At 59.6% G+C, this 453,140-nt stretch carries 430 protein-coding genes, 2 tRNA genes, 11 pseudogenes and 1 other annotated feature (1 of these 444 running past the window's edge); of the genes and pseudogenes, 169 read left to right on the top strand and 274 right to left on the bottom strand.

Going from position 1 to position 453,140, the window contains the following annotated elements:
• On the top strand, positions 1-1,785 hold the 3' portion of the coding sequence (locus NF78_RS02910; protein WP_072015950.1) for an alpha/beta hydrolase. 732 nt of this gene lie to the left of the window's left edge; the window shows 1,785 of its 2,517 coding nt (coding positions 733-2,517); its start codon lies beyond the left edge, outside the window; the stop codon is at positions 1,783-1,785.
• A gap of 7 nt (positions 1,786-1,792) precedes the next feature.
• Here the strand turns inward: NF78_RS02910 and NF78_RS30750 are convergent, their stop codons facing one another.
• On the bottom strand, positions 1,793-1,948 hold the full coding sequence (locus NF78_RS30750; protein WP_156119618.1) for a hypothetical protein: 156 nt from the start codon (positions 1,946-1,948) through the stop codon (positions 1,793-1,795).
• A gap of 8 nt (positions 1,949-1,956) precedes the next feature.
• Here NF78_RS30750 and NF78_RS30745 point away from each other — a divergent pair, with 8 nt between their 5' ends.
• Positions 1,957-2,124: a hypothetical protein gene (locus NF78_RS30745; RefSeq protein WP_156119617.1), complete on the top strand. Its 168-nt coding sequence runs from the start codon at positions 1,957-1,959 to the stop codon at positions 2,122-2,124.
• Positions 2,125-2,319: 195 nt separating this feature from the next.
• On the opposite strand, the gene NF78_RS02905 is transcribed toward NF78_RS30745, so the two are convergent.
• From NF78_RS02905 to NF78_RS02895, 3 genes are all read right to left on the bottom strand, one after another.
• Positions 2,320-2,865 carry a hypothetical protein gene (locus NF78_RS02905; RefSeq protein WP_052049689.1) on the bottom strand — a complete coding sequence of 182 codons (546 nt, stop codon included), beginning with the start codon at positions 2,863-2,865 and terminating at the stop codon, positions 2,320-2,322.
• 15 nt (positions 2,866-2,880) lie between these two features.
• Complete coding sequence (locus NF78_RS02900) at positions 2,881-3,423, bottom strand: hypothetical protein (RefSeq protein WP_035988539.1); 543 nt, start codon at positions 3,421-3,423, stop codon at positions 2,881-2,883.
• A gap of 702 nt (positions 3,424-4,125) precedes the next feature.
• Positions 4,126-4,407, bottom strand: coding sequence for an antitoxin (locus NF78_RS02895; protein ID WP_035984800.1), 282 nt, complete (start codon positions 4,405-4,407; stop codon positions 4,126-4,128).
• Between the two features lie 410 nt (positions 4,408-4,817).
• Here NF78_RS02895 and NF78_RS02890 point away from each other — a divergent pair, with 410 nt between their 5' ends.
• Positions 4,818-6,899, top strand: a complete 2,082-nt coding sequence (locus NF78_RS02890) for a prolyl oligopeptidase family serine peptidase (RefSeq protein ID WP_035984799.1) — start codon at positions 4,818-4,820, stop codon at positions 6,897-6,899.
• Between the two features lie 99 nt (positions 6,900-6,998).
• On the opposite strand, the gene NF78_RS02885 is transcribed toward NF78_RS02890, so the two are convergent.
• The 28 genes from NF78_RS02885 to NF78_RS30740 form a co-directional block, all read right to left on the bottom strand.
• Positions 6,999-7,646, bottom strand: a complete 648-nt coding sequence (locus NF78_RS02885; protein WP_052049685.1) for a hypothetical protein — start codon at positions 7,644-7,646, stop codon at positions 6,999-7,001.
• Positions 7,647-7,661: 15 nt separating this feature from the next.
• The gene (locus tag NF78_RS32785; RefSeq protein WP_263970533.1) at positions 7,662-7,784 is read right to left on the bottom strand and encodes a hypothetical protein; all 123 of its coding nucleotides are present in this window, start codon (positions 7,782-7,784) and stop codon (positions 7,662-7,664) included.
• Positions 7,785-7,850: 66 nt separating this feature from the next.
• Positions 7,851-8,477 carry a class I SAM-dependent methyltransferase gene (locus NF78_RS02880; RefSeq protein WP_035984797.1) on the bottom strand — a complete coding sequence of 209 codons (627 nt, stop codon included), beginning with the start codon at positions 8,475-8,477 and terminating at the stop codon, positions 7,851-7,853.
• 75 nt (positions 8,478-8,552) lie between these two features.
• On the bottom strand, positions 8,553-8,966 hold the full coding sequence (locus tag NF78_RS02875) for an ArsC/Spx/MgsR family protein (RefSeq protein ID WP_035984795.1): 414 nt from the start codon (positions 8,964-8,966) through the stop codon (positions 8,553-8,555).
• A gap of 11 nt (positions 8,967-8,977) precedes the next feature.
• On the bottom strand, positions 8,978-9,598 hold the full coding sequence (locus NF78_RS02870; protein WP_035984793.1) for a cupin: 621 nt from the start codon (positions 9,596-9,598) through the stop codon (positions 8,978-8,980).
• Positions 9,591-10,097 (bottom strand): hypothetical protein, encoded by a 507-nt coding sequence (locus NF78_RS02865; protein WP_035984791.1) that lies wholly within the window; start codon positions 10,095-10,097, stop codon positions 9,591-9,593. Before NF78_RS02865 ends, NF78_RS02870 begins: the two co-directional genes overlap by 8 nt.
• An 11-nt stretch (positions 10,098-10,108) precedes the next feature.
• On the bottom strand, positions 10,109-11,101 hold the full coding sequence (gene cysK, locus NF78_RS02860; RefSeq protein WP_035984789.1) for a cysteine synthase A: 993 nt from the start codon (positions 11,099-11,101) through the stop codon (positions 10,109-10,111).
• A 183-nt stretch (positions 11,102-11,284) separates the two neighbouring features.
• Positions 11,285-11,878, bottom strand: a complete 594-nt coding sequence (locus tag NF78_RS02855; protein ID WP_035984788.1) for a CBS domain-containing protein — start codon at positions 11,876-11,878, stop codon at positions 11,285-11,287.
• Between the two features lie 226 nt (positions 11,879-12,104).
• A complete protein-coding gene (locus tag NF78_RS02850; protein ID WP_035984787.1) occupies positions 12,105-12,632 on the bottom strand; it encodes a flavodoxin in 528 nt (175 codons plus the stop codon).
• Positions 12,633-12,783: 151 nt separating this feature from the next.
• Positions 12,784-13,038 (bottom strand): ferrous iron transport protein A, encoded by a 255-nt coding sequence (locus tag NF78_RS02845; RefSeq protein WP_035984785.1) that lies wholly within the window; start codon positions 13,036-13,038, stop codon positions 12,784-12,786.
• Between the two features lie 76 nt (positions 13,039-13,114).
• Positions 13,115-13,414, bottom strand: coding sequence for a 2Fe-2S iron-sulfur cluster-binding protein (locus NF78_RS02840; protein WP_035984783.1), 300 nt, complete (start codon positions 13,412-13,414; stop codon positions 13,115-13,117).
• Positions 13,415-13,447: 33 nt separating this feature from the next.
• On the bottom strand, positions 13,448-13,816 hold the full coding sequence (locus NF78_RS02835) for a HesB/IscA family protein (protein WP_035984780.1): 369 nt from the start codon (positions 13,814-13,816) through the stop codon (positions 13,448-13,450).
• Positions 13,817-14,167: 351 nt separating this feature from the next.
• Complete coding sequence (locus NF78_RS02830; protein ID WP_035984778.1) at positions 14,168-14,953, bottom strand: HesA/MoeB/ThiF family protein; 786 nt, start codon at positions 14,951-14,953, stop codon at positions 14,168-14,170.
• Between the two features lie 227 nt (positions 14,954-15,180).
• Complete coding sequence (gene nifW / locus NF78_RS02825) at positions 15,181-15,498, bottom strand: nitrogenase-stabilizing/protective protein NifW (protein WP_035984776.1); 318 nt, start codon at positions 15,496-15,498, stop codon at positions 15,181-15,183.
• Positions 15,495-15,731 (bottom strand): CCE_0567 family metalloprotein, encoded by a 237-nt coding sequence (locus tag NF78_RS02820; RefSeq protein ID WP_052049682.1) that lies wholly within the window; start codon positions 15,729-15,731, stop codon positions 15,495-15,497. Before NF78_RS02820 ends, nifW begins: the two co-directional genes overlap by 4 nt.
• Positions 15,732-15,735: 4 nt before the next feature.
• Positions 15,736-16,215, bottom strand: coding sequence for a NifX-associated nitrogen fixation protein (locus NF78_RS02815; protein WP_035984772.1), 480 nt, complete (start codon positions 16,213-16,215; stop codon positions 15,736-15,738).
• Positions 16,212-16,637, bottom strand: a complete 426-nt coding sequence (gene nifX / locus NF78_RS02810; protein ID WP_035984771.1) for a nitrogen fixation protein NifX — start codon at positions 16,635-16,637, stop codon at positions 16,212-16,214. The genes NF78_RS02815 and nifX overlap by 4 nt, the downstream gene beginning before the upstream one ends.
• Positions 16,638-16,859: 222 nt before the next feature.
• Positions 16,860-19,667, bottom strand: a complete 2,808-nt coding sequence (locus NF78_RS28885; RefSeq protein ID WP_081972478.1) for a bifunctional nitrogenase iron-molybdenum cofactor biosynthesis protein NifEN — start codon at positions 19,665-19,667, stop codon at positions 16,860-16,862.
• Between the two features lie 298 nt (positions 19,668-19,965).
• Positions 19,966-20,274 (bottom strand): Mo-dependent nitrogenase C-terminal domain-containing protein, encoded by a 309-nt coding sequence (locus NF78_RS02800; protein ID WP_035984770.1) that lies wholly within the window; start codon positions 20,272-20,274, stop codon positions 19,966-19,968.
• 146 nt (positions 20,275-20,420) lie between these two features.
• Complete coding sequence (locus NF78_RS02795; RefSeq protein ID WP_035984769.1) at positions 20,421-20,723, bottom strand: nitrogen fixation protein NifZ; 303 nt, start codon at positions 20,721-20,723, stop codon at positions 20,421-20,423.
• Positions 20,724-20,831: 108 nt separating this feature from the next.
• Complete coding sequence (gene nifK / locus NF78_RS02790) at positions 20,832-22,409, bottom strand: nitrogenase molybdenum-iron protein subunit beta (protein ID WP_052049680.1); 1,578 nt, start codon at positions 22,407-22,409, stop codon at positions 20,832-20,834.
• A 132-nt stretch (positions 22,410-22,541) separates the two neighbouring features.
• The gene (nifD, locus tag NF78_RS02785; protein ID WP_035984768.1) at positions 22,542-23,984 is read right to left on the bottom strand and encodes a nitrogenase molybdenum-iron protein alpha chain; all 1,443 of its coding nucleotides are present in this window, start codon (positions 23,982-23,984) and stop codon (positions 22,542-22,544) included.
• Positions 23,985-24,143: 159 nt separating this feature from the next.
• Positions 24,144-25,016, bottom strand: a complete 873-nt coding sequence (gene nifH, locus NF78_RS02780) for a nitrogenase iron protein (RefSeq protein WP_035984767.1) — start codon at positions 25,014-25,016, stop codon at positions 24,144-24,146.
• Positions 25,017-25,227: 211 nt separating this feature from the next.
• Positions 25,228-26,250 carry a Fe-S cluster assembly protein NifU gene (nifU, locus tag NF78_RS02775; protein ID WP_412768518.1) on the bottom strand — a complete coding sequence of 341 codons (1,023 nt, stop codon included), beginning with the start codon at positions 26,248-26,250 and terminating at the stop codon, positions 25,228-25,230.
• A 28-nt stretch (positions 26,251-26,278) separates the two neighbouring features.
• A complete protein-coding gene (gene nifS, locus NF78_RS02770) occupies positions 26,279-27,472 on the bottom strand; it encodes a cysteine desulfurase NifS (protein ID WP_035984765.1) in 1,194 nt (397 codons plus the stop codon).
• 145 nt (positions 27,473-27,617) lie between these two features.
• Positions 27,618-27,995, bottom strand: a complete 378-nt coding sequence (locus NF78_RS02765; protein ID WP_035984764.1) for a 4Fe-4S binding protein — start codon at positions 27,993-27,995, stop codon at positions 27,618-27,620.
• Between the two features lie 158 nt (positions 27,996-28,153).
• The gene (nifB, locus tag NF78_RS02760; protein WP_035984763.1) at positions 28,154-29,644 is read right to left on the bottom strand and encodes a nitrogenase cofactor biosynthesis protein NifB; all 1,491 of its coding nucleotides are present in this window, start codon (positions 29,642-29,644) and stop codon (positions 28,154-28,156) included.
• Positions 29,565-29,825, bottom strand: a complete 261-nt coding sequence (locus NF78_RS30740; protein WP_156119616.1) for a hypothetical protein — start codon at positions 29,823-29,825, stop codon at positions 29,565-29,567. The genes nifB and NF78_RS30740 overlap by 80 nt, the downstream gene beginning before the upstream one ends.
• A gap of 1,126 nt (positions 29,826-30,951) precedes the next feature.
• Between NF78_RS30740 and cysE the strand changes: the two genes are divergently transcribed.
• The 7 genes from cysE to NF78_RS02725 all read left to right on the top strand — a co-directional run bounded on the left by cysE (position 30,952) and on the right by NF78_RS02725 (position 37,119).
• The gene (gene cysE / locus NF78_RS02755) at positions 30,952-31,677 is read left to right on the top strand and encodes a serine O-acetyltransferase (protein WP_035984762.1); all 726 of its coding nucleotides are present in this window, start codon (positions 30,952-30,954) and stop codon (positions 31,675-31,677) included.
• Positions 31,674-31,940 carry an Asr1405/Asl0597 family protein gene (locus NF78_RS02750; protein ID WP_035984761.1) on the top strand — a complete coding sequence of 89 codons (267 nt, stop codon included), beginning with the start codon at positions 31,674-31,676 and terminating at the stop codon, positions 31,938-31,940. The genes cysE and NF78_RS02750 overlap by 4 nt, the downstream gene beginning before the upstream one ends.
• Positions 31,941-32,101: 161 nt before the next feature.
• Positions 32,102-32,659 (top strand): Dps family protein, encoded by a 558-nt coding sequence (locus NF78_RS02745; RefSeq protein WP_035984760.1) that lies wholly within the window; start codon positions 32,102-32,104, stop codon positions 32,657-32,659.
• 200 nt (positions 32,660-32,859) lie between these two features.
• On the top strand, positions 32,860-33,969 hold the full coding sequence (gene nifV / locus NF78_RS02740; RefSeq protein WP_035984759.1) for a homocitrate synthase: 1,110 nt from the start codon (positions 32,860-32,862) through the stop codon (positions 33,967-33,969).
• Between the two features lie 150 nt (positions 33,970-34,119).
• Complete coding sequence (gene nifT / locus NF78_RS02735; RefSeq protein ID WP_035984757.1) at positions 34,120-34,323, top strand: putative nitrogen fixation protein NifT; 204 nt, start codon at positions 34,120-34,122, stop codon at positions 34,321-34,323.
• Between the two features lie 188 nt (positions 34,324-34,511).
• Positions 34,512-35,105, top strand: coding sequence for a (2Fe-2S) ferredoxin domain-containing protein (locus tag NF78_RS02730; protein WP_052049678.1), 594 nt, complete (start codon positions 34,512-34,514; stop codon positions 35,103-35,105).
• A 424-nt stretch (positions 35,106-35,529) separates the two neighbouring features.
• Positions 35,530-37,119, top strand: a complete 1,590-nt coding sequence (locus NF78_RS02725) for a helix-turn-helix domain-containing protein (protein WP_035984756.1) — start codon at positions 35,530-35,532, stop codon at positions 37,117-37,119.
• Between the two features lie 26 nt (positions 37,120-37,145).
• Here NF78_RS02725 and NF78_RS02720 read toward each other — a convergent pair whose 3' ends face one another.
• Positions 37,146-41,156: a PAS domain S-box protein gene (locus NF78_RS02720; RefSeq protein WP_052049677.1), complete on the bottom strand. Its 4,011-nt coding sequence runs from the start codon at positions 41,154-41,156 to the stop codon at positions 37,146-37,148.
• A gap of 281 nt (positions 41,157-41,437) precedes the next feature.
• Between NF78_RS02720 and NF78_RS02715 the strand changes: the two genes are divergently transcribed.
• Complete coding sequence (locus NF78_RS02715; protein WP_035984754.1) at positions 41,438-44,173, top strand: MGH1-like glycoside hydrolase domain-containing protein; 2,736 nt, start codon at positions 41,438-41,440, stop codon at positions 44,171-44,173.
• A 70-nt stretch (positions 44,174-44,243) separates the two neighbouring features.
• Here the strand turns inward: NF78_RS02715 and NF78_RS02710 are convergent, their stop codons facing one another.
• From NF78_RS02710 to rfbB, 5 genes are all read right to left on the bottom strand, one after another.
• A complete protein-coding gene (locus tag NF78_RS02710; RefSeq protein ID WP_081972477.1) occupies positions 44,244-45,620 on the bottom strand; it encodes a glycosyltransferase family 4 protein in 1,377 nt (458 codons plus the stop codon).
• 151 nt (positions 45,621-45,771) lie between these two features.
• Positions 45,772-46,971: a DegT/DnrJ/EryC1/StrS family aminotransferase gene (locus NF78_RS02705; RefSeq protein ID WP_052049675.1), complete on the bottom strand. Its 1,200-nt coding sequence runs from the start codon at positions 46,969-46,971 to the stop codon at positions 45,772-45,774.
• Positions 46,968-47,954, bottom strand: a complete 987-nt coding sequence (locus tag NF78_RS02700) for an NAD-dependent epimerase/dehydratase family protein (RefSeq protein ID WP_035984752.1) — start codon at positions 47,952-47,954, stop codon at positions 46,968-46,970. The genes NF78_RS02705 and NF78_RS02700 overlap by 4 nt, the downstream gene beginning before the upstream one ends.
• A 319-nt stretch (positions 47,955-48,273) precedes the next feature.
• Complete coding sequence (gene rfbA, locus NF78_RS02695) at positions 48,274-49,194, bottom strand: glucose-1-phosphate thymidylyltransferase RfbA (protein ID WP_052049673.1); 921 nt, start codon at positions 49,192-49,194, stop codon at positions 48,274-48,276.
• Positions 49,195-49,244: 50 nt separating this feature from the next.
• Positions 49,245-50,315: a dTDP-glucose 4,6-dehydratase gene (gene rfbB / locus NF78_RS28880; protein ID WP_035984750.1), complete on the bottom strand. Its 1,071-nt coding sequence runs from the start codon at positions 50,313-50,315 to the stop codon at positions 49,245-49,247.
• A 1,223-nt stretch (positions 50,316-51,538) separates the two neighbouring features.
• Here rfbB and NF78_RS02685 point away from each other — a divergent pair.
• From NF78_RS02685 to NF78_RS02675, 3 genes are read left to right on the top strand one after another with little or no spacing between them, the layout of a single operon-like run.
• A complete protein-coding gene (locus NF78_RS02685; protein ID WP_035984749.1) occupies positions 51,539-52,624 on the top strand; it encodes a response regulator in 1,086 nt (361 codons plus the stop codon).
• Between the two features lie 12 nt (positions 52,625-52,636).
• Positions 52,637-55,288, top strand: a complete 2,652-nt coding sequence (locus NF78_RS02680; RefSeq protein WP_035984747.1) for a PAS domain S-box protein — start codon at positions 52,637-52,639, stop codon at positions 55,286-55,288.
• The gene (locus tag NF78_RS02675; protein ID WP_035984746.1) at positions 55,281-55,664 is read left to right on the top strand and encodes a response regulator; all 384 of its coding nucleotides are present in this window, start codon (positions 55,281-55,283) and stop codon (positions 55,662-55,664) included. The genes NF78_RS02680 and NF78_RS02675 overlap by 8 nt, the downstream gene beginning before the upstream one ends.
• Positions 55,665-55,857: 193 nt before the next feature.
• Here the strand turns inward: NF78_RS02675 and NF78_RS02670 are convergent, their stop codons facing one another.
• From NF78_RS02670 to NF78_RS02655, 4 genes are all read right to left on the bottom strand, one after another.
• The gene (locus NF78_RS02670; protein WP_081972476.1) at positions 55,858-56,169 is read right to left on the bottom strand and encodes an NIL domain-containing protein; all 312 of its coding nucleotides are present in this window, start codon (positions 56,167-56,169) and stop codon (positions 55,858-55,860) included.
• Between the two features lie 87 nt (positions 56,170-56,256).
• Entirely contained in the window at positions 56,257-57,129 is an 873-nt protein-coding gene (gene cysW, locus NF78_RS02665; protein WP_035984744.1) for a sulfate ABC transporter permease subunit CysW, read from the bottom strand.
• Positions 57,119-57,970, bottom strand: a complete 852-nt coding sequence (cysT, locus tag NF78_RS02660) for a sulfate ABC transporter permease subunit CysT (protein WP_035984743.1) — start codon at positions 57,968-57,970, stop codon at positions 57,119-57,121. Before cysT (NF78_RS02660) ends, cysW begins: the two co-directional genes overlap by 11 nt.
• A gap of 140 nt (positions 57,971-58,110) precedes the next feature.
• Entirely contained in the window at positions 58,111-59,268 is a 1,158-nt protein-coding gene (locus NF78_RS02655; protein WP_081972475.1) for a sulfate ABC transporter substrate-binding protein, read from the bottom strand.
• Positions 59,269-59,622: 354 nt separating this feature from the next.
• Here NF78_RS02655 and NF78_RS02650 point away from each other — a divergent pair, with 354 nt between their 5' ends.
• A complete protein-coding gene (locus tag NF78_RS02650; protein WP_035984742.1) occupies positions 59,623-60,657 on the top strand; it encodes a sulfate/molybdate ABC transporter ATP-binding protein in 1,035 nt (344 codons plus the stop codon).
• Here the strand turns inward: NF78_RS02650 and NF78_RS32780 are convergent.
• Both NF78_RS32780 and NF78_RS02640 read right to left on the bottom strand, forming a co-directional pair.
• Positions 60,602-61,081: an NAD(P)/FAD-dependent oxidoreductase gene (locus NF78_RS32780; protein ID WP_081972682.1), complete on the bottom strand. Its 480-nt coding sequence runs from the start codon at positions 61,079-61,081 to the stop codon at positions 60,602-60,604. The genes NF78_RS02650 and NF78_RS32780 overlap by 56 nt on opposite strands.
• A gap of 116 nt (positions 61,082-61,197) precedes the next feature.
• Positions 61,198-61,641 carry a superoxide dismutase gene (locus tag NF78_RS02640; protein WP_081972474.1) on the bottom strand — a complete coding sequence of 148 codons (444 nt, stop codon included), beginning with the start codon at positions 61,639-61,641 and terminating at the stop codon, positions 61,198-61,200.
• A gap of 601 nt (positions 61,642-62,242) precedes the next feature.
• Between NF78_RS02640 and fldA the strand changes: the two genes are divergently transcribed.
• Complete coding sequence (gene fldA, locus NF78_RS02635; protein WP_035984738.1) at positions 62,243-62,755, top strand: flavodoxin FldA; 513 nt, start codon at positions 62,243-62,245, stop codon at positions 62,753-62,755.
• 247 nt (positions 62,756-63,002) lie between these two features.
• Here fldA and NF78_RS32775 read toward each other — a convergent pair whose 3' ends face one another.
• The 6 genes from NF78_RS32775 to NF78_RS02610 all read right to left on the bottom strand — a co-directional run bounded on the left by NF78_RS32775 (position 63,003) and on the right by NF78_RS02610 (position 70,031).
• On the bottom strand, positions 63,003-63,491 hold the full coding sequence (locus tag NF78_RS32775) for an ABC transporter permease (RefSeq protein ID WP_052049671.1): 489 nt from the start codon (positions 63,489-63,491) through the stop codon (positions 63,003-63,005).
• Positions 63,492-63,496: 5 nt separating this feature from the next.
• Positions 63,497-63,988, bottom strand: a complete 492-nt coding sequence (locus tag NF78_RS32770; RefSeq protein WP_263970532.1) for a hypothetical protein — start codon at positions 63,986-63,988, stop codon at positions 63,497-63,499.
• Positions 63,989-64,126: 138 nt separating this feature from the next.
• Positions 64,127-64,375, bottom strand: a complete 249-nt coding sequence (locus tag NF78_RS02625) for a FeoC-like transcriptional regulator (protein WP_035984736.1) — start codon at positions 64,373-64,375, stop codon at positions 64,127-64,129.
• 209 nt (positions 64,376-64,584) lie between these two features.
• Positions 64,585-66,915: a Fe(2+) transporter permease subunit FeoB gene (gene feoB, locus NF78_RS02620; protein WP_035984735.1), complete on the bottom strand. Its 2,331-nt coding sequence runs from the start codon at positions 66,913-66,915 to the stop codon at positions 64,585-64,587.
• Positions 66,916-67,269: 354 nt separating this feature from the next.
• Positions 67,270-67,947 carry a FeoA family protein gene (locus tag NF78_RS02615; RefSeq protein ID WP_035984733.1) on the bottom strand — a complete coding sequence of 226 codons (678 nt, stop codon included), beginning with the start codon at positions 67,945-67,947 and terminating at the stop codon, positions 67,270-67,272.
• A gap of 1,514 nt (positions 67,948-69,461) precedes the next feature.
• Complete coding sequence (locus NF78_RS02610) at positions 69,462-70,031, bottom strand: hypothetical protein (protein ID WP_072015947.1); 570 nt, start codon at positions 70,029-70,031, stop codon at positions 69,462-69,464.
• 409 nt (positions 70,032-70,440) lie between these two features.
• On the opposite strand from NF78_RS02610, the gene NF78_RS02605 reads away from it, so the two are divergent.
• The gene (locus tag NF78_RS02605; RefSeq protein WP_035984732.1) at positions 70,441-73,425 is read left to right on the top strand and encodes a type I secretion system permease/ATPase; all 2,985 of its coding nucleotides are present in this window, start codon (positions 70,441-70,443) and stop codon (positions 73,423-73,425) included.
• On the opposite strand, the gene NF78_RS30735 is transcribed toward NF78_RS02605, so the two are convergent.
• Positions 73,422-73,661 (bottom strand): hypothetical protein, encoded by a 240-nt coding sequence (locus NF78_RS30735; protein WP_156119615.1) that lies wholly within the window; start codon positions 73,659-73,661, stop codon positions 73,422-73,424. The genes NF78_RS02605 and NF78_RS30735 overlap by 4 nt on opposite strands.
• A 158-nt stretch (positions 73,662-73,819) precedes the next feature.
• Between NF78_RS30735 and NF78_RS02600 the strand changes: the two genes are divergently transcribed.
• Together NF78_RS02600 and NF78_RS02595 are read left to right on the top strand one after the other, a co-directional pair.
• Positions 73,820-75,337 (top strand): HlyD family type I secretion periplasmic adaptor subunit, encoded by a 1,518-nt coding sequence (locus NF78_RS02600; protein WP_035984729.1) that lies wholly within the window; start codon positions 73,820-73,822, stop codon positions 75,335-75,337.
• A gap of 211 nt (positions 75,338-75,548) precedes the next feature.
• Positions 75,549-76,535 carry a LysR family transcriptional regulator gene (locus tag NF78_RS02595; RefSeq protein WP_035984726.1) on the top strand — a complete coding sequence of 329 codons (987 nt, stop codon included), beginning with the start codon at positions 75,549-75,551 and terminating at the stop codon, positions 76,533-76,535.
• Positions 76,536-76,584: 49 nt separating this feature from the next.
• On the opposite strand, the gene NF78_RS02590 is transcribed toward NF78_RS02595, so the two are convergent.
• The 4 genes from NF78_RS02590 to NF78_RS02575 form a co-directional block, all read right to left on the bottom strand.
• Positions 76,585-77,376: a hypothetical protein gene (locus NF78_RS02590; RefSeq protein WP_035984723.1), complete on the bottom strand. Its 792-nt coding sequence runs from the start codon at positions 77,374-77,376 to the stop codon at positions 76,585-76,587.
• Positions 77,377-77,473: 97 nt separating this feature from the next.
• A complete protein-coding gene (gene hisA, locus NF78_RS02585) occupies positions 77,474-78,247 on the bottom strand; it encodes a 1-(5-phosphoribosyl)-5-[(5-phosphoribosylamino)methylideneamino]imidazole-4-carboxamide isomerase (protein WP_035984721.1) in 774 nt (257 codons plus the stop codon).
• A gap of 11 nt (positions 78,248-78,258) precedes the next feature.
• Positions 78,259-78,498: a type II toxin-antitoxin system HicA family toxin gene (locus NF78_RS33345; protein ID WP_035984720.1), complete on the bottom strand. Its 240-nt coding sequence runs from the start codon at positions 78,496-78,498 to the stop codon at positions 78,259-78,261.
• The gene (locus tag NF78_RS02575; RefSeq protein WP_035984719.1) at positions 78,498-78,719 is read right to left on the bottom strand and encodes a type II toxin-antitoxin system HicB family antitoxin; all 222 of its coding nucleotides are present in this window, start codon (positions 78,717-78,719) and stop codon (positions 78,498-78,500) included. The genes NF78_RS33345 and NF78_RS02575 overlap by 1 nt, the downstream gene beginning before the upstream one ends.
• A gap of 300 nt (positions 78,720-79,019) precedes the next feature.
• Here NF78_RS02575 and fabI point away from each other — a divergent pair, with 300 nt between their 5' ends.
• Positions 79,020-79,796, top strand: a complete 777-nt coding sequence (gene fabI, locus NF78_RS02570) for an enoyl-ACP reductase FabI (protein WP_035984716.1) — start codon at positions 79,020-79,022, stop codon at positions 79,794-79,796.
• Between the two features lie 132 nt (positions 79,797-79,928).
• Positions 79,929-81,314, top strand: coding sequence for a hypothetical protein (locus tag NF78_RS02565; RefSeq protein ID WP_052049665.1), 1,386 nt, complete (start codon positions 79,929-79,931; stop codon positions 81,312-81,314).
• Between the two features lie 85 nt (positions 81,315-81,399).
• Here NF78_RS02565 and NF78_RS02560 read toward each other — a convergent pair whose 3' ends face one another.
• On the bottom strand, positions 81,400-81,894 hold the full coding sequence (locus tag NF78_RS02560) for a gluconokinase (protein ID WP_035984714.1): 495 nt from the start codon (positions 81,892-81,894) through the stop codon (positions 81,400-81,402).
• 143 nt (positions 81,895-82,037) lie between these two features.
• On the opposite strand from NF78_RS02560, the gene NF78_RS02555 reads away from it, so the two are divergent.
• Complete coding sequence (locus tag NF78_RS02555) at positions 82,038-84,152, top strand: amylo-alpha-1,6-glucosidase (protein ID WP_035984712.1); 2,115 nt, start codon at positions 82,038-82,040, stop codon at positions 84,150-84,152.
• Between the two features lie 78 nt (positions 84,153-84,230).
• Entirely contained in the window at positions 84,231-85,220 is a 990-nt protein-coding gene (locus tag NF78_RS02550; RefSeq protein WP_035984711.1) for a methyltransferase domain-containing protein, read from the top strand.
• Here NF78_RS02550 and NF78_RS02545 read toward each other — a convergent pair.
• Positions 85,181-86,263: a class I fructose-bisphosphate aldolase gene (locus tag NF78_RS02545; RefSeq protein ID WP_035988510.1), complete on the bottom strand. Its 1,083-nt coding sequence runs from the start codon at positions 86,261-86,263 to the stop codon at positions 85,181-85,183. The genes NF78_RS02550 and NF78_RS02545 overlap by 40 nt on opposite strands.
• 187 nt (positions 86,264-86,450) lie before the next feature.
• Positions 86,451-86,828 (bottom strand): hypothetical protein, encoded by a 378-nt coding sequence (locus NF78_RS02540; protein WP_156119614.1) that lies wholly within the window; start codon positions 86,826-86,828, stop codon positions 86,451-86,453.
• Between the two features lie 88 nt (positions 86,829-86,916).
• Here NF78_RS02540 and moaA point away from each other — a divergent pair, with 88 nt between their 5' ends.
• A complete protein-coding gene (gene moaA / locus NF78_RS02535; protein WP_035984705.1) occupies positions 86,917-87,903 on the top strand; it encodes a GTP 3',8-cyclase MoaA in 987 nt (328 codons plus the stop codon).
• A 260-nt stretch (positions 87,904-88,163) separates the two neighbouring features.
• Here moaA and ilvA read toward each other — a convergent pair whose 3' ends face one another.
• Complete coding sequence (gene ilvA, locus NF78_RS02530) at positions 88,164-89,675, bottom strand: threonine ammonia-lyase, biosynthetic (RefSeq protein WP_035984704.1); 1,512 nt, start codon at positions 89,673-89,675, stop codon at positions 88,164-88,166.
• A gap of 31 nt (positions 89,676-89,706) precedes the next feature.
• A complete protein-coding gene (locus tag NF78_RS27940; RefSeq protein WP_052049664.1) occupies positions 89,707-91,239 on the bottom strand; it encodes a methyl-accepting chemotaxis protein in 1,533 nt (510 codons plus the stop codon).
• Between the two features lie 192 nt (positions 91,240-91,431).
• On the opposite strand from NF78_RS27940, the gene NF78_RS02520 reads away from it, so the two are divergent.
• Both NF78_RS02520 and NF78_RS28865 read left to right on the top strand, forming a co-directional pair.
• Positions 91,432-93,717 (top strand): hypothetical protein, encoded by a 2,286-nt coding sequence (locus tag NF78_RS02520; protein WP_156119613.1) that lies wholly within the window; start codon positions 91,432-91,434, stop codon positions 93,715-93,717.
• Positions 93,718-93,989: 272 nt separating this feature from the next.
• On the top strand, positions 93,990-95,045 hold the full coding sequence (locus NF78_RS28865; RefSeq protein ID WP_225885210.1) for a thermonuclease family protein: 1,056 nt from the start codon (positions 93,990-93,992) through the stop codon (positions 95,043-95,045).
• A gap of 27 nt (positions 95,046-95,072) precedes the next feature.
• Here the strand turns inward: NF78_RS28865 and NF78_RS02510 are convergent, their stop codons facing one another.
• From NF78_RS02510 to modA, 6 genes are all read right to left on the bottom strand, one after another.
• Positions 95,073-97,763, bottom strand: a complete 2,691-nt coding sequence (locus NF78_RS02510; protein ID WP_035984701.1) for an MGH1-like glycoside hydrolase domain-containing protein — start codon at positions 97,761-97,763, stop codon at positions 95,073-95,075.
• A 206-nt stretch (positions 97,764-97,969) separates the two neighbouring features.
• Positions 97,970-98,188, bottom strand: coding sequence for an exodeoxyribonuclease VII small subunit (gene xseB, locus NF78_RS02505; RefSeq protein WP_035984699.1), 219 nt, complete (start codon positions 98,186-98,188; stop codon positions 97,970-97,972).
• A 56-nt stretch (positions 98,189-98,244) separates the two neighbouring features.
• Positions 98,245-99,486, bottom strand: a complete 1,242-nt coding sequence (xseA, locus tag NF78_RS02500) for an exodeoxyribonuclease VII large subunit (RefSeq protein WP_035984697.1) — start codon at positions 99,484-99,486, stop codon at positions 98,245-98,247.
• A 139-nt stretch (positions 99,487-99,625) separates the two neighbouring features.
• On the bottom strand, positions 99,626-99,835 hold the full coding sequence (locus tag NF78_RS02495) for a TOBE domain-containing protein (protein ID WP_035984696.1): 210 nt from the start codon (positions 99,833-99,835) through the stop codon (positions 99,626-99,628).
• 38 nt (positions 99,836-99,873) lie between these two features.
• Complete coding sequence (gene modB, locus NF78_RS02490; RefSeq protein WP_052049662.1) at positions 99,874-101,769, bottom strand: molybdate ABC transporter permease subunit; 1,896 nt, start codon at positions 101,767-101,769, stop codon at positions 99,874-99,876.
• Between the two features lie 5 nt (positions 101,770-101,774).
• Positions 101,775-102,587: a molybdate ABC transporter substrate-binding protein gene (gene modA / locus NF78_RS02485; RefSeq protein WP_035984695.1), complete on the bottom strand. Its 813-nt coding sequence runs from the start codon at positions 102,585-102,587 to the stop codon at positions 101,775-101,777.
• Positions 102,588-102,746: 159 nt separating this feature from the next.
• Here modA and NF78_RS32115 point away from each other — a divergent pair, with 159 nt between their 5' ends.
• A complete protein-coding gene (locus NF78_RS32115; protein ID WP_035984694.1) occupies positions 102,747-103,181 on the top strand; it encodes a TOBE domain-containing protein in 435 nt (144 codons plus the stop codon).
• Between the two features lie 138 nt (positions 103,182-103,319).
• Complete coding sequence (locus NF78_RS02475) at positions 103,320-104,117, top strand: hypothetical protein (protein WP_156119612.1); 798 nt, start codon at positions 103,320-103,322, stop codon at positions 104,115-104,117.
• Between the two features lie 26 nt (positions 104,118-104,143).
• Here NF78_RS02475 and NF78_RS27930 read toward each other — a convergent pair whose 3' ends face one another.
• Positions 104,144-106,009: a diguanylate cyclase domain-containing protein gene (locus NF78_RS27930; protein WP_052049659.1), complete on the bottom strand. Its 1,866-nt coding sequence runs from the start codon at positions 106,007-106,009 to the stop codon at positions 104,144-104,146.
• A gap of 246 nt (positions 106,010-106,255) precedes the next feature.
• Positions 106,256-106,519, bottom strand: a complete 264-nt coding sequence (locus NF78_RS02465; RefSeq protein WP_052049657.1) for a hypothetical protein — start codon at positions 106,517-106,519, stop codon at positions 106,256-106,258.
• Between the two features lie 208 nt (positions 106,520-106,727).
• Here NF78_RS02465 and NF78_RS02460 point away from each other — a divergent pair, with 208 nt between their 5' ends.
• Positions 106,728-107,288, top strand: a complete 561-nt coding sequence (locus NF78_RS02460; protein ID WP_052049655.1) for a type II CAAX prenyl endopeptidase Rce1 family protein — start codon at positions 106,728-106,730, stop codon at positions 107,286-107,288.
• A gap of 19 nt (positions 107,289-107,307) precedes the next feature.
• Here NF78_RS02460 and NF78_RS02455 read toward each other — a convergent pair whose 3' ends face one another.
• The gene (locus NF78_RS02455; protein WP_035984691.1) at positions 107,308-108,402 is read right to left on the bottom strand and encodes a tetratricopeptide repeat protein; all 1,095 of its coding nucleotides are present in this window, start codon (positions 108,400-108,402) and stop codon (positions 107,308-107,310) included.
• A 250-nt stretch (positions 108,403-108,652) separates the two neighbouring features.
• Between NF78_RS02455 and NF78_RS33200 the strand changes: the two are divergent.
• Both NF78_RS33200 and NF78_RS33195 read left to right on the top strand, forming a co-directional pair.
• A pseudogene (locus tag NF78_RS33200) lies at positions 108,653-109,615 on the top strand (ATP-binding protein); the annotation flags it as partial.
• Positions 109,616-109,952: 337 nt separating this feature from the next.
• The gene (locus NF78_RS33195; protein WP_318655445.1) at positions 109,953-110,573 is read left to right on the top strand and encodes an ATP-binding protein; all 621 of its coding nucleotides are present in this window, start codon (positions 109,953-109,955) and stop codon (positions 110,571-110,573) included.
• Between the two features lie 154 nt (positions 110,574-110,727).
• Here the strand turns inward: NF78_RS33195 and NF78_RS02445 are convergent, their stop codons facing one another.
• The 3 genes from NF78_RS02445 to NF78_RS02435 all read right to left on the bottom strand — a co-directional run bounded on the left by NF78_RS02445 (position 110,728) and on the right by NF78_RS02435 (position 113,712).
• Positions 110,728-111,300, bottom strand: coding sequence for a hypothetical protein (locus tag NF78_RS02445; protein WP_035984688.1), 573 nt, complete (start codon positions 111,298-111,300; stop codon positions 110,728-110,730).
• A 104-nt stretch (positions 111,301-111,404) separates the two neighbouring features.
• Positions 111,405-112,751 carry a guanitoxin biosynthesis MATE family efflux transporter GntT gene (gene gntT, locus NF78_RS02440; RefSeq protein WP_052049653.1) on the bottom strand — a complete coding sequence of 449 codons (1,347 nt, stop codon included), beginning with the start codon at positions 112,749-112,751 and terminating at the stop codon, positions 111,405-111,407.
• A 403-nt stretch (positions 112,752-113,154) separates the two neighbouring features.
• Positions 113,155-113,712, bottom strand: a complete 558-nt coding sequence (locus NF78_RS02435; protein WP_035984686.1) for a hypothetical protein — start codon at positions 113,710-113,712, stop codon at positions 113,155-113,157.
• Positions 113,713-114,478: 766 nt separating this feature from the next.
• Here NF78_RS02435 and NF78_RS02430 point away from each other — a divergent pair.
• A complete protein-coding gene (locus NF78_RS02430) occupies positions 114,479-115,627 on the top strand; it encodes a Gfo/Idh/MocA family protein (protein ID WP_052049651.1) in 1,149 nt (382 codons plus the stop codon).
• 256 nt (positions 115,628-115,883) lie between these two features.
• On the opposite strand, the gene glgP is transcribed toward NF78_RS02430, so the two are convergent.
• Positions 115,884-118,088, bottom strand: a complete 2,205-nt coding sequence (gene glgP, locus NF78_RS02425) for an alpha-glucan family phosphorylase (RefSeq protein ID WP_035984684.1) — start codon at positions 118,086-118,088, stop codon at positions 115,884-115,886.
• A gap of 284 nt (positions 118,089-118,372) precedes the next feature.
• Between glgP and NF78_RS02420 the strand changes: the two genes are divergently transcribed.
• Positions 118,373-119,668: a YcbK family protein gene (locus NF78_RS02420; protein WP_035984681.1), complete on the top strand. Its 1,296-nt coding sequence runs from the start codon at positions 118,373-118,375 to the stop codon at positions 119,666-119,668.
• 57 nt (positions 119,669-119,725) lie between these two features.
• On the opposite strand, the gene NF78_RS02415 is transcribed toward NF78_RS02420, so the two are convergent.
• Both NF78_RS02415 and NF78_RS02410 read right to left on the bottom strand, forming a co-directional pair.
• On the bottom strand, positions 119,726-120,100 hold the full coding sequence (locus tag NF78_RS02415; RefSeq protein ID WP_035984680.1) for a hypothetical protein: 375 nt from the start codon (positions 120,098-120,100) through the stop codon (positions 119,726-119,728).
• Between the two features lie 72 nt (positions 120,101-120,172).
• Positions 120,173-120,781 carry a DUF1176 domain-containing protein gene (locus NF78_RS02410; protein ID WP_052049648.1) on the bottom strand — a complete coding sequence of 203 codons (609 nt, stop codon included), beginning with the start codon at positions 120,779-120,781 and terminating at the stop codon, positions 120,173-120,175.
• Positions 120,782-120,919: 138 nt separating this feature from the next.
• Here NF78_RS02410 and NF78_RS02405 point away from each other — a divergent pair, with 138 nt between their 5' ends.
• Positions 120,920-121,171 (top strand): hypothetical protein, encoded by a 252-nt coding sequence (locus tag NF78_RS02405; protein ID WP_035984675.1) that lies wholly within the window; start codon positions 120,920-120,922, stop codon positions 121,169-121,171.
• A gap of 100 nt (positions 121,172-121,271) precedes the next feature.
• Here the strand turns inward: NF78_RS02405 and NF78_RS02400 are convergent, their stop codons facing one another.
• The 4 genes from NF78_RS02400 to recA form a co-directional block, all read right to left on the bottom strand.
• Positions 121,272-122,666 (bottom strand): 16S rRNA (cytosine(967)-C(5))-methyltransferase, encoded by a 1,395-nt coding sequence (locus NF78_RS02400; RefSeq protein WP_052049646.1) that lies wholly within the window; start codon positions 122,664-122,666, stop codon positions 121,272-121,274.
• A gap of 1 nt (position 122,667) precedes the next feature.
• Positions 122,668-122,835 carry a hypothetical protein gene (locus NF78_RS31735; RefSeq protein ID WP_197064748.1) on the bottom strand — a complete coding sequence of 56 codons (168 nt, stop codon included), beginning with the start codon at positions 122,833-122,835 and terminating at the stop codon, positions 122,668-122,670.
• A 19-nt stretch (positions 122,836-122,854) separates the two neighbouring features.
• Positions 122,855-122,944, bottom strand: coding sequence for a cytochrome b6-f complex subunit PetN (petN, locus tag NF78_RS02395; RefSeq protein ID WP_035984672.1), 90 nt, complete (start codon positions 122,942-122,944; stop codon positions 122,855-122,857).
• Between the two features lie 808 nt (positions 122,945-123,752).
• Positions 123,753-124,829: a recombinase RecA gene (gene recA, locus NF78_RS02390; RefSeq protein ID WP_035984671.1), complete on the bottom strand. Its 1,077-nt coding sequence runs from the start codon at positions 124,827-124,829 to the stop codon at positions 123,753-123,755.
• 307 nt (positions 124,830-125,136) lie between these two features.
• Between recA and NF78_RS02385 the strand changes: the two genes are divergently transcribed.
• Positions 125,137-125,367 (top strand): hypothetical protein, encoded by a 231-nt coding sequence (locus NF78_RS02385; protein ID WP_035984669.1) that lies wholly within the window; start codon positions 125,137-125,139, stop codon positions 125,365-125,367.
• 120 nt (positions 125,368-125,487) lie between these two features.
• On the opposite strand, the gene lepB is transcribed toward NF78_RS02385, so the two are convergent.
• Positions 125,488-126,054, bottom strand: a complete 567-nt coding sequence (lepB, locus tag NF78_RS02380; protein ID WP_035984668.1) for a signal peptidase I — start codon at positions 126,052-126,054, stop codon at positions 125,488-125,490.
• 353 nt (positions 126,055-126,407) lie between these two features.
• Positions 126,408-126,779, bottom strand: coding sequence for a DUF5335 family protein (locus NF78_RS02375; RefSeq protein WP_035984666.1), 372 nt, complete (start codon positions 126,777-126,779; stop codon positions 126,408-126,410).
• A 282-nt stretch (positions 126,780-127,061) separates the two neighbouring features.
• Between NF78_RS02375 and NF78_RS30245 the strand changes: the two genes are divergently transcribed.
• The 3 genes from NF78_RS30245 to NF78_RS02360 all read left to right on the top strand — a co-directional run bounded on the left by NF78_RS30245 (position 127,062) and on the right by NF78_RS02360 (position 129,601).
• The gene (locus NF78_RS30245; RefSeq protein ID WP_197064747.1) at positions 127,062-127,604 is read left to right on the top strand and encodes a tetratricopeptide repeat protein; all 543 of its coding nucleotides are present in this window, start codon (positions 127,062-127,064) and stop codon (positions 127,602-127,604) included.
• 195 nt (positions 127,605-127,799) lie between these two features.
• A complete protein-coding gene (gene lgt, locus NF78_RS02365; RefSeq protein WP_263970531.1) occupies positions 127,800-128,612 on the top strand; it encodes a prolipoprotein diacylglyceryl transferase in 813 nt (270 codons plus the stop codon).
• 305 nt (positions 128,613-128,917) lie between these two features.
• Positions 128,918-129,601: a Mo-dependent nitrogenase C-terminal domain-containing protein gene (locus tag NF78_RS02360; RefSeq protein WP_035984664.1), complete on the top strand. Its 684-nt coding sequence runs from the start codon at positions 128,918-128,920 to the stop codon at positions 129,599-129,601.
• A 187-nt stretch (positions 129,602-129,788) separates the two neighbouring features.
• On the opposite strand, the gene prfC is transcribed toward NF78_RS02360, so the two are convergent.
• Positions 129,789-131,435 (bottom strand): peptide chain release factor 3, encoded by a 1,647-nt coding sequence (prfC, locus tag NF78_RS02355; protein ID WP_052049644.1) that lies wholly within the window; start codon positions 131,433-131,435, stop codon positions 129,789-129,791.
• Between the two features lie 245 nt (positions 131,436-131,680).
• On the opposite strand from prfC, the gene NF78_RS32765 reads away from it, so the two are divergent.
• The 6 genes from NF78_RS32765 (at position 131,681) to NF78_RS02325 (ending at position 134,744) form a co-directional block, all read left to right on the top strand.
• Positions 131,681-131,848 (top strand): hypothetical protein, encoded by a 168-nt coding sequence (locus NF78_RS32765; RefSeq protein WP_263970530.1) that lies wholly within the window; start codon positions 131,681-131,683, stop codon positions 131,846-131,848.
• A complete protein-coding gene (locus tag NF78_RS02345; protein ID WP_035984662.1) occupies positions 131,835-132,224 on the top strand; it encodes a type II toxin-antitoxin system VapC family toxin in 390 nt (129 codons plus the stop codon). The genes NF78_RS32765 and NF78_RS02345 overlap by 14 nt, the downstream gene beginning before the upstream one ends.
• Positions 132,225-132,524: 300 nt before the next feature.
• On the top strand, positions 132,525-132,941 hold the full coding sequence (locus tag NF78_RS02340; protein ID WP_035984661.1) for a YeeE/YedE family protein: 417 nt from the start codon (positions 132,525-132,527) through the stop codon (positions 132,939-132,941).
• 27 nt (positions 132,942-132,968) lie between these two features.
• Positions 132,969-133,418, top strand: coding sequence for a DUF6691 family protein (locus NF78_RS02335; RefSeq protein ID WP_052049642.1), 450 nt, complete (start codon positions 132,969-132,971; stop codon positions 133,416-133,418).
• Positions 133,419-133,516: 98 nt separating this feature from the next.
• Positions 133,517-134,083, top strand: coding sequence for a hypothetical protein (locus NF78_RS02330; RefSeq protein WP_225885209.1), 567 nt, complete (start codon positions 133,517-133,519; stop codon positions 134,081-134,083).
• Positions 134,084-134,234: 151 nt separating this feature from the next.
• Positions 134,235-134,744 (top strand): hypothetical protein, encoded by a 510-nt coding sequence (locus tag NF78_RS02325; protein WP_035984659.1) that lies wholly within the window; start codon positions 134,235-134,237, stop codon positions 134,742-134,744.
• Between the two features lie 20 nt (positions 134,745-134,764).
• Here the strand turns inward: NF78_RS02325 and NF78_RS02320 are convergent, their stop codons facing one another.
• Both NF78_RS02320 and NF78_RS02315 read right to left on the bottom strand, forming a co-directional pair.
• Entirely contained in the window at positions 134,765-135,709 is a 945-nt protein-coding gene (locus tag NF78_RS02320) for an SDR family oxidoreductase (RefSeq protein WP_035984657.1), read from the bottom strand.
• 54 nt (positions 135,710-135,763) lie between these two features.
• Positions 135,764-137,410 carry an alpha-amylase family glycosyl hydrolase gene (locus NF78_RS02315; protein ID WP_035984656.1) on the bottom strand — a complete coding sequence of 549 codons (1,647 nt, stop codon included), beginning with the start codon at positions 137,408-137,410 and terminating at the stop codon, positions 135,764-135,766.
• Between the two features lie 83 nt (positions 137,411-137,493).
• Between NF78_RS02315 and NF78_RS02310 the strand changes: the two genes are divergently transcribed.
• The gene (locus NF78_RS02310) at positions 137,494-137,703 is read left to right on the top strand and encodes a hypothetical protein (protein ID WP_035984655.1); all 210 of its coding nucleotides are present in this window, start codon (positions 137,494-137,496) and stop codon (positions 137,701-137,703) included.
• Positions 137,704-137,859: 156 nt separating this feature from the next.
• On the opposite strand, the gene NF78_RS02305 is transcribed toward NF78_RS02310, so the two are convergent.
• Positions 137,860-138,582, bottom strand: coding sequence for a hypothetical protein (locus tag NF78_RS02305; protein WP_035984653.1), 723 nt, complete (start codon positions 138,580-138,582; stop codon positions 137,860-137,862).
• Positions 138,579-139,226, bottom strand: a complete 648-nt coding sequence (locus NF78_RS02300; protein WP_035984651.1) for a ParA family protein — start codon at positions 139,224-139,226, stop codon at positions 138,579-138,581. The genes NF78_RS02305 and NF78_RS02300 overlap by 4 nt, the downstream gene beginning before the upstream one ends.
• Before the next feature lie 189 nt (positions 139,227-139,415).
• Between NF78_RS02300 and NF78_RS02295 the strand changes: the two genes are divergently transcribed.
• Positions 139,416-140,036 carry a DUF1003 domain-containing protein gene (locus NF78_RS02295; protein ID WP_035984650.1) on the top strand — a complete coding sequence of 207 codons (621 nt, stop codon included), beginning with the start codon at positions 139,416-139,418 and terminating at the stop codon, positions 140,034-140,036.
• Between the two features lie 141 nt (positions 140,037-140,177).
• Here NF78_RS02295 and NF78_RS02290 read toward each other — a convergent pair whose 3' ends face one another.
• Positions 140,178-140,543: a response regulator transcription factor gene (locus NF78_RS02290; RefSeq protein WP_035984648.1), complete on the bottom strand. Its 366-nt coding sequence runs from the start codon at positions 140,541-140,543 to the stop codon at positions 140,178-140,180.
• Positions 140,544-140,673: 130 nt separating this feature from the next.
• Positions 140,674-141,576: a cell division protein FtsX gene (locus tag NF78_RS02285; RefSeq protein ID WP_035984647.1), complete on the bottom strand. Its 903-nt coding sequence runs from the start codon at positions 141,574-141,576 to the stop codon at positions 140,674-140,676.
• 223 nt (positions 141,577-141,799) lie between these two features.
• On the opposite strand from NF78_RS02285, the gene queG reads away from it, so the two are divergent.
• Together queG and NF78_RS02275 are read left to right on the top strand one after the other, a co-directional pair.
• Entirely contained in the window at positions 141,800-142,756 is a 957-nt protein-coding gene (gene queG / locus NF78_RS02280) for a tRNA epoxyqueuosine(34) reductase QueG (RefSeq protein WP_197064746.1), read from the top strand.
• 64 nt (positions 142,757-142,820) lie between these two features.
• Positions 142,821-143,705, top strand: a complete 885-nt coding sequence (locus NF78_RS02275) for a tetratricopeptide repeat protein (protein WP_035984645.1) — start codon at positions 142,821-142,823, stop codon at positions 143,703-143,705.
• A 9-nt stretch (positions 143,706-143,714) separates the two neighbouring features.
• Here NF78_RS02275 and ppk2 read toward each other — a convergent pair whose 3' ends face one another.
• Both ppk2 and NF78_RS02265 read right to left on the bottom strand, forming a co-directional pair.
• Positions 143,715-144,677, bottom strand: coding sequence for a polyphosphate kinase 2 (gene ppk2 / locus NF78_RS02270; RefSeq protein ID WP_035984644.1), 963 nt, complete (start codon positions 144,675-144,677; stop codon positions 143,715-143,717).
• 519 nt (positions 144,678-145,196) lie between these two features.
• Positions 145,197-145,439 carry a hypothetical protein gene (locus tag NF78_RS02265; protein WP_035984643.1) on the bottom strand — a complete coding sequence of 81 codons (243 nt, stop codon included), beginning with the start codon at positions 145,437-145,439 and terminating at the stop codon, positions 145,197-145,199.
• 212 nt (positions 145,440-145,651) lie between these two features.
• Here NF78_RS02265 and NF78_RS02260 point away from each other — a divergent pair, with 212 nt between their 5' ends.
• Positions 145,652-145,870: a helix-turn-helix transcriptional regulator gene (locus NF78_RS02260; RefSeq protein ID WP_052049640.1), complete on the top strand. Its 219-nt coding sequence runs from the start codon at positions 145,652-145,654 to the stop codon at positions 145,868-145,870.
• Positions 145,871-146,055: 185 nt separating this feature from the next.
• On the opposite strand, the gene NF78_RS02255 is transcribed toward NF78_RS02260, so the two are convergent.
• Positions 146,056-147,834: an AIPR family protein gene (locus NF78_RS02255; protein WP_035984641.1), complete on the bottom strand. Its 1,779-nt coding sequence runs from the start codon at positions 147,832-147,834 to the stop codon at positions 146,056-146,058.
• A 212-nt stretch (positions 147,835-148,046) separates the two neighbouring features.
• Positions 148,047-148,391, bottom strand: a pseudogene (locus tag NF78_RS30725) (IS1 family transposase); the annotation flags it as partial.
• 63 nt (positions 148,392-148,454) lie between these two features.
• Between NF78_RS30725 and NF78_RS32110 the strand changes: the two are divergent.
• Positions 148,455-148,721, top strand: a pseudogene (locus NF78_RS32110) (transposase); the annotation flags it as partial.
• A complete protein-coding gene (locus tag NF78_RS02250) occupies positions 148,695-149,237 on the top strand; it encodes an NADPH-dependent FMN reductase (RefSeq protein WP_052050579.1) in 543 nt (180 codons plus the stop codon). The pseudogene NF78_RS32110 and the gene NF78_RS02250, both read left to right, overlap by 27 nt.
• Before the next feature lie 217 nt (positions 149,238-149,454).
• On the opposite strand, the gene NF78_RS30720 is transcribed toward NF78_RS02250, so the two are convergent.
• Positions 149,455-149,553, bottom strand: a complete 99-nt coding sequence (locus tag NF78_RS30720; RefSeq protein ID WP_072015945.1) for a DUF2281 domain-containing protein — start codon at positions 149,551-149,553, stop codon at positions 149,455-149,457.
• Between the two features lie 56 nt (positions 149,554-149,609).
• On the opposite strand from NF78_RS30720, the gene NF78_RS02245 reads away from it, so the two are divergent.
• Positions 149,610-149,915 carry a HigA family addiction module antitoxin gene (locus NF78_RS02245; protein WP_035984639.1) on the top strand — a complete coding sequence of 102 codons (306 nt, stop codon included), beginning with the start codon at positions 149,610-149,612 and terminating at the stop codon, positions 149,913-149,915.
• A gap of 33 nt (positions 149,916-149,948) precedes the next feature.
• Here the strand turns inward: NF78_RS02245 and alaS are convergent, their stop codons facing one another.
• The 3 genes from alaS to NF78_RS02230 form a co-directional block, all read right to left on the bottom strand.
• Positions 149,949-152,606, bottom strand: coding sequence for an alanine--tRNA ligase (gene alaS / locus NF78_RS02240; protein WP_035984637.1), 2,658 nt, complete (start codon positions 152,604-152,606; stop codon positions 149,949-149,951).
• Positions 152,607-153,077: 471 nt separating this feature from the next.
• Positions 153,078-153,860, bottom strand: a complete 783-nt coding sequence (locus tag NF78_RS02235) for a general stress protein (protein WP_052050585.1) — start codon at positions 153,858-153,860, stop codon at positions 153,078-153,080.
• Between the two features lie 126 nt (positions 153,861-153,986).
• Complete coding sequence (locus NF78_RS02230) at positions 153,987-154,826, bottom strand: hypothetical protein (protein ID WP_156119609.1); 840 nt, start codon at positions 154,824-154,826, stop codon at positions 153,987-153,989.
• Between the two features lie 1,113 nt (positions 154,827-155,939).
• On the opposite strand from NF78_RS02230, the gene NF78_RS02225 reads away from it, so the two are divergent.
• The gene (locus NF78_RS02225) at positions 155,940-156,383 is read left to right on the top strand and encodes a hypothetical protein (protein ID WP_035984634.1); all 444 of its coding nucleotides are present in this window, start codon (positions 155,940-155,942) and stop codon (positions 156,381-156,383) included.
• Positions 156,384-156,594: 211 nt separating this feature from the next.
• Here the strand turns inward: NF78_RS02225 and NF78_RS02220 are convergent, their stop codons facing one another.
• Both NF78_RS02220 and NF78_RS02215 read right to left on the bottom strand, forming a co-directional pair.
• Positions 156,595-157,032 (bottom strand): GNAT family N-acetyltransferase, encoded by a 438-nt coding sequence (locus NF78_RS02220; RefSeq protein WP_035984633.1) that lies wholly within the window; start codon positions 157,030-157,032, stop codon positions 156,595-156,597.
• A 153-nt stretch (positions 157,033-157,185) separates the two neighbouring features.
• Positions 157,186-157,734: a hypothetical protein gene (locus NF78_RS02215; RefSeq protein WP_156119608.1), complete on the bottom strand. Its 549-nt coding sequence runs from the start codon at positions 157,732-157,734 to the stop codon at positions 157,186-157,188.
• 421 nt (positions 157,735-158,155) lie between these two features.
• Here NF78_RS02215 and NF78_RS02210 point away from each other — a divergent pair, with 421 nt between their 5' ends.
• A complete protein-coding gene (locus NF78_RS02210) occupies positions 158,156-158,947 on the top strand; it encodes a TPM domain-containing protein (protein WP_035988478.1) in 792 nt (263 codons plus the stop codon).
• Between the two features lie 200 nt (positions 158,948-159,147).
• Here the strand turns inward: NF78_RS02210 and NF78_RS02205 are convergent, their stop codons facing one another.
• Positions 159,148-161,379: a GAF domain-containing hybrid sensor histidine kinase/response regulator gene (locus NF78_RS02205; RefSeq protein WP_197064745.1), complete on the bottom strand. Its 2,232-nt coding sequence runs from the start codon at positions 161,377-161,379 to the stop codon at positions 159,148-159,150.
• Positions 161,380-161,568: 189 nt separating this feature from the next.
• Here NF78_RS02205 and cobN point away from each other — a divergent pair, with 189 nt between their 5' ends.
• A complete protein-coding gene (cobN, locus tag NF78_RS02200; RefSeq protein ID WP_035984631.1) occupies positions 161,569-165,342 on the top strand; it encodes a cobaltochelatase subunit CobN in 3,774 nt (1,257 codons plus the stop codon).
• 25 nt (positions 165,343-165,367) lie between these two features.
• On the opposite strand, the gene NF78_RS02195 is transcribed toward cobN, so the two are convergent.
• Entirely contained in the window at positions 165,368-165,793 is a 426-nt protein-coding gene (locus NF78_RS02195) for an ExbD/TolR family protein (protein ID WP_035984629.1), read from the bottom strand.
• Between the two features lie 421 nt (positions 165,794-166,214).
• Between NF78_RS02195 and NF78_RS02190 the strand changes: the two genes are divergently transcribed.
• Positions 166,215-167,627, top strand: a complete 1,413-nt coding sequence (locus NF78_RS02190; RefSeq protein ID WP_035984628.1) for a thiol-activated cytolysin family protein — start codon at positions 166,215-166,217, stop codon at positions 167,625-167,627.
• 170 nt (positions 167,628-167,797) lie between these two features.
• Here NF78_RS02190 and NF78_RS02185 read toward each other — a convergent pair whose 3' ends face one another.
• Together NF78_RS02185 and NF78_RS02180 are read right to left on the bottom strand one after the other, a co-directional pair.
• Entirely contained in the window at positions 167,798-168,208 is a 411-nt protein-coding gene (locus NF78_RS02185; RefSeq protein WP_035984627.1) for a tetratricopeptide repeat protein, read from the bottom strand.
• Between the two features lie 139 nt (positions 168,209-168,347).
• Complete coding sequence (locus NF78_RS02180; RefSeq protein ID WP_035984625.1) at positions 168,348-170,867, bottom strand: endonuclease MutS2; 2,520 nt, start codon at positions 170,865-170,867, stop codon at positions 168,348-168,350.
• Positions 170,868-171,251: 384 nt separating this feature from the next.
• Here NF78_RS02180 and NF78_RS02175 point away from each other — a divergent pair, with 384 nt between their 5' ends.
• The gene (locus NF78_RS02175) at positions 171,252-173,186 is read left to right on the top strand and encodes a diguanylate cyclase (protein ID WP_052049635.1); all 1,935 of its coding nucleotides are present in this window, start codon (positions 171,252-171,254) and stop codon (positions 173,184-173,186) included.
• Here the strand turns inward: NF78_RS02175 and NF78_RS30715 are convergent.
• Positions 173,183-176,374 (bottom strand): EAL domain-containing protein, encoded by a 3,192-nt coding sequence (locus tag NF78_RS30715; protein WP_052049633.1) that lies wholly within the window; start codon positions 176,372-176,374, stop codon positions 173,183-173,185. The genes NF78_RS02175 and NF78_RS30715 overlap by 4 nt on opposite strands.
• A gap of 220 nt (positions 176,375-176,594) precedes the next feature.
• On the opposite strand from NF78_RS30715, the gene arsS reads away from it, so the two are divergent.
• Positions 176,595-177,599: an arsenosugar biosynthesis radical SAM (seleno)protein ArsS gene (gene arsS / locus NF78_RS02165; RefSeq protein WP_035984624.1), complete on the top strand. Its 1,005-nt coding sequence runs from the start codon at positions 176,595-176,597 to the stop codon at positions 177,597-177,599.
• Between the two features lie 16 nt (positions 177,600-177,615).
• Here the strand turns inward: arsS and NF78_RS27925 are convergent, their stop codons facing one another.
• The 7 genes from NF78_RS27925 to NF78_RS02135 all read right to left on the bottom strand — a co-directional run bounded on the left by NF78_RS27925 (position 177,616) and on the right by NF78_RS02135 (position 182,192).
• Positions 177,616-178,257: a helix-turn-helix domain-containing protein gene (locus NF78_RS27925; protein ID WP_052049631.1), complete on the bottom strand. Its 642-nt coding sequence runs from the start codon at positions 178,255-178,257 to the stop codon at positions 177,616-177,618.
• A 124-nt stretch (positions 178,258-178,381) separates the two neighbouring features.
• Positions 178,382-179,215 carry an urease accessory protein UreD gene (locus NF78_RS02155; protein WP_225885208.1) on the bottom strand — a complete coding sequence of 278 codons (834 nt, stop codon included), beginning with the start codon at positions 179,213-179,215 and terminating at the stop codon, positions 178,382-178,384.
• A gap of 32 nt (positions 179,216-179,247) precedes the next feature.
• Positions 179,248-179,856 carry a DUF3318 domain-containing protein gene (locus tag NF78_RS02150; RefSeq protein WP_035984621.1) on the bottom strand — a complete coding sequence of 203 codons (609 nt, stop codon included), beginning with the start codon at positions 179,854-179,856 and terminating at the stop codon, positions 179,248-179,250.
• 111 nt (positions 179,857-179,967) lie between these two features.
• On the bottom strand, positions 179,968-180,114 hold the full coding sequence (locus tag NF78_RS02145) for a chlorophyll a/b-binding protein (RefSeq protein WP_318655444.1): 147 nt from the start codon (positions 180,112-180,114) through the stop codon (positions 179,968-179,970).
• 107 nt (positions 180,115-180,221) lie between these two features.
• Positions 180,222-180,392, bottom strand: a complete 171-nt coding sequence (locus NF78_RS30710) for a hypothetical protein (protein WP_156119606.1) — start codon at positions 180,390-180,392, stop codon at positions 180,222-180,224.
• 279 nt (positions 180,393-180,671) lie between these two features.
• Positions 180,672-181,403, bottom strand: a complete 732-nt coding sequence (locus NF78_RS02140) for a sensor histidine kinase (protein WP_197064744.1) — start codon at positions 181,401-181,403, stop codon at positions 180,672-180,674.
• A 138-nt stretch (positions 181,404-181,541) separates the two neighbouring features.
• On the bottom strand, positions 181,542-182,192 hold the full coding sequence (locus tag NF78_RS02135) for an L-threonylcarbamoyladenylate synthase (protein WP_035984616.1): 651 nt from the start codon (positions 182,190-182,192) through the stop codon (positions 181,542-181,544).
• A 318-nt stretch (positions 182,193-182,510) separates the two neighbouring features.
• Between NF78_RS02135 and NF78_RS02130 the strand changes: the two genes are divergently transcribed.
• Complete coding sequence (locus NF78_RS02130) at positions 182,511-183,251, top strand: SIMPL domain-containing protein (RefSeq protein ID WP_035984613.1); 741 nt, start codon at positions 182,511-182,513, stop codon at positions 183,249-183,251.
• 199 nt (positions 183,252-183,450) lie between these two features.
• Positions 183,451-184,119 (top strand): MOSC domain-containing protein, encoded by a 669-nt coding sequence (locus NF78_RS02125; RefSeq protein WP_035984610.1) that lies wholly within the window; start codon positions 183,451-183,453, stop codon positions 184,117-184,119.
• On the opposite strand, the gene NF78_RS02120 is transcribed toward NF78_RS02125, so the two are convergent.
• The 3 genes from NF78_RS02120 to NF78_RS02110 all read right to left on the bottom strand — a co-directional run bounded on the left by NF78_RS02120 (position 184,091) and on the right by NF78_RS02110 (position 185,209).
• Positions 184,091-184,375, bottom strand: a complete 285-nt coding sequence (locus tag NF78_RS02120) for a hypothetical protein (protein WP_052049625.1) — start codon at positions 184,373-184,375, stop codon at positions 184,091-184,093. The two genes, NF78_RS02125 and NF78_RS02120, sit on opposite strands and share 29 nt — an antisense overlap.
• A complete protein-coding gene (locus tag NF78_RS02115; protein ID WP_035984608.1) occupies positions 184,375-184,602 on the bottom strand; it encodes a hypothetical protein in 228 nt (75 codons plus the stop codon). Before NF78_RS02115 ends, NF78_RS02120 begins: the two co-directional genes overlap by 1 nt.
• 367 nt (positions 184,603-184,969) lie before the next feature.
• Positions 184,970-185,209 carry a hypothetical protein gene (locus tag NF78_RS02110; RefSeq protein ID WP_225885207.1) on the bottom strand — a complete coding sequence of 80 codons (240 nt, stop codon included), beginning with the start codon at positions 185,207-185,209 and terminating at the stop codon, positions 184,970-184,972.
• Between the two features lie 118 nt (positions 185,210-185,327).
• Here NF78_RS02110 and NF78_RS02105 point away from each other — a divergent pair, with 118 nt between their 5' ends.
• Positions 185,328-185,624: a WGxxGxxG family protein gene (locus NF78_RS02105; RefSeq protein ID WP_052049623.1), complete on the top strand. Its 297-nt coding sequence runs from the start codon at positions 185,328-185,330 to the stop codon at positions 185,622-185,624.
• Positions 185,625-186,068: 444 nt separating this feature from the next.
• Here the strand turns inward: NF78_RS02105 and NF78_RS02100 are convergent, their stop codons facing one another.
• The 7 genes from NF78_RS02100 to hemF all read right to left on the bottom strand — a co-directional run bounded on the left by NF78_RS02100 (position 186,069) and on the right by hemF (position 192,287).
• Positions 186,069-186,554: a hypothetical protein gene (locus NF78_RS02100; RefSeq protein WP_156119604.1), complete on the bottom strand. Its 486-nt coding sequence runs from the start codon at positions 186,552-186,554 to the stop codon at positions 186,069-186,071.
• 295 nt (positions 186,555-186,849) lie between these two features.
• Positions 186,850-187,050 carry a chlorophyll a/b-binding protein gene (locus NF78_RS02095; protein WP_156119603.1) on the bottom strand — a complete coding sequence of 67 codons (201 nt, stop codon included), beginning with the start codon at positions 187,048-187,050 and terminating at the stop codon, positions 186,850-186,852.
• A gap of 249 nt (positions 187,051-187,299) precedes the next feature.
• On the bottom strand, positions 187,300-187,782 hold the full coding sequence (locus tag NF78_RS02090; RefSeq protein ID WP_081972470.1) for a peptidoglycan-binding domain-containing protein: 483 nt from the start codon (positions 187,780-187,782) through the stop codon (positions 187,300-187,302).
• A 197-nt stretch (positions 187,783-187,979) separates the two neighbouring features.
• Positions 187,980-189,521, bottom strand: coding sequence for an ABC transporter ATP-binding protein (locus tag NF78_RS02085; protein WP_035984601.1), 1,542 nt, complete (start codon positions 189,519-189,521; stop codon positions 187,980-187,982).
• Positions 189,522-189,545: 24 nt separating this feature from the next.
• Positions 189,546-190,643, bottom strand: coding sequence for a threonine-phosphate decarboxylase CobD (cobD, locus tag NF78_RS02080; protein ID WP_225885205.1), 1,098 nt, complete (start codon positions 190,641-190,643; stop codon positions 189,546-189,548).
• Between the two features lie 18 nt (positions 190,644-190,661).
• Positions 190,662-190,955, bottom strand: coding sequence for an HU family DNA-binding protein (locus tag NF78_RS02075; RefSeq protein ID WP_035984599.1), 294 nt, complete (start codon positions 190,953-190,955; stop codon positions 190,662-190,664).
• A gap of 297 nt (positions 190,956-191,252) precedes the next feature.
• On the bottom strand, positions 191,253-192,287 hold the full coding sequence (gene hemF, locus NF78_RS02070; protein ID WP_035984598.1) for an oxygen-dependent coproporphyrinogen oxidase: 1,035 nt from the start codon (positions 192,285-192,287) through the stop codon (positions 191,253-191,255).
• A 414-nt stretch (positions 192,288-192,701) separates the two neighbouring features.
• On the opposite strand from hemF, the gene NF78_RS02065 reads away from it, so the two are divergent.
• The 4 genes from NF78_RS02065 (at position 192,702) to NF78_RS02050 (ending at position 196,796) form a co-directional block, all read left to right on the top strand.
• The gene (locus NF78_RS02065) at positions 192,702-193,247 is read left to right on the top strand and encodes an SRPBCC family protein (protein WP_263970529.1); all 546 of its coding nucleotides are present in this window, start codon (positions 192,702-192,704) and stop codon (positions 193,245-193,247) included.
• Between the two features lie 203 nt (positions 193,248-193,450).
• Entirely contained in the window at positions 193,451-194,515 is a 1,065-nt protein-coding gene (locus NF78_RS02060; RefSeq protein WP_035984596.1) for an Mrp/NBP35 family ATP-binding protein, read from the top strand.
• Between the two features lie 78 nt (positions 194,516-194,593).
• Positions 194,594-195,853, top strand: a complete 1,260-nt coding sequence (gene rodA, locus NF78_RS02055; RefSeq protein WP_035984594.1) for a rod shape-determining protein RodA — start codon at positions 194,594-194,596, stop codon at positions 195,851-195,853.
• Positions 195,854-195,920: 67 nt separating this feature from the next.
• Positions 195,921-196,796, top strand: a complete 876-nt coding sequence (locus tag NF78_RS02050) for a DMT family transporter (RefSeq protein ID WP_035984591.1) — start codon at positions 195,921-195,923, stop codon at positions 196,794-196,796.
• A gap of 153 nt (positions 196,797-196,949) precedes the next feature.
• On the opposite strand, the gene NF78_RS27920 is transcribed toward NF78_RS02050, so the two are convergent.
• The 3 genes from NF78_RS27920 to NF78_RS27915 form a co-directional block, all read right to left on the bottom strand.
• The gene (locus tag NF78_RS27920) at positions 196,950-200,966 is read right to left on the bottom strand and encodes a hybrid sensor histidine kinase/response regulator (protein ID WP_052049621.1); all 4,017 of its coding nucleotides are present in this window, start codon (positions 200,964-200,966) and stop codon (positions 196,950-196,952) included.
• A gap of 32 nt (positions 200,967-200,998) precedes the next feature.
• The gene (locus NF78_RS02040; protein ID WP_052049619.1) at positions 200,999-202,216 is read right to left on the bottom strand and encodes a sensor histidine kinase; all 1,218 of its coding nucleotides are present in this window, start codon (positions 202,214-202,216) and stop codon (positions 200,999-201,001) included.
• A gap of 78 nt (positions 202,217-202,294) precedes the next feature.
• Positions 202,295-206,500, bottom strand: coding sequence for a response regulator (locus NF78_RS27915; protein WP_052049617.1), 4,206 nt, complete (start codon positions 206,498-206,500; stop codon positions 202,295-202,297).
• Positions 206,501-206,741: 241 nt separating this feature from the next.
• Here NF78_RS27915 and NF78_RS02030 point away from each other — a divergent pair, with 241 nt between their 5' ends.
• The 5 genes from NF78_RS02030 to NF78_RS27910 all read left to right on the top strand — a co-directional run bounded on the left by NF78_RS02030 (position 206,742) and on the right by NF78_RS27910 (position 212,241).
• Entirely contained in the window at positions 206,742-208,805 is a 2,064-nt protein-coding gene (locus NF78_RS02030; RefSeq protein ID WP_072015944.1) for a response regulator, read from the top strand.
• A 77-nt stretch (positions 208,806-208,882) separates the two neighbouring features.
• A complete protein-coding gene (locus NF78_RS02025; RefSeq protein ID WP_035984589.1) occupies positions 208,883-209,260 on the top strand; it encodes a response regulator in 378 nt (125 codons plus the stop codon).
• Positions 209,261-209,343: 83 nt separating this feature from the next.
• Complete coding sequence (locus tag NF78_RS02020; RefSeq protein WP_035984588.1) at positions 209,344-209,613, top strand: hypothetical protein; 270 nt, start codon at positions 209,344-209,346, stop codon at positions 209,611-209,613.
• Between the two features lie 93 nt (positions 209,614-209,706).
• Positions 209,707-210,825: an EAL domain-containing protein gene (locus NF78_RS02015; RefSeq protein ID WP_052049615.1), complete on the top strand. Its 1,119-nt coding sequence runs from the start codon at positions 209,707-209,709 to the stop codon at positions 210,823-210,825.
• A gap of 111 nt (positions 210,826-210,936) precedes the next feature.
• Positions 210,937-212,241 (top strand): GGDEF domain-containing protein, encoded by a 1,305-nt coding sequence (locus tag NF78_RS27910; protein ID WP_052049614.1) that lies wholly within the window; start codon positions 210,937-210,939, stop codon positions 212,239-212,241.
• Between the two features lie 17 nt (positions 212,242-212,258).
• Here NF78_RS27910 and NF78_RS02005 read toward each other — a convergent pair whose 3' ends face one another.
• Both NF78_RS02005 and NF78_RS02000 read right to left on the bottom strand, forming a co-directional pair.
• Positions 212,259-213,854, bottom strand: coding sequence for a B12-binding domain-containing radical SAM protein (locus NF78_RS02005; RefSeq protein WP_263970528.1), 1,596 nt, complete (start codon positions 213,852-213,854; stop codon positions 212,259-212,261).
• 485 nt (positions 213,855-214,339) lie between these two features.
• The gene (locus tag NF78_RS02000) at positions 214,340-215,113 is read right to left on the bottom strand and encodes a sterol desaturase family protein (protein WP_035984586.1); all 774 of its coding nucleotides are present in this window, start codon (positions 215,111-215,113) and stop codon (positions 214,340-214,342) included.
• A 410-nt stretch (positions 215,114-215,523) separates the two neighbouring features.
• Between NF78_RS02000 and NF78_RS01995 the strand changes: the two genes are divergently transcribed.
• From NF78_RS01995 to NF78_RS01985, 3 genes are all read left to right on the top strand, one after another.
• Entirely contained in the window at positions 215,524-215,913 is a 390-nt protein-coding gene (locus NF78_RS01995; RefSeq protein ID WP_035984583.1) for a hypothetical protein, read from the top strand.
• Between the two features lie 160 nt (positions 215,914-216,073).
• The gene (locus tag NF78_RS01990) at positions 216,074-216,421 is read left to right on the top strand and encodes a YbjQ family protein (RefSeq protein WP_035984582.1); all 348 of its coding nucleotides are present in this window, start codon (positions 216,074-216,076) and stop codon (positions 216,419-216,421) included.
• Positions 216,422-216,423: 2 nt separating this feature from the next.
• On the top strand, positions 216,424-216,867 hold the full coding sequence (locus NF78_RS01985; RefSeq protein WP_035984581.1) for a YbjQ family protein: 444 nt from the start codon (positions 216,424-216,426) through the stop codon (positions 216,865-216,867).
• A gap of 25 nt (positions 216,868-216,892) precedes the next feature.
• Here NF78_RS01985 and NF78_RS01980 read toward each other — a convergent pair whose 3' ends face one another.
• From NF78_RS01980 to NF78_RS01940, 9 genes are all read right to left on the bottom strand, one after another.
• On the bottom strand, positions 216,893-217,534 hold the full coding sequence (locus NF78_RS01980) for a TMEM165/GDT1 family protein (RefSeq protein ID WP_035984579.1): 642 nt from the start codon (positions 217,532-217,534) through the stop codon (positions 216,893-216,895).
• 485 nt (positions 217,535-218,019) lie between these two features.
• Positions 218,020-219,051: an isochorismatase gene (locus NF78_RS01975; RefSeq protein ID WP_035984578.1), complete on the bottom strand. Its 1,032-nt coding sequence runs from the start codon at positions 219,049-219,051 to the stop codon at positions 218,020-218,022.
• 198 nt (positions 219,052-219,249) lie between these two features.
• Complete coding sequence (locus NF78_RS01970; RefSeq protein WP_035984577.1) at positions 219,250-219,477, bottom strand: hypothetical protein; 228 nt, start codon at positions 219,475-219,477, stop codon at positions 219,250-219,252.
• Between the two features lie 113 nt (positions 219,478-219,590).
• Entirely contained in the window at positions 219,591-220,352 is a 762-nt protein-coding gene (locus NF78_RS01965) for an aspartate/glutamate racemase family protein (protein WP_035984576.1), read from the bottom strand.
• Positions 220,353-220,544: 192 nt separating this feature from the next.
• Entirely contained in the window at positions 220,545-221,540 is a 996-nt protein-coding gene (locus tag NF78_RS01960; protein ID WP_035984574.1) for an ABC transporter ATP-binding protein, read from the bottom strand.
• 83 nt (positions 221,541-221,623) lie between these two features.
• Complete coding sequence (locus NF78_RS01955) at positions 221,624-222,652, bottom strand: ABC transporter ATP-binding protein (RefSeq protein WP_225885204.1); 1,029 nt, start codon at positions 222,650-222,652, stop codon at positions 221,624-221,626.
• 238 nt (positions 222,653-222,890) lie between these two features.
• Positions 222,891-223,793 carry an ABC transporter permease gene (locus tag NF78_RS01950; RefSeq protein ID WP_035984570.1) on the bottom strand — a complete coding sequence of 301 codons (903 nt, stop codon included), beginning with the start codon at positions 223,791-223,793 and terminating at the stop codon, positions 222,891-222,893.
• 143 nt (positions 223,794-223,936) lie between these two features.
• A complete protein-coding gene (locus NF78_RS01945) occupies positions 223,937-224,872 on the bottom strand; it encodes an ABC transporter permease (protein ID WP_035984569.1) in 936 nt (311 codons plus the stop codon).
• Between the two features lie 33 nt (positions 224,873-224,905).
• Positions 224,906-226,612, bottom strand: a complete 1,707-nt coding sequence (locus NF78_RS01940; RefSeq protein ID WP_081972469.1) for an ABC transporter substrate-binding protein — start codon at positions 226,610-226,612, stop codon at positions 224,906-224,908.
• 833 nt (positions 226,613-227,445) lie between these two features.
• On the opposite strand from NF78_RS01940, the gene NF78_RS01935 reads away from it, so the two are divergent.
• From NF78_RS01935 to NF78_RS31730, 3 genes are all read left to right on the top strand, one after another.
• Complete coding sequence (locus NF78_RS01935; RefSeq protein ID WP_035984568.1) at positions 227,446-228,969, top strand: AAA family ATPase; 1,524 nt, start codon at positions 227,446-227,448, stop codon at positions 228,967-228,969.
• A 53-nt stretch (positions 228,970-229,022) separates the two neighbouring features.
• Positions 229,023-229,487, top strand: coding sequence for an SH3 domain-containing protein (locus NF78_RS01930; RefSeq protein WP_035984566.1), 465 nt, complete (start codon positions 229,023-229,025; stop codon positions 229,485-229,487).
• 196 nt (positions 229,488-229,683) lie between these two features.
• The gene (locus NF78_RS31730; RefSeq protein WP_017296515.1) at positions 229,684-229,848 is read left to right on the top strand and encodes a hypothetical protein; all 165 of its coding nucleotides are present in this window, start codon (positions 229,684-229,686) and stop codon (positions 229,846-229,848) included.
• An 18-nt stretch (positions 229,849-229,866) separates the two neighbouring features.
• Here NF78_RS31730 and NF78_RS01925 read toward each other — a convergent pair whose 3' ends face one another.
• Entirely contained in the window at positions 229,867-230,571 is a 705-nt protein-coding gene (locus tag NF78_RS01925) for a TraX family protein (RefSeq protein ID WP_225885203.1), read from the bottom strand.
• A 92-nt stretch (positions 230,572-230,663) separates the two neighbouring features.
• Between NF78_RS01925 and NF78_RS01920 the strand changes: the two genes are divergently transcribed.
• Positions 230,664-231,230, top strand: a complete 567-nt coding sequence (locus tag NF78_RS01920; protein WP_081972468.1) for a DUF2996 domain-containing protein — start codon at positions 230,664-230,666, stop codon at positions 231,228-231,230.
• 28 nt (positions 231,231-231,258) lie between these two features.
• Here NF78_RS01920 and NF78_RS01915 read toward each other — a convergent pair whose 3' ends face one another.
• Positions 231,259-232,164 carry an alpha/beta fold hydrolase gene (locus NF78_RS01915; protein WP_035984564.1) on the bottom strand — a complete coding sequence of 302 codons (906 nt, stop codon included), beginning with the start codon at positions 232,162-232,164 and terminating at the stop codon, positions 231,259-231,261.
• 122 nt (positions 232,165-232,286) lie between these two features.
• On the opposite strand from NF78_RS01915, the gene NF78_RS01910 reads away from it, so the two are divergent.
• The gene (locus tag NF78_RS01910) at positions 232,287-233,510 is read left to right on the top strand and encodes a DUF790 family protein (protein WP_035984562.1); all 1,224 of its coding nucleotides are present in this window, start codon (positions 232,287-232,289) and stop codon (positions 233,508-233,510) included.
• A gap of 53 nt (positions 233,511-233,563) precedes the next feature.
• Here NF78_RS01910 and NF78_RS01905 read toward each other — a convergent pair whose 3' ends face one another.
• The gene (locus NF78_RS01905) at positions 233,564-234,283 is read right to left on the bottom strand and encodes an ABC transporter ATP-binding protein (RefSeq protein ID WP_035984561.1); all 720 of its coding nucleotides are present in this window, start codon (positions 234,281-234,283) and stop codon (positions 233,564-233,566) included.
• Positions 234,284-234,572: 289 nt separating this feature from the next.
• Between NF78_RS01905 and NF78_RS01900 the strand changes: the two genes are divergently transcribed.
• The gene (locus NF78_RS01900) at positions 234,573-234,809 is read left to right on the top strand and encodes a hypothetical protein (RefSeq protein ID WP_197064743.1); all 237 of its coding nucleotides are present in this window, start codon (positions 234,573-234,575) and stop codon (positions 234,807-234,809) included.
• 104 nt (positions 234,810-234,913) lie between these two features.
• A pseudogene (locus NF78_RS01895) lies at positions 234,914-235,195 on the top strand (type II toxin-antitoxin system VapC family toxin); the annotation flags it as partial.
• A gap of 81 nt (positions 235,196-235,276) precedes the next feature.
• Here NF78_RS01895 and NF78_RS01890 read toward each other — a convergent pair.
• The 3 genes from NF78_RS01890 to petH form a co-directional block, all read right to left on the bottom strand.
• Positions 235,277-237,055, bottom strand: a complete 1,779-nt coding sequence (locus NF78_RS01890) for an ABC transporter ATP-binding protein (RefSeq protein ID WP_035984559.1) — start codon at positions 237,053-237,055, stop codon at positions 235,277-235,279.
• Positions 237,056-237,471: 416 nt separating this feature from the next.
• Positions 237,472-238,782, bottom strand: a complete 1,311-nt coding sequence (locus NF78_RS01885; protein WP_035984558.1) for a homoserine dehydrogenase — start codon at positions 238,780-238,782, stop codon at positions 237,472-237,474.
• A 115-nt stretch (positions 238,783-238,897) separates the two neighbouring features.
• Positions 238,898-240,160: a ferredoxin--NADP reductase gene (gene petH, locus NF78_RS01880; RefSeq protein WP_035984557.1), complete on the bottom strand. Its 1,263-nt coding sequence runs from the start codon at positions 240,158-240,160 to the stop codon at positions 238,898-238,900.
• A gap of 759 nt (positions 240,161-240,919) precedes the next feature.
• Here petH and NF78_RS01875 point away from each other — a divergent pair.
• Both NF78_RS01875 and NF78_RS01870 read left to right on the top strand, forming a co-directional pair.
• Positions 240,920-241,924: a phosphoribulokinase gene (locus NF78_RS01875; RefSeq protein ID WP_035984555.1), complete on the top strand. Its 1,005-nt coding sequence runs from the start codon at positions 240,920-240,922 to the stop codon at positions 241,922-241,924.
• Positions 241,925-242,052: 128 nt separating this feature from the next.
• Positions 242,053-242,457 carry a DUF2721 domain-containing protein gene (locus tag NF78_RS01870; protein ID WP_035988425.1) on the top strand — a complete coding sequence of 135 codons (405 nt, stop codon included), beginning with the start codon at positions 242,053-242,055 and terminating at the stop codon, positions 242,455-242,457.
• Between the two features lie 9 nt (positions 242,458-242,466).
• Here NF78_RS01870 and NF78_RS01865 read toward each other — a convergent pair whose 3' ends face one another.
• A complete protein-coding gene (locus NF78_RS01865) occupies positions 242,467-243,018 on the bottom strand; it encodes a hypothetical protein (protein ID WP_035984554.1) in 552 nt (183 codons plus the stop codon).
• A gap of 536 nt (positions 243,019-243,554) precedes the next feature.
• Between NF78_RS01865 and NF78_RS01860 the strand changes: the two genes are divergently transcribed.
• Positions 243,555-244,988 (top strand): ion transporter, encoded by a 1,434-nt coding sequence (locus NF78_RS01860; protein WP_035984551.1) that lies wholly within the window; start codon positions 243,555-243,557, stop codon positions 244,986-244,988.
• A 140-nt stretch (positions 244,989-245,128) separates the two neighbouring features.
• Here the strand turns inward: NF78_RS01860 and NF78_RS01855 are convergent, their stop codons facing one another.
• Together NF78_RS01855 and NF78_RS01850 are read right to left on the bottom strand one after the other, a co-directional pair.
• Entirely contained in the window at positions 245,129-247,084 is a 1,956-nt protein-coding gene (locus NF78_RS01855) for an iron uptake porin (protein ID WP_035988424.1), read from the bottom strand.
• Between the two features lie 548 nt (positions 247,085-247,632).
• A complete protein-coding gene (locus NF78_RS01850; protein WP_035984550.1) occupies positions 247,633-249,063 on the bottom strand; it encodes a uracil-xanthine permease family protein in 1,431 nt (476 codons plus the stop codon).
• A 604-nt stretch (positions 249,064-249,667) separates the two neighbouring features.
• On the opposite strand from NF78_RS01850, the gene NF78_RS01845 reads away from it, so the two are divergent.
• From NF78_RS01845 to NF78_RS27905, 3 genes are all read left to right on the top strand, one after another.
• Positions 249,668-250,474, top strand: a complete 807-nt coding sequence (locus NF78_RS01845; RefSeq protein ID WP_197064740.1) for an antibiotic biosynthesis monooxygenase — start codon at positions 249,668-249,670, stop codon at positions 250,472-250,474.
• A gap of 228 nt (positions 250,475-250,702) precedes the next feature.
• Positions 250,703-251,494, top strand: a complete 792-nt coding sequence (locus tag NF78_RS01840; protein WP_035984547.1) for a YoaK family protein — start codon at positions 250,703-250,705, stop codon at positions 251,492-251,494.
• Between the two features lie 72 nt (positions 251,495-251,566).
• Positions 251,567-252,184, top strand: a complete 618-nt coding sequence (locus tag NF78_RS27905; protein WP_156119601.1) for a Spy/CpxP family protein refolding chaperone — start codon at positions 251,567-251,569, stop codon at positions 252,182-252,184.
• 152 nt (positions 252,185-252,336) lie between these two features.
• Here the strand turns inward: NF78_RS27905 and NF78_RS01830 are convergent, their stop codons facing one another.
• Positions 252,337-253,551 (bottom strand): DUF4336 domain-containing protein, encoded by a 1,215-nt coding sequence (locus tag NF78_RS01830; protein WP_035984545.1) that lies wholly within the window; start codon positions 253,549-253,551, stop codon positions 252,337-252,339.
• 327 nt (positions 253,552-253,878) lie between these two features.
• On the opposite strand from NF78_RS01830, the gene msrB reads away from it, so the two are divergent.
• On the top strand, positions 253,879-254,292 hold the full coding sequence (gene msrB, locus NF78_RS01825; RefSeq protein ID WP_035988416.1) for a peptide-methionine (R)-S-oxide reductase MsrB: 414 nt from the start codon (positions 253,879-253,881) through the stop codon (positions 254,290-254,292).
• A 268-nt stretch (positions 254,293-254,560) separates the two neighbouring features.
• Here msrB and NF78_RS31725 read toward each other — a convergent pair whose 3' ends face one another.
• Positions 254,561-254,761 carry a hypothetical protein gene (locus tag NF78_RS31725; RefSeq protein ID WP_035984543.1) on the bottom strand — a complete coding sequence of 67 codons (201 nt, stop codon included), beginning with the start codon at positions 254,759-254,761 and terminating at the stop codon, positions 254,561-254,563.
• A 298-nt stretch (positions 254,762-255,059) separates the two neighbouring features.
• Complete coding sequence (locus NF78_RS01815) at positions 255,060-255,302, bottom strand: hypothetical protein (RefSeq protein WP_052049605.1); 243 nt, start codon at positions 255,300-255,302, stop codon at positions 255,060-255,062.
• Here NF78_RS01815 and NF78_RS01810 point away from each other — a divergent pair, their 5' ends adjacent.
• Positions 255,303-255,518 carry a DUF2996 domain-containing protein gene (locus tag NF78_RS01810; RefSeq protein WP_052049602.1) on the top strand — a complete coding sequence of 72 codons (216 nt, stop codon included), beginning with the start codon at positions 255,303-255,305 and terminating at the stop codon, positions 255,516-255,518. It abuts the gene before it with no gap.
• Positions 255,519-255,546: 28 nt separating this feature from the next.
• Here the strand turns inward: NF78_RS01810 and NF78_RS01805 are convergent, their stop codons facing one another.
• Positions 255,547-255,849 (bottom strand): alpha/beta fold hydrolase, encoded by a 303-nt coding sequence (locus NF78_RS01805; RefSeq protein WP_052049601.1) that lies wholly within the window; start codon positions 255,847-255,849, stop codon positions 255,547-255,549.
• 316 nt (positions 255,850-256,165) lie between these two features.
• Between NF78_RS01805 and NF78_RS01800 the strand changes: the two genes are divergently transcribed.
• From NF78_RS01800 to NF78_RS01790, 3 genes are all read left to right on the top strand, one after another.
• On the top strand, positions 256,166-256,600 hold the full coding sequence (locus NF78_RS01800; protein WP_052049599.1) for a hypothetical protein: 435 nt from the start codon (positions 256,166-256,168) through the stop codon (positions 256,598-256,600).
• A 112-nt stretch (positions 256,601-256,712) separates the two neighbouring features.
• Positions 256,713-258,074, top strand: coding sequence for a cytosine deaminase (locus NF78_RS01795; protein ID WP_052049596.1), 1,362 nt, complete (start codon positions 256,713-256,715; stop codon positions 258,072-258,074).
• A gap of 241 nt (positions 258,075-258,315) precedes the next feature.
• Entirely contained in the window at positions 258,316-259,314 is a 999-nt protein-coding gene (locus NF78_RS01790; RefSeq protein ID WP_035984540.1) for a DnaJ C-terminal domain-containing protein, read from the top strand.
• 138 nt (positions 259,315-259,452) lie between these two features.
• Here the strand turns inward: NF78_RS01790 and NF78_RS01785 are convergent, their stop codons facing one another.
• The 3 genes from NF78_RS01785 to sodN form a co-directional block, all read right to left on the bottom strand.
• On the bottom strand, positions 259,453-259,989 hold the full coding sequence (locus tag NF78_RS01785; protein WP_035984538.1) for a hypothetical protein: 537 nt from the start codon (positions 259,987-259,989) through the stop codon (positions 259,453-259,455).
• Positions 259,990-260,277: 288 nt separating this feature from the next.
• Complete coding sequence (gene sodX, locus NF78_RS01780) at positions 260,278-260,658, bottom strand: nickel-type superoxide dismutase maturation protease (RefSeq protein WP_225885202.1); 381 nt, start codon at positions 260,656-260,658, stop codon at positions 260,278-260,280.
• Between the two features lie 87 nt (positions 260,659-260,745).
• Positions 260,746-261,219: a superoxide dismutase, Ni gene (gene sodN / locus NF78_RS01775; protein ID WP_035984536.1), complete on the bottom strand. Its 474-nt coding sequence runs from the start codon at positions 261,217-261,219 to the stop codon at positions 260,746-260,748.
• Between the two features lie 1,318 nt (positions 261,220-262,537).
• On the opposite strand from sodN, the gene NF78_RS01770 reads away from it, so the two are divergent.
• From NF78_RS01770 to NF78_RS01760, 3 genes are all read left to right on the top strand, one after another.
• Entirely contained in the window at positions 262,538-263,059 is a 522-nt protein-coding gene (locus NF78_RS01770; RefSeq protein ID WP_035984534.1) for an NYN domain-containing protein, read from the top strand.
• Between the two features lie 162 nt (positions 263,060-263,221).
• Positions 263,222-263,293: transfer RNA gene (locus NF78_RS01765), tRNA-Thr, on the top strand.
• Positions 263,294-263,472: 179 nt separating this feature from the next.
• Positions 263,473-264,660 (top strand): Arm DNA-binding domain-containing protein, encoded by a 1,188-nt coding sequence (locus tag NF78_RS01760; RefSeq protein WP_035988405.1) that lies wholly within the window; start codon positions 263,473-263,475, stop codon positions 264,658-264,660.
• A gap of 43 nt (positions 264,661-264,703) precedes the next feature.
• Here the strand turns inward: NF78_RS01760 and NF78_RS01755 are convergent, their stop codons facing one another.
• From NF78_RS01755 to NF78_RS01730, 6 genes are all read right to left on the bottom strand, one after another.
• Complete coding sequence (locus NF78_RS01755) at positions 264,704-265,069, bottom strand: hypothetical protein (protein WP_035984533.1); 366 nt, start codon at positions 265,067-265,069, stop codon at positions 264,704-264,706.
• On the bottom strand, positions 265,060-265,404 hold the full coding sequence (locus NF78_RS01750) for a DUF5674 family protein (protein ID WP_035984532.1): 345 nt from the start codon (positions 265,402-265,404) through the stop codon (positions 265,060-265,062). The genes NF78_RS01755 and NF78_RS01750 overlap by 10 nt, the downstream gene beginning before the upstream one ends.
• Positions 265,405-265,549: 145 nt before the next feature.
• The gene (locus tag NF78_RS28845) at positions 265,550-265,801 is read right to left on the bottom strand and encodes a hypothetical protein (RefSeq protein WP_072015933.1); all 252 of its coding nucleotides are present in this window, start codon (positions 265,799-265,801) and stop codon (positions 265,550-265,552) included.
• 111 nt (positions 265,802-265,912) lie between these two features.
• Positions 265,913-266,314: a hypothetical protein gene (locus NF78_RS01740; RefSeq protein WP_035984530.1), complete on the bottom strand. Its 402-nt coding sequence runs from the start codon at positions 266,312-266,314 to the stop codon at positions 265,913-265,915.
• A 7-nt stretch (positions 266,315-266,321) separates the two neighbouring features.
• A complete protein-coding gene (locus tag NF78_RS01735) occupies positions 266,322-266,831 on the bottom strand; it encodes a hypothetical protein (protein WP_035984529.1) in 510 nt (169 codons plus the stop codon).
• Between the two features lie 11 nt (positions 266,832-266,842).
• Positions 266,843-267,970 (bottom strand): hypothetical protein, encoded by a 1,128-nt coding sequence (locus NF78_RS01730; RefSeq protein ID WP_156119600.1) that lies wholly within the window; start codon positions 267,968-267,970, stop codon positions 266,843-266,845.
• Between the two features lie 298 nt (positions 267,971-268,268).
• On the opposite strand from NF78_RS01730, the gene mobF (NF78_RS01725) reads away from it, so the two are divergent.
• Positions 268,269-271,610, top strand: a complete 3,342-nt coding sequence (gene mobF / locus NF78_RS01725) for a MobF family relaxase (RefSeq protein WP_052049594.1) — start codon at positions 268,269-268,271, stop codon at positions 271,608-271,610.
• A gap of 24 nt (positions 271,611-271,634) precedes the next feature.
• Here mobF (NF78_RS01725) and NF78_RS01720 read toward each other — a convergent pair whose 3' ends face one another.
• From NF78_RS01720 to NF78_RS01590, 28 genes are all read right to left on the bottom strand, one after another.
• Positions 271,635-272,390: an ATP-binding cassette domain-containing protein gene (locus NF78_RS01720; RefSeq protein WP_052049593.1), complete on the bottom strand. Its 756-nt coding sequence runs from the start codon at positions 272,388-272,390 to the stop codon at positions 271,635-271,637.
• 144 nt (positions 272,391-272,534) lie between these two features.
• Positions 272,535-273,335: an aliphatic sulfonate ABC transporter permease SsuC gene (gene ssuC / locus NF78_RS01715; RefSeq protein ID WP_052049591.1), complete on the bottom strand. Its 801-nt coding sequence runs from the start codon at positions 273,333-273,335 to the stop codon at positions 272,535-272,537.
• A gap of 124 nt (positions 273,336-273,459) precedes the next feature.
• Positions 273,460-274,011: an NADPH-dependent FMN reductase gene (gene ssuE / locus NF78_RS01710; protein WP_035984527.1), complete on the bottom strand. Its 552-nt coding sequence runs from the start codon at positions 274,009-274,011 to the stop codon at positions 273,460-273,462.
• A gap of 125 nt (positions 274,012-274,136) precedes the next feature.
• Positions 274,137-274,886: an ABC transporter ATP-binding protein gene (locus NF78_RS01705; RefSeq protein WP_035988397.1), complete on the bottom strand. Its 750-nt coding sequence runs from the start codon at positions 274,884-274,886 to the stop codon at positions 274,137-274,139.
• Positions 274,887-275,024: 138 nt separating this feature from the next.
• Positions 275,025-275,828: an ABC transporter permease gene (locus NF78_RS01700; protein WP_081972464.1), complete on the bottom strand. Its 804-nt coding sequence runs from the start codon at positions 275,826-275,828 to the stop codon at positions 275,025-275,027.
• Between the two features lie 127 nt (positions 275,829-275,955).
• Complete coding sequence (locus NF78_RS01695) at positions 275,956-276,792, bottom strand: ABC transporter ATP-binding protein (RefSeq protein ID WP_035984525.1); 837 nt, start codon at positions 276,790-276,792, stop codon at positions 275,956-275,958.
• Between the two features lie 113 nt (positions 276,793-276,905).
• Positions 276,906-277,970 carry an ABC transporter substrate-binding protein gene (locus tag NF78_RS01690; RefSeq protein WP_035984524.1) on the bottom strand — a complete coding sequence of 355 codons (1,065 nt, stop codon included), beginning with the start codon at positions 277,968-277,970 and terminating at the stop codon, positions 276,906-276,908.
• A 144-nt stretch (positions 277,971-278,114) separates the two neighbouring features.
• Positions 278,115-278,939 (bottom strand): ABC transporter permease, encoded by an 825-nt coding sequence (locus tag NF78_RS01685; protein WP_052049587.1) that lies wholly within the window; start codon positions 278,937-278,939, stop codon positions 278,115-278,117.
• A 148-nt stretch (positions 278,940-279,087) separates the two neighbouring features.
• The gene (locus tag NF78_RS01680; protein WP_035984523.1) at positions 279,088-280,077 is read right to left on the bottom strand and encodes an aliphatic sulfonate ABC transporter substrate-binding protein; all 990 of its coding nucleotides are present in this window, start codon (positions 280,075-280,077) and stop codon (positions 279,088-279,090) included.
• Between the two features lie 383 nt (positions 280,078-280,460).
• Positions 280,461-280,811 carry a hypothetical protein gene (locus NF78_RS01675; RefSeq protein ID WP_225885201.1) on the bottom strand — a complete coding sequence of 117 codons (351 nt, stop codon included), beginning with the start codon at positions 280,809-280,811 and terminating at the stop codon, positions 280,461-280,463.
• Entirely contained in the window at positions 280,808-281,992 is a 1,185-nt protein-coding gene (locus tag NF78_RS01670; RefSeq protein ID WP_035984520.1) for an acyl-CoA dehydrogenase family protein, read from the bottom strand. Before NF78_RS01670 ends, NF78_RS01675 begins: the two co-directional genes overlap by 4 nt.
• Before the next feature lie 138 nt (positions 281,993-282,130).
• Positions 282,131-283,273: an FMNH2-dependent alkanesulfonate monooxygenase gene (gene ssuD / locus NF78_RS01665; RefSeq protein ID WP_035984519.1), complete on the bottom strand. Its 1,143-nt coding sequence runs from the start codon at positions 283,271-283,273 to the stop codon at positions 282,131-282,133.
• Between the two features lie 131 nt (positions 283,274-283,404).
• Entirely contained in the window at positions 283,405-284,442 is a 1,038-nt protein-coding gene (locus tag NF78_RS01660) for a sulfonate ABC transporter substrate-binding protein (protein WP_052049585.1), read from the bottom strand.
• Between the two features lie 62 nt (positions 284,443-284,504).
• Positions 284,505-285,539: a sulfonate ABC transporter substrate-binding protein gene (locus NF78_RS01655; RefSeq protein WP_225885200.1), complete on the bottom strand. Its 1,035-nt coding sequence runs from the start codon at positions 285,537-285,539 to the stop codon at positions 284,505-284,507.
• A gap of 202 nt (positions 285,540-285,741) precedes the next feature.
• A complete protein-coding gene (locus tag NF78_RS01650) occupies positions 285,742-286,518 on the bottom strand; it encodes a class II glutamine amidotransferase (protein ID WP_035984518.1) in 777 nt (258 codons plus the stop codon).
• 57 nt (positions 286,519-286,575) lie between these two features.
• Positions 286,576-286,887 carry a DUF2442 domain-containing protein gene (locus NF78_RS28840; RefSeq protein WP_072015941.1) on the bottom strand — a complete coding sequence of 104 codons (312 nt, stop codon included), beginning with the start codon at positions 286,885-286,887 and terminating at the stop codon, positions 286,576-286,578.
• A complete protein-coding gene (locus NF78_RS01645) occupies positions 286,868-287,104 on the bottom strand; it encodes a DUF4160 domain-containing protein (protein ID WP_035984515.1) in 237 nt (78 codons plus the stop codon). Before NF78_RS01645 ends, NF78_RS28840 begins: the two co-directional genes overlap by 20 nt.
• A 202-nt stretch (positions 287,105-287,306) precedes the next feature.
• Complete coding sequence (locus tag NF78_RS01640) at positions 287,307-288,104, bottom strand: hypothetical protein (RefSeq protein ID WP_035984512.1); 798 nt, start codon at positions 288,102-288,104, stop codon at positions 287,307-287,309.
• A 141-nt stretch (positions 288,105-288,245) separates the two neighbouring features.
• Positions 288,246-288,662 carry a DUF433 domain-containing protein gene (locus tag NF78_RS01635; protein WP_035984510.1) on the bottom strand — a complete coding sequence of 139 codons (417 nt, stop codon included), beginning with the start codon at positions 288,660-288,662 and terminating at the stop codon, positions 288,246-288,248.
• Between the two features lie 44 nt (positions 288,663-288,706).
• A complete protein-coding gene (locus NF78_RS01630) occupies positions 288,707-289,504 on the bottom strand; it encodes a cAMP-binding protein (RefSeq protein ID WP_035988387.1) in 798 nt (265 codons plus the stop codon).
• A 180-nt stretch (positions 289,505-289,684) separates the two neighbouring features.
• The gene (locus tag NF78_RS01625; protein WP_035984508.1) at positions 289,685-290,734 is read right to left on the bottom strand and encodes an Mrp/NBP35 family ATP-binding protein; all 1,050 of its coding nucleotides are present in this window, start codon (positions 290,732-290,734) and stop codon (positions 289,685-289,687) included.
• On the bottom strand, positions 290,727-291,689 hold the full coding sequence (locus NF78_RS01620; RefSeq protein ID WP_035984505.1) for a HEAT repeat domain-containing protein: 963 nt from the start codon (positions 291,687-291,689) through the stop codon (positions 290,727-290,729). Before NF78_RS01620 ends, NF78_RS01625 begins: the two co-directional genes overlap by 8 nt.
• 115 nt (positions 291,690-291,804) lie before the next feature.
• The gene (locus NF78_RS01615; RefSeq protein ID WP_017301328.1) at positions 291,805-292,032 is read right to left on the bottom strand and encodes a ferredoxin family protein; all 228 of its coding nucleotides are present in this window, start codon (positions 292,030-292,032) and stop codon (positions 291,805-291,807) included.
• A gap of 156 nt (positions 292,033-292,188) precedes the next feature.
• Positions 292,189-293,919, bottom strand: coding sequence for a fumarate reductase/succinate dehydrogenase flavoprotein subunit (locus tag NF78_RS01610; RefSeq protein ID WP_035984501.1), 1,731 nt, complete (start codon positions 293,917-293,919; stop codon positions 292,189-292,191).
• A gap of 186 nt (positions 293,920-294,105) precedes the next feature.
• Positions 294,106-294,657, bottom strand: a complete 552-nt coding sequence (locus tag NF78_RS01605) for a 1,2-dihydroxy-3-keto-5-methylthiopentene dioxygenase (RefSeq protein WP_035984500.1) — start codon at positions 294,655-294,657, stop codon at positions 294,106-294,108.
• A gap of 134 nt (positions 294,658-294,791) precedes the next feature.
• On the bottom strand, positions 294,792-295,709 hold the full coding sequence (locus NF78_RS01600; protein WP_035984499.1) for a TauD/TfdA dioxygenase family protein: 918 nt from the start codon (positions 295,707-295,709) through the stop codon (positions 294,792-294,794).
• Positions 295,710-295,848: 139 nt separating this feature from the next.
• Positions 295,849-296,544, bottom strand: coding sequence for an NIL domain-containing protein (locus NF78_RS27900; RefSeq protein WP_052049583.1), 696 nt, complete (start codon positions 296,542-296,544; stop codon positions 295,849-295,851).
• Between the two features lie 201 nt (positions 296,545-296,745).
• The gene (locus NF78_RS01590; protein ID WP_052049581.1) at positions 296,746-297,666 is read right to left on the bottom strand and encodes a TauD/TfdA dioxygenase family protein; all 921 of its coding nucleotides are present in this window, start codon (positions 297,664-297,666) and stop codon (positions 296,746-296,748) included.
• 790 nt (positions 297,667-298,456) lie between these two features.
• Here NF78_RS01590 and NF78_RS01585 point away from each other — a divergent pair.
• From NF78_RS01585 to NF78_RS01555, 7 genes are all read left to right on the top strand, one after another.
• The gene (locus tag NF78_RS01585) at positions 298,457-298,930 is read left to right on the top strand and encodes a beta-lactamase hydrolase domain-containing protein (RefSeq protein ID WP_035984497.1); all 474 of its coding nucleotides are present in this window, start codon (positions 298,457-298,459) and stop codon (positions 298,928-298,930) included.
• A gap of 319 nt (positions 298,931-299,249) precedes the next feature.
• The gene (locus NF78_RS01580) at positions 299,250-299,783 is read left to right on the top strand and encodes an OsmC family protein (RefSeq protein ID WP_035984496.1); all 534 of its coding nucleotides are present in this window, start codon (positions 299,250-299,252) and stop codon (positions 299,781-299,783) included.
• Positions 299,784-299,925: 142 nt separating this feature from the next.
• On the top strand, positions 299,926-301,068 hold the full coding sequence (locus NF78_RS01575; RefSeq protein WP_035984494.1) for an acyl-CoA dehydrogenase family protein: 1,143 nt from the start codon (positions 299,926-299,928) through the stop codon (positions 301,066-301,068).
• An 18-nt stretch (positions 301,069-301,086) separates the two neighbouring features.
• Positions 301,087-301,905, top strand: coding sequence for an ABC transporter ATP-binding protein (locus NF78_RS01570; RefSeq protein ID WP_052049579.1), 819 nt, complete (start codon positions 301,087-301,089; stop codon positions 301,903-301,905).
• 20 nt (positions 301,906-301,925) lie between these two features.
• Entirely contained in the window at positions 301,926-303,209 is a 1,284-nt protein-coding gene (locus NF78_RS01565; protein WP_035984493.1) for an ABC transporter substrate-binding protein, read from the top strand.
• A 166-nt stretch (positions 303,210-303,375) separates the two neighbouring features.
• Complete coding sequence (locus tag NF78_RS01560; protein ID WP_035984492.1) at positions 303,376-304,152, top strand: ABC transporter permease; 777 nt, start codon at positions 303,376-303,378, stop codon at positions 304,150-304,152.
• 64 nt (positions 304,153-304,216) lie between these two features.
• Entirely contained in the window at positions 304,217-304,825 is a 609-nt protein-coding gene (locus NF78_RS01555) for a TetR/AcrR family transcriptional regulator (RefSeq protein WP_035984490.1), read from the top strand.
• A gap of 54 nt (positions 304,826-304,879) precedes the next feature.
• Here NF78_RS01555 and NF78_RS01550 read toward each other — a convergent pair whose 3' ends face one another.
• Positions 304,880-306,331: an iron uptake porin gene (locus NF78_RS01550; RefSeq protein ID WP_035984488.1), complete on the bottom strand. Its 1,452-nt coding sequence runs from the start codon at positions 306,329-306,331 to the stop codon at positions 304,880-304,882.
• Positions 306,332-306,532: 201 nt separating this feature from the next.
• Positions 306,533-307,744: a glutathione S-transferase family protein gene (locus tag NF78_RS01545; RefSeq protein WP_035984487.1), complete on the bottom strand. Its 1,212-nt coding sequence runs from the start codon at positions 307,742-307,744 to the stop codon at positions 306,533-306,535.
• A 269-nt stretch (positions 307,745-308,013) separates the two neighbouring features.
• On the opposite strand from NF78_RS01545, the gene NF78_RS01540 reads away from it, so the two are divergent.
• Entirely contained in the window at positions 308,014-309,564 is a 1,551-nt protein-coding gene (locus NF78_RS01540; protein ID WP_035988378.1) for an FAD/NAD(P)-binding protein, read from the top strand.
• A gap of 404 nt (positions 309,565-309,968) precedes the next feature.
• Positions 309,969-310,460 (bottom strand) — a sequence feature (16S ribosomal RNA rRNA prediction is too short).
• Between the two features lie 322 nt (positions 310,461-310,782).
• Here NF78_RS01540 and NF78_RS30700 read toward each other — a convergent pair.
• From NF78_RS30700 to NF78_RS33335, 3 genes and pseudogenes are all read right to left on the bottom strand, one after another.
• Positions 310,783-310,929 (bottom strand): hypothetical protein, encoded by a 147-nt coding sequence (locus NF78_RS30700; protein ID WP_156119599.1) that lies wholly within the window; start codon positions 310,927-310,929, stop codon positions 310,783-310,785.
• 44 nt (positions 310,930-310,973) lie between these two features.
• Positions 310,974-311,147: a hypothetical protein gene (locus tag NF78_RS33340; protein WP_412768517.1), complete on the bottom strand. Its 174-nt coding sequence runs from the start codon at positions 311,145-311,147 to the stop codon at positions 310,974-310,976.
• A gap of 277 nt (positions 311,148-311,424) precedes the next feature.
• Positions 311,425-311,607: pseudogene (locus NF78_RS33335) on the bottom strand (transporter); the annotation flags it as partial.
• Between NF78_RS33335 and NF78_RS01530 the strand changes: the two are divergent.
• Positions 311,606-312,217, top strand: coding sequence for a phosphatase PAP2 family protein (locus NF78_RS01530; RefSeq protein ID WP_052049574.1), 612 nt, complete (start codon positions 311,606-311,608; stop codon positions 312,215-312,217). The pseudogene NF78_RS33335 and the gene NF78_RS01530 overlap by 2 nt on opposite strands.
• A gap of 620 nt (positions 312,218-312,837) precedes the next feature.
• On the opposite strand, the gene NF78_RS01525 is transcribed toward NF78_RS01530, so the two are convergent.
• Positions 312,838-313,221 carry a 2-oxoglutarate and iron-dependent oxygenase domain-containing protein gene (locus tag NF78_RS01525; protein ID WP_052049572.1) on the bottom strand — a complete coding sequence of 128 codons (384 nt, stop codon included), beginning with the start codon at positions 313,219-313,221 and terminating at the stop codon, positions 312,838-312,840.
• Positions 313,222-313,768: 547 nt separating this feature from the next.
• On the opposite strand from NF78_RS01525, the gene NF78_RS01520 reads away from it, so the two are divergent.
• Positions 313,769-314,560, top strand: coding sequence for an MBL fold metallo-hydrolase (locus NF78_RS01520; RefSeq protein WP_052049569.1), 792 nt, complete (start codon positions 313,769-313,771; stop codon positions 314,558-314,560).
• Positions 314,561-314,604: 44 nt separating this feature from the next.
• On the opposite strand, the gene NF78_RS01515 is transcribed toward NF78_RS01520, so the two are convergent.
• The 6 genes from NF78_RS01515 to NF78_RS01490 form a co-directional block, all read right to left on the bottom strand.
• A complete protein-coding gene (locus tag NF78_RS01515) occupies positions 314,605-315,195 on the bottom strand; it encodes a Uma2 family endonuclease (protein ID WP_035984485.1) in 591 nt (196 codons plus the stop codon).
• Between the two features lie 131 nt (positions 315,196-315,326).
• Positions 315,327-316,040 carry a methionine ABC transporter permease gene (locus tag NF78_RS01510; protein ID WP_052049568.1) on the bottom strand — a complete coding sequence of 238 codons (714 nt, stop codon included), beginning with the start codon at positions 316,038-316,040 and terminating at the stop codon, positions 315,327-315,329.
• On the bottom strand, positions 315,997-317,004 hold the full coding sequence (locus tag NF78_RS01505) for a methionine ABC transporter ATP-binding protein (protein ID WP_052049566.1): 1,008 nt from the start codon (positions 317,002-317,004) through the stop codon (positions 315,997-315,999). Before NF78_RS01505 ends, NF78_RS01510 begins: the two co-directional genes overlap by 44 nt.
• Before the next feature lie 24 nt (positions 317,005-317,028).
• On the bottom strand, positions 317,029-317,844 hold the full coding sequence (locus NF78_RS01500) for a MetQ/NlpA family ABC transporter substrate-binding protein (protein WP_035984484.1): 816 nt from the start codon (positions 317,842-317,844) through the stop codon (positions 317,029-317,031).
• Between the two features lie 94 nt (positions 317,845-317,938).
• Complete coding sequence (locus tag NF78_RS01495) at positions 317,939-318,811, bottom strand: CmcJ/NvfI family oxidoreductase (RefSeq protein ID WP_052049564.1); 873 nt, start codon at positions 318,809-318,811, stop codon at positions 317,939-317,941.
• A gap of 253 nt (positions 318,812-319,064) precedes the next feature.
• Positions 319,065-320,051, bottom strand: coding sequence for an isopenicillin N synthase family dioxygenase (locus tag NF78_RS01490; protein WP_035984482.1), 987 nt, complete (start codon positions 320,049-320,051; stop codon positions 319,065-319,067).
• Positions 320,052-320,784: 733 nt separating this feature from the next.
• Between NF78_RS01490 and NF78_RS01485 the strand changes: the two genes are divergently transcribed.
• The 4 genes from NF78_RS01485 to NF78_RS01470 all read left to right on the top strand — a co-directional run bounded on the left by NF78_RS01485 (position 320,785) and on the right by NF78_RS01470 (position 322,741).
• The gene (locus NF78_RS01485; protein ID WP_035984480.1) at positions 320,785-321,306 is read left to right on the top strand and encodes a phycocyanin subunit beta; all 522 of its coding nucleotides are present in this window, start codon (positions 320,785-320,787) and stop codon (positions 321,304-321,306) included.
• A gap of 63 nt (positions 321,307-321,369) precedes the next feature.
• A complete protein-coding gene (gene cpcA, locus NF78_RS01480) occupies positions 321,370-321,861 on the top strand; it encodes a phycocyanin subunit alpha (protein WP_035984479.1) in 492 nt (163 codons plus the stop codon).
• A 236-nt stretch (positions 321,862-322,097) separates the two neighbouring features.
• Positions 322,098-322,520: a hypothetical protein gene (locus NF78_RS01475; RefSeq protein WP_156119597.1), complete on the top strand. Its 423-nt coding sequence runs from the start codon at positions 322,098-322,100 to the stop codon at positions 322,518-322,520.
• An 11-nt stretch (positions 322,521-322,531) separates the two neighbouring features.
• Complete coding sequence (locus tag NF78_RS01470; RefSeq protein WP_035984476.1) at positions 322,532-322,741, top strand: hypothetical protein; 210 nt, start codon at positions 322,532-322,534, stop codon at positions 322,739-322,741.
• Positions 322,742-322,824: 83 nt separating this feature from the next.
• Here NF78_RS01470 and NF78_RS01465 read toward each other — a convergent pair whose 3' ends face one another.
• Complete coding sequence (locus tag NF78_RS01465) at positions 322,825-323,643, bottom strand: FHA domain-containing protein (protein ID WP_035984475.1); 819 nt, start codon at positions 323,641-323,643, stop codon at positions 322,825-322,827.
• A gap of 40 nt (positions 323,644-323,683) precedes the next feature.
• Between NF78_RS01465 and NF78_RS30695 the strand changes: the two are divergent.
• Positions 323,684-323,830: pseudogene (locus NF78_RS30695) on the top strand (ISKra4 family transposase); the annotation flags it as partial.
• Here NF78_RS30695 and NF78_RS01460 read toward each other — a convergent pair.
• Positions 323,819-324,187 carry a hypothetical protein gene (locus NF78_RS01460; protein WP_052049563.1) on the bottom strand — a complete coding sequence of 123 codons (369 nt, stop codon included), beginning with the start codon at positions 324,185-324,187 and terminating at the stop codon, positions 323,819-323,821. The pseudogene NF78_RS30695 and the gene NF78_RS01460 sit on opposite strands and share 12 nt — an antisense overlap.
• Before the next feature lies 1 nt (position 324,188).
• Positions 324,189-324,968, bottom strand: a complete 780-nt coding sequence (epsC, locus tag NF78_RS01455) for a serine O-acetyltransferase EpsC (protein ID WP_081972461.1) — start codon at positions 324,966-324,968, stop codon at positions 324,189-324,191.
• A gap of 154 nt (positions 324,969-325,122) precedes the next feature.
• Between epsC and NF78_RS01450 the strand changes: the two genes are divergently transcribed.
• From NF78_RS01450 to NF78_RS01420, 7 genes are all read left to right on the top strand, one after another.
• Entirely contained in the window at positions 325,123-325,956 is an 834-nt protein-coding gene (locus NF78_RS01450) for a sulfite exporter TauE/SafE family protein (RefSeq protein ID WP_197064736.1), read from the top strand.
• Positions 325,953-326,423 carry an HAD family hydrolase gene (locus tag NF78_RS01445; protein WP_035984474.1) on the top strand — a complete coding sequence of 157 codons (471 nt, stop codon included), beginning with the start codon at positions 325,953-325,955 and terminating at the stop codon, positions 326,421-326,423. Before NF78_RS01450 ends, NF78_RS01445 begins: the two co-directional genes overlap by 4 nt.
• A 58-nt stretch (positions 326,424-326,481) precedes the next feature.
• The gene (locus NF78_RS01440) at positions 326,482-326,991 is read left to right on the top strand and encodes a hypothetical protein (RefSeq protein ID WP_197064735.1); all 510 of its coding nucleotides are present in this window, start codon (positions 326,482-326,484) and stop codon (positions 326,989-326,991) included.
• 130 nt (positions 326,992-327,121) lie between these two features.
• Positions 327,122-327,802: a phosphatase PAP2 family protein gene (locus NF78_RS01435; RefSeq protein WP_052049555.1), complete on the top strand. Its 681-nt coding sequence runs from the start codon at positions 327,122-327,124 to the stop codon at positions 327,800-327,802.
• 316 nt (positions 327,803-328,118) lie between these two features.
• Complete coding sequence (locus NF78_RS01430) at positions 328,119-329,483, top strand: YeiH family protein (protein WP_081972460.1); 1,365 nt, start codon at positions 328,119-328,121, stop codon at positions 329,481-329,483.
• A 174-nt stretch (positions 329,484-329,657) separates the two neighbouring features.
• Entirely contained in the window at positions 329,658-330,446 is a 789-nt protein-coding gene (locus NF78_RS01425) for a phosphate/phosphite/phosphonate ABC transporter substrate-binding protein (protein ID WP_035984472.1), read from the top strand.
• Positions 330,447-330,572: 126 nt separating this feature from the next.
• Positions 330,573-331,088: a DUF29 family protein gene (locus tag NF78_RS01420; protein WP_035984471.1), complete on the top strand. Its 516-nt coding sequence runs from the start codon at positions 330,573-330,575 to the stop codon at positions 331,086-331,088.
• A 117-nt stretch (positions 331,089-331,205) separates the two neighbouring features.
• Here NF78_RS01420 and NF78_RS28835 read toward each other — a convergent pair whose 3' ends face one another.
• The 4 genes from NF78_RS28835 to NF78_RS01405 form a co-directional block, all read right to left on the bottom strand.
• Positions 331,206-331,406: a hypothetical protein gene (locus tag NF78_RS28835; protein ID WP_072015940.1), complete on the bottom strand. Its 201-nt coding sequence runs from the start codon at positions 331,404-331,406 to the stop codon at positions 331,206-331,208.
• Positions 331,407-331,600: 194 nt separating this feature from the next.
• A complete protein-coding gene (locus tag NF78_RS01415) occupies positions 331,601-332,284 on the bottom strand; it encodes a TerC family protein (RefSeq protein ID WP_035984470.1) in 684 nt (227 codons plus the stop codon).
• A 280-nt stretch (positions 332,285-332,564) separates the two neighbouring features.
• Positions 332,565-333,818, bottom strand: a complete 1,254-nt coding sequence (locus tag NF78_RS01410; protein WP_225885199.1) for a tetratricopeptide repeat protein — start codon at positions 333,816-333,818, stop codon at positions 332,565-332,567.
• Positions 333,819-333,982: 164 nt separating this feature from the next.
• Positions 333,983-334,414, bottom strand: coding sequence for a YidH family protein (locus tag NF78_RS01405; RefSeq protein WP_035984468.1), 432 nt, complete (start codon positions 334,412-334,414; stop codon positions 333,983-333,985).
• Positions 334,415-334,487: 73 nt separating this feature from the next.
• Here NF78_RS01405 and NF78_RS01400 point away from each other — a divergent pair, with 73 nt between their 5' ends.
• Entirely contained in the window at positions 334,488-334,721 is a 234-nt protein-coding gene (locus NF78_RS01400; RefSeq protein WP_035984467.1) for a hypothetical protein, read from the top strand.
• Positions 334,654-334,974: a type II toxin-antitoxin system RelE/ParE family toxin gene (locus NF78_RS01395; RefSeq protein WP_318655443.1), complete on the top strand. Its 321-nt coding sequence runs from the start codon at positions 334,654-334,656 to the stop codon at positions 334,972-334,974. The genes NF78_RS01400 and NF78_RS01395 overlap by 68 nt, the downstream gene beginning before the upstream one ends.
• 15 nt (positions 334,975-334,989) lie before the next feature.
• Here the strand turns inward: NF78_RS01395 and NF78_RS01390 are convergent, their stop codons facing one another.
• Complete coding sequence (locus tag NF78_RS01390; protein ID WP_035984464.1) at positions 334,990-335,667, bottom strand: cadmium resistance transporter; 678 nt, start codon at positions 335,665-335,667, stop codon at positions 334,990-334,992.
• Between the two features lie 403 nt (positions 335,668-336,070).
• Between NF78_RS01390 and NF78_RS32100 the strand changes: the two are divergent.
• Positions 336,071-336,731, top strand: a pseudogene (locus NF78_RS32100) (transposase); the annotation flags it as partial.
• Positions 336,732-336,778: 47 nt separating this feature from the next.
• Here the strand turns inward: NF78_RS32100 and mobF (NF78_RS01375) are convergent.
• Positions 336,779-337,684 (bottom strand): MobF family relaxase, encoded by a 906-nt coding sequence (mobF, locus tag NF78_RS01375; protein WP_035984435.1) that lies wholly within the window; start codon positions 337,682-337,684, stop codon positions 336,779-336,781.
• Between the two features lie 299 nt (positions 337,685-337,983).
• Here mobF (NF78_RS01375) and NF78_RS01370 point away from each other — a divergent pair, with 299 nt between their 5' ends.
• Positions 337,984-338,334: a hypothetical protein gene (locus NF78_RS01370; RefSeq protein ID WP_156119595.1), complete on the top strand. Its 351-nt coding sequence runs from the start codon at positions 337,984-337,986 to the stop codon at positions 338,332-338,334.
• Positions 338,301-338,630, top strand: a pseudogene (locus NF78_RS30680) (IS1 family transposase); the annotation flags it as partial. The gene NF78_RS01370 and the pseudogene NF78_RS30680, both read left to right, overlap by 34 nt.
• Here the strand turns inward: NF78_RS30680 and NF78_RS33330 are convergent.
• The 5 genes from NF78_RS33330 to NF78_RS01355 all read right to left on the bottom strand — a co-directional run bounded on the left by NF78_RS33330 (position 338,518) and on the right by NF78_RS01355 (position 339,858).
• The gene (locus NF78_RS33330) at positions 338,518-338,805 is read right to left on the bottom strand and encodes a DUF5615 family PIN-like protein (protein ID WP_412768527.1); all 288 of its coding nucleotides are present in this window, start codon (positions 338,803-338,805) and stop codon (positions 338,518-338,520) included. The pseudogene NF78_RS30680 and the gene NF78_RS33330 overlap by 113 nt on opposite strands.
• A gap of 74 nt (positions 338,806-338,879) precedes the next feature.
• Positions 338,880-339,047, bottom strand: coding sequence for a DUF433 domain-containing protein (locus tag NF78_RS32755; RefSeq protein ID WP_263970625.1), 168 nt, complete (start codon positions 339,045-339,047; stop codon positions 338,880-338,882).
• Positions 339,011-339,205 carry a hypothetical protein gene (locus tag NF78_RS32750; protein ID WP_263970526.1) on the bottom strand — a complete coding sequence of 65 codons (195 nt, stop codon included), beginning with the start codon at positions 339,203-339,205 and terminating at the stop codon, positions 339,011-339,013. The genes NF78_RS32755 and NF78_RS32750 overlap by 37 nt, the downstream gene beginning before the upstream one ends.
• Before the next feature lie 126 nt (positions 339,206-339,331).
• Entirely contained in the window at positions 339,332-339,589 is a 258-nt protein-coding gene (locus NF78_RS01360) for a BrnA antitoxin family protein (RefSeq protein WP_035984461.1), read from the bottom strand.
• A 2-nt stretch (positions 339,590-339,591) separates the two neighbouring features.
• Complete coding sequence (locus NF78_RS01355) at positions 339,592-339,858, bottom strand: BrnT family toxin (protein WP_035984460.1); 267 nt, start codon at positions 339,856-339,858, stop codon at positions 339,592-339,594.
• A gap of 728 nt (positions 339,859-340,586) precedes the next feature.
• On the opposite strand from NF78_RS01355, the pseudogene NF78_RS28825 reads away from it, so the two are divergent.
• Positions 340,587-341,318, top strand: a pseudogene (locus NF78_RS28825) (reverse transcriptase domain-containing protein); the annotation flags it as partial.
• 25 nt (positions 341,319-341,343) lie between these two features.
• On the opposite strand, the gene NF78_RS01350 reads toward NF78_RS28825, so the two are convergent.
• The 3 genes from NF78_RS01350 to NF78_RS01340 all read right to left on the bottom strand — a co-directional run bounded on the left by NF78_RS01350 (position 341,344) and on the right by NF78_RS01340 (position 343,514).
• Positions 341,344-342,060 (bottom strand): ArnT family glycosyltransferase, encoded by a 717-nt coding sequence (locus tag NF78_RS01350; protein ID WP_052049551.1) that lies wholly within the window; start codon positions 342,058-342,060, stop codon positions 341,344-341,346.
• Complete coding sequence (locus NF78_RS01345) at positions 342,053-342,349, bottom strand: hypothetical protein (RefSeq protein ID WP_263970525.1); 297 nt, start codon at positions 342,347-342,349, stop codon at positions 342,053-342,055. Before NF78_RS01345 ends, NF78_RS01350 begins: the two co-directional genes overlap by 8 nt.
• A gap of 433 nt (positions 342,350-342,782) precedes the next feature.
• Complete coding sequence (locus NF78_RS01340; RefSeq protein ID WP_197064733.1) at positions 342,783-343,514, bottom strand: hypothetical protein; 732 nt, start codon at positions 343,512-343,514, stop codon at positions 342,783-342,785.
• A gap of 734 nt (positions 343,515-344,248) precedes the next feature.
• Here NF78_RS01340 and NF78_RS27895 point away from each other — a divergent pair.
• A complete protein-coding gene (locus NF78_RS27895; RefSeq protein WP_052049549.1) occupies positions 344,249-344,548 on the top strand; it encodes a hypothetical protein in 300 nt (99 codons plus the stop codon).
• A gap of 90 nt (positions 344,549-344,638) precedes the next feature.
• Here the strand turns inward: NF78_RS27895 and NF78_RS01330 are convergent, their stop codons facing one another.
• From NF78_RS01330 to NF78_RS01315, 4 genes are all read right to left on the bottom strand, one after another.
• Complete coding sequence (locus NF78_RS01330; protein WP_197064732.1) at positions 344,639-344,914, bottom strand: hypothetical protein; 276 nt, start codon at positions 344,912-344,914, stop codon at positions 344,639-344,641.
• A gap of 185 nt (positions 344,915-345,099) precedes the next feature.
• Entirely contained in the window at positions 345,100-345,738 is a 639-nt protein-coding gene (locus tag NF78_RS01325) for a hypothetical protein (RefSeq protein ID WP_035984458.1), read from the bottom strand.
• A 44-nt stretch (positions 345,739-345,782) separates the two neighbouring features.
• On the bottom strand, positions 345,783-346,388 hold the full coding sequence (locus NF78_RS01320; protein ID WP_035984457.1) for a cadmium resistance transporter: 606 nt from the start codon (positions 346,386-346,388) through the stop codon (positions 345,783-345,785).
• A gap of 12 nt (positions 346,389-346,400) precedes the next feature.
• A complete protein-coding gene (locus tag NF78_RS01315; protein WP_052049544.1) occupies positions 346,401-347,159 on the bottom strand; it encodes a cadmium resistance transporter in 759 nt (252 codons plus the stop codon).
• A gap of 165 nt (positions 347,160-347,324) precedes the next feature.
• Here NF78_RS01315 and NF78_RS01310 point away from each other — a divergent pair, with 165 nt between their 5' ends.
• Complete coding sequence (locus tag NF78_RS01310) at positions 347,325-348,245, top strand: LysR family transcriptional regulator (protein WP_035984456.1); 921 nt, start codon at positions 347,325-347,327, stop codon at positions 348,243-348,245.
• Positions 348,246-348,347: 102 nt separating this feature from the next.
• Here NF78_RS01310 and NF78_RS01305 read toward each other — a convergent pair whose 3' ends face one another.
• The 6 genes from NF78_RS01305 to NF78_RS01280 form a co-directional block, all read right to left on the bottom strand.
• Complete coding sequence (locus NF78_RS01305; protein WP_225885198.1) at positions 348,348-349,208, bottom strand: prohibitin family protein; 861 nt, start codon at positions 349,206-349,208, stop codon at positions 348,348-348,350.
• A gap of 191 nt (positions 349,209-349,399) precedes the next feature.
• The gene (locus NF78_RS01300; protein ID WP_081972457.1) at positions 349,400-349,837 is read right to left on the bottom strand and encodes a YidH family protein; all 438 of its coding nucleotides are present in this window, start codon (positions 349,835-349,837) and stop codon (positions 349,400-349,402) included.
• A gap of 124 nt (positions 349,838-349,961) precedes the next feature.
• Positions 349,962-350,912 (bottom strand): sulfurtransferase, encoded by a 951-nt coding sequence (locus tag NF78_RS01295; protein ID WP_052049542.1) that lies wholly within the window; start codon positions 350,910-350,912, stop codon positions 349,962-349,964.
• 146 nt (positions 350,913-351,058) lie between these two features.
• Positions 351,059-351,640, bottom strand: a complete 582-nt coding sequence (locus NF78_RS01290; protein ID WP_035984454.1) for a beta-class carbonic anhydrase — start codon at positions 351,638-351,640, stop codon at positions 351,059-351,061.
• 244 nt (positions 351,641-351,884) lie between these two features.
• Positions 351,885-353,174, bottom strand: a complete 1,290-nt coding sequence (locus NF78_RS01285; RefSeq protein ID WP_035984453.1) for an O-acetylhomoserine aminocarboxypropyltransferase/cysteine synthase family protein — start codon at positions 353,172-353,174, stop codon at positions 351,885-351,887.
• A 33-nt stretch (positions 353,175-353,207) separates the two neighbouring features.
• The gene (locus tag NF78_RS01280; protein WP_263970524.1) at positions 353,208-354,428 is read right to left on the bottom strand and encodes an NAD-dependent epimerase/dehydratase family protein; all 1,221 of its coding nucleotides are present in this window, start codon (positions 354,426-354,428) and stop codon (positions 353,208-353,210) included.
• A 197-nt stretch (positions 354,429-354,625) separates the two neighbouring features.
• On the opposite strand from NF78_RS01280, the gene NF78_RS01275 reads away from it, so the two are divergent.
• From NF78_RS01275 to NF78_RS01260, 5 genes and pseudogenes are all read left to right on the top strand, one after another.
• Positions 354,626-355,201 (top strand): MgtC/SapB family protein, encoded by a 576-nt coding sequence (locus tag NF78_RS01275; RefSeq protein ID WP_225885197.1) that lies wholly within the window; start codon positions 354,626-354,628, stop codon positions 355,199-355,201.
• Positions 355,202-355,257: 56 nt separating this feature from the next.
• Entirely contained in the window at positions 355,258-355,548 is a 291-nt protein-coding gene (locus NF78_RS01270) for a hypothetical protein (RefSeq protein ID WP_035984452.1), read from the top strand.
• 37 nt (positions 355,549-355,585) lie between these two features.
• On the top strand, positions 355,586-355,813 hold the full coding sequence (locus NF78_RS30675) for a hypothetical protein (RefSeq protein ID WP_156119594.1): 228 nt from the start codon (positions 355,586-355,588) through the stop codon (positions 355,811-355,813).
• 203 nt (positions 355,814-356,016) lie between these two features.
• Positions 356,017-357,012, top strand: a complete 996-nt coding sequence (gene cysK / locus NF78_RS01265) for a cysteine synthase A (RefSeq protein WP_035984449.1) — start codon at positions 356,017-356,019, stop codon at positions 357,010-357,012.
• A 302-nt stretch (positions 357,013-357,314) separates the two neighbouring features.
• Positions 357,315-358,136 (top strand): annotated as a pseudogene (locus tag NF78_RS01260) (O-acetylhomoserine aminocarboxypropyltransferase/cysteine synthase family protein); the annotation flags it as partial.
• Here the strand turns inward: NF78_RS01260 and NF78_RS33325 are convergent.
• The 3 genes from NF78_RS33325 to NF78_RS30225 form a co-directional block, all read right to left on the bottom strand.
• Positions 358,040-358,597: a DUF202 domain-containing protein gene (locus NF78_RS33325; protein ID WP_072015939.1), complete on the bottom strand. Its 558-nt coding sequence runs from the start codon at positions 358,595-358,597 to the stop codon at positions 358,040-358,042. The pseudogene NF78_RS01260 and the gene NF78_RS33325 overlap by 97 nt on opposite strands.
• A 124-nt stretch (positions 358,598-358,721) precedes the next feature.
• Positions 358,722-359,030 (bottom strand): sulfurtransferase, encoded by a 309-nt coding sequence (locus tag NF78_RS01255; protein WP_035984448.1) that lies wholly within the window; start codon positions 359,028-359,030, stop codon positions 358,722-358,724.
• Between the two features lie 224 nt (positions 359,031-359,254).
• On the bottom strand, positions 359,255-359,461 hold the full coding sequence (locus NF78_RS30225; protein ID WP_318655478.1) for a PLP-dependent transferase: 207 nt from the start codon (positions 359,459-359,461) through the stop codon (positions 359,255-359,257).
• A gap of 39 nt (positions 359,462-359,500) precedes the next feature.
• Between NF78_RS30225 and NF78_RS01250 the strand changes: the two genes are divergently transcribed.
• From NF78_RS01250 to NF78_RS01230, 5 genes are all read left to right on the top strand, one after another.
• Positions 359,501-360,403: a homoserine O-acetyltransferase family protein gene (locus NF78_RS01250; protein ID WP_081972455.1), complete on the top strand. Its 903-nt coding sequence runs from the start codon at positions 359,501-359,503 to the stop codon at positions 360,401-360,403.
• A 31-nt stretch (positions 360,404-360,434) separates the two neighbouring features.
• A complete protein-coding gene (locus tag NF78_RS01245; protein WP_035984446.1) occupies positions 360,435-360,716 on the top strand; it encodes a hypothetical protein in 282 nt (93 codons plus the stop codon).
• Between the two features lie 226 nt (positions 360,717-360,942).
• On the top strand, positions 360,943-362,022 hold the full coding sequence (locus tag NF78_RS01240; RefSeq protein ID WP_035984443.1) for a sulfate ABC transporter substrate-binding protein: 1,080 nt from the start codon (positions 360,943-360,945) through the stop codon (positions 362,020-362,022).
• Positions 362,022-362,888, top strand: coding sequence for a sulfate ABC transporter permease subunit CysT (gene cysT, locus NF78_RS01235; RefSeq protein WP_035984442.1), 867 nt, complete (start codon positions 362,022-362,024; stop codon positions 362,886-362,888). Before NF78_RS01240 ends, cysT (NF78_RS01235) begins: the two co-directional genes overlap by 1 nt.
• Positions 362,878-363,792 carry a sulfate ABC transporter permease gene (locus tag NF78_RS01230; protein ID WP_081972454.1) on the top strand — a complete coding sequence of 305 codons (915 nt, stop codon included), beginning with the start codon at positions 362,878-362,880 and terminating at the stop codon, positions 363,790-363,792. Before cysT (NF78_RS01235) ends, NF78_RS01230 begins: the two co-directional genes overlap by 11 nt.
• Positions 363,793-363,900: 108 nt before the next feature.
• Here the strand turns inward: NF78_RS01230 and NF78_RS01225 are convergent, their stop codons facing one another.
• A complete protein-coding gene (locus NF78_RS01225; protein WP_035988318.1) occupies positions 363,901-364,452 on the bottom strand; it encodes a Crp/Fnr family transcriptional regulator in 552 nt (183 codons plus the stop codon).
• Between the two features lie 899 nt (positions 364,453-365,351).
• Positions 365,352-365,480: pseudogene (locus NF78_RS33320) on the bottom strand (peptide chain release factor-like protein); the annotation flags it as partial.
• Positions 365,481-365,600: 120 nt separating this feature from the next.
• Between NF78_RS33320 and NF78_RS32740 the strand changes: the two are divergent.
• A complete protein-coding gene (locus tag NF78_RS32740; protein WP_081972453.1) occupies positions 365,601-366,665 on the top strand; it encodes a TPM domain-containing protein in 1,065 nt (354 codons plus the stop codon).
• An 857-nt stretch (positions 366,666-367,522) separates the two neighbouring features.
• Here NF78_RS32740 and NF78_RS01210 read toward each other — a convergent pair.
• Positions 367,523-368,674, bottom strand: coding sequence for a site-specific integrase (locus NF78_RS01210; protein ID WP_035984440.1), 1,152 nt, complete (start codon positions 368,672-368,674; stop codon positions 367,523-367,525).
• 303 nt (positions 368,675-368,977) lie between these two features.
• Here NF78_RS01210 and NF78_RS27885 point away from each other — a divergent pair, with 303 nt between their 5' ends.
• From NF78_RS27885 to NF78_RS01200, 3 genes are all read left to right on the top strand, one after another.
• On the top strand, positions 368,978-370,108 hold the full coding sequence (locus NF78_RS27885; RefSeq protein WP_052049537.1) for a site-specific integrase: 1,131 nt from the start codon (positions 368,978-368,980) through the stop codon (positions 370,106-370,108).
• Positions 370,109-370,341: 233 nt separating this feature from the next.
• Positions 370,342-370,680: a hypothetical protein gene (locus NF78_RS30665; RefSeq protein WP_156119592.1), complete on the top strand. Its 339-nt coding sequence runs from the start codon at positions 370,342-370,344 to the stop codon at positions 370,678-370,680.
• Between the two features lie 583 nt (positions 370,681-371,263).
• Entirely contained in the window at positions 371,264-372,025 is a 762-nt protein-coding gene (locus NF78_RS01200) for a hypothetical protein (protein ID WP_225885196.1), read from the top strand.
• Between the two features lie 1,136 nt (positions 372,026-373,161).
• Here NF78_RS01200 and NF78_RS30660 read toward each other — a convergent pair.
• Positions 373,162-373,309 (bottom strand) — tRNA-Thr (locus tag NF78_RS30660).
• Positions 373,310-373,629: 320 nt separating this feature from the next.
• Between NF78_RS30660 and NF78_RS01195 the strand changes: the two genes are divergently transcribed.
• Positions 373,630-374,049, top strand: coding sequence for a hypothetical protein (locus NF78_RS01195; RefSeq protein WP_156119591.1), 420 nt, complete (start codon positions 373,630-373,632; stop codon positions 374,047-374,049).
• An 87-nt stretch (positions 374,050-374,136) separates the two neighbouring features.
• A complete protein-coding gene (locus NF78_RS01190; protein ID WP_225885195.1) occupies positions 374,137-374,739 on the top strand; it encodes a hypothetical protein in 603 nt (200 codons plus the stop codon).
• A 40-nt stretch (positions 374,740-374,779) separates the two neighbouring features.
• Here NF78_RS01190 and mobF (NF78_RS01185) read toward each other — a convergent pair whose 3' ends face one another.
• On the bottom strand, positions 374,780-375,685 hold the full coding sequence (mobF, locus tag NF78_RS01185; protein ID WP_035984435.1) for a MobF family relaxase: 906 nt from the start codon (positions 375,683-375,685) through the stop codon (positions 374,780-374,782).
• A gap of 1,037 nt (positions 375,686-376,722) precedes the next feature.
• On the opposite strand from mobF (NF78_RS01185), the gene NF78_RS30220 reads away from it, so the two are divergent.
• Positions 376,723-377,382, top strand: coding sequence for an Arm DNA-binding domain-containing protein (locus NF78_RS30220; RefSeq protein WP_197064730.1), 660 nt, complete (start codon positions 376,723-376,725; stop codon positions 377,380-377,382).
• A gap of 19 nt (positions 377,383-377,401) precedes the next feature.
• Positions 377,402-377,935 carry a tyrosine recombinase XerC gene (gene xerC, locus NF78_RS30215; RefSeq protein ID WP_052049532.1) on the top strand — a complete coding sequence of 178 codons (534 nt, stop codon included), beginning with the start codon at positions 377,402-377,404 and terminating at the stop codon, positions 377,933-377,935.
• An 83-nt stretch (positions 377,936-378,018) separates the two neighbouring features.
• On the opposite strand, the gene NF78_RS01175 is transcribed toward xerC, so the two are convergent.
• From NF78_RS01175 to NF78_RS32090, 11 genes are all read right to left on the bottom strand, one after another.
• Positions 378,019-378,369 carry a hypothetical protein gene (locus NF78_RS01175; RefSeq protein WP_035984433.1) on the bottom strand — a complete coding sequence of 117 codons (351 nt, stop codon included), beginning with the start codon at positions 378,367-378,369 and terminating at the stop codon, positions 378,019-378,021.
• A complete protein-coding gene (locus NF78_RS33315; protein WP_263970523.1) occupies positions 378,360-378,623 on the bottom strand; it encodes a DUF5674 family protein in 264 nt (87 codons plus the stop codon). The genes NF78_RS01175 and NF78_RS33315 overlap by 10 nt, the downstream gene beginning before the upstream one ends.
• A complete protein-coding gene (locus NF78_RS32735) occupies positions 378,565-378,711 on the bottom strand; it encodes a DUF5674 family protein (protein WP_263970522.1) in 147 nt (48 codons plus the stop codon). The genes NF78_RS33315 and NF78_RS32735 overlap by 59 nt, the downstream gene beginning before the upstream one ends.
• Positions 378,712-378,780: 69 nt before the next feature.
• On the bottom strand, positions 378,781-380,037 hold the full coding sequence (locus NF78_RS01165; RefSeq protein WP_035984432.1) for an MFS transporter: 1,257 nt from the start codon (positions 380,035-380,037) through the stop codon (positions 378,781-378,783).
• Positions 380,038-380,051: 14 nt separating this feature from the next.
• Positions 380,052-381,188, bottom strand: coding sequence for a sucrase ferredoxin (locus tag NF78_RS01160; RefSeq protein ID WP_035984431.1), 1,137 nt, complete (start codon positions 381,186-381,188; stop codon positions 380,052-380,054).
• The gene (locus NF78_RS01155; protein WP_197064729.1) at positions 381,185-382,198 is read right to left on the bottom strand and encodes an iron-siderophore ABC transporter substrate-binding protein; all 1,014 of its coding nucleotides are present in this window, start codon (positions 382,196-382,198) and stop codon (positions 381,185-381,187) included. Before NF78_RS01155 ends, NF78_RS01160 begins: the two co-directional genes overlap by 4 nt.
• A gap of 126 nt (positions 382,199-382,324) precedes the next feature.
• Positions 382,325-384,880 (bottom strand): TonB-dependent siderophore receptor, encoded by a 2,556-nt coding sequence (locus NF78_RS01150; protein ID WP_225885194.1) that lies wholly within the window; start codon positions 384,878-384,880, stop codon positions 382,325-382,327.
• A 267-nt stretch (positions 384,881-385,147) separates the two neighbouring features.
• Entirely contained in the window at positions 385,148-386,209 is a 1,062-nt protein-coding gene (locus NF78_RS01145) for a helix-turn-helix transcriptional regulator (protein WP_052049529.1), read from the bottom strand.
• Between the two features lie 149 nt (positions 386,210-386,358).
• Positions 386,359-387,402: a FecCD family ABC transporter permease gene (locus NF78_RS01140; protein ID WP_035984427.1), complete on the bottom strand. Its 1,044-nt coding sequence runs from the start codon at positions 387,400-387,402 to the stop codon at positions 386,359-386,361.
• Positions 387,403-387,723: 321 nt separating this feature from the next.
• Positions 387,724-388,743 (bottom strand): FecCD family ABC transporter permease, encoded by a 1,020-nt coding sequence (locus NF78_RS01135; protein WP_225885193.1) that lies wholly within the window; start codon positions 388,741-388,743, stop codon positions 387,724-387,726.
• 134 nt (positions 388,744-388,877) lie between these two features.
• The gene (locus NF78_RS32090; RefSeq protein ID WP_052049527.1) at positions 388,878-390,995 is read right to left on the bottom strand and encodes an ATP-binding cassette domain-containing protein; all 2,118 of its coding nucleotides are present in this window, start codon (positions 390,993-390,995) and stop codon (positions 388,878-388,880) included.
• Positions 390,996-391,115: 120 nt separating this feature from the next.
• Between NF78_RS32090 and NF78_RS28785 the strand changes: the two genes are divergently transcribed.
• Entirely contained in the window at positions 391,116-391,391 is a 276-nt protein-coding gene (locus tag NF78_RS28785; RefSeq protein WP_156119590.1) for a four helix bundle protein, read from the top strand.
• 297 nt (positions 391,392-391,688) lie between these two features.
• Positions 391,689-392,129 (top strand): DUF29 domain-containing protein, encoded by a 441-nt coding sequence (locus NF78_RS01125; protein ID WP_035984426.1) that lies wholly within the window; start codon positions 391,689-391,691, stop codon positions 392,127-392,129.
• Between the two features lie 206 nt (positions 392,130-392,335).
• Here NF78_RS01125 and NF78_RS01120 read toward each other — a convergent pair whose 3' ends face one another.
• From NF78_RS01120 to NF78_RS01105, 4 genes are all read right to left on the bottom strand, one after another.
• Positions 392,336-392,545 carry a hypothetical protein gene (locus NF78_RS01120; protein WP_035984425.1) on the bottom strand — a complete coding sequence of 70 codons (210 nt, stop codon included), beginning with the start codon at positions 392,543-392,545 and terminating at the stop codon, positions 392,336-392,338.
• Between the two features lie 250 nt (positions 392,546-392,795).
• Complete coding sequence (locus tag NF78_RS01115) at positions 392,796-393,167, bottom strand: DUF1636 domain-containing protein (RefSeq protein WP_072015938.1); 372 nt, start codon at positions 393,165-393,167, stop codon at positions 392,796-392,798.
• A 2-nt stretch (positions 393,168-393,169) separates the two neighbouring features.
• On the bottom strand, positions 393,170-393,997 hold the full coding sequence (locus NF78_RS01110; protein ID WP_197064728.1) for an iron-siderophore ABC transporter substrate-binding protein: 828 nt from the start codon (positions 393,995-393,997) through the stop codon (positions 393,170-393,172).
• 228 nt (positions 393,998-394,225) lie between these two features.
• Positions 394,226-396,712 (bottom strand): TonB-dependent siderophore receptor, encoded by a 2,487-nt coding sequence (locus NF78_RS01105; RefSeq protein ID WP_035984424.1) that lies wholly within the window; start codon positions 396,710-396,712, stop codon positions 394,226-394,228.
• Between the two features lie 179 nt (positions 396,713-396,891).
• On the opposite strand from NF78_RS01105, the gene NF78_RS01100 reads away from it, so the two are divergent.
• Positions 396,892-397,740, top strand: a complete 849-nt coding sequence (locus NF78_RS01100; protein ID WP_318655442.1) for a Uma2 family endonuclease — start codon at positions 396,892-396,894, stop codon at positions 397,738-397,740.
• Positions 397,741-397,921: 181 nt separating this feature from the next.
• Here NF78_RS01100 and NF78_RS01095 read toward each other — a convergent pair whose 3' ends face one another.
• The 8 genes from NF78_RS01095 to NF78_RS01060 all read right to left on the bottom strand — a co-directional run bounded on the left by NF78_RS01095 (position 397,922) and on the right by NF78_RS01060 (position 408,415).
• Positions 397,922-398,875: a helix-turn-helix transcriptional regulator gene (locus NF78_RS01095; RefSeq protein ID WP_035984422.1), complete on the bottom strand. Its 954-nt coding sequence runs from the start codon at positions 398,873-398,875 to the stop codon at positions 397,922-397,924.
• A 218-nt stretch (positions 398,876-399,093) separates the two neighbouring features.
• The gene (locus NF78_RS01090) at positions 399,094-400,074 is read right to left on the bottom strand and encodes a sucrase ferredoxin (protein ID WP_035984421.1); all 981 of its coding nucleotides are present in this window, start codon (positions 400,072-400,074) and stop codon (positions 399,094-399,096) included.
• Between the two features lie 7 nt (positions 400,075-400,081).
• Entirely contained in the window at positions 400,082-401,065 is a 984-nt protein-coding gene (locus tag NF78_RS01085; RefSeq protein ID WP_035984420.1) for an ABC transporter substrate-binding protein, read from the bottom strand.
• 11 nt (positions 401,066-401,076) lie between these two features.
• A complete protein-coding gene (locus NF78_RS01080) occupies positions 401,077-403,704 on the bottom strand; it encodes a TonB-dependent siderophore receptor (RefSeq protein WP_072015937.1) in 2,628 nt (875 codons plus the stop codon).
• A 117-nt stretch (positions 403,705-403,821) separates the two neighbouring features.
• Positions 403,822-404,808, bottom strand: a complete 987-nt coding sequence (locus NF78_RS01075; RefSeq protein WP_052049523.1) for a helix-turn-helix domain-containing protein — start codon at positions 404,806-404,808, stop codon at positions 403,822-403,824.
• A gap of 164 nt (positions 404,809-404,972) precedes the next feature.
• Positions 404,973-406,871, bottom strand: a complete 1,899-nt coding sequence (locus tag NF78_RS32085) for an ABC transporter ATP-binding protein (RefSeq protein WP_035984417.1) — start codon at positions 406,869-406,871, stop codon at positions 404,973-404,975.
• A 287-nt stretch (positions 406,872-407,158) separates the two neighbouring features.
• The gene (locus tag NF78_RS01065; RefSeq protein WP_035984416.1) at positions 407,159-407,563 is read right to left on the bottom strand and encodes an ExbD/TolR family protein; all 405 of its coding nucleotides are present in this window, start codon (positions 407,561-407,563) and stop codon (positions 407,159-407,161) included.
• Positions 407,564-407,767: 204 nt separating this feature from the next.
• On the bottom strand, positions 407,768-408,415 hold the full coding sequence (locus tag NF78_RS01060; RefSeq protein ID WP_035984414.1) for a MotA/TolQ/ExbB proton channel family protein: 648 nt from the start codon (positions 408,413-408,415) through the stop codon (positions 407,768-407,770).
• Between the two features lie 293 nt (positions 408,416-408,708).
• Here NF78_RS01060 and NF78_RS27870 point away from each other — a divergent pair, with 293 nt between their 5' ends.
• A complete protein-coding gene (locus NF78_RS27870) occupies positions 408,709-410,127 on the top strand; it encodes an energy transducer TonB (protein ID WP_052049521.1) in 1,419 nt (472 codons plus the stop codon).
• A 133-nt stretch (positions 410,128-410,260) separates the two neighbouring features.
• On the opposite strand, the gene NF78_RS01050 is transcribed toward NF78_RS27870, so the two are convergent.
• On the bottom strand, positions 410,261-411,676 hold the full coding sequence (locus NF78_RS01050; protein WP_035984413.1) for a NupC/NupG family nucleoside CNT transporter: 1,416 nt from the start codon (positions 411,674-411,676) through the stop codon (positions 410,261-410,263).
• 261 nt (positions 411,677-411,937) lie between these two features.
• On the opposite strand from NF78_RS01050, the gene NF78_RS01045 reads away from it, so the two are divergent.
• The 4 genes from NF78_RS01045 to NF78_RS27865 all read left to right on the top strand — a co-directional run bounded on the left by NF78_RS01045 (position 411,938) and on the right by NF78_RS27865 (position 414,621).
• Positions 411,938-412,216 (top strand): hypothetical protein, encoded by a 279-nt coding sequence (locus NF78_RS01045; RefSeq protein WP_035984411.1) that lies wholly within the window; start codon positions 411,938-411,940, stop codon positions 412,214-412,216.
• A gap of 24 nt (positions 412,217-412,240) precedes the next feature.
• Positions 412,241-413,173, top strand: a complete 933-nt coding sequence (rbsK, locus tag NF78_RS01040) for a ribokinase (protein WP_035984410.1) — start codon at positions 412,241-412,243, stop codon at positions 413,171-413,173.
• Between the two features lie 169 nt (positions 413,174-413,342).
• The gene (locus tag NF78_RS01035; RefSeq protein ID WP_035984409.1) at positions 413,343-414,230 is read left to right on the top strand and encodes a TIGR02587 family membrane protein; all 888 of its coding nucleotides are present in this window, start codon (positions 413,343-413,345) and stop codon (positions 414,228-414,230) included.
• Between the two features lie 13 nt (positions 414,231-414,243).
• On the top strand, positions 414,244-414,621 hold the full coding sequence (locus NF78_RS27865) for a hypothetical protein (RefSeq protein ID WP_052049519.1): 378 nt from the start codon (positions 414,244-414,246) through the stop codon (positions 414,619-414,621).
• Here NF78_RS27865 and NF78_RS01025 read toward each other — a convergent pair.
• From NF78_RS01025 to NF78_RS01015, 3 genes are all read right to left on the bottom strand, one after another.
• Positions 414,602-416,575, bottom strand: coding sequence for an EAL domain-containing protein (locus tag NF78_RS01025; RefSeq protein WP_197064727.1), 1,974 nt, complete (start codon positions 416,573-416,575; stop codon positions 414,602-414,604). The two genes, NF78_RS27865 and NF78_RS01025, sit on opposite strands and share 20 nt — an antisense overlap.
• 451 nt (positions 416,576-417,026) lie before the next feature.
• A complete protein-coding gene (locus tag NF78_RS01020; RefSeq protein ID WP_035984407.1) occupies positions 417,027-417,584 on the bottom strand; it encodes a sugar O-acetyltransferase in 558 nt (185 codons plus the stop codon).
• 78 nt (positions 417,585-417,662) lie between these two features.
• Positions 417,663-419,564: a transketolase C-terminal domain-containing protein gene (locus tag NF78_RS01015; RefSeq protein ID WP_035984406.1), complete on the bottom strand. Its 1,902-nt coding sequence runs from the start codon at positions 419,562-419,564 to the stop codon at positions 417,663-417,665.
• A gap of 297 nt (positions 419,565-419,861) precedes the next feature.
• Here NF78_RS01015 and NF78_RS01010 point away from each other — a divergent pair, with 297 nt between their 5' ends.
• Positions 419,862-421,862 (top strand): protein-arginine deiminase family protein, encoded by a 2,001-nt coding sequence (locus NF78_RS01010; protein WP_035984404.1) that lies wholly within the window; start codon positions 419,862-419,864, stop codon positions 421,860-421,862.
• Positions 421,863-421,928: 66 nt separating this feature from the next.
• On the opposite strand, the gene NF78_RS01005 is transcribed toward NF78_RS01010, so the two are convergent.
• Entirely contained in the window at positions 421,929-422,168 is a 240-nt protein-coding gene (locus tag NF78_RS01005; RefSeq protein ID WP_035984403.1) for a hypothetical protein, read from the bottom strand.
• Between the two features lie 380 nt (positions 422,169-422,548).
• On the opposite strand from NF78_RS01005, the gene NF78_RS30645 reads away from it, so the two are divergent.
• The 3 genes from NF78_RS30645 (at position 422,549) to NF78_RS00995 (ending at position 424,530) form a co-directional block, all read left to right on the top strand.
• Positions 422,549-423,757 carry a hypothetical protein gene (locus NF78_RS30645; protein WP_156119588.1) on the top strand — a complete coding sequence of 403 codons (1,209 nt, stop codon included), beginning with the start codon at positions 422,549-422,551 and terminating at the stop codon, positions 423,755-423,757.
• A 323-nt stretch (positions 423,758-424,080) separates the two neighbouring features.
• Positions 424,081-424,305, top strand: a complete 225-nt coding sequence (locus NF78_RS01000) for a type II toxin-antitoxin system HicB family antitoxin (protein WP_035984401.1) — start codon at positions 424,081-424,083, stop codon at positions 424,303-424,305.
• A gap of 12 nt (positions 424,306-424,317) precedes the next feature.
• Entirely contained in the window at positions 424,318-424,530 is a 213-nt protein-coding gene (locus NF78_RS00995; protein WP_035984400.1) for a type II toxin-antitoxin system HicA family toxin, read from the top strand.
• A 203-nt stretch (positions 424,531-424,733) separates the two neighbouring features.
• On the opposite strand, the gene NF78_RS28770 is transcribed toward NF78_RS00995, so the two are convergent.
• The 8 genes from NF78_RS28770 to NF78_RS00965 all read right to left on the bottom strand — a co-directional run bounded on the left by NF78_RS28770 (position 424,734) and on the right by NF78_RS00965 (position 431,458).
• A complete protein-coding gene (locus NF78_RS28770; RefSeq protein WP_072015936.1) occupies positions 424,734-424,979 on the bottom strand; it encodes a type II toxin-antitoxin system HicA family toxin in 246 nt (81 codons plus the stop codon).
• Positions 424,976-425,182, bottom strand: a complete 207-nt coding sequence (locus NF78_RS00990) for a hypothetical protein (protein ID WP_035984399.1) — start codon at positions 425,180-425,182, stop codon at positions 424,976-424,978. Before NF78_RS00990 ends, NF78_RS28770 begins: the two co-directional genes overlap by 4 nt.
• A gap of 10 nt (positions 425,183-425,192) precedes the next feature.
• Entirely contained in the window at positions 425,193-425,441 is a 249-nt protein-coding gene (locus tag NF78_RS28765) for a DUF4058 family protein (protein ID WP_072015935.1), read from the bottom strand.
• Positions 425,442-425,453: 12 nt separating this feature from the next.
• Positions 425,454-427,094 carry a cation:proton antiporter gene (locus NF78_RS00985; protein ID WP_197064726.1) on the bottom strand — a complete coding sequence of 547 codons (1,641 nt, stop codon included), beginning with the start codon at positions 427,092-427,094 and terminating at the stop codon, positions 425,454-425,456.
• Between the two features lie 32 nt (positions 427,095-427,126).
• Positions 427,127-427,369, bottom strand: a complete 243-nt coding sequence (locus tag NF78_RS00980; RefSeq protein WP_035984397.1) for a hypothetical protein — start codon at positions 427,367-427,369, stop codon at positions 427,127-427,129.
• Between the two features lie 102 nt (positions 427,370-427,471).
• Positions 427,472-428,761, bottom strand: coding sequence for an MFS transporter (locus NF78_RS00975; RefSeq protein WP_035984396.1), 1,290 nt, complete (start codon positions 428,759-428,761; stop codon positions 427,472-427,474).
• A 237-nt stretch (positions 428,762-428,998) separates the two neighbouring features.
• Positions 428,999-429,766, bottom strand: coding sequence for a hypothetical protein (locus tag NF78_RS00970; RefSeq protein ID WP_035984395.1), 768 nt, complete (start codon positions 429,764-429,766; stop codon positions 428,999-429,001).
• Between the two features lie 177 nt (positions 429,767-429,943).
• Positions 429,944-431,458, bottom strand: coding sequence for an aminotransferase class I/II-fold pyridoxal phosphate-dependent enzyme (locus NF78_RS00965; RefSeq protein ID WP_052049514.1), 1,515 nt, complete (start codon positions 431,456-431,458; stop codon positions 429,944-429,946).
• Positions 431,459-431,608: 150 nt separating this feature from the next.
• Between NF78_RS00965 and NF78_RS00960 the strand changes: the two genes are divergently transcribed.
• Positions 431,609-431,896: a DUF427 domain-containing protein gene (locus NF78_RS00960; protein ID WP_035984393.1), complete on the top strand. Its 288-nt coding sequence runs from the start codon at positions 431,609-431,611 to the stop codon at positions 431,894-431,896.
• Positions 431,897-431,971: 75 nt separating this feature from the next.
• Here NF78_RS00960 and ilvC read toward each other — a convergent pair whose 3' ends face one another.
• Positions 431,972-432,967, bottom strand: coding sequence for a ketol-acid reductoisomerase (gene ilvC, locus NF78_RS00955; RefSeq protein ID WP_035984391.1), 996 nt, complete (start codon positions 432,965-432,967; stop codon positions 431,972-431,974).
• Positions 432,968-433,461: 494 nt separating this feature from the next.
• On the opposite strand from ilvC, the gene NF78_RS00950 reads away from it, so the two are divergent.
• Positions 433,462-434,241, top strand: a complete 780-nt coding sequence (locus tag NF78_RS00950; RefSeq protein ID WP_081972452.1) for an alpha/beta fold hydrolase — start codon at positions 433,462-433,464, stop codon at positions 434,239-434,241.
• Positions 434,242-434,303: 62 nt separating this feature from the next.
• On the opposite strand, the gene NF78_RS27860 is transcribed toward NF78_RS00950, so the two are convergent.
• Positions 434,304-435,272 carry a FecR domain-containing protein gene (locus tag NF78_RS27860; RefSeq protein ID WP_052049512.1) on the bottom strand — a complete coding sequence of 323 codons (969 nt, stop codon included), beginning with the start codon at positions 435,270-435,272 and terminating at the stop codon, positions 434,304-434,306.
• 367 nt (positions 435,273-435,639) lie between these two features.
• On the opposite strand from NF78_RS27860, the gene NF78_RS00940 reads away from it, so the two are divergent.
• Together NF78_RS00940 and NF78_RS00935 are read left to right on the top strand one after the other, a co-directional pair.
• The gene (locus NF78_RS00940) at positions 435,640-436,917 is read left to right on the top strand and encodes a hypothetical protein (RefSeq protein WP_156119587.1); all 1,278 of its coding nucleotides are present in this window, start codon (positions 435,640-435,642) and stop codon (positions 436,915-436,917) included.
• Between the two features lie 23 nt (positions 436,918-436,940).
• Positions 436,941-437,750 (top strand): basic amino acid ABC transporter substrate-binding protein, encoded by an 810-nt coding sequence (locus NF78_RS00935; protein WP_081972451.1) that lies wholly within the window; start codon positions 436,941-436,943, stop codon positions 437,748-437,750.
• 91 nt (positions 437,751-437,841) lie between these two features.
• Here the strand turns inward: NF78_RS00935 and NF78_RS00930 are convergent, their stop codons facing one another.
• Entirely contained in the window at positions 437,842-438,420 is a 579-nt protein-coding gene (locus tag NF78_RS00930; protein WP_035984389.1) for a glyoxalase-like domain protein, read from the bottom strand.
• 388 nt (positions 438,421-438,808) lie between these two features.
• Between NF78_RS00930 and NF78_RS00925 the strand changes: the two genes are divergently transcribed.
• Both NF78_RS00925 and NF78_RS00920 read left to right on the top strand, forming a co-directional pair.
• Entirely contained in the window at positions 438,809-439,573 is a 765-nt protein-coding gene (locus NF78_RS00925) for an RNA polymerase sigma factor (protein ID WP_052049509.1), read from the top strand.
• Between the two features lie 80 nt (positions 439,574-439,653).
• A complete protein-coding gene (locus tag NF78_RS00920) occupies positions 439,654-440,670 on the top strand; it encodes a tetratricopeptide repeat protein (RefSeq protein ID WP_156119586.1) in 1,017 nt (338 codons plus the stop codon).
• A gap of 240 nt (positions 440,671-440,910) precedes the next feature.
• On the opposite strand, the gene cphA is transcribed toward NF78_RS00920, so the two are convergent.
• The 4 genes from cphA to NF78_RS00900 all read right to left on the bottom strand — a co-directional run bounded on the left by cphA (position 440,911) and on the right by NF78_RS00900 (position 446,572).
• The gene (gene cphA, locus NF78_RS00915) at positions 440,911-443,601 is read right to left on the bottom strand and encodes a cyanophycin synthetase (RefSeq protein ID WP_035984387.1); all 2,691 of its coding nucleotides are present in this window, start codon (positions 443,599-443,601) and stop codon (positions 440,911-440,913) included.
• A 180-nt stretch (positions 443,602-443,781) separates the two neighbouring features.
• Positions 443,782-444,552 (bottom strand): DUF1995 family protein, encoded by a 771-nt coding sequence (locus tag NF78_RS00910; RefSeq protein ID WP_156119585.1) that lies wholly within the window; start codon positions 444,550-444,552, stop codon positions 443,782-443,784.
• A 38-nt stretch (positions 444,553-444,590) separates the two neighbouring features.
• Positions 444,591-445,754, bottom strand: a complete 1,164-nt coding sequence (locus NF78_RS00905; RefSeq protein WP_035984385.1) for a cysteine desulfurase family protein — start codon at positions 445,752-445,754, stop codon at positions 444,591-444,593.
• Positions 445,755-446,098: 344 nt separating this feature from the next.
• Positions 446,099-446,572 (bottom strand): DUF309 domain-containing protein, encoded by a 474-nt coding sequence (locus tag NF78_RS00900; protein ID WP_035984384.1) that lies wholly within the window; start codon positions 446,570-446,572, stop codon positions 446,099-446,101.
• Between the two features lie 92 nt (positions 446,573-446,664).
• Here NF78_RS00900 and glmM point away from each other — a divergent pair, with 92 nt between their 5' ends.
• From glmM to NF78_RS00860, 8 genes are all read left to right on the top strand, one after another.
• Positions 446,665-448,161, top strand: a complete 1,497-nt coding sequence (glmM, locus tag NF78_RS00895) for a phosphoglucosamine mutase (protein WP_081972450.1) — start codon at positions 446,665-446,667, stop codon at positions 448,159-448,161.
• A 106-nt stretch (positions 448,162-448,267) separates the two neighbouring features.
• A protein-coding gene (gene prfB / locus NF78_RS00890) for a peptide chain release factor 2 (protein WP_156119584.1) occupies positions 448,268-449,393 on the top strand; the annotation gives its coding sequence in 2 pieces (ribosomal slippage) (positions 448,268-448,342 and positions 448,344-449,393; 1,125 coding nt in all).
• A gap of 11 nt (positions 449,394-449,404) precedes the next feature.
• Entirely contained in the window at positions 449,405-450,391 is a 987-nt protein-coding gene (locus tag NF78_RS00885) for an isopenicillin N synthase family dioxygenase (protein ID WP_197064725.1), read from the top strand.
• A 193-nt stretch (positions 450,392-450,584) separates the two neighbouring features.
• Complete coding sequence (locus NF78_RS00880; protein ID WP_035984381.1) at positions 450,585-450,782, top strand: DUF3285 domain-containing protein; 198 nt, start codon at positions 450,585-450,587, stop codon at positions 450,780-450,782.
• A gap of 5 nt (positions 450,783-450,787) precedes the next feature.
• Positions 450,788-451,306: an rRNA maturation RNase YbeY gene (gene ybeY / locus NF78_RS00875; protein WP_035984379.1), complete on the top strand. Its 519-nt coding sequence runs from the start codon at positions 450,788-450,790 to the stop codon at positions 451,304-451,306.
• Positions 451,307-451,378: 72 nt separating this feature from the next.
• Complete coding sequence (locus NF78_RS00870) at positions 451,379-451,843, top strand: diacylglycerol kinase family protein (RefSeq protein WP_052049505.1); 465 nt, start codon at positions 451,379-451,381, stop codon at positions 451,841-451,843.
• A 20-nt stretch (positions 451,844-451,863) separates the two neighbouring features.
• A complete protein-coding gene (locus tag NF78_RS00865) occupies positions 451,864-452,469 on the top strand; it encodes an anthranilate synthase component II (RefSeq protein WP_035984378.1) in 606 nt (201 codons plus the stop codon).
• 93 nt (positions 452,470-452,562) lie between these two features.
• A complete protein-coding gene (locus NF78_RS00860; RefSeq protein ID WP_035984377.1) occupies positions 452,563-453,138 on the top strand; it encodes a Uma2 family endonuclease in 576 nt (191 codons plus the stop codon).
• The last annotated feature ends 2 nt before the right edge of the window (positions 453,139-453,140 follow it).

The following is a 453,140-nucleotide window of genomic DNA, read 5'->3' as shown; positions in this document are numbered from 1 at the left end:
TTTGACTCCGATATTTACATTCCCACGGGGCTGAGCGAGCCTGCCCCGATCGTGATCATTTCCCACGGCTTTGGGGATGTCAAAGAAAGCTTTACGTTCCTGGCAGAACATCTGGCCTCCTATGGTTTTATCGCCATTCTCCCCGACCACGTGGGCAGCGATCTGGCCTACCGCCAAACCTATTTGAAGGGGCGGCTGAATACCCTGCTCAGCCCCATGGAGTTCATTAATCGGCCCCAGGAAATTTCGTATTTAATTGACCGGCTGGAAGAACTGACGGCAGAATCGGCAGAGTGGGCTGCGATCGCAGATGTGACCCGCATCGGTGTCGTAGGCGATTCGCTGGGGGCCTCCACTGCTCTGGCCCTGGGGGGGGCCGAAATCAACTACGCCCGCCTGGTGGAAAACTGCGATCAGGAGAACGTCATCTTTAACTTTGCCCTGTATCTGGAATGTCGTGCCCGGTTTTTGCCCCCCCAAAACTACGACCTGAAAGATCCCCGAGTGAAAGCGGTCGTTGCGGCCCATACGGTCGGCGGCGGGCTCTACGGCCCCGAGGGCTTCAGCGAAATTGATGTGCCGCTGCTAATGGTGGCGGGGGGCAACGATATTGTTTCGACGGTGGTGACAGAGCAGATTCACCCCTTTGTCTGGATGCAGACCGCACCAAAATATTTGGCCATGTTTGAAGGTGGCACCCACTTTACCTCCAAGCCAGGGCGAGATGGAGCTGGAGGCATTTTTAAACTGCTGGCGGGAGAGCATCGGGAACTGGGCTCTCGGTACTACAAAAGTCTCAGTGTGGCATTCTGGAATGCCCACCTGCGAGACCAGGAGGAATTTCTGCCCTATCTGACCGCCCGCTATGGCGAACTCATCAGCGAAGGGCAGCCCATGGCGGTGGATATCATCTCTGATCTGGCAGCCAGTCAGCTGGAAGCCGCCTACGGTGGGTCAACGCCTATCCCCGTCATCCCAGCCGCGATCGCCCCTCGGCCTGCCCCCCGTAATGAAAGCATTCTGGCCGAAATTGCCCGCACCGGGGTGCTCAAGGTGGGGCTCAGGAAAGACGCTGCTCCCTTCGGCTTCCTCAACCAGGAGGATGCCTGGGATGGCTACTGCGGCGATCTGGCCCTCTCCCTGGGCACCTACCTGACGGAACACCTGGATCTGGATAGACCTATTCAAGTGGTAGAACTCACCTCCACCCTGGACAACCGCTTTGGCCTGGTCAGGGACGGCACTGTTCACCTAGAATGCGGCCCCAACACCATTCGCTCTGATGTGGCGGGGATTGCTTTCTCCAATACCATCTTCGTTGCCAGCGCCCAATTCCTGGCGCTGGCCGGTCAGGCAGAACCGATCAACCCTAACCTGCCCCTGGCGGGGGTACGGCTGGGGGTACTCAGCAACACCACCACCGAACAGTTTGTGCAGACCACCTACCCCAATGCTGAACGGGTGCCTTTCTCCGGGCCAGAAGGACGTAACCAGGCCATCCAGGCGGTTCAGCAGGGCGCAATCGAGGCTTTTGTCGGCGATGGTATTTTGACCTACGCTGCCCTGCGGCTGGCAGGGCAGCCCCTTGAGGCGTTTGCCTTGAGCCCTGACCTACCCTTGACCTGCGAGTTCTATGGGCTAGTGCTGCCTAACAATGACCCGCAGTGGCGCACCTTGGTCAATCAATACCTAGTTAGCGACAGCGAAAATGCCGTCTCTACGGAATGGTTCGCCGACCTCTATCCCGAGACCCTTAATCAGGCGGACTTTTGCCTAAATCGGTAACCAGCTGTTAGGAATCGCAGTCGTAAGGGATGGGATTCAGGCGGGTCACCGTCACTAACCAGCGCCGTAGGTAGGCTATGAAGTCAGCTACTACAGGGCACTCGTCGGGGTTGTCGGTGTTGCGAATGCGATCGCAGAATTCCTCGTCACGTGAGTTCGACAACGAGTGAAGTGTCGAACTCACGTGACGCTAGCAATCCAGTTTTAATTGAGGGCTATTTTGAGATTCTGATCAACCCATTTCTGACCATTACCCCGGCACTGGTTTACGGCGAGGCCAATTTACGCAACGAAGGTGGCACCCGCACCGACGACACTGGCTTGTACGGAGTGATTTGAGCACCCTTTAAGTTTTAGATTGCTTGGGCGATCATTAGTTGCCCTGGGCGATCGCCCGATCTTCCGAGGCCATAACTCTAGACAGATTTGGTTCACGCACTAGAAGCTTTAGCCATGGGTCGGGAATAAACTATGCCAATTCAAGTGGGATGAGAAAGCACCATGCCGTTCTCAACCATAATAAATAGCCTAGGTTTAGAGAGTAACAGTAGGAACCGCCGCTTCTTGCCCCATTTGTACAATGTCTTTCGTCATTTTTTGAGAGGCAACATTCGCGATCGCCTGCCAGTCTTCTGTAGTCAACATCTGGGCGAGCACAGCGATCGCTTCAGCCCGAATCACCTTCTGTTCGTTGGGTGACACCTGCTCTCCCTCTGCCAACAGCATCTCAATCCAGGCCCTTTGTTCGGGAGTGAGATGCCGAAGGTGATCGTATAAGCATTTTTGCGCTTCCATGTAGACAGCCTCTAGACTCCGCCCAAGCTGCCACGACTCTAGCCACCCCTTCAACTCCGGTAACAAGATGGATAGCACTCGCACATACCACCGCTGCCGCTGCAGAGCTTCCGGCGAAGCATCCTTGAGGAACTCTACATAGGGCAGTAGACCCAGACCCGCCTCAACCGTCCCTTCCTCATTAGTGTGAGCGGCATCTGCTTCCCGAACCCAAGCCTCGTCATTGAGCAAGTCCATCAGGTTGCCCGTTTTTCTCAGTTGCTCAGCCAAGATTGCATCATTCATAAGCGATTGGATGAGTTAGGGCGTTAGATCGGCGTACTCGAAGTATACCAATCTGTCTTTGTCCGGGTCAGGGCCGTAGTCCGGCATATTGTAACGTCGATAGAAGGCTTCCGCGCCCGTTAGCGCATGTAGACCGACGCGACCACCGTAACCTAACTCCACACTGCGCTGACGGGCAAAGAGTACGAGTGCCCGTCCGACCCCAATTAGATAGGGAGGATCTTCGAGTAACCGGCGATTCCACGGCGCAGAGGCCAAGTATTCGACGTAGACCAGAGGAAACCGTTGTGGCAACCAGGAACGGTGCCATTGCGTTTCGAGCAAGATGACGCCTTGGAGTAGCGCCTCAAACTCAATGCCGTAAGCCTCATAGCGATCATCATTGACAGCCAGTCGTAACTTATAGGCCCAGTCCCAACTCGCGTCAGGCTGCTGTGTCTCCCGCAGAATGCCTGCCCAGATGTCGTCGATTTGCCCGGCGTGCTCCTGAGTTAACAGGCCTATTGTCGCCGTGACGATATTATCTGGGGGTTTCGTTAATCGAATAGGACGGTTCATGGGCATCACATCGGAATGCCCTAAAGCTTAGCAATGCCTGTCCCTAACTCCATCAGCGGAGAGCGCGATAACCTCTCCCCCATGACTCATCTCGGTGGGGAAACTAAGCTGAAAAGACCGCATCCAATGCAAGTTATGGATCCAACAAGGCAAGGGTATTGACCTCAAGGTCTGCCTCCCAGCGGTGAGTTTCTGGCCAGCATTGAGCAATTTTGGATCGAAAATGGATCGAGGACTTTTTTATAAAGCCTGTAACCCTTTATCAGCGAAGATAATAGAGTTCAGCTATCTACCATCGCACCGCAGAGGTCAGGAGTTCGAATCTCCTATTCTCCATTCCTTAAAACGCCTCAAACCACTACACAGCAAGGGATACAGCCTTTGTTGCGGTTTTTATATTTTGGCCATCTTTAGATCGATTTAGGCGTTTTTGGGCACTTTGGGCACTCGTTTGGGCACTCTTGGGCACTCTCGGAAACCCTTGTGGTTAAGTGTTTTGAAGGTTGTCATGATGCATCAGTACTATGCCTGTAAAGGGTGTTAGACGCTCCGGGCAGGTACCCACCATGACGGGCAGGATCACAAAATCTCACAAGGGCACCGTTTCGGTGTTGAGCCAGAAAGGACTGCTGCGCCTACGCTGGCGAGTGGAGGGAGTAGAAAAAAGACCAGTCCTGTATTTAGGTTTGCCTGATATCCGCGCTATTGTTTTTCAACTAATTGACCATCCACAAATTTGTGCAGAATGCTAGACATCAATGTCTGATAAGGTATGTCTTCTCTAAGGGCCCGCGCCTGGAGGGCTCTCAGGTCTTTCGAAGACAGGCGAATATTAATTCGAGCATCCTTTTTAACCGTGGCTGTCGCGATCGCCTGATGTGATCCCAGCTCTTTTTCAGCATTGTCTGATCGCCGCAGCCTGCCAGCTTCAAATGCATTCAAAACGTCTTGTTCTTCGGCATCCAAGTTACTCGTCGCTTTCATCTATATACTGCTTCTTAGCTTTGCGACTAGGAATAATTTTTTTAAGTAAAATTTTCTCCTTACCTTTAACAACGGGAACTAAGTAAGCGTAACCTTCTACTAAGACAACTGAGATTTTTTGCCCCGGATATTGCTCCTGGTTGGGGTGATCAAAGATATCTAGTCAAAGATATTTAGTTCGTTGCCCAACTGACTGTTAAGAACAATTTCTTCAAAGGTGATACCTGCTCCCGCTGGAGTTGCTCATTCTTTTTTGAGTTCCAGGCAAAGGCTTTTATTGCTAAAGCATAGCGAAGGCCTGTGTCTTTTGTATTCAGATGCCCACGGGTTACCCCCTTGAACGGCTTAATGCCAGGATGGGCTGTCCCCTTTAGGATGAGTACTGTTAGCCTCAGTTCCTTCAAAGGCCTATGACCTCTTCCACCTTTGCCTACCCCCCCAGCCCCCAGCACGACCAGGTCGATACCTTTCATGGCGTGGCGGTGCCTGACCCCTACCGCTGGCTGGAAGACCCCCAGTCCTCCGCCAGTCAGGAGTGGATCGCGGCGCAGAACACCGTCACCGATGGCTATCTGCAAACCCTGGCCCAGCGGCGGGAGATCAACGATCGCCTGACGCAGATCTGGAACTACGAACGCTACAGCACCCCCTTCAAGCGCGGCGGACGCTACTTTTACTTCAAAAACGACGGGCTGCAAAACCAGAGTGTGCTCTACACCCTGCCCAGCCTGGAGGCTGAGCCACGAGTCTTGCTCGACCCCAACACCCTGTCAGAAGATGGCACCGTTTCCCTCAGCGGTATGGCGGTGAGCGAGAACGGGGCCTACCTGGCCTACGGCCTGTCCAGCGGCGGCTCCGACTGGGTGGAGTGGCACGTGCGCGACATTGAGACCGGCGAAGACACCGATGACCGGCTGAAGTGGGTGAAGTTCTCCGGGGCCTCCTGGAGCCACGACCACCGGGGCTTTTTTTACAGCCGCTACGACGAGCCGGACGAAACCACCAAGCTGGAGGCGGTCAACTACTACCAGAAGCTCTACTATCACCGCCTGGGCACCCCCCAGAGCGAGGATGTGCTGGTCTACGAGCGCCCAGACCAGAAAGAGTGGGGCTTTGGCGGCGGCGTCACCGAGGACGGGCGGTACCTGATTATTTCGGTGTGGAAGGGCACTGACCCCAACAACCTGGTGTTCTACAAAGACCTGAGCGACCCCGACAGCTCGGTGGTGGAGCTGATCTCAGAGTTTGAGGCCAGCTACAGCTTTGTCGACAACGACGAGCAACTATTCTGGTTTACGACAGATCTAAAGGCACCGAAGGGGCGGCTGATCGCGATCGACATCACCCAGAGCGATCGCGCCCACTGGCAGGAGATCATCCCCGAAGGCGACGACACCCTGGAGGGGGTGGGCATTCTCAACCACCAGTTTGTGGCCCATTACCTCAAGGATGCCTACACCACCATTCGCATCTACTCGCTGACGGGGGAGCCGGTGCGCGAGGTAGAGCTGCCCGGCATTGGCTCGGCGGGGGGCTTTGACGGCAAACCCGAAGACACCGAAACCTTCTACAGCTTTACCAGCTTTACGGTGCCCCCCACCATCTACCACTACGACATGGTGACCGGCGTTAGCACCCTCTACCGCCAGCCCCAGGTGGACTTCGACCCCAACGCCTACACCACCACCCAGGTGTTCTACACCAGCAAAGACGGCACCCGCATCCCCATGTTCATCACCCACAAAAAAGGGATGGCGCTGGACGGGCAGAACCCGACCCTGCTCTACGGCTATGGCGGCTTTGGCGTTTCGCTGACGCCGTCGTTTTCGGTCAGCAACCTGGTGTGGATGGAGATGGGCGGGGTGTACGCCATACCCAACCTGCGCGGCGGCGGCGAGTACGGCGAAGACTGGCACCAGGCCGGCACCAAGCTCAACAAGCAGAATGTGTTCGACGACTTTATCGCGGCGGCGGCGTGGTTGATCGCCGAGGGGTATACCTCGGCAGAGAAGCTGGCGATCGCAGGCGGCAGCAACGGCGGCCTGCTCGTTGGGGCCTGCATGACCCAGCGCCCCGATCTCTTCGCGGCGGCCCTGCCTGCGGTGGGGGTGATGGACATGCTGCGGTTTAACCAGTTCACCATCGGCTGGGCCTGGGAGTCGGACTATGGCTCGCCCCAAAACGAGGAGGAGTTTAAGGTGCTCTACGGCTATTCGCCCCTGCACAATCTCAAGCCTGGCACCGCCTACCCGGCGACGATGATCACCACGGCAGACCACGACGACCGGGTGGTGCCCGCCCACAGCTTTAAGTTCGCGGCGGCGCTGCAAGCAGCCCACGGCGGCGAGGCTCCGGTCCTCATTCGCATTGAGACGAAGGCGGGCCACGGAGCGGGCAAGCCGACGGCGAAGGTGATCGAGGAGGTGTCGGACAAGTGGGCGTTTTTGGCGGCGAATTTGGGAATGGAGGGGAGTGGATGGGTAGGTGGGTAGGCGGGTGGATGGGTGAGGTTTACCCAGGAGATTCTCGGGAAAGAAATGCCACCCACGTAGGGGCGCAGGACCTGCGCCCTCAGGAGGAAACAAAGTTTCTTAGATATTTTTGTTGACAGAATTGTCTTCAGGCTTAGCCGGGTGGGCGGCTAGCAGCCGTTGAGCGGCTTGAATGCGGGAGGTTTCTCCGAGCAGAATGCAGGTTGATAGCAGGCTGAGGTCGATTTCGGCCAGGGCTGGAATGCCGCTGCGAGCGATGACTTCGTACTGATCCTCGGCGCTAGGGCCACTCTGGCGGTGGTAAACCACCAGGCAGCCATCTTCCCACATCCAGACTTCATCGACGCCCAGGGCTTGGTAGCGCTCTAGTTTGGCGGCATCGCCGCTGGTAAAGTTGACTTCTACCGACAGCCGGTAGCCGTCAATCTCGTACGACTCGTCGGCTTCGGCGGCGGCAATGCCTTCTTTTTCCTGGGTCATGGAGCCGGTGGGCTTGAATTCAATGCTGCGACTGAACAAGAACGTCTCAATCAAAAAGCCAATCACGCTTTTAAAGAGTTCGTGAGCCTCGCCGGGCATAAGGATCTCGATGGTGCCGTTGTAGTAAAAGAGTCTGAGCCCACGGGTGTTTTCAAAGCCCTGTTGCAGGTGCTTAAACTGCGCCCAGGTGCGCCCCGTCTGAATGGTGCGGATGTCGCCGTGGCCAGTTTCGACGCGAATGGAGGAAGGGCTGTTGGCAAGGGTCATGGGTTTGGCAACGTGCTATTGACCATCATAGCGACGGAGGGCGGGGTACAAGCTGTAATTAGGATTGGCGATCGCGACAACTTCCTGGCTGAGGCGATCGCCCATCTCGTCTTCGGTGGCATACAGGTCGTAGTCCATGCCTCTGCTGTTTAGGCGATCGCCATCCACCGGGCGACACCCCCAGCATTGCCGTGGCCCGCACAGCTACCGCTTGCGGGCCACAATATTAAAGACGTGCCAGTGCTTATCTTCCCCCAGGGCGGTTTTGCCGGGGTGGTTTTCTTCGTCCAGCCATTCCACCACAAAGGGGTCCAGCAGTTGGTTCACCTGGGGGCGGCTGTGGCTGTTGATGTCGGCGTAGACCGCCCAGGAATCTTGATCGCCAAAGAGCTGGCCGCAGAAGCGCCCGCCGGGGGCCAGGGCCACCACAATCTCTTCCCACAGATGGGCAAAGTGACCGGGGGGGCAGAAGGGCAGGCAAAAGCTGGCGTTGATCAGACTGAGGTCGGGCGGCAAGGTGAGGTCTTCAAACCGCTGGACGCGGGTTTCGAGGTAGGTGCGGTTGGCCTTGGGCCAGGCTTTGCCCACCCAGTCATCCCGCTGGCGCAGCCGGGCGATCGCCTCCGGTTCGCCGTCGATGGCCAGCACCCGCCAGCCCTCCCGCAGCAGAGCCACGGTGTCGCGACCATCGCCGCAGCCCAGATCCACGGCGAACTGGGGCAGCGGATCGGCATCCTGGGCGACCTGTTCTAGCGCTCGAATCAGGGTGGGGCGGGGTGGGCGGCCCTCCACGGCCTGGTAGTACTGCTGCCATCGGGTGTCAAAGTGCATCGCGGCCTCCGCTGACGGGGGAAGATTGGATACGGGCCAGCGATTTAAAAAATCACACATGGGGGTTGGGCTGGGCTAGCCCCTCCGTAGAGTAGTTAAGCGAGGGCAGGTTTCGAGATCCGGGGTGGGGGGAGCATCGGTCAGGCCAATCCAGCGATCGATCGCATCGGGGTCGAAGCCGACCCGGCAGTCGCCCTCCACCTCTAGCAGCGGGCGGCGAATCAGCCAGGGGTCGAGCACCATCAGCTCCAGGGCCATCTCGGCATCGAGCTGGGTGGGCACCACCAGGCCCGTGGTGATAGCCGGGGCGGTGGTGTTGAACCACTGGGGCACCGGCAACCCAGCAAAGAAGGGACGGAGGCGATCGCAGGTCCAGGGCTCCAGCAGCAGGTTGTGGGCATTCACCCGGTGCCCGGCGGCCTCTAGCAACCGCTTTTGGCGGGTGTTGTTGATGCAACCGGGCTTTTCGTAAAACGTGATGGTGGCCATGGGGCGACCTCCTAGAACGGCTTGGCAAGAAACGGATCGGGCTCAAACTGGTAGCGGGCCTGGGGCTGCGTATCGCCATAGAGTTGAAACGTCAGGGCCGGAGTTGGGCCGATGGTTTCCACCTGGTGAATCGCTTCGGGACAAAAGCTGATAATTTCGCCGCTGCGCAGGGTGTGGTGCCCGACTCGCTCCAGGCGATCGGGGTTTGCCTGTTGGCGCCAGAGGGTGTGGCGCTCTTGCCCCTCCAGCAGGGCCACCACTCCCCAGGTGCCGTGGTTGTGGATTGGCGTGGTCACGCCGGGGTTGGTGGTGACGGTCTGTACGGTGAGGGGGTAGCCAATTTCGTCGTAGAGGGTGAGTACCGCCGCCCCGGTTTTGGGGTCGGGCTCGGCCCGCTGGGTGGTCAGCCAGTAGGAGTTGAGCATCAGCTGCCGCACCCGCTGGCGAATTTGGGGCAGGTAGTCCCACTGGTCGGTTTCGGTGGCGGCATTCGAGAGCAACTGCACAATGTCGCTGAGGAACTGGTGTAGGTAGTAGTGGTCTTGCAGCAGTTCCCAGGGGCGGGCGATGGGGCGGGGCTGGCACTGGCCCTCGGCGGTCACAAACCAGTCCTGGTGAATCAGGTCAATCATCGTCCGCCTCCTCGGTATCCGCTGGGGGGGTGAGAATGCTGAGGATCAGGCTAGCCCCAAACTCGTTGTCGTCGTCAATGGACTGGAGGCGGCTGGCGATCGCCTTCGCCCCCTCCAGATCTCCCAGCCGGGCCAGCAGCAACCCCAGGGCCGCCGAGGCGGTCAGGTACAGGCGAATGGGGGCTTCCAGCCGCCGCCGCCGCAAAATGGGCTGGAGCACCGCCCAATGGCTGGGCAACTGCTCGTCCTGCTCCACCCGCTGGATCACCTGCTCCGCCATCTGCTTTGCCATGGCGTCGTTGTGGCGGTAGAAGAAATAGCGGTAGGCGCTGATCCACACCGCCAGAGAGGCCTGGGGGTGGGCCAGGGCTAGGGCCATGCAGCGATCGCCCTCGGCATCGTCCGGCCAGGCCGCTGCCGCCGTTAGCAGCAGCCCCTTGAGGTCTGGGGGCACCTGGTACCAGGAGAGGGCCGGAATTGGGGCAGTGACCGGGGGCATGGCAGCGTCTCCTACACGGGTTGCAGGGTTGCAGGATCTAGCTCCGCCAGCAGCGAGGGGGCTGGGGGTTCCAGGTCTTTGAAGAGCACGGTGCTGAGGTAGCGTTCGCCGTAGCTGGGCTGAATGGCGACGATCAGCTTACCGGCGTTGTCGGGCCGTTGGCCCACCCGGATGGCGGCGACCAGGGCAGCCCCGGCGGAAATGCCCGACAGCAAGCCTTCTTCCCGGGCCAGGCGACGACTGTAGGCGATCGCATCCCCATCGGCCACGGTAATCACCTCGTCGAGCAGGTCGGTGCGCAGCACCGGGGGCACAAACCCCGCCCCAATGCCCTGAATCTTGTGCGGCCCGGAGCTACCGCCGGACAGCACCGGGCTGGCCTCGGGCTCCAGTGCCACGATCTGGAGGCCGGGTTTGCGGGGCTTGAGCACCTCGGCAATGCCGGTAATGGTGCCCCCCGTGCCCACCCCAGCGACCACAATATCGACCGCGCCCTCGCTGTCGGCCCAGATTTCTTCAGCAGTAGTCTGGCGGTGAATTTCGGGGTTGGCCGGGTTCTCAAACTGTTGCAGCATAAACCCATGGGGAATTAGCTGCGCCAGTTCCCCCGCCCGCTGGATCGCTCCCGCCATGCCCTTTGGCCCTGGGGTGAGCACCAATTCTGCCCCGTAGGCGTTGAGCATGGCCCGCCGCTCCAGGCTCATGGTTTCGGGCATGGTGAGAATCAGTCGATAGCCCTTGGCGGCGGCGACCATGGCCAGGGCAATGCCGGTATTGCCTGAGGTGGGCTCAATCAGCACCGTCCTGCCGGGGGCGATCGCCCCGGCGGCCTCCGCCGATCGAATCATGTTCAGGCCAATGCGATCTTTGACCGATGCCGCCGGATTCATGCTCTCCAGCTTCAGCACAATGCGGGCCAGACAGCCCTCGGCCTGGGGAATGCGGTTGAGCTGCACCAGGGGGGTACGGCCAATGAGGTCGGTGATGTCGTGGGCGATGGGCATGGGGGGTGAGGGGGGTGGGAGGGTGGAGGGTGGATGGGTGGAGGGGTGGGAGGGTGGATGGGTGGGAGGGTGGATGGGTGGGAGGGTGAAGGGTGGAGGGTGGGGGGGTAGGGGCGCACGGCGGTGCGCCCGTATGGGGGGGGTTCCCCGTTCCTGGGGGGTGGGAGGAACGGGGAGAGGGGGTTACGCCAGGGCCGGGGTGGCGGGGGCGGTTTCCTCGACGGCGGTTTGGGTTGGGGCTTGCCCCTGGCAGAAGGCGAGTTCGGCTTCTAGCTCAGCGACGGCTTCCCAGGCGGCTTTGCCAGCGGCGGAGTAGGGGCCTTTGGCGGCGGAGACGCCCCGAGCGTGGGCGACTTCGGCCTGGAGGGCTTTTTGCAGCAGGGGCACGCGGGGATTTTCGACAAAGTCGCCCTTGAGCAGAATGTCGGTGTCGGAAATGATGCCGAGTAGCTCGCTTTGGATGACGGGGGCGCGATCGATGCCGAAGTGGGCGAACAGGCGGGCCACGTACTCAACCCCCAGATCGGGGTTTACCACCAGGCAGGGCTTGGTCATAATTTCGTAGACCTTCACCGTTTTGGGGTCTTTGCCGTAGGCCACGACTTTGTTGACAATGTCGGTGTCGGTGACAATGCCGTAGGCATCGTCGGGGCTACGACGCTCCACGATTAAGGAATGGAGCTTCTTGAATTTCATCAGTTGTACAGCTTCTGCTACAGTTGCCGATCCTTTAATCGTGGCAACGTCATCAGTCATGATGTCTTTAGCGGTAGCCATAATACGGTCTCCTTGAAACGGACAATTTTGTGGATAAAAAGACCCTCCTAATGGTCTTTTGGTTTGGCAGCGATCGGTTACTGCAAGGGCATCACCTCCTGTAAGGGTGGATGGGTGGATGGGTGAAGGGGTAGATGAGATAGGTTGGTGCCGTAGGGTGCATAACGCTGGGGCGAGGCTCCGCCAACGCGAAGCAATGCACCGCGAGGAGGCTGGGATGGGTGGGTTAGGCGATCGCCGGAAAGTCCGCCTTCAAAATCTCCAGCCAGTTGGCAATGCGATCGTCGGTTTTGTCGCTTTCGTTCACCTCATCCAGGGGCAGACCGACAAACTTGCCGTCGCGGATGGCGGTGGATTTTTCAAAGGTATAATCCTCCGCAGAAACTGCCCCTACCAGGGTGGCTCCCAGGGCTTTGAACTGGTCGTACATCAGGCCCAGGGCACCGACAAAGTGCTTGCTGTGCCCTTCGCAGTCGCCGGGGCCAAACAGGGCAATGGTTTTGCCAGAAAAGTCGGGCTTGTCCATCTCCATGTCAAACATGGGTTCGCGCCAGTCGTTTTGCAACTCGCCCGCGCCCCAGGTGGGGCAGCCCAAAATTAGGTAGTCATACTTCAGCAGGTCGTCCACATCGTCGTAGTCGGCCTCCATGCTGTAGAGATCGCAGTTGTCCTCACCGATCGCATCCCGAATTTTTTCCGCGATTTCTTCAGTGACGCCGGAGGTGCTGCCGTAGAAAAGTCCAATGCTGGCCATGGGTTTACTCCTGGGAAAGGGTGTGGGGTAGGAGGTCAGTATCCCCTCCTGGGAGGGGCAGGGGTGGGTCTATCCCCTCCTGGGAGGGGCAGGGGTTGGGAGGGGCAGGGGTGGGTCTATCCCCTCCTGGGAGGGGCAGGGGTGGGTTCTTTCAGCTAGGGCCTGCCAATCGCACATAGATCGCGCTGACCAATGATGGCGGCAGGGTCAAATGGCCGTCCTCGGTGCTGACCATAAAATTGGGATGGCGCTGGGTGACGGCGATCGCCTTACCCCGGTCTAACCCCAAAGATTGCAGGTGGGAAAGGATAACGGGATCGGCCTGGGTGAACCGGGCAATGGTGCCGCGATCGCCCACGTTTAGAACCTGTAAAGCCGCTCCTGAAACTGTAAACCGATTAAACATGACGCAACTCCAAGGAAAGTTCACCTTGGTGCGTCACAGCAGGTGATGACGCACCCTACGGGCTGGGGCCATTTACTCAAATCAAATAGGCTTCCATGTGGGTCTTAATCGTGCAATCCGATCGCGGGTAGGACGAACACAGCACAATAAATCCCTTGGCGATCTGCTCGTCATCCAGAAAAGATTGATCCTCCTGGTTGACCTCACCCTCTACTAATTTTCCAACGCAGCTAGAGCAAGCCCCCGACCGGCAGGAGAAGGGCAGATCAATGTCGTTTTCCTCCGCCGCATCGATGATGTAGGTGTCCTCATCCACCGGAATGGTGATGTCGATATTGCGCTTTTTGTTGATCAGTCGAACCTGATAGGTAGTCATGGTGGGGCTCCTTTTTAGGAAAGAGGATCGGGATTATGAACAGGGGACGCCGGCGGGGCTGCAATCGCCTGCGGTTTGGAACGACTTGCCGCAGCCGCAGGTGTCGGTGGCGTTGGGGTTGGTGAACTTAAAACCGCTTTCTAGCAAGCTTTCAACGTAGTCCACCACAATGCCCTCCAGCAGCGGGGCACTCTTGGGGTCAATGAAAACCCTGAGGCTGCCCGCCTCCACAATTTCGTCGTCGTCCTTGGGGGCGTTGGCGATTTTGATGTCGTACTCGTAGCCGTTGCAGCCGCCATCTTTCACCGCCAGGCGCACGCCCCGGCTGGGGGTGTAGTCGGGGGTGCCGCGCACAAAGGTACGCAGGCGCAGTTCAGCCAGTTCGGTAATGGTGATGGTCATGGGGGTGGATGGGTAGGGGGATTTGGGATTGTCCGGCTCCCTCCTGGGAGGGGCAGGGGTGGGTCGGGGGGAATTTTGGATTGGGGATTGGGGCTCTCCGGTTTCCAACCGGGAGTCTTGGACTGAAAGTCCAAGGCTCAAAGCCAAAATCCTCTAAAGAGGATTGGGAGCCGCACTCCCCAGTCTGCTTTAGCAGACTTTTGCGGTTAGCCAGGGAGTTCACTCCCTGGCGGTTGTGGCCGGAGACCCATAGCCCATAGGTGTTTTGGGAATAGTTGGGTCACCTTGAGATGGCTGGATAGGTATTGCCTACCAACGGGTTTGGGGCGGGTCACGTAGAAAGGTCATGGGTTACCTCCTCGCCATTGCTAGAGGAACAGCGCGATCGCCCCTCCCCTTCACCCCACCGCACACCGGGCAATCCGGGTCGTGGTAGGCGCGGCGTTTGGCAAACTCCGCCCGGGCCAGGTCCATGGTGAGGAGCTGCCCCAGCAGCGGTTCACCCAGCCCGGTAACCACCTTGATCGCCTCCAGGGCCGCCAGACAGGCCAGCGTCCCCGACACCGCCCCCAGCACCCCAAAGCCCCAGCGGTCCCACTCCGGCTTTTCAGGAAACAGGCACGACAGGCAGGCCGTTTCGCCCGGAATCACCGTGATCAGGTAGGCCTCCATGGCATTCATGGCGGCTTCGACCATGGGCTTGCCCCAGCGCACACAGGCAGCATTGAGCAAATCCCGCTCTTTGAAGTCAAAGGCGCAATCTAGGGCAATATCCGCCTGCTGCACCAGGGCATCGATGTTCTCGGCGGTGACGTAGTCGCACACTGCTTCGATTTCAATGTCAGGATTGAAGGCGGCTAGGGTCTGCTGGGCCTTAAATACCCTGGGCTTGCCCACCCAATCGTCCGTCATCAGCACCTGGCGGTTCATGTCGTCCCGCTGGAGATCGCCCCCCCGCACCAGGATCAGCCGCCCCACCCCTGCCGCCGCCAGGTACAGCGCGGCGGTGCCCCCCAGTCCACCCACCCCCGTCACCAGGGCGGTGGTCGCCTTTAGCCGTTCCTGCGCCGCCGGGCCGAAGCCGGGCAGCTGCATTTGGCGGCGGTAGCGATCGAGTTCTGTGGGGGAGAGGGGCATGGGGAGTGGGAGGGTGGATGGGTGGATGGGTGGGAGGGTGGATGGGTGGATGGGTGGATGGGTGGGAGGGTGGATGGGTGGATGGGTGGGAGGGTGGATGGGTGGATGGGTTTTGCCGTAGGGGCAGACCCACGTGTCTGCCCTGGCAGGGTTAATGGGGATTTCCGGCTCCCCTCCTTGGAGGGGCTAGGGGTGGGTCTGCGGGGAATTGGGAGGGGATGCAGAAGTTACTCCACTTCGATGTCAGACATCAGCACCACGTTGCTGGGCTTTTGGTTGAACACCTTGAACAACTTTTGGGCCTGGGGCGACGATGATTGGAATAGGCTGTAGGCCTCTTGCAGCAGTTCTCGGTATTGGTTAAAGGTGGCAGGATCATCCATGTCTGGGGCATCAACGCCCTTTTCTTTCATCAAGCGTGAGAACTTTTGCAGAATGTGCAAACGGTTAACGTTGAGAAACTGGGGGTCGTAGGGCAGGCCAAAAAAGGCAAAGTAGTCTTCGGCCTGGGTGATTTGATTGAAGGCAGTGATGGTGGATTTCATGGGGCTTGCTCCAGGGTGGTTAACTGTGCTCTGAGGTCGCGGAGTTGGCAGTAAATCTCGTGGGTGCGGGCCGCTATATCGGGTAACAAATCCAGGTCGGCGGGCAGTCCTTCGGCAATGTCGTGGAGGTCCATTTTGAGCTGGCCAGCTTTGCTGTTGAGCTTTTTGATCTGGCCTTTGAGGGCATCGATGGTGATGGGATCGGTGGCGATCGGATCGGTGGTTGGAGTCATGGCCTTACAGGTCGCAGACGGCGGGGTATTGGCGGGCCAGGTCGATGCCCTTGGCGACGAGTTTTTCCCCTTCGGCGCTGAGCTTTTCCAGGGAATCGAAGCCAAAGCGCTGGGCATCGCGCAGGGTTTGGCTGACCAAAATCAGCCGCCCCGAGAAGATCAGTGCCCAGCCAAAGCCCTCGTGGCTGAGGTCTACCACCACCTGGGAGAGCTGGCCGGTTTCGGCCTCAATGCGGTAGGCGATCGCCCGATAAAAGGCCATAATCCGGCTCTGGGTGATCGGGTCTACCTCGCCCTCAACGGAGATTTCGCGCTTTTGGGCTTTGCTCAGCACGTAGGGCTTCAGCAGCAGCTCATCGGCCCAGTGGCGGAAGGTGCCGTAGGGGTCGTTGGCGCGAATCTGCTGCACCATGGCCTTTAGAAAGGGGGAGTTATCGACTACGAGGGCAGAGTCGAAGGCGACGGCGGTTTCGGCGGTGGTCATAGGGTGACTTCCTCTTCGGTTTCAAGGTAGGCATCGGCAAAGTTGGGGGTGGTCTTTTGGCCCAGGGCCTTGCGCAGCCAGGGCGGCGGGCTGCCCTGGAGGGTCTGCACCAACTGGGCCAGCATCGCCTCGATTTCGTCCTCCTCGGAGTTGGACTTCATCGGGGTGATGCGGTGGTTGATCAACCGGGCCGCCGCACTGCCGCCGATGTCGGCCACGTAGACGATGGTGCAGCCCGCCAGCGCCTTCAGCTTCGGCTCCAGCTTGTCCTCGTTGCCGTCCTCCTTCAGCTCGCCGCCAAAGGTGAGGGTTTCGAGGAAGGTGTAGCCGTCGAGGGTGAGCTCGTAGACGTCGATTTTGCTGGCCCAGCCAAAGTGGGCGTTGATGTGAACGTTGTCCTTAGTCGCAAAGGCTATTTTCATGGCAAGTCTCCTTTTTTGGGAGTAGATGGGTAGATGGGTAGATGGGTGGGTGGGTAGATGGGTGGATGGGTAGATGGGTGGATGGGTAGATGGGTGGATGGGTAGATGGGTGAAGGGGTAAAGGGTGAAGGGGTAAAGGGTGAAAGGGAGAGGGGTAAACAGACATCTATTAGTTCATTCACCCGCCCACCCATCCACTCGCCCACTCATCCACCCATCCACTCATCCACTCCCCTCCCGCCACTGATGCACCAGCGCGTGGGTGCGTTCTTCGTCGGCTTCCAGCAAAATGTTGCCGATCGCAAACAGCAGATCCAGGGTGCCGCGATAGCCGACGGTGCAGCGGTGGCCGTTGCCCAGGTGTTCCAGCATGGGGAAGCCGTGCAGGTAGAGGGGAATGCCGAGGCGGCGGGCGATGGGCCGGGCCTTGGAGTTGGTGATCCACAGATCGGCGCTGCCCCCCAGGTCCTCCAGGTCTTCAAAGTCGCCGATGTAGACCTGCTCGATGGGCAGATCCTTCAGCAGGGGCGAAGGGGAGGCGGTGACGGCGGCCTGGATTTCGGCCCCCGTGCTGTGCAGCCACCAGGCGATGTTGTGCAGCAGGTCGGGCTCCAGGGCGATCGCCACCTTTTTGCGGCCAAAGAAGAAGTGGGTATCGAGCATGGCATCCTGCACCTGGCGGCGCTGGCGCAGGTACTTGGCGGGCACGGGCTGGCCGCTGAGCTGGGCGAGGGCGTTTAGGAACTCATCCACCGCACCCAGGCCACTGAGCTGGGTGAAGGTCTGGGCGGGGGTGCCGAAGCGCTCCGTCAAAATCTTCGCCGCCCCGGCCATGCTGCCCCCAAGGGCCAGGGTGAGGGCCGATCGCCCTACCGCCTTGAGTTCGGCGACGGTGGTGCCGCCCGTCGCGGTGGTAGCAAAGTCGGCATCCTCCAGGTGGCCATCCAGCGAGGTGGAGAGGTCGGGAACTGCGATCGCGCTCAGCCCAAAGGCCTCGACCATCTCCTTCAGCTCTGCCACATCCCCAGGGCCGAAGGCGGCACTGGGCAGCAGGGTGACCTGTTTAGGATTGATCTCACCGAATTCAGGCATAGTCTGCACCAGGCTTTCCACCGCTGCCGCAAAGCCATCCTCCAAACTGCCCTTGTAGTCGGGGGTGGAGGCAAACACAATGGGCACCGTGACGTCAGGATTCGCCTGGTGGAAGTCGCGCAGAATGCCCTGCATATCGTCGCCCCGCGTTTCCGTCAGGCCCGTGGTGAACAGCCCCACCAGTTCCGGTTGGGAGTTTTTGATCACCGTCAGCAGACCGCCGTGAACATTGTCGTCGCCCCCCAGCACGGTGCTCACCTCGCTCATCGCCGTGGTTGCCAGAGGAATGGCTTCCTGGAAGTGGTTGACCAGCATCACCTTGGCAAAGGCCGTACAACCCTGGGAGCCGTGGAACAGGGGCATAGCGCCCTGAATGCCCAGGAAGGCTAGCGCCGCCCCCAGGGGCTGGCTCTGCTTCAGCGGGTTGACGGCCACGGCCTTGCGGCGGGCGATGATTTTGGTGGATGGGTGGGAGGGTGGATGGGTGGGTGAGTGAAGGGGTAAAGAGGTAAAGAGGTGGGGGGAGTGTTCATCTCCTTCACCCTTCACTCCTTCACTCTTCACCCCTTCACCTTCCCAGGGCGCTTCCCTTCTCACCTCCGCCCACACCGGGCTGTGCAAACTCTCATCCAGCTCCTTCGCCATCTCCAGCAGGCCGCCGTAGCCAGAGTAGGGGTTGTGGCGTTCCTGGTTGATGTGCAAAAAGGGAATCCGGGCCTTGAGGGCGGTGTACTGGTTGCGGCCCCCGGCGATCAGCATGTCGGCGTTGGTTTTCTCAATCACCTTCAGCAGTTCGGCGGCTCCGCCTTTTTCCAGCATGATGCCGTCCTGACCGAGCAGGGTTTTGATTCGGGCTTTGTCTTCTTCGGTGCTCTTTTTGCTGCTGGTGGCGACGACTTTGATGCCCAGGTCTTGGGCGGCGGAGATGATCGACCAGGATTTGACGCCGCCGGTGTAGAGGACGACGCGCTTGCCCAGCAGTCTTTCCCGGTAGGGAGCGAGTTGCTCGTTTAACTTGGCGGTTTCTTCAGCGATCACGACTTCCACGCGGGCCTGCATGGCTTCGTCGCCGATTTTGGCGGCGATCGCCCGCAGGCAGTGGTTCATATCCGCCACCCCGTAGAACGACTCTTCTATATAGGGAATGCCGTAGCGATCCTGCATTTTGTGGGCCAGGTTGATCAGCGCCTTGGAACAGATCATCACGTTGAGCTTGGCCCGGTGGGCGTAGGCCACCTCCTGGTAGCGGGCATCGCCGGTGATCTTGGAGAGCACCCGAATCCCCACCTTCTCAAACAGGGGCAGCACGCCCCACAGTTCCCCGGCGATGTTGTACTCGCCGATCAGGTTGATGTCGTAGGGGGTGGTGGTCTCGGGCTCTGCGGTGCCGATCACATGCTCTAGCAGGGCTTCCCCCGCCAGGCGGTTGCCCAGGTTCTTGCTGCCCACAAAGCCGGGGGATTGAATCGGCACCACGGGCAGACCAAAGTTCTCCGTCGCCGTCTTGCACACGGCCTCCAGGTCATCACCAATCAGCGCCGTCACGCAGGTGGAATAGACAAACACGGCGGCGGGGCTGTAGCGCTCCTGCACATCCTGAATGGCTTTGTAGAGTTTCTTCTCGCCGCCAAAGATAATGTCGTTTTCGCTCAGGTCAGTGGTGAAGCCCATTTTGTAGAGCGTGTCGCCCGACGACAGACTGCCCCGTCCACCCCAGGAGTTGCCCGCACAGGCGATCGGGCCGTGCACCAGATGGGCGACATCGGTGATCGGCACCAGGGCAATGCTGGCCCCATCAAAGGCGCAGCCCCCCTGGGCGGCCCCAGGCTTGGCCTGCTGCTGGCACACCTTGTTGTGGCCCTTGCCATTTTTCTTGTGGTTGTGCTCGCAACCTGGCTGGGTCAGCAGTTCTGTCATGGTGGCTTTGGTGGAAGGCATGGCAGGAATGGGGTGAGGGGGTTGGGGTCGGGGCGCACTGCTGTGCGCCCGTACGGGGAATTTTGAATTGGGGATTTTGGATTTTGGTGGGGGCCGTCCCCTCCTCGGAGGGGTGCCCGGAGGGCGGGGTGGGTTGCGGGGATTTTGGATTAGCGATTTTTGATTTTGGTGGGGGCCGTCCCCTCCTGGGAGGGGTGCCCGGAGGGCGGGGTGGGTTGCGGGGTAGGCGGGTGGATGGGTGGGTGGGTAGGGGCAGACCCACGTGTCTGCCCGGTGCAGGGGATGATGGGCTGACGAGTCAACAGATGTACCGAGTTATGTCTTCGCCGCAGCCATCGGCCAGGTACGTCAGGGCCCGAAACCGCAATCCCACCAACTCGTCGTACACCGGGTTGAGCTTGCACAATGCCGGAATATGCACCGTGCGGCCAAACAGCGACAGATCGCGCTCGAAGGGGCAGCAGCAGGGAATCAGACGACAGATCAGGTGGGCGAAGCGGCGGTTGGTGACCTCCAGCCGATCCAACCAGCGGCGCAGGGGCGTGAGCGGGCCAATGCCGGGTTGACGGGGTGGGGAGAGGGGGTGGTCGTGGATGAGGGTAGCCATGGCGGGTGCTCGGTGGGTGAGGGCGAGAACGTGGCTGCTTCCGGTTCCGGCTCCCCTCCCCCCGGGGGAGAGGGGTTGGGGGTGAGAGCGGGGGGATGGTGGGGTGGGGGCCAAAGGGGGTGGTGGGCAGTGCCCACCCTACGGGGTTACCAGGTGTCGTCGTCGTCTTGGGGGATTAGGGGTGGGCGGGGTTCGGTGAGTTCGAGTTCGCGGCTGAGGCAGCCCACCACGTAGTTGGTTTCCAAAAAATGCACTGAATAGATGTAGGCCCGTTGCAGGTAGGTGCCGATGCCAACGACGTAGCCGATGTCGCCCTTCTTGGCCAGGTGGAAGCCTACCTCTTTGCCAGGGAAGGTGCCATCGTTGCGGAGCAGCTTGCGGACGCGGACGCGATCGCCCATGTCGAAGGCGGGGGCAGAGTCGATTTCGATGGTGTCGGGAAGGCGCATGGGATCTGGGGGAGTAGGGAGTGGATGAGTGGGCGGGTGGATGAGTGGGAGGGTGGAGCAGTCATTAGCGACCCATCCACCCATCCACCCATCTACCCATCCACCGCTCTAGCGGATCAGGTCAAAGGAGATGTCCGTCTTCGCCGGTACGATGGTCTTGCGATCGAGTTCTTCCAGAATGGTGTTAACAATCCAGTTGAACTGGTTGATCGCGCCCTGGTAGCCCAGGGTGGCGTAGCGGTGCATATGGTGGCGATCGAAGATCGGGTAGCCAATCCGCACCAGGGGGGTGCCGGTATCGCGCCACAGGTACTTGCCGTAGCTGTTGCCAATCAGCAGGTCCACGGGCTCGGTAAACATCAGCGATCGCAGGTGCCACAGGTCCTTGCCGCCCCAGACAGTGCCGCCTTGGCCGTAGGGGCTGTTGGTCAGCAGTTCCCGTGCTTCCGCCTCAAACTCGTCGTTGCTGTTGGTGACCACAATGTGGGTGGGCTCCGCCCCCATCTCCAGCAAGAACTGAACCAGGCTCAGCACGTGGTCGGGGTCGCCGTAGAGGGCGATCTTCTTGCCGTGGATCCAGGCCTGGGAGTCAGTCAGGGCATCGACGGCGCGGCCCCGCTCCTGCTGAAGTTCCAGCGGGATGGGCTTGCCGGTAATCGCCGACAGGGTCATCAAGAACTCGTCGGTACCCTTGATGCCGAAGGGCCGGAAGTTGTAGGTCTTCTGCCCCCATTCCTTGGCGATGTACTCCTGGGTCTTGGGCGTGGTGTACTTCTGGAAGAACACCGTTCCCTCAGCGTTGATGCTGTCGGCGGTGTCGGCCAGGGTCGTGAGGCCGTTGTACATCTTGAACTCGCCCGTGTTGGGAGAGTCAAAGGTGTCCGAGTTGTCCGACAGGACGGTGTAGTCGACGCCAAACAGGCCCAAAATCCGCTTCAGTTCGCGAATGTTGCCGATGTAGGGGTCAAAGCCCAGGTTGAAGTTGAACTTGCCGTTGGTGGTTTCCGACTTTTCGTCCTTGGTCAGGGTTTTGAGAATGCTTTTGAGCATGTTGTCGTAGCCGGTGATGTGGGAGCCCACAAAGCTGGGGGTATGGGCCGCAGGCACCGGCAGATCCTCAGGAATGTGCCCTTCATTCTTGGCGGTGGTGATGTACGCGCCAATGTCATCCCCAATCACCTCGGCCATGCAGGTGGTGCAGAGGGCGATCATCTTGGGCTTGTAGAGGGTGTAGGAGTTTTCCAGACCCGCCTTCAGGTTGCTGAGGCCCCCGAATACCGCCGCATCCTCGGTCATCGACGATGACACCGCCTGGAAGGGCTCTTTGTAGTTGCGGGTGAGGTGGCTGCGGAAGTAGGCCACACAGCCCTGGGACCCGTGGCTGTAGGGCAGGGTATCTTCAAACCCGGCGGCCACAAACAGCGCCCCCAGGGGTTGGCAGGCCTTGGCGGGGTTGACGGTCAGGGCTTCCCGGGCAAAGTTCTTTTCCCGGTAGTCCCAGCTCTTGGTCCATTCGGCGGTTTCTGCCACCAGGTCGCGGCTGTGAGCGCCCTCAAACTGGCGCTTGTACTCAAACAGATCCTGGTAGGTGTCGGTGTGGAACAGCTCAAAGTGATCCTTGACCTGGCCCAGATCTTCGCCCCCGCAGGAGGGCGTGGGGATGGTGTTGTCGAGATTGTCAGTCATGGTGTTCTCCTTGAGGGAGGGGAAGGGGTGGATGGGTGGGCGGGTGGATGAGTGGGCGGGTGGGCGGGTGGATGAGTGGGGGGTGGGGGCAACGTGACCCATCTACCTATCCACCCATCTACCCATCCACACCTAGGCCCACGGCGGATTGATCAGCCCCCAGGTGGGGTTATTGATCGCCATATCCATATCGCGGGCGAAGACCTCAAAGCCGTCGTAGCCGTGGTAGGGGCCGGAGTAATCCCAGGAGTGCATCTGGCGGAAGGGCAGGGCCATCTTCTGGAAGACGTACTTCTCTTTGATGCCAGCGGCGATCAGGTCGGGCTTGAGTTCCTTGGCAAATTCCTCGAACTCGTAGCCGCTGACGTCGTCGTAGATCACCGTGCCTTCGTTGACGTACTCGGCGGTGCGCTTGTAGTCGTCGCCGTGGCCAAACTCGTAGCCGGTGCCGATCACATCCATGCCCAGGTCGGTAAAGGCGGGCACGACGTGGCGGGGGCGCAGGCCGCCGACCATCATCATCACCTTCTTGCCCTCCAGGCGGGCGCGATACTTGTCCACGATCGCATCCATGCGCGGCTGGTACTTGGCAATCACCTCTTCCGCCTTGGCCTGAATAGTCTCGTCAAACTGGGCGGCAATCTTGCGCAGCGACTTGGCAATCTGGGTGGGGCCAAAGAAGTTGTACTCCAGCCAGCCAATGCCGTACTTCTCTTCCATGAACCGGCAGATGTAGTTCATCGACCGGTAGCAGTGGATCAAGTTGAGCTTAGCCAAGGGGGTCATCACCACTTCGTTGAAGGTGCCATCCCCAGAGAACTGGCTGATCACCCGCAGGCCGATCTCCTCCAGCAGCAGGCGGCTGGGCCAGGCATCCCCGCCGATGTTGTAGTCACCGATGATGTTGACATCGTAGGGGCCGGGCTCAAAGCCGTCCGGCAGTTTGCGGTACTCGTCGGCCTTGGGCAGCACCCAGTCCCGCACGGTGTCGTTGGCGATGTGGTGGCCCAGGGATTGGGACACGCCCCGGAACCCCTCACAGCGCACCGGAATCACGGGCTTGCCGGTCTCCTTGGCCTTGGCCCGGGCCACGGCCTCAATGTCGTCGCCGATCAGGCCCACCGGGCATTCCGACTCAATCGTGGTGCCCTGGCTGAGGGGGAACAGTTCGCCCAGTTCGTCGATCAGCTTGGCCAGCTTTTTGTCGCCGCCAAATACAATGTCGCGCTCCTGGAAGTCGGAGGTGAACTGCATAGTGCCGAAGGTATCGACCCCGGTGGTGCCAATGTAGTAGTTGCGGCGGCCCGACCAGGAGTAGTAACCGCAGCCCACGGGGCCGTGGCTGATGTGGATCATGTCTTTGACCGGTCCCCAAACCACCCCTTTAGCACCTGCGTAGGCGCAGCCACGGGTGGTCATTACACCGGGGACGGACTTTTTGTTGGACTTCACGCCACAGTCGGCCTTCTCGGCCTCCTGGACGCTGATGTGCTTGGCCCGCAGCTTTTTGGCTTTGTCGGGGTAGGCCTCTAGCACCTCATCAATCAGTGCCTTTCTGTCTTCTACGGTAGTCATGGTGCCCTCTCGGGTAGGGGTGGATGGGTAGCAGGAGGATGGGTGAGTGAGTGGATGGGTGGATGGGTGAATGGGTGGGAAGAGATCCCAGGGTTCTTCTGGGGTGAACCGGTAAATCTGGCTATTGCCTAAGAACCCTGGGATCTGCCTCCCGAGAACCTAAACAGCGGCCAGCTTGTCGGCCTCCAGCGCCTTCTGGTACTCTTCGTCGCCATCGAGGATGCCGAACTCGATCAACAGTTCCTCCAGCTCGTCCATGGTGATGGGCGTGGGGATGGTGAGGTTCTTGTTGTTGATGATCTTGTCGGCCAGTTGGGCGTATTCCTGGGCCTGGTTGCTGGTGGGGGCGTACTCATTCACCGTCATGCGGCGCAGTTCGGCGTGCTGGACCACGTTGTCGCGGGGCACAAAGTGCAGCATTTGGGTGTTGAGCTTGGCGGCTAGGGCCTCGATCAGCTCCACCTCCCGGTCGGTGTTGCGGCTGTTGCAGATCAGGCCGCCCAGGCGCACGCCGCCGGAGTGGGCATACTTCAGAACGCCCCGGGCGATGTTGTTGGCCGCATACATGGCCATCATTTCGCCGGATACCACGATGTAGATTTCCTGGGCTTTGCCTTCCCGGATGGGCATGGCGAAACCGCCGCACACCACGTCGCCCAGTACGTCGTAGGAGACGAAATCCAGGTCTTCGTAGGCACCCTCTTCTTCCAGGAAGTTGATGGCGGTGATGATACCCCGACCGGCGCAGCCGACCCCAGGCTCAGGCCCGCCTGACTCGACGCACTTGACGCCGCGATAGCCGGTGAGCAGCACCTCTTCCAGTTCCAGGTCTTCCACCGCGCCGCGCTCGGCAGCCAGGTGCAGAATGGTGGTCTGGGCCTTGCTGTGCAGCATCAGGCGGGTAGAGTCGGCCTTGGGGTCACAGCCGACGATCATGATCCGCTGGCCCTTTTCGGCCATGGCGGCCAGGGTGTTTTGGGAGGTGGTGGACTTGCCAATACCGCCTTTTCCATAGAATGCAATCTGTCGCATGGGGGAATGTCTCCTAGGTGTGAAATTCGGATCGGTGTACTTGAAACGGTCAAACTCGGATCAGGCGAGGGCCTGGGGGAGGGCCGGTGGGTCGCGTCCGGCGTGGGGGGGGGAGGGGTGCATGGGGGGCATGGGTGGATGAGTGGATGGGTGGATGGGCAAGAACCGTAGGGTGCATTAGCGCAGCAATGCACCACTGGAGAAGCTGGAATTAGATCGCTTCGACGGTGAGCGTCGGCAACACCCGCCGTTGCAGCTTGGCCTCGATCGCATACTTCAGCGTCTCCGTACTGCTAGCGCAGGAGCCGCAGGCCCCCTGGAGCTTGACCAACACGCGATCGCCCTCCACATCGTGCAAACTCACATCGCCGCCATCGGCGATCAGAATGGGCCGCACCTCCTCGTCGATCACCTGCTGGATAAGGGTGATCTTTTGCAGGTTGGTCAGGGGGGTGGGGGCGGCGGCCTCCTGGCTGCGCTGTTCCCGGGCTACGGCCAGCTCGGCGGCGGCCCGCACGGTTTCGGCGGACTCCTGGGCGTCTACAATCAGGTCTTCGATGTTGGCCAGGCAGGAGCCGCAGCCACCCCCAGCCTTGACGTAGTTGGTGACCTGCTCCACGGTGGTGAGGTCGTTTTCGGCGATCGCCCGCCGAATCTTCTTCTCGGTGATGCCGTAGCAGGCGCACACCAGGGTGCCTTCGTCGTCCTCGTGGTGCTCCACCTCAATGCCGCGATACTTGTAGATCGCCGCCTCCAGGGCCTCCTGCCCCATCACCGAGCAGTGCATTTTCGCTTCGGGTAGGCCACCCAGAAAGTCGGCAATGTCCTGGTTGGTGATGTGCAGGGCCTGATCCAGGGTTTTGCCCTTGATGATTTCCGTCAGGGCGGAGGAAGAGGCGATCGCGCTCGTGCAGCCAAAGGTCTGAAACCGCGCATCCAGAATGCTGTCGGTGGATTGCTGAATCTTCAGGTGCAGCCTGAGGGCATCGCCACAGGCAATGCTGCCCACCTCGCCGTAGACCACCGCCACATCCGGCTCAGCCGAGTCATCGATGGTGCCCTGGTTGATCGGGTTGTAGAAGAGTTCGAGTACCTTTTCGGAGTAGTCCCACATGGCGGTTTCGGGGGTGAGGGGTGGATGGGGGGCGGGTGGATGGGTGGGCGGGTAGGCGGGTGGATGGGTAGGGGGTGGATGGGTGGATGGGGAGGGGGTTCGCTGTCTTGGCTCATCCACCCATCCACTCATCCACCCATCCACCCATCTACGTCGCCAAAGCGACATCTCGCTCCTGCAACCACTCCGCCTGGTCATTGTTAAAGGGCGACATCGCCCGCAGGCGTTCCACAATCTCGGGCATGACGGTGAGCACCTGGCGGATTTCGGCTTCGGTGGTGTAGCGGGAAAGGCTAAAGCGAATCGAGCCGTGGAGGATGGTGTAGGGCAGGCCCATGGCGGTGAGCACGTGGGAGGGGTCGAGGCTGCCGGAGGTGCAGGCGGAGCCGGAGGAGGCGCAGATGCCTTCGCGGTTGAGCATGAACAGGATGGCTTCCCCTTCGATGTACTTGAAGCCGATGTTGGTGGTGTTGGGCAGGCGGGGGGCACCGCCGCCGTTGACCACCGTGTCGGGGATGGTGGCCAGCAGGCCGCACTCCAGCATGTCTCGCAGCTCGGCTTCGCGTTTGGTGTGGGCCAGGTTGATCTGGGCCAGTTCAGCGGCTTTGCCCAGGGCGACGATAGCGGGGACGTTGTGGGTGCCAGCCCGGCGACCCCGCTCTTGGTGGCCGCCGAGGAGGAAGGGGCGGAAGCGGAAGCCTTTGCGGACATAGAGCACCCCGATGCCCTTGGGGGCGTGGAGCTTGTGGCCGGAGAGGGTGAGCAGGTCGATGGTGCTGGTAGCCAAGTCGATGGGCACTTTGCCCACCGCCTGCACCGCATCGACGTGGAAGGTGGCACCGTAGGCTTTGGCGATCGCCCCAATCTTCTCCACCGGAAAAATCACCCCGGTTTCGTTATTGGCGTACATGGTCGTCACCAGGGCCGTGCCGCCAGTCATCGCTGCCTCCAGCTCCATCAGGTCCAGCTCGCCCCGGCCATCCACCGACAGGTAGGTGACGGTGTAGCCCCGCTTCTCCAGGTGCTTGCACACCGCCAGAATCGCCGGGTGCTCGACTGCCGTGGTGACAATGTGGCGCTTCTCCGGCTGGGCCGCCAGGGCGGCGTGGATGGCGGTGTTGTTGCCCTCACTGCCACAGCTGTTGAAGATAATCTCCGTCGCTTCGGCCCCCAGCAGGCTCGCCACCTGCTCCCGGGCTGCCTCAATCGCCGCCCCCACCTGGCCGCCAAAGCTGTGCATCGACGACGGGTTGCCGTACAGCTCGCTCAGGTAGGGCAGCATCGCCGCCAGAACCTCGGGGTCGGTGCGGGTGGTGGCGTTGTTGTCGAGATAGGTGACCATGGCGTTTGGGTGGGTGGATGGGTGGGCGGGTGGATGGGTAGGTGGGAAGGGTTTGGTTGGGGCGCACTGCGGTGCGCCCGTACGGAGGATTTTGTTTTTTCCGGCTCCCCTCTCCCTCAGGGAGAGGGGCTGGGGGTGAGGGCTCTCAAACCGTCGTTGTTTGCAATCGCTGCACGGCCCGGGCATAGCCGTCAAACCAGTCGTGCCAATATCCGGTTTCCTGCATGCCTTTGAGCCTGTTCACCATGCGGGTGTAGGTGGCAAACCAGGCCTCCCAGTAGTCCCCCATCGCCTCTGTGGTGGAGGTGAGGGAGACCGCCGCCACCCCGCTGGTCAGGGGTACACAGCCCTCGTTGGTGGGGCAGGTGGCCCAGCACTGGGGCACCCCGTGGGTACCCTGGCACTGGTTGCAGCGATCGATCGCAATCCAAAAAGCCGTGCCATCGGTCTGAATCGCTCCGGTTGGGCAGGCTGAGAGGCAGCGCTGACAACCGATACAGCTTTGGGTGATGGAGTAGGGCATGGGAGCCTCCGGGGGAGTGGGGAGTGGGGAGTGGGTGGGTGGATGGGTGGGCGGGTGGGCGGGTGGATGGGTAGATGGGGTAAAGGGTAAAGAAGTGAAGGGTAAAGAGGTGGGGTAGTGGAAAGAAACTGTCTTCTAACGCTTCACCCTTCACTTCTTCACCGCTTCAGCACATGCTCGTCGTAAAACTGCCGGGCCACGGTCTCAATCACGTCGTAGGCTTCGACCACGACCAGGCCCGCTTCCTGCAATTGCTTGCTAGGGCAGGGGCCAACCTTGGCAGCGAGCACCGCTTTGCAATCGGCAATGGTATCGATGATGCCGGTGAGCATGGCCTCCTCGCCGTAGCCGCCCTTGCAGTAGTCAGCGACTTTGCGGTGGCTGATGAACTTGGCCTCGGCGGCGTCCACTTCGTAGATCATGAATTCCTTGGCGTGGCCGAAGTGTTGGTTGACGATGCCGCCGCCCTTGGTGGCCACAGCAACTAGAACCTTGGGCGAATCCTCCGACAGGCTGCCGGGAATGCGGGCGGCGGATTCCTTCTTGGCCTCGACGGCAGCCTTGGCCTGCGCAATGCCAATGTGAACGGCCTGACGGGTTTCCAGGCTGTAGGACACAGGCATGTCCATGAACTTCTCTTTAGTGAACTCTTGGCTGCGGTCTTCGCCCAGCAGACCCACGGCGTCGGCACGGCACTGGCGGCAGTGGCGCATCAGCTTCAGGTTGCCAGCGCAGTTGTCCTGCACCTGCTTCAGCTCCTTGGGGTTAGGGCCACGCTGCCCATTTAGACCAAAGTAGGTGCCGTGCTCGGGAGCCGAAATCAGCGGCATGATGTTGTGCAGAAATGCGCCCCGCTCCCGAATCGCGGCATTCACCTCGGGCATGTGCTCGTCGTTGATGCCGGGAATGAGCACGGAGTTGACTTTGCAGAGAATGTCAGCTTCCTGAAGGGCTTTTAGCCCCTGCATTTGGCGCTCGTGGAGGATGCGCACCCCCTCAATGCCCCGGTAGCGCTTGCGGCGGTAGTGCACCCAGGGGTAAATCTTTTCGCCGATCGCCGGGTCGACCATATTAATAGTGATCGTGACGTGATCGACGTTGAGGGCTTTGATGCGATCGACATAGTCGGGCAGCATCAGGCCGTTGGTGGAGAGGCAGAGCTTGATGTCGGGGGCTTGCTCGGCAATCAGTTCAAAGGTGCGGAAGGTTTTTTCGGGGTTGGCCAAGGGGTCGCCGGGACCAGCAATGCCCAGTACCGTCATCTGAGGGATTTTGCCTGCGACTACTAAAACCTTGTGGGCGGCTTCTTCGGGCGTCAGCAGCTCGCTGACTACACCGGGGCGGCTTTCATTGGCGCAGTCGTACTTGCGGTTGCAGTAGTTGCACTGGATGTTGCAGGCGGGGGCCACCGCTACGTGCATGCGGGCATAGTGGTGGTGAGCCTCTTCGCTGTAGCAGGGGTGCTTGTCGATGCGGGCCTGCATGCTCTCGCTGAGGGCGGTGTCGGTTTTGGTGGAGCAGCCAGAGGCGGTCGTGCTACAGCCGCCGCCCGCCGATTTGACCACGGTTTTAGTCTTGGTCAGGGTAATGTCCAGCTCGGGCGTCGCGGCAGGCGCAGAAGTCAGGGCAGAGGATGGCGGTGGCGTCATGGGTTTGGGGAGGTAGGGGTGGGTGGATGGGTGGATGGGTGGATGGGTGGATGGGTAGGGGGTAGGGGGTGTCGGGTGCCGGGTGTAGGGTGGGCATTGCCCACCGGCTAATCTGGACCTGGAACCGGGTTTTCCGCCGCTGGCCGATGGGTGGCCCCCAAATCAGGGGAGCGGAACCCATCGGTCAGTGCACCTCGTTGTCTCAGCCCGGCGATTTCCCTGGGTGGGTGGGTGTGGGTGAAATCGCTGGGGCGCTCGATCGCAGGTCAGGGTTTTCAGAGGGCAAAGCGTCGAGATAAAGGGCTTTAACCAAGCCGGGGTAGACGTTGCTATCTGAAGGGAACCCTTGATTTAGCGAGCGAGTAACGCTGGGGTGCTCGGCGTTGAAAGAGTTATAGCAACGGGGTAACCGCCCCCCGAGAGGGGGTGCCCGATAGGATTTATTGAATGATTAGCCCTGTACTCAAGGGCTGAATCCCTGAGTGGCGCTAGAGGCAATATTTTTTTTGTCAATGGGGGACTGGTATTTCCCAGCCCCAGGCCTGCCATTTTGGCTAGCTTAATCGGCATTTCTGTACTCAGCTCAAACGCTTATCTGGTCTGGACTTAGCATCAGAAATGGCCTCTTAAAAGGAGCCTATTCTTGAGTACTCAAAACAACTTGTTTAGCTAAGTTCGATACAAAGTGAAGTACCTGTCGCAGCCAAGCAAATATTAAACTGTATCGAGTTTATCTGTTCCCAAACTGCAAAAGTAATTAACGCAACGCTTAGAGGTTAAGGAATGTTTCAGTGAGTCAATGATGAGTCCGTGGGGCGTTTGCGCTAGATAAGCCGAGTTTCTGTCCTGGCGCTTCAAGCGTCCTGCCCGTCCTGGCAAACAGCCGAAGTGGCTATGTCACAAAACTATTGTTAAGGACTGCTGAACTGTATGGAGATGTTTTTGCCAAGTCTGCTACAGTTTTTAAGGTGAAAACATGGGTTAGACCCTGGAATAATCGTACTCTGAGTGCAAAAGTCGGCAGCACACTGCGATCGCCAAAAGTGGGCCTAAACCTTAACGAATAAGGTTTTTCTACTGAGTGCAGAATACCTGAACCCAGGGAACAAAATACCTAGGCCACAACTCAAAAATACTCGCCCCCTGGCCTTGAACAAACTTTTAGGGCTGGCTTTCAAGCAGGTTTCACGGCTGAGTACAGGGCTTAATAGTTTTAGTAAGTTTGGATGGGTCAGCCTGGGGCAGGCCGCATTTTAGCCATTGCTATAAGCAGAGAAACAAACGCCCGCCCCAAAGCGATCAGAGCCATGTTTCTCCCCCTCCCCCGACTAACCCCCCGATCGCTAGCCTCTGCCACCCCCCAAGGGCGACTGCCCCTGATCGATGATTTCACTATTATTTTTGAGCGCGACCCGGCGGCGGGCCATTGGCTGGAGGTGCTGTGCTGCTATCCGGGGCTGCACGCTCTGGCAGCTCACCGTCTGGCCCACCACTTGCATCGGCGGGGGGTACTCTTTCTACCGCGCTTGATTGCCCACCTGAGCCGCTTCTTTACCGGCATCGACATTCACCCCGGCGCGCAGATTGGCCGGGGTGTCTTTATAGACCACGGCATGGGCGTGGTGATCGGCGAAACGGCAATCGTCGGCGACTACTGCCTGATCTACCAGGGTGTCACCCTGGGCGGCACCGGCAAAGAGACTGGCAAGCGCCACCCCACCGTGGGCCACCACGTGGTAATTGGCTCTGGGGCCAAGGTGCTGGGCAACATCACCCTTGGCGACTACGCCCGGATTGGAGCGGGGTCTGTGGTGCTGCGGCCCGTGCCCGCCCACTGTACCGCCGTGGGTATTCCCAGCCGCAACGTCTGCCGCTGCAATACGAAAGCTGCACCCCTCGATCACAGCCAATTGCCCGATACCGAAGCCGTTGCCATCCGATCGCTGCTCGATCGCATCGAAGCCCTCGAAGCCCAACTAGCCGACCTCAAGCAAACCTCCCCAACCCATTCATCCCTGGAACTAGTGCCATGAACCCGCCCCCCATCGTTCCCAACTGGGGACAAATGGTCTCTGTGAAACGATGCGATCGCTGGTCGATCCACCGCCGCCTGCAAGAGCTGAACATCCCCTGTGCCTGCCCCGCCGACGGCACCCTGCGTGTCGAAGTGAACCACGCCCTAGCCCTGCTGCTCGTGTGCAGTGCCGTTCGCCAATTTTCCATCTCGCGCCAGGAAGGCGTGGAGTGGCTAGAGCGATGTTGGCAAACCCAGGTGACCTGTGTTGCGAATTCGTGAAGTGGGTTTCAGGTTTTAGGTCTCAGGTCTCAGGTCTCAGGTCTCAGGTCTCAGATACCCAACACCCAACACCCAACACCCAACGCCCAACACCCATCCACCCATCCACCCATCCATCCACCCATCCACCCTTCTACCCATCCACCCTACCGGAGTCCCCCATGTCCACCCCCCAGACCGCCACCGAAACCCTCGTCCGCGCCTTTGGCGAAGTCGGCCCCAACCCCGTTGGCTTTGAGCTAGATACCACCACGGCCATCTGCGAAGGGCTCAACCTGGCCTACGCCAGTTTTCAGGCCCTCTATTTTCAGTACCAGAAACACCACTTCGTCGTCGAAGGGGCCGAGTTCTACTCCATTCATGAGTTTTTTCAAGAGAGCTATGACGCGGCCCAGAGCCATGCCCACGATTTGGCTGAACGGCTGAACGGGTTAGGCGGCATACCCGCAGGCAGCTTTGGCACCCTGGCCGAACTGTGCTGTTTTGCCCCCGAACCCGACGGTGCCTACACCTGCCGCACCATGCTCGAAAACGACCTGGTAGCCGAGCAAGCGGTGATTGCTCTGCTGCGCCGCCTTTCGTCCCAGGCGGAGAGTTTGGGCGATCGCGCCACCCGCTACCTCTACGACGAAATTCTGCTCAAAACCGAAGATCGCGCCTTCCACGTCGATCACTTCCTCACCCAGGACAGTTTGACGCTGGCGTTTGTGGGGGGGTGAAGGGTAGATGGGTAGATGGGTGGATGGGTGGATGGGTAGATGGGTGGATGGGTGGATGGGTAGATGGGTGGATGGGTCGCATACGCTCATCTACCCTCCTCCTCCCCCTCATCCACCCCCCACCCTCCCACCCTCCCACTCATCCACCCCCCACCCTCCCACCCTCCCACCCTCCCACTCCCCACTCCCCACCCCCCACCATGATCTACATCAACGACACCACTCTCCGCGATGGCGAACAGGCCGCTGGAGTCGCCTTTGGCCTGGAGGAAAAGGTTGCCATTGCCAAGTTCCTCGATGCCATTGGCGTCCATGAACTCGAGGTGGGCATTCCCGCCATGGGTCAGGACGAGGCCAGGGCAATTCGGGCGATCGCAGACCTCGGCCTCAATGCCCACCTGCTGGGCTGGAACCGGGCCGTGCTCTCAGATATTCAGGCGTCTATCCACTGCGGTCTGAAGCGAATACACATTTCCATCCCGGTTTCTGAAATTCAGATCCAGGTGAAGTTTCAGGGGCGCTGGCGGGCCATGCTGGAACACCTCCGCGATGCCATTGCCTTTGCCTGTGACCACGGGCTGGCGGTGAGCGTCGGCGGCGAAGACAGCTCCCGCGCCGACGCCAGCTTTTTGATCGACGCCGCCCAGTACGCCCAGGAGTGGGGGGCCTTTCGGTTTCGCTTTTGCGACACCGTTGGCATTCTTGACCCATTTACCACCTACGACCGGGTAAAAGCCCTGGTCGCAGCCCTGGACATTCCAGTCGAAATGCACACCCACAACGACCTGGGCCTGGCCACCGCCAACGCCCTGGCCGGGGTGCGAGCCGGGGCCACCTCGGTGAATACTACCGTCAACGGGCTGGGGGAACGGGCGGGCAACGCCGCATTGGAGGAGGTGGTAATGGCCCTCAAGCATCTCTACGGCCTCAAAACCGGCCTCAAAACCCAGCACTTCCTGGAACTCTCCCGCTTTGTGGCCAAAGCCGTCAACTGCGCCGTGCCCCCCTGGAAGGCGATCGTCGGCGACAACACCTTCGCCCACGAATCGGGCATCCATGCCCACGGGGTGCTACAAAACCCGGCCACCTACGAGCCCTTCGACCCCAGCGAAGTTGGTGGCCAGCGTCGTCTGGTAGTGGGCAAACACTCCGGTCGCCACCTGATCAACCGGGTGCTCTCCAGCCAGGGCATGCACCTCGACCGCGATCGCAGCCAGTCGGTCTTAGATGACGTCCGCGATCGCGCCGTCTCCCTCAAGCGCAGCCTCACCGTCGATGAGCTACTCAGCGTCGTCGCCGCGCAAGGGTAGGCGGGTAGATGGGTAGATGGGATATTTACTTGTGCCACTCATCCACCCACCCACTCATCCACCCACCCACTCATCCACCCACCCACTCATCCACCCACCCACTCATCCACTCATCCACCCACCCACTCATCCACCCACCCACTCACCCAAATGAAAGTCATGCTCCGTACCAACGCCGCCGGTAAGCTCCTGGTTTACGTGGCCAAAAAAGACCTCGAAGAAGAGGTGGTGTCCCACACCCAGGCCGACGACGCACAGATATTTACCCTGTCCAACGGCTGGGAACTCTCTATAGCGGGCCTCAGCGACCCCATTCAAACGCCCCAAACCGTCGAAGCCCGCAAACTGAACTAACCCTGCAACCAGAACCCAGGGTTCTTTGGTTCTACATCCAGACCGACCTGTAACCCACAAAAGAACCCTGGGTTCTTCCCCCTCCCACCGCCCCCACCGCCCCACCGCCCCACCGCCCCACCACCTCCCATCCCCTCTACCCATCCCTCATCCACCCATCCACCCATCCACCCCCAAGGAGTTACCCCATGACAGACATCACCTCACTGCCCCCCTGGATGTTTAGCCTGGATGGCACCTTTATGGGGTTTGTAGAAACCGACTTCGCCAAGGTCAAAACGATCCGTCTGGAGGTGGACGGTGAAATACTGTCGATTAAACTCCGCAAGGAAGTGCGGGCTTTGCTGCGATCGCGGCTGCAACCCGGCGACTACCTGCGCTGCATTGGCCGCAGCGAACTCGATGGCGACACCATCAAGCTCAAGGCTAACCAGGTGTTTAGCCTGCTGCCGCCGCTGCCCAAAACCTGCGCTCTGCCAACCCGCTCAGCTCAGCAGAGCACCCCCCAACCTTCCCCCACCCTGAAAATCCGTATGTGCCGCAAGTCGGGTTGCCAAAAGCGGGGCGGCAAACACCTCGCCGAGGCCCTGGGGCAGGCGCTGCGCGATCGCAATCTGCATACCCAGGTTGAAATTCAGTACACTGGCTGCCAGAAACACTGCTCCGAAGCCCCCACTTTTACCGTCGATCCTGGGCACCACCGCTACAGCCGGGTGCAACCCTCGCGGGTAGCCGCCATTCTCGATCGCCATTTTGCCCCTACGAAGCCCAATTTACTGTAGGTGGGTGCGGGGTGTTGGGTTTCGGGTGTCGGGTGTCGGTTTACGGTTCACGGTTTACGGTTCACGGTTTACGGTTCGCCTTGTACCTTGTACCGTGCACCGTGTACCTTGTTCCGTGCACCCTGAACCCTTCCGTCCAAACTTACCAAAATCGAAGCCGTTCTCTGACCCACTAACGTGATGACACAGAGACGAAAACATGTACTTTATTAAACGATTAATACGGCTTTGAAATATGGTCAAAATACCATCAAAATAAGCGGCTCAATACCGTAATACTAACCACCAATTATCGGGCGGAAAAGTCCAGTCTGAACCTATTTTGAGCGATTAAAAAGAAATAATTAAACCGTATCCAGGGGCATAAAACTGGGTGGATTCGGTTGTTATTTCTTGTAGGGTCAATTGCCGAAGGGGGTTGGTTATGGCTTACACCGTTAAAGATGGCTGCATTGCCTGCGATAGCTGTCGCCCCGAGTGCCCCAATGACGCCATCAAGACTGCTGCCGATGGCTACTGGATCGATCCTACCCTGTGCGATCGCTGCGAAGACCTGGCCGTGCCCCGCTGCGTTGAGGCCTGCACCATTGGCTCTCTCGCCCCGCTCAAACCCAAAAAAGGCCGCAACAAAAGCACCCTGCTGCCCGCCGCCATTCCTGCCATTTTTCTCAACGGCAAAACCACCCCCTTCGCCTCGTCGATGGTGGTGTGGGAGGCCTGCAACATTTTGGCCCAGCGTCAGTCGCTGCTCTGGCAGAGCGATCGCGACAATTTCCTCTACCACCAGCGCGACATCCATCGCGGCCAGGGCAGCATGACCTTTCGTCTTGCCGCCAACCCCGAGGACCCGGCCTTGCCGCCGCTCGATTCTGAGCAGGGCTTGGCGGCCCTGGCCCAGTTCGACCTGCGGGCCGCCTGTCTGCACCTCATTTTCGCTGCCTATGCCACCACCTCTGACAGCCCCTGGGAGGAAACCTTTGTGCTCAATGACCAGCACATTGAGCAGTACCTGGGTCTGCACAGGCGCAAGGACCTGACCAAGCTCGAAAAGCTCACCCTGATTAAAACTCTGGTGTACCAGGCCTGCCAGCTGCGGGTAAGCCTCGACTGGCCTCGCCAGGGCCATGTCAAAGGGTTTTCTCTCCCCGAACATGCCGTTTGGCAGCTGCACCACACCCAGTACTATTTTGAGACCGATGCCGAGGGCTGTCGTCACCTGATTGGGCTGAGCTTTAGCCTCCAGCCCGGAGTCTGGGCCAGGCACTTTCTCAATCGGCAGGACTACCGCAAGCAAACCGCCTTTTACCAGTACGGTACCCTGCCCCAGTCGCTGCTCACCGAGGTGATGGGCAGTTGGCAGCAGCACGAGGGGGCCATGCGACTGCTGCTGTGGCTGGTGTTTAAGCTGCGCCTGGGCACCGACCACCGCATCACCGTGCGCACCCTGCTGCGCATTGCCTACGGCGAAGAGCGCGTGACCGCCGCCATTACCGTGCGCGGCGCCCACAAGCGGCTGCTCAAGACCTTCGAGAACGACCTGGAGGCCCTCTACCGCTACGGCCTCAAACCCCAGTTCGACCCCGAGACCTACCCCGCTGAGATCCAACCTCTGTGGGCCAGGGTGGCCGAAATTCCCGACGATGCCGATGCCGCCCTCGACTTTTGGGCTGACGACGCCAACCGCGATCTCAGCCTCACCGATCGCGCCCCCCGGGACAAGTGGCAGCGCCTGCTCAACGCCCGCCTGCTGGGGTTCGAGCTATCGGAGGACTGGCAGCAGACTGTGCGCAAACCCAAAACCAAACGTCGCCGCCAGCCCAGGCCCGAGCCCGCCGGGGATAATCTCTCCAGCGGGGCCATCAAAGCGGCTCGCCAGCAGCTCAACCTCAGCCAGCGAGCGCTGGCCCAGCGCCTGGGCAAAAGTCAGAGTTGGATTCGCGATGTGGAGAACGGTCGCTTTAGCATTGGCCCCGGCGATCGCGCCCTGCTGCGGCAAACCCTGGGGTTGAACTGAGGTCCAGGCCGTAGGGCCTTGCCCAGTCACCGGGTCGTACTCACGGGCCAACTGGTGTTGCGATCGACCAGGACGATCAGCGCCTGCACCAGGCGCTCGGGCTCCAGGGGCTTGGTGATGTGGTCCTGAAAACCACTGCTGATCGCCTGCTGGTAGTCTTCTTCGCGGGCATAGGCGGTGAGGGCGATCGCCGGTATCTGCCCCCCCTGCTCTGCGGGGAGCGCCCGCACCTGCTGGATCAAGGAGCAGCCATCTACCTCGGGCATGCCGATATCGCTGATCAACAGATCGGGCTGAAATGAGGCCAGCTTAGCCAGCACCTGCGCCGCTGAATCGACCAACAGCACCTCTGCCCCGTAATGGCTGAGGAGGGTCGAGAGCAGTTCGCGGGCATCGGGGTCATCGTCAACGGCCAGAACGCGCAGGCCGGTGAGGTCAAGGGCGAATTGGGGCCGCACCTGGGGTCGCGGGCAGTCTGGCGCCACGGTGAGCAGGGGAAGCTGCACGGTAAAGCACGTCCCCATTCCCTCCCCTGGGCTCTCGACGGCAATGGTGCCCCCGTGGGACTCCACCAGCTGCCGCACGATCGCCAGGCCCAGGCCCAAACCGCCATGCTGGCGCGTGATCGAGGCGTCTTCCTGCCGGAAAGTCTCAAAAATGTGGGGCATAAAGTCTGGGTGAATGCCTTTGCCGGTGTCTTTGACCGTAATTTTGGCCTGGTCGTCGACTCGCTCCAGCAAAATGTCGATTTTGCCGCCCTGGGGCGTGAACTTGACGGCGTTGGACAGCAGGTTCCAGACGATTTGCTGGAGCCGGGCCGCATCCCCAGACACCTGGCCGATGTTGGGTAGATCGGAGTGCAGGCCAATCATTTTGGCGGCGGCGGCGGTGGCGACGGTTTCCACCGCCGCCTCGATCACAAAGACCAGGTTGACGGGGGCCACACTCAGGCTGAGTTTGCCCCGCAAAATCTTGGCAATATCGAGCAGGTCATCGATCAGCTGGGTCTGGAGGATCGCATTGCGCTCAATGGTCGCCAGGGCAACGGCGGTTTTGGTGGCGTCTAGCTGGTGGGTTTGCAGCAGTTTTGCCCAGCCCAAAATTGGGTTGAGGGGCGACCTCAGCTCGTGGGACAGAACGGCCAAAAATTCGTCTTTGATCCGGTTGGCGCGCTCGGCCTCGGCTCTGGCGGTCTGCTCTCGCCGCAGCAGCTGCTCCCGCTCGGTCTCCGCCCGCTTCTTATCGGTGATGTTGAGAACGGTGCCGATGAAGCGGGTGGCCTCCCCCGCCGGACTGAAGAAGGCTTTGCCCTTGGCGGCAATCCAACGCACGATGCCGTCTTCGAGCCCCACCGTGCGGTACTCAATGTCGTAGTCGCCGCTGCCAGTGGGGTCCAGGGATTGCACCACCACCTGCTCGGTGCGATCGCGATCGTCGGGGTGCAGCCCCGCCAAAAACACCTCCCAGGTAATGTCGGCGCTGGGGGGCAGCCCAAACATCGCCTTGCACTGGTCGTCCCAGGTGAGTTCCTGGGTCAGGGGGTTGAAGTCCCAGGTACCCAGCTCGGCCGACTCCAGGGTCAGCCTGAGGCGGTCTTCGCTGCTGTGCAGCGCCTCCTCGGCCCGCTTGCGTTCGGCGTCCAGCCGGGCCCGTTCGCTGATGTCGATTACCGAGCCGATAAACCCTTTGAAGTCTCCAGCTCCGTCAAACCAGGGGTTGGCGGCGTCGATCACCCAGTGGTAGTCCCCCGACTGGTGTCGCAGCCGATACTCCAGCCGAAACCCTTCGCGGCGCTCGTTGGCCCTCAAAAACGCCGCCTCAGACGCAGCGCTGTCGTCGGGATGCACCGCCCCCAGCCAGCCAAACCCCAGGGCGGTTGCTTCCGTTTGGCCCGTGAACTGATACCAGCCCCGGTTGAGGTAGTTACAGTGGCCGGTAGAATCGGTCACCCAGATCATGGCGGGGGCGTTGTCGGCCATTTCGCGGAAGCGTGCTTCGCTCTGGCGCAGGGCCGCCTCTACCTGTATCCGCTCGGTAATCTCTTCGCACACGGTGCTGATGCCGACCACCTGACCGCCCGCCTTGAGGGGCAAGAAGTGCTCCATCCAGGTGCGTTGCACCCCGGGCTGGGCCGGGGTTTCCCCCTGAATTTTGACGTTGAGCAGCGGTTCCCCGGTTTGCAGAATCGGCCGCAGCAAAGTTTCAACGGGCTCAGCCAAGGCAGGAAACAGATCCTGCACCCGGTGGCCCAGGTGGGCCTCGATGGGCAGCCCGTTGATGTCGGCCAGGTGCTGGTTGATGCGCACAAAGCGCAGATCGGCGTCCAGCACGTTGAGGCCGATGGGGGCCGATTCGTAGATGGCTTCGATTTCGGCCAGCTGCCGCTGCACCAGGGCCTCACTGCGCTTGATCTCGTCGATATTGGTGAGGGTGCCAATCCAGCTGGTGAGGTTGCCGTCTTCGTCGCGGGTGGGAATGGCGCGGCAGATAAACCACTGGTAGACTCCATCCCACCGCCGCACCCTGCACTCGGTTTCGAAGGGGTTGCCGGTGGCGATCGCATCTCGCCAATCCGCCAGGGCGCGATCGCGATCCTCCGGGTGCACGGCATAGGCCCTGGCCACCCCGATCGACTCAGCTGCGCTCAGCCCAGTGTAGTCGTACCATCGCTGGTTGCGGTAGTCGATGGTGCCAGTGGCGTCGGCGGTCCAGATCATCTGGGGCATTGCTTCGGCCAGCTCCCGGTAGCGCTGCTGGCTCGCCTGCAAGGCGGTGGCATCCCGGTTGCGTTCGGTAATGTCTAAAAATGCGCCCACCACCCCGCGAATGCCGCTCTGACTGTCCCGCAGGGGGGTGGCGTAGCAGAGCAGCTGGTGCCGGGTGCCGTCGGGCTGCACAATCTCAAACTCGACGTCGCGCACGTCGATACCCAGGCGACCCGCCATTTGCATGGGTAAATCATCCGCCGCGACTTCCTGGCCGTTTTGCAAGACGCGGTAGGCGGGTTTCTCGGGGGGCGGGGCGCTCTGGGAAATGTTTTTGCCGGGGTCTACGCCCAGCAGCTGGCGCAGGTAGGCGTTGTGCTCCATCTGGGTGCAGCCCGCGTCGGTGGCGATCGCAATTCCCACCGGCAGCAGCTCCAGCAGGCTTTGCAGCTCCGCCACCCGGTTGGTCAGATCGCGGTTGAGCGCCTGCACCGAGGCCTCATGGCGGCGCAAGTCGGCCACGGTATGGCTCAGCTCCAGCTCCAGCCAGCGGCGATCGGTGACATCGCGCCAGGCGGCCACAAAGCCATCGTTAAGTTTGGCCGCCCGGATGTCAAAGGCCCGCACCAGGTAATGCTCGTTGTAGGTGTCGTCGTAGATCAGGGAATCCTTAATCAGCGGTTCGCCGGTTTCCACCAGGCGACAGTACTCGTCAAACAGTCCCGACTCGCGGTGGGCGGGTAGCAGCTCGCACAGCCCCTGGCCAATCTGCATTGCCTTGGACATGCGGTTGTTTTCGCAGGCGGCCCCGTTCAGGTAGTCGATGCGAAAGTCTACAATCTGCCCCGCCGAATTGCGAATGGCTGTGAAGATGCCGAAGCAGTCCAGCATGGTTTCAATCGAGGTGCGAAACTGCGCCTGACTGCGGGCGAGTTCCTGGCGCAGTTCGGCATTGTCGATCGCACTGCGCATGGCCAGACGCAGGTCTTCGGGGGCCATGCGGTCTCTGACCAAATAGTCGGCGGCCCCGCTTCTAAACGCCTTGGCGGCCAAAACGGCATCATCACCGTCAATCACCACGATGGGGGGGCAGCGATCGCCCATCTGGGTCTTGAGCTGGCAGAGCAGGGCAATGCTATTGGAGTGGGGCTGCTCTGCGCCTAAAAGAATGCCGTCAAACCGCTGGGTTTCAAACAGCGCCAGCGGCGGGTCCGGGTATCGCCCTGGCCAGATGTGATAGTCACAGCTGCTATCTTGCTGTAGCTGCCGCCTGTAGCCCTCATCGCCCTCATCTGAGTCAGCAATGACAAGGAGCGTTCGACTGATTGGCATTAGGAACCCTACCCAGTGGCGGTGACGAAGCGATTTATAAGCCGCAGACGGTGTTTAAAGAGGTTTTGTATAGCAATCGATTATAGCTTTTTTACTGCGGTGTTGCGGTCAGCGAGGGGGCGCTGGATTTTGCCATCGCCGCCCCATCATAGGAATTTCTTAGGAAGTTTCGAGAGGATAGGAACTGACATCCTCCCCAAGGCTTAAGTTTGTCTGAGATTTGCAGGCGGCCCAGGGGGATCAGGCAAAAATCTAGCTACTTTACCAGGCAGGACAGCACCGTGAGCGCAGAAGCCAACCGCCTTGCAGAGACCCGTTCCCAACTTGCCCCCTGGCAAAAGTGGGGCCCCTACCTGAGCGAGCGCCAGTGGGGCACCGTGCGCGAAGACTACAGCAGCGACGGCAACGCCTGGGACTACTTTCCCCACGACCAGGCGCGATCGCGGGCCTACCGCTGGGGCGAAGACGGCCTCGGCGGCATCACCGACGACCACAACCTGCTGTGCTTTGCCCTGGCCCTGTGGAACGGCAACGACCCCATTCTCAAGGAGCGGCTGTTTGGCCTCACCAACAGCCAGGGCAACCACGGCGAGGACGTGAAGGAGTACTACTTCTACCTGGACAGCACGCCGACCCACTCCTACATGAAGTACCTGTACAAGTACCCCCAGGCGGCCTATCCCTACGAAGACCTGGTGCAGACCAACGCCAGCCGCAGCCGCTACGAGCTGGAGTACGAGCTGCTGGATACGGGCATCTTCGATGGCGATCGCTACTTCGACGTGTTTGTGGAGTACGCCAAGGCCGACGCCGAAGACGTGCTGATTCAGATCAGCGTCGCCAATCGGGGCCCGGAGGCGGCCCCGCTGCACCTGCTGCCCACCCTGTGGTTTCGCAACACCTGGTCCTGGCGAGAGACGGGCGAAAAGCCGGTGCTGCGGGCTCTGGGCAACGGGGCAGTGCAGGCCACTGTCACCAACCCGGTGCTGACCCCGCTGATCACCGACTACTACTTCTACTGCGACGCTGGGGTGCCGCTGTTGTTCACCGAGAACGAAACCAACCAGGAGCGGGTGTTTGGCCAGCCCAACCCCAGCCCCTACGTCAAAGACGGCATCAATAACTACGTGATCGATGGCAAAACTGACCTGGTCAACCCCGAGGGGGTGGGCACCAAGGTCTCGCCCCACTACCGGCTGACGGTGGGGGCCGGGGAGACGGTGGTGGTGAAGCTGCGCCTGACCAAGGGCAGTCCCGACCAGGTGGGCGACCCCTTTGGGGCCTACTTTGACCAGCAGTTTGCCGCCCGGCAGCGGGAGGCCGACGAGTTCTATGCCACCGTGATTCCGCCTGCGATCCAGGCCGATGGCGATCGCGCCAACGTGATGCGCCAGGCCCTGGCGGGCATGATGTGGACCAAGCAGTACTTCTACTACGACCTCGACCTGTGGCTGCGGGAGCGCGGCGTCACCCCCTGGACCCCGGTGATCGACAAGAGCCACGTGCGCAACAGCGAGTGGTTTCACATGATGAACGACGACATTGTGTCGATGCCCGACAAGTGGGAGTACCCCTGGTACGCGGCGTGGGATCTGGCCTTCCACGTCATCCCCATCAGCCTGATCGACCCCGACTTTGCCAAGTCGCAGCTGATGCTGATGCTGCGGGAAGACTACCTCCACCCCAACGGCCAAATTCCGGCCTACGAGTGGAACTTTGGCGATGTCAACCCGCCGGTCCACGCCTTTGCCACCTGGGAGATCTACGTGCGCGATCGCGAGCGCAACAACGGGGTGGGCGATCTGGACTTTCTCAAGTACGCCTTCTCCAAGCTGCTGATCAACTTCACCTGGTGGGTCAACCGCAAGGACGAGGGCGGCAACAACATCTTTGAGGGCGGCTTTTTGGGCCTCGACAACATCGGCGTGTTTGATCGCAGCTCGCCCCTGCCCACCGGGGGCCGCCTGGAGCAGGCCGACGGCACCAGCTGGATGGTGTTTTTCAGCCAGCGCATGTTCCAGATTGCGGTGGAGCTGGCCCTGCACGACCCCCTCTACGAGGACCTGGCGATCAAGTTTTTTGAGCACACCATGTGGATCGCCGGGGCGATGGACCGCATCGGTGAGCACGAAGACGAGCTGTGGGACGAGGAGGACGGGTTCTTCTACGATGTGCTGCGGCTACCCGACGGCAAAGCCCTGCGGCTAAAGGTGCGATCGCTGGTGGGCCTGCTCTCGCTGATGGCGGTAGCCGTCTTTCCCCAGGAGGCGTTTGAAAAGCTGCCTCGCTTCAACGCCCGGGCGCGGGAGTTCATCCGCCGCCACCCGGAGCTGTGCGGCAATGTGCACCTGCCCTATGAACCGGGAGTGCGCGATCGCCTGATGCTCTCCATCCTCAACGAAACCAAGCTGCGGCGGGTACTCTCCCGCATGTTCGACGAGGCCGAGTTCCTCAGCGACTACGGCATTCGCTCCCTGTCGCGCCACCACCTGGAGCACCCCTACACCTTCTACCACCAGGGGGTGGAGTACAAAGTCGGCTATGTGCCCGGCGACTCCACCTCGGGCATGTTTGGCGGCAACTCCAACTGGCGCGGGCCGATCTGGATGCCTGTCAACCTGCTGCTGCTGCGGGCCTTGCTGCAGCTCTACAGCTACTACGGCGACGATTTCAAAATGGAGTACCCCACTGGCTCCGGCGACTACAAAACGCTGTTTGAAATTACCCAGTGCATCAGTGAGCGCTTAGTCAGCATCTTTACCCGGGATGCAAACGGTCGCCGCCCGGTCTACGGCGGGGCCGAGAAGTTCCAGAACGACCCCCACTGGCGGGATCTGATTCTGTTCTACGAATACTTCCACGGCGACGATGGCTCCGGCATTGGAGCCAGCCACCAGACCGGGTGGACCGGCTGCATCGCCCGAGTGATTCAGGCCCTGGGCTACTTCACCCCCGAATCGGTGCTCGACACGATCTCGCCCGGGAATCTGAGTACCTATAATCAGTCAGATCTATGATTAACCCTGACGAAAATGCAGCACCCAATGTCAGGACATTGGGTATGGAATAATACCGGCGGGCCGAAAACTAAACGCTTGGGGAGATTGGGCTTTTATTCAGTTTGGCTTTGGCCTGATTAGGTAATTCAGTCGACAAACCAATCATTTCACCTGCCTTAGTTATAGGGGTGTCAAAACTTTTTCCTCTGTACTGAGGCTGGTGAGCCACGACCTCCTCAAAAATCTCAATGATCCGCTTGACCTTAGCATCCCAATCAAAGTAGTTGCCTTTCACCCGTTCGATGCTGGCTTTGCCCATTTGCTGCCGCAGCTCAGGAGACTCAGCCAAGCGAATCATCGCTGCAGCTAACCCATCGACAAACTCCTCTTTTGAGTTCAGGTCTACCCGAATGCCGCAAGTATCGTCTGCATAGTCCCCTGGGCCAGCCCAGTTGGCGGCAATCACAGGCATGCCAATCGCCATTGCCTCCAACATGGCACAGCCACCACAGTCTCGAATGGCCGGCACCATATAGACATCACACTCACGCATCAATTCCTCTGCCTTGTCTAGAGGCAGCCAGCCGTAGAAGTTGACCTTGTCCTGAATGCCCAGGGCTGCAACCTGAGCTTGGGTCTCCTCCATCAGTTCGCCGCTGCCAATCAGCTCGAGCACCGAGTTGGTTCGTTCCGCAACTTGCTTAAAAGCCTCCACCAAAAAGGGAATGCCTTTTTGCTCAACAAAGCGCGCCATGTAGACAAACCGAGTCGGGCGATCCGGATGGGGCTCAGGGCGCTCAGACGGCGGCCAGAGGGACAGATCTACCCCGCTTTCCACGACCTCATAAAGCTTGCCTCGATATCCAGACGGTAAAGCCTTGGCCGTGCGGTCATTGGCAACTAGCAAAGCAGCAGCCTGTAGCTTGCCGGGAATCAGCCGATTTAATACGTCAGCCAGAGCGCGACCTACCTTAAACGAGAGCCGAATGGGGAGAGGATCTAGCTTCCGAAATGTTGGGGGAAAATCTAATCCCCCGCACATGGGGCCAATTATCACAGGCGCACCAACCCTGTACATAAAGCTAGGGGTTTTGGCCGCAATTGGCGTGGACGAGTAAACGACCTGAATCTCAAACGTTGCTACCAGTTGCCTCACAATTTTTCTGATTTGGCTCTGGGTAATGAGATGTATCAGCGACCCGATAAACATATCCTGAATGCGAAAAGGCAGAAAATGGCCAATTTTCCACAGAAAAACCTGAAGTGAACTGTCTTCAACAAAATAGATTTTTTGAAAAACCTTTTCATCCAAGTAACGCTTTCGCAGTTCATCGCGAACCCTGGCATGACAAACCATCCAAACATCCAGATGGTTTTCTCGGAAGCGATCAAAATAGTAAAGTGGCAGTGCTGATTCTCCACTCATCGACATTGACGCATTTTCAGCTGCAATAATTACTTTCATTCCACTATTCCTAATAGTCTTTAAGATGGTTGAAAAAGGACAGGACTTACAAGTAGGACAACCCAGAGAAATGTAAGGGGATGTCAGGAACACCAAGTATTGGCGCACTCTAATCTCTGTTCAGAAAGAATGCTTTCTTTAGCACTGATTTCTAAGCTATTGGTTGCAGCAAATCTTGCTTTAAATTAGGTAGTTTCTTAGCCTGTTGTCGCCACCCAGTAATTGCTTGGATGATTTGTGTCACCTGCCCTTGGGTTAAATGGGGATGCATTGGCAAGCTCAGAACTTCTTTGCAAATTAGCTCTGTTACATGCAAGCCACCATTCCCAACGGGAAGTTTAGAGTAATAGGCGGGTTGTAGGTGTACAGGAGCAGGGTAATGAATAGCAGTCCCGATTTTTTCACTGTCTAAAAACGCTTTCAGACTGTCTCGTTCGGGAGTGCGTAAAACGTATTGGTGGTAAACATGAGAAACGTCGCCTTTAAGCTGAGGAAGCCGGAGCGGCAGATCAGCTAGTAGCTGACTGTACTGTTGTGCGACCCATTGCCGCTTGCCATTGTCCTCGTCTAGATAGCGCAGCTTAACCCGTAGAATTGCCGCCTGTATGGGATCAAGGCGCGAATTAATGCCGGGGATATCGCTGATGTAGCGCTGCCGCCAGCCATACTGACGAAGCACCGAAACTTCATTCGCGAGATGGGTATCGTTGGTCACGACAACCCCACCGTCTCCCAAAGCCCCTAGATTTTTGGTGGGATATAGGCTAAAAGCCGCAAGATTCCCCCAAGAACCGATCTTGCGCCCGTTCAACAGAGCCCCGTGGGCCTGAGCACAGTCCTCAATGACAAACAGGCCATGGCGGTCTGCAATCTCCATAATGGCTGGCATATTTACCGGATGACCGTAGATATGCACTGGCACAATGGCTTTCAATCGCCCCAGGGTTGGGTTTTGGTGAACCTGGGCAATCGCTGCCTGCAAATGGTTCACATCCATGGTGTAGGTTACGGGATCGACGTCCACCAGCAGCGGCGTCGCCCCGGTACGCTCAATGGCAGAGACCGTTGCCACAGCCGTGTGCGACACCGTAATCACCACATCACCAGTCGTCACCCCACAGGCTTTTAGAGCAATCTCAATGGCGTCGGTACCGTTAGCGACTCCAATGGCATAATTGACTCCAATATAGGCGGCATACTCCTGCTCAAAGGCTTCGACCTCCTCGCCCAAAATATAGTAGCCACTCTCCAGAACCCGTTGAATAGCCTGATCAATTTCTGCTTTATGAGCTAGATAGCTCGCTTTAGGATTAGTTTGAAGAATAGGTTCAGTCTGTTCTATAGTGTTCATAGATAATGCTCCAAATTCTTTCGATAGAAATTCAGCGTATTGGTCAAACCATCAAGCAGAGATACTTTGGGGGTCCACCCCAGATCTAGCTGAAAGAGCTTATAGTCGCTAAAATAATCCCCAATATCAATTCGTTTCCGCTCAGCTGGAAATTCACGAACAACATATTCGCCGCCCCCGTTGGCCTCAACCATAGTCTTAGCAGTGCCTTGGAGAGAGATGACACAATCTCCTCCCAGGTTGTAGATTTTGCCTGCTGCTTTTTCACTAACGGCTGCCATTAAAAGGGCGTCAACGACATCGTCAACATAGGTATAGTCTCTTAACTGTTCTCCACCCCAAACTTCAAAGGGTTTACCTTCAAGCAAAAGGCGAATCCAAATCCCTAAAAAGGTCTGCCGTGTATCCTTAACTCGCATACCTGGACCGTAGGTATTAGTCAGCCGCAAGGCGGTAGAGCGAATACCGTAAACATTGTTGTAAAGAATGTGGTACCACTCACCAGCCATCTTGTTGATACCGTTGACGTCCACAGGACGGAGCAGATGCTTCTCATCTACTGGCAGGTAGTCGGGCTTGCCGTATAGCTGACGCGTACTAGTGAACACCACTCGAACGGTGGGGTTGTACTGACGGCAGGCTTCAAGGATCGAGAGTTGGGCTCGGCAGTTGATCTCCAGATCGGTGTAAGGATCGTTCATCGAGTCTAGATGGCTGGTCTGAGCGGCCAGGTTGAAGAGGTAGTCCTTCCCCTGCACCAGGTTGCGAAAACTGTGTTCATCACGAACATCAGAGACATTAATTGAAATTTTGTCTTGAATGTCAGAGATATTGAAGAGGTTGCCGCCATACTGAGGAATCAAGCTGTCTACAATGACAACCTCAGCCCCTAAATGGACTAATCTTCGAGCCAGATTACTGCCAATAAAACCCAAACCACCAGTAATTAGGACTTTCCGCCCTTTAAAGTGAATTTCTTCCATATCTTGCACAGTTAAATCAAAACTAAGCCAAAAAAGTCTAAATTGATATCAAGTCCAGAAGTCATTTTATTTATTTGTGAAGTTAGTGAATGAACCACCGTCACAATGAAAAAGTCAATGAATTTTCCAAATCATGTTTTAGCGATCAGGGAAAGACTAAATTATGACAAAAGAACCAAAGAGGTAGATTCAACCACTCTAGATGCAGCTGTCACAGCCATTTGAGATAACTACTCTAAACAAAATCGAAGTGCAGTCAGCCAAGTTTTAAGTTCAGGATGCGTAAATACTACTAGAACAAATCACTCTTTGACTTGTCTTAGATACACACTGCTAAGCTATGACTGGCACCTGCATCGAGAAGTAATGGAGTAGGCATATCTAAAAGCTGCAAGAGATAGGCCCCATAGTTACTTTTTGCAAGGGGACTAGCTAGGCGATAGAGTTGCTCAGCGGAAATATAGCCTTTCTGATAGGCAATCTCTTCAACACAAGCAATTTTTAGTCCCTGGCGTTCTTCCAATGTTTGAATAAAGCTTGAAGCTTGATGAAGTGTCTTATGAGTACCGGTATCCAACCAGGCATAACCTCGTCCTAAGAGTTCGGCCTGAAGCTGGCCTAATTCAAGATATCGCTGATTAAGATCTGTAATTTCTAACTCGCCTCGATAGGATGGTTTGATAGTAGCGGCCAGTTCGCAGACTTTGGAGTCATAAAAGTAAATTCCAGGCACAGCGTAAGAAGACTTTGGACTCTTTGGTTTTTCTTCAAATCCAATGACTCGACCACTCTGATCAAGCTCAAGCACACCATAATGTTGCGGGTCAGAGACTGGATAACCAAAAACAAATGCCCCTTGGTCAAGCTGGGCAGCTTTCTGTAAGATTCCACCTAGACCATCGCCGTATAGGATATTATCTCCAAGAACCAAACAAACTGGGTCGCCATCCACAAAGGATTTACCTAAAATGAAGGCCTCTGCGACTCCGCCTGGATATCCCTGCTCCATATAGCTAAACTGTAACCCCCATTGGCTTCCATCCTGAAGTAACTGACGAAAGAGGGGTAATGAGTCAGGAGTCGAAATAATCAAAATTTCCTGAATACCAGCCAACATCAATACCGACAGTGGGTAGTAGATCATCGGTTTATCGTATACCGGCATAAGCTGCTTATTAACTGTCAGTGTCAGCGGATAAAGACGGCTGCCTGTTCCACCTGCTAAGATAATTCCTTTCATAAATTTATGTTCCTAAAACCACTTGGAATTAAAAGAGTAAATTTCGATATCTAAGCCATGCGACCAGCATAATTTTTATGGATCCAGTCATGGTAGTTGCCTGATTGCACCTGTTCGATCCAGGCAGGATTTTCCAAATACCACTTAACGGTCTTCAATAAACCACTTTCAAAGCTCTCTCTAGGCTGCCAACCTAACTCCTGCTGAATCTTTCGACAATCAATGGAATAGCGTCTATCGTGGCCTGGACGATCTTCAACAAAGGTAATTAGTGAAGCATAGCTACCATTTTCTTTGGGAGCTAGATCATCTAGCAAAGAACAAATATTTTTTACCACAGATAAATTTGTTTTCTCATTTAGGCCGCCGACATTATAGGTCTCTCCAATTGTGCCTTTCTCTAATACTTGATAGATCGCATCACAATGATCCTCAACGTAAAGCCAGTCTCTAATATTTTGCCCGTCACCGTAAATTGGCAAAGGCTGACCATTGAGAGCATTTAGAATAACCAGAGGTATTAGTTTTTCTGGAAACTGATAGGGCCCATAGTTATTTGAACAATTGGTAGTTAGGGTCGGCAAGCCATAGGTGTGGTAGTAAGCTCTGACGAAGTGATCTGACGCAGCTTTGCTGGCTGAATAGGGGCTATTAGGTGCATAAGGCGTATTTTCATGGAATGGAGGATCCTCAAGGGAAAGGGAACCATAAACTTCATCAGTTGAAACATGTAAAAAGCGAAATTTCTGTTTACTTTCTGGGGGCAAGGAAAGCCAGTATTTTCGAGATGCCTCTAGCAGTCGAAAGGTGCCAACCACATTAGTTTGTATGAAAGCCTCAGGATCAGCGATGGACCGATCGACATGACTTTCCGCAGCAAAGTTAAGAATGGCATCAGGACGATACTGCAATAGAATGTCTGTCACCAATTCGGAATTGCCGATATCTCCTGCAACGAGGCAATGCCCTGAATCTTCGCTTAAGGGGGCTAAGTTATGAGAGTTGCTGGCGTAGGTAAACTTGTCCAAGTTAACAACATTCGCCCACCGCTCTTGCCGAGCTTTCAAAACAAAGTTAGAGCCGATAAAGCCCGCTCCACCTGTAACCAAAAGAGTCTTCATAGTTAGACAGATACACAATAGATGTTGGAAAGCAGAGTGAAACCAAAATCAGAGGCTAAATTCCGTTTGCCGAAAAAGGTAGCTCATAGCTAAAGCTAAATACTCCAAAAATGAATTTTCAATTTAGTGCAATTCACTATTATATTATGCTAATTGGCCAATTTAAGGAGGGTGTTGGAGTTGAGGCTCTGCTTGTCAATTACCTGGTGAAGCAGAGAACAAAAGAGAGGTTACTCTAATCGGGCTTGTGTAGAAACCAATTCAGCGCCAAAAAAAACTTTTATTGAGGACTTTGCATTCTCCCGGAAAAGAATATTTTTACATTTTCGAGGAATATTCAGAATTATTTATTTCCATCCTGTGGTCACATAATTCCTACGCTGGCTTCTCAAGAGAACATTGGATTGACGCTGTCTACTTTTGGCTCATGGGGTAGCCTTTGATATTTTTTAAACCCAAGCAAGTACGTCTAGCTGTGTTTTCAAATTACACGGCCTGCCAGCACAAATTAAACTCTGTCCTCGAAAATGGTACGCTAGTTTACATTTCCCTCTGATCCTTGAAGGACTTGTAAAGTCAATGCCAAATTGCCGTTTCCCTTGGATTTACGGGCACAGGCCAGCCTGGGGTAGCTGAAAAGTGCTTTTGCGTTTGCTCGATTGGGAAGCGAGGGGGCAGTCGACTTGTTCCACAGACTTCTGGTTTTTAGTCTGTACAATTAGCAGCAGCTTATTAAAGGGAAATTTTCAGGTGCAAAGGACATTAGATTAGCTCACCTGCAGTTGCAGGGCTGACACCGTTTCGCATTGGGTGGCGATCGCGAGCTGGATGCCATCTAGGGTGCAGAGCTACCCCATCGCCGCCCCTCCATACTATGGTTCACCCCAGCATCGGCGCGGATTGCTACTGGCTGGCTCTCGATTTTGGCTCCCAGAGGCTTTACGGCTGCCAGAGGAGGATATCTGCCAATGGGCGATCGCCTTTACGGAAGGCAACCGTCCATCTGTATCTATTCCTAACGATGGATGTTAAGTTTTTAGAATAGATCGTGCTGGTAGGTGATCATTGACGAGAGCAGGGATTGTTGGCAGTAGGGCACCGGAGTATCGTGGGGGCAATACAACCCTCATTCAGTGCCAGATGTAAAGTTTCCCTAACGGCAAAACTCCAGGTCTGGGCCTAGTACAGCGCTGCTTAAATATTTTTTTGGATACTCTGTTGCGATGAAAATTCTGCTGCTAGAAGACGATCCGTCGACCAGTGAGTTTTTGGCCAATACACTGACAACCCACCGATATGCTGTCGATACAATCGCTGATGGCGCGCTCGGACTCGATTTGGCCAATCGCTGGCCCTACGATTTGCTGATTGTCGACTGGGTGTTACCCGGGCTAGACGGACTGGAGGTCTGTCGGCAGCTGCGGAGCCAGGGCAACTGCACACCCATTCTGATGCTGACGGTCAAGTCTGCCAGTGCTGATATCGTAGCCGGGCTGGATGCCGGGGCCGACGACTACCTGGCCAAGACCTGCGACGCGCCCCAGCTGCTGGCCCGGGTGCGCGCTTTGTTGCGCCGCCGCAGTACGACGACCCCGGTGCTGAGCTGGGGCGACCTTTGCCTTGACCCCGCGCTCACCCAGGTCACCTTCCGGCAGCAGCCCATTCCCTGCCGCCCTAAAGAGTACGAACTGTTAGAGCTATTTTTGCGGCATCCCCAGCGCCTGCTCACCCGCAGCGCCATTATCGATCACCTGTGGCCCATGGCCGACACCCCCGTTGAGGGGTCGGTCACCAACCTGATTAAGGACCTGCGCCAGCGGCTCAAGGCTGCTGGGCTGAGTTCCAGCCCGATTGAAACGGTCTACGGCTCGGGCTACCGCTTAAAAGCCCTGCCCCAGGACCGGGCAGAGCCTACAGTACGAGACGACTCCAGCCCAGCCCAGCCGACCTCGGTGGGGTTCAATGCGGTCATGCAGCAGGCCGCTCAGCGGTTCCAGGCCTCTCTGGCCCAGCGGCTCCAGGTGCTCGACGCGGCGGTACAAGCTTTGGATGGCGGCGTCCTGGACCCGCAGCAGCGGCAGTTGGCCATCGCCGAGGCCCACCGCCTGGCGGGGGGATTAGGGCTGTTTGGCTATGCCCAGGCATCCGAGGTGGCCGAAGCAATTGAGCGCCTGTTGCGCTCTGCCCCAGCCTACCAGCTGGGTTCCGAGCTGGCCCAGCAACTGGCGTTGCTACAGCGAGCGCTGCTGCTGAGTTCCACCGAGGAGGAGGCCACCTCAGACCAGGCAACCCTCCAGGCCCTGCGTTGACCCCGCTGCCCTATGCCGTTTCTCCGCCTGCGACCATTGTCGACCACCCTGCCGCTGTCCTGGGTGCTCACCCTGCCGATGGTGCTCCTGGCCGTGATCATGCTGGTGTGTATTGGCCATCTGTCTCGGCAAGTTGAGGCGGCCCAGGTGCAGCAGCTCTTGCTGCTGTGGCTCTTGATCCTGGTGGGAGCCGCGATTGTCGATCTGTGGCTGGCCCAGGGCCTGCTGAATCGTCTGCACCTATTTGTCCAAGTGAGCGATCGGCTTACGGCCGGGAACCTGGCTCAGCGGTTCCCCACTAACAGTTGCGTCCGTGAGTTCAACCACCTGGCCCGTTCCTTTAATCAGATGGCCGATCAGCTGCAGCAGTCGTTTCAGCACCTGCAAACCACCCTGACCGAGTCGGAAACCAAGTTCACCATTATTTTTCGCACCAGCCCCGACCCGCTGGCCATTGCCACATGGGATGAGGGACGGCTGCTGGACGTCAACGACAGTTTGCTGGAGTTCTTTGGCTACAGCCGCAGCGAGATGGTGGGGCGCACGGCGGTGGAGCTGGGGCTGTGGGTGGAGATGGCGCAGCGCGATCGCTATCGAACGCTGTTGGAGCAGGAGGGGCGGGTGCGCAACATGGAAGTGCAGCTGTTTACCAAGCTGGGGGACATCAAAACCGTGCTGCTCTCCGTCGAGGCCCAGATCCTGGACGGCCAGGACTGCCTGATTGTGACCCACCGCGACATCACCGAGCGCCATCGGGCCAAAGCCGCCTTGGTGGAAAGCCAGCAGCAGCTTGCCCTGGCCCAGCGGGTGGCCCGGGCCGGCTACTGGGAGTTTGACGTGGCGACCCAGGCGCTGGCCTGGTCAGAGATGAACTTCCACAACTGGGGGCTCGACCCGACTGGGCCGCCCCCCCGCTTCAGCGATCTGCTGAAAAGTCTACCCGCCGAAGATCGCGATCGCCTCACCCGCCACATCGAAACCGCCATTGCGGCGGGCCTGCCCTACCAGGTTGACCTGCGGCCCACTCACCCCGATGGCTCACTCCACTACATCGACGTGCGCGGCAATCCGGTCTTTGACCCGCAGGGGCAGGTGGTCAAACTGGTCGGCGTGTCGATGGATATCACCGATCGCAAGCGGGCCGAGCAGGCCCTCCAGGAGAGCGAAGCCCGCTTTCGGCAGCTGGCCGAGACGGTGCAGGAGGGCTTTTTTGTCTACGACATTGGCATCCAGCAGTATGCCTACGTCAACCCGGCCTACTGGACGGTTCGGGGAATGTCTCCCGACAGTGCCCCGGCCCCCAGCACAGCGGGGTGGCTGGCGAGCATTCATCCCGACGATCGCGATCGCATTGAGGCGGCCCTGGAGCGCGAACGTCAGGGCGAAAACTTCGACCAGGAGTACCGCTACATTACCCCCACGGGGGAGCTACGCTGGCTCAGGTCAAAGGCGTTTCCCATCTGCAATGAGGCGGGTCAGGTGGTGCGCGTCGTGGGCACCGTGGAGAACATCACCGATCGCAAACGGGCCGAAGCCGAGCGCAAGTGCACCGAAGCGGCCCTGCGCCGGAGCGAGGCCCGCTTTCGCAGCGCCTTTGACGACGCCCCCTACGGCATTTCGCTGGTGGCACCCACGGGGCAGTTTGTGCTGGTCAATGCCTACTACTGCAAGCTGCTGGGCTATACCGAAGCCGAGCTGCTGCATCTCAGGTTCCAGGACATCACCCACCCCGACGATTGGGACCGAGAACAGGTCGAGTTTGAGCGCCTGCTTCTGGGCGACCTCCGCACCTATCAGATGGAAAAACGCTACCTGACGAAGCAGGGCGAAGTCATTCCGGTGGTGGTCAATGCCGCGACCGTCTACGATCACGACGGTCGGCCCCTCTATTCGGTGGGCCATGTGCAGGACATTCGCGATCGCCTGGCCATCAACCGCATGAAAGACGAATTTATCTCCGTGGTCAGTCACGAGCTGCGCACCCCGATCACCGCTATCCAGGGCGCGCTGGTGTTGCTGGGGGCCGGCGTCTACGCCGATCGCCCCGAGAAAGCTCAGCGCATGCTGGAGATTGCCATCGGCAACAGCGATCGCCTGGTACGCCTGGTGGACGACATTCTCAGCTTTGAGCGCCTGGAGTCAGGCCAGGTGCAACTTGAAAAAGAACCCTGCCAGGTGGCCCATCTGATGGACCAGGCGATCGACAGCGTTCAGCCCCTGGCCGACCAGGCAACCATTGCCATTGCCCACACCCCCCTCGACAACATCCTGGTCGCCGCCCCCGATGCCATCATTCAGGTGCTCACCAACCTGCTCAGCAACGCGATCAAGTTTTCCAACCCAGGCCAGACTGTATGGCTAACCGCAGAGGTCGACAAAGACGCTGTAGCATCTTCATCGACCGCGGTCGTTTTCACCGTGCGCGACCAGGGGCGCGGCATTCCAGCGGACAAACTCGATCGCATTTTTGACCAGTTTCAGCAGGTCGATGCCTCCGACTCCCGCCGGCGGGGGGGCACCGGGCTGGGGCTCGCCATCTGCAAACGCATTGTGGAGCAGCACCAGGGCCGAATTTGGGTGGAGAGCCAGCTGGGCCGGGGCAGCACCTTCTTTGTCGCCCTGCCCCTCACCCATCTAGACCACAGGGAGGGCCACCATGGCTAAGCGACTGCTGATTGTGGACGACGAGGACGACATTCGCGCCATTGTTCAGGCCGCCCTGGAGGAATTGGCGGGGTGGCAAACCCTGGGGGCCGCCTCGGGCCAGGAGGGGCTGGCGCTGGCCCGAGGGTCAGCCCCCGACGCAATTCTGCTCGATATTTCCATGCCCGACATGGACGGCTTTGAAATCTACCGCCAGCTGCAAAGTCACCCCGATACCCAGAACATTCCGGTGATTGTGCTCACCTCCAAAGTGCTGGCCCGCGATCGCGCCCGCTTCACCGCCCTACAGGTGGCGGGGCTAATCACCAAACCCTTCAACCCCCTCACCCTGGCCCCGCAGATAGCCGCGCTGCTGGACTGGGATGCCGTCGCCTAGGGCGGGTTATCAATCTAACCTGGATTATTCACGACGGGTAAAAGAGGTACAGAAAAAAGAGCCCGAACCGCTTTAGGATCAGGCTCTTCAACCAATAAAGGGCCTGTATTCTGCCATGACAGCGTGTGAAAAGGAACTGCTCTTTGATTTTTACCAACCCCGCCCGCTATACGTTCAATAGCAAAAACTAGCGTCAGTAGCCATCGTCGGCATCGGTGTTAAACCAGAGGTCGGCGTCTATCTCCACCAGGTCCAGCAGCGCTTCGTGGATGGTGGCGGCGCGACCCTCAATCGCCAAATCGAACCAGCCATCTTCCTGTCCATTGGCTCCAAGCAACGCACCCAGAATATTCACTTTAAGGCCGTAGCGATTGATCAAATCAGAGATCACCGGGTCAGGGTGGCGGGCTTTGGGAATGCGGATTTTGACCTGGGTTTGCACCAGGCTTTCAGGATCTTTGAGGTGGATGGCCTCAAGGCCATAATCGGGAGAGATAGACGCCATAGGGATTGAACCTCATAAAATCGACTGTTGAACAAAGCCGAGGGAGATAACGTTGAGGGATTGTGATCTGCTAGATGCGGTTAAGGGCTACTTAACCCTGTGACGCTGGGCGTAGAGATGCTCTAGCACCTGCTTGATCACCAGCGTTAAGGCCGCCAAGCCAGCTAGCACCACCGCCGTAGCAAAGGCTCCCTGGGAGTCGTAGTTGCGGTACGAGCTATCGACAAACAGAGTGAGGGTCTGGGTGCGACCAATCAGGTTGCTCGACACAATGGCGATCGAGCCAAACTCGCCCATGGCACGGGCAGTGGTGAGAATAATGCCGTAGACCAGCGCCCAGCGAATGGAGGGCAGGGTGACCCGCCAGAAAGTCTGCCAACCGCTAGCCCCCAGGGTTTTGGCGGCTTCTTCTTCCTCATCGCCAATTTCTTCCAATACCGGAATCACTTCGCGGGCCACAAAGGGCATGCCACCCAAGATCGTGGCCAGGGCAATGCCGGGGAAGGAAAAAATAATTCTCAGATCGATGGCCTGGAGCACCGGGTTGAGCAGCCCCTGGCGACCGTAGAGCGACACCAGCATGAGACCGGCGACGACCGGCGAGATGGAAAAGGGCAGGTCGATAACGCTGAGCAAAAAGGTACGACCCCGGAAACTTTTGCGGGCGATCACCAGGGCGGCGCAGAGGCCAAAAATGACGTTCAGGGGCACCGCCACCGCCACCGCCATCAGCGTCAGCCTCAATGCGTTGAGAAATGGACGACTGGACAGGGTGCCTAGGAAGCCTGGAAGACCGTTGCTAAATGCGCCGACAAAAACATAGATCACAGGCACAATCAAAATGACCGTGAAGAAGGCAAACACCAGCAAAATCAGGCCAATCTTTGCCCACTCCCTTGAATCTTGGGGATGGATCTCGCGTTCCCCAATGGGGGCATGAGTCTCTAGGTTAAGCGTCATAGCGGCGACCCCAGGCTTGTAGCAAATTGATGATCAATAGCAAAATCAGCGAAATTAGCAGCAGCACCAGACCAATAACTGTCGCGCCAGGAATGTCAGCTCCTTCCAGACGCTGAAACACCAGCACAGGCGCAATCAAATCTTGGAACGGGATGTTGGCGGCAACCAGTACTACGGAACCGAATTCACCCACGGCGCGGGCGAAGGCCTGGGCTGTGCCGGTAAGAATGGCCGGGATAATCGGCGGCAAAATCACCTTCCAAAAGGTGGCAAAGCGGGATGCACCCAGAGACCAGGCAGCTTCTTCGATGGTGGGCTCAATCTCTTGCAGCACCGGCTGCACGGTGCGCACCACAAAGGGTAACGAGACAAAGACCATGGCGATCGCCACCCCAACCCGGCTAAAAGCAATCTGAATGCCAAAGGGAGCAAAAAACTGCCCCAGCCAGCCGCTCTGGTTGTAAACCGTGGCCAGCGTCACCCCGGCTACCGCCGTGGGCAGGGCAAAGGGCAAATCGACAATGCCGTCTAAAAATCGCTTGCCCGGAAACTCGTAGCGCACCAGCACCCAGGCCGTCAGGGTACCCATCAGCATATTGACAATGGCTGCCACAATAGCGGTACCAAAGGTGATGTTGTAGGTGGAGAGGGCAATGGGGGTGGTGGCCAAGGCCCAAAACTGCGCCGGGTTGAGCACGATCGCCCGTAGCAGCAGCGCCGCCAGGGGCAGCAACAAAATCACGAACATGTGAGTAAAGACGACTATCCAGGGGATAGACACCTTTTGCAGCACATTCTTGGGCCGATTAGACGGGCGGATTTCGACAGAGGCAGAGGTCATGGTTTAAGGGAAGCGGGTTTCAGGTCAGGACTCAATCAGTTAGAGAGCAGCTTTGTCAAGGTCCCAGGGTTCTGCCCAGGCCGAAGATGATTACTGAGCTGGCCGAAATAGAACCCTGGGATCTGCCAGGAGCAGTTGCCCTAGCGGCGAGCAATCTCGGTTTGAATCTGGTCGAAGATGCCGCCATCGGCGAAGTGTTCTTCGCGGATGGCACCCCAGCCGCCAAAGTCCTCGGCGGTGAACAGGTTGGGTACCTCAGGGAAAACGTCGGCAAACTCCTGCTGCACCTCCGGAATCACCGGGCGAAAGCCCACCTTGGCAAACTCCCGCTGGGCTTCGGGGGTGAAGAGAAAGGCGACAAAGGCCTCGGCCACCTCGCGGGTGCCCCGCTGATCGACATAGCTATCGACCACCGCGATCGGATTGGCAATAAAGATGTTGTTGTCAGGAATCACGTAGGGCAGTTCGTTCCCCTGCTGAGCCGCGAGCAGCACCTCGTTCTCGTAGTTGATCAGGGCATCACCCTGGTTTTGGGTAAAGAACACGTCGGTGGCCTCCCGAGCATCCTTAGGCAGCACTGGCACATTAGCAAAGGCATCGGTAACAAAGGCTTTGGCCTGCTCTTCGGTGCCGCCCGTCTCCGAGACATCCCCCCACAGGGCCAGATAGTTCCACCGGGCACCGCCAGAGGTTTTGGGGTTGGCGGTGACAAAGGTAACGTCGTCGCGGGTCAGGTCAGACCAATCTTGAATGTTTTTGGGATTGCCCTCGCGGGTGACAATGACGCCGACGGACGAGGTGACGATGCCGTCGCCGTTCGGCGTCTCGGCTTCCCAACCGGGCTCAATCAGGCCAGCTTCTTGAATTTGAATGGTGTCGGCAGGGATGGCTAGGGCAACGATGTCGGCTTCTAGGCCATCGATTACGGCGCGGGTTTGGCTACCGGAACCGCCGTAGCTCTGGTCAAAGCGCACGGTCTGGCCGGTCTCTTCCCTCCAGTACTCCACAAACAGCGGAATGATGTTGGAGTAGGCGGCTTCGGTCACGGCGAAGCTGACCAACGTGACATCAATGGTGTCTGGGCGAGCGGCCTGGTCGCCGCCATCCGGTGCGGTACCGGTGGTTGTACCGCCGCCGCAGGCTGCGATCGCCCCAGACAGCCCTAGGCCCGCCGCAAACAAAATCGCCGACCGTCGAGAGACCGAACGCTCGAGGAGTCCCTGGCCCAGGTAAGCCAAGAAGCTGCGCTGACCGCCGGGCTGAGCCTCCAGGCTCTTGGGGTTACGAGGTGAAGTCATGGAAGTATCGCTCCTTAATCTCCGGTATTCCGGTAGGGTTTTAGATGATTGCTTGCAAAGCTTATCACAGAACTATAGGATTAAATCAAGCGCGAAATAGAATTCACTCACACATTTTTCTCGATCAAATCTAGTTTTGTCACTGGAGCGCTTGCAATTAAGCTGTGAGTGGGGTAGCGTGATTCCACGTCAGCGGTCTTACCCATGGGTAAGCGCTGTGCCTTTGACCCAGTTCAGCTGGCTAGAAGGGCGTTGATGGCTCAATTACGGGCTTAATAACGCTGCACAAGTTTCGGTGACACCGGTTTCGATTGCTTTCGATTGCACAGTACGCCAGGTTTTGGGAGACGATCCGTGGGCATAAAAGTAGAGAATGTGACCAAGCGGTTTGGCGACTTTCAGGCGCTAGAGCCAATCAATCTGGAGGTCAAGAGTGGCTCTCTGGTGGCGCTGCTGGGGCCGTCCGGGTCGGGCAAATCCACCCTGCTGCGGGTGATTGCCGGGTTAGAAACCGCCGACACGGGCAAAATCTACATCTCGGCTCAGGACGCCACCTACAAGTCGGTGCAAGATCGGCAAATTGGCTTTGTATTTCAGCACTACGCCTTGTTTAAGCACCTCACCGTGCGCAAAAACATTGCCTTTGCCCTCGATCTGCAAAAGTGGCCTAAGGAGCGGATCAAAAACCGGGTCGATACCCTGCTAGATCTGGTGCAGCTGAGCCATCTGGGCGATCGCTACCCCTCTCAGCTCTCGGGCGGGCAGCGCCAGCGGGTGGCCCTGGCGCGATCGCTGGCCATCGAACCCCAGGTGCTGCTGCTGGATGAACCCTTCGGTGCCCTCGACGCCAAGGTGCGCAAAGACCTGCGCGACTGGCTGCGTCACCTCCACGACGATGTCCATGTCACCACGGTGTTTGTTACCCACGACCAGGAAGAGGCGATGGAAATTGCCGATGAGATCGTGGTGATGAGCAACGGCAAAATCGAGCAGGTGGGCACTCCCGAAGACGTCTACGAAAACCCCGCTACTCCCTTTGTGATGAGCTTTATCGGGGCCGTCAACGTGCTCTCCCCCGACGACACCTGGAAGGCTCACCACCACGAGGTGCCCAACAACGCCAGTCAGGTGTTCTTGCGGCCCCACGATATTGATATTTTTGCCACCCCCACCGATGGCACCCTGCCCGCCAAAATCAAGTACATCATTCACCTGGGCTGGACAATTCGCCTAGAGCTAGCTCTAGAGAATGGCCAGGAGATTACCGCCCATATTAACCGGGAGCAATACAAGGCGCTGGATATTCAGCAAGGGCAGACTATTTATCTGCGCGCTAAGCTGATTCGCAGCTTTGCAGGGTCGCCAAACTACTCTCGGGCGATCGCTTAAGGATTGAGCAATTCTGGCTTCCACTCGCCCCAAGGCATCGTTTCAACCCACTATCCCAGGCTTTCTCACAACCACAGGAGAGAGCCTGGGACTTTTTATATCGATGGCCTGCCGAATAACTCAATTCGGGCGTGTAGACCAGCTTGGCCTCGCCGCTAAGGTCGAGGCCATAGACCTGCGATCGCTGGTACACCGGCCCAAAGTCCACCGCCTGCTGTCGCATCACCGCCAGCAGTTCCTCACCGCTGGCAGCCCCCGCCACCCCAGGGTAGTTGGCAATGTTGTGAGTGATCGCCAGCGCCCCCACCGCCGGGTTTTTGTCCAAAATCACCGTCTTGAGGCTGGCCCTGGCCGTGTAAAGCGCACAACTACACCCCGCTGGCCCGCCGCCGATGATCACTACGTCGAAGTCAAGGGTTTCCAAGGTTAGGGCTCCGTTTTTGGGTAAGGGGTGGATGGGTGGGAGGGTGGGAGGGTATTGGGTGGGAGGGTATTGGGTATCGGGTGTCGGCATCCTCTCCTGGGAGGGGCAGGGGTGGGTCATCCGGGTGTCGGGTAACGAGAATTAGGTTCATTGCGCACCAGCCACACAAAGCCGCTGCCAAACTGGGTAGCCCCGGCATCGTTGAACCGAGTTTTGAAGGTTTCAAAGTCGCCAAAGGTGTCGTCGATCAGGGTGGCGATCGCCCCCCTGGGTGCGCCCCCGGCATTCGGTCCCATCAGGGTCCAAAAAATGGAGTGGTTGAAGTGCCCGCCACCATTGTTGCGAACGGCGGTCTTGACCGAGTCCGGCAGCGTGTCTAGCTCACGAATCAGCTGTTCCAGAGATTTGGCTTGCAGGTCGGGATACCCTTCCAGAGCGCTGTTGAGCTTGGCGACGTAGCCGCCGTGGTGAAACCCATGGTGAGTTTCCATTGTCTGGGCATCGATGTAGGGATCTAAGGCATCAAAGGCGTAGGGTAGGGGCTGAAGTTCAAAGGCCATAAAAGCATCACTTGCGACTTGCTGTCAACAATTTTAGCAATTTTGATGAGATCAATTGTCAATAGCCGGCAGTCTTGAAACCGCTCATTATCCCATCCTTGTCGCCCCAACTCTCCCTGCCCCCTGGATCTCGTTGCCAAAACCCTTGCGCAACCAGCACTCTAGAAAACGTCCTCCTTTAAAAATCCAGTGCCGGGCGAAGCGTCGCCCTCTTCAACCCGCCCATTGTGGCTGTGGGTGCGGGGCTGCTGGAGGGCGCGCTGTTGGGGGTGTTTGGCCTGGCGATAGTGACCGGGTTTGTACGGCGGAGGCCAGAATAGGCCTCTATAAAAAGAATTGTTCTCATTAACAGGATGTGCTACGTTAAGGCTGGTCTTATTGATAAACACATTCAACAAGACTCATGCTTTCTGGTTTGCCAGAGACCGCAATCCGTTTGACTCCAATGGACAAGCGCTCGACCGCTGGCCCTTATTGACTAAGGGTTTCAAGGGAGGGCGAAACTTCTGTGTTTGGGGAGCGACTGGAATACCCCCGCTGGCGGCCTCTGCAAATCAGTGCGCTCTGACGACCTTGCCAACTTGAATTTTAAGGACATACCATGGCAAAAGTAGGACTGTTTTACGGCTCAACCACTGGCAAAACCGCTGATGTCGCCGAGCGCATTCAGGCGGCGCTAGGCGGCGATTCGGTGGTGGATCTATTTGATATTGCCGATAAGGAAGTTGCGGACCTGGCTGAGTACGATTACCTGATCATCGGCTGTCCCACCTGGAATATTGGTGATGTGCAAGACGACTGGGACGCCCTGATCGACGAGTTGGATCAGGTAAATTTTACGGGTAAAACCGTAGCCTATTTCGGTACCGGCGACCAGATTGGCTACGCCGACAACTTCCAGGACGCCATGGGCATTCTGGAAGAAAAAATTACCTCCCTGGGCGGCAAAACCATTGGCTACTGGCCTACCGACGGCTATGAGCACACCGAGTCGCGGGCCGTGCGCAACGGTAAGTTTTGCGGCCTGGCCCTGGACGAAGACAACGAGTCTGACAAAACCGATGACCGCATCCAAGCGTGGTGCGGGCAGATCAAGGGGGCGATGGGAATTTAGAAATCTGGGGGCATTTAGTTAGATCGAGTCTTTAAGGGAATGGCAGGCTATCAGGTGCTAGGGGCTGTCGTCAATTAGCTGCTAAACGCTCAACAATCAAGGGTTACAGCCCCTAGCCTGTCGTTTGGGCCGGGCGTGGCCAAGCTCCATATAACGACACGCCCCAGGCATCAGACCCGACACCCGATACCCAACAGCTGCCACCCGGGACTGAATTGCAATGTCAATTTCAACGGGTGTGCCTCCCCTATGCCCTCTCCTGAGACAGCACCACCAGGGTCAGACCCGTACACACCATCAGCAGAGCCAGCGCTGCCGCTGCCGCATCGACAAAGGCGGCAGCGTTGGTGGCTACCCAGATCTGCACAGCCAATGTGCGAAAGCCAATCGGGGAGAGCAGCATGGTAGCGGGCAGTTCTTTAATCGCCGTCAGGAAAATGAGCACAAAACCGCTGATAAACCCCGGGCGAATTAACGGGGCGGTAATTTCTCGCAGGGTTTGCCAGGGGGTGCGCCCCAGGCAGCGGGCCGACTCTTCCAAAGAAGGGCTGACCTGCAGCAGAGAACTGCGCAGAGTGCCCACCGACTGGGGCAAAAACAGCACCAGGTAGGCAAACACCAGCATTGGCATGGTTTGGTACAGCCACGGGGTGTAGTTGGCGCCAAAGAAGACCAGCGACAGGGCCACCACCCCCCCCGGTAGGCCGAAGCCAATGTAGGACCCCCGCTCGATCAAGGTGCTCAGGCAAGGTGCTCAGGCGACTGGGCAATCGCACCGCCAGCACGGCGATGGGCAGGGCAAAGAGGGTGGCAAACACCGCCGACAGACCGGCGGCCCAGACCGAGTTGAGAATGGTTGGAATAACGTTTTGTAAGGCTTCGGTGGTTCGGGGCGATCGCAGCAGCCAGTAGAAAATCACCCCCACAGGCAAGACCAGGCAGACAAGTGTGACCAGAGAGCAGTAGGCGATCGCCACCCAGCGCCAGCGCCCCAACGGCACCAGCCGCCGGGCCTGCCGCCGATCCGGTGCCCTGGGAAAAATACGCCGCCCGGCTGCGGGCCTGGTACTCCAGCCACAGAATCACCGCCACCAGCCCCACCAGCAGCAGCGACAGCGCCGCCGCAAAGTTGCGATTAAAACTGTTCCGGTACTGGGTAAAGATGGCCTGAGTCAGCGAGTCAAACCGCATCAAAGACGGTGTGCCAAAGTCTTGCAGGGCATACAGAGACACCAGCAGCGCGGTTCACGGCAGCCCTTAAACCGTACACCGTGTACCCTGCACCGTTAGACCGTTGGAGCCTGTCACAATCAGGTTGGTCACCGTCACTGGGCGTCTTGCTTGGTTGCCCAATGGCTCTCGGCTGGTCGCCTATTTGGCTACGGGGGAAGGGGATTGGTTGGGTTGAGCGATCCATTCATAACAGTCCAGCTGACTGAGATCGCAGCAGGTGCAGTCTGCACACTTCTCCGGTTGGGGTAAGGGGCGAATGCGCCCTTTGCGGCTGAGTTTTGCCAGCATGGGTCGCAGCGCCGGGCTGTCGGTGTGGAAGTGCAGCGATAGATCGGCCATAGAGACGGTGCCGTGGGCCGCGATGTAGGCCTGGATTTTGGAGAGCATTGGGGAGTGGATGAGTGGGAGGGTGGATGAGTGGGAGGGTGGATGAGTGGGAGAGTGGGAGGGTGGATGAGTGGGAGGGTGGATGAGTGGGAGGGTGGGAGGGTGGGAGAGTGGACGGGGCCAAAATCAATGAAATAGAAAAACCTCACCCGCCAACCCGCCAACCCATCCATCCATCCACCCATCCACCCATCCACCCATCCACCCATCTACCCCTCCAACAGCAGCGATCGCCTGCGCCTGGCGGGGCGGGAGTAGCGCATCAGGAGGATCGCGGCGATCGCCACCGCGATTAATCCCCCCACCCAGGCGGCGGAGCTGGCGGGATGGCGGGAGAATGTCATCACCTGGTAGAACAGGACGGCGCTCCAGTAGGCGAGGCCGGTGGTCCAGAGGCCGACGAAGGCGGTCCAACCGGCGTTGGTTTCGCGGTAGACGGCCCCCATGGCGGCGACGCAGGGGAAGTACATCAGCACAAACAGCAAGTAGGCGAAGGCTCCCACCCGACCGTCGAAGCGTAGGGCCATCTGGCCAAAGGTGGTGTAGGCGATCGCCTGTTCCTCGGCAGCGTCCTCCAGGTTGCTGACATCGCCAATGGAGAGGCCGAGGGGGTCGAGCAGGGTGCCCGAGAGGGCGGCCAGGTTGGCCGGGATGGTGGCAAAGGCCTCGCCAATTTGGCCGAAGAAGTCGAACTCCTCCTCGCCCAGGTCTACCCCGGCGGCGGAGGCTTGATCGCGGGCCAGCTGGCTGTAGAGGGCATCGAGGGTGCCAACCACCGCCTCCTTGGCAAAGACGCCGGTGAAGATACCCACGGTGGCGGGCCAGTTGTCTTGGGTTAGCCCCATGGGGGCAAAGGCGGGGGTGACCCGCTGGCTCAGGGCGCTGAGGATGGAGTTTTCGCTGTCTTCGTTGCCAATGGAGCCATCGGTGCCGATGGAGTTGAGCAAACTCAGCACCATCACCATCGCCACAATCACCCGACCGGCCCGCAGCATAAAGGCCTTGAGCCGTTCCCAGGTGCGCAGGAGCACCCCCTTGATCGTGGGCAGGTGGTAGGTGGGCAGCTCCATCACAAAGGGGGCGGCTTCCCCTTTCAGCAGGGTGTGCTTCATAATCAGCCCGGTGACGATCGCCATCCCCATACCCACCAGGTAGAGGGTAAACACCACGTTCTGCCCCGCCCTGGGGAAGAAGGCGGCGGCGAACAGGGCATACACCGGCAGCCGCGCCCCGCAGGACATGAACGGGTTCATCAAAATGGTGAGGATGCGATCGCGCCGACTTTCCAGGGTGCGGGTGGCCATGATGGCGGGCACGTTGCAGCCAAAGCCCACCAGCATGGGCACAAAGGACTTGCCCGGCAGGCCCACAAACCGCATAAAGCGATCCATCACAAAGGCGGCGCGGGCCATGTAACCGCTGTCTTCCAAAAAGGCCATAAACAGGAACAGGCAGCCGATCACCGGAATGAAAGTGGCCACGGTTTGAATGCCGCCGCCCATACCGTTGGCCAGCACCACCGTAACTAAATCCGGCACTCCGATCGCGGTGAGCAGGTGGCCCAGGCCATCGACAAAAATGGTGCCAAACAGAATGTCGAAAAAGTCGATGAAGGCGCTGCCCACATTGATGGCAAACATAAACAGCAGATACATTACCCCCAGAAAGATAGGGATGCCCAGCCAGCGGTTCAGCACGACCTGGTCAATTTTGTCGGAACGGGTGAGGCTGACCTGGCGGGGGCGGGTGGCCACCTCGCTGACCAGGCGGTGGGCATAGCCGTAGCGGCTGTCGGCCACGGCGATGTCGATGTCTTCCCCCAGCACCTGATGAATGCGATGGCGTTGTTCCGCCACCTGGCGCACCAGGTCGCTCGCCAGATCGGGGCTAGCGCTGTCCTCATACTCCAGGAGTTTCAAGGCCCGCCAGCGATCGCGGGGCAGCGGCAGGCGATCGCCCGCAATTTTGGGCGTCAGCACCACCAGGGCCTCTTCAATCACCGCTGGGTAAATCACCTGACCAGATGGGCGATGGGGCGCGTTCAACACCGTCGCCAGCGCGTGCCGCAGGTCTTCTACCCCCTGGCCCCGCGCCGCCACCATGGGCACCACCGGACAGCCCAGCCGTTCCGCCAGCCGCTCTGGGTGAATGCGAACGCCCTGATCGCCAGCGGCATCCATCATGTTGAGCGCCACCACCAGCGGCATATCCATCTCCAGCAGCTGGGTGGTGAGGTACAGATTGCGCTCCAGATTGGCCGCATCGACAATGTTGACCACCACCTGGGCCGCATCCGAGAGCAGGTAGTCACGGGCGATCGCCTGGTCCACACTGCCCTCGTCCTCTGAGTCAATGGCATAGATACCCGGCAAATCCACCACCGTCACAGTGGTTTCGCCGTAGCGATAGCGGCCTTCCTTGCGATCGACGGTGACCCCCGGCCAGTTGCCAACCCGCTGGTTGGCCCCGGTGAGGGCGTTGAATAGCGTGGTCTTGCCACAGTTGGGGTTGCCGATGAGGGCGATGGTTGGGGAGGGCATGGGGGTAGGGGGGTAGGGGGTGGATGGGTGGATGGGTGGATGGTTGGATGGGTGGGAGGGTGGATGGTTGGATGGGTGGATGGGTGGGTGGGTGAGTGGGTGAGTGGGTGAGTGGGAGGGTGGATGGGTGGATGGGAGGGTGGATGGGTGGATGGGTGGGAGGGTGGGTGAGTGGGTGAGTGGGAGGGTGGACGGGCTTTGGGGCTGGGTAGTGAGGGCCAAATATCAGGTGTTGGTTTTTTGAGGCCAGGTATGGGTATCGGGGTCTGGATATTCAATGGTGGAATTGGCGCGGTGTCCTGACCCCCACCCATCTACCCATCCACCCATCTACCCATCCACCCCCCCAACCCCCTACCCCCCTACCACTTCCACCTTCAACGCCGCCGCTTCCCCCTTCCGCAGGCTGAGTTTGTAGCCGCGTACTTCGATTTCGATGGGGTCGCCGAGGGGGGCCTGGCGGGTGATGGTGAAGTGGGTGCCGGGGGTGAGGCCCATGGACAGCAGTTTTTCGCGGTAGGCGCGGTGGCTGGTTTCGTAGCCGAGAATGCGGCCTGATTGGCCGACGGTGAGGGTGCCAAGGTACAGGGTGGCGGTCATGGCCATGTCTCCAGGGGAGTAATGGTGGATGGGGTTGGATCGGGTGGGTGCGCGATCGGGTAGGGCGGTGGTGACCATGACGCGGTGGGCGATGCCCGCACCGATGCCAATGCGGCAGCCCTGGAAACCCACAATCACCGACCCGCTTTCGGTACGACTGACAATGGTGATTTCACAGCCCTGGGTGAGGCCCAAATCGGTGAGGCGGCGCACCATGGCGTGGCCGCCTTTGATCTCGACGATCCAGACGCGATCGCCGAGGGTCATCATGGCCAGCGGCAATAGCACGTCCCCCGAACCGGTTGGCGTGACTTCCCTAAGCTCAGGCGCGGGGACATCGTCGATGTCAACTGTCCCTCCGACAAAGGTGATCCCTAAACCCTGACTATCCAGGGAAGCGTGGGAAGCGGCGTTGGTAGAGTTCAGTTCCATGGGATGACCTCAAAGACGGGAACAGACAAGAACTATCAAGAATTTCTCTCATCGTTTACCAGCAAACAGTTTATCGTTAAATCACTATTTAGAGATCTTTTCCTGGAGTTGTGCGATTGTGGCGGGTGGTGGCGTCCTGCTCCTGCCAGGTTTGTCTGGAGCTAGTTTTGGAGAATTGGTCGCTGTGCGCAAAGCATGCGAAACCGAGCCAGGCCGTGACCGAGGACGCCCGGCGGCGGGGTGGGCGCTAATCATCAACCCGGGCAGGGCTAATGTCGCGGTGAGACAGTAATGAGAATAAAAGCTATTAGAAGCTATTGCTTTGATACCCTGAAAGCGGGTGGGGGGCAGCCTTTTTAATTCAAACTTAAGAGTTACCCCCTAGCAGCCAACACCCCAAAACGCCGAAAGCCTGCTCCAGGGCAGGCTTTCGGGTATCGTTACCAGTTTCTTTACGAAAGGTGGCCGATTGCAGACTCGGCTGTGGACTGCTCTGCCTCACACCAAGTCCGATCGCCTAACCCCGATGGGAAACAGGAGGCTTGTGTAGAGGCCATCACTATATTTGCCCAGTCCAACGGGGGTTGGCCAAGGCCGATTCAGGATTACACCAGGGCTAAAGGCACAAACTGAGCACAGGCCATCACGGGGGAGTCGGACGCTCCATGGAGGGTGCAGTCTGCTTTGCTGCAGAGATAGCAATTGGCCTGCCGGTAGTGATTGCAGACTTGTACTGGATAGTTAACTGTCCCAGCCATGGGGCAGTTTCGGGTGAGGCAGGCGGTGCAATGGGCTTCCCTGGAAGCTGTCATCAGGGCAGAAATGGGCTGAACCGTTGCTTGAGCCATAATTCATCTCCTTGTAGTGATGACCCTAACAGGTGTGGTTTGGTCATCTCCTATACAGTACTGCTATTGCTCAAAGCTCCACTGATCGCTGAAATACCCCGCAAGCAATAGCGACTTGCAACTGGTTTGCCCAGGGCTAAGCCAAAAAGTATTGCTCAATAGCGATTAAGTGACCAGGACGCATTAAGTTGTATTTCTTCTATTGCCAATGGTTTCTGGCTATTTGTTGCAAAACTTTGGAAAGCCAGGGCGATGCAGGGGTAGTCAAGGCCATTGAGCTGAGGACGGCAGCCCCTGGGTTAGCGATAAATGGGACAACTCAATGGCAAATAGCGATCGCTTCAGGGATGTGGAACAGGTGCTAGGGGCTGTCATCAATTAGTTGCCAAACGCCCAAAAATTAAGGGTTACAGCCCCTAGCCTTTCGTTGGGTTGGGCGTGGCAAAGCTTGATATACCGAGCTTTTGATCACAATTGGTGACACGCCCTAACGGGTTTGGCGGACGACACCTGGAAAGCCCACCGCCGCCGACACGGTCTCATACCAATCGTCCATGCTTCTGGCGAGGCCTTTCCCCTGCGATCGCCCGCCAGTTGGGGATTACCGTGCTGTGGATATGTAGGCCTCTGCTTAAATCGCGACTACCCCTTTACCTATTCACCCCTTTACCGATCGAAGCTGGCGATCGCCCGAGCCGCTCCAATGCTCTGCTCGCCGGGGCCAAAGGTGACCTCCAGCGCCTGCTGGTCGGTAAAGGCCCGGGATGCCTCGCGGTAGACGGTGCGAGTGGTGGGCAGGGTGCGCCGCTGGCCGTTGTAGTCGAAGGTGAGGGCGTACTCGACCTCCCTGTGCAGGCCCAGCTCGCTGCGCTGCTCAATCGGTTCGCGCTTGCGGGCCTCTAGCTCGTCGGCGGTGGGGCGAGGGGGCAGCGGCGGCCAGTATAGCCCGTTGTCGTCGGGGCCGGTGGCGGCTCCCTCGGGGCGGACGCCATTGCGGTTGACCAGGGAGTTGGAGCCAAAGGTCTCCATATGGATGGTCTGGCGGCGATCGAAGCTGCGGGCGTACTCGGCCCGCCAGGTCTGGGTAACGGTGGCGGTGGCTTCGTAGGTGCCGGTGGTAACGGTGTTGCCCGTGGCGGGGTAGTTCTCGCACCCGGCGACCAAGCCCATGGCCAGGGCCAGCGTGCCAGCCGACAGCCAGCGGGGCAGCGAGAACGAAGTACTCAACGTAGGCATAGCAGCCAATGGTATCCAAAGACGATCTTTTCTGTAGACGCTATCAGCGTTTTATATAGAACAGCTATGGCAGGCGGCAGAGGCTAAAGTGGCACAGGAGGCTGGTCTAAGCGCAGTCGGTTGCTTCAGGGGCCGACTCAGCGATCGCGGGCTAGTAGCAGTAGTGCACGTTAACCCGAGGTTATCCTGCCGAGGTTATTCAAGGGCTTACTATGGGGCCAGGCTGTTGAAGGTCTTCAACCTGTCGCCCAATCCCAATGCCGAGCTAGTTAAATTACGTTGTGTATCGATTTAGTGCCATTCCCTATCGTTCACAGAGCCTGTTGATTCAACCTGGTGAATACCAGGTTCTCGCTTTGGCATGTAGCTGTGCCCGGCTGTCCCTACCGCGCGTCTGTACCCCCTGGCCATGACCCAAACGTCGCTTTCGATTCAGCAAACCTTTGAGACCTTAGAGCCCTTTGATCGATTGCCCCTCGCCGCTCTGCAACAGCTGCTGCAGACGGCCCAGCCCCTCAAGTATCGGTTGGGGCAGCCGCTGCTGCGACGGGAGGTGCTGACCCAGCAGGTGATTGTGCTGCTCGAAGGGCAGGCCCGGCTGCTGGGCTATGACCCGCGCACCCAGCAGCCTGTCACCCTGGATCGCTTTGGCCGGGGCGAACTGCTGGGGGTGATCAGCCTGATTCGCGGAGTGTCCTGTGAAACGGTGATCGCCTCAACCGAAGTGCTCGCCCTCACCCTGCCCTCCTATATGTTCCTGGGGCTGCTGGATGAGTACCCCGACTTTGGCCGCGCGGTGCGCGATCGCGTCTACCGAATCGAAGCCTTTGACCTAGTAGCGGAGCACGCCAAAGCCCACGCCCTGGACTTCGGCGATCTCAAGGCCAAGGCCCAAACCGTCTGTGACGAATCGGCGATCGTCACCCTGCCCAGCGGTCTCAACACCCTGGAGCGGCTGGACCCCGCTCTGACCTGGGTACTGAGCGGCGGCACGGTGCTGAATATTCCGGTGGGCTCTACCCTGGTGCGCGATCGCCCCGTGGACGTACTCAGCCCCCAGGGGGCGCGGGTGCTGGGCATGACCCCGGCGGTGCTGGCCGAAACCCTGCCCGAACCGGCGATCGCCCAATCTGAGGCGGTGCCGCGCCCCGTGGAGGTGCTCGACGTCAACAACATCCCCTACGCCACCGAGGCCGATCTGGCCCCCCGGGCTTCAGATCCCTCCGCGAAGGAAAAATCCCCCGGCCGCAGCTACCCCTTTGCCCGGGGCCGGGGCGAGGTCGATGGGGCGCTGGCCTGCTTCGACATGCTCAGCCAGCAGTTCTCTATGCCCTTTCGCAAAGATGTCGTTCGCCGCATTTTGGCCAATCAGCACGAGCGCATGGGTCAGCTCTCGCTGCCAATCTGCGGTTCGGTGAGCGAAATGATGGGCCTCAAAACCCAGCTGGTGCGGGTGCCCGTGGGGGCCTTTGGTCGGCTCAATACCCCCTGCCTGATTCGCTGGCAGGAGAGCTTTGCCGTCGTCTATGAAACCGGCGAAAAGGCCTACATTTTGGGCGACCCCGAGGTGGGCGTCATTCGCCGCACCCCGGAGAGCTTTGCCGAGGCCTGGGGCGACAGCGGAGAGGTGCTGTTGTTGGAGCCCACCCGCGAAACCCCTCAGCAAAAGTTTGGCCTCAACTGGTTTTGGCCCTCGATCAAAAAGTACCGCTGGGTGCTGATTGAAGTGTTTGTGGCCTCGTTCTTTGTGCAGCTGTTTGGCCTGGCCAATCCGCTGATGGTGCAGATCATCATCGATCGCGTCATTGTGCAAAACAGCGTCGATACCCTGCAGGTGCTGGGGGTCTTTCTGGTGGTGGTGGCCATTTTTGAGGCCCTGCTCACCAGCCTGCGCACCTACCTTTTTGTCGATACCACCAACCGCATCGACATGGCCCTGGGCTCCGAGATCATCGACCACCTGTTTCGGCTGCCCCTGCGCTACTTTGACAAGCGCCCCGTGGGCGAACTCTCCAGCCGCATCAACGAGCTGGAAAATATTCGCTCCTTCCTCACCGGCACCGCCCTGACGGTCGTACTCGACGCGGTCTTCTCCGTGCTGTACATCGTGGTCATGTTCATCTACAGCTGGCTGCTGACCCTGGTGGCCCTGGCCACCATTCCGCTGTTTGTGCTGGTGACGGTGCTGGCCTCCCCGATTGTGCGCAAGCAGCTGCGGGTCAAAGCCGAGCGCAATGCCGCAACCCAGTCGCTCCTGGTCGAGTCGCTGTCGGGGATTCAGACGGTGAAGGCGCAAAATATAGAGCTGCGCACCCGCTGGAAGTGGCAGGAGCGCTATGCCCAGTACGTCAGCGCCGGGTTTAACACGGTGCTCACCTCTACCACCGCCAATTCCGCCAGCAACTTTCTCAACAAGCTCTCGGCGCTGCTGGTGCTGTGGGTGGGAGCCTACCTGGTGCTGGCCGGGCAGCTCACCCTGGGTCAGCTGATTGCCTTCCGGATCATTTCGGGCTACGTGACCGCGCCGATTTTGCGCCTGGCCCAGCTGTGGCAAAACTTCCAGGAGACGGCCCTGTCCCTGGAGCGGCTGTCGGACATCATCGACCATCCCCAGGAGACCGACGCCGACGAGGCCAACCAGATCCCCATGCCGGAAATCACAGGTCAGGTCACCTTCGAGAATGTGGCCTTTCGCTTTGCCCCCTCGGGGCCGCTCCAGCTGGCCAACGTCAACCTGGAGTTTCCGGCGGGAATTTTCATTGGCGTGGTGGGCCAGAGCGGCTCGGGCAAGAGTACGCTGATGAAGCTGCTGCCCCGCCTCTACGAGCTGGAGTCGGGCCGCATTTTGATCGACCACTACGACATTAGCAAGGTGGATCTGCACTCGCTGCGGCGGCAGATCGGCATTGTGCCCCAGGACAGCCTGCTGTTTGAGGGCACCATTCAGGAGAATATTGCCCTCACCAACCCCGACGCCGAGTCGAGCGTGATCATCGAGGCGGCCAAAACCGCCTGCTGCCACGACTTTATTATGGACCTGCCCCTGGGCTACAACACCCGCGTCGGCGAGCGCGGCTCCACCCTCTCCGGCGGGCAGCGGCAGAGAATCGCGATCGCCCGCACCATCCTGCAAAACCCGCGCCTGCTGATTCTGGATGAGGCCACCAGCGCCCTCGACTACGACACCGAGCACCAGGTCTCGATGAATCTCAAGGCCTGGGCCCAGGGCCGCACCGTCTTTTTCATCACCCATCGGCTCAACACCATTCAACAGGCCGACCAGATTCTGGTCATGGACCAGGGCTCGGCGGTGGAGTTGGGCACCCACGAGGAACTGATGGCGCTTCAGGGGCGCTACTTTACCCTCTACCAGCAGCAGCTCAGCGGCGTCTAGGGGAGGCAGGTGGATGGGTAGGCGGGTGGATGGGTAGGTGGATGAGTAGGCGGGTGGATGAGTAGGCGGGTGGATGGGTAGGCGGGTGGATGAGTAGGCGGGTGGATGGGTAGGCGGGTGGATGAGTAGGCGGGTGGATGGGTAGGCGGGTGGATGAGTAGGCGGGTGGATGAGTAGGCGGGTGGATGGGTAGGCGGGTGGATGAGTAGGCGGGTGGATGAGTAGGATCGAGTCATTTATCCATCCACCCCTCACCCTCCCACCCTCCTACCCCTCACCCTCCTACCCCTCACCCTCCCACCCTCCTACCCCTCACCCTCCCACCCTCCTACCCCTCACCCTCCCACCCTCCCACCCCTCACCCTCCCACCCCCTACCCCCTACCCCCAAAACCATGGTTCGCATCAACAGCCTCCCCCCCAGCCAATCCTCCGACCCCAACGGCGACGCCGTGCTCGCCAACCAGCCCTCGCGGCAGCGCGTTCAGTTTGACAAGCCCGTTATTCTGCGCCAGTCGCCCCGCTGGTCGCGGGCGGTGGTCTGGAGCCTGGTAGGGGTGACGACCTTTACCCTGGCCTGGGCCTGTCTGGCCAAGTTTGAGGAGGCGATTCCGGCCCAGGGTAAGCTGGAGCCGAAGGGGATGGTGCAGCCGGTGCAGGCTCCGGTGGGGGGGGTGGTTGAGCAGGTGCTGGTCAGCGAGGGGCAGGCGGTGGAGGCGGGGGAACCCCTGCTGCGGTTTAACCCCGAAACCACCCAGGCTCAGCTCACGTCGCTTGAGACCATTCGCACCAAGCTGCAGGAGGAAAATGCCTTCTACCGGGCGCAGCTGGCCAACAACACGGAGGCCAGCGCCCCGGTGGATATTGCCCCCGGGCTGGTGCAGCTGACCAGCAACCGGGCTGCCCTGGTGGCCGAAAATGCCCTCTACCGCGCCCAGCTGGCGGGGGATGCCACTGGGGAAACCCTGCCCCCGGCCCAGCGCGATCGCCTGCGGGCGGCCACCGCCGAACTCAACTCGCGCCTCAGCATTGCCAATCTAGAGGTGGATCAGCTGCGCCGCCAGCTCACTCAGACCCAGGCCCAGCTGACCAACGCGCGCGATGCCCTGCGGGTGAATCAAAACATTCTCGATCGCATTCGGCCCCTGTACGAAGCTGGAGGGCTGGGCGAAATTCAGTACCTGCAGCAGGAGCAGGAGGTGAACAACCGCCAGACCGAGGTCAACCGCCTGGTGGAGGAAGGGCAGCGGCTGGAACTGGCGATCGCCCAGGCCCAGGAGCAGTTTCGCAATACCTCCATCGCCTCCCAGGACGCGCTGCAGCAGCGCATTGCCGCTAACGACAACCAGATCGCCACCATCGACAGCCAGCTGACCAAAACCGTACTCGACAACGACAAGCAGCTGCAGGAGCTAGACAGCCAGATCGCCCAGCTCCAGCAAACCCTCACCTACCAGGAGCTACGGGCTCCGGTCAGCGGCACGGTGTTTAACCTCAGGGCCAACCAACCGGGCTACGTGGCCAACTCCACCGAACCGATTCTGGAGATTGTGCCGGCCGATGCCCTGGTGGCGCGGGTGTTTATCACCAACCGTGACATTGGTTTTGTGCGCGAGGGCATGGATGTGGACGTGCGCATTGACTCGTTCCCCTACAGCGAGTTTGGCGATGTGAAGGGAACGCTCACCCGGATTGGCTCCGATGCCCTGCCTCCCGACCAGATCAACCCCAACTACCGATTTCCAGCCGAGATCACCCTGGGCGATCAGATGATCGCGATCGATGGACAGCCCGTGCAGCTCCAGTCGGGGATGTCGCTGAGCGCCAACATCAAAACCCGACCCCGCCGCGTCATCACGATTTTCTCCGACCTGTTTGTGCGGAAAATTGACACCCTGAAGACGGGTGGCTAGGGCTCTGCGGCGTCAATAGAGATAGCAACAGGGCTGCAGGTTGCGGGGCCAGATGCTAGGGATTGAGAACGATTCGCCGATGGACACCAGGCTTTGGCCCCGGTGTCATCGCTCCCATGTCACCATATCCATAGAAAAAGTTAACAAGTCGCGCAGATTTGATAGAATAGCGTCTATGTAATACTCCGTTGCTCGCCAGGGAGGTTGTTCGTTGATTCACGCCACGCTGCACCAGCTCAAGGTTTTTGAGGCGACTGCTCGCCACGGCAGCTTCACCCGCGCCGCCGAAGAGCTCTACCTGACCCAGCCCACGGTGTCGATTCAGGTGAAGCAGTTGACCAAAGCGGTGGGGCTGCCCCTGTTTGAGCAAATCGGCAAGCGCCTTTACCTGACCCAGGCGGGGCAAAAGCTGCTGGAAACCTGTCAGGAAATTTTTGACGGCCTTGACCAGTTTGAAATGGCGGTATCCGACCTGAAGGGGCTGAAGCAGGGTCAGCTGCGCCTGGCGGTGATCACCACGGCCAAATATTTTGTGCCCCGGCTGCTGGGGCCGTTTTGCCAGCGCTTTCCCGGCATCGACATTTCGCTGAAGGTGACCAACCACCAGCAGATTCAGGAGCGCATGGCCAACAACGACGATGACCTCTACATCATCAGCACCCCGCCCGAGCAGCCCGATCTCAAGATTTACCCCTTTCTGGAAAATCCGCTAGTGGTGCTTGGTCCCCAGGATCACCCGCTGGTGGGCAAGCCGCGATCGCCCATCAGCGTGCTCAACGGGGAACAGTTCATCATGCGGGAGCCGGGCTCGGGTACCCGCCAGGCGGTACAAAAGCTGTTCTCCGAGCACGAGATTGACGTCAAGGTGCGGCTGGAGCTGGGCAGCAACGAGGCGATCAAGCAGGCGATCGCAGGCGGCCTGGGGATTTCGGTGCTGTCGCTGCACACCATTATCTCCGAGGGCACCACGGGCGAGTTTGCCATCCTCGATGTCGATCACTTCCCTATCGATCGCCAGTGGTACGTGGCCCACCTGGCCGGCAAGCAGCTCTCGGTGGTCTCCCAGGCATTTTTGAACTACCTGCTGGAAGAGAGCCACGCCATGGTGGACAATTTACTGCCGGGGATCAATCGGGTGCCTCCCGCAGCCGATCGCGCCACCAAGGCCAAGGGCAACGAACTGCTGAGCAAAGTTTAGTCATAGGGACTAAACCCGTGAGCCCTACAACTCTTAACTTGGCAACCTGCTAAGGTACCCGGACGGCGACGGTGTATGACGGCCGCTGGGACTTCTCTCGCTGGGTTTTGACCAGGCGAAAATCCTGGTCTATGTAAAGGTGATCGAGGCGTGGCCTAGCCTCAGCAATCTTTTGGTACTGCTTGGCTCGAACCCGATTTTTGCCCGGAGTTGGTATTGCCGTTTGCGACTGAAATTCAGGGTCTTTTTGATACTGGGCTACGGTTAGATTAAACCAAGCCTGCGCGGCTTCAGCATTAAAGGAAGGGGAACCCAGACGCAGCCCCTGCCGAATGCAGAGGTTTTGAATCTCCCAATAGTCTTGCCCCACCTGCCCCGGTGCCGATGGGTGGTCGGCTGCGGCCAGGGTCTTAACGCCGTAGCTCTGCATGATCATGAAATCGTAGCTGAGCAGCCAGCGTGAGAGCCAGCTCAAGATTGGGGTTTTGCGGCCTGGTTTGTAGCGGGCCAGGTTGGCGTAGAAGCCGTTGTCGTCAAAAATTTGGTACGACTCGTCGTGCACCCGCCCCGGAATGATGTCCTGAAAGGGAATCGTTGACCAGAGCGGCCACCAGATGCCCTTCAGCAGCGGAATTTGCTGGTTCAAATCTGGGGTGGGGTTGCGCTGCTCTAGCTCGTTAAACAGCGGCAGCAGGGTTTCGGTCGCAAACCGAACTTTTCTCGCCATTGGCTCGCTGTCCCGCCCTTCCACCTGTTTGAGAAGGGTGGCTTTTAGGGTGGCGGTGCTGGCCTCGGCCAGGGCCGTGGAGTCAAAGGGCGGGGCGAGTAAAGCAGAGTCCATACCGAGTCCTGAGTCGATTTGATCACGACGGGTGCTGTGGCCCTGGGAGCACGGTTTGCGGATCGCGGTTCAAGGCCATTGGTGAGCCTGACTTGGTTTAGGCGAAGGCCGAGCCACCCAGCGACGGGGGCACATCCTGCCAGCGCCCGTTGCCCACTGCCCGCACCGCTTCTTTGAGGCTGACATCCCCGGTATAAAGGGCACGACCCACAATTACCCCCTCAACTCCCTGGGGTTCCAGCGCCAGCAGGCTGAGCAAATCGCGCAGGGCACCGACGCCGCCGGAGGCAATCACGGGGATCGACACGGCTGCCGCCATCGATCGCATCGCCGGAATGTTTGGCCCCTGGAGAGTGCCGTCGCGCTGAATATCGGTGTAGATAATCGCCGCTGCGCCGCGCTGCGCCATCTGCTGGGCCAGGGCGATCGCCTCCACTTCAGAGGTTTCTAGCCAGCCCCGCGTCGCCACTTTGCCGTCCCGGGCATCGATCCCGACGATGATCTGGCCGGGGAATTCGCCGCTCAAGTCGCTGACTAGCTCAGGGTTCTCAATCGCCGCCGTGCCCAAAATGGCGTAGCGAACGCCGATGGAGAATAAATCGGTGACTCGGGCGCGATCGCGCAGCCCACCCCCCACTTCGATGGGAATGTCTACAGCGGCGGCGATCGCCTCAATGGCCTGCCAGTTTTCCGGCTTGCCCGACTTGGCCCCATCGAGATCCACCAGGTGCAGCCGGGTTGCCCCCTGGTCTACCCACTGCTGCGCCACCTCCACCGGGTTGTCGTTAAACACCTCGGTCTGGGCGTAGTCGCCCTGGTACAGCCGCACACAGCGACCGTCGATCAAATCAATAGCGGGAATAACTTCCATAGTTCAGTAACTTAACGTTGGTTGTAGGCTTGCAAAAATTCTTCCCTTGAGACTCCAATCTGATTGCAGATGGCTCTCAGCGTTCCACTTTTGATAGCTGAATGGTTGGGCATAACGAGGGGTGTTTGGGTCCCATCCTCATTCTCACGGCTCATAACAATGTGCTCTCGTTCCCGAATGACCCGAAAGCCCAATGCCTCAAAGGCTTTGATGACTCGCTTTTTAGGGGCATCAACCGGGAACTTGGACATCACACGGCAACGGCAGCTTCAGCGATAAAGACCTCAACCGATGGGGAATCATCCAGCATCTCTTTGCCAAAAATATCAACGTAGCAAGCGATCGCAGATTTTACATCGGCGAGCGCTTCTTCATAGGTATCGCCTTGGCCTACCACGGCTCCAGCCATACCAATCGGATAGGCCACATAACCGTCTGGATGTTTCTCAATTACGATCTTGAACGTCTTCATGGATCACGCCTCTAGAGCAGACTGTAAACCTGTGCTAACCCATCGCCAGCATACGTAGGTCTGCTCTCCCATAGTGACACAGCGGGTGGATGCCTTATTTGCTATAGCCATCGCCAGAACCGTTAGGACACTCTGTAACCGCGTGGGGCGATGGCTAGACGCCATTGCGCTGCCCCAGTTCTCCTCAGCGCAATGTCCATCGCTATATTTCCTGGCCCCTATTCACCGGGCCCACATTCCCGTAAACTCCTAAATGCGAATCCTACGGGTGAAGCATAGCCGCCCAAACCTAACGACACCATGCTAGACCTGACTGGTAAAAACGCCCTGGTAACGGGCATTGCCAACAACCGCTCGATCGCCTGGGGCATTGCCCAGCAGCTCCACGCTGCCGGGGCCAACCTGGGCATCACCTACCTGCCCGACGAAAAAGGCAAAATGGAAGGCAAGGTCAAGGACCTGGTTGACCCCCTCAATCCCAGTCTGTTTCTGCCCTGCAACGTGCAGGACGAAGCCCAGGTCGAGCAGGTGTTTAGCACCATTGGCGAGAAATGGGGCAAGCTGGATATTTTGATTCACTGCCTGGCCTTTGCCAACCGGGACGACCTGACCGGCGACTTTAGCGCCACCTCCAAGGCAGGCTTTCAGCTGGCCCTCGATGTCAGCGCCTACTCGCTGATCACCCTGGCGCGGGGGGCCAAACCGCTGATGACCGACGGCGGCAGCATCGTCACCCTCACCTACCTGGGCGGCGTGCGGGTGGTGCCCAACTACAACGTCATGGGCATTGCCAAATCGGCGCTGGAGATGAACGTGCGCTACCTGGCCTCAGAACTCGGCCCCCACAACATTCGGGTCAACGGCATTTCCGCTGGCCCCATCCGCACCCTGGCCTCCTCGGCGGTGGGCGGCATTCTCGACATGATTCACCACGTCGAAGAAATCGCCCCCCTGCGTCGCACCGTCACCCAAACTGAAGTCGGCAATACGGCGGCGTTTCTGTGCAGCGACCTCTCGACCGGCATGACCGGGCAAATTCTCTACGTCGACTCGGGCTACTGCATCATGGGGATGTAAGTCGCGCTGGGCAGCCGAGGCCAACCCCTCGGTACCGGCGCGAGATTGAAGGGCAAATCTGGCACATCGATCGCGCCAGTCAATTGGGGGCGTGGCTACGCTGGAGTAGCTTTGCACACCGGGATACCCGCCATGAACCGCGCGATCGCCCTTGCCCTTGCGCCCCTCTGCCTGGGCCTTGTGACCACCCTGCCGCTGCCGGGGCTAAACGGCTGCTCGATGCTGGCCTGGGCGCAGGACGCCCGCACCTACGGCAGCCAGGGCAGCAGTGGCCGCAGCGGACGGGCCGGGCGCGATGGGACCGCTGGGGCCAGCCAAACAACCGTAGCCAACGGTACCCCGGCCAGCTTTACCCTCACCGGCCGCGATGGCGAAGACGGCGAGGCGGGGGAAAATGGCTCCCGGCCCCGCTGCGGTGGCCAGCCCCGCAATGTGGCCTTTCACCTGCGCGCCCCCGATGGCGGCAATGGCGGTAGCGGCGGCCGCGGCGGTGACGGCGGTAACGGCGGCAACCTGACGGTGTATTTTGGCGATCGCGCCGCCCTGCGACAGCTCTCGGTAGATGCCCGGGGTGGTCGTTTTGGTCGGGGCGGCCGGGGCGGCAGCGGTACCCTGGGCTGTCGCTGCGACAGACGCGACTGGACCGTTCAAACCTGCACGGGCACCCCCGGCCAGGCCGACCACAGCTGCCAAAACACCCGCTACACCTGCCGCGACGGCCGCAGCGGCAGCAATGGAGCCTTTGGCCGCGATGGCACCCCCGGTGCCGACGGTCAGCTCTGGATCGTTAATCAGCTGGAGCCTCTACAGCCCGAAACCCCCGCGGCATCGGTGGGGCTGACCACCCTGGCCAGCCAGCCGGTGCAGCTCTCGCGCAACCTGTGGGCCGAGCGCAGCGGAGCCAACGCCCTGCTGGCCCCTGGCTCCCGCGTCGACGACACCTACCAGGAGTACACCGGGCGGGTGGAGGGCACCGTCAGCCTCGACTGGCAGGCCCCCCGGCGGCTGGGCATTTTTGCCGGGGGCAATGTGCGCACCGAAATACAGCCTGACGGGTCACTGGCAGCCACCTTTTCTGAGAGTCTATGGGCTGACTACACCACCCGCCGCGAGGGCGACCAGATGGTGATCACCGTGACCAACGCGGTGCGAGCCAGCGATGTCACCCGCCTGGCGCTGGGGACGGTGCAGGGTAGCGGTGCCAGTCTCACCGCCGCTGTGCTGGACCTGGCCAACGAGTCAGACTATTTGACGACTCAGTTTCGCCTCACGGTGAGAACCACCCGCGACGACCCCAGGGACAACCGCCGCCCCCGCTACGTCACTGTTTACGACGATGTGGTGCCAGCGGAGCTGGTCAGCCTGGTGGGGAATCGCTTTGAGCTGGCCCTGGGGCAGCTGCCCATCGATCGCGGCCCTCTAGCCCGCGGTACCTATGCCCAGCTGGAGCTGACCGCCGTGCGATCGCTGGGGGACAACCGGGCGGAGCAGGCGATGTCCTGGCAGGGGCAGTTTTAGGGAGTGGTCGGTCTAGGACCGTTCAAACGTTTGAACGGTCCTGGGGGAATTGTCCTAATCAGACTGGCTACAGCCATAACAGCCCCTAGCGCTGGGCCAGGTCCAGCTGCTCGACAATGGATTCAACAATCGCCTCTGGGGATTGATCGACCTCAACCACCAGGCTGTCGGCGGGGGCTTCGAGGGCTTCCATTTGGCTGTCCAACAGAGAGTCGGCCATGAAGTGCCCCTCGCGGTCGTTCAATCGCTCCTGAATCAGGTCGTAGGAGCCCTTGAGCAGCACAAACTCCACCCGATCGCGATCGCCACCGAGCTGCTGGCGGTAATCGGCCTTGAGGGCCGAGCAGGCAATCACGGCTTCTTCTCCATTGGCCAACAGCGTATCGATACATTCCTGTAAAGATGCTATCCAGGGGCTGCGATCGCGCTCATTCAGCGGTTCGCCCCGCTCCATTTTGGCTATATTGTCGGACGGGTGAAAATCGTCGCCTTCGTGGAAGGGTATCTCCAGCCGCTGGGCCAGTCGCTTACCGACGGTGGTTTTGCCCACCCCCGAAACCCCCATCAAGATTATGATCATGCTAGCTAAGGCGTTGGTTAGTACAGCAGCCCGCAGGGCCAGTCAAGGCTAAACCCCGCAGGTATAGAACGAGCTGGCCGAAGCCGCTACCGAACCGATTCTATTGGGCAGCTCTGGCTGCGCTCTTCCACAGGTTTATATGTATGACTATTTCCTTTGGCCGTCATCTGTCTGGCAGTAGGACATTTGCCACTCAGCAGGAATGGCTAATCACCAACGGGCTGGGCAGCTACGGTTGTGGCACAGTGGCGGGGGTACTCAGCCGCCACTACCACGGGCTGCTGGTGGCGGCGCTGAAGCCCCCGGTCGAGCGCACGCTGCTGGTCACCAAGGTCAACGAAACCGCCACCTACCTGGGCCAGCCCTACCCCCTCTACTGCGATCGCTGGGCCGATGGCACCCTGACCCCCCTCGGCTATCTGCACCTGGAGTCGTTTCGGCTGGAGGGCACGATTCCAATCTGGGTGTACGCGATCGCCGACGCGCGCCTCGAAAAGCGCATCTGGATGGAGCCGGGGGCCAACACCACCTACATCCGCTACAGCGTCAGCCGGGCCACCGCTCCGGTGCAGCTCGACCTCCAGGTGCTGGTCAACCATCGCCTCCACCACCACAGCAGCCGGGGCGAGGGCTGGCAAATGGCGATCGCAGACTGCCCCCACGGCCTCCGCATTCAGGCCAAAGCCGACGCCCAGCCCTTTTACCTGCTGAGCGAAACCGCCCCCGCCAGCCCCGCCCACACCTGGCACAACGGCTATGCCCTGGCGGTGGAGGCCTACCGGGGCATTGACCCCTACGACGACCACCTGCACGTCGCCACCTTTACCCCCACCCTGGGCCAGGGCCAGTCCTTTACCCTGGTCGCCACCACCGACGCCGACGCCGATTGCTCCGGCCAGAGCGCCCTGCTGCGCCGCCTTGCCTACGAGCAGCACCTGATCAGCCAGGGCAATGCCGCCCAGCCCGACGCCCAGCCCCCCGCCTGGGTCGACCAACTGGTGCTGGCCGCCGACCAGTTTGTGGTCAACCGGGCGATCGCTGGCCTGGGAGCAGACACCGACCCGACTGATTTTGGCGATCCGCTGGCGTCCCCCAGTGCAGAGACCGCAGGCAGCCCGGCCCACCCCCAGGTCCCAGACCCCAACGCCCCCTCCCCTCAGTCGGGAAAAAGCGTGATCGCAGGCTATCCCTGGTTTGGCGACTGGGGCCGCGACACCATGATTGCCCTGCCGGGGCTTACCCTCACCACCGGCCGTCCCACCCTGGCCCGGCTGATCTTGCAGACCTTTGCCCGCTTCCTTGACCGGGGCATGCTGCCCAATGCCTTCCCCGAGGATGGCCAGGCCCCCCACTACAACACCGTAGACGCCACCCTGTGGTACTTTGAAGCCCTCCGCGCCTATCACAGCGCCACCGCCGATACCGCCCTGATTGAGGCCCTCTTTCCCCGGCTGCAAGAGGTGATCGACTGGCACAGCAAAGGCACCCGCCACGGCATTCAGCTCGACCCCGCCGACGGTTTGCTGGCGGCGGGCGAACTCGGCGTACAGCTCACCTGGATGGATGCCAAAGCGGGTGATTGGGTGGTAACCCCCCGGACTGGTAAGCCGGTGGAGGTCAATGCCCTGTGGTACAACGCCCTGCTGGTGATGGCCGCCTTTGCCCGCCTGCTGGGCCAGTCAGCGGCGGACTACCAGGTGATGGCGGCCCGAACCCTCCAGGGCTTTCAGCGCTTCTGGAGCCCCGAGCTGGGCTACTGCTACGACATCCTCGACGGCCCGGACGGCTCCGACCCGGCCCTGCGCCCCAACCAAATCTTTGCGGTCTCCCTTCCCGATCCGTCCCTGGGCGCCCCCTGCCTGACCCCCGACCAGCAGCGGGCGGTGGTGGAGGTGGTCGCCCAGCGGCTGCTCACCTCCCACGGGCTGCGATCGCTTGACCCCGACCACCCCAGCTACGTCGGTACCTACGGCGGCGATCTGATCCAGCGCGACGGCGCCTACCACCAGGGCACCGTGTGGAGCTGGCTGATTGGTCCCTTTGTGCAGGCCCACTGGCGGGTCTACCAGGATGCCGACCTGGCCCACAGCTTTTTGGACCCGCTGATTCACCACCTGTATGGCGGCTGCCTGGGCACCCTCAGCGAAATTTTTGACGGCGATGTGCCGATGGAGCCGCGCGGTGCCTTTGCCCAGGCCTGGTCGGTGGCCGAGGTGCTGCGGGTCAGCGCCCAGCTGCGCCCCCGGCTCAAGGAGTAGGCCATTGCTCCAGGGGCGCGATATTGCCAGAATAGATAGACAATTGCGATACAAACCTTAACGCAGCAGCCCGATCTGATGAATACAGCCACCGGTCTTGGCCTGATCCTGGCGCTCTTAGCCGGGGGGGCCGCCCTCTACCTGTTTACTCCGCGCCGCTACGAGTCCGCCGACTCGGTAGCTACCTCCTATGATCAGTGGACTGAGGACGGCATCCTGGAGTTTTACTGGGGCGAGCACATTCACCTGGGCCACTACGGTTCGCCGCCCCGCCGCAAAGATTTTTTGACGGCTAAAGCCGACTTTGTGCACGAAATGGTGCGCTGGGGCGGCCTGGACCGTCTGCCTGTGGGTACTACAGTGCTGGATGTGGGCTGCGGCATTGGCGGCAGCAGCCGGATCTTGGCCCGCGACTACGGCTTTGAGGTCACCGGAGTCACCATCAGCCCCAACCAGGTGCGGCGGGCGCAGCAGCTCACCCCCGAGGGGGTAACGGCCCGGTTTCAGGTGGACGACGCCATGGCGCTGTCCTTCCCCGACGCCAGCTTTGATGTGGTGTGGTCGGTGGAGGCTGGCCCCCACATGCCCGACAAAGCCGTGTTTGCCCGCGAACTGCTGCGGGTGCTGAAGCCGGGCGGGGTGCTGGTGGTGGCCGACTGGAACCAGCGAGACGACCGTCAGGTTCCCCTCAACGCCTGGGAAAAGCCGGTGATGCGCCAGCTGCTGGACCAGTGGTCGCACCCCGCCTTCGCCAGCATCGAGGGCTTTGCCGAGGAGTTGGAGGCTACCGGGCTGGTGGCCGGGCAGGTGACCACCGCCGACTGGACGAAGGAAACCCTGCCCTCCTGGATCGACTCGATCTGGCAGGGGCTTGTGCGCCCAGCCGGACTGGTCAAGTTTGGGCTGCCGGGTTTCATCAAATCGGTGCGCGAGGTGCCCACCCTGTTGCTAATGCGGTTGGCCTTTGGCGTGGGGCTGTGTCGCTTTGGCATGTTTCGCGCCGTACGGGCCAGCCAGCCCAACCCGCCTCAGGCAATGGTGACCGCGTCGGACAGGTACACGTCTTGAATCAGGTGAAACAGTTTCACCCCCTCCTTGAAGTCGCGCTGGAAGGTTTTGCGGCCCGAGATCAGCCCCATGCCCCCGGCCCGCTTGTTGATCACGGCGGTGCGTACGGCCTCGGCAAAGTCATTGTCGCCGGAGCCGCCGCCGGAGTTGATTAGCCCCATGCGGCCGGCGTAGCAGTTGAGCACCTGGTAGCGGGTGAGGTCGATGGGGTGGTCGGTGGTGAGGTCGCTGTAGACCAGCTTGTGGGTTTTGCCGTAGCTGGTGCCCTGGGCCTTGGCTACTGCCCCATAGCCGTTGTTGTTGTTGGGCAGCTTCTGCTTGATGATGTCGGCCTCGATGGTGACGCCGAGGTGGTTGGCCTGGCCAGTGAGGTCGGCGGCGGTGTGGTAGTCCTGGTCTTGCTTGAAGTCGCTGCTGCGTAAGTAACACCAGAGAATGGTGGCCATGCCCAGCTCGTGGGCGCGCTGAAAGGCGGCGCTGACTTCTTGAATTTGCCGGGTGGACTCCTCAGAGCCAAAGTAGATGGTGGCCCCCACAGCCACTGCACCCAGGTTCCAGGCTTGCTCGACATCGGCAAACATAATCTGGTCAAAGCGGTTGGGGGATGTCAGCAGTTCGTTGTGGTTGAGCTTGACGATAAAGGGAATTTTGTGGGCGTAGCGGCGCGACACGCTGCCCAGCACGCCCAGGGTGGTGGCGACGGCGTTGCAGCCCCCCACGATCGCCAGCTCGACGATATTCTGGGGGTCAAAGTACATGGGGTTGGGCGCAAAGGAGGCCCCGGCGGAGTGCTCAATGCCCTGGTCCACCGGCAGAATGGAGAGATAGCCGGTGTTGGCCAGGCGACCACTGCCGTAGAGCTGTTGCAGGCTGCGCAGCACTTGGGGGTTGCGATCGCTGTGGGCGAAAATTCTATCTACCCAGTCTGGCCCTGGCAGGTGCAGCATCGACTTCGAGACCTTGGCCTCGTAGTCGAGCAGGGTTTCGGCCTCGGCACCAAGCCAGTCGGCGATCGTGCTGGGGGAGGATAGGGCAGTAACCATAGCTTTGGGTTGAATGACAGTGCAATCTGCCTCAACCATAGCTCAGAGATTGGTGACGGTGGACCTACCCTTTAGGTGAGGTTTTAGGGCAATCCGTCGGCAACTCGTCGCTGGAACAATCCGGTTCCGCCAAGCACCCTACGGCATGGCCCCCGTCTGTGGGTTAGCCCTCGGATTAGCCATCAGACTAGCTGTCCAGGGGCGGCAAAGAGGAGAGCAACTGCGCTTCCTGGGCCTCGATTTGGAGAATATATTCGCCTGTTTCGAGGGTTCGGCCCTCAATTTCACCCCGAATGGCCACCGGCTTGCCCCGCAAGGGATAGAGCTCATTGAGGTCAACCGTCGAGCTGCCGCTCACGTAGACCGGGCCGCGGAGGACGACGGGCTGAGTCAGGTAGGGCTTGCCATAGAGTTCGGGGTCGGGGTAGCTTTCTGTAACTATCCCAAGGGTACCTGAGAGGTAGACCGGATTGGGGTGCGCCAGGCTGCGACCCAGGCCAACTGTGCTCAGAATGCCGATCAAGAGACCTGCTATCACCCCAACGGCAAATGATTTGACAACCATCCAGCGAGGAAAGCGCACAGGCAGACTGGAGCCGAAACGATAGATTAGAGTTTAACCTTACTGACCGCCATTCGCCTGTGACCCCCCCATGCCTGCCATTGACTATCTCCGCATTAGCCTGGTCGATCGCTGCAATTTTCAGTGCCAGTACTGCATGCCCGAGGGGGCCGACTTGCAGTACCTGCCCCAGGGGGAATGGCTGACCCGCACGGAACTGGGGCAGCTGTTGCAGGAGGTATTTATGCCCCTGGGCTTTGCCAACTTTCGGCTCACCGGGGGCGAACCGCTGGTGCGGCCCGGAATTGTAGATATCGTGCGCGACATTGCCGAACTTCCCGGTACTCGGGATCTGGCCCTGACCACCAACGCCTTTCTGCTGGCGGGCATGGCCCAGGATCTGTGGGATGCCGGACTGCGGCGGATCAATATCAGCCTCGATTCCCTCGACCCGGTGATTTTCGATCGCATCGTCGGCGGGCGGGGCAGGTCGCGCTGGCCCCAGGTTTGGGCGGGCATTCAGGCGGCCCATCGGGTCGGGTTTTCGCCGCTGAAGCTCAACGTGGTGGTGATTCCCGGCGTCAACGACCACGAGGTGCTGGATCTGGCGGCGCTCACCCTGGATCGCCAGTGGCACGTGCGGTTCATTGAGTTTATGCCCATCGGCAACGACAGCTTGTTTGCGGAAACGGGCTGGGTGGACTCCGAGATTCTGCGCGATCGCATTCGGCAGCGCTGGGGCCTGAGCGAGGGCGCGGTGCGGGGCAATGGCCCGGCGGATGTGTTCCAAATTCCGGGCGCGAAAGGTACGGTGGGGTTCATTAGCCAGATGTCGGAGTGCTTCTGCGATCGCTGCAACCGCATGCGCCTGTCGGCGGACGGCTGGCTGCGCCCCTGCCTGCTGAACGAAACCGGCCAGATCGACCTCAAAACTGGCCTGCGCCAGGGCGTCCCCACCCGTGAGCTAAAACGCCAGGTGGCGGACCTGCTGGCTGCCAAACCCGACATCAACTACAAAATGCGCCAGTCGGGCACCACCGGAGCCTACGGGCGCACCATGTCGCAGATCGGCGGTTAGGGCGTGTCATCAATTCTGGCTTCAATTTTGGCTAAAGAGCGTTTGCCAGCGGCGCTGCCATGCCCGACTCAAACAACAGGCCAGAGGCTGTAACCGTTGGTCCCTGGGCCTTTATAGCGATGGCCATTGCGCTTAGGACATTGACCCCTGTCAGGGCTGCGAACTGGGGTAGCGCAACGGCGTATAGCCATCGCTTCAAGGCTATCGGTCATGTCCTAACTGTTCTGGCGATGGCTATAACGGTGAGTTAATGACAGCCCCTAACCCAAGAACAGCTTGTAGGCGGGGTTTTGGTTTTCGTCCCAGTACTGGTAGCCGAGATTGTCCAAAAACGCCTGCCACTGAGCCATTTCGTCCGGCGGCACCTGAATGCCGGTGACGATACGGCCATAGTCAGAGCCGTTGTTGCGGTAGTGGAACAGGCTGATGTTCCAGTCGGGGCTCATGGCGCTGACGAACTTCATCAGTGCGCCGGGGCGCTCGGGGAACTCGAAGCGGTAGAGCAGTTCGTCGTGGGCCAGGGGCGACTTACCGCCCACCATGTGGCGCAGGTGCATTTTCGACAGCTCGTCGTCGGTCAGATCCAGCGTTCTTAACCCCTTCGATTCAAACACCTGAGCCATATTCTCGGCGTCGGCCCGGTCCTGCACTTCCAGCCCCACGAAAATATGGGCCTCGTGGTTGTCGGCGATCCGGTAGTTGAACTCGGTCAGGTTGCGGGTGCCCAGGCATTCGCAGAAGGCCTTGAGGCTGCCCGGTGTCTCCGGGATGGTGACGGCGAAGATCGCCTCACGGTGTTCACCGATCTCGGCCCGCTCGGCCACGAAGCGAAGGCGATCGAAGTTCATATTCGCCCCGCAGGCCACGGCCACCAGGGTTTGGTCGGCGATGCCGGTGCGCTCCACGTAGGCTTTTGCGCCGGCGATCGCCAGCGCCCCGGCGGGTTCCAAAATCGATCGGGTGTCCTCAAACACATCCTTGATGGCAGCGCAGATGTCGTCGGTGCTGACCAGAATAATGTCGTCCACGTACTGCTGGCAGAGGCGAAAGGTTTCTTCTCCCACCTGGCGCACGGCGACGCCGTCGGCAAACAGGCCCACCTGGGACAGGCGCACCCGCTCTCCGGCTTTGAGCGATCGCGCCATCGCATCGGCCTCGATCGGCTCCACGCCAATGATTTTGATTTCGGGTCGCAGCCGCTTAACGTAGGCGGCAATGCCTGAGATCAGGCCGCCACCGCCGATCGCCACAAAAATTGCGTGAATGGGTTGGGGATGCTGGCGCAAAATCTCCATGCCGATAGTGCCCTGGCCTGCGATCACGTCCGGGTCGTCGAAGGGGTGGACAAAGGTGAGGCCTTTCTCCTCAGCCAGCTGGCGGGCGTGGGCGTAGGCGTCGTCGTAGGTTTCGCCGTAGAGCACTACCTCGCCGCCCCGGGCCTTCACCGCGTTCACCTTCATCACTGGCGTGGTGGTGGGCATGACAATAATGGCGCGGGTACCCAGCTGCCTGGCCCCCAGGGCCACCCCCTGGGCGTGGTTGCCCGCCGAGGAGGCGATTACCCCCGCCGCCAGCTGCTCGGGCGACAGGTGGGCCATTTTGTTGTAGGCCCCCCGCAGCTTGAACGAAAACACCGACTGCATGTCCTCCCGCTTCAGCAGCAGCCGGTTGTGCAGCCGCGCCGACAGGCTGGGGGCCAGTTCCAGGGGGGTTTCCTGCGCCACATCGTAGACCCGGGCCGTGAGAATGCGTTCGAGGTAGTCGCTAGGCATTGCAGGAGGACTGAAAGGATAAACCCATATTTTAGAGCGACATGGGCGTGGTCTTGAGGTGAAAGTAGCCCATGGTTTGCTGTAACTGCTCGGCCTGGGCGGCGGTGCTCTGGCTGGAGTCGGCCACCTGGGCGGCGGCGGTAGCGTTGTGCCGGGTCACCTCGTCAAGCTGCACCATGGCGCTATTGATCTGGGCAATGCCGCTGTTTTGCTCCAGGCTCGATCGGGTGATTTCTGCGATGAGCTCCGAGGTTTGCTGAATGCTGGGGACAATGTGCTTAAACAGGTCGCCGGTGCGTTTGCTGACCACCATGCTGCGATCGGCTAGAGCGGTCATCTCCTCGGCGGCACTGCGGCTGTGCTCGGCCAGATTGCGCACTTCCTGGGCGACCACGGCAAACCCCTTACCTGCTTCTCCAGCGCGGGCGGCCTCGATCGTGGCGTTGAGGGCCAGCATGTTGGTTTTCGCAGCGATGTCTTCAATCAGCTTGATTTTAGCGATCATGTCCTGGAGGACTTGCACCGTTTCAGAGACCGCCTTTTCCCCCTCATCGACCATGGCGACGGATTGAATCGCCGACTGGTAGGTGTGCTCAGCCTGTTGGGCGTTGTGATTGATAATCGCGTTCATTTCCTGAATGGTTGCCGTTGTCTGAGCCACGCTGGCGGCCTGCTCTGAATTGCCTGAGGCCAGGTCCTGGGCCGCTGCATTGAGCTGATCGGACATTTCCAGCATCCGGTGGGCCGACTGCTGCCCGTCCTGAATAATGGTGGACAGGCGGCCTGTCATCGCCTTGAGTGCCGTCAGCATTTGACCAATTTCGTCGTCTTTCCCCTCTGGAATGGGGACGGATAGATCGCCTGCGGCCACCTGTTTGGCGATCGCCGCCGTAGCGACAATGGGCTTTGTGATCCGACCGGCCAGGTAGTAGGCCAGACCAACCACGCCTAGCCCAATTAAAATACTGCCCCACAGGATGTAGAGCGCCAGCTGAGAGGCCACATTCAGAGTCTGGTTGAGGTCACTCTCGACGGCGGCCAGCCCGGTTTGAGAATCGTTTAGGAAACTCTCAATCGTGCCGGTATAGGCTATTTTTGTGCGCTGGTACTCAGGCCCGTCCAGCACGGCCAGGGCCTGGTCAGGCTGCCCTGCATTCAACCGTTCCAGGGCTTCGGTCTCCAGCTCAGCCAGGGTGTCGTTCAGCCCCTTTTGCTGCTCAAAGAGTGCCTCAACGTTGGGGTTGGCGGCATTGGCCTGGGCGGCAATGATCAGCTCTTCCAGGGGGTCAAAATGGATGTCGTAGCGCTCCTGCCACTGGCTGTCCTGGGTCAGTACGTAGTTGCGCATGGACTGGGTCAGGACTTCGTCTAGCCAGAGGATCTGGTGAGCGCGGGACAGCTGCTTCTGCGACGCAGAGACCGAGATCAACCGGCTTCGAACCTGGCCCACGGCACTGTACATCAGTGCCCCGACCGTGACCAGCGCGATCGCCCCGCCCAGGTACCCAATAAAGATCCGCGTCTGAATTTTGCTAGAGGCTAACTGTTTTAAGAAAGACATCATGGCTAGGGGCCTATGGGTGTTGGGCTGGCAATGTCAGCTTTCCCCCTCGCGACGGCAATACAACGTTTAGCGCCCCCGCCTTGTGAGGCCACCCCAGGCGATCGCCGCCAAAAATACAGCGGTCTGGAGATTACAATTCCGTACCCCAGGCCGTATCCTGCGATAAAGTTGCAGGTGAATTGCTCACCACCTATGCCCCCTCGCCCCTCGCTACGCCCCCAGACCCCTAGCTCCAGTGCGCCTGGTTCGGTTCAGGTGTGGGTCAGGTCGCGCCCTCGGCGGTGGCGCTGGCTGGGGGTGCTGCTGGCCCTGGTTGGCTTTGGCGCGGGTCTGGCGCTGCTGGGGCTGAGCTTTCGGCTGGGGCTGCGACTGATGCTCGATCCGGAGGCCCTGCCCCAGGTTTTGGCACGGCTGCAGCGATCGCAGCAGATTGCCCTGCCCCCGGCCACCAGCCTGGCCGACCTGCGGCGGCAGGTGGCGGTGGCTCAGCAGCGGTTGGGCGAACCGCTGGCCCTGGGGGATGCCGGTGCCGATGGCACGACCGTCCTGGTGATCCCGGTGCTGGAGGCCGACTCCGACACCATTGTTGCCCTCACCCTGCTCCAGGGCAGCGGCAGCGAGGACGACCTGAGGGCGATCGCCACCCTGGCCATTTCCCCCCTGTCCAAGGACCTGGTGCTGGTGCCCTGGCTCAACAGCACCCAGGCCCCCACCGCTGCCCCATCGACGTTTCCCCTGACCCAGGTGGTGCCCTTGCCCGCCCCACCGGTATCCACGGCCGGCCGCTGGCTGACCCTGGAGGGCACCTGGCGGCAGCAGGGGTTAACGCTGCGCTATGGCCACCTGCTGCACTACGACCCTCACAACCAGCGGCTGGCCCTGCTGCAACCCTGGACCAGTCCTGCCAACCGCCTCCCCCAATGGGCCGACCTGGATGGCGATGGCCCCAGCGATCTGATTGTTGATGAAACCGTGGGGCTGGAGCCTGCCCTGCGGGGGTGGCAGGTGATGGAGGGAACCACTCCGCGCCTGCAGCCGGTGTCCTGGGTGCGTGTCCCGGCGGACGCGGGGGCCAGGGCCGGAGCCTACCAGCAGGCGCTGCGCCTGGCCCGAGGCGGCCTCTGGCCCCTGGCGGTCACCGCCCTGAGCGACCTGAAAGGCACACTTGATCAGGGCTGGCCCCCCGCGGCGGAGGCCCAGCTGCGGCTGGCCGAACGCCATGCGGCCATCACTCGTCAGCAGGCCGACCAGGACTGGTCCACGCCCACCCAGCAGGTGCTGGCCCTGCTGATCGACGGTCGCTGGGAGGCGGCCCTGACCCAGCTAGAAACTGCTCCCACCCTGCTGCCCACCCTGCTCAGCCGCCTCGCCACCGATCGCGGCCGAATGTGGAACCGCATCAGCGCCGCTGCAGCTCTCCCCGACCCCGACCCCGCTGTCTACGTATGGGGAGGGCTGACCCTCAAAGCTCAGCAGAATCAGCCCACCAGCCTGGATGGTGCCACCCAGGACTGGCTGACGCGCCAGTCGATACCCACCGCTACCCGGCAGCGGCTGACGCGGCTGTTGGCGGCGCTAGACAGGCCCCAGGAGCAAACCGTCGCCGCGGTAAGGAATGGCCCGGCCCCCCAGGGCGATCGCGCTCCCGGCCAACCGTCGGCAGCCCAGGTGTCCACCCTGGTTCCCCTCGACAGCCTGGTCGGTCAGGCCCAGCCCACCGGCACTCCCCAGGCGGGCTTTGCCGCCCCAGGACAGACCCTCGACGCCTCCCTGGGCCAGTGGTACCAGGTGGAGCTGCGGGCGGTGCATCGGCGTCAAGCCTGGCAGCGCGGCCATGTTTCTGTGCCCCCGGAGGCCAGCCCAGAGGCCATTTGGGCTATGGTGCAGCCCGCCGTTCAGGCATCGCCCCAGCTGCTGCGCTGGGTTACCCCCACCACCGGACAGCCCGTTCCCCTCACTGTGCGTGGGCTGTCCGTCATTGACGGCCGGCCCACGCTGCTGGCCACCGGCCCCGCCGCCACGACCACGGCCCTGCCGCCGCTGGTCTTTTCCCAGGGGGCGCTGACCTGGCTCAATGCCAGCCAGCGCCAGCGTCCAGACCCTAAACTCATCGGCAATCCCATAGAGCTGAGTCTGTTTGGCCGTCAGCCGCCCCCCGCCGAGTTTGCCGGGGCCTTGGCCAATCTGGCCCAGCACAGCCTGGATCTGACCGCCGACGGGCGGCCCGAGCGGGTGTTGACCTGGGATGAGGCGGGCTTGGCCCAGCTGGCCCAGTGGGGTGCCTCGGTGGAGGGAACATTCCCCAAAACTGTGATTTTAAACTCAGACAATCAGGTGCTCTACACCGATCTGGTGTCGCCCCAATCGCTGGTGGCGCTGACCAACCCTACCCTCGGCGGTCCCACGGGGCTATTGGTGCACCGGAGCGGGGGCTATGACTTGCTGACATGGAATGCCGCCAGCCAGCGCTTCGAGTGAGGGGTTTGGTTTAACTCACGGATAGCCCAGCCGATGGGCCCCACCTGTGGGAAACCCCGTGGGCCAGGCGGAGTAAACCGAAATTCGAATCGCCCAACCTCAGTTTGAAGCAGGGGGCTCGGGTAGGCACAACCGGTGTTGGCCCAGTCCAGCTGGAATTAGCCGGGGTGAATTGAGTATGGATTGTTGCCGTAGGGCTACCCAATCAGATTGCGAGTACTCTTGGTATACAGGGTGACAGTTTTGCATTGACTATGAGCTGAGTCCCAACGATGCCCCAACCCTGTGAGTTACGATCGCGAGCCGCTTCCGTCGCGCGGGTAGCCGCCCTGGCCCTACTGACTCTGACAGCTGCCTGCTCGACCCGGCCCCTGGAAAATAGCTCCCGGGCGATCGCCCCCGAGCCGCTGGCAACGGCCTCCCCTGACTCCGCCCAAGCCGGGGTCGCTCCCTCGGAAGATGCAGGGGAGCCGCACTATCGCCAGGCTCTGGAGCAGGGAATGGCGGCGGCGGTGGCCACCCAAACGGCCCAGTCTGCCAGCGACTGGCACCAGGTGGAAGGGCTCTGGCAGCAGGCGATCGCCCACCTGAGCGCCATTCCCTCCGGCAGCGATCGCTTTGCCATCGCCCAGCAAAAACGCCAGGAGTACGAAGCCAATCGGGCCTACGCTGCCCGAGCCGCCGCCGCCAAAACCCTGCCCACCGCCACCGTGGTCTCGGTGGGCGATGGCGATACGCTGCGGGTGCAGGGGCCGGAGGGGACGATTACCCTGCGGCTGGCCTGTGTGGATGCCCCTGAGACGAACCAGGCCTTTGGCCCCGAGGCGGCCCTGCGGCTGCGGCAGCTGCTGCCGACCGGGCAGTCGGTGACGGTGCGGGCAATTGAGCGCGATCGCTACGATCGCACCGTGGCCGAAATCTACAGCGGCGGTCAGTCGGTGGGGCTCCAGCTGGTGCGGGAGGGCTACGCGGTTGTTTACACCCAGTACCTGGACGGCTGCGCCGCCACCGCCGCCGACTACCGCCAGGCCGAAGCCGCCGCCCGCGCCGCTGGCCTGAATTTTTGGAGTCAGCCCCAACCCACTCTGCCCTGGGACTTCCGCCGGGGTGGGTCTGCGGCTCCAGGGGCCGCGCCCCCCAGCGTTCCAACGGTCCCGGCCCCGACTTCCCCCGCCGCTCAAACCCTGCCGGCCTGCGTTGCCACCGACTGCAACTGCAGCGACTTCAGCAGCTGGGCCCAGGCCCAGGCCGTCCTGGAGGCGTTTCCGGGGGACCCCCACCGGCTGGATGGCGACGGCGACGGCATCGCCTGCGAAAGCCTGCGCTAAAGCCCTGGTCTCGGGGCAGCGCTCCCATCAACCCCCTGGGGTTTGCTCCCGGTATTCCCCCTGCTGCTGGATCAGCTTGGCCACCAGCCCCGTCCAGCCGGTTTGGTGGCTGGCCCCCAGCCCGGCCCCGTTGTCGCCGTGGAAGTATTCGTAAAACAGCACGTAGTCGCACCAGTGTGGGTCGTGCTGGAGGGGGGCAGTGCCGCCGTTGACGGGACGCAAGCCCTCCCCATTGCGCTCAAAGATGGCGATCAGCCGCTGGGATAGGTCGCTGGCCACCTGCCACAGGTTCATCCACTGGCCCGAGCCGGTGGGGCATTCCACCCGGTAGTCGTCGCCCAGGTAGTGGTGAAACTTTTGCAGCGCCTCAATGATCAGGTAGTTGACCGGAAACCAGATCGGCCCCCGCCAGTTGGAGTTGCCGCCAAACAGGCCGCTGCGCGACTCGGCGGGCTCGTAGGCAACCCGGTAGTCCTGGCCATCGGCGTGGAAGCTGTAGGGGTGCTCGGCGTGGTATTTAGACAGGGCGCGAATGCCGTAGGGACTCAAAAATTCGGCCTCATCCAGCAGCTTTTCGAGCAGGCGGCGCAGGCGATCGCGCGGTTCGACATGGCCCAGGGTGGCGTAGCACAGGGCCAGCATTTGCCGCGCCTGCTGCCCCTTGGTTTCCATACAGGCGACATTGCGCTTGAGGGCCGGGCGGTTTTGAATAAACCACTCCAACCGCTCGGTGAAGTTGGGCAGCTGGGCCAGGGTGTCTGGGTCGAGGGTCATCACGGCGCAGAGCGGAATCAGGCCCACCATGGAGCGAATTTTGAGCTGAATGCGATCGCCGTGGGGCAGGTGCAGCACGTCGTAGAAAAAGCCGTCTTCCTCGCTCCACAGGCGGGTTTTGTCGTCGCCGATGTGGTTCATGGCGTCGGCGATGTAAATGAAGTGCTCAAAGAATTTGGTCGCCATGTCTTCGTAGACCGGGTTGTCGATGGCCAGTTCCAGGGCCATTTCCAGCATATTGAGGCAGTACATCGCCATCCAGCTGGTGCCGTCGGACTGCTCCAGGGTGCCGCCCGTGGGCAGGGGGGCGCTGCGGTCAAACACGCCGATGTTGTCGAGGCCCAAAAAGCCGCCCTCAAACACATTTTTGCCGCCGGCGTCTTTGCGGTTGACCCACCAGGTAAAGTTGAGCAGCAGCTTTTGAAAGACGCGCTCCAAAAAGGGGCGATCGCCTTTGCCGGTCATTTTTTGGTCGATTTTGTACACCCGCCAGGTGGCCCAGGCGTGCACAGGCGGGTTGACATCGCCAAAGGCCCACTCGTAGGCGGGCAGCTGCCCGTTGGGGTGCATATACCACTCCCGCGTCAGCATGTCGAGCTGGTGCTTGGCAAACTCGGGGTCGACCAGCGCTAGCGGAATGCAGTGAAAGGCCAGATCCCAGGCGGCGAACCAGGGGTACTCCCAGGTGTCGGGCATGGAGATGATGTCGCCGCTGTCGAGGTGCCGCCAGTGGGTGTTGCGGGGGGAACTGCGGTTTGGCGGTGGCAGGGTGGGGTCGCCCTGGAGCCAGCGGTTGACTTCGTAGCGGTAGACCTGCTTGCTCCAGAGTAGACCCGCGATCGCCTGGCGCTGAATCTGCCGCTGGTCGTCACTCAGCGCAAAGGGCGTCAGGGCGGCGTAGAAGTCGTCGGCCTCACGCCGCCGAGCTTGCAGAATGTGGTCAAATTCGGAACCCAGGGGCTGCTCTAGATCGGGGCGGTGGGTCAGCCGCAGGCGTACCGTTCGGTGTTCCCCCGGTGCAAGGTCGAGTCGGTAGTGGGGAGCGGCCTTGGTCCCAACCTGTTCTGTATTGACGGCCTCCTGCTGGCCGAGAATCACCGCGTTGTGAATGCCGTCTTTCACGTAGGGCGAGGCGTTTTTGGCCCCATATAGAGCTTGATTGTTAGTCTCGTTTTCGGTGAAATACAGATCAGCTAGTTCGCAGTAGAGCCAGTAATTGCCCAGCGTGGGGTGAGTCGCTTCAATCACAACATCCCCTGTCGGGGAAAACGGTTGTTTGCCCTTAGATAATTTCGGCTTCTCGCAGTCTTCACCCCAGGACCAGGTGTTGCGAAACCACAGGGTCGGCAGCAGGTGAACTGTGGCTGACTCGGGGCCGCGATTGACCACTTCAACGGCGATCGCAATGTCTTCCGGGTCGGCCTTGGCGTACTCCACCGCCACGTCAAAGTAGCGATTGTCGGCAAATACGCCCGTATCCAGCAGTTCGTACTCGGGCTGGTCGTACCCCCGCCGCCCACTTTCGGCCACCAGGTCGGCGTAGGGGTACTCGGCCTGGGGATACTTGTAGAGAAACTTGAGGTAGCTGTGGGTGGGGGTGCTGTCGAGGTAGAAGTAGTATTCTTTGACGTCTTCACCGTGGTTGCCCTGGTTGCCGGTGAGGCCAAACAGGCGCTCTTTTAAGACGGGATCTTTCCCATTCCAAAGGGCCAGGCCAAAGCAGAGCAGCTGCTGGTCGTCGCAGATGCCGCCGAGGCCGTCTTCGCCCCAGCGGTAGGCCCGCGAGTGCGACTGCTGGTGCGAGAAATAATTCCACGCGGCCCCCGTGGTGCTGTAGTCTTCGCGCACGGTGCCCCACTGGCGATCGCTCAGGTATGGCCCCCACTTTTTCCACGGCGTTTGCGCCTCATGGGCCACCTTTAGACGCTGGTGTTCGGGGGTCATAGAGCTACGGGAGAATGGGATGGGTTACAGACTGTGCCGAGACAGGAGTGGGGCAGGGGGGGCTAGTACCGGCTGGCAGATGTGGAGCTATGTTTGCCGGGGTGTTGGGTTCCGGGTTCCGGGTATCAGGCTTGATGGGGGACTTAAGCCATTTCCCGTAGCGCTACTCAACCATTCTCCCGGGTTTTCCAGGGGCCCCGCCAGGTTCAGGCGTCGGCCAGGGTTTCAATCAGCAGGTCAACCTGCTGTTGCTTTTCGTGCAGGTAGCTCTCGCACTGTTGGAGTGCCTGCACCGCCTGCTCAAACTGGCTCAGCACCGCCGCCAGGGGCAGATTGCCCGACTCCAGATCGGCGATGATGCCCTCGACGGTGGCGACGGTGGCTTCGTAGTTCCAGGGCTCGGTAGGGGTGGTTTTTTTGGGCATTTTGGGGAGTGGGAGGGTGGATGAGTGGGAGGGTGGGCGAGTGGATAGGTGGGGGGTTATTGGGGTGGGGGGTGGATTTGGGTGACTTGGACGGTGAGGTGGCCCTGGGCGAGCTGAATTTGGAGGGTTTGGCCGGGGCTGGTGGCGGTGGCCTGGGTGACGAGCTGGCTGGCGTCGTCGCGCACCAGGGCGTAGCCGCGCCGCACTACGGTGTCGGGGTCGAGGGTCATCAGGTGCCTGTGGAGGGCGGCGGTGCGATCGCTCGCCTGCCGCAGTTCCACCTGCACCCCCTGCACCAGCCGCCGCTGGAGCTGCTTGAGGTGCTGCTGCTGCTGCTGCACCCGCTGGTCGAGGCGAGTGCGCAGCAGTCGCTGGCCCAGGCGGTGCATATCGCTGTGGGCATCGAGCAGGCGATCGGCCATCAGGGATTTGAGTTGGGCAACTCGCTGGTGATGGGCGTCAACCAGATCGGCCAGGGCAGGAACGGCGGCGATCGCCGCCGCCGTGGGCGTGTGGGCACAGACGTCGGCAGCCAGATCGGCCAGGGATTCGTCGCGCTGGTGGCCAATGCCGGTCACTACCGGAATGGGGCAGTCGGCCACGGCCCGCACCACCCGCTCGTCGTCAAAGCACTCCAGGTCTTCGCTGGCCCCGCCTCCCCGCGCCAAAATTAACACCTCGGCCCGACCGTCGGCGGCGACCCGCTCCATGGCCGCAACGATGGAGTCGGGGGCGCTGTCGCCCTGCACCGTGGCGGGGGAAAACAGCAGGTGCAGCCCCGGGTGGTGGTGGCGCAGCGATCGCTGAATGTCGCCCCAGGCCGCCGCTTGAGGCGACGACACCACGGCGATGATCTGGGGTAGGGCGGGCAGCGATCGCTTAAATTCCGGGTCGAACAGGCCCTCGGCGGCCAGTCGCTGGCGCAGCTGGCGGTAGCGCAGGGCCTTGAGCCCATCGCCGCTGGGCAGCACCTGCCACACCGTCAGCTGGTAGCTGCTGCGCTGGGGGTAGACCTTCACCGTGCCCAGGGCAATCACCTGGTCGCCCACGGTGGGCAGGGTGGTCAGGCGGGCCTGCTGGCTGCGCCAGGCCACGGCGTTGATGGCGGCTCCGGTATCGGGGTCAGTGAGGGTAAAAAATAGCCCCTTGGCGTGGTGGTTGGCGCTGGAGACTTCCCCCACTACCCACACCTGGCGCAGGGTGGGGTCATCCTCCAGCACCGCCTTGATGTAGTCGACGAGGCCGCCCACGCTGAGGGCGGCGGGCGTGGTGGCCGGGGTGAGGTCAAAAGAGGTCATGGCACAACGGAGAAGCCAACCTCTAGTTTGGGCCAGAGCGCGGTGAACATCAAGGTCGGCTGAGCTGACCAGCCTAGGTTAGCCATTCCACCCGTAGGCATAGCTCGTCCAGCCCGTGGGGTGCAGGTAGTCCAGCAGGCTAATCGACAGCGACCATAACATCGGATGCCTTCACTACGGCGTAGGCGGAGTCCCCGACCTTGAGGCCGAGGGAATCGGCGGAGGATTTGGTAATTACGGAGGCCACCTCTAGCCCCGGAGCGACCTCAATCACTACCTCCGTGGTCACCATGCCGGGGACCACAGATTTAACGGTGCCAAGCATGGCGTTGCGAGCGCTAATTTTCATGATCTAAATCCTAAACTAAACGTCATACAAACTAAACGTCATACACCCACCGCACCCACCGACTGAGCCGAATCGCCCTCAGTCAGGTTGCCCTCCGGGCGATCGCCCAGCAGCAACACCCGCTCGGGAGCGAGCTGCACGAACCAAGGCAGGGGTTGTGCCTTGAGGACATGCCAGGTCTCCTTGGGCACTTCGGCCTGGATGTGGTGGGTGGGGACAGCTGGGTCAGGCGCACTGTGGAGCTTGAGAAACAGCGTCATGCGGTGGGGGGTTTCACTGGTGGCCACTAACCAGGCGGCGAAGGTATTGGGCTGGCTGGCATCGGTAGCAAACTGCACCTGGTGGGCGCGAAACCCCACCTGGCTGAGATCGGTGGGCAGGGGGGGCGCCACGGTCAGGGTGCAGTCCCAGTCCTGGGCCACCACGGTAGTGGGGGAGGCCGGCACGGCCTGGGAAAAGTTCTTGCAGCCAGTGATCTGGGCAGCGATCGCGCTTCCCGGTTGCTCGAACACCTGGTGGCGGCTGCCCTGGGTTATGGGCCGCCCCGCCGCCATCACCATGATCTGCGGGCATAGCCGAAATACCTCCTCCAGGTTGTGGGTGACAAACAGTGCCACCCCCCGATAGTGGGCCAGGGTGGTCAACAGCTGCTGCTCTACCTGGCTGCGCAGGAAAGTGTCCAGGGCCGAAAGGGGTTCGTCCAGCAGCAGTACCTCGGGGTCGGGGGCCAGGGCGCGGGCCAGGGCCACCCGCTGCTGCTGTCCACCGGAAATTTGCTGCGGGTAGCGATCGCCCAGCCCCTGCAGCTGCATTGCCGCCAGCCAGCCACTCACCCGCTGCCGCCGTTCCAATTTGGGCAGATGGTGGAGGCCAAAGCCAATGTTCTCGGCGATGGTCAGGTGCGGAAACAGCGCGTAGGTCTGAAACAGCAGCCCCACCCGCCGCTGGTGGCTGGGCAGGTTGATGCCCTTGTCACTGTCGAATAGCACCCGCCCATTGAGCACGATGCGCCCGCTGGTGGGGGTTTCGACCCCGGCAATGCAGCGCAGGGTCATCGACTTGCCCGAGCCCGAGGCTCCCAAAATGCCCAGCGCTTCGGCCCCGGCGGTGAAAGACACCTGCAGGGGAAAGGTCGCCAGCGCCTTGTGAAGCTCGACGTGAAGAGACGGCGTTGGGGCAGCGGCGAGGGGCGGAGGGTTAGGGATAAATGCCGGGGGCTGTTCGGGATTTTGGATGTTCCATGTTCCATTCTGGGCAGGGCCGGTGCGGTAGCGATCGCGGCGCTGGGCCTGCCACAGATTGGCCGCGATTAGCCCGGAAAGCGACACGGTGAGGATGATGGCCACCCATACCCAGGCCTCCTGCATCGCTCCGGCCTCGACCGCAAAATAAATCGCCATGGGCATAGTCTGGGTGCGGCCTGGAATGTTGCCCGCCACCATCAGCGTTGCCCCAAACTCGCCCAGGGCACGGGCAAAGGCCAGGGTGAGCCCCGCCAGCAGTCCCGGCACCGACAGGGGCAGCAAAATGCGCCAGAAAATGCGCTCCTCCCGGGCTCCCAGGGTGCGGGCCACCTGAATCAGGGCCGGGTCAATCTGCTCGAAGGCCCCCAGGGCGGTGCGGTACATCAGCGGAAAGGCCACCACCGTTGCCGCAATCACGGCCCCGTACCAGGTAAACACCAGGTTGACACCCAGCGATCGCAGCCCTGCCCCCAGCGGCCCGTTGCGGCCCAGCAGCAACAACAACACGAAACCGACCACCGTCGGCGGCAGCACGAGCGGGGCCACCAAAATCGCTTCAATCAGCGATTTACCCCGTCCCCGATAGTCCAGCATCCAGTAGGCAGCGGCGATGCCGAGAAAAAAGGCTGCCCCAGTGGCCAAACTGGCGACCCTGAAGGAAATCCACAAGGGCGATAGATCGAAAGACATAGGGCTCAGTCCAGCACGGTGAAGCCAAAGTCTTCGAATACGGCCCTGGCGGCATCGCTAACGAGATACTCCACAAAGGTTTGGGCGGCTTCGGGGTTGGCGGCATCGTCCAGGATGGCCAGGGGGTAGGTGATCGGCTTGTGCAAATCAGCGGCGGCGATCGCCACCACCGTCACCCGGTCAGAAATCGCCGCATCGGTAGCGTAGACCACCCCGGCATCCACATTGCCCGACTCCACCGCCGCCAGCACCCCCCGCACATTGTTGGCAAAAATTAGCTTGGGCTGGAGGGCTGCCAAAATGTCCAGGCTGGTAAACACCTGCTCGGCGTACTGGCCAGCAGGCACACTGCGAAATTCTCCCACCGAGATCCGCTCGACACTGGCCTGGGTAAGGTCGCTAAAGTCGCTCAGCCCCAGGGTTGAATCGTTGGGGGCAATCAAGACCAGGCGGTTGCCCAGCAGGTCGTGGCGGCTGCCCGCTTGCAGCAGACCTTGGGTTTCCAGCGCGTCCATCTGCGGCACCCCGGCGGAGATGAAAATATCCACGGGAGCCCCCTGCTCGATCTGCTGCTGGAGCGCCCCCGAGGAGCCAAAGTTGTAGTTGAGGGCGATCTCCGGGTGGGCCTGCTCAAAATCCGCCTGGATCACCTGCATGACATCCTGCAGGCTGGCCGCCACGGAAACCAGGAGAATGGTTTGGCGCTGGGCAGCGAGGGGCGGCTGGGCGGTGAGCGGTCGCTGGGGCTGAAGCGCCCAGCCGCCGGCCAGGCTGAGGCCCAGGGCGGCGGCGAACCAGAGAAAATTTCGTCTTTTCATAGTCTTCAGAGAGAATTGGGATGGATTTACCGTTTCGAAGCGTTGGGTTTACAGCTGTAGACCGACAGCTTTAGTTCCCCGGCAAATCTTTCTCCATAAGCATAAATTGATATACCAACCAAGTTGGTATTAGTCGATACCCTCACTGCGGGTTTTGCCATGCCGCGAAAAAGCCAAGGATGGATCACCTTTCAGGCCTCCGAAGAGGAGCGCAAAATTCTCGACGACTACTGCCAGCGCACCCAGCGCAGCAAAACCGACATTCTGCGGGAGCTGGTGCGCGGCCTGGAGCAGCGGCCCGACAGCACCCCAGGGGAAGACGAGGCTGCGCCCTTCGCCAGCGATCGCGATCAGCAGGAGTTTCTGGCTGTGCAGCGCGACTTTGCCATCAGCGCCCGCAACCTGCTGAGGGGCAAAATCACCGCGATCGCCATTGATGGGGTCAATGCCGAACTCACCCTGGCGATCGCGCCTGGGGTAGAGCTGGTGGCGATCATCACCGTATCCTCCGTGGAGCGCATGAACCTGACTGTGGGTAAGGCCGTCTATGCCGTGGTGAAGTCCAACAACGTGATGATCGCGGCGGTTCCATAGGGTCGCTAGAGCAGCGGTACAGACTGGGGAGTTGACGCCTAAATACCAACCTAGTTGGTATAGGCTGTGGCAGTTTTCGGCGACGGGATCTGTCACCGTTGAGATCGGTTTGGGGGGATGGGTGTTTGCGATCGCTGCATGGATTTGCCCCCGAGCGTCTATATGCTGAACAACGATTTGGCCCCGATTATCCGTTCCGACTTTCACCGGCTGCTGGTGGCCTCTGTGCTGCTGCATGCCCTGGTGTTGGCGGCTCCCTGGCCCGACCCCAGGCCACGATCTGTCTCCCCAGTTGAGGGGGAGGAAGCGGGCGAGGCAATCGCCACAGTGCGGCTGGAGGACTTGCTGACGGCCCAATCCGTCAATAGCCCGCCACCGCCCCCTTCCCCAGCACCCGCCGTCGGCAGCTATCCACCGAATTCGGGGATTCCCGCACCTCCGGCTCTGCCTGAGGTGGCTGCACCACCCCCCGCCGCGTCCCCTGCCACGGCCCCAGCCTCCCCAAGCAGTGACCCGGTCCCGGCCTTCAGTCCCACCCCTGCTTTGCCCGCCGCCGCCCAGGCCGAGCCAACCGAAGCACTCCAGACTGTCCTCAGCCAGCTCCAGGGAACGGGGGGCTCGACGGTGGCCGTCACCCCAGACCGGGTTGAGCAGCCCGAGGCTTTCTTTGACGGCTCAGCCCCAGGCCAGGGGAGCTATAGACCCGGCATCCTCCGCACCGCCCTGCTGGAGGGGCAAACTCCCAGCCAGGTGTTTATTGCCCTGCTGGCCAACAGTCGCGAGAGCGGCTTTCGCAGCACCCAGCGGGCCGACTACGGCGGCGGGGTGCTCTACGAGGTCGTGCGCCAAAATCAACGCTGGTTTTTTAACCTGGTGCCCACCCGCGCCCCTCAGGGTACCGCCGTTGTGGTTTGGCTCACCGAGCCGCTGCCCTGAGGCGTCTCCCCGGCCTGGAGGGTGCATCACTCCCCCAGGCCATCGCTGACCACATAGCCGTTGCGGCCCTGGGCCTTGGCCTCGTAGAGGGCCAGATCGGCCTGGTGAATCAGCTCGCGGGGGGAGTGCTCTTTGATGGAGGGGCGATGGCAGACGACGCCAAAGCTGAGGGTCAGAAACACAGACACCTGGGAGTAGGCGTGGGGCATCTGACACTGGGCGATCGCTGCCTGAACTTTTTCAACCACCTCGATTGCCCCCGCCAGGGTGGTGTCGGGCAGCAGCAGCACAAATTCTTCTCCGCCGTAGCGGGCGGCCAGATCCCCCGGTCGCTGGGCTACCGAGCTGAGCACCTGTGCCACCTGGCGCAGGCAGTCGTCCCCGGCCAGGTGGCCGTAGTTGTCGTTGTAGGGCTTGAAGTAGTCAATATCGCAGAGGATGAGCGACAGAAACCGCTGCTGGCGGCGGGCCCGCTGCCACTCCAGATCCAGAGCCTGGTCAAAGCTGCGGCGGTTGGCAATTTCCGTCAGCCCGTCCACGGTGGCGAGGCGGTTCAGCTCGGCGTTGACCAGCTGCAGCTTTTGGTTCAGTTCGGCCTGGGTGGCCTCGGCCTGCTTGCGATCGGTAATGTCGCGCACAATCACCAGCACCTCATCGGCGTTGAGGGGCATTACCCGCGATTCCTCGTAGTGCAGCTTGTGGTTGAGTTCCAGGGCGTGCTCATAGCGCTGGGGGGTGCCCGTCTCCAGGGCCAACCGGACGTAGTACATGCGCTGGTCGGCCAGATCCCTGGGGAAATCCTGATACACCGACTGGCGCTCGTTGGCCGCAATGGGGCCATAGAGCGTAATCTCGCCCCCCGAAATCAGGTTGAGAATATACCCGTCGCGGTTGACCCGCATCATCAGGTCGGGGATGGCATCTAGGATCACCTGCTGGGTAGCCTGGTGGTCTTTGAGGGCTAGCTCGGCTCGTTTGCGATCGCTAATATCGGTCGTGGTGCCGTCGATGCGGAGGGGCTTGCCCTCGGCGTTCCGCACCAGGCGGGCCTGACCCCGCACCCAGCGCTCGGTGCCATCAGCCCTAAAAATGCGGTACTCGCGGTCAATTTTGGCGTCCTGCATCAGGGCTTCAATATCGTCCCGCAGCAGGGGTTCATCCTCCGGGTGAAGGCAGTTAAACCACAGGTTGGCGTCGGCGACAAAGGCCTCTGGATCGTACCCGTAGATAGTTTTGGCGGTGGCGTTGACGTAGATGGTCTCCAGCGTCTCAGGGTGAACTGACCAGACCACGCACTCCAGGGAGTTGAGAATGCTGTCGATGCGCTGCTGCTGGAGTCGCAGGGCGGCCTCGGTACGCTGCAGCTTTTCGGAGCTGCTGATCATCCACTGCTCGAGCTGGCGGGAGAGCACGTCACGATCGATGTCGCTTTGCTTGCGCTGGGTAATGTCCCGCAGGATAAACAGGTGGTGATTGGGGTAGACATGGGCCGTAGCGGCAAACTCCACCGTTTTGATAGCACCACTGTTGAGCCGCAGCCGCTGTTCACCCCGCATCTGCCCGGCAGCGAGAAACTCCTGCCAGAGGCGGTCAAAGTCGGACTCAAACACCAAAAAATCGGCGATTCGTCGGCCCACGACGGCCTGAGGGGGCAGCTCGAGCAGCCCACAGGCGGCTTCATTAACCGCCACGAAGATGCCCTCGTGGTTGGCAATCAGCATGCCATCGGGGGAGGCATCAAACAGGGCCTGCCAGGTCAGGCCAGAGGACAGGTCTGAGGCGGCTGATTCAGTCGTTGCGATCGCCGCTGCCCCATCCGCATCAACATTAGCCTTGGACGGGTCTCCCAGGGCAGGCTCTAGCTCAGGTAAAGGGCGCGATTCAGCGGACAAGGGTTATCACAATCCGAAGAACTAAATGATTGAAGCTGTCTCACCGGGTCTGTCCCCGCAGACCACACCCGTTAGGGCCACTTAAAGTACCTGGGTGGGTACAGTTGCTGATACACCTGAAGGATTTGTTTCCGAAGATTTTATAGCTAGGATGCCCCCATCGTCAGGATTCCTGCAAGCGAGTGGCCCCCAATTTGGCCCGGTGACTGGAGCGCCTGCTCAATTCACCGCCTCAAGCTAACCCCCCTATCCCTGGGCGGTCAGCTGCCGATCCAGAGCGTGCAGGAGGATCTGGTACTCCGCTTCGCTGTTGACGGGGTATCGCTGCCAGTCGCCCTGGACTTTCAGGTCGGCAAACAGGCCAGTGGGGTCGTCGTGGAAGTGCAGAAATGCCGTCGATTTGCGATAAAACTTCCCGGCACTCTTTTCGGTGAGCGGTGGTACGCGCTCGCGTACCCGATCGAGGAGCGGGGCGAGGCGAGTCAATGTGTGGCTTTCGGCATGCTTCATTGCGGCCACTCCAGGGGCGAACTGTGTAGGATTAAACCATTGGAATGTCTCAAAATTATAGGCAATCGTAAACCGAAGGTTTTTACCCCCAGGACGCTATGGCAATCCTGTTGGAACGGTAAAAATCTGTAGGGCAGGCGTTGAATCAAAAGGGCCAGCCCGGGGATTGGTGAGGGGTTCTGTTCGCTGCTGCTACTGTGTTTGACCATTGCGCTACTTTCGTCTGCGGGCCTACATTGCGCTCAAGCTCACGCTCCATCGTCTGCGACAGGCGGTTACCACGCGTCCCCAGCCCCGCGATTGGTTGCTGGCGGCTGGGCTGACGCTGGCGCTGGGGGCGGCCACCGTTCCGCTGGGGCTGCGTAGCCATTTTCTCGCCCTTGGCCTGGCCGAGGTGACCTGGGCCGACGGGCTGCGGCTGGCGGCTCGGGTACTGGTGGTGCCCGCGCTGATTGAAGAAGGGTTTTGGCGGGTGCTGCTGCTGCCTCACCCGACGGAGATTATGAGCGATCGCCAGCGCTGGCGGCTGGGCTTCCCCATGCTGGGCCTGTTTGTGGTCATGCACCCGCTCAATGCCATGACCCTCTACCCCAGGGCCCTGGCCACCTTTACCGATCCGGTGTTTCTGCTGGCCGCCGCCCTGCTGGGGTTGGTCTGCACCTTTGCCTACTGGCGATCGGGTTCGCTGTGGATCGTGACCGCCATGCACTGGCTGGTCGTCACCGTATGGCTGCTGTTTTTAGGCGGTTACCACCAGCTCAGGCTGTAGTTTTGCTCCTCAGCAGCGATCAGCAGGCCTCCCACCAGTGGGTTTTACCCTTCAGCCTGAGCAGGCCCAGCACATAGTCGAGATAGGCCGCCTGATTCCAGTCGCCCCGACTTTGAAAGCGAATCCGGGCCGTCTCCAGCAGCTGCTGGGCCTGGTCTTTTTTACCCTGCATCGACAGGGCCGTGGCCAGCCGCTGGTAGGCTTCCACATCGTCAGGGTTCTGGCGCAGCGCCTGCTGGGACTCGGCCATGGCAGTTTGGCGCTGGGCCGCCCCCCCAGTCACCATCGGCAGCGCAATTTTGGTCTGCGCCTTCAAGGCGTCAGCGGCATCCCAGGCGGGCAGCGGGGGCAACCGTAAGAAATCGTTCACCTGTCGGATGACCACCGCCAGCTTGTCTGCGTCTCCTGAGTAGACTTTGGCGAAGGGAATGGTTTCGCCATTCTTAAGCACAATGGCCAGCCGGGCACCGATGCTGTCGTCGTCATCCTCTCTGGCCTGGCTCAATAGATCCAGCCGCATCCCTAGAATTTGCTGCAGGGAGCCCTGGTACTGGCGGGAGCCGGTCAGCCCCACCAGCCGCAGGCTAAAGCGATTGGCGCTCTTGTCAAAGCTGCAGGTCATCACTTTGGTGTTGAGCAGCATGAGTAGACCAACGCCGCTGAAGCAAAGCATAAATAGCCAGCCCAGCCAGCGGTTGTCCTCCCTCAGGTACAGACGGGACATGGTCTGCGTTTGCAGGAAGCGATTGACCCGGTCGGCCTGGTTGTTGGCCCTGAACCAGTCGTCGCTGTAGCCACGGTTGAACTCAATGGAGCCTTGATTGGTTTGCAAAAGCACCAGGTAACGGCTGTCGCCTTCACTGTTACGGGAGGAAAAAACCTCGGCCTCCTCTAGATCGGTGATGGGAAAGGTCTGGGTCTTTTGGTTAAACGTGTTGGAGTGGGTCAGCGTACATTGGCCCGTGGTGGCGCGATCGCACTGTAAGACCGATTTGCCCACCGCCACGGTGCCCACCACCAGCCCTATCACGACCAATGATGGGCTGATCAGCCACAGCGTCCAGGACCGCGATCGCAGCGTTAGCAGGTTCGCGCTTTGACGGCTCACTTTCATGGATAATTCCCCTGCTCAAAAATTCGGTTCGGCACCCTATGGGGCCGTCCAGGCCCCATCACTCTAAAAACATCAGCGGAACACGATTTTCCCCAGAGTTCCCAAAGATGATGCTCAGGGAGCAACGTGAGGATCAAACTCCCCTCCACCCTGGGGAATTCAGGATCGTTTCTCAATTTTTATAACGGCTGAGGGGCTGAGCCATGGTTTTGCCCGTCGGTAGTGAACCCTGAAACCAGGGCACCCTTAGATGCGCCCACTCCCCTGCTGTTGCCCAGAATCTGCCATGAATGACTTCTTTAAAGGCTTCGAACAACTGCTCGAACTGGCCAAAACCCTCGAAGAAAAGGCCGAGAGCGGTGAGCTAAAAACCAACGTGCAGATCAACACCCGCAGCTTCAGCAGCATTCCCCGCCAGGGCAATATTCCCGACATCGGCGTCAGCCGCATGAACCGCAACCCCGCCGCCAGCTCCGGGGACGACCCCGCCGTCGAAGAAGTGATCGTCACCCCACCCCCCGCTGGCGACGGCACCCCCTCATCTCCCCCACCCTCCCCATCTCCCTCATCCCCCCCTCACCACCCCACCATCCGCGACGTCGGCGGCCTCGCCCCCACCCTGCAGGAGCTGCGCGAACTGGTAGAAATCCCCCTCAAGCGGCCCGATGTGCTGGCCAAGCTGGGCCTGGAGCCCACCCGGGGCGTGCTGCTGGTGGGGCCCCCCGGCACCGGCAAAACCCTCACCGCCCGCTCCCTGGCCGAGGACCTGGGGGTGAACTACATCGCCATTGTCGGTCCCGAGGTGATGGGCAAGTACTACGGCGAGGCCGAACAGCGGCTGCGGGCAATTTTTGAAAAGGCCAAGAAGGCGGCCCCCTGTCTGGTGTTCATCGACGAGATCGACAGCCTGGCCCCCGATCGCAGCAAGGTGGAAGGCGAGGTGGAAAAGCGCCTGGTGGCCACTCTGCTGGGCCTGATGGACGGCTTCGCCCAGACCAACGGTGTGATTGTGCTGGCCGCCACCAACCGCCCCGACCACATCGACCCCGCCCTGCGCCGCCCGGGCCGCTTCGATCGCGAGGTGCAGTTCCGGGTGCCCGATCGCGCCGGACGGCTGGAAATTCTCCAGATTCAGACCCGGGAGATGCCCCTGGATGGGGTGAACCTGGAGGCCGTGGCCGATCTGTCCGTGGGCATGGTGGGGGCCGACCTCAAGGCCCTGTGCCAAAAGGCCGCCTACTTTGCCCTGCGCCGCCAGGTGCCCGACCTCTCCGGCCCGGTGCCCGACACCATGACCCTGGTGCAGGAGGACTTTCTCCAGGCGATCAGGGAGATCAAGCCCTCGGTGCTGCGCTCGGTGGAGGTGGAGTCGCCTGCGATCGCCTGGGAGGACATCGGCGGCCTGGAAGCCGTCAAACAAACCCTGCAAGAGTCGGTGGAGGGGGCGCTGCTCTACCCCGACTTGTATGCCCAAACCGGGGCCAAGGCCCCCCGGGGGCTGCTGCTGTGGGGGGCCCCCCGGCACGGGCAAAACCCTGCTGGCCAAGGCGGTGGCGGCCCAGGCCCGGGCCAACTTCATCGCCGTCAACGGTCCCGAGCTGCTGAGCCGCTGGGTAGGGGCCGCCGAACAGGCCGTGCGGGAGCTGTTTGCCAAGGCCCGCCAGGCCGCCCCCTGCGTGGTGTTCATCGATGAGATCGACACCCTGGTGCCCGCCCGGGGCCAGTACATGGGGGACTCTGGGGTGAGCGATCGCGTGGTCGGCCAGTTGCTCACCGAGCTGGACGGCCTCCAGGGCTGTCCCAACGTGCTGCTGATTGGCGCCACCAACCGCCCCAGCGCCCTCGATCCCGCCATTCTGCGGGCCGGACGGATTGATCTACAACTGGAGATTGGCCTGCCGGACACCGCCGGGCGACTGGCAATCTTGCAGGTGCACAACGGCGATCGCCCCCTGGAGGCCGTTGACCTCAACCACTGGGCCAGCCGCACCGAGGGCTGGAACGGAGCCGACCTGGCCCTGCTCAGCAACCAGGCGGCGCTGGAAGCCGTGCGTGAGTTCCGCGCCCAGGGCCACAGCGATCCCAGCCAGCTCCACATCGTCGCCCACCACTGGGAGCAGGCCTACCAGGCCATCCTCAGCCAGCGTAGCTCGGTGGCCAACCGGGGCTAGAGGCTTTATCCAACCAACAATTCATCATTCATGAACCCCGTAGGGGCGTAGCATGCTACGCCCCTACAAGGCGGGTGTGTTCAAAAAGGACGGGGTGTCTGGAGATTTGCCCCGCTCTGGATTGGTCACTATCGAAGCTTGTTTTGGGCTATTTCTAAGCGGCGGCTTCGCTAAAGATGACCTCACAATCGCGCAATCGCCGGTAGGTACGATAGCGGTTGTACAGATCTCGATTGGAGAAAAAGAACAGTGAAACCGCCTCCCACAAAAACACCCAACCGCCAATAAACAGCCCCTCGGTGAGTACGGAGGTGAAAATATTAATGTCCAGTGGTTCAGCCAATCGGGCCACCAAAAGCGTGCCCAAACCCGCAATCACGTAGCGGGCTGTGCGAGTGTTGATCAGCCGAATTTCCTTTTTTAGCAGGTAAAGCTTAAAGTCAACGCTGTTTCGCAGTCCCGCCCTGACCTCCTGCTCCATCGCTTCGTCGCGGCTACCGGGGGGTAGGGTAAAACACACCTCAAGGTCGTATTGTCGCGGAATTTCGTTGGCGCTGTTTTCTAAATAAAATTGCAAATCTTGATCGAGTTCCCGCCGTTTGAAAGGGGCCGGATCCCACTCGCTAAAAATATCGGTGTAGTGGTCGAGGGCGGCTTCGATCATGTAGGCGTTGTTGGCCTCATCGATCGCATAGATTTCGTTGAAAAGGTCTTCTTTTAGCGCCATAGCAGCCTCTGCCCTTAAATTAATTCCATTATCCTCCCCAGGATTGGCCGCAGTCATCAGCTATTGCTAGCCAGGTCAGACGGCGCTAGGAAGGCGGGCGGCACTCAGGCCAGAGACCTGGGCACCGCCCAGAGCAGGGTGAGGGCGCGGGCCGCCATCAACCCCACCAGGGCCAGCCACAGCAGGTGAGCGCTGCCGAGGGACTGGGCCAGCAGCGCCAGGGGCAAGAACCCCACCCCCGCCGCCAGTACCGTGGCGTTGCGGAGAACCTGGCCAGCGGTGAGGCCCAGAAAGTAGCCGTCGAGCATGTAGGCGATCGCCCCCAGCCCCAGCACCGGCACCAGCCAGACTACGTAGGTCTGCACCGTAGCAATCACCTCCTGGTGGCCGGTCAGCAAGCCAAACAGCGGCTGCGGAAACAGCACAAAGGCCAGGGCGAAGGACAGCCCCAGGGCAATGCTGATGAGGCCTCCCAGGCTAAGGAGCCGGCGCAGGTGAGCACCCTCGCCGCTGCCGTAGAATCGCCCCGCAAAGCTTTCGGTGGCAAAGGCAATGCCGTCGATAAAGTAGGCCGACAGCGTCACCACCTGCAGCAGCAGGGTGTTGGCCGCCAGGGTCTGGGTGCCCAGGGCGGAGCTGACGTTGGTAAACAGGGCAAAGCTCAGCACCAGGGCGAAGGTGCGCACCAGAATGTCGCGGTTGAGCAAAAATAACCCCTTGATCGCTTCAGCATTCCACCCCTGGGGCAGCACCGCCCAGAGCTTTTGAAAGCCCCCTTCGCGGGCTAGCAAGCCCACCCCAAGCAGTAGGGTCAGGTATTGACTCATGGCCGTACCCAGACCAGCCCCGGTACTGGCCCAGCCCAGTTGGTTAATGAACAGGTAGTTAAACACCACGTTGCTGCCATTGCCCACCATCGACAGGGCAATCACTCGTCGCCCCTTCTCCCGGCCCAAAAACCAGCCCATCAGCACCAGGTTCAGCAGCACCGCCGGGGCATCCCAAATGCGGGCGTTGTAGAACTCCAGCCCCGCTGCCCGCACCTGCGGTTCGCCGCTGAGCAGGGCAAAGCCCAGGTTGCGAATGGGGGCTTGCAGCAGCAGAATCAGCAGACCAAAGGTGAGGGCGATCGCCCCGTTGCGCAGCAGAATCAGCCACAGTTCGTCGCGATCGCCGCGCCCCCGCGCCTGGGCCGTGGTGCCGGTGGTGCCCATGCGCAAAAAGCCAAAGCTCCAGTACACCACGTTAAAAATTACCGTGGCCAGGGCCACGCCGCCCAGGTGGCGGATGTCGTCGAGGTGGCCGAGAAAGGCGGTATCCACCAGGGCCGCCAGGGGCACCATCAGGTTGGAGATGATGTTGGCCGCCGCCAGCCGGAGAAAGCTGGGCAGAAAGGTAGGCGGGGGCGAGGAATCGGGGGCGACTGGGGGCGAAGGGGAATTGCGGGCCATGGGCAGGCGGCTTTTTGCCTGATTGGAGGAATACCTTCAATAGTGAACCGTAGACGGCACTCCTGTGTAACGCCAGGGCCACCATCACCCCTGCGATCGGGGTGATGGACAACGGAAACCAGACCAACCTTTAGTGCTCTGTCAAACCTAAAGTTTGTAGGTTGGGTGGCGCGCTTGAAGAACCCCAAAAGGCTGACTGGCGTTGGGTTACGCTCCGCTTCACTCGACCTACGGGAACCCTAATTTTTTAGCTTTGACGCTGCATTAGGTTTAAGACTCTCTGGGTGGCTATAGCTTAACTCCGGTCGAGCGATAGGTCTACGGAGGTCAGATGGGTCAAGAAAGGCATATTTTGCTCTGGTTTTTGGGGTCCTTAAAGTCGGGTTATATACCCCGCTGAAGCTCAGTCCTGAGGCACAGAATAGACGTCCCAAGCTTGAATATTGTGATCGGTTAAAGCCGACTCCGCCTGCTGTAGCTCAGCCTGGCTGCCATCGATAATTACCATAAAATTCTGGTTAATTAAGCGATCGCTGAACCCGCCCACTTTTTCCTGGGGAACGCCTAGGGACTTCAGCCCTTCTTTCAGGTTCTGGGTCGCTAAGGCCCCGGCCCCCTGCCCGGCCATCACTCCAGAAAACGCTGCACCCACAGAGCCCGCCGCTAGCACTGCCCCCAGGCCGCCAGGAATAGCAAAGGCGCTCAGCCCCCCCAGCAACCCGCCCCAAAAGGCTCCGGTGTTGGCCTGCTCCGGCAGGCGCTTGGAGTCGTTAATGTCCTGACCCTGAACCTGGTGCCCGGTTTTAGCGCCGCCGGCCACCGTATCTTCTGTTAACTGCTTGGCCAAAATTGATACCTGATCCATCGAAAAGCCAGAGGATTTTAACGCTCGAATCGCTTTCTCGGCCTGGTTTTCCCCGGAGAAAAAACCGATGCCTCGGTGGGTGTGCTGCTCTGCCATGGGGGTCTCCTGCTATCGGACATTGTGAGAAATTTGAGACGCGCTTGTAGCGCTCCCCTTTATCCTTTTTGATTTCAGAGCGATCCTCATCGACCGTCGGACATAACCTTTTTTGGGGTAAAAAAGCTGATTTTCCTTGGGGCTTTATCGACAAAAACATTTGGCCAGAGTGGTGATAGGTGGCTGATGTTTTTTGGTCAGTCAAATTAAGAAATGCTACATTTTCCGCCGCATTCTCCACGGCCAGATTTTTAAGTGGATGGACGACGTGCGCTTGCGGACAAATGGTGCCCCGATCCGATCAGCCTGCTCAAATTACTCTGATCCGATCAGTAGGTATTCTCAATGTCCGTAGTACTGGAATAAGCTTTGATTCGGAGTCGTTGCTGAATGCAGGTATGATATGCCCCCCCAGCCCCCCAATTTTGGGGGGATCGAAATCTCAAAGTCCCCCAGAATTGGGGGGCTGGAGGGCGATGAAAAGATGTCAAGTTTATAGATTCATTACTCAATTTAGCAACGCCCTTTGACTCGGAATCTACCCCTGGCAAATCTCCAAATTAGGCCGAGCAAACACCGGTTGCCCAGGTGCAAGCTTCGCTCGTTTGGAGCGATCGCACCCGCGCCAGTTTTCACTATTTCTAACCAAAGACTGAGCTGCTCCCGGTATTAATCTGTCTCGCTTGTCAGAGGAGGTGCGCGGTATAGGTTCCTAGGCTGAGGGCATTGGTCCGGGAATTTGTTCCAGTTCAATTTGGAGATCGCTATGCCCTCACCTCAACCTGCCGTTACCCAGCAACCCTTGAACCAGGGGGAGCAAAAAATTCGCTACGCCATTGTGGGCCTGGGTTGGTTTGCTCAGGTTGCGGCTATGCCCTCCTTTCCCAATGCCGAAAACTCCGAAGTTGTGGCGCTGGTCTCTGACGACCCCACCAAGCAAAAAGAGCTGAGCCAGAAGTATGGCATTCGGCACACCTACAGCTACGACCAGTACGAAGACTGTCTGACCAGCGGCGAGATCGATGCGGTCTACATTGCGCTGCCCAACCACCTGCACTGCGAGTACACGGTGCGGGCCGCCAACCAGGGCATTCACGTGCTGTGCGAAAAGCCGATGGCCACCACCGTCGCCGAGGGCGAACAGATGATTGAGGCCTGCCGTCGCAACGGCGTTAAGCTGATGATTGCCTACCGCCTGCACCTCGACCCCGCCAACATGCGGGCGGTTGAGATCGCGCAGTCGGGTCAGATTGGCGAGCCTCGCTTCTTCAACTCGGTTTTTTCTCAGCAGGTGACGGGGGACAACACTCGCCTGCAGCGAGCAACGGGCGGCGGCACCCTCGAAGACATCGGCATTTACTGCATCAACGCGGCGCGATACCTGTTTCAGGACGAACCGACGGAGGTATTTGCCGTGGCCGCCAACAACGGCGAAGAGCGCTTTCGCGAAGTGGACGAAATGACCAGCGTGATTCTGCGCTTTCCCCGGCAGCGGCTGGCCAACTTTACCGTCAGCTTTGGGGCCAGCAAAGTATCGACCTATCAGGTCGTCGGCACCCAGGGCGATTTGCGCCTCGACCCGGCCTATGCCTGGCAGGGCGAACTGACCCACTACCTGACTATCGATGGCGAAACCCGGGAACAGTCCTTTGAGCCCCACGGTCAGTTGGCGGCTGAGTTTGCCTACTTTTCAAACTGCATTTTGCAGAATGAGGACCTGGAGCCGTCCGGGGTGGAAGGGCTAAACGATATTCGGATTATCCAGGCGCTGCACCAGTCGATCGAGGCCCGGCAACCGGTGCCCCTGGAGACCATGGATCACCCCCCTCATCCCAACCCCGACCTGATCACGGTGCGCTCGCCCAATGCAGATCAGCCAAAGCCTGTCCATGCCGCCAGTCCGGGGAACAGCTAGCCGCCAGCTCTACATCCCTGACGAAAACCACAGCCCCCTCACCCCCGAGGGGGCCTACCCGCAGTTCAAAGCCGGGTAGACCCTTCAAGCTAGTACTCTGCGGCAACAGTCAACCAACTGTTCCTGACACCTAACACCTGACACCTAACACCTGACACCTGACACCTGACACCTGACACCTGACACCTGACACCTGACACCTGACGCCCCCAGCAAAGATTGCTCTATCTCTGCTCGCCAGTGCTAGCTTGAAGGGTCAACCCCCTGCCCCCACCGCCACAGGCTCTGGGCTGGGCAGGTACATCTGGGTGAGGTAGTCGGCCACCATGCGATCGCTGTTGTAGTAGGGCGCGCAGGACTGGATCGACGCCTTCATCATCGCAATCCACTGGCGGGGCAGCCCGGCCAGATCGCGCTGGTAGTACAGGGGGGCAATGTGGTGCTCCAGCAGGTCGTAGAGGGAGTCGGCATCCTGGTGATTTTGGCTGTCGTGGTCGGTGGCGGGGTTGGCTTTGCCAATCACCCAGCCGTTGGCCACTTGGCCTGCCCCCCCAGCCTGGTAGGCTTCGGCCCACCAACCGTCGAGGGTGGCGCAGTTGAGGCCGCCGTTGAGGGCTACCTTTTGGCCACTGGTGCCGGAGGCCTCGGGGCGGCGGGGGTGGTTCAGCCACAGATCGACCCCGGCCAGCAGCCGCTTGGCCACCGCCATATCGTAGTCTTCGATGAAGGCGACGCGATCGCGCAGGGCCGGGTGGCGGCACCACTCCATCAGCCGCTGAATAATTCGCTTACCCTCCTCATCGGTAGGGTTGGCCTTGCCCGCAAACACGATCTGAATGGGGCGGCGGGGGTGGGCCAGAATGCGGATGGCTCGGTGCAGATCGCTGAACAGCAGCTCGCCCCGCTTATAGGGGCTAAACCGGCGGCCAAAGCCCAGGGTGAGCACTGCCGGATCGAGCAGATGATCGACGGCGGCAATTTCATCGGCGGCCTCGCCCCGACTGAGGCGGGCCGTGCGGACGCGGTCGCGGGTGTAGGCGATCAACCGTTCCTTGAGCAGGCTGTGCCGCTGCCACAGCTGCTCGTCAGGAATCGCGTCGATGCGACTCCAGCGGCTGGGGTCGGGGGTGGGAGTAGGGTCGTCGTAGCCCAGGTACTGACGATAGAGGTCGCCCATCAGCGGGGCTGTCCAGGTGGCGGCGTGGACACCGTTGGTAATTGCCCCAATTGGCACCTGCTCAACGGCGCGATCGGGGTAGAGGGCCTGCCACATCTCGCGGCAGAGCTCGCCGTGGCGGGGGCTGACGCCGTTGGCCTTACCGCTCAGGCGCAGGGCCAGCACCGTCATTGAGAAGAGATCCCAGGGGTCGTCGGGGCGGCGGTTGCCCAGGGCCAGAAAGTCCTCCCGCGACAGGCCCAGGTGGGGCCAGTAGCCGCCCAAAAACGACTCGATCAGGTCGGCGGCAAACACGTTGCTGGCCGCCGATACAGGGGAATGGGTGGTAAACACGCTGCGCTGGCGCACCTGGGTCGCGATCGCGCCAAAGTCGGCCTCGCTGTAGCGCAGGTCGCGCAGGGCCACCTCCAGCAGCCCAAAGGCCCCGTGACTGCCGTTAAGGTGGTAGACCATCGGCTCAATGTCGAGGGCGTAGAGCATGCGCACGCCGCCAATGCCCAGCACCAGGGCCTGGGCCAGCCGGGTTTCGGGGTTGCCGCCGTAGAGCTGACTGGTGATGCGGCGATCGAGGGGATCGTTGTCGCTGCGATCGGTGTCGAGCAGGTACAGCTGCGATCGCCCCACCTGCACCCGCCACACCTGCACCCGCACCGGCCGCTGGCGAATGTCGAGCTTGATCGTCACCGGCTGGCCAAACTCGTCGCGCACCAGCTCCATTGGCAGGTGGTTCACCTCGCAGTGGGCGTAGTGCTCTTCCTGCCAGCCGCTGCGGTTGAGGTGCTGATGACAGTAGCCCTGGCGGTAGAGCAGCCCCACCCCCACCATCGGTACCCCCAGGTCCGAGGCCGATTTGAGACTGTCCCCCGCTAGCACCCCCAGCCCCCCGGCGTAGAGGGGCAGCGACTCGTGCAGACCAAACTCAATACAAAAGTAGGCCACCGGGCGATCGGGGCTGAGCTGAGGGGCGACCTGGCTGGCCCAGGCCGCCCGATTGCCCCCCTGTAAGGGGTGACCGCTGCGGCGGTAGGTCTCGAACTGGCTGGTCAAGTGCCGCAGCCGATTGAGGTAGTAAGGATCTTCGGCCACCTGCCAAAGCCGCTCGTGGGGGACGGCCTCCAGCAGCGCCACCGGATTGTGGCCACAGTCCTGCCAGCGGGTGGGGTCAATGGTGCTAAACAGCGAAACCCGTTCCTCAGTCCAGCTCCACCAGTAGTTGTAGGCCAGATCGGCCAGGGATACCAGGGGGGTGGGGAGTTTGGCCTTGAGGCGGGTTACGGAAGCCATGGGCAGGGGATGAACGGTCGGCGGGACTGGTCGAGGCCTCTCCCAGCATAGGGGAGAAAACTACCTACAAGCTACATAAATTGGTTTGCCCCGTCTGGGTTAGCGCTTTTTTCCTGGTTCTTCGACGACTCTCAAAGGCTTTCTGTCCCGCTCGCAGCGTTGGAACCAGAGGCATTCGAAAGCGGTCTGGCGTTACAGCGGTTTGCACCTCTCTGGGGGAGGATGTCTCAGAAACAAAAAATGGTGCTATATGATTAGGCCGTGGCGAGAGTGGGGATGACAGGGTGAATCAAGTTTTACGGGTAAATCAGCCCACGGTGTTTGTGATCAGGCCCGAGCCTCCGTCCCAGCTGGCGGCCAACGAACAGGTGGCGATCGCGGCGGGCACCGTCTACCCCCTCCATTCCTACGCCTACGCCGATATCGACGGTGGGTTTAACGGTCACGTCAAGGTCGCCCTCCGCGATCGCACCATCAGCGGCTTCAACACCTGGTTTGTGCCGGGTCGGCACATTCAGATCGAGGCCGATGGCGTGCTGGTCTACCCCCACGAAGACCAGGAAACCATACCCATTCTGTGGATCAACGTCGGCACCCTGCTGAAGCGCCGCCCCCTCGACTCTACGCTACTGGACCCCAGCGAAACCGTGGCCGTGTCGCGGGGGCGCACCTTTAGCCTGCACTCCTACGCCTTTGCCGACAGCCAGGGCAACTTCAACAACCACATCAAGTTTGCCATTCGCAACACCGAAGACTTTGTCAATGGCCTCAGCACCTGGTTTGTGTTTACCCCCCACGCCTTTGTCACCCTGGACGACGAGGTGGTCTACCCGCGCCCGGACCCCAACGCCTTTATTCTGCGGGTGATTGCCAACACCCTGTTCAAGCGGCGCCCGGTGGACAGTAGCCAACTGGCCTCCAACGAACGGGTGGCGGCACCACCTGGCACCACCATTGTGCTGGCTGCCTACGCCTTTGCCGATGCCCAGGGGTCGTTTAATGGGCATATTCGCTTTACCATTCGCTACGTCAAAGACGACATCAACAACCTCAACACCTGGTACGTGTTCCAGGGCCACGCCCGGGTCGAGCGGGCTGGGGTTGTGGTGTATCCCCCCCCGGCCCCACCGGCCCCACCGCCGCCACCCCAGTACGTCGGACGCCCCTTCCGGCTGCCGGGCAATACCTCCACGTTTTACACCGACCAGCCGATCATTCCCGGCGGCAACTTTACCTGGGGCGAGGCCACCCGCGACGCCACCCGCATTCCCGAAACCGTGACCATCGTCAACAACATCATTGGCCTGGCCCGGGCCCTGCAGCCGGTGCGCGATCGCCTCAATCGCCCCTTTCAGGTCAACTCCTGGTATCGCCCGCCCGCGGTCAACGCGGCGGTGGGGGGCGCGTCCCAGAGCCAGCATTTGTTTGGCCGGGCGGTGGATGTGCAGGTGCAGGGGCTCAGCGGCCGCCAGGTGGCCAACGCGGTGATGCTCACCTGGCCAGGGGGGGTCGGCATCTACAGCAACATTCCCAACATCATTCACCTCGACACCGGCCCCAGGCGGGTCTGGGGCTTTTAGTCCCCAGCCGGCTGAATGTTACACAACCCGCCGCTGAGCCAGGGAATTGCTGCCAGGCTACGGGGCAGGGCGCGGGGTCGGCTCCCGGGGCGGCAGGTGCCGCTCCAGACTCCAGTAACTGACTCCCCGCGCCGCCAGTAGCCATCCGTTGACCACCAGCAGTAGCGGCTTCAGCCCCAGCCACTGGGATAGGGGCATGGGCCTGACCAGCAGATGCAGCAGAATCACCCCAACCAGCAGTAGCGCGTTGAACGCCAGCAGCGATCGCCAGTGGTTGACGGGCCAGCCGGGGTGCCGATACCAGGGCTGCCGGGCGGCATAGGCGGCGTAGCAGCTGCGGTGCAGCGGCTGTAGACTGCGACCTACAACGGCCAGGGACTGGCGAGATCGGATGGCCCGGCCACAGTGACTGCAAAGAATTTCGCGCGGCATACCCCTCCAATGTCTGCGGCCTGTGTGAGTTTAGGGCGGCTCATCAATGGCTCATCAATGGCTCATCAATGGCTAAGGATAGATCTGCGGGTAGTCGTCGGGGTTGACAAACTCCCCTGGCGAGTCGCTGCAGGCCTGGTAGCGGAAGGTGGTCAGCTCCAGGTCGCCCTCCGCCCAGCGATACTCCGCCAGCGAGCCACAGTCCCCCAGCCCCCGGGCCTTGCTGAACACCGTCAGGAGGCTGGTGTCTGGGTCAAAGCTGGCCAGTCCGCCCACGGTGGCCTCGCTGCTGCGCTCAAACGCTCCCGTCTCGTCGGGGTAGAACCCATCTAGGGTCAGCGGTTGCAGGGTGCCATCGGGATTCACCCCCACGAACGCATAGACCGACTGGTAGGCAGCTCTGGCGCAATGGATCTCCACCAAAGCGCGATCGCCCGCCCGGTACACCTGCGACTCGGCCTCAGCCACCTCCGGCTGGTAGAAGCCATCGCAGAGGTCCTGCTCCTCCACCTGCTCCAGCACCGTCTGGAGCAGCACCTCATCGGCGGGCAGCGCGCTTGGGGTGGAGTCGGCGGTGGCCGGGGGGGAGGCTGACCCGGAGGGCGCAGGGGCATTGCACCCCGCGATCGCCACCAGCAGCAGGGCTGCCGTTGCGCTCCAGCCTGGATTGAGTTGTTTCACTACAGTCTCCTTGGGGCGATCGCCGATTGTCGTACCAGTATTCCCGCCGCTGGAGTCGTATCATCTGCAGCGGGTTCCGTTCCCTAGTTATCATAGAAAACGAATTCACCGATTTTTACTGGATTTTGTTGAATAATCATGGCCCAGCCTAGACATACCCAGGCCCATCTCTCGCGCACGGTGCCCAAGGGTCAATCTGAATTTTTCAAAAAGCGCACCCGCGACTCCATGGAGTACTACATGGGAGCCAAGCTGCTGGAGGTCGGGGTCAACCCTAAAAACACCGTCTACCGCTGGACCTCCGAGATCAAGGGCAGCCAGGAAGTGATTACCGTCAGCGCCTACTGGGGCGAGTCGCGCGAAAAGCTGGAGGCCGAGGAAAACGCCTGATCACAGCCCCCAGTATTGGCGGGCAGCCATATAACAACCCTTGCTGTGGGTGCCGGGTGCCAGGTGTCAGGAATGGTTGGCTAACTTACGCCGCAGCGTCCTAGTTCGCCTGGAGCTTCACCATAAAAAAACCGTCCATGTTGTGGCGGTGGGGCCAAACCCGTACCCAGCCCTGGGGGGCAACCTCCAGCCCACCGCCAAACTCCGGTTCAGGCGGCTGAACCCGCCAGGCGGGGTGAGCCTGACAAAAAGCCTTAATCACCGCTTCGTTTTCGGCGGGGTGCAGGGTGCAGGTGGCATAGACCAGGCTGCCCCTGGGCTTGACGCAGCGCGCCGCTTCGGCCAGCAGAGCGCTCTGCAGCTCGGCCAGGGCGGCAATGCTGGCAGGGTTCTGTCGCCAGCGGGCGTCGGCGTGGCGGTGCAGAGTGCCCAGGCCCGAGCAGGGTGCGTCGACCAGCACCCGGTCAAACCGCTGGTGAAACGGGGTCAGATCGGTGCTGTCCCCGGCGTGGGTGTGCAGGTTGCCCAGGCCCAGACGGGTGGCATTGGCGGTGATTTTTTTCAGCCGGGAGGGGGCGCGATCGCAGGCCCATACCGTCCCCTCCGGGCCAATGATTTCAGCGATTTGGGTGGCCTTGCCCCCCGGTGCCGCACAGACATCCAGCACCGTATCGTTCGCCTGGGGGTCGAGCAGCAGCCCCACCAGCTGAGCACTGGCATCCTGCACGCTCCACCAGCCAGCTTCGTAGCCGGGCAGGTCGCTCAGGGCCCCCTGGTGGTTGACCAGGCGCAGCCCCCAGGGCAGACCGGGGATGGAGGTCACCGCAATGCCCGCGGCGCCAAAGGCCGTACGCACCGCTTCAACTGTCGTTTGCTGACGGTTCACCCGCAGGTCTATGGCGGGCACCTGATTGAACCAGCCACAGAGTCGCTCCGTTTCCTCGTAGCCAATCTGTTCCAGCCAGAGGGCCACCAACCAGTCGGGATAGCTGTGCAGGACGCCCAGGGCGGCGGCCGGCTGAGGGGGCAAAACCAGAGGGTCCTCGCCCGCCTCGGACCGGCGCAGGTACTGGCGCAGCATGCCGTTCACCACCCCCGCCAGACGGCCCAACCCGCTGGCCTTGGCCAGATCCACGCTGGTATTTACCGCCGCCGAAGCGGGGACAGCGCTCAGATAGCGCAATTGGTAAAGCCCCAGGTGCAGCACAAGCCGCAGCACCGGGGGCTGTTTGTCAGCGGGGCGGTTACCCAGCTGGTCGATCAGAGCATCCAGGGTGCGCTGCCGACGGACGCTGCCGTAGACCAGCTCGGTGGCAAAGGCGCGTTCCGCGGAGCGTTCCCCAGGGAAATCGCCCTCGCTCAGACTTCCCTGGGACAGGGTGCGGTGCAGGGCCACATCGGCGTAGGCCCCCGCCTGCACTTGAAGCAGTACGTTCAGCGCCAACTGCCGCGCCGTTGTAGGGGCGGCGGCCCGAGGAGACGTAGGCTTAGCCAAGCTACGATTTGGCGCGTCGCTTGGGGGCCGCCTGGTCATTCTTGCGCCGTCGGCGATCGCGCCAGTCGGCGGCTGTCAGGTAGATGACCCCGCCGGTCACAACCACCATCAGCACCAGGGCGATCGTCGCTAATACACTAAAGGCTTGAGCTTGTAGAGTTGCTTCCATAGCTACACCGGCACTGGGCTTAGAACCCGTTGCGACCCCAAACCACCATCGACAGAGAGAAGGTAAACACTACCAGCAGCGCCACCCAGCCAAAGGTCAAGATATCCATAGATGTTTCTAAAACGGCAAACCAACACAGTTACCCCATCATAATGCCACGAGGCGGGGAACGTTCCAACGGTTGAGTGGTTCAATGTTGGCAGGGTTCTCACCATTTAAGGCGCTCCACCGTCGCAGCGCCCAGGCTGGAGTGAACCAACCTACAGACCTATGGCCCCCAAAGAAAAACCCCCATCCACGGCGATGGGGGTTGGTAGAACCGCTGAACTCGTATGGAGTTTCAAAGTGTCCTCACGTCATCCGAGAGATGATCGAGGACCAGGTTGGTATAGCAAGAAAAGTGGCTCCCCCCCAAATCCTGTGCGACAGGGTTCGCCCAGTCCTTGACCTGTTGAGTTCGAAGAGGTGGTGCCTCGCAGGAATGGCTGCTGGAGGGACAAAAATCTCATCCTAAAGACAGATGCGAGAGTATGAACCGTTCCAGTAAAGTTGAACATTGGGCTTAGCTGTATAGTTCAGCACATGCAAGTCGAGTTAGCTGAGTCGGTTTAAGAGGGCCAGCGGCTCCGATACCCAGGGTGTAGCGACACAACGGAACAGTAAAAAGTTACAGCAAAACATAACGACACAAAAACGTTCCGGGTCTGCTCCCTGCCCCTTGAAAAGGGGTTTACTGAATTAGGGCTTTGCCAATGTCTTCGAAAACCTGCGGTTCCTGTGCGGAACCTGCTCAACGGGACGACTCTGACCCCTCGGAGTTAGGGCCGACAGACCTTGTCCTTAAGCTGCTGGCCCTGGGGCTGCAACCGCAACCCCTTAACTACCGAGGAACGGGACGCTAGCGGTCAGTCTAGACGTTACTCGTCTTCGTCCAGGTAAGCCTCATCCTCCATCTCAATCTCCACCGCTTCAGCATCGGCAACAGCACTGCCAATCGCCAGCTTTTCTTTAACCTGAGCTTCTACCTTTTGGGCAAACTCAGCATCTTCCTGTAGGCGCAGAATTGTATTCTCGCGCCCCTGGCCGATGTTGTCGCCCTCGTAGCTGTACCAGGCTCCCTTGCGAACGATGACGCCGTGCTGCTCGGCCAGGTCCACCAGGCAGCCCATGCTGGAGATGCCCTGGCCAAAGAGAATGTCAAACTCGCCGATGCGGAAGGGGGGAGCGACTTTGTTTTTGGCCACTTTGACCTTGGCGCGAATGCCGTACTCCTCGGTTCCCTTCTTGAGGGTTTGAATGCGGCGAATATCCAGGCGCACCGAAGCGTAAAACTTGAGCGCATTACCGCCGGTGGTAACCTCCGGGTTGCCGTAGGAAATGCCGATTTTCTGCCGCAGCTGGTTTAGGAAGACAACCGTGCACTGCGACTTGCCGATACTGCCGGTGATTTTCCGCAGCGCCTGGCTCATCAGGCGGGCTTGGAGACCAACGTGGGCATCGCCCATTTCACCCTCAATTTCTGCCCGAGGCACCAGGGCCGCCACCGAGTCTACTACCACCACGTCAATGGCTGACGATCGCACCAGCTGATCGACCACCTCCAGCCCCATTTCGCCCGTATCGGGCTGGGAGACCAGCAGTTCTTCGACATTGACCCCCAGGGCCGCGGCATAGATGGGGTCAAGGGCGTGTTCGGCGTCTACAAAGGCGGCAACGCCCCCTGACTTCTGGACTTCGGCCACCACATGCAGGGCGACGGTGGTTTTGCCTGAGCTTTCGGGGCCATAGATTTCGATGATGCGACCCTTGGGCAAGCCACCGCCGAGGGCCAGATCCAGGGTGAGCGCCCCGGTGGGAATGGTCTCGACTTTCATGCGGGCGGCGTCGCCCAGGCGCATGATCGACCCTTTGCCGAAGTTGCGCTCGATCTGACCCAGCACCATGGTCAGCGCCTTTTCTTTCTCGCTCTGCTCTTTACCCTTTTTCGCCGCCATAAATGCCTCGGTACGGTAGGACAGGACTTCTGAATCCAGGGGCTGTCGTCGCCTAGCCACCCATTCTCCCGGCTCCAAGGGCACTGCCCCCAACCTGGTTTTGGGGCGGGCGCAGCGGGAATTGCAAAGGGTCGTTGGCTAGAATTGATGACAAGCCCTGGGGCAGTTGTCTTTAGAAAACCAGTATAGTACACTTGCACTTAATGGCAATAGGTAGTTATCCACGCGGCGGAGCGATCGCCCCAATAGTGATAACTGCTGTAGAGCCTCCCACCACGCACTTCCCCAGGGGAGGGGGTAAACCCCAATGGCATGCGATACGCTCAATACCTTAGTTGCGTTTCCCGATTGGATTGTGGCGGTGACCCGGCGGCGCTCGGCGGGATTTTTTTGCTGGGTGATTACGCCAGAGCTGTCGACCCTCACCGACGGCGAGGCCCACGCCACCAGTCAAGCGGCCCTGGCAGCGGGGCGCAGCTTGGTGCAATGCTCCACTGGACAGCAGATCGACTTCAGCCGCTGCCGCCTCTACGAGTGAATAAACGGTACTCGGGTTCAGGGTTTCAGGTTCACGGCTGATTTGAGCCATAGACCTGAAGCCCTGAATCCTCGGCGGCTGATCCACTCACCATCCACTCATTATCGATTTGATCAGGCACTAATCCAGGTTGCCCAGGCGGTCCAGGGGCCAAAACCGAAAAACGGCTCGACCAATCAAGTGATCCTCGGGTAAAAATCCCCAGGCGTGGGAGTCAAAACTTCTGTTGCGGTTGTCGCCCAGCACCAGGTACGAATTGGGGGGGACGGTGACCGGTCCATACTCGTAGTCGGGTTGGGCGGCAATGTAGGGCTCGTACTGCGGTTCGCCGTTGATAAAGAGCTGGCCGTCTTTGACTTCAACCACATCGCTCGGCAGGGCCACCAGGCGTTTGATGAAGGCGTCCGTTTGCCCCAGGGCTGCAGGCGGGCGAAACACCACAATGTCACCCCGCTGGGGCTGGCCAAAGTCGTAGCTCAGTTTGTCGATGATCAGGCGATCGTTGATCTCCAGGGTGGGCAGCATGGATTCGGAGGGAATGTAGCGCGCTTCGGCCACAAAGGTGCGGAGGCCAAAGGCTAATAGGACACTGAGACCAACGGTTTCAATGGTTTCGCGCAAAACTCCTTTGACCTTGGCAGCCGGAGGATGCTGAGGGGCGGATGGGCTGCTATTGGCGTTGTGCATGGGCAGAAAAGGAAGGGGTAGGGGGATGGACGGGGCAAATATCGGTAGTCTTTGATCGATCTTATCCCGATCCTAGATGGATGCATCCCGTGGGGGTGGCGGGCGCTGTGCCAGAGATCTTAAAGCCTACTCGAAAGCCCTGGTTTCTGTCGCCTGTGGCTCTGACCATACCCCTCCGCAGGCAGCGAGTGTTTGACCCAAAGGGGGAACCTGCCCCAGGGGCTGTCAACAATTAGCTGCCAAACGTCTAAAAACTAAGGGTTACAGCCCCTATCCAGGCGTTTGGGTTGGGCGTGACAAGCTGGATATACCGAGCTTTTGACCACACTTTTGACCACAATCGATAACCCGCCCTAGGACTGGAAGCTGATTGTGCTCTGGCTCTGATCGTGATGGATGATGGTGCAGGACAACACCAGGCCGTCTTCGTCGGTGACAATGCTGATTGCCCGGGGCTGCACGATCCGGTGGGTGTAGGTGGCGTCGCCGATGCCTTCGGGCCGCCCAACCGTGACCAGCAAATCGTGATTATGGTCAGGACCGTGGTAGGCGATCGCATGGAGTGGAGTTCGGCGCAGCACCGTAAAGTCACCCAGTTGCTCGTCCACCAGCTTCAGCGTAATCAGGCGTCCCTGGTTTTCATCGGTGAATTGTTCAAAAAACTCTGACCACACCCTGGGGGGAATGTCGAGCCGATAGCGTTTGTAGGATAGGCCCAGTTGCATGCGTCACCTCCTCACTCTCAGGTCCTCAAATGTCAGTGGCCAATGACATGGCCACAGCTTGAGCCTCAGCTTAGGGGGGGGCTGTGTCATTGTCGTGGCAATGGTGTGACGACGGCATGTTTCCCCCGCCCAGGCTGGTTAGGGTTCATGGCGCTGCTATCCTTCATCCTTGCTGGGGAGGGCCGCAATACATCTGAGATGGGAGCGACACAGGATTGCCATATGCGCTATTTACCGTTGGCTACCAAATCAATCGTTCCTTCTCACACAAAGGATAGACCGATGGAAACCTGTGTACGCGATCGCCTTGTCGAACGGTCCGCAGCCCCTCGTCCGGCTTGGTTGGACGGCGACTTTGAATGCCTGCGCCTGAACGAAATGGGCCAGGCTGACCTGGAAAAGGGCCGCTACCAGGAGGCGCTGACCCATTTTGAACAGGCCCTGCGCCTCGACCCCCACCGGGCCGACAGCTGGTGCCACCGGGCCGAGGCCCTGAGCTGTCTGAGCCGCTACGCTGAGGCTCTACAGAGCGTCGAGCAGGCCCAGGCGCTGGCCGGCCTGGGCAACCCTCGCCTATGGGTGCAAAAAGCGGTGCTGCTGATCCTGCTCAACCACCCCAAGCAGGCTCTGACCTGCTGCAACCAGGCGCTGTGGCGATCGCCCGGCCACGCCCAGGCCTGGCTGTTTCGCGGCGTTGCCCTACACCGACTGGGGCTGTGTAAGGCGGCCTACCGCAGCTACCAGCGGGTGCTCAAGCCTGAGCCTGGGGCGACCCAGTCCCTGCGCAAGCTGTGCCGCGACCTGGCGCTGGATCCCCAGGCTTAGCGATCGCGCCGGGGCACTACCGGCAGCGGGAGATCCCTGGAGGGACAGATCGGCCGCTCAGCGCCATACACTGAACCTATGGCGCGGCGGCATGGGCTGCCGGTCTTTTTCCCCTGTCGGTAAATTTCTCTGATGATGCACGCATTTGCCAGTACGATTTGGGCCAGTACGGTTTGGGTGAACGCTTTAGGGCAGTTGGCGTCTCCGGGCCCCATTGCCTTTGAACTTGGCCCCATCACTTTTCGGTGGTACGGGCTGCTGATTACGACCGCCCTGCTGCTGGGGATTGGGCTGGCCCAGCGCCTGGGTCAACGGCGCGGCCTCGACCCCGAGCGCATCGGCGACCTGGCGATCTGGCTGGTGCTGGGGGCGCTGCCGGGGGCCAGGCTCTACTACGTGCTGTTTGAGTGGGACCGCTACGCCAACCGCCCCCTCGATGCCCTGGCGATCTGGCAGGGGGGAATCGCTATCCACGGGGCCATTCTGGGAGGGGCGATCGCCACCCTGCTGTTTGCCCGTCGCTACAAGCTTTCGTTCTGGCAGCTGGCCGATGTGGTGGCCCCTTCACTGGTGCTGGGCCAGGCGATCGGGCGCTGGGGCAACTTCTTCAATTCCGAGGCCTTTGGCAGCCCCACGTCGCTGCCCTGGCGGGTTTACATTCCCCCTGCCCAGCGTCCGCCGGGGCTAGGCGATGTCGCCTACTACCACCCCACCTTTCTCTACGAGTCGCTGTGGAACCTGGGCGTACTGGCCCTGGTGCTGGGGCTGTTTGTTTGGGGGCTGAGGCACCCCGGTCGGCTCAGGGTCGGCACTATCTTCCTGGTCTACTTTGCCACCTATAGCCTCGGGCGCTTCTGGATTGAGGGCCTGCGGCTAGATAGCCTGATGCTGGGGCCGCTGAGAATAGCCCAGGTGGTCAGTCTGGTGGGCATTGCCTGTGGGGTGGTGGGGCTGCTGTGGCTGTACCGGCTCCGGCGTCCCCTGCCCGATGTGGTCAGACCTGAGTAGGTTTGAGCGGCAGCTCAGGCCGTTGGGGGTCTGGGCGCGGCGCTGGGGGAGGGCAAATTTTTCTCTGGCCGGGGCGGTTCAGTGAGGACGGCGTTAAAATTGTAGCTGTGGCCATTGCGCCCAGAGCACTGGTCACAGCCGTGGTTGAAAAGCGATCGCCTGTGTTTACCAGTCACGCCCTGAGCGTTCTGGCAATGGCTATTCTGGCAATGGCTGTAGAGCACAGCGGTCTGTTGTTTTGGGCATTGCTCTGGGGACTGTGCCAAACCGTAATGCCTGACTGTGATACCTGTTGAGGAGGATCTATGCCCGCAGTCACCGAGTCTCCCTACACCCAGGAGCAGATTAAGGTCTGGCTCCGGGGGCTGCTCACCCTGGCCTGGGCAGATGGCAACTTTGATGAGGACGAGAAGGCGCTAATTGCCGCCATTACCGAAGAAGAACTGGCTCCAGAACTGGACTTTGAGCATTTTGAACCCGTTACCCCCGCCGAGGTGGCCCAGGTGCTGGGGGATGACCCCCAGACGGCGGAAAACTTTTTACGGATGGCGGTTATGGTAGCCCTGGCCGACGGGGTCTACTCTGTGGAAGAAGATGCCCAGCTCCAGGCGCTGTGTGAGGCCCTAAACCTTCAGGAAATGGTTTTGACCTCGGTGCGATCGACCCTCCACAGCCTCAAGCCTGAAAATGCCGAGGTTGCCGCTGGGCTGCGTCCGCCGGCGGGGGGTAAGCTGGACCCACTCAAGCCTGCCCGCCTGTGGCTCGACCAGCTGGAGGTGCACGATCCTCGCCTGGCCAGGTTTGTGTGCAAACTGATTCCGTCCCAGTGCCCCTTCGAGCGCGACGTGGTGCTGTTTAAGAAAAAGCTGATGCACATTCCGCCCATGTGCAAAATCAACCCGCTCTATGATCAGCTGGTGGGGCTGCGGTTTCGCGCCCTCTCGTACTTGGCCGATGACTGCGGCGAGGATGTGACGGCGCTACTGTGAGGGCAAATGGGTACCAAAGCAGATCTCCAGCGACAAAGACATCGGGGCGATCGGCAAATAGCCAGTCCAGGTTCTGCTGAATAACTACAATCCAGCGAAACTGCTGGGTTTTGTCGGCCATAGGCTTGCCGTCGCTTTCTGGATAGACAAGATCAGCGGATTGGAGCTGGGAAACCATAGTGTCAACCTAAAGCGATTCAGGTTCTTTGCCGGAGACCACGGGGGCGATCGCGCTCAGTTTCAGCTTCGGGTGGTCGGTCATCACCTGCTGGCAGTTCCACTCGTTTTTAAACAAGAGCACCGGACGATCCCAACTGTCCTTGACGGTGACGGTGTTGAACAGCCGCCCCGCCGCCTCCAGGGCTTCCCAGCCGCCCTCTACCCAGCGGGCCACGGAGTAGGGCAGGGGCTCAATGCGAGTCTCCACGTTGTACTCGTTTTGCAGCCGGTACTGCACCACCTCCAGCTGGAGCTGACCCACCGCCGCCAAAATCGGGTCGCGCTTCGACTCGTCGGCGGAGAACATGATCTGCACCGCCCCCTCTTCTCGCAGTTCGGAAACCCCCTTCTGGAATTGCTTGTACTTAGAGGGGTTGGGGTTCTTCAGGTAGGCGAAGATCTCCGGCGAAAAGCAGGGGATGCCGTCGTACTCCAGGCGCTTGCCCTGGTAGATGGTGTCGCCGATGGCAAATACGCCGGGGTTGTTGAGGCCAATCACGTCGCCGGGGTAGGCCTCCTCCAGCGATTCGCGGCCCTGGCCAAACAGCTTTTGGGGGTGCGACAGCCGCACCGACTTGCCGCTGCGGGCGTGGCTGACCACCATGTCTTTTTCAAACTTGCCCGAGCACACCCGCACAAAGGCGATGCGATCGCGGTGTTTGGGGTCCATATTCGCCTGCAGCTTGAACACAAACCCGGAAAAGTCTTCGTTGGTGGGGGGAATCTCCCCCAGGGTGCTGCTGCGGGGGGAAGGTTTGAGGGCGTAGTCCAAAAAGGCGTCGAGGAAGAGCTGCACGCCGAAGTTGGTCATGGCGCTGCCGAAGAACACCGGGGTCTGCTGCCCGGCGTGAACCGCGTCGAGATCCAGCTCGGGGCCGAGTTCTTCGATCACCTCCAGCTCCTCTTTGAACTGGTAGTAGAGATCCTGATCCAGCAGGTCTTCGATCGCCGGGTCGCCCAGGTCAATTACCGTCTTTTTGGCGGCGCGCTTGCCGTGGATGCTGCGCTCGAACAGATGGATCTGGCGGTGGCGACGGTCAAATACGCCCTTGAAGCGATCGCCCATGCCGATGGGCCAGTTGACCGCGTAGGTTTGCAGCCCCAGCCGCTGCTCGATCTCATCGAGCAGTTCCAGGGGTTCGCGGGCGGGGCGGTCCATCTTGTTGAAAAAAGTGAAGATGGGCAGAGCCCGCAGGCGGCACACCTCAAACAGTTTCAGGGTCTGGGGTTCCAGACCTTTGGCGGCGTCCTCCAGCATCACCGCGTTGTCGGCGGCGGCCAAAGTCCGGTAGGTGTCTTCGCTAAAGTCCTGGTGGCCGGGGGTGTCCAGCAGGTTGATGGTGTAGCCGCCGTAGGCAAACTGGAGCACCGTGGAGGTGATCGAAATTCCCCGCTGCTGCTCCAGCTCCATCCAATCCGACGTCGCACTGCGCTGGGCCCGCTTCGCCTTCACCGCCCCCGCCTCCTGAATGGCACCCCCGTAGAGCAGCAGCTTTTCGGTCAGCGTCGTTTTACCGGCGTCGGGGTGGGAGATGATGGCAAAATTGCGCCGTTGCTCTACCGCATCGGAGATCGAGGCGGAGGTGGTGGCGGTAGAAATGGCGGCGTCAGTCATGGACCAGGGGTACTCGTACAATTAGCGGTTCTTTCTATTGTAGAGGCTGGCTCCCCCGTAGCGGCACCGGGCCCCTGGGGACTCAGCCCTGGCCAGAACGGCGTGCTAAAGTCTTACTAATGTCTTACCTGCCAAGGTTCATGCACCTATGGAAATCACTCGTCTGTCGAGCAAAGGTCAGGTGATTATCCCCAAAAGCGCTGCGGGTCGCCCACCACTGGGAGGCGGGGCAGGAACTGATCGCCGTGGATGTGGGCGAGGGTATTTTGCTCAAACCCAAAAAGCCATTTGAACCTACCACCCTGGCCGAGGTGGCAGGTTGCCTAAAATACGCAGGTCAACCTAAAACCTTGGAGGATATGGATCTTGCTCTGCGCCAGGGCGTGCTGGAGCAGTGGCATGATCGCCGTTGACACTAACATACTGGTGCGGCTCATCACCCAGGATGACGAAGCCCAGCACAGGGCCAGCGTAGACCTCTTTCAAAACCCCGAAATCTTTGTCCCAGACACAGTGATTTTAGAGACGGAAGGGGTATTACGCTTTGCCTACGACTTCAATGCCCATGAGATTTGCACCGCTTTGAGAAAGGTCTTTGGGCTACCCAATGTGTACCTCACCAATGAAAACCTCATCGCCCAGGTCCTGCAGTGGTACGAAAATGGCCTGGATTTTGCTGACGCCCTGTATTTAGCCACCAGCCAGCACTGCTCTACCCTATATACCTTCGACAAGGAATTCATCAAGCGGGCTAAGCCGCTGACTGACCGGCGGGTACAAAAACCCTAGGTTGGTGATGGGGCGTTGCTGAATGCAGGTATGATATGCCCCCCAGCTCCCCAATTCTGGGGGAGCCGAAATCTCAAAGTCCCCCAGAATAGGGGGATTTAGGGGGCGATGAAAGGATGTCAAGTTTACAGATTCATTACTCAATTCAGCAACGCCGGTGACAGGAACCCTCGAAATCGTCCCTACGCTGGAGCGTAGGGACGATATGGATACCGCAGCTCAAGGAGAACGTCGAAGCAGAGTTCTATTTAGCGATAAACTATATTACTATATCGTTAATTAGCCAATTGAGGATTTGTCATGCCTACGGAATGGCTCTGCGGCCTGTTTGGCGGCATTCTAATTGGCCTCAGTGCCACGCTGCTGCTGGCCTTCAACGGGCGAATTGCGGGCATCAGCGGCATGGTGAATGGGGCTATGACCTTTGCCGCCGCTGAGGCCTGGCGCTGGCTGTTTTTGCTGGGATTGGTGGTTGGGGGGCTGGTGTACGAATATGCCCTGGCCCCGCAGCCCACCCCCACCTACCCCTTCGCCCCGGTCACCATGGTGGTGGCCGGGCTGCTGGTGGGCTACGGCACCCGCCTGGGCAATGGCTGCACCAGCGGCCATGGGGTCTGCGGGCTGGGGCGGCTGTCGGGGCGATCGCTCGTCGCTGTCCTCAGCTTTATGGCCACCGGCATTGTCACTGTATTCATCACCCGCCACCTGCTGGGCTGAGCCTAGCGCAATTTAGAAGGAACTACTATGACTACCCGTAGCGCATCCACCCCCAACACCCTGGCCCAAAACCTGGTGGCCCTGGCCGCCGGGCTACTGTTTGGCCTGGGCCTGGGCTTTTCGCAGATGATCGACCCCCAGCGGGTGATCGGCTTTCTCGACCTGTTTGGCCGTTGGGATGCCACCTTAGCCTTTGTCCTGGGTGGGGCCGTGGTGGTGACGCTGATCAGCTTTCGGTTTGTGTTACGGCGGCCCACCCCGCTGTTTGACCGCAAGTTTTACCTGCCCACCCGCAACGATATCGATCGCCCCCTGGTGCTCGGTGCCGCCCTATTCGGCGTGGGTTGGGGGCTGGGGGGGTATTGTCCGGGCCCGGCGATCGCGGCCCTAGGTTTGGGGTCTGCCAATCCGCTGCTGTTTCTGGCCGCCATGATTGCGGGATCTCTGACTGCTAAAGCTCTGAACCGCTCGACCTAGGGACGGTACCCAGGGCTGGCAGAGATTGGTGCTGCGGCTGCTCAAAAATTCGCTACCCTAAACAGGCGTGTAGCGTGGCAGCAATAAGGATGGCAGCGATGGGGACTGTGGGCAAGGTAGCGACGGGCTTGGCGCTGGGGTTGGCTCTGGCAGGCGGTGGTTTGGGGCAGGCGGTGGCTAAGACTCCGGCGCTGTTGGATGCAGCGGCGGCGGCAGAGGTTTCCCCCCAGAGCCGCCTCAAGCAGTCGCGCCAGCAATCGCGAGCGCAGTCCTACCGCTACGCTATGCTGGCGGGCTACTCCGCCGCCGAGCGCAAGGACTACCACACAGCACTGATCAACTTTCGCCGGGCCCTGGGGTTTCGACCGGGCGATCGCTACGCCACCGCCGCCATTCGCAATATGGAAACCTACATTGCCCGCGATCGGGCCGAGGCTGCTAAACAGGCTGAAATTGTGCAGCGTCAAGCCCTTTTGGCTGAGGCCGTAGCGGCCAGCGACTGGGCCTGCGCCGCCGCCTCGGTCGATCGCCTGGTGGTGCTGATACCGCCCACCTCCGCCGATCGCGCCCGCCTGATCGCCTACCGGGGGGAACTGACCGGCTTTATTCAGTCGCGGGCCAATCTGGATCAGTGGTCTACGGTGTGTCCTGGGGGACAGACCTGATCTGACCGGGGCGATCGCAACAGACCGGAGATCTCGATTTGGATCAATGGACGACCTGGCCCTGGGGCGATCGCTGGCAGGTCATAATATCAAATGGGGCTATACCCACCGTTTGTGTTGCCCCCTGTCCATTGCCCTCTCGTCACCTGCAATGAATTACCTGGTCGCCGTTTTAGAGAATCGCATCAAAGCCGAAGAAGCCTACGCCGCCCTGGAGCAGGCCAGCCTGCCCCAGGACAATATTGATATACTGGGCAAGGGCTTCAAGAGTGCCGACGAGTACGGTCTGATCGACCCCGCCAACCAGGCCTGGAAGCAAATCCGCCTGATGATGCTGTGGCTGGTGCCCTTTGGCTTTGCGGCCGGGTTTGTGTTTAACAACATTACCGGGCTGGATACCTTTGCCTTTGCGGGGCGGCTCGGCAACCAGATTCTCGGCGGACTGCTGGGGGCGGGCTCGGCAGCAATGGGCGCTTTCTTTATTGGCGGTGGAGTTGGGGTGGCGATCGGCAGCGGCGATGCGCTGTCGTACCGCAATCGCCTTGACGACGGCAAGTTTTTGGTAGTGGTGCGCGGTTCTGAGTCCACCGTGCGCCAGGCTACCCCCATCCTGCGCCAGTTTCGCCCCGAAAATATCCAGGGCTACTCAGCCAACAACTAGTGCTGCTGCGATAACAGACCCTAGCGGCCCATCAGTTTTTGGATCAGCCAGTCGGAAATACTGGGAAGGGTGAGGTGGTCAAAATCTCCCTTGACCTTTTGGTAGCCCGGCATCGGTTCAAACAAATTGTCGGGGTCCTGGGCAGACTTGGGCTCCTCGGTGCGCTGTCCCTGAAAGCCGACCAGGCCGAGGGCCAGGTCTACTAGCTCTGGCGACAGCCGCTGGGTCAGATCGAGCAGGCGACCCACATCGCCCACGATGTAGTCGCGCAGGGGATGTTCCGCCGCCAGCACAACCGCGTCGGCCACCAGTTGGGGATCGTAGTAGGGCGGCAGGCCGGTGGGTTTGACGCCGACTTTGGTTCGCATGTGGTTGTAGAAGGGGGTGTTGATCACCGCAGGTTTAATGCTGGTGACGTTGATGGCCTGTCCGTCGTGGGCTAGCTCTACCCGCAGGGATTCGAGAAAGCCCTCCAGCCCGTGCTTGGCGGTGGAGTAGGGGCTTTGCAGCGGCAGCGCCCGGCGTCCTTCCATGGACGAAACGGCGATCAGCGAGCCGCCCCCGGCTTGTTTCAGGTGGGGCAGGGCCACTTTGGCCCCGTAAACCTGGCCCATCAGGGTGACATCGATGACGCGGCGGAACTCCTCAATGGTCATGGTCTCGAAGGGGGCGAGGATACCGGCGGCGGCGCAGTTAGCCCAGGTGTCGATGCGGCCAAAGGCGGCGACGGTGGCCTCGGCGATCGCATTCACCTGATCAAAGTCAGCGACGTCGGCGGGTACGGCGATCGCCTTGGCCCCCAGCCGCTCGATTTCCCCCACCAGCGATGTCAACCCCTCCTGGTTGCGGGCCGCCACCGTGAGTTGAGCACCGCGCCGGGCAAATTCCAGGGCCGCACTGCGACCGATGCCGCTAGACGCCCCAATGACGACAACGACCTGTTGATGGATGGGCTTGAGCTGCATAAAACTTCCTTTAATGCTGTGGTAGGCTGTCGGCTCGTGGCGGTGTACTCTGCCCTAAATCAGCACCTTAGCTTCGTATTCGGGTAAATCAAGGGTTAGAACCCCGTCGTGAACCTCAACGTCGTGGTCATTCACCCATTCGTGCCAGGTGCCGCTGCGAGGAAAGTTATGCACGCTGTAGTCAGCCAGGTACTGCCCGGAGAAGTTGACGACGACGGCGATTGTAGAGCCCTCATCGTTCCAGCGCACGTAGGCCAGCACCTTAGACTCGGGGTCTTCAAAGAAAAACTCGACGTTTTCGGTACGCAGGGCGTGGTTCTCTTTCCGCAGTTGAATCAGCCCTTTGTAGTGCTCAAACAGACCGCGATTGGAATCATTTTTCAAGAGCGACCAATCGATCTTGTTGGGGTCCAGAGACTTGGGCTTGTAGGCACCAAACTCTTCCCCCATCCAGATCAGGGGTACGCCCATGGCTGTCATCACAAAGACTGCCCCCAGTCTGGCTCGCTTAAAGGCCTCCTGATCAAAAATGTCGTGGTTGGCTAACTGCACCATCAGGTGGTCGTGGTCGTGGTTGCTGAGGTAGGTGATGGCGTTGACCGCTCCTAGATAGCCCGATCGCTTGGCATCGACCAGTTCTTTAACGGTTTCGATATCGGTGTCCTCGCCCCACAGCATGGGCGCCAGATTGTGCAAAAAACCGTCGCGCCAGCAGCCGTCGAGGGGGCCATCTAAATTGGTGGCGTCGGGGGACTCTGGAATCAGTTCGCCAATGTTATAAAACGGTTTGGGCTGAGCATCCTGGGAGTTCTGGCTGGCGATTTCCTGCAAAAAGTCAAAGTGGCCCATTTGACTGACGGCATCAAATCGGTAGCCGTCGATGTGGTACTCCGAAATCCAGAAACGAACGACGTCTTTGACAAAGTCTCGGGCGGGGAAACAATCCAGATGTTCGTCGTAGTGGTCGTAGTCAAATTCTGGACCCCAGTTGTACTCGGCATCCTTGGGCTCGCGCCGGTACCAGTAGGTGTAGTCGATTTTAGTCAGGGGTGCTTCGGAGCCGGAGTGGTTCAAAATGATATCTAAAATGACGCGAATGCCCCTGGCGTGGCACTCGTCTACCAGCTGTTTAAAATCTTTTGAGGTGCCGTAGCTGGACTCCACAGCAAAGTAGTGGTGGGTGTTGTACCCCCAGCCCTGTTCCCCAGGAAACTCCTGGATTGGCATCAGCTCGATCGCATTGACGCCCAGCTCGCACAGGTAGTCTAGCTTTTCGGTAATGTGTTTTAACTGACCGCGGGGATAGGGGTCATCTTCACCGCCAGAGAAGTCGCTGACCAGAATTTCGTATATAACCAACTCTTCGTTTTGAGGCAGCCCTTTGTCGTCGTGATTCCACACGTAGTCATCGACAATGGGTTCACCATCTTTGATGTAGATAACAGTGTTTTGATCGGTTTCATTGACGTGCTTAGCCCTGGGATCAATAACTTCAACCCACTCGTCAGGCTCTAGAAAGAAACTTTTTGACTGCACCCGAAACTTGTACTCGTGGCGGCCGTCTTCTAGGTCTATTGAGGTGCGAAAATAGCCGTCCTTGCCTTTTTCCATGGCTACATCCTGCCAGTCAGAAAAAGACCCAAATAAAATAGCGCCTTCGCTATAAGGCGCAAACAGCTTAAACTCAACCGAGCTAGCCATGAACCATACCTTGTTGTTTTTCTTAATATGATGTTGAAATTAGTTTTTCTCACCTACCGTTGGACATAAGCTGTCTAAGGGCTGTGGTCCGAACCCACACCCTCACCACCACCGCCTGTGACTGCACCTGTTATCTGTCTGGGCTATCTGTTTGGGCGAATGCCTGGTCGATCGCCTGCTTGAGGTGGACGGCGGGGCTGCTGGGCACCGACTCCGCCGCCGAGATTGGTCGCCAGTTTCCCTGCGCCCAGGCGGTGCTGCTCACCGACGGAGCATGCCCCAGCACTGCCTAGCCATTTCGGCCCGGGTGGTGCCCGGACAGGATACCACCCGGGCCGGGGACGCCGTTCTCGCCGCAGTGATTCACCAGCTTCGCCAGCGGGGATGGCAGAGTCTGCGACAGCCCGAAGCGATCGCCCCCGGTCCTAGCTGTGGGCACCCAGCCCTAGCTAATCGACCCAGCCAATATCGGCATCGCTTAGCATCGAGTTGGGCTGCCCCTTTTGAATGGCGTATTCAGGTACGCCCCGGCGATAGGTGGGCTGGTTCGCCTTGGCCTCCACCGGGCGGCGGGGCAAAACATCCACCCCAGAAATGCGGCTGGGAGTGGCCTTTGCCACCGGGGCAGCGGTGAGTTTCAGAATGGTCTGCTTGGCCTCATCCAGTTCCGCCTGTACCTGGGCCAGGGCCTCCGCCTTGGCGGCGGTAGCGGTCTCGGCCTGGGCCAGGCTGTCCTTCAACTCAAACAGGCGGCTCTGCTGAGTCTCCAGGTCCTTTTGCAGGCCAGCGACGGTTTTTTCCAGCCGGGCTTTGTCTTTTTGAGTGGTCGCCAGGTCGGCCTCCAGGGTGCTCAGGCGCTGGGTCAGGTCGTCCGGAACGGTAGTTGAGGCGTCGGGCTGGGGCGTGGGGGGAGGAGGGGGCGGTGCGGCGATCGCCTCAGCCTCTGGTTCCGGTGGTTTGGTGGGTTTGGCCGTCGCTTTAGCGCGACTGCCCTTAGCGCTGGCGGTGGCCGATCCGCTTGCCTTGCGGCTGGTGGCGGTGCGGCGCGACGACGACGCCCGCCGACTGGCAACTGGCTTGGGGGTGGCCTCGGTTTCGGCAGCAGCGGCCTCTGGGACGTCAGCCTTGTTCACTTCTTCTTTGAGCAGGTCAGAGAGGCGTTTTTTAGTCATGGCTGGGTCCAGTCTCGCTGTAGTTCTTCGGCAACTCGGCAGTAGTCAGAACGGGCCTCCTGGCTGTTGGGGCCGCGCCACTTGAGCACCGGCAGGCCCTCCAGCGCGGCGCGTTCGTGGGCTTTGTAGGTGCGAACAAACGCATTGCAGGCCGGAATCTTGAGCTCCAGCAGCGTGTTCTGAGCTTCAATGGCTTCGCCGACGCTGCGGGAATCCACCTTCGTCAACAATACTCGATGGGATACCCCGCTGGGCGCTACCGCTTCATTCACTGTAGTAATCAAAACTGCCAGATCCATCGGAGCGGGGGGCGTGGGCAGCAGCAGGTAGCTGGCCGCCGGAATCACCGCCGCCAGGGTCGCGGACCCCAGGGCTGGGGGCGTATCGACAATAATCAGGCTGTGGTCGTGCTCCTGGCCCAGCCGGGCCAGCCGGGCCGGGTTGATTTCAGCCTTGACCTCAAAGCCCAAATCCGTAGGGCTGCGGCCCGTCCACCACAGGGCCGACCCCTGGGGATCAGCATCCACCAGCAGCACCGAGCGGGTTTCGGCAAAGACCGCCGCCAGGTTGACGGCGGTGGTGGTTTTGCCCACGCCGCCCTTGCCGTTAAACACCGCTAGCACAATCGGACGAGCCAAGGTCACATCTCCAGAGTGCAGGCCATCGCAGAAAGACGCCGTTAGACCGGCTGAACCATGGGGCAGGGGTCGTTTTGAGCGGCTGCGCCAATGCCTCAACCTACGGAATAGTACTCCAAGGTCGGCCCAATGGCATATCCAGATCCAGTCAATTTCTGCCCCGCCCTGCCCCAAGCCCGCTGATAAAATACTGTCATGGCCAATTCCACCCCATCTTCCGCTTCCCAATCGGCGGCGCACCAGCCGCGATCGTGGTTTCGTCGCTCGGCTCCCCAGCGCATTTTAACCGCCCCGCTGCCCGATCCCATTGCCGAAAACATTGAGGCGATCATTGCTATCCACCGCCAGGAGTCCAAGGATGTCGCCCCTCCCGAGCGGTTGCTGGAGGTGGTGGCCTCATGGTTTAGTCGGCCTGGGTTTCTGTACCTGCTGCTGGGGGGGCTGGGGCTGTGGTTGGCGGGTGACTGGCTCAACCACACCGGCCTGCTGCCGATCGCGCTTCCCACCTTTAGCTGGGCCGATCAGGGGCTAGATGCGGCCGCCCTGCTGATTTCTACCGGGGTACTGATTCGCCAAAACCGGCAGGAAAACTTTGCCGAACAGCGCACTCAGCTAATGCTTCAGCTCAATCTGCTATCGGAGAAAAAAATTGCCAAGATCATCGCGCTGCTGGAGGAACTGCGCGAAGACCTGCCCGACATGGAGCAGCGCTACGACCCCGAAGCCGCCATTATGCAGCAGTCGGCAGATCCGCTGACGGTGCTGGAGGCGCTCAAGGAAACCCTGGAGCAGGAAATATCGGCGGAGAGCGACTAGTACTTGACCAACCTGATTGTGACAGGCTCTAACGGTCTAAAGGTGCAGGCAGGGTACACGGTGTACGTTTAAGGACTGCCGTGAACCGTACACCTTGCACCGTGTACCCCACTAACCTGTCACCTTTGGCTTGGCAGACGACTAGGGGCGCAGCAACTGCTTGACGGTGCTGATCATGTCGGCGGGGCGAAAGGGCTTGGTGATATAGGCGTCGGCCCCCTGCTTCATGCCCCAGTAGCGGTCAAATTCTTCGGCTTTGCTGGAGCAGATGATGACCGGAATGTTTTGGGTGGGGGCAGAATTTTTGATCCAGCGGCAGAGTTCGTAGCCATTCATGTTGGGCATGACGATATCGAGCACCACCAGGTCGGGGGGGGTGGCCTGAATCATTTCCTGGGCTTCCACCCCGTCTTTGGCTTCCACCACCGTTAGACCCGCTTTCAGCAGCAGCCCGGCAATCATTTCGCGCAGGGTTGAGCTGTCGTCGACAATTAGCACTGTACTCATTGTGATGCCTCGCTGACGGAAAGCAGACCGTCCATTGCTCCGTAGCTATTATGGCCAAATTGGCGTGACTCTAACATTTTATTTGAGGCATTTTATTTGAAGACGGCATCGCAGAGGGTATGGAGAATAGCTATCGCAGCGAAAACTTGCGCACCGCCAGCAGGCTACCCATTAACCCTACTAGAGTACCCAACCCCAGCAGCGCCGCCGGCAGTAGCAGCATCTGCTGGGGGGTCAGCCGCAGCCCCTGGACCACAAACTGAATGAAATCGGCCTGCTGGGCGGCCAGCTCGGTCAAAAAGCGCTGCACGGCAAACAGCAGCCCCCAGGCGACGGTGGCTCCGGCCAGGCCAAAGGCGGCCCCCTGCAAAATAAACGGCAGGTAGATCCAGATTCGGGTGGCCCCCACCAGCTGCATGACTTCAATTTCTCGGCGGCGGGCCAGGACGATCAGGCGAATGGTGGTGGTGATCACGGCGGTGGCGGTGAGGGTGAGAATGGTGATCACAAACAAACTGGTCCACTTGAGGCCGTCGTTGAGCTGGGCCAGCCGGGTGACGGCTTCGTCGATGTAGCGCACTTCGTCGATGCCGTCGAGGGCCTCAAGCTGAGCCGCGATCGCCGGTACCGCCTCAGAATCCTTGGCCTTGACCTTGAGTTCATCGACCAGGGGATTGCCCTTGAGCTGGTCGGTGGCCCCGGCAATATCCGACAGCCCCAGATCGGTCACCAGGGCGGCCCAGGCCGACTCTTTGGTCACTGGCGTTACCCCCACCACATCGGGAAAGGCCTCCACCACAGGCTTGAGATCGCTGGCCTGAAAGCCGCTTTGCAGGTAGGCCGACACCTCTAGCTGGCTACCAAACTGGTTGAGCAGCCGCTCCAGTTGCCAGGTCGACTGCAGACTGATGCCAAACAAAAACAGCAGGACGGTAATGGTGCTAATCGCCGCCCAATTCATCCAACCGCCGCGCCGCAGCCCCAGCAAGGTTTCGCGCAGCAGGTAGTCAAACTTGGTCAACAGCTTAAACATAGACACCCTTGCCTGGATAAGTGGGGCTGAAAGTGGCATATGTGGGGGTTGGCACCGAGCCTAAACGCTAGTTGTGGCGCGTGACGAAAAGCCAACCGCAGCAAGGTTAAACCTATTCGTAGATCTGCCCTGTGTCAAGAGGAGTTTTCGATTCGCAATCTGCATCTACGGTTCGACCGTTGGCTAGGATCGAGACAGGTTCCCGGCGCAGGAAACGTTATCGATGACAGACATTGCTGACTCACGCGATCGCCAGGCGGTCATTGACTATGCCCTCGGGCTGGGGTTTGACCTGGTTGGCATTGTCGCCCTGGACGAGTCTCCCAGCGACACGGAAGCCGCAGCGGTAGGGCACCTGCAGCGCTGGCTGGCCCAGGGCTACCAGGCCGATATGGCCTGGATGGGTAACCCCAGGCGTCAGGACGTCCGTCAGGTGCTGCCGGGGGCGCGATCGCTCGTCTGTGTCGCCCTCAACTACTACACCCCCCACCGCCACTCCGCTGACCCCAGCCACGGCAAAATCTCGCGCTACGCCTGGGGCCGCGACTACCACCGCATTCTGCAAAAGCGGCTCAAACCGCTGGCCGACTGGATTGCCGCCGCTGGCCACGACGCCCGCTACTACGCCGACACCGGCCCCGTGCAGGACAAGGCCTGGGCCCAGCAGGCGGGCCTGGGCTGGGTGGCCAAAAACGGCAACCTGATCACCCGCCAGTACGGCTCCTGGGTGTTTTTGGGCGAGCTGATCACCACCCTGCCCCTGGCCCCCGACTCGCCCCACACCGCCCACTGCGGCACCTGCACCCGCTGTCTGGAGGCCTGCCCCACCGGGGCCATTACCCAGCCCTACGTGGTCGATGCCAACCGCTGCATCGCCTACCACACCATTGAAAACCGGGCTGAAACCCTGCCGGATGACGTGGCAGCGCAGCTGAATAACTGGGTGGCGGGCTGCGACATCTGCCAGGATGTCTGCCCCTGGAACCAACGCTTTGCCCAACCCACCGCCGTCGAGGACTTTCAGCCCTACCCACAAAACCTGGCCCCAAATCTGGCCGATTTAGCTACCCTATCAGAAGCCGAGTGGGATGAGCGGTTTCGGGCTTCGGCCCTGCGGCGGATCAAACCGGCGATGTGGCGGCGCAATGCCCGGGCTGCCCAGCAGAATCACCGCTGCTGATGGCTACGGTTCGCAACCGACGTACACTCTTATATATTTCCTATTCAACCCCACCGATTCTGCTGTGCTAAAACGCCTCTCCCTGCTGCCGCTGCTAACTCTCTGTGGACTGCTGGCCCCCGCCCTGCCCGTCCGCGCCCAGGCCCTCACCCCCTATGTGCTGCCCCTCGACTACGACCTGATGACCGAGCAGGGGCTGTTTTTGGCCAACGAGGCCCAGCAGCTGGCGGAGTTTCAGCAGTTTGGCCGAGCCCTGGCCCTGGCTCAGCTGGCGGCTCAGCTGGCCCCCAACAACGGTCAGGTGCTGGCCCTGCTGGGGGGGCTCTACCTGCAGAGCAGCGAGGTAGACAAGGCTCTACCCCTGCTCGATCGCGCCCGCACCCTGCTGCCCGACAATGCGCGGGTGCTGTTTGCCCTGGGCTCGGCCTACCTGCAGCAGGACAACCCCCAGCGCGCCGCTAGCTTCCTGGAGCAGGGGCTACGGCTGGAGCCCAACAACCCCAGTGCCCTGTTTGACCTGGGTAACGCCTACTTTAAGCAGGAAAAGTTTGCCGAGGCGATCGCCAGCTTTGAAAAGTCGGTGGCGGCGGAGCCGGAGTTTTGGCCTTCGGTAAATAACATTGGCCTGGTGCTCTACGAGCAGGGCGATGCCCAGCGGGCGGTGGAGTACTGGCGCTCCAGTCTGGAGCTGGCCGCCAATGAGCCCGAGCCCAAACTGGCGATCGCCGTAGCCCTGCACTCCCAGACCAACTGCGGCGTGCCCGTGGTCAGAGCCGCCAACGCCGCCTGCCAGGAGGCCATTCGCCTGGGTATCGAAGCTCTGGAGCAGGACAGCCGCTACGCCGACCTCGACTTTTTGCGCCTCAACCTCTGGGGCGATCGGCTGATCGACTCCACCGTCGCCTTTTTTGATCTGCCCGACATCAAATCCCTGCTGGGCGAGCTATAGGGCGTGCCCTCAGTAGCGCTGGGGTACGAAAAACTGCTCGTTGATGGGCGATCGCTCGTAGTCGACGGGAGCTTTTTTGCGCGGCGTTAGCTCCAGCGGCTCGGGGGTCATATCGATGTAGTCGATCTTGCTGAGCACGTGGCTGATGCAGTTGAGCCGTGCCCGCTTTTTGTCGTCGGCTTCGACGGTGAACCAGGGCGCTTCGGGAATATTGGTGTGGGTGAACATGGCGTCTTTGGCCTGGGAGTACTCCACCCAGCGATCGCGCGATTCGAGATCCATAGGGCTGAGTTTCCAGCGCCGGGCGGGGTCGGTGAGGCGTGACTGAAACCGCCGCTCCTGCTCCTCGTCGCTGACCGAAAACCAGTACTTCAGCAGAATGATCCCCGATCGCACCAGCATGCGCTCAAACTCGGGGCAGGTGTGCATAAACTCGTCGTACTGCTCGTCGGTGCAAAAGCCCATTACCCGCTCCACCCCGGCCCGGTTGTACCAGCTGCGGTCAAAGCAGACGATCTCGCCAGCGGCGGGCAGGTGGGCCACGTAGCGCTGAAAGTACCACTCGGTCTTTTCGCGATCGCTGGGGGTACCCAGGGCCACCACCCGACAGCCGCGCGGGTTGAGCGGCTCGGTCAGGCGCTTGATGGTGCCGCCCTTGCCCGCCGCATCGCGCCCTTCAAATAGAATCACGATGCGGGTGCCGGTGTGCTTGACCCAGTACTGCATTTTGACCAGCTCCACCTGGAGCCGGGCCAGCTCATTTTCGTAGAATTTGCTCTTGAGCTTAGAGCTGCCCTCCGACTCCGAACTGTAGCGGAAAACCGGTGCCTCGGTAGGCTGAAGCTGCTCTTTTTTGAGCTTTTTCTTCGCCTTCTGCTTGCCCTTTTTTGGGGACTTATCCTTCTTTGAACTGCGTCCAAGCGCAGAGAATTCATCAGTCAGGGGATCAGCTTTACCGTTGTTTTTGCCCATTGTTGTATCCCAAATTGGCCACCAGCCCTTGTTTTGATCATGCTAAGTATCCAGACCCTGAGGTTTTGTACCAGCAGTCACCCTTTGTAGGGGCTAATGGCCGTTTGCCCCTACCCAAATCCGTGCTTCGATTTAGCAGAGCCCTTCGGTTAACTTAGCACCTCTGACAACTGCGCTTTAACCCTCGCCAGCGCCTCGGGCAGCTTGGCCACACCGTGTCCGGCCGCCGCCGCCCATCAACTTAGCAATGCTGCTGATGAACTGGCCCGCCTGGAGCTTTTGCCCGTAGTGGGTGGGTCTGCTGGTTTCACCAGGTTGCCATACCGTTCGTACAAGAAACGCACACATTCTGGGGCAAGGTCGATGGCCGTTGCATCGTAGGCCCCAGTTTCTGGATGAGGTCAGACCAACCCCAGGCGGTGACGCCAGCAATTCCACTGGCGGGGCAGTGGGGTAGTGATACAGCCGGGCAGGGCAACTGGTTCGGTCTACTGGCATGGAGACGAGGGGGGCATAGGCTCAGCGGCGGATCCATTTGGTGAGAATGCGCATGGGCTGCCCGGTGGTGGGGTCGAGCTGGGGTTTGCGACCGGCGCGGGGTTCGGCAAAGCCGATGCGGTGCAGATGGGCGATGACGAGTTCCATGCCGCTGGCGCTGCCGAGCAAGATGACGCGCACGGGTTCGCGGGGGTCGGCGGGCGCTGGGGAGCCGCCGGAGGGGGGCTGCTCGTAGAATTCGCTGTTGGGAATGAAGTCTGCCATGGCTTTGGGCAAATAAGGGACAATGAAAGGGATCCAGATCCCAGGGTTTTTGAAAAACCCTGGGATCTTTGCCGCAAGACTCTCTACGCAGGGTGCGAAACCCTCCACAAAATGGGAAACTGTGAAACCAAGTCGCCCTGAAAGAAGCTTCAACGCGACCGGCAGATATACCGTTCTTTCTATACCGAACGGTAATTACCGAGCAGTATAGTATGTCTGACCAAAGTCAGCAAGCCACGCTGATGGATTTGCGTACCCGTGCGGGCCTGACCCGCCGCGAGGTGGCCAATGCCCTGGGAGTTACCGAAAAGACTATCTATGTGTGGGAAACTAGCAATAATTCGCCCAAAATGACCGTTTCCCAGGTGCAGAAGATGCTAGAAGTTTTGGGCTGTACGCTGAATGAGTTGGCGATTGCAACTGGGAAGTAAAACTGTGCCTAAAGGCATTGAGGAAGGGAAAACTAGAGTTGCTGCCAACTCCTTAATTTTCTTTGAGGTGTTCAGAAAAGCGCGTAAGCTACAGGCTTGGAGAATTTATTTGACAAGCAAATTCCACATTAAAAGCTATCTATTAAGCTTGGGCAACGCACTTCTGGCGCAGCAGAAGTAGGAGATCATAATTGAGGCTTTCGCAGGAAATCATCATCATCAGCATTCATGCAAACTTGCAAAAACAGCGGAGAAAACTGAGCCCGGTGCATTGACCGATACATGTTTTGTAGAGTTACCTCTTTGGAATTTCCTTGGCTGATGAGGTGACTGGCTACAGTTTTAAATGAATGTCGAAAATAGCGAATATACACATCAGGGCTGCCATCCACCACTTCAGTGACTCTCTCTAAAAATATAGATATCGATTCAAAATCAAGTTTTCCCGAATCCTGGTATATGTTACTTCTCACGCACCCGCACATAGCTAATATAGCAAGGAAGGCTCTGTAGTTTGGCTTTGCCTCTTCCCAGAATCTCTTGAATAGATCAGAATATTCTTTGCCTCTAAAGATATCTTGAACTTCTTCAGCGGCCCTTTGGATCAGAGCTTGTATAGAGAACAGAGTCGAAAATAGTTTTTCGCCCCTAGGATCTTCCGCATAAATTCTATCTATTAGATCCGTCCTAAGTTGATTATAATCTGGGTTGATAATATTGTTTGGATTTCGACTAAAAATCCCAATAAACAGGGATCTTATCTCTTGATAACTTACCCTATCTTGATAAATGGTTTCAAGAACTTCAAATACGTTATCTTCCTTTTTGTTTTGAAGATACTCAAAGCTTATGCCAGCGTTACTTGCAGATGTCCTAATTTGTCGAGGTCTTATGTATTCAGCAAGGTCTAAATCAATTCTGTCTACCTTGTTTTGAAAGTTTGAAGCTTTTGCTATTTCCCAAGAATGTTCTGTCTCCACAATTTTTACTGAAACATAGCTTTTCGGAGAAGGCTGCTCAACAATAGACATTGTCGTTTGAAGTCCATTTACAATGCTTGCGCTTCTTAGGGATAAGGTGTTTTCACTAATCAGGCTAACTTGGCCAGCACGAAAAGTAAGACCATTATTCTTTGCAAGAAAATTTTCTGGATCTTTCTCCAAAGACTCCAATATTTCTCTGTTAACGTCAGTCAAGGAATTTCTTTGGCCTAGAACTCCTAAAAACTCACGTATATTTTCCAAAAATAGTGCATCTCCAAACTCATCGTAAAGTCTAGCAATTTCAGGTGCAGGAATTACACCCAGGTAAACATTTCCAATATGGATAAAGTGTTGCGTGGAAGATAATTCAAAATTACTGGGCAGAACATGTAACTTTCGATAAGTCTTCTGCAATACTGGAACTAAACTAGGTCCATCAATTATATAAACCCTGTTCGAACGAGTTAGTTTTCTGTAAAAATCTAATGTAGACCTTTTTGATTTCTCATATTTTTCTATAAGTCCTTTGATGTCAGAGGTGGTGACAATCATGTAATTCCTAGTTACTTCAGACTCGACTTTTTCCGAGGAGCCTTCTTCGGGCAGCAAGCTGAATTGTTTTGGTTGATCTTTAGGAGTAAGGCTTGCTTCTAATTCTTGGTCGAATGTCATGAACTTGCTAAAAATAATATCAAGTTCATCAATATTCTTGATTGTGTATTTGGACTGAATATAAAGAGCTTCACACTTGTCTTTGCTTAGGCACTCAAGGTCAACTCCTTTGTCGTGTGAGTGCTGATTAAGAGTTGGAATTGAAAATCTTTCCCCTGTAGTTGTATGCGGTATGAGTTTTCTGACGAGCTGTGCAAAGCTTGCACCCCGTTCATAAGAGTTAAGATTAGAAAAATGATTATTGAAGTGAGATAGTAAGCCTCCGTAAGTTTGAAGGAAGTCTGGAAGCTGCTCTTCAATTTCTTTCATGGAAACTACTAAAGATCGTGATGTTTTTGAAAGCTCAGAATGATGATATGGTCTTCTCGGGAGCTGGTTCGAATCTCAAGGTTCTATTCTAGAGTGTCCCAGATTTTCGGAATCTTGGCATGCTGCACCAGAACTCTAGAATAGCATTGCTGTATTCTTTCTCCTCGTGCGTGAGCAGTGAGTTACAACTTAGCAAATTGGGCACTGGTCTGTTAAGAGGAGATACATTGAAACCCTCTCAGGCAGAGAAGTTCCTGGGTGGATAGCAAGCGACTACACAAGCCGATCGCCATGGCCGGAGTCGTCCGTTTGCCCAGTCCCCAGTGTGGCCTGACCCAGTTGTGGAGGATCCGCTGAACATCCAAGGTTCGTTGCAATCCATCACGAGTCTTAGCATAGAGGTTTTGACGCCGACGATAAGCGCTGCATCGCCGCCTCAGGGCGGCATTGTGAGCCTCGTTATGGTTGGCATGCACCTCGACTAGCGGGCTAACCGCGGTGTAGGGATGCTCGGGTCTCACCCACACGACCCGCCTGAGACCTTGAGTCCCTTGAAGTGACCCCCGATTTTCGGACACAAGGCTAAGAGCAGTATCCTTGTTCCACAGGAGGGGGCAACTATGAGCGCAAACCGACGACAGTACACAGCTGAATTTAAGGCCAAAGTGGTGTTGCAAATGCTAATGGGAGAGAAAACGTCAGCCGAGATTTGCCGAAGCCACAAACTCCATTCCAGCGTGCTTAATCGCTGGCGAAAGGAATTTTTAGATCACGCGACCACGATATTTGAGGCCGATTCAGGCCATGAGGCTGACCAACAACGGATTGCCGAGCTGGAGCGATTGGTGGGCCAATTGACGATGAAATTAGAGATTGCAAAAAAAGCCTCGCAGTCCTTCAATCAACTGGCCCAGCGAGGCCACAATGCTATCTTTGCTGATGCCCTGGAGTACGACTTTGGCCTGCTCGATCGCATGTACAAAGAGCACGAGCCTGGTCAGGTTCCAGTCAAAATGGAGGAACTGGCTGAGCACATTCGTAGCGCCGATGGGTTTGTGGTGGTAACGGGCGAATACAACCACTCTGTTCAGCCGGGGCTGAGCAATTTGATGGATCACTTTCTGGAAGAGTACTACTTTCGCCCGGCGGGGATTGTGTCGTACTCGGTGGGGGGATTTGGCGGGGTGCGGGCCGCTGTGCACCTGCGGGTGATGCTGGGGGAGATGGGTATGCCCACCATTTCGTCGATGTTTGCGATCTCAAAGATTACCGAGGCGATCGACGCCGATGGCAAGGCCCAGGATGAGTCATTGATCAAACGCCTGGGTTCCTTTTTAGACGAGCTGGAGTGGTACGAAGAGGCCCTCAAGCGGCAGCGCGACGAAAAGGGAAGGCCCTTTTAGACAACTTGCGAGAGGGATGGTTTTCGACTCGAACCCTTCCAAAGAGGGAGGGTAGCTCTAAATTTTTTTCACGACTTGTTGGCTTTGGCAGTAAGGACAATCCATCATGCTGAAGTAGTTACACTACAGTCATTCTACCTATCAACGCCTAGCAGACCAGTGCCGCAAATTGGAGGTGAGTGGTCACGGCTAGCTTTTCTAACACGGCGGCGGAATTTTAGTCATCACCCGCTAGGGTCTTTTGCTGTCGCTGCTTTAGGAACTCTGCAAAATCTAGCACCTCCGCCACCAGATCGTCCGATCGCTGGTTGGCCATAACCCGCAGAGGGCTGAGACTCCTATCAAAGGCTGGACTATCACTGAGGTAACCCTATGGGCAAGGACAAGCTAAAACCAGTGCATCCGGGCGAAATCTTGTTGGAAGAATTTCTCAAGCCCATGAACCTGAGCCAGAATCAAATTGCCTTGGCCCTGAGGGTGCCAGCCCGGCGCATCAATGAAATCGTTCACGGCAAGCGGCGTATTACCGCCGACACCGCCCTGCGCCTAGCTCGTTACTTTAATATGTCCCCCCGGTTTTGGCTCGGCTTGCAGATGGACTACGACCTGGATGTCGCCGAAGACGAGATTGGCGATCGCCTCAACCAGGAAGTTATAGCGATCGCCCCCCGACCCTAGAGAGCCATCAACCCCTAGGAAACCGCCCCTTCCCTAAGCCCCCAGAGCGTCCACCAACTGCTGTTTAGCCGCCGCCAGTGCCTCGGGCAGCTTACCCGGATCGCGCCCGCCCGCCTGGGCCAGGTTGGGCCTGCCGCCGCCGCCGCCGCCCGCAATCTTGGCGATGCCGCCGATGAACTTGCCCGCTTGCAGCTTTTGCTCAATCACTTCAGGGCTAAAGGCGGCGACCAGGCTCACCTTCTCAGGCTCCGGCACCGAGCCCAGCACCACGGCCCCGGCCCCCAGCTTTTGCAGCAGGCGCTCGGCGGCGGTCTTGAGGGCCTCAGCGCTGACCCCTTCTAGCTCCGCCACAATGATTTTGAGCGACCCTACCGCCTCAGCCTCGGCCAAAAGCTGGTCCGATTTCAGCACCGCCAGCTCCGACTTGAGGGCTTCCAGCTCTTTTTGAGCGGTCTTGAGGTCGCTTTGCAGGGTGGTGACGCGATCACTCAATTCCTCGGGCTTGGCCTTGAAGCGCTCTGACAGGTCGCGCACCACCGCATCGCGCACGTTCAGGTACTCCAGCACGGCGGGGCCAGCCACGGCCTCAATCCGGCGAGTGCCGGAGGCCACCCCGGTTTCAGAAATGATCTTAAACAGGCCAATCTCGGCGGTGTTGCTGACGTGGGTGCCGCCGCACAGCTCCATGGAGACGCCGGGGAAGTCGATTACCCGCACGTCGGCGCTGTACTTTTCGCCAAACATGGCGATCGCGCCCTTGGCCTTGGCTTCCTCCAGGGGCATCACCGTCACATCGCCCTGGTGGCCTTCGGCAATCCAGCTGTTCACCTGGGCTTCGACCTGCTGCACCTCGTCGGTGCTCAGGGCGCGGGGGCAGTTGAAGTCAAACCGCAGGCGATCGAAGGCGACGAGGGAACCGGCCTGCGAAATGTCGGGATCGACCAGCTTTTTCAGCGCTGCTTGCAGCAGGTGGGTAGCGGTGTGGTTGGCCTGGGCGCGACGGCGGCAGGCGCGATCGATCTGGGCCGTCACCTGGTCGCCAACTTTTAGCGTTCCCCGCTCGACTTTGCCAAAGTGGACAAAGAAATCGCCGTCTTTTTTGACATCGTGGACGCGAATCACCAGGTCGTCGCCCGACAGGTAGCCGCGATCGCCCACCTGCCCGCCCGACTCCGCGTAGAAGGGGGTCTGGTTCAGCACCACCTGGGCCTCCTGGCCCGCCGCGATCGCCTCTACCGATTCGCCACCGACCAGCAGCGCCTCCACGGTGCTGGTGCTGCTGGTGTCTTTGTAGCCCAAAAACTCCGTCGAGTGAATGTGTTCCGCCAGGCTATCCAGGCTGCCCTGCACCGTCAGGTCAATGGTTTCGTGGGCGTCTTTAGAGCGCTGGCGCTGCTCTTCCATCGCCGTCTCGAACCCGGCCACATCGACGGTGAGCCCCTGCTCTTCGGCCACTTCCTGGGTTAGCTCTAGCGGAAAGCCGTAGGTGTCGTAGAGCACGAAGGCGTCGGTACCCGAGATCTGCTTCGTCTTTGAGCCGCTCTCGCGCTGGAGAATATCGGCCAGTAGCTTTTCGCCCCGCTCCAGGGTTTCGAGAAAGCGGGCCTCTTCGCGATCGAGTTCGGCTTTGATCTGGGCCTCGCGCTGCCGCGTGTTGGGGAACGGTGCCTCCGCCAGTTGAATCGCCGCCTCGGCCACCTTGCTTATGAAAGCACCCTCAATGCCGATCAGCCGCCCGTGGCGCACCACCCGCCGAATCAGCCGCCGCAGAATGTAGCCCCGACCCACGTTGGAAGCGGTAATGCCGTCGGCAATCATGTGGACGACGGCCCGCACGTGGTCGCCGATCACCTTGAGGGAAACCTTCGTCTTTTCGTCGGCCTTGGCGTAGTCGAGCCCGGCCAGATCCGCCGCCGTCTTAATGATCGGCAGAATCAGGTCCGTTTCGTAGTTGTTGGGCACCCGCTGCAAAATCTGGGCCATGCGCTCTAGGCCCAGGCCGGTGTCAATGTTTTGGTTTTGCAGCGGCGTCAGGGTGCCCTCGGCATCCCGGTTGTACTGCATAAACACCAGGTTGTAGAACTCGATAAAGCGCGAGTCGTCTTCGAGGTCAATGTGGTCGTCGCCCAGCTCGGGGTGGAAGTCGTAATAGATCTCCGAGCAGGGGCCGCAGGGGCCGGTGGGGCCTAAGGCCCAGAAGTTGTCGGCCTCATCCATGCGCTGAATGCGGTGGGCGGGGATGCCCACCTGGTCGCGCCAGATGGCAAAGGCCTCATCGTCTTCGCGGAACACGCTCACCACCAGGCGATCGGGCGGTAGCTTAAACACCTGGGTAGAAAGTTCCCAGGCCCAGGCGATCGCCTGTTCCTTGAAATAATCGCCAAAGCTGAAGTTGCCCAGCATCTCAAAAAACGTGTGGTGGCGCGCCGTGCGGCCTACGTTCTCAATGTCGTTGGTGCGAATGCACTTTTGCGAGGTGGTAGCCCGGTCCACATCTGACTGACGCTGGCCCAAAAAGATCGGCTTAAACTGGAGCATCCCCGCGATAGTGAGCAGCACTGTGGGGTCCTCGGGCACCAGGGAGGCGCTGGGTTTGATGGCGTGGCCCCGCGCTGCGTAAAACTCCAGAAACGTCTGGCGAATCTCTGCGCCGGTCATTGTGGTGGAGACGGGGGTGGGGGACTTTGCCATGGAACGCAGGAAGGGGTGGATGGGTCAGGGTGGATGGGTGAGTCAGCTTAGATCAATCGTAGGATGCATTAGCGCAGCCATGCATCCCTCTCAGGATTTCCCAACATTAGCGAGCTGGTTGGGTCAACGATACCCGAGTTTCTATTTTGACCGAAGATTGCGATCGCGAGGGTTTTTGGACCGGAATTTGTGGCGTTGTGGAAGGGCTTCACAGAAGCGGCAGGCAGACCGCAGCGGGTTGCTCCTTCACCAGGCGGCTTTTTCTAGAAATCATTCGACCCCGGACCGCCAAAAGCGGCTCTCCCCTGGGCACTAAAGCCGCTCGGCGGACAACGAGAACGCAGATACTCAAAAAAAAGACAGGGAATTAAACTAAATCCCTGTCTGATCCAGTTGGGTTGTGGAGTTAAGCGGAGTGAATTAGCCAGCTCCGCTCAACCCTTAACGAACGCCTGCTAGCAGGCGTAGCGCCTAGCTGCGCCGGGGCTGTTGGGTGCGGTTGTCGACCACAATCACCTCGGGCTCGCCGTCATTGTCGATGTCACGGGCATCGGTGGCGCCGGTGCGGCCCTTGGGAGCAGTGGTGCGACCGGGAGCGGCATTCGTCCCTACGGCCTTCGAGCCTGCGGCGGTTGTCCCAGTGACTCTGGTGCCCGTGGTGGCAGCGGCCCCAGGTTGGGTGGTCGCTGCCGGGGCATCGTAGGTACCCATTTCTTCAATGTGGCGATCGCGCAGAATCGACTCCACTCGGTGCACGTCGTCTACGCTACCATCGACCATCAGCAAGTAGTCACCGGCTTTGATGCGCTTCTCGTAGGTTTTGGCGCGGTCTTCAGGGATACCGGCCCCCACTAGAGCGCCCACCAGACCACCAGTGGCGGCACCAATACCGGCACCGGCCAGGGTGGCAGCGATTTCAGAAATACCGACCCCTGCGGCCAGTACGGGACCTACCCCTGGAATCGCCAGGACCCCTGCGCCCACCAGGAAACCACCGACACCGCCGAGCACGGTACCTGTGGTGGCACCGATACCAGCCCCTTCGGCTGCTTCGTTGCCCTGGTTATTGGTCAGGTCTGCAGCGCCTTCGACGTTTTCGACATGCTTGGCCAGCAGAGAAATTTTCTCCTTAGGCACACCGGCATCGTTGAGCGCCCGCAGGGCGCTTTCGAGATCTTCACGGCGTTTGAAGACACCCACAACTCGCTTAGAGGGGGTTTGGTTGAGGTTGGTTTTGGTTTGTGTGTTGACCATAGTTTCCTTCCGGTTGTTCATCGTTACATTGGGCGGGTCAGTCAGCGATTGAGCTGTTGCCCGCTACGCTTCTCAAGTCGGCTTGAGAAAAAGGGTCTGCAATTGTGGGGAGTCAAATAGGCCCGACTAGACGCTGGGGTGAGGCGGTACAGCCGACGGGTAGACTTCCTCAACAACAATCACAGGTCGATTTTGGTATCTCGACAAAAACTCTTGAATTTGGTTGTCATCCCAACCAAAGTTGGCCTCTCGCAGCAGGTTCGCATCGGCGGGGCGAGCTTGCCCAGTCACAACGATGTTTTCTCCCTGTTCCAGGTTGGCCACGTTAACGGCTTCGTCTACACCCACGACCAGGACTCCGGTGTCGCTGACCCAGCCTTCTTCAAATAGAGCAAAGGCATTGTCAGCACCCTCCAGAGGTCGAAGGTCACCTTCAACCGCCAGGGTTTCTTCAAAGTATTCATCGGGGGCATTCCAGAGGTCCTGAGGCCGCGGCGCCAGGGCAATATTCTGGGCAATTACGGCCGGCTGCTGGTCGTAATCTTCGTACAGGGCGGGGTCTAGATCGGCGACTCCGTACTGCTGGGCCGAGGCGCTATCAAATATTTCCAGTCGGCCTGTCACCTGGAGGGGAACATCCTCTTCAGGAAGCGTAAACCCACCGGCCTCGGAGGTGATGATTAAAATGCGATCGCCGTCAGTAGATTCCATGACAAAGCTATTGTCATCGATCACGTCCACCACACCGCTTCGGATGGTGACTAGTTGACCGACAACGGCATCTCCAGTTTCTGTGCCAGCTACATCTTCGGTGGTGACTGTGCCCTGGTCATCCTGTTGGGCGGTGGGGGTCACCTGATTACAAGCCGACGCTAGCGAAACCGTTAGTCCCAGGGCGATCGCCCCGATCCAACCCTTTCTGTTGCGAGTAAGGCTTAAACTTTGATGATTGTGAAGACGTTTCATAACGTTAACTCCTCCTTAATCTACAGTGAATGCATCTAGTTCTGGGGAAAAAGCGTTGCTGATAGGGAAGGGTTTTTGTGGTTTCCCTGCTATCTCTGCCAATTTCTCCTTTGCTGCTGAGGTCGATAAGGGCGACTAGCTTACTTTGACTATTGCGTCAGTTTGACTAACGCCTTATCGGCTAAACCCCCAAATGCTCGCTCTCAAAGCAACCTTTGCACACAACCTCCGAGTGTCGTCAGACACCCTTAAGCCGGCTGTCAGAGAAAAAGCAATCTGTTAGCCATCGGTTGTTCGCAGCAGGGTTTAGACCATCTAAATGGATTTGTTTTGTCTAGGGCCAGCGGTTAAGCTGACCAGATGCCTCCAGGGCACTGTTGGCCAAATCGTTTGCATACGTCTATATGGTGTAGGCAAGCTCGGTCATTGGTATCCCACCATCGGGGTACTTACTAGGACTGCTGGGAAAGAAATCAGGCTGTCTTTAGCGCCTTGTCCCTAAATCCTTTCCTGAACCTGCGCTCACTCGAATTTCAATATTGCGATGGGTTGCGATAGGTTGTGATGGGTCTAGAATTTTCAATGGCAGGATTGTTGTTTACGCAAGTTGAAACACAAGTTGATTGCTCACTTAGACTCGTTGCTTTTTAGTTACTCTGCACTCTCAAGCATCGCCCAAGAATTATCTGCCCAAGAACAATTCGAATCAAAAATCCAAAATAAACTGTAGGCAAAGAAAACGTCGTTTAATTTCAGCCGTAACCTTATTCAACATCCTAAGGCAAGTAGAAAGTAAACGACCTCCCTCAAAGGATATTATTTGTTCTCTAACTAACGATAGAGTCGCTTTACCCGGTGTAAAACCGTTCGCGGCTGTAATGTTTTTTTAAGATTTGGTTTCTTGCTTGATTGAGATCCCAAGCCCCTTTTTCTACATCCATTAGGTTTCTGTACGGCTACTCTTCAGAAGTCTATAGGCCTCGCGTTTTGACAGCTGCTTTTTTATAGCCAGTACAGCCAAAAAGTAGACTGTAAGGTCTGCCCTTAGGGTGGTTTTCCCTATTAGTGGTTGGAGTAGAAATAGAGAGCTACTGCTCATGGAGATTGAATTGCATGACGTCAAACTTTGCTAAAAAAGGGCTGCGGGTGTTGGGTGGCTGGATGGCCACAGCGCTGGTGTTTCTGTCGGCGATCGCCTTTGTCTGGCAGAGCCCTGTGTTTGCTCCCACCGCTGCCGTAGCTGCTCCCGCTGGGGTTTTGATTGCTGCCGCCGATGCGGGTGACCAGATCAAGGGAGCCGCCGACGATGTGGAGAAGGGCTCCAAAAATATTATTCGCAGCGCGGAAGACAGCGTGAAGCGGGCCGCCAACCAAAATGCCGCTAAGGTCGATCGGGCCGATGACGGCAGCGCTGTGGAACGCAAGGCCAAGCGCGACCGCGATCGCATCGAGCAGCGGGCCTCGGAGGATGCCGACCGGACTGAGCGGGCCGCCAAAAAATCCATGAACGCGGTGGAACGCGCCGTTGACAACATCAAAGATGCGTTTAGCGATTAATCCCAACCGCTAGCCGTAAGCGTAATGTCCATTGCAATTCCAGGTTTATACCTGGCTACAGCAGTGGACATCTCTGTTTGAAGCGGGGGTTGGGGAAGTCCCTGGGCAAGCCGCTAGTCCCCTACGGCAGAAGTCAGTCAACTGTTCCTGAAACCTGACACCTAACACCTGACACCCCCAGCAAGGGTTGCTCTAGTTCTGCTAGCCAGTACTAGCCTGGGCTGGGCTGGACAGGTTTTTGAAGATACTTGGGTGACTCGGTATAGCCGTGGCGGAAATAGAACCGATGGGCCAACTCTCGTCGACTGTGGCAATGGACTTCAATGCGATCGCAGCCCCGGGCTTCAGCCAGAGCACAGGTGGCGGCTTCGAGGGCGGTGCCCACCCCCTGTCCCCGCGTCCCCGGATCGACGCAGAAGTAGCTGATGCGGCAAAAGTCGCCGGGGAGTCCCAGCTGAGGAATAAAGTGCAGCGATATAAAGCCCAGCACAGCCTCCCCCTGAGCCGCTACTAGCAGGGCAGCGTCGGGGTGCGCCAGCTGACGCTGGAGGCTAGCGGCGATAAAGGCGGCACTGACCGGGTAGCCCAACTCGGTCAGCAGGGCGGCGATCGCAGCGCTATCGGCTACCTCGCCGGGTCTAATCTTCATCCGTGAGCCCACCCCTGGCTAAACGTCACCGTGGCAGGAAACATCCAGAATCGCTGCTCTTAGGCCTGAAACAGCCTGTCTAGAACACCCGCTACGGGTCATCCCTGAGACTCTAGACCTGACGCCAGAGTTCAGGAATTGAGCTTGCGACGGCTACTGCCCTTCGGCGGCAGGACGCCGCCCGCGGCCCATGGCGTTACGAAGGGCGGCCCGCAGGTCCGTTTCGCTGACGCCCAGGCGGGTGGCGGCGGCGGACAGGTCTGGGCGGGGCGGCATCTGCTCGGGCAGGCCGAGGGCGGCTTTCAGGTCGGCTTCGCTGACCCCCAGCTGAGTGGCGGCAGTGGTTAGGCGCTGGCCTCGCTCGCTGCCCATGCCGCTGCGGAGGGCGGCCCGCAGGTCGGTTTCGCTGACGCCCAGGCGAGTGGCGACGGCAGCCATATCGGGGCGGGGAGGCATTTGCTCGGGCAGGCCGAGGGCAGCTTTCAGGTCAGCTTCGCTCACCCCCAGTTGGGCGGCGGCATTAGCCATTGCCTGATTGTAGGCGCGCCTGCGTCCCTCAAATCGCTGAGCCCTCTGGTGGGTAGCCTGGGCCCTGTGAGGTCGGGTGGGGCCGGGCTGAACCTGGCTAAAGGCGGCGAGGCCCAGGCTGCCCACCAGGGCAATTCCGAGACCAGCGGTAGCTAGCAAACGCTGCATTCCCATAGATAATTCGCTCCAGTGGCTTTGAGTTGACGACTTCTGTAGAGCCGGGGCACGGTAGCAGAACCATGGTGGTCAGATTGCGCCTGTATCGTCATGGGAACTGCTGGCAGAGGCTTAGGCTTTGGGTGTCTGCGACCATTCTACTGTTAGATATTGAGGCTTGTCCGGTTGAGGACTTGGGAACTCAGAGTCACGACCTGCCCAGAACCGCACACCCAAACCAAACGCCCCAATCCCAACCCCTGGTTCACGGACAGTCAACCTTGCTCTAAGGGCAGAGAAAGATTAGAGTTATGTAAACAACTGTTAACAAAGGTATAGACTAAATTAAGGAGCATACTCCACTATTAGCTTTACTTTGGGCTGTCGGTGGGCTGCCTTTGTTGCTGGGATCAGTTTCATGTTTTTTCGCCAAGCCAGTATGAAACACGCGCTAACTGTTTTAGTCATCTGTGTGGTAAGCCTCTGCGCCTGGCTGCCGATGGCACCGGCCCTGGCCTACGACAATCCCGAACTCCTGCCTGACAACCAGACCGCCATCATCGACCTGGCCAAGTCGCTCACCTCCCGCCAGGAGGAAGATCTGGACTCCCAGCTCAACGAATTTGAAACCGAAACCGGCTGGAAACTGCGGGTGTTGACTCAGTACGACCAGACCCCAGGCCGAGCGGTCAAAGACTTTTGGGGCCTCGACGATCGCAGCATCATGCTGGTGGCCGACCCCCGCGGTGGCAACCTGCTCAACTTCAGCGTCGGCGACGCCGTCTACGACCTGCTGCCCCGCACCTTCTGGATTGAGCTGCAAACCCGCTACGGCAACCAGTTCTTTGTGCGCGAAAACGGCGAGGACAATTCCATTCTCAGCGCCCTAGAGTCGATTCAGGAATGCCTGCGCCAGGGCGGCTGCAATGTGGTGCCCGGTCTGCCCCAGGAGCAGTGGGTGCTGACGTTGATCACCTCCATCGTGGGTGGGGTGGTCTGTGGTTTTGCCGCCCACCCGCGCAAGCCGGGGCAGGTACTAGCCTGGCAGTGGGTGCTGATTTTTTCGCCGCTGTGGGGCATTTTGTTCTTTGCCTTTGGCATTGGCCCGGTGGTGACCCGCACCAGCGATTGGCTGCCCCTAATCCGCAACGTGGCGGGCTTTTTGATTGGGGCGCTGGTGGCCTACCTGACTCCCGCCTTTGGCAGTCCGGCCTCCAATTCTGAGACGTAGGATCGCGAATCAACCTGGGCCAGCCGGGATGGCTGGCCCAGGTCAAATTTCTTGCCTGACCTGCAAGAGGAGAAAAAATCTGACATTGAGGACGCCCGACAGGCCAACGGGGTGTCGTTTGAACGTTGAATTTTGAACCCCGCGCCGCGGCACTGCCCAGGGCGATTCACGATCGCCCGCCCCTCATCCCCCGACTGCTCTCAGGAGTTGATTCCCAGAGATGGCTGCGCCGCCATAATTCCATTCACCGTGGACAGCAGTTGGCGAGGATCGACGGGCTTGCTAACCCAGTCGTTGGCCCCAGCCTTGACTGCCCGCTCCGCCTGGGTGTGGTCGTCTAGCTCGATCAGGGCCAGAATTTTCGTCTCCAGGGCATCGGCTTGCTGGCGCAGGGCCACAATGATGTCGCAGCCGTCGGCACTGGCCAGGGTGAGGCTAGTGATCACCGCGGCAGGCTGGAGCAGGGCCACCTGGTCGAGCACCCGCGAACCGTCCACAATCCAGATCACCTGGTAGGCGGCGGCCGTGAGCATGTCGCAGATTAGCGTGGCGGTCTCTTCGTTGTCTTCGACCAGCACAATTCGCCCCATCGCAGGCTCGGCAGCGATTTCCCCAGTATTCAGAGGAGCCACCGATCGCTGCAGCGGAATTCGCACCGTAAAGACAGAGCCCACCCCCACCTCGGAACTCACCTTGATCGAGCCGCCGTGGAGGTCGACCAATTGCTTGGTCAGGGCCAGCCCTAGCCCGGTGCCCTGGTGCTCTCGCTGGCGCACATTTTCGAGCTGCTGAAATTTCTCAAACAGCAGGGCGTGGGCGGACGCGGCAATGCCAATGCCGGTGTCCTCAATGTGAAACACGGCGTCGTTTTGCTCGCGCCGCACTCGCAGCACCACTTTGCCTTCGGCGGGGGTGAACTTGACGGCGTTGCTGAGTAAATTGGCCAAAATTTGCCGCACCCGGCGGGGGTCGGCGACAAAGGAGTCCTGACCGTCGGACAGCTTCAGGTCGAGGCCGATGTCGATGGTGTTTCGGGCCGCCTCGTTGCGAAAAGCATCGACACTCTGGCGGCAGAGGGAGGTCAGCGAGAACTGGCGCAGGTCGAGGACGGTGCGGCCATTCTCAATTTTGGAGACGTCTAAAATGTCGTTGATGACGCGCAGCAGGTGCTCGCCACTGGCTTGAATGGTGGAGAGGTAGTCGCGCTGGCGCGGGGAAAGCTCGCCCAGCGACCAGCGCTGGAGGGTGGCCGACATGCCGATAATGTAGGTGAGGGGGGTGCGCAGTTCGTGGCTCATGGTGGCCAAAAACTCGCTTTTGGCCCGGTTGGCGGACTCGGCGGCGACCAGGGCATCGCGCAGATCCTGGGTGCGCTCGACCACGCAAACTTCGAGGTTTTGGGTCTGCTGCTGAAGGCGGTGGTAGAGCTGAGCCTGGTTGATGGCGATCGCCAGATGCTCGGCAATGTGTTGCAAAAATTCGGTTTCCCAGGGTTGCCAGCGCCGCTGGTGCTGGCACTGGTGCACAATCAGCAGGCCCCACAGGTCCTGCTCCACCACAATCGGGGCCACCGCCTTGGACTTGACCTGCACCTGCTGCAAAAAGTTCAGCAGACAGGGGCGATCGCGGTAGGTGTCGGCAATATCGTCGATTGCGATCGGTCGTTCCTGGGGGTAGCGCAGCACGCGGCTGGACCTGTCGGGATCGGTTTGAAAGCAGAGGTGCTCGGTGTAGTGGAGTACGGAGGGCAGTCGATCGCTCGACCGCGCCTCATAGGTGATGTAGCCCCTGGCAGTGAGAGCCTGGTCGCCATTTCCCTGGACCACCTCCCCCCCACTGTCCGCTCGGGGGCTGTCCATGGTTTTGACCGCCGGGGTCGAGGGGAGATTGAACTGATAGATCAGCAGGCGATCGGCCTGCAAGAACCGACACACTTCGGCGACGGTGGTTTCAAGGATTTCGGTCAGCTCCAGACTGCCCTGAATCTTGGCGATCACCTGGTTGAGCAGCAGCCGACGCTCCTGCTGCCAGCTGATCACGGTTTGGGCACCGGTTCCGTTGGCTTCGGCACAGAGCTTGACCCAGGCCAGCATAAACTGACCCAGGGCGGTGACGCTGGTGGAGAGGGGGGATTTGGGTTTGGGAAACCCCTGCTGCTGGAGCCAGGCGGCGATCCCATCGGCATCGGTGACTAGGCAGACCAGGATGCGATCGCGATCGCCGCTGTGGGGCCGCGCCGTAATTACCACCGCCAGGTCTGGCCCCAGCAGGCAGCCAAAAAACTCGTCTTCAGCGGAGTCGGTGGGTAGGTCGGCCTGGGTCAGCAGGCTGAGCTGCTGCTGCTGGCTGTACTGACGCAAAAACTGCCCCAGCAAAACCAGAGCAGCCCTGGGCAAGTCCTGTTCAGTGCCACGGTCGAGAAATATAGGCATCCTTACATTTTGAGACTGAACACGCCCATTGCGGTGGGTTGAAGCTGGGGTTCGGCGGAAGAAAGCCTTAAGGATTTACCGCCAGGGTTTGACAGCCCCCATCGTAGCTTTCGTTTTGGTGCCGCCCCGACTTACGCTAGAGTTCCTTCAGATTTGTCGTTGCCCCATTTGTTGTCCTAGAAAACGCCTATGCATCGCTTAGCGGCCACCCCCGGCGGCTGGAGTCCCGACACCGAAGGCGTTATTTGGGTCGAACAAACTCCGGCCCCGCTGGTGTTTTTGACCGCCGCCGACACCGATATTCAAAGCCTCAGCCGGGCCCTGTTTCCCGCCGACTTTCCGGGCCTGCGGGTGGCCAGCCTGCTGCAGCTCCAGCAGCAGCTCACCATCGACACCTATGCCGACGACGTACTGCGCCACGCCCGGCTGATCGTGGTGCGCCTGCTGGGGGGGCGCGCCTACTGGCCCTACGGGCTGGAGGTGGTGCGCGAGGTAGCCGCCGACACCGGAGCCGCCCTGGTTGTGCTGCCCGGCGACGATCGCCCCGCCCCCGATCTGATCAGCCACTCAACCGTGCCGCTGACGGTGGCCAACCAGCTGTGGCGCTACCTGAACGAAGGCGGCGTTGAGAACATGGCGAATGGCTTGATGTGGGCCTGCGATCGCATGCTCCACACCACCTACCACCCCCCTGCCCCCCAACCCATCCCCAACGTCGGAATCTATCCCTCCCCATCCCCCCATCCCCCCATCCCCCCAGCTTCTAAAGTCGGTCTGCTCTTCTACCGCGCCCACTACCTGGCCGGCAACACCGCCCCCATCGATGCTCTCTGCGCCGCCCTGGCCGAGCGGGGGCTGGAGCCGCTGCCGGTGTTTGTGTCGTCGCTGCAAGACCCCGAGGTGCAGGGGGAACTGCTCGGCCTGCTGAAGCCCAAGCAGGCCGAGGGCATCGACCTGCTGATCAACACCACCAGCTTTTCGGTGGCCAAGCTGGACGGGGCCAGCCCCAACCTGGCCCTTTGGGAACGCCTCGACGTGCCGGTGCTTCAGGTGATTCTCAGCGGCGGTACCAAGGCGGCCTGGGCCAGCCAACCCCTGGGCCTGTCCCCCCGCGACATTGCCATGAATGTGGCCCTGCCCGAGGTGGACGGGCGAATTATTACCCGCGCCGTGTCGTTTAAGGCCACTCACCAGCGCAGCGAGGCCCTGGAGACCGATGTGGTCACCTACGAACCCGTGGCCGATCGCATCGAGTTTGTGGCCGACCTGGCTGCCCAGTGGGCCAGTCTGCGCCGCACCCCGGTGGGCGATCGCCGCCTTGCCCTGGTGCTCGCCAACTACCCCAACCGCGATGGCCGCCTCGCCAACGGGGTTGGCCTCGATACGCCCCAGAGCGCAATTGAAGTTCTCCACGCCCTCAGCGCCGCTGGCTACACCGTGGGCGACATTCCCGCCAACGGCGACGAGCTGATCCAATGCCTTACCCATGGCATCACCAATGACCCAGAGGGCCGCGATTTTCGCCAGATTCACCAGGCGCTCTCAGCCTCCGATTACCTGGAGCATTTTGACAGGTTGCCGGAAGCGGTGCGTACGGGAATGCGCGATCGCTGGGGCACCCCTTTCGGCTCCACCCACCCACCCACCCACCCCTTCCCCATCCCTGGCCTCCAGCTGGGCAACATCTTCATCGGCATCCAGCCCAGCCGGGGCTATGACCTGGATCCTTCCCTCAACTACCACTCCCCCGACCTGGAGCCTACCCCCGCCTACTTCGCCTTTTACACCTGGCTGAGGCAGAGTTTTAAGGCTCAGGCGATCGTACACCTTGGCAAGCACGGCAATTTGGAATGGCTGCCCGGCAAGGGGGTGGGCCTGTCGCAGAACTGCTACCCCGAGGCCATGCTCGGCCCCATGCCGCACCTGTACCCATTTATCGTCAATGACCCCGGCGAAGGGTCCCAGGCCAAGCGCCGCGCCCAGGCGGTCATTCTCGACCACCTCACCCCGCCCCTCACCCGCGCCGAGCTCTACGGCCCGCTCGAAAAGCTGGAGGGCTTGGTAGACGAATACTACGAAGCCCAGAGCCTGGACCCGACTCGCCTGGCGCTAATCGGCGATCGCATCCTCACCCTCCTCACCGAAACCCACCTCCTCACCGAACTACCCTCCTCACCTTCCCCACCCTCCTCACCTTCCCCATCCACCCATCCACCCGCCCACCCATCCACTCCCCCACTCCCCACCCTCCTCCCCACCCTCGACACCTACCTCTGCGACCTCAAAGAGGCCCAAATTCGCGATGGCCTTCACATCTTTGGCCAGTGCCCCGAGGGTCGCCAGCTGCGGGACCTGATCGTGGCGATCGCCCGTCACCCCGGCCCTGGTCGCCAGGGGTTGACCCGCGCGATCGCAGAATCCTGGGGCCTCGACCTCGACCCCCTCACCGCTGAGCCGGGGGAGCCCTTTACCGGGTTAGCCAACTGTCGGATTGTGGGAGATGCGATCGCGGCGCTGGAGGAGGAGGCGTCTCGCCTGGTAGAGGCTCTCCTACAACTATCCACCCAGCCACTCTCCCACCCATCCACCCCCCTCAGCGCCGAACTCCACTGGATTCACCACCATTTAATCTCTGCCCTGACGCGTACCAGCGACGAAATCACTAACCTGCTGGCGGGCCTTGACGGTCGCTATGTGCCCAGCGGCCCAGCGGGGGCACCCACCCGCAACCGGCCCGACGTGCTGCCCACGGGCCGCAACTTTTTTTCGGTGGACATTCGCGCCATCCCCACCGAGAGCGCCTGGGATGTGGGGCGGCGGGCGGCGGAAGTGCTGGTGGAGCAGTACACCCAGGACCACGGCGAGTACCCCCAAACCCTGGGCCTCTCAGTGTGGGGCACCTCCACCATGCGCACCGGGGGCGACGATTTGGCTGAAGCGCTGGCGCTGATGGGGGTGCGTCCGTTGTGGGACGGCCCCTCGCGGCGGGTGGTCGATTTTGAAGTGTTGCCGCTGTCGGCCCTAGGACGGCCCAGGGTGGATGTCACCCTGCGGATTTCAGGCTTTTTCAGAGACGCGTTTCCCAACTTGATTGACCTGTTTGACCAGGCGGTGGCGGCGGTGGCAGCCCTGGCAGAACCGCCCGAGCAGAACCCTCTGGCCCACCGGGTGCAGCAGGAAACCCTGGAGTGGCAGCGCCAGGGGCTGACGGCGGAGCAGGCGGAGCAGCGATCGCGCTACCGCATTTTTGGCTCCAAGCCGGGGGCCTACGGGGCCGGGCTACAGGGGCTAATCGAATCACAGAACTGGACCACCGATGCGGATCTGGCCCGCGCCTACCTGAACTGGAGCGGCTACGCCTACGGCCGCAGCGCCCAGGGCCACGCTAGCCCTGAGGCCTTTGAGCAGCGGCTGCGCCAGATGCAGGTGGTGCTCCACAACCAGGACAACCGCGAGCACGATCTGCTCGACTCGGACGACTACTACCAGTTTCAGGGGGGGATGACGGTGGCGGTCCGCACCCTCCAGGGGCAGCAGCCTGCCACCTACTTTGGCGACAATGCGGTGACGGCGAAGCCGAAGGTGCGATCGCTGGTCGCCGAAATTGCTAAAGTCTACCGCTCCCGCGTCGTCAACCCAAAGTGGATCGAGGGGGTGATGCGCCACGGCTACAAAGGGGCCTTTGAGATGGCGGCTACCGTGGATTACCTGTTTGCCTACGACGCCACCGCCCGCTGCGTCGCCGACCACATGTACGAGGGGGTGGCCCAGGCCTACGTGCTCGATCCCAACGTTCAGGCTTTCGTGCAAAAAGCGAACCCCTGGGCGCTGCGCGACATGGCCGAGCGCCTGCTGGAGGCCCACCAGCGCGGCCTGTGGCAGTCGGCCCCTCGGGCAACTCTCGATGCCCTGCGACAGATTGCCAACGAAGCCGAGGGGGTACTGGAGGCGCGACAGTCGTAGGGTGCATCCGCGCGGCGATGCACCACTACTCCACCGCTAGCGAGACCCGGTTGCCGCCGATCGCCCGCAGGTCGGTGAGCAGGCCCGACACCTGGCTGTAGGTCAGCTCGCGATCGGCCTTGAGCACCAGCCTGCCGTTGGGATTTTGGGCAAAGTAGGTGCGCACCCGCTGGCTGAGCTGGTTGAGGGTAATAGTCTCGCTGTCGAGCAGCATATTGCCATCGCGATCCAACCCCACCACCAGAGCATCCACCTGCATCACCTGGGGTTCCTCGGTGGCCCCGTCATCGGTTACCGACTGGGGCAGGCGCACGTTCAGCAGCTGCTGCCCGGTCAGGCTCATGGAGATGATGATAAAGAAGGTCAGCACCGTCATCAGCACGTCCATCATGGGGACGAGGTTGACCTCGGGCACCTGAGCATTGACCTGACGGCGGCGGCGAGAACGCATAGCACTGACTGGAGAACGGGTAGAACAGCGTACTGAAGCAGCCCAAAGGGTGACAAAAGAGCTCGTCTGACTTCTGACAATGACACCAGTATAGGGGCAAGCTGGGATGAAATGGAGGCGCGATCGCCTTCATCGCTCTCAATGCCTGCCATGGCCAATAGCAGACATTGGGTGAGAGGGCCGCTGGTTCAGTTTAAAGGTGGGCGCACGGAAATTGGGGTAGTGGACGATTGGGGAAGTGCCGTTGATTTGGGTCACACAGAAGCTTCCGTAGGATCACGGAGTGGGGCGGGGAATGGCGGATAGGGGGGCTGTTGTTCTCTACAGCAAGCCACTGTGGTGGTTTGCTACTAGAGCCCCCAGCACGAGCCATCGTGCGTCTACGGCGCTCCTACCATTCAACCCCCATTAGGAGATTCCAATGCAAACCTTAACCACTCCAGCTGTTATCAACGAGTTCGTGCAAAGCCTGAACTACGATCCTCGCCGATTGCTCAGCCTGCCCGCCAACGGCAGCACCGAAGCCCTGCCGGCCCCCAAGGCCACCAACCCCAACGCCATTATCATCTGTACTAAACGGGAGAGGTCACTTACGGGCGACCTGCAGGATATCGCCATTGTCAACCCCACCTCTGGGGTTGTCTTTCCTGGAGCGCTGGTGCTGGCCAACCAAAATCTGGCTGAGGGCCGCCCCGCCCCCGTTGCGGTAGCTCGCAACCCTGTCACCCTGCGCGTTGACCTACCGGGCTTGGGCAGCCACGGTACCAAAGTTGTACAAAACCCCACCAACTCCAGCGTGGCCACCGCCATCGATGAGGTGCTTAAGGTTTGGAACGAACAATCGCGGGCCGAGGGCTACGTGAATGTTTCGAAGTCAAACCTGTCGATTAAAAAGGCTTTCTCCTCGGAGCAGGCAGCGCTAGAGCTGGGCTTTAGCGCCAACTGGGCCAGCAACCAGGTGTCTGCTCAGCTCAAGGCCAGCCACAAGCAAGAGTCTTCGGTCTACGTGGCGCTGTACAAGCAGGTGTTCTACACGGTTACGATGGATCCACCTGCTCAACCAGCGGAGGTGTTTGCTCCTGAGACCAGCCTCAGCCAGCTTCAGCAGCTGATCAGCGTCAGTGCGCCCCCCGCCTACGTGCGCTCCGTAGACTATGGCCGCATGATCTTGGTGCGGATGGAAACCAGCGCCAACGAAACCAGCGTCAATGCAGAGGGCGCATTCTCCTACGCTATGAGCGGTGGCGGTACCGCCGCAGGCAATCTCAAGGCCGACTACGAGCGGATTATTCGTAACTCGACCTTTACGGTGGTCACCCTGGGCGGCAACCCAACCGTGGCCGCCCGCATTGCCAACCCCAATGACATCGACCAGCTCAGCTCCATCATTCGAGACGGGGCTGCCTACCGCCAAGACAACCCCGGCACCCCGGTCGCCTATACCGTGGCATTTTTGAAAAACAACGCCCTCGCCACCATGGGCTACACTACCCGCTACTTTGAAACCGAGTGCCGCCAGTTAAACAACGGGTTTGTAAGGGTACGCCACAGCGGCGGCTATGTCGCCAAGTTTGAAATTACCTGGCAGGAAACCGACGCCAACGGCAACTACACCGTAGCCCGCCAGTGGCAGTCGGGTAACCAAACCGCTGGCTTTACCCACCAGCTCAATCTGCCGGGTGATGCCGCCAACGTGCGCATTCAGGCCTGGGCCAAAACTGGCCTCGCCTGGAACCCCTGGGGCCAAATTATGGACCACCAGGAAAATGGCCCCACCAACAAAACCTACCGGGTGCACGGCACCACACTGAACCGCAAGTGGGACGCGGCCTAACCCGTCACGGCTCAACTTGATCTTTGCCAATCGCTGAAAATCACCCCGGCCTGGACGTTTCCAGACCGGGGTGATTTCCTAATTCTGTTTTGAGGCCACAGGGCAAGGGATGTCATCAATTATGGCCATCGCTGCAGGGGCATGGGTCATGGCCTAACGGTTCTCAATGACTATAATGACACGCCCTCCACTGTGGCAACGAGGTGCTTTTTGACCCAAATGTTCGCCCTGGCATGCAGGTAGATGGGGTCGGCCACCAGGGCGATCGCGCGATCGTAGGATGCCACCGCATTGCCGTAGGCACCCATCTCCGCCAGCAGCTTGCCCCGGTTAAACCAGGCCTGGTGGTACTGGGGGTTGAGGGCCACCGCGCGATCGTAGGCAGCCAGGGCCTCCGCCTGGCGGTGGAGGCCACAGAGGGCGTTGGCGCGGTTGTTCCAGGCGGTGCAGTAGGTGTTGTCGAGGGCCAGCGCCTGGTCAAACAGGACCAGCGCCGAGGCAAACTGGCCCTGGCCGCAGAGGGCGCAGCCGTTGGCATCTAGGGCCGCCGCCCTGGGATCGAGGTCGGAAGTGGAATGCATAGAGGGTCTCTGGGGTGCTGAGCGAACAGCTCCCATTGTGGGCTGGTGGCAGCGGGGTCCGCAGGGGGGGTGTCCCTCGCCCCAGGTACGGGTTGCATCCCGGTGCCTAACCTCGCCCCCGGTACCAGATACCGCTTGCCTACAGGTAGGCCACCGTGACCCCGGCACCGCCGTCGGCCTGGGCGGCGGGCTCAAACCGCTGAATCTGGGGATGGCGCTTGAGGTAGTCATGCACCCCGGCTTTCAGCTTGCCGGTGCCGTGGCCGTGGATAATCCACAGGGCGCCGCTGCCTCTGGCAATCGCCTCCTCCAGCACCGATTCGGCCTCGGCCACCCGCATCCCGCGCAGGTCGTGGGTGTTGTGGCTGGTGCGAATGGCTGGGGCCGGGGGGGCGGCCTGGGCGGCGGGCACGGTGTCTACGGGTTTGGCCTTGACCGGCACCTCGGCTTTTTCGCCCCGGAGCGATTCGATGTCGGCCAGGCTAACGGTGGTTTTCATCAGCCCAAAGCGCACGGTAATGCGGTGGTCGTCGTCGGGGGCGGTGAGCACCTCGGCGGTTTGCCCCAGACTGGGAATGCGGACCCGATCGCCCACCGTCGGCCGGTAGCCCGGTTTTGCCGGTGCTGGCGGGGCGGCGGGCAGGTGGGTGCTGGCAATTCTGTCGATCGCCTCGGTGGCACGCTGGGCATCCTGGGCGGTGGCCTCGCCCTGCTGCAGGCGGCGAATGACCCTGGCGATATCGCGCTTGGCCTCGGCGATCGCCGCCTGCACCGCCTGCTGCTGCTGCTGCTTGAGTTCCCGCTCGCGATCGCGCAGCAGATTGGCCTTGTGCTGCACCTCGTTATGGAGCTTTTCGGTCGCCGCCAGCAGGTCCGCCGCCGCCTGCGATCGCGTCTCCTGATCGCGGCGCTGGGCCTCCAGTCCAGCAATCACCTGGTTGACATCCTCCTGGGCACCGGTGCCCATCAGCGCGGTAGCCGCCTCAACCACCGCGCTGTCAAGCCCCAGTCGTCGGGCGATCGCCAGGGCGTTGGACCGCCCCGGAATCCCCCACAGCAGCCGGTAGGTGGGCGACAGGGTGGTTTCGTCGAACTCCACCGAGGCATTTTCAAACCGAACATCCTCGTACTTCAGCGCCTTCAGCTCGCCGTAGTGGGTGGTCGCCATTGTCAGCCTGGCCCGGTCGGCCAGGTGCCGCAGCAGCGCGATCGCCAGGGCCGTGCCCTCGCTGGGGTCGGTGCCCGCGCCAACTTCGTCGAGCAGGATGAGGGCGTTTGGTGGGTGGGTGGGTGGATGGGTGGATGGGAGCGAAGAGGCTTGGGTAGACGGCAAGTCGGAGGTCGTACCCGTGTCGTCGGTCACGGCCTCACCTACCCCACCTGCCTCACCTACCCCACCTTCCTCACCCTCCTCACTCACCTCACCCAGCGCGGCCAGAATCCGCCCAATGCGGCGAATATGGCTCGAAAAAGTAGACAGGCTCTGCTCGATCGACTGCTCGTCGCCGATGTCGGCCAGCACCTGCCCAAACCAGGGCAGCTCCACCGGCTCACGGGCGGGAATGTAGAGGCCGGCGCGGGCCATCAGGGCCGCCAGGCCCAGGGTTTTGAGGGTGACGGTTTTGCCGCCGGTGTTGGGGCCGGTAATGGCCACAACCCGCAGTTCGGGACGAATCAGCAGGTTGATCGGCACCACCTCTGGCCCTTGCTCGTGGCGCTGTTGCCACACCAGCAGGGGATGGCGCAGCTGGCGCAGAGTGGTCTGCTCCTGGGGCTCGGTAAAGCGGGGCGGGTTGCCCTCCAGCCACAGGGAGTAGCGGGCCCGGGCGTGGGCCAGATCCAGCCGGGTGACCGTATCCAGCAGGGCCGTGAGGTCGTCGTAGACGGTGGCTACGGCATCGCTGAGCTGGCGCAACACCACCTCTTCTTCTGTTTTTTCCTGGCGCAGCAGCTGGCGCAGGCGGTTGCCCAGCTCGACCACCGCCTGGGGCTCGATGTAGAGGGTGGCTCCGCTGGCCGAGGCGTCGTGCACAATGCCGGGAACGGCGTCTTTTTGGGGCGCTTTAACCGGCAGCACAAAGCGATCGCCCCGCTGGGTGATCAGGGGCTCCTGCATGGCCCCGGCCTGGCGCTGCAAGATCCGCTGCAGCCGTTGCTGAATGTCCTGACGAGTGGCTTTGAGGCGATCGCGAATGCCCCCCAGCTTGGGGCTGGCCCGGTCGGTCACATCGCCGCGATCGTCGATGCAGTGGTAGATCTGCTGCTCCAGGTCGGGGTGGGTGCTGAGGTCGGCCACCAGCCCCTGGAGCACCGGCAAATCCTCCGGCGGCTGGGCATCGATGGTGCGGCGCAGCTGGCGGGCTCCGTTCAGGGTGGTGGCGATCGCCAGGAGCTCCTCCCCGCCCAACAGGCCCTGGCGGTAGGCTCGCTCCACCGCCGCCCCCACATCGCGAATGCCGCCGAAGTTGAGGCCGTTATTGTTGTCCTCTAGCCAGCAGGCCTCCTGGGTCTGGGCCAGCAGGTCAACGCTGAGCGCCTGGCTCGCGGCGGGTTCCAGGCTCTGAGCCGCCAGCGTTCCTCGCTTGGTCGCCGCAAAGGTAGACAGGTGCTGGCAGAGCCGGGGCCACTCCAGCAGGTTCAGGGTTTCTTGGTAAATCAACAGCGGATCAGACAGAGGAATAGGCTCATTTCGGAGGAGGAGATAGCTCTAGTATAGGGAATTCAGCTGAAGTAACGCTATGCAACCGTTTCGCTCAGGGAGTTATAGCCATCGCCAGAACCGTTAGGCCATGACCCAAACACCAAAAGCGCTGGCTATACGCCATTGTCCTGTCTCCGGTATCGCCACAGCCAGGGAAGGTCCTACTCAGCACAATGGCCCTCGCGATATTAAGCCCTGCTCAATAATTGGCCACCGCCGTCCTTGGACGGGCATTCTAGGGAGTAAGTCTTCGGGGGCATTGCTCTCGATTTAGCCATCAGCCTTGCACTTGCGGCGTTTACTCCTGCCCTGCCGTTCCTATCCCTCAAATACCCGCACCCCTTGGCTCCCCAACCCGTGTCCGAAAACGATCTGGTTAACACCGCCACCCTAACGGCCACCATTGACCCCTCGCCCCTCAGCGTGGATGCCGAGGATGCCCTGCACCGGGTGCTCGAAGCGATGGGGAGGGCCGCCAAAACCTATGCCCTGGTCTATGACCAGGGGGCGCTGGTGGGAGTCTTTTCCTATCACAACGCGGCCCAGGCCTCTGCCCACCAGGCCGGCTTTGGCCAGACCGCCGTCCGGGTTTGGATGATGCCCCTGGCCCGGCTGTGCGCCCCCAGCACGGCCCCGTCTTGGCCCCAGGGCTATGGTCGGCTTCACCCGGAGCAGCCCTTCCTGCCGGTGGTCGATCAGGCCGATCACTGGCTGGGGCTGCTGACCCCCGAAGGCTTTCGCACCCTTCCCCCCGATCCCGAGAGTGCCTCCTCTGCGCAGGAGGCACTCACCGTTTGCCACTATTCCGCTGCCCTGTTCCAGCAGCAGCAGGAGCGGCTGGCCCTGGCTCTTCAAGGGGCTCAAATGGGCACCTGGGACTGGGATTTAGCTCAGGGGACGATTGTGATTTCGGCGGAGCAGGAGCGACTCTTGGGGTTGGACCCAGGGGAATTTGACGGTGCCTACGACACCCTGTTTACCTACCTGCACGAGGACGATCAGGCCGACGTGCACCAGGCCCTGCAACAGTCCATCCAGCTGGGGCAGCGCTACGAGGTTGAGTTTCGAGTGGTGTACCGCGATCGCCAAATTCGCTGGCTTTCCGCCCGTGGTCAGGTATTTGACGACGGTGAACATGCCCCCCGGCTGGCCGGCGTCACCCTCGATATCTCCGGGCAAAAGCGCGCCGAGGCCGAAATTAAGCTACAGTCCCAGCGGGAGCGCCTGGTGGCCGAAATTGCCCAGCGCATTCGCCATCTGCTCGATCTAGACAGTATTTTGGAGCAGACCGTTACCTCGGTGCGGGCTTTCATCGAGGCCGATCGCGTCATAGTGATTCAGTGCCAGGCCGACATGAGCGGTGAGGTGATTCAAGAGTCGTGTTCCGAAGTCTACCCGTCCATGCTGGGCTGGACGTTGCGCGACCCCTGGTCCGTCGGCGAAAGATTCCTGGCCCACTACCGGGCCGGACGGGGGCTGGCGGTAGAAAACATTTACACCCAAAACCTACCGGCTCACCAGATGGAATTTCTGGAATACTTTCATGTCCAGGCCGAAATTGTGGTGCCCCTGCTCCAGGAACAGACGCTGTGGGGGCTGCTGATTGCCCACCAGTGCCGATCGCCTCGGGACTGGTGCACCCCCGATGTCAGACTGCTGCAAAACCTGGCTACCCAGGTGGGCATTGCCATTCAGCAGGCCAAGATGCACCGCGAACTCACCCTGGCCAACCAGCGCCTCAAGCGGATGGCCTACCTCGATGGCCTCACCCAGGTAGCCAATCGCCGTCGCTTTGAGCAGTACCTCGATCGCGAATGGCGGCGCATGAATCGGGAAAATGGGCCTATTTCCCTGATCATGGCTGATATTGACTACTTTAAGGGCTTTAACGACCGTTACGGACACCAGGCGGGGGACAACTGCCTGCGGCTGGTGGCTCGCACCCTGATCCGGGCGGCCAAACGCCCTGGCGACCTGGTGGCCCGCTACGGCGGGGAAGAATTTGCGCTGGTGCTGCCCAACACCGACCTGAAGGGGGCCGAAAGCGTAGCCGAAGACATTCGCCTGCTGGTGCGCGCCCACCGCATTCCCCACGAGGCATCGGTGGTGGCGAAGATTGTCACCCTCAGTTTGGGAGTGGCCAGCGCCCTGCCGGCCAGCGGCGGTAGCCACGCCAGTCTAATCAAGCAGGCCGACGATGCCCTCTATGTGGCCAAGAATCAGGGGCGCGATCAGGTTCGAGTTGCCTCGGCCCCGCCCCTGCTAAGCAACCCCTAGGGAGTCTCTGCGGCCTGTCGGGTGAGGCTGGCGGTAACCTGGGGGACGGTGAGGGCCGGGGCAAACAGATGGCCCTGGCCCAGGCGGTAGCCCAGGTGGCGCAGGTGGTCGAGTTGGTGGGGGGTTTCAATCCCTTCGGCAATGGTTTCCAGACCCAGCTGGGTGCCCAGGGCGATGATGGAGGCCACAATCGATCCGTTGGTTGGCCCCATCTGCAACTGGGCGACGAAGGACTGGTCCACTTTGAGGTAGTCGAGGGGCAGCTGGTGCAGGTAGCTCAGGGAGGAGTAGCCGGTGCCAAAGTCATCGACACTAATCTGCACGCCCCGGGCTTTGATCTGGCTGAGGAGGCCAATGGTGGCGGCGACATCGTCGATCAGCATGCTCTCGGTAATTTCGAGGCTGAGGCAGGGGCCGGGCAGACCGGCGGTGGTCAGGGCCTGGTCAATTTCGGTCAGCAAATCGGCCCGTCGCAGGTCCTGGGCGGACAGGTTGACGCTAATGCTCAGTGGCCCCAGGGTGGGAAACTGCTGCTGCCAGGTGGCCAACTGCTGGCAGGCGGTGGTCAGAGCCCAGTAGTCGAGGCGGCTGATCAGGCCGAGTTCTTCGGCCAGGGGGATAAATTTTCCCGGCGGCACCAGGCCGTGGATGGGATGCTGCCAGCGGGTCAGGGCCTCAAACCCAACGATAGCGCTGGTCGCCAGGTCTACGATGGGTTGGTAGTGCAGCATCAGTCCTGGGTCGCTCTGGCCCGGCTGGCTCTGGCTGCTTGCGATCGCGCGGCGGAGGTCGTTTTCCAGCTGCAAGCGAGCTACGGCCTGGATGTGCATCTGGGCATTAAAAATCTCGTAACGGGCTTTGCCCTTGCCCTTGGCTCGGTACATGGCGATGTCGGCATCGCGCAGCAGGTGCTCGGCCTGGTCGTAGCCCCGGTGCCCCACCACAATGCCAATGCTAGCGGTGGTATAAACCTCCCGTCCAGCGACGGTAAAGGGAGCCGCCAGGGCCGCGAAAATTCGCTCCGCCGCCGCTACAGCCACCTCGACTCCCTCGAGGGCATCCACCAGCACCACAAACTCATCGCCCCCCAGCCGGGCGGCCAGATCGACCTCCCGTAGGGTAGATTCGAGCTTGGCCGCGATCGCCACCAGCATTTGATCCCCGGCCAGGTGCCCCAGGCTGTCGTTGATCACCTTGAAGCGATCGAGATCGAGAAACAGCAGGCCAAACTGATAGTTCGGATCGCGGTGGCTCTGCTCCAGGGCCTGGCTGAGGCGATCGATCAGCTGGTGACGGTTGGGTAGCCCGGTCAGGCTGTCGTGCAGCGCGTCGTGCTGCAGTTGCAGCTGCACCCGCACCCGCTCGGTGACATCGCGGGAGGTGGTCTGGATCTGTACTACCTGGCCAGTGTCGTCAATAATGGGTCGAATCAGGGTTTCAAACCACAGGTAATTGCCACCGCAGTGGCGCACCCGATAGGTGACGGGGCTGGCCTTTTCCCTGGCTGTGGCCATCTGCACTTCGGCCCGGAGGCGATCGCGATCGTCGGGGTGCACAAACCGCTCCATGGTCTGGCCCTTCATCGCGTCATAGCGGTAGCCCAGCAGCGGCATGCAGGAGGGGCTGACGTAGAGGTACTCCCCGGTCACGCTCAGCAGGCAGACCAGGTCATTGGTGTTTTCGGCCAGCAGGCGGTAGCGGGCCTCGCTCTCCCGCAGGGCCGCCTCGGCCTGTTTTTGGTGGCTGATATCAATAATCAACCCATCCCAAACCACGGCCCCATTGGTCTGGGCGGTGGGTCGAGCAATGCCCTGGAGCCATTTGAGCTGACCTGAGGCCAGCACCACCCGATGCTCCGACCGCAAGGTAGCCAGGTGGCGGCGGGAGAATTCCAGGGCCTGCCGGAGGGGCTCAATATCCTCGGGATGAACCATGGCCCAAACCAGACCGGAGTCGGCCAGGGCAGCGCTGGGTTCAACCCCGTATACCTCACGACAGCCGGAGCTAAGGTAGGTGAACTGATCGCTGCCGTCGGGGCACAGTTGGTAGCCGAAGAGCACCCCGGGCAAATTGTCCGCCAGACTCTGAAATCGGCTCTCGCTGGCCTCAAGCGCCAGCTGAGCCTGTTTGCGCTCGGTCACATCGAGAATGAGCGTATCCCAAATAATGTCACCACTGGCTTCGCGGATAGGCTGGCCATAGGCTTCCAACCACTTTTCCAGCCCCGAGGGCGTCCTGATTCGCCAGGCCCAGTTCCAGGGAGTCAGGTTTTGGGCAGAGGTTTGCACCGATGTCTGCATGCCCGGTAAATCCTCGGGGTGCACCATCTGCCACAGTAGCCCCGCATTTTTGACTACTGCCTCGGCCTCAACTTCCCACAGGCGGAAGCAGCCGGGACTCATGTACAGGACTCCATCGGTCCCATCCCGACAGAGGCGATAGCGAAAAATGGCCCCCGGCAAATTGGCCGCTACCGCCTGTAGACGAGCCTGGCTCTCCTCCAGGGCCGCTTCAATGCGGCGGCGTTCCTCTAGCTCCAGCTGCACCTGGCGGTAGAGGTGGGCCTGCTGAATCGCCACCTCTAGCTGGTGGGCGACGGCCTGGGCCAGTTCGATTTGATCGCTGGCCCAGCAAAAGGGGCGTTGGTTCGCCACGATGGAAAAGCTGCCCCACAGCTGGCCGTCCACCACCATCGGCGTCAGCAGCCAGGCCCCAGGTATCGTCTCGGCCACGGTGCGGTTGATGGTGTCCTCCAGCTGTTGGGTATCGTCCAGCTGCACCGTTTCAAACCGCTGCAGCTGGGCCGAAAAGGGGTTGCCCGCATCGGGAATTTCGTAGCCAAGGGTGGAGGGCAGACTGGGATCGTGGCGAAACTCGGCTACGGTGCGCCACCGCCCGGCTTTGGCCAGGTACTGAGACACATAGCAGTCGAAGGGAGCCATCAGGCGGGCGGCCTCGGCGGTGGCGGTGGCAAAGATGGTGTCGAGATCTAGCGAGTTGCGAATGGCCTGCACCACCCGGTTGAGGGCCTTTTCGCGATCGATCTGGGCCTGGAGAGCCAGAATGTTCTGGCTGGCCTGGGGGTCTTGGCCGAGCAGACCCTCTACCCACCGCTGAACGCTGGCCGGAGTTTTCCCCCATTCGGCGGGGGAAATATCCTCAGGTAGTCCAGCGGGCAAGAACTCCATAACCTTAGGAAAAACATCACTTTCAAGTTTACCCATCCGTTCTGGTTCGGCTGAATCGGCCGCAGTGGAGCCGCGTTATTCTCAGGCAGGTTTCAGATCTATAGGTTCTAATACAGAAAGCTGCCCCCGAGGGCCGCCAGGTGGAACCAGGGGCGATCGCGTTTCTCCCCAAACCGAGCGGTCAATCGGCTTAGCCGTGCTGTTTACTCCTCCAGAATTCATGGTTCAGTCCCATCCCTCGCCCGTCGCCCCCGTTACCCCCTTTGCCCAACGGCTCGGCCAGCCCCTGACCAAACAGCCAATCAGCGTGCTGCAGATCAACCTGGGCCGCCGCTGCAACCTGGCCTGCACCCACTGCCACGTGGAGGCTGGCCCCCACCGCACAGAAGAACTTTCCCCGGCGGTGGCCGAGCAGCTGATTGACCTCCTGCACCGGTTTGAGCAAATTACCACCGTTGACTTGACCGGCGGCGCGCCGGAGATGAACTATGGCTTTCGTCCTCTGGTGGAAGCGGCGCGGGGGCTGGGTAAAACGGTGATGGTGCGATCTAACCTAACAATTTTCTTTGTGCCGGGCTATGAGGATTTGCCCGAGTACCTGGCCCGCCATCGGGTGCAGGTGGTGGCCTCGCTCCCCTGCTACCTGGAGGACAATGTCGACAAGCAGCGGGGGGCAGGGGTCTACACCGACTCGATTCGAGCGCTGCAGCGGCTCAACCAGCTGGGCTATGGCCACGACCCGGCCCTGGGGCTGGACCTGGTCTACAATCCGCCGGTGCCCCGCAGCGACCAGTTTTCGCTCACCCCTAACCAGGCCGGGCTCCAGGCGGACTACGAGGACTACCTGCGATCGCAGTTTGGCATTGCCTTTAACCACCTCTATACGATCACAAATTTGCCCATTGGCCGGGTGAAGCAGTACCTGCACCGCAAGGACCTCTACTGGCCCTACCTGCGCTTTTTGGCCGACCACCACAACCCCGCCACCGTCCCCAACCTGATGTGCCGCAACCAGCTCTCGGTGGACTACGAAGGCGTGCTCTACGACTGCGACTTCAACCAGATGGAGGCGCTGCCCTGCCCCACGTCCAATGGCCAGCCGCTCACCGTGGCGGACCTGCTGGCGGCCAACTCTCTGGACTTGGTCGAGACAGTGCAGACCCGCCCTTTTTGCTACGGCTGTACTGCCGGGGCCGGGTCGAGCTGTGGGGGGGCTTTGACCTGAGCGCCGAGTCTGGTGCCTACACCGTCGGAAAATCCGCCGCCAGGGCCGCCCCCTCTAGCCCCAGGGCGGAGGCGTACTTTTGAATGAAGGCTCGAATGTAAAACGGCTCTGGCAGCTGTTTCAAATTGCCCGACTCGATCGCCCGCAGGGTGTAGGGCTGAATGAAGGTCTGCTGGTAGACATCGTCCAGGGAGAGGGCTTTCTCCTGGCGAATCTGCTGCAGGTAGGCTCCCACCTGGCGCAGGCTGGCCTGCTGTACCGCGGCAAAGTCGGCTTTGGCCTGGAGCTTTTGGGCCAGGCTGTCGTGGAGGTAGGGGCGCTGGTTAGAAAAGCGGGCCGAGGGAGCGGCGGCGGCTAGCTGGGGTCGAGGGGCGATCGCGTCGGGCTGCGGCTGGGCGGTTACCCGCTGGGGAGCGGTCGGGGCGATTCTCGATGTCGATGCTTCCAGGGTCGGTCCCTCTGGCTCGCTGGCCTGCAGGCGCTGGTCGAGGCGATAGCGATTTAGCAGACCCAGGGCGACCAAAGTCGTGACCGGCAGCGTCGCCATCGCCACCTGCTGGGCTGCTATGGACGCGGCTGCCGTCGCGCCCGCCCCCACAATCAGCGCGTACTCGGAGGCGGGCGGTAGCTTCGAGCTAGAAAATTGAGGCGTCTTCATAGCGTCTTCAAGGAGTTTCTATGCCTTACCCTTTCGTTGAGGTCAGTCCTTCGTCCGGAAGGAGCCGCTCAAGTTTCCGCTCAGGGTTGGCGGCTGTCCGCGCTAGCGCGCTCCCTGGCGCTGCCTAGCGGGGCCACACCCGGGAAACGGCCCCAGGCCGCCCCAGGTAGTGGGGGCGCAGGTACTGCCAGACGGCCACAAACCAGCGCCGCGCCGCCTGGCTGGAGGGGCCTCGGTAGCGACAGAGCAGGCCCGCTTGCAGACGGGTAACACCCCCAGCGCCCGCTTGCTCCTGGGGCCAGAGCTGACGGATATGGTCTATTTGGGCTGGGGTGGGGCTGTACCCGAGCAGGGCAAAACTGCCCACCACCGGATGGCCCGCCAGACCGTTGGGGCTGTGCAGGGGGGCGCTGCCGCCGACCAGCTGCTGGCGATCGCACCACAGCAGCTGCTCTCGCTGCCAGACCGCCAGCTGCGATCGCCACTGGCCCTGCTCAAAGGTTTCCTCCCGGGCGCTGCGGCCAAAGCGGGTGATCTCCCAGCCGCTCCAGATCGCTCCCGGCTCCAGCTCAACCCGCAGCTGCTGCCGGTAGTGGGCACTGTTGAACACGATGGTTTCCTGGGGCATCCACTCCAGGCAGCTGCCGGTGGCCAGGGCAATATCGACCCGCTGCTCGGTGGGGGCCTCGGCACTGCTGCCGTAGACCTTGCTGGCCGCCGCCGTCGTCACCAGCACCTGGGCCTGGGGGGCCACCCTTAGCTGCACCTCCAGGCTGTCCCCCCCCACCAGACCGCCAGCGGTGTGTACCAGCACGCTGTGGCACAGCTCTTTGCCTTCGGGGTATAGGGGGCGCTGCACCCGCAGGGGGGCGCGGGTATAGGTCTGGGTCGGCACGCAGCGGCCCGCCTCCAGGGCGTAGCTCAGGCGCGCCTCCCCAACCCAGCTCGCTCGGTCCAATGTCAATGGGGACGGTAGCGATACCATAGGGTCTAGCGCAGGTAGCTCTCGGGCACTGGAAACTCTGAGCGCCCGGTCTGCACCCGCAGGTTCTGGCAGCGAATCAGTTCGTTGACGGTGAGCACCCGCCGTCCCTCCAGCGGCGGCACCGCCTCAATAGCGCGAATCAGGGCGGCGGCGGCTTCGGCCTGGTCGTAGCCGCGCCGCTGGGCCACCTGCACCGCCTTGTCGTCGGCGGCTACCTCGATCTGGGGGCCGGTGACGCCGCGCCAGATCTGCCAGCTGGCCAGGGCCGTAACCCCCACGGCAGCGACCACCCCCACCGCATCGCCCTGGAACAGCTCAAAGGCACCGCCAGCCAGCCCAGCCCCAGCCAGGGCCTGGTACCAGTTGGGTTTGAGCAGGTTGGCCAGGGTGACCCAGCAGACGGTGCGCAAAAACAGCAGATCGCGATCGCTGACCGCCAGCTGATGCCACAGGTCGAGGTTGATGGAGACGGTGTGGGCCTGGTGCCAGGGGCGCGGAAACTCAGCCTTGATCACGCTCGGCTGGCGATCGTTAAGCATCAGCTTGGTTTTCATGCGGGCCGTGGCGGGCATTAGCTCCCGCAGCCGGCCGATTTCTGCATTGGGGTTAACCACGGCCCTACTCTTTCAAAAGACCAGTTCAAAAGACCACCCTCAAGCCTAGCACTTCTAACCGCTGAAATGGCGCGGCGGCGGGGGCGAAGCCGATCGCTCCAGCGGCACTGCTCAGCGCAGCCCCAGCCAGCTAAAAAACGTCTGGCCAGTGACCAACTCCAGCAGTAGCAGCGCCACGAAGCCCACCATGGCAAACCGACCGTTGATGCGTTCGGCATAGCGAGTCCAGCCAAAGGCCGGGGTGGGTTCGGCTGCCACGGTCGTGGCGTTTGGGTCTGGTTGCGCTGACGAGTTAGGTTCTGAGGTCATGGACAAGAGAGGAATCTGTAAACAATCTATGAAAATCTTACTGCAATCATCTCCGTTTACGGCTTTTTATCTATACAATCCTTCCGGATTTTAACGCCTGCTTCAAGGTAGTCTTTGAGAGCTTCAGCAAGTTTTTCCTCAACCGTTTTCTTTTTGGGTTTCTGGGGAAATAGAGTCTCATTGGTCCACACAAGAAAGACCAGGACAAGAACAAAAGCAAATTCCATAGAGACTGCTGTGACTTAGTTTCAGGGATCCAATCTGGCCGGCTATCACTCAATATCTGCAGAATGTTGAGATATCGAGTGCTACAGGGAAGTAGCCGTCAATTCCAGAAATGAGTTGCCCAAACTATATCGAAAGATTCAAAAATGGAACGATTATTTTTTCGGCTTGTTACCGCCCGGAACAAAATGTTTCTGCAGGGCCGAAGCTCAGCCGGTTTCTTGCCTCAGTTTGTCAGCGGAGGACACTGCGACAGAGTGGGCGGTGGCTAAGTAGAGGGCCTAAGCGGTAGGGCGGGGCAGGCGCAGGCGCAGGTGGCCGGCTGGGTCTGCGCTGGGGTTCAGGGACTCCAGGGTAGCCCCCAGGTGGGGAACCAGGCGACTTGCCAATTGGTAGCGAAACTCTGGTGAGAGGGCCGCCACCGCTGGAGCCGGAGCCTCGCCGGGATTGCTCCCCAGATGCAGGACGACCTCTTCGAGATTGGGATCGTCGGCTACGGTAAGGCTAATTTGGGGGCAACCCTGGGCCAGGGCGGCTTCGATCAGCATGACCAGCAACTGCTCTAGCCAGGTGGTATCGGTTTGCACGACCAGACTGGGCTCAACGGGGCCAAGGCTAAAGCGGCAGTGGCGGTTGATGCACTGCATTTCGATCAGTCGCTGCACCCGAACCAGCAGGGGCTCGAGCGGGGTGGCCTGGAGCCGGGGTTGCAGCAGCCCGATGTCGAGCTTCGAGAGGGTAATCAGCAGGTCCAGGTTTTTGAGCACCGTCTGCATGGCCTCGTTGGCCTGGGCGATAAACTCGCGCTCTTCAGTCGGGCTTTCGCACAGGTCCTCCAGAATTAGCTGGTGCAGGCTGATGATCTGGTTGATGGGCGAGCGGAGCTCGTGGGAGGCGGTGCCCAAAAAGGCCGCCTGGTGCTGGGCCCGGTGTAGCAGGCGATCGTAGGCCAGCTGGAGGGTCGCCAGATCGGTAAAGTCTTTGCCCTGGGGGTAGTCCATCGCGTCAGCCATAGCGGTAGCCAATGAGGGGAAACGGAACGGGGAGCGCCGGGACATTGACCGATCGCCCTGATGGACACAGGCAAAGCCCTTCGCCCATCCTACAGTGAGGCCTTGGCGGAAACGGTTTTCTGCAGATGGCCTAAACCCTCAGGCCCCAGGCTGAGAGGCGAGGGGCGAAAGGTCAATCGCGCCCTTCCGCAGCACCTCCCAGTCCTCCCCCTGCCAGCGCACCACAGTTGAGGGCAATCCCGACCCCTGGGGCCGATCCTGGGGGGGAACGACACCCCCGATCGCCCCGTAGATCTCGGCCTGGGCCGCCGGGGAGAGGGTAAACACCTGGGGAAAACTGGCGGCAATCGCGGCCATGGTGGTGAGCGGAGGCTGGCCGGAGCGGTTGACGCTGGTGGTGGCCAGGGGCCTGGTGTGGGCCAGCAGGTGCCGGGCCAGGGCGTGGTCGGGCACGCGCAGGCCCAGGGTGCCGGTGTTTTGCGGGTTCATGGCGGGGGGCAGGCGATCGCTGGCGGGCAGCACCAGGGTGAGGGCACCGGGCCAGTAGCGGGCGGCGATCGCGCTCCATTGGGCCAGCTCAGCCTCGCTCCCGGCGATGTAGGGCCGCAGATCCTCCAGGCTGGCCCCCATCAAAATCAGGGGTTTGTCGGGGCTGCGCTGCTTGGCGGTGTAGATGCGATCGCTGGCGTCGGGGTGCGCCGCCAGGGCCGGCACCGTGTCGGTGGGGAAGCTGATCAGCTCTCCGGCCTGTACCGCCGCGATCATTTCTGGGAGAGACACGTGGGGCATAGCTAACCTGGGCAGAACCTCTGTATCGAATTCGGTAACCGTGGCAGGCCGGGGCGAGCGGCGTGGCACAGTGAAGGGACTAGCTAGGAATGGACTAGTACTTGACCAACCTGATTGTGACAGGCTCTAACGGTCTAACGGTGCAGGGTACAAGGTGTACGGTTTAAGGACTGGCGTGAACCGTATACCTTGCACCGTGAACCGTATACCTCCTCCCTTACCTATCATCTTTGGCTTGGCCGTCTACTAGCTAACTAAGCCGCAAGAGCGACTTTACCTGACAAACCTAATCCACTATATCCAACCGAGTGTGAGGCTATGCCATTGAAACGCTATTCTCCCAAACGCTTCGCGGCTGTAGCCGTGATGTCTGCTGCCCTGGCATCGGGGCTGAGCTTTGCCCCAGTATTTACCCCGATGGCTGTAGCCCAGGAGGCCGCAATGAGAACGCTGACCGTGACCGGACAGGGCGAAGAGTCGGTGCCCACGACCCTAACTCGGGTGGAGCTGGGGGTCGATGTGCAGGGCACCGACGCGGCGGCGGTGCAGCGGGAGGTGGCCCAGCGCACGGCGGCGGTAGTGGAACTGCTGCGATCGCGCCAGGTGGACAAGCTGGAGACCACAGGCATTCAGCTCAGCCCCCGCTACAGCTACGAAAACAACCGCCAGGAGATGATTGGCTACACCGGCAGCAATACCGTCAGCTTCCGTATGCCTACCGAGAGCGTCGGCTCGCTGCTCGACGACGCGGTCAATGCCGGGGCCAACCAGATTCGCGGCGTCAGCTTTGTGGCCGAAGACAGCGCCCTGGAAGCCGCCCGCCAGCAGGCTCTGCGCGAAGCTGTGGCCGCGGCCCAGTCCCAGGCGAGCACTGTGCTGAGTAGCCTCAATCTGCGATCGCAGGAGATCGTCAGCATCCAGATTGACGGGGCTGCGCCCCCCATGCCCGTGCCCATGCCCCGCCGGGCCGAGTATGCTCTCCAGTCCGACGCCTCAACGCCGGTGATTGGCGGCGAGCAAACCGTTCAGGCCCGAGTGACCCTGCAAATTCGCTACTAGGGGGCTGTCGTCAATTCGCGGCTAAACGCTCGAAAATCAAGGGTTACAGCCCCTAGCCTATCGTTTGGATCGGGCGTGGCAAAGCTTGTTAGGCTGGGCTTTTGGCCACAATGAATGCCACGCCCCAGGAGTCTGTTAGGCGACGGGCTGAACCAATGGCTCTATCCTGGAGGGCAGTTCTCTGTAGTTGTCCCAAACCATGTTCGAGCTTGTCAGTCTGCAGGTGAGCCTGCCCCAGACCCTGGGTACCGACCCAGCCCCCGACCCGATGGATCGGCGCTGGACCACCGGATTCTTTAAGCAGCCCGTGGCCGGGGAGGTGTGGCTGAGCGCCACCAACCTGGCGGGCGACGGGCAGGCCGATCTCAAAAACCATGGCGGCGTCGATAAGGCCGTGCTGGCCTACAGCGCCGACCACTACCCCTACTGGCGATCGCACCTGCAGCGCCCTGAGCTGCCCCACGGGGGCTTTGGCGAAAACTTTACCGTGGCCGGGCAGACCGAGGCCGAGGTTTGCATTGGCGATACCTACGCGGTGGGCAGCGCCAGGGTGCAGGTTTCCCAGCCCCGGCAGCCCTGCTGGAAGCTCTCCCGACGCTGGCGCACTGAGGATCTGGCCCTCCAGGTCAAGGCCAATGGCCGCAGCGGCTGGTACTTTCGAGTGCTACAGGAGGGCACCGTCCAGCCCGGACTGACGCTGACGCTGTGCGATCGCCCCTACCCCCAGTGGACAGTGGCCCGTGCCAACCGCCTGATGCACCACGAGCTGAGTGATCGGGCGGCGGCGGCTGAACTGGCCCATTGCCCCCTGCTGTCTACCAACTGGCGGGACAAGCTGCTCAGGCGGGTGGGGGAGACCCAGCCTTAGCGAACTCCAGACGACAGGCCCTGGCGGGCTGCTGGGACACAATCCGCAACTCGTGGGGGTAGCGCGGACGCGGGTCGTTCACCAACCAGATTGGCGGCACCATGGTAGCCTCGTAGGCCTCGATCTCGTCGTAGTGACCAGGTTCGTCAACCCGCTCAACCAGGGTCCCGGGCAGGTACTCAAATAGTTCATCCCAGTCGGTGGGGGAGTCGAGGGGCACCTCGACGCTCCCCTGGGGGGGTGCTTGGGACCTCATCAGACGTAAAAGTGGCTTTTGTGCAGCAGGGTTTCGCCGTGGTCGGGCACCCAGGCCACCCAGGTGTCGGGGGTAGCCTGACACAGCAGCTTGGCCTCGGCGGCGGCATACCCACTGGGCCGCTGGGCCAGCGTGACCCAGGTGTCGCGGGTGTAGGTAATGTGGCAAAGGGGCGGCCAGCTCGAAACGGCGCTAGCGTCGGCCTGGGACTGAAGTTGTGGGGTCATAGGGCTGCTTTTTGATGGACAGCGGCTGGCGATCGCGCCCCTTGAGAACGAAGAACAGAAAGCCAGCCTGAATTTTCTGTATTCATTTTTACAAAATCGGGTCAGGTTGCCGCGATCGCGCTAGATAAGTTCACAAACCATGACATGGCGTCACCGGATGGCCTCTTTTGACTCGCTGGTAACGAGAGCGAACCTGCCAGCAGCCCTGGGGCTGTCATCCGTTAGCCGCTGATGGCCTAGTTTTGGTTCGGCGTGCAGCCCTGCTATAGCCATCGCCAGAACCGTTAGGACATGACCAATGCCTCACCAATGCCTCTGAAGCGATGGCTATACGCCATCGTGCCACCCCAGTTATTGATGACAGTCCCTAGGTTGGGGCTGGGGGCTGCCAAAATCCTTGGTGCAGGGCCAGGATTTCCGCTTCCACCGCCGCGATTGGCCCCCAAACTTGAATCGGCTTCTGACCGTGGCCAAAGATATAGCGGCAGGGCACATCCAGGGTGGGATTCTCGGCGTGGCTGCCCGTGAGCCCCAGCAGCTCGGGATCTGAAGATTGACCACCGGCCAACCCCCACGTCTGGCCTTGAATGAGGTGCTTGTACGCCATTCGGCCCGGTTTTTGCAGAGTATGAGATGCAAGTTTACGACTAACGACCAATAGCAAACCCCAAACCAATCCCTAATCTGTGAAGTATTCCAATGTTGTTCTCTGTAGGGCTCGAGGCATGAAAATTAATACTATTTCAAAATGGATCGGAGCAGGTGCTCTGGCGTTAAGTATGACAGTTCTACCGTCTGCGCTCCAGTCACCTGCTCAGGCAACTGTCGGCCAACCGACAACGACGGACACTACCACTGGCATCACCACTGACACGGCGGTCAACGACAATGACGGCTTTGGCTGGGGCTGGTTAGGGTTGCTGGGTCTGTTTGGTCTGGCTGGGCTGATGGGGCGCGATCGCCGTTCCACAATGACCAGCGATACCGTCAGCACGCCCTCAGACTACTCCCGCCGCTACTAAGTTATTTCTTAACGCAGCTCTAATGGGCACGAAGGTTTCAACCGCAAATCCAGTCTAAAGGAGAGAACGGCGATCGCTATTCTCTCCTTTTTTTTGCTGATTTTTTTGCTTGTTTTGGCGTTTATTTCCTATAGGTTTCATCTGGATTTAGGTAAGAAAGTGCTGAGAGTCTTGTGACCTGTTCGAGATGTCAGCCTTTTCTCTTGGGGAGGCTTTCGCCTAGTTGAGCGAACCAAATGGCAAACAAAAATTTGGGGCAGACAATTTAGCTTGTCTACCCCAAAATAGTTTTTCTCAGATTACTCCGAAGCTAGAGCTAGGTAATGGTAATGGGCTGGGGTGTTCAGCCCCCTGCTGTGTGTAGGCTTCGCAGCAGCAGCCCTACAGCACGGCTGGTTAGGGCTAGCTACTAGCCACAATCCAAGCTGCCATAGTGGCTTTGAGTTAGCTAGTGGGCGGTTGGTTGAGGGCCTGGCGAGCCTGGCGCAGTTGCTCCCCGGTGCCCTCAACGATCAGTCGAAACTGACGCGGTACATCGGGATTACCCTTGGTCTTTTGGCTACCGGGTTGGCTGTCCCGCAGACCTTTGGCCACCATAGAGCCAAATACAGCCCCTGCGATCGCAAAACCAATCACCATCAGGCGGCTGAGGTTGGAGTGGGGGTAGGTGCCTGTCATCCAGAAAGAGATAATAATGGTGGCGATAACGCCCAGTGCTCCACCCAGAAAGCCCCCCATAAAGAAGCCTGCTTGGCCACCGACAGTTGTACCCTGGGCGTACACCTGCACATTGGTTGAAATGTGATCGTCAATGTAGACGCTCTGGCCCATTAGACCGGAGTCCTGAACGGCTTTTTTAGCCTGGTCGGCCTCGCGGCGATTGTCATAGACCGCAATAGTTTCGCGGTTTTGCATAGTCTGAGCTGTCATAGGATAAATTCCTTCAACGCTGGTTTAGGTCCAGGGCAGGGCATGCCATCTGGCCTCTAACCCAACCCAAGGATTCAGCTTTTATCGTGACAATCCCTGCCAAAAATAGGTTCTATAGGGAGATAGACTTATAACCTACATTCTCAAGTCAATTTTCGTACGCCATTTGGTTGCTGCATAGCACTTAGCCATTGACTCTTGAAAGAAGTGAAACATATTAAAAAAGCGGCATTGAATAACAATGCCGCTGTTATGTATCGTGCGGAATTAGCTGTACAGAGTTCAGGTTTTAACCCTACATGATTCCCCAAAAATGGAGAACGCCCTGACCAGAAAATAGTTCAACTAAAATGGCAGAAAGGAAGCCAATCATGGCCAGTCGACCATTCCAAATCTCGGCGCTGGGAACGAAGCCGAAACGCCAGTGAGTACCAGGATAGAAGTAAGGCTGTTTCAGATCTTGATCAACGGTTGTACGATCTTGAAGGTCTTGCATGGGGTTGCCTCGGTTAACGTCTGTAATGACAAGTTAACAATTCTAAACAGGGTGACCATCTTTCCGGAGAGACAGATACAACGACGCCAACCCAACTATTCTTCCCCTGCTGTAAAAAGTACAGTTTTGAATTATTCGAGGCTCATCTCCAAAAACCCCTGGGCATGGGCTTGAAATGCGAACTACGCCTGTTTATGGATGTCTTTGGAAGAAACTAAGAGGGCAGTGAACCTGAGCGTCAGGACTGGATCAGGCACTCGGCTTGTGGGACTGCTGAAAGTGGCGCAGGGCGCGCTGGGTCTGGGGCCCGGCGACACCATCGATGGGGCCGGGGTCGTAGTCTCGCTTAGCCAACTCTTGCTGCACCTGGCGGGTACCTTCGGTGAGGCTTTCGTCGAGTTCTTCGAGCAGTTCCAGGGCGGTGTCGCCAGGGTCGCCAGTGTGGCTCAGATCGAGCAACTCGCGCAGGCGCGACTTCAGGTTTTCGTTGACGGAGGCGTATACCCGGGTGGCGCTGCCCAGCCCAATGGCGTGGTCAATGAAGTGATCGGCTTCGTTGATCCAGAAGTCGTGGCGACCATCGGTTTCGGCGGTGGCCAGCAGCTGGTCGAGGCGCTGACTTTCGGGATCGCTGAGGCTGGGGCGAGTGGCCAGCTGGCAGTACTCATGCACAAGCGCCAAACAGTCGGCGTCGACAATGCCGGAAAGTTGATGCGTTGACGGTTCACCCATAGTCTGACTCGCGTGGTTCGGTAGGGTATCAGTTCGGTGTCTCAAGTCCGGTGTCTCAGGGCCGGTGTCTCAAGTTGGGCATCAGGTCTAAGTTACAGCTATAGCGATTGTCGAGCGATCGCCAGCGGCCTGCCCGGGGGTGGATCTGTAGTTTACCCGCTGGGGGCCAGGGCCACGCGGGGGAACCCCCACCTCTCCTAATGCCCAGCCATTTTGTGGCCAATGTCGCTGACGTCGGCCTCGTCGGTGGGGCTGGCGTAGACAAACTGCCCGGCGCTGATCACCAGAATGCGATCGCTGAGAGCCAGCAGCTCGTCGAGGTCTTCGCTGACCAGCAGCACCGCCACCCCCCGGTTGCGGGCCTCCACAATGGCGTTGTGGATCTGGTCTACGGCAGAAAAATCGAGGCCAAAGCAGGGGTTAGCGGCGATCAGCAGCCTGACATCGGGGGACGACAGCTCTCGGGCTAGCACCGTCCGCTGCACGTTGCCCCCGGACAGGTTTTGAACCGGGGTTTCCGGCGAGGGGGTTTTGACCCTGAAGGTTTCAATCAGCCCCTGGGCGGCCCGGCGAATGGCGCTCAGCCTCAGCCACATCCAGCGGGCCTGGGGGGGGCGATCGAAAGTGCGCAGGGCCATGTTCTCGGCTACGCTCATGCCGGGGACACAGGCATTGCGCAGGGGTTCTTCGGGCAGAGCGCAGACCCCGTGGCGCACCATTTCGGCTCGGGTGGCGCGGTAGGGTGCGCCCCCGACGTGGATCTGGCCCTGGCTGGGCGATCGCTGCCCGGCCAGCACCTCCACCAGCTCCCGCTGGCCGTTGCCCGAGACTCCGGCAATGCCGACGATTTCGCCGCTGTGTACGGTCAGCTCCAGGGGGCCAAAGGCGTTCAGGCCATTGTCCTTGACCGCCCCCAGGTCCTTCACCTCCAGCACCGGGTGCGTCGGCCCGGAACCGGCTTTGGCCACGGGCTTGGTGGCGCGATCGGCCCCCAGCATCATTCGGGCCATATCGGCCACGGTGAGGTCGGCCACGGCCCCGTGACCGGCCAGATGCCCCTTGCGCAGCACCGTTACCTCGTCGGTAAAGGCCAGCACCTCGCGAAACTTGTGGGTAATCAGCAGCACGCTGAGGTGGCCCAGCCGCACCTCCTGGCGCAGCAACCCCAGCACCTCGTCGGCCTCGTCGGGGGTGAGCACCGAGGTAGGCTCGTCGAGAATCAGAATGCGGCTTTTCAGGTAGAGCTGCTTGAGAATTTCGAGCTTTTGCTTCTGGCCCGCCGCCAACTGGGCCACCGGCAGGTCGAGGTCCACCTGAAAGGGCGATCGCGCCATGAAGTCGCCCAGGGCGGCGTACTCCTGCTGCCAGTGGATCACCGGGGCGCGATCGTAGCGGCTGAGCACCAGGTTTTCGGCCACGGTCATGGCGGGCACCGAGGTAAAGTGCTGGTACACCATGCCAATGCCGCAGCCGTGGGCGTCTTTGGGGCTTTTAATCGGACAAACCTGGTTGTCGAGCAGCACCTGCCCGGCGGTGGGGGTATAGAAGCCCATAATGCATTTGACCAGCGTGCTTTTGCCCGCCCCATTTTCCCCCAGCAGGCCGTGAAAGGTGCCGGGTTTGAGGGTGAGGGACACGTCGTTGAGCGCCACCAGGGGACCAAACCGCTTGGTCATGTTGACCACCCTGAGTTCGGGGGGAGACTCGAGGTGCAGGGGCGGTGGGGCAGTGGTGGTCATGGTGAACGCTCTGAACTGGCAGCATCATACCCCTAGCTCCTGGCCGAGGGCGGTTAGCAAACGGTCATTTTCGGCCTCCGTGCGGACGGACACCCGCATGTAGTTTGCCCCCAGCTCCCCAAAGCTCACGCAGTCGCGAATCAGAATCTGGTGACGGCGCAACAGCCGCTCCTGAAGCAGCGGGGCCGGAGTGGCGGTTTTGACCAGCAGATAGTTGGCGGCCCCCGGCAGCGGCGATAGCCCCGGGATGGCCTGCAACCCTTTGCAGAAAGCCTCTCGGGCGGGGGGCAGCCACTGCCAGGTGCGCCGCTGAAACGAATGATCGCTCACCGCCGCGATCGCCGCCGCCGCCGCCAGGGCATTCACCGGCCAGGGGTCGCGCCAGCGCTGCCAGCGGCCCAGGCGATCGGGGTGGCCCAGGGCGTAGCCAATCCGCAGACCGGGCAGGGTGTAAAACTTGGTCAGCGACCTCAGCACCACCAGGTTGGGGTGGTGGTCCAGGTCTGCAATCAGGGACTGCTGCCGGTCGGCGGGCAGAAAGTCCATAAAGGCCTCATCCACAATCACGGTGGCAAACCGCTCCAGCAGGGGCTCCAGGCTGGCCCTGGGGAACAGCCGCCCGGTGGGGTTGTGGGGGTTGTTGATCAGAAGGCTGGCGGCCTCGGGCTCGGGCCAGGTCGGCGCTGACCCAGGGCCAGCCCAATCTTCCAGGGGCAGGGGCCAGGGCCGTATGGGTACATCAAAGGCGGCAAGCGATCGCCCGTAGTCGCCAAAAGCCGGAGTGAGCAGGTGGCAGCCGTCGCTGGCGGCCACATCCCTGGCCGCCCAGGTCAGCAGCTCTGCGGCCCCATTGCCCGGCAGCACCCAGTCCATGGGCACCCCGTGGTGCTCAGCCAGGGCACGGCGCAACTCGGCGTAGCTGGGGTCGGGGTAGTGGCGCAGCTGCCCCAGGGCGGCAGTCATGGCCTGCACCACCGACTCGGGCGGCCCCAGGGGATTGATGCTGGCGGAAAAGTCGAGTAAAGAATTGGGGGAACAGCCCGCGATCGCAGCCGCCCAGGCCAGATTCCCCCCATGAACAGGTCGATTTGAAGGTGTGTGAGTAGGCGAAGGTTGGATCAAGCGTTTACTGGGCCAGGTCTACTTAGCCACTTTTTCTTTGAACAATTTGCCTGCGGAAAAGGCAGGCACCTTCGTGGCTGGAATCACCATCGTGTCGCCAGTCTTGGGGTTACGGCCCTCGCGCTCTTTGCGCTCGCGCCGCTCAAAGGAGCCAAACCCTACCAGGGTGACTTTTTCGCCTGCCGCTACGGCTTCAATAATGGCGTCGATGGTGGCAGAGATAACGAGGTCTACCTCCTTCTTGGTCACGGGTTTGTCGCTAGAGGAGGAAGCCTTCTCAGCCACCGTATCCACGAGTTCAGCTTTATTCATACCTGTCTCCTATGGGCAAAAAACAATGGGGTCCAGCTGCATTCTGACGATAGGACCAGGGCGTAGATTACACCCCTGCCAGCCAAAATGGCTGAAACCCCTGTCAATCCAGAATTTCACTGCCTCATTCTAAGGGCAACCCTCAAAAAGTGGATCGCCAAAAGCTTTAATTTATGTGGATTTCGGGGTTTTTTAAGAAACCTAAACGAATAAATACCCCAGGTGGCCTGGGAACAACCACTTGGGGTATTGGCTCAAACCTTTACTGGGCAAAGGTTTGAGGGGAGTTTGGTGGCACTAGCCAGTTGGTGTGCCGCTCCAGTTGATCCAGTCCTGGGGCTTGAGAAAAACGTCGTATAGGCGGGCTTCTGGGCCATTGGGCTCGGGGGTGTAGCCGTACTCCCAGCGCACCAGCGGCGGCAGCGACATCAAAATCGACTCGGTGCGGCCGTTAGTCTGCAGGCCAAAAATGGTGCCCCGGTCGTAGACCAGGTTGAACTCCACGTAGCGGCCCCGGCGGTAGAGCTGAAACTGCCGCTGGTGGTCGCTGTACTCGGTGGTATGACGGCGCTCAACAATCGGCACGTAGGCGGGCAGAAAGGCATTGCCGCAGTCGCGGGCGAAATTAAATAGATCGTCCCAGGAGCGCTGGGGCAGTTCGCCAATGGCCTGGCTGGTCTGGTCGGCGGCTTTGCCCGCGTCGGGGCCTCGGTAGAGCAGCCCCTGGCCGTCCTGGTAGTCGAAGAAAATGCCGCCCACGCCCCGGGTCTCACCCCGGTGCTTGAGGTAGAAGTATTCGTCGCACCAGGGCTTGAACACCTGATAATACTGGGGGTTGTGGCGATCGCAGGCCTGTTTCAGCGTCCGATGAAAATGCACCACATCCTCGTCGAAGGGGTAGTAGGGGGTGAGGTCAATGCCGCCGCCAAACCACCACACCGGCCCCGCCTCAAAGTAGCGGTAGTTGAGGTGTACCGTGGGCACGTAGGGGTTGCGGGGGTGCAGCACCATGGAGGTGCCGGTGGCGTAGAAGCGGTGGCCCGCCGCCTCAGGTCGCTGCACCAGAATCGACGGCGGCAGGTGGTCGCCCCACACTTCAGAAAAGTTTACGCCGCCCTGCTCAAACACCTTGCCCTGTTTAATTACGCGCGATCGGCCGCCGCCGCCCTCGGGCCGCTCCCAGGCGTCCTGCTGAAACTGGGCACCGCCGTCGAGGGCCTCCAGCCGCTGGCAGATGCTGTCCTGGAGCTGTTTCAGCATGGCGCTGACGCGATCGCGAGAATCGGCGGGTGGCGCGTTAGTAACGGGCTTGGAAACAGGGGTTGTGGTCATAGCGTCGAGAAAACAATACGTTATGTCGGCATCGGGTCGGATATGTCACACTGGGGAATGGCCTGAATTCGGAACCTCAGTATTCATTTTTGCCGCCAGCAGAGATATTTTCTGCTCTGGCGGAGCCCCAGAGCAAACTGCTCCAGGCCACAGGTGACCCCCTCAACGGGAACCAGTTTTCCCACGCTACCGTGAAACCAGACCCATTACCCACCTCATCCGCCAGGTTGAGAAAAATGTTTAGAAACGCAACGCCCTGTAACGAACTCCCCGGCTAGTCTTTCCCCGGTCGGTCATTTTTTTCCATTTTGCTTCCAGACGGCCATGCTTTGATTGCTATGATTTCTCTGCCTCCGCCTCCAATTCGCCCCAGCTGTCAGTCAATGACTTGGGTATTGACCTGGGACTTTAGCTGTGGGGGGTGCGGCTGTGTTTAGAGCCCTGTCTTTTCCCCGTCCGTTCCTCACGCTGATGCAGCTGATCCAGCACTGGGTGCAGGTCCAGCAGCAGCTGGAGAAGTCCTACCTGGCGGTCAGCACCGCCTCTGTAGATGTGCTCTGGCAGACGATCATGAACCTGGCCGATGTCTCCTGGCACCCCCTACTGACCAGCACCAACGCTCCCCAGGGGCTCAAGCCCAAGCCGGGGCTGATCTATCGGGCTTTTACTCGCCTCTGCCCGGTGCCGGTGAATATTTTTGTGGAGCGGGTACAGCCCCACGAACTGATCAGCGTGCGGGTGCTGCCCATCCCCGGCCTGGAGGAGCGGGTCACCTATCACCTCAAATCGACCGTTCGCGGCACCCAAATTTCCTACTCTGTGACGCTGCGCGGGTGGCTCTCACCCCTGGCCTGGTCGCTGCTGCGCCCCTACGCCGCCCGGGTGGCCTCAGCCCTGGCCGAGGCCGCCGAACACCCGGATCTTTTGGATAGTCGCAACTCCCGTTCCCAGGCCTGGTAGTCCCACCCCTTAAGCACTTGTGCTCAAAGGGGGACAGAGCGGCTTAAGATAATGAATGGCCTACAGTTACCTCGCCTGGGGCGGGGTGGTGGGCAGTGCCCACCCTACGGCATCCCTGGGCGGCGATATCCCAGAGGGTTGCTCATGCTGTTCGCCTTTCCCGCTGAACATTGCCCTGTACCTGGCCCAACTCCCCCAACTCCATGAGCCTAACCCTCTCCGAAGTTTCTGTTCTAGACGTGCTGCGCCCCGTGCAAGACCCGGAGCTGCAAAAGAGCCTGGTGGATCTCAATATGATCCGCAACGTGGCGATCGATAACGGCACCGTGAGCTTCACCCTGGTGCTGACGACCCCAGCTTGTCCCCTGCGGGAGTTTATCGTCGAAGACTGCGAAAAAGCGGTGCGCACGCTGCCGGGGGTTGAGACTGTGAAGGTCGATGTCACCGCTGAGACCCCGCAGCAAAAGGCGCTGCCCGATCGCACCGGCATTAGTGGGGTCAAAAATATCATTGCGGTGTCCAGCGGCAAAGGCGGCGTGGGCAAGAGCACCGTGGCGGTGAACCTGGCTGTGGCCCTGGCCCAGGCCGGAGCCGCCGTGGGCCTGATCGACGCCGACATCTATGGCCCCAACGCGCCGATCATGATGGGGCTGACCGAGGCCCAGGTGGTGGTAAAGCAGGGCGAGGTGTTGGAACCCGCCTTTAACCACGGGGTCAAAATGGTGTCGATGGGCTTTTTGATCGATCGCGACCAGCCGGTGATCTGGCGCGGCCCCATGCTCAACGGCATCATTCGCCAGTTTCTGTACCAGGTGGAGTGGGGCCCGCTCGACTATCTGATTGTCGATCTGCCCCCCGGTACCGGCGACGCCCAGCTCACCCTGGCCCAGGCGGTGCCAATGGCGGGGGCGGTGATTGTCTCTACCCCGCAGTCGGTGGCCATTTCAGACGCGCGACGGGGGCTGAAGATGTTTCAGCAGCTCCAGGTGCCGGTGCTGGGCATTGTCGAAAACATGAGCGTATTTATTCCCCCCGATGCGCCGGAGAAGCGCTACGACATTTTTGGCTCCGGCGGCGGCGAAACCCTGGCCACGGAGCTGGGGCTGCCGGTGCTGGGCTGCATTCCCCTGGAGATGGCCGTGCGCCAGGGCGGCGATGTGGGCATTCCCATTGTGGTGCAGCACCCCGACTCCGAGAGCGCCAGGGCGCTGCGGGCAATGGCCGAGCAGGTGGCGGCTAAGGTGTCTGTGGCGGCGCTGGCGTCTTAGGACCCCGAAACCCGATACCCAACCCCCAAAACCCCTCCTCCTTGTCATAATTGTTTGGATGAACTCGTAGGCAGCGCTATGTTTGTGACTAACGTGCAGAGGCAATGGCGATCGCTGCTGGCGAGCTGGCAGGGGGTGGACTGGGTGCTGCTGGCGCTGCCGGTGGTGCTGACCGCCTTTGGGGCGATCGTGATTCACAGCACTCAGCGCAATACCGAAACCGTCGCCTACGGCCTCAACCATGGGGTGCTGGGGCTGATTGGCCTGGGTTTGGCCCTGTGGATTGCTCGGGTGCGCTACGAAAACTTGCTCAACTGGCAGTGGATTATCTACGCGGTGATCAACCTGCTGTTGCTGGCGGTAATTTTTATTGGCACCGTCGGGTTGGGGGCGCAGCGGTGGATCAGCATCGGCGGCTTTCACGTGCAGCCGTCGGAGTTTGCCAAGCTGGGCATGATCATCACCCTGGCGGCCATGCTCAGCCGCCGCGATGCCTCGACCCTGTGGGGGGTTGTGACGGCGGTGGGGGTGACCGCGCTGCCCTGGCTGCTGGTGTTTATTCAGCCCGACCTGGGGACGTCGCTGGTATTCGGCGTGATTACCCTGGCTATGCTCTACTGGGCCAACTGCAACCCCGGCTGGCTGGTGCTGTTTGTGTCGCCGCTGGTGGCGGCGATTTTGTTTCACCTGCTGCTGCCCGGTTGGCTGGTCTGGAGTTTGACCATGGGCCTGATTGCCTGGTTTACGCTGCCCTGGCGCTGGTTTAGCACCGTGATGGCGACGGCGGTCAATCTGGTGGCGGGCAAGCTGGGGGACATCTTCTGGAATTTGCTGCAGGACTACCAGAAAGACCGCCTGGTGCTGTTTCTCGACCCGCACAAGGATCCCCTGGGGGGCGGCTACCACCTGATTCAATCGCGGATTGCGATCGGGGCTGGCAAGCTGTTTGGCCAGGGCTGGGGACAGGGGACCCAAACCCAGCTCAACTTTATTCCTGAGCAGCACACCGACTTTATCTTTTCGGCGGTGGGCGAGGAGTGGGGTTTTGTGGGGTCGATGGTGCTGATTGCCGTCTACTGGCTGATCTGCTTCCGCCTGGTGATCATTGCCCAAAACGCCAAGGATGATTTTGGCTCGCTGCTGGTGATTGGCGTGCTGGCGATGATTACGTTTCAAGTGGTGGTCAATATTGGTATGACCATCGGCCTGGCCCCAATCACGGGCATTCCGCTGCCCTGGCTAAGCTACGGGCGATCGGCGCTGCTGACCAACTTCATCGCCCTGGGCATCGTCGAGTCGGTGGCCAACTTCCGCCATCGGCTCAAGTTCACGGACTGAGCGGGCGATCGGCAGGTCGGGGCGATCGCCTGGCGTCACTGTACCTCCGCTGGGATCTTCCTCTAGGATGACCTACCTCAAACTCCTCGCCACCATGCTGTTCTGGGGCGGTACCTTCATTGCCGGGCGGCTGGTGGTGCAGGAGATGGGGCCCTTTGCGGCGGCGTTCTGCCGCTTTGCGATCGCATCTGTGGCCCTGTTACTGTTGACCCATGCCGTGGAGGGGGCGCTGCCCTGGCCGCCCCGGCGCCTGTGGCTGCCGATCGCGCTGCTGGGGCTGACGGGTATTTTTGCCTACAACGTGTTTTTCTTCTCCGGCTTGAGGACCGTGGAGGCGGGCCGGGCGGCGCTGATCATTGCCCTCAACCCGGTGGCGATCGCCCTGGGGGCCGCAGTGGTGTTTAAAGATCGCCTCCGCCGCCTCCAGCTCATCGGCATTGCCCTGTCGCTGGTCGGCGCCGGGGTCGTGATCAGCGACGGCGATCCGCTCAGGCTGCTGCGCGGCGATGGGGGCCTGGGAGAGGTGTTCATGCTGGGTTGCGTGGTCAGCTGGATGAGCTATACCCTGCTGGGCAAGGCGGTGATGGCCGAACTGCCTCCCTTCGCCGCCACCACCTACGCCTGCGGCACCGGGGCGCTGCTGCTGCTGGGACCGGCCCTAGGGGATGACCTGCTGGGGGCGATCGCCACCGCTTCTGTGACCACCTGGGCGGGGCTGCTCTACCTGGGTATTTTGGGCTCGGCGGTGGGGTTCAGCTGGTACTACGACGGTCTCAAACAGCTGGGGCCAGCCCGGGCCGGGGTGTTTATTAACCTGGTGCCGGTGTTCGCAATTGTTCTGGCGGCGGTGGTTTTGCAGGAAATACCCACCTCGTCCCTGCTGCTGGGGGGCAGTCTGGTGATTGCGGGGGTGGTGCTGACCAACCGCAGTAAATCAAGCTAAAGGTGGCGGGGCAGTGGGGTTTACGGATCACGGTATGCGGTACACGGCTGGCCTGGAACCGTATACCTTAGCCCTTAAACCGTACACCGTGTACCCTGCACCGTTAGACGGTTGGAGCCTGTCACAATCAGGTTGGTCAAGTACTAGCCAGTACTAGGCATGGTCCCTGGCGGCCTGGATCAGGTCGTAGACGGTGTCAAAGGCAAAGTCGTCGATCTGCTGGGTCAGCCAGGTGCTCAGGGGAGCCAGGTCCGGGGGTAGCTGGGCGGCGAAGCAGCTGAGCTGGTGGCTGTCGAGCTGGAGGCTGGCCAGCTGCATCTGCTTGAGCAGCAGGTCGGGCAGGGTACGCAACAGCGCGATCGCCTCGCTGCTGTCCAGGGCCTGGGGCCTGCCAGCTTCCTCAGCAGGGGCGGCGTAGGTGTACTGCACCCCCAGGTGCTCGCTCAGCTTGGCCAGCAGCAACTCCATCTGGAAGGGCTTGCGGACAAAGTCGTCGCAGCCATGGTCGAGGGCGCGGACGCGGTCGTCCTCAAAGGCGTTGGCGGTGAGGGCAATGATGGTGGTCGGCGGCAGCGCCAGGGTCTGCTCCTGGGCGCGAATGGCCAGGGCGGTGTCGTAGCCGCTGAGCACGGGCATCTGCATGTCCAGCCAGATCAGGTGGGGTTGCCAGCTCTGCCACCGGGCGATCGCCTCTTCGCCGTTGGTGGCTTCGCGCACCTCAAAGCCCACCGACAGCAGTAGCTGGCTGAGCAGGCAGCGGTGGTCCTCGTTGTCATCAACCACCAGCAGTCGGTAGTGGGGCTGCCCCGCCGCCAGCCCCACTACCGACTCCACCGTTGGCAGGGGAGCCGCGGCCTGCATCCCGGCCACTGGCATGGGCAGGGTAAAGGCGAAGGTCGCCCCCTGGCCAATCTGGCTGTCCACCGTGAGATTGCCCCCCAGCAGGCGCACAAACTGCCGACTGATGGAAAGCCCCAGTCCGGTGCCCCCGCCCCGGCCCGAGCAGGCCTGCACAAAGGGCTCAAACAGGCGATCGCGATCGGCCGCCGCCAGCCCCACCCCCGTATCGCTGACGCTAAAGGTCACCTTCAGCGGGGTATCGACCGGCGGGTTGGCGGCGATGGCATAGGCTGGGGTCACCGTCAGCGTTACCGCCCCGCGATCCGTAAATTTGATCGCGTTGCCCAGCAGGTTGATTAGCACCTGGCGCAGCTTGGCCACATCGAGTTTGAAATATCTGGGCAGGGCCGGGTCGCGATCGATGCTCAGGCTCAGCCATTTGTCCTGGGCCCGCAGGTGAAACATGTCGTTTAGGCTGCTCAGCAGCGCATCCAAGTCGAAGACAGCCGCGTTGAGGTTGACCTGTCCGGCTTCAATTTTGGCCATCTCCAAGATGTCGTTGATCAGCATCAGCAGGTGTTCGCCGCTGCGGTTGACAATCCCCAGGGCCTGGTGGTGGCTATCGCTGAGGGTCGGATCGCGGGCCAGCAGCTGGGCAAAGCCCAAAATGGCGTTGAGGGGCGTGCGCAGCTCGTGGCTCATGTTGGCCAGAAACGTGCTCTTGGCCTGGCTGGCCGCTTCGGCCACGGCAACCGCCTGCTCCAGCTCCCAGGTACGCTTCTGCACCCGCTGCTCCAGGTCCTGGTTGAGGGTTTTCAGGGCTTCCTCGGTCTGTTTACGGTTGGTGATGTCGTACAGGCTGCCGACAATGCGATAGACCCGACCCGTCGGATCGGAAATTGGATTGTAGGTGCCCAGCAGCCACTGCACCTGGCCCTCGACGGTTACCGTGCGCTCAAAGGTCAGGGGCTGGTTGGTCTCGATGCAGTAGCGATACCGTTCCAGAATGGCGGCGGCTTCAGTCTCACCCAAAACCTCCTGAAGCGATTTCCCGGCCACCTCGGCACTGGTTTTACCCAACAGGCGGGCGGCGGCTGGGTTGAGGCCCAGCACCGTTACCGTGCCGTCGAGGGCAATTTCGGATACGTAGATGGGCTGGTTGACCCCTTCGTAGATGCTGCGCAGAAACTGCTCCTGTTCCTGGAGCTGATGTTCGGCCCGCTGGCGTTCCTGTTGGGCCGCCCGCTGCTCGCTGATGTCGTTCACGACCCCCAGCATGTACCGGGGACGGCCCAGGCCATCGCGCACCAGCGACACCCCCAGCGAAATCCAAACGGGCTCGCCGTCAGAGCGCAGGTAGCGCTTCTCAAGGGTAAAGCGGCTGGTGTGGCCGCTGAGTAACCGATCCACCTCAGCCCGATCGAGGGCCAGGTCGTCGGGGTGGGTCAGCTCGATGTAGGTCTTCTCCAGCAGCTCGGCGGCGGAATAGCCCAGCAGTTCGCAGACAACCTGGTTGACCCGTACAATCCGTCCGTCGAGTTCGGCTTCCACAATCCCCAAAGCCGCCTGCTCAAACGTGCCCCTGAATCGCTCCTCGCTGGCCCTGAGGGCGAGTTCTGCTCGCTGGCGTTCGGCTTCGCTGCGTTTGCGATCGCGGATATCGCGACAGATGGTGGCCATGCACAGCGGCGTCTGGGTTTCAGGATCCTGGACCAAAAACACCACCTGCTCTACCGCGATCGCCTCGCCGGTCCGGTCATGGCGAAACGCCGATTCCCCGCGCCACACGCCATGGGCCATCACCGTGGGCAGCACCTGCTGCTCAAGCTGCGCCACTGTCTCAGCGGTGTGAAGCGAGTTGATCGATCGACCATCCAGAGCAGCATCGCCCAGCCCCAGCAGGGCGCGGCCCGCCGGATTGAGATAGATCGAGACGCCCTCCAGGCTGGCGGTGCCGATCAGGTCGGTGCTGTTTTCCACCACCGCCGCCAGGGTCTGCACCTCCTGGGTCCGCTGCCTCACCCGCTGCTCCAGCTCCTCGTTTAGCCGCTTCAGGGCCAGCTCGGCCTGCTTCAGGCCGGTGACATCGTCCACGGTGCCGACGATGCGCACCACAACCCCAGCCTCGTCGGCAATGGGAAAGCCCCGACAGCGCAGCCAGCGCAGCCCGCCGTCGGGGTGCAGAAAGCGGTACTCACAGTCGAGGGTCTCGCCCTCCAGCTCGCGGGCGGCCAGGGCGGCGATGCGATCGCGATCGTCGGGGTGCACTCGCGCCAGCCAGTGCTGCTGCTCGTCCACGGTGTCCAGCCCAGCGCCAGTAATGGCTGTGTAGGCTGAGTTGACGTACTCGTAGCGCTGGGTCAGCACGTCGAAGACATAAAACCCCTGCTGCACCGTTTCGGCCAGCTCCCGAAAGCGGGCTTCGCTGGCCTGGAGCGCGGTTTTGGCCCGGTGCTGCGCCTGTTCGAGCTGCCTGCGATCGCTGATGTCGCGCACCAGAGCCAGCACCTGGTCGGCCTGGTAGGGCACCATACGCACCACCTCGTACTGAATGCGATCGCCAAAGCTGAGCTGCTGCTCAAAAAACTGCGTGGTCCGGGTGGCCAGGGTTTGGGCGATCGTCTCCAGCCACCGCTGGGCCACCTCAGCGGGGAACACATCGGTGACGGTAGCGCCCCGGGGATCCTGGGCCACCAGCGGCACCAACTCGCCGGTAAAGCCATTCGCCAGCACCTCCAGGTACTGCCCCTGGGCACTCATTACGATCGCCAGATCGGGCAAGGCCGAGAGAACGGCCCGGTTGTGGGCCTCGCTCTGTCGCAGCGCCTGGTCCGCCTGGGCCCGATCGCTGACGGTGGCCAGGCCCCAGTCGAGCTGCACCGCCAGCGCCGAAAGCCGCTGCTGGAGAACGTCGATCTGGCGATGGGCCTCCCCCAGGGCCGCATGGCTCCGGGCCAGCTCCTGCCCCTGGCGGTAGTACCCCAGGGCCGCGCTGACCGTAAACCCCAGCTCGGCCGCTGGGGCAGGGTAGGCCAGGCGGCGATAGACGGGACGGGAAACGGCCTCCCGGGCAGCACTGGTCGAGTCGTCCAGCACCACCGTCAGCGCCTGGGGAAACCGGTCGTAAACGGCCTCCAGGTCGCCCCTGTGCAGCCGGGCGGCGGTGGCGATCGCCAGGGCGACCTCCCCGCCCTTGGCCATCACCGGCTCCAGCCAGGCGGTCTCGGCGGCTGGGGCCAGCACCACGCTGCAGTCTGGAAAATCTGCGCTGAGGCGATCGCAGATCGAATCCGAAGGCTCCACAAAGCAGAGAATAGTGAGCGGTCGCATGGCAAACCTGGGCGTGGGGGCTGGGGCAGCTGTCAGTGGGCGGGGGGAACTGAGCTAGCGGAACTTGGGTCAGGGGAACCCGGGGGCATGGCCTCACCGTCCTCGGCTTCCTCCAGGGCGGCGGGCAGCGTAACGTAGAAGGTGCTGCCCTGGCCCAGCTCCGACTCGACCCAAATTCGCCCCCCGTGGTGCTCGACAATTTTTTGGCAGGTGGCCAGGCCAATGCCGCTGCCGGGGTAGGACTGGGCGTCGTGGAGGCGGTGGAAGGCCTCAAAAATCTGCCCCCGGTGCTCGGCCGAAATGCCGATGCCGTTGTCGTGAATGCCAAACCGCCAGCCCTGGGGCTGGGGCACGACCGAAACAGAGACTTCTGGTTGGGTGTCGGGCCTAGCAAATTTGAGGGCGTTGCTGATCAGGTTTTGAAACAGCTGCATCAGCTGGACCTCGTTACCCATTACCCTGGGCAGGTCGCCGTAGGTCAGCGTGGCCCCGGTGTCGGTGAGGGCGGCCTTGAGGTTGAGCACCACCTGATCGAGCAGGGCGTTGCTGTCGATGGGGGTCAGCAGGGGCTGGACCTGCCCCGCCTGGGCGTAGGCCAGCCAGTCCTGGATCATCTGCTGCATCCGATCGCTGGCCTCTACGATATTTTCCAGGTAGGGCTGGGCCGCCGACTGCCGCACCTCCGGACAGACCAGGCCAATCAGCTTGGTGTAGCCCAAAATACTCTGCAGGGGCTGCTGCAGATCGTGGGAAACCACCGAGGCAAACTGCTCCAGCTCACGGTTAGAGCGCACCAGCTCTTCGTTTTGGGCCACCAGCTGCCCCTGGAGCCGCCGCAGCTCCAGCTGGTGGGCAATGCGGGCCAGCACTTCGGCCTCCTGAAAGGGCTTGGTGATGTAGTCGGCCCCGCCCGCGGCAAAGGCCTTGACCTTGTCGATGGCGTCGTCGAGGGCGCTGATAAAGATAATCGGAATGGCCCGGGTAGTGGGGTCGGCCTTGAGCCGCTCGCACACCTCATAACCGCTCATCTCAGGCATTTTGATGTCGAGCAGGATCAGGTCCGGGGGGGCGATCTGGGCCGCTGCGATCGCCCACTGGCCGGTCAGGGCCTTGCGCACCCCCAGCTGGTGCCGGCCCAGCATCGCCGACAGCAGCCGCAGGTTGTCGGGGGTATCGTCCACGATCAGAATGTCGCCCTTGACAATTCCGTCCTGGGGCCCGTCTTGGGGCCTGTCGTGGGGAGATTTCATGGTTGTCTCCTGTCTCTGCCTAACATGATTGTCTCCCGATTTTGGGTCGCTGCCTGGCCGCCAGCCGTGCTTAACAGTCTATGGATTGCCTGGGGTCCGGAGCGACGGACCGTCGGCCGGTGATTGTAGGCAGGCAAGGATCCGATCGAATTCAAAGTTTTTGGCCCAGCCCCGCAGAGTTTGCAATATGCCCCCTGGGGCGTGGTGCAGCTGGCCCAGCAGCTCCAGCAGGCGATCGTCGGAACCGGCGATCGCGGCCTGGGCCAGGGCCTGCTGCCAGTCGGCAGGCATGGTTTGCAGCCACCGCCGCAGTTCGGGCTGGGCGGGCTCTGGGGCATCGGGGGAGTCTATCCCAGGGGCAGCGCTATCGCCGTAGCGGTAGCGGACCGGCAGGTAGGCCGCAATTTTGTGCAGCAGCCCCTGCATTTGAAAGGGCTTGCGCACAAAGTCGTCGCAGCCGGCCGCCAAGATTTTAGCGCGCTCCTCCTCAAAGGGACTGGCGGTAAGGGCAATGATCACCGGTTCCGGGTCCAGGTGCAGGGCTCGAATTTGATCGGTGGCCGCATAGCCGTCGAGGCCGGGCATGCGAATATCCATCCAGATCAGGTGCGGCCGCCAGGCCTGGGCCTGGCGAACCGCGGCGTGGCCATCGGGGGCCGTCTGGACGTCAAACCCGGCCGAGGCCAGCAGCCGCACCAGCAGGTAGCGGTTGGCGGGGTGATCTTCGACCACCAGCAGTCGCCAGGGAGGCTGATCGTCGGCCAGTCCCGCGATCGGGGCCGCACTGGGGGCAGAAAACACGGGGGAGCGCTCAAACTGCTGCACGGGCAGCACAAACGTGAAGGTCGAGCCGTGGTTGAGTTTGGTTTCGAGGCTGAGTTCGCCCCCCATCAGCTGCACAAACTGCTGGCTGATGGGCAGCCCCAGGCCGCTGCCCTGGTGGGAAGGGTCGTGACCTGAGGTGGAGCACTGCAATCCGGCGGTGCTCTGGGTAAACGGCTCGTACAGACGGTGGATGTCCTCGGCCGGAATGCCGGGGCCGGTGTCGGCCACCACAAAGGACAATACGCCGTGGGCCTCGGGGTGGGCCGGGGCCAGGGCAACGGGCAACGGCTGCAGGGCACTCACCCGCAGCTTCACCTGCCCCACCTGGGTGAACTTGATCGCATTGCCCAGCAGGTTGATCAGCACCTGCCGCAGTTTGCCTTCGTCGGTGGCGATGTAGGTGGGCATCGCCGGGTCGCAGTCAAAGCGCAGGCGCAGACCCTTGGCCTCGGCCTGGAGGGTCAGCATCGCCTCCAGGCTGGACAACAGGTACGACAGGTCAAAGGTGGTGACGTGCAGCGAGAGTTGCCCCGCCTCAATTTTCGACATCTCCAGCACGTCGTTGATCAGGGCCAGCAGATGCTCGCCGCTGCGGCTGATGATGGCCAGGTAGTCCTGGGCCTGGGGATCCAGCTGGCAGTCGCGGGCAATTAGCTGGGCAAAGCCGATGATCGTGTTGAGGGGGGTGCGCAGCTCATGGCTCATGTTGGCCAGAAAGTTGCTCTTGGCCTGGTTGGCGGCGTCGGCGTTCTCCCGCGCCAGGCGGAGGGCGTCTTCGGTTTGCTGGCGCTCCAGTTCGGCGGCGGCTCGGGCCGCAAAAATGCGCAAAATCAGCTCCCGAGTGTGGTCTTCGACCATGGGTTTGTCGTCGATCACCGCCAGGTGGCCGATCACCTGACCGGCCGCATCCACCAGGGGAATGCCCAGAAAGCTGGTGGCCTGAATGGCCTCTAGCTCTCGGTCGTCGGGGAATAGGGCCTGGACGCGCTGGGGGATGTAGACCACCTCGCCGGCCACCACGCGCTCGCAGGGGGTGCCCGCCAAATCGTATTCGACGCGATCGCCCAGGCGGCCGTTCTGCCAGAAGGCCAGGGCGCTGACCCGCCCAGGGTTTTCCTGGAGGCGCTGGGTGACGATGGCGTTGCGCACCTGCAAAATATCGGCCAGGTAGCGCACCAGCGACTCAAAGAACTCGCGACCCGTTTTGGCGGCGGTGCCCTCGACAATCAGCCGCAGCGATTCCTCCTGGCGCTTAACCTGGGTAAGGTCTTCGGCCACCCCCACAATCCGGTAAACCTCGCCCTGGTCGTTGCGAATCGGAAAGGCCCGCACCCGCACCCAGGCCGACGGACGATGGGGCCGCACCAGCCGAAACTCCTCGTCGTAGCTGAAGTAGGCCAGGGCGGCGGGGGTCTGGCGGCGGGGCAGGCGACGGGTGACCCGATCGCGATCGTCAGGATGCACCGCCGTCAGCCAGGCCACTGGATGGGCGTAGAGGCGATCGCGCCCCTGCCCCCAAATGCTTTCGTAGGCGGGCGACACGTAGCTAAACCCCTGGGGCTGGAGGTCGTAGATCCAGAAGACGCTGTCGATGTATTCGGCCAGCTGGCGAAATTTTTCCTCGCTCTGGCGCAGGGCCACCTCCGCCTGTCTGCGTTCGGCTTCGAGCTGCTTCCGTTCGCTGATGTCGGCGGTGGACTCCACCAGGCGAATCGGCTGCCCCTGCCCATTCCAGAGGGCCTGCCCCCGCGAAACCACCCACTTGTAGCTCTGGTCGCGGCAGCGCAGCCGATACTCGACCTCGTAGGTGGGCAGGGTGCGCTGGATCAGGTAGGCGTGGTGTACCGCCATCACCCGCTCCCGGTCGTCGGGGTGGATGCGCGTCTCCCAGCGCAGGTCGGGGGCATCCACGGGCTCAGTGGCGGGGTCGCTGTAGCCCAGCAGCGCCCGGTAGCGCTCCGAGTAAAAGGCGGCCTGGGTGCGAAAGTCGAGGTCGTAGATGCCGGCGTTGCTGCTCTGGATCGCCAGCTGCCAGCGCTCCTCACTGCGCTGAAGACCGGCCTTAGCCCGCTGCCGCCGCTGCTCCAGGCGGTTGCTGCCAATCACCTTGCCAATGCTCTGGGCCATCAGCTCAATGATCTCTTTTTCGTGCTGATTAAACCCCTGCTGGCGGGGAGCCCGATCGAAAAAAGACAGGCTGCCATAGACCTCGCCTTCCACCACAATCGGGGTACCCAGGTAGGACTCTAACCCCAGCGCCCGGTAGAGGGGATGGCAGCGCAACTCGGGGTCGGCTCCGATGTGGGTGAAGGTCACCGTCCGCTGCTGCTGAATCGCCATACCGCAAAATGTATCGCTGAGGGAACAGCGCAGGTTTGGGTCCAGGCCTGACAGGCTGGCTACCGTGGCCTGGGCCACGTAGTCGGTGCCTTCGGCTTTGCCCACCATGCCGCCGCTAAACCCCAGCACCCGGCAACCGGTGTCGAGGTAGTCGTGGAGCAGGGCGTCGAAGCTGTCAAACTGGGTCAGGCTGAGCCGATGCAGCTGCTTCAGACTCTGGCTGAAGCGGTTGAGGGCCTGGGAATTGCTCAGCAAGATCTGCTCGGCCTGTTTGCGAGCGGTGATGTCACGGTACTGCCAGAGGTGGCCCTCCAGGCCGCGATCGCCCATCAGCGGCACGTAGTCACGCTCCAGGGTACGGCCGTCGGCGAGGGCAATTTCCTCGGCCACCACCGGCTGTTGCGCGCCCCGCAGGGCCTCAATCCGCTGGTTAAAGGCCACCGGGTCGCTTCCCAGGCCCAGGCTTTGCCCAAAGGGTTGACTTGGGGCACCCACCAGGGCCGTCGGCGTCAGGTCGAGGCGAAACAGGTGGCAGTAGGGCTGGTTGACCATTAACACCTGTCCGGCCAGGTTTTCCAGCAGGACTCCCACCTGCAGGTGCTCGATCAGCGTGGTCAGGCGGGACGTCACCTGCTTGAGGTTGACCTCGGCCCGGCTGCGATCGCGGATCTCCTGCTGCAGCTGCTGGTTTTGGGCCGTCATCTGCTGCTGCAGCTGCCGAATGGTGAGCTGGTTGGTCACCCGGGCCAGCAGCTCTTCCACCTGAAAGGGCTTGGTAATATAGTCGGCCCCGCCCACCGCAAAGGCTCGCACCTTGTCGAGAGCCTCGTCGAGGGCGCTGAGAAAGATAACCGGAATGGCCTCGGTGCTGGGGTTGGCCTTGAGCTGCTCACAGACAGCGTAGCCGTCCATTTCCGGCATCCGAATGTCAAGCAAGATCAGGTCGGGATGGGTGGTTTTGACCGCCATCAGCGCCATCGCCCCGCTGCGGGCACAGCGCACGCCGTAGCCCTGCTCAGATAGGGTCTGGGCCAGAAACCGAAGATTTTCGAGGGAGTCGTCTACAACCAGCAGCGTGACGCCAGCGGCGAGGGAATCGGGTGGGGTGGGGCGCGGCATGGCGAAGGGCGTAAATCAATACCTAATGTAGCCAACATTCCCTCCGCAGCCCAGATTTGCCCATTCTGGGGCCCATCCTGGGTAAACTAGTCCAGGTCCAAGCCGGGGACGCTGGTACCAGGACGGCTAGGATGGGGACGGAAGACCAGGGTCACAGGCCAAACCGTGGGGCCAGGGGCAATGGCCATTGCCCCTGATTTGCGGCTGAATTTCATGGCCGCCTCACTGGATTGATGCCGCCATGAAATTGCTTTTGGTTGATGACGACGATCTGCTGCTGGGACGGCTGATCGATGATTTGACCCGCCAGAATTACGTCGTCGATGCGGCGACCGACGGCCCGATGGGCTGGGAGTACGCCAGGGCGATCGCCTACGACCTGATTGTGCTCGACATCGATCTGCCCGGTCTCGATGGGGTTTCGCTGTGTCAGCGGCTGCGCCAGACGGGCTACGGCGGCCCAATTTTGCTGCTGACCGGGCGCAGCAGCAGCACCGATAAAGTGCTGGGCCTCGACGCCGGGGCCGATGACTACCTGGTCAAACCCTACACCCTGACCGAGCTGACCGCCCGCATCCGGGCCCTGCTGCGTCGCCCCCCCGAGGTCAGCCGCAGCAGCCTGCGCTGGGGGCAGATCCAGCTCGATCCCCAGGCGGGGCAGGTGACCGTGGCTGAGCGAGCGGTGGTGCTCTCCCCCAAGGAGTACGGCCTGCTGGAGCTCTTTTTGCGCTATCCAGACCGCATCTTCAGCAATCCGGTGCTGCTGGAGCGGCTGTGGAATGCTGACGAGTCCCCCGGGGAAGAAACCATTCGCACCCACATTAAGCGACTGCGTCGCAAACTCAAGCAGGCCGGCGGCGACGACTTCATTGAAAACATCTACGGCATGGGCTACCGCCTGCGGCCATCGCCGGGGGAGACCGGGGGGGCTGCCCCTGAGGGAAAAGGGGGCGCTGACCTCCCTGCCGCGGCCGCCCTCTGCCCTGGATCTGAAAGGGTGGATCTCGGCGAGACGGCTCGGGCGGAGGCGGCCCGGGCCGCGGCGATCGCCTCTCTAGACCGCTTTCGCCCTGCCTTTGAGGAGCGGTTGGGCGTTTTGCAGCAGGCGGCCGCGGCCCTTACCACCAACCACTTGCCCGAGGTGATGCAGACGGCCGCCCGCACCGCTGCCCACAAGCTGGCTGGATCCCTGGGCATGTTTGGGTTTGTGGCCGGTTCGCACCTGGCCCGACAGCTGGAAGACTGGCTGGAGCAGCCCGATCGGGTTGATGCTGCCACCTTTTGCGCCCTGGTCGAGCAGCTGGGGCAGCAGCTGCGGGGGGAGTCTGCACCGGAGGTTCCCGACATAAATGCGTCGAGGGCGTCGAGGGCGTCGAGGCGGGAAGCTCCATCGGCTGAACGGCAGGACACGGGGGGCGATCGCATGTCAGGGCCAGCCCCCGCCATCGCTCAGGTGCTGGCCGTCGATGACGACCCCGCCATCCTGGCCCAGCTAGCGGGCCTGCTGCCGGCCTGGGGCCTGGAGGTCGTGCCCCTGGAGGACCCCCGTCAAGTCTGGTCCCATCTGGACGCGAGCCCCCCCGACCTGGTGCTGCTCGACCTCGACATGCCCCACCTGAGTGGGCTGGACCTGTGCCACCAGCTGCGCCAGAGCGATCGCTGGCAGGCGCTGCCGATAGTGTTTCTCACCGCCTGTCGGGAGCCTGCCACCATTTACCAGATCTACCAGGCCGGTGCCGCTGACTATCTGCCCAAGCCCATTCTGGCACCAGAGCTGATCAACCGCTTGCTGCAACGCTTAGAGTGCAGTCGGCTGCGGCAAACCCTGGCCGGTACCGACCCGCTCACTGGTCTGGCCAACCGCCAGAAGGGCACTATTGAACTGGGCTTGCTGCTGCAGCTGGCCCAGCGCTACGGGCAATCCCTCAGCCTGGTTCGGGTTCAAGTCACCGCTCCCCGACCCCAGGCCAATGCCCTGCTGGTGGCCCTGGGACAGACGCTGTCGGGCCAACTGCGCCCCGGCGACGCGATCGCCCGCTGGGGGGAGGCGGAAATTGTCGTCGCTCTGCTCGACACCGAATGGGCCGGCGCCCAGGCGCAGCTGCAGCCGGCCCTGGAGACGGGGCTGGCGGTGGCGGCAACCAGCGGCAGCCCCGGGGGCGATCGCAGCCGGGCTCTCCACCTGGGGGGAGCAACCTTTCCCACCGATGGCGGCCGTCTCGCCGACCTTTACCAGCGGGCGGGCCAGCGTTTTTACTCGCTGGGGTCAGCGGTGGGGAATAAACCACCCCAGGGCTGTCCCTAGCACCGCCATCCAGGTAATTCAATTTAAGATCCACCGATTCCAGCGCTGCCCCTGGCACAGTTTTTAGGATTTCTGCTATGACCGCCAAACGCATTTTGATTATCGACGACGAAGCCGATGTGCGTGAAATTGCCAAGGTGAGCCTGGAAATTACCCGGCACTGGGAGGTCACCACCGCGGCCTCGGGCGAAGAGGGCATCAAACTGGCCTCTACCTGTCACCCGGACGCCATTTTACTGGATGTGGTTATGCCCCAGGTAGATGGCCTGACCACGCTGCAGCGACTCAGTGCTAATACGGATACCAGCCACATTCCTGTAATTTTATTGACTGCCACTCTACGGTTGGCTACTCAGCAAGCTTTTGTGGCCGCTGGGGCGCGGGCGGTGCTGGTCAAACCCTTTGATCCCGGCCTTTTGGGCGGTCAGATTGAGACTGTGCTGGGCTGGCAGTAGGGCTGGGGCAGCAGGATAAGAAAGTTCACAGTGTTGTCACAATCGATCTCTATGGTGATAAAGACGTCTGCTTGAGTGCCCCCATGCTTCCTCTGATTGTGGTCGAGGAGTTGATCTCGGCTTTTAAGTTCTGGAACGACGGCATCCACGACGGCATGTTCTACCGTAACGACTTCTATGTCAGTCAGTACCAGTTCCCTCTGGCCGAGCGATCGGAGGCGTACCACCGCGCCACCCTGGAGAGCAACAAGGGGTTCAAGGTGTGCGTAACGGTTTCCAAAACCCACTATCGGGTGTGGGTGGAAATGCGATCGCACCTGATCCAGTCCCCCGCTCTGCCAGGCGAAACCTGAGGCAACGGTCCCTGAGCCAACCGTTCCCTGTTTAGGGTCACCGGCTCCCTGCCCCACCCCAAACCCAAATTTCTAAGGTGTTAAGCATCTTCCATGGCACAATCCCTTCCCGCCGAATCCAGTCAGGACTTGCTTGGTTTGGCCAACTATTCAGCTCATCCCTTTGACGATGTTTCGCTGCTGATCTGCCACGAACTGCGAACTCCCCTCGCGTCAATTCAGGGGGCGCTGAAGCTCCTGGGGTACCAGCAGTCGGGGTCGCTCTCAGACGATGGCCAGAGGCTGCTGGCGATCGCCATCAACAACGCCGATCGCCTCACCCGATTGGCCAATGCCCTGGAAAGCCATCCCGCTCCGCTGCTAACTCTGCTTTCCACCGCTGAGGTCGAGCTGCTCCAGCTGGAAAACGACCTGCATCAGGCCGTCGCAGAGCAGCAGCTCTATCTGGCCTACCAGCCGATTGTCGCGGTTGACAGGGACCAGGAGGGAGGTCACATCCTCGGCTTTGAGGCGCTGGCGCGGTGGCAGCACCGCGATCGCGGGGCCATTTCTCCCGAGGTCTTTATTCCCCTGGCCGAAAAGGCGGGGCTGATCGACACCCTGGGCCTGTTTTTGCTGGAGCAGGCCTGCCAGCAGCTGCACTACTGGCAGACGCAGTTTCCCAGCCTGTCGCCGTTGAGCATCAGCGTCAATCTCTCGGCGCTACAGCTGGTTCAACCGCAGCTGGTTGAGCGGATTGGCGATGTCTTGGAGCGCCATCACATCTCTCCCAGCAGCCTCAAACTTGAGGTGACCGAGAGCGCCCTGATTGAGAATAAAGACGTTGCCCTGGCCGCGCTGGTCCAGCTGCAGGAGCTGGGCATTCAGCTCTATATCGACGACTTCGGCACCGGCTATTCCTCCCTGGGGCGGCTGCAGGACTTGCCCTTCGACACGCTCAAGATCGATCGCTCGTTTATTCGCAACAAAAACTGGGCCATGAGTGAGGCCATTTTGATGCTGGCCGAACGGCTTCAGCTCGATGTCATTGTCGAGGGGGTGGAAACCCTGGAAGACCTGAACTGTTTGAGGGAACTGGGCTACCAAAAGATGCAGGGTTACTACTTCTCGCAGCCCCTCGACACCTTGAGCATTACCGGGCTACTGCTGCGCCAGGCGCTGAAGGACAGCTCGGCGTTGAGCCTCGCCCAGCTTTACCCGGCTCAATCCTAACGGTGGCAGACTGAGAGCCGGCTCAGGACCCGTGGGGTGGGCCCTGAGTCATATTCCCAAGAACGTATTCTTTTTTGTCAGGCATTCCCTATTTCCCCGTGCTCTACCCGTATGATGACCAATACCCGCGAGACGCCCTGCCAAGAGTGCACAACCGATCCGCCGTCGCTGGCCCTGCTGATTCAGGACGGCCAGCATCGTCATATCGTGTCGCTGGGCAAGGGCTATTACTCCATTGGCCGCGATCGCGACAACGATATTTGCCTTACCTCCCGGGGGGTTTCCCGTCACCATGCCAGCCTGGTGTGGCTGGGCGACCACTACTTTATTCAGGACGGTCTGGGTTCCGATCGTCCCAGCTGCAATGGACTGGCCATCAATGGCAAAGCGATGATGGCCAGTCCCCTAACCCCCGGAGACTCGATCAGTTTTTGCCAAGGGGTACGCGCCCGGCTGGTCGCCATTCGCCCCGAGCCAGTAGCGACCCTAACCCCCCCGGTACCGATGGTGTTTATGCCCCCCGTTCCTGGCGACGCTAACGACGAGGGGGATCGCTCGCGCTGTGGTCTGCTCGAGTTCTTCCCCGATCTGATTCTGCGCTTTGACGGCAATGGCCGGATTCTGGAAGTGCAGACTTCCATCGATCCAACCCTGCGGCTGATTGACTGTGCCGTGGGTCGGGTGGTGACCGATTGCTTTGATGTCAGCTTTGTGGTCAATCTCTTTGGCCACAGCCAGCGGGCGGCCAAAACGCGATCGCTCCAGAGTTTTGAGGCGGCGGTGCTGGTCAACGAGCAGCAGATGTTCTGCGAGGTGCGACTGGTGCCCGCCGGCCGACATGAGCACATTGCCATCATTCGCAATATCACCGAGCGCAAGCGCCAGGAACAGGCCCTACTGGCCGACGCCATTCACGACAGTCTCACCGGCCTGCCCAACCGCAGCGCGTTCATGCAAAAAGCCGCCCAGGCCCTTGAGCGAAACCAGAAACGGGGCGACTACAATTTTGCGGTGCTGTTTATCGATCTCGACAACTTTAAGCGGGTCAACGACAGCCTGGGCCACCGGATGGGCGACCAGCTGCTGGTTGAAATTGCCCTCCGACTCAAGGTGGGGCTGCGCTCCTCCGATACGGTAGCCCGGTTGGGGGGCGATGAGTTTGCCATTCTGCTGCACGATATTCCCTCCGTGGCGACCGCCGCCGCGATCGCCGACCAGATCCAGGAGAGTCTGTCTACCCCTCTGCTGCTGGATAACCAGGCCGTTTTTCCCAGTGCCAGCATTGGCATCGCCTTGAGCGATGGGGACTACGACAGTGTGGAGGCCATTCTGCACCACGCCGACCTGGCCATGTATCGGGCCAAGGGGGCGGGGCGATCGCAGCACGCCGTGTTTGACCCGACCCTGGACGGGTAGGTCTGGATCCTATCGAGCTACTTGCCCACCAGGGAGAGCGATCGGGCCTCCACCGGGGGCAATTGCAGCGAGTCGTAGCCCAGCTGCTGGCTGATGCGCTGGCGGGCCAGGACTCGATATTCCCAAAAGTGTTCCCCAGCGGCGCACAGCCCCAGGTACATATTCAGCATCTGCGGCCTGCGGCGCAGAATGACCCAGAGCTGGTGCCAGAACTGGGCCCGAATTTCGCCCCGGCGCAGGCCCTGGTGCCAGAGAATCTGAGCCAGGAGCCGCAGCCCCTTGTTGAGGGGAAACTGCATGGTCTGCCGCCGCCGGGGAGCGCGAATCTGGAGACACTGCTGCAGGCAGCGCCGCAGGTAGCGGCTGGGCTCGTAGAGCTGCCAGAACCCTTCCACATAGTCCTGGGCCAGGTCGGCCACCGGACGGGTGGGAATAAAGTTCATCAGGGAATTTTGGTCGCCCGTGGGGTGGCTGCTGCCGTCGAGCAGGCGTTGCTCCTGCTTGAGCCGGTTCCACAGCGCGGTGTTGGGCAGGGCCTGCAGCAGCCCCAGCATGGGCTGGGGAATGGCGGTTTGTTCGACAAAGGCCTGAATGCGATCGCCCGCGCCGGCCCGCTCCCCGTCAAACCCCAGAATAAAGCCAGCGTAGATCAGCAGCCCCGCCTCGTTGATTTTGCGGCAGGCGTCCACCAGCGGATTGCGGGTGTTCTGCACCTTGCGGGTCACCTGCAGGCTGTCCTGATCGGGGGTTTCGATGCCGAGGAAGACGGCGTAAAACCCGGCTTCGCCCATCAGCTGCAGCAGTTCGTCGTCTTCGGCCAGGTTGACCGAGGCCTCGGTAATGAAGGTGAACGGATAGTGGTGCGCCTGCATCCAGGGAATCAGCTCGCGCAAAAAGCGCTTGACATTGCGCTGGTTGCCAATGAAGTTGTCGTCGACGATGAAGAGCGAACCGCGCCAGCCCAGGTCGTAGAGGGTCTGCAGTTCGGTCAGGGCCTGGGCGGGCTCTTTGGTGCGGGGCTTGCGACCATAGAGGGAAATAATGTCGCAGAACTCGCAGTTAAAGGGGCAGCCGCGGGAAAACTGCATCGCCATCATCAGGTAGGCATCCCGCTGGAGCAGATCAAAGCGCGGCACCGGGCTCCGGGTGACGTCGGGCTTCTCCAGCGAGCGAAACACGCCCGTGGTTTCGCCCCGCGCCAGGGCTTCTAGAAACTGGGGCACGGTGATTTCGCCTTCATCTAAAACCAGGAACTGCGCGCCTGCATCGAGGGCATCCTGGGGCACCGAGGTGGGGTAGGGGCCGCCTACGGCCACCCGTTTGCCCAGGCGCACCGCCTTTTGAATCAGGGCCTGAAAGTCGGGCTTCTGCACCAGCATGGCGGAAATGATCACCAGGTCGCACCAGGCCCAGTCGGCCTCGGTCTCACAGGCGACGTTGCGATCGCGAAAGCGGATCTCCCAGTCGGTGGGCAGCAGGGCCGCCACGGTAATAATTCCCAGGGGTGGAATGGTGGCCTTGAGCCCGGCCAGCTGCATAAAGCGATCGTAGGACCAGAAGGACTGGGGAAATTTGGGATAGAGCAGGAGGGCTTTCATAGGCGCTGAGGTCATAAAAGTGCATTAAACGTTTGCTTTGATGAATTTATGCTGCGGCTCAAACCTCCAGCTCCCTGGCCGCTGTTACGGCAGGATTTTGGCCGTTTGCAAACAATGAAACTCTAAAGATTATGAAGCTTTGAAAATGACCGAAATTCGAGTGATACCAGCTCCGCAGCAGCGTGTGAAGCTGAAAAAAAGCTGCTGCGTCTGCCCTATGCCCCCGTATCTTAGAAGTCGCGGCAGGGATGGTCACCTATCCAAAGATAGAGTCCTTGGACGGCGAATTTTTATTTTAAGAAACAATTAAATCAGGCTAAATTTTCAGCATTTTGTTCGGCTCTCTCGCCATTTTTATTTGAGCGAGGTGCATTGGACCAAAAAACAGTTTCCTTTAGCCTCACGCTTTGCAGGTTATCTCGGCATCCAGGCTAAAGGAAGCAGAGAAAATCTTTAGACGTGCCTGACGTTAAGGGTATTCCAAGTTTGGAGCGGCAGGGTTAGCCGGTACTGGTGCGATCGCCAGCACCCGAGTCCAGACTTTCGCTGTAGCCGGGGTCCTGGGTACCCAGCAGGCGGTCCCAAACGGTGAAGTACAGCCCGTAGTGAACGGTGTATTTGCGGTGGTGCAGGGAGTGATGGACGGGGCCAATCACCCACTGCCCCAGCCAGTGGTGCGGAAAGACCGCTGGCAGGCGATCGGGGCCCAGGTGGTTGAGCACGGCCCACAGGGTCATCGTGATCATGACGGCCATCACCGTCACCAGGTGCAGCGGCAAAACAAAGACAATCCCGACCAGAAAGAGGGCCTGAACGACAGCCTCCAGCGGGTCAAAAGCAAAGGAGGTCCAGGGGGTGGGATAGCGGGACCGGTGATGCCCCCGGTGTAGCCAACTAAAGAGTTTGGGGCGATGAAACAGGCGGTGGGTGAAATAGAAGTAGGTGTCCTGCAGCAGGAGCACGGCCCCGTAGCTGACCCCCAGGTACCACAGCCCGTAGGCCTGGGGATGGGTGTACAGACGAGTCCCACCGTGACGGTAGGCGGAGAGCACAAAGGCGGCGGCCAGCGCAAAGACCACCGCGGCGATCGCAGAGAGTCTGATGTCGTGACGAATGGTTCGCCAACTGGGGGGGTGAGCCCCTTTATCTGCGTTCAGGGCCTGGCTCAGGGGCGAATAGAACACCCAATAGACTATCCCTGCCACTAAACAATAGCGACCCAGGATAATGCCCCACAGGGCAATGCTGTAAAACTCAAAGGAGTGGGCTCTCAATCGACTTAGTCTCCTACCGTACCTCTATAGTGCAGCAAGATTTGTGGAAAGCGGGGAGCAATGGTTTAATTTCTTTTTTTAGATAGAAATAACGGCGATCGGGGGTTCTAATTCTAAATTTGGGGTCAGCCCTTATCCCGCAGTTCTTTCTATCCTGGGAGGGACGATACTTGCGCTATTTATGCCTAACCTACTAGAGCGGAGGTAGGGATGCTCTACCCCTGAGTTCGTCGAACCGCAGGCGGCAGTCTGAATACGGCGGGCCGTTTTTTTGCCAGAATTTTTACATTCAGGCGACCAGCTTTGATGAGGAAAAATTCTGGGATTTAGCCCAGCCTCCTGCAAAATATGTCTCTCTTGGAACCGTAGAAAATATGGCATATCGTATCCTTTATTCCTCGCTTAAAGTCATGGCTAAGCGGCTGGCGGTTTTGCTGGCCAGCGTGGTGCTGTTGTTTAGCGTTTCCCAAACGGCAGCATTGGCCAGTTCAAATGTCCTGGCGGCGGAACCAGACAGCCACCTAGATGCTCACCGGTTGATCGCCCTGGCCGCATCGTCGCGTTTTGCCGCTGAGGCAGCCTTTGAAGGCGAAGAGCCCACCATCTCGGAGGCTCGGCTTGACGAAATGCGAGAGCAGCGCCGTCAGTGGCAAAGCCAGGTTTCTGAGGCCGCCGACACCACCGATAAAGAGGCTGCCAACTCGGCGGACCAAGCGGCTGGCGATCCCCTCAACCTGAATGAAATCGTCGAAGAGAATGAAATTGTCGACGAGCTCACTCCTCCCTACGGGCGCAAGTAATGGCGCAAGTAATGTAGCCGTCTGCCCAGACAATCGAAACACCACAATCCCGCCTCTGTAGCGGTTTGCAAGCAATGGTAGGCAAACCGTTAGAAACCATCGACGTCCGCGATGCCAGAGGCTAGGGTTGTGGTTGTTTTTTTAGGCGTCAGGCTGTGAAATGACCGTTCAACCTCGATCTTCTGCATCCAGGATAATTCTCACCAATATCGAAACCGTCCCTGGCAAAACCATTACCCAGCACCTGGGTCTGGTGCAGGGGAGCTCGGTGCGGGCCAAGCACCTGGGCCGCGACATTGCCGCAGGGCTGAAAAATATTGTGGGGGGCGAACTCAAGGGCTACACCGAACTGCTACAGGAGGCCCGCCAGGAGGCTACCAACCGCATGGTGCAGGAGGCCCAGCGGCTGGGGGCAAACGCCATTGTCAACGTGCGCTTTGCAACCTCGTCCCTGACCCAGGGCGCGGCAGAACTGTTTGCCTACGGTACCGCCGTGCGGGTGGAGTAGCTATGGAGGGGCTGATAATTTTTGCGGTGCTGCTGGGGATAGGCTACTTTTTTGGCACCCAAGCCGAACAGCAGCACTTTCAGCGGCTACAGCAGCGCGAACGGGCGATTCAGGGCCTGGTGCTGAGCACGGCTGGGGCCAGGGTGGCCATCCCCACAGCGGCCCAGGCGGATCTGTTTGTGGGCAGTGTGGTGGTCTCCTCTGACTTTTTCAAGACCTGGGTGGCGGGGTTGATGAACCTGTTTGGGGGGCGCATTACCGTGTACGAAAGTCTGCTCGAGCGGGGGCGTCGTGAGGCGCTGCTGCGGCTGGAGGAAGCCGCCCTGGCCTGGGGCGCAGACCGGGTGGTCAACATTCGGATTCAAACCGCTGAGCTGAGCGGCAACAGCGGCAAGGGCGTGGTTGCCCTGGAGGTGATAGCTTACGGTACCGGGGTGCGCGGCTGAGGGGTTACGGAACGGGCGTTAGGTCTCAGGTCGATGATCCGCCCTGAATCATTTCGATGATCGCAACCAGGCCAAAGGTGATGAAAAGGAGCCCGCCAACGGTGGTGAGCCAGCGTTCTGAAATGCGCCCGGCAATCAGTTTGCCGCAGACAACCGCGATCGCCGCGCAGATGGCGTGACCCAGGGTTGCCCCCAGCACCACCCCCACCGGATGGTTGGCCGCCGCCAGGGCGACGGTGGCAAACTGGGTGCGATCGCCCCACTCCGCCACAAACGTGAGGCTAAAGGCCTCGACCAGCACGGTTTTTGCAGTCCATTTGTCCACCCCGGCTTCGCTCTCTTCAATGACCTCCAGGGCCTCGGCCTGTTCGTCCGCGAGGCTGCCCCGTCCGGCCATGCGGCTGGCGTCGTACAGCAGCTTGAGACCAAAGCCCAGAAAGAGCCCCACCGTCAGCGCCTGGACAAACTGCTGGGGGAAAATCGTCATCACCTGACCGATCACCACCGATAGCACTGTCATCACAAACAGCGCTGCGATTACCCCAAGGAACACCCAGCGACGCGGGTGGCGGGTGGCCAAAATGACGCCAATGAAAAACGTTTTGTCGCCAAGTTCTGACAGGGTGATCAGCAGTAGACCAGCGGTAAAGCCTGTAAGTGGATGCATGCGCCTCTCCAGTGGTAAAGATCAGAGTGGGCATGATGGACACCTAAAAAGACCCCACCAAGCCCACGTCGGTTGTGGACTCAGTGAAGGTCTCGCTTGCAAATGGCACGGGTTTAGGCTGCTAATTCACCACTTACCGTGCTGTTTACCATCTGAGCCAGGCTCATCGCCAGTATGTTGACTCAGATGAATGGGCTGCGATCGCCCAAAGCTACTCCCCCTCAACGATTAACATAGTATCACTGCTTTGCCACCAAACTATCAGCAGAATCTCAAAATTTTGATGAGAAGAAATTCTTTCAAATTCATTTTTTATTCATTTTTGAGCTGCATTAAAGCATGGATTTGGGTGGGGCATAGGCGCAGCTCAGCCAACGACTTTGCGGCCGTTTGCCCTTACAACAGGCGTCGATTTTTTGATTTATACCGGCATTCAATAGCGCTCACCCAGTGAAACCCGCCGCCAAAGCTGGCGCTAAGTGGGTTTAAGCGAACCCTGGCCAGTTGGCGATCGCCATTGTTGACTGCACCCGGTGCATGCCCGCCGCCGCAAAGCGCTGGTAGGCCTCCTCAGCCTGGTCGGTGAAATCGACCACGCCCGGCACCACCACCGGGGAGGCGCAATCGTCGAGCAGGTAGACTTTTTGAGCCAGGGCCGGGTCGGTAGCCTGAATGTCGCTGAGCAGGTCGGCCACCGTCCAGGCGACGCAGTGACTCTTGGCCTGCCCGGCCACAATCACGGCATCGTAGGTGAGCAGGGTTTGAATCAGGGGGGTATTCTTCTGGGCGATCGCCTCTCCCCGACTGTCTGCGGTTATCTCAGGGCTGAGCACCGAGTAGTTTTCGGTTAGAGGGTTGCTGCCTTTGACCTCAAAGCGGGTCTGGCTTTGGCGGGCGATGGTGTGAAAGAAGCAGGCCTCTTCGATCGCAGGCACCAGGGCATGGCCAATACCCCCCAGCATAGAGTGGTAGGGCCAGATGGTGAGGGGATACTTGCCCCGCTCAGCCAGGGTTTTGGTGTAGTGCAGGGCGTACTCCTGCAGGTCGCGGGGGGAAGACAGATTGGCGGCGATGGCTGGGTTGACCCGCCACTTGCCCTGCACCACATCGTCGTAATGAATTAGGGTCATGGGCGGCGGATTTTCGCCCTCGACATCGACCCAGAAGTAGGGGTGAAACACCTGCATGGCCTGGTGGGTGTCGAGGGTAGCGGTAATGGTGGTGATTTGCCCCAGGTTACGGTAGATAAACTCGCCCAGGCGGCGGTTGTCATCGACGGCCCCCTGGCCCGATCGCCCGCCCACAAACAGCTCAAAACCCGGCAGGCAGAAGGTGTTCTGCACATCGATCAGCAGCAGACAGAGGCGGCGGCTGTCCTCGCTGGCGGGGGCAATCCGGTGGGTGTCGGCCCAGGCCTTGGCATCGGCGGCCCGCTGCTGGTAGGGCACCGGCCAGACTTCGCCTACCCTGGCCGGGTCGAAGCACGGGGGAATGGGCAAAATTTGATCAGCCATCATAGCGGTTCAGGATTCTTCTGACGAAAGAGGGCTATCTGTGTAACGGTCAATGACCTGGAATACCCACCCTTTGTCTATGGTACCTCTGCCGAATCCTGGCTTGTCCAGGGGGAAGGGTGCGATCGGCCATTAAGTTTATGCAGTCGAGTACTAGCTGGAGACCGAAAGAAGACACCCCCGGTGTAGCGCTGCAAAGAATTAGTAGAAAATGCCGGGGATAGTTAGCCCAGTCAGGGGGTCGATGGTCTGGCGACAGGGTTGAGCTTCACTGTCAGAGTTGAACTGGGGCTGAAACGCGGCGCTGAGGAGGCTTGCGGTCCGGCGAAATAGGGCCCTTGCAGCCAGCCGAATCGCTTGGGGAGAATAGTCAGACCCATTGGATACGTAGAACTTGGGGTAGTCTTGCCAGCTTTGAGTGGATTTCATAGAATACAGCTCCGTGTTTAGAGACACTGTCATTCTATTTTTCTGTATTGAAATATACAAAATATTCTACTCATGGCTATTATGAGTAACTCCGATGCTGACTCCTGCTCCTGCTATTCGACTTCCGAGAGGTGCGGCTGTGAGGATGGAGCGAACTGGGCAAGCAGGCCGTCGTAGGGTTTCGGCAGGGGCCGGGCAAACTCCCCTACTTTGCTGGTGCCCAGGTTCAGGCTCACCAGCGTTTCCACCAGCTTCACCCCGGCGGCGACCCCTTCGATCACGGGCACGCCCAACTCCGCCGCCAGATCCGTAGCCAGGTCGGCCATGCCGCCGCAGCCCAGCACGATCGCCTCGGCTCCATCCTGGGCGATCGCCCCCCGGCACTCCTGCAAAATCTGCTGGTAGGCCCCGCCACTGGTGTGCTCCAGCTCCAGCACGGCAATGTCCGTGGCCCGAATGCTGGCGCAGTGGCGTTCCATGCCGTAGCTCTGCACCAGGTGCTGGGCAATGCCCCGGGTGCGGCTGAGGGTGGTGACAATGGAAAACCGGGGAGCCACCAGGGTGGCCAGGTGCATGGCGGCCTCGGCAATGCCCACCACCGGCCCCTGGGCCAGCTCCCGCGCCGCCCGCAGCCCCGGATCGCCAAAGCAGGCGATCACGTAGCCCTGCACCCCCAGGGCCTCCCCCCGGCGCACCTCGTCCAGCACCCCCAGCACGCTCAGGGCTTCGTCGTAGTGGCCCTCGATGGACACCGGCCCCATGGTGGGGTTGCAGACCACCAGCTCGGTGGTGGGGGCGGTCACCTGGCGGGCCGCTGCGCCAATTTTGGCGGTCATGGCCGCCGAGGTGTTGGGGTTTATAACCTGGAGTTTCATAACCTCAATTCGGAATAACGCCCTCCCCTCCTCTGGAGGGGTGCCCGCAGGGCGGGGTGGGTTGAATCTTCTACAGACTATAGGCTGCTCGATACGGTGAGACCCTTTTGGGCCTTGACCCACCCCTAATCCTCCCAGGAGGGGATGGCGAACTGACTTTGGCACAGAATTTCCTGATCTCGAACTCGGGTATTACACCGTCGCGGCAGACAAAATCCCAGCCACCTCAGGCAGCCGAATGCAGCGGGCCATGCGGTTTTCGCCCTCCACCGGGGGCGGCAGGGGCTGAAGGCATGCCTCCACGGCGTGGGGGCAGCGGGGGGCAAAAGCGCACTCGGTGATCTGGCGGTAGAGCTGGGGTGGCGCGCCGGGAATCGCCACCAGGCGCTCGCTGCGGTCCATGCCGGGGTAGACCGTGGCCCCCAGCAGCCCCTGGGTGTAGGGGTGCCAGGGATTGGTCATGACGATGTCCACCGGCCCCTGCTCAATGATGCGCCCGGCGTACATAACGGCAGTTTCGTCCGCCACCTCGATCGCCACCCCCACATCGTGGGTGACAAAGACCATGCTCATGCCAAACTCCCGCTGGAGTTCCCGCAGTAGCAGCAGCACCTGGATCTGCACGGTGGCGTCCAGGGCGGTGGTGGGCTCGTCCGCCAGCAGCACCCTGGGCCGACAGGAGAGGGCCAGGGCAATCATCGCCCGCTGGCGCATGCCGCCGCTCATCTCGTGGGGGTAGGCATCCAGGCGCTTGCGGGGGGAGGGAATCTGGACGCACTCCATCATCTCCAGGGCGCGCTGGCGGGCCGCCTCGTAGCCACAGCCCTCGTGGCGCCTCACCGCCTCGGCGATCTGGTTGCCCACGGTGAAGGCCGGGTCAAAGGCCAGCATCGGCTCCTGGAACACCATGGCAATGTCCTTGCCGCGCAGATCCGACAGCGCCTTGCCGTCCATGCCGAGCACATCCTGGCCTGCAAAGTTGATCTGGCCGGTGATGGTGGTCTTGTGGGGCGGGTGCAGCCGCATCAGCGACTTCATGGTGACGCTCTTGCCGCTGCCCGACTCGCCAATCAGAGCCAGGGTTTTGCCCTCGGCCAGGTCGAGGTTGACCCCCGAGACGGCGTAGACCGGCCCCTCGGAGGTTTTGAAGGTGACGCAGAGATCGCGGACTTCGACGATGTTGGCCATGGGAGTCGTGGGGAATGAGGGAGATGGGGGAGTTGGGGAGCGAGGGAAGATGGGGAGTGGGGTGTAGGGGGGCAGGGCGGGGATTAGGAGAGATTGGGGGCGAGGGTAGTGGCGACGGGGCGGACGTCGGAGTAGCCGGAGCCGGGGACGCGCATGTGGCAGGCGACGTGGCGACCGTCGCCGATGGCTGAGAGGGGCGGCACGGTTTCGCTACAGACGGCTTCGGCGTAGGGGCAGCGGGTGTGGAACCGGCAGCCGGGGGGTGGGGCGATCGGGTTGGGGGGGTCGCCCTCCAGGGGGGCGCGGGTCTTGCGGTCCTTGGGGTGGAGAGCGGGCAGGGCCGAGAGTAGGGCGGCGGTGTAGGGGTGGGCCGGTTCGGCGTAGAGTTTGTCCACCGGGCCGGACTCCACCACCTGGCCCAGGTACATGACCAGCACGTCGTCGCTGACGTACTGCACCACGTTCAGGTCGTGGGAAATGAACAGGTAGGTGAGGCCAAACTCCTGCTTGAGGTCCTCCAGCAGGTTGAGCACCTGGGCCTGCACCGACTTGTCGAGGGCTGAGACCGCTTCGTCGAGGATGACGATCTCGGGCTCGACGGCCAGGGCGCGGGCGATGTTAACCCGCTGGCGCTGCCCGCCAGACAGCTCGTGGGGGTAGCGGCGAATGAAGTTGTCCGGGGCCAGGCCGACGCGATCGAGCAGGTCGCGGGCGCGGGCCTTGGCCTGGAGGTCGCTGACGCCGTGGATCTTCGGCCCAAAGGCGATGCTCTCCTCGATGGTGAGGCGGGCGTTGAGGGAGGCGTAGGAGTCCTGAAACACCATCTGCATGCGCTTGCGCAGGTCGGCGATGGGCTTGCGGCCCGGCCCCTTGCCGTAGGCCTGCCCGTCGAGGGTGATGCGCCCCTGGTCGGGGGGAATCAGGTCCATCAGCAGCCGCGCCGTGGTGGACTTGCCGCAGCCCGACTCGCCCACAATGCCCAGGGTCTTGCCGCGATCGGCCGTAAAGGAGACCTGCTCCACTGCTTTGACCACCTGGGTGGGCCGCCCCAGCAGATTTTTGCCGATGGGGAAGTATTTCTGGAGTCCTTCAACCTGGAGAAACGCGGTCACAGTGGCTAACCCTCGTGAAATAGGAATTTAAGCTCGGCACCAACGGCAAACGGGTATCGATTCAGCCTTACTATCGCCCCCCACGCCCCCCAACCTTGGGGGGGAGGAGACGGTTCAAAGTCCCCCAGCATTGGGGGATTTAGGGGGCCAGGTAAGTAAACTTGCACCATGAGATAAACCAACTTATGCGTCCCGGATAAGCCTTCTGCCTTCTGCCTTCTGCCTTCTACCTTTCCGTCTATCGCTTCAGATCCATGGCTCCCCGCAGCCCGTCCGACAGCAGGTTAAAGCACAGCGACGTAATGAAAATCATCAGACCCGGCAGCACTGACACCCAGGGCTGCACGTAGATCGACTGGCGCAGGGTGTTGAGCATCAGCCCCCACTCCGGCGTGGGCGGCTTCACCCCCAACCCCAGAAAGCTGAGGCCCGCCGCCAGAATCATGCACACCGACACCAGGCTGGTGGCGTAGATAAACACCGTGCCCATGACGTTGTTGAAGACGTGCACCCGCACAATGGTCAGCGCCTTGGCCCCGGAGGCGCGGGCGGCATCCACAAAGTCGAGGGTGCGTACCCGGGTGGTGACGCTCTCGGCCACCCGGGCGATGGGAGGAATAAACACCAGAGTCAGGGCCAGCATGGAGTTGGCCAGACCAGGGCCGAGGGCACCGGAAATGGCGATCGCCAGCAGCACCGCCGGAAACGCAAAGAACACATCCGTCGTCCGCATAATGATGGTGTTGATCCAGCCGCCAAAGAACCCCGCCAGCAGGCCCAGGCTAGTACCCAGGGCAAAGGCGATCGCCACGGGCAAAATGCCCATTAGCAGGCTCATGCGGCCTCCATACATCAGGCGGGAAAGCATGTCGCGGCCCAGCTCATCGGTACCCAGCACATGGCCAGCGCTGCCGATGGGCAGCAGGCGATCGACCAGGCTGCCCTCGGAGGGGCCGTAGGGGGCCAGCACCGGAGCAAAGATGGCGATCAGCACCAGGGCCAGCAGCACACAGGCGCAGGCTACCGAGATCGGATCCCGGCGCAGGCTCAGCCACACCGTGGCCCAGTAGCCCCGCGACTTGGTCGAGAGGGTACCCGCGTCGGCGGCTTTTAGGGAGTTGGCGGTGGGGGTGGTTTGCATGGGGGGTGGGGAGTGAGGGGTGGGGAGTGGGGGGTGGGGAGTGAGGGGTAGGGAGTGAGGGGTAGGGGGTAGGGAGTGGCAAGCATCGCTACCATACGGAGGCTGCGGCCAATCCAAAGTCTAAAATCCAAAACCCCAGCTCCTTAGCTGCGGCGGATGCGGGGGTCAAACAGCGTCTGAAGGACATCCACCAGCAGGTTCAGGGCGACAAAGAACATCGACAGCACCAGGATGATGCCCTGGAGCAGGGGGATATCGCGCTGGAAGATGGCCCCGTTCAGCAGGTAGCCGGTCCCCGGCCAGGAGAACACTGTCTCCACCAGAATCGAGCCCCCCAGCAGGTAGCCAAACTGGAGCCCCATCACCGCCAGCACCGTGGGGGCAGCGTTTTTGGCCACGTGCTTGGCGATTTTGCCGCTGCGCAGCCCCCGCGCCCGAAGGGAGGTGACAAACTCCGACCCCAGCAGCTCGGACACTGTGGCCCGCACCGTACGGGCCACAATGCCCATGGGGATGAAGCTCATCGTCACGGCGGGTAAGACCAGGTAGCGCAGCCGGTTAAACCAGGGACCAGAGCCGCCCCCCAGGGAGGGCAGCCACTCCAACTGCACGGAGAAGATGATCACCAGCAGCAGGCCCAGCCAGTAGTGGGGCACCGATACTCCAAACAGAGCAATGCCCGTCATCAGCTTGTCGGCCCAGCGACCCTGGAAAAAGGCGGCCAGGGTGCCAAACAGAGTGCCAAACAGAAACCCGATCAGGGCGGCGGCCAGGGCCAGCACAAAGGTATAACTCAGGGCACTGCTGATTTCTGACACCACCGGGCGACCAGACGCCACGGAAACCCCCAGGTCTCCCTGCACCGCTCGCCCCAGCCAGGACATGAACTGTACCGGCAGGGGTCGATCCATGCCGTAGGCCTGGGTGATGCGCTGCACCACCTCCGCCGAAGCATCGGGAGGAAGCACCGCCGACAGCGGGTCGCCTGGGGCCAGGTGCACCAGGGAGAAACAGACCAGCGCTACGGCCAGGGCGATGGGCACGGTGTAGACAATGCGGCGGCAGATGTACAAAAACATGGGCGTTTCCTACAGAGATGAATCGATTCCGCGCTACTGTCTGGCTACCTGACCCATGGAGATCGGTGTAATATCCTGGAACCAGCTCTTGGCCTGGGTAAAGCCCGTGATCTCACTGCGCATGGCTCTGGGACCGACATCGTGGGCGACAAATAGGAAGGGGGCATCCTCCACCAGAACCTCGTGGAGCTGCTGGTAAACCCGCAGGTTCTCATCGGGATCAAAAGCCAGCTGGAGCTCCTGGATCAGGGCGTCCACCTCGGGGTTGCTGTAGTAGCCCCAGTTGAGGGAGTTGGGCGGTACGCTCTCGGAGGCCATGAAGCGCAGGATGGCGGCGAAGGGGTCGTGGGTGGCAAAGGTGATATTGGTGCCGTGGGCACCGCGGGAGTCGGCGTGCTGGGCGCCCTGCCGCCAGTTGTCAAACAGGGTCTCCCACACCATCACCTCAAAATCGACGTTGATGCCCACCGCGGCCAACTGCTGCTGGATCAACTCGTTCATGGGCAGGGGCTGCATCTGCCCCGAGCCCGAGGAGGAGATCAGCATTTTTACGTTGACTGGGTTGTCGGGGCCGTAGCCCGCTTCCTCCAGCAGCTCCAGGGCCCGATCGGGGTCGTAGGTGACCTCAAAGGCGGGGTTGCCAAAGGCCGGGTCGTCGGGTAGCAAAATGCCCTGGGCTGGCACCATGTTGCCCCCCAGCAGCGCCTGGATTTCCTCACGGTTGATGGCCAGGTTAGCGGCCTGGCGAATGCGCTTGTCGGTCCAGGGGGAGCCTTCTACAAAGCTGAACTGCCAGGGCCAGAGGTGGGGGTAGCCGTTGCGAGTGATGGTGAAGCCGCGGCCTTCCAGCATAGCCAGGGTATCGGCCGGAGGCGCTTCGATCCAGTCCACTTCTCCGGCCAGCAAAGCGTTGGCGCGGGTAGTGCCCTCGGGGATGGGAATCAACTCGATGCGATCGGCCCGGGCCATACGGCTCTCATCCCAGTAGTTGGGGTTGGGCACCAGCACGGCCCGCTCTCGAGGCACCAGTTGTTCCAGCATGAAGGGACCGGTGCCCGAGGGGTCGGCGGCGAAGGCAGCCCAGTCACCCCCCAGAGCCTCGTAGTGGGCGGGACTGGAGAAGAACATGAAGGGCAGTTGGTTAATCAGCAGCGAATTGGGGGTTTTGGTGGTGATTTCAACGGTGTAGTCGTCCACCTTGCGGATGCTCTCGTAGGCCGGAATCCGGGCTACCACCTGGGCCGACTGCTGGGCATCGTAGTGGGGGGCATTTTCGTCGAAGATTTTCTCGAAGTTGAACACCACCGCATCGGCGTTGAAGTCAGACCCGTCGTGGAACTTAACGCCCTGGCGCAGTTCAAACGTCCAGACCCGGGGGTCGTTCTCGTCCACCGACCAGGAGGTGGCCAACTGAGGGACAAGGGGAGCAGGGCGATCGTCCAGCGATAAATCCCAGGTGACCAGGGCATCGTAGAGGGTCATGCCGGTGAAGCGCACCCCTTCAAACCCGGAGTTGGGGGCTCCCCCGGTCAATGGGATGTCGGAGGCGGTCATGCCAATGCGGATGGTGCCGCCGCTGGCCGCTTCTGCGGGTGCCCCTGGAGCGTCGGTTACGGTGGTCGTTGGCTGACAGGCGGAGAGGGTGGTGACCGACAGGGCAAAGCCGACCCCAATGCCAGAGGCAAACTTGATAAACCGACGGCGGCCAAAGGACGACCAGGTGGGGGCAGAACGGGGCATAAACCGGAATCTCCTCAAGTGGACTAAATCGAAAATAAAACTGCTGAACAGAAAAATTGCCTGACAAAATTGCCTGACGAATAAATCAATTCAAGCGGAAACCAAATTCGAGTAGCTAAACCCTAGGCATAGCCATCCATCTCACCAGCAAACCGGCCAGGATTGATCAGTCAACTGGCGTTTTAAGAAAACAATTTTTGACCAAAAGCGCGTTAGATTTTCCGTAAAAAATCTCACATAAAGGGTGAAAAACAGAACTCCTTAATTATTCCTTAAACTATTGTCGAACACAGGAATCAAGAAAATGCGATCGCCGCAAAGCCCTAAAAATAGATGGTTTTCAAGCAAAAATCAGAACTTGTGCAGCAAGCCCGAAGTCGGAAAAGATGCTCCAATAACTTCCCTGAATTCCGGATCAAAAAAGTGCGGTATTCAGTATGCAGAGGCAACATAAACTGATTTATCCTGGCTTTATGTATATGGGAATACGAAATTTAGGCTTCGTTAAAATTTCGTGGGAGCTTAGCCAGAAGCTTTTTGGCGAACAGCCTCTCCGCTCGACTTGAAGGCGAGCACCGCCGTAGAGAGGTCCCCCCACGAGGTAGACCTTGGCGCCCCCACTAGCCCCCTGGCGGGGAGAGGGTGACGAACAAATGACAGGCTAGGGCAAATGACAGGCTAGGGCGTCTGGCCTCCCTGCTGGGGAACTCGCGCCTCAGAGTTTGGATCAGGGTTTGTTGCTTAAGGCCCCTAGCCGGGGGCCGCGGCTGGCCAAAATCCTATAGGCTGGGAGAGTAAACTTAGCCTGCCCGCCCGATTCTCAACCTGGCCCCATGAGCTTTATCGATGAACTGGGTCTGCTCATCCGCGCCCGCTACCCGATCGTCTACATCGCCACCGCCGAAGAGGAGCGGGCCGAGGCCGACATTGCCGCTTGCGCCGCGGCCCAGGGCAACCGTGCCCTCTACACCTGGGACTTTGTCGATGGCTACCAGGGCAACCTCAACGACGCGGGCTTTGGCAAGCGCAACCCTCTGCAGGCCCTGGAGCTAGTTGAAAAGCTGCCTGCCACTGCTCCGGCTGTCTTTGTACTGCGCGACTTTCATCGGTTTTTAGACGACATTGCCGTCTCTCGCAAACTGCGCAACCTGGCCCGCCGCCTCAAGGCCCAGCCCAAAACCCTGGTGATTTTGTCGGCCCAGCTCACCGTTCCCGACGAGCTGAGCGAAACGATTACGGTGCTGGAGTTTACCCTGCCCGATGTCGCGGCCATTCGCCAGGAGGTGCAGCAGCTCTTGAGCGCTACCACCACCGACCTGTCGGGGGGGATGCTGGAGGAGGTGGTGCGCACCTGTCAGGGGCTGTCCCTGGAGCGAATTCGGCGGGTGCTGGCCCGGGCGATCGCCTACCACGGAGCCTTTGACCCCAACGACCTCGACCTGATCCTCGACGAAAAGCGCCAGAGCATTCGCCAGACCCAGATTCTCGACTACTACCCCGCCAGGGAGCAAATCTCTGACATTGGCGGCCTGGACAACCTCAAAGACTGGCTGCGATCGCGGGGGGCCGCATTCTCAGAGAAGGCCCGTCAGTACGGCCTGCCCCACCCGCGCGGGCTGCTGCTGCTGGGCATTCAGGGCACGGGCAAGTCGCTCACCGCCAAGGCGATCGCCCACCACTGGCACCTGCCCCTGCTGCGCCTCGACGTCGGTCGTCTGTTTGGCGGCCTGGTGGGCGAGTCTGAGGCCCGCACCCGCCAGATGATTCAGCTGGCCGAGGCCCTGGCCCCCTGCGTGCTGTGGATTGACGAAATCGATAAAGCCTTCGCAGGTATGGACGGTCGCAGCGATGCGGGTACCGCCAGCCGCGTGTTTGGCACCTTCATCACCTGGATGGCCGAGAAAACCTCGCCCGTGTTTGTGGTAGCCACCGCCAACAACATTCAGGCGCTGCCTCCCGAGATGCTGCGCCGGGGCCGCTTCGACGAAATTTTCTTTGTTGGCTTGCCGACCCAGAGCGATCGCCAGGCCATTTTTGAGGTGCACCTCTCCCGCCTGCGGCCCCACAGCCTGAAGAATTTTGACATTCCCCGGCTGGCCTACGAAACCCCCGACTTTTCGGGGGCGGAGATCGAGCAGGCCATTGTCGAGGCCATGCACCTGGGCTTCAGCCAGAACCGCGACTTTACCACCGACGACATTCTGGCCGCCGCCAGCGAAATGGTGCCCCTGGCCCGCACCGCCCAGGAACAGGTCGAGGCCCTCCAGGCCTGGGCCGCAGCGGGTAAAGCGCGGATGGCCTCTCGCACGGTTGGGCTAGAGCAGCGGTTTCGCCCCACCCTACCCGATGCCGATTAGCGAGGGGTGCTGTACCATTAGCTAGCTGTAAACACGTTTTGGCCTGCCCACCTATGAAAGGATTTTTCATTGGCCTTTCCAAGTTAATTTTGGGCATTGCGGTTGCCCTAATTTTGCTGTCGATGGCTGGGGTGGCCACCGCCCGCTACTTCATGGGTCGCCTCTCGGTGCTGCCGCCCAAGCCCCTCTACGGCGACGAGATGCCCACGGCGGCGCAGGTTGAGCCCGAGGCGGCCCCCGAGGCCATCCCAGCGGCCCCCGAGCCGGTGGCCGAGGCCCCGGCTGCCCCCGAACCCGAGCTAGAGGACGGGGCCTACAATGCCGTGGTGGTACAGCCCATTGGCCTGGTGATGCGGGAAGGCCCTGGGGTTAACTATCCCCAGGTGGGCGGGGTGGATGTCAACGAAGCGGTGGTGGTGCTGGAGGAGCCCGACGACCAGGCGTGGGTCAAGGTGCGAGTGGTGTCGAACGGCCAGGAGGGCTGGGTGAAGGCGGGGAACACCCGTCGCACCGAGTAATTAGGAAAATGTTAACAAACCTAACTAAGCCTTAAGCTTGGTTGCGCTTCTGCCGCTGGTTCTCAGATGTGCCAGGGTGGAGTGATAGCGTAGGGGTCGAAAAACGGATGGAATGAGCCGGGGCAGAGAGCTATGCAGCGCTGTCAGCCGCCGTCTCTGACCTGACCAGTTCCCTAGCAAACTCCTTTAAGACCCCATGCATAACCTTCAAAAAGACTGGATTGGCTCCGTGGCGATCGCGGCCCTGGGCGCTGGCATCATCACCTCCTTCGCCGTCGCCCAGGGGCAAAATCCCCTGGTCGGCCTCGCCATCACCGCCTTTGCCGCCGTGTCCGCCGTGGCGATCGACCACTTTTTGTAGGTGAGCGGGTTCACTCGCCTATGCCCCGGCCCGCTGGATCAGCCACAGCAGGGCCAGGTGGCCGGGGTAAAAGGCGTAGAACCAGCGGGCTTTCGCTCCCCGCTCGCCGTTGGCCAGCCAGAACAGCAGCGGCACCGCGATCGCGGGGAGCTGAAACGGCCCGACAAACCAGGCCCAGGCCAGGTGAAACCCGATCCACGCCACCATCCACAGCAGCTTGGGGCGAAAGTAGCGGGTCAGAAACACCAGGCCAATGCCGTAGCTGCCGTAGCCCATGTTCAACAGCTCGGATAGCGCTGCCCCGCACAGCCAGATCGGCAGCTGCAGCTGCGGGACCCGGCGGGCCAACCGCAGACAGCCCAGGCCCAGAAGCAGCTCAAACAAAATATTGAGCCCGGTGGTGTTGAAGGTCAGCTGGTAGATTGGCTGCGATACGATGCCCAGGGCCGCCAGCCGCAGGCCGTAGCGGCCCACATCTCGGGTATGGGCCTCGCCCTGCACCAGCAGCCAGACAAATAGGGGAAAGCTGATCCGCCCAATGATGCGAAAGCCCGTCATCTCTGGGAAAAAGACCAGGCCAACATGGTCTATCAGCATGGTCAACGCCGCCAGAAGCTTGATGTGGTAGCTGGTCAGCCCCCTGGGCGACGGGCTCTGCATGGGCGGCACGGTTGGTTCTGCATCGGCCCTTTCGGTGTACCACAGCGCGAGGGAGCAGACCACTGGCCGAAGGCTGGATGGTAATATAGGGAAGAACTGGGCCTGGGGCTCAGCCCGCCGAGTTCGCCCCTGTTGCTGTTTTAGGTTTTCGGTTTATGGCTGACGAAAAGATGGCTGACGAGACAACCCCTACGGCAGACGCCAAGCCGCCAGAGGGCGCGGCCGCCGCAGAAACGTCAGAGGCAGCAGAGTCTACCCCTAAAGCGGCGGCCAAGGCCCCCCCCAAGGCGTCCAAGACAGAGGCTGGGGCGGCAGCGCCCAAAGCGGCTAAAAAAGAAAAGCCACCCGCGCTAGAAGATAAGCCCTTCACCGAATTCATTGAGCAGCACTTTATTCCCTCCCTGGAGACGGCGCTGAAGGAAAAGGGCCTTGAGGATATTCAGCTCACCCTTGACCAGCAGCCCCTGGGCGTTTTTGGCGTCAGCGATGGGGAGAACTACTGGCATGTGAAGGGCAAATGGCAGCGGGGCGACCGCCAGTTTAACATTGCCTTTACTAAAGACGACATTTCGAGCCCCAAGCTGTTCTACTTCGCCGACAAAGGCTCCCAGCCCAGCACCATTGAGCAGTTCATGGGTGACGAGCGCAAAATTACCCTGGACCTGCTGGTGCTCTTTACCCTACGGCGGCTCAACGGCCAGAAGTGGCTGGCGCGAAACTGAGCCCGGCGAGTACCCAGGGTGCTGGGAATCAGGGCTCTTGGCGGTGGGCGGCGAGAAACTGGCGCAGCAAACCCACCACCACGGCGGGGTGCTCCAGGTGGGGCAGCACGCCTGAGTCAGGGATTTCAATCACCCGCTGCACGGCGTTGGGATTGAGACTGGCCAACCGCTTCACCAGGGCTGGGGCCGAAAACCGTGACCCGGCCCCCAGTACCACCGTGGTCGGCGTCTGGAGCTGGCCGATATAGTGCGCCAGGTCAAAGCTGATGTCCCCATTCAGGGATGCCAGGGCGGCATATTCGGCGTTGGGCTGCTGGGTGCAGCTCAGGTAGGCCTGCACGATGTCTGGGGTGAGGCGGCGGGCGTCGGCAAACAAAAACGTCGAAAGAAACGATCGCACCGCCAGTTCGTTCGCTGCCCCCACCTGGTACAGCAGCTTGTCTACCCCAGGGGTGCTGGCCAGCAAAGCGGGCAGGCTGGCCCTGTAGTCGCGGCCAAAGTCGCTGTTGCCGGAGGGCGACACCAGAAACAGACCCCTGAACAGATCGGGCCGTAGACCCGCCAGGCGAATCACCACCCCTGCGGTGAGGGAGGTGGCGACCACCAGGGCTGGCGGTTCGGCCACCGCCTCCAGCAGATGGGTGATCATGCCAAAATAGTCCTCCACGGCGTAGGCGCGGGCGGGGTGGGTGGACTGGCCCCAGCCGATCAGGTCGGGGGCGATCACCCGGTGGGTAGCGCCAAAGGCGGCGTAGACCCTGGACCACTCGAAGGCGGAGGAACCGCCCCCCAGACTGTGGAGAAACACCAGGGTCGGGCGGGGGGCATCATGCTCCCGCTGCCAGGGCCAGCCCCCGGGGGTGTAGTAGGCCATTACCCCAAGGTCGGTGGCTAGCGCCTGCTGAATAAAGCCGGGGGGTTGGAAGTTAAGCATGGTCCTATCCGGTAAGATGCAGGGCGGTGGGGTCAGGGCAATCGGGGGAGATGACTCGAACCTGCCCCCCGTCTCTGTGCCTCAATCTTAGAGCCAACTGCCCACTCAAACGCGCCCAGGGGGTGAGACCAACGTTACCCAGTGAGCTACTCATCTATCGGTACCAGGGGGAGGGGCTACAGCCCAAGCGACTGAAGCTGGACGGGGAGAACCGGGCGATCGCTGCCGACCTGATTGCCCTATTTCAGCAGCAGGTGGGCCACACCCAGGGGGACCTCAACCGCCAGCTCCAGGACCTGGAAGGGGAAGACACCAACTACCGCATCAAGCGGGGGCTGGCCCACATTTTGCGCAACAGCTTTGCCACCTTTGATGTCGTCAGTCCCCTGGAGCCGATCGCGCTACGGCGACGGGTGTTTGCGCTGGCGGCCCAGGGCGTCCCCGCCGCCGCCGCGACCCAGGCCACCCTGGCCAGCCTGGGGCAACAGCTGTCGGAGGAACTGGGCCGGGAGGTATCCATCGCGGAGTTGCGCCAGGGGCTCTACGCCGATCGCCAGGACAACCACATCCTGACTGAGTTTGAGGCCCCCACGCCCGAGGCGCTGATTCACCGCTACAACCTGTCCCAGACCCAGGGCGTTTTCTACAAAGCCAGCGACCTGGTCATGCACCTGTACCGCAACGATCCGGGCGAGTACAAGCTGATGTTTCGCTACCTGAAGCTGTTTCGGCTGATGACCTACATCGAGGGGGACGCCGACTGTGGGTTTACCATCACCATCGACGGCCCCGCCAGTTTGTTCAAGCCCAGCACGCGCTACGGGGTAGACATCGCCAAGCTGATCCCCGCCATTCTGCACGTCAGCAAGTGGCGGCTGACGGCAACTCTGCAGATGAAAGACAGCTACACCCAGCAGGTAAAGCCGCGCCAGTTTACCCTCGACAGCGACTGCGGCCTGGTCACCCACTACCCCCCCGGCAAGACCTACGACAGCCTGATCGAAGAGTCCTTTGTCAATCGCTGGCCGGCCAAGACCGCCTGGAAGCTGGAGCGGGAGGTCGATCTGGTGCCCCTGCCCGGCAGCGTAATGATCCCTGACTTTCGCCTGGTACACCCCGACGGGCGGGAGTATTTGCTGGAGATTGTCGGCTACTGGCGGCCCGAGTATCTGCGCAAAAAGTTTGCCCAGGTGCGCAACTCGGGCCGCGACAACCTGATTCTGGCGGTGTCCGAACGGCTCAACCTGGAGAATGCCGGCGTGAATATGGCGAACATTCCCGCCCAGGTGGTGTGGTTTAAGCAAAAGCTACAGCCCAAGACGGTCCTGGAGGTCTTAGGGGACTGAGCGCAGTGACGAGGCTTCCCCCTGTCTGCCTGCACTCCATGGGGTTTACGCCGCTATCGAACGGCAATGGACTGGGCCAGGTCGTCCGGGCTGAGGTGGTCGTTGAGCACCTCGCCGTCCTTGAACCAGACGATGCGCTGGCTGGCGCGGGCCACATCGGGCTCGTGGGTGACCATCACTACGGTAATGCCCGCCCGGTGGAGGTCGGCGAAGATACCCAGCACGTCTTCGGTAGTGTGGGTGTCGAGGGCCCCGGTGGGCTCATCGGCCAGCAGGAGTAGGGGATGGTTGACGATCGCCCGCGCGATCGCCACCCGCTGCTGCTGCCCGCCCGAGAGCTGAGTGGGCTTGTTGTGGATGCGATCGCCCAGCCCCACCCGCTCCAGGGCCTCCGTTGCCCGCTGGCGACGCAGGTCACTACGCACCCCCGAGTAGATCATCGGCAGCTCCACGTTTTCGCGCGCGGTAAGCTGGGGCAGCAGGTGGAACTGCTGAAACACAAAGCCGATCTTCTGGTTGCGAATGTGGGCCAGCTCGTTGTCCTCCAGGGTGGCCACATTCTGGCTGTCGAAGTAGTATTGCCCGGCGGTGGGGCGATCGAGGCAGCCGATCATGTTCATGGCGGTGGATTTGCCGGAGCCCGACGGCCCCATGATGGCGCAGTATTCGCCGGGATAGATGGCTAGATCCACATTCCACAGCGCCCGCACCTCGGTGTTGCCGGTGCCGTAGACCTTTTGCAGCTGGCGAAACTCGATCAGGGGGGTGGGCATGGGGGAGGGAGTGGATGGGGGGACGGGTGAGGGGTGGATGGGTGCAGGGGGAGAAGTCTACATTCAGGTTAGCGTGGCGTCAGGCATGTTTAGGGAACAGCTTGGACACACCCGCTGTATGACTGGGGTATAACGGGAGGATAGCCATTTAGGGGCAGCCGCTATGAAAATAGCGATTTCGATTCCTGATGCGGTATTTGAATGGGCGGAGGCGATCGCCAGTTGCTAAGGTGGTCCGTTATTACCGCTAAGCTTAAAACACACCGCAAAATCATCCTAGGTGAATCCTGTGCTGGAGTTTGAACAACTGAAGCAAGATATTCTCACACTCCCTGACGACGCCCAGCGCCTGGTTAACGATTTTGTCGCCTTTCTCAAGCAACGATACCCAACCCACGGCCAAGAGAGTCATCACGTTATTGACTTAGACCAGGAGCCTTTTGTAGGCATGTGGTGCGATCGCTCAGATATGGCCGACAGTAGCGCCTGGGTCAAACAGGTTCGTCAGCAGCACTGGCATCGTTAATGGCCAGCGTACTAATCGACACTGACATTTTGATTGATGTCGCCAACAAGGATGCTAATGCAGTTGGCCGTCTTAAATGAGAAAGTCAGACCGCACGGCTTGCTGTTTCCAGTATTACCGTCATGGAACTCGTCGTTGGGTGTCGCAACAAGCTAGAGCAGCAGACGCTGGAGCGGTTTCTAGCCAAGTTCCAGGTTTTGCCATTGAATAGCGAAATTTCAGAGCGTGCCACCTTTTTATTGGCAACTTACTATCTCAGTCACGGATTGCTCATTGCTGATGCTTTGATTGCTGCCAGGGCGATCGCCCATAACATTTCGCTTCTGAGCAAAAATCAACGAGACTTTCGCTTTATTCAGGAGTTGACTCTCCTGCCTTACCCTTGATTGTTATCATTCCCTACGCTACAACTTTGCCGAAGCTTACGCTGGACTAAGGGAGCAACGCCCACTATCACTTTTTGGTCCTCATCGCAGGCCCGACTGCACCCGCCACAGGCTGGCGTAGATGCCGTTTAGCTCCAGCAATTCCTCGTGGCGGCCCTGCTCGACGATTTCGCCGTAGGACATAACGTAGATGCAGTGGCAATGGCGAATGGTGGAGAGGCGGTGGGCGATCGCCAGGGTCGTGCGGTTCTGAGTAATCACCGCCAGCGATCGCTGAATTGCCGCCTCGGTCTCGTTGTCCACCGCCGAGGTGGCCTCATCCAGCACCAAGATCGGCGGGTCTTTGAGAATGGCGCGGGCGATCGCCAGCCGCTGCCGCTGGCCCCCCGAGAGTTTCTGGCCCCGCTCCCCCACGATGGTGTCGTAGCCCTGGGGCAGCTGGGCGATAAACTCGTGGGCTTCCGCCAGCTTGGCGGCGTGAAGAATTTGATCAAAGCTGGCGTCAAAGCTGCCGTAGGCAATGTTTTCTGCCACCGTGCCCGAAAACAAAAATACATCCTGGCTGACCAGGCCGATGCAGCGGCGCAGATCCTGAGGCAGCAGGTCTTGAATCTCCTGCCCGTCGATCAAAATGTGGCCCTGCTGGGGCTGATAAAAGCGCAGCAGCAGCTTCACCAGGGTGCTCTTGCCCGAGCCCGTCGCCCCCACCACCCCAATGCTCTGCCCGGCGGGGATGTGCAGCGACAGGTTCTTTAGCACCGGCTGGCGGTGGGCGTAGGCAAAGCTGACATTCGCAAACCGCACGTCCCCTTTCACCCGCTCCACCGGCAGCGGGTTGCGCCCCGGCACCAGCTCAATCGGCTCATCCAGCAGGCCCATCACCCGCCGCACCGAGGCCATCGCCCGCTGGTACTCATCCATAATTTCGCTCAGCTGGGTAAAGGGCCACAGCAGCCGCTGCACAATGAACACCAAAAAGCCGTAGGTGCCCGCCGATAGGGTGCCATTGGCCACCGCCAGGCCGCCCAAAAACAGCATCGCCGTGAAGCCCACCAAAATCACAATTCGAATCAGGGGCACAAGGGCGGCGCTGAGGGCGATCGCCCGGCGGTTGCTCTGGCGGTAGGCATCGCTGTCCTGGGTGACGCGATCGCGCTCGTAGCCCTCCGCCGAAAAGCTCTTGATCGTAGCAATGCCCGACAGGTTGTTGGCCAGCCGACCGCTGATCAGCCCCGCCTTGTCGCGCACCTCCGCGTAGCGCGGGGCCAGCCGCCGCTGAAAGGCGATCGACCCCCCCAGCACAAAGGGAATCGGCAGCATCGCCATCCACGATACCCCCGGAGCCAAAATCAAGAACGTCGCCCCCACCCAAATTACCGTGGTAAAAAACCGCAGCAGGTTGTGGGCACCGGTATTCAAAAACCGCTCCAGCTGGTTGATGTCGTCGTTGAGAATGGCCAGCAGACTGCCCGTGCTACGGTCCTCAAAGTAGCTGAGATCCTGCGCTTGCAGGTGACTGTAGGTATCGATCCGCATGTCGTGCTGCAAATTTTGAGCCAGGTTACGCCACAGCCGCGCGTAGATGTACTCACTCAGCGACTCCAGACTCCAGATCAAAAACGTCAGCGCCGACAGCACCCCCAACTGCCCCGCAATGCTGGTGATCCCCAGCCGGGCAATCAGCGAGTTTTCATTGTTGGTCACCACATCGATGGCGATACCGATCAGGTAGGGCGGGGCCAGGTCAAAGATGGTGTTGAGAATGGAGTTGACCACCGCCCCCCAGATTTGGGGGCGATAGTTGCGCCCGTAGCGCAACAGCCGCTGTAAAGGGTGCTGTGCCGATCGAATAATGGCCATAGATGCCCTAACTGCAAAGGTTAAAGTGTAACCAACCCAAGATCGGTTTAGGATTTTGGACTGGCGATTTTGGATTGGCCCCAATTTAGATTAGATCGATCGCCACTACAAACATGAAAGGTGGGCAGTGCCCACCCTACAATCGACCAGGCGCTTCACTAAAGCTGCCAACCAACCAATTTGCAAGATAGACATTTAAACCGATGATCAGCCAATCCTTTCCGTTGGGTCCAGGGCGGCGGAACGGCCCTGGTCGACGGGGGTCTGGGGCCTGCGAAATGGCCCCAGCAGCAGATCTGGCTTTTGTTCCCAATTGTGCGCCGCCAAGCTTAAGCCAGACACCCACACCATAAGCGGTGCATTGCGGTCCTTAAATACCTATCAACACTGGGGAGGAATTGAGCCGCGAATGCACCCTACAGCACCCGCAACACACTCGCCACACTGTGAATCTCAGCGTAATCCCGCAGCTCATCCAGCGCCGTCTGAAACTTCGCCTCCGTCACCTCATGGCTCACAATCACAATCTCCGCCCGCGTCTCGTGCTGCCCAATCTGCACAATCGACTCCAGACTCACCTGGTGCCGCCCAAAACAAGTCCCTAACTTGCCAATCACCCCCGGCGCATCCTCCGCCAGCAGCCGCACATAAAAACGGCTGACGATATCCGCCATGGGGCTGACCTTGCAGTAGTGCTGATGGCTGCAAGCCAGCAGCGGATTCGCCGAGGCTGGGCCAACCTCAGCCTTGAGGTTAGCCGCCAGATTCAGCAGGTCGGCCACCACCGCGCTCGCCGTCGGCCCCTCCCCGGCCCCAGGCCCAAAAAACATCACCTGCCCAATCGGGTCGCCCTCGATCAAAATTGCGTTGTACACATCGTTGACCGAGGCTAGGGGGTGGCTCACTGGCACCAGGGTGGGGTGTACCCGCAGCTCCAGCCGATCCAGCGCCTGATCTGAAGTCTCGTCGTACTCGCCGTCCCGGCGGGCGATCGCCAGCAGCTTGATCACAAACCCCAGTCTGTCAGCGTAGGCAATATCCGCCGCCGTCACCTGGCGGATGCCCTCGCTGTAGACCTCAGAGAGCTTAATTCGCCCGCCAAAGGCCAGGGAGGCCAAAATCGCAATCTTGTCGGCGGCATCAAGGCCGTCCACGTCGGCGCTGGGGTCGGCCTCGGCGTAGCCCAGCCGCTGGGCATCGGCCAAAATTGGCTCAAAGTCGCCCCCCTCCCGCTGCATGCGGGTGAGGATATAGTTGGTGGTACCGTTGATGATCCCGGTCACCGCGTGGATGCGGTTTACCCCCAGGGCCTGCTTCAGCGGCTGAATCACCGGAATGCCCCCCGCCACCGCCGCCTCCAGCAGCACATAGACCCCGGCCTGGTTGGCGGCGGTGAAGATCTCATCGCCGTAGCGGGCGATCACCGCTTTGTTGGCGGTCACCACATGCTTTCCCTGGGCAATCGCCTTCAGAATCAGCGATCGCGCCGGTTCCAGCCCCCCCATCACCTCCACCACCGCGTCGATGGTGGGGTCGCTGACAATGCTCTCTAGGTCAGTGGTGAGGCGATCGCCCTCAATGGTGACCGAGCGGGGCTTGTCCAAACTCCGCACCCCCACCTTAGCCAACTCAATCTGCCCCACCAAAGGATGGCGATGGGCCGGATCCAGCAAAATCTTGGCCGTCCCTGCCCCCACCGTTCCCAGCCCCAGCAAACCGACACGCATAACCAATGGCCTGACTTCCTTAACTGCGATCGCTATGCCCAATTGTAAGGGGATTGCTGCTAGCCAAAAAAAAGAGGCCGATTTCGGCCCTTCTTTTTTTTGGCTGAGACGCGACCTAGTAGGTCTCTACGTGCCAGCGATGCTCTTTCTTCATCTGCTTGCGGAACTCGATCCAGTCGACACCGTGCTTGTTAGCCGCCACCGACATCCCTTCGTCGATGCCGTCTTCCATACCCTTCAGACCGCACATGTAGGTATGGGTGTTGGGCTTCTGCATCAGGTCCCACAGCTCATCGGCATGCTCAGCCACGCGGTGCTGAATGTACATGCGACCGCCCTCGGCATTTTGCTGCTCGCGGCTGATGGCGTAGGTGAGCTTGAAGTTCTCGGGAAACTCCTTCTGAATCTGCTCCAGCTCCTCTTTGTAAAGAATGTTGGGCGTATAGGGCACGCCAAAGATCAGCCAGGCCAGCCCCTTGAACTGGTAGTCAGTGTTCTTCTGGCGCTCAGCTTCTTTGAACATCCGCCACAGGTAGGCCCGGAAGGGGGCAATCCCCGTACCCGTTGCCAGCATGATGACGGTGGCCTCGGGATCGTCGGGCAGCAGCATCTCCTTGCCCACCGGTCCGGTGATCTTCACATCGGCCCCAGGCTCAATGCCACAGAGAAACGTCGAACAGGTGCCGTAGACGGTCTCCCCCGTCTCAGGATGTTTGTACTCGAGCTGGCGCACACAGAGCGACACGGTTTTGTCGTCCATGTCGTCACCGTGGCGAGTCGAGGCGATGGAGTAGAGGCGTAGCTTGTGGGGCTTGCCTTTCTCATCGGTGCCATCGGGAATAATGCCAATGCTCTGACCTTCTACGTAGTGGAGATCCCCAGCGGACAGGTCAAACTTAATGTGCTGTACGATCCCAGAACCACCTTCTTGAACCAGAGGTTCGTTCGACAACACCTTGCCGACGTAGGGGCTGTTGGGTTTGTAGAGGTTAATGGGCACGCTCGCAGCGGCTTTTTTAGGTGCGGCTTGAGTCATGGGCTTTTTCTCAGTTTGGGTTGGCGCGGTCTCTGCTGGGGCAGCAGCTTCGGCGGGCGCAACCACGGGAGCCGTAATGGGCGTAGGCTCAGCATTGTTAACGGTACCCACCTCTTCAATGGGTCGAATGCTGACGATCTTGCCACCCATGCGGGTAATGCGCTGCATCTCCTGGTTCATACGGTTGTAGGGCACCGTAATGAAAACACTGCCACTCTTGCGAATGGGGTTGTTCATTTGATCGGTTTCCGCGTTTTGGCGAAGGCCCTGCACTTCGTATAAAAACAAACGGCTTCCGGCCACAGTACTGGCGTTGCCGCCGCTCACACTTGGATTGTACATATCTAAAATTCAGTGACTCTCTAGACCCAACTAAGTGCGACGGAGGCACACCGTCATGACCCGTCGCATACCTTCTAATGCGCCTGCTCGACCAGCCATAGGGCCAACCCAGAGACGGTGACATCAGAACTACGTTTAGCTTAGGGTATCACTGTAAGACGGTGTAATACTGAGGGTTGCGAGATTTCGCAGGCCGGTCAGCCCGCAGTCTTCCGCATCCAGCCAATGCCCCAGTGAATGGTTGCACTCTATATATATCCTGCGGGAAAGACTGTGTCCTTTGCAGCAGTGAGCGTTAAGTTAATCTAAAAATCTCTCCCCAGGCTAAAACCCTCCAGCCGCCGCCGCTAGCTGATCCCCCTCCAAAAACTGTTGTGAAGGATACTAGCTTCTGATAGGATAATGCTAATCGCGGTAGAAATACTTATCCCCCAAACCTCGTTCTATACCAGCGGCGGTTTTGCTGCCCAAAGGGCTAGCGGGGGCAGGGGATGGCAGGACGTATCGGCGCTGGGGCTGAGGGTTGTGGTCTTGGCTGAAGGTCGACGGTGACTGTCATACTCGTGGGGTTTCGGTCTCCAGGTCATTGGTCTTGGGCTTCACAGCCGTGACATTCACGGGTAATGTGCCACTTAGGGCGATCGCCCTGAAGCATTGGGGACAGAGACCAGACCAGAGCCCCCTCTGGGGTTGGTGACTGCTCCGCCAGGTTGAAACGCTGGGTTCTATTTTTTATAGAAGGTTGTTTAGAGGGAACTTATGATCAGCAAGCCAGACAAAGTAGTTCTAATTGGTGTCGCCGGCGACTCTGGGTGCGGCAAATCTACGTTTCTACGACGACTGAGCGATTTGTTCGGCGCTGAGTTTATGACCGTCATCTGCCTGGATGACTACCACAGCCTCGATCGCAAGCAGCGCAAAGCCGCCGGGGTGACCGCCCTCAACCCCAAGGCCAACAATTTTGATCTCATGTACGAGCAGATCAAAGCGCTGAAAGAGGGCAACAGCATCGATAAGCCCATCTACAACCACGAAACCGGCGAACTCGATCCCCCTGAGCGTGTCGACCCCAACCGCATCGTTGTGATTGAAGGTCTGCACCCCCTCTACGACGAGCGTGTGCGCGAACTGCTCGACTTCAGCGTCTACCTTGACATCAGCGACGAAGTCAAAATCGCCTGGAAGATTCAGCGCGATATGGCCGAGCGCGGCCACACCTACGAAGACGTGCTGGCCTCGATCAACGCCCGTCGCCCCGACTTCGAAGCCTACATTGACATTCAAAAGCAGTATGCCGATGTCGTGATTCAAATCCTGCCCACCCAGCTGATCCCCAACGATGAGGAGAAGAAGGTGCTGCGGGTGCGCCTGATGCAGCGGGAAGGCATTGAGGGCTTCGACCCTGTCTACCTGTTCGACGAAGGCTCCACCATCGACTGGATTCCCTGCGGGCGCAAACTCACCTGCTCCTACCCCGGCATCCGCATGCACTACGGCCCCGACTCCTACTACGGCCACGAGGTCTCGGTGCTGGAGGTAGACGGCCAGTTCGATCGCCTCGAAGAGATGATCTACATCGAGAGCCACCTCAGCAACACCTCCACCAAGTACTACGGAGAAATGACTGAGCTGCTGCTCAAGCACCGTGAGTACCCCGGCTCCACTAACGGCAGTGGTCTGTTCCAGGTGCTGGTGGGCCTCAAAATGCGCGCCACCTACGAGCGCTTGATCTCTACCAACCGCGAAGTGGCGACCACCGCCTAGCCCTCGCCAGCAGGAGATTAAGGCAGGTCGGCTGGATGAATCCCTGATCTAACTCCTGGGGTTTGACTACTGTTTGGCTTACCTGAGAGAGGATATCCCTAGGGATGTTCTCTCTTTTTTTGTTTGCCATGGAATTGACAACTCCGGCGCTGCTGTTTCCGGCTATCTCGTTGCTGCTGCTGGCCTACACCAACCGGTTTCTGGTGTTGGCGCAGCTGATCCGTCAGCTCCATAGCTCTGAGCGCGACTATTTTGAACAAATGGTGCAGCGCCAAATTGCTAACCTGCGCCAGCGCATTGCCCTGATTCGACTGATGCAGGCGCTGGGGGTGTCGAGCTTTATTGTTTGCACTCTGTCGATGCTGGGGCTGTTTCTTGAGCAGCAGCAGCTGGCCGAGGCCCTGTTTGGCCTCAGTCTGCTGCTGCTGGTGGCGTCGCTGTTGACATCGCTCTACGAAATTGCCATTAGCACCCGGGCGATCGAGGCGGAGTTGGCCGATATCGATGCCAAATGCCGCTATCCCCGGCGCTGATGGGAAAGCTTACTGGGTCTTGAGGGTAAGGGTTTGATTGGGCTCGATCACCACGATCCGCTGGGCGGTGGTGTTGCCGATGATTGCCCCGGCGGCGGCCCCGCCGATCACGCTGCCGACGGTCACTCTACCCCGCAAAACGCCGCTGGCGGCCGCTCCCCCGGCGGCGCCAATGCCCGCGTCGCGGAGGATGGCACCGCCAGTGGTCTCGCGGGGGTCTTTGATGTCTCGCAGCAGTTCAGATACGGCGTTGACGGCGTAAACCTGATTGCCCACTTCAACGGCGGTAGCGACGTAACGCACCCCGCCCTCGGCCGGCTCAAATCGCCCTCGAACAACGGCCCCAGCCGGAATGCTGCGTCCGTTCAGGTTGGTGGCGGCTCCCACCCGCAGCGTCTGCTCAACGGTCGCGTCAACGTTTAGGTATTGGCGTTCGCTGTTGGGGGTAATGGCTTGAATGGGCGAGGAGACAAATAGCTGAGCCCTGGCGACGGGGGCTTGGGCCAGGCCCGCTACGGGTGCCACGGTCAGAGCTAAGATGGAAAGGGGAGTTACTTTCATGGACAAGCTCCAGCAAGTTTAGAAGCATGGGCAGCCCCGAAAACAGTGCCCCCATTGCAAAGGAGAGTGGTAAGGTAAAAGGCCAGCCCAGGCCGCTGCTTTGCCACAGCCCAACGTTTACCTGGTTACCTATTACCTGTTTACCTATAAAAATGAGGACGACCTAAATCGGCTGGTGTTCCAGAACTAATGTTCTGGAGAGCGTCATTTTTGACAGATGGACCGTACCGATAGAGGTAAAACAGTTTGGTGGGTGATCAGCTCTAGTCAAAGACTGCCACCCCTAGAGGCTGTCATCAATTAGCTGCTAACCGCTCAAATCAAGGGTCACAGCCCCTGGCCTGTCGTTTGTGTCGGGCGTGGCAAGGCTTAATGTACCGGGCTTTTGCCCATAATTGATGACACGCCCTAGAGAAATTACGCTCTACTCAATCGATAACCTGGGGCTAGGGACCGTAGTTTTTATGAGGCAATCGGCGGTGGCACAATGGCAAACCCTGATCGTAACTGCTCCAGGTCGTTAGCGTTAGTGGACTATGTCTGATCTGACCGCGTCGCCGTCCCTCAAAGTTCAGCTCAGAAAGCGGCTCTACGCCCACAACACAGAGCTCGTGTTGATTGGGTTGATTGTGCTGTCGGCCCTGCTGGTGCTGTTGGAAATCGGCTCCTCGCCCGGCAGTCCTGGCTATGCCCAGGTGCTGCATCTCCAGGCGGGGCTGACGGTCATCTTCTGGCTGGAGCTGGCGGCCCGCTGGTGGCTGGCGCCCAGCCGACGGCGGTTTTTCCAAATCTACTGGATCGACCTGGTGGCGGTGCTGCCCTTTCCCCCCTCCGTTCCGGCGCTGCGGCTGCTGCGGCTGCTGCGGCTGTTTCGAGCCAGCATCCTGCTGAACCGCAATCTGGGCCGGTTTGCCCCGGCCCTGGCCCTGGGCCTGGGGGCACAGATCAGCCTGCTGGCCACCATTGGTGTAATTCTACTGATTGGAGCCCTGGGCCTTTACCTGTTTGAGGGCAGCCAAAACCCAGATCTGGACTCCCTTGGCAAAGCGCTGTGGTGGAGCATCTTTATGCTGGTGGGGACTGAACCCATTGGCGGTGAGCCAGAGACACCCTGGGGCCGGGCAATCACCCTGATGCTGATGCTGGGGGGGCTGACCCTGTTTGCGGTGGTGACTGGTCTGGTGTCGGCGACAATGGTACAGCGCCTGCGTTCGGTAATGGATTTTCGCCCTATGGAACTGGAAGAACTTTCGGATCACACGGTGATCTGTGGCTGGAACCGCAACGGTACCCATGTGGTCGAAGAATTGCTGCTCGACCCCGATATGGAAAATCACCCCATTGTGGTGGTGGCGGAGTTCACTGAAACTCCTGAGCAGGCCCTCCAGCATCTCAACCTGTCGAACCTTTACTTTCATACCGCCGACTACACCCGCATTGATGTGCTCCAGGGGATCAACATTGTCCATGCGGCCCGGGCCATTTTGCTGGCCGACACCTCGCGCCCCCGCAGCGACCAGGATATTGACGCCCGCACGGTGCTGGCGGCCCTGACCATTGAAAAACTCAACCCAGCGGTCTACACCTGCGCCCAACTGCTCGATCGCCAGAATGACGTCCAGCTCAGAATCGCTGGGGTAGACGACGTGATTGTATCCAGCGAAATCACCAGCCACATCATTGCCACTTCGGCCCGGGCCCAGGGGTCAGTGGAGGTGCTGGCCGAACTGCTGACGGTGCAGGTGGGCAACCAGATTTACAAAGTGCCCGTGCCGCCCAGCTGGGTAGATTTGCCCTTCTGGCAGGCGGTCGATCGCATGAAGCAGCAGCAGGATGCCCTACCCATTGCCCTGGAGGTGAGTCAGCCCCAGCGCCGCACCCTGGTCAACCCGCCGGCCAACTATCGCCTCGCCCCCCAGGACAAGCTGGTGGTGATTGCCCGCAAAATGCCGGACAAGTTTGACGCCTGAGAACGTCGTCATGGCAGAAGAAAAAAGCCCTATCGAGCGATCGATAGGGCTGGAGATATATCGTCTGGCTGTTGAAGGAAAAACGTGATCTAGGAGCTGATATCACCTAAACGGGCTTTGACCAGACTGGAAGACACTCCTTAGAAGAGGAGCTGGGTCTGCAGGTTGAAGATAAAGATGTCGGGGTTGGTGCTGAAGTTATTGGCATCCATGATCCAGTACACAGAAGGCATCAGCCAGATGTTGCGGTTGAGCGGGTAGCGGTAGACAAACTCCAGTTCCCGCTGTTTGCCGCCATCGCCTGCCCCCGACACAAAGAACTCTCGCCCGTTGATGACCGAGAAAGGCACTAGGTAGGAAATGGTCGCCTGAGCGCCTTCCCGAAATAGGTTTGGAAAGGCTACCCCAAACTGAATCGACTGGGCATCAACACTGCCCACACCGATCCCAGTAGCCGCCTGGGTCAGGGCAACACTACCGTAGCTGTAGCGGCCAAACAGCCCCAGCCAGTTGAGCGGAGTCCAGTCGAAGTTGACCAGGAAGGTGTCGGCGGGGGCATTGGTCAGGCCTCCCCCGGCGCCGTCGTTGACAAACCCGTAGATGGGCTCGCCGAAGGTACCGCCAATCAGACCTGTTGCGTTGGGCATCAGGTTCGATCGGGTGTATAACAGCCGCAGGTTGAAGTTGTCAAAGGGACGCAGGCCAATCTGGCCGGTGAGGGTGCTGGTACCGCCAAACAGACCGACGCTGGGGTCACTGGGAGCCTTGGGGCCGCCAATGAACTCAGTATTTTCTGCCAGGTAGCCTACCCGCAGATCGAGCCAGTCGGCTACGTTCCACACCGCAACTACCCCCGTACCCCGGTCCAGGCTATTCACCTGGGTGCCACCGCTGGAGTTAAAGCTGTTGGCCCCAGTCAGGAAGAAGGTGTATCGGTTCTGGTCAAAGTAGCTGTACCAGTTGATCCGGGGACCGATATCGAGGGTGAGGTTGTTGCCCACCGGAAAGGCATAGCTTAGCTCCCGCAGGTAGACGCTAAAGTCTTGCCCAGCTGGCACCCCAGTCTGGAACTGGATGGGGGTACCAAAGGTGTTGAACAGACCCGCCGACGCCCAGAAGTTGCCCGGGCCGGTGCCGCTGCCGGTGACCAGCTGGAGCTTGAGGCGATCGGCACCGTTAAAGGAGGTGTCAAAGTTGAGCCACATCAGGCTGCCCACGTTGACCGCCGGGTTGCCGCTAACGGTTCGCACCGTCCGGGTCGGACCAGAGGCAAAAGCGTTGATCCCTTCGGCCAGCACATCGCCGCCAGAAAAGCCGCCGCCGATGTTGGCAAACACCTGACCCCGCAGCTTGGTCACGGTGGAAAACTGCTGGGCCCGGAGCTGGGCGGTGTCGGCTTCCAGCTGGTCGACGCGGCCTCGAATGGAGGCCAGCTCAGCGGCAAATTCCTCCTGCAGACGGCGGATGGTGGCCAGATCTTCCTCGGGGATGCCCGCCCCCAGGGTGCTGACGATCACATCCAGACAGGCATTGAGGCCAGCGGCGAATTCGAAGCGGGTCAGGGAGCGCTGCCCCCGGAAGGTGCTATCGGGGTAGCCCTGGAGGCAGCCGTAGTTTTCCACCAGGTTGCTCAGGGACTGAAAGGCCCAGTCGGAGGGCAACACGTCAGAGAAATCCGTGACTCGGGTAACCTGAGCCAGGTCAGCGGCCGCCGCCGGGCGCACCACGGCTTCGGTTTCGAGGCTTCCCTCCAGGTCATCCACCCGAAACATGGCGGTGGGCTCAGCGGTGTCTACGGGCTCAGCGGCCAGCAGAGTCCCTGCCGGAGCGATCGCATCAGCCCCTAGCACCGTTGCCGCAGCCATCTCTGCTGCCAATCCTGCTGGGGCAGCTTCGGCAGCGCCGTTATCGCTGCCCTCGTAGCTGGCGGCTGCGAGGGCAACTCCAGCGCTTTCGTCCAATTCTTCAAACGGCGCAGGGGAACTCGCAACCGCCGCCGTAGCGGACAGCAGCAGCACCGAAGCAGCCACTAGAGCGCGATCGCAACCAGTCAAGCAAAGGCGGGCCACAGCACGCCAGGAGAGTACGTTCACCATCAATATTTCCTCACACCAAAACACATCCACACTGTTATCGGCCCCTGGGAACTAGCAGGGTCAAAAAAGCGTCTAACCTCTCAGACCCCTTACTCAAACCTCGCTAGATGGAAACGACACTCATTCAGGTTCCTAGCGAGCCAGGAATCTGGGGCTGTTCGCTTCCAGACCGATTAAATTTGATAGACCCCAGAGACTGGGGCTAATGCCTGATGCCAATGGACAGGGCGGGACGCTTTACCGCAGGGTTCCTGAGTCTGTCGAAGGCGTTGCTGACTTAGACTACTCAAGGATTAAAAGCAGGTAAAGCACTCCGCTCTCAGTCTTTAATGCAGCCCTGAAAGATTCAATTACAGGCCAAGAGCCATAGACTTGAGCTAGAAGCCTGCAGGACTTGGCGCTGAAATTTGCTTTGCAGCCACCCTGGGAATGTCACCAATTCTGGCCAAAAGCCTTTTCCCATCGGTGTGGCTAAGCCCGATCCAACTCAACAGTCTAGGGACTGTAAAGGCGGCGGCTGAGTCATCAAAGGCCCTTGATGACAGCTCCTAGGCTTCAGAAAGCTCAGGGCTGACTTTGGTGCCAACTTTGGGCCGGCCGGGCAGAATGATGTTCAGCAAGATGGCGGTCATGCCGCCGGTTGAGATCCCTGAAGAGAACACGTTTCTGATCAGCGCGGGCTTGTCGGCAAAGATGTCAGGGGAGTAAACCACCCCTAAGCCCAGGGCCAGAGAAACCGCAACGATAACGGCAGAGCGTCGATCGAGCCCGGTCGACGCCACAATGTTTAGACCGGCTACGGCAATGGAGCCAAACATGACCAGCGTGGCACCGCCCAGAACTGGCTGCGGAATGGCCTGAAAAATACCACCAACAATGGGAATGAGCCCGAGAATGGCAAAGATACCTGCGACGTAGAAGCCCACGTAACGGCTGCCCACCCCGGTCATTTGAATGACCCCGTTGTTCTGGCTAAAGGTGGTGTTGGGGAAGGTGTTTAACAGGGCCGCGATCGCTGAATTGATGCCATCGCCCAGCACGCCACCCTTGATGCGCCGAAAGTAGGTAGCGCCAGAAACAGGTTCCCCGGATACCGCCGAAGTGGCGGTTAGATCACCGACAGTTTCAATAGCGGTGATTATGTACAGAAAAATAAAGGGCACAAAGGCAGAGAAGTTGAAGTCAAGACCGTAGCGCAGAGGCAGGGGCAGACGAATCAGCGGCAGATTGCTCAGGGCACTCAAATTGACCAGGCCCAGAGCAATGGCAATGATGTAGCCAACAATCAGACCGATGGCGATCGCGCCCATCCGCAAAAACCGATTTTGAGACAGGGTCAAAAACACCACAATGGCCAGCACCAAACCACCCAAAGCCAGGTTTTGAGTACTGCCAAATGTTTCGTTTTGCTGGGCTGCGGCACCACCTGCCAGGCTGAAAAAGCCAGTTCGAATCAAACTCAAGCCGATGATCATAACCACTGAGCCTGTGACCACCGGGGTAATCACCTGCTGCAACAGGTGCAAGAAGCGGCTCAGGATAATTTCAACGGCGGAGCCAAAAAAGCAGAGGCCGAAAATTAACCCCAGGGCATCGGTAGGGGTGCTGCCAGCGGCAACAGCCGCCGTTCCAACGCCAATGATAGGTCCCAAAAACGCAAAACTGGTGCCCTGCAGGCTCAGCAGTCCTGATCCAATCGGCCCAAACCGGCGGCACTGGATGAAGGTACAAATGCCGCTGGCAAGCAGAGACATGCTGACAATAATGCCGGTATCTTCTGGGCTCGCCCCCAGGGCTCCACAGATTAATAGGCCGGGGGTGATAATGCCCACAAAGGAAGCCAGAACGTGTTGAATGGCAACAAATATCGCTTCCCCAACCGGCGGCCTGTCGTTCAACCCGTAGAGCAGTTCGGACTGAATGCTTATTCTCTCACCATCCATCGCTTCGACGGTGGTTTCACGGTCTGCCTGTGTCATGGATTCTCCCTAAAAATGAGTTTCTTAATGGTTTTCGGCTTTGCGCCCTTGGACCCAACGACCTAACAAAGAATTACAACCAAAGTCGAGTTTTTTTGTTCACTGAGATACAAACAGCAGGTGTTTAAGACCGCCCTTTGCAGAACTTAAAAAAGCCGCCTCTCCTGACCTAACCCCCGACTGACCCTAGAAGACAAGCACCAGAACCTCAAAACCTTGCAGCTCAACAACTTTTGAATACGGTGTACTGTATACACAGCCTCCAAAAGAGTTATAGAAGAACGGCGCTGGGGGTTCTGTAGTCGAGAACACAGGACGCTGCTGCTATTCCAGGATTGGGTAGTAGATGAGGGTCAATGGATGAGGGTCAATGCCCAAAAAATCCCTCCTAGGACAGGTGCGCTTATTTTTATGCGTTAAGAGGATGCGGAAAAACGGTATTCAGGGTAACAAAAAGCTCAGGTTGCTGCCGTTAGGATGGGGCATTGAATTGGTCGTCAGGCACTGGAACCTGCCCCACGTCACCCTTGAGAGGTGTTGAAGGTCAATGGTTAAGGGTTTGGGAAGATTGTTGGGAACCTGCCTGCTAAGCTTTTGGCTACTGTTGCCTGCCGCACCAGCCTGGGCCGAGAAAGCCGTTGAGTCCATGGTCTTTAAGGCCGGGGACGGTGCGATCGCCGTTATTTCCTTCTACACCACTGACCCGGCTACTCAAAGCGAGGCGGTGAAGTCGTTTTATAAGACGGCCAAGTCATTTTACAAAGCCATTCCTGGCTTCTACGGGCTGGCGCTGTTTTCCAGTGTCGATGGTCTGCGAGCGGTAGAGCTGAGCCAGTGGGACAATCAGGCGAGCTACGAGGCCTTCCAGCGATCGCTAGCTACTGAGAGAGACGACGGCGACTACGAAACATACTACAAACAGTACGTCAAAGGTGGCTTTAAAGGCGTCAAAGACAACGCCAAGGAGAGTATTGGCCTGGGAGCCCCAACCGTGACAACCGCGTTTGCCATCGACCAGGTGATCTCGCCGCCGGGAATGGTATCGGCTATTCCCGGCAGCACGGCCCTGGTGCAAATCTCTAAAATCACCACCGGCACCCCTGAGTTCCAGGCCCAGCTGGTGACAGCGGCTGAGGACACCCTGGCCCACCTGCCCGACCTCTATCCGTCACCCCGCACTACGGTACTGCTCAAGGGCATTGAAGTTCCCCATGTGGCTCTGCTGACCTACTGGGGCAACGCCGCTGAGTTTAGTGACCTCAGCCAGGTGCCCCAGTTAGCCTTGCCAGCCCTCCCCCCCGCCCCAGAGGCAGAGGCAGAGGCTAACGAGGCCTTGGCCTTTACCACCGACAGCCACCTGTACCAGACGATCAAGGTGATCACCCCAAAAACCGACTATGGCAAGGGGTAATACCGTTATGTCTGCTACTGACGACAGGCAAACAACCGCCCATGATGGCTGCAGATGCTTCAATGGTTGGCCCATGCCCCTATCTATGACTCCCAGGTGGTTTGGTACTCCCGCTGCCGGTGGGGTTTTGCCCTTGGGGAGAACCCCACCGGTTCCGGGTAGGGTTCCGCAAATTTAAGTCTCTAACCTGACACGTTTATGTATTGCCGCACCGTTTAGAAAGTCACTATGGTCGCAAGTTCTCCTACTAAGCCTGAGTTCAGTCTGGGCCGTTACCTGCTCAGCGATGGCCCGGCTGGATTTATGCTGAGCTGGGTGGCGGGGTTTGTCGATACCTCCGCCTTCATCATTTTGTTTGGCATTTTCACCGCCCACGTTACTGGCAACATCGCCCTGGCCGGGTACGAGTTTGTGCAGTCTGACGAAGAGGCAACCATCACACACCTGCTGATGTTTCCGGCCTTTATGGTGGCGGTGGCGGCCACCTCGCTCCTGGCCCGCTATGCCCGCAAAAAAGCCTGGCCCGTTTTCGCCGTATTGTTGACGGCGGAGGCGATCGCCCTAACGGTTTTCTTGATTGTGGGCGTCAACCTTTCCCCCGCACTTATCTTTAACGTGCAGGAGGAATACATTCTCCCCATCGGTATTGCCGGGGTAGTAGCGATGGCGATCCAAAATGCGCTGATGAAGGAAGCCAAAGGGGTCTTTAAAAGCTATATCCCAACCACCGTTATGACTGGCAACACCACTCAGTTGACTATCGATCTGGTGCAGGTAGCGGTGTCAAAATTTGCCTCCCCTGGGGACGAGAAAGCCGCCTTGGCAGCCGCAGAATCGATCGAGCGAATGGGGCGAGTTGTGCCGATCATTCTAGGTTTTGGCCTAGGAGGATTGGCGGCCACCTACTTTGTATTAGTCTCTGAAACCTGGTGGAGTCTGGTGATACCGGTGATTGTGATATCGTTTATGGCAGTTGTAGCCTTTTCAGAGCACTTCAAAGCTGCGGTCGAAGAACGTTAGGTCAGGCTGGTTTGACCACAGGTACGACTTTTTTCTTTACGTTGTGTTAATTAGTACGGAGATTGCCCAAGCATGTTACGAAAGCTTTTAGCCGCGGTGCTGTGCACCTTACTGTGTACGCTGGCGTCGATAGCCCTGGTGGCAAGCCCAGTTAGCGCCAAGCCGTTTTCATTTGCGCTGCCGCTCTTTGAAAATGTTGATTTGACCGCCGAGCAGGAAGCTCTAATCGAGGAGCTACGCTCAAAGTATGTGCCCCAAATTGAAAGTACCCTTTTCCCCGAACAGCGGGAGATGTTTGAGCAGGCGATCCAAAACGGCTACAGTTTGCGTAAAGCATTTAAAGCGATGGCGCTGACCACAGAGCAAAAAGCCGAGTTGGCCGCCACACTGAAAACGGTTCCTAAAGGGAATTTGTTTGCGGCCCTGACTCCCGAGCAGAAGAAAGAGGTCTTTTTGAATAAGAAAGACATGTTTATGCCGACGCCAGACGAAATTGCTGAGCGCATCAAAGCCGGGATGGAAAGCAAAGCTACCTTCGCTCCCGATGCGCCTGGGTCTGAGATGGCACCTACCCCTGAAGAAATTGCCGAAAAGGTAAAGCTGGGCTTTGAGAAAAAGAAAGAATTTATGCCCAGCATTGAGGAAATCAAAGAAAAAATTTCCGCCAAAATGGAAGCTATGGCCGAATAAGCTGTCCGTGAACCACCGCGATAGCCATTGCGCCGTCTCAGTTCCCAACCGAAGCCGAGGTCGAGAGCCTAAGCGCAATGGCCATCGCTATAGTTTGGCTACCGTCACGTTTCTCGTTGCAGAGGCCCCTCAGGCCTCTGTTTTTTGATCGACTATTTTTTGTCCACAGAGGGCGCAGGCTGACGCGGGCGCGAAATTCCCCGGCTCAGCAAGAGGGCTTCGATCTGGCGCAACAGATCGAAGTCAGCGTTGGGTAAGCTTCCCGCCGCTGGGGTCGGTTCGGCGTACAAAAACTCAAACGCCGCCAAAAACTGCTCTGGGGTGGCGGCAATGGGCGCGGCCAGGTGGGCCGGAATAATGCGCTCAAACTTCCACGTGGCAACGGTTTTGGCCCAATCTAAAACCTCCTGGGGGCCACGGTTAAAGATCAGGGTTTGCAGGATGGGGGCCACCTGGAGCTGCCCGCGATTGTGCAGGGCCTGAAAGGACTGGGGCCAGTCGGCCCGCCAGCGGAAGGGGTAGAGACCAAAGTAGTGGCGGCGCGATCGCACCGGGGCCTGCCTGGCCTCTTTGAACATCTCCCCGGTGGTCGCTACCTCCAGGGTGCTGGGGCGAAAGTAGAAGGCGAACAGGGCAATTCGCTGCCACCCCTTGCGGCGGTTGGCGGGGGTGTCAACCATCGCTTCGGCGGCGCTGTCGCGGGCGTGGAACAGCAGCGGGAAGGGGTCGAGCTGTACGATCGCGGGCGGCTCCTCGGGCACGGCCACGATCGCATCGGTCAGCAGCAGCGTGCGGCTGGCTCGGTGAAAGCAGGCGGTTTCGCCGAATGGCCCCAGCCCCAGGTCGATGGGGGAGAGCAGGGTGTAGTCTACCTGGTCGGCAAAGGGCGCCTGGGAGCTGTCGGCGGGAAGTAGGCGGGTGCGATCGCGCGGTAGGCCCAGCCAGGGCAGCGGCAGGTTGAGCGGAAAGCTCCACTGGTTGGGGGTGACATAGACCTGGGCGGCCGGAAAGCGCCGGGCAAAGGGGCCGACAAAGACCTTGTGCTCAATCCCCGTCACCGTTGACATAAGGATGTACTTGACCGGGCCGTGGCGCTCCTCCAGCTCCCGCAGCAGGGCAATGCACTCTGGGGTTGGGGCCACGGGGGAGTACACTAGCAGGCCCGCCGGTTCGAGCCGCACCACCGTCATCCGAATGGGCACCACCACGTAGAAAATGCCCTGCACCTGCTCAAAGGTCCAGACGGTGTCTTTGACCACCTCCACCCGCAGGGTTGGTCGCTGGTCGTAGGGGTAGAGGGGCACCACGGGCCAGAAGGGCCAGGCGCGATCGCGGCGTTTGGACGGGGCAGAAACGATAGCTGACATGGCGGGCGGCGAACCTCAAGGCCTCAGAGGCTAATGGATGACGGCCCCTAGGGGTTATCAATAGTAGTCATAGCGTACTAAAGAACCGGGGGTTCAGGGGAGTTGGGGCAAATTCTCCTGGGGCTTTCAGCGTTGCCTGGGGCAGATACGTTAAGTTAAATAAAACGGGCCGCTGGACGATTGCCCGCCTCACCTCCCTAGACTCACCGATGATTTGACCTGGTCATGAAGCGACGTAAGCTCCTGGAAGCCGGGACCGCTGTGGTTGGCGGCACCTGGCTATTAAACAATTTCACCGCTGAACTTTTTTCCCAACGGATAGACGCTATGGCAACCTCTAACGAGCAATTTACTGTCAACAAAACCGAAGATCAGTGGCGCGAACAGCTGACCCCCGAGCAGTTTCGGGTGCTGCGCCAGCACGGCACCGAGCGCGCCGGGTCGAGCCCCCTCGACAAGGTCTACGGGCCCGGCACCTACAAGTGTTCGGCCTGCGGCACGCCGCTGTTTACCTCCGACACCAAGTTCAACAGCGGCACCGGCTGGCCCAGCTTCTACGCACCGATTGAGGGCGCGATCGCAACCACCGTCGATCGCTCCTTCTTTATGACCCGCGTAGAAGTCCACTGTGCCACCTGCGGCGGTCACCTGGGCCACGTGTTCCCCGACGGACCTGCCCCCACCGGCCAGCGCTACTGCATGAACGGGGTCTCCCTGGAGTTTGTGCCCGAGCAAGCCTAGGCCAGCGTTTCTTTTGAACGTTGCATTCTGAACTCCGCGTAGCGGTACCAGTCTAAGCCTCGCCCTGCGGCTGTCAACAGCAAGCAGGGCTTTTGTATTTCGTCTCTTTGAGGAGATCCAGAAACGTAAAGGCAGCAGGCGTCAGTAGCGTCTCCATAGTGATGTTTGGCGGCAACAGCAGTCAGCCCGTTCAACAACCACCAGGGACAGGATTGATGAGTGAAGTGAACCCTTAGATTCGGACAGTAGATCAAGGGAATTAAGAGATCTACTCTTTTATATCATGCTTTTTCTTTTGTTGTTCATTCCATTTTTGTTCGTATTCTTCAGGTGTTAGATAACTTAGAGAGGAATTGACCAGGAAGGTGTCGGCGGGGGCATTGGTCAGGCCTCCCCCGGCGCCGTCGTTGACAAACCCGTAGATGGGCTCGCCGAAGGTACCGCCAATCAGACCTGTTGCGTTGGGCATCAGGTTCGATCGGGTGTATAACAGCCGCAGGTTGAAGTTGTCAAAGGGACGCAGGCCAATCTGGCCGGTGAGGGTGCTGGTACCGCCAAACAGACCGACGCTGGGGTCACTGGGAGCCTTGGGGCCGCCAATGAACTCAGTATTTTCTGCCAGGTAGCCTACCCCAGCAAACCGACACGCATAACCAATGGCCTGACTTCCTTAACTGCGATCGCTATGCCCAATTGTAAGGGGATTGCTGCTAGCCAAAAAAAAGAAGGGCCATTTCGGCCCTTCTTTTTTTTGGCTGAGACGCGACCTAGTAGGTCTCTACGTGCCAGCGATGCTCTTTCTTCATCTGCTTGCGGAACTCGATCCAGTCGACACCGTGCTTGTTAGCCGCCACCGACATCCCTTCGTCGATGCCGTCTTCCATACCCTTCAGACCGCACATGTAGGTATGGGTGTTGGGCTTCTGCATCAGGTCCCACAGCTCATCGGCATGCTCAGCCACGCGGTGCTGAATGTACATGCGACCGCCCTCGGGGAGAACTACTGGCATGTGAAGGGCAAATGGCAGCGGGGCGACCGCCAGTTTAACATTGCCTTTACTAAAGACGACATTTCGAGCCCCAAGCTGTTCTACTTCGCCGACAAAGGCTCCCAGCCCAGCACCATTGAGCAGTTCATGGGTGACGAGCGCAAAATTACCCTGGACCTGCTGGTGCTCTTTACCCTACGGCGGCTCAACGGCCAGAAGTGGCTGGCGCGAAACTGAGCCCGGCGAGTACCCAGGGTGCTGGGAATCAGGGCTCTTGGCGGTGGGCGGCGAGAAACTGGCGCAGCAAACCCACCACCACGGCGGGGTGCTCCAGGTGGGGCAGCACGCCTGAGTCAGGGATTTCAATCACCCGCTGCACGGCGTTGGGATTGAGACTGGCCAACCGCTTCACCAGGGCTGGGGCCGAAAACCGTGACCCGGCCCCCAGTACCACCGTGGTCGGCGTCTGGAGCTGGCCGATATAGTGCGCCAGGTCAAAGCTGATGTCCCCATTCAGGGATGCCAGGGCGGCATATTCAGCTGTGTACTGTCGTCGGTTTGCGCTCATAGTTGCCCCCTCCTGTGGAACAAGGATACTGCTCTTAGCCTTGTGTCCGAAAATCGGGGGTCACTTCAATGAGGGCTTTTGGTTGCAATTCTTGTAACCCCTGACCGTCACCCCAGGTTAGCTCCCTAGAATGAGACTGCAATCACCGGGGCGGTCATCAATTAGCCTTTGAAGGCTTAGGTAAGGCCCAGGCATCGACAGTTACAGCCCCTAGCTGGTTGTTTTTCGGGCATAGCAACGCTACTGGCAAAAGATTTTTAGCCAGCCGTGATCACCCGCCCTCGAATTCAATTACAGAAGTTACAAGGAGAACGCTATGGGCAAGCAATTGCTAAGACGGTACGGACTGGCCGCTGGTATCGGTCTACTGGTTTTAGGTGGGGTCTCAGCCATAGGTATCGGTATAGCCAACGGAGGGCTGGCCCAGGCAGAGGAAAATTCTGCCCTGCCCGGGGTCTGGCAACCGGCCAGCGACGACGACCAGGCGCAGATCTGGCGGTTTGTGCTGCAAAGCCCCCTGGGGGTAGCGGCGCTCAACCAGCTGGCGATCGAAGGCTTTATCAGCCCCGTGTGCGAGAAGACCCTTTACACCCACGAGCAGTTTGAGACGTTTCAAACCCTGCTCCAGGTGCAGTGCCCCGCGCCGGGGGGCGTTTCTACGGCCCGCGCCTACGACGAAATGCGCGTCACCTTCAACCGCTTCGAAGACACCATCCAGGACTTTTCGATCGAGCGCATCTACGTGGACTAATCGCCGTGGGGAGGTGGGCTGGGCCAACCCCTGGGCCTCGCCAGAATCTTGCCAGAGTCTTGCCAGAGTGCGGCGGCAGGCGGGGAGGGAAACTTAGTGATACCGTGGAGCCATGACTCTACCCCTCACGGATCTGCGGGCGGCACAGCCCGCCAACTACTGGCTCCGCAACGCCCGCATTCCCCTGGCCTGCCTGGACGCAACGGCCGCTTCGCTGCCCCCCATCGCTGAGCTGGCCGCCCCGCCCCGCTCAGAAGCCCTGGTCGCCGTTCACCTGCGGGTTCAGGCGGGGGCGATCGCGGCCCTGGCCCCCGTCACCGCCGATTCAACCGATGACCCAGATGACGGCCTGCCCCGCTACGACCTGGGACAGGGGCTGCTGTGGCCCTGCTTTGCCGACTGCCACACCCATCTCGACAAAGGCCAGACCTGGCTGCGCTCCCCCAACCCAGACGGCACCTTTGGGTCGGCGCTGGAGGCCGCCGCCGCTGACCACCGCCACTGGAGCGCCGCCGACCTTTACCCCCGTATGGCCTTTGGGCTGCGGTGCAGCTACGCCCACGGCACCCAGGCGGTGAGAACCCACCTCGACTGCCTGGACGGCCAGGAGAAAATTAGCTTTGCGGTGTTCGATCGGCTGCGGCAGGAGTGGGCCGACCGCCTGACGCTCCAGGCCGTGAGCCTGGTGTCGATGGACTACTACGATCGCCCCGAGGCGGAAGATCTAGCCGATACCGTGGCCCACTACGGCGGCATTTTGGGGGGCGTGATCTACCCTCAGCCGGGCCTAGAGGGCCAGATCGATCGGGCCTTTGCCCTGGCCGAGGCGCGGGGGCTGGACCTCGACTTCCACGCTGACGAGAGCCTCAACCCCGAGGCGGAGGGGCTGCGCATTGTCGCCGAAACTAAGCTGCGACGAGGCTTTGCGGGCCGGGTCAACTGCGGCCACTGCTGTAGTCTCTCGATGCAAACCGGCGATCGCGTCCAGGACACCCTGGCCCTGCTCAAAACCGCCGGGGTGAGCGTCGTCAGCCTGCCCATGTGCAACCTCTACCTGCAGGACCGACAGCAGGGCCGCATGCCCCGTTACCGGGGAGTCACCCTGCTGCCCGAGCTGCGCCAGTTTGAGGTGGCGGTGGCCCTGGCTAGCGACAACTGCCGCGACGCCTTCTTTGCCTACGGCGACCACGACATGGTGGAAGTGTTTACTCAATCGGTGCGGATTGGCCAGCTCGATCGCCCGGTGGGGGACTGGCCCCAGGCGGTGACGCGCACCCCCGCCCAGATCATGGGCCTCGATACCGGCATCATTGGCGTGGGCCGCCCCGCCGACCTGGTGGTGTTCAAAGCGCGCAACGTTGGCGAACTGTTGTCGCGGCCCCAGAGCGATCGCGTTGTGATTCGCCGGGGCCTCGCCATCGACACCACCCTGCCCGACTACGCCGAACTCGACGCCGTAGTCGGCATCAACTAGCAGGATCAGCAACCCATACCGATTTCGACCTGGAAAACCGAACTTCTCTCGGACGGTGGGTTTGCTAGGCTAAACCCAGAGGTCATAAACCCTGGTCAGAGGTTGACAAGTCCTCCCCCCAGGGCCACAGTTGACTACAATGAAATCGCCTTTGGGGCGATGGGCGTTGGCTTAGCCGCCCGAAAGGACTAAACTGGCCCCTTTGGGCCAATACAGGCGCGGGTTTTTAGGAGGGACTGGAATGGCTGCTACGGGCTTTAAAGACTACTACGCGGTGCTTGGCGTCAGCCGTACGGCGAGTGCTGACGAGATCAAACAGTCATTTCGCAAGCTGGCCCGCAAGTACCACCCCGATGTGAACCCCGGCGACAAGGCTGCCGAGGCCAAATTCAAAGAGGTTAGCGAAGCCTACGAAGTGCTCTCTGACGCCGACAAACGCAAAAAGTACGACCAGTACGGGCAGTACTGGCAGCAGGCTAGCCGGGCTGGGGCAGGCAGCTACGGCAGTCCCTTTGGCGGAGCCTACGGCACCCCCGGCGACGGTGGCTTTGACTTCAGCGCCTACGGCAGCTTTGACGAATTTATTAACGAGCTACTGGGTCGCTTTTCGACCCCTAGCGGTGGACGCACCTACGGCTATGGCGCGCCGGGCGGCGCACCCGGGGGGGCTGGCTTTGGCTACGAGTCAGCGGCCCCGAGCCAGTCCTTTGACCAGGAGGCCAGCATTCGCCTCACCTTCAGCGAAGCCTTCCACGGCGCGCAAAAGCGCCTGCGCATTGGCAACGACAGCGTCGAGGTGCGGATTCCGCCTGGGGCTAAGCAGGGCAGCAAAATTCGCCTCAAGGGCAAAGGCCCCCTCAACCCTTACACCAAACAGCCCGCCGACATTTACCTGGTGGTGCAGCTCGACACCCACAGCTTCTTTAAGCTGGAGGGGGACAGTCTGAGTGCCGAGGTGCCAATCACCCCCGATGAAGCTGTGCTGGGGGGCAAAATTGACGTCCCCACCCCCGACGGCAGCGTCACCATGAATTTGCCAGCGGGCATTCGCTCAGGCCAGAGCCTGCGGCTGCGGGGCAAGGGCTGGCCCAACCCCAAGGGCGATCGCGGCGATCTGCTGATCAAAGTGGTGATTGCACCTCCGGCTCCCCTGAGCGATACTGAGCGCCAGCTCTACGAAAAAATTCGCGACAGCCGCACCACTAACCCGCGCCAGAGCCTGATTAACACCCAGCTGTAGGAGAGCTGGGTCACGCCTATATAAAGCCCCCGGTGGGCAACCATTGCCCACCGGGGGCTTTCGATACCATGACCAGCATGGAGTGCCGGACTAATTGAGCGCCGGACTAATTGAGCGCCGGACTAATTGAGCGCCGGACTAACTTTCCTCAGTGCGGCTCAAGTCAACGTAAAACAGGCTCAGCAGCGCTCCACAGCCCAGCAGCTTCAGCGCCTCCAGGGCAAAGTACAGGCCGTGCATATGGTCCATCGCGGCCGGGACAGCGGCCGTGGTGGCAAAGGGATCGAGGGAGGCACCCAGGGCACCCATGGCGGGAGCGATCGCGTAGGTGAGCACCAGGGTGATGGCCAGCAGCGCCACGGCAATCTCAGTGGCCCAGCGGCTGCGAATGCCACTGACCATCACATCCTGCTCGCGGCGGCGAGCCTGGTGGGTGACCAGCAACCCGGTGAGGATGACGCCCACACACAGCAGCTCGATGCGGTTAAACACCCAAAACATGGCGTAGCCCGTCGGGCCGAAGTCGGGCTGGCTCATCATGCCGCCCAGAAACAGGCCCGGCATAATCACAAAATCCATCAGCAGGCTGCTGCTGAACCAAAACATGAGGGCAAACAGCACTGCCCCGACCCAGCGGCTGGGCCTGACGGCAGTGGTGTGAGAGAGGGTATTCATGGATGTAGGCCTTATTTATCAATGATTTCAGCCTAACGAACTTTTTTGAGCACCAACGTGAACTATTCTTTCGGAGCCGTTATTTGAACGCCGTCGTTACGTTTTGACACAACGGCACAAGCAATTGTTGGGCTAGGTTTTGGGGCGATCGCAGAGCCATGCCAACTGCCCAAAGTGAGAGAAAACGTAACTTTCTGTCATGGGGAGCGACAGGTCTCTGTTACAACCATCTCCGTCCTGACCACCCAATCCCCTGGAGCCAAACGGCTGGCGACCCCTCTTGCAGCGCTACGGAAAGCGACACACCACCTGACCTACAATCCCCTCCCAGGGCACCAGGCCAAACTCACGGCTGTCGGTGCTGGCCGCCGTGTTCAGCCCCTGCAAAAAGCAACCCTCAGCCTCGATCCGCACCACCCACTTGATCAGCCTCAGGCCGGGTTGGCGGGGGTGATAGGCCACCACTAGATCTCCTGGAACTGGAGGATGGTGACGATAGGCAAAGGGATTGATCAAAACTTCAGTCCCAGGGGCCAGCAACGGCTGCATGGAATCCCCCACAATGCGAAACCGCCGCCGCCGCCGCAGGAGCCACAGCCCAACATCGGCCAGGTGGCTATCGCGCAGCAGCAGCGGCGGTGACGAAAAGGGTTCGAAAGAATGGCTCACCAACTTTGGACAATGGGAAAAAGGCAGGTGGAGAGACCGATCGGAGGCTTCCCCCGTTCTCATCCCCTCACCCGCCTAACCTACTAATTAGCTGGCGGTGTACCAGGAGACATCGCGATTTTTGGTCGCCCAGAACATGGTGTGAATCTTCTGCACCGCATCCATCAGTTCGGTAGCATGCTGTACGCTGACCTCGACCTTGCAGGCCGAGCAGAGCTTGGCCGCCTTCCAAAAGGTGTCGTGCAGGTCGGGGAACTGCTCCAGATGTACGGGCTTAAAGTAGTCGGTCCACAGCACCAGCAGCTCATCCTTAGCGATTTGAGCCTGCTCTTCTTTAATAGCGGTGTAGCGAGCAAACGTGTTGTGATAAGCCACAGAGGCGGCCTTATCGCCAGCGGCGGGCATTTCCAAATCCACCAGCTTTTTGGTCATAGACAGCACGGCTTCAGCAGCAACGCGGGCCGAAGAGGGGTCGTAGACACCGCAGGGGCCATCGCAGTGGGCATGTACCTCAGCGGCGGGGAACCAGACCTGGAGTTTAGCAATTGCTTGGTTGAGCATAGTTATTTTTAACGTGAATGGGTAAATAGAGTGGTGAAACCATCTCTTTTTTGCAATTCTGGTGCCTCTGGCTGCAGCGTCCTCCTTACCCGCCCAGAGCTAACTATCCCTATGCGGGGCAGGGGCATACGCCAGGTCACGGTTTCCATTGTTAACGCAATTGAGCCCTTCTGCAACCTCTGCCCATTCCCCACCGCCGCACATCTCAATGGGTTGAACCGCGCCAGGTGACAGACCGCCTCCCTGAGGGCCCAGGGGCTGGCATCAATTAGCGGCTAAACGCTCCAAAAATCAAAGGTTACAGCCTCTTGGCTGTCCCTTGGGTCGGGCGGGGCAAGGCTTGATATACCGAGCTTTGGGCCACGATTGATGACCCGCCCTGGGCCCCAAAACCCAAGTGTTTATTGTCAATGCGTCAAATACCAGCCCACTCAGCTCCCACGGGCGGCAGCACCAAACCCTAATTCAGCGCCTGGAGGTGGCCACCGGGCATACCTTTTGCGAAACTTTTCCTGAAGACCTACGATCCTCAGAGATCCGGACCAGCAACGCTCCCCGGGGCGTGCCATCACCATCTGGCCATCCCTTACCCTTAGCAGGACCATGCCCGACCTCAACGACAGCCTAGGGGCTGCAACCCTTGAGTCTAGGGCCACCAGTAGTCAACTGATGACAACACCCAATCCTCTGCGGCGTAAGTTAGTTAACTATTCCTGGCCCCTGGCATCCGGCACCCAACCCCCACAGCAAGGATTGTTATATTTCTGCCCGCCAATACTAGTCCTCTGGTGGCACGATATTCCAGAATCGGGTGTGAGAGCTTATACTGTTAGAAAGATAGATTTTAGGGTTTAGCGTATGGCATCCAACCTGTAAATGAATAGAAGTTAAAGGCCTAGCCATTTATGATTAGGAAGAACTGTCACCGTTCACGGATATGACTTACTAATGTAATCCACTATCTTTTCTAAAGTCGTGGCAAGGATTTCAAAGTATTTGTCTTGATAAATTATTCTCCAAGACCTATAGATTAATTTCAAGCCTACCTTAGCTTATAATTTGTTGCAGCCTTTAGAGCTAAAGACGCTACGATAAAACTTTTCCTAGAATATATCTAAGTCATTGTCTAGATTTTTCTCTGGAGAGCCGTTACACTATCAATATCTATTGATGTTCACAAAAGACGAGTCTACTTATTTCTTGAAGAGTGCCAGCACTACTGCTAGGGTTGTCTATTAACGTCAAAAATTCTTGTTTAACTGCACTCGCATCTACATCGACTATAGTAATTCACTAAATTAATTAACCGCTAATATTTATGCCTAACAAATATGGTTTGAAACGTCTATCAATCTTTGTAGACGGCAATAATATGTTCTATGCTCAGCAAAAAAATGGCTGGTTTTTTGATCCTAAGCGAGTATTGGAATATTTTTTAAGTCTCGATGGTGGTGCTACCCTGGTCAACGCCTTCTGGTATACAGGTCTCAAGGATCCCCAAGACCAGCGAGGATTTCGCGATGCCTTGATTAGCTTGGGGTATACAGTGCGAACTAAAATCCTTAAGGAGTACTACGACGACACGTCCGGACGTTACTCTCAAAAGGCCAATCTTGATATTGAAATTGCGATTGACATGTTTAATACCGTCGAGCAGTACGACGAGGTAGTTCTGTTCAGTGGCGATGGGGACTTTGAGCGAGCGATCGAATTGCTGCGCTCCAAGAACACGCATATCACCGTTGTCTCCACTGAAGGTATGATTGCTCGGGAGCTGCGCAACGCCACTGATCGCTACATCGATCTCAACAGTGTTCGCAAGTACATCGAAAAGGACTAGGGCAGGGGCGATCGCCCCGCAAGCCCCCGAATCCTCCTCCCCAGCTCAGAGCATCCTTTGCTCCACCCACTCCAACCCGACTTCCCCCTGACAATTCCCCCACAGCTCCATAGATTCACCAGGTGCTCTGCACTGCTATACTTACAGACTGTATATAGATATGCCGATGTGGCTCAGTGGTAGAGCACTCGATTCGTAATCGAGCGGTCGCGGGTTCAAATCCCGCCATCGGCTTCCAGCAAAAACGGGCCTTTCGCCCATTTGGCAAGGGTTTTGAGGCTCTCGGTTCGACCAAGGCTCAAATTGCGTTGGGCATTTTTAGGGGTAATTAGGCAGGTTTAACACCCAGATTGAGATAAAGATTGAGATAAAGTACAATGCGCTCAATCCTCGATTTCCCGTGGGGAAGCGCCATGACTTCGACCACCACACGCAGGCATCGGAAAGCCAAGTCAGGCTCCGTCACAATCCGTAGCTCCAACAACCGTTTACAGCTGGTCTTCACCCATGGGGAGAAGCGCCATTTCGTGTCGCTGGGCCTGTCCAATACGCCGCTTAATCGCAAGACGGCCCAGGACAAAGCCTTCGAGGTACAGCGAGATATCGAGTACGGTGAGTTTGACCCGACCTACCAGAAGTACAAGATTCGTAGCCCTGAGACCACGTCTGGATCGCTTGGCAAGGTGGCTAAGTCAGGGTCTAAACTGTTGGCGCTCTGGGAGCGCTACGTGGAGTACCTGACGCCTAACGCTTCTCCCAAGACGATCAACGGCACCTACAACCCCGTCACCGCCCACATCGGTCGGTGTAAGACAGATGGGTTGGTAGACCCGCTCAAGTTTCGTCAACAACTGCTCAAAGCCACCACCCAATCCCAGGCTCGTCGTACCCTGATGCAGTTGTCAGCCGCTTGTAACTGGGGCATCCAGCATAAGCTGGTGGCGAGTAACCCTTTCCAGGGTATGTATCTTGCTTTGGATCCAACCAAGCCCCTGCCGCCTGTGGCGTATTCCGTGGAGGAGCGCGATCGCATTATCGAAGCCTTTGAAGCTCATCAGGGCAAAGGCATTACGTATCAGCACTACGCTCCCTTTGTGAAATTCCTGTTTTGGACCGGTTGCCGCCCCTGCGAGGCTATTGGCTTGCGCTGGGGTAGTGTGGCGGAGGATTGCAGCAAAGTGCATTTCCACGAAAGCATTGTGGAAGTGTCAGGCAAGAAGGAACGCCGCGAAGAAACCAAAACCAGTGTCAGACGCTGGTTCACCTGCCCAGGGCGTTTGCAGCAACTATTGCAATCCATTAAGCCTGACGAATGCCTGCCAGAGGATTTGGTGTTTCGTGCCCCCAAAGGTGGCATCATCAGCGAGAAAAACTTCCACCAACGAGCCTGGTCAACCGTGACGACTGCATTGGGATTGAACGAAAAGGATGGGGCTACGATGACCCCTTACAACTGCCGAGATACGTTCATTACTCTTCAGGCTTTAGCGGGTCATTCGTCTACCACCATTGCCCGGTGGGTTGGCAATTCTTCAAAGGTGATTGAAGAACGCTATTTAGACCGGCTGAAGATGGATAAACTGCGGCCTACTGATGTTTAGGTTTGTTCTGTAACGTGAAGCCGTGGATTTGGCGCGATCGCCCTCAACTGGCCAACAACTCCCCCTGCCCGTGAATGCGGTCGCACCACTGCTGAGCCAGCGCTGCCATCTCCTGACGCTTAGCCTCATTGGCCCACAACTCAGACCAGCCCAGCTTCCATCGGCTCAGCAACCGTTGTAGGTCGACTAAGTCGCTGGCAAACGCGATGTCTGTTTCCAGATTAATGCCGAGCACCGCCCACTCAATAAAGAACTGACTTTCCCTGACCAGGTGCTGGGCCACTGACTCCTCGGTACCACTGCGGGCCAGCAGCTGGATGCGCGTCAAGTTCAGCGCTAGGCTATCGAGTTGAGTCGCCCGGTTAGCCTGGAGGTACTGTGTCTTGAGTATGTCCCAGTTTATTGCCATTGAACGTCGCCCAAGATAGACTGCACAAGCTGGCGGATATCGTCCCGCAAACCAGAATCTTGAATTGTCATCGAACGGTTGTTGGCGCTGGGGCGAATGTTAATCAGCGACTCGTAGCCCACTGTTTGGCTGAGCGGATACCAATCCGCACCCCAGACCTGGCGCTGTTGGCTGCCATCGTCCAGCAGGACTAGCTCACAGTCTGCGTGCAACTCGCCTCCTCCAGCTAGGATACGGCGCTCAACATCTACCGCTAGTTTAATGTAAATTCCCAGCGCCTCCAGCATCTGGCGCATCTGCTCAGGTTCCGCTCTTTGGCGAATGATGTGGATCATAACGCACTAACTCACAGTGCTGAACAAGTGTACTGCTTCCCATCCATCTCGGGTGCATTCGTTCCTGCACCATAGCCCCATCCAAAGCTTCGCAGCATTTCCGGAACCAGGCTCCAAGCCGACTCCTAATTCAGCACCAAAACTACTATCGTTTTCGCTGCTGATTGCTCAAAAGTCCTTGCTGATAGGTCTGGATGGCCTTCAGGTGAGCATTTGGGTTACCCCGATTCTGCACCCAATCCTTGAGCAGATCCAGGTTATGGCGCACACAGCGACTATTAATCCTGACCCAATGGACGCCCTCAATCCACTCGCCATTGAGCCGATACTTTTTCAACGTCGAATCACTCAGGCTCAAGCATTCGGAAGCCTGACGCTTATTGACAAAGAGCTGCATCACTCCAACCCCTGACTAACGTACTGGGACATAATCCCTGGAGGGTGGGTAGAACCTGATTTAAAGATGTTTATGGATAGAGATGGTTAGAGAAGCTAAAGACAAGCTGTCCTAGTCCAACTCCATCCCCGGTTGCCGCTGCGGTCTGGGTCTGGACACCTGCTGCTGAGCCGACGGTGTCACCCGCAACTGCTGCAGCATCTTAATCACCGTTCCCTTGGCATACTGCGTCATCGGCGCAGCCGGTACACGATTGTGATGGATCTGGTGCTGAATGTACGGGCTCTGAAGCAACAGCACCGCCACCTCTTTTGGGGTAAACCCCGCCTTGAGGCCCTGGAGCGCTACTGCATCATCCAGCTTGATGGCCGCCCAATCGTTGTCCGCAAACTGTTGATAGAGTCTGGTGTAGTCCAGGCTCTCCTCGCCAATCACCTCTCGCGCCAGCGTCAGGTATTGCTGCCGGGCCTGGTGCCCGGCCTCAGTTTCCGGAGTTTTGGGGGTCAGTTCCATCGTTGTCCTACTTAGCTGAAGAGGCGGTTAACCCGGCAAACATGGCATCATCGACACCCACTCCTTCGAGCGGAGCAGGAGTGGCAGATCCACCTGATGGGTGACTCTGAGGCATCGCAATCGCTCCTGACCCCACCAGATTCAACATAGCCGCAGTCACCGCCTGCTGAATCATCTCCCGCAGTTGCTCCTGCTGCGGGGTGTTTTCCGTCTTGGGCGGCTCCACACCAAAGGTGCTGCTAATCAGCGCCATCTGATGGGCCAACGCCTCCATCGACTCTCGCGCCAGGGCATGGAGGTCTTCCTCGGTAGCATCCGTACAGGCCTGGTAGGCAAACGGTTTCCAAAACGCCGACATTGCATCTAACCCCTTATGCTTGCCTTCTCGACTCGACATCAGGGGATTGTCGATCAGGTAGCGAAACACCACCCCAATCGCCATCTCCCGGTCAGCATTGTAGGCAAACTGAATGCGCTGGCGCTCGCTTTTGGTTCCCGTCCCGGCTTTGCGTGGCATGACCGTCTCCTCTAGGGGGCAACCGGCGTCGATGATCCGATGAGTCCTAAGAATAAACCATAACCATCCGCCATTCGACCGGCCAGGGTAGGATTCTGGCTAAATTCAGGCAGAGTACTAACCACCTGGGTTAAGGCGGCGTTGGTACCGTCGATAAATTCCACCCGCCCTAGAGCTCGAAGGTCGTCAAAGAAGTCCACCAGCGGCTCATAAATCATGCGGGAGGCTCCACCACTGATCACCACATCGACCGAATGCTCCGCCATTCGTTTCAGCAGGTTATCGCGCAGGTAGGTCATCACAGCTTTGCGGTAGAGAGTTTGAACCGATGCCACAGCTTCAGAAAAGTCCACCACTCCAGCCTGGGATGGAGCGACCTGATGAGGGTCACCCGAACTTAAGGCTCGCATCAAAGCAGGGTAATCGGGGGTGGTTACTCCAGCTGACCGTGCTCCTTTTTCAAAGAAGAACCAAAAGCCAGGGCCATCTGAGTTGGTGCCATTCATGTTCAGCTTGCCATTGTCAAAAGCCAGCAGCGACAGATTGCGGTGCCCCATCATCATGACCGTGGTTCGGCGTTGCTCGATTACCTCGCCGATGCGAGCTAGATGCTGCTTGCGGATGAGATAGAGGCCAAAGCCTTCGGGATAGCACTTGAAGGTCAAATCCACCTGTTGAAATTTCCCGCGACAGGTAAACCCCTTTTGGCACAGGTTTCTGAATCGAGACTCGATCACCGACTGGGTCGAGAATTCACCCAACGGTAGGGCCAACCAGACCTCGGCCTGATAGCGATTGGGCAACTGTTCAATCTCAGCGATCACCCCCAACGCCGCCGCCAGCTTATAAACCGCCTGCTCATACTTCTTGGCGGACAGGCTATTCATGTCCAAAAACGCTTTAGCCGCCTCACCCACTATCACCACATCCTTATCCAACTCTAACCAAGCCATGTCTTGGGGACGACCAGCGGTACTCACCCCGGAGAGAACAATTGAAGATAAGCCATCCACCACTTCCGCTCCCATCCAAATCGGAGCGCATTGATTGGACTGAACCTGGTAGAACAGCTTGGAGGCCGACGAGCCTAAATCAGCGGCTAACTGAACCACAGGTGGGATAACTGGAGCAAGTTTCATTGTGAAACCCAGAACGCTACCCCTTCACCATAGGGCGATCTAACCTTATAGGATGTAAAAGGTTAATTAAGTTTACTTTTAAGTCGGCAATACCCGAAAAATGGTTATACAATGTTAGCTAAATCAGGTTGGTCTTCGATGCTGCGCCCCCGATAGGGGGCTTCGCGGAGGGGCCACACAGTACGCCAAGGTTTTGGCAAAAACCGGGCAACGGCTCTCCCCCCAGGGTTTCTACCTCTTTTGAAGACGCTATCGCTTTCGCTCCAGGGTGGCGTCGTGTTTTTAACCTCGCTTCTCCATGCTTTCCACAAGCAACCTGTCTGCCGCTCAGGCGGAGACCTACTACACCCACGAGGACTATTACTCGGCTGAAGAAGCGGCTCACCCGACCAAGTGGGTGGGGAAAGGGGCTGCGTCGTTGGGTCTGGCTGGGGTCGTCAATCAGCAGGAGTTCAGCCAGATGCTTTCCGGTGAAGCTCCAGGGGGACAATCCCTAGCTGGAAAAACAATTGCCCGAGAAAAGCGGCGGGCGGCGACAGACTTTACCTTCAGCTCCCCCAAGAGTGTCAGCATTGCGGCTCTGGTGCAGCAGGACGAGCGGGTGTTGGAGGCCCATCATCAGGCGGTAGCGAAAGCTCTATCGGTGTTGGAAGAACGCTACGCCCAGACCAGGGTTTCAACGGAAGCGGGCCGGACAAAGGTGACGACCGGCAATATCGCGGCAGCGGTGTTTACCCACTCCACCAGTCGGGAGGCAGAGCCGCAGCTGCACAGCCATTGTGTAGTGATGAACGCGACGCAGTTGGAGGATGGGCGGTGGTTTAGCTTGAGTAATGAGGCGGCGATCGCTAACCAAAAACTCCTGGGCCAGATTTACCAGAATGAGCTGGCGGTCGCGCTGAGGCAGCAGGGCTACCAGATTGAGCCGAAGGCTCATGGACAGTTTGAGCTGGCTGGGTATTCTCCAGAACTGCTCAAGGCATTCTCGACCCGCAGGCAGCAAATCCTCAAGCTGATCGAGGAATGGGAGGCGACGGGGTCTGAGAACAACCGAGCCATGCGGGAGACAGCCACATTGGTATCGCGGAAACGGAAGCCCAAAGAGGTGGACGAGGGACTTCTACAGCGGGGATGGAATGCCCTGATTCAATTGAAAGGCTTGGAGCTGCCGGAGTTGCCTGAAGGCGTTGCCCTGTTACCTGAGACATTCTCATCGGCTAAATCGGTAATTGACGCGGCGATCCAGCACTGCGGAGAGCGGGAGTCGGTGTTTCGGCGGACGATGCTGGAGCGGTTTATCTTTGAACACGAGCTGGGGGTGCAGGGGTTTGAGGCGATTGAGGGAGCGATCGCCCACAGCCCCGAACTTATCCGAGTCGCCGACGGCAAGTTCACCACCCAGACAGCACTCAATCTGGAACTCAACACCATTCGTCTGATGCAGCAGGGCCGGGGGCAGGTGGCACCGATTGTCCCCAGGGGCACCCAGCTAGACAGTCTGGTGAACCATTCCCTGAACCCCGAGCAGCAAAACGCAGTTGAGCTTGCAGCGACCACGCCGGATACCGTGATGGCCTGGCAAGGCGTAGCGGGAGCTGGCAAGACTTATGCTTTGAGTGTGCTGAGAGAGTTAGCTCATGGTCAGGGGTACAACTTTCGGGGTTTGGCCCCCAGCGCTGAAGCGGCCCATGTGCTGGGAGAATCGCTGGGGATTGAGACCACGACAGTAGCTGGACTGTTGGTGTCTCAGCCGTTGGATGAACCACCTCAGCCCACGCTTTGGATTGTCGATGAGGCGGGGTTGTTGAGTATGAAGGATGCTCATGCCCTGTTGCGGCGAGCGGCATTGGAGCAGGCCAGGGTGTTGCTGGTCGGGGATACCCGACAGCTTTCAGCGGTGGAAGCCGGTAATCCCTTCAAGAGTTTGCAGGCAGGGGGCATGGGGACAGCTTATCTGGAGACCCATCGGCGGCAGCAGAATGGGGTGTTGCGATCGGCTGTAGAACTAGTGGCCCAGGGGCAGATCAGCGAAGGCATAGAAATTCTGGCCCAGGCAGGGTGTGTCAAGGAGGGGACTCAAACCCAGGAGCGGATTCAGCAGGTGGCGGTAGACTATTTGGCGCTGTCGGCAGAGGAGCGGGAATCTACGCTGGTGCTGGCCGGGACGAATGCGGAGCGTCTTGCCTTGACTCAGGCGATACGGGCTGGCTTACAGGATGAGGGGGGCTTGGGAGTAGATAGCTTTGTGATGCAGAGTTTGCGTCGCAAGGATCTGACCACAGCCCAAGCCAGCTATCCCAGAGCCTATTCCGTGGGTGATGTGCTGGTGCCAATTCAGGATTACCGGAAGCAGGGGTTGATCAGAGGTGAGCAGTACCGGGTGATCGCGGTGAATCCCGAAGCTCAGCAGGTGGTGCTGGAGACGCCGAACGGGTCAGTACTGTCGATCAATCCTGCCCTGTCTCCTCGAAAGACGGTGTACACGACGCAATCGATTTCGGTGGCGGTGGGCGACAAGCTCAAGTGGACACGCAACAACTCCCAAGCCGGAATCCGTAATGGCCAGGGGTTTGTAGTGACGGGGCTGGAGGCGGATGGGACGGCAGTGGTTCGAGATGGGGCAGGGCAAACCTCAACTATCAACCTCAGCGGAAATCAGTACATCGACTACGCCTGGGTGAACACCACCTATAGCAGCCAGGGCAAGACGGCGGAGCGGGTACTGGCGCTGCTGGGCGAAACGACGAATCGAGAAGCGTTTTATGTGGCGATTTCCAGAGCCAAGCGGGCAGTGACCCTGTACACCACTAGCCAGGCCGATCTGGTGCGACTGGCCCAGGTGTCGCGGGCCAAGGAGAACGTGAGTGACTACGTGCCATTAACTCAACAGGTGATCACCTATGGACAGCATGAACAACGGGAACAACGGCAACCAGAACCCATCCCCCGCTTTGACCCCAGAGCAGTGGGAGAGCGTATTGGCCAGCGTGTTGCAGAACAGCTTAGAGCCGCTGCGGGTCGAGATCTGCGTGAACACGCTGCGAGTTCTGCACCTCGAAGACCACGTCCAGACCTTGGGGGAGGATTTAGCGGCGTTACCGCAGCACTGGAACCAGAGCTTGGGGCTCTTGGTCGCGCAATTGCAGCGTATCGTCAGCGACGAGACTTACTCCGATGCGCAGGCGACCTTGCAGGAGCAGTTGCGGCGGTTAATTGCGGCCTCGAGCAGTTGGAACGGGCAACTCAAGACCGAGTCGGCCTTGCAGCAGCCGTTGATCGCGTCGCTAGAGCGATTGGAAGGACGGTTGGACGAGAGCGGAATCAACTAGATGCCTCGGACTCGCCAAAGGTGAATTCGAGGGAGCAGCTATTGGCGCGGTGGGAGCACTACTCGGCGGGGTTGCCAGCAGCGAGTTTGGAACTGCGAGTGGCGCAGCGGGCGTTGCGGGATGGGTGCTCGGCTAAAGAGGTAACGCTGATGCTGGTGGCGGGGAGTGAGACGGTGAGGTTGATTTATGACAAGCAAGGTAGGAAAGAGGCGATCGCATTCGCTAGACACATCGTAAAAATAGCAAGCCAACAATATAAGGAATATACCCAATCTCCTAGGCAAAGCGTAGATAATTTCATAGGCGGTTAAGCCCAGCCTTATGTCCGTACAAAGTCAGTTGCGCAGAATTTGGTTGAGCACCTTCTGCTTAAGCCGGGTGAGTTCTGGGTCGGCCAAGTTGCGTGGGCGGGGCAAGTAAACCGGCACATCAAGTTCAATGCGGCCATTCTGAATGACAATGACGCGATCGCCCAGCATCACCGCTTCTTCAACATCATGGGTCACTAACAACGCAGTAAACTGCTGCTCTTGCCAAAGCGTTTCGATCAAGCGCTGCATGTCAATGCGGGTTAGGGCATCGAGTGCCCCTAAGGGTTCGTCGAGCAGCAGTAGGTGGGGTTGGGTGACCAGTGCCCGAGCCAGGGCTACGCGCTGTTGTTGACCACCCGATAGTACCGTCGTCCAATCTTGGGCACGGCTGTCTAGCCCCACCTGCTGCAAGGCCCAGTGGCTGCGAGGGCGGGTCTGTTCTTTGAGACCCAGGGCGACATTTTCAATCACCTTGCGCCAGGGCAGCAATCGAGAGTCTTGAAACATCACCCGTGCTTTAGCATTTAGCCCATTCAAACGCTGACCATCGAGGACGATTTCTCCGTGGGTCGGTGTTTCTAGCCCCGCCAGCAGGCGCAGCAAGGTGCTTTTGCCGCAGCCGCTTTTACCCACTACAGCAACAAACTCACCGGGCAAAATTTCGAGACTAAAGTTGTCGAGCACCGTTATATTGCCAAAGGCTTTGGTGACGCCGTTTAGCCAAACGTGAGTGCCCGTGGCATCAGTGGTGTGGGTTGGGGTGTGGGAGGTTTGGGTCATGGTTGGGGGGTGGGTTGGGGGGTGGGGTATGGGGGTAAGGGGTAGGGGGTGGATGGGTAAGGGAGGGTATAAGGGGTAGATGGTTGAAGAAGTACTGGTTAGAAGCTCAGGACTACTCCCCACTCCCCACTCCCCACTCCCTACTCACTTCAAATTCTGACTCGGGTGCCAGGCAATGGTGACTTTCTCCAGCCAGCGGACGGCGGAGTCGGCGAGTTTGCCGAGCAGGGCGTAGAGCAAAATGGCGACGACAACAACGTCGGTTTGCATAAATTCGCGGGCGTTCATGGCCATGTAGCCTATGCCCGAGCTGGCGGCGATGGTTTCGGCCACAATTAGGGTGAGCCACATGTTGCCCAGGGCGTAGCGCAGGCCGACTAAAATGCTGGGCAACGCGCCGGGTAATATCACCTGAGAAAACAGTTCGCGGCGGCTGAGACCATAGACGCGGCCCATTTCAATCAGCCCTGGGTCGATGGCGCGAATGCCGTAGAAGGTGTTGACGTAAATCGGAAACAGCACCCCCAGCGCCACCAAAAAAATCCGTGCCTCATCGCCGATGCCAAACCAGAGGATGACCAGGGGAATCATGGCCAGGTGGGGAATGTTGCGAATCATTTGAATGGAGCTGTCGGCCAGCAGCTCGGCGGGGCGGGAGACACCGTTGAGCACGCCGAAAAATAGCCCAATGCTGCCACCAATGAGAAACCCAACCACGGCCCGCCAGGTGCTAATGGCAACGTGCCTGAACAGTTCGCCGCTGAGGGTGAGGCGAACAGCGGCCCGCACCACATCGGTGGGGGCGGGTAGGATACGGCTGTTGATGACACCCACCTGGGCCAGGAGTTGCCATAGCAGAATAAGCCCAACTGGGACGGCCCAGGGGAGGATGCGATCCCAGGGAAGGGAGAGGCGAGGGGTAGGGCGGCGGAGGGTGGTGGTCATGGAAGGGGTAGGGGGTAGGAGGTGAGGGGTAGGGGGTGAGGGGTAAAGGGTTGGATGGGTTAGGGGGGCCTGGGAACACTTAGTAGAAGTTCGAGCAATACTCCCCACTCCCCACTCCCCACAGTCACACGGTAGTAGGAACTCGGGCTGGGACGGCATGGGTGAGTTCGGTCAGGGCGCTGTGGAAGCGGGTTTGCAGTTCGGGGTCGTTAAGTTCAATGCCGCCGGTTTCTAGGCGTTGGAACTGGCTATCGACCAGGTAGACGCCCTGGAGAATGTGGGTGGCACCGAGGACGCCGAGCACGGGGTTGAGGGCGTAGTCGATCGCCAGCAGATGTGCCAGCGTTCCTCCGGTAGCGATGGGGAGGATGGGTTTGCCCACCAACGCCTTTTGGGGCAGCAGGTCGAGGAAGGCTTTGAGAATGCCGGTGTAGGCGGCTTTGTACACGGGTGTCGAAATGATCACCGCATCGGCATCGGTGACTTGGGCCGTGGCGGCATTGATGGCCGCACTATCAAACCGGGCGTGGAGCAAATCTTCCGCTGGCAGATCGCGCACCAACAAAATCTCTAGCTCAGCGCCCTGAGCTTTTAAGAGTTTCTGCGCTTCCTCCAGCACCGCGTAGGAGCGGGAGGGGTGGGACGGGCTACTGGCGATCGCAACAATTTTTGTCATAATTCAACCTCAAGAAATTTTGGATTTTGGACTTTGAACATTCCTCTGTTTCCAAAGGTGAGGGCAGACACCCAGGTCTGCCCCTACGCACCACTCCCCACTCCCCACTCCCTACCCCCTACCCCTCACAACTCCACCAAATCCAGCTCCGGCGTCAGATCTAGCTCCCCAATCAACTGCTCCTTCAGGCGCTGAAACTCTGGGCTGCTGCGCCGCCGGGGTCGGGGCAAATCTACCCTCAGCTCACGGTGGATGCGACCGGGGTGGGGGCGCAGCACGATAATGCGATCGCTGAGCACCAGGGCCTCTTCAATGTCGTGGGTGACCAGCAGCAGCGTCGGGTAGTCGCCCTCCCAAATATCCAGCAGGTGGTCTTGCAGCTGGGCGCGGGTAAAGGCATCGAGGGCGCTGAAGGGCTCGTCGAGCAGCAAAATATCGGGCTGGGTGACCAGGGCGCGGGCGATCGCCACCCGCTGGGCCATGCCCCCCGACAGCTGCCGGGGCAACGACTCAGCAAACTTGCTGAGGTGCACTTTCTGTAACACCTGCTGGGTGCGCCACTGCCGCTCCAGCGGGGGCAAGCCGTGGAGACCAAACTTGATGTTGTCTGCGACCGTCAGCCAGGGCATCAGCCTCGCCTCTTGGAAGATCAGCCCCACCTTGGGGTGCGGGCCAGCAATTGGTTCACCCTCAATGCTGACCTCCCCCAGGGTGGGAAAATCTAGCCCCGCCAAAATCCGCAGCAGTGTGCTCTTGCCGCAGCCGCTGGTACCCACTAGGCTGACGATTTCCCCCGGCTGAATGGTCAGGTCGATCCCCTCCAGGGCCAGGAAGCCATTGGCGAATTGTTTGTGGACGTTTTTGATGTGAAGCATTGGGGGGGTGGGGGTAAGGGGTGGATGGGTGGGGGGTAGGGGCAGACCTATGTGTCTGCCCTGGGGAATTTTGGATTTGCGATTTTGGATTTTGGAAGGAAGCATCGGCAATCTAAAATCCAAAATCCAAAATTCTCTCTACCCTGCACCATAGGAATCTTGCCAGTGCAGCAGTCGCTTATTAATGGCTGATAATCCTGAATCGGTCAGTTTTCCTAAGAGGGCAAACAGCACGATGCTGGCGATGATGATGGCCGGCCGTCCCGTAGTTTGGCCATCGATCAACAGGTAGCCCAACCCCTGACTTGCGCCCATGAGTTCGGCGGCGACCACAAACATCCAGCCCAGGCCCAGGCCATTGCGAAGCCCGACCAGGTAGGCCGGTAACGTGGCCGGAAAGAAAACCCGCTGCACCAGCTGCCACTGGTTGAGGCGATAGATTTGACCCACCTCTACCAGCTTGCGATCGACCCCCTGCACCCCGCTCATCAAATTCAGGTAGACAGGGAAAAACACTCCTACGGCAATCAGGGCGATCTTCGAGCTTTCGTAGATGCCCAGCCAGAGAATAAACAGCGGCACCCAGGCGATCGAGGGAATGTTTCGCAGGGCTTGCAGCAGCGGGTCGAGGTAGGCGTGGGCAACGCGAGAATAGCCCGTCAGCGCTCCCAGCACCGTGGCCACTAGAGTGCCAAGGCCAAACCCCAAAATCACCCGGTAGAGGGTAATACCCACGTGGCGAAACAGTGCACCGCTGCGAGCCAGGTCAACGACAGTCTCCAACACCGTGGTCGGAGCAGGCAGCAGGTTAGGGGCTACTAGGCCCAGCCGGGACACTAGCTCCCACAGCAGCACTAACACAACGGGAAGCAGCCAGCCCTGGAGGGGGCGGGGGATGGCGAGGCGAGGCTTGGTGGGGTTGCGGGGGAGGGTGAGGGTCATGGGTGGATGGGGAGTGGGGTGTGAGGGGTGAGGGGTGGATGGGTGTGGGGTGGATGGGTGTGGGGCGGGATAAGGTGTAATAGTTTGTCAATTGACGACTCCCCACCCCCTACTCCCTACCCCCTACTTATCCACTCCCTACCGAGTGGATCGCCGACACGAGCCGCTGCCGCAGGCGAATAAACTCTGGCATAGTGCGCAGGTCGGTAATACTCATGGTGTCGAGGACGTCGCGGAAGGGATTGGCAATTTGCTCGGCAATGCGGCCAGGGCGAGCGTGCATAACCACAATCCGAGTGGACAGAATCAGGGCTTCTTCCACGTCGTGGGTGATGAAGAAGATGGTTTTTTGGGTTTGCTGCCAGATTTTGCGCAGGTGTAGCTGCATTGATTCGCGGGTGAGGGCGTCGAGGGCACCAAAGGGCTCGTCCATCAGCACGACGCGGGGGTTGGCGGCCAGGGTGCAGGCGATCGCAGCCCTTTGTCGCATCCCCCCCGAGAGCTGGTGGGGCAGGCGCTGACTGGCTTCGCTCAGACCTACCAGATCGAGGTAATGGGAAACCCGCTGCTTGCGGGTGAGGTCGGGTTCACCCTGCATTTTGGGGCCAAAGCCTACATTGTCGGCAATGGTGAGCCAGGGCAACAGGTTGGGCCGTTGAAACACAACCCCCACATCGGCGTTGGGGGCATTGTGGAACTTGCCGTCGATGTAAACCACCCCAGCGGTGGGAGCCTGGTAGCCCGCTAGCACCCGCAGGAGGGAGGTTTTACCGCAGCCCGAGGCCCCCAGCACGCAGACAAAATCCCCGGCAGTGAGGTCTAAATTGATGCTTCGCAACGCCTCCACGCTCTGAGCACCCTGGCCAAAGCGCAGGTCAATATCCCGCAATGCCACCACCACCTCTTGCGACGAAGGTGGTCTGGGGACAGGAGTGGTGCTAGTTACGCGGCTGGAGAAGGACATGGTTAGGGGCCTGGGGGAGGGGTGAGTGTTGAGTTCTCAGTTTTGAATTTTGAGTTTTGTTCGCGTAGCGTCTCCAGAGGAGAAATTCTGAATTCAAAACTTAAGTTGCTTCCTCAAGTTTTAAGCGTGTCGGTACGCAGATGTTGCTGAAAGGTAGCCAAATCAGCCGCTTTATCGATCGCCTTTTGGCCTACCAGAAAATCGGCGGAATCTTTTAGCACTTGAGCAAAGGCTCCGGGTTGTCCTGACTTACCCAAAAACTTGGCATCGGCCTGTTCTGTAGAGGTCAGCCAGATGATGCCCTTGGAGCTGGCCAGCGACTCCTCGGGCGTGAGTCCCAGCTCCTTAGCGAGCGCCTCTGCCGCCTGCTGGGGGTTGGCTCGATAAAACTCCACCGCCTCATCTAGCACCCCTACGTACCGCCGCAGGGCATCGGTGTGATTTTGGGCAAAGGCTTTGCTCACCAGCCCCACGTCGGCGGTGAGCACACCGCGATCGGCCAAGTCTGCGGAGGTGAGGATCACTGTGCCGCCATCACCCACCAGTCGAGTCAGGTGGGGCTCCCATACATAGGCGGCATCGATGTCGCCCCGCTGCCAGGCGGCCACTAGATCCTGGGGCTGCAAATCTAGAAGCGTCAGACCAGCCGGGTCGACGCCGTCTTGATCCAACAGGGCCAGCAGGCTGAAGTGGGTGGTGGAACCAAAGGGCACGGCTACCTTCTTGCCGGTCAAATCCTTGGTGGTGGTAATGCCATTACGCACGACCAGCGCCTCGGCATCGCCAATTACGTCGTGGATGAAATACACCTCGTAGGGCAACCCCTGGGAAATACCGACGGCGACCGGCACCGACCCCGCCAGGCCAAAATCGATACCGTTGGCGGCAAAGGCGGTGTTAACATCGCGCCCCGAGTCAAAGCTGGAGTACTGCACCGTGCTGTTGGGGAATGCTTTTTCGGTTAAACCCAGCGCCTTGGCCAACAGCTCGGCATTGGGAATCACCTGGTAGCCAATGCGGATTGTACTGGGTGCAGCGCTGCCAGAATCGCCCCCAGCACTAGCTGTACCCGCCGCATTATTCGATGGAGCATTGGTGGTGCCAGCGCAACTCGCCGCAATCAATGGCACAGTAACACCGGCCATTCCGTACAAAAAATGTCGTCGTTTCAGAGGCATAGCGTGTGTCCTTTTTGGGGTAGGGAGTGGGGGGTAAGGGGTAGGGGGTGGAGGGTGAGGGGTAAGGGTTTGAGGGGTAGGGGGTAGGAACTTGGGTTAAGCGACAAACCAACTCATCTACCCCCACTCCCCACTCCCTACCCCCTACTCCCTCCCCACCCAGGTCAAATGCGATCGCATCACCCAGCGCAGCAGCCAGTCCAGTGCCACGGCGATGCCGCCCATGATGAAAATGCCGACAAAAATCACGTCACTGCGGAGGAATTTGCTGGCATCGAGCACCATCCAGCCGATGCCGGAGACGGCGGCTACCATCTCAGCGGCTACCAGAGTGGTGTAGGCAAACCCAATGGCGGTGCGCAGCCCGGTAAATAAATCGGGCAGCACCGACGGAAAAATCACGTAGCGAAAGATCTGCCAGCGGTTGGCACCCAAAGATTGGGAGCCGAGGATGCGATCGCGGGGTACCCGCTGCACTCCGGCCACCGCCGCAATAAACAAGGGCGCAAAGGCCGCCAAAAACAACAGGGCGATCTTTGACGCATTTTCAATGCCCAGCCAGATCACCAGCAGAGTGTAGTAGGCCAGCGGGGGCAGGGGGCGGTAGAACTCAATTAGCGGCTCAACCACGGCCCGCAACTTGTCCGAGGCTCCGCAGGCCATGCCGAGAGGAACTGCGATCGCAACCGCCAAAACCAGCGCAATACCCAATCGGTAGAGGCTGTCCCAAATGTGAAAGAGCAGCGGCACGCCCTTGTAGCCATTCACCACAATGTCCACAAACGCCCGAATCACCGCCTCTGGGGTCGGCAAAAACAGCGAACTCACCCACCCCGCATGGCTAGCCACCCACCACAGCCCCAGCACCGTAGCTACCGAGGCCAGGGAGATCCAGCCGTCGCCAGAGAACCAGCGCCGCCAAAGGGAAGGAGCTGTAGTAATTGGGGTTTGGGATGCAGGGGCGACCATGGGGGCGAGGGGTAGGGGGTGGGGAGTGAGGGGTAAGGGGTGGGGAGTGAGAGGTGGGTGGGGAGGATGTGATGGAGTGGGCGGGGGAGAGAATAGTGCAGTAACAGATTCACCACCCCCTACTCCCTACCCCCCACCCCCTACTCCCCTACCTCACCGCCACCTTCTCAATAAACTGCGGATCGATCAGCGAATCCACTACGGCATTCACGTCTGTATCAGAGGGAATCACGCCGCTCTTCTTCAGCACGTCGCCGGAGGCGAGGATGGTGTTTTTGTGGACGGTGCCAATGACGCTGTTGGACAGATCGGTGCGCTCCAGCTGTTTGGCAGCGACGTTCTTTTCCAAGCCAGCGGCGTTGGCGAGGATCGCTTCTAGCTCCGCTGGGTTTTCGAGGGACCATTGGCGGGCCTTTTCGTAGGCGGCGAGCACCCGCTCGACGTAGGTGGGGTAGGTGTTGGCAAACTCTTCGCGCACGTTGAGCACGCCGTAGGTGTTCAGGTCAGGGTTGCGAAAGAACAGACTGGAGCCATTCTCCAACTCGGTTCTGGCCATGTGGGGGTCAAGACCGGCCCAGGCATCCACATCGCCGCGCTCCAGGGCGGTGCGGCCATCGGCATGCTGGAGCTGCACCACTTCCAGGTCACTTTCTGAGAGGCCTACTTGATCGAGGGCGCGCAGCAAGAAAATGTGGGGGTCAGTGCCTTTGGTGGCGGCCACTCGTTTGCCCTTCAGGTCTTCAACTTTGGTGATGCCGCTGTCGGGGCGGGTGACCAGGGCCGTCCACTCCGGTTTGGAGTAGACGTAGACCGATTTGATCGGGTTGCCGTTGGCTTTGCCCAGCAGGGCCGCCGCTCCGGCGGTGGAGCCAAAGTCGATGCTGCGGCTGTTGAGCAACTCAAGGGCTTTGTTGCTGCCCTGGCTCTGAGTCCACTCGACGGCCACATTGTCCTGGGCCAGGTCTTCTTCGAGCCAGCCTTTCTCTTTCAGCACCAGGCTGACGGGGTTGTAGTAGGCAAAGTCTACGCGCACGGCGCTAGGGGCGGCAGCGGTGCCGCCAGAGCCAGAGGGTTGGGCACAGCTGTGCAGCACCACCACCGAGAAGGTGGCCAGTATGGCCCACAGACTGCGCCGCATGAGCGATCTTCGACCCAGACTCACGGAAAGCCAATTGAACAGAGAGGACAGAACACTAGAAAAAAGATTCATCGCCAAGCACTGCGTCAGAACAACTAAGTAAAAGTCAGGAAAATGCTGGGAACTGGCGATGGACTTAACCAATTCCCAGCAGAGCTAAACGAGACGAGGAAAAGCCGGGAGAGAATGAAGCACTATGGAAGAGCCCGGCAAACTTGGGGCTGGGGTCAGACCACAGCTCTAGCGAAAGAGCTGGTCATAGTCGGGGCCGACCTTCTAGCCAGGAGGGAGAGGGGTGGGGGGTGGGGGGTGTCAGGGTTTGGGTCATGGTTCTGCCAGGTAGGTTTAAACAAGACTCGGCGGCGGGCTCAGGGGTGGCGGCATCATCTACCCAGTACCTGGTTGGTTGAGGTCAGCGCAGAGCAAGCTCCACTGTGGCTAGAACTGTGGATAACTTGCGTCCAGAAGGTTTCGTTGCTGCCGAGGAATGCTTTGGACACCGTTACCTCCAGAAAAATGAGTCCTAGGAGGCAGACCAACCCCAGCAGGGTGGGCAGGGTAACGATGAAGAGATTGCGGGCATCGTTGGCGGGTCTGGCGGGAGCGTTGAGCAGGCTGGAGTTGGCCATGGCGGATCTTTTCGTAGAGAGCTTGAGAGTGAGAACAAAGGGGTGGAGAGAGAAGCGGCGATCGCCAGGGGAGGGGTGGGCAATGCCTAACCTACGGGAGGTCAAGAATATTGCGTCGGGGTGGGGTAAATGCCGTTGAGGAACCAGTTGCCGACGTCGCGCAGTTTGTAATCGGCGGGGTCGTGGAGGGTGAAGGTGCGCAGGTCGCGCCAGTAGCGGTCAAAGCCATAGTGGGTGGCGGTGGCGCGGCTGCCGGTGACTTCAAAAATGCGGTTGGCGATGTCGAGGCCGACGCGGGTGGCGAAAGCCTTGGCGGCGGAGACCTGCACGGCGACTTCGCCCCGCTGCTCGCGGGTGAGGGCATCGCCCTTTTCCCATGCGGCCTGTACCTGTTCTGCAACCTTATCGGCTAAGTGGCTAGCGGCCTGAAGCTCCGTCCACAGTTCGCCGTAGTGGCGCAGAATGTAGGGCTCGGTGGTAATGCCGCTGACGCCGGAGGCCACCCAAGGGCGGGTCTTCTCCTGGGTATACTGGCGGGCCGCCTCCAGCGCTCCTTCGGCAATGCCCAGGTAGGTGTAGACCTTGGCCACCTGAGCCACAGGGCCGGGCAGGGTGGCGAAGGCTCCGTCGGGGTCAACCGGGGGGCCGTAGATTTCGTCGGCTTCGACCCAGACATTGTCGAAGCTGAGGCTGTTGCTGGCGGTGCGGCGCTGGCCCACGTTGTCCCAGTCGTCGTGGATAGTGACGCCGGGGCGATCGCTCGGAATCGCCAAAAACAGGGGCAGCTCTACCCCCGCCTGCACCGCCGAAAACACCCAGCGATCGGCAGCGGGAATGCCCGTGCCAAAGCCCTTCTGGCCATTCAGCCGAAAGCCATCGCCGTCGGGGCTGAGCGCAAGGCGATCGTCGCGGGTGTTGATGGCATTGCCCCAAAACCACTGGTGCTGGGCAGTGCCGCGATAGTCGCGCTCTTTCTGGGCCGGGGTGCCGATCGCATGGGCCAGGGTGACCAGCCCCACATGGTTGCCGTAGAGCTGCCCAATCGATCCATCGGCCTTGGCCAGTTCTTTGATTACCCGGTACACCGTCACCAAGTCGGCCCCGGTGCCGCCGTACTCCTGGGGAATCACTAGAGAGAGCAGACCGGTTTCCCGCAGGCGCGAGACTTCGTAGGTGGGAATACCAGCGGTGCGATCGCGCTCCACGGCATTGGCAGCGAGTTCTTGCGACAGAGCCTTTGCGGTAGCGAGAATGCTGGCTTGATCGAGACGTTCTAGGACGGGCATAGGAGTAGGGGGTAGGGGTGGATGGGTAGGGGGTAGGGGGTGGATGGGTAGGGGGTAGGGGTGGATGGGTAGGGGGTAGGGGGTGAGCAAGCAACTAACTCATCCACTCATCCACCCATCCACCCATCCACTCCCCACCTAACTCGCCGGAGCAGGAACCTTCTCGTTGGCGATAATCTCGCCGATCGGGCTGACGTAGCGGCTGGGGGCTACCGTCGGCAGGTTCTCCAGAGGTAGTTTGGGAAAGACCAGCTCGGCGAAGCGGTAGGCTTCTTCGAGGTGGGGATAGCCGGAGAAGATAAAGGTGTCGATGCCGAGGTCGATGTATTCCTGCATGCGCTGGGCGACGGTGTCGGGGTCGCCGACCAGGGCGGTACCGGCCCCGCCGCGCACCAGGCCGACCCCGGCCCACAGGTTGGGGCTAATTTCGAGGCTGTCGCGGCGGCCGCCGTGGAGAGCGACCATGCGGCGCTGGCCTTCAGAGTCGGCGGTGGCCAGGGCGGCCTGGGCGGCGGCGATGGTGTCGTCATCCAGGTAGCGGATCAGGTCATTGGCGGCGTCCCAGGCCTGGGCGGTGGTTTCGCGCACGATGACGTGGAGGCGAATACCGAAGCGCAGGGTGCGTCCCTGGGCTTCAGCAAGCTGGCGCACTTCGGCAATTTTCTCGGCTACCTGGGCGGGGGGTTCGCCCCAGGTGAGGTACAGGTCTACGTGTTTGGCGGCGATCTCTTTGGCGATGGGGGAGGAACCGCCAAAGTACAGGGGCGGGTAGGGGTCTTGCACGGGGGGGAACAGCAGCTTTGCGCCTTTCACCGTCAGGTGCTGGCCCTCAAAATCCACCACCTGCCGCTGCATGACGCCGCGCCAGACTTCCAGGAATTCGTCGGTGAGTTCGTAGCGTTCTTGCTTGTCGAGGTGCAGACCGTCACCAGCGAGTTCGGTGGGGTCGCCCCCGGTGACGACGTTGACCAGCAGGCGGCCATTGGAGATGCGATCGAAGGTGGCGGCCATCCGGGCCGCCATCCCCGGCGACGAAATGCCGGGGCGAATCGCCACCAGGAACTTCATCCGCCGGGTGACGGCAATCAGCGAGGCGGCGGTGATCCAGGCGTCTTCGCAGGATTTGCCCGTGGGCAGCAGCGCCCCGGCATAGCCCAGTTGGTCAATGGCCCCGGCCAACTGCCGCAGGTAGTCAGCGGTAATAGCGCGACCGCCGTGGGCGGTGCCCAGGTAGCGGCCATCGCCGTGGGTAGGAATAAACCAGTGGATGTCTAAGCTCATGGGAGTGGGCAAAAGGGAGGTCAAGAGAAAAGGCGCAGGACGGAGATTTGAGTCAGGAGAGCACGGGCTTTTCAGCCGCCTTTGAGGGATGCTGCCTGAACCTGCGCCAGGCTTGGCGGTGCTGGACGGCGCTACTTCGTCCAGATCACCGTAGACACGTCAATTTGTTTGGGAATGAGCTGGAGGTTGTAGAACACATCGGCCACGTCCTGCTGGTAGGCGACCACCTCTGGGGTGATGGGCTGAATGCCGTAACCCCGGCGGGTTTCAACCAGATCCAGCACATCGGTGGGAATGCCCAGCTCGTTGGAGAGAAACTTCGACACCTCTGGGGGATTGTCTTTGGCGAAGGTGCTGACGGCTTCCAGCTCCTCCAGCAGCCCAGTTACCAGGTCTGGGTTGCCCTCCACAAAGGATTTGGTGGCCAGGTAGAAGCCGCGATTTTGCACAATGCCCTTGCCGTCGCGCAGAATTCTCGCCCCCAGCTGCTTCTCCGCTGCCGCCTGGAAGGGATCCCAGATCACCCAGGCATCCACGTTCTTTTGCTCGAAGGCGGGGCGGGCATCGCCGGGGGGCAGGTAGGCGGTTTCAATGTCGCTGTACTGGAGGCCCGCCTCTTCTAGCGCTTTGACCAGCAGGTAGTGAACGTTGGAACCCTTGTTGAGGGCCACTTTTTTGCCCTTTAGCTCGGCCACGCTCTGGATGGGCGAGTCCTGCTGCACTAGCAGGGCCTCCGCCAGGGGGCCGACATCTTCCCAGGCGATGTAGAGCAGGGGGGCATCGGCGGCCTGGGCAAAGACGGGGGGTGTTTCGCCCGTGTAGGCCAGGTCGATGCTGCCGACGTTGAGCGCCTCCAACATTTGGGGGCCAGCGGCAAACTCGTTGAAGCTGATATTGACGGACTCGCCCTTGAAGCGGTCCTCCAGGCGCTTCTGGTTTTTCAGCAGGTTGAGAATGGTGGAGGATTTTTGGTAGCCGACGCGGATGGCTTTGCTGCCCCCCGCCGATGCGGTGGCCGGGGCGGCGGCGGTGGTGGCGGGTGCAGTGGCCTGGGGGGTGGACTCGGTGCTACAGGCGTTGACGGTGCCCGCCAGGGCAACGCCGCCGAGAAAGAGGCTGCTCTGGCGGAGGAAGCGGCGGCGGGAGGGGGTGGGGTGGGTGGGTGACATAGGTGGATGGGTGGGGGGTAGGGGGTAGGGGGTCGATGGGTAGGGGGTGGATGGGTGGGGGGTTAGGTGGGTCGCCAGATGACGTCGAGGACCTGGACGGATTTGGGAATTAGATCCAGTTCGTAGAAGGCGTCGGCGATGCGCTGCTGTTCGGCGATCGCATCGGGCTGCACCGCATCAAAGGTCCAGCTGCGGCGGCGGGTGACGGTCTCTAGAATGTCGGGCTCGATGCCCGTCACGGGGGCCAGCACCTCAACCACCTCGTCGGGGTTGTCGTCGGCCCAGCGGGCTACTTCGGCAGTTTCTTCCAGCAGGGCCAGCAGCAGGGCCTCGTTGTCCGCCGCGAAGGTTTTGTGAGCCAGGAAGAACTCCCGGTTGGGGGCCAATCCTTCGCCTGTGGTCAGGGCGCGTGCCCCAACCTGCTTTTCGGCGGCGGCGTAGAAGGGGTCCCAGATCGCCCAGGCGTCGATGTTGTCCTGCTCGAAGGCGGCGCGGGCATCGGCGGGGGAGAGGTTCTCGGGCTGGATATCGCTGGGGGTTAGCCCGGATTCCTTGAGGGCCTGCACCACCAGGAAGTGGGCACTGGAACCGCGCTGGAAGCCGACTTTTTTGCCTTTGAGGTCGGCGAGCGATCGCAGCTCTGAACCCTCCTTGACCAGAATGCCGGAGCTGCTGGGCCGGGGTGCGCCGCTGCCCACATAGAGAAAGGGCGTATCCGCCGCCTGGGCAAAGATCGGCGGGGCATCGCCAGTGCGGGCCAGGTCGATGCTGCCCACGTTCAACGCCTCCAGCATCGGCGGCCCCGACTGAAACTCGGTCCACTCGATGCGGGTGCCAAAGGCCTTAAGCCGCTCCTCCAGCCCGCCCCGCGCCTTGATCAAAATGAACGGGTCGAACTTTTGGTGGCCGATGCGCAGCACCCTGGCCTTGGCCTGGGCAGCGGCGGGTTCGGGCTCGACGCTGGTGGTGGGGTCGGTGCTGCACGCCGTAGCCGCCAAACTGAGGCCGAACCCAGTGGCAAACAACCCGCCCAAGGACTTGAGCGACTGTCGCCGGGTCATGCCCCAGGCCATAGAACGATTGGGTTTGGATGCCATTGCTGCACCTCCACAGGGATACTCAGCAAACCCCGGCACATCGGTCGAAATACCGTGGTTTGCTGGCGCAGTATGGCACGCAGCGAAATTTAATTTCAAGTAAACTCAGTTACAAATGAAATTAAACTTCGCTCAATTCTTTTGACAAAGTATTTGGGCGATTCGGTAAATCCCTGTCGCCCAACGCTTGTATTCAATGGCCTCATGCCAGGGAAAGCAGCGGCGCACCATCCTGAAACACCAGCAGTTCACCGGGCTGAATGGGTGTCCAGGCTTCGTTGTCGGTGAGGGAGGTGGTGGCGATCACGGCGACGCGATCGCTCGGCGTAGTCAGTTCCTGAAAATCCACCGTCAGGTCTTCGTCGATCAGGTGGGCGGCGGCAAAGGGGGCCTGGCGCACCAGGTAGCAGAGCTTGGTGGAGCAGTGGGCAAAAAAGTGCTCGCCATCTGACAGCAGGTAGTTAAAGATACCGTGCTGGGCAATGTCGGCGGTGACCTCTCGCAACACCGCATAGAGGTCGGCGATGGGAGGCTTGCGATCGGGGAAGCGCTGGCGAATGGTGTTGAGCATCAGGCAAAAGGCTCGTTCGCTGTCGGTCTGACCCACCGGGCGGTAGATGCCCTCGGGGTCGGCCTCCAGGGTGGGCACGTCGCCGTTGTGGGCAAACACCCAGTAGCGGCCCCACAGCTCGCGCTTGAAGGGGTGGCAGTTTTCCAGGCCCACCGGCCCCACGGTGGCCTTGCGAATGTGGGCAATTACGTTCATGGATTTGATTGGGTACTGGCGCACCAGGGTCGCCACCGGGGAGGTGCTGGAGGGGCTGTCGTCGAGGAAGACCCGGCAGCCTAGACCTTCAAAAAAGGCAATGCCCCAGCCGTCTTTGTGGTCGTCGGTTTTGCCACCCCGGGCGCAGAAGCCCTCAAAGGAGAAGCAAATATCCGTCGGCACATTGCAGTTCATCCCCAGAAGTTGACACATAGTGAGTAGTTGGGCTGATAGCTCTCAATCGTTTACTGCATCATCTAAATTGCCAATTTACTCATTATGTGAAGAGGCACTTCGCCCTGCAAGCCAACGCTCAAAAGAATGACGGCTTTCACCACTTTTTCTACCCGCTAGCAGACCTTCAACACCGATATATTCGTCTAAATCAACCCACTCAATTGCATACCCATCTCCTAGAAGTTGCCAGTTTTGTCTCTCCTCCTGGGATGCTTGCAGTAGGCGCGGATACCAAGACAAGGGAACTATTAAACTGCGTCCATCGACCAAGTCAACCATTAAATTCTCATCGGTCACGCTGACTTGCAATGCCAGGGGTTCTGTTTCAAGTGTCAAAGTAGTCATGCCAAGCCTCCAACAATGTTTGTTTATGCTCCTCCACCAATCGAGAAATATCGCTCAATTCGTGATCTTTGAAACCCCGGTTCTTTGCCAAGGAAACAGAATCGAGCCAAAATTTAGCTAGCTGGCGATCGCGCTTTACATGGATGTGAGCGGGTTCGCCTCTGTCAGAGCTGAAAAAAATGAAACTGTAGGGGCCAACCTGAAGAACTGTAGGCATTGGCGAGGACGCTGCTTATCTCCCTCCAGTTTAACTTGTAACTGCGTCTGGTATTAGTGGTTTATACCTTCCTCAAGATTTGCCCCGTAGACAAACTTACAGCAGATGGATTCCGCACTACAACAGATGAAACCATAAACACCTTATAGACGACCTTGCGGACAACGTTCTCAACCAGCGGCGGCAGAATTCTAAATTTACTTCAGTGACTTTCTTTCGCCTGCTGCGTTGGACTTGTTGGGTTATTGTTCTTTATCCTTGATATGTCTCTACCATTAATCTTTTCATTCATTATCATTTTAGCTAATTCATATGCTTTCCTATATGCTGGTACAAGATTGTGAACTATTGTAGACAATTCTCTTTCGAGCTTGTCAGGCAAATCTAAAATATTGTCCATGCCGATATCGTTGACTTTCTCTAAAAGCTCCTCATATTTATCCTTCTCATCCAAAGGAACTGATATGGCTTTGAAATGAACAAAAGCATTTCTCAAGTCAAAGACTTGTTTGATTTGATTCAGAATTTGCTTAGAAAGTTTTTTGCCAGTTGTCAATTGGAAAATCCAACCCAGTTTTGCAGAAGTGCTACTTCTTATAGCCTCAGTTGCTGCACCAGATAATAAACCTGAGTAATCTTCTAGAATATCTTGATAGAAAATGTTCAAACGATGTTCTATTGTAGTTGCCACCAAGACTATCGCAACAGGTATTCTCCTTGATTGAGCAGCTTCCTTTGCAGATGCCAAAAAATCATGATCGAATTGCGCTCTTTGAGCAGGCATTGTCTTAAGTAAATCAAGATTCTTTAGTATCAGAATCCAGACATAATTTAAATCGTCTGCGCGAGCTTCATCTATTTTTTGACTCAAAAATAATCTTGCGATAATTCCTGCTATTATTTCTTCGATTCCTTTGTGCCAAGTCTCTAGGTCTTCCGGATTCTCAGAAAAGTATTTATCGAGAAATTCATTAAAATCCGAATCAGTGTCCTGGATCATGTTCTATGAAATAAGATATGAAGCTTTGATTGACAATTCAAAAATTTTATTAAAGGGAACCTTTCAGTATGTTTATCTGGATTTGGAAAGATATGCTAAAGATATCTGTATATCATCTCAAAATCGCTAGATCGCGAGAAACTATCTGCATACTATCTCGCTCCAAAGTAATTGTGCGTGAGATTCAACTTGAGCTTGATGCTTTGCCTTTTGGGCTTGAAGCTTCGCCCATGCGGCCTCCATTCCTGGTTTAGGCGGTTGTGAAGCGAGACAAGCGATTAGAGTACGATTACGCTCTTCGTAGTACTGCCGAAGTTCCTCGGTTTCTTTGAGGACGGTTTGATATTCAGCCTCGACTTCGGCATAGTTTGCTTCTATGTAGGCTAAGGCCACCATTAGCTGTTCATCGGTCAGATTAAAAAGACCGCGAATGAACTTAGGTGGATAGTGAGCAGTCACATAGTCCATCACGTCATAGAGCGTGATGCGGGTGCCGGAAATGGTTAAGCCCCGCTCGGTACGAATAATCCTTGGAGTTTGGTCAGGTGCCGAGGTCATTGCCCTAGTTTCCGGCTTAAATGGCTAGCACTATCCTAAGCCATCTACTTCAGCGGCCACCAGGTGACCTTGTCGCGGGTGGCTCCGTAGACCTCCTTTAGTCCTTCGGGGTCTACCACCTTCACCAGGTCGTTGGCTGAGTCGGCGGGTTTGTCAGTCTTGATGTAGCCCGCCTTGGTCATGCCCTTGAGCACTTGCTCCACGGTGCGGTGGTTGAGCTGGCAGGCGCGGGCAATCAGGTCGATGGGCAGGTCAAATACGTACTCTGGTTTGGTGCCCTGAGGCTGGGCACCCAGGCTGCGCTCCTGGAAGATCAGCCCCCGCAGCACCGCTGCCACCGCCTGGGGTGGGTAGGTGCTGCAATTGAGCAGGTGATACTGAAACTTTTCTCGCAGCTCAAACAGCAGGGCGTAGCGATCGCGAAACGTTTCATTCTGGTCGTAGAGATCCTGCACCACCTGCACCGGAATTTTGATCACATTGGTAGTTTTGTAAGCTTCGACCAGGCTGGGGAAAGCCCGCGTCGCCGCGCCCGTGCCCACAGGCAGACTGCGCATGCCAAAGCAACCGCCAGGATAGGTCATGGCCATCACCCGATCCAGAGGAGTGCTGCGCAGGATCACCGGGCCACCATCCACCACCACGTACAGGTGCTCCTGCCAGGTTTGGGGCCGAAAGGCGGTGTACACCGGACGGTTGGAGTAGAGCTTTTCGCTCACCAGCCCATCGGGGTCGAGGGTGCTGAGCAGCGGGTCTTGCTCCAGGCCCCGGAACAAGAAACTCTGGGTCGTCAGCGTTTCAATCGGGTTGGAAGCCAAACTGGGGGCTTTTGCCTTTGCCATGGGGTGCTGTAGGTTCTGGACTCTGCCATTGTCTTCTGCAACCATTGTTATACCTCAGCAGAGATGTTGTGCCTCAGCGAAGAGCGGGGTAAGGGGTAGGGGGTAGGGGGTGGATGGGTAGGGGGTAGGTCTTGGTTTTTAGGCGCAGGGGTTGGGGTTTCAATCAGACACTCCCACCCCTTACTCCCCACTCCCAAAAGTCCCCTTCAAACCTTGAGCAATCGGGTCAAATACTGCCTTGAAGAGAGAATCAGACGTGGGGTCTGCTTTCCCTGCTTCGCTCAGGCCAGGGTCGATGGGCACCTGGCCCCACAGGGAAACCGAGAGTTCAGCGGCAATCTGGGCACCGCCGCCGCCACCAAAAATGGGGGTGCGAGTGTCGCAGCAGGGGCACACCAGGTAGCTCATGTTTTCGATCAGCCCCAGCACGGGCACCCCCACCTGGCGAAACATGTGGATACTGCGGCGCAGGTCGGCCAGGGCGATCGCGTGGGGAGTAGTCACCATAATCACGCCGCAGATGGGGCTTTCTTGCACCAAGGTGATCTGAGCATCGCCAGTGCCGGGAGGCAGATCCACCAGCAGGTAGTCCAGATCGCCCCAGGCCACCTGCTGAATGAACTGGGTGAGAATTTTGTGCAGCACCGGCCCCCGCCAGGCCAGGGGATGGTCGGGTTCCGCCAAAAGCCCCACGGACATGAGCTTGATGCCGTGGACTTCTAGGGGTACAAACCGCTGGCCCTCAGGGGTTTCAACCACCTCGACCTGGACCTGGCCCAGCCCCAGCAGTTGGGGCACATTGGGGCCGTAGATATCGGCATCGAGCAGGCCCACTTTGGCTCCGGTGCGGGTGAGGGCGATCGCTAACTGCACCGCCGTGGTCGATTTACCGACGCCGCCCTTGCCGCTGGCGATCGCCAGGGTCGTCCGCACACCGGGAATAGTGCAGAGCTGTACGTAGACCTTTTTGACCCAGGGCAGTTCTGAAAGACGCTGCTGCACCTGATGTTCCAGCGCCAGTTGGTGGGCACCGACGTACAGGCGCAGGTACACGTAGTCGCCCACCACCCGCAGGTGGCGCACCATACCCAGGCTGACCAAGTCGTTGCCCAGGGTGGGTTCGTGCAGGTGCTTGAGCTGGGCAATGACCTCGGCTTTGCGGGCCGCTTCCTCCAGGCTGGAAGGTATGGCCTCTGGAGCTGGGGCACTGGTCTGAAAAGGGCTAACCATGGGCGGTTTGGGCTAGGGTCTGGTTGATTTGGGCGATCGCCCGCTCCGAAAAAATCCGCACGTCAATGTCCGGGTCATTCAAAGTTTGCTGCAAGGCCGACAACGCCTCAGTTTGGCCCAGGTTGCCCAGGGCGGTGGCCGCATCGCGCCGCACGTCGGAGGATTCATCGGCCAGGGCGTTGATCAGCGCCGGTAAGGCTCGGCTGTCCGTCACCTTCTGCAAGGCCCGCACGGCAAACTTCCGCACTTGCCATTCCGGGTCGGCCACTGCCGCTACTAGGGCGGCGATCGCCGCCGGGTCAGCCAGGGTGTCCAGCGCCTGGGCCGCATTGCGCCGCACCTGCCAGTCGGTATCCTCGGTGAGCAGGTGGCTCAGCAGGGGCACCACCCCCTCATCGCTGAGGTGACCCAGGGTGAGCACCGCCGCCCGCCGCACTACTTCTGACGGATCGCGGGCCAGGGCCAGGGCCGGTTCGCAGCGCACCACCTGGTTGAGGTAGCGCAGGGTGATCACCGCCGCCTCCCGCAGCTCGGCATTCTCGGATTCAAAAAACGGCAGAATGAACGGCAGCGCCTGGGCGTCGTGGATCTTCCGCAGCAGCACCAGCACGTTGAGCTGGGCGTGAAAATTCCCGGTTTGCAGCACATCCAGCAATTTCATCAGGTCGTCGGTCGAAACCAACTCTTTCAGGGCTGACAGCGCTTCGTTTCGCACGGCCTCGTAGGGTGACCCCAGACAGCCGATCAGGGGCGGAATGGCGCTGGGGTGGGCGAACTCCCACAGGGTGGTGATCACCAGGGTCTGTACCGTTGGGTCGTCGTCTTGCAGAGCGTCGATCAGGGGGGCGATCGCATCCTCATCGCCCAGGTGTTGCAGGGTTTTGATGGCAACGAGGCGATCGTCTAGAAGAGGCGATCGCAGGAGGGTAATCCACTGGGAGAGTTCGGAGTCCATGGGGGTGAAGGGGTGGATGGGTAGGGGGTAGGGGGTAGGGGGTAGGGGGTACAGGTGACAGGAAAAAGGTGATAGTTTTCATGGCTGTTACCTATCACCTGTCACCTATTACCTGTTACCTAAGCAAAAACGGAATCTGTACGGTAATCGCCCCGGTGGGGCATTCCTTCTCGCAGGGCAGGCAAAACCAGCACTCGTCGTATTTCATGTAGGCTTTGCCGGTTTCGGGGTTCTTCACCAGCACGTCGAGGGGGCAGACTTCGATGCAGGCGTTGCATTTTTCCAGACATTTCGATTCGTCAACGATCACGGGTACGTCAACCCGTTGGGTAGTTAAGGCCATGATTTCTTTGGGTGGATAGGTAAGGGGTGGATGGGTAGGTTGGGTGGAGCGCTAGCGGAACCCAACAGCGGGGATTGGCGTTGGGTTGCACTTCGTTTCACCCAACCTACGGGGAGACTGGGTGCAGCACAGGGGGAATGGTGGGCGGTGCCCACCCTACCGGACGGCGACATCGTAGACTTCTCGCTTCAAATCGACATCGACGATGTAGGGTTCGACGGGGCGCTTGAATAGCTCCATCTCCCCGGATTCCGTTCTCTTCAAGTTCACGTGGCAGAACCACTCGGCGTCGTTGCGATCGGGGTAGTCGAGGCGGTAGTGGTAAAGGCCCCAGCGGGTCTCTTTGCGGTAGAGGGAGGCGCGGGCGGCCATTTCGGCGCAGTCGCGGATGAAGGAGACTTCGTTGCAGCGCATCAGTTCGTGGGGGTCGCGGGCACCCATGGCGGTGAGGGTGTCGGCGTAGGCGACGAACTTCTCCAGGCCAATTTCCATTTTGTGGGGCGACTTGGGCGGTTGCAGGTAGTCGTTGACCAGGCGACGCAATTTGTATTCCACCTGGGTGTGGGGGATGCCGTTGGGCTGGGTGAGGGGGGCATAAATGCGGGTCTGCTCGGCGGCGAGAAAGTCGGGGTCGGGTTCGAGGTGATCCAGGCTTTGGAGGTAGTCAACGGCATTCTCCCCGGCAATGCGGCCATAGACAAAGGCCCCGATCATATAGTTGTGGGGCACGCTGGCCATGTCTCCGGCGGCGTAGAGGCCGGGGACGGTGGTTTCGGCCCGCTCGTTCACCCACACCCCCGAAGCGCTGTGGCCGCTGCATAGGCCAATCTCAGAAATGTTCATCTCGACGCCGTGGGTGCGGTAGTTTTCGCCCCGGCCCTCGTGGAAGCGGCCCCGGCTGGGGCGCTCGTTGGCCCAGAGAATCGACTCGATTTTGGCAATGGTGTCGTCATCGAGGTGGTACATCTTTAGGTGCACGGGGCCGTTGCCGGAGTTGAGTTCTTTGTAGATATCCAGCATCATCTGGCCGCTCCAGTAGTCGCAGTTGATGAAGCGGTGGCCTTCGGCGTTGGCGGTGTAAGCCCCAAAGGGGCTGGCCACGTAGGCGCAGGCGGGGCCGTTGTAGTCTTTGATCAGCGGGTTGATCTGGAAGCACTCGATGTTGGTCATCTCGGCCCCGGCGTGGTAGGCCATGGCATAGCCGTCGCCCGCGTTGGTGGGGTTTTCGTAGGTGCCGTAGAGGTAGCCGGAGGCGGGCAGGCCCAGCCGACCGCAGGCCCCGGTGCAGAGAATCACCGCTTTGGCTTGAATCACCACAAAGTCGCCGCTGCGTACGTCAAAGCCAACGACTCCGGTGGCGCGACCGTTTTGCACAATCACGCGGGTGGCCATCACCCGGTTGGTGACTTTGACCCCGTGGCGCTTCACCTGGCGGGTGAGGATTTTTTTGAGATCCTTGCCTTCGGGCATGGGGAGGACGTATTTGCCTACCCGGTGCACCTGCTTGAGGTCGTAGTTGCCGTCGGGATCTTTTTGAAATTTCACCCCCCAGCTTTCCAGTTCTTGAATCACCTCAAAGCCCAGCCGCCCGGTTTCATATACAGCCTTTTGGTTGACGATGCCGTCGTTGGCGATGGTGATCTCGCGTACGTACTGCTCGGGAGTGGAGTTGCCGGGGATGACGGCGGTATTGACCCCGTCCATGCCCATGGCGATCGCCCCACTGCGGCGAATGTTGGCTTTCTCTAAAATCAGCACATCGCTGTCGGGGTTGGCCTGTTTGGCCTTGATGCCCGCCATGGTGCCCGCGGTGCCGCCGCCGACTACGAGCACATCGGCCTGTAGTCGCTGGGTGGGGAAGCCGAGGTCTGTATTGAGGTTGGTCATAGGTGGTTCTTAAAGGGGTGGGGAGTAGGGGGTAGGGGGTAGGGGGTAGGGGTAGGGGTAGGGGGTAGGGGTAGTAGGGGGTAGGGGGTGGATGGGTAGGGGTTAAATCGGGTTGTTGGTTTCAGGGTTTAGCGTTTTAATCAAACACTCCCCACTCCTCACTCCCCACCCCTCACTCCCCACTCCCTACGCGGCCACAGGCTGCACCCGAATCTCGCGCCCCGTATACTCCGGCACCCAGCCGTCAGTGGTGGTGAAGTAGCGCACGGCCTTGATGCGGCGACTTTCGGTGAGCACAAACCAGTGCTCAGTGCCAGCGGGCACGTTGATGTATTCCTCGGGTTGAATGGTCAGTTCTAACTGAGTTCCGTCGGGCAGCACAAAGCCGAAGACGCCTTCGCCATCGACGATGTAGCGAATTTCGTTGTCGGCGTGGCTGTGGATCTTGTCGAACTTGGCCAGCAGGGCGTCAAGGTTAGGCACATCAGGGTTCAGCACGATCAGGTCGCGGTTTTGGTAGCCGTCGGAGACCTGCAACTGTTGAAAATAGTGGTCTAACCCGGTCAGGACGGTCTCTTTTTCGGCATCATCCAGGCTTGCTTTAGCCAACAGAGCATGCAGCTCAGCATTCTCCCCAATGGGCCAGTGGTGTAGCTGGATGCCCAGCGGGGCTAGGGTAGCGGCAATGCTGGGCAGGTCGGTGATTGTGAGGCCGTTTTCGAGGCGGATTTTTGCCATGGTTTTTTGAGGAGTGGGGTGGGAGGAGTGAGGGGTGGGGCGTGAGGGGTGGGGAGTAGATGGTGTGAAAGGAGAGGAGATGTGGCAATCAACGACCCCCTTACCCCCTACCCCCCACTCCCTACCCCCTACCCTCAAGACGCAACTGCCAATAGCCCGTTATAGGCCGCCGAGTCGCCCTTGATCGCTACGCTCGACTCGCCCTCGGCGTTGACGGGCAGGTCGCCGACGATGGTGACCCGCTGCACGCGGCGGGGCTGGTCGCCGTAGTCGGCGATCGCATAGTGCTGCGTAGCCCGGTTGTCCCAGAAGGCCACATCCCCCAGCTGCCACTGCCAGCGCACGGTGTTTTCGGGTCGGGTGACGTAGCTTTGCAGGGTGCGCAGCAAGTCCTCAGATTCGGCCTGGGAAAGGCCCTGGAAGCGGCGCACGAAACCGCCCAGCACCAGGGACTTTTCGCCCGACTCGGGGTGAACGCGCACCACTGGGTGGCGGGTTTCAAACACGGTCGATTCAAAGGTTTCGCGGTACTGCTTGAAGTAGTCGCTGAGGTGGGTGGCCTCGGTGATGTAGTCGTAGGCATTGCTGTGGATGGCCCAGAGCGAATTGACCAGGGTTTTGAGCGGTTCGGGCAGGTCGTCGTAGGCGGTGACGGTGTTGGCCCAGATCGTATCGCCGCCCACGGGGGGAATCTCTACCGCCCGCAGCACCGCACCCAGCACTGGCGTATCAATAAAGGTGACATCGGTATGCCAGTAGTTGGCGTAGCCGTGGTTTTTGCCGTAGTTCAAATCCAGCACCTCGGGGCGTTGTTCCAGGGGCGGTAGGGTGGGGTGAGCGGCGGTAATGGGGCCAAAGCGACGGGCAAAGGCAATTTGACCGTCTGAATCGAGGTGGTGCTGGTGGCGAAAGAAAATCACTTTGTGCTGCACCAGCGTTTGGCGAATGGCCAGAATTACGTCGTCGCTGAGGGGGCTGCTCAGGTCGAGGCCCACCAGTTCGGCACCGATGCGCCCGGCGACGGGCCGCACCTCAAAGGGTTGGAGAGTCATGGGAAAACGCTAAGGAAACTAAGTTTAGAAATCAGTCGGGGCGAACACTGCTGGGTTGAAATGTTTTAGTCAGCAGTGGGCAAAGCCCACCCTACAGAAAGCACCCGTAGGGTGGGCTTTGCCCACCAGAGCCAGAAGCTCATTTTGCTAACCACAGGGCGCAGTCGGACTGGTTAAGGGCGGCAACAGCCGCCTCCAGCCGTGAGGGTAGCCCCCATAGCTCTAGCTCAAACCAGCCGTCGCGATCACCCTGGCTGGGCAGAGAGGCACTCAGAATAGTGACCGCCACGTCGTGGTCTTTGACCAGGTTGGAGATCACCGGCTGGGGGTGGCAGTGAGCCGGAATGTGGATTTGGAGGCGGACACGGTCACACCCCCTGGGCAACACCACCGGCTTTTGCGCTAGGGATTCCCCCTCGTTCAGCAGCCTGGGCGTAGCCTTAATGTCTCGCTTTGGCACAAACTGTACCTGCAAGTCTTTCAGGTAAGCCAGCGAACTCGCCTGTTGCTGAGGCCCGCCCTCCAGCGCCAGCACAAACTCGCCGCCCCGCCTGCGCCGCGCCGACAGCGCCGCCCCCAAAATGTTGACCGTCACTCCAAAGCGCGAGGTCAGCCGCGACAAAATCGGCAGCCGCTGGTAGGTCGGCGGAATCACCACCTGACACACCACCGGCTCCACCGGGGCAGCATCCAGGGGGGGCAGCGATCGCCCCTGGGGATAGCGCTGGTGCTCTTTCCAGCCAGACACTGGCAGCGAACGGGGCAACCCCACTGGCACGGCAGGAAACCAGGGCTCGCCACCCGCCAACTCGTATTCCAGGTTTGAGTACCACATGGCAAAACCTCTGAGTAACGCCAATCGGCCCACGGCAAGCTCTCGGCTCTAGTGCCCCTTTACCGCGCCCTATCATCAGCCAAATTCACCTGGAATGAAAGCAAAGCTCATTACAAATGAAATCAAAATACACAAATTCTCAACGCCAGTACCCTAGGGCCGACCCACCCATCCACCCCCCCACCCCTTACTTCCCACCCCTCAAGCCGCCCTCGGCGTATACCCCGACGAATCTCCCTCAATCGCCTCACTGCGATCGCCGCCCACACCCACGGGCACATCCCCGGCGATCGTCACCCGACGCACCCGACGGGCCTGGCCGTCGTAGTCGTAGACGCCGTAGTGCTGAGTGACCCGGTTGTCCCAAAAGGCCACATCTCCCAGCTGCCAGCACCAGCGCACGGTGTTTTCGGGCCGGGTGACGTAGCTTTGCAGCATGGCCAGCACCTCTGCCGACTCGGTGGTCGAGAGGCTGCGAATGTGGCGGGCAAACCCACCCAGAAACAGACCCCGTTCCCCGGTTTCGGGGTGGACGCGCACCACCGGGTGCAGGGTTTCGTAGCGCGTGGCCGAGAACTTTTCTTGAAAGGCGCGGGCCGCCGGAGAGAGGGTCGCCGCCGCGTAGTCGTAGGCGTTGCTGTGCACAGCCCAGGCCGCATCGGCCAGCGCCCTGAGGCAGGGGGGCAGGTCGTGGTAGGCGGTGACGGTGTTGGCCCAGAGGGTATCGCCCCCGGTGGGGGGCAGCTCCAGAGCCCGCAACACCGAACCCAGGGGAGGCCGATCCACAAAGGTGACGTCGGTGTGCCAGAAGTTGGTGCGCGACGGGCTGCGGCCATAGTCGATATCGAGCACGGCGGCGTGGTTGGCGGGCGGAGCCACGGTGGGGTGGGCACCGGTCAGTTCGCCAAAGTGGCGGGCGAAGGTCACCTGGCTGTGGTCGTCGAGGCACTGGTGGCGAAAGAAGATCACCTTGTATTGCAGTAGGGCCTGGCGCAGGGCGGCAATGGTGCGATCGCCCAGGGGTTGCCCCAAATCCAGACCTGAAATTTCGGCCCCAATCCGCCCTCCCAGGGGCCTAATTTCTAGCTCCAGGGCAGGCGGAGTCAAACTAATGACGCTCATCTCAAGTTCTCCAAAAAATAGTTTTTCACCGGAAAAGTCCAGACAGCATTCGCACGAGATAGATTCCAAGGCAGAAAATGTCTGACTGAATGTTGCCGCGACAACAATCAGCAAGTCAACTCAATTTCCGACGGAAGTCTAAATGTTTCTGGCGCAACAAATTCAATCTACAGTAAATCTACTGTCTTGCCGGAGTTAATGCTTTAATCAAGGCTATCACGATGAAATATCTGTGGCAATGTAATGGGTAGTCACTGGCAAAAGGCTTAAGAATCTACTGGTTTGCAGGTTGGGTGGCGCGGCAGCAGAACCCAGCATAACAACCCTGAGGTTGGATTTTGCGTCACTTCATCTATCCTGCTCCTAATGTTTTGTAGGTCGGTCAGCAGCAAAACGCAAGTCATATTCAGGATAAATGTTGCTGGAATCACAATTAGGCTAGAAATAGTTCGGCCTAAAGGCTCTAAGTGCGGAAGTTATAGATTTTGAGTTAGATTAACCAAGAGCAAGATTAAAAGCTGCAATACTTGCAGATTATTTATCAATTATTCAAAAACTACGGTAAATCTATCGACAAACCGCAGTTAATATGGCATTTTGATTTAATTAAGTCTTTTGTCAGCCCGCAGGCTGCTCTAGATCGGGGGTTTTACAATCCTCGAAAAGCTCAAGATATTTTTGGGCTAAATTTTGCTGCGAATCGGTTTTGTGACTTCCGCTCGGGTGTTCTCCGGGGGGCGGTACTAGTGCGATCGCAGCCACACCTGTCAGTGTTGTAAAAGGATGCACGATGGAATACGGAACGAAGGTAACCGATGCCCTGACCACCATGGGGCAGGTGCGCGTGGAGCAATTGCAGGCCGCCGTGGAGGAAGGGTTCAAAGCGGTGCTCAACCTGCGGGTGCCCAACGAGCTGGGCTTTTGGGCCGACGAACAGCAGGTGGCAGAGTCCTTGGGTTTGCACTACAACCACATTCCCCTGCGGCTAGAGCACCTGGACGAAGCCGTTATTGATCAAATCTTGCGCCAGCTCGACCACCTGCCCAAGCCGGTGCTGGTCCACTGCGCCGCTGGCATGCGCTCCACGGTGATCGCCCTGCTGAGCACGGCGATCGCCGAGCGCCTCACCCCCCAGCAAGTGGTCGAGAAAGCCTACGCCATTGGTTTCCACCACATCGACAACACCCTGGTCAGTCCCCAACTGCGGGAGCGGTTCTTCGACTACCTGGCGCGGCATTCACAGGGGAGGCGGCAGGCGGCTTGAGGGGGAGTGAGGGGTGGGGAGTGGGGAGTACCTGAGTGATCCCTTACACCCTTGCAACCAGCAACCAAATTTACCCCCTACCCCTTACCTCCTACCCCCTACACTCTACTCAGAGCAAGCAAGAACTCTGAACGAAACTCAAAACACTTGCCTTTCAATCTAAATTGTGTCACTCTTCACGATAGACAAAAGAAACAGCACAGGCTTCCAGCTCAGGTTCGGCTTGTGGGGTGTTGAGTTGTTCACAGTGAGCATGTCCTGAAATGAGCCCACGCTATGCTGTCATCGAATTGTATAGAACGTTCTATTTGGAGTTGTCATGACCCAGCTAACTGCCGAAAGCCAAGGACTGCGCCCGGTGAGCCAGGAGGGCCTCAAGGAGCTAACCGACAAGGCGCGCAGCAACCCCAACAAAGTTGCTACGGTGCGGGCCAAAACCGTTCTGGAAGGCCAGTTCCGCAACCTCAACTACGTGCGCGATCTGCCTGCCCACGTGATTGACGAGCCCCCTACCCTACTGGGCCAGGACACTGCACCCAACCCCTCGGAGGCGGTGCTGGCAGCGCTGGGATCCTGCCTCTCGGTGGGTATCCACGCCAATGCGATCGCCCGCGACATTCAGCTCACCAAGCTGGAGCTGGAGCTGGAGGGCGACATCAACATCACCGGCGTTTGGGGCATTGGCGACCTGTCGGAAAAGCGCCTGGGCTTCAGCGATATCCGGGTCAAGGTGGCGATTGAAGGCAACGCCAGCCGGGAAGAGCTGGATGACCTCGTGGCCCACGCCAACGCCTGGTCGCCCGTGGCTAATACCCTGCGGCTGCCGGTGAATATGGAGGTGTCTTTGGCCTAGTTGTGAGGAGTGGGGAGTTTTGAATTTTGAATTTTAAGTTTTGAATTAATTCCTTCAACCATTCACTCAAAACTAAGCACTTAAAACTTCCCACCCTCTACCCCTCACCCCCTACCCCTTACCCATCCACCTCTGACTCCCCATGCAACCTCCCACCCTGCTCGATCGCCCGATAGCCCCCACTGTTCCCTTCGACCTGGAGGTGATCAATGGGGCGATCGCCCAGCACCTCGCCCCCCTGGTGTCGGCCATTGACCAGGAGGGGGTGTACCCCGGCGAGTTTATGCATCGACTGGGTGCCCTGGGGGGCTTTGGCCAGACGGTGACGCCGGCCTTTGGCGGGCAGGGGCAGGGGTTTCGGGCGGCGGTGCAGGTGGTGGAGGCGGTGTCGCAGACCTGTCTGTGCACGGGGTTTATCACCTGGTGCCACATCGCCTGCGTGTGGTACGCCCAAAACTCAGACAATGAGGCGCTGGGGCAGCAACTGCTGCCCCAGATTGCCACCGGGGCGGTGCTAGCGGGGACGGGGCTATCGAACCCGATGAAGCACTTTGCAGACATCGAAAAGATCGCCCTGGTGGCCGAACGTCGTCCGGGGGGCTATGTGATCGACGGGCTACTGCCCTGGGTGTCGAACCTGGGGCCGGGGCACTACTTTGCGGTGGTGGCTCGAATGGCCGACAGCGATGACTACCTGATGGCGATCGTCTCCGATCGCCTGGCCGGTCTCACCCTCAAAGAGACGGCCCACTTCATCGCCCTGGAGGGCAGCCAAACCTTTAGCTGCCAGCTGCGCGATGTGTTTGTGCCCGACGAGGCGATTCTGGCGGCCCCCTGCGCCGACTACATCGATCGCATCAAGCCCGGTTTTGTGCTGGCCCAGGTGGGCATGGGGCTGGGGGTCACCCAGGCCTGTGTGGACAGCATGAGGCGATCGAACCGGCGCTACGGCCACGTGAATGGCTATCTAGACGACACGGTGGAACGACTGGAGGCCGATCTGGCGGCGCTGCGATCGCAGACCTACGCCCTGGCCGACACCCTCAACGCCCGCCCCCCCTACCGCACCCCGGGCTTTTTCCGCCAGGTTGTGCAGGCCCGGGCCGATGCCTCGGAGCTGTCGCTGCGGGCCTCCCAGGCCGCCATGCTGCACACCGGGGCGCGGGGCTACCTCCAGGGCGGGGCCGACGAGCGCCGCCTGCGGGAGGCGTACTTTGTCGCCATCGTCACCCCGGCCCTCAAGCATTTGAAAAAGCTCCTCCAGCAGCTTCCCGCTCCGGCTTAGTTCTCAGCGAGGCTTCCCATGAACGCAAGCGTGCAAACAGCCGCCGACTCTGCCCAGCTGGCCCAGGGGGCGGCGGCCCTGGTGGTAGAAAATGTCGAGAAACACTACCCCAGCCCCACCGACCCATTTCAGGTGCTGGCGGACATTCACCTGGCGCTTCAGCCCGGCGAGATTGTCTGCCTACTGGGGCCGAGCGGCTGTGGCAAGTCGTCCCTGTTGTCCATCATTGCCGGGTTGCAGGCCGCCGACCGGGGCGCGGTTTACCTCGATGGTCAACCCATTCATACTCCCCATCCCCGCATTGGGCTAATCTTTCAGGCGGCGGCGCTGCTGCCCTGGCTGACGGTGCAGCAAAATGTGGCCCTGGGGTTGCAGTTCAAATCGATGCCTCGCCTGCCGGAGGCTGCTCGCCGCCAGCGTATCGATCAGGCCCTGGCCAGCGTGGGGCTGGAGTCCAGCCGCCGAGCCTACCCCCACCAGCTGTCGGGGGGCATGGCCCAGCGGGTGGCGATCGCCCGCACCATCGCCCGCAACCCCCAACTGCTGCTGATGGACGAGCCCTTCAGCGCCCTCGACGCCATCACCCGCCTAGAAATGCAGCAACTGCTGCTGGAGATCATCGCCCAGCGCCACTGCACCGCCCTGCTGGTCACCCACGACATCGACGAGGCCCTGCTGCTGGGCGATCGCATCGTGCTTATGGGTCGCAACCCCGGTCGCCTGGAGCGCGAGTGGCGGGTCACCACCCCCCAGCCCCGCGTGCGCCACACCGAAGACCTGATGGCCCTGCGCGCCGAAATCCTCACCGCCCTATCCACCGTCATGGCCCTACCGTAACCCCCCACCCCTTCACACCCATGAAAACCTCCCTCTGCGCCTGCTGCGGCCTCAACCGCCGCGATTTTCTCAAACTCGCCTCCCTGTTTTCCGGCTCCGCCGCCCTCAGCGCCCTGGCCGGTGGCTGCGGCCCCCAGGCGACAACCCCCGACTCCACCGCCGAAAACGCCTCAGGAACCGAGACCGCCGCCGCTGGGGATCTCAGCCAGCCCGTCAAAATTGGCTATCTGCCCATTCTCGACGCCTCGCCCCTGCTGGTGGCCCACGCCAACCAGCTCTACGAAGCAGAGGGCCTCACCACCGAGCAGCCCATTCTGTTTCGCTCCTGGGCCGACATTGTGGAGGCCTTTCTGGCCCGCCAGGTCAACGTGGTGCACCTGCTCAGCCCGATTACCGTGTGGCTGCGCTACGGTGCCCAACAGGTGCCGGGCAAAGTCGTCGCCTGGAACCACGTGGACGGCTCGGCCCTGACGGTGCGGCCCGACATCAACGAGGTCAGCGACCTGGGGGGCCAGGTGATCGCCGTGCCCTTCTGGTACTCCATTCACAATGTGGTGCTGCAACAACTGCTGGGGCAGGCGGGCCTCACGGTGGTGACCCGCTCGACCGGCGCAGCCCTTCAGCCCAACGAGGTGAACCTGGTGGTGATGCCGCCCCCCGAGATGGTGTCGGCCCTGGCGAACCAGAGCATTGCGGGCTACATCGTGGCCGAGCCCTTCAATGCCGCCGGGGAAGCCTCGGGCAATGGCAAGGTGCTGCGCTTTACCGGCGACGTGTGGAAAAACCACGCCTGCTGCGTCGTCTTTTTGCACGAAGACGACCTCAACCAGCGCCCCGCCTGGGCCCAGGGTGTGGTCAATGCCGTGGTCAAGTCCCAGCTGTGGATTCGCGACCACCGGGCCGAGACCGCCACACTGCTCTCCAAAGACGGCGGCCCCTACACCCCCCACCCCGAAGCGGTGCTGCAAAAGGTGCTCACCGGCTTCGACGCCGACACCTACGCCCAGCAGGGGGCGGTCAAACACGCCGACTGGGACTCCCAGCGGATCGATTTTCAACCCTACCCCTTCCCCTCCTACACCGAAGAACTGGTGCGCCTGCTCCAGCAGACCCAGGTGGAAGGCGACAACAGCTTTTTGCAAGGTCTCCAGCCCGCCGAAGTGGCCCGCGACCTGGTGGATGACTCCTTCGTCAGGAACGCCCTCCAGGCGGTCGGCGGCCCTCAGGTCTTTGGCCTGCCCGACTCGCTGCAGCGCAGCGAAACCTTCCAGATCGCCCGGTTGGGGCGTTCGCCCCTGGCCTAGGTTGTTGGGGGTGGGGAGTGGGGAGTGAGGGGTGGGGAGTGAGGGGTGGGGAGTGTTTGATTAAAACGCTAAACCCTGAAACCAACAACCCGATTTACCCCCTACCCCCCACCCCCTACCCATCCACCCTCCAACCCATCCACCCTCCAACCCTCCCACCCCTCCCATGTCCCTCACCACCTCCCCCCCCCGCCACCGCACCCTCCCCATCCCCATCTCCCTCTGGGGCCTGCTCGGCACGCTGCTGATCTGGTGGGTGGCGACGACGCCCCTGTGGCACAGTGGCGTGATCGGCGATTTTTCGCCGGAGCGAACCTTTGGGGCGATCGCGCAGATGGTCACCTCGGGGGCGATCTTTCCGCACATTTGGGCCAGTCTGCGACGGGTGGTGGTGGGGCTCGTCGCCGCCACGCTGATCGGCATTCCCCTGGGGCTGCTGATTGGTCTGTCGCGAAGGGCAGAGGAGGCGACGTCGGTGCTGTTTCAGTTTTTGCGGATGATTTCGCCCGTGTCGTGGATGCCGGTGGCGGTGATGGTGTTTGGCATTGGCGACTGGCCGGTGTACTTTTTGCTGACGGTGGCCGCCGTGTGGCCGCTGATTTTGAATGCGGCGGCGGGGGTGGCCTCGGTCGATCGCCGCTGGCTGCTGCTGTCCCGCAGTCTCTGCGCCACCCGCTGGGAAACGGTGAGTCGGGTGATTGTGCCCGCCACCATTCCCCACCTGCTCACCGGGCTGCGGCTGGCGGTGGGCATCATCTGGATTGTGCTGGTGCCAGCGGAGATGCTGGGGGTGCGGGCGGGGCTGGGTTATTACATTTTGGATACGCGCGATCGCCTCGCCTATTCAGAGCTGATGGCGGTCATTTTGATCATCGGCCTGATTGGCTATCTGCTGGATACGGCCCTGCGGCGGGCCAGCCAGGCCTGGACCCATCAGGCATAATCGAGATATCTGGGGGCTTTCTATAATTTTATGCTTATACCGTGTGGGATAGGGAACGCCAGGGATGGTTCATCGTAAGCGCACCCGTGAAGATATCCTGGCGGCGATGCTCGATCGCGTCCACCGCAAAGGTCTCAACGGCACCGGCCTAACAGAGCTGCTGAAGCTGAGCGGGGCGTCCTCCGGCAGCTTTTACAACTACTTTGCCTCCAAAGATGAGCTGGGCCACGCCCTGATTGACTTTGACTGGCAGCGGCTAAAAACCCATCTGATTGACCCGGCCACGGCCCAGACAGCAGACCCCATTGCCCAGATCTTCTGGATGATCGACGCCCTGGAGGCCAAACACCTCAGTAGCGACGACTGCTTTGGCTGTTTTCTCGGCAACCTGGTGGTAGATTTGGCGGAGTATGCCCCGGATTTCCGAGAGCATTTGATTCAGATCTTTCAGCAGTGGGAGCAGGCCTTTGCCAGGCGGCTGGTGCTGGCCAAGGCCCAGCTCAGGCCAGGGGTTGACCCCCAGGCGCTGGCGGCAGAGCTGTTGACGTTGATTCAGGGGGTGTTGTTGCTGGGGCGGCTCTACCAGCAGCCCCAGCAGCTCAAGGCGGGGTTTGACCAGGTGCGCCGCTATCTGCGCAGCGCCCTCATAGAAACCCCTGACCCCCGTTCCTAACCAAGGACACACCAATGATCAGGCAGCGTCAAGCTCTGCTCCCTAGAACTGGCCCTAGAACTGGAAGGTAGTGCGCAGAGCGCCCCAGAAACCGCTGTTGTCGGCAGCACCACTAATGCCCCGGTCTCCGTAGATCAGCGCTGGGGTAATGGTCAAGAACCGGCTGACGGGAACTTGCCAGTAGCCCTCAACCAGGAAGGGGTTGCTGTTGACCAAGCTGGCAGTGGGTAGTTGACCACCGTACACGCCAAATCTTGCGCCTTCCACCAGGAAGTTGTTGATCCCGAGACCCGCCGTCCAGCTAAAGTCGTCTCCCCCGGTGAACGAGGTAAACGCCCCGTGGCCAGCGATAAAGAACCCGCCAAAGTTGAGGTTCACCAGCCCTGCAAAGGTATCGGTGGCGGTGGGAACCGCAAAGCCAGCGGCCGCACCATCACTGTGCAGATAGGCCGCCGCTAAATTGAGAATTCCAGCGTTGACCAGATTAAGCTGAGCGATGTAGCTCTGGTTTCGGGCAGCGGCAATACCAACGGCAGGGTTGGTAGCACCGCCAGGATTCGAAGCGGTGTAGCCCAAGTCCAGAATCAGGTTGTCGGTGAAGGCGATGTTCAGGCCAACGCCAGCACCGTTAGACGTGCTGCCAAAGGTGTCATAGAACTGAACGCGACCCGCGTTGGCCACGGAAGGGCCATCGAAGGGGCGGGTAGCGGGGTTTACCCAGTCCCTGCCAGCGTTGCCTCGCGCAGAAACAGTAGCATTGATGCGGTTGCCGAGGGGAAAGCTGTAGGCGAAGGTGGTGACATCGACGTTAAAGCCACCGCCAGCAGCGGTAGCTAGACCGCCCAGAGGGTTGCCGGGGCCACCCGTGATAGCGTTACCATCCCCGGCCTGTAGACGAATGCGCAGGCGATCGCGACCGGAAAAACTCGTGTCAAAGTTCAGACGAGCCCGAGAGGCAACACTGGTGCTGGTTTCGGGAGCCAGGGTGTCAAAGGGCGTGATTAAGTTGAATACCGCCTCACCGCGCAGTTTGGTGGTAGTCGAGAACTGCTGAGCCCGCAGGGTCGCGGTTTCGGCTTCCAGAGCATCGACACGACCGCGCAGGGTGGCCAATTCGGCTTGGAACTCTTGCTGTAGGCGGCGGATGGCAGCCAAATCTTCGGGGTCAATGCCCGATTGGGCAATCAGGGTAGCGATCACATCCAGGCAGGCGTTCAGACCGGCAGCAAACTCAAAGCGGGTCAGGGCACGCTGACCCCGGAAGGTGCGATCGGGATAACCCTGGATGCAGCCATAGTTCTCCACTAGGCTTTGCAGCGCTTGGAAGGCCCAGTCCGAGGGCAGCACGTCGGTCAGTTCCGACACGCTGGTGATCTGAGCCAGTTGAATCGGCTCTTGATCGAAGCTGCCGACCTGGAGGGGCTGGGACTCGGCTGCGATCGCCGCACCCGACACCGCCACAGCAGCAGGCACCGCCAGCAGCGATTGCCACAGTAATTTAACCATTCGTTTTCCTCACACCATAGATAGATACGTTGGCGGGGCAAATATGCCCTGAATCAAATTCAAATAGATTGCAAATAAAATAGAAATATCTGGAGATACAAATACAAGCAATTTAGTTGCAAACCTCCCCAACCTGCGGGCTGCCCTTAGAGCGCGCTGCCTCCAGAACACCCCCCACCCCTACCCCATCACGCCAGTCCCTCAGTAAAGACCGACCAGCAACTCCTCCGTAGCGGCCCGCAGGGCAGTGGCGGCTCCGGCACTCATGTCGCGGGGGGCGCAGATGCGGTTGCGCAGGTAGGCATAGGTCATGGCTCCGATCGCGGCGATCGCCACCGCCTGGGGCGTCGATGTCTCTGCCCCCCCGGTGGCACCGCCGATGACGGGTTCATCCCCTCGCAGCAAGTGGGCGGCCAGGTGGCGCAGGTGGGTATCGACAATGTCGCCCAGGGCCAGATCGGTGATGGCCAGGGCCTGTACCCCAGAATTTTTGAGGATGTCGGCGATCGCCGCCTCGCGGTTGTCGGCCAGTCGCTCCGCCGCCTCCGCCCGGTAGGCCAAGTCGGCGCTGTCTTCGGGGTGGAGGGGCAGGGGTTGCCCCGTGGGTTCCAGGCCAAAGCGACGGCGCAGCAGCAGCACATTAGTGGTGTCGTCGGAGCGCACCCGGTGGTAGGCAGGGCGGCGGCGCAGGGCCGTAAACCAGGCATTGAGGCGCGGGTAGCGGGGGTTGCCCCTGAGGCTGTAGCCCCGGTAGACTGGCCCGCACGCCGCCAGCCGATCTAGGTGGGGGCTGTAGAGAATGTCCACCAGGCTGAAGCGGCTGAGAAAAAACGCCCCCGAAAATTTTCCCAGGGCTGTCTCCAGGCGATCGAGGTGTTCTTCCAGGGTGCGCTGTAGGTTCACTCGCTCTTCCTCCGACTCGGCATTGCCGCGCAGAAACCGGTAGCTGGCCTGGAGAAATCCACCGGTCTCTGACCACTCAAGCTCGTCGTAGGCTGCCGCCTGTTCAGCGGGGTTCTCCGGCAACAGCGCCGGGTCTGGAAAGCGCTCCTCCAGGGCCAGCAGAATATCCTTCGATTCGTAGACCAGCTGCCCATCGATTTTGGCGGCAGGCACCAGGGCGGTGGGCACCAGATCCAGATACCACTGGGGCTTGTTCTGCAGGTCGATAAACTCCGTCGCAAAGGCAATGCCCTTTTCCTCCAGGGCAAACCACACCCGCTCACAGAACGGACACCAGGAGTTGCTGTCGCGATAGAGCAGCACCCGAGGCCTTTCCCCTGCCGCCAGACCAGTGGGCACCGGAGCCGTGGAGGGTGACTGCCCAGGACGGCGCACCCGACGGGCCGGGGTGTGGGTGCGGGCGGTAGTCAAAACCTGATCCCAGGTGGGCAGAGCAGGGGGTATGGCCATGGCAAGGACGAGGGGATGACTGGACACGAAAAGCGCCGGAGCTACGCAGAATGGGCAGCTCCAGCGGGTTGAAGGATGTGAGAGAGAATTGAGAATAGCCTTGGCTCAGATGTATAGTCACACGCTTGAGTTTGAAATGTATGTGAATTGAGTTACAATTCACCTCTAGTTTGAAACAGGGTAGCGCAGTAAACTCGGATTCAAAAACATGCGGGTTACACTTCAAGTCAGTTCTCAGCTTTTGTCGGCGCAGTTTTCGTAGCTACCCTATGGTTTTTCCCAATTCTTCCACCGCCACGATCGCCATCCTTGGCGCTGGCTTCAGCGGGTCGCTGGTGGCAGCGCATCTGCTGAAAACCGCCCACCGCCCCCTGGTGATCAAGCTGGTGGAGCGCCGCCCTGAGGCTGGGCAGGGTGTGGCCTATAGCACCCCCAACCCCCGCCACCTGCTGAACGTGTCGGCGGGCAAGATGAGCGCTTTCCCCGACGAGCCGGGGCACCTGCTGCGCTGGCTCAACTACAACCGCAGCGCCCTGGCCGGGTTTTTCCCTAAAGGGTTCGACGCCAGCTCGTTTGTTCCGCGAGCCGTGTTTGGGCTGTATGTTCAATCCATTTTGGCAGAGGCGGAGGCCTCGGCCCCTAGCACCGTACGGCTGGAGCGAGTCAATGATGAAGCCGTGGGCATAGCTCCCCAGAACCAGGGAGTGCAGGTGGCCCTGGCCGGGGGGAAGACCATCGCCGCCGATCGCCTGGTGCTGGCCCTGGGCAATGCCCCCAGCGGACTCCCCGCTGACCCGCCCGACTACCTGCGCCATGCCTGGTCGTGGAACGCCCTGGACGGCCTCGACGCCGATGCCCCGGTGCTGCTGGTGGGCACCGGGTTGACCATGGTGGACATGGTGATTTCGCTGCACAGTCGCGGGCACCGGGGGCCGATTGTAGCCCTGTCCCGCCGGGGGCTGGCCCCGTTGTCCCACCGCTCGGCCCAGCCCTACCCCAGCTTTTTGACCCCAGAGACGGCCCCAACCACGGTGCGCGGCCTGGTGCGGCGGCTGCGGCGGGAGGTGGATACCGCCACCGCCTACGGCTACGACTGGCGCGGCGTCGTGGATGCCCTGCGACCCATCACCCAGGACCTCTGGCAGCAGCTACCCCGCCCCGAGCAGCGGCGCTTTTTGCGCCACCTCACTCCCTACTGGGATGTGCACCGCCACCGGATTGCCCCAGAGATTGACGCGGTGATTCAATCCCTCCAGCAGTCGGGCCAGTTGACCATTGCGGGGGGGCGGATTGTGAACTACGAGTCAGTTCCAGAGGGGGTGAGGGTCACCTATCGCCCCCGCCGCGCTCGGGCCACCAAGGCGCTAATGGTGAGCCGGGTGATCCAGTGCACCGGGGCTCAGGTGGACTATGGGCGATCGCCCCACCCCCTAATCGCCAGCCTGCGCGACCAGGGCCTGATCCGCCCCTGTGCCCTGGGGCTGGGCCTCGACACCGCCGCCGAGGATGGGGCCGTGCTGGACGGGCAGGGGCAGCGATCGCCCTGGCTCTACACCCTGGGCACCCCCCGCAAGGGCCAGCTGTGGGAAACCACCGCCGTGCCCGAACTGCGCCAGCAGTCCCTGGCCCTGGCCTCCACGGTGCTGCGATCGCTGCCGGTGCGGGTGCGCCCGGTGCCCACCCGCCTCTACGCCCTGCCCCAGCGCGACCCGGTCGGCGTCGCCCAAAACTGCGGCGACCCGGTGCCGACCTTGGCCGCTTCGACGCTGCTCTTTCGCCAGTTGTTTGACCCCGAGTCGAGCACGTACACCTACCTGTAGCGGCTTGCAAACGAGATCGCCCATGCTCGCAAACGGTGCGATTTTGAGCTCACATTAAATGACAATGGTTGGGCCGTCATGCTTACATTAAATGACAATGGGCTCAGATTAAATGACAACGGCTCGCAAACCGTGAGTTCGGCTCACATTAACTGACAATGGCTCGAAAGCCTTCTATAGAGGGCAATTTGGCTACTAAATCTCTGGCTGGCTAGCTGCTCGGTTGGCAACTACTCCAATTTTTCAGCATCCTCTCAAAGTCTTGCTAGGACTGCATCGAAGGTGGCTAACATGCTCAAAAGTGCAGACGATGAGACTCACGAGTTTACGGCCTTTAAGGTACCTGGCTAATGGCCAATTCAACTTAAAAAACCGCCTGCGGACGCTTTACGCCCAATAATTCCGGATAACGCTTGCCTCCTCCGTCTTACCGCGGCTGCTGGCACGGAGTTAGCCGAGGCTTATTCCTCTGGTACCGTCAGGTCTTCTTCCCAGAGAAAAGAGGTTTACAACCCTAAGGCCTTCCTCCCTCACGCGGCGTTGCTCCGTCAGGCTTGCGCCCATTGCGGAAAATTCCCCACTGCTGCCTCCCGTAGGAGTCTGGGCCGTGTCTCAGTCCCAGTGTGGCTGATCATCCTCTTAGACCAGCTACTGATCGTCGCCTTGGTGAGCCCTTACCTCACCAACTAGCTAATCAGACGCGAGTTCATCCTCAGGCCATTAATGTTTCACCTCTCGGCACATTGGGTATTAGCCACCGTTTCCAGTGGTTGTCCCCATCCTAAGGGCAGATCCTCACGCGTTACTCACCCGTCCGCCACTAGATCCGAAGATCCCGTTCGACTTGCATGTGTTAAGCACGCCGCCAGCGTTCATCCTGAGCCAGGATCAAACTCTCCATGTTAGTTATCAACTCCCTAAAGAGCTAACAACAATCGACTCCATGAGATTAGAGTCAGATGTTCGAATCCCGGATACCTCAGTATCCGTTCTGTCTTGCTTGACCTAATTCAGCATTCCTGCTACCATTAGACCAATTTAATCCTTGACAGGAACCAATTACCAATACATTCGACGGTGCGGTCAGATTGGCAGAGACACCATCAAAAATTCTCACATTTTCAAAAAGGACAGCCGTTGGCTGAGAATTGTTGCCGCTGCCAGGGCTTTGGGCAACACTCACTTGGGTCATTAGCCCCAAAAGTCCCAACAGTACAGTCAGCCCAGCGATTGGGTGATCTCGGCGTACTGGGGGCTCTTTTCGGCGATCGGGTCGGCGTTGGCGGGGCGGGCAACGCCGACCAGCACCAGCAGTACGCCCGCAAACAGCAGAAAGCTCAAGGCATTTTTGAGGGTACGAAGCATAGAAACAGTCTCCTTGATGAATAAACTGGACAAATCTAGGGCGGTCAGGGCCGCAGCAGTCGGTAGGTTTCGCTATCGATCAGAATGTAGAGGCCCAGGGCAATGAGCACCGGAGGCACCAGGCGGTGGCCGATGCGGGCGATGCGGTCGCGCACCAGCGGATGGCTGACCACCGCCAGGGCCAACCCATACCAGAGGGGAATTAGCAGGGCAAACACCAGCAGGGTCAGACCCAGCTCGGTCCAAGTTTGGCCCGCAAACAGCGACAGCCCCCAGCCAGATCAGCACGAAGGGGAAGGCGCGGCGTACGTAGCGGGCCATGATGAATGCCAACTGGGGCTGGCGCACCAGGCTGTAGGAGAGGGTCAGCCACAGGCCGATGGCGGCATAGCATACAGCCAGAATAATGCCGAGCCGGGGCAGGGTGGTGCTGGCAAACAGGGGAATGTAGATGGCCAGGTTGTTGCCGCCGTTGGCCAGGGTCACCGCCGATACTTTGTAGGTCTGGGGGTCGCGCAGGGTGTGCCACAGGGAGGTCTGCCGCACTTTGCGGTAGTGGGGGTTGGTGGGGTTGGCGATCGACACGTCTACCGTTTCGTCTTCGTCCATAGTTTGGCGGCTGAGCAGGGCGTTGACACCAATGGCGATGGGCAAGAAGCCCAGCAGGCCAATCCACATGTCCCTCATCGCCCTTGGCCTGCTGGTCGCCGCCTACCCCGCCCTGCCCGCCTGGGATGCGGCTTTTTTGCTGCGGCTGCACCGCTACGCCAGCCCAGCGCTGAATCGGGGCGTGGCGATCGCCACCGACCTGGGCACCTACTGGGGCGTGATGCCCGCCAGTGGGGGGCTGATTGCCCTGGCCCTGGTGCGGCGGCGCTGGCCCGTGGCGGCCTATCTGACCCTGGTGACGGGGGGCAGCGCGGTGCTGAACCTCAACGCCAAACTGCTCTGGCATCGGGTGCGACCCGCCCTGTGGGAGGGCATTCCGCCCCATGCCGACTTCAGCTTTCCCAGCGGCCACGCCACCTACTCGATGACCTTTGTGCTGGCCCTGGTGCTGATCAACTGGGACAGCCCCCGACGGCCCTGGCTGATCGGGCTGGGGGGCCTGTTTGCCCTGGCCATTGGCGCGAGTCGGGTGTACCTGGGGGTGCATTTCCCCAGCGATGTTGTGGGGGGCTGGCTGCTGGCGATCGCCTGGGCGGTGGGCCTGCACCAGGCCATGTTTCGCTGGTGGCCGCTGCGGGTTGCGGCCCAGGCCGACTTGCCAACCCCATCGCGGGACTGACCCACCCTCGACTGCCTGCGTAGAATTGAAGTTGAAAACACTTGTAATTTTTTCTCAATCATGAGAGGCTGCTAGGCAAAGAGCGGTATTCCGATTGGGATACCGTTCTTTTGTTTTGAGGCTCCTTGGGCGATCGCGCCAGGGGCTAATACCGAGTCCGCCTTGGCTACCCCCGATTAGCTGGGGGCAAGCAACCGTTTGCCCCTACAGATTGCCCCCTTGGGTGTCGAGGGTATGGGATTTGGATTTGGTATAACCCAGGGCCACTCGGTCTCTGGGAGAGATGACCGACTGACGTTTCACAATAAAAATCATCATGACTAGACCTAAGGAGGACTGGAGAGATTATCCGGATCAGCAACTGCCGGATGAAGACGCGGTCTACCACCAGCAGGGCTGGACGGCCCTGTTCACCCAAGAAGACTGGTGGGCCAACTGGCTGGGGGCGGGCTTTGTTTTGGTCGCCCTGTTTGGCTGGGTGACCTCTGTCCCCGGCATTGGCCGCTGGACAACGAACCCCTTTGAGGCCATTCCTCTGGAGACCATTCCGGGGTTAATCGGGTTGTTGATCGGGCTGGGATTGGTGACCGGATTGGCGGTCGCCACCACTGGCGAAAGCGTCAAGCGCTACTGGGGTTGCGTCCGTGCAGGGGAGTGCCCGCCCGCACCAGGGGGTGATCGTCGCTCAGCTCGGCCCCCAGGTAGAGGCCCTCCTTCAGGTCGGGCTGGCCCGAGGTCAACTCACCCCCCACCGGAAAGTAGCCCCGCCAGGCGCGGCCCCCTTTTGCCATGGCAATGGAGAGCTTGGTCTCCAAAGGCTGGGCAAAGAATTCCCGGCTGAGTGTTTCAAGCCGCTGCTGCACCCCCTCGTCTACCCCGTGGCCGGTGATGTAAAAAAAGCCGTGCTGACGACAGGCCTGTCCCAGCTGTTCGGCCACCGCTGCCGTATTCTCGGCCTCAGTGAGTAGTGGAGCAATATTGATTACAGGGATGGTCTGGGGCATGGGTGCTCCTTTTAGCGTCCTAAGTTGATGGGGTAGGGGGTGGGAGGGTAAGGGGTAGGGGGTAGGGGGTGGCAGTCTCGATCTGCCGTAGGGTGGGCTCCGCCCACCGGCCTTAGCGCAGTGACATGCGTCGTGGGATGGGTCATTGTCCGGTGTCCATGGGCGGCGCGTTGGGCTTTGTCACAACACCCTCTGTAGCATCGGTTTACTGGGGCTTACTGGGGCTGCCTAACATTCTGACTCCTAATATAGGAATATGTTTTGCCTGGCGCTTGCGATCGCACCAGAGCAAAATTGTTGCCGCAGAAACAATTGTTGCAAAGCCTTACATTGAAACTCAGAAATGGAAGTTAAAGGCCAATTAAATTGTTGTCACAAAAACAATTAAGCCAAATTTTTGAACGTTTTTTGTAGCTCCAAAAACAATTGCTATTCCTAAATTTTTCGTAACAAAATGGGATCTTAATTTGATCTGAGCCCATTGTCAAATAATGTGAGCCCGGTACCCTCACCATTGTCAGTTAATGTGAGCCCCAAATCGCACCGTTTGCGAGCATGGGCGATCCCGTTTGCGAGCCGCTACACCTACCTGGTGGCCGATCGCCAGACCCGCCAGGCCGCCCTGGTGGATTCGGTGCTGGAAAAGGGCGATCGCGACCTCCAGATCCTCAACGATTTGGGCCTGACCTTGCGCTACTGCCTGGAGACCCACATCCACGCCGACCACATCACCGGGGCGGGCAAACTCCGCCAGCAGACCGGCTGCCAGGTGCTGGTGCCCCAAAACGCCGCCCGCTCCGCTGATCACAGCCTGGCCAATGGCGAAACTCTGAGTTTGGGTACGGTGCGCATTGAGGCGATCGCCACCCCCGGCCACACCAGCGGCCACCTGGCCTACCTGGTCAACGGCACCCACCTGCTGAGTGGCGACGCGCTGCTGATTCGCGGCTGCGGTCGCACCGACCTGCAAGGGGGCAATGCGGGCACCCTCTACGACACCGTTACCCAGCGGCTATTTACTCTGCCCGACGACACCTGGGTCTACCCTGCCCACGACTACCAGGGCCGCACCGTCTCCACCATCGGCGAAGAAAAGCGGCTCAACCCCCGCTTCAGCGACCGCAGCCGCGACCAGTTCATCACCCTGATGGCCCACCTGGGCCTGAGCTACCCCAAAAAGATGAACCAGGCCGTACCCGCCAACGAGTACTGCGGCGACTTCATCCCCCCCATTGAGGGGGAACCAGCGGCGGCACTGCCCACAGAACAGGAGCAAACAGAGCAGAACGTGGCCGCCAATGCGGAGATTTTCGAGAGCTACTTTGCCATGTATATCTGAATGTGAGGGGGTGGTTGGGTAGGGGTAGGGAGTGGATGGCTGTTTCACATCGTCGGTTGGGAGTCTGGGGTGAGGATTAACCCGCGATAGACGTGCTCGATCGCAAAACTCAAACCAATGCTTTGCAGCTCAATGGTGTCGCCGGGTTGATAGTTGATGATCACCCAATCGTCGGCTTCGGTTTTGTGGTAGAGATCCATCTCAATTTTGGTAGAGCTGACCAGCAAATAATCTTGCAAGACTGGGTTTTGGCGATACAGCCTGAACTTGCCCCCCCTGTCGTAGGCTTCAGTGCCTTCTGACAACACTTCAACGACCAGGCAGGGGTAGGTGATGTACTGGGGCGTTGTCCTGTCGCGCTCGTCACAGGTAACGCTGGCATCGGGATAGGTGTAGTTCTGGGCTTCAGCAATCTTGACCTTGATGTCAGAGTTGCCGGTGATACAGTCGCTGCCCTCTAGATGGGTGTCAAACAGGGTGGTTAGCCGAATGGCAATGCGACCATGATTCACACTGCCACCGCTCATGGCATAGACTTCACCGTCGATATACTCATACTTTTCTGGCCGGGTTTCTTCCCAAACCAGATATTGCTCGGGGGTGAGGCGAGGCGCGTTGTCGTTGACGGCAATCATACAGCTAGGCCAGGAAAATGCCTGAAGGACTCAAAACAGGCACAGCCCTGTGGGCCAGCCTTTTAACCCGATTCTAACAACCACCCCCCCACCATTGCCGCTACACCCCTCACCCCTTACTCCCCACCCCCCTACCCCCTTACCCCCAACAACCGCCGAGCAAAACCACGCCTCGGGGCAGCGACAGTACCACCCGTGCGGCGCAGCCCGTTGGCTACGGTGTCGCCCAACCACTGAATTAGCTGCACCATGGCAATCAGAATCACCACGGTGAACAGCATCACCCGCGTATCAAAGCGCTGAAAGCCGTAGCGAATGGCCAGATCGCCCAGCCCGCCGCCGCCGACTACCCCCGCCATGGCTGAGTTGCCAATCAGGCTGATCACCATCAGGGTGAGGCCCAGCACCAGGGCGGGCAGCGACTCTGGAATCAGCACCTTGCGGACGATGTCCCAGTAACTACAGCCCATGGCTTCAGCGGCTTCGATCAGCCCCCGATCAACCTCAAGCAGGGCGGTTTCGGCCACGCGGGCAAAGAAGGGCACAGCGGAGACCGTGAGGGGCACCAGGGCGGCGGTGCTGCCGATGGTGGTGCCGACAACCCATCGCGTCAGCGGCAGAATCGCCACCAGCAGAATGATAAAGGGCAGTGATCGCACCGCGTTGATCACCCAGCCCAGCCCCTGATTGACCAGCGGGTGGGGCAAAAAGCCCTTGGGGCCGGTGATCACCAGCAACAGCCCCAGGGGCAGGCCAAACACCGCTGCCAGCAGCGACGAAAGGCTGACCATGTAGAGGGTTTCAAGGGTTGCTGTCCACAAACTGTTGAGCAGTTGGCTGTCCATGGTGTACCTCGACGGCGATGTTGAGCTGGGTTAGCTGGTCGAGGGCGCGGTAGCGCTCCGGCCCCACCAGCTCGATCTGAAACTGCCCCACCGGCTGCTGACCTATGGTTTCGATGCTGCCATTGAGAATGTTGACCTCGACATCAAACTGGCGGGCCAGGGAGGTAATAAAAGGTTCATTGGCCACCTCGCCCCGAAAGGCCACGGTGGCGAGCAGGGCGTGGGGTCGGGGCTGGTAGTGCTTCAGGCGGGGAAAGAAATCCTGCGCCAGGCGGGAGCTGGGGCGGGCGGCCAGATCGACCACGCGACCCCGTTCCACCACTCTGCCCTGTTCTAAAACCGCGACGCGATCGCAGATGCGCTTCACCACCCCCATATCGTGGGTGATCAGCATGATGGTGAGGCCAATCTTCTGGTTCAGGTCCTTCAGCAGCGCCAGAATCGACTGGGTAGTCTGGGGGTCCAGGGCCGAAGTCGATTCGTCCGACAGCAGCACCTTGGGGTCGGCGGCCAGGGCGCGGGCAATGCCCACCCGCTGCTTTTGCCCCCCCGACAGCTGGGCCGGGTAGTGTCCCCCCTTGCCCTCCAGCCCCACCAGGGCCAGCAGTTCTTCCACCCGAGCTTTGCGGCGCAGGCGGCTGTAGCCCATCACCTCCAGGGGCATGGCGATGTTGTCGGCGGCGGTGCGCGAGCTGAGCAAATTGAAGTGCTGAAAGATCATGCCGATGCGCTGGCGGGCGCGCCGCAGGTCGCCCCCTGCCAGGGCCGTGATCTCTTGGCCATCGATAATTACCCGGCCCGAGGTGGGCGTTTCCAGCCGGTTGACACAGCGAATCAGGGTGCTTTTGCCAGCTCCGCTCTGGCCAATCACCCCAAAAATCTCCCCCGCCGGTATCTCTTCACTGAAGGTGTCGAGGGCCACAAAGGAGCCGTACACCTTGCGCAGGTCTTGAATAGTAATCATTGGGCTACCTTCAGGTGAGCAGGATCAAAATACCGGAATCACTGCCCCCTGGTACTTTTCTTCGATAAACTGGCGCACCTCGGGGGTGGTCAGCAGCCGGGCCAGGGTCTGAATTTGGGGATTGTTTTCCTGCCCGCCCAACACCACCAGCCCGTTGGCGTAGGGGTTGTTTTGGGGGCTTTCGAGGGCCAGGGCATCCTCGGCGGGGTTGAGGCCGACGGACAGGGCATAGTTGCCATTGACCACGCCAATATCGACATCCTCCAGGGCACGGGGCAGCTGGGCTGCCTCTAGCTCCACCAGCCGCAGGTTTTTGGGGTTGGCCTCGATGTCTTGCTTGGTGGCCCCCACCCCGGCACCGCCCCTGAGGGTGAGCAGGCCGTTGTCCTGGAGCAGCTTTAGCGATCGCCCCAGGTTGGTGGCATCGTTGGGCACCGATACCTGGGCACCGTCGGGCACATCGTTCAATACCGTCAGGCGATTGGAGTACAGCCCCAGCGGTTCTAGGTGCACCGCCTGCACAAAGGCCAGATCCAGCCCCCGCTGCTGGGCAAAGTCCTCCATGTAGGGCACGTGCTGGAAGTAGTTGGCCTCCAGCTGGCCGTCGTTGAGGGCCGTATTGGGCAGCACGTAGTCCGAAAATTCGACCACCTCCAGGGTGAGCCCCTCGCTGGCGGCCAGGTTATCGCGCACGTAGGCCAGAATTTCGCCGTGGGGCACTGGCGAAACACCTACCCGCAGGGTGCCGCCCCCAGTGCCGCCCCCAGTGCGGTCTCCGCAGCCCGCAAACAGGCTGGCGGTAAAAGAAGCAGTGGTGAAGAGAAAGAATCGACGTTTCATAGCGGTTCAGCGAAAAGTAGTAAGAGAAATGGATTGGGGAAAGGCCGCGATCGCCCCCCCGATAAACCCTCTAAACTCGCCCCCTAGGAGCCCCCTAAGCGCCATAAAACACTAGCGCCCGCACCTCAATGCTCTCTCGCGGCGGTGCCGTCAGGCCGGTGGTGGGGTCGGTGAAGGCAGTGTGGGCGGTGAATCGGGCCACCCCGCTGAGGGAAGAATCGAAGCACTTAAAGGCCAGGGCCTCGTGCCGCTCCATCTGCGGGAAATAAAACCACTGATGGGCCGGGTTGTAGGTGACGGCGTAGGTCTTGCCGACGCGATCGCGGTAGACCAGATCCCGCGTCACCAGGTCGGTGGGGTCGATGGTTTGGGCATGGCAGAGGGCCAGGGGCGATCGCACCACAGGTGCGCCAATCGGTCGCCACAGGTTGACAATGGCAAACCGCTGCCGCAGCAGGGCCGTGGCCGAAATGCCCAGGCGCTCCAATTCCAGCCGCGCCCGGCTGAAGCCAGAACTGGCCGTGAAGTCGTTGTGTACCCGCTCGACCGGGGGTTGCAGATCGCTGCGCCCCTGATCTGTTCGCCCCTGGCGCTGCCAAAAGCTGTGGCGCAGATTGTGGTCAAACACCACCACCGCCTGGGCTCCTGTCAACCCCCGCAACAGCCGCTCCACCTCAGGGTAGTAGCGCCGCTGCACCTCATCGTCATCGTAAAAATTGGCCACGGCACTGGGCTGCTGCACCAGCTGAAACCCCTCCCGATCTAACGACAGCGGCTCTGGCAGACAGCGGGCATCGTGGATGGGCAGGGCGTGATTTTCGTATTCGGCATTGTCTCGCCACACCCCCAGCGGCGGCTCAGTTACATAGAAAACCGGCTTTTTTACCCTAGGGCTGAGGTAGGCCAGATCCGCCGTAACCGTAGGCAGAGCAAGGGGTTGACTGAGAACAGAAGCGGCAGTAGACATGACAGCGAGGAGCGAGAAAATCTCGATAGCAGGGACATCTGAAGGGATGGACTCTCAGGTCAACCCAGCCAATCAGCCAGCCAGACCCGAGACATTAACCCTCACCCTGACACAGCCCCCTTCAGACACTTAGTAGACTGAATCACAATCGAAACAAGATTTAATTGTAGCTAGATCTAAATTCATTTATCCCTATTCCCTATGTCTTAATCTTTTACCCCCCACTCCCTACTCCCCACTCCCTACTCCCCACTCAAATCACCGCCTGCCTCAACTCCGGAAACACCTTCCCCACCTTGCCCAGCACATAGTCGCCGTAGGTGCCCTCAAACAGCCGCAGGCTGGCCCCGTCCCAGCGCTCGTGCCAGTCATCCTCTTGAGCACCCACCAGGGAGGCAATGGGCTCCACTCGGGCGGCAAAGTTTGGGTCAAAGAAAAAGGGGAAGGAGAGGCGACTGGTTGCCGAGGTATTCTTTACCCGGTGGGGAGTCGAGCGGTAGAGGCCGCCTGTGATGCGATCGAGCATGTCGCCGATGTTGCAGACAAAGGTATTGGCGATCGGCGGTGCCTCGATCCACTGTCCCTGGGATTTCACCTGCAAGCCCCCCAAATCATCCTGCTTAAGAATGGTGAGCAGGCCATAGTCGGTGTGCTCACCCACCCCCCACTGGTCGCTGGAGGCCTCGGCGGCGGGGTAATTGAAAATGCGAAACAAAATCAGCGGGTCATGGGTGTAGCGCCGGTCAAAATAGTCGGCCTCCAGGCCCAGGCTGAGGGCGATGCCCCGCATCACGGCGTGGCCCAACGCCGTCATCGCCGCCAGGTAGTCCAGCACCGTCGGTTGCAGCTCAGGGATTGTTTCGGGGAACAGGTTGCGTCCGTGCAGGGGAGTGCCCGCCCGCACCAGGGGGTGATCGTCGCTCAGCTCGGCCCCCAGGTAGAGGCCCTCCTTCAGGTCGGGCTGGCCCGAGGTCAACTCACCCCCCACCGGAAAGTAGCCCCGCCAGGCGCGGCCCCCTTTTGCCATGGCAATGGAGAGCTTGGTCTCCAAAGGCTGGGCAAAGAATTCCCGGCTGAGTGTTTCAAGCCGCTGCTGCACCCCCTCGTCTACCCCGTGGCCGGTGATGTAAAAAAAGCCGTGCTGACGACAGGCCTGTCCCAGCTGTTCGGCCACCGCTGCCGTATTCTCGGCCTCAGTGAGTAGTGGAGCAATATTGATTACAGGGATGGTCTGGGGCATGGGTGCTCCTTTTAGCGTCCTAAGTTGATGGGGTAGGGGGTGGGAGGGTAAGGGGTAGGGGGTAGGGGGTGGCAGTCTCGATCTGCCGTAGGGTGGGCTCCGCCCACCGGCCTTAGCGCAGTGACATGCGTCGTGGGATGGGTCATTGTCCGGTGTCCATGGGCGGCGCGTTGGGCTTTGTCACAACACCCTCTGTAGCATCGGTTTACTGGGGCTTACTGGGGCTGCCTAACATTCTGACTCCTAATATAGGAATATGTTTTGCCTGGCGCTTGCGATCGCACCAGAGCAAAATTGTTGCCGCAGAAACAATTGTTGCAAAGCCTTACATTGAAACTCAGAAATGGAAGTTAAAGGCCAATTAAATTGTTGTCACAAAAACAATTAAGCCAAATTTTTGAACGTTTTTTGTAGCTCCAAAAACAATTGCTATTCCTAAATTTTTCGTAACAAAATGGGATCTTAATTTGCTATATAAGTGAATCAAGGTTGATGCGGAGAGCCTTTCTTGTCAAATGTCTGGCGAGTATTGGCTGCGCTCACTCCACAGTTTTACATGGTAGGTTTTGTCTGGCAGTCTTTGCTCAGGCTTCGCTAAATTTGTGGATCGGATTGGGCATTAAACCCGTGCCTGATTTTTGTGCGCTCTGCGATGTCAGAAAGCTGTGTTTATGAGCCTGCATCAACCGCTGTACCGAATAGCAATGACATTAGTCTTTAGGAGACCCAAGTTATGGCCTTTGATGCTTTTTCTAAGGTGGTTTCTCAAGCTGATAGCCGGGGTGCTTACCTTAGTGATGACCAGGTAGATGCGTTGATCAACCTGGTCAGAGACGGCAACAAGCGCATTGATGCGGTTAACCGCATTACCAGCAATTCATCGGCGATCGTGGCCAGCGCTGCCCGCGATCTATTTGCCGAGCAGCCACAGCTGACAGCCCCCGGCGGCAATGCCTATACCAACCGGCGCGCTGCCGCCTGCCTGCGCGATCTAGAAATTATTCTGCGCTACGTCACCTACGCCATTTTTGCTGGGGATGCCAGTGTTCTAGAAGATCGAGCCCTGAATGGCCTGCGCGAAACCTACGTGGCGCTGGGTACCCCTGGGGCGTCGGTCGCTGCTGGCATTGAGAAGCTTAAAGAAGCTTCCATTCGGGTTGTAAGCGACACCGCCAATATCACCCAGGGCGATTGCAGCTCTCTCATTTCTGAGCTGTCTAGCTATTTTGACCGAGCCGCGGCAGCAGTGGCCTAGGTTTTGGCTGTTTCCACACTCTTTACTACCCTTTACTCATCTACGTTTGAGGTAATCTTTCCGATGTCAAAAACACCCTTAACCGAAGCCATCAACACTGCCGACTCCCAGGGGCGGTTCTTGAGCAGCGCTGAGTTTCAGGTGGCCTTTGGTCGCTTTCGCCAGGCTGAAAACACTCTGGCGGCGGCTAAAACCCTGGCTAGCAAAGCCGATAGCCTGGCTCAAGGGGCCGCCAACGCGGTCTACCAAAAGTTTCCCTACACCAACCAGCTCCAGGGGCCAAACTACGCTGCTGACGATCGCGGTAAAGCCAAGTGCGTGCGCGACATCGGCTACTATCTGCGGATCATCACCTACGGGTTAATTGTGGGCGGCACTGGCCCCATTGACGACTACCTGGTTGCCGGTCTGGCTGAAATTAACAGCGCTTTTGAGCTATCACCCAGCTGGTACGTAGAAGCTTTGAAGTACATCAAAGCCAACCACGGGCTCAGCGGCGATCCTGCGGTAGAAGTCAATTCCTACATTGACTACGTGATCAACGCCCTCAGCTAGGGCACTCCATCGGGCTGCCGACTCCTAACGGCGGTTCCGCTCTTTCTCAGTGAAATGCGTCAAACGATCGCTTGTGTAGCGCTGGCCCTGGTTGCCGTCTTGTAGGAGGGCAGTAGCCAGCGTCAGCCGCTACACAGGTGATTTTTTATGGGCAGAAAATAAATTGCGATGGCAGAACGAAGGGGTAGGGGGTGAGGGGTAGGGGGTAGGGAATGGTAGGGTAACAACTTTGAACTTTGAATTTTGAATTCTCCACCTCTCATACGAAATCCTGGCTGGCCATACCCGATTGGATTAGGGCAAACAACCGTTTGCCCCTACAGGTTTACCTGCTGGATATCGGGGGCATGGAATTCGGATTTGGTATCATCTCTCCACGCCATCACTTCCCACCCCCCACCCCCCACCCCTCTCCCTTTTCACCCAATCCCCAACGCCGCCTTAATTACCCCCAGCTCCCGGCTGCGCCGCAGCCAGCGCAGCCAGCGCAGCCACTGCCGACCGGGGGCATCGAAGCAGGTAAAAATGTCGCCGTAGGCGATGCTGGTTTTTTTGTGGTGGAGCCAGTGCTGTTCGGGGGTGACGATGCCGATGAGTTCGGGAGCATGTCAGGTTTGCAAGGTCGGCTGAAACAGGTGAGGATGCAAGTGTTGACCTAAAGGCCTAACTGATGACCCCTGAGAAAGCCACCCAACTCAAAACTCATCTCGCAGCAATCGCTCAATTGCTCTACGAGGAGAGCGATCCGGCTGACATGCAGACTCTAGAGGGCATTGAGATGACCGTGCGTGAGCAAATTCAGGCGCATGTCAGCCCAGAACTCGGCCATTTTTTATCCGCACGGTTAGCGGCACAGCAGCCGGACGCACACGACAGTTGAAAAGTACCTTGGGCCAGTTGAGCGTCACTACTCGTCAAGCGGAACGGCTTGCGGTGCCTGCCCATCGCCAGTTAAGCCCTCATTTAGAAAACTGTTGCCTGCGTGTGAGTGCAAATGTTTCTTACGAACAAGCCGCCCAAGATGTCGCCTATTTGACGGGCATCAACAGGCTTCATGCTTTTGATGTCTTGTATAGCCTTAATAACCTTGTACTCATCAGCAGAAGCAAGTACGTGGTCAATAGGCCGACCTATATTGTGCTTGAATAGGCGAAAAAGGCTTAGATCTTGAATATCTAAAGCCTCTTTAAAGGATAAAATAGTGCCTATTTCGTCCAGGCATACTACGAACTCTGGGGATATGGTTTGCGATAGGACTTTTGCAGGCAAATCAGATAATTGCTCCTGATGCATGCAGGCAAGCAGGAACTTCTTAAAGTTTTTATAACCAAGTGGACTGCGATCGCCATCCTCAAGTTTGACAAATAGTGAATAAACACCCCGACAAATGACAATTAGATCACCATCCTGAAGCTGTTGAGACTTACGCACTACACCATTGATGGCCAGGCCATTCATACTTGGTTTTCCCTGCTCATTGCCATCGGCAATCCAGCAGGTTTCACCTATAGCCTGAATGACGGCATGGTGGCGAGAAACCCCCTTATACTGCAGAACAATATCGTTGCTATTATGGCGACCAATGGTTAGCTTTTCCTTTTCCAGGGGAAAAATCCGAATCGTATTACTATCGCAAACGATCAATGCATGCCTACTGGGCTTGCCAATTCTAGAGTAGTATTCTAATTCCTGAATACTACTTTGGTTAGATGCAACGACTTCACAGGCATTTCCATCAACTACTTCCGTTGAAGTTTTTTCCATTTTTAAGCTTTGTAACATCGCATCAATGTAAAAAATGTATCACCAATGTGCTCAGGATATTGGCTCAGGGGCGGTTGAATCGGCTATCAAGCAAATCAGCCGCAGAGTCAAAATCTCAGGGGCCCAGTGGAATGAGGACAATGTTCCCCAGGTGCTGGCCCATCGTTGTGCTTATCTCAATGGAGCCATTGGGTTACAAAGGTGACATGCTCCCGATGAGTTCTAGCCCCTGCCGGAGCCAGGCCGGGGTTTGCCAGCCGAGGGCGGTGGTGTGTCGCCACCACACGTGAGCCTGGCCCAGGCTCAGCCCCAGGGCCACCCCCCAGGGCGAGAGGGGCAGCAGCAACAGCCCCAACACTATATAAGGAATGGCTCCCAGGAGGCCATCGAGCAGCACGGTGGCGGTGGGGCTGAGCACGGCGTAGTGGCGGAAGGTTTGCTGCCCGGCGTGGTGAGTGCTGAGGTGCAGCTTGCCGAAGACGTGTTCGGGGATGTGGTAGCAGAAGGTGGAGAGGAAATCGCCGAAAAACAGAATGGCCACGGCTGCGGTGAGAAGGGTCATATCAGATGCCAGCTCCGTCAAAGAACGCTTCGATCAGGTCGTTGGACTGAGCCAGGGGTAGGGTTGTAGCGGGATCTGCGGTTCGCAGAGTCGCTAGCTGAGCTTCTAGAGACTGAAGCCGGACAAACAGCGATCGCAGCACCTGAGCTTCCAGGTCGGGCTGCCAGTCGGCGGGGGTGGGGGAGGCCGAGACAATCGGCCCCAGGTTGCGCCCCGGCACCCCCACCACGGCGGCGGCCCTGGGGGCGCTGCGCAGGACGATCGCCCCCGCCCCAATGCGGGCATAGTCGCCGATGTGGATGTTGCCCAGCACCTTGGCCCCCGGCCCCACCACCACCCCCTGGCCCAGGGTGGGGTGGCGCTTGCCCCGCTCTTTGCCGGTGCCGCCCAGGGTCACCTCCTGGTGGATGACGCTGCCCTGGCCGACGATCGCCGTCTCGCCGATCACCACGCCATAGCCGTGGCGAATCACCACCCCAGCGCCAATCTGGGCACCGGGGTGGATTTCGGTGCCGGTGACAAAGCGCCCCAGGTGAGACAGCAGTCGCGGCACCAGGGGAACCTGCCGCTGGTGTAGGGTGTGGGCCACCCGGTGAAGGCCGAGGGCCAGCCAGCCGGGGGCAAACAGGGCCGCCCGCGATCGCTCTGGCGGGGTAACCCTAGGGTCGTCTGGGGCAGGCCAACAGCGCCCGGGGGAATGGGAATTGCTGGAGACAGGGGAACGGTCAGATGCGAGCCCGCAGTCAGGGGCGGGGCGGTAAGACTCGGGAGAATTCGCCATTGTGTTTTGGGCGTGAAGGGCAGAACAGACAAGACAGCACAGCCGTTGAAAACAAACAATTTGTACGTCAGAAGTGATTCAAAAACAATTACGAGCGTATTGAAATTGTGGCATACTTTTCCCAGCATATACCGGTAAGTCGGTAGGATTTTAGGTGTATAACCTGATCGTCAGGGAAGGGGTTGAGCTATCGGTGGTTAGTCTTGGTTTGGTAGAGGGCATGGGCAGCCTGGAATTGTCTGCTTGGGTGCTGCTGGTGTTGACCGGAGTCTTTTTCCTCACCAGTGCGGTCAGCATGGTGACCGGCAGCACCTCGCTGATCACGGTGCCCGCGCTGATGCAGACGGGGGTAGAGCCCCAGGTGGCGATCGCCACCAACATGGCCGCCCTCACCCTGATGAGCGTGGGGGCCACAATCCCCTTTGTGGGCCAGAGCAAGCTGGATCTGCGCCGCGCCCCTGGGCTGATTGCCCTCACCCTGGTGGGTTCTGCTCTGGGGGCGCTGCTGCTGCGGTGGCTGCCCGACAGCGCCCTATCGCCCTTCATTGCGGCGTCGATGCTGGTGGTGGTGGGGGTGTCGCTGGGGTTGGGCAATCGCGGCCTACAGCCCAGCCCCAAGCCCCTGTCTCCCCTCTGGAATGTGGCCGGGTACCTGGCCACCTTTTTTTTGGCCATCTACGGCGGGCTGTTCAGCGGTGGCTACATCACCCTGCTGACGGCGACCTTCGTGGGCTGCTTTGGCCACACCTTCGTGGAGGCGATCGCCACCAGCAAACTGGTCAACATCTTCTCGTCTCTGATTGCCACGGTGATCTTTTTCTCCCTGGGACTGGTCAACGTCGGCCTCGGGCTGCTGCTGGGGGCGGCCATGTTCCTGGGTGCGTTTCTGGGCGGGCGGGTGGTGCTGCGCCTGCCCAACCGCTGGCTGCGCCGCATCTATGTCGTCACCGTCATTGCCCTGGCCCTAAATCTTCTGCTAAGACCATGATTGAGATCACTGTTCCCGGCTTCCGTCACCTACGCTTGGCGCATCTGGTGCTCGACTACAACGGCACCCTGGCCGTCGATGGCCATCTCCTTCCCCAGGTGGGTGAAAAACTGACCCAGCTCTCCCATGATCTACATATCTATGTGCTTACCGCCGATACCTTTGGGCTGGCCAAGACCGGGCTTGATGGCCTACCCCTCGACTTGACCATTGCCCCCGCCGAAGGTCAAGCCGAAACCAAGCTGGCCTTTGTGAGCGATCTGGGCACCGATCGGGTGGTCGCCATTGGCAATGGCCGCAACGATGCCCCCATGCTCAAAGCTGCCGCCCTGGGCATCGCCCTGGTGCAGCCCGAAGGGGGTGCGGTAGAAACCCTGGTGGCCGCCGATATCGTCTCCACCAGCATTCTCGATGCCCTCGATCTGCTCAGCCATCCAAAGCGAATCATCGCCACCCTGCGGGCCTAGGCCCAGCCAGCCCTGCCCTTAACATCTAACGATTTAACCCATCTAACTGATTAAAAAAATGACTCCTACGCCCGTGCTTGAGCCTAAAACCCAACCCGCCGCCTTAGATACCTCCCTCGCAGCACCAGAGATGCCCAAGTCAACCGGTGCCCTCCTGCGTCGCCTGTGGGGCGGCACCCTGGTAGTGGTGGGCTACCTGCTCTCCCCCCTCTGCTGGTGGAATGATTTAGTCATTAACCTGCCCCTGGCCCTGGGCTTTGGCTACCTGGTCAGCCGCCCCTGGCCCGATGCCCTGGTGCCGCTGACCGGCGTGGGCTACTGGCTGACCAACGTGGTCGGCTTTGTGCTGATGCAGCAGGGGGCCGTCACCGCCCTACAAAAAGAGGGGGAAGGTTCTAAAACGAACTCTCTCCGCAATGGGTTGATTACGTCTACTGTCTACACCGTGGCGATCGTGGTACTGGTGCAGTTCCACATTATCGAGATGCCGGATTTTCTCCAGGGCGATCTGTTGGCCAGCCTGACCACCGTGCTGCCTGACTGGATGATGGCTTGGATCTCGGCGTAGGGTGTGGGGAGTGGGGAGTGGGGAGCGTTTTTTTGTGTAGGGCATTGAAACGTGTGAACGTGGCAACGTGTAAACGTTCACACGTGCGAACGCTTAAATCTTGGAAACCCCTCTCTATCCCCCTCACCCCATGCCCCAGCCCACCCCCCACCCCCAACCCCCCACCCCCTACGGTCTACTACTCTCCCTCACCGCCCTCATCGCCCTCATCGCCCTTGGCCTGCTGGTCGCCGCCTACCCCGCCCTGCCCGCCTGGGATGCGGCTTTTTTGCTGCGGCTGCACCGCTACGCCAGCCCAGCGCTGAATCGGGGCGTGGCGATCGCCACCGACCTGGGCACCTACTGGGGCGTGATGCCCGCCAGTGGGGGGCTGATTGCCCTGGCCCTGGTGCGGCGGCGCTGGCCCGTGGCGGCCTATCTGACCCTGGTGACGGGGGGCAGCGCGGTGCTGAACCTCAACGCCAAACTGCTCTGGCATCGGGTGCGACCCGCCCTGTGGGAGGGCATTCCGCCCCATGCCGACTTCAGCTTTCCCAGCGGCCACGCCACCTACTCGATGACCTTTGTGCTGGCCCTGGTGCTGATCAACTGGGACAGCCCCCGACGGCCCTGGCTGATCGGGCTGGGGGGCCTGTTTGCCCTGGCCATTGGCGCGAGTCGGGTGTACCTGGGGGTGCATTTCCCCAGCGATGTTGTGGGGGGCTGGCTGCTGGCGATCGCCTGGGCGGTGGGCCTGCACCAGGCCATGTTTCGCTGGTGGCCGCTGCGGGTTGCGGCCCAGGCCGACTTGCCAACCCCATCGCGGGACTGACCCACCCTCGACTGCCTGCGTAGAATTGAAGTTGAAAACACTTGTAATTTTTTCTCAATCATGAGAGGCTGCTAGGCAAAGAGCGGTATTCCGATTGGGATACCGTTCTTTTGTTTTGAGGCTCCTTGGGCGATCGCGCCAGGGGCTAATACCGAGTCCGCCTTGGCTACCCCCGATTAGCTGGGGGCAAGCAACCGTTTGCCCCTACAGATTGCCCCCTTGGGTGTCGAGGGTATGGGATTTGGATTTGGTATAACCCAGGGCCACTCGGTCTCTGGGAGAGATGACCGACTGACGTTTCACAATAAAAATCATCATGACTAGACCTAAGGAGGACTGGAGAGATTATCCGGATCAGCAACTGCCGGATGAAGACGCGGTCTACCACCAGCAGGGCTGGACGGCCCTGTTCACCCAAGAAGACTGGTGGGCCAACTGGCTGGGGGCGGGCTTTGTTTTGGTCGCCCTGTTTGGCTGGGTGACCTCTGTCCCCGGCATTGGCCGCTGGACAACGAACCCCTTTGAGGCCATTCCTCTGGAGACCATTCCGGGGTTAATCGGGTTGTTGATCGGGCTGGGATTGGTGACCGGATTGGCGGTCGCCACCACTGGCGAAAGCGTCAAGCGCTACTGGGTTGCCTTCCCAGCCCTGTTTTTGTTGACCACCCTGGCCTACGTGCTGGGTCGCCAGGAAACCCTGAGCGGCTGGGGCGTGGACCAGGTGATCTGGGGCCTGGTGGTGGGCCTGGTGGTGAGTAACACCATTGGTACGCCCCAGTGGCTGCGCCCCGCCCTCAAGAGCGAGCTGTTCATCAAAACCGGCCTGGTGCTGCTGGGGGCCACGGTGTTGTTTAACCGCATTCTGGTGCTGGGCAGCTACGGGCTGGCCGTCGCCTGGATTGTGACGCCGATTGTGCTGTACTTCATGTACCTGCTGGGCACCCGCTATCTGCGGATTTCTAGCCGCGAACTGGTGACGGTGGTGGCGGCAACCACCTCGGTGTGCGGGGTGTCGGCGGCGATCGCCACCGGGGCTGCGGTGCGGGCCAAGCGCGAAGAAATCAGCTTTGCCATCTCGGTGTCGCTGATTTTCACCGCCCTGATGATTGTCGGTATGCCGATTTTAGCCGGTGTGCTGGGCCTGAATGAATTTGTGGCCGGAGCCTGGATCGGCGGCACCGTTGACGCCACTGGGGCGGTGGTGGCGTCGGCCTCCATTCTGGGCGAAAGTGCCACCGAGGTAGCCGCCATCATCAAAATGATCCAGAACGTGCTGATCGGCTTTTTGGCCTTCATCATTGCCATCATCTGGGTGACTAAGTTTGAGGCCCAGGAAACCGGTCGGCAGCCCTCTGCCCTGGAGATCTGGTACCGCTTTCCCAAGTTCATTCTGGGATTTGTCGGCGCATCGCTGCTGTTTTCCTTTGTGTTTATCCCCGGCCTGGGCCAGGACGCCACCGACGGCATTCTGTCGGTGGCCAATGGGTTCCGCAACTGGCTGTTTGCCCTCACCTTTACCGCCATTGGTCTGCAATCGAACTTTGTAGAAATGGCGCGCCTGGTGCGGGGCGGTTCGCCAGTGGTGCTGTACGTGGTGGGGCAAACCTTTAACGTCCTGCTGACCCTGCTGGTCGCCTGGATCATGTTCAGCGGCACGTTCTTCCCGCTGCCCAGCGTGTAGGTGGATGGGTGGGGAGTGGGGGGTGGATGGGTAGGGGGTGGGGGGTAGGTTTGGTGGTTGGATACAGGGGATAACGTTTTAGCACCCCACACCCCACACCCCACACCCCACACCCCACTCCCCTCACTCCCCACTCCTCACCCCCCACTTCCTACCCCTCACTCTCCAATCCCAATGCTCGCCGTCTCCTACCTCTCCCCTAACCTTCTTTGGCTGTATCGCGCTATTGGGGATTATCTGGGTCAGCACTTGGGCTGCTCGGTGGAGGTCATACAGGGGGAGCATGACCCGCTGGAGGATCCGGCTCTGGCAGGCGATCGCTGGGACTTACTCTTCATCTGCGGTCTGCCCCTAATGCGCTACGGGCAGAGCGCGCCCCACCAGCTGCGGCCCCTGGTGGCTCCGGTAATGGCCGGGGTTCGCTACGGCGGGCAGCCGGTGTACTTTTCGGATGTGGTGGTGCGGGCGGATAGTGCCCTGTACACCTGGGACGACCTGGCCCAAACGGTATTTTCCTACAACGATCGCGGCTCCCACAGCGGCTACAGCCGGATGGGCTACGAGCTGAGCCAGCGGGGGCAAAACTGGGGGTTCTTTCGGCAGCGGGTGGAGTCGGGAGGGCATGTGCGATCGCTGCAACACATCCTCACCGGGCAGGCCGACTGTGCGGCGATCGACAGCACCGTCCTCGACCAGGCCCTGCGAAACGATCCTGCCCTTGGCCAAAAGCTCCGCATTATCACTAGCCTCGGCCCTTCCCCCATGCCGCCCATCGCCGTTTCCCAACGGCTGGGCCAGGATGTGATCTCCACATTGCAGCAGGCCCTCCTCCAGCCCGACGCCGCGCTGCAACAGCAGCTTGCCCAGGCGGGGATTTTGCGGTTTGCAGCGGTGGACTGGGCTACCTATGGGCCGGTGTTGGCGATGTATGGGGAGAGTGAGGGGGTAGGGGGTGGGGAGTAGGGCGCAGACCAATGTGTCTGCCCTGATAGGGGTGGATAGGGGGAGTAGGGAGTAGGGGGTGAGGGTTTTTGGTTAGAGTGGAGGTGGGCATTTTGCACTGGGCGATTGTTGCGTACTGACTGTCCTATGACCCAAGAACTGGTGGAGCTGAGACATAGCCTTTTAGAAGGTCGCTACGACGACGCCCTGGTGCTGGTGGACGAGCTAGAAGGCATGGGTAAGCAAGCGATTCTGCGCAATATCGAGTCGTTTTTGGTGCGGCTGCTGGTGCATCTCATCAAAAATCAGGTCGAGCAGCGCCTTACCCACTCCTGGCTAGTGTCAATTTCTGACTCAATCTTGCAAATTAGTAAGCTGAACCTCAAAGACAACCAGACCAGCCACTACATTAAAGCTGATGACTGGGACACCTACCTGGAAGACGCCCTCGAAGAGGCTATCTTACCCGCCAGCCTGGAAACCTTTGAGGGCAAGCTCAAACCAAAGCAACTGGCCACCCGTATCGATCGCGCCACGCTGCTCACCACCGCCCTGGAACTCTTGCAGCTCACCTACACCACCCCCCGCAAAGCGCTACCCAATCGAATTAACGATGTTCTGGCCACACTGCCCGGTGGAGCGGAGTGGTTTGAGGAAGAGTGAGGGGGTGGGGAGTAGGGGGTAGGGGGTAGGGGGTGGGGAGTGGGGAGTGTCTGTATGCAACTCCAACCCCTGCAACCACCAACTAAACCTACCCCCCACCCCTTCACCCCCTACCCCTCACCCCTCCACTCCTCTCGCTCGCCACGCCAAAAACGCTTCCAGCGTCGGAAAGTAGCGGATCACCTCATCCAGGCCCAGGGGTCTACCCGAGCGGTAGCCGTCCCAGTAGGCGGAGTCGGTGCTGCGGGGCAGAAGACCGGCATCGCGATCGCGGCATCCCCGTTGAAACCATTCCTCTCGTCTAGAGTTGGTTTTCATAACAACCTCAATAAATTAAGAAGGCAGAAGGAGAACTTTGAATTCTGCCTTCTGATACCGAATCCGCCTTGGCTACCCCCGATTGGTCGGGGGCAAACAACCGTTTGCCCCTACAGGTTGACCCCTTGGGTACCGGGGGTAGGGAATTCGGATTTGATATACACCTCTTCCCTACCCCCTACTCCCCACCCCTTCTACCCCTCCATCTCCACCCGCTTGGAAAATCCCCAGGCAAACAGAGCAGCAATCACCCCCAGCACCGCCGACTGGGGCGGTACCATGGCCGGATGGATCACTTTGCAGAGCAACTGCAAGCCCACTCCCAACACCGCCAGGTAGGCGGCATCTTGCAGATAGACATACTCTTCCAAGCAGCGCACAAACAGCCCGGCCAGAAATCGCAGGGTAATGACGCCGATGGCGCAGCCGGTGATCACCAGCCAGAGCTGGTCGGAGAGGGCGATCGCTGTGGTCACGCTATCCAGAGAAAACGCCAAATCCGTCAGGGCAATCAGGCCAATCACCCGCATCAGCGAATTGCCAGAGGGGTCGGGTGTTGGCTCTGAGCCTGGGATGTCGCCCATGAGCTGGGGCCAGAAGTGCTTGCCCCCCAGCCACAGCAGATAGCCCGCCCCCAGCAGTTCAACCTGCCAAAAGTGCACCACCCAGGTGGCGGTGAACAGCAGCCCCACCCGCAGGGCAAAGGCGATCACCAGACCCCAGTTGAGTACCTGCTGGCGCTGGTGGGAGTCGTGAATGGGCTGGGCCAGAGCGGCCAAGACCACGGCGTTGTCGGCAGATAGCACAGTTTCCATGGCCACCAAGGCCAGCAGCATGGAAACTGTGTCTAGGGAAAGTTCAATTCCGGCCAAGGCCATAACTATCTCCAACGTAATGTCACTCTGCGATAGATAACCCCACCAGTTCGATACGACAGCGACAATGCGCTGCTGGCCAAGGTTTTAACCGTATGAGTTGATCTTACGAAGGAGCTTTTATAAGAGCAAATAGTCTTATTTTTAGAAGTAATAGATTTTGTTGATGAATGGGTGGAGGGGTAGGGGGTAGGGGGTGAATTTGGTTGTTGGTTGCAAAGGTTGTGAGGGATCACTCCCCACTCCCCACTCTCCACTCCCCACCCCTCACTCCCCACTCCCCCTACGCCATCGCCAGCCGCCTCGGCTGCTCCACCGCGTGGCAATAGACCGCTCGAAACAGCGCCTGCTGGGTGTGGCTGCCGCCGAGGCGATAGAGGTGGGGCAGCACCGGGCGCAGGTGGGCGATCGCCCGCTCCCAATCCCCCTGGGCGTGGGCTACCAGTCCCTGGGCGGCAGGTACCGCCAGCTTCAGCCAGAGGTGCTGATTGGGCTTAATCAGGCTGTGGCCGTAGCTGGCCATGTTGTCAATCAGGGTGCGGGCGGCATCGGTGTGGCCCGCACGGGCCAGGGCGTAGACGTAGTGCAAATCCTGGAAGGGGAGGGCCTGTTCGGCCAGCCGCAGTTGGAGGGGGCGGGCCAGCGATCGCCAGCGCGACCCGACCTCTACCCCAGCCAGCTCCAGCCGCAGCAGCAGCGAAATTGCCCCCACCTGGTCTTTGGGGGTGTGCTGGCGGGCGCGGCCCCACACATGGCTGTCGTAGAGCCTGAGCACCGCCGCCGTGTCACCCAGGGCCAGATAGCTCAGGGCCACGTGCCACCAGTTGTGGGTAAAGAGCATCGAGTTGCAGGTGTCCCAGGTGTCAGCGTAGGTCATCATCCAGTCCACGGCCTCCCGGTGGCGGCCCTGGGCATCGAGCACGTGGGCCACAGCGTGGTGTGCCCAGGGGTTGTGGCGGCGCAGCTCCGTCGCCCGCCGTCCCAGGGCCTCGGCCTGGGTGAACTGGTGGCACTGTTCCAGGCCAAAGGCCAACAGGCTGTCGTGCAAAGGAGTGTGGCAAGGGGTGGGCTGAGCGGCCAGCGCCACGTTCAAGAGCCCCTGGCTGTCGCCCCGGTAGAAATAGTGGTACTGGGCCTGCTGCACCGCCACCAGATCTTGGGGAAACTCCTCCACCAGAGCGGTGTGGCAAGCGATCGCCCGCTCGATCTGGCCCTGCCCCCAGGCGTGGATGCCGTAGATGTAGAGCTGCTCCCGGCGCGAGACCTCAGCCGCCCCAGTCAGGGCCTTTTTAAGGTGGGGTCTGGCGCTAACCCGACCCGCCCAGTTTTCTTGACTGAGGTAGTGGGCGGCGGCGTAGGCGTGGGTGATCGCACAGTCGGCATCGGCGGCGATCGCCTGGTGAATGGTAGTTTCGGCCTCGCAGCCGTAGGTGAGTGCCTGGTCAATGAACTGGTTAATGGCCGCTACGGCCTGGGGAGAGTCGGTGCTAACGCCAAGGCCCTGAGCATCGTGAATCATGGTTGAGGTGGCCGCCATTAGTATAGGTAGCTACCATCATCCTTAAATTTGATCAAATTTCAAGTAAATCAGGAAACAATTGCAGATATTTTTAGCATGGAATCAAAGCCGATCTTTTTGCTGAATGCTAACTCTGTTAAGCAGCCTTGCTAGACCTCGGGCGGTGTTTAGACAACCGCTGACTATTCAAACATGGCTCCGGTGAGCAGCATTGGGGCGGTAAAGACGTAGTAGATGATGCCAGCCCCCAAAAAGAGCACGGCCAGGCTAAAGAGCGCTACCCAGCGATCGCCGGGTTCGTAGGTGTCGGCATCGATGTCGCGGCGCACGCCGTAGTAGTGCTGGGTGGAGAGCAGCACCGTCAGCAGGCCAATCACCGCAAAGGCCAACCCCAGTTTCCAGGTCACCCCCGTCGAGGCCACCAGCGGCACCTGAAACATGCGCAGGCGCACAATCACCAGGCCAAAGCCAATCAGGGAAATGGCGCTACGCATCCAGGCCAGGTAGGTGCGCTCGTTGGCCAGGTGCTCACGAATGCGATCGGAGCGGCGCTTGACGTTGGTCTGGTCGGCAGGGGTGTTGCTGGTACGGCGATGGGTGATGGTGAGGTGCATAGGGGTAGGGGGTAGGGAGTGAAGCGGTAGTAGGGGTTTTACAATGGGGCTATCCTGTGTGTCGGGTGGCCCTATGTTGAATTCCTCGGATACGCGAGAACAGATTTATCGCTATGTTGAGCAGCTGTCCCAAGAGCGGTTGGCGGTGGTACTCGACTTTTTGTCGTATCTGGTGGAACGTGAAAATAGCGATGCCACAGCAGAGCTTTTGGCCATTCCTGGATTTGCGCCTGAGTTAAATGCGGCTGAACAGGAAGCCGAGGTTGACGAGCTGGTCGATTGGCGAGCTTTGCGTAGCGATGTATAGGGTCAGGCTGACCAACCGTGCCGCTAAGTTCTATCGGTCAGCTGATACTTCGCTGGCAAAGCGGTTAGCGAGAGCATTTGAGACGTTAGAGCAAAACCCTCGCCAACATCCAAATATCAAAGCTTTAAAGGGAGAGTTGGCTGGGCGCTACCGCTATCGAATAGGAGACTATCGGGTTGTCTACCGCATTGATGAACAGGCGGCAGAGGTCATCATCTTGCTGATCAAGCACCGTCGAGATGTTTACGAATAGGGGTGGCGGGCTTGCCTACAGGCCGGGAACCAGGGCGGCAAAGAGCTGGTGGCTGCCGCTGTCGATCAGAATATTGGCCCCCAGCCAGATCAGCACGAAGGGGAAGGCGCGGCGTACGTAGCGGGCCATGATGAATGCCAACTGGGGCTGGCGCACCAGGCTGTAGGAGAGGGTCAGCCACAGGCCGATGGCGGCATAGCATACAGCCAGAATAATGCCGAGCCGGGGCAGGGTGGTGCTGGCAAACAGGGGAATGTAGATGGCCAGGTTGTTGCCGCCGTTGGCCAGGGTCACCGCCGATACTTTGTAGGTCTGGGGGTCGCGCAGGGTGTGCCACAGGGAGGTCTGCCGCACTTTGCGGTAGTGGGGGTTGGTGGGGTTGGCGATCGACACGTCTACCGTTTCGTCTTCGTCCATAGTTTGGCGGCTGAGCAGGGCGTTGACACCAATGGCGATGGGCAAGAAGCCCAGCAGGCCAATCCACATGTGGTCGATCATCAGCCCGGCCAAAAAGCCCAGCAGGCTGATGGCAATCAACCCGGTAAAGCCAATGAACTCACCGACGACCACGTGGCGGGGCCGAAAGGTGCGGTTGGTTTTGCTGAAGAACATGGTCAGGTAGATGTTGTCGTCAAAGGTGGTGGCGGTGGCGGTGGCCGCTCCGAGCATGACGGTCGGTACAATCCAATCCATGGGTAACCCCTAAAGGAAGAACACCCTAAATTTACGGGGGGTAGAAATTAAGAGCAAACGCTCTTTTTTGTGAAAACGATAAATTGCGGTTATGGATGCTGCGAAAAGGCTGAAACCCTTATATAGCAACAGTTTTATTGCAGCGTTTTTGTCAGTTGACAGTTGCCAAGCAGATTATTTTTAGGCACAAATTGTCAGGTTTTCAGTGTGATATAGCTTGTGATATAGCTACTTAGTAACGCGCAAAAGCTGACCAGAAATATTGTCTTGGCCGCTTAAGACACGATGAATTTGAGTAGTATAGACATCCCAATCCAAGTTTTTAGAGCACACAACAATTCCTGGGCACTGGTCTGTTAGGCGTTGATAGGTAGAATGACTGTAGTGTAACTACTTCAGCATGATGGATTGTCCTTACTGCCAAAGCCAACAAGTCGTGAAAAACGGGCGAGAGTCGCTTTCGGACGGCACTGTGCTTCAGCGCTATCGCTGTAAGGGTTGCAGCAAGTGCTTTAACGACCGAACCGGCACCCCGATGGCTCGCCTGCGCACCCCGAGTTCAGTGGTTGCGACCGCCCTCAATGGTCGCAGCGAAGGCCTGGGAGTGAGAGCAACCGGTCGCTTGTTTGGGGCGTCGCACTCTACCATTTTGCGGTGGGAAGAGCGCTTAGCCCGTCAAGCGGATGCCTGGTCACCGCCGGCCCCAGGTGGTCGAGAGGTAACGCTGGAAGGCGATGAAGTCTACACTCGCGTGGGCGAGAACCGTCCCCCCCAGTAGCGCCCAAGGGTGGACGATTCACTTTATTGAGCGCCAGAGCCGCTACTGGGTCTCAGCGATGGCCGGGCACAAAGACGAACTGCTGTTTCAACGGGGAACCCAACAGGCCTGGCAGTGGGCCAAACGCTGCCCGTTCATTCGCTGGTTTACCGATGGAGAACACCGCTATGCTAAAGCACTGTGGGACTTGGCTAGCGTCTATTTGGCCCTGAGGGAGTGTCCCAGTCGGTATCGCACCCGAAAAGTCTGGCGGTATGGCCTGGAAGTCGCCATGAAAGTGAAAGGTGAAGTGAACCCTTAGATTCGGACAGTAGATCAAGGGAATTAAGAGATCTACTCTTTTATATCATGCTTTTTCTTTTGTTGTTCATTCCATTTTTGTTCGTATTCTTCAGGTGTTAGATAACTTAGAGAGGAATGGATTCTTTTCTTCATATACACATCCTCCAAGAAGTGTTCGATCTGTTGATACGCCTCTGTAAAGTTTCGATATTCCGATAGATCAACTTCCTCCTCTTTTATGGTTCTCATTAATCGTTCGGCATAGCCGTTCTGCCAAGCTTGTCCGACTTCTGCCATGCTAATTTGGACTCCCTTCTCTTGAGCCTTCGGCTCAATCTGGTAGCCCTGCTGCCTCAGCGCGACGGCCAGTTCATTCTGGTAGATCTGGCCGAGGAGCTTTTGGTTGGCGATCGCCCCCTCATTGCTCAAACTAAACCACCGCCCATCCTCCAGCTGCGTCGCATTCATCACCACACAATGGCTATGCAACTGCGGCTCCGCCTCCCGGCTGGTGGAATGAGTGAACACCGCTGCGGCGATATTCCCTGTCGTCACCTTGGTTCTCCCTGCTTCTGTCGAAATTCGAGTTTGGGCATAGCGCTCTTCCAACACCGACAGCGCCTTCGCGACCGCCTGATGATGGACCGCCAACACCCGCTCATCCTGCTGCACCAGGGCTGCGATGCTGACGCTCTTGGGGGCACTAAAGGTAAAGTCTGTTGCCGCCCGCCGCTTTTCTGGATCGACCACCTTCCCCATCAGCGATCGCCCGTCCGGAGCCTGCCCAGAAAGCATCTGGCTGAATTCCTGCTGATTGACAATCCCAGCCAACCCCAACGACGCAGCCCCTTTCCCCACCCACTTTGTCGGATGAGCCGCTTCTTCTGCCGAGTAATAGTCCTCGTGGGTGTAGTAGGTCTCCGCTTGAGCGGCGGAGAGGTTGCTCGTGGAAAGCATGGAGAAGCTGGGTTAAAAATATGACGCCACCCTGAGGCGAGAGCGGCAGCGTCTTCAAAAACGGTAGAAACCCTGGGGGGAGGGCCGTTGCCCGGTTTTTGCCAAAACCCTGGCGTACTGTGTAGCCTTTCCGCGAAGCCCCTCAGAGGGGGCGTAGCACTGAGAACATGACCTGATCTAGCTAACATTGTATAACCATTTTTCGAGCATTTCTGGCTTAAAAGTAAATTTAATTAACCTTTTGAATCCTTTGAGGTTAGATAGCCCTATGGTGAAGGAGTAGCGTTCTAGGTTTCACAATGAAACTTTCTGCAGTTATCCCCCCTATGGTTCAGTTAGCCGCTGATCTAGGCTCGTCGGCCTCCAAGCTGTTCTACCAGGTCCAATTAGATCAATGCGCTCCGATTTGGATGGGAGCGGAAGTGGCAGATGGGTTATCTTCAGTCGTTCTATCCGGGGTGAGTACCGCTGGTCGTCCTCAAGACATGGCTTGGTTAGAGTTGGATAATGATGTAGTAATGGTGGGTGAAGCGGCTAAAGCGTTCTTGGAGATGAATAGCCTGTCCGCTAAAAAGTATGAGCAGGCGGTTTATAAACTGGCGGCAGCGTTGGGGGTGGGTCTCAAGGTCTCAGGCGGGTCGTGTGGGTGAGACCCGAGCATCCCTACACCGCGGTTAGCCCGCTAGCCGAGGTGCATGCCAACCATAACGAGGCTCACAATGCCGCCCTGAGGCGGCGATGCAGCGCTTATCGTCGGCGTCAAAACCTCTATGCTAAGACTCGTGATGGATTGCAACGAACCTTGGATGTTCAGCGGATCCTCCACAACTGGGTCAGGCCACACTGGGGACTGGGCAAACGGACGACTCCGGCCATGGCGATCGGCTTGTGTAGTCGCTTGCTATCCACCCAGGAACTTCTCTGCCTGAGAGGGTTTCAATGTATCTCCTCTTAACAGACCAGTGCCCAATTCCTGCATGGGCAGAAGACTGATTGTGGAGTTTAATAAAGTCTCGCCGATTTTGAGTAATGACGGCCCGATCTTGACTGATTGCAAACTGCAAAACCTCCTCATCTGGAATGCGTCGATTGGCTTGCCCGGCCTCTTGCACGGTGAGAATGTCGTAGCCCTAGGCTCTTAACCGTTGAGCTACCGGAAACGGAAACTGTTCGTCAGCATAAAGTCGTATCACCCTTAGGCGGCCTCGTTCTCACGGATGGCAGCCTCGATTTCAGACCGATAGATGTCGACATAGTGCCAGGCATTGGCTAAGTCAATGGCTGTAAGCTGGGGGTAGGCTTCCAAAATTTTGGCGTCGGTAGCCCCTAAGCGGCGATACTGCACCAGATCCCAAACGGGAATGCGGGTACCGGCAATGCAGGCATCGCCGCCGACAATGCCAGGTGCTTTTTCGATGCCGGCCAGGTGTTGCTGAGGCTTTGTACTAAAAGCTGCACCGCTTCGGCTTTTTCGGCAGGGGTTAGGGCGAGAAGATGGGCTTGCAATTCTTGGAGGGTCATGGCTTGGGCCTGATCGCTCTATGGGCGCAGGTGCTTTGCGGGCAACGCTATGAGTTTACGATACCTTTCTAACCGACAAGCTTGCTACCGTCCGTTGCGGCGGGGTGTTTGTCCTCAGCAACAGCTTTACCTCTCAATGCGTTCAAGTTCTTCACGAACTACTTTTCGTAGGGTTTCCTCAAGGGGTTGGCGAATAGTCTGAATATGTTGACGCAAGGCTTCATTAATCAAGGTTTGATAGTTTCCCCCGCCTGCACTATGAACCTGCTCACGAAACCACGCCAGGATGTCATCATCAAGCCGGATCGTGATACGCGTTTTGCCTGATGGTGTCGGGTCAACCGCGCCTCGCTTTCCCTGCCTAAAATCGTATTCGGTTTCCATAGTTATCCTTCCTCGTATTGCTGCCGCTCTTGCCTGCTTGCTTTGCGGGCTGAGATGACCCGAATCGCTTCGCCTCGCAGGGTGTAGACCACTACCAGAACCCGACCGAACCCATCTAATCCGATCGTGACGAACCGCTCTTCGTCAAATCGCTCGTCTGGAATGGTAAGGGCTAGGTCGTCGGAGAAAACGGCTACAGCATCAGCAAAGTCAATACCATGCTTACGCAGGTTGGCCGTGGCCTTATCCCTATTCCACTGGTAGACCATCTCAATTATAGTATGTACACTCGTGCATACTGTCAGGGATAGGCTCAACTATAGCTTCACAGCTTCCTCTTACCATCTCCAGAAACCGGGTTTTATCTGGCTTACAGGTCAACGAAGCTTCAGCAAGAACAGACTAACGTTCCCAATCACCCGCCGCAGACAACCCTGAACGCTCTTAGATAACCTATTAACGGTCGGGTGCATTGGGGTGTACGCCCAGCATGGGCGTGAACTAATGGGGTGAAAGTCCCCTGTGGGAGAACCAGCCATCCAAATGCTCGCAAGTCATAGGAGCCGAGAGATGGACAACCACTAGCTAAAGGCAAGGGCGTTTCCGCGAGGGAGGGTCTGGAGGAAGCCAGCGGCAAAGGTGCGAGCCGACGAACAGAAACGTCATAGAAGGCCGAGTTTCTGGGGCGAGTTGGCACAACACAACGAAGCCTTTTGGTTCAGGGGATACGGTAAATGACGCGGTTGCGCATCGACAGTTCACGGTCTTATCTGGGGAGGTCTGCCCTTTTGGCAGTCCTTGAGGCTAGGGGAGTCTGATTGAGGTCTGGCCGGAAACGGCCGGGTAGCCACAGAACCCTAAGGCATTGAGGACGGCCCAACGATTGGCAACAAACGTTGAAGGGGGCAGAAGTCAGCCGAGGTCATAGTAGTCAAACGCTGGCCTGTAATGGGCCAGATAGGGCGAAGGGCCGAACTTAACCAAGAAAGGAGGAGCCATGACAAACTCAGCCGTTTTGATGAACCCGAATGGGGGAGAAGCGGACTGGCGTAGACCCATGCAGCCAGCCTTAGAGACGAATTTGATGGAGCGAGTCCTCGACTCAGAGAACCTGCACCGAGCGTGGAAGCAAGTGAAGTCCAATCAAGGTGCCCCCGGCATAGACGGGATGGTGCTGGACGACTTTGCGGCCTACGCCCGACTTCACTGGGGAGAGATTCGCCAAACCTTACGAGATGGACGCTACCGCCCTGCTCCGGTGCGACGGGTCGTCATCCCCAAGCCAGGGGGCAAGGGAGAGCGGCTGTTGGGAGTTCCAACAGTCCTAGACCGGGTGATCCAGCAAGCCATCTCACAGGTGCTGACGCCACTGTTTGAGCCGGAGTTTTCCGAGTTCAGCTTTGGGTGTCGTCCCAACCGCAGTGCCCACGGCGCGATTAAACAGGTGAAGGCATACGTCAAGGAAGGCTATCGGGTGGTGGTGGATTTGGACTTGGAAAAGTTCTTTGACACCGTAAACCACGATGTCCTAATGGCAAGAGTCGCCCGCAAAGTGCGGGATAAGACCCTGCTAGCCTTGATAGGCCGATACCTGCGAGCCGGGGTCATGGTCGAGGGGGTAGTACAGGCCCCAGAGTGGGGGACACCGCAAGGGTCGCCCCTGTCGCCGCTGCTCGCCAACATCCTGTTGGATGACCTCGACCAAGAGTTGGAACGCCGGGGCCACCGCTTTACCCGCTATGTGGACGATGTGGTCATTTTGGGTAAAAGCGAAAGGAAAAAAAGTCGTGCTGGATATTCCAGATCAAGATCGGCGAGAGCACCAGCAGGAGCAGCCCCAGGGCCAGGTAGAGGCGGCGATCGCGCAGCAGCGACCGCCGCGTTTTGTCGCTCACCACCAGGGCAAAAAAGCCCAGCCCCACGAAGAGCGCATTGTACTTGCACAGGCCGGCCAGGCCCAGAAATAGAGCGGCACCGTATAGGTCTCTGCCGCTCCCAGCCGGATTGGTTACTGCTTCATCCACGTAGCGCACAAACAAAAAGCTGCTGATCACCGCAAAGGTGACCAGCCAGTGGTCGTGCCAGGCCAGGCCCAGGTACCAGAAAAACAGCGGCGATGACAGGCCCAGCAGCACCACCAGCCAGAGGCGATCGCGGGCCTGGTCGCCGTAGAGATAGCGGCAGATGCGGTAGAAAGTAAGCCCCAGTATGCCGCTGCTGATGGCGTTGGGCAGCCGCAGTACCAGAGGCGATCGGCCCAGGACCGAAAACAGCCCCTGCACCCAGGCGTGAAACGGCGGATGGTCGTAGTAGGAAAAGCCCGGACGCTGCCCCCACAGCCAGTAGTAGGCTTCGTCGGGGTTGGGGAAAGCCGTCAGCCAAAAGCCGATTCTCAGGGCCAAAAAGCCCAGCAAAAACCAGCGTCCCCAGTGCCAGACCGGGGACTGAAAGAGAGGCCAGCGCTTACTCATCGGGGGACTCTAGGGCGCTGGGGTCGATGTCGTCTAGCTCGGGAATGTCGCCCAGGTCAAGGGAACTGGGGGTCTCAGCCGGTTCCATTACCTCGGCATCGAAGGGCAGAATGACCGTGGGCAGCCCCGCCCCCTGCAACCCCTGAAGAATGTGCCCTGGCGTTTCGGGAAACACCACAAACAGCGGGTGGCTTTTGTCGGTGCCGTCGCTGAGCAGGTGCTGGTACTTTTGGGGCAGCAGCCACTCGTAGCCGCGATCGATCAAAATCTGCGTGTGCCGCCAGCGCATCAGCAAATCCGAAAAATCTTCCTGGGGCCGGTGGATGTAGACAAAGATCTCGACCCCCAGGGTGTTACTTCGTCTAGCAGGTAGGTTGAGAACCGCCCATTGCGGAGCCGCACGATGGGTGGTGTGGGAGGGGGGATTCGTGAGGATTCTCCCTATCCCGATTATGCCACACCTGTACAATTATGAGCTTCACATACTTTCCGGATTTGGATGTGTGTTCCACTCGCACTCACCACAAGTCATGTAGTAATCACCATCTGGTTCGATCATCGGGTCATAATGTGTACGAACATTGCGCGATTTGCAAACTGGACACTCCTCTGTGTTGTCGGTTCGATCTCGCATCAAAAGTTGAACAAAATGTCCAACCATAGTGTGTAATAGTCAAGACTTTATCTGACACTCCATGTAAACTTGTACTGACTTAGGAGTGTCACAATGAATACGCAAGAGAAGCGGCTGTACTATCCGCATCGCGATCATGCGTCAGCCAGTTGACAAGTTCCCACGTCTGGCTAGCAGTATTCTTGAGATACTTGCGGAGGCGTTGATTGCTGCTACCCCGACAGATTTGGTCTAGTAGTAGGTTACTCCACTCTTTTACATTGGCATCTTGGGGGCGCTCGATGTCCAAATCAATTTCAATTTTTCGGCGAACAGTAGCGATGAGTGAAATTAGACACTCACGAAGTTGCATACCCACTGCTTGATAATCTACAGCCTCAACTGCACGCTCATATTGGCGTTTTGCTTGTACTTGGCGGCGAAAGACCTCATCAAATGGGGATGGATCATCTGCATCGGCACCCTGCGGTCGGCTCCGTAGCCGCATCATCAGCCCGATATGAAACGACAGAGTGTAATCGAGACTTGGGAAATGCTCCTGCGAATAGAGGTTAGTCAGATTCGTAAGCACCCACCACCTATTTTGATCCGTAGTAACATCCCACATCTCATAGATGTCACCCAAGACGGCTTCTTGTTTTATCTTCTCGATGTGCAATACCTCTTCTTGTGCCTCGATTTCGACATAACGCGCGATGTCCTGTTCGCTGTGGGGATCGCTATCGACACGGTACGAATGCAATTCCGATGCAGGAATCGGATGCGAATGGACACAGTCATCTGCGGAATCATTAAAGTCTAAAGCAGAGGTTTCGTTCATCTACAGTTCGTCGTTCATTTTATAGCTTGCGGCATAACTATGGATTAAGTGTCAGATCTGCTAGATAAGACCCTATACTTCCGGTATTATCTGGCAAATCCACGAGATAACACCCAGATCTTAAGGTATTAGATAGTATATTTGCTGGATAAGCCCTGGGTTTTGGGGTGTTATCCGGCACATTTGAGGGTTAATTAGGAAAATTGGGGTGTTTATCCAGCATTTTTGACGGATAAGCACCTTCACAGATGTCTTATCCAGCGGTGGCTCCTTCACACCGCCCATGACAATTTCAGCTCGTTTACAATCAAGGCTCCACGGTTGACGGGGAGCGTCTGTACCAGTATTCTCATTCCTTAAGCCGTTTGAGTAGAACGGTCACCACACAGAACTCGAAAACGTTAGCGCTGTCCGCAGGTGTTTGCACCACCTACGAACAGCTGACCCCGCAAATCTAGCACGCAGATTGCGAGGCTACGGTCAATGGTACCCTAGCCCCCTCAGTTTGCACTTCAAGCGTGGGTGGCTAGGGTTTTCGCGTTCTGTTTCCCTCAGCCCTTTCCCCTCCTCGGAGGGGTGCCCGTAGGGCGGGGCGGGCCAGCCTTAGCAACAATCCGGCTGCTTACCGCGAGTAAGCCGGTGACCTGCCTGGGTTGCACCCACCCCTGCCCCTCCCAGGAGGGGATTGCAGGCAGGGCTTACTCACTGCAAATGCAAGTAAGGAAGCAGAACCCATGTTTGACCATCTCGACCCCGACTCCAACGACAGCCCAGAGGCCGGTTCCCTACCGCTGCCGCCCAACTCTGGCGGCAGCCACAGCGCCACCCGGCCCCTCACCCCCGAAAAAGTCCGCCACATGCTCTACGGCAGCCTCGCCGGGATCGATCGCACCATCAAAATCCTCCATAGCTTCGGCTATGCCGACCCCAACGACTGGAGCGACCCCATCCCCGTGCCCCAGAGCGCCGCCAGCCCCGCCCCCACCCCCCACCAGTGGATGGTGATCATGACCAAAACCGTGCTGCTGGAGTAGCCATTCAGTGCCAGGCGCGTTCCTAAAAACCAAGATCCCAGGGTTTTTCAAAAACCCTGGGATCTGCGCCACAGAACCATTTCGCGTCATTTATTCTGGGTTGTCGTCCATCAGCTCCACCAGGCGCGAAAACCAGTAGGCAATCTCTGGGTCGCAGCAGGTGGTCAATCGCGCAATCTCCCGCGCCAGTTGGTAAGTCGCCTCGCCCTTGGGATGGTGGCTCATCCCAGCGTGGTGCAGCAGAGCTGCTTTCAGGTCGCCGGGGTAAGCGGGGGTGTGGTGGCGCGGATCCTCAATCATCTGATCGAGGATCGGCTGCCAGTCGATCGCCTGCTTTGAACGTCTATGGGGAAGGGGAGTTTGCATAATGGCCTGCTTTTTTATAGATGGATGGATGTAGTTTTAGTATTCCCAGTGGGAGGTAGATGGGTAGGGGGTGGATGGGTAGATGGGTAGGGGGTGATGGGGTGGTGGGGTGATGGGGTGTTTGCTTCTCGACTTCATCCACTCATCCACTCATCCACTCATCCACTCATCCACTCATCCACTCTCTAATCAACCGGGGCATTCGCCACCTGGGCGGCGACATCGCCCAGGCTGAGCTGGGGTAGGGGCGTAGTAGTATCGGCGGCTTTCAGCACCTTGTAGATGGGGGCATCGAACTCGATCGCGCCCGTGGTCGAATTTTCACTGATCGTGAGGCGGGTGCCATCGACTAGTGAGGCAATTGCGCCCTCCCCGCCCAGGTCAAGCCCGGCAACGGTGGCATCGGCGGGCAGAAATACGCCCGTGCAGGCCCAGTCGTCGTCGGTGGTTTGGCCAGCGCCCAGGTAGGCGATCTCGGGGGTGGCGTTTTTGCGATCGGGGTCGTAGCCGTAGACGCCGACGGTGGCGGCGGTGGTGTTGCTACAGATGCCGTAGTCTTCGCTGGTCTCTTGGATGTACTTTTGGAAGCGCAGGTCAGAGATTTTTTGGGCCAGGGAGGCGGCGCTGTAGCCAGCGGCCTCCAGGTCGGCGTTGGGGTCGGCCTGGAGCTGGGTCAGTTCGCCCAGCGATTGGGTGATCTCGGCGTACTGGGGGCTCTTTTCGGCGATCGGGTCGGCGTTGGCGGGGCGGGCAACGCCGACCAGCACCAGCAGTACGCCCGCAAACAGCAGAAAGCTCAAGGCATTTTTGAGGGTACGAAGCATAGAAACAGTCTCCTTGATGAATAAACTGGACAAATCTAGGGCGGTCAGGGCCGCAGCAGTCGGTAGGTTTCGCTATCGATCAGAATGTAGAGGCCCAGGGCAATGAGCACCGGAGGCACCAGGCGGTGGCCGATGCGGGCGATGCGGTCGCGCACCAGCGGATGGCTGACCACCGCCAGGGCCAACCCATACCAGAGGGGAATTAGCAGGGCAAACACCAGCAGGGTCAGACCCAGCTCGGCCCAAGTTTGGCCCGCAAACAGCGACACATAGATGCCGATGTTGTCGCCGCCGTTGGCTAGGGTGAGACCTGCGATCGCCGCTATCTGAGCGTTGATCAGCCCGGGGGCCGCTACCCCCTGCACCTCGGCCTCGGCTTCTCGCTTGAGCCACTGCCGCAGCCCAATGGCGATGGGTACCAGACCCAGCAGACCAATGTAGGCTTTAGGCAGTACCAATCCGCCAAAGAAACCGGGCAGACTGAGCGCCACCAGGGCGGCGAAGCCCAGGTAGCGACCCCAAAAAATCTGGCGGTAGGAGAATCGGCTGGGCACCTGAGAAAAGAACATCATTAATAGAACAAAGTCGTCTAGATTGGTGGCTACAAATGCGGCTGTGGCTTTGACTAGAGTTTGCAATGGCCAGGACATAGGGCAGAGAAACTACCCATCTATTCTTTGAGGTGCAGGCACCGGCTGATCTAGCGCCACCGACTGCGACAGTCGGGCGGCACTGCGCAGCAGATGAATGACACAGATGCCGATGATGGTGAGCGCCAGGGCGGTCAGGCCCCGATACTCCAGGGTGTGACTATCGACCAAAATCAGCCCGCCCAGGGCCATCAGCACAAACGGCACCACCTGCGACCCGTAGCGGGTCAGCAGCACCGAAATGGCTCCGACCTTGGTGAGCTGATAGGCCACCAGGCACCACACCCCTACCAGCCCAAAGAACACCGCCAGAATAATTCCCAGCCCCAGCCCGTCGCAGTTGGCAAACATCGGCATGTAGACACCGACGTTATCGCCCCCGTTGGCCATCGTAATGGCCGCTACGCTGGTGGTCTGGGGAGATAGCCAGCTCGTCCCGCCGCTGGTGGGTGCTAGCAGCACCTCACTGCTGTCTTCGCCACTCGCTTCATCGAGATCGACCGAGAGCAGCTGGCTCAGGCCAATCACAATGGGCACTACACCCAGCAGGCCAATCCAGGGCCGGGGAAACAGCAGGCTGCCGAAGAACCCCGGCAGGCTGAGGGCCACCAGACCCGCAAAGCCGACGTACTGCCCCGTCACGATGTGGCGCTTGCGCAGGGCCACCCCCACCTGGGAGAAAAACAGCATCAAAATGACGATGTCGTCCAGGTTGGTGGCGGCAAAGGCTGTGGCGCTGCGTAGCAGGGTCAGGCAAAGGTCAGAGATCATCGTTGCACCTCAGGTCAGAGCTTAGTGGACGTAGCCAGCTGACTCTCACCTTAAAGGGCACCCAATAAACAGAGCAAACACTCTTTTTTGTGTATTCGATAAATAGAATTTATGCAATAATTGATCAAGCTTTTTGTGCATTTCAGGTATCACAAAATCACCGCTATGAAGATTGAGCAACTGCGCGTTTTTATGGCGGTAGCCGAGCACTTACACTTTACCCGCGCAGCGGATTCTCTCTACATCACTCAGCCTGCGGTTAGTGCCTCTATCCAAACCCTTGAGGAGGAATATGGCGTCAAGTTATTTCACCGTATCGGTCGTCACATTGAGCTGACCGACGCGGGAGAAATGCTGCAAATTGAAGCCCAAAAAATTCTCGATCAGGTGGAGCTAACCGCCCAGGGATTGCGCGAACTAAACGATTTGCAGCGGGGAGAGTTAAAGATCGGCAGTAGCCTCACAGTGGGCAACTACTGGCTCCCCCACAAAATCAGCCACTATAAGCAGCAGTACCCCGGTATTTCCATCAAATGCACCATCGCCAATGCCGAAGAAATCATCAGCGGCACCGTCACCGGAATGTTCGATCTGGGATTGGTCACGGGCGAGGTCAAACCCTCCCTCAGCCAAAACCTAGCGGTATCGGTGATTGGGCAGGACGTGGTGGCCATCGTCGTGGGGCAAAGCCACCCCTGGTTTGAGCGCGACCGGGTTGCCCTCCCCGAACTCACCGACACCTGCTGGATCACCCGCGAACCCGGATCGGGCTCTCGCTATATGTTTGAGCGATCGCTCCAGAACTGGGGCATTGACCCCAGCACCCTGGAGATCAGCCTCATTCTCACCACCAGCGAAATGATCAAAGCGGTGGTGGAAGGCGGTATCGGTGCGGCGGCACTGCCGCGATCGATCGTGCGATCGGAGCTAAAACTCGGCACCCTGAAAGCGATCGCCGTCGTCGATGACATCGACAATCCTCAGCACACCTACGAAATGACCCAGCCCGTGATTTTACTGCGCCACCAAAAGCGATTTCACACCCGAGTTTCTAAGGCCTTTGAGGAGATTTTGGTAGGGGGGTGAGAAGGTGCGAACGTGGGAGCGTTGAACGTGTGAACGTTTTGGGGGGGTGTTGTAAATAGATTAGTTATAGGAATCTGAATATTTTCAATTGTCAAACACTTCCTACTCCCTATCCGGCACTAAATCCTCTAGCTCGATCACTGTACTCGTCCCCTCTCCGGTGATCAAAGGTAATCGTCCGTCCCATTTTTGCAGGGCTTCATACTTGAGAATGCTGGGCGTTAAGGTTTCCTGCAAAATTTGGTGGGCTTCGGCGGTGCCTCGGGCTAAATTGATCTCAATTTCGGCCTGGCGCAGGGCTTTTTTGGCCACAAACTCGGCCTGTTTTGCCTCCTGCACAGCAATTTGTTTGGCTTCCACCGCGTCGCGAAACTGCTTGGAAAAATGAATGGTGGTCAGCGACACGTCATCAATGGCCAGGTTGTAGGGGGCGAGGCGCGATCGCAGCCCCGCATCCACCTCCGCCTTCACCTGATCTCGCTGGGTGATCACCTCCTCGGCGGTGTAGTGGGCGATCACCGCCTTGATCACCTCTTCAATCGCCGGGTTAAGAATCGCCAGGACAATGTCCTCCTCATCCCCGATCTGCTGAAAAACAGCGTTGGCCTTTTCGGGCAAAATGTGCCAGTTGAGCGCCACATCGCTAAACACATCCTGCAAATCCTTCGACGCCGCTTCGGTGGCAATTTCCTGCTTTTGCACCCGAGTCGTCAGCAGCTCCACCGAATCCACCAGGGGAATCACAAAGTGCAGCCCCTCATCGAGAATTTGCTCCTGCACCTGCCCAAACCGCAGCCACACCCCCCGCTCCCCCGCTGGCACCACCACCCAAAAGCTGGCGGCCAGAGCCAAACCCACCAGGCCCAGCAAAATCCAGGCCGCCAGCGTGGCCCCACTGCCGAGGGCTGAGGTCGGTGCAGAGGGGGCGCGATCGCGGGTGTCTTTAGATCCAATCTCGACCAAGAGGAAGCTCCCGAAAAACATTGATTAAGGTGTCAGCATTTTTTGGCTAAGTGGCTCGGGTGGTGGGTTACGGCCTATTTGGTTGGCTGCCACGCTGATGTTGAACTTGAGCCTAACCCACCCTACAGGTTTACGTGTTGGTTAAGTTTGGGCATTGGCTCTCACCCCTCACCCATCCACCTATCCACTCCCTAAATCACCCCAAACCCCTTCACCGTCGCGGGTGCCGAAAACAGCACGTACAGCACCCCGGCCCCCAGCAGCGTCACGATCAGGCTAAACAAAATCACCCAGCGGCGGTTGGGTTCGTAGGTGTCGGTCTCAATCGCATCGAGCACCGAGAAATAGTGCCAGGTGGAGAGCATCACCGTGATCAGGCCGATGCAGCAGAGGGCCAGACCCACCAACCAGCCCTGCCCGGTGCCTGGCACATCCGGCGAAACCAGGTAGCGCAGGCGGGCGATCAGCACCCCAAAGCCAATCAGCGCCACCCCTGTGCGCATCCAGGCCAGGTAGGTGCGCTCGTTGGCCAGGTGATCGCGGGTGCGAGACCCAGACTTTTTGCGGGGGGCAGCATCGGCAGGACTGCTATTCAGGGCGGTATCGGTAGCGGTCGATGGCTGGGTCATTCAGGGTGAGGTGAGGGGTAGGGGGTGAGGGGTAGGGGGTAGGGGCAAACCCATGTGTCTATCCATGTAAAGAAAAAAACGGTCTGCAACCTCAGGGAGTTGCAGACCGGCTGCGATGGAGCACCTAAACGTTGGGATCGCGGCCCGTGGCGACGGGCAGGTCGGGCTGGGCGGAGTACTCAGTCCAGGAGCCCTCGTAGAGCCGCACGTTAGAGTAGCCCAGCACGTGCTTCAGCACCACGTATTGCAGCGAGGCTTCGCGCCCAGTGCTGCAGGTGACGATGATCTCGTCGTTGCGGCCAACCTGGCGGCGGGCCAGCAGGGCACGGATCTCATCCAGGGCCTTGAGCTGGTGGAAGTTGTCTTCACCAATGGTGAAGGTGGGCCAGGGAATGTTCTTCGCACCAGGGATGTGGCCGTTGCGAATGAACACGTCCTCTTCTCCAGCGAACAGGGCGGGCGGGCGGGGGTCGATGAAGGTGACGCGGGCGCTGCGGTCACGCACAATCGATCGCACCTGATCGAGCGAGACGCGGATACCGCTGTTGTCTTGCAGGCTGAAGTTGCCGCGATCGTACTGGGGAAACTCCTTGGTGGTGGGCAGTCCGGCATCTTTGTAAGCTTTAAAGCCGCCATCGAGCACCGAAACCCGGCCCGGGTGGCTGCTCCGCTCCAGCAGGTAGGCCACCTGGGTGCTGCCCAAAATGTTGTTGCCGTCGGAGTAGATCACCACATGGCTGTTGCGGTTGACTCCGGCTTCCTGGAACAGCGACTCAATCTTTTGCTGCTCCCAAAACTGCACCGGCAGCCGCCCGTTAGGACCCCGAAAGGTGTTTTCGGCGATGTTTACCGCACCGGGAATGTGGCTGTTGATGTAGTCCAGCGGGTTGGCCCGCACATCTAGAATGCGCAGGTTGCCATCGCGGGAGTGCTGCGCCACCCACTGGGGGGTGACGAAATCGATGGTGGTCGCCGCCCGGCTGGGCTGCACTAGGCCGGGTAGGGCTACAACGGCGATCGCCGCTACTAAAAAGGCCACGAGCTGAATCTTCCAGCTCCGCAGTTGCTTAAGCATTGTCACGAGACTCCTTGTTTGTGTCTATGGAACTGTTTTCAACGAGAGGTGGATGGGTAGGGAGTGGGGAGTGAGGGGTGGGGAGTGGGGAGTGGGGAGAAAACGTAAGCCTCGACCCTGTCGCCTTACACCCCCTACCCCTACCCCTACCCCCCACTCCCCACCGCCGTCGCCTCCGGCACCTCCACCAGCTGGCCGCTCTTCACGTCGTAGATATAGCCGTAAATGGGGATATCCCCTGGCACCAGCGGGTGGTTGCGGATGCGGGCCACATCTTCGGCCACGCTTTTGGCCTGGTCGGCGATGGTCAGCCAGCTAATGAAGTCGCCTTCATCAGAGCCTGGCCCCTGGCCCACGTCATGCCAGCCGTCGGCGTCGACTTTGGCGGTTTCCAGGCTGCTGGCCAACAGCCCGCGAATCACGGCATCGGTAAAGGTTTCCATGCCGCAGTCGCTGTGGTGAATGACGAACCACTCGCGGGTGCCCAGCAATTTGTAGGAAATCACCAGGGAGCGAATGGCGTCATCGCTGGCCCGCCCCCCGGCATTGCGGATGACGTGGGCATCGCCCTCGCTCAGCCCGGCAAACTTAGCCGGGTCGAGGCGGGCATCCATACAGGTCAGCACCGCAAAGCGCCGACCAGGGGGCATGGGCAAGCTGCCTTTGTCGCCAAAGTCGGCGGCGTAGGCAGCGTTGGCGGTGAGGACGGCTTCGAGGGTTTGGGACATGGTGTTGGGGGTAGGGAGTGAGGGGTGGGGGGTGGGGGGTGAGGGGTGGATGGGTGAGGGGTGGGGAGTGAGGGGTGGATGGGTGAGGGGTAGGGGGTGAGGGGTAGGGGGTTAGTTAAGTTGTTGGTTGCAGGGATTTGAGTTTCACTTGAACAATTCCTCACTCCCCACTCCCCACTCCCCACTCCCCACTCCCCACTCCCCACTCCCCACTCCCCACCCCCCACTCCCCACTCCCCACCCATCACAGCGCCGCAAACGACTGAGCAAAGTCCTCCTTAATATCGTCAATGTGCTCAATGCCTACCGACACCCGCACCAGGTCGGGGGAGACGCCAGCGGAGCGCTGTTCGCTTTCGCTGAGCTGCTGGTGGGTGGTGCTGGCGGGGTGAATGACCAAAGTTTTGGCGTCGCCGACGTTGGCCAGGTGGCTGGCGAGTTTCACGTGGTCGATGAACTTGCGCCCCGCCTCCAGGCCGCCCTGGATGCCGAAGTTGAGCACGCCGCCGAAGCCGTTGTGCAGGTACTTGGTGGCGCGATCGTGGTAGGGATGCTCGGGCAGGCCCAGGTAGTTGACCCAGGCCACCTGGGGTTGCTCCTTCAACCAGTGGGCCAGGGCCAGGGCATTGCTGGCGTGGCGCTCCACCCGCAGGGACAAAGTTTCCAGCCCTTGCAGCAGCAAAAACGCGTTGAAGGGGCTGAGGGCGGGACCAAAGTCGCGCAGCCCCTCCACCCGCGCCCGAATGATGAAGGCGATGTTGCCAAAGGGGCCGTCGGGGCCAAAGGTATCGGAGAAATTCAGGCCGTGGTAGCCGGGGGCGGGTTCGGTGAATAGCGGAAACTTGCCGTTGCGCCAGTCGAACTTGCCCGAATCTACGATCACGCCGCCGATGGAGGTGCCGTGGCCGCCGATCCACTTCGTTGCGCTCTGCACCACAATGTCGGCTCCGTGGTCGATGGGGCGCACCAGGTAGCCCGCCGCTCCAAAGGTGTTGTCTACTACCAGGGGGATGCCGTTTTCGTGGGCCACATGGGCCAGGGCGGCGAAGTCAGGCACGTTGAACTGGGGGTTGCCGATGCTCTCGACGTAGAGGGCTTTGGTGTTCTTATCGATCGCCTGGCGGAAGGTTTCGGCATCGTCGCCCTCCACCAGTTTCACCCCAATGCCCAGGCGGGGTAGCGACACCTTGAACTGGTTGTAGGTGCCGCCGTAGAGGTAGCTGGTGGCCACAATGTTGTCCCCCGCCTGGGCCAGAGTGCTGAGGGCGAGAAACTGGGCCGCCTGACCGCTGGCGGTAGCCAGGGCCGCCGCGCCCCCCTCCAGAGCCGCGATGCGCTTTTCAAACACATCGGTGGTGGGGTTCATGATCCGGGTGTAGATGTTGCCAAACTCTTGCAGGGCAAACAGCCGCGCCCCGTGGTCGGCGTCGTCAAAAGTGTAGGAGGTGGTCTGGTAAATGGGCACAGCGCGGGCGTGTGCCGGGGCGGGTTCCTGGCCAGCGTGGATCTGTAGCGTTTCGTAGCGGTGGGTCATGGGGGTGGGGGTAGGGGGTAAGGGGGTGACCCCCTACCCCCTACTCCCCACCCCCACCCCCTTCACCCACTTCGACGTGCAGGGAATCTTGGTGCGATCGCACCTCCCCGCGTACTTCTCTGCAATCTCCGTCACCTCCAGCAGCAGCCCTTTGCTGAGGGTGGTGGGTTCCAGGCCCAGGTCGAGGAAGCAGCGGTTTTCAACAAAGAGATCGTTTTCGGCGGCCTCTTTGCGGGGGTTGTCGAGGTGGGCGATTTCGGCTCCGGTGAGGTCGCTGACCAGCTTGGCCAAGTCGCGCACGCGGTGGGTCTCGGTCATCTGGTTAAAGATTTTCACCGGTTCGCCCGCCTGGGGTGGGTTTTCCAGGGCCAGCTGAATGCAGCGGACGGTGTCTTGGATGTGGATAAAGGCGCGGGTCTGGCCGCCGGTGCCGTGGACGGTGAGGGGGTAGCCGATCGCCGCCTGCATCAGAAAGCGATTCAGCACCGTGCCGTAGTCGCCGTCGTAGTCAAAGCGGTTGATCAGCCGCTCGTCCAGGCTGGTTTCGCGGGTGTTGGTGCCCCACACCACGCCCTGGTGCAGGTCGGTGACGCGCACGCCGTCGTTCTTGTTGTAGTAGAAGAAGAACAGCTGATCCTGGGTCTTGGTCATGTGGTAGATGCTGCCCGGATTGGCCGGGTAGAGGATGCGCTGGGCCACCCGCTCGCCGGTTTCCGTAGGAATTTCCACATCCAGATAGCCCTCCGGGATCTTCATGCCAGCGGTGCCGTAGCCGTAGACCCCCATGGTGCCGAGGTGGGCCACATGAATATCCAGCCCCGACTCGACGATGGCGCAGAGCAGGTTGTGGGTGGCGTTGAGGTTGTTGTCAACGGTGTAGCGCTTGTGGCGGGGCGATTTCATGGAGTAGGGAGCGGCCCGCTGCTCGGCAAAGTGCACCACCGCATCGGGGCGGTACTGCTGAATCAGGCTCAGAAGCTGGTCGTAATCCTGGGCGATATCGATGCGGTAGAAGGGAATCTCGCGCCCCAAATGCTCTTTCCAGGCGGCCAGCCGCACCCCCAGAGGCGCAATCGGGGTGAGGGAACTCACCTCCAGCTCGTTATCGATGTTGCGGCGAGAGAGGTTGTCGAGAATCACCACCTCATGGCCCAGGGCCGACAGGTGCAGGGCCGTGGGCCAGCCACAGAAGCCGTCACCGCCCAAAATCAGCACTCGCAGTGGTCCATAGGCCGCCTGGCCATTAGTCACCATCTACACCACCTCGACGGACAACAGAAACAAGGGTTCACTCAGAGTAAAACTTTAGTGCATCCGCATCCTACACAAAACAAAAATTGTTTGCAATCCAATTGAAAAATTTTTGACCCTGTGCAATAGTGGTCGAATCTTGATTTAATCCCCGGTAAGCCTATCGGCTTTTCGGTATATGCACAGCGAGAACCATTCCTTTGGCAATTCATGCGGGCTACATCGAAGCCAACGACTGGCTTAATCTGATCTTTCGGGTCGCTTTGTCTGTTGCTCTTGGCGGGCTGATTGGCTTTGAGCGCCAGTGGACGGGCAACAACCGCTCTGCTGGTGTGCGCACCCATATGGTGATCAGCCTGGGGGCGACGCTGTTTATCCTGCTGCCGCTCCAGATTCCCCAGGACTACTCTTCGGTCAATGCCCTGAGCCGCACGATTCAGGGCATCGCCACGGGGGTGGGCTTCATTGGGGCGGGGCTGATTTTGCAGCAGTCCAACCGGGGCAAGGTGAAAGGGTTGACCTCCGCCGCCACTATCTGGGCCACCGCCGCCCTGGGCACCGCCGTTGGCTTTGGCCTGTGGCAGTTGGCCGTGGTCGGAACGGTGGCCATGCTGATCGTCCTCAGCGGCGTTAAGCAGGCCAAGCGGCCCATTGCGGTGCGATTGGGGCGATCGCCCTCCCGGCCAGCCAAGGGCTCTGATACTGAATCACTGCCAGAGTGCTCAGAGGTGCGATCGCGCCCAAGTCGCTTCTCGTTCTATTCAAGGCGGGACTAGCTCCCTCTCCTCCCTTGATTTGAAATTTTCCTGTTGTTTCCACTGGTTTAGCCACCATGACAACTCCCCAGACCCAGCTCCGGCTCAGAATCTACGGCTCCCCTCAGGTGTCTGTGAAATCGCTGCTCGAAGACCTGGCCGAAAGCTGTCGGGTAGTCGTGCGGGCCATTGCTCAAAACGGCCAGCCCACCACCTTCTCCGTCAGCAGCCTGGCCCAGTCCACCGCCCTGGAGATCGAACTCTCTGGCCCGCTGAATGCCGTACAGTGCTGGCTCCAGCAGCTGCAAAAATACCCCATCACCATTCAGGGTAAAGGCCACGCCAACGGCGATAGCTGGCACTACTAAATAAGTTTTCCGTTGTTCTCTCTACTCTCTCTCCCCCATGACTTCTTTCTCTATTGATGCCCCTGAAACCACTCGCGCCTACTCTGCCAACCCCTCGATTATTCGCCCGCTTACCCGTCCGCTCCGCAACCGCTGGAGCTACGGTCGCGGCTACACCGTCGTTGCGCTTTTAGCGCCGGTTCTCCTGACTAGCCTTGTCCTGATTTACTTGCATAACACGACTAAGACCCGCCTGAGCCTGTGGCGGTTGCGGCTGTGGCAGTGAGGTATCTCCGGGAAGCACTGAAAAGCTGAGCGTGAACTGGTATGGGGCAGCAGGGGCAGCTTGAAGCTCAAACTTTGTTGATGTTTAGTTGACATTATTTGAAATGTTTTTGCATGCTAAATGCAATTCAAGCTTGTTGCATTGTCTGGTCTACAGCTCCAGTCTTCGTCTCTTTCCCCACGTCTCATACAAGGAGATCTGTTATGCCCATTGCAGATGACATCACCCAACTCATCGGCCATACCCCCATTGTGCGGCTCAATCGCGTACCCCAGTCGGAGGGAGCGGTGGCTGAAATCGCTTTTAAACTCGAAAGTTTCAACCCCGCCTCGTCGGTCAAAGACCGCATCGGGGCCAGCATGATCCAGGCGGCAGAAGAGGCGGGCCTGATCGACCCAGAGACCACCATTCTGGTTGAACCGACGTCGGGTAACACCGGCATCGCCCTCGCCCTGGTGGCGGCGGCCAAGGGCTACCGCCTCATCCTCACCATGCCCGACACCATGAGCCTGGAGCGGCGGGCCATGCTGCAAGCCTACGGTGCCCAGCTCGAACTCACCCCCGGCAGCCAGGGCATGGGCGGAGCGATTCGGCGGGCGGCAGAAATCGCGGAGTTTTTGCCCAATGCCTTTATGCCCCAGCAGTTTCGCAACCCGGCCAATCCCAAGGTTCACCGCGAAACCACCGCCGAGGAACTGTGGGCCGATACCGAGGGGGCGATCGATATTTTGATCGCCGGAGTTGGCACGGGCGGCACCATTACCGGCGTGGCCGAGGTGCTGAAGCAGCGCAAGCCGGGGTTTAGGGCGATCGCCGTCGAACCCGTTGAAAGCCACGTGCTCTCGGGCGGTGCTCCCGGCCCCCACAAAATCCAGGGCATCGGCGCAGGCTTTGTACCCGAAGTGCTGAAGGTCGATCTAATCGACGAAGTGATCCAGATCGACAGCGACACCGCCGTCCACTACAGCCGCCGCCTGGCCCGCGAAGAAGGCATTCTCTCCGGCATTTCCGCCGGGGCCGCCCTGGCTGCCGCCATCCGGGTTGGTCAGCGCCCCGAGAACGCAGGCAAGCTGATCGTCGCCGTGCAGCCCAGCAACGGCGAACGCTACCTCAGCACGGTGCTGTTCCACGACCTACCGCCCAACCAGGTCGCGGATCTGTCTGCTTTAAATAAAGAACTCGCTGGCGCAGCAAGCTAGGCCCGAACATCCCCTCTTGGGAGGGGTGCCCGCAGGGCGGGGTGGGCCAGTCTCGGCAACGAGCCTATGGCTTACCGCAAGTAAGTCGATTAGTTGCCTGGGTTGAACCCACCCCTACCCCTCCTAGGAGGGGACAGCAGGCAAGGTTCCTCCAAAATCCAAAATTCCCACGGCAAACACCCTGGGCAGACACATCGGTCTGCCCCTACCCATCCACCCCCTTACCCCCTACCCCCACCCCCTACCCATTCACCCCTTACCCCCTACCCATTCACCCCCTTACCCCCTACCCCCCACCCCCCATGACCCACCGCTACGAAACGCTACAGATCCACGCTGGCCAGGAACCCGCCCCCGGCACCAACGCCCGCGCTGTGCCCATTTACCAGACCACCTCCTACACTTTTGACGACGCCGACCACGGGGCGCGGCTGTTTGCCCTGCAAGAGTTTGGCAACATCTACACCCGGATCATGAACCCCACCACCGATGTGTTTGAAAAGCGCATCGCGGCTCTGGAGGGGGGCGCGGCGGCCCTGGCTACCGCCAGCGGTCAGGCGGCCCAGTTTCTCGCCCTCAGCACTCTGGCCCAGGCGGGGGACAACATTGTGGCCACCAGCTACCTCTACGGCGGCACCTACAACCAGTTCAAGGTGTCGCTACCCCGCCTGGGCATTGGGGTGAAACTGGTGGAGGGCGACGATGCCGAAACCTTCCGCCAGGCGATCGATAAGAACACCAAAGCCCTCTACGTCGAGAGCATCGGCAACCCCCAGTTCAACGTGCCTGACTTCGCCGCCCTGGCCCATGTGGCCCACGAAAACGGCATCCCCCTGGTAGTAGACAACACCTTTGGAGCGGCGGGCTACCTGGTGCGCCCCATCGACCACGGAGCCGACATTGTGGTGCAGAGCGCAACGAAGTGGATCGGCGGCCACGGCACCTCCATCGGCGGCGTGATCGTAGATTCGGGCAAGTTCGACTGGCGCAACGGCAAGTTTCCGCTATTCACCGAACCCGCCCCCGGCTACCACGGCCTGAATTTCTCCGATACCTTTGGCCCCGACGGCCCCTTTGGCAACATCGCCTTCATCATTCGGGCGCGGGTGGAGGGGCTGCGCGACTTTGGTCCCGCCCTCAGCCCCTTCAACGCGTTTTTGCTGCTGCAAGGGCTGGAAACTTTGTAAAACAGCACGTACAGCACCCCGGCCCCCAGCAGCGTCACGATCAGGCTAAACAAAATCACCCAGCGGCGGTTGGGTTCGTAGGTGTCGGTCTCAATCGCATCGAGCACCGAGAAATAGTGCCAGGTGGAGAGCATCACCGTGATCAGGCCGATGCAGCAGAGGGCCAGACCCACCAACCAGCCCTGCCCGGTGCCTGGCACATCCGGCGAAACCAGGTAGCGCAGGCGGGCGATCAGCACCCCAAAGCCAATCAGCGCCACCCCTGTGCGCATCCAGGCCAGGTAGGTGCGCTCGTTGGCCAGGTGATCGCGGGTGCGAGACCCAGACTTTTTGCGGGGGGCAGCATCGGCAGGACTGCTATTCAGGGCGGTATCGGTAGCGGTCGATGGCTGGGTCATTCAGGGTGAGGTGAGGGGTAGGGGGTGAGGGGTAGGGGGTAGGGGCAAACCCATGTGTCTATCCATGTAAAGAAAAAAACGGTCTGCAACCTCAGGGAGTTGCAGACCGGCTGCGATGGAGCACCTAAACGTTGGGATCGCGGCCCGTGGCGACGGGCAGGTCGGGCTGGGCGGAGTACTCAGTCCAGGAGCCCTCGTAGAGCCGCACGTTAGAGTAGCCCAGCACGTGCTTCAGCACCACGTATTGCAGCGAGGCTTCGCGCCCAGTGCTGCAGGTGACGATGATCTCGTCGTTGCGGCCAACCTGGCGGCGGGCCAGCAGGGCACGGATCTCATCCAGGGCCTTGAGCTGGTGGAAGTTGTCTTCACCAATGGTGAAGGTGGGCCAGGGAATGTTCTTCGCACCAGGGATGTGGCCGTTGCGAATGAACACGTCCTCTTTCCGCAGGTGTTTGCACCACCTACGAACAGCTGACCCCGCAAATCTAGCACGCAGATTGCGAGGCTACGGTCAATGGTACCCTAGCCCGCCTCGCTGCAATACGTGGTGCTGAAGCACGTGCTGGGCTACTCTAACGTGCGGCTCTACGAGGGCTCCTGGACTGAGTACTCCGCCCAGCCCGACCTGCCCGTCGCCACGGGCCGCGATCCCAACGTTTAGGTGCTCCATCGCAGCCGGTCTGCAACTCCCTGAGGTTGCAGACCGTTTTTTTCTTTACATGGATGCACCAGGTCGGGGGAGACGCCAGCGGAGCGCTGTTCGCTTTCGCTGAGCTGCTGGTGGGTGGTGCTGGCGGGGTGAATGACCAAAGTTTTGGCGTCGCCGACGTTGGCCAGGTGGCTGGCGAGTTTCACGTGGTCGATGAACTTGCGCCCCGACCCCTACCCTCAACCCCTACCCCCATGACCTACCTCCACCTCGTCTCCCCCCACACTCAGCTCTACCACCTCCCCGCGCCGCTGGAACTGGAGTTGGGCGGTAGCCTTCCCCAGGTGCAGGTGGCCTATCGCACCTGGGGGCAGTTGAGCGATCGCGCCGACAATGCCGTTCTGGTCTGCCACGCCCTCACTGGCCATGCCGATGTGGATGACTGGTGGCAGCCGCTGCTGGGGCCAGGTAAAACCCTCGACCCCACCCAGGATTTTGTGGTGTGCAGCAATATCCTCGGCAGTTGCTATGGCACCACTGGCCCCACCAGCCTGAATCCTGAAACGGGTCGGCCCTACGGCCCCACCTTTCCCGCCATCACCGTGCGCGACATGGTGCATGTCCAGGCCAAGCTGCTGGAAGGGCTGGGCGTCAAGTCTCTTCGCCTGGTGATCGGCGGCTCCCTCGGCGGCATGCAGGTATTGGAGTGGGGGGTGCAATACCCAGACCGGGTGGAAAGCCTTGCCGTCATCGCCGCCCCCGGTCGCCATTCCCCCTGGTGCATTGGCCTCAGCGAAGCCCAGCGCCAGGCCATCTACACCGACCCCCGCTGGCAGGGCGGCCACTACACCCCAGATGATCCCCCCGTTCAGGGCCTCGCCGTCGCCCGCATGATCGCCATGAGCACCTACCGCTCCTGGGCCAGCTTCCACCACCGCTTTGGCCGCCAACCCCCATCGCCCAGTACGGGCGCACAGCAGTGCGCCCCAACCCACCCTTCCGCCCCACCCCCCCTTCCGCCCCAACCCAACCCCCCGCCCCACCCCCCCTTCCGCCCCAACCCCCCCTTCCGCCCCAACCCACCCCTCACTCCCCACCCCCTACGCCATCACCCACTACCTCCACCGCCACGGCCAAAAGCTGGTCGATCGCTTTGACGCCAACACCTACATCACCCTCACCCACGCCATGGATCGCCACGAGGTCGGGGGCGGCCAACCAGGCCCAGACCCCCACCAGCGCTACCAATCGGCCCTGCAACGCATCCCCCACCCCACCCTGGTAGTGGCGATCGACTCCGATATTCTGTATCCCCCCGCCGAGCAGCAAGAGTTGGCCGAACTGATCCCCCAGGCCCAGCTCAACTGGCTCTATTCACTCCACGGCCACGATGGTTTTTTGATCGATATGGAGAATTTGAACGAACAGGTCATGGCCTTTCGTCGGCAGTGGGCGTTAGTTAAGCGGTAATACTTTAACGTTCAGAATGAAGTCAAAGTTAAGTGAAAATTATTTCAGGCAAGTTTCTATTTCACGTATACTACCCCTACGCTGCGCTTCGTCAGTGTTTTGTCTCCACTTTCCAGGGTTCAGGACTTAGCTGTCTCCCCCAGGAGGGAATAGCTCATCCGCGGTCAAGGGGAGCATGCTGCTCCCGAACCCAGATTATTACTGCCCATAAGCAACGAGAAAACCCATGACAAACCCATTTCTCTCCCAGAAACGACGCGCTTTTTTAGGCTGGGCTGGCCTTGGCTTGGCGACTACTCTGCTGGCGAGCTGCGCAACCACCGGCCCCGATCAGGCGGCTCAAACCACTGAAGAAGCTGTCGCTAGCGACCTGCCGCCCGTAGAAATCACCCTGTCGTCCTATGCCGTAGCTAAGCCGGTTTTCGATCAGCTGATCCCTGAGTTTCAGGACTACTGGAAGGAGCGGACGGGCCAGACGGTGACGTTTAAGGAGTCCTACGGGCCGTCGGGGCAGCAGTCGCGGGCCATTATCGAGGGGTTTGAGGCCGATGTGTTGGCCCAAAACCTGGAAACCAACGTCACCAGTCTGGTGGATGCGGGCCTGGTGTCGGAGGATTGGGCTACCCGCCTGCCCAACAACGCCTCCCCCGCCACCACCGTGATGGCCCTGGTGGTGCGCCCCGATAATCCCAAGAACATTCAGGACTGGAGCGACCTGGCCCGTGACGGGGTCGGAATTGTGGCCATCAACCCCAAAACCTCAGGCAACGCCCGCTGGGGAGTGCTGGGGGGCTTTGGGTCTACCCTAAAGGCCAATGGCGAGGGCGCAGCTGAAGCCTACCTGGATGGGTTGGTGCGCAACATTCGGGTGCTGGAAAGCGGCGGTCGGGAGGCCACCGATGCCTTCGTCAACCAGGGCATTGGCGATGTGATGGTGAACTTTGAGAACGAAATTCTCTACACCAACCAGGCCCAGGGAGAAGACACCCCCTACGTAATTCCCCGCAGCAATGTGCAGGTCGATTTTCCGGTCACGGTGATCGACTCCGTAGTAGATGCCCGAGGCACCCGCGAAGTGGCCGAAGCGTTCACAGAATTTCTGTTTACCCCCCTGGCCCAGGAGATCTACGCCAAGGCGGGCTATCGGCCCATCGACCAGGCCGCCTTTGACGCCCACGCCGATCAGTACCAACCCGTCGATACCTTCTACACGCCCGCCGACTTTGGCGGCTGGAAGGAGGTCAACAGTCTGCTGTTTGCCGACGGGGCACTGTTTGAGCAGGCCCAGGCCAAGGTGCAGCGGTAGTGGGAAAATCTACCGGTTGGGGGCGGCGCACCGGGTCACGGGTGTCTGTGGGGCTGGCGATCGCCTATGCCAGCGCCCTGATCCTGCTGCCCCTCGCCGCCCTGCTGTTTCGGGTCACCACCCTGGCCCCCGCCGACTTCTGGCGCATGGTCACCACCCCCGCCGCCCTGGCCGCCTACCGGCTCACCTTTTGGAGTGCTGGGCTGGCGGCCAGCATCAACACCGTGGCGGGGCTAGTGCTGGCCTGGATTTTGGTGCGCTACGAGTTTCCGGGGCGGCAGGTGGCCAACGCCATTGTCGATCTGCCCTTTGCCATGCCCAATGCGGTGGCCGGGGTCACCCTGGCATTTCTGTACGCCCCCGGTGGCCCCATTGGGCGGTTCTTTGACCCCGGCACCCCCCTGGCCCAGGTCTTCGGCTGGATGGGCATTGCCCCGGTGCAGCTGGCCTACTCCCAGTTTGGGGTGATTTTGGCCATGGTGTTTGTCTCGCTGCCCTTTGTGGTGCGGGCCATTCAGCCCGTGCTGATGGCCCTAGGGCCAGAGGTAGAAGAGGCCGCCGTCACCCTGGGGGCGACCCCGCGCCAGACTTTCTGGCGGGTGATTTTGCCGCTGCTGCTGCCAGCCCTGCTGACCGGGTTTGTACTGGCCTTTTCGCGATCGGTGGGGGAATACGGCGCAGTGGTGCTGCTGTCGGGCAATATTCCATTTGCCACCCTGACCGCCCCGGTCTACATCTATCAGCGGCTGGAGGAGTACGACTACGGCGGCGCGGCGGCAGTGTCGTTTTTGATGATGCTGCTTTCCCTGGCGGTGCTGCTACTGATCAACATGCTGCAAGCCTGGAGCCAGCGTTATGACGATTGAGCGCGAGATTAAAGACCTCGAACAGACCAGCGGCGGCCATCCCCCGCCCTTGCCTTCTGGCTCAGTGGGGCAACTGTCTCCGCCGTCCAGCCGCCGCCCAGCGTCTCCCTACGGCAAGTGGTTTTTGATTGCCCTGGGGCTGAGTTTTCTGGTGTTGCTGGTGGTGTTTCCGTTGCTCAACATCGTTCTGCAAGCCTTTGCTGCGGGGTGGGGTGCCTTTGTGGGGGGGATCACCACCTCTGAGGCTCGCCACGCCATTTGGATGACGGGACTGATTACCCTCTGGGTGGTGCCGCTCAACACGGTGTTTGGGGTGCTGACCGCCTGGCTGCTGGCCCGCCACCGGTTTCCGGGTCGCCTGCTGGTTTTGGGGCTGATCGACCTGCCCATCGCCATTTCGCCTGTGGTGGTTGGCATGGTGGTGATGCTCACCTATAGCCCCACCATTGGCATTCTGGGGCCGTTTTTTCGCAGTCAGGGCATCCGCATTGTCTTTGCCTGGCCCAGCATGGTACTGGTGACGCTGTGTATTACGTTTCCCTTTGTGGTGCGTGAGGTGCTGCCCGCCCTGCAAGAACTGGGCCACGACGCCGAAGAAGCGGCCTACACCCTGGGAGCAAATTCCTGGCAGGCGTTCTGGCGGGTGACGCTGCCCAGCATCCGATGGGCGGTGATGTATGGCGTGATTTTGTGTACCGCCCGGGCGATCGGCGAATTCGGCGCGGTTTCGGTGGTGTCTGGCAAGGTGATTCGCCAGACCAATACCCTTACCCTGCACGTCCAGCGGGTCTACGGTGAATACGACACCGTTGCCGCCTTTGGCGCATCGCTGCTGCTGTCGCTAATTGCGGTGGTAACGCTGGTGGTGCAGTTGGGATTGAAGGAGAAGGGGGGTGAGGGGTAGAGGGGTAAAGGGTGGGGGGTAGGGGGTTGGAGGTAAGTTTGCTCGTTGATTACAGGGGTTAACGCTTTACTCAGGCACTCCCCACTCCCTACCCCCCACTCCTCACTCCTAAATCTCGTAATGCCAGTGGTCACTCGTCTCCGCCAAGATCAGCTGGCGCGATCGCCGGTAGATCAGCCCCTGTTCCTCAAACTGGCGCAGTAAGCGGGTCACTGTCACCCGACTAAGGCCACTAAAGTCGGCCATATCTTGGTGGGTGATTTTGAGGTCGATCAGGCAGCCGCGATCGATTTGGAGGCCAAAGCGATTGGCCAACCATTGCAACAGACCCAGCAGAGCAGCTTCGGCCCGGCGGTGAGTGCGCACCACCATCAACGCCTCGGTGTGCTTCAAGTAGCTGGTGATCACGTCTACGGGCGGCTGCCAGTCGCTGAGGGCGATGGAGACAGCCTCCACGGGGGTCAGCGCCTCAACCAAGTAGGGGTCGGCATTGGAGAGAGACTGGCCGACGATGTCGCCAGTGCTCCACAGGCCTAGGGCGATCGCCGTGCCGTCTTCTTGGTAGGTGATCGTGCGCACAGTGCCCGCCTTGAGCAACCAGAGGCGATCGCGGCGGGCGGGCAGATAGCTGCGCCGCCCTAGGGAAGTAACGTCAGTCATGGACCACTGCTGCAACTGCTCCAGAGAAAGCCCCTGCAATGGCCTGGCCGAGACGACTGGTGGCACAGCCCCAGCACTATCCAACTGGTTCAACATGACTATTCTCCTAATCTTGGAATTTCAACCAAGCCCTTACCCCAACTGGCAACAGTGGGGATCTGCGATTCAGCCCCTGGAGTGTTGCAAAATCAATTCCCTAAAGATTAACACATTTGCAAAACATTTTCATTTCAAGGTGATATCAATTGCATTTAAATTGGATTAGATTCTAGATTGATGTCAATCCATGGATCCTATAGTGGTTCCTGAGCGGATGAAGTACAGAAGGAGCCTTGCTGGATAAGCATTGCAGGCTTCTATAGGTACCTCACACCAGCAAGAACCGCTATAGGTAGCTCTATGTCAGCTATGTCCTGTTTTTCGGTCAAGTCGTGTCCCTTTTTCCATCCTCATCTCTTCAGCAATGACTTAATTCTAGTTCCCCCCGAGTTTGTGTCGAGTAAAATAGAGGGAAAGCGCTCAGGAGGCCAACCCGATGGCCAAGCAACGACGGAAGCGTGGAACCGCAGGCGATAAAACGATTTGTCTCCCCATTGCAGACGACCTCGACTACGCCACTTTGGTGGAAGATCGGGAGGCCTTTCGTCAGTATCTCGACGAGCAGATTGCGGCTCACCCTGAACTGTTCCCCGAAGGCATTGAGGCCGGTTATCGCTTTCACGGATGGGTCGAGTCCTCCCGCCAGCAGATTAAGACCCGACGGATTTTGCTGCCGAGGACGAAGGAGGCCTATCAACTGCGTCCGGATTTTGTGATGCCGTACATGAGCGAAACCGCAGAAATGGCGGATAAAGCCCTCTACCTGAGGAAGCATGGTCTGGCGTTTGAGGGCATTGCCGAATGTCAAAGCGCAGGTGAATGGCGGTGGCCACCTTGTTCACGTTTTGGCCCCCCGCCCCCTGGGAGCGAACGGCGCTCAGCTCGATTTCGCTGAGGGGAATAGCGGTGCGGGGCGTGATTTGCAGCATGGGAGACAGCGGGCATCTATCTCCACCATAGCCCCATCCCCAGCGGAAAGGAACCGAGCCGGGAGGCAGACTGCGCTGGCTGGGGAATGCTTGAACCAGTCGTTCGCTGAGTATCCTGGTATGTGGATCAAGTCTGTCACTGACCGATCGCTTTGGAGAGTGGGGCCAGGGCGATCGCGCTATTGGCTACTGGGGCTAGTGAGCGCGATCGCCCTGTTGCTGCTTGCGCTCGCGGGTCCAGCCCAGGCGGCTTATCCTGCTTTTTTAGATGCCTATGTCAACGACTATGGCCAGGTGCTCAGCGACGGCGAAAAGAGCTTGGCCAGGGCTCAGCTAGACCAGTTTCGCCGTCGCACTGGAGTCCACGCGGTGCTGCTGACGGTAAACTCGATCTACGACTACGGCACGGGCGATGCCGCCCTCGAACCCTTTGCCACCAACCTGTTCAATACCTGGGGGATTGGCGATGCCGGACGCAACGACGGCATTTTGCTGCTGGTGGCCCCCGGCGATCGCCAGGTCCGCATCGAGCTGGGCATGGGCTACGATCGCAGCTACGACCGGGTCGCCCAGGCCATCGTAGACGACGCCATGCTGCCCCAGTTCAGGCAGGGCAATATTGGCCAGGGCACGCTGATCGGCGTCAACCAAATTGTCCAGAAGTTTGACCCCAGCAGTCCGCCAGCGGTCAACCCGGTGCTGGCCTACCTGCCTCCCGAACTAACCGAATGGGTGTCGCCCCAGGTTGCAATTGGCGGCGGCCTGGCGGCGGGCGGAGTCGGCCTATTTGCGGGAGGGTTGGCCCTCAAGCGGCTACAGCGATACCGCCCGCGCCACTGCGGCCTGCTGCAGGGCGTTCAGGCGGCGGTCCTCCTGCTTTTCGGAGGCTTGGCCCTCGCTGTCGGCAGGATCGGCCTCGTCTTTGGCAACAAGGGGCTGCCGTTTACCGGAGGCTTCTACCTGCTGGGCCAGGTCCCAGTAGGCGGTGCCCAGGTTGTTGGCAGTGGCGGCACAGCCGGCGGGGGCGGCGGGGGCGGTGCGGTACTGGAGTGCTGCCCGGTAGGCGGCGATCGCCCGTTCGAGCAAAACCATGGGCGCTATCACAATAACTGGGTGCGCAATCTGCTGATTGCCTCATCGTTGAATGGCAGAAGGCCGTTGCCCAAGAAAGCTGACACAAAATAAGTTGGAACTAGACTTAATTGACTTAATAGAGGATGGTGTTTTGGAAAAAGTTGGAGATGGCGTGTGCGTTCGCGATGCGCTAGGCCGTACAACTCGGTCTCGGAGTAATTGTCAGAATACTGGTAAGCAAATGGCAGACAAGAAGGTGTCGGTCCCGGTGACGGTTATTCTCTTTATCGTTGTAAGTGTTGTGGATTAGCTACAAGTAGATTGTGCCTTGGGCGAGGTGCGCTCGGGCTCAAAGATAGAGCGCACTCTGGGCTGTTTTTGGAAGAGCCGGCGGAGGATGACGTAGAAGGACGTCTGGGCATGGTAGACGTCCTACTCACTGCACTGATAACCGTCTCGACTGAAGCACACCTCAGGAGATGGTAGCCTGGCATAGCGGAAACAATGCTGGCATTTTAGAGACCCCACCAAAACCTCTCCAAGCAGGGCTGATTTACTGCTGAAGCTGCCGGGAGACACTATAGTTGTCGCTGCTAGAGGTTGCTATCATCTAGGCCACTGATCACCAGAATGAGCCAGGAAATATGCGATCGATAGCTCGACTTGAGGACGAACCGTCTACCGCTTCAAAGATGTCTAACAATACCCAAACATGCCTAAAAGCTAGGGTTCTGGTAAATTATTGAGATAAAGACTGATTTCTAAATTTGCTCAGGTGTTAAAACTGTTTATTGATAAAGCCTTCAAAAATATGACCGCCCGATTCTTAAGCAGTTCCTCTACCTATATCCAGGGATAATGGGGCTTATCTGGCGTTGGTTTGGGTGTAACGGCCTGGTTTACTTACACCCAAACCAACAGCTCAGTCGGTTAGCCAGGTCTTAACTGCTCATCACAAGGTACTCTCGTCAAATCTTGGGTACCTGGAACCGTGCCAGGGTACCCGCATAGTGCTTCATGATGATTTCTGGAGAGTTGCCGACCCATTTGGCGACTTGCGACACACTGATTCCTTCCTCCAGGCAATGGGTGATGAATGTATGTCTTGCCTGGTAAGGCTTTCGGTAGCGAATACTGAGTTCCTCCAGGACGGCTGACCACCCACGATTGCGAAAATTATGAAAATTCATAAACTGTCCCTCGGATGACGGAAAGACTAAGTCGCTTCGCTTCACTTGGGACGGTCGGTGAGCGGTCAAGAGCTGCCGAAGCTGTGTATTGATAGGAAACTTCCGCTTCAGTTGCGTTTTGAGCCCATCCTTCAGCACTCGCCCCCGTACAGAATCCACCACGGCCTGGTCAAAAATAATGTCATCAGGGGTGATGTGCTTCCATTGGAGACCCGCTGCTTCTGAAGGGCGACACCCGGTGCAGAACAAGAACCGCACCAGGGGCGTGTAGTAAGCGTAGTACTGATTGTTTTCAAAGCCACTGATAATGGCTTGACGTTCTTCACGGGTAAATGGGTCGATATCTGTCCTGTCATCCGACGTTTTAAGAATCTTGATGTCTCCGGAAAGCCCTTCAAAGGGATTTTGATCGATCAGGTCATTGCGCTTGGCCCAGCGACAGCAGGATGACAGCGCCTGAATAAACCGTTTTGCGGGATCAGGATTGAGGTGGGTCATAGCCCAGTCAAAAATCTTCTGAGCATCCTTGAGCTGCTTGTGGGGACATCGCCTTAGGTGAGAGGTGTTGACGCAGTACCCATTTCGCCAAGTACCGGGAGCAACCACGGGCTCCTTGACCTCACAGAATTTCTCCCACAGCTCAGGAAGAGATGGGGCTGTCGGCTGAGCCTTCACCGGTTCAGCGGGCGCAGTCTTATACTTTGCCAGGGTGGTATCAAAGTTGCCGGAGAGGATGTCTAGCTGAATTTGGCTGGCCCTCTGCTGGGCTACCATTCGGCCTGTGGGAGTATCGGGGAGCCCCACTGAAAGATAATGACGCTCACCGCCATAACGAAATCGCAGTTGCAAACGGTCATGGGACGCAATGACCTTCACAGTTCCTTTGGAAGCCTTGCCAGAAGGCGTTTTTGGCGTTTCGGGCGAATGCATAACAGTACACCTGCTCTTAAACCCAATTTACACCCAAAGCTGCCTAAGTCAAGGATATGTTTACACCCAAAACTCGAACAGATCAGGTCACCCTTAGGAGGCTAATTCACCCTGAAACCCTTATAAATCAAGCATTCTAGCATTTAAGCCGATGGCGGGATTTGAACCCGCGACCGCTCGATTACGAATCTAGTCCCAAGCTGTGACGCACCTCGAAAACTCAATACTGACAAGCGATAGACGCTATTGCGTGGCGCTTATTAGACACAGTTTGGACACAGTTGCTATTCAGGACTAACAAACATGACTAAGAAAGCTAAATACGGGTCTGTCAAAGTAGTCGATAGGAGCGGCAAACTTTACTTAGACTTTCGCTTTAATGGGCATAGGTTTAGGCCAGCATTAGACTTGGTTAACAACCTGCAAAACCATAGACACGCTTTAGCCCTAGCCAGCCGAATAGAGTTAGACATTTTTGCTAACGAATTTGATAGAACGCTTATTAAGTACTTAGGCGATAAGAAAACCGAGGGAACAATAGGCGAAGCTAGGGATAAGCAGTTAATTGGGATGTATGCCTATTGGCAAGGGTTGAAGGAGTTGCAAGGGAATGACTATGAAGGGGTTTACCGTTTTATTAAGCGGGCTGCTCCCAATTGGAATAACTTGCAAGCTGCTGTAAGTGCTCAAAACTGGAGCACTACTACCCACAATCGCTATTGCAAGATTCTTAACACCTTTATTCAATGGGCTAACACTCAAATAGATAAAGATGTTAAGGAGCTAAAGCTAGTGAAGGGTACAAAGCAAAAAGACCCAAAGCGCAAACCGTTCACACTGGATGAGATGCAAGCTATATGCTCTCAGTTCAAAGCATTTTATGTCTACGCCCAAGGTAGTCATTCACAATGCGAGAACTATTACTATCTTGTCCTATTCCTATTCGCTACTGGCTGTAGGATGGGCGAGATTGTAGGGCTTAAAGCAAAGCACTTTAACCTAGCTAATGGAACGGTAGAGATTAGCGAATCTCTAAGCCCTAAATCGGCCTATGACTCTGCCAGAATCCAGAAGTCTACTAAGACGGGTTCTGTTAGGGTTCTCCCACTGCCAGATTTTCTACTAGAAATTTTTAGTAGAATACTGGCCGGGAAAAAACCAGATGAGTACGTATTCTTAGGCCCCCAGGGTGAACCCGTCAACCAAAAGAACTTCACGCGCCGCATCTGGCCTGTAGTTCTCAATGGACTAGGGATTGAATACCGGGTTCCCTATGCAGGTAGACACACCGTGGCATCGATGGCTATTGAGCAAGGTATCCCGTTAACTGGGATAGCCTACTTAATGGGGCATAGCGATACCACAATGGTAATGAAGCAATATGGCCATATGATTAATCGGCCTAACCTACCTGATATTGACCTAACCGCTTAATAACTAATGGGGGTAGTTAATTCTATCCCCATTTTTTTTGCCTATTCTTAATACCTTTGTTTATTGCACCTTATTGCTAGACTCAGGCATCTCATTTTAGGAATTTATATGAGTCAATGATAACTATTAGATAATCGGTGATAAAAAGTGCTATTTATATGATCTAAAGGAAATAGGTGATTAAGTCTGTTATTGCCTAATCACCTATGAAGTTTATTTAATTAGTTGCAATTATGACACACCTAGCAGCATTTAGAATCAGGACTCTTGAGTTAATAGGTCACTCAATAGGAGGACTGATATCTAAACTCCCATTCAATATTGGAGGATATGTTTACGATTACCTTAATCGTGAATGGGATGAGCAAATGGATGAGTCACTAGGTAGAACAAAATTCTACACTAGGAAGCATATATGCTTATACGACGAACCCGGAAGGCTTAAAGGACATGTCAGGGTAGGTATTAGAGTAAGGCAACACTATGGCGTTTCAGTAAATGAAATGGCACTGGATGAGATAGCAAAAGACACGATTGATAGGATAGCTGAAAAGGGAGTTATAGCTGCTTAACAGTAGTTATCGTCAGTTGCTATTGAGAATAATTGAGTTAATAGGAGGTGTCGTATGGGCATTTCCTATTTTTTATGCTAACGGGGTGGCCAGTACATATGCTCTTAGTCTCACTCGAAATGCAATGAGACTCAGGATCAGACAGATTTTGTTGACCATGAAAGGGCTTAGCCTTTACGGCACTTTGTGTAACACGGTGTAGCACGTTTGTGAGTCTAGTAAGTCTTATTATGAGAATAAGTAGTGCAGATGTACGATTTTTGTGGTTAAGAAATGTAACTGTCACATGGGTAGAAGTGGTAATACAAAAAAGAAAACTGAGAGAAGTTAAAAGGTTGTGGGGTAAGGGTTAGAGCTGAATAGTACGTTTAGTAAAAGTCGTCTATTGTTACCTAGACGATTTTTAGCCTTGAAATTTGTCAGTGGCACATAGCGATCAAGCTGAGTTTTGGTACTACCTGAAAACCCGTACTGATAAGCGTACTTATTGACATTTCAAAGGCAAAAAAAATAACCTCTGAAGCCAAGGCGAATGGTTCCAGAGGTTGTTTTTTATAGGTTTTTTCAGATGACTAAACATAGCATGACTATCTCAAATTGTGCAATCGACAGGATTCACGTCTCAACAACAGCTAATAGGCTAGATGCACTCAAGGGAAACATCTTTATAGTAACTGACGGCGATACCTGGAAAGAGTTACCTAGTGAGGGATTGTTTCAGTATGCTGCTATAGAAGAAAGCACAGGTATAGTGCTTATGTGGAATAACTATGTAGAAGGCGGCAAAAGCAATCTTAATGGCAAGCTAGTTTGTAAAGTTGTTGGTGAATACCTTAGAAAATTAAGCTTAAGAGAGCAGCTAGAGCTTTTATCTTGGTTAAGTAGAGGCTGTTCTGTATCTCAGTTAGATTTGAAGTTTCAGCTTAATAAGCCAGTGTGGCCTATAGAAGGATTGCAAGCTGTTTTATATGAAACAGGCTTAGAAAAATGGCCTGAGATTAGCTACAAAGGGTTTGAAAACTTTAATAATTGTATTTCAGGGGGAAAAGATAGGAAAACTAGACCTCATTCAGTTAATTTAACAAAAGCCAGCACAAAAAAGATTCAGTTATTTGTTTATGACCCTATAGAGAAGCATGGAATAGCCAATGCTCAACATTGGGAGTTAAGATTGAGGGGTGACTATGTTAAGCCTGTTATTGGTAAGCTAGAGCTATACAGAAAGGATGTAGATAAAGCAGCTAAGTTTATAGTTGATAGGATTCTTAGTTCTGTTGATTTTACCTATGAAGGCAAAACAATGCCTTGGTATAGACAAATCAAGAATGCGCCATTAGTTATGTAGCTTTGCTGTTCAGTTTTGTTTACGTGACATAGCAAGCCTTAGGTTCATTCCTAGGGCTTATTTTTTTAGTAAAAAAGCACCCTCAAAAATGGTGCTTCTGAGTCGCTGAAAGCCTTGATTTTTCGTAGGTTTATACTTTCTCTCGGGAATCCTGGTTTTACTAAAACTTTTTAGTAAAGCTTTTTAGTAGAACTGTGATTCCGGGGAGAAAGTATAGACGCTGAAAAATCAAGGCTTGAGCGTTTTTCTGAGTAGCTAAATTGCGATCGCCTCAAAAGTCAGCCCTACCCCTCTCAGAATGACCGTCTAGCCCTGTGTAGCGATTCTCTGCTGTGATGGCATCTTGAGAATAACGATAGGGCTTCTAGAGGCTTCTAGATGCCTCTCAGCGTGATTGAGCATATTTACTCATTTTGAGTGTTGTCAGGTGAGTCATTGCAGAGTGGGGCGCTATTGCAGAGTAGATATGCTTATTGCAGAGTAGCTAAAGGGAAAAACCTTATAGGGCAAGGGTTATAGACTTGTTATTAAAAAATAGAATGTTTTGGTTTCTAATGAGAACTCGCCATTTATTTGCAATTTGCTATTAATTGAAAATTTGATTATCTATTAATAAAGCAATCCTCAATCCCTTTCGTGTCAATGCTTTTGAAGATTCGTTTAGGCAAATTGCTCAGAATCACGTTTTGCTAATGAGACTTACCCACGCGCAATGCAGCTACCAGGTGAGCTACTGGTGTCATCCTTGCGGGCTAACTGGGCTACTGGCGATCGCAGTGTCACAGTGTGCTGTCACATCAGCGTGTGGCTTGTCCTGGGATGTCTCGTAGCCCCTTCTACCCGTTCTCAGCTAATACCCACTACAGAAGCGCTCCGGCATGGCTCTAGACGGTTCTGAACGGGGTAGGGGCGCATTAGACACAGCCCACAGGGAGCGAAACCTGTGAAGTGGACTGTTAGGGGCTGTCTACGATGGCCGTAATCGCCGTATAGCAACTGTTTCTAGCAATGCTGGGTTGCTATTCCGTAGTGCTATTTGATAGGGTATTGGTCACAGCTTGGTCACACTGCCTACCCTGATTGAACCTTCTAGTGACCCCTAGGAACCGCTAGAACCCTTACGGGACGGGGAAAGCCGATGGCGGGATTTGAACCCGCGACCGCTCGATTACGAATCGAGCGGTCATATTTTTAAAAGCTTTATAAATAAATAGTTTCAGCACTTAGAAAAATCTATAAATCAGTTTTTATCTCAATCTTTATCTCAACAATGTGCCAAAACCCCAGCTTTTAGGCGTGTTTGGGCATTGTTGGACATCTTTGGAGCGGTAGACGGTTCGTCTGCAAGTCGAGCTATCGATCGCATTTATGCTGCCCTATTTTGTGATCAGAGGATTGGGCGATAGCCACAGAGCCGGTCTTCGATCATTGCAACCGTCAGCAGCAATGTCTACAGTGTCTCTCAGTAGCTTCAGCAGCAAATCAGCCCTACCTGTAAGTATTTTGGTGGGGGCTCTGAAACACCAGCATTGTTTCCGCTGTATCAGGCTACAATTTTCCTCAGGGGTGCTTCAGTCGAGACTGTTGTCAGTACAACGAGTAGGATGTTCACCATGCCCAGAAGGCCTTCTGCGTCATCCTCCGACAGCTCTTCCAAAAATAAGCCGAGAGTGCGCTTCATCTTTGAGCCCGATCGCACCTCACCCAATGGCATCACCTACTCTTGGCTGATCCACGATACTTACAACGGCAAAGAGAAAGCGGCCACCGCCACCCATGCTTTCTGGTTGCCCTTCGCCTACCGTCACTCCGGCAATTACTCGGAGGCTGAGTTACGCGACCTGGCGCAGCAATCGATCTGGCAGATGGAAGCTCAAATTCAACACCTGCACGAGGAATTTGATTTGGGGATGGCTCGATCCAGGAGCACCGAAGTGGTAGGCACGTTTGATGAGGAGAAACTACCAGCAGAGGCAAGACACTGCACTAGTACAGCCTGTGACCGTTTCAGCTCTGGCGGCTGACTTGCTCGACGAGTTCACGGACGCCCTATGACCTTGCCACAGTTACCACAGTTGCCGAAGGAGCCAGAGACGGAGAAAGGACGATTGATGCGTCAGCAATACCTGGCGCTGGCCAAGGCTTCGCTCAAGGATGCCAAGGACTACGAGAGCCTCTACACCCGCTATAGCGATAATTTGGTACCAGCGCAGGTATTAGATCAGGAAGTAGCTAGAGCCGCGCTACAGACCGGCAAGTCACCGCGACAGGTCATCCAGCTCTTGGCCCAAGGGCCATTTACCCAACAGCAGATTTTGGGATTATCTGACGAGGAGAAAAAAGCGGCGTTGCCCAAACTGCTCCAGTACGCCCAGACGACCGTGGACAGCCTTCAGCAGCAGCGCTACCTGGAGTATGCCTGCTCGGTAACAGGGAAAATTCAGAGCTACCCAGACCTCTATCGCGACTATGTGAGCAGTGACCTGTCAGCGATTCAGCTCGACCAGAAGGTGACGGCAGCAGCGCTGGGGGCTGGGGAATCAGGTGATGGAGTTGCGGCGCTGCTGCTTCAGGGGCCATACTCTCGTTTTCAACAGGATGTTCAGGGTATGTCACTTCAGACTGCGGAGCAGTATGCCCGAGGGACGGTGGCGCAGGTGCGAGCGATTCAGGCGCTCCAAATGGGGCAATCGCAGCGAATGCCGCTGAAGTGAACCCTTAGATTCGGACAGTAGATCAAGGGAATTAAGAGATCTACTCTTTTATATCATGCTTTTTCTTTTGTTGTTCATTCCATTTTTGTTCGTATTCTTCAGGTGTTAGATAACTTAGAGAGGAATGGATTCTTTTCTTCATATACACATCCTCCAAGAAGTGTTCGATCTGTTGATACGCCTCTGTAAAGTTTCGATATTCCGATAGATCAACTTCCTCCTCTTTTATGGTTCTCATTAATCGTTCGGCATAGCCGTTCTGCCAAGCTTGTCCGACTTCTGCCATGCTAATTTGGACTCCCTTCTCTTGAGCCTTCGGCTCAATCTGGTAGCCCTGCTGCCTCAGCGCGACGGCCAGTTCATTCTGGTAGATCTGGCCGAGGAGCTTTTGGTTGGCGATCGCCCCCTCATTGCTCAAACTAAACCACCGCCCATCCTCCAGCTGCGTCGCATTCATCACCACACAATGGCTATGCAACTGCGGCTCCGCCTCCCGGCTGGTGGAATGAGTGAACACCGCTGCGGCGATATTCCCTGTCGTCACCTTGGTTCTCCCTGCTTCTGTCGAAATTCGAGTTTGGGCATAGCGCTCTTCCAACACCGACAGCGCCTTCGCGACCGCCTGATGATGGACCGCCAACACCCGCTCATCCTGCTGCACCAGGGCTGCGATGCTGACGCTCTTGGGGGCACTAAAGGTAAAGTCTGTTGCCGCCCGCCGCTTTTCTGGATCGACCACCTTCCCCATCAGCGATCGCCCGTCCGGAGCCTGCCCAGAAAGCATCTGGCTGAATTCCTGCTGATTGACAATCCCAGCCAACCCCAACGACGCAGCCCCTTTCCCCACCCACTTTGTCGGATGAGCCGCTTCTTCTGCCGAGTAATAGTCCTCGTGGGTGTAGTAGGTCTCCGCTTGAGCGGCGGAGAGGTTGCTCGTGGAAAGCATGGAGAAGCTGGGTTAAAAATATGACGCCACCCTGAGGCGAGAGCGGCAGCGTCTTCAAAAACGGTAGAAACCCTGGGGGGAGGGCCGTTGCCCGGTTTTTGCCAAAACCCTGGCGTACTGTGTAGCCTTTCCGCGAAGCCCCTCAGAGGGGGCGTAGCACTGAGAACATGACCTGATCTAGCTAACATTGTATAACCATTTTTCGAGCATTTCTGGCTTAAAAGTAAATTTAATTAACCTTTTGAATCCTTTGAGGTTAGATAGCCCTATGGTGAAGGAGTAGCGTTCTAGGTTTCACAATGAAACTTTCTGCAGTTATCCCCCCTATGGTTCAGTTAGCCGCTGATCTAGGCTCGTCGGCCTCCAAGCTGTTCTACCAGGTCCAATTAGATCAATGCGCTCCGATTTGGATGGGAGCGGAAGTGGCAGATGGGTTATCTTCAGTCGTTCTATCCGGGGTGAGTACCGCTGGTCGTCCATTCAGCTGTGTACTGTCGTCGGTTTGCGCTCATAGTTGCCCCCTCCTGTGGAACAAGGATACTGCTCTTAGCCTTGTGTCCGAAAATCGGGGGTCACTTCACTTCTCACTCCACGCTTGCTTTCCTAGAAAAGTAGGATTGCTTGTAAAAGAGTCTCAGGAGTGATCGTCTATAACCTTACCCTGGAAAAGGTTTTGGGCGTTTATGGGAGCCAGCAGTACCTGATGGCAGTAACAACATTAACTAATAAACAGGGAAAAACTCCGTTTGGGTGTAAGCTGGGTTTAAGTTAATTTTACGCCTCTAAAACTCTTGCAAAAAGGCAGTTCTTGTTCGATTCGTAATCGAGCGGTCGCGGGTTCAAATCCCGCCATCGGCTTTCGGTAAAAACAGGCGTTTCGCCCACTTGACAAAGGTTTCGAGGCTCTCGGTTCTACCAGGGTTCGAATTGCGTTGGGCATTTTTAGGGGTAATTAGGCAGGTTTAACACCCAGATTGAGATAAAGATTGAGATAAATTACAATGCGCTCAATCCTCGATTCCCCGTGGGGAAGTGCCATGACTTCGACCACCACACGCAGGCATCGGAAAGCCAAGTCAGGCCCCGTCACCATCCGTAGCTCCAACAATCGCTTACAGCTGGTCTTCACCCATGGGGAGAAGCGCCATTTTGTATCGCTGGGCCTGTCCAATACGCCGCTCAATCGAAAGACGGCCCAGGACAAAGCCTTTGAGGTGCAGCGAGACATCGAGTACGGTGAGTTTGACCCGACCTACCAGAAGTACAAGATTCGTAGCCATGAGCCCACGTCTGGATCGCTTGGCAAGGTGGCCAAGTTAGGGTCTAAACTGCTGGCGCTCTGGGAGCGCTACGTGGAGTACCTGACGCCTAACGCTTCTCCCAAGACGATCAACGGCACCTACAATCCTGTTACCGCCCACATCGGCCGGTGTAAGACAGATGGGTTGGTAAACCCGCTCAAGTTCCGGCAAGAATTGCTCAAAGCTACCACCCAATCCCAGGCCCGACGCACCTTAATGCAGCTGTCAGCCGCCTGTAACTGGGGCATCCAGCATAAGCTGGTGGCGAGTAACCCTTTTCAGGGCATGTATCTTGCTTTGGATCCAACCAAGCCGCTGCCACCTGTGGCCTATTCCGTGGGGAGCGCGATGGTCAAAGACCGGCCCAGAGGGCCATCGCATTATCGAAGCCTTTGAAGCTCATCAGGGCAAAGGCATGACGTATCAGCACTACGCTCCCTTTGTGAAATTCCTGTTTTGGACCGGTTGCCGCCCTTGCGAGGCGATTGGCTTGCGCTGGGGCAGCGTGGCGGAGGATTGCAGCAAAGTGCATTTCCACGAAAGCATTGTAGAAGTGTCTGGCAAGAAGGAACGCCGCGAAGAAACCAAAACGAGTGTCAGACGCTGGTTTACCTGCCCAGGGCGTTTGCAGCAACTATTGCAATCGATTAAGCCCGATGAATGCCTGCCAGAGAATTTAGTGTTTTGTGCCCCCAAAGGTGGCATCATCAGCGAGAAAAACTTCCACCAACGAGCCTGGTCAACCGTGACGACTGCATTGGGATTGAACGAAAAGGAGGGGGCCACGATGACCCCTTACAACTGCCGAGATACGTTCATTACCCTCCAGGCTTTAGCGGGTCACTCGTCTACCACCATTGCCCGGTGGGTAGGCAATTCTTCCAAGGTGATTGAAGATCGCTATTTAGACCGGCTGAAGATGGATAAACTGCGGCCTACTGATGTTTAGGTTTGTTCTATAGTCTGAAGTCGTGGATGTGTCGCGATCGCCCTCAACTGGCCAACAACTCCCCCTGTCCGTGGATGCGATGGTCATGTGACCCGCCCAAGGCGATCGCACCACTGCTGAGCCAACGACGCCATTTCCTGGCGTTTAGGCTCATTGGCCCACAACTTAGCCCAGCCCAGCTTCCACCGGCTCAGCAACCGTTGCAAGTCAACTAAATCACTGGCAAACGCGATGTCGGTTTCCAGATTAACGCCGAGTACTGCCCATTCGATGAAAAACTGACTTTCCCTGACCAGGTGCTGGGCCACTGACTCATCGGTGCCGCTACGGGCCAGCAGCTGAATGCGCGTCAAATTCAACGCCAAACTGTCGAGCTGAGTCGCCTGGTTCGCCTGGAGGTACTGCGCCTTGAGAATGTCCCAGTTTATGGCCATTGAACGTCGCCCAATAGAGACTGCACTAGCTGACGGATATCATCCCGCAAACCAGAATCTTGAATCGTCATCGAACGGTTATTGGCGCTAGGGCGAATGTTGATCAGCGCCTCATAACCCACCGTCTGATTCAGTGGATACCAATCTGCCCCCCACACATAGCGCTGTTGGCTTCCATCGTCTAGCAAAATTAGCTCACAGTCTGAGTGCAATGTGCAATTCGCCTTCTCCAGCCAGGATGCGGCGCTCAACATCTACCGCCAGTTTAATGTAAATTCCCAGTGCTTCTAGCATCTGACGCATCTGCTTAGGTTCAGACTTCTGGCGAATGATGTGGATCATGACGCACTAGCTCACATTGTCGAACAAGTGTACTGTTATCCATCAGTTTCGGATGCATTCGCCCAAGTTCTACGGATTCTTAATCCGCTCCCAGCCCAGCCTCCCGAGGCCGAGAGTCAGTATACCGAGGGCCAGCACGACCTGAAGCAGCGCCATGCCGCTGCCGGGGCCGGCGCCAAAAATTACCGACAGGCGATTGCTCGAACCCAGCATCCAGGGTTCAAACACCCCATCGGCCAGTGGTCCGGCGGCCAGATTTGCCAGCAGCATCGCCACGGTGCCGATCAGGTAGTCGGCGGCCAGCACCCGCCCCTGGCGCTCCGGGGGCACCCTGGCGTACCACACCGCCATATACGAACTCAAAATCAGCGGGTTGTGGAACGAGCTGCCAAACCGCGCCACCGCCCACAGGCTGGGGAATGACCCCAGACCCAGCAGCAGTTTGCTCAGCCCGGTACCCATAAATCCAACGAGGATACCGACTTCCCGCCGCTGAAAGCCATTCCAGAGGCTAAAGGCGATCGCCCCCACCACGCCCCCCAGCCCCGAGGTCGCCACCACCAGCCCCAGCACCTGGGCGTCGCCGCCGGTTCTGGCCAAAATCATGGGCTGGTACAGGGCTTCACCGATCTGGTGGAGAAAGGTGAAAGCCGACAGGGCCACCACCATGGCCACCAGGCTGGGCTGGGCCGCAATGTAGCGAAAGCCAAAGGTGACCCGGTGCCAGAGGGTGGCTTTCTCGGTAGGGGGCGGTTCCTCTGGGTTCTGGGCGGCGGGGATGGGCACCAACAGCAGCGTCACCAGGGCGATCGCAAAGCTGGTCATATCTACCGCCGTAATTCCCAGCAGGCCGACGGTGGGGTAGAGCAACCCCGCCAGGGCCGGAGCGAGAATGGCCGCCCCAAAGTCGATCATCGCCGCCAGGCTGCTGGCGCGGCTATGATGGGCCGGAGGCACGATCAGCGGAATCAGGGTGGCGTAGGTGAGGGACTGCACATTGCCAAAGCAGCCAATGATGGCCGCGATCGCGTAGATATGCCAGACCTGGAGCAGGTGCAGGGCGGCCAGAATGCCCACCGAGATAGTGCAAACCGCTGAGCCAATGTCGCTGAAAATTAGCAGGCGCTTGCGGGAGACGCGATCGACCAGCAGCCCTGACACCAGCGCGATCGCCAGCTGCGGCAGCTGGTAGAACACCAGAATCAGGGCGATCGCCGTGGCCGATTGGGTGCGTTCCCACACCCACAGGGTGAGGGCAAAGTAGGTCATGGCGCTACCGATAGACGAGGCCAACTGCCCCAGCCAGAGAGTGATGAATGTTCGCATGGCTGGCCCAGAACCTAAGCGACCTGCACCAAACGGCTGACCCGATATTGCTTCACTGAGACAGGCTCTGCACCAGAATTGTGAGCCGTCATTACAGAACCCCAGACCTCAACTCTGGCCTCGTAGGCTCCTGCTTTCTGCCCATCGGGGGGCACAAATTCCAACCGCACCTCGGCCCAATCGGCATCCCACGGCTCATGGTCAGGGTCTTGGGCCAGCACCTGGGCCACTTTGCGGTAGTGCAGCCAATCCCAGCCCCGCTGCATCCAGATCTCGCGCTCCACGATCTGGGCGTACTGGTTTAATCCCGACCAGCCTCGATAAAACGGACGGAGCTCGGTCACAGGACAGTCTCGGTTAATCAGCCCCGCCAGGATTTGAGGTTCAAGGTGTCCCCAGACCTGCCCGGTGGGGAAGTCAATTAGCGTCGGGGCAAACTGGTGGCCGCCAAAGTGGGAACAGCGCCAGACGCGAAGAGGAGTGGATGGGTAGGTGGGTGGATGGGTAGATGGGTGGATGGGTAGATGGGTGGATGGGTAGGTGGGTTGGCGGGGTTTTTCTATTTCAGCGGTTTTGGAATCATCCACTCTCCCACTCTCCCACCCATCCACTCTCCCACCCGCCCACTCTCCCACATAGGTTTCCCTGAGCTGCCGATAGATGGGTTGCCCAAGGCGGGCACAGGCGATATCGATATTGCCGTGAGTACAGACCATCAGGTCGCGAATGCTGTCCGTGGGCTGTTGGTAGGCCAAGAAACGATGCAAGTTTTCAGGCTGGCTCAGCAGGGCGTTAATCAAGCCAATGATTTGAGCTGGAGGCAGCAAGAAGGTCTGTTTTTCAAACTGGGCAAAGGCGTTGTTGGGGCGGCGATAGTAGAAAACATGGGACAGGTTAGGAACGGAATACTCGCGGTCGGGGGCGATCGCCATTGGGGCGACCTGTATGCCCTGGTCGTAGAGGGCGTGAAATAAATCGTGAATCGGCTGCAAGAGCGGGTCGCTGTGGAAGCGGTCTTCTGTCCAGGGGAGGGGCAGCTCCATCACCAGCCAGCCGTCGGCGAACTTGGCGCTACCAATCGGGTCTTCACCATTGGATTTGGAGATCACTGAGCAAAGCTGACAGTCGGCGGCCAACGATGAAATAGTCATGGATTGTGCGGTTCTGAGGGGGCGAGAAGCTGGGTTTTAAGCTCGTTCAGGTACAGCTCGGTGCCGATGGGGCCGGGGAAGCCCAGGCACAGGTAGGCGGGGATGAAATAGACGCGTCCGGCTTGGGTGGCATTGAGGGACTGGGCGATCGCATTGTTTGCCCAGTCCTGCTTGAGGCGATTGAGCTGGTGGTTGGTAAACTCAGCGCCCGCCGTTGACTGCATCGGGCTATCCCAGTTGAAGCCCAGCAGAATAATCGAATCTGCCCCGTTGAGTTCGGGTAACGCCTCCAGCGACACCGCTGCCGGGGTGCGCAGCTCGGCCTCCTGAAGGCCTGAGGGGTAGATCAATTGAAACCCCAGATCGTTTACCAACGCGCCGCAAAAGCTGTTGCTGTGGCTGATCAGGTTAAAGGTCTGGCCCTCTCCAGAGGTCAGCATCAGCACGTTGGGATGCTCAGCCACGACGGCGGCAAACTCCGCCTGGGCCGCTTTAACGCGGTTTTCTGTGGCGGCGATCAAGCTTTGGGCGCGATCGCCCTGGTTCAGCGCCTGGCCAATTTCCTGCAGATGGGTTTGACCGCCGGTCATGTCAAACACCAGGGTTGGGGCAATTCCTGAGAGGGTGGCGTATTGCCCGGCATTGTAGTCGGGGCTCAAAATCAAATCGGGCTGGACGCCCAAAATCGCCTCCATCGAGGGCTGGTAGGCCAGCCCCACATTGACCGGCTGGGTGGTCACCCGGTCCCCCAGGTAGGGAATTTGCCGGGCCGGGTCGGTGTAGTCGCCCTGGTGCAGAACCATGTGGTCGCCGTACCCGGCGGGCTGTGCCCCCAGCGCCAGCACCTGCTCCAGCAGGTACGGCCCCAGCACCACCACCCGCTGGGGCTGCCCACATATTTCGGTCTCCCCCAGGCTGTGGACAACGGTGCGGCAGTCTGCCGATGGGGCGGAGGGTTGACCAGCCGGACGCTCAGCCCCTGGTATGTCGGCAATCCCTTGACAGGCCACGGCACATGCAGCCGTAAACACCGCCAATGAGAATGGTTTGATCGCTGCGATAAGTCTCATACAAGATTTGATTTGGTAAACCCCGATTCATAACCAGGCACCCCGTGGGGGCGTAGCATGTTACGTCTAAAACGACACCGACACTGACCCCACAATCGACAGGGGGGATCCGGGAGCATTGCCGAAGTTGCGAGAATTGTTGGTGCTGCTGATGTAGTTCACATCAAACAGGTTGTTGATGTTTAACCCCATCCGCCAGTCATCTCGCTCGTAGAAAAGGGCTGCATTGGTCAGAAAATAGTCGCCCACCGTGAAACTATTGGCCAGATCGCCGTAGCGATCGCCCACATAGTTAACGCCCAGGCCAACGCCCAACCCCTGCAAATTACCCGACTGAATTTGGTAGGTCGTCCACAGACTAGCGCTGTGGATTGGGGTATTAAAGAGCCGATTGCCGACCGGAATGGTATTGTCCTGGGTCACCCTGGCATCGGTATAGGCATAGCTGGCAATCACGTTCCAGCCGGGTAAAATTTCCCCCGCAATATCCAATTCAATTCCCTGGCTGCGCTGCTCCCCGGCTGCGATCGTAAAGAAGGGATTGTTGGGGTCGGTGGTCGCCACGTTCCGCTTAGTGATGTTGTAGTAAGCCAGGGTGGCAAACAGGTTGCCGTCGAGAAATTCTGCTTTGGCTCCCACTTCAAAGCCTCTGGCGGTTTGAGTGTCGAGCGGCACCCCGCTGGCGGTTTGCCCTGAGTTGGGGGTAAAGGACTGGGAATAGTTGGCGTAGAGCGATACGGTGTCTGCGGGTTGGTAGACCAGGCCAAGCCGGGGGCTCCAGGCCTGATCGGAACGGCTGCTGGTCGCATCATTCAGGTTGCGAAAGTTGACGCTGTCGTAGCGCAGGCTGGCTACCAGAATCAAATTGTCAGTGAAGGAGATTTGGTCCTGTAGAAATACGCCGATGCGATCGTGCTCTGTGTCAAACGGAGGCAACGGGGGCAACGACTCAAAATTGGGCCGGGGGGCGCCATACACCGGATTAAAAATATTCAGGGGGAGCGGGTTAGCCAGATTGAGCCGGGTGTATCGCTCATCGAATCGATTGAGGTTGAGGTCGGCTCCGGCCAGCAGCCGGTGTTCCACAGAACCCGTCGTGAACTCACCCACGACATTGGCCTGAAGGGTGTAGTCGTCGGAGTGGTAGGCGCGATCGGCGAAAAAGCGGGTGATGTCTCCGGTCGTTTCATTCACCACGAAGGGCAGCGCCGTCAGCACGTTGTAGTCCTGGCCGACGTAGCGAAAGCCCTGGTTTAAAGTCCAGCTGTCGTTGAACTGGTGGGTTAAGTCGTAGCCGATGTTGAGGGCACGGTTCCTTAAGAAGTCGTCGGGTTCACCGAGAATGCGGCTGCGCGGCACATTGGCGATCGCCGTCCCAAAGGCGGGCAATCCCAAATCAAAGGGCACTTCTTCGTCGGTGTATTCCATCAGCACCGTCAGGCTGGTGCCCTCGCCAATCTCCCAACTCAGCACTGGCGCCAGAAAGAATCGATTCGCATCGGTGTTGAAGTCCCGAAACCCATCCTCCCGCTGGTAGGCGGCGGTGAGGCGATAGCGTAGGGCAGCATCGGCGGTGATTGGCCCAGTCAGGTCGAGGGTAGGGCGAACGAACCCATAGCTGCCCAGCTGCAGGCCAAAGCCATAGGCCGGGTTGGCCAGGGGGCGCACGGTTACCAGGTTAACCAGCCCCCCAGGGTCAGCCTGGCCAAACAGCACCGAAGACGGCCCTTTGATGACTTCAATGCGCTCAACATTGGCAATGTCCTGGCTACCCAGGTTGTTATTCACCCGGTAGCCATCGCGCAAAATGGGCCCAGCGGTGAAACTGTCGCTGGTAAATCCCCGAATGGTCAGGTTGGTGCTGTTTCCAAACGGCCCCAGACGACCCGAAACACTGCTGACGTTGCGCAGGGCGTCGTCCACGCGAGTAATCTGCTGGTCTTCCAGCACCTGCCGGGGAATCACCTGAATCGCCTGGGGCACCTCCAGCAGGGGGGTGTCGGTGCGGGTGGCGGTGCTGGCATTGGGCACAACGTAGCCGCTGTCGGCCTGTTCCCCCGTGACCGCGATTTGAATCGTGTCGTCCGTGGGTGCCCCAGCGGCTGGGTCGCCCGGCCTGGCGCTGAAAATTAAGCTGGCGGCACCGACGCTGACCTGGGCCACCGGGGGAGCATCGGTGCCGGTGATGGCTACGCGCACCTGGTTGTCGCCCAGGGGGCTGAGGGTGACCAGGGCAATCCCTGGGATCGGGGCGGTGGCGGTAAACTCACCCCCCTCGGGCAGAGCCAGCACCACGTTGGGAATGTCGGCAATCAGGGCGTTGCCTGCGATTGCCGTCGTCGGGCGGGCCAGTTCCCCCGTGGCTTGCAGGGTCAGTTCCAGGGTGCCATCCCGCTCGTCGATCTGCACCCCGGTAATCTGCACCACCGGGGTTTGGGCCAGCCAGTCCGCCACGGTGGTTGCCGGTCGCTCGACTTCGCTCAGGGGTAGCGCTTGACCAGGGGCAATCCCGGCCTCCAACGCTGCCGTGTCTTGAGCCATAGCCGCTGAGCCTGTCCATAACCCCAGCCCCATCGCCACCCAAGCCGAGCGACCCAGCCACATCATCCACATCTTGCCCATCTTGACTCCCACAATAAACAGGAACAACTCTCAATAGAGGGATGATAGAGAGGGTAGGGCTAAATTTTCTTTGTGAACCGAAGATTTTTCTTTGCGATCGGGAGAACTTTGCAATCCAGTGGCCTAGTGCAGCGACAAAGCTGTAAATTAGGGTTCCCGCAGGTTGGGTGAAGCGGAGCGTAACCCAACGGTAATCAGCCTGGTTGGGTTCTGCTAGCGCGCCACCCAACCGACAAGCTGGGGGTGTAAAGAATTTAGTCTAGGCCCTCACGGCTGTTTCCCCAGCTGGTAGGCCTTGGGGCTAATGCCAAACTGGCGGCGAAAGGCGGTGCTAAACGCCTCGGGGTTGCAGTAGCCGACGCGGGCGGCCACCCCGGCGATCGACAGGTGCGACTCCCGCAGCAGGGTTTGGGCCAGCTGCAGGCGATGGCGCTGCCAGTAGCCGAAGGGCGTGGTGCCAAACAGGTGCTGAAAGCCCCGCTTCAAACGGTATTCGCTGAGCCCCACCTGCTGGGCGATCGCCCCCAACAGGGGCAATTCGCTGAGGTCTTGCACCAGCAGTTCCTTCGCGGCATGGAGTTGGTCCCGTTCGTCAGCCGACAGAGACCGAGTTCGTTGTTGCGATGCTGCGTCGTCTGACCATTGCGAAAATTGTAGGCTCAGCAGTTCGAGCGCCTTGCTTTCCAAATAGAGCTGCTGCGTCAGGCCGGTGTAGGGGGCCTGCAAAATCTGCTGCAACACCTGATTCATGGCGGCTGTCGTCTGCCCCAGCGGCTGGTGAAATCGCTGAGACCTGTCCCCTTGCAAAAGGCGAGCAAGCGGTGGGCTCAGGGTTTCGTCTGGGTCGGATGGACCAAAATAGTCGATGGGCGCGCAAATCATCAGCCCACGAATGACCTCATCTGAGGGCCATTCCTCGACCTCAGTTAAATTGGGCAGGTGGTAGAGATAGTTGCAGCCCGCAATTTCTGTGTAGTCGGGTGTTACCCCTGCCTCAGCCCTGGTTCTCACCCTAGAAGAGCCCGACAGGTAAAAGGTGGCCGTCAGCGGAAAGTCAGAACCGTGGCACCGCTCAAAGTGTAAGGGTCGCCGTAGCGTGGCATGGCGAATGTAGAGCGTCAGTCCATGGCGCAGGGAAATGACGCGATCGCCCCCCTGGCCCAAAACCGTGGGCAGATTGTGCTGAGCCCCCAGGGCCAGCGGTTGATAGAGCGCCTCCCCCTGCCGCTGGGCCTGTTCCCCCAGCACCGACCAATCGGCCTCCGTCAGCTGAAGCACATCGGCTGAACGGCTCGAAATGGGTGTTCTATGGCTGACCAACGTTGCCATGGTGGCATGCGTCCTGTTACTAAATGAGAATTGTTCTTTTTTGTTAAGAAGGCTGAGCCTGAGTGAAGGGTTAGTCGAAGGCAGAACCCTGGGTTTTGGCAAAACCCAGGGTTCTAAACCTCAGCGGTTGCGATGGCCCCTTGGGCCGATCATCGACCATCGCGGTACAGCAGCCACAGAAAGTAGGGCGCGCCAATCACCGCTGTAATCACCCCGCAGGGCAGCTCGATGGGGGCAAAGGCCAGTCGCCCCACCAGGTCCGCCAGCTCCACAATGCAGGCCCCTGTCAACGCCGCCACCGGCACCAGGCCCGCGTGGGATGGCCCCACCAGCTGTCGCCCCAGGTGCGGAGCCATCAGCCCCACAAAGCCGATGGTGCCAGCGGTCGCCACCGAAGCCCCAGCCAGGGCCACGGTGCAGAGCAACAGTAGGCTGCGGGTCCATTCCACCCGGCTCCCCAACCCCTGGGCCAGGTTATCACCCAAATTCAAAGTATCCAGATCCCGCGCCAGCACCATTGTCAGCGGCAGAAAAAACAACAGCCAGGGCAGCAGCGGCCACAGGTGCTCCCAACTGCGTCCGTAGACACTGCCCGTCAGCCACACCAGCGCCTGGCTGACGCTATAGATATTGCCAAAGGTGATCATCAGGCTGGTGAAGGCCCCGGTGAGCGACGTCAGGCCAATGCCCACCAGAATCAGGCGAACCGGCGAACTCCCCCCATTCCAGGCCAGCAGGTAAATGGCGATCGCCGCCCCCAGACCACCCAAAAACGCCGCCGCTGGCAGCCACCCCACTGGCAACCCCGGAAACAACACAATCATCGCCACCGCCACCAGACTCGCCCCCGAGTTAATGCCGATGATCTCCGGTGCCGCCAGGGGATTGCGGGTCAGCCCCTGCAAAATTGTCCCCGCCACCGCCAGACCCATGCCCACCACCAGCGCCACCAGCGCCCGAGGTAGGCGCAGGGTATTCACCACAAAGGCATAGTCGGGGCTGGCCGGAAATCCCAGAATGGTTTTAACCACCTCCAGCGGCGGCACCGGATATTCTCCCTGGCTGACGTTGAAGATCAGGGAAAGGAGGGCGATCGCCGCCAGCGCTGCCAGCACCCCAGGCACCCGGCGATCGACCCGGAAGGAGAGGGGGAGTTGGCGAGGACGGAGGGAGAGCCAGGGTTTGGGGGTCATGGGGTGGGCGGGTAGGGGGGTGGATGAGTAGATGGGTGGATGGGTAGGGGGATAGGTGAGTGGGCGAGTAGGCGAGTAGGCGGGTAGGCGGGTAGGCGGGTGAAGGGATGAGTAGGTGGGTGAAGGGATGAGTAGGCGGGTGAAGGGATGAGTAGGTGGGTGAAGGGATGAGTAGGTGGGTGAAGGGATGGGTAGGTAGGTGAATGAGTGAGATTGATCTCTTTCGGCGGTTATGAACCTGTTAACTCATCCACCCTCCCACCCATCCACCCTCCCACTCTCCCACTCTCCCACTCTCCCACTCTCCCACCCGTCCACCGTTCACCGCTTAATCTTCGACCTGGCCAAATAAATGAAGAACGGTGCCCCGATGACTGCCGTCATAATCCCCACCGGTAGCTCCTGGGGGCGGATCACCAGGCGGGCGGCGGTGTCGGCGACCGAGAGCAAAATGCCGCCAAAAATGATTGAGTAGGGCAAAATCCAGCGGTAGTCGACGCCGACGGCAAAGCGGACGACGTGGGGTACCACCAGGCCCACAAAGCCGATGGGTCCGGCCAGGGCGACGGCGCTACCGGCCAGCAAAACCACGGCGATCGCAGATCCCACCTTTACCCAGGCCGTTTGCAGGCCCAAACCCTGGGCTACATCTTCCCCCAGGCTCATCAGGGTTAACTGGCGTCCCAGGGCCAAAGAGGCTACCAGGCCTACGGCAATGTAGGGCAGCACCGGCAGAATGGAGGCGATATCTTGCCCCGCCAGGGACCCCGCCAGCCAGAAGCGGATCTCATCCAGGGTGCGCTGGCTGAGGATGAGAATGCCCGTGGTCAGGGAGCTGAGCAGGTAGGAGAGCGCCGCCCCAGCGATTACCAGCTTCAGGGGCGTCAGGCCGCTGCGACCCAGGGAGCCCAGCCAGTAGACGGTGACAGCGGCGATCGCCGCCCCGGCAAAGGCAAAGCCCACATAGCTGCCGCCGCCCCCCCGCAAAAACACCGCCAGCACCATCGCCAGGGCCGCCCCCACATTGATGCCTAAAATATCGGGGGCCGCCAGGGGGTTACGGGTGAGCCCCTGGGTAATGGCTCCTGCCACCGCCAGGGCCGCCCCCACCACCACCGCCAGAATGGCGCGGGGTAGCCGCACCGTGCGAATGATCAAATGCTCGGTGGAACCATCGAACTGAAAAATAGACTGCCATACGGTGCCAGGGGCAATGTCTGCCGCCCCCAGCAAAATGCTGACCAGCAGACAGATCAGCAGCACCAGCCCGGCTACCCCTAGCCCAATGGTTAGCAGCAGCGCTGGTGGAGCGGAATGTTTAGATGGGGCGATCGCCGACACAGGCCAGAAACCCTAATGCAACTTATTCTTATAAAAGATATCCTGTCGCTGCCCTAGAGCAAAGCCTCAGAGGGTTTTAATTATGGGCATACCCCTGCTGGGCGATCGCCCTCTCTATAGCCAAAAAGTCCTATCTACTGGACGTGTAGCTGCCCATTGTCGAGATACAGAACCTGATCGGCTCGCTGCAGGACGGCAGGGCGGTGGGAGACGACGAGGCAGGTGGGTGGATGGGTTGGTGGGTAGGCGGGTTGGTGGGTAGGCGGGTTGGTGGGTAGGCGGGTTGGTGGGTGGATGGGTGGATGGGATTTTTCTATTTCAGCGGTTTTCGCCCCCTCAACTCTCCCACTCTCCCACCCTCCCACTCTCCTACCCTCCCACCCTCCCACCCTCCCACTCTCCCACTCTCCTACCCTCCCACCCTCCCACCCTCCCACTCTCCCACCCCCAAACAACCCCTCCCACAGCCGCTGCTCGGTTTCCACATCCAGGGCGCTGCTGAGGTCATCGAACACCAGCAGGGCGGGCTGACGCAGCAGCATGCGGGCCGCCGCGGCCCGCTGCTTTTGCCCGCCAGAGAGGCGAAAGCCGCGCGTGCCCACTCGGGTATCGAGACCCTCGGGCAGGGTGGCCAGATCCTGGTCGAAGACGGCGGCGGCAATCGCCCGCTCAAGCTGCTCTGGGCCAACTGTGTCCCCCAACCCCAGCAGCAGATTGTCCCGCAGCGAGGCACTGAAGAGTTGGGGAATCTGCGGCGTATAGGCAGCCCGAGGCGGCACCAAAAAATTCGCCGGATCGGCAATGGGCTGACCATTCCAGTAAAGCGCCCCAGCCTGCCGGGGCAATAGCCCTAGCAGTACCCGCAACAGAGTAGTTTTCCCCGCCCCCACCTGGCCCGTAATCACCGTCAGGCTACCTGGGGTGAGGGTAAAGCTAATGTCACTGATACCGCCCCCACCAGCATAGCGGTAGGTCAACCCCTCCACCCGTAGCTCGTGGAGGGGGGCGGGCGGGGAGTCGGAGGCGATCGCCGGTAAGGTTGGTTCTGGGCCAAGGAGGGGTTTGAGGTAGAGGGGGTGGGGATGGGTGAGGGGGTAGGCGGGTGGATGGGTGAATGGGTGGATGGGTAGATGGGTAGGCGGGTAGGCGGGTGGGCGGGTAGATGGATGAATGGGTGGATGGGATTGGTCTCCTTCGGCGGTTGTGGCCCCATCAACGCTCTCACCCTCCCACTCTCCCACCCTCCCACTCTCCCACTCTCCCACCCTCCCACCCTCCCACTCCCCCACCAATCCCCCCATCCGCTCAAAGGAAACTTCGCTCTGCTTAGTGACGGCCATAAAGCCGCCGAGAAACGCGAGGAAGTAGGTAACGAAGGAGAGGTAGTAGACGAACAGGGCAAAGTCGCCCACGGTGAGGCTGCCCTGGGCACCGAGGCTCTGGGCGGCAACCAGCAAAATTAACCCGGTGCCGAGGCTGACGACGTTTTCAAAGGCGGAGTTGAGGATGGCGGTGAACACCTGGTCACGCACCATCAGATCGCGGCGGCGATCGCACCGTTCCCGCAGTTCCGCCAGCATTTGGGCTTCTGCCCCGGCGACTTTGACCGCCTGCACCGCCGTAAACAGTTCGCCAATCAGTCCGGTGACCCGCTGGGTGGCCTGGCGGCTGGCGCGACGGTAGCGTTTAAGGCGGTGTTCGGCCTGGTGGGCGAGGAGGGCGATCGCGCACAACGGCAAAAACACGAGTAGGGTCATGGTTGGGTTGACGATCAGCAGCAGCGCCACGGAGCCCATGGCAAACACTCCGGCCCCGAAGATTTCATTGGTGCCCACCACCACATCCTCAATCTGGGCCGCATCGTCGCGGAAGTAGCTGAGAATTTCCCCCGGCGAGGCGTTATGCTGCCCCACCCCCCCGGTCGCTAGTTCCGCCCCAGGCCGCTTGAGTAATTCGTAGAGCAAGTTATGGCGCACCAGCCCGCTGATTAAAAACCGATGCTGGGTTTTGGTAATGCGCCCCACAAAAATCGCCACCACCCGCGCCAGCCCCACCGCCAGCAGTAGCCCAATCCACACCCAGGGCGAGCTATCAAAGCGCGATTCGCCAGTGAGAGTATCAAAAAACTCGCGAATGATCAGCCCCGGCACCGCCGGCAGACCTAGAATGAACAGCCACAGCAGGGTATCGACCCAGTAGAGCCGCTGGGCGTAGCGGATGAGTTGCCAGAGTAGGTGGTGGATGGGGGGCATGGGGGTGGATGGGTGGATGGGTAGGGGGTGGATGGGTGGATGGGTAGGGGGTGGATGGGTGGATGGGTAGGGGGTGGATGGGAATTATTTGGAGAGAGATGGTAAGGAAAGGGTAGAAGGATGGCTAGGCAATTGGTTAGGAGTTATCGGGATTTGGAGGTTTATCAGGTGGCTTTTGCCACAGCTATGGAGATTTTTGAGGTATCTAAGCGATTTCCGGTTGAGGAGAGATATTGCTTGATTGACCAGATTCGCAGGTCGTCTCGATCAGTGTGTGCAAATTTGGGAGAAGCCTGGCGAAAACGGCGATACCAAGCTGCTTTTGTGGCAAAAATCAGTGACTGCCAGGCTGAAGCGACAGAAACCCAAATTTGGTTAGAGTTTGCGGTTAGATGACAATATTTAGCTTCTGAAGCCGGTAGAGACCTCTATCGCAACTACGACCAAGTCTTAGGGCAACTCGTCAACATGATCAAAACCGCTTCCCCCTGGACAATCCAATAACCCACTCACCCACTCTCCTACCCATCCACCCTCCCACCCATCCACCCATCCACCCATCCACCCCCCCACCCATCTACCCATCCACTCTCCCACCCTCCCACTCCCCAAAAGAGCCCCAGACGGAGTTTTTTGGCTGCTTGGCGGAGTTTCTATAATGGCAGAACAGGCTTTATCGTTACGGTCACGCCCATGCAAACCACCACGCTCTATGAGCAAGATTTTTACGCCTGGGCTCAGCGTCAAGTCGAGCTATTGCGCTCAGGTCAACTGGGGGAACTGGATATTGACAACCTGATCGAGGAGATAGAGTCGCTGGGTCGGCAAGAACGGCAAGGGTTGCGTAACCGGCTAGGAGTGTTGCTAGGGCATCTGCTCAAATGGCGCTATCAGCCAGAGGCCCGATCTAAAAGCTGGGCTGCCACCATCCGAGAACAGCGGGAGCGCATTCAGGAGCACCTGGCAGAAAACCCCAGCTTGAGGCCCTATTTGGCTGAAGCAACTCTCAAGGGCTATCGATCTGGGTTAAACCTGGTAGATAGAGAAACACCTCTCAACATCAAACAACTTCCCCAATCTTGTCCCTTCTCGGAAGCAGAAATTTTTGAGGAGCCGATTGACTGGCAGTCATAGACACGCGATCGCATATTTCCTGTAGCTGGCTTTCCTTCGTCAACCCAACCATTCCAGAAAGATTTTACTCAATGGGCGCGATCGCCCTGAAGACGGGACAGCAGCCAAAGGCGCAAAAATACAGTTTCAGGGAAAAAAATTGGGCTAGGCAGCGCCAATGCACTACCTAGCCTTCATCGACCTTAACCTTGAATCCCGCAATAAAACTATTCAGAGTCTTGGTTATCGTCTTGCCCCATGCCTACGCCGTCTTCGTCGCGGCGATCGCCAAGCATTTCAGGGGTGACAGCAGGATTCGCAATAATTTCTCGGGGGTCTTTGTCGTAGCCGCCTTTATTTACCAGGTCACGGGGGTCGAAAGTTTCCCCCTCAGCAGATTGAGCGTTGTCGGGGTTATTTTGTTGATTCTCAGCCATAAGACCACTTCTTTTACGTCGGCTCCGGGGAGCACCTATTGGTTAGCGTAAGCAGCAACAGCGATCGCTGCATCCCCCATCCGCCATACATTGAGTGCGATCGCAGATCTCCCCTAAGCTGCTTCGACAACGAAAATCCATCCATCCTGGGGAAACATTTCACTCCCAACCCCTGGGAATACGCTCGAAACTGACACGCGATTGTCGACAACGGCGGCCAGGAGAAACCATTGGCCCCCACCAAACCCACTCAACACGCAGGCGGAATTCGCGCCGTTCTGTGAGCTTGCAGCGCATCGGGCAGCTTGAAGCAGGGCACCATACCATCGTCGCAATCGAGATAGAGCTCAGCGGCGGTGAGCAGGTCGGCGGCGCAGGTGGTGGGGTCGAGGTCGGTGAAGAGGTAGGTGGGTTTGCCGGTACCCACGTAGGCGATCGCGCAGGGCTGTTCACAAATGCAGAGGCAGCCAGTGGTCTCAATGGTCAGCTCAGCTTGGCGGGGCCACTGCTCGTACAGGGTTTCCAACTGCTTTAGCAGGTGCCCCCCGCCCGTTTCGCCATCGCGCTTTTCTTCATCCACCGAAAAGCCGCAGCTTTTGCAGACAATTAACTGGTCTGGCATGGCTACGAGTCCTCCACCAAATAGTTAAACAGGTCATCGAGAATAGCATTGGCGGCGATCGGGCCGCTGCCAATCCAATAGGAAGGAACTTCATGAACCTGCCCATTCTGAACCGCATTTAAGGTAGACCACAGCGGATCACCCATAAGCCTACCTTTCTCAGTCTGGGCCTGCTGGGCAATGCCATCTTGATACCCATAAGTCCAGATAAAAATAGCATCACCATCAGCATCGGATAGTTTTTCGCGACTGATAGTGTACTGAATGCTATTGCCAAATAACGCATTGGCCTCCGATGCGGTTAAATCTTGAGATGGGGGTCGAGACAGACCAGCATCAGCAACCACCGTGCCACAAAATGAATCTTTGAGGTACAGGTTCACATGGGTTGGGTATACCCGCACGATCGACACCTCTAATTCAGCCGCGCGGTCTCCCATCTGGGTCTTAAAGTCTTCTGCGCGGGCGTAATAATCGTCCATGACCTGCTGGGCTGCTGCGGTCTTATCAAAAGCTTCTGCGTAGCCCATGAAAAACTCTTTCCACTGACCACTATGCCCGTAGGCAATCAAGACTGTGGGGGCGATTTTAGATAAGGCACCATAGTTAGCTGAGACATAATCTCCGCCAATTATGAAGTCTGGCTTTAGCGCCAAAATTTTCTCAAGGTTGGGGGCATCGTTGCCGCCCACATCCTCAATGCCGTCGAGCATACCGCTCAGGTGAATGCCTTCAGCATTTAATTCGTCACTGCCAATTGGCTTAATACCTAAGCTCAGCGCATCCTCTAAACCACCTAAAACTACGATACGCTGCGGGTCGTTGGGCACACAGGTTTCACCCCTAGCATGGCGAATGACTCGACAGTCGGCGCTGGCGAGGGCACCGTCCCTTTGAGTAGAGGCATTGGGTGTGCAGGCACTGCCCAGGATGACGACAGCAAGACATATCAACAACCCTAAGACAAGCCATCGCCATCTCCGCTTTCCTAGGCTGCCACAGAAAAGTTGTCGAGTCATTCTGTCACCATCCATGGGCATTCGCTAACACTCAAAATCCTAAAAATCAATCGACAGCGACCCAACAACCGTCAGGGGTGCGCCGGGTTCAATGGCAACCCGGCCAAAGTTATTAGCTTTGAAGTAGCGCACGTCAAACAGGTTTTGCACATTAATAGCAGCCCGCCAGTTATTGCGCCGGTAAAACACCGCCGCGTCAGTGCGCACGAAGCTGGGCAAATCGAAGGTGTCTTCAAAATCTCCGGCGCGATCGCCGGTATAAAACACCCCGGCCCCAAAGCCTAGCCCCTGCAAATTGCCGCTTTGAATTTCGTAGGTGCTCCACAGGCTGGCCGTATGCCTGGGCACATTTTGCACCCGGCTGCCTGGAGGTAGGCCAAAATACTCCTCGGTGTAGGCGGAATCAATGTAGCCATAGGAGGCGATGACATTCCAACCGGGGAGAATTTCGCCCGCGACATTCAGATCCATGCCGCCGCTGCGTTGCGCAGCAATGGGGATGCTGAAATCTGGGTTGACGGGATCGGTGGTGGCCAGGTTGGTTTTGGTGATGCTGTAGAGCGCCAGCGAGGCGATGAGGCGATCGCGGATAGCGGCCTGAACACCCACCTCGTACTGAGTGCCGCGCTCTGGAGGTAGAAAGTTACCATCGACACTGGTGCCAAAGTTGGGTTGAAACGATCGCGCATAGTTGGCATAGATTGAAACCGGCTCGATCGGCTGATAGACCACGCCAACCGTGGGGGTAAATGCTGTCACATCCTGGCCAGAGTCAGTACCGGTGCGGTTGTTGCGGCTGTATTGCGAAACCACATCAAACCGCCCCCCCGCAACCACGATCAGGTTGTCGAGAATCTGGATCTGATCCTGCACAAAAAGGCCGAGGGCATTGGTGCGATCGCTGTTATTCCGCACCTCATTGGTGAGGGCGCTGAGGGGAGGCCGCTCAACGACGTTGTAGACCGGATTAAAAATATCGAGGCTGGGCGTCAATCCGCCCGGCAGTCGTCGTTGGGTGCCACCGGAGGTCTGCCGCCGCAGATCTAGCCCAATCAGCAGGTCGTGCTCAACCGAGCCGGTCGAAAAGTTGCCCAGCACATCGGTTTGCAGTGAATAGACCTCACCAATGTCGTCGTTAGAGCGGAAGTTGCGGGTTAAAATTCCCGTAGCCTCGTTCAGCCGTACAGGCTCGGCCCGATAGTCAAAGCTATCGGTAGATAGCATCCGAAACTGGTTGCGCACCTCCCAACTGTCGCTAAACTCGTGCTCCAGGCGGTATCCAGCCCCGTATTCCTCCACTCGGCTGACATCGTCAGGTTCCCCAAAAATGCGGCTCAGTGGGGTGTCTACAATACCCCGTCCGATGGCCAAAAAACCTCGGTCAAAGGGGCGTTCGTCGTTGCGGTAGGTAAAGTCTAGATTCAACGTTGTGGCATCGCCCAGGCTAAAGGCCAACGACGGCGCAGCAAAATAGCGGTTGATAGTTTGGTCGAAGGCCCGGAAGCCATTGGCGCGTTCGTAGGCCCCATTAAAGCGGTAGAGGATGGTGCGATCGCTAGTGATCGGCCCAGTCAAATCGATCGTGGGGCGAATAAACCCGTAGCTGCCCGCCTGGAGTTCTAGACCATAGAACGGCTCGTCGAGGGGCTGCTTGGTAACGAGGTTAATAATCCCGCCGGGCTCTGTGTTGCCAAACAAAACCGATGCTGGCCCCCGCAGCACCTCAATGCGCTCCACATTGGCGGTTTCGGCAAACCCCGAGCCATCGCCCCTAAACCCATCGATAAAAATGCCGCTAGTAAAAAAGCCGCGAATATTGAGCTGGTCGGTGGTGCTGCCAAAGCCGCCATCCTGCACCACACCGCTGACGTTGCGCACGGCATCGCCTACGCGAGTAATGGCCTGATCCTCCAACACTTGTTCGGGAATGACCTGAATGGTGCGCGGAACGTCGCGCAGGGGGGTATCGGTACGGGTGGCCGAGGTGGCATTTCGTGGCGCGTAGCCCTCGTCGCCTTCCCCTGTCACCCCAATGCGGATAGCGTTGTCATCGCCCGAGGCCAGACCCAACCCCGGCGCAATGCCCAGTACCAGTCCCGCAGTTCCAGCGCTTACATTCACCGCTGGCGGCCCATCGTTGCCGGTAATGGAGACCCGTACCCGGTTGCCGGGCTCGTTGGCGAGGCTTACTAGGGCAATGCCCTCGGTGGGGCTAAACTGCTCAAAGTTATCCCCACCGGGCAGGGCCAGCACCGCATTGGGAATCTCGGCCACCAGGGCATTGCCCACCACCGATGTGGTCGGTTCCCCCAGTGCTCCGTCAGCCTCCAGCACCAGCCGCAGTCCCTCACCGTCGGGCTCTACCCGCACCCCGGTAATTTGCCTCACCGCCTGGGCCAGGTCTGCTGCCTGACCACTGGGCGGGGCCATGTTCCCTAAAGACAACCCCGTTTCGGCCTGCGCCGCCACTGGTACCAGTGCTAGCGATGCCGCCAGCAGCACGAACCCCTGCAATCGAACGCCCATCACACCACCTGCTAAATCATTGAGAACACTGCCCTAATTGCCTATCGCTGCGGGGCAATCAGGAATACTTCTCAGTAAGATACAGGTCGGCGAGAGCCGCTAAAGCGAAGGATGATCCCTAGGCGGAGTTTTTGCGATCAGATCTGGGAGTTTTTGGGTCGGCTTGCCCCGGCGCTACAATGGGGCTACGCAAAACGCTGGCAGAGCCCCAGGTGGTGACCATGTTCGACATTGACCTCACCCAACTTCCGACTAGCGACGAACTCCCCTGTTCTGACGATACGCCCGTGGATAACGAAGATCAAAACTGGCTGCCCAATGTCTTGCTCTTCGTGTTGGAATACCTGTGGAAAGACCGCCAGGACTGGTTTTTTGCCGTGGATATGGGCGTTTACCATACCACCGGGGTCAACCCACGGGTACCGGTGGTGCCCGACGGCTTTTTGAGCTTGGGGGTTGAACGTCGCAAGGGGGGCAAGTCGCGCAGCAGCTACGTCACCTGGGAAGAAAATTACACACCACCGATTTTAGCCCTGGAAATGGTGTCACAAACCCCCGGCGGCGAGTACGACACCAAGCTAGATATCTACGCCCGCCTGGGGGTGCTGTACTACGTGGTTTACAATCCCAGCTTCTGGCAGCGCGATCGCCATTTACCCTTTGAGGTCTACAAGCTGGTGGAGGGCACCTACCAATTGCAAATGGGCGAACCCTGTTGGATGCCGGAGATCGGGTTAGGGATTGGGCGTTGTGTGCTCCCGTTTGACCCGATGGACCGGGAAGCCCTGGGTTGGTTTGACCAGCGGGGCGATCGCTACTTGACCCCCGCCGAGCGAGCTGAGCAGGAACAGCGGCGGGCTGAGCAGGAACAGCGGCGGGCTGAGCAGGAGCAGCGGCGGGCGGAGCAGGAGCAGCGGCGAGCTGAGCAGGAGCAGCGGCGGGCGGAGCAGGAACAGCAGCGGGCGGAGCGACTGGCCGATTATTTGCGCTCCCTCGGCCTCGACCCAGATAATCTGCCGAATGCTTGAGACAGCAGCAGGATGCTAGGTGCCAGGTGTCAGGTCAAAACCCGGTACCCAACACCCGGATAACCCACCCCTGCCCCTCCCAGGAGGGGATCTTGATACCCACCAACCCATCCACCCACCAACCCATCCACCCACCAACCCATCCACCCACCAACCCATCCACCCGCCCACCCATCCACCCCTACGCCCTCATCCCCCGCGCATACACCCCCGGATTCACGCCATACTTGCGGCGAAAGGCGGCGGCGAAATGGCCCCGGCTGGCAAAGCCCACCGCCTCGGCAGCGGCGGTGACGCTGAGATCGCCGGATTCGAGCAGCTGGCGCGATCGCTCCATGCGGTGCTCGTGCAGGTAGCCAAACACGGTGGTGCCAAACACCTGGCGGAAGCCCACCTTCAGCTTGTGGTCGTTGATGCCCACCGCTCGCGCCAGCTCAATCAGCGAGGGGGGCTGGGTGAGCTGGCGGCGCAGGATTTTGCTGGCGTAGTGGATGCGCTCTACGTCGTCGGGTTTGAGGGCAGGCACGCTGCTTTGGCTGGGTGTGGTGCGCAGATCTTCGATCAGTAGCGCCATGAGCTCCCACACCTTACTTTCCAGGTAGAGGCGCTGGGTCAGCCCTTGAAAGGGACAGCCAAGCATCGCCTGCACCGCTACCTGCATGGCCGCCGTCGGGGTGCCAGAACGCTCGAAGTAGAGTTGATCGCTAGGTCGTAAAAAGTCCAAAACGTGGCAATCGGTGCTGTCATCGCCGATCCAGTGCTGAAACACGAAGGGCTCAATGTGTACATTGACGCTGATGATCCGCCGCTGGACAGGAACCCGCCAGACTCCAGCCGGGGCCAACCCGCTGCCAAAAAAGTTATAGTGCTGGCTGCTGCTGCCGCCGCCCTGGCTTTGCTCAAAGGTGAACTCCAGGGGATGGGCGCGATCGCATTGCATCACCGCCAAATCGTCCTTCAGGCAAACCTCTTCGATGCGGAGATCGATGCCTTCTCGCAGGGGCACATAGCGCTGTTGACCCTGCCCCAGGGCGGTGGGATAGGCCCTCACTTCGGTAGCACCGTCTGTTGTGGTGCGGTAGTCGATCTCATCTAGCCAATCGGCGTAGTCAGCCTGGGACAAAGATAGGGTCATAACAGTGAGCCGAGAATAACAAAATAGAGCTACCCAACGGTTGCGATGCAATCCTATTGGGCAGCCCTGGGCAACCACCATCTAAGGATTTAGATGTCGGAGAGGATTGGACAATCTTACCCTTAATTGGCAATAGTTCTCAATAAAATCGGAAAATAGGTATTGGGTGTTCGGTGTCAGGTGTTGGGTAACAGGTGTAAGGCGGAACCTGATACCTGTTACCTACTACCCGCCATCTCCCCCCGGCACCGCACCACATTCTTGACTCGGTACGGCATAATAGCCGACGTCTTATCGCTGGCACAGGACCCATTCAGGTAGACGGTGCGAGCTGTATCGGCCACAATGTCGGCCTGAACGGTTTGCTGCTGGCCTGATTGGGGGCAGTAGGTGATTTCAACCCGGTTAAAGGTTTCGTCTGCGTCGTGCTCTAGCACTTGGGCAGCCGCTGAGTAGGTCAGCCAGTCCCAGCCGTGGGTGAGCAGCAGTTGCTTTTCCAGCACCTGGGCGGCCCAGGGTAGCAGACCCCAGCCGCGATAGATGGTCTCTAGGCTGCGAATGTCGCCGCTGTGGGTAAGCACTGACCGCAGAGAAGTTTCATCCAGGTAGCCGTAGTAGCGGGCGGTGGGGAAGTCGATGGCGGTGGGGGCCATGCGGTGGCCGCCGATGTGGCTGGCCTGCCAGATGCGGATATTTTGCAACCCCAACTCTGTCACCAGTTTGCGGGCCTGATGGTAGATGGGTGTGCCAAAGCGGGAGCAGCAGCGATCGCGGCTGCCGTGGGTGCAGACTAAAATGTCGCGGCTGGGCAGATCGACTGGGGTGGCGCTGAGCGGTTCGCCCATCACCACCTGGCGCACCAGAGGTGCCACATCGCGGATGTCCCCCAGGTGAAATTCTTGCTTTTCATAGGCGGTGGCAAAGCCGGAGGGTTTGCGAAATACCAGCACACGGGTGAGGTTTTCTTGGCTGAGCTGGTCGTTGTGAATCAGCAGGAAGCGGGTTTGGTAGCGATCGTAGTCGTCGTAGATTTCTTCGCTCAGCTCGCGCAGGACGGTAGGAATGCCCTTGGATGCCATATCGTTGCGCTCCCAGGGGGGCGGGCAGGCGATCGCCACGTAGAGCCTGTGTTCAGAGGCGGTGCCAGCAATATCAAGGCCAGACTGACGCGATTGTTCGGCGCAAAAGGGAGCGTTCATGGCGGTGCTATGACTGTTGGTGAGTAACTAGGGCAGCAAACTGATTGAGGAAAATCTCGGCGGCGATCGGGCCGCGAATCCGGGTGAGTTGGTAATCCATAAAGTAGAGCTGGCCTGCCTGTACCGCAGGCAGCGCCTGCAGAATGGGATCATTCTGCCACTGCCGCTGGGCATTCTCGATGGTGTTTTCGCCCGAGGGCATAACCAAAATGTGATCGGCATCAATTTGAGCAACGGCTTCCATGGAGGTACCCGGGCGATCAGACGGCCCCAAAATCACCTGAAAGCCCAAATCTTCTAACAGCTCTGTGGTGAAGTCGCCAGCGAATACAAAGGATTGGTTGACAATGCCTTGCCACCCCAAGACGATGATGCTTTGACCAGCGATCAGCGGTGCAAGCTGATTTTTAACCGCTTCAACCTGCTGATTGTGGGCCGCGATCACCTGTTGCGCTTGGGCTTCGCGGTTGAGTCCCTGGGCGATCGCCGTCAGGGCAGGTTGCCAGCCCGTGTCGGCTCCGGTGTCAAAAAACGCGGTGGGGGCAATGCGGCTCAGGGTAGGGTAGTTGTTTTTCACATAAAAGGTTTCGCCCAGCACTAAGTCTGGCTTGAGCTGCAGCAGGGTTTCAATGGAGGGAGAATGGCGATCGCCCAGATTTACCGGCTGGGTGGTAATGCGATCGCCCAGGTAGGGAATCTGCTGGCTGGGATTATCAAAAACTTTGCTATTGAGCAGATCGACTTCGGCGTAGCCTGCTGGCTGCACCCCCAGAGACAGCAAAATATCCAACAGCGGTGGGCTGAGAGCAACTACATTTTCAGGTTGTCCACACAGTTCCGTTTCGCCCCCGTCATGGAGCATCACCCGACATTCGATGGCAGCGGTTGGCGAGGAAGGGACCGGTTCCCCCAATGGGGTTGGGGAATGGCAGGCGATCGCCACTATGACCACCACTGCCGCCAGTAGCCAAAGCTTTGCGAGTTGCCGCATCCCTCGCCCTCCTAAAACTGCCATGAGAGAGTACCCTGTACTTCAAAGGGAGCGCCAGGCAGCACCGATAGCCGCCCCTGCGACCCCGCAAAGTATTGGGCATTAAACAGGTTCTTAAAATTTAGGCCAACCCGGAAGCGATCGCGCTCGTAGTAAACAGCGGCATCGAAACGAGTGTAACCCGGCAGCGTAAAGGTGTTAGCCAGATCCCCGGTGCGCTCACCGACTAAAAAGGCTCCAACACCAAAGCCCAACCCGGCGAGATCTCCCGTTTGCAAAGTGTAGGTCGTCCATAGACTAGCAGAATGCTGAGGAACATTGATCAGCCGGTTGCCTACATCAAAGCGATTGTCGCGGGTAATGGTGGCGTCAATCAACCCATAGGAGGCAATCACATCCCAACCCGGCAAAATTTCGCCCACCACATTGAGGTCAATCCCACGACTCCGCTGCTCCCCCACCTGAATTGAAAAATTCGGATTGTTGGGGTCAGGGGTGGTCAGGTTGCTGCGGGTGATATTGTAAGCCGCCAAAGTGGCCGAAAGGCGACCTTCTAAAAAGTCGGCCTTGGCACCAACTTCGTACTGGGTGCCCCGAGTTGGCTCAAACGGCGTGTTGGTGGCGCTGCGCCCCCCCTGGGGCACAAAGGAGCGGGAGTAGCTGGCATAGAGCGCCAGCATTTCATTGGGTTGGTAAACTAGACCGGCACGGGGAGAAAAGGCGGTATCTTGCTGGCTAGTAGCAAAGTCGTCAACCTGGAAGAGTTGATTAGAGTTAACCGTGTCTAACCTACCGCCTACTAAAAGCTTGAAATTATCAGACAGGGTAATTTGGTCTTGCAAGTAGAGGCCAAAAGTTCGTCGGTCTTGGAAATCTCCCTCTGCAAACACCTGAAAGCCACCTGTATAGGAAATGGCGCTATAGTCTGGGTTAAAAATATCCAGCAGACCGCCAGTAATATTTTGTTGATTGTCAGGTGCTTGGGAGCTGAATCGCACATTGTTGTTAGAGAGTTCCAAACCCAGCAGTAGCCGATGCTCCACTGTTCCGGTGTTAAATTCCCAAATCAAATCGTTTTGAAACGTATAGGTTTCGAAAAACTGATCGCCAAAGGCAACTCCCAACTCAACAGTGCGGTTGTCATTGCGCAGGTTTCTGATGAACGATAGCCCGTCTCGAAAAGACTCAAAGCTGGTGGTGTAGCGAAAGGCACTGCGGATAGACAGGTTGTCAGCAAAAGCATGATCAAAAACAAGGGTGGCCCGAGTTTCATCGTAGAGCTGGGTGGAGTTATTGGGGTCAGCCAAGGTGCGACTAAAGGGTAGGTCTGCGGGGCGATTGTCTCCATTCAGCACGATTAACCCAATATCAGGCGAGCGCCTATCCTGCAAATACGAAACCTCCAGGTTCAGCGATGTGGTGGGGCTAATCGTCCAGGCGATTGTTGGCGCAATAAAGTAGCGTCTGGAGTCAACAAAGTCTCGAAAGCTGCCCGCATTTTCGTAGGCTACATTTAACCGGTAGGCTACTGCGCCATCGGCAGTGAGTGGGCCGGAAAAATCTAGCGTCGGTCGGTAGAAGTCAAAACTTCCCCCCCTAAAGCTCACCTCATAAAATGGCGTATCAAGGGGCGCTTTAGAGACCAGATTGATGATACCGCCGGGTTCACCCTGGCCAAATAAAACCGAAGCAGGGCCTCGGAGTACCTCAATGCGCTCAATATTGGCGGTCTCTTGGGCAGTTCGAGTGTTAAATGTGCCACCGCCACCCGCATCTTCCCTCAGCCCATTCCTAAACTGCGTAGCCCCGAACCCGCGAATGAGGAAGTTTTGGGCGCGATTGCCTATGGAGTTGCTAAAGGTGACCCCGCTGACATTGCGCAGGGCTTCGTCGAGCCGCACCGCCCCCTGATCTTCAAGCACCTGGCGAGGAATCACGGAAACAGAAGCTGGAACATCCCTCAGAGGCGTATCAGTGCGAGTCGCAGTGCTGGCCTGCGAAGGGTTATAGCCTTCGTCTTGTGCTCCCGTCACCATCACCTGAATTGCTTCATCCTCGGCAGCGGCGGTGGCGATACCCGGCACTAGGCTTAAGATAAATCCTTCAGCCCCAGCACTCACCGCTGCGGTGGGGGCAGCATCTGCTCCGGTGATGGCCACCTGCACCGTGTTATCGGATAAGTTTGTCGCCGTCACCAGGGCAATGCCCTCGGCGGGGTTGGCCTGGAAAAACTCGCCGCCCTCGGGCAGAGCCAGCACCGCGTTAGGAAACTCAGCAATCAGGGCGTTACCGATCGCGCGCGTGGTAGGTGCCGCCAGCTCCCCCGCCGCCGTTTCCAACACCACCTGCAAGCCCGCCTCAGTGTTCTCCAGCCGCACCCCGGTAATTTGCACCGTGGCCTGAGCGATTTGGGTCATCCACTCGTCTACGGTGGTTGCAGGGTGGATGGGTGGACGGGTAGCTGGGTGGCTAGGTAGCTGGGTGGATGGGAGCATGGGTTGTTCCGACTCATCCACTTGCCCAGTCATCCACTCATCTACATTCTCAATGCTCGCCTGGGCTATCAGCGGTTGAGCCAGAATTGCAATCGCCCCCACTACGCCAGTTAGTAAACCCCATCCCATCCGCTGCTGAGTCATTGCCGTCACACCACCATTTAAGCGTTCACTGCACTAGATGCGAATAGATTTCATCTAGGTATAGGAACTCTAGGACGAAGGGTGCGATCGCGTCTGCCTCGGCACGGAACAGTTTAGTCACAGCACGGAATTTTTGAACGCCTTGGGGCTAATGCCAAACTCTCGCTTAAAGGCAGCGGCAAAATGCCCGGCATGGCTATAGCCCACCTGGCAGGTGACCTCGGCCACGCTCATCTCGGTGTCTTGCAGCAATTGCCGGGCTTTAATCAGTCGCTGCTGCCGCAGATAGCCAAACACCGTGGTGCCAAACACCTGGCGAAAGCCGCGCTTTAGGGTGCAGTCATTGAGACCTACCGCCCGAGCCAGTTCCAGCAGTGACGGAGGATCATCCATGCGTTGGGTAATCAGATCTCTGGCCTGGTGGATGCGGTCAATATCTGACGGCTTCAGCCGCTGGGTCGCTCTAGCGGGGCCGGACTCTAGCCACTGGGCGGTTTGCAGGGCGATTAGCTCAAGAGCTTTTCCCTCCAGATACACCTGCTGAATCGAGCCAGTGTAGGGGCAATTGAGAATTTGCTGAAGCACCAGCTGAATCGTCGGAGAAATTGACCCGACCGGCTGATGCCAGTCGTCTTCATTGAGGGCGATCGCGGCCTGGAGTTCTGCCGGTATCAGCACTAATTGATCATCACTAAAGGTCAAGCAGCCCGCATAGGTTAACAAATGTAGGTCAATTTTTAACACCCGCCGCTGCCCCGACCAGGTCTGAAAAAGTCTCTGGGTGCGGGTTTCGTTGAATTCGAGAAAACTACTTTGGCTAGTCGGTTCTGGGGGGTGCTCAGCGTCTGGGGCAATGTGCAGGTTGAAGCCAAACTCGAGAGTTCGCCCAGGTGCTTCCGGCAGTTTTTCTTCGACCAGCGTATCTTTCAGCCAGTAGTCGCGGATCAGAAAATTCAGGCCATGGCGCAGGTTGAGCGATCGCTTGTAACCCCGACTGGTTGACTGGGGCGCTTGAATCACCAGCTCGTAGTTGCTGGATGCTGACAAGTAAGCATTGGCCGACAACGACGCCGGTTGGTCTTTTTCTGAAAGCAAGATAGTCATGGGGATGAAAGGAGTCTGCCCAAAGGAATTCAGGAATTGTAGCCATCAAATAAGACTTATTCTCATTTATTGGCTTGATTCTGGCAAGCAGCCACGCCACAGTTAGAGCAGGCCGTCCCGCTATCCTTGCTGAGCCAGGATGCAGCATTGGCATCGTTTGAGAGTTAATCGGGCATCGCTCCAACCTTGAGCAAGCGCGAAAACTGTGAGTTGGGATCGGTTAAGAGAGTGGTGCGATCGCCGTACTCCGCCACCTGCCCCTGCTCCAAAATCAGGATCTGGTCGGCCCGCTCCACGGTTTTGAGTCGGTGGGCGATGATAATCCCGGTGCGGTTCACCAAAAGTCGATCCACTGCCCGCTCGATCAACTGCTCCGTCAGTGAGTCCAACCGCGACGAGGCTTCATCTAGCACCACCAGCCCCGGATCTTTGAGAAACACCCGTGCAAAGGCCAGCAGTTGTGCCTGCCCCGCCGACAGCCCGCCGCTATCTGCCCCCAGCTCCGTATCCAGGCCCGCTGGCAGCCCCTCTAGCCAGGGCATCAGGCCCAGGTCATCCAGGGTTTGCAGAATCGCTTCATCCGAGATGTGCCCATCAAAAAACGTCAGGTTATTCCGCACATTGGTCTGAAACAGCTGCACATCCTGGGTGACAAACCCCACCTGGTGCGGCAGTTCCCGCAGCGACACCTGGGCAATATCCACGCCCCCCAGGTAAATCTGCCCCCGCTGAATGTCGTACAGCCGCAGCAGCAACCGCGCCAGGGTACTTTTGCCGCTGCCCGTGCGGCCCAGTAGACCAAGGGTTTGCCCAGGGGAGAGGTGGAGAGTGAGGTTGTGGAGGGTAGGTGGGTTGACGGGTTGGCGGGTAGGTGGGTGGATGGGTGGATGGGTGGATGGGTGGATAGGTGGGAGGGTAGGCGGGTTGGTGGGTGAGGGGGATTTTTCTATTTCAGCGGTTTCCGCCTCATCCACCCTCCCACTCTCCCACCCTCCCACCCTCCCACTCTCCCACTCCCCGTACCCAAACCACACCCCCTCAAACTTCACCGATAGGGCTCCCGTCGGTAAAATCCCTTGGCCGCCTGGGCTCACCCGAGGCTGGTGGCCCAGTAAATCCTGAATCCGTTGGATGCTGGCCTGGGCCTGCTGGAGCTGCTCTAGTTCTTCGCGGATGCGTTCGATGGGGTCTTGCAGCAGGGTGGCGTAGTAAAAGAGCAGGTAGACGGTACCGATGGTGATGGCAGCCTGGCTCCAGAGGTAGGCACCGATGGCCAGGGCGATCGCGTTGCCCAGGGTAAACAGCCCCACGGTGCTGCCCCACAGCAGGGTGCTGGTGAAGCGGGCCTGGTGAAAGGCTCGCAGCCAGCGGCGCAGCAGTTTGTAGAACCTGTCCATCACATAGCCGACGGCCCCATTGGCACGGATGTCTTCCAGGCCGCTGAGGTGCTCGGCCACAAAGCCGTAGAATTCGGCGCTGATCTGGCGGTAGGTGCGCCAGGGGCCAACCGCCAGGGATTGGAGGCCGCCCAGCACCCCAAAGGCTACCAGGGTAAACAGGCTCAGACTCAGTCCGGCCCGCCAGTCTTCGAACCACAAAATTGTTAGCACCCCCAGGACTAACAGGCCGTTGCCCAGTACCTGCAATACAAACTGCGAGAAAAACCGCGACAGAGCATCCACATCGCCATCGACCCGCTCCACCAGTTCCCCGGGAGTGTGGGCTTTGTGAAAGGCCAGGTCAAGGCCCAGGGCGTGGCGGGTCAGATCCAGGCGTAGGGTGTTGGTGGCACGCCAGGCGATGGTTTCACTGAAGTAGGTGGTGGCGATCGCAAACCCCTGCTGGACAAAAGCGATTGCAACGAACGCCCCTGCTGCCAACACCAGCGATCGCGGTGCTCCCCCAGCCACCGCCGTGTCAATGAAATATCGCAATATCTGTGGGTTGAGCAACTGCAACCCAATGCCCATCAGTAGGGTGATGCTCAACCCCACTACCCGTCCCCCCTGGGGCCTGAGGTAGGTGGCCAACAGCTTTCGATACCCCTGCCCAGATCTACCCATAGCTAAACCATCTGGCAAAAAACTAGCCCCCAGCCTAGCGGCTGAACGTTACCCAAAGGGCTCTAAGCCGGAGTTTTTTGCCCGCTAGACGGATTAAATGCGCTGGGAGGGTGGGCGAGTGGGAGGGTGAGCGAGTGGGCGAGTGAGCGAGTGGGCGAGTGGATGGGGCCAAAACCGCTGACACAGAAAAATCTTACCCACCTACCCACCTACCCACCTACCCACCTACCCACCTACCCACCTACCCACCTACCCATCCACCCATCCACTCACCTACCCATCCACCCCTATTCCCGCCTTGTCGCAATCCCCAAGGTCGCTCCTTCGATCGCCCGCAGTTCGTCCATCACCGCCACCACCCGGCCGTGGCTGACCGCTTCATCGGCGTTGATCACCACCACCGACTCTTGGGTATTCCGCATCAGGTTGCGCACGCCAGTTTGGAGGTCTTCCAGGGCGATCGCCTCTCGGTTCAGGGCAATCTCCCCCGATTCCTCCACGGTCACAGTAATTCGCGTTCGCTGCTGAAGTTCGGCACTGGCCGCCTGGGGCAGGTTCACCGGCAGGGACTCCGAGCGGGTGAGAAACAGGCTGGAAATAATAAAGAACGTCAAAATCGCAAAAATCACATCGATCATTGGCACGATATTGAGTTCAAAGTCGGCTTCGGGTTCTTCGGGGAGGTAGGGCATGGGGGGAGTGGGAGGGTAGGGGGTGGGGAGGGAGAGGGTGGGCGAGTGGGAGGGTGTATGGGTAGGGGAGTGGGAGGGTGGGCGAGTGGAAGGGTGGAGGAGTGGGAGCGTGGATGAGGCGGAAACCGCTGAGATAGAAAAATCCCCCTCACCCATCCACCCGCCTACCCACCAACCCGACTACCCGCCTACCCACCTACCCACCTACCTCACCAACGACTCTTCCTTGAGCTGGTTCTGCCGCCCGTGGTGGGTTTCGTACAGAATCTCTAACTGCCCGCCGTACTCTTGAATCAGCGCTACCTGGCGTTTGTAGAGGCCGCGAAACAGGTTGGCAAAGATCAGCGTGCCGATCGCTACCACCAGGCCCGCTGCGGTAGACACCAGGGCTTCGCTGATGCCGCCGGTCACGGCTCCGGTGTTGGTGTTCAGGTCGCCCAGCTGTAGGGCGGCGAAAGAGCGGATCAGGCCGAGGATGGTGCCCAGCAGGCCCAGCAGGGGGGCGACGCTGATGATGGTGGCAAAGACAGTGCTAAAGCGGCGCAGGTGGGGCAGTTCGGCCTGCATGGCGCTGGCCAGGGCGAGGTGAAACTGCTTGGGGCTGGCCCCGTCGATTTCCAGGGCTTCTAGAAAAATGCGGGCGGTGGGCAGGTTCACGTTCTGGCGCAGCTTGGGGTACACATCCACCGGTGCCTGCCGGTAGGTGCGCAGAATGTCTTGCATCACTGGGCGCTGGCGGCGGTTGATGCGAAACCAGAAGATCGAACGCTCGACAATCAGGGCGATCGCCAGGATTGAAAACCCCAGCAGTGGCCACATCACGATGCCGCCCGCCGCAAAAATGGTACCCATAAACTCTATTGCAAAAAAGTACTAATAGTAGATTCACCTCGATTTGCGACTCGTTGTCAAGTATTGTGCTGATTAGTCAGTTGGGAATTGAGGGTTCGGGGGTTACAGTTGACTGTGAACTGCAGTTCATAACCCCTGCCCTTTTGGCTTGATATCTTTAGTTTTGACAGGTTGCTACACGCTCACCATCCCCTGGGGGTGGTCTGAATCTTTTGGCGCAGCTCAAATGAAAACTTTTGCCAATTGTGTAATATGACTAGACAGGTTCCCGCTGTTATCTTGGGCAAGTTTCTATGAGTCTCTGTGACATCTGTAGTCAACAGCACCAGCACGAGCAGCAAAAGCTTCGCCGAATTTTGCTCTGGGGGCTGTTGGGGTCGGTGGGCGTCCATGTCGTGGCCCTCGGCCTGAGTCAGTTCAATTTTTGGCAGGCGGCCACCGACGAGTTGGCGCCCATCGAGCTAATTATTACTGAAGCCATTCCTGAGGAGCCCGAGACGCTGCCCGAGCCGGAGCAGCCCACCGAACTCAGTACCGAGACCAACAACCCGGCTCCAGCCACCGCCAGCGCCCCGCCCCGCCCCGCTGCGGTGGTGGCCCCGCCTACGCCCACGCCGCCCACTCCAGCCCCGCCCGTGGAAGCGGTGACACCGGACACCCCCGAACCTGAAACCCTAGCCGAGTCGGACCTGGCTGAGCCGGTGCAGGAGGAGGCCGAGGCGGTGGAGGAAGAGACTGAAGCGGTGGCTGAGGAGCCCCCTGAGGCGGTGGAGGAGGCGATCGCCACTGAACCTGAGGCAACCCCAGCGGAACCCCAGTCCGAGCGTCTGCGCGACCTGTTGCAACGCCTACGTGAGGCCCAGAACGAGGCCGCCACCACCGCTACCAACTCCGCCACTACGGGCACGGGCAACCTCCCCGATGCCCCAACGGGTGACAGCCCTGGGGTCGCAGCGGCTCCCTCAACCTCCCAGGGCAGTGGCCAGGGCCAGGGCTCGCGCACCGTTGCCTGCCAAAACTGCGTGCGGCCCAGCTATCCCGAAAGCGCCCTGGCCGCCGGAGCCGAGGGTCAGCCGATGGTGAGCGTCGATATCAACCCCGACGGCACCGTTCGCAGCGTTACCCTGACCCGCTCCAGCGGCAACCCGGCGATCGACCAGGCCGCTATTCAGGCGGCCCGTAACTCCCGGTTCCAGCCCATTGCAGGCGGAGCCAGCGTACCCATCGAGTACGACCTCACCATTGAGGGCTCGCGCCGTAACCGCGATGCCCGTCGCCGGGGCGAGCGCCAGGCCGTGGAGCTACCGCCAGAAGCGACCCCCACGCCCGCAGCGGCCGAGCCCAGCCCCCAAACCGCTGAGTCAATGCCTGCCGCTGATGCCCCTGCGCCAGCGGCTACCCCGACGCCACCAGCGCCATCAGAATCCGCGCCAGCGGAGTCGGAGCCTTCACCCGCAGCGCCAGCGGCAGCCGAGGAGCCCACGCCTGCGCCCCAGCCCGTCGCCGAGCCTGCCCCGCCAGCGCCAGCCTCACCTGCGCCCAGTGCCCCGGCACCAGCGGCCCCGGCACCAGCGGCCCCGCCCCCTGCGCCAGTGGCTCCACCTCCTGCGCCAGTGGCCCCGGCTCCACCTCCTGCGCCAGTGGCTCCAACCCCACCCAGTCCTCCACCCGCTGTCAATCCGCCGGCGCCAGATACCTCTGGCGGGGAGTAGGCAAGGTAGCTTCCCTGTAGGCTTGCCAACGGATTCCCCGACCCGGGGTTGTTATTCAGAACCGTTGGTGAGGTACGGGGCAGCGGTTAACGCTACTGGGCTGGTCTTTCGGTTGCCAACCGAGGATGCTGCCCTAGCGTCCCAGCACCGCAGCGCCTTCGTAGAAAAAGATTCCCGCTACGCAGCCCGTCATCAGGGTGGCGAGGGTGCCAGCCCACAGCGCTTTCCAGGCCACCTCGCTAATGTCTTTGCGGCGCGAGGGCACAATGCCCGTCAATCCGCCGACAAAGATCCCCACCGAGGGCAGGTGGGCAAAGCCGCAGAGTACGTAGCTAACGATCACCAGGGCGCGATCGCTGAGGGTACCCGCCGCCGCCGCGTTGGCCAGACCGATGTAGGGCGGAATCGCCGTTTCCAGCAGTCGCCGCCCAATCAGCTGAGACGACAGCCACAGTTCGGGCCAGTCGAGGGAAACTCCGGTCAGAAAGGTAAGGGGTAAGAACAGTGCCCCCATAATGTTTTGTAGGGTAATGACGCTGAACACCTGGCCGATCGCCCGCCACAGGGCTATGTCGCTGGTGGCGAGGTTGGCGAGGTTGGCAAAGATCAAGTCGAGCAGGGCAATCAGGCCCAGAATGGCGATCAGGGCAGCGACAATGCCCACGGACATTTTGACTCCGTCGAGGGCACCGAGGATGAGGCTATCCATCGGGCTTTTGCGCTCCTCGTCTGCCATCTCGACAGCGGGCACCTTGCCCAGGGTGAGGGGTACTGCCTGCTCGGGCACCAAAATTTTGGCCAGCACAAAGGCGGCGGGAATGGTCAGCACCGAGGCTGACATCAGGTGCCCGGCGATCGACGGGAAAATGGGCCGCAGGTACCCGGCGTAGAGGCCCAGCACCGTGGAGGCAATGGAGCCAAACATGGAGGCCAGAATGGCGCACAGCTCGCTGCGGGTCATGCGCTCCAGAAAGGGCTTAATGGCGATCGCAGACTCGATGCCGACAAAAATATTCGCCGCCCCCGCCAGGGCCTCGGCCCCGCTAATGTTCATGGCCCAGCGAAAGAAGCGGGCAAACACCCGCACAATGGGCTGCACCACCCCGAGGTTGTACAGCAGGGCAAAAATCGAGGCAAAAAACACTACCTGGGGCAGCGAGCGAAAGGCAAAGATATAGCCCAGGTTGAGGTTGTCGGCCCCCAGGCGATCGCCGGGTACGGCGGTAAATGCAGGCGTCAGCGCTCGGGCAATCCAGCGTCCCGCCCCGGCCGGGCCAACGCTTTGGTTAAAGTTGGGGACAAAAATGGGGCCAAACAAAAAACGCGCCCCCGCATCGGAGGCGTCAATTAGAGCGTTGAGAATGGAGCTGAGCCATACCACCACCTCGCGGGTAACGGGCAGCAAAAAAATCAGCACTCCCACCAACAGCTGAATACCGATGCCCCACTGGATCAATCGCCAGGGCACCTGCCGCCGATCCTCTGACCCCAACCAGGCGATAAAGCAAAGACCAAAAATACCTAGCAGCGAAATCAAACGCAGTGCCATCGCGTATCCATGCTCCTTTTGGCCCAAAGTGTGCGAGCCTGCCACCGATTATGCCGAAGAACGCCCCCTGCGAATCGTGCTGTTCTAGAACTTAACTCAGGGCAAGGGGACCGGGAATAGGTGATGGGTGTCAGGTAATAGGTGCGAGGTGCCAGGTGATAGGTGCCAGGTCAAATACCGCGACCCCGAAACCCAAAACCCAATCCCCAAACCTATCCTTCCAGACTGCCCCATAATGGATGTGACCCACCGCCCTACCCTATGGAAGCTTTTTCCCCTATTCCGCCCGATTGGGCCGAGTCGGCCACCCACGCCACCCAGTTTTGCTGCCCCCAGTGCGGGGCCGAGAGCCGCCAGGCCAAAGCGGTCTGGATCAACCGGCGATCGCCCGTTTACGGGGCCGACCATCGGCGCAAGTGGCAGGAGTTTTACCACTGCGGCGAGTGCGGTACTCCCTGGTGGGCCTGGAGCAGCGATCGCCCCCCGTCGCCCTACGGCAGGGCCAGTGGCGACGGGGGCGATGGGGACGAGCTATTTTAATTGCCTAAGTTATTTGTGTCGTCTATGCAGAAAACCATCCACGTCTTCGGCAGCCTGAATATGGATTTGGTCTGCCGCGCGCCGCGCCTGCCCCAGCCGGGGGAAACGGTGTTGGGCACCGACTTTGCCACCCTGCCCGGCGGCAAGGGCGCAAACCAGGCGGTAGCGGCGGCGCGGCTGGGGGCCGCCACGGCGATGGTGGGTCGGGTGGGGGACGATGCCTTTGGCCGACAGCTGCTCCAGGAGTTGCAGGGGGCGGGGGTCGATGCCAGTGGAGTGGCGGCAGCGGCGGGCGTGCCGACGGGGGTGGCGGCGATCGCCGTGGACGACTCTGGTCAGAACACCATTGTGGTGGTGCCGGGGGCCAATGGCAAAGTGGGCGAGAAGGATGTCAGTCGCCTCGCCGCGCAGCTGTTGCCGGGGGACACCCTACTGCTTCAGCTGGAGGTGCCGCTGGGGGCGGTGGTAGCTGCTGCCAAAGCCGCCAGGGCCAGGGGCGCAACCGTCATTCTCGACCCGGCTCCGGCTCCGGACGATCTGCCCCCCGAGTGCTTTAAAGCGGTGGATATTCTCACCCCCAACCAGACTGAGGCCAGCCAGCTCACGGGGCTGGTGGTCAACGATGTGGCCACTGCCCAGGCCGCTGCCAATCGGCTGGTGCAGCGCGGGGTGTCGGTGGCGATCGTCAAGCTGGGCGATCGCGGGGTGGTGGTGGCCGATCGCCAGTGTACATTTCATCAGCCAGCTCTGCCCGTGAAAGCCGTTGACACCGTGGCGGCGGGGGATGCCTTCAATGGCGGGCTGGCCGTGGCCCTGGCCGAGGGGATGTCCCTGGAGGAGGCGGTGCAGTTTGCCAGTGCCGTCGCCGCCGCCTCGGTGATGGTGCCGGGGGCGCAGGCCTCGATGCCGGAGCGATCGCGGGTAGAAGCCCTGCGGATCGGCCTCAAGCACCTCTAGGAGTTTGTTACGGTTCACGGTGTACGGCTAACGGCTGGCCTCGAACCGTACACCGTGAACCGTGAACCCTAAGCGGCGGATCCCGTCCTTATCAGATTGACTAAGCCTAGCCGGGGTGCAAAGGCCGGGTCAGAACTCGCTACACTAGAGGATCTGATCCAGGTACGGAATGGCACAGCCCAAAGCCCAGGAGTGGCAGACCGAACTTAACGACGTCACCCGCGGCATTGCGGGGGCTTTTTTGTTTGGGGCGCCCTTTCTCTACACCATGGAGGTGTGGTGGAAGGGTAACTTCACCTCGCCGCCGCGCATGATGCTGATTCTGGGGATGGCCTACCTGGCCCTGGTGCTGCTGAATATCAAAGGGGGCTTTCGGGCCGAGCAGCCCCGCAGCCGCACCCAAATTTTGGCCGAAAGTGCCGAAGGACTGGCGATCGCCCTGCTGACCGCCACCCTCAGCCTGACTTTGCTGGGCATTCTTCGCCTGGAAACCGGCGTAGATGCCATTCTGGGTCGCGTGATTACCCTGTGCCTGCCCTTTGCGATCGGGGTTGGCATTGCCAACAACCTGCTGCTCAAGACCAATGGCGACGAACCCGACTCGGCTGCTCGAGGCGATCGCGGGCCAGCCGAAAACCACCGCTGGCACCAGCAGGCCTGGCGAAATACCCTGTCCGATGCAGGGGCGGCGCTACTGGGGGCGATCGTGGTCGGAGCCTCGATCGCCCCCACCGACGAAATTCCGATGATTGCCAGTGCGCTATCCCCCATGCGGCTGTTCTTGATTTTGGCCAGTTCGCTGCTGCTGTCCTACATCATCGTGTTCCAGGCCAACTTTGGCGGGCAGCGACGGCGGCGATCGCAGCCCGGCTTTTTCCAGAGCCCAATCAGCGAGACCCTGGCCGCCTACCTGATCTCCCTGGCGATCTCGATGCTGATGCTGTGGGTGTTTCAGGTCCTCCGCATCGGCGACCCAATGAACCAGTGGGTGAGCTACGTCATTGTTTTGGGTCTGCCCGCTACCATTGGCGGCGCGGCGGGCCGCCTAGCTGTATAGTTCCCGAGGTCCTATGTCTGAGCAGCCCATCCGCAACCGGGCCGAGCGGTTTTCCCTCGCCATTTCCCTGACGCTACTGTCGGGGGTCGTCGCCACGGTCGCTTCCCTGTGGCTCCATCCCTCGCTCAAGCCCGCCGTCTTTACGGTGGAACCCGGTGCCGTCAGAACCGCCAACGGCCTCTACTACCTGCCCGTGACCATCAAAAACGACGGCGACGCCACCGCCGCCGAGGTCACCGTGGAAGGCAGTCTGGGGGCAGGCAGCACCGAAGAAATCGCCACCACCACCTTTGACTTCATTCCCGCTCACTCCGACGCTGAAACCGTTCTGATCTTTAGCCAGGAGCCCACAGCGGCCACAGTTCGGGTGATCAGCTACCAGGAACCCTGACCGCTGGGCGGGGAGCGGTTTCAGTCAGCGGTCCAGCGGTCATTTGCACTACCCGGTTTTTGCCCTCGGCTTTGGCCTGGTAAAGGCCCCGATCCGCCAGGTCAATCAGGGTTTCAAAGGACAATTCCTCGGAGGGCACCACCGTGGCGACCCCAAAGCTGAGGGTAACCCGGTGGGCAGGGGCTTGAAAGTGGGGCATCCCCAGGGCCGCGATACTGGCCTGGATGGCGTTGGCCACGGCGATCGCCTCCTCGGCGGTGGTCTCGGGCAGAACCACCGCAAACTCTTCGCCCCCATAGCGGGCCACCAGGTCTGAGGGGCCCCTACAGGTTTGGGCAATGGCAATGGCCACCTGCCGCAGGGCATCGTCTCCGGCCAAGTGGCCATTGCTGTCGTTGTAGAGCTTGAAGCAGTCAAAATCACACAGAATCAGCGACAGGGGCGCTTGTTCCTGGGCCAGGCGCTGCCACTCGGCGCTGAGCCGAGCGTCGAAGCAGCGACGATTGGCCACCTGGGTCAACCCGTCTACCGAGGCCAGCCGCTGCAGCTCCTGATTCGCCGTTTGCAGCTGGTGGTAAAGCTCCGACTGCTGAATGGCGATCGCCGCCTGGCTGGCCAGCTGATAGAACAGGTTTACCTCCGACTGCTGCCACTGCCGGGCATAGCTGCACTGGTGGGCGATCAGCAGGCCCCAGAGCTGCTCCTGGTGCAAAATAGGCACGACTAAGTTGGCCCGTATGTTTAAGCTCTTCAGGAGGTCTACATGGCAGGGGCTGAGCCCGGCGGTTTCGATATTTTCGATTGCTCGGGTATTGCCCTGCTGGTAGTAGGCCGCATGGGTGGTCTTAAAGCAGGTGTCCATCACGTGAAAGCCGAGAATTGACGGGCTTCCGGCCGCCAGAGACTCTACCGCCACTAGCCCGCTCCAGTCCGATTCAAACCGATAGATCACGACGCGATCGACCTCGAACAGCTGCCGCACTTCATCCGCTGTCGTTTGTAGAATCTCGTTGAGGTCCAGCGACTGCCGAATCCGCTGGGTGACAGCGGCAACAATGCGCTCAGAATCGCTCTGGTGCTGGACCTGCGGAGCCTCTGGTTGCCAGGGTTGCAGGTCGAGGGGCACCGCCTTGGCGGCAAACCGGGGAGGGGTTCTGGTTGGCACGGCGCTGGGCTTAGCGATCAGGTAGCCCTGGGCAAAGTCAGCCCCTCGCTGCTGGAGCCAGTGCAGTTCTTCAACGCATTCAATCCCTTCCGCAACGGTCTGGATATTAAGCTTTTGCGCGATCTCCAGCAGTTTTTCGGTGATGGACGCTTTGTAGATGTCGAGGTGGACATCTCGAATTAGCTCCATATCCAGTTTGATGAAATCGGGCCGCAGCTGATGCAGTAAATTCAGGCCAGAATAGCCTGAGCCCAAATCGTCGAGGGCCACCGCGAAGCCAGCCTCCCGGTAGTAGTTCAGCACCGTTTTCAGGTGTTCTAAATCCTGAAAGTTGTCGGACTCTACAACCTCAAATACCACCTGGCTGTGGGAAATTCCGGCTCTGTCAATCGCCTCCACGGTGCTTCGCAGGCAGGACACCGGATCGTACAAAGCTGTCGGAGTAAAGTTAATAAAAATCCGCTCACGAATGTGATGCTGATGGGCCTGGGCGATCGTGCTGAGCCGCGCCGCCCGGTCGAGTTGCGGTATCAGGCCAGCGTCCGTCGCCAGCTCAAAGATGGCCCCCGGCATGACCAGATTGCCCTGTTCGTCCAGTCCCCGCAGCAGCGATTCATAGCCATAGATTTGAGCGGTATCCTGAATTGAAACAATCGGCTGAAAATGACTGGTAAAGCGATCGCTAGCCAGCATATCCACCAGCCAATCGGATTGGCTAACTTTAATAAATCGCTGTAGGGAAGCAATGTCGCTAAAATCTTCTAGCTGCGGCTGAACTGCGCCGCGCACAAACAGAACCTGAGTTTCTTTTAGCTCCCTTGGAGTTACTAATTGCGCTAAGCGGCGAGCGACTTTTTGAGCTTGCCCAGCTCTGCAGTCTATGCTCAAACCCGGTCGTTCCTGCATGAGTTCAAACTCAAACGAGGTTCGTTTCAGGAATGGAATGACTTTAGCTAAGGTGTGAGGAACTGGGAACCAGAGAAACAGTCGCCCTGCTTCCCCTGCGTTACATCGAGCAACGTTTTGACAGGTACATGTCTTAGCAGCAGGTATTCCCATAGCTCAATTCCGCGATAACCGATATATGGCCCTAGTATTCCCAGTCCAATCTTGGGAGAGTCATATGTTCAGCCAGATGACCGAATTTTTTAGCTAGATTGTCTCTGGAAACGCCTTATTCTTTAGTTCATTCAAGTCAGCTAGAACGTAAAAAATAATATAAATTCGTAGATCTTGTTCGCTAAATTGTTCGAATCACCCGACAGGGATTGCCCACGGCCACCACACCCCCAGGAATCGACTTCGTCACCACGCTACCCGCGCCGATGGTGGTGTTGTCGCCAATCGTCACCCCAGGGCAGACGATCGCACCGCCCCCCAGCCACACATTGCTGCCAATGGTAATGGGGGCCGCCAGCTCCAGCCCGGTCAGCCGCACTACCGGGTCAGTGGGGTGGTAGGCCGCGTAGATCTGCACGTTGGGAGCCAGCAGCACGTTGTCGCCCAGGGTCACCCAGTTGCAGTCGAGAATGGTGCAGTGGGCGTTGATGTAGAGGTTTTTGCCAGCGCGGATGTGGTCACCGTAGTCGCAGAAGAAGGGGGGCGTGATCTCGAAGTTGGGGCCGATGGTGTGAAAGAGCGACTTCACCGCCGCCTCCCTCACCTCAATTTCCTCGGGCCGCGAATGGTTAAGCCGATAGAGCTGCTCCTGGGCCAGCCGCCGCAGCGCCACCAACTCCGGATCCGCTGCCCGGTACAGCTCATTGGCCAGCATCTTTTCCAATTCTGACTTCGCCATCTGAAGAATTTCCTATCGCAAAAGAAAAGATCCCAGGTTTCTTCAAGAACCCTGGGATCTGGATGCATCTAAGGGGATCTAGCCCACCAGTTCCTTCACCTTAGCCATGATGCCGTCGGGGTCGATACCCTGGTGAATGAACTGCTCCCACAGGCCACCGCTGCCCTCTTCGTGGGTGCCAATGTGAGCAAACTTGGGCGTGTAGCCCCGCTCTAGCAGCCAGGTGCCAAAGCGGCTGCCCAGGCCTGTCTTGCGGTTAAAGGCCTCGGTCACCAGTACAAAGGGGGCCTTGCCCACCTTGGCCATGGTCTCTTCGTCCACCACGTTGAGGGTGGACTTGTTGATCAGGCCCACTTCAATGCCCTGCTGCTTCAGGCGCTCGACGGCATCGAGGGCGCGGTAAAGCGAGTCACCAAAGGTGACGATGTAACCGGCGCTGCCCTCCCGAATCACCTCGTCTTTGCCGGGGGTAAAGGTGTAGTCGCCGCCAAAGAACTCGTTGCCATCGGCGTCGAGAATCATCGGCACCTTCGAGCGGGTCGAGAAGATGAAGCGCAGACCGGGGTCGTGGAACACCTTTTTGACGCAGGCCTTCATCTGGTTGGGGTCGGCCGGGAAGTAGAGCTTGGTGTCGTAGCCGTCGTCAAGGCCGTTGTCGGCAAAGAAGTTGTTGAGGCCAAAGTGGCAGGTGTTGTCGGCCATATCGTCGATGCCGGAGTGGGAGAAGTGGCACAGCAGGTTGGAGTAGTTCAACCGGGCCATGGTGATTTCAGAAATGCACATCTCCAGAAAAGCAGCAAAGGTGGCAAATACGCCCTGCTTGCCCTCGGCCATGCCAAAGCCCGCCGCCGCCGACAGGTTGCCCCGCTCCATAATGCCGCCGCTGATGAAGATCTCGGGGTAGGCCTTGCGAATTTGGGCCAGACCGCAGGAGCCCTCCAGGTCGCTATCGACCACCAGCACGCTCTCTTTGCGGGTGGTTTCGTCCAGCTCGCCCAGCACTTCGACCATGGCGTCGCCAAACATGTTGCGGTTCGCGCCCACGGTCTTGCTGGAGCCCATGAACTCGTAGGTGTTCTTGGGCGCCTGGATGCCTTCGAGGATTTCTACAGCTGCGGTGTGGCCCTTGGCGGTGAGGTAGGCGATCGCCGCCTTCACCGAGATCACATCGTGCCCGTGGGTGCTGCCCTCGATGCCCTCAATGCCCACCGCCATCGCCCGCTTGTTCACCACCGCCACCGGGCCGGGGGTGTTGATCGCCTTGCAGATGTTGGCATAGAGGCCGTCGAGGTCTTCGCCATCGCCTTCCAGCACCGTCAGGCCGTGGCCCTCCAGGGTTTTCTTCACGCTGTAGCCGCCCATGTACTGGGAGGGGTGACCGGCAATAGTGACATCGTTGTCGTCAATCAGCAGCTTGACATTGACGTGGTTGGCCACCGCAAAGCGGGCTGCCTCGGCGTCGTCGCCCTCCTGCTGCGCCCCGTCAGAGCCGAGGCAGAATGCGACTTTGCCAGGGTTAGCCAGGGCCACGCCGTTGACGTAGGGCCACATGTGCCCCAGCCGACCGGAGCTAAACTTGACGCCTGGGGTCAGCCCCAGCTCGGGGTGGCCGGGCAGCTTTTCGTTGGCGGCGCGGTACTGCATCAGCTGCTCGGCGGGCATGTCGCCGTTGAGCACCGACATCAGGTACTGGGTGGCCACTCGGTGCCCGGCTTCGTCAAAGAAAATTGGCACATACTTGTCGCCCGCGCCGCGAAACAGCGCGTCGAGAATCATCACCTCGGGCACGGTGTCGTAGGGGCCGCCCGTGTGCCCGCCCACGCCCCGCGCTGCGCCGGTTGCCGTAAAGAACACGATCGCATCCCGACACAGCTGAATGTTGGCCTTCAGGGCGCTGCGCTGCTCGTCGGTGAGGGTGGGGTTGGACGCATCTAGGGAAATTCGCTGGTACGCGCTCAGGTCAATGGGAAAGCTGGTCATAGTGTTGGTCCTATAGGCTGGTTACAGAGAAGCGTGGAGCAGGTTGAGTTTTTTTATAGAAGCAAGTCCACCGCTCAAGTTGGAGAGCAAAAATCCACTACCTCCATCATTCAATACTCTGGCAAGGCTGTGAAGTTTTATTCGGTAAGAGTTGGTTAAGGGTGGGTGAGGGGTGGGGGGTAGGGGGTGAGGGAGTGGATTGGGGAGTCTCTCCTCTAGGGGGGATATAGTGGCGGAGGGCAGTGTGAGACGCTGAAGTCGGATGGGCTGTGTATAGCGACGACCGACAAGACACCGATGCGACATTTAATTCTGCCTGAAGAGGTTTGTTCACTACCCGGACAGTCTCCAGCAGAAAGCAGGCGGCATGAGGATGTGTTGGTGGTGGAGCAGCCGCTGCACGTTGCCCTGAGCGATCTGGCTCCGGCGGGGGCGGTCACGGTCAGCCTCACGACCCAGGGGGAGATCGAGCTTTACACTGAGGCAGACCAGTGGGTGGATACCCCGGCGCTGATGCCGCTACAGCAGTGCCCCAACCTTGTGCTGCTGGCGAGAACCTTTAGCGATCGCCCCAAAGACCGTAGCCTGGCGATCGCCTTTCAGGATGACAGCGGGGTCCACCTTAGTCAGGTTTGCCTGACGTTCACCAGTCTGCGAATCTGTCTGGATGTGGACGCCGATCGCGACGGCGTTGTGGACGAGGACAATCCCCACAAGGGCGAGTGGCGGTGGGGAACAAACGGGCAGGGGGCCATTCTGCTGGTCAATACCGATCGCGACCATGTTCACTCGGACAGTCACTACACCGACAGGGACCAGGGTAGAGCCCTGCTCAGGCTCAAGGATTCGAGCCTGATGATTGTCCGGCGGGCCGGGGTGAGCGACCTACCGCCGGGCTGTGAAATTTACCTGTCGGTGAGTCAAGATCAGGCCCAGCGAATCTGCATCTATGACGAGCTAAATCAAGTGGGGGACGAGCTAATTGGCCCCAGACAGGCCCAGGCAAAACTCCGGTGCAGCGATCAAGACACGCTCTTTTTTGTCCAGGGGATTAGCTACCCCGACATCGACTTTGATGGGTTGATTGAGATTACGCTGAGCCTGCTCAAGCATGGGGAGACAATTTACAGCGATCGCGTGGTGTTTCGAGTCGCCCCCTGGATGATGACGCCCAACACCCTGGCCCCCATTACGGTCTTTGTATCGCGCCTATCGGAGGGCAAAAATGAAGACTTCATTGAAGATCTGAGAAAAGTCGTTGCACAGGCGGGGGTTCAGCTCGATCCGGTGCCCTTCGAGTTTCACAACGACGACCCCTGGATGCGGGATGAAATCGAGGTCGGCTACACCCAGGCACCGGGAAAAATGATTCACGTTATTTTTGATTCGCCCCGCGATCGTGGGCTAGACCACCTGGCCAAACGCCAGCTGATCAGCAGCCGGTTTGGCTACGTAATTCGCAAAAGCCCTCACGAAGCGACCAAACTGGACTCCTTTGGCAATCTGGAGGTTTCTCCCCCCGTTACCGTCAACGGCGTCACCTACCCCTTTGGTCGCCTGCTGTTTGGGGGCACCCGTCCAGAAATCATGCCCAACCCCCGGCGCAAGCTGAAGGTTTTGCGCGACTTTTTCTTTGCCCAAAAAATCCAGGCTCCGGTGGAACTGTTCTCGGATTGGCTGAGCGTAGGTCACATCGACGAGTTTGTGAACTTTGTCGCCGCGCCCAACCCGAAGGGATTTAAACTGCTGCTGGCCAGCCCAAATCGGTGCTATGAGGTACTGAAAGAACTGCGCGATCGGGGGCACGATCAGGCAGTGCTGCGAGAGGGTAAACACCTGGGTGAAAAACCTGCGGTCATTAGCGTGGCCGAGGTGATGGAGAATGAAGATTTAGCCAGTCAGAACCAGTGCTTTCAGTCCTACATTGACTGGAATCGTGAGGTCTTAAAGCAGGAATTAGGACTGGACGAAGCGAATATTATTGACTTGCCGGCCCTGTTTGAGGATAAGGACGGTCGCGCCAAATCCTTCTTCCCCAACATGGTGAACATGCTGGTGCTCAATCAGCACCTGGCCATTCCTAAACCCTTTGGCCCCAAGGTGAGTGGTCACTGTGCCTTTGAAGACTGTGTGAAAGATCTCCTAGACCCTCTCGGTTTGGTCTGCCACTTTATTGATGACTGGGACACGTATTTTCGCAAGGGCGGCGAAATTCACTGCGGCACCAACACCAGTCGGCAACCCTACCCCCAAGCCTGGTGGGAAATTGAATCGATGCCCCCAGTACTGAAACGCTGACGAAGGATTGCTGCGATTGTTGGCTATGGGTGGGGGTGCAGACGGCTACACCCCCCTGGGTTTGGTTTAGCCCTCGGCTGGCGCGATGCGGCGGGTCATGACGCTGATGTATTCGCCGTTGCGCCCGGTGGGTACGGGGTCGATCCAGGCGACTCTGGCGCAGTAGCGCAGTACGTCCATCTGGTTAATGGCCCCCATGACGGCGGCATAGTCACTCAGCAGAATGTGGGTGAGGCGATCTGGGCGGTAGGTGGGCAGTGCGAAGCTGGTGGGGAGGTTGGGTTCCCCAAGGGATTGGTCAAACATACGGGTATCTCCGTTTTCGGGTAGGAAAACGGGGAATGGTCTAGCGGTGTCCCAGTTGGAGGGTAAAAAAAGACGCTAGCTCCTAGAATGCATCTAGGGCATCTCGCTTACCACGACTAAGTTGGGATGTCTCAGGGGATAGGGGAAGCGCCAACTTCCCTTACTCCCGTCCCAGATACATTCCCCGTACTCTTGATTTACAAGAAGTACGCTTAGACTTTGTATCTAGCGTTATGGAGAAATGGTTAGTGTTAGATTATCGTAATTTAAAGAAAATTTTGAAGACTCACACGATTGGCATAAGCAGAATTCTATGAGTTCCTAAGATGTAGTGCATTTTAAGATCAAGAAAATCTGTATCCAGACATCCTAAAAGATTTATGCAAAATTCAAGTGATATTGAAGTCTCTTGGCAAAGAGTTTCCGAGGCAATTGGTGATTTGGCTGACTGCTTCCACCAAAATCTTCCTAGAGCTAGGATCGAGTACGTCGCTTCGTCCGTAATTCTACAAATATCAAAATATATGAACTCGGTTATGTCCTATCTAGATAAGGTGGATAGGAATCATGGTAATCATGAAAAGAGTAGACGCACTTCATTTAATTTCTATGATCTCCGTTCCACTGTTCTAAGCACCGATAAGTACAATCCCCATCAAATAAATATTATCGAGTCAATATGCCAAGCCTGCCTTATTGAAGCAAGCTTTCAACGAGATGAAGCTGCCGATTTTGCCAGCACTAATAAAGAGAGGTCAAAGCAAGTCATTGGCTCATTGAAAGCGACGAGATCGTTAAATCTGAAGTCACATAAGAATGACCGCTATAGCATCAAAATTTCGCCATTTGCAAGCCACAGCATAAGAAAATGCGGCTTAACCAAAGAGGAGGTTGAGTCTCTCAAATGCTACCTAGATAACCAGGGGTCTTCAGTTCGGAATGTCCTTTCAGCTATTTTTCTTCTTCGAAACGAAGAGCAGCATGACAGGCCAGTTGAATTTGAGATATCGGAAGAAAAATATATTCAGGTTGGAGATTCAGGCAATTCAAGCAACCTTATTGAAGCATTGCCAGGATCAAGAGTGAATTTGAATAAATCTGTGATTTTTCTTGACTCTGTTGAGGATACGAATGCAGCAAGTAATCTTTTGAAGAAGCATGGTATTGCCATCAGTAGTTGGCTTCATTTCGGTTGCGAGCCTATTCCTTACGGTTACAGAGAATTGCTAATGCCATCAAGCAGGCTAAGGATTGCAAAAGGTGGTGCATTGAATGCAGAAGGCGCAGCCATTTCAATGTCAACTAATTGCTGTCTGATATTAAGCGAGGAAAGTATTGTTCGGATGAGTGATGTTATTTTTATTTTAAAAAATGGAGCAGTGGTCAACCAATTGCGAGATTTTCAAGAAATCAGAGATAGTGCTTCACCGTTGGCTCTTCAAAAAAGTCTTCCACTATCTCTAAAAAAGATTCCTGTGGTATCAGTAAATGGTGCTGAAGGCACTGTGGATCTGCGTGATATTGTTGAATGGGGAGAAAATTTAAAGAAAGCGACAATGGATTATTTGCAAAGAAAAAGCTTGCTTTGAATATCTGAGTCAAGAAAATTTTGATTGGCTGTGTTCAGTCTTATAGGGTGCATTTTGGCTTGCAAAATTCTGGCGTTTATCGACCCTGTCCATAACCACAACGCACTGTCTTGCGATACGATATTCCTACAACCGAGAGCGATGTGTCATAGCGCAGTATGACATACCTTACACATCCCACAGAGCGCCAGCAGATGTCTGGATTGGTTGCTAGCATTAGCAATCAATGCTTTAGCAGCAGAGCCAATATGCCTTCTTCACAAGACCCGCTGCTGAACTCCACCTATAATGGTTCTATCAACCCCTAGGGTGATTTCTTCGCCATGAGTAACCCGACTTCTACCAGCTTCACCATTGAAACCGAGCAAGAAGAAGACGGTCGCTGGATTGCCGAAATCCTAGAGATTCCGGGTGCCCTGGTCTATGGTGTCAGTCAGCAACAGGCCGTTGCCCAAGTCAAAGCTCTAGCCCTGCGCGTGATTGCCGATAAGCTAGAGCATGGTGAAATTGACCTGGGCCTAGCCAGTCTCATCTTTGTAGCTGCGTAGAGCATCCTTGCCATGAGCCAGTGGTCATCGACAAAGGCAAAGAAAGTGCTGGTGGCGCTAGAGAAAATTGGCTGGCGGTTAAAGCGCCAAACTGGATCGCACAAAATTCTTGAGCGGGAAGGTTGGAACGATTACGTTTTTGCCTTTCGAGATAGCGATGAAATTGGCTCAAAAATGCTGTCTCGTATCGCCAAAAAAACAGGACTGACCCCCAAAGATCTATAACCGTTTAGCTATGACGTAAATTATTATTGGCTCTTTATGAAGGTGTGATGAGGAAATGTTTAACAGTTGGTAGGGTGCGTTGTCGGCTTGCAAAATATTCACAGTCAACAGCTCCCCCCACAGCCTCAACGAACCGTCTTATGATACGAGGTTCATCCGACCGAGAGCAGTGCCTCACGCTGCGTGATCACACATTCTGCCGCCTACTTCGAGAAAATTTGATTAATTACTTCATCCCGCTCTAGTTCAAAATGTTCTGTAACCGCCCGCAAGATGGCGTTGAGAGTTCCTATCTTGATAGGGCTGTGATTTGGAACAGTAACATGATGCTCTCCATTCTCATGCGTTGTTAAGCGCAGGTGACTACCAGTCTGCCGGTCTATTGCATAGCCAAGTTTCTCTAACGCTTTAGCCAGTTGCTGGCCTGTTAGATCTCTCGGCAACCTCATGAGGCAATCACCTCTTCTTTAACAATATGTAACCGAATCAGCTTGGGGCGTTGATTTTCTTCAAAATGGCACTGCACAGCATCACGTACCATAACCCGCAGCTCTACCAAGTTTTCTGCCTGCGTAAAAATAGGTTCGCCTAGTGCCTGAGCTACAAAGCCCCCCTCGGGATCTTCTTCAACCAAAAAAATGAGTTCAGTCATAGGGATTCAGCTAGAGTTCTATAGAAAGTGTTTTGTGGAACCAATCGGCATCAGCTTCAGATAACGGTGGCACAGGTTCTGCGCTGTAGTCTAGCTTCAGGTCGTAGCTTGATTTGTTATAGATCTCATTCAGCAAACTCTGTAGGTCAACTATGGGCTCTGGGTCGCCCGATCGCAGCGGCAGCGCAAACGTCGGTATCGCATTCTGGACGCTAAAGATATTGTAAGCCTCGCCCTGGGATGGGTATCGCCCTCCCAACCAGGGAGCAGATCAGGGCGACTGGTTGGGGGAGGTGGGTGGTGGCGGGTGGAGCGATCGCAGTGCTGGTTCGACCACGGAATCCGGGAGCGTTTTGAGCCAGCCCTCTTGCAAAAACGCATTGTAGGCCGTGGCTTCGATCGCCACCAGCGTCTCTTGATGCCGCTGGCGAATTCGGTCGGCGATTTGGGGATGGCTCTGCTGAAGGGCTAGGATGTCGTCCTCCACAACCTCAAGCTGGGCTTTGATTGCCTCCAGTTCTGGCTGGCTGGGGCTGGGGGCAGCGCCTGGGTCATTTCCAGTCAGGTGGCTCAGCACCTGGCGCAGGGCCGATCGCTGGGCCAGCCGCTCTAGGTACTGAGTTTCGGCGGGGTCGGTTTCGCGCAGCTTGAGGGCGTCGAGCAGGGGTTTGGTGGTCAGCCCCTGCACCAGCAGGGTAAACAGAACCACGCCAAAGGAGTTTGAGATAATTTGCTGGCGATCGCCGATCGCATCCGGCAGGCTGAGGGCCAGGGCGATCGCCACCGAGCCCCGCAGCCCCACCCACCACAGCACCGTCTGGGTCGCCCAGGGAATCAGGTTGCGCGTGAGCAGACCGCTGAGGGCGCTAAAGCCAAAGATAGCCACGGCACGGGAGATGAGCACGGCGGCGATCGCCACCAGGCTAGTGTCAATGTGCTCGACAAAGTAGGGAAACAGCACCTGATCCCCCAGCAGCAAAAACACAATCGAGTTGACCAGAAAGATCACAAACTCCCAGAACTCGATCATGGTGGGCCGCTTTTGGGGCCGCTCCCCCGGCACCAGGCCGAGGTTGCCGATCACCAGCCCCGCCGCCACCACCGCAATTACCCCAGAGCCGCCCAAATCCTCCGACAGCAGGTAGGCTCCGTAGGCGGTGACCAGACTGAGGGACTGCTCCACCCAGCCCAGGTCGTAGCGCTGGGTGAGCAGGGCCACAGCGGTGCCAATGGCCGCGCCCACCCCCAGGCCAATGGCGCTAACCAGCAAAAATTGCAGCAGGGTTGTAGAGACATCGATGGGCTGGGGGTCGATGGCCTGCTCCAACAGCACGCTAAAGGCCACCACCGCCGCGCCGTCGTTAAACAGGCTTTCGCCCTCCAGCAGGGTGGTGAGGCGCTGGCCCGCCCCCACCTCGCGAAACACCCCCAGCACCGAGGCCGAATCGGTGGCGGCCAGGCAGGCTCCGGTCAGTAGGGCCGTGGTCCAGGACACATTCATCCAGTGGTGCAGCGCCCAGCCAATGCCAAAAATCGACACCGGCACGCTGCCGATTGCGAACAGGCTGCTGGGCACAATGTCGCGCTTAAGGTCAGGCCACCGCATTTTCCACGCCGCCTCGAACAGGATCGGCGGCAGAAAAATCAGCAAAATCATTCCCGGTGACAGGTCGAACAGCCGCAGGTCCACCAGGGCTAGCCCCAAACCCACCACCAGCAACAGCAGGGTGTAGGGTACCTGGCGCAGGGGCGCAAAAATGCGGGGCAGGCTGGCGGCACTGAGGGCGACCAACAGCACCGGCAAAAACTCTTTCAGGTTGCGCTCAATGGCCAGGTCCGCTGCATCGGTCAGCAGACTGCTCAGGACTGGGCTGAGGGCGGCAACCCCCTGGGCAAAGGCCGTTTCTACCACAACATTAGCGGGCTCAACTGCAAATACCGGCCTCAGGCCAGACTGTTAAAGAATTTCATGGCTATCTGGGGCAGGTGGCTGACCTCAAACCAGAGCTGCCCGGGGGAAATGCCAAACAGGTATTGCAGAGCGGCCACAATGCCTACCAGACCCAGAATGGGCACCAGCCCGACGCTCAAAATTCTGAAGACCAACTGGGAGACTAAAACAACGACGGCGATCGCCGCCACCAGCAGCACCAGTTGGGAATCGACAGAATTAAACAGAGCATCCATAGACTTTGAACCCCTTTTGGGCTAACGGCGAAATTGAGCAAATCCAGGCTATCGTAACCCAGAGGGCCGCACGAAAGTTGTTACCGCCATCACGATGGGCTGCTATGACGACGGGTCTGCCGATAGCTCCGGACTGGGGTCGGCCACCGGGGGCAGCTTGAGCCGCATGCTCTCAAACGCCCACAGCAGGGCGATGCATACCGTGGCGCTGAGGCCTACCCCCAGCCAAAAGCGCTGGGCCACCACCGCCGACTGGTCCATCGCCCACCCCCCCAGCAGCGGGCCGATGAAATAGCCCACCGTCCAGCACTGGGAGCTGACCGCGACGTAGGTACCCCGCAGGGAGGGCGGGGCCAAGTCGGACACCGTGGCCACAAAAAATGGCTTGTAGGCCACCGACGCCAGCGACAGCAGACACAGGGCCACGATCGCCCAGACAAACTGCGCCGCCGCAAAGGTGCCCGCCGCCCACAGTAGGGCAAAGCCGATACCCCACAGGGCGATCGCGCCGCTGAGTACCCAGATCCGCCGCAGGGGGGTCAGCAAACTCGTCGTCGGAATTTGCAGCACCGCCCCCACGCCGATATAGCACCAGGTAAACAGGCTGGCGGTGCTGCCCACCGACACCCCCGGCACCGGGTCGCTGCCCGCCAGAAAGTTGGTGAAGTAGAGCGGAATGGTGCTGGTGACCAGGGCCACGTAGGTGGTGAAAAAGGTGTTGGCGGCCATAAACACCAGCAGAGCCTTGTCCCCCAGGGCGCTAAGAATACCGCCGCCTGCCCCCTCAGATTTGGACTGGGGCTGGTATTTGTCCGCCATCGCTCCCTGCACCAGGGCCAAAAAGGCCAGAAACATCAGGCCGCAACCGACAAAAATGAGTTCTGGGTCGGCATTTACCACCGTCAGCAGCGCGCTGCCGCCCAGCACCCCCAGTCCAATACCCACATACTCGGCCACCCCCATGACCGCAAAGGCGCTGCTGCGGTCCTCCGGCTCGGTTACATCCATTACCGCTGCCCCCGAGGCCGTCCAGTAAAAGCCCAGGCTTATGCCTAACATCAGGCTGGCCACCACCAGCAGCCCCAGGCTGTGGGCCACCAGCAGCACCGCCGATACTAGAATCCCTGCGATCGCCGCTAAACTGAGCACCAACCTGCGGCCAAACCGGGGCGAGTCGGCCAGGGTGCCGCCGAGGAAGTGCCCGCCCACCTCTGGCACCGCGCACAGGCTGAGGGCAAACCCTACGGCGGTGGCCGAAAACCCCATCTGGTTGACGAACAAAATAGGGATATAGAAGTTGAGCAGCCCGTAGCTCACCTGAATCAGCAGCCGCCCGATCGCCTGAATTGTGACCTGGCGGTTGGACCATTGCAGAGCAGCGGAAAGTTTCATAGCAGCGGTGGAGGGCACAGGGTATGGGTTGTCAGAGGCGGGTGGGGCAGGCCAGCCCGTCTGTTCCCCAGATTTCATTCAACGGGTGACGCTCCGGAACGTCTGTGTCTGAGACTGCACATTCTCGGGCGTATCATCAGTGGAATGGCTGGAAACCCAGGAGGCCAACCGCTGGTAGGAGGGACCGCTGAGCCGTTCTGCCAGCATTTTGAGTAATTTGGGTAGGGGTAGTTCGGGCTAAGCGATCTCGCTAAACACGTAGACCATGGCCGCCATCGCCAGCACGGTGACTACGGTACCCACCACCTCTACCCCCACCGAGGCGCGACGGTGGGCGGGCCGGAGCCAAAAGTTGAGCCAGCGCACGATGCGGGGCATGACGACCAGAGTAAAAATGCAGGTGGTGATCAGGTTGTTGGCCAGCATTGCGCTGGCAGGGGCCCAGTCTTCGAATACGCCCAGGCGCTCCAGAATAAAGCCCTGCACCATGATGATTGGGTACAGGCCCAGCACCACCGCGAGAATTTCCTTCCAGGCGGGGGGGCCAAGTCCGGCTAGTTCTTCCCCAGCTTCGTTGCTAAACCAGCCCTGCATACCGGTCTCAAAGGAGGTGAACTTGTAGGAGGTGAAAATGTCGCGCCCGCCCTTGAGCAGCGCTTCGCGATCGCCCGACTGGAGCCACTGCCGAAGCTGGTCGGGCTGCTCGAAGTGCAGCACGGTGTACCACTTGAGGCAACCCTCCTGCACCGCCAGAGGGCGGTAGCGGTCGGCCCGCAAAAATCCAGGCGATCGCGAAGCCGACTTCACCATGCGGCGGTGCCAGCTGCGAAAGGCCCAGGTTTTATTGCTCGGCACAATGTACTCAATGATGACGCTGGGGCTGGGCAGATCGGGGGTGGCTTCTTTTCCCAGCAGTGCCCCCAGCCGATTCGACGTCGCCAACCGCTGGCTGAGCTGATCCTTCAGCCAATTGATGTTTGCCGTCACCGATTCCTGGAGAGCCATGATGCCCGGTTATCCTTTAGGTATCCCATCCCTTGAGCTGTATTCAGTATACAGTCGCGGTTACTGAGAGCGTGCCAAATACTGCGCCTTCAAGCGTAGGTCCATCTGCCCCAGAATTTAGCCTATCTAAGGGCAGATTAATGCCGATCCTGGGTAATGTAGCGATGGCCATTGCGCTCAGGACATTGGCCTCTGCCAAAGGCAAAGACTGGGGCGGCGATTGGCTATAACCCGGAATTTTTTCGGAGCATCACCGCCGGTTACGTAGCCCCCCTGCTGCTTGATAGCGGCAAGATGGGCGATCGCATCCTCGGTAATCACTTCCCCCGCCACCAGCGTCGGGATGCCGGGGGGATAGGCCGAAACGGTATCGGCGCTGAGGCGACCGAGCGCAGCGCTGGCCGGGACGGTCTCCGTAGCCGCAAAAAAAGCGTCCCGGGGGGACATCACAGGCAGCGTAAACAAGGGGTCGCCATTCTCTGGGACCGTGGGGGGGGACCAGGCATCGGCGCTGGAGCGCCGATCGGCACAGCCTGCCGCCAGCGCTCGAAACCCTGCCGCGCACCGCTGTCTGTCTGCTGCCGTATTGCCCAGGCTGACGATCAGGGTCAGGTGCCGCAGTTCCGGCAGTTCAACGGTGACGCCCAGCTCTTCGTGCAAGAGCTCATCGGCTGCCAATCCGGTCATCCCCAGGCCCGACACCTCCACCGTCAGCCGTGTCAGATCCAAGTCGCTGACGCTGGAGCATGCCATCACCGCCGATTTATCGATCACTCGCAGGCCCGAAATTGCGGCCAGGTCCAGGCGCAGCTGATCAGCCAGCGCCAGCGTTTCCGTCAGCAGCGTCTTTCCTTCGGTGGCCATCTGGTGGCGGGCGGCATCCAGCGACGCCAACAGCAGGGAATTGGGGCTGGTGGACTGGGTGAGTTGCAGGGCCACCTGCAGGCGATCGCGATCGACCCGGTGCCCCCGGGTATGGAGCATGGCCGCCTGGCTCAGCGCCCCCAGCACCTTGTGGGTGGACTGCACCACCAGGTCCGCGCCCAGGGCCAGAGCCGGAGTGGGCAGGTCGGGGTGAAAGGCAAAGTGGGGGCCGTGGGCTTCGTCCACCAGTAGGGGAATGCCGTGGGCCTGGGTGAGGGCTGCGATCGCCCCAATATCCGAGCAAATCCCGTGGTAGGTGGGCGACACCAGCAGCACCGCGCGGCTGTCGGGGTGGTGGGCCAGGGCGGCGGCGATCGCCTCAGCTTTTATCCCCAGCACCAGACCCAGTCCGGCGCTGTACTCCGGGGCCACAAACACTGGCATTGCCCCCGCCAGCACCAGCCCTGCAATCACCGAGCGGTGAGCGTTGCGCGGCACAATGATTTTCTCCCCCGGCCCCACGGTGGCGAGGATGGCGGCCTCAATACCGCAGGTTGAGCCATTGGCCAGAAAGTAGGTGGCCTCTGCCCCAAAGGCCTCAGCAGCAAGCGCCTGGGCTTCCAGAATCACTCCTGCCGGAGCAAACAGGTTGTCCAGCTCCGGCAGTTCCGGCAGATCCGCCGCCAGCGCTGCCTCTCCCAGCAGTTCTCTCAGCCGAGGCGAGGCCCCCTGCCCCCGCTTATGCCCCGGCGCGTAAAACGCCGCATGGGGTCGCCGACTACTGTCCTGCAACGCCGAGAGAATGGGAGTCTGCGATTGATCGAGCATGGCTATCGTTGCCGGTAATGGCTGTCCCCCCCTCGGAGGGGTGCCCGCAGGGCGGGGTGGGTCACAGAGTCTAAACTAACCCACCCCGGCCCCTCCCAAGAGAGGATTGGCTTTCGCTATAGTCTGAAGTGCAGATCTGGAGAATATCCCATGGCTAAAGTGACCTGGAACGGCGTTGTCCTCGCCGAAAGCGACGCCTGCGAGGTGGTGGAAGGCAACCAATACTTCCCCCCCGACTCGCTAAATATGGACTACTTCAAGCCGATCAGCAAAACCACCGGCTGCCCCTGGAAAGGCACCGCCAGCTACTACGACATTGTGGTCGATGGCGAGACCAATGCCGGTGCCGCCTGGTACTACGCCGACCCCAAGCCCGCCGCGAACAACATCAAGGGCTATGTGGCGTTTTATAGCAACAAGGTGAAGGTGGAAGCGTAAGGGGTAGGGGGTAAGGGGTAGGGGGTGAGATATACACTCCCCACTCCCTACCCCCCACTCCCTACCCCCCACTCCCTACGCCTTCTTCAGCCAGCTAAACATCGCCCGCAGATCCTTACCCACCTCTTCGATCGGGTGCTCGGCTTCGCGGCGGCGCATGGCGGTGAACCCAGCGTTGCCCGACTGGCTTTCGAGCACAAACTCGCGGGCAAACTGGCCGGTCTGAATTTCCTTCAGCACGCGGCGCATTTCGGCGCGGGTTTCGTCGGTGATGATGCGGGGGCCACGGGTATAGTCGCCGTACTCAGCGGTGTTGGAGATGCTGTCGCGCATTTTGGCGAGGCCACCTTCGACTACCAGATCGACAATCAGCTTGACTTCGTGGAGACACTCGAAGTAGGCCAGCTCGGGCTGGTAGCCCGCATTCACCAGGGTTTCAAAGCCCGACTTGATCAGCTCGCTGAGGCCGCCGCAGAGCACCACCTGCTCGCCAAACAGATCGGTTTCGGTCTCTTCCCGGAAAGTGGTTTCGAGAATGCCGGCGCGGGTGCCGCCGATGCCCTTGGCGTAGGCCATGGCGCGATCGCGGGCCTGCCCGGTAGCATCCTGATACACGGCAAACAGGCAGGGCACCCCCTGGCCCTCGGTGTAGGTGCGGCGCACCAGGTGGCCGGGGCCCTTGGGGGCCACCATCACCACATCCACATCGGCGGGGGGAACAATCTGGCCAAAGTTGATGTTAAAGCCGTGGGCAAACAGCAGCACGTTGCCCGCCTCCAGGTTGGGGGCAATGGATTCTTTATAGATGGTGCGCTGCACTTCGTCGGGCAGCAGAATCATCACCCAGTCGGCCAGCTTGACGGCATCGGCCACGGGCTTGACGGTGAGACCCTCGGCCTCGGCCTTGGCGGCAGACTTGCTGCCTTCATACAGACCCACAATGACGTTGACGCCGCTGTCTTTGAGGTTGAGGGCGTGGGCATGGCCCTGGGAGCCGTAGCCAATGATGGCAACGGTCTTGCCGTTGAGCAGATCTAAGTTGGCGTCACTGTCGTAGTACATGCGGGCCATGGGGTTCTCCTTGAAGACGGACTGCGGTGTTTGGTTGCAAGCTCTTGATTCTACCAAAATAAGGGGGCAGCCAAAATACCCCAGTTCATGACCCGGGCGGCGGCGATTCCAAATCGGATTGCGGCGCGGATCGGGCCTCCGGGCTAGCGGCCGACATTCTGGCGCGATCGGTAAACTAGGGTCAGGCACAATATCCTGGTCACAGTCCTCTCCCTTGTTGCCCTAGCGGGGTCAACCGTGGCAGGTGCGGCGAGCGTAGTGGGGGCCGCAACCCTGCCCGACGGCGGCCCCTCGTGCGGGTTTGTCCACGACGGCAAACCGCTGAATTGGTAGTGCGCTAAAGCCACGGTTATAGATGAATTTGCGGCATTGGATTCCATACTCAATGCCATACTTTTCTGCAAAGACGGCCCCGCAGCAGTCTCCTATGGTTAAACCCAGGGGTCATCGCTCACACGATCAATTGCTTCACTCTTAACTTAAGGAGAACTGCCATGGGCACGTTTGTTTTAGTTCACGGGGCCGGGTCGGGGGGCTGGGTGTGGCACAAAGTCGCCCCCCGTTTAGAGGCCCAGGGCCACCGCGTGTTGACCCCTGACCTACCGGGGCACGGGCTTAACCCCCTGCCCATGGCGGAGGTATCCCTGGAGCGCTACGTGGCCTGCATCTGCGACCTGCTCAGGGCCGCGCCTGAACCGGTGGTGCTGGTGGGCCATAGCCTGGGCGGGGCGGTCATCACCCAGGCGGCAGAATACTGTCCCGATCGCATTCAAACCCTGGTGTACCTGGCCGGGTACCTGCTGGCCAACGGCGAAAGTGCCCTGGCCATCTCCCAGGCCGATACCGAGTCGCGGCTGCTGGCCAACGCGATCTTTTCTGACGACCAGCTCTCGGCCACCTTTCGACCTGAGGCACTGCCAGAGCTGGGTTACGCCGACTGCTCCCCAGAGGATATGGCTCTGGTGCGATCGCTACTGGCTCCCCAGGCCCTGGCTCCCCTGGCCACCCCGGTGCAGACCACGCCGGAGCAGGCCGGGCGAGTACCCAGGGTTTACATCACCTGCACCCAGGATCGAGTGATTGGCCCGGCGGCTCAGCGGCGCATGTACACCGCTCTCCCCTGCGAACGGGTGCTTGCAATGGAGACGAGCCACAACCCCTACCTCTCGGCTCCCGCAGCGGTGGCCGAGCACCTGCTGTCGCTGGCGGCGCCTCCTGGGGCAGAGGAGCATGGTCGCAGGCCACTTGCCCCGTCTGTTGAGGGGTGCTTTTAATTGAGTGCTGGAATGGGGGCTGTGCTCGGGCTCTGGTCTGCCACAACCCAGCCCTTGCCAGATCAGCCATCGCCGGCTGTGGTCGTCGCTGGCTGTACCACGGCTGGTGCCCCCAGCGGGGAATTTTCAGCCGGGGGGGAAGCCGTTGGAGGCATCTCCGGCAGGGGGGTGACCACGCCGGGGGGCGTATCGTTGAAGCGTCTCAGCTCGTCTACCGGAGTCGGCGGGGTCACCAACAGGTTCTCTGCCTCCTGAAAGCCAGCCCCGGGGGTCAAATCGGTAATCAGAGCTGGGTCTAAAATGGAGTTCCCGGCATCGAAAGGAGCCTGCTGATTGAGGGCTTGCAGCAAGCTGGGCCGCAGGGCGGCCAGGGGCTCATTCGTTGGGGGTCGGTAGTTGGGGTCATCTAATCTCAGGCCGGCCATCAGGTCGCTGGTCTGGTAGAACTCCAGCAGGTCAAACTCGACAATCTGCCAGCTACCGCCCCCGATAAAGGCGATCTGCCCGCCTTGAAGCGCCAGTTCCTGCCCGGTTTCGCCAGTGGTCACCAGGACGGGGCCGGTGGGCGAGGTGGCCAGGGCCATTACCAGAGTCAGTTGCCGGGACGGCACGTAGCGTACGACCACAGCGGTGCTGTTGAGCCCCACGGTGGCGTTGGGGGTTTGTACGGTGGTGCGCCCCTGGTTGGGAGGTACAAACACCGCCGCTGTGCCCTGATTTAGCAGGAGTCTTCGAGTATTGGGCCAAAAGCGGACGCTGGCGCGCTCCCCGATCCGGGTCAGGGACCCGTCGTTGAACAGCACTTCGGCCTTCGATCGCTGACTGGTATTGAGGGTTTCCCCTGGGCAAAAGCAGTCGTCAATGGCGGCGGGCCGGGATGAGCCGCTGGCGGTGAGCAAGTTCACCTGGTTGGTGCTGGTTCTCAGCTTAGCCCAGGCCCAGGGAACCTCGGCCATTGCCGGAGATGCGATCGCAGCACCGCTGACCACTGCCAGCAGCATGGCCCGAAACGGTTTGGTACAGAAAACCATGGCGTCAGAAAAGTGACCACGAATTACAGCAGGCCTAAGGCCTTGAGGTAGATGCGGCCATAGTCGCCTGAGCGCAGAATAACCAGGCGAGTACGGGTAGAATACCCCGACCACAGCAGTAGATCTCTAGGGGCAACACCCCTGACTGGAGGGAGACCATGGCGCGGCGGTCACAGTGGAACAGGACAGATGGCATACGTAGTTCTATAGTAGGTTTCGAACCCGTGGGTTTTGGCGCGGTTCATAAAACTTGTGCCCTCGTTGATTAAATATTTGGTGAATATAGACTCGAGTTTCAGGAATCTCCGGAAAGATCAGTGATTCTTCTGGTGACAAGGCAAGATACGGTTTACCTAGGCAGATTCCATTGGTTAAGTGGTACCCTCCCCTTCAACTGGCGCTAGTGAGCTTTGGTCTGCTCTGCTGCGGAGCCCCGCCAGGCTACGCTCAATCAGCGCCGTCTAGCGATCCAGATGTGGCCCCGGCGGTTCCGCTCCCGGCGGCTCCTCCGGTCGAGGCGGCTAAGCTGGTTGTGGAAGAAGGCTCAGAGGAGTCGTTTACCCACCAGACTACGGCTCCCCTCAGCCCGCCTGTCTCCCTGGGCCCTTCTCCAGCCTCTGGCCTTAGCCGGGAAAGGGTTGATCCTGCCCTAGCCAACCGTGCCTACCTGACCAATGCCGCGGCCCTGGCTAACCCAGCCCCGCTCAATCTCCCTCCAGCGGAGGACTCCGAGGCGGAGGAAAGGAGCTCCAGCGACCTGGCCCAGGGGGGCAACGATCTGGAGTCGGTTTCCCCCGATCCAGAGCTGGGGGTGATTCAGGTGCGCAGCCTGTTTGAGGATCCTGACCTGGGAATTTTGCGCATTCGTGAGCAGCCGCAGCTGCCGCCTGCGACCACGCAGCCCCCAGCCAGAATTGGGTTTTTCTCGGCTCGGCTCGCGATCGCCAGCAGTGACAACATTCTGCTAGCCATTAACGATGTGGGGGGACTGACCGGCGATACCTTTTTTCGGCCCTCGATTGCCTTTGGCGTCTATCCCACCCTCGGCCCGCAAACGGCCCTGATCGCTACGGCCGATCTGGGTCTGCAGCGCTATGGTGCTCAGGCATCCCTCAACTACGACGACCTACGGTTTCGGGTCGGCTTACGCCAGGGGCTGAGCCCCCGCAGTTATGGACAGCTTGTTCTGACTTACCAGGAACTGTATCGTCCAGGGGGCAATCGGGAGCGGTTTTTTAAAAATACGGCGCTGGGCCTCACCCTGGGTCGCCGCGATTCGATTACCCCAAAGCTTGCCGTTGACTCTTTCTATTTCCTTCAGTACAACGGCGCTCAGTCAACCAGCGGCGGCACCGCCACCGACTTTAGCCGTATCTTTCAATCTGCCGGAGCTTATCTGGGCTACGATGTCACCTCTCAAGTTCAGCTGGGCCTCAGCTATCAGCTCAACTTAATCGACTACACCGCCCAGCCCCGCTACGACACGTTTCAGCAAGTGCTGGGTCAGGTGGCCTATCGGCTCAGCCCCAATGTACGGCTCAACGTCTACGGCGGCGTCAGTTTTGGGCGATCGTCAGAACCTCGAGTACGATTTAACGATACATTCTTTGGGGCCGCAATCGATGCCACCATACCCCTGTTCTAGATCAGTTACGAGGGGGAGCTAGCATGGGTCGCCGCCAACGTTCTCAAGTCCTTGTGGCCGTGGGCCTGCTCACCCTGGCCTGTAGCACCCCTCCCCTCAGTCGGCACGCCCCCAGGGCGCGTAGCTACGTAGGTGATCCGGAAACCCTGGTGGTGTCTACCGAGCCAGCCTTTCCCCCCTTTGTGTACCAGACGGCGGCGGGTGAGCTGGTAGGCTTTGATGTGGACCTGATCACCGAGGTGGCGCGGCGGCTGGGGCTGGGGGTTGAATTTGCCTTTATTCCCTTCGATGGCCTGCTGGCCACCCTGGAAGCCGAAACCGCCGATGCCGCGATCGACGCTATCACCATCACCGCCCGTCGCGACGAGGCGGTTGACTTTTCGCGGCCCTATTTCAGTTCGGGGCTGGCCGTTGCCGTCCGTCGCGACGAAGTGGACATTGTCTCGCTGTCAGACCTGACGGGCAAAAAAATCGCCGTCAAGCTGGGCACCACCGGCGCGGAGCTGGCTGCCCAGGTGCCCAACACCCAGCTTGTCACCTTTGATTCGGCCGAAAAAGCCCTGATGGACCTGGAACGGGGCAACGTAGATGCGGTGATCAAGGACAAACCCACCACCCTGGGTATGCTGGCGCTGGCCAATATTCAGGATGTACGCCTGCTCGATCAGCTCCTGACCGAGGAATACTACGGCATTGCCCTCCCCCCCGGTTCGCCTAATAAGCCCCACATTGATGCGGTTTTAGATGACATGCTGGCCGATGGGACGATCGCGGCTCTGCACCGCAAGTGGTTTGGCTTCGACCCCGAACCGGTGCCCGAGGTGGGCTACTGAGCGGTTAGCTGGCCCTGCTGTCACAGGCCGTCTGGTTGGGTGTCTGCTGGCCGCCACTCAATCTTACCTACCTCTCCACCAGGTGCTGGCGTCAATCGTCGATTTCGGCCAACTCGATCACCTGGTTGTCGTAGTCTCTGACCAGAAAGTTGAGGGGCTTTTCCTGGCGAATCTTGTGCTGCACGCCGCTCAGCTGCACCCGCATCAGAATGTATTCCAGGCAGTTGTGGTCGAAGCAGACGTGGCGCTGCTGGTTGCGGTGGCCCAGGCTGGCACCGCTAACGATGTGCAGCTGGGTGTTTTTGCGCAGCTGATACCACAGGCCTTCGGGGCTGCTGAGCGCGCCCTGGTTGGCAAAGCTGGTGGCTCCACCCAGGTACATGGGGTCGAGCCCGGCGGTGCCCAGGGTTTGCTCGTAGTTGTAGTAGTAGTGCAGGGGCACCTCGGCGGTGGACAGGTTGAGCATCCCCTCGTAGAAGCGGCGGGCCACCTCCAGGTCAGAGACCATAATGGTGTAGACCTTGGGAGCGCTTTTGAGAAACATCCACATGGCCCCCGCATAGGCCACCAGCAGCATGACCATCACCCCCTGGGTCGACATAATGCTGTCCAGGGGGAGCCCCAGCAGAGCCACAGGGGTAGGGGTGGTCAGAGACGGGTTAAACAGCATAGGCCCCCTCGGGAGGTAAGACGACGGCTGGCAGGGTATCTACAGCGGCAAGGCTGGCTATACATTAGTGTATCAAGTCTGCAATCAAGTCTCCTGGGTGAAACGGGGTTTGCTGGAACGTGACCCTGGGCAGCGCTCTGGCCGGGGGTGGCGATCGCGGTTCTGGCCCAATCCTACGCCACAGCAGCCGGGCGCTGGGAGACGGTTGGGCCAACCGGGTCAAATCTTTGCAGCCTGGGCCTAATTTGAAAAAAAATAGTCGCCGAATTAGTCGCCAAAATTGCCACGGTAGGTATATTAGAGGCTGATTTATCCGCATCAGTCGACCGGGGGCCTGGACGCCAGCGGCGGCTGAAGGCAGTGGCGAATGTTTTTCACGGCGTAACCCATGTCTAGCACAGCGCAGATTCCCAACTTTCCTGAGTGCGATCACCGGCTGGTGCAGGGGCTGCATCACCTCAGCGATCGCGAACTGGTGCAGCTATTTCAGCGCCACGGGGAGGCCGGGCGCTACTTCACCGCCATCTTTTGCCGCTACAGCCCCATGGTCTACAGTCTGATTCGCCACTCGGCGCGATCGCCCGTGCAGGCCGAGTATCTGTTTGCCCTCACCTGGCGGCACATTCTCCACGAGCTGGGCGGGGTGGAGTGCCCAGCCGCCGTGGCGGGGGAAGGGCCGGGGGCTTTCACCCTGCAAAACTGGCTGATCAACATCACCGCCCTGTGCATCAACCAGGCGGTGGTGCCCGAGGTGGAGTCCATTCACTACTCCCTGGATCAGGCGACGCCCCCATTCTGGTGCTACGTCGAGCAGGCCCTCGATCGCCTGCCTGCGGTGGAGCGGCTGGTGGCGGTGATGGCGCTCACCTTTCGCTGGAGCGAAAACCGGATCGCGGCCTACCTGCAGGCGGAGGGCGAGACCCTCACCGCCGCCGAAGTGCGCCAAAAGCTGGGGCTGGCCTTCCAGCATCTGGAGACGGCCCTGCCCGAAGACATTCGCCAGATCTACCTGGGCGACAGCTCCCTGCGGCCCGAACCGTTGCCCGACGACCTCAACGACCTGCTCAACGTGCCTGACCTGGAAGGGGCCGGACTGGCCGAGATCGACCTGGTTGGGGCGGGGGGCGATTTGGGCAACGAGTGGGCCAACTGATCTGGCTCACCAGGACCAGCCCCGCCGTCGAGCCAATCGCTGAAAGACTGGGGGACTATGCCCGGGGAGGGGCGACGCACATGAAGCATAAGTATTTATTTGGTCTGGGACTGCTAGCCCTACTGCTGCCAGGGCTCAGCCTACCGGCCCCAGCGCTCAATCTCGAAGAGCAGCTCGATATTCGTCCCCTCGACGCCACCCGGGGGCCGTCCCGAGATGTGGCCGACGGCTGGATGCAGCTGGGCAACCAGCAGCTGGGCGAGGGCAACCTGACCGCCGCCGTGGATTCCTGGGCCGAGGCGGCGGAGATCTACCGGCTGCTGGGGGACGGCCAGGCGGCGGGGCAGGCCTACGGGTCGATGGGGGCCGCCTTTGCCACCCTGGGGCAGTTCCCCGAGGCCGAGCGGGCGCTGGTGCTGCGCGTCGGCACCGCCCGCGACAACGGCGATTCCCTGGGCCAGGTCTACGGCCTCAACAACCTGGGCACGCTCTACATCAACCAGGGGCGGGTGCGGGCGGGCCAGGCCCACTTTGAGGAGGCGCTGCAGATTGCCCGCACCACGGGCGATGCTCGGGCCATTGGGCTGTCGCTGAGCAACCTGGGCCAGGTGGCCACCCAGCTGGGCGAGTTGGACGTGGCGGTGCGGCTGCTAGAGGCGGCGGCCAACTACCGCATTCTGGCCAGCGACTACGTGGGGGAGGCCTACGCCTCCAACAACCTGGGGGATGCGTACGTGGCCCTGGGCCGCGAGTCGAACGCGATTGGCGCTTACCGGGTGGGACTGCGGGCGGGGGTGGAGGCGGGCAACAGTGCCCTGCAAATTCGCGCCCTCGATGGGCTTTTGGGCATTTACCTGGGACGCAATGAGCTGGGGCTGGTCAGGCAGTATCTGGCCCAGCGCAGCGCCCTCACCCTGGGTACCACCCCACCCGATCTGCAAACGGCCCTCACCTTTCGCTGGCTGGGCGACTACTACCTCAGAACCGACTCCCCTGAGCAGGCGGAACAGGCCTTTACCCGCGGCCTGCAGATTGCCCGCAACCTGCGGCAAAAGTCCCTGGAGGCCGAGTTTATCAACCGCCTGCTGGCGCTGTAGGCGGGAATAACGACATGCTCAACCATCGGCCTAAGGGGCAGGGTTTCGGGTCTGCGGCTCAAGGCCAGCCGGGCACCTGAAACCTTACTTATCCGTTGTCGCTAGATTGGCAGATTGCTAGGGGCTGTCATCAATTGGTCGTTGATAACCAGAAATGACCGGTTACAGCTCCTAGCCTGGTTTGGGTTGGGCGTGGCAAGGCTTCGACCATCCGGTTTCAGCTGGAGTTGATGACGCGCCCTAAGGGTGGACCTCGGCGTACTGGTCGGCGGATTGGGCCAGCGAGATCGTGACCCCGTTTAGCCCTGCCGTAGCAGGGGGGAGGGGATTGCGGGCTTTGATCAGGGCGATCGCGCGGGTGACGCTCTCGGGCAGAATGACCACCAGACTGTCGTCCGGGGCGGTGTCTAGGGCGGTGTTGATCGCCTCGGTTTCATCCAGCATGGTGCGGTAGGTGGCCTCGCCAATCACCTCTTCGATGCCGTGGACAATCCACTTGGCGGCATCGCCGCGATCGCGGCCCCGGGTGTCGTCATCTTCTTTGACGATGATGTCGTTGAACATCTGGGCGGCCAGTTTGCCCAGGGTGATAAAGTCGTCGTCGCGGCGATCGCCTGGTCCCCCGACCACCCCAATCCGCCGCCCCGGCCAGTTTTTCACAAAGCCCCCCAGGGCCTCGTAGCTGGCGGGGTTGTGGGCGTAGTCCACCAGGGCATGGAAGCGGCCCAGGTTAAACAGGTTCATACGGCCCGGCGTCTGGTCGGTAGAGGCCTCAAAGGTGTGCAGCGCCTGGCGAATGCAGCCGATATCGACCCCCTGGGCAAAGGCGGCCAGGCTAGCGGCCAGGGCATTGGCGATCTGGAAGGGGGCCCTACCGCCCATGGTCAGGGGCACCTTTTCGGCCTGCTCGATTCGCAGCAGCCAGTCGCCCTTGAGAATAGACAGGTAGCCCTGTTCGTAGACGGCGGCCAGGCCCCCCTGCTGGGAGTGCTTGCGCACCAGCTCGTTGTGGGGGTCCATGGAGAAGTAGGCCACCTGACTCTTGACCCGCTGGGCCATCGCCGCCACCAGGGGATCGTCGGCGTTGAGCACCGCGTAGCCGCTGGGGCGCACCGTTTCGGCCACCACGCTCTTGAGGTGGGCCATGTCTTCGAGGGTGTTGATGTCGCCCAGGCCCATGTGGTCGGCGGCGACGTTGAGCACCACGCCGATGTCGCTGTCTTTGAAGGCTGTTCCCGATCGCAGAATGCCCCCCCGGGCGGTCTCCAGCACCGCCACCTCCACGGTGGGATCCTGCAGAATCACCTGGGCGCTTTGGGGGCCGGTGGTGTCGCCCGGCTCAACCATGTTGTCGCCGATGTAGATGCCATCGGTGGTGGTGTAGCCCACCATCTGCCCCGTCTGCTTGAAGATGTGGGCCGTCAGGCGGGTGGTGGTGGTTTTGCCGTTGGTGCCGGTGATCGCCACGATGGGCACCCGGGCCGGGGTGCCGGAGGGGAACAGCATCGACAGAATTGGCTCGGCCACGTTGCGGGCAATGCCGACGCTGGGGCACACGTGCATGCGCAGCCCCGGTGCCGCATTCACCTCGACCACCACACCGTCCACTTCGCGCAGGGGCTTGGAAATGTCGGTGGTAACCACATCGATACCGGCAATGTCTAGGCCAATGGTCTTGGCAATGCGCTCGGCCACCCAGATGTTGTCGGGGTGAATGTCGTCGGTGCGATCGATGGCGATGCCGCCCGTGCTCAGGTTGGCGGTGGCCCGCAGGTAGCACATCTCGCCCTTAGGCAGCACGGTATCGAGGGTGTAGCCCTTGCTATCAAGCAGCTGCCAGGTGGTGCGATCGACCTCAATGCGGGTGAGCAGGTTGTCGTGGCCCACCCCCCGGCGCGGGTCCTGGTTGGTAATCTCGATCAGCTGCTCGATGGTCGATTTGCCGTCACCGACCACGTGGGCAGGCACTCGCTCAGCCACCGCAATGACTCGCCCGTTGATCACCAGCACCCGGTGGTCGCGGCCCCGGTAAAACCGCTCAACAATCACGCCTTTAGAGACGTCTTTGGCGGCCTCGTAGGCTTCTTCAGCGGCCTCGTAGGTGCCAATGTCGATGGTGATACCGCGACCGTGGTTGCCGTCGAGGGGCTTGATCACAATCGGGTAGCCGCCCACGTCCTCGATCGCGTTCTCCAGCTCATCCAGGTAGTAAATCACGGTGCCCCGGGGCACGGGCACCCCGGCGTTGCGCAAAATTTGCTTGGTGCCCTCTTTGTCGGAGGCCAACTCGACGGCCAGAATGCTGGTTTTGCTGCTCAGGGTGGCCTGCACCCGCTGCTGGTAGCGACCGTAGCCGAGCTGAATCATGGCCCGGGTGGAGAGCTGCATCCAGGGAATGTCCTGGGTTTCGGCGGCCCGCACAATGGCCTCTGTGCTGGGGCCAAGGGCGGCATCGAGGCGAAACTCGGTGAGGTCGGCCAGATCTTGCTCCAGCTCCGCTTTGGGATAGTGGCCGGTTTCGACCAGGCTGTTGCACAGACGCACCGCCGCCCGCGCCGCGTAGCGCCCGGCCTGCTCATTCTGGTACTCAAACACCACCTGATAAACCCCTGGCTCCGCCACGGCGCGGGTACGGCCAAAGCCCACGGGCATACCGGCCATGGTCTGGAGTTCCAGGGCGACGTGCTCGATGATGTGGCCCATGTAGGTGCCCTGCCGCACCCGACTCAAAAAGCCGCCGCGATGCCCCGGCGAGCAGAAGTGCTCAATCAGGCTGGGCAGCGTTTCGGCCAGCGCTTCATAAAACCCAGGAATCTGATCGGAGGGGCGATCGGCGAGGTCTTCCAGGTCCAGCCGCATCAAAATCAGGTTTGGGTAGCGGATGCTCCAGTAGTTTGGCCCTCGGAGAGTCTGGGTTTTAAGAATTCGCATGGGCTGTCGTAACTCACCAGTCGTAGAACAGGGTTGGCTTGAGAGCAGCGAGATGGCGGGGCTGATCAGACAAGGTGTAGTGCAGTATAACCCCAGGTCAGGACTCAAGACAGTATCCCCGAGGCACGATCTTGCCTGAATGGAAGGAATAATGTCGGGCTTTGGACAGAGGTGGCCAGGCTACTGGGTGAGCGCCCGGATAAACCCCTGCAGTTCGCTTAAAAAACCGCCCCGTTTGCCCTTGGCTGGGGCATCGGTGGAGCTCCCTGAAGCCGGGGCGGTTTCGCCCAGCAAAATCCGATCCAGCTCTTCCCCCGAGGGCTTCTGGGGCGTTTCAGCCAGCAGCCGGTAGCCAGCGTCGGTTTCCTGCCACACCTGCCAGGGATGCGGATAGCAGCGCAGCAGCACCGCTCCCTCCAGGGGCCGCAGGTAGTAGATCGCCTCCAGGGTGCTGAGGAAGCGATCGCGCAGCTGCCGCCCGGCATAGCCAATGCCAATGGTGGCGACATCCTCTAGCTTAGGGTTGAGCATGATCACAAACTTGTCCCCGGCCTGGGCGCACATTTCCTCGACCTGGTTGACCTCGATGGAGGAGGGCTCCACAAACAGGTAGGCCTGGTCGCCGGGCTCCATCTCGCTGTGCAGCTCGCCGATGCCGCGCACCACAAAGTCGGGGTTGCCCCAGTCGCGGCGGGCCAGGGCCGCCGCCCCGGCGTCGGGGAAGTAGACCTTGAACACCAGGCCCAGCTCTTGCAGGGCGGGATAAAACTGCTGGGCCACGGGTAGACCCTTCAGCTCAGAGTAGGCCAGCTCCACCACCATACGCGGTACGCCGCCCTGGATGGCGGCCTGGGCGGCCCCTCGAGCCTGGGCGATCGCCTCGTCCAGACTGCCTGGTACGCTGGTCACGGCTGTTGCGCTGTTGTTGTCGTCTTGCGGGGCTTGAGTCATGGCGGACATCAGCAATTAAAACAATACAGGTCGAATCACTACACGGGGGTCAGGCTGAGGGAGGCTAGGGCGCGGCTGAGCACCTGGCGCAGCACCAGCGCCACCCAGTCGATGTCGGCGGCGGTGGTGTGGCGGCCCAGGCTGAGCCGAATGCCGCAGCGGGCCTCGCGATCGCTGTAGCCCATCGCCAGCAGTACCGGGCTGGGGCTGAGCTGGCCGCTGCGGCAGGCCGCTCCAGCGCTGATGCCAATGCCGGCCAGATTCATCTCGCGCACCAGGGTGCGACCGCTGAGGCGATCGCCGTCGGCGGCCATGCAAAAGCTGACGTGGTGGGGCAGCCGCTGGTGGCGATCGCCCGTTGGGGACAGTTCGCTCACATTGGCCAACTGCTCAAACAGGCGATCGCGCAGATCGATCAGGCGCGGCGTTTCGGTCGCCATTTCCTCAGCGGCCAGGGCCGCCGCCACCCCAAACCCGGCCAGGGTCGGTACCGCCTGGGTGCCCGATCGCAAACCAAACTCCTGACCGCCGCCGCCCAGCAGCGGCACCAGCTCCACCCCAGGCCGCACGTACAGCGCCCCGGCTCCCTGGGGGCCGTAGATTTTGTGGCTGGAGAGGGACAGCAGATCGACCGGCAGCGTTTGCACGTCCAGCGGCAACCGCCCAGCCACCTGCACCGCATCGGTGTGAAACAGCGCCCCGTGGTCACGGGCGATTTGCCCCAGCGCCACAATGGGTTGCAGGGTGCCCACTTCGCTCTGACCGTAGATAATTGACACCAGCACGGTGTTGTCGCGCAGAGCCTGGCGTAGATCGGCTGGGCTGACCCGCCCCTGGGCGTCTACGGGCAGGCGCGTCACCTGCCAGCCGAGCGCTTCGAGCCGCTGGGCTGGTTTTTCTACCGCTGAGTGTTCTACCGCTGAAATGATGATGTGCTGGGGCACCCGGTAGCGCTGGGCAACCCCCACCAGGGCCAGGTTGTCGGCCTCGGTGCCTCCGGCCGTAAACACTACGGCATCGGCGGGGGAATTGATCAGCCCGGCCACCTGCGATCGCGCCCGCTCCAGCACCGTAGCCGAGCGGTTGCCCCACTGGTGCAGGCTGGAGGGGTTGCCCCACTGGTCGGCCATGCAGGCGCTCATGGCGGCGATCGCCTCCGGACGCGGAGGGGTAGTAGCGCTGTAGTCCAGATAAATTTGCATAGTTGGTATTGGCAAGAACCCAGCACACCCCAGTGGTACAACCAAAGCCCAAAACTTATCCTAGCAGGGAGCGTTAATGCTAACGGCACAACCCAGAGAACCGCTGGCTGATCCACAGGGGGACGACAGGCCTGAGGCATTCCTGGGGCATATTCATCAACTGTGGTCAAAACTGTGGTCAAAGGCTCGGTTCGCCAAGCTTTGCTAGCCCAACCCAAACGACGGGGTAGGGGCTGCAACCCTTAATTTTTGGGCGTTTGGCAGCTATGTTTGGGCGTTATGTTAACAGCCCCTAGCTCTGGGGAAATATTTATCTAGAAGCGTTTATCTATCTGTGGGGATATCTATTCTGTAGGGATGTCTATACAGAGCGCAGGCAGGGGATCCTCGGTTCCAGCGATCGCCACCATCGCATCGGGGTCAACCCTAGCCCCGGGTTTGGCCTGGGCCAGGGGGATAGCCGCCGCTATCTCCGCCACGCGATCGGGTCCGGTGTGGTGCAGTGCCGTCAGCCAGGCCCAGCCGCAGTCCACCAGGCGGGCCACATCTACTCCGGCGTAGGCAGGCTCGAAGGGCCGCAGCCGGTTGACCCCCTCCCCCAACAGAATAGAAGCCCCCTGCCAGTTGTGGTTGCCCAGGTGGTAAAGCCCCACGGCAATTTGCAGAATGCCCTGGTAAAACGGCTTTTCCTGGGTGCTGGCCTCCATCCAGATCGCTTCTAGCACATCGTGGCAGCGGTAGTAGTCACCTCGATTGAACAGCTCAATGCCGTCGAGTAGGCGGGGATCAACACTTTCGGTAGAGGTATCGACAGCCATTGTGGTGGGCAGAACTGGTCTAGAGGGATAGTTCCATCCTAGGGCAGAGGTGCTATCCTCCACTGTGAGTGTGAGGTGTGAGGAAAATTAACATGGTAAGTTCCCCCGTTAGGCCTACCGGCCTAGGTCCCCTGGAACAGCAGCAGGACGGCGGCGACAGCCCCTCCGACATAAGCTCGTTAAGTTCTGATTCGTTGGTTTCAGGGTTGCCCAGGTTGCCGCTACCACCGGGTCCCCTGTTTGGTACCGACGGCATTCGTGGTAAAGCGGGCGACCTGCTCACTGCTCCCCTGGCGATGGAGATTGGCTACTGGGCCGGGCGGGTGATGCAGTCCCAGGGGCTGACGGACAAGCCGGTTATTTTAGGCCAGGATTCGCGCACTTCGGGCCACATGCTGGCCACTGCCCTCTCCGCCGGCTTGACCTCCGCCGGCATCGATGTGTGGCACATTGGGCTCTGTCCTACCCCCACCGTAGCCTATCTGGCTGAGTCCTGCCAGGCCCTGGGCGGCATTATGATTTCGGCCAGCCACAACCCCCCCGCCGACAACGGCATCAAGTTTTTTGGCGGCGACGGCACCAAGCTGGCCAGCTCGGTGCAGACCACTATTGAAGCGGCGCTGCGGGGCCAGACGACCGGGCTGGAGTCAACCTCTGCGGCCTGGGGCCAGTGCTACTATCGGCCCGAACTGGTCAACCGCTACGCCAGCTTTTTGCACGAACCCCTCCAGCCCGGACTCGATCTGGCGGGCATGAAGGTGGTGCTGGATATGGCCTGGGGATCGGCCACCCGCCTGGCGGAGCAGGTATTTGTGGAGGCCGGGGCCGAGGTGATTGCGCTCCACGGTGCCCCCGACGGCGATCGCATCAATGTCAACTGCGGCTCCACCCACTTAGAACCGCTCAAGGTGGCCGTGGCCGCCCACGGCGCCGACCTGGGCTTTGCCTTCGACGGCGACGCCGACCGGGTAATGGCGATCGATGCCCAGGGCCGCGTGGTCGATGGCGACTATATTCTCTACATCTGGGGCAAGCACCTCCAAAGCCAGGGCCGTCTGCCCGACCACACCGTAATCTCCACGGTGATGGCCAACCTGGGCTTTGAGCGGGCCTGGGAAAAGCTGGGCGGTACTCTGGTTCGCACCCGGGTGGGCGACCAGCACGTGCATAGCGAGATGGTGAGTCGAGGGGCAAAGCTGGGCGGTGAGCAGTCGGGCCACATTCTCTGCCACCACTACAGCCTCACCGGGGACGGCATTCTGACGGCGCTGCACCTGGCGACGCTGGTGCAAACCCTAGGCGGGTCGCTGGCGGCCCTGGTGGACGACAGCTTTACGACCTATCCGCAAAAACTGCACAACGTCCGGGTCATGGATCGCGATCGCCGTCTCCACTGGCAGGACTGCGCCCCGGTGTACCAGGCCGTAACCGCCGCCGAGCAGGCCATGGGCAGCGAGGGTCGGGTGCTGGTGCGACCCTCGGGCACTGAGCCCGTCCTGCGGGTAATGGTGGAGGCGATCGACGGAGGCCTGGTCGATCGCTGGACTCAGCACATTGTGCAGGCGGTGAGTCAGCACCTGGCGGTGTAGGCACCTAGACCCCTGGGTTTTTGAAAAACCCAGGGGTCTGCATGGTTCAGCGGAAGCAATGCTCCAAGATTCGCTATAGTGATCTTCCAGTTCACCACCGCACGCCATGCTAGACACCACCGACCTCAAGCGTGAGCTTGAGACGCTCACCGATCGCCTGGGTAAAACCCAGGACTACCTTTGACATCCCTGCCCTAGAAGCCAAAATTCAGGACCTGGAACAGCTAGCGGCCCAGCCCGACTTTTGGGATGACCAGAACCAGGCCCAGGACACCCTGCAGGAGTTGAGCGACTACAAGGCCAACCTGGCCCAGCTCACCACCTGGCAGGCCAACCTGGATGACACCACTGCCATTCTTGAGCTGCTGCAGGAGGACAACGACGAAGCTCTATTTGAGGAGGCCCAGGGCACCGTTACCCGCCTGGCCCAGGAACTCGACCAGTGGGAACTCCAGCAGCTGCTGGCTGGCCCCTACGATAAAAGAGGTGCGGTGCTGACCATCAACGCCGGGGCGGGGGGCACCGATGCCCAGGACTGGGCCGAGATGCTGCTGCGCATGTACACCCGCTGGGCCGAGGCCCAGGGCTACCCGGTGCATCTGGTGGAGATCTCGGAGGGGGAGGAAGCGGGGCTGAAGTCCGCCACGCTGGAGGTGACGGGCCGTTACGCCTACGGCTACCTGAAGTCCGAGAAGGGCACCCACCGCCTGGTGCGAATCTCGCCCTTCAACGCCAACGGCAAGCGCCAGACCAGCTTTGCCGGGGTGGAGGTGATGCCGATTCTCGATCAAACCATTGAGCTGGACATTCCCGAGAAAGATCTGGAGATCAAGACTTCCAGGTCCGGCGGGGCCGGGGGCCAGAACGTCAATAAGGTGGAGACGGCGGTACGCATTACCCACCTGCCCACGGGAATTTCGGTGCGCTGCACCCAGGAGCGATCGCAGTTGCAAAACCGCGAAAAGGCGATGATCATCCTCAAGGCCAAGCTGCTAATTATCGCTCAGGAGCAGCAGACCCAGGCGATCGCCGAAATTCGCGGCGACATGGTAGAAGCCAGCTGGGGAGCCCAGATTCGCAACTACGTGTTTCACCCCTACCAGATGGTTAAAGACCTGCGCACTGGGGTAGAAACCACCGCGATCGATGACGTGATGGCGGGGGATCTTGAAGCCTTCATTCAGGCCTACCTGCGCCAGGAAAATCAGGTGCTTCAGGAGCAGGGGGTCTAAGGGGGTTACCCATGGCCGTAGAGCTGCCGATGAACATTCCTCTGGTGGATTTTTCGCCGTTTCTCAGCGATGACCCGGTGGGCAAAATTCAGGTGGCGGGCGAAATCTACCACGCCTGCCACGAGGTGGGTTTTCTCTACCTGAGCCACCACGGCATTCCCGAGGCGGCGATCGCCGCCGCCTTTGCCCAGTCGCGGCAGTTTTTTGCCCTTCCCCTGGCCGAGAAAACCGCGATCGCCTGGTCGAGCGAGTCCAGCAATCGCGGCTACATTGGCCTGGAGCGCGAACGACTGGACGAAACCCAGCCCGGCGATCTCAAAGAGGCCTACAACCTGGGTCGGGAACTCAGCCCAGAGCAGGCAACCCGCCTGGGCGTAACCTGGGTTGAGAACCGCTGGCCGGTGGGACACGACACCTTTCGGGCCACGCTGACGGAGTTTTTTGACGCCTGTGCCGTCGCGGCCGCAAATATCTTTCGGGCCTTTGCCCTGGCTCTGGCCATGCCCGAAGACTTCATGACCACCCGGCACACCACCCAGTGGTACACCCTGCGTCTGCTGCACTACCCACCCCTGGCCCAACTGCCCCAACCGGGGCAAACTCGTGCCGGGGCGCACTCGGACTACGGCACCCTCACCCTGCTGTTTCAGGATGATGTGGGCGGTCTGGAAGTGCTCAGTGCCCAGGGCGACTGGGTTGCCGCTCCGGCTATCCCCGGCACTGTGCTGATCAACACGGGCGACCTGACCGAGCGCTGGAGCAACGGCGTGTTTCGCTCGACCCGACACCGGGTGGGGCTTTCGGGAGCACGGCAATCGGGAGCAGTTGCTGGCGATCGCTATTCCATTGCCTTTTTCTGCGAACCCGACCCGGCCACCGACATCGTCTGTCTGCCCACCTGCCAGGGGCCAGACAACCCGCCCCGCTACCCCCCCATCACCGCCCAGGAGTATTTGCTGAGCCGCTTGCAGGCCACCTATACTCCGCTCAGCACCTGATCTGGATCGTGCCATCCCTTCGGAGCCATCACCGTTGGTAACAGCGCAGCGCGTTACCCGATTCAAAACAGGGGGCTTGCGGAGGGGTAAACGGGATTTGCCTACCCCTGCTGGGTCACTCTCCCCCATCGGTTCGACGCTACCAAGCCAGAAAACCCGGTACATTAAACCTATCTAGCACTGCGACAATCCCATGAGCCAAGACCAATCCACCCTGGAGTCGCCCTCCACAGGTGAGCCCACCCCCGCACCCGCCGCAGCCCCTCCCAGCTTTGTCAAACTGGCCATGCGCAATATGGTCAGAAAAGGCGGGAAATCGCTGTTCCACTTCACGCTGACGGTAACGGCCCTGCTGAGCCTGCTGGTCGGGCTGGCCTACCTGACCCGGTAACCCCTATGGCAACTGAGAATTCCCCCGTGCCCACCCTAGAGGTGGCCCTCGACCTGGAGCACCCGGAGGCCAATGTGGTGTCTGCGGAGGAGTGGGAGCGCTGGTTTACCCAGTGGGGTGAGCACATGGCCCTGGCCGGATCACCCATCGGGGCCTACGAACTGGCGCTCCGGCTGACAACTGATCCTGCGATCGCCGCCCTCAACCAGGAGTTTCGCCAGGTTGACCAGCCTACCGACGTGCTGTCTTTTGCCGCTCTCGAAACCGACTACCCCCAGCTTGACGAGATGCTGGCCACAGAGCCGCTCTACTTAGGTGACATCGTCATTTCCCTCGACACCGCCATCCGCCAGGCCGCAGAGGCCGGGCATTCTCTGCGGTGGGAGACGGGCTGGCTGGCGGCCCACGGTTTTTTGCACCTGTTGGGATGGGACCACCCCGATGACGCCAGCCTGGGGGCCATGCTCGCCAAACAGGGCGAATTGCTCGCCACCGTTGGTTTAAAGTCTGAAAAAGTAGGCTAAATTGGCCCTGATTCGTTCTCCACGGTACGGTATAGGGGCATATTGCCCAATCGCCTCTATCTAATTTTATCTATGGCTTTGTATAGCGAGAATTCTGAGTCGGTGCTGCCGATTCCTGAATCCAACCTCAACCCGGTGAACCGATCGCTGTCCTGGCGGGTGGCAACCAACCTGCTGGTGAGCTTTATGTATGCCTGGCAGGGAGTAACCTACGCCTTTCGCACCCAGCGCAACTTTCGCATTCACGTGGTGGTGGGCAGTTTGGCAGTTGGATTGGCGATCGCTCTCAACCTGCCCCTGGTCGAGCTGGCGGTGATTATTCTCACCTGCGGCGTGGTGCTCACCCTGGAGCTAATCAACACCGCCCTGGAATCGGTGGTTGACCTGATCGTGCAGCAGACCTACCACGAACTCGCTAAGATCGCGAAAGACTGCGCCGCCGCCGCTGTGCTGATCTCGGCCCTGATCTCGGTATCGGTAGCTGGCTGCCTGCTGCTGCCTCCCCTATGGCAGCTGTTACAGTCCCAGCTTTCCTAGCCCTCTCCCCTGCTCGACCTATGATTCTTGTAATCGACAACTACGACAGCTTTACCTACAACCTGGTGCAGTACCTGGGTGAACTTGGGGCAACCCTCCGCGTAGCCAGCGATCTGCGCGTGTTTCGCAACGACGAAATCACCGTGGAGCAGATTGCCGCCCTTCGTCCCGACGGCATTGTCATTTCCCCCGGCCCCGGCACCCCTGACGATTCCGGCGTTTCCCTGGCGGTAATTCAAACCCTTGGCCCCACCATTCCCATTTTGGGCGTGTGCCTGGGCCACCAGAGCATTGGCCAGGTGTTTGGCGGCGATGTAGTGCGCGCCGCCGAACTCATGCACGGTAAAACCTCCCCCGTTTTCCACACGGGTCAGGGCGTGTTTGCCGGGCTGGAAAACCCCTTCCAGGCCACCCGCTACCACAGCCTGGTGATCGATCGCCCCACCTGCCCCGACGTGCTAGAGATTACCGCCTGGGTCGAGGACGGCACCATCATGGGCGTGCAGCACCGCGACTACCCCCACCTGCAAGGGGTGCAGTTCCACCCCGAAAGCATCCTCACCGACGCGGGCATGCAAATTCTGCGCAACTTCCTGCTGTCGCTACCAGTCCCTGTCACTATGTAGTGCTCGTCGCCGCGTAGGGTGGGCATTGCCCACCATTTAAACCAGCCTACAGACAGTTAGATCAGAACCACACTCTCTCCGGGGTTCTCCGCCATGAGCGTTGCCAAAAACCCAGTCCGCTGGACAATTAAAGACATCGAAGCGCTACCCGAAAATGAATGGGTCCGCTACGAGATCATCGACGGAGAACTGTTTGTGACCAGGTCACCTCACCACAAGCATCAGCAGCTAGCTGGCCGTATTTTTGCGGCCTTGGATAACTGGGCATTCGCCTCGGGGCAGGGTGAGGCGTCTATCATGCCGGGGCTGATTTTTTCAGACTCAGACAATGTTTCTCCCGATGTGGTGTGGGCCAGCACCGAGCGCATTGCCCAAATTCAAGACGAGGCGGGTCACTTTCAAGGAGCTCCAGAATTAGTTGTAGAAGTGTTATCGCCCGGCAAAGTGAACGAAGAACGAGACCGTACCGCCAAGCTCAAACTCTACTCAATTCAGGGCGTGCAGGAATACTGGATCGTCGATCGCACCGCTAAGCGCATCGAGATCTACCGTCGTGAGCAGGCTCAATTAACTTTGACCAAAACCCTTTTGGCCCAAGACACCCTTACCTCAGACCTACTGCCAGGCTTTGCGTGCGAGGTAGCCCGCCTATTTGCAGCGCGAGGTTGACC

Origin of the sequence: Leptolyngbya sp. KIOST-1, assembly GCF_000763385.1 — a bacterium.
In the GTDB taxonomy this organism is placed as follows: domain Bacteria; phylum Cyanobacteriota; class Cyanobacteriia; order Phormidesmidales; family Phormidesmidaceae; genus Nodosilinea.
This window is presented reverse-complemented; position numbering and strand designations above follow the sequence as displayed.

What these genes read in the sequence shown, in the direction of transcription:
- NF78_RS02905 (WP_052049689.1), bottom strand. Translation starts at nt 2,865, where the DNA reads ATGAATGATGCAATCTTGGCTGAGCAACTGAGAAAAACGGGCAACCTG.
- NF78_RS02900 (WP_035988539.1), bottom strand. Translation starts at nt 3,423, where the DNA reads ATGAACCGTCCTATTCGATTAACGAAACCCCCAGATAATATCGTCACG.
- NF78_RS02895 (WP_035984800.1), bottom strand. Translation starts at nt 4,407, where the DNA reads ATGAAAGCGACGAGTAACTTGGATGCCGAAGAACAAGACGTTTTGAAT.
- NF78_RS02890 (WP_035984799.1), top strand. Translation starts at nt 4,818, where the DNA reads ATGACCTCTTCCACCTTTGCCTACCCCCCCAGCCCCCAGCACGACCAG.
- NF78_RS02885 (WP_052049685.1), bottom strand. Translation starts at nt 7,646, where the DNA reads ATGACCCTTGCCAACAGCCCTTCCTCCATTCGCGTCGAAACTGGCCAC.
- NF78_RS32785 (WP_263970533.1), bottom strand. Translation starts at nt 7,784, where the DNA reads ATGGACTACGACCTGTATGCCACCGAAGACGAGATGGGCGATCGCCTC.
- NF78_RS02880 (WP_035984797.1), bottom strand. Translation starts at nt 8,477, where the DNA reads ATGCACTTTGACACCCGATGGCAGCAGTACTACCAGGCCGTGGAGGGC.
- NF78_RS02875 (WP_035984795.1), bottom strand. Translation starts at nt 8,966, where the DNA reads ATGGCCACCATCACGTTTTACGAAAAGCCCGGTTGCATCAACAACACC.
- NF78_RS02870 (WP_035984793.1), bottom strand. Translation starts at nt 9,598, where the DNA reads ATGATTGACCTGATTCACCAGGACTGGTTTGTGACCGCCGAGGGCCAG.
- NF78_RS02865 (WP_035984791.1), bottom strand. Translation starts at nt 10,097, where the DNA reads ATGCCCCCGGTCACTGCCCCAATTCCGGCCCTCTCCTGGTACCAGGTG.
- cysK (WP_035984789.1), bottom strand. Translation starts at nt 11,101, where the DNA reads ATGCCCATCGCCCACGACATCACCGACCTCATTGGCCGTACCCCCCTG.
- NF78_RS02855 (WP_035984788.1), bottom strand. Translation starts at nt 11,878, where the DNA reads ATGGCTACCGCTAAAGACATCATGACTGATGACGTTGCCACGATTAAA.
- NF78_RS02850 (WP_035984787.1), bottom strand. Translation starts at nt 12,632, where the DNA reads ATGGCCAGCATTGGACTTTTCTACGGCAGCACCTCCGGCGTCACTGAA.
- NF78_RS02845 (WP_035984785.1), bottom strand. Translation starts at nt 13,038, where the DNA reads ATGTTTAATCGGTTTACAGTTTCAGGAGCGGCTTTACAGGTTCTAAAC.
- NF78_RS02840 (WP_035984783.1), bottom strand. Translation starts at nt 13,414, where the DNA reads ATGACTACCTATCAGGTTCGACTGATCAACAAAAAGCGCAATATCGAC.
- NF78_RS02835 (WP_035984780.1), bottom strand. Translation starts at nt 13,816, where the DNA reads ATGACCATCACCATTACCGAACTGGCTGAACTGCGCCTGCGTACCTTT.
- NF78_RS02830 (WP_035984778.1), bottom strand. Translation starts at nt 14,953, where the DNA reads ATGCCCCTCTCCCCCACAGAACTCGATCGCTACCGCCGCCAAATGCAG.
- nifW (WP_035984776.1), bottom strand. Translation starts at nt 15,498, where the DNA reads ATGAAATCCACCATCACTGCCTTCAATCAAATCACCCAGGCCGAAGAC.
- NF78_RS02820 (WP_052049682.1), bottom strand. Translation starts at nt 15,731, where the DNA reads ATGACTCCAACCACCGATCCGATCGCCACCGATCCCATCACCATCGAT.
- NF78_RS02815 (WP_035984772.1), bottom strand. Translation starts at nt 16,215, where the DNA reads ATGACCACCGCCGAAACCGCCGTCGCCTTCGACTCTGCCCTCGTAGTC.
- nifX (WP_035984771.1), bottom strand. Translation starts at nt 16,637, where the DNA reads ATGAAAATAGCCTTTGCGACTAAGGACAACGTTCACATCAACGCCCAC.
- NF78_RS28885 (WP_081972478.1), bottom strand. Translation starts at nt 19,667, where the DNA reads ATGCCTTCCACCAAAGCCACCATGACAGAACTGCTGACCCAGCCAGGT.
- NF78_RS02800 (WP_035984770.1), bottom strand. Translation starts at nt 20,274, where the DNA reads ATGGCTACCCTCATCCACGACCACCCCCTCTCCCCACCCCGTCAACCC.
- NF78_RS02795 (WP_035984769.1), bottom strand. Translation starts at nt 20,723, where the DNA reads ATGCGCCTTCCCGACACCATCGAAATCGACTCTGCCCCCGCCTTCGAC.
- nifK (WP_052049680.1), bottom strand. Translation starts at nt 22,409, where the DNA reads ATGACTGACAATCTCGACAACACCATCCCCACGCCCTCCTGCGGGGGC.
- nifD (WP_035984768.1), bottom strand. Translation starts at nt 23,984, where the DNA reads ATGACTACCGTAGAAGACAGAAAGGCACTGATTGATGAGGTGCTAGAG.
- nifH (WP_035984767.1), bottom strand. Translation starts at nt 25,016, where the DNA reads ATGCGACAGATTGCATTCTATGGAAAAGGCGGTATTGGCAAGTCCACC.
- nifS (WP_035984765.1), bottom strand. Translation starts at nt 27,472, where the DNA reads ATGGTCACCTATCTCGACAACAACGCCACCACCCGCACCGACCCCGAG.
- NF78_RS02765 (WP_035984764.1), bottom strand. Translation starts at nt 27,995, where the DNA reads ATGCCCTACTCCATCACCCAAAGCTGTATCGGTTGTCAGCGCTGCCTC.
- nifB (WP_035984763.1), bottom strand. Translation starts at nt 29,644, where the DNA reads ATGACGCCACCGCCATCCTCTGCCCTGACTTCTGCGCCTGCCGCGACG.
- NF78_RS30740 (WP_156119616.1), bottom strand. Translation starts at nt 29,825, where the DNA reads ATGGGTTCCGCTCCCCTGATTTGGGGGCCACCCATCGGCCAGCGGCGG.
- cysE (WP_035984762.1), top strand. Translation starts at nt 30,952, where the DNA reads ATGTTTCTCCCCCTCCCCCGACTAACCCCCCGATCGCTAGCCTCTGCC.
- NF78_RS02750 (WP_035984761.1), top strand. Translation starts at nt 31,674, where the DNA reads ATGAACCCGCCCCCCATCGTTCCCAACTGGGGACAAATGGTCTCTGTG.
- NF78_RS02745 (WP_035984760.1), top strand. Translation starts at nt 32,102, where the DNA reads ATGTCCACCCCCCAGACCGCCACCGAAACCCTCGTCCGCGCCTTTGGC.
- nifV (WP_035984759.1), top strand. Translation starts at nt 32,860, where the DNA reads ATGATCTACATCAACGACACCACTCTCCGCGATGGCGAACAGGCCGCT.
- nifT (WP_035984757.1), top strand. Translation starts at nt 34,120, where the DNA reads ATGAAAGTCATGCTCCGTACCAACGCCGCCGGTAAGCTCCTGGTTTAC.
- NF78_RS02730 (WP_052049678.1), top strand. Translation starts at nt 34,512, where the DNA reads ATGACAGACATCACCTCACTGCCCCCCTGGATGTTTAGCCTGGATGGC.
- NF78_RS02725 (WP_035984756.1), top strand. Translation starts at nt 35,530, where the DNA reads ATGGCTTACACCGTTAAAGATGGCTGCATTGCCTGCGATAGCTGTCGC.
- NF78_RS02720 (WP_052049677.1), bottom strand. Translation starts at nt 41,156, where the DNA reads ATGCCAATCAGTCGAACGCTCCTTGTCATTGCTGACTCAGATGAGGGC.
- NF78_RS02710 (WP_081972477.1), bottom strand. Translation starts at nt 45,620, where the DNA reads ATGAAAGTAATTATTGCAGCTGAAAATGCGTCAATGTCGATGAGTGGA.
- NF78_RS02705 (WP_052049675.1), bottom strand. Translation starts at nt 46,971, where the DNA reads ATGAACACTATAGAACAGACTGAACCTATTCTTCAAACTAATCCTAAA.
- NF78_RS02700 (WP_035984752.1), bottom strand. Translation starts at nt 47,954, where the DNA reads ATGGAAGAAATTCACTTTAAAGGGCGGAAAGTCCTAATTACTGGTGGT.
- rfbA (WP_052049673.1), bottom strand. Translation starts at nt 49,194, where the DNA reads ATGAAAGGAATTATCTTAGCAGGTGGAACAGGCAGCCGTCTTTATCCG.
- rfbB (WP_035984750.1), bottom strand. Translation starts at nt 50,315, where the DNA reads ATGAAGACTCTTTTGGTTACAGGTGGAGCGGGCTTTATCGGCTCTAAC.
- NF78_RS02685 (WP_035984749.1), top strand. Translation starts at nt 51,539, where the DNA reads ATGAAAATTCTGCTGCTAGAAGACGATCCGTCGACCAGTGAGTTTTTG.
- NF78_RS02680 (WP_035984747.1), top strand. Translation starts at nt 52,637, where the DNA reads ATGCCGTTTCTCCGCCTGCGACCATTGTCGACCACCCTGCCGCTGTCC.
- NF78_RS02675 (WP_035984746.1), top strand. Translation starts at nt 55,281, where the DNA reads ATGGCTAAGCGACTGCTGATTGTGGACGACGAGGACGACATTCGCGCC.
- NF78_RS02670 (WP_081972476.1), bottom strand. Translation starts at nt 56,169, where the DNA reads ATGGCGTCTATCTCTCCCGATTATGGCCTTGAGGCCATCCACCTCAAA.
- cysW (WP_035984744.1), bottom strand. Translation starts at nt 57,129, where the DNA reads ATGACGCTTAACCTAGAGACTCATGCCCCCATTGGGGAACGCGAGATC.
- cysT (WP_035984743.1), bottom strand. Translation starts at nt 57,970, where the DNA reads ATGACCTCTGCCTCTGTCGAAATCCGCCCGTCTAATCGGCCCAAGAAT.
- NF78_RS02655 (WP_081972475.1), bottom strand. Translation starts at nt 59,268, where the DNA reads ATGACTTCACCTCGTAACCCCAAGAGCCTGGAGGCTCAGCCCGGCGGT.
- NF78_RS02640 (WP_081972474.1), bottom strand. Translation starts at nt 61,641, where the DNA reads ATGGCCTTTGAACTTCAGCCCCTACCCTACGCCTTTGATGCCTTAGAT.
- fldA (WP_035984738.1), top strand. Translation starts at nt 62,243, where the DNA reads ATGGCAAAAGTAGGACTGTTTTACGGCTCAACCACTGGCAAAACCGCT.
- NF78_RS02625 (WP_035984736.1), bottom strand. Translation starts at nt 64,375, where the DNA reads ATGCTCTCCAAAATCCAGGCCTACATCGCGGCCCACGGCACCGTCTCT.
- feoB (WP_035984735.1), bottom strand. Translation starts at nt 66,915, where the DNA reads ATGCCCTCCCCAACCATCGCCCTCATCGGCAACCCCAACTGTGGCAAG.
- NF78_RS02615 (WP_035984733.1), bottom strand. Translation starts at nt 67,947, where the DNA reads ATGGAACTGAACTCTACCAACGCCGCTTCCCACGCTTCCCTGGATAGT.
- NF78_RS02610 (WP_072015947.1), bottom strand. Translation starts at nt 70,031, where the DNA reads ATGCCTACGTTGAGTACTTCGTTCTCGCTGCCCCGCTGGCTGTCGGCT.
- NF78_RS02605 (WP_035984732.1), top strand. Translation starts at nt 70,441, where the DNA reads ATGACCCAAACGTCGCTTTCGATTCAGCAAACCTTTGAGACCTTAGAG.
- NF78_RS30735 (WP_156119615.1), bottom strand. Translation starts at nt 73,661, where the DNA reads ATGACTCGATCCTACTCATCCACCCGCCTACTCATCCACCCGCCTACC.
- NF78_RS02600 (WP_035984729.1), top strand. Translation starts at nt 73,820, where the DNA reads ATGGTTCGCATCAACAGCCTCCCCCCCAGCCAATCCTCCGACCCCAAC.
- NF78_RS02590 (WP_035984723.1), bottom strand. Translation starts at nt 77,376, where the DNA reads ATGGACTCTGCTTTACTCGCCCCGCCCTTTGACTCCACGGCCCTGGCC.
- hisA (WP_035984721.1), bottom strand. Translation starts at nt 78,247, where the DNA reads ATGGAAGTTATTCCCGCTATTGATTTGATCGACGGTCGCTGTGTGCGG.
- NF78_RS33345 (WP_035984720.1), bottom strand. Translation starts at nt 78,498, where the DNA reads ATGTCCAAGTTCCCGGTTGATGCCCCTAAAAAGCGAGTCATCAAAGCC.
- NF78_RS02575 (WP_035984719.1), bottom strand. Translation starts at nt 78,719, where the DNA reads ATGAAGACGTTCAAGATCGTAATTGAGAAACATCCAGACGGTTATGTG.
- fabI (WP_035984716.1), top strand. Translation starts at nt 79,020, where the DNA reads ATGCTAGACCTGACTGGTAAAAACGCCCTGGTAACGGGCATTGCCAAC.
- NF78_RS02565 (WP_052049665.1), top strand. Translation starts at nt 79,929, where the DNA reads ATGAACCGCGCGATCGCCCTTGCCCTTGCGCCCCTCTGCCTGGGCCTT.
- NF78_RS02560 (WP_035984714.1), bottom strand. Translation starts at nt 81,894, where the DNA reads ATGATCATAATCTTGATGGGGGTTTCGGGGGTGGGCAAAACCACCGTC.
- NF78_RS02555 (WP_035984712.1), top strand. Translation starts at nt 82,038, where the DNA reads ATGACTATTTCCTTTGGCCGTCATCTGTCTGGCAGTAGGACATTTGCC.
- NF78_RS02550 (WP_035984711.1), top strand. Translation starts at nt 84,231, where the DNA reads ATGAATACAGCCACCGGTCTTGGCCTGATCCTGGCGCTCTTAGCCGGG.
- NF78_RS02545 (WP_035988510.1), bottom strand. Translation starts at nt 86,263, where the DNA reads ATGGTTACTGCCCTATCCTCCCCCAGCACGATCGCCGACTGGCTTGGT.
- NF78_RS02540 (WP_156119614.1), bottom strand. Translation starts at nt 86,828, where the DNA reads ATGGTTGTCAAATCATTTGCCGTTGGGGTGATAGCAGGTCTCTTGATC.
- moaA (WP_035984705.1), top strand. Translation starts at nt 86,917, where the DNA reads ATGCCTGCCATTGACTATCTCCGCATTAGCCTGGTCGATCGCTGCAAT.
- ilvA (WP_035984704.1), bottom strand. Translation starts at nt 89,675, where the DNA reads ATGCCTAGCGACTACCTCGAACGCATTCTCACGGCCCGGGTCTACGAT.
- NF78_RS27940 (WP_052049664.1), bottom strand. Translation starts at nt 91,239, where the DNA reads ATGATGTCTTTCTTAAAACAGTTAGCCTCTAGCAAAATTCAGACGCGG.
- NF78_RS02520 (WP_156119613.1), top strand. Translation starts at nt 91,432, where the DNA reads ATGCCCCCTCGCCCCTCGCTACGCCCCCAGACCCCTAGCTCCAGTGCG.
- NF78_RS28865 (WP_225885210.1), top strand. Translation starts at nt 93,990, where the DNA reads ATGCCCCAACCCTGTGAGTTACGATCGCGAGCCGCTTCCGTCGCGCGG.
- NF78_RS02510 (WP_035984701.1), bottom strand. Translation starts at nt 97,763, where the DNA reads ATGACCCCCGAACACCAGCGTCTAAAGGTGGCCCATGAGGCGCAAACG.
- xseB (WP_035984699.1), bottom strand. Translation starts at nt 98,188, where the DNA reads ATGCCCAAAAAAACCACCCCTACCGAGCCCTGGAACTACGAAGCCACC.
- xseA (WP_035984697.1), bottom strand. Translation starts at nt 99,486, where the DNA reads ATGACCTCTTTTGACCTCACCCCGGCCACCACGCCCGCCGCCCTCAGC.
- NF78_RS02495 (WP_035984696.1), bottom strand. Translation starts at nt 99,835, where the DNA reads ATGAAAATTAGCGCTCGCAACGCCATGCTTGGCACCGTTAAATCTGTG.
- modB (WP_052049662.1), bottom strand. Translation starts at nt 101,769, where the DNA reads ATGTCTTTCGATCTATCGCCCTTGTGGATTTCCTTCAGGGTCGCCAGT.
- modA (WP_035984695.1), bottom strand. Translation starts at nt 102,587, where the DNA reads ATGAAAAGACGAAATTTTCTCTGGTTCGCCGCCGCCCTGGGCCTCAGC.
- NF78_RS32115 (WP_035984694.1), top strand. Translation starts at nt 102,747, where the DNA reads ATGCCGCGAAAAAGCCAAGGATGGATCACCTTTCAGGCCTCCGAAGAG.
- NF78_RS02475 (WP_156119612.1), top strand. Translation starts at nt 103,320, where the DNA reads ATGGATTTGCCCCCGAGCGTCTATATGCTGAACAACGATTTGGCCCCG.
- NF78_RS02465 (WP_052049657.1), bottom strand. Translation starts at nt 106,519, where the DNA reads ATGAAGCATGCCGAAAGCCACACATTGACTCGCCTCGCCCCGCTCCTC.
- NF78_RS02455 (WP_035984691.1), bottom strand. Translation starts at nt 108,402, where the DNA reads ATGAAAGTGAGCCGTCAAAGCGCGAACCTGCTAACGCTGCGATCGCGG.
- NF78_RS02445 (WP_035984688.1), bottom strand. Translation starts at nt 111,300, where the DNA reads ATGGCGCTAAAAGAAGACCTTTTCAACGAAATCTATGCGATCGATGAG.
- gntT (WP_052049653.1), bottom strand. Translation starts at nt 112,751, where the DNA reads ATGGCCCGCAATTCCCCTTCGCCCCCAGTCGCCCCCGATTCCTCGCCC.
- NF78_RS02435 (WP_035984686.1), bottom strand. Translation starts at nt 113,712, where the DNA reads ATGGCAGAGCAGCACACCCACCGAGGCATCGGTTTTTTCTCCGGGGAA.
- NF78_RS02430 (WP_052049651.1), top strand. Translation starts at nt 114,479, where the DNA reads ATGCCCTCACCTCAACCTGCCGTTACCCAGCAACCCTTGAACCAGGGG.
- glgP (WP_035984684.1), bottom strand. Translation starts at nt 118,088, where the DNA reads ATGGCTTCCGTAACCCGCCTCAAGGCCAAACTCCCCACCCCCCTGGTA.
- NF78_RS02415 (WP_035984680.1), bottom strand. Translation starts at nt 120,100, where the DNA reads ATGCCGCGCGAAATTCTTTGCAGTCACTGTGGCCGGGCCATCCGATCT.
- NF78_RS02405 (WP_035984675.1), top strand. Translation starts at nt 120,920, where the DNA reads ATGGCCCAGCCTAGACATACCCAGGCCCATCTCTCGCGCACGGTGCCC.
- NF78_RS31735 (WP_197064748.1), bottom strand. Translation starts at nt 122,835, where the DNA reads ATGGAAGCAACTCTACAAGCTCAAGCCTTTAGTGTATTAGCGACGATC.
- petN (WP_035984672.1), bottom strand. Translation starts at nt 122,944, where the DNA reads ATGGATATCTTGACCTTTGGCTGGGTGGCGCTGCTGGTAGTGTTTACC.
- recA (WP_035984671.1), bottom strand. Translation starts at nt 124,829, where the DNA reads ATGGCGGCGAAAAAGGGTAAAGAGCAGAGCGAGAAAGAAAAGGCGCTG.
- NF78_RS02385 (WP_035984669.1), top strand. Translation starts at nt 125,137, where the DNA reads ATGGCATGCGATACGCTCAATACCTTAGTTGCGTTTCCCGATTGGATT.
- lepB (WP_035984668.1), bottom strand. Translation starts at nt 126,054, where the DNA reads ATGCACAACGCCAATAGCAGCCCATCCGCCCCTCAGCATCCTCCGGCT.
- NF78_RS02375 (WP_035984666.1), bottom strand. Translation starts at nt 126,779, where the DNA reads ATGCAACTGGGCCTATCCTACAAACGCTATCGGCTCGACATTCCCCCC.
- NF78_RS30245 (WP_197064747.1), top strand. Translation starts at nt 127,062, where the DNA reads ATGGAAACCTGTGTACGCGATCGCCTTGTCGAACGGTCCGCAGCCCCT.
- NF78_RS02360 (WP_035984664.1), top strand. Translation starts at nt 128,918, where the DNA reads ATGCCCGCAGTCACCGAGTCTCCCTACACCCAGGAGCAGATTAAGGTC.
- prfC (WP_052049644.1), bottom strand. Translation starts at nt 131,435, where the DNA reads ATGACTGACGCCGCCATTTCTACCGCCACCACCTCCGCCTCGATCTCC.
- NF78_RS02345 (WP_035984662.1), top strand. Translation starts at nt 131,835, where the DNA reads ATGATCGCCGTTGACACTAACATACTGGTGCGGCTCATCACCCAGGAT.
- NF78_RS02340 (WP_035984661.1), top strand. Translation starts at nt 132,525, where the DNA reads ATGCCTACGGAATGGCTCTGCGGCCTGTTTGGCGGCATTCTAATTGGC.
- NF78_RS02335 (WP_052049642.1), top strand. Translation starts at nt 132,969, where the DNA reads ATGACTACCCGTAGCGCATCCACCCCCAACACCCTGGCCCAAAACCTG.
- NF78_RS02330 (WP_225885209.1), top strand. Translation starts at nt 133,517, where the DNA reads ATGGGGACTGTGGGCAAGGTAGCGACGGGCTTGGCGCTGGGGTTGGCT.
- NF78_RS02325 (WP_035984659.1), top strand. Translation starts at nt 134,235, where the DNA reads ATGAATTACCTGGTCGCCGTTTTAGAGAATCGCATCAAAGCCGAAGAA.
- NF78_RS02320 (WP_035984657.1), bottom strand. Translation starts at nt 135,709, where the DNA reads ATGCAGCTCAAGCCCATCCATCAACAGGTCGTTGTCGTCATTGGGGCG.
- NF78_RS02315 (WP_035984656.1), bottom strand. Translation starts at nt 137,410, where the DNA reads ATGGCTAGCTCGGTTGAGTTTAAGCTGTTTGCGCCTTATAGCGAAGGC.
- NF78_RS02305 (WP_035984653.1), bottom strand. Translation starts at nt 138,582, where the DNA reads ATGACTAAAAAACGCCTCTCTGACCTGCTCAAAGAAGAAGTGAACAAG.
- NF78_RS02295 (WP_035984650.1), top strand. Translation starts at nt 139,416, where the DNA reads ATGGCCAATTCCACCCCATCTTCCGCTTCCCAATCGGCGGCGCACCAG.
- NF78_RS02290 (WP_035984648.1), bottom strand. Translation starts at nt 140,543, where the DNA reads ATGAGTACAGTGCTAATTGTCGACGACAGCTCAACCCTGCGCGAAATG.
- NF78_RS02285 (WP_035984647.1), bottom strand. Translation starts at nt 141,576, where the DNA reads ATGTTTAAGCTGTTGACCAAGTTTGACTACCTGCTGCGCGAAACCTTG.
- queG (WP_197064746.1), top strand. Translation starts at nt 141,800, where the DNA reads ATGACAGACATTGCTGACTCACGCGATCGCCAGGCGGTCATTGACTAT.
- ppk2 (WP_035984644.1), bottom strand. Translation starts at nt 144,677, where the DNA reads ATGGGCAAAAACAACGGTAAAGCTGATCCCCTGACTGATGAATTCTCT.
- NF78_RS02265 (WP_035984643.1), bottom strand. Translation starts at nt 145,439, where the DNA reads ATGGCAGACTTCATTCCCAACAGCGAATTCTACGAGCAGCCCCCCTCC.
- NF78_RS02260 (WP_052049640.1), top strand. Translation starts at nt 145,652, where the DNA reads ATGTCTGACCAAAGTCAGCAAGCCACGCTGATGGATTTGCGTACCCGT.
- NF78_RS02255 (WP_035984641.1), bottom strand. Translation starts at nt 147,834, where the DNA reads ATGAAAGAAATTGAAGAGCAGCTTCCAGACTTCCTTCAAACTTACGGA.
- NF78_RS02250 (WP_052050579.1), top strand. Translation starts at nt 148,695, where the DNA reads ATGAAATTAGAGATTGCAAAAAAAGCCTCGCAGTCCTTCAATCAACTG.
- NF78_RS30720 (WP_072015945.1), bottom strand. Translation starts at nt 149,553, where the DNA reads ATGGCCAACCAGCGATCGGACGATCTGGTGGCGGAGGTGCTAGATTTT.
- NF78_RS02245 (WP_035984639.1), top strand. Translation starts at nt 149,610, where the DNA reads ATGGGCAAGGACAAGCTAAAACCAGTGCATCCGGGCGAAATCTTGTTG.
- alaS (WP_035984637.1), bottom strand. Translation starts at nt 152,606, where the DNA reads ATGGCAAAGTCCCCCACCCCCGTCTCCACCACAATGACCGGCGCAGAG.
- NF78_RS02235 (WP_052050585.1), bottom strand. Translation starts at nt 153,860, where the DNA reads ATGGTCAACACACAAACCAAAACCAACCTCAACCAAACCCCCTCTAAG.
- NF78_RS02230 (WP_156119609.1), bottom strand. Translation starts at nt 154,826, where the DNA reads ATGAAACGTCTTCACAATCATCAAAGTTTAAGCCTTACTCGCAACAGA.
- NF78_RS02225 (WP_035984634.1), top strand. Translation starts at nt 155,940, where the DNA reads ATGACGTCAAACTTTGCTAAAAAAGGGCTGCGGGTGTTGGGTGGCTGG.
- NF78_RS02220 (WP_035984633.1), bottom strand. Translation starts at nt 157,032, where the DNA reads ATGAAGATTAGACCCGGCGAGGTAGCCGATAGCGCTGCGATCGCCGCC.
- NF78_RS02215 (WP_156119608.1), bottom strand. Translation starts at nt 157,734, where the DNA reads ATGGGAATGCAGCGTTTGCTAGCTACCGCTGGTCTCGGAATTGCCCTG.
- NF78_RS02210 (WP_035988478.1), top strand. Translation starts at nt 158,156, where the DNA reads ATGAAACACGCGCTAACTGTTTTAGTCATCTGTGTGGTAAGCCTCTGC.
- NF78_RS02205 (WP_197064745.1), bottom strand. Translation starts at nt 161,379, where the DNA reads ATGCCTATATTTCTCGACCGTGGCACTGAACAGGACTTGCCCAGGGCT.
- cobN (WP_035984631.1), top strand. Translation starts at nt 161,569, where the DNA reads ATGCATCGCTTAGCGGCCACCCCCGGCGGCTGGAGTCCCGACACCGAA.
- NF78_RS02195 (WP_035984629.1), bottom strand. Translation starts at nt 165,793, where the DNA reads ATGCGTTCTCGCCGCCGCCGTCAGGTCAATGCTCAGGTGCCCGAGGTC.
- NF78_RS02190 (WP_035984628.1), top strand. Translation starts at nt 166,215, where the DNA reads ATGCAAACCTTAACCACTCCAGCTGTTATCAACGAGTTCGTGCAAAGC.
- NF78_RS02185 (WP_035984627.1), bottom strand. Translation starts at nt 168,208, where the DNA reads ATGCATTCCACTTCCGACCTCGATCCCAGGGCGGCGGCCCTAGATGCC.
- NF78_RS30715 (WP_052049633.1), bottom strand. Translation starts at nt 176,374, where the DNA reads ATGGAGTTCTTGCCCGCTGGACTACCTGAGGATATTTCCCCCGCCGAA.
- arsS (WP_035984624.1), top strand. Translation starts at nt 176,595, where the DNA reads ATGGTTCAGTCCCATCCCTCGCCCGTCGCCCCCGTTACCCCCTTTGCC.
- NF78_RS27925 (WP_052049631.1), bottom strand. Translation starts at nt 178,257, where the DNA reads ATGAAGACGCCTCAATTTTCTAGCTCGAAGCTACCGCCCGCCTCCGAG.
- NF78_RS30710 (WP_156119606.1), bottom strand. Translation starts at nt 180,392, where the DNA reads ATGGAATTTGCTTTTGTTCTTGTCCTGGTCTTTCTTGTGTGGACCAAT.
- NF78_RS02140 (WP_197064744.1), bottom strand. Translation starts at nt 181,403, where the DNA reads ATGGCTGACGCGATGGACTACCCCCAGGGCAAAGACTTTACCGATCTG.
- NF78_RS02135 (WP_035984616.1), bottom strand. Translation starts at nt 182,192, where the DNA reads ATGCCCCACGTGTCTCTCCCAGAAATGATCGCGGCGGTACAGGCCGGA.
- NF78_RS02130 (WP_035984613.1), top strand. Translation starts at nt 182,511, where the DNA reads ATGCCATTGAAACGCTATTCTCCCAAACGCTTCGCGGCTGTAGCCGTG.
- NF78_RS02125 (WP_035984610.1), top strand. Translation starts at nt 183,451, where the DNA reads ATGTTCGAGCTTGTCAGTCTGCAGGTGAGCCTGCCCCAGACCCTGGGT.
- NF78_RS02120 (WP_052049625.1), bottom strand. Translation starts at nt 184,375, where the DNA reads ATGAGGTCCCAAGCACCCCCCCAGGGGAGCGTCGAGGTGCCCCTCGAC.
- NF78_RS02115 (WP_035984608.1), bottom strand. Translation starts at nt 184,602, where the DNA reads ATGACCCCACAACTTCAGTCCCAGGCCGACGCTAGCGCCGTTTCGAGC.
- NF78_RS02110 (WP_225885207.1), bottom strand. Translation starts at nt 185,209, where the DNA reads ATGGCGTACAAGCACCTCATTCAAGGCCAGACGTGGGGGTTGGCCGGT.
- NF78_RS02105 (WP_052049623.1), top strand. Translation starts at nt 185,328, where the DNA reads ATGAAAATTAATACTATTTCAAAATGGATCGGAGCAGGTGCTCTGGCG.
- NF78_RS02100 (WP_156119604.1), bottom strand. Translation starts at nt 186,554, where the DNA reads ATGACAGCTCAGACTATGCAAAACCGCGAAACTATTGCGGTCTATGAC.
- NF78_RS02095 (WP_156119603.1), bottom strand. Translation starts at nt 187,050, where the DNA reads ATGCAAGACCTTCAAGATCGTACAACCGTTGATCAAGATCTGAAACAG.
- NF78_RS02090 (WP_081972470.1), bottom strand. Translation starts at nt 187,782, where the DNA reads ATGGGTGAACCGTCAACGCATCAACTTTCCGGCATTGTCGACGCCGAC.
- NF78_RS02085 (WP_035984601.1), bottom strand. Translation starts at nt 189,521, where the DNA reads ATGACCACCACTGCCCCACCGCCCCTGCACCTCGAGTCTCCCCCCGAA.
- NF78_RS02075 (WP_035984599.1), bottom strand. Translation starts at nt 190,955, where the DNA reads ATGAATAAAGCTGAACTCGTGGATACGGTGGCTGAGAAGGCTTCCTCC.
- hemF (WP_035984598.1), bottom strand. Translation starts at nt 192,287, where the DNA reads ATGACCACAACCCCTGTTTCCAAGCCCGTTACTAACGCGCCACCCGCC.
- NF78_RS02060 (WP_035984596.1), top strand. Translation starts at nt 193,451, where the DNA reads ATGAGCCTAACCCTCTCCGAAGTTTCTGTTCTAGACGTGCTGCGCCCC.
- rodA (WP_035984594.1), top strand. Translation starts at nt 194,594, where the DNA reads ATGTTTGTGACTAACGTGCAGAGGCAATGGCGATCGCTGCTGGCGAGC.
- NF78_RS02050 (WP_035984591.1), top strand. Translation starts at nt 195,921, where the DNA reads ATGACCTACCTCAAACTCCTCGCCACCATGCTGTTCTGGGGCGGTACC.
- NF78_RS27920 (WP_052049621.1), bottom strand. Translation starts at nt 200,966, where the DNA reads ATGCGACCGCTCACTATTCTCTGCTTTGTGGAGCCTTCGGATTCGATC.
- NF78_RS02040 (WP_052049619.1), bottom strand. Translation starts at nt 202,216, where the DNA reads ATGAAATCTCCCCACGACAGGCCCCAAGACGGGCCCCAGGACGGAATT.
- NF78_RS27915 (WP_052049617.1), bottom strand. Translation starts at nt 206,500, where the DNA reads ATGCCGCGCCCCACCCCACCCGATTCCCTCGCCGCTGGCGTCACGCTG.
- NF78_RS02030 (WP_072015944.1), top strand. Translation starts at nt 206,742, where the DNA reads ATGAAATTGCTTTTGGTTGATGACGACGATCTGCTGCTGGGACGGCTG.
- NF78_RS02025 (WP_035984589.1), top strand. Translation starts at nt 208,883, where the DNA reads ATGACCGCCAAACGCATTTTGATTATCGACGACGAAGCCGATGTGCGT.
- NF78_RS02020 (WP_035984588.1), top strand. Translation starts at nt 209,344, where the DNA reads ATGCTTCCTCTGATTGTGGTCGAGGAGTTGATCTCGGCTTTTAAGTTC.
- NF78_RS02015 (WP_052049615.1), top strand. Translation starts at nt 209,707, where the DNA reads ATGGCACAATCCCTTCCCGCCGAATCCAGTCAGGACTTGCTTGGTTTG.
- NF78_RS27910 (WP_052049614.1), top strand. Translation starts at nt 210,937, where the DNA reads ATGATGACCAATACCCGCGAGACGCCCTGCCAAGAGTGCACAACCGAT.
- NF78_RS02005 (WP_263970528.1), bottom strand. Translation starts at nt 213,854, where the DNA reads ATGACCTCAGCGCCTATGAAAGCCCTCCTGCTCTATCCCAAATTTCCC.
- NF78_RS01995 (WP_035984583.1), top strand. Translation starts at nt 215,524, where the DNA reads ATGGCTAAGCGGCTGGCGGTTTTGCTGGCCAGCGTGGTGCTGTTGTTT.
- NF78_RS01990 (WP_035984582.1), top strand. Translation starts at nt 216,074, where the DNA reads ATGACCGTTCAACCTCGATCTTCTGCATCCAGGATAATTCTCACCAAT.
- NF78_RS01985 (WP_035984581.1), top strand. Translation starts at nt 216,424, where the DNA reads ATGGAGGGGCTGATAATTTTTGCGGTGCTGCTGGGGATAGGCTACTTT.
- NF78_RS01980 (WP_035984579.1), bottom strand. Translation starts at nt 217,534, where the DNA reads ATGCATCCACTTACAGGCTTTACCGCTGGTCTACTGCTGATCACCCTG.
- NF78_RS01975 (WP_035984578.1), bottom strand. Translation starts at nt 219,051, where the DNA reads ATGATGGCTGATCAAATTTTGCCCATTCCCCCGTGCTTCGACCCGGCC.
- NF78_RS01970 (WP_035984577.1), bottom strand. Translation starts at nt 219,477, where the DNA reads ATGAAATCCACTCAAAGCTGGCAAGACTACCCCAAGTTCTACGTATCC.
- NF78_RS01965 (WP_035984576.1), bottom strand. Translation starts at nt 220,352, where the DNA reads ATGAAACTCCAGGTTATAAACCCCAACACCTCGGCGGCCATGACCGCC.
- NF78_RS01960 (WP_035984574.1), bottom strand. Translation starts at nt 221,540, where the DNA reads ATGGCCAACATCGTCGAAGTCCGCGATCTCTGCGTCACCTTCAAAACC.
- NF78_RS01950 (WP_035984570.1), bottom strand. Translation starts at nt 223,793, where the DNA reads ATGCAAACCACCCCCACCGCCAACTCCCTAAAAGCCGCCGACGCGGGT.
- NF78_RS01945 (WP_035984569.1), bottom strand. Translation starts at nt 224,872, where the DNA reads ATGTTTTTGTACATCTGCCGCCGCATTGTCTACACCGTGCCCATCGCC.
- NF78_RS01940 (WP_081972469.1), bottom strand. Translation starts at nt 226,612, where the DNA reads ATGCCCCGTTCTGCCCCCACCTGGTCGTCCTTTGGCCGCCGTCGGTTT.
- NF78_RS01935 (WP_035984568.1), top strand. Translation starts at nt 227,446, where the DNA reads ATGAGCTTTATCGATGAACTGGGTCTGCTCATCCGCGCCCGCTACCCG.
- NF78_RS01930 (WP_035984566.1), top strand. Translation starts at nt 229,023, where the DNA reads ATGAAAGGATTTTTCATTGGCCTTTCCAAGTTAATTTTGGGCATTGCG.
- NF78_RS31730 (WP_017296515.1), top strand. Translation starts at nt 229,684, where the DNA reads ATGCATAACCTTCAAAAAGACTGGATTGGCTCCGTGGCGATCGCGGCC.
- NF78_RS01920 (WP_081972468.1), top strand. Translation starts at nt 230,664, where the DNA reads ATGGCTGACGAAAAGATGGCTGACGAGACAACCCCTACGGCAGACGCC.
- NF78_RS01915 (WP_035984564.1), bottom strand. Translation starts at nt 232,164, where the DNA reads ATGCTTAACTTCCAACCCCCCGGCTTTATTCAGCAGGCGCTAGCCACC.
- NF78_RS01905 (WP_035984561.1), bottom strand. Translation starts at nt 234,283, where the DNA reads ATGCCCACCCCCCTGATCGAGTTTCGCCAGCTGCAAAAGGTCTACGGC.
- NF78_RS01890 (WP_035984559.1), bottom strand. Translation starts at nt 237,055, where the DNA reads ATGGCCATTATTCGATCGGCACAGCACCCTTTACAGCGGCTGTTGCGC.
- NF78_RS01885 (WP_035984558.1), bottom strand. Translation starts at nt 238,782, where the DNA reads ATGCGTGTCGGTTTGCTGGGGCTGGGAACGGTGGGGGCAGGGACGGCC.
- petH (WP_035984557.1), bottom strand. Translation starts at nt 240,160, where the DNA reads ATGTACAATCCAAGTGTGAGCGGCGGCAACGCCAGTACTGTGGCCGGA.
- NF78_RS01875 (WP_035984555.1), top strand. Translation starts at nt 240,920, where the DNA reads ATGATCAGCAAGCCAGACAAAGTAGTTCTAATTGGTGTCGCCGGCGAC.
- NF78_RS01870 (WP_035988425.1), top strand. Translation starts at nt 242,053, where the DNA reads ATGGAATTGACAACTCCGGCGCTGCTGTTTCCGGCTATCTCGTTGCTG.
- NF78_RS01865 (WP_035984554.1), bottom strand. Translation starts at nt 243,018, where the DNA reads ATGAAAGTAACTCCCCTTTCCATCTTAGCTCTGACCGTGGCACCCGTA.
- NF78_RS01860 (WP_035984551.1), top strand. Translation starts at nt 243,555, where the DNA reads ATGTCTGATCTGACCGCGTCGCCGTCCCTCAAAGTTCAGCTCAGAAAG.
- NF78_RS01855 (WP_035988424.1), bottom strand. Translation starts at nt 247,084, where the DNA reads ATGGTGAACGTACTCTCCTGGCGTGCTGTGGCCCGCCTTTGCTTGACT.
- NF78_RS01850 (WP_035984550.1), bottom strand. Translation starts at nt 249,063, where the DNA reads ATGACACAGGCAGACCGTGAAACCACCGTCGAAGCGATGGATGGTGAG.
- NF78_RS01840 (WP_035984547.1), top strand. Translation starts at nt 250,703, where the DNA reads ATGGTCGCAAGTTCTCCTACTAAGCCTGAGTTCAGTCTGGGCCGTTAC.
- NF78_RS27905 (WP_156119601.1), top strand. Translation starts at nt 251,567, where the DNA reads ATGTTACGAAAGCTTTTAGCCGCGGTGCTGTGCACCTTACTGTGTACG.
- NF78_RS01830 (WP_035984545.1), bottom strand. Translation starts at nt 253,551, where the DNA reads ATGTCAGCTATCGTTTCTGCCCCGTCCAAACGCCGCGATCGCGCCTGG.
- msrB (WP_035988416.1), top strand. Translation starts at nt 253,879, where the DNA reads ATGGCAACCTCTAACGAGCAATTTACTGTCAACAAAACCGAAGATCAG.
- NF78_RS31725 (WP_035984543.1), bottom strand. Translation starts at nt 254,761, where the DNA reads ATGCCCAACGCAACAGGTCTGATTGGCGGTACCTTCGGCGAGCCCATC.
- NF78_RS01815 (WP_052049605.1), bottom strand. Translation starts at nt 255,302, where the DNA reads ATGCCAGTAGTTCTCCCCGAGGGCGGTCGCATGTACATTCAGCACCGC.
- NF78_RS01805 (WP_052049601.1), bottom strand. Translation starts at nt 255,849, where the DNA reads ATGAGCGCAAACCGACGACAGTACACAGCTGAATATGCCGCCCTGGCA.
- NF78_RS01800 (WP_052049599.1), top strand. Translation starts at nt 256,166, where the DNA reads ATGGGCAAGCAATTGCTAAGACGGTACGGACTGGCCGCTGGTATCGGT.
- NF78_RS01795 (WP_052049596.1), top strand. Translation starts at nt 256,713, where the DNA reads ATGACTCTACCCCTCACGGATCTGCGGGCGGCACAGCCCGCCAACTAC.
- NF78_RS01790 (WP_035984540.1), top strand. Translation starts at nt 258,316, where the DNA reads ATGGCTGCTACGGGCTTTAAAGACTACTACGCGGTGCTTGGCGTCAGC.
- NF78_RS01785 (WP_035984538.1), bottom strand. Translation starts at nt 259,989, where the DNA reads ATGAATACCCTCTCTCACACCACTGCCGTCAGGCCCAGCCGCTGGGTC.
- sodN (WP_035984536.1), bottom strand. Translation starts at nt 261,219, where the DNA reads ATGCTCAACCAAGCAATTGCTAAACTCCAGGTCTGGTTCCCCGCCGCT.
- NF78_RS01770 (WP_035984534.1), top strand. Translation starts at nt 262,538, where the DNA reads ATGCCTAACAAATATGGTTTGAAACGTCTATCAATCTTTGTAGACGGC.
- NF78_RS01760 (WP_035988405.1), top strand. Translation starts at nt 263,473, where the DNA reads ATGACTTCGACCACCACACGCAGGCATCGGAAAGCCAAGTCAGGCTCC.
- NF78_RS01755 (WP_035984533.1), bottom strand. Translation starts at nt 265,069, where the DNA reads ATGGCAATAAACTGGGACATACTCAAGACACAGTACCTCCAGGCTAAC.
- NF78_RS01750 (WP_035984532.1), bottom strand. Translation starts at nt 265,404, where the DNA reads ATGATCCACATCATTCGCCAAAGAGCGGAACCTGAGCAGATGCGCCAG.
- NF78_RS28845 (WP_072015933.1), bottom strand. Translation starts at nt 265,801, where the DNA reads ATGCAGCTCTTTGTCAATAAGCGTCAGGCTTCCGAATGCTTGAGCCTG.
- NF78_RS01740 (WP_035984530.1), bottom strand. Translation starts at nt 266,314, where the DNA reads ATGGAACTGACCCCCAAAACTCCGGAAACTGAGGCCGGGCACCAGGCC.
- NF78_RS01735 (WP_035984529.1), bottom strand. Translation starts at nt 266,831, where the DNA reads ATGCCACGCAAAGCCGGGACGGGAACCAAAAGCGAGCGCCAGCGCATT.
- NF78_RS01730 (WP_156119600.1), bottom strand. Translation starts at nt 267,970, where the DNA reads ATGAAACTTGCTCCAGTTATCCCACCTGTGGTTCAGTTAGCCGCTGAT.
- mobF (WP_052049594.1), top strand. Translation starts at nt 268,269, where the DNA reads ATGCTTTCCACAAGCAACCTGTCTGCCGCTCAGGCGGAGACCTACTAC.
- NF78_RS01720 (WP_052049593.1), bottom strand. Translation starts at nt 272,390, where the DNA reads ATGACCCAAACCTCCCACACCCCAACCCACACCACTGATGCCACGGGC.
- ssuC (WP_052049591.1), bottom strand. Translation starts at nt 273,335, where the DNA reads ATGACCACCACCCTCCGCCGCCCTACCCCTCGCCTCTCCCTTCCCTGG.
- ssuE (WP_035984527.1), bottom strand. Translation starts at nt 274,011, where the DNA reads ATGACAAAAATTGTTGCGATCGCCAGTAGCCCGTCCCACCCCTCCCGC.
- NF78_RS01705 (WP_035988397.1), bottom strand. Translation starts at nt 274,886, where the DNA reads ATGCTTCACATCAAAAACGTCCACAAACAATTCGCCAATGGCTTCCTG.
- NF78_RS01700 (WP_081972464.1), bottom strand. Translation starts at nt 275,828, where the DNA reads ATGACCCTCACCCTCCCCCGCAACCCCACCAAGCCTCGCCTCGCCATC.
- NF78_RS01695 (WP_035984525.1), bottom strand. Translation starts at nt 276,792, where the DNA reads ATGTCCTTCTCCAGCCGCGTAACTAGCACCACTCCTGTCCCCAGACCA.
- NF78_RS01690 (WP_035984524.1), bottom strand. Translation starts at nt 277,970, where the DNA reads ATGCCTCTGAAACGACGACATTTTTTGTACGGAATGGCCGGTGTTACT.
- NF78_RS01685 (WP_052049587.1), bottom strand. Translation starts at nt 278,939, where the DNA reads ATGGTCGCCCCTGCATCCCAAACCCCAATTACTACAGCTCCTTCCCTT.
- NF78_RS01680 (WP_035984523.1), bottom strand. Translation starts at nt 280,077, where the DNA reads ATGCGGCGCAGTCTGTGGGCCATACTGGCCACCTTCTCGGTGGTGGTG.
- NF78_RS01670 (WP_035984520.1), bottom strand. Translation starts at nt 281,992, where the DNA reads ATGCCCGTCCTAGAACGTCTCGATCAAGCCAGCATTCTCGCTACCGCA.
- ssuD (WP_035984519.1), bottom strand. Translation starts at nt 283,273, where the DNA reads ATGAGCTTAGACATCCACTGGTTTATTCCTACCCACGGCGATGGCCGC.
- NF78_RS01660 (WP_052049585.1), bottom strand. Translation starts at nt 284,442, where the DNA reads ATGTCACCCACCCACCCCACCCCCTCCCGCCGCCGCTTCCTCCGCCAG.
- NF78_RS01655 (WP_225885200.1), bottom strand. Translation starts at nt 285,539, where the DNA reads ATGGCATCCAAACCCAATCGTTCTATGGCCTGGGGCATGACCCGGCGA.
- NF78_RS01650 (WP_035984518.1), bottom strand. Translation starts at nt 286,518, where the DNA reads ATGTGTCAACTTCTGGGGATGAACTGCAATGTGCCGACGGATATTTGC.
- NF78_RS28840 (WP_072015941.1), bottom strand. Translation starts at nt 286,887, where the DNA reads ATGACTACTTTGACACTTGAAACAGAACCCCTGGCATTGCAAGTCAGC.
- NF78_RS01645 (WP_035984515.1), bottom strand. Translation starts at nt 287,104, where the DNA reads ATGCCTACAGTTCTTCAGGTTGGCCCCTACAGTTTCATTTTTTTCAGC.
- NF78_RS01640 (WP_035984512.1), bottom strand. Translation starts at nt 288,104, where the DNA reads ATGATCCAGGACACTGATTCGGATTTTAATGAATTTCTCGATAAATAC.
- NF78_RS01635 (WP_035984510.1), bottom strand. Translation starts at nt 288,662, where the DNA reads ATGACCTCGGCACCTGACCAAACTCCAAGGATTATTCGTACCGAGCGG.
- NF78_RS01630 (WP_035988387.1), bottom strand. Translation starts at nt 289,504, where the DNA reads ATGGCAAAGGCAAAAGCCCCCAGTTTGGCTTCCAACCCGATTGAAACG.
- NF78_RS01625 (WP_035984508.1), bottom strand. Translation starts at nt 290,734, where the DNA reads ATGGTTAGCCCTTTTCAGACCAGTGCCCCAGCTCCAGAGGCCATACCT.
- NF78_RS01620 (WP_035984505.1), bottom strand. Translation starts at nt 291,689, where the DNA reads ATGGACTCCGAACTCTCCCAGTGGATTACCCTCCTGCGATCGCCTCTT.
- NF78_RS01615 (WP_017301328.1), bottom strand. Translation starts at nt 292,032, where the DNA reads ATGGCCTTAACTACCCAACGGGTTGACGTACCCGTGATCGTTGACGAA.
- NF78_RS01610 (WP_035984501.1), bottom strand. Translation starts at nt 293,919, where the DNA reads ATGACCAACCTCAATACAGACCTCGGCTTCCCCACCCAGCGACTACAG.
- NF78_RS01605 (WP_035984500.1), bottom strand. Translation starts at nt 294,657, where the DNA reads ATGGCAAAAATCCGCCTCGAAAACGGCCTCACAATCACCGACCTGCCC.
- NF78_RS01600 (WP_035984499.1), bottom strand. Translation starts at nt 295,709, where the DNA reads ATGACTCTCCAACCCTTTGAGGTGCGGCCCGTCGCCGGGCGCATCGGT.
- NF78_RS27900 (WP_052049583.1), bottom strand. Translation starts at nt 296,544, where the DNA reads ATGTGGTACTCAAACCTGGAATACGAGTTGGCGGGTGGCGAGCCCTGG.
- NF78_RS01590 (WP_052049581.1), bottom strand. Translation starts at nt 297,666, where the DNA reads ATGAGCGTCATTAGTTTGACTCCGCCTGCCCTGGAGCTAGAAATTAGG.
- NF78_RS01585 (WP_035984497.1), top strand. Translation starts at nt 298,457, where the DNA reads ATGGAATACGGAACGAAGGTAACCGATGCCCTGACCACCATGGGGCAG.
- NF78_RS01580 (WP_035984496.1), top strand. Translation starts at nt 299,250, where the DNA reads ATGACCCAGCTAACTGCCGAAAGCCAAGGACTGCGCCCGGTGAGCCAG.
- NF78_RS01575 (WP_035984494.1), top strand. Translation starts at nt 299,926, where the DNA reads ATGCAACCTCCCACCCTGCTCGATCGCCCGATAGCCCCCACTGTTCCC.
- NF78_RS01570 (WP_052049579.1), top strand. Translation starts at nt 301,087, where the DNA reads ATGAACGCAAGCGTGCAAACAGCCGCCGACTCTGCCCAGCTGGCCCAG.
- NF78_RS01565 (WP_035984493.1), top strand. Translation starts at nt 301,926, where the DNA reads ATGAAAACCTCCCTCTGCGCCTGCTGCGGCCTCAACCGCCGCGATTTT.
- NF78_RS01560 (WP_035984492.1), top strand. Translation starts at nt 303,376, where the DNA reads ATGTCCCTCACCACCTCCCCCCCCCGCCACCGCACCCTCCCCATCCCC.
- NF78_RS01555 (WP_035984490.1), top strand. Translation starts at nt 304,217, where the DNA reads ATGGTTCATCGTAAGCGCACCCGTGAAGATATCCTGGCGGCGATGCTC.
- NF78_RS01550 (WP_035984488.1), bottom strand. Translation starts at nt 306,331, where the DNA reads ATGGTTAAATTACTGTGGCAATCGCTGCTGGCGGTGCCTGCTGCTGTG.
- NF78_RS01545 (WP_035984487.1), bottom strand. Translation starts at nt 307,744, where the DNA reads ATGGCCATACCCCCTGCTCTGCCCACCTGGGATCAGGTTTTGACTACC.
- NF78_RS01540 (WP_035988378.1), top strand. Translation starts at nt 308,014, where the DNA reads ATGGTTTTTCCCAATTCTTCCACCGCCACGATCGCCATCCTTGGCGCT.
- NF78_RS30700 (WP_156119599.1), bottom strand. Translation starts at nt 310,929, where the DNA reads ATGCTTCGTACCCTCAAAAATGCCTTGAGCTTTCTGCTGTTTGCGGGC.
- NF78_RS01530 (WP_052049574.1), top strand. Translation starts at nt 311,606, where the DNA reads ATGTCCCTCATCGCCCTTGGCCTGCTGGTCGCCGCCTACCCCGCCCTG.
- NF78_RS01525 (WP_052049572.1), bottom strand. Translation starts at nt 313,221, where the DNA reads ATGCCCCAGACCATCCCTGTAATCAATATTGCTCCACTACTCACTGAG.
- NF78_RS01515 (WP_035984485.1), bottom strand. Translation starts at nt 315,195, where the DNA reads ATGATTGCCGTCAACGACAACGCGCCTCGCCTCACCCCCGAGCAATAT.
- NF78_RS01510 (WP_052049568.1), bottom strand. Translation starts at nt 316,040, where the DNA reads ATGGACAGCCAACTGCTCAACAGTTTGTGGACAGCAACCCTTGAAACC.
- NF78_RS01505 (WP_052049566.1), bottom strand. Translation starts at nt 317,004, where the DNA reads ATGATTACTATTCAAGACCTGCGCAAGGTGTACGGCTCCTTTGTGGCC.
- NF78_RS01500 (WP_035984484.1), bottom strand. Translation starts at nt 317,844, where the DNA reads ATGAAACGTCGATTCTTTCTCTTCACCACTGCTTCTTTTACCGCCAGC.
- NF78_RS01495 (WP_052049564.1), bottom strand. Translation starts at nt 318,811, where the DNA reads ATGTCTACTGCCGCTTCTGTTCTCAGTCAACCCCTTGCTCTGCCTACG.
- NF78_RS01490 (WP_035984482.1), bottom strand. Translation starts at nt 320,051, where the DNA reads ATGCCCCAGACCATCCCTGTAATCAATATTGCTCCACTACTCACTGAG.
- NF78_RS01485 (WP_035984480.1), top strand. Translation starts at nt 320,785, where the DNA reads ATGGCCTTTGATGCTTTTTCTAAGGTGGTTTCTCAAGCTGATAGCCGG.
- cpcA (WP_035984479.1), top strand. Translation starts at nt 321,370, where the DNA reads ATGTCAAAAACACCCTTAACCGAAGCCATCAACACTGCCGACTCCCAG.
- NF78_RS01470 (WP_035984476.1), top strand. Translation starts at nt 322,532, where the DNA reads ATGACCCCTGAGAAAGCCACCCAACTCAAAACTCATCTCGCAGCAATC.
- NF78_RS01465 (WP_035984475.1), bottom strand. Translation starts at nt 323,643, where the DNA reads ATGTTACAAAGCTTAAAAATGGAAAAAACTTCAACGGAAGTAGTTGAT.
- NF78_RS01460 (WP_052049563.1), bottom strand. Translation starts at nt 324,187, where the DNA reads ATGACCCTTCTCACCGCAGCCGTGGCCATTCTGTTTTTCGGCGATTTC.
- epsC (WP_081972461.1), bottom strand. Translation starts at nt 324,968, where the DNA reads ATGGCGAATTCTCCCGAGTCTTACCGCCCCGCCCCTGACTGCGGGCTC.
- NF78_RS01445 (WP_035984474.1), top strand. Translation starts at nt 325,953, where the DNA reads ATGATTGAGATCACTGTTCCCGGCTTCCGTCACCTACGCTTGGCGCAT.
- NF78_RS01440 (WP_197064735.1), top strand. Translation starts at nt 326,482, where the DNA reads ATGACTCCTACGCCCGTGCTTGAGCCTAAAACCCAACCCGCCGCCTTA.
- NF78_RS01435 (WP_052049555.1), top strand. Translation starts at nt 327,122, where the DNA reads ATGCCCCAGCCCACCCCCCACCCCCAACCCCCCACCCCCTACGGTCTA.
- NF78_RS01430 (WP_081972460.1), top strand. Translation starts at nt 328,119, where the DNA reads ATGACTAGACCTAAGGAGGACTGGAGAGATTATCCGGATCAGCAACTG.
- NF78_RS01425 (WP_035984472.1), top strand. Translation starts at nt 329,658, where the DNA reads ATGCTCGCCGTCTCCTACCTCTCCCCTAACCTTCTTTGGCTGTATCGC.
- NF78_RS01420 (WP_035984471.1), top strand. Translation starts at nt 330,573, where the DNA reads ATGACCCAAGAACTGGTGGAGCTGAGACATAGCCTTTTAGAAGGTCGC.
- NF78_RS28835 (WP_072015940.1), bottom strand. Translation starts at nt 331,406, where the DNA reads ATGAAAACCAACTCTAGACGAGAGGAATGGTTTCAACGGGGATGCCGC.
- NF78_RS01415 (WP_035984470.1), bottom strand. Translation starts at nt 332,284, where the DNA reads ATGGCCTTGGCCGGAATTGAACTTTCCCTAGACACAGTTTCCATGCTG.
- NF78_RS01410 (WP_225885199.1), bottom strand. Translation starts at nt 333,818, where the DNA reads ATGGCGGCCACCTCAACCATGATTCACGATGCTCAGGGCCTTGGCGTT.
- NF78_RS01405 (WP_035984468.1), bottom strand. Translation starts at nt 334,414, where the DNA reads ATGCACCTCACCATCACCCATCGCCGTACCAGCAACACCCCTGCCGAC.
- NF78_RS01400 (WP_035984467.1), top strand. Translation starts at nt 334,488, where the DNA reads ATGTTGAATTCCTCGGATACGCGAGAACAGATTTATCGCTATGTTGAG.
- NF78_RS01395 (WP_318655443.1), top strand. Translation starts at nt 334,654, where the DNA reads ATGCGGCTGAACAGGAAGCCGAGGTTGACGAGCTGGTCGATTGGCGAG.
- NF78_RS01390 (WP_035984464.1), bottom strand. Translation starts at nt 335,667, where the DNA reads ATGGATTGGATTGTACCGACCGTCATGCTCGGAGCGGCCACCGCCACC.
- mobF (WP_035984435.1), bottom strand. Translation starts at nt 337,684, where the DNA reads ATGCTTTCCACGAGCAACCTCTCCGCCGCTCAAGCGGAGACCTACTAC.
- NF78_RS01370 (WP_156119595.1), top strand. Translation starts at nt 337,984, where the DNA reads ATGAAACTTTCTGCAGTTATCCCCCCTATGGTTCAGTTAGCCGCTGAT.
- NF78_RS32750 (WP_263970526.1), bottom strand. Translation starts at nt 339,205, where the DNA reads ATGACCCTCCAAGAATTGCAAGCCCATCTTCTCGCCCTAACCCCTGCC.
- NF78_RS01360 (WP_035984461.1), bottom strand. Translation starts at nt 339,589, where the DNA reads ATGGAAACCGAATACGATTTTAGGCAGGGAAAGCGAGGCGCGGTTGAC.
- NF78_RS01355 (WP_035984460.1), bottom strand. Translation starts at nt 339,858, where the DNA reads ATGGTCTACCAGTGGAATAGGGATAAGGCCACGGCCAACCTGCGTAAG.
- NF78_RS01350 (WP_052049551.1), bottom strand. Translation starts at nt 342,060, where the DNA reads ATGAGTAAGCGCTGGCCTCTCTTTCAGTCCCCGGTCTGGCACTGGGGA.
- NF78_RS01345 (WP_263970525.1), bottom strand. Translation starts at nt 342,349, where the DNA reads ATGCGCTGGCGGCACACGCAGATTTTGATCGATCGCGGCTACGAGTGG.
- NF78_RS01340 (WP_197064733.1), bottom strand. Translation starts at nt 343,514, where the DNA reads ATGAACGAAACCTCTGCTTTAGACTTTAATGATTCCGCAGATGACTGT.
- NF78_RS27895 (WP_052049549.1), top strand. Translation starts at nt 344,249, where the DNA reads ATGTTTGACCATCTCGACCCCGACTCCAACGACAGCCCAGAGGCCGGT.
- NF78_RS01330 (WP_197064732.1), bottom strand. Translation starts at nt 344,914, where the DNA reads ATGCAAACTCCCCTTCCCCATAGACGTTCAAAGCAGGCGATCGACTGG.
- NF78_RS01325 (WP_035984458.1), bottom strand. Translation starts at nt 345,738, where the DNA reads ATGCTTCGTACCCTCAAAAATGCCTTGAGCTTTCTGCTGTTTGCGGGC.
- NF78_RS01320 (WP_035984457.1), bottom strand. Translation starts at nt 346,388, where the DNA reads ATGTCCTGGCCATTGCAAACTCTAGTCAAAGCCACAGCCGCATTTGTA.
- NF78_RS01315 (WP_052049544.1), bottom strand. Translation starts at nt 347,159, where the DNA reads ATGATCTCTGACCTTTGCCTGACCCTGCTACGCAGCGCCACAGCCTTT.
- NF78_RS01310 (WP_035984456.1), top strand. Translation starts at nt 347,325, where the DNA reads ATGAAGATTGAGCAACTGCGCGTTTTTATGGCGGTAGCCGAGCACTTA.
- NF78_RS01300 (WP_081972457.1), bottom strand. Translation starts at nt 349,837, where the DNA reads ATGACCCAGCCATCGACCGCTACCGATACCGCCCTGAATAGCAGTCCT.
- NF78_RS01295 (WP_052049542.1), bottom strand. Translation starts at nt 350,912, where the DNA reads ATGCTTAAGCAACTGCGGAGCTGGAAGATTCAGCTCGTGGCCTTTTTA.
- NF78_RS01290 (WP_035984454.1), bottom strand. Translation starts at nt 351,640, where the DNA reads ATGTCCCAAACCCTCGAAGCCGTCCTCACCGCCAACGCTGCCTACGCC.
- NF78_RS01285 (WP_035984453.1), bottom strand. Translation starts at nt 353,174, where the DNA reads ATGACCCACCGCTACGAAACGCTACAGATCCACGCTGGCCAGGAACCC.
- NF78_RS01280 (WP_263970524.1), bottom strand. Translation starts at nt 354,428, where the DNA reads ATGGTGACTAATGGCCAGGCGGCCTATGGACCACTGCGAGTGCTGATT.
- NF78_RS01270 (WP_035984452.1), top strand. Translation starts at nt 355,258, where the DNA reads ATGACAACTCCCCAGACCCAGCTCCGGCTCAGAATCTACGGCTCCCCT.
- NF78_RS30675 (WP_156119594.1), top strand. Translation starts at nt 355,586, where the DNA reads ATGACTTCTTTCTCTATTGATGCCCCTGAAACCACTCGCGCCTACTCT.
- cysK (WP_035984449.1), top strand. Translation starts at nt 356,017, where the DNA reads ATGCCCATTGCAGATGACATCACCCAACTCATCGGCCATACCCCCATT.
- NF78_RS33325 (WP_072015939.1), bottom strand. Translation starts at nt 358,597, where the DNA reads ATGACCCAGCCATCGACCGCTACCGATACCGCCCTGAATAGCAGTCCT.
- NF78_RS01250 (WP_081972455.1), top strand. Translation starts at nt 359,501, where the DNA reads ATGACCTACCTCCACCTCGTCTCCCCCCACACTCAGCTCTACCACCTC.
- NF78_RS01245 (WP_035984446.1), top strand. Translation starts at nt 360,435, where the DNA reads ATGGATCGCCACGAGGTCGGGGGCGGCCAACCAGGCCCAGACCCCCAC.
- NF78_RS01240 (WP_035984443.1), top strand. Translation starts at nt 360,943, where the DNA reads ATGACAAACCCATTTCTCTCCCAGAAACGACGCGCTTTTTTAGGCTGG.
- NF78_RS01230 (WP_081972454.1), top strand. Translation starts at nt 362,878, where the DNA reads ATGACGATTGAGCGCGAGATTAAAGACCTCGAACAGACCAGCGGCGGC.
- NF78_RS01225 (WP_035988318.1), bottom strand. Translation starts at nt 364,452, where the DNA reads ATGACTGACGTTACTTCCCTAGGGCGGCGCAGCTATCTGCCCGCCCGC.
- NF78_RS32740 (WP_081972453.1), top strand. Translation starts at nt 365,601, where the DNA reads ATGTGGATCAAGTCTGTCACTGACCGATCGCTTTGGAGAGTGGGGCCA.
- NF78_RS01210 (WP_035984440.1), bottom strand. Translation starts at nt 368,674, where the DNA reads ATGCATTCGCCCGAAACGCCAAAAACGCCTTCTGGCAAGGCTTCCAAA.
- NF78_RS27885 (WP_052049537.1), top strand. Translation starts at nt 368,978, where the DNA reads ATGACTAAGAAAGCTAAATACGGGTCTGTCAAAGTAGTCGATAGGAGC.
- NF78_RS30665 (WP_156119592.1), top strand. Translation starts at nt 370,342, where the DNA reads ATGACACACCTAGCAGCATTTAGAATCAGGACTCTTGAGTTAATAGGT.
- NF78_RS01200 (WP_225885196.1), top strand. Translation starts at nt 371,264, where the DNA reads ATGACTATCTCAAATTGTGCAATCGACAGGATTCACGTCTCAACAACA.
- NF78_RS01195 (WP_156119591.1), top strand. Translation starts at nt 373,630, where the DNA reads ATGTTCACCATGCCCAGAAGGCCTTCTGCGTCATCCTCCGACAGCTCT.
- NF78_RS01190 (WP_225885195.1), top strand. Translation starts at nt 374,137, where the DNA reads ATGCGTCAGCAATACCTGGCGCTGGCCAAGGCTTCGCTCAAGGATGCC.
- mobF (WP_035984435.1), bottom strand. Translation starts at nt 375,685, where the DNA reads ATGCTTTCCACGAGCAACCTCTCCGCCGCTCAAGCGGAGACCTACTAC.
- NF78_RS30220 (WP_197064730.1), top strand. Translation starts at nt 376,723, where the DNA reads ATGACTTCGACCACCACACGCAGGCATCGGAAAGCCAAGTCAGGCCCC.
- xerC (WP_052049532.1), top strand. Translation starts at nt 377,402, where the DNA reads ATGACGTATCAGCACTACGCTCCCTTTGTGAAATTCCTGTTTTGGACC.
- NF78_RS01175 (WP_035984433.1), bottom strand. Translation starts at nt 378,369, where the DNA reads ATGGCCATAAACTGGGACATTCTCAAGGCGCAGTACCTCCAGGCGAAC.
- NF78_RS33315 (WP_263970523.1), bottom strand. Translation starts at nt 378,623, where the DNA reads ATGTTGAGCGCCGCATCCTGGCTGGAGAAGGCGAATTGCACATTGCAC.
- NF78_RS32735 (WP_263970522.1), bottom strand. Translation starts at nt 378,711, where the DNA reads ATGATCCACATCATTCGCCAGAAGTCTGAACCTAAGCAGATGCGTCAG.
- NF78_RS01165 (WP_035984432.1), bottom strand. Translation starts at nt 380,037, where the DNA reads ATGCGAACATTCATCACTCTCTGGCTGGGGCAGTTGGCCTCGTCTATC.
- NF78_RS01160 (WP_035984431.1), bottom strand. Translation starts at nt 381,188, where the DNA reads ATGACTATTTCATCGTTGGCCGCCGACTGTCAGCTTTGCTCAGTGATC.
- NF78_RS01150 (WP_225885194.1), bottom strand. Translation starts at nt 384,880, where the DNA reads ATGGGCAAGATGTGGATGATGTGGCTGGGTCGCTCGGCTTGGGTGGCG.
- NF78_RS01145 (WP_052049529.1), bottom strand. Translation starts at nt 386,209, where the DNA reads ATGGCAACGTTGGTCAGCCATAGAACACCCATTTCGAGCCGTTCAGCC.
- NF78_RS01140 (WP_035984427.1), bottom strand. Translation starts at nt 387,402, where the DNA reads ATGACCCCCAAACCCTGGCTCTCCCTCCGTCCTCGCCAACTCCCCCTC.
- NF78_RS32090 (WP_052049527.1), bottom strand. Translation starts at nt 390,995, where the DNA reads ATGCCCCCCATCCACCACCTACTCTGGCAACTCATCCGCTACGCCCAG.
- NF78_RS28785 (WP_156119590.1), top strand. Translation starts at nt 391,116, where the DNA reads ATGGCTAGGCAATTGGTTAGGAGTTATCGGGATTTGGAGGTTTATCAG.
- NF78_RS01125 (WP_035984426.1), top strand. Translation starts at nt 391,689, where the DNA reads ATGCAAACCACCACGCTCTATGAGCAAGATTTTTACGCCTGGGCTCAG.
- NF78_RS01120 (WP_035984425.1), bottom strand. Translation starts at nt 392,545, where the DNA reads ATGGCTGAGAATCAACAAAATAACCCCGACAACGCTCAATCTGCTGAG.
- NF78_RS01115 (WP_072015938.1), bottom strand. Translation starts at nt 393,167, where the DNA reads ATGCCAGACCAGTTAATTGTCTGCAAAAGCTGCGGCTTTTCGGTGGAT.
- NF78_RS01105 (WP_035984424.1), bottom strand. Translation starts at nt 396,712, where the DNA reads ATGGGCGTTCGATTGCAGGGGTTCGTGCTGCTGGCGGCATCGCTAGCA.
- NF78_RS01100 (WP_318655442.1), top strand. Translation starts at nt 396,892, where the DNA reads ATGGGGCTACGCAAAACGCTGGCAGAGCCCCAGGTGGTGACCATGTTC.
- NF78_RS01095 (WP_035984422.1), bottom strand. Translation starts at nt 398,875, where the DNA reads ATGACCCTATCTTTGTCCCAGGCTGACTACGCCGATTGGCTAGATGAG.
- NF78_RS01090 (WP_035984421.1), bottom strand. Translation starts at nt 400,074, where the DNA reads ATGAACGCTCCCTTTTGCGCCGAACAATCGCGTCAGTCTGGCCTTGAT.
- NF78_RS01085 (WP_035984420.1), bottom strand. Translation starts at nt 401,065, where the DNA reads ATGCGGCAACTCGCAAAGCTTTGGCTACTGGCGGCAGTGGTGGTCATA.
- NF78_RS01080 (WP_072015937.1), bottom strand. Translation starts at nt 403,704, where the DNA reads ATGACTCAGCAGCGGATGGGATGGGGTTTACTAACTGGCGTAGTGGGG.
- NF78_RS01075 (WP_052049523.1), bottom strand. Translation starts at nt 404,808, where the DNA reads ATGACTATCTTGCTTTCAGAAAAAGACCAACCGGCGTCGTTGTCGGCC.
- NF78_RS32085 (WP_035984417.1), bottom strand. Translation starts at nt 406,871, where the DNA reads ATGGGTAGATCTGGGCAGGGGTATCGAAAGCTGTTGGCCACCTACCTC.
- NF78_RS01065 (WP_035984416.1), bottom strand. Translation starts at nt 407,563, where the DNA reads ATGCCCTACCTCCCCGAAGAACCCGAAGCCGACTTTGAACTCAATATC.
- NF78_RS01060 (WP_035984414.1), bottom strand. Translation starts at nt 408,415, where the DNA reads ATGGGTACCATTTTTGCGGCGGGCGGCATCGTGATGTGGCCACTGCTG.
- NF78_RS27870 (WP_052049521.1), top strand. Translation starts at nt 408,709, where the DNA reads ATGAGTCTCTGTGACATCTGTAGTCAACAGCACCAGCACGAGCAGCAA.
- NF78_RS01050 (WP_035984413.1), bottom strand. Translation starts at nt 411,676, where the DNA reads ATGGCACTGCGTTTGATTTCGCTGCTAGGTATTTTTGGTCTTTGCTTT.
- NF78_RS01045 (WP_035984411.1), top strand. Translation starts at nt 411,938, where the DNA reads ATGGAAGCTTTTTCCCCTATTCCGCCCGATTGGGCCGAGTCGGCCACC.
- rbsK (WP_035984410.1), top strand. Translation starts at nt 412,241, where the DNA reads ATGCAGAAAACCATCCACGTCTTCGGCAGCCTGAATATGGATTTGGTC.
- NF78_RS01035 (WP_035984409.1), top strand. Translation starts at nt 413,343, where the DNA reads ATGGCACAGCCCAAAGCCCAGGAGTGGCAGACCGAACTTAACGACGTC.
- NF78_RS27865 (WP_052049519.1), top strand. Translation starts at nt 414,244, where the DNA reads ATGTCTGAGCAGCCCATCCGCAACCGGGCCGAGCGGTTTTCCCTCGCC.
- NF78_RS01020 (WP_035984407.1), bottom strand. Translation starts at nt 417,584, where the DNA reads ATGGCGAAGTCAGAATTGGAAAAGATGCTGGCCAATGAGCTGTACCGG.
- NF78_RS01015 (WP_035984406.1), bottom strand. Translation starts at nt 419,564, where the DNA reads ATGACCAGCTTTCCCATTGACCTGAGCGCGTACCAGCGAATTTCCCTA.
- NF78_RS01010 (WP_035984404.1), top strand. Translation starts at nt 419,862, where the DNA reads ATGCGACATTTAATTCTGCCTGAAGAGGTTTGTTCACTACCCGGACAG.
- NF78_RS01005 (WP_035984403.1), bottom strand. Translation starts at nt 422,168, where the DNA reads ATGTTTGACCAATCCCTTGGGGAACCCAACCTCCCCACCAGCTTCGCA.
- NF78_RS30645 (WP_156119588.1), top strand. Translation starts at nt 422,549, where the DNA reads ATGCAAAATTCAAGTGATATTGAAGTCTCTTGGCAAAGAGTTTCCGAG.
- NF78_RS01000 (WP_035984401.1), top strand. Translation starts at nt 424,081, where the DNA reads ATGAGTAACCCGACTTCTACCAGCTTCACCATTGAAACCGAGCAAGAA.
- NF78_RS00995 (WP_035984400.1), top strand. Translation starts at nt 424,318, where the DNA reads ATGAGCCAGTGGTCATCGACAAAGGCAAAGAAAGTGCTGGTGGCGCTA.
- NF78_RS28770 (WP_072015936.1), bottom strand. Translation starts at nt 424,979, where the DNA reads ATGAGGTTGCCGAGAGATCTAACAGGCCAGCAACTGGCTAAAGCGTTA.
- NF78_RS00990 (WP_035984399.1), bottom strand. Translation starts at nt 425,182, where the DNA reads ATGACTGAACTCATTTTTTTGGTTGAAGAAGATCCCGAGGGGGGCTTT.
- NF78_RS00980 (WP_035984397.1), bottom strand. Translation starts at nt 427,369, where the DNA reads ATGGATGCTCTGTTTAATTCTGTCGATTCCCAACTGGTGCTGCTGGTG.
- NF78_RS00975 (WP_035984396.1), bottom strand. Translation starts at nt 428,761, where the DNA reads ATGAAACTTTCCGCTGCTCTGCAATGGTCCAACCGCCAGGTCACAATT.
- NF78_RS00970 (WP_035984395.1), bottom strand. Translation starts at nt 429,766, where the DNA reads ATGGCTCTCCAGGAATCGGTGACGGCAAACATCAATTGGCTGAAGGAT.
- NF78_RS00965 (WP_052049514.1), bottom strand. Translation starts at nt 431,458, where the DNA reads ATGCTCGATCAATCGCAGACTCCCATTCTCTCGGCGTTGCAGGACAGT.
- NF78_RS00960 (WP_035984393.1), top strand. Translation starts at nt 431,609, where the DNA reads ATGGCTAAAGTGACCTGGAACGGCGTTGTCCTCGCCGAAAGCGACGCC.
- ilvC (WP_035984391.1), bottom strand. Translation starts at nt 432,967, where the DNA reads ATGGCCCGCATGTACTACGACAGTGACGCCAACTTAGATCTGCTCAAC.
- NF78_RS00950 (WP_081972452.1), top strand. Translation starts at nt 433,462, where the DNA reads ATGGGCACGTTTGTTTTAGTTCACGGGGCCGGGTCGGGGGGCTGGGTG.
- NF78_RS27860 (WP_052049512.1), bottom strand. Translation starts at nt 435,272, where the DNA reads ATGGTTTTCTGTACCAAACCGTTTCGGGCCATGCTGCTGGCAGTGGTC.
- NF78_RS00935 (WP_081972451.1), top strand. Translation starts at nt 436,941, where the DNA reads ATGGGTCGCCGCCAACGTTCTCAAGTCCTTGTGGCCGTGGGCCTGCTC.
- NF78_RS00930 (WP_035984389.1), bottom strand. Translation starts at nt 438,420, where the DNA reads ATGCTGTTTAACCCGTCTCTGACCACCCCTACCCCTGTGGCTCTGCTG.
- NF78_RS00925 (WP_052049509.1), top strand. Translation starts at nt 438,809, where the DNA reads ATGTCTAGCACAGCGCAGATTCCCAACTTTCCTGAGTGCGATCACCGG.
- NF78_RS00920 (WP_156119586.1), top strand. Translation starts at nt 439,654, where the DNA reads ATGAAGCATAAGTATTTATTTGGTCTGGGACTGCTAGCCCTACTGCTG.
- cphA (WP_035984387.1), bottom strand. Translation starts at nt 443,601, where the DNA reads ATGCGAATTCTTAAAACCCAGACTCTCCGAGGGCCAAACTACTGGAGC.
- NF78_RS00910 (WP_156119585.1), bottom strand. Translation starts at nt 444,552, where the DNA reads ATGACTCAAGCCCCGCAAGACGACAACAACAGCGCAACAGCCGTGACC.
- NF78_RS00905 (WP_035984385.1), bottom strand. Translation starts at nt 445,754, where the DNA reads ATGCAAATTTATCTGGACTACAGCGCTACTACCCCTCCGCGTCCGGAG.
- NF78_RS00900 (WP_035984384.1), bottom strand. Translation starts at nt 446,572, where the DNA reads ATGGCTGTCGATACCTCTACCGAAAGTGTTGATCCCCGCCTACTCGAC.
- glmM (WP_081972450.1), top strand. Translation starts at nt 446,665, where the DNA reads ATGGTAAGTTCCCCCGTTAGGCCTACCGGCCTAGGTCCCCTGGAACAG.
- NF78_RS00885 (WP_197064725.1), top strand. Translation starts at nt 449,405, where the DNA reads ATGGCCGTAGAGCTGCCGATGAACATTCCTCTGGTGGATTTTTCGCCG.
- NF78_RS00880 (WP_035984381.1), top strand. Translation starts at nt 450,585, where the DNA reads ATGAGCCAAGACCAATCCACCCTGGAGTCGCCCTCCACAGGTGAGCCC.
- ybeY (WP_035984379.1), top strand. Translation starts at nt 450,788, where the DNA reads ATGGCAACTGAGAATTCCCCCGTGCCCACCCTAGAGGTGGCCCTCGAC.
- NF78_RS00870 (WP_052049505.1), top strand. Translation starts at nt 451,379, where the DNA reads ATGGCTTTGTATAGCGAGAATTCTGAGTCGGTGCTGCCGATTCCTGAA.
- NF78_RS00865 (WP_035984378.1), top strand. Translation starts at nt 451,864, where the DNA reads ATGATTCTTGTAATCGACAACTACGACAGCTTTACCTACAACCTGGTG.
- NF78_RS00860 (WP_035984377.1), top strand. Translation starts at nt 452,563, where the DNA reads ATGAGCGTTGCCAAAAACCCAGTCCGCTGGACAATTAAAGACATCGAA.